The sequence below is a fragment of the Streptomyces liliifuscus genome (assembly GCF_016598615.1).
Classification (GTDB): Bacteria; Actinomycetota; Actinomycetes; order Streptomycetales; family Streptomycetaceae; genus Streptomyces; species Streptomyces liliifuscus.
Genome location: NZ_CP066831.1, coordinates 2,471,032 through 2,932,404 on the forward strand (window position 1 = coordinate 2,471,032; position 461,373 = coordinate 2,932,404).

Here is a 461,373-nt window from a genome sequence, read left to right on the forward strand (position 1 = left end):
GTGCCGTCGACCCCGCGGGCGACAACAGCTACAGCATCTACACCTCGGTGCAGTGCCGTGACGCGTCCTGGCCGCGCGACTGGGAGCAGTGGCGCGAGGACAACTGGGAGGTGTACGAGAAGGCGCCCTTCATGACCTGGAGCAACGCCTGGTACAACGCGCCGTGCGCCTTCTGGCCGACGGACTCCCTTGAGCCCGTGGACGTCTCCAACGACTCGGTGCCGCCGGTGCTGCTGTTCCAGGCGACCAACGACGCGGCCACCCCGTACGAGGGCGGTGTCATGGTCCATCATCTGCTGGGCGACTCCAGCCTGGTGGTCGAGCAGGGCGGCGGCAACCACGGTGTCACGCTGAGCGGCAACGCCTGCCTGGACAAGCACCTGGCCACGTATCTGGCCGACGGCAGGGTGCCGCGCAGTGGCGGTGAGGTCGACGCGGTGTGCAAGCCGCTGCCCGACCCGTCACCGCTGAGCAAGAAGGCCTCGGGCTCGTCGCGCGGCGCGACGCTGCACGGGCTGCTCGGATTCCGGGGCTGAGCCCCGGCAGGTGAGCGGCGGCTGCCCGTCGGGGGCGTTGTCAGTGGCGTGGTGCACGATGGATGCATGGCCGAACTGAAACGCATCTCCGCCCCCGACGGGGTCGCCCCCGCCACCGCGTACACCCACGTCGTCATGGGCACGGGCCGCTTCGTGGCGGTCTCGGGCCAGCTCGCGCTCGACGAGGACGGCAAGCTCGTCGGGGAGGGCGATCCGGCGGCACAGGCCCGTCAGGTCTTCGAGAATCTGCGGCGCTGTCTGGCCTCGGCGGGGGCCACATTCGACGACGTGGTCAAACTGACCTTCTTCGTCACGGACATGGCCTTCATGCCGGCCGTCCGCGCGGCCCGGGACGAGCACATGTCCGCGGGCCGCCTCCCGGCCGCCTCGGCCGTGCAGGTCGCCGCCTTGGTGGGCCCGGAGTTCCTGATGGAGATCGAGGCGTTCGCGCTGCTGCCCGAGTGAGCCACGGGTGTCGCCCGCGGCCCGTCCGCAGGCCCGCCGGAATTCACGGGCTCCCTAGCCCACGGCCGCCTAGGGTGCCGCCATGGACGAACGCCCCCGCTCCCCGTCTCCCGCCCTCGCTCCTGCCCTTCGCGTACGCGAGATGGTCCTGGCCGACTGTCCCCGCGTGGCAGAGATCCGCGTGCGCGGCTGGCAGACGGCGTACAAGGGGATGATGCCGCAGGCGTACCTGGACGGGCTCGATCCGGCGGACGACGTCGGGCGGCTGCGGGCCCGCTTCGAGCAGGCCGTCGAGGGCGTGGTGAACCTGGTCGCGGAGTGGGACGGCGTCGTCGTCGGCTGGGCGTGCCACGGGCCGTATCGGGAGGGTGAAGTCCGCACCGCGGAGGCCGAGTTGTACGCGATCTACGTGGACCCCGACCGGCTCGCGCGGGGTGTGGGCCGCGCCCTTCTTCGGGAGTCCGTCGCCCGCTGCACGACCGCGGGGCACGGCCGGATGCTGCTGTGGGTGCTCCAGGAGAACACGAACGCGCGCCGCTTCTACGAGAAGGCCGGTTTCGCACCGGACGGCACGGAGGAGCCCTTCGAGGTGGAGGGCACCGAGGTGCCGGAGGTGCGTTACGCCCTTGAGCTGGGCGGCTCCTGAGGAAGGTTCACGTACTGGGACTCATGTCTGGGGCTCACGTCCTGGGGCTCGCGTCGGAGGGGTCACGTCGGGCGGCTCGCGTCGTCCGGGTCGCGTTCTTGGGGCAGGCTCACGCAGAACACGGCGCCGTTCGGTCGGCCGGGTTCGTACCAGGCGTCGCCGCCGTTCGCGCGGGCCAGGCTGCGGGCGATCCACAGGCCGAGGCCGGTGCCCTCGGTGGCCGCCGCCGTGGCGGGGTCGCGGCGGTAGCGCTCAAAGAGGTGCGGGACGAAGGACTCGGGCACACCAGGACCGTGGTCCGCGACGGACAGCTCGATGCGTCCGCCGGTGGCACGCGCCGTGATCTCCACGGGCTCCCGGCCGTAGGCGAGCGCGTTCTCCAGGTAGTTGGTGAAGATCTCGGCGAAGCCGACCCGGTCGACGCGGGCCACCAGCTGCGCCGGCACGGCCAGTCGCAGATCACGGCCGCGGGCCGCGGACTCGGCGAGCCGTTCCAGGAGGAAGTCCAGCACCTCCACCGCCTCCGGCACCCCCTGCTGCCACGCCCCGTCGATGCGGGCGGCGGTGAGCAGCTTGCGGACGAGCGACTGCAGTCGGGCCGTGCGCTCGGCGATCCGCTCGACGAGCTCCGCCCGTCCCTCGTCCGTCAGACCGGGCGGCGGCTCCTTCAGTACGTGCACCAGGGCGCCCAGGGCGGCGAGTGGGTTGTGCAGTTGGTGCGCGGCCACGGCGACGACCACGCTCTGGTGTTCCAGGGCGGACTGGAGGACGTGGTCCGCCTGCCGTCGGCGGGTTCCGTCGCGCAGCGCGGCCACGTACAGGTGGCGGCCGTCGAGGCGGGCCAGGGTGACCCGCATCTCGACGACCTTGCTGCGGCCGTTGGGCAGGACCAGCGTGACCTCGGTGGCCTCGCCGTGGACCAGCGGGAAGCCGAGGACGGAGCCGATCAGTTCGTCCGCGGGGCGCTCCAGAAGGGTCGCCGCGGCCGGGTTGCAGGCGCGGACGCAGCCGTCGGCGTCCACCGCGACGATGCCGTCCGGCGCGGCCAGCATCATGGCCTCGTAGAGGTTCCGCGGCCCGTCGTCAGTCATTGATGTCGCCCCCGCCGCCCCTACCCTCCCCCACTCTCGGCTTCGCTCGAGCGGGGGGACCCCCATCGTCCCTTACTCAGGGGCTCCGCCCCCGAACCCCCGCTCCTCAAACGCCGGAGAGGCTGACTATTAGCCCGTCCGGCGTTTGAGGACGAGGCCGTTCAGGCCGACAAGCGGGGGTCCGGGGGCGCAGCCCCCAGGGATGGGACGGGTAGGGGCGGCGGGGGCGAAGAACCACGCTTCCGGGCTCAACTCTGGACCGTGACAACGCCGTTGGGCCAGACACGGGGAACACATTTCCGAGTACGGCCGGGTCCTGCCGACCCCGTACGGCACTACGCTCGAAAGCGCATCGCCACAACCGGCCAGGGAGAGCCGGCCATCCGGAGGGGGAGGATCCGGGATGATCCGCGTGCTCGTGGTCGAAGACCAGCGCGCACTGGCCGACGCCCTGGCCATCGCCATCGCGGCGCAGCCCGACCTGGATTGCGGCGACGCGGTGGGCACGGTCGACGAGGCGTTGCGGGAGGCGGCCCGTCGGCCGCCCTCCGTGGTGCTCATGGACATCCATCTGCCGGGCAGGGACGGCATCGAGGGCACCCGGCTGCTGAAGGCCGCTCATCCCTCCACCCGGGTGGTCGTCCTCACCGCGGACGCGACCCCCGACCAGCTGGCACGGGCGGTGGCGGCGGGCGCCTCGGCCTTCCTCGCCAAGCACAGCGCTTTCGGGGACATCCTCACCGCGATCCGGACCACGGCCGACGGCAAGCTCCTGGTGGAGGAGTCGACGCTGGCGGCGCGGCTGCCCGAGCAGCAGTGGGAGCGGAGCGGGCTGACCCGCCGGGAGCACGAGGTGCTGGCCCTGCTCGCCCAGGGACACGGTCTCAAGGTGATCGCGGACCGGCTCGTGCTCAGCCGGCACACGGTGCGCGGGCATGTGAAGAGCGTCCTGGTGAAACTGGGCGCCCACAGCCAGCTGGAGGCCGTGGTCACGGCGACACGCCTGGGCATCCTGCCGCGCCCGACCGCATGACACAGCGGCACGTGGAACGGTGAATCAGCCCATCCGAGGGGGCCGTTCGCCCCGATTGGGGGATGCCCGGTCCCGCACCCGCTGCCTATCGTGCGAAAAGTGCGGGCCCGTAAAGTGCGGCCCCGCGGACTGGGGCCGCCGGGGAGCAGGACCCGGGCCAGATGCGCGGAGATGACGGCAGGTCGGATCCCGCGACGTTCGTCCGCCTGCCGGTCGCCCGTCTCCCGCCGGGCGAACCCCCGGCGACCCCGCCTTCTCCAGGGACACCCGGCATCCCTCTGTTCACAGGGCACTCCGCCGTGCCCAGCCATTCCCATTCATGTCCGTCCACGTCCCTCAACGCCTATCCGCGTGGCGTGCGCTGTGCCGGCAGCCTCTTCAGCGCGCCGGCCGCCGCCTGGGCCAGCGGCGGATGGGCGAGGGCCTCGTTCAGGACGGGGCGGGCCCGTTCGTCGCCCAGGGCGCCGAGGCCGTCCACGCACGCGATGGCGACACGGCGGTACGGGTCGTGCGGGCGGAACCTGCGGGCCAGCGTCGTGATCAGCGCGGGTACGGACTCGGGGGCGCGCAGCTCGACCAGGAGCCGTACCGGATGGAGCGCGTAGGCGACGCGCAGTTCGTTGGTGGCCAGGGCGGCCGCCGCGCGGGCCGTGCGCGGGTCGCCGAGCCGGGCCAGGGCGTGCGCGGCGGCCGCGCAGCGCTGCGGATCACGGTGGTTGAGCAGCAGGACGAGTGCCTCGAAAGCCCGCCGGTCCCCGGCGAGCCCGAGCCGGAACGCGGCCAACTCCCTTGCCCAGAGCCGTTGTTCGGGTGCGATGAGTACGTCTGCCAGTTCGTCGAGGTCGTCGGTCGAGGCCAGCCGTTCGTACGAGTACGAGGCGGCCGCGCCCGCCTCGTGCCGTAAGCGCTGGGTGAGCGATCGCAACTCTTCGTCCATATCGCCGAAGCCTATCGGCGACGTACGTCACATTCACCGGGGACTGGCGCGCTCGTTACCCACGAGTTAAGCTCAATCGAGCGAGTTACCCACTCGCTGACTTGCTCGTGGTGGCCTGGTGACGCAGCCGCCGCGGGTGCTGGTCGGTTCGGTACTTCATGTACCTCAGTACGACACGGCTCCGGGACAGGGCCGGTCGGGTCTTCCTCACCGTTTCGTGGGCTTGCGTTCTCGCCCACTCACGGCGCCGGGCCTGTGCGCTTTCGTCGCCCGGCATCACCCGCAACCTCCGCACCGTGTGCGCCCGTCGGCGTATCCGGGTGCGTCCCTCAGTCGTCACTCATCCTGGAGTCCCGCGATGGCCACTCCCCTGTCCGACCCTTCCCTGTCGCTCTCCGCGTCCCCGCTCAAGACCGTCGCCGTCGTCGGCCTCGGCACAATGGGGACCGGCATCGCCGAGATCCTGGCCAAGGCCGGCCGCGAGGTCGTGGGCATCGACATCAGCGAGGCCGCCGCCACGCAGGCCACGGCCGCCCTGGAGTCCTCGACAGCCCGTGCCGTGCGGCGCGGACGCCTCACCGAGCAGGAGCGCGACGACGCCCTCGCCCGCTTCGTCACGTCCACGGACCTGAGTGCCGCGGCCGACGCGGACCTGGTGATCGAGGTGGCTCCGGAGTCGTACGACATCAAGCACCAGATCTTCCGGGAGCTGGACGGCATCGTGCGTCCGGAGACGATCCTGGCGACCGGCACCAACGCCCTGTCCGTCACGCGCCTCGCCGCCGACTCGGCCCGCCCCGAGCGGGTGCTTGGCCTGCACTTCTTCAACCCGGCCCCGGCGATGAAGCTGGTCGAGGTGGTCTCGTCCGTGCTGACCGCGCCGGCCGCCGTCGCCGCCGTCACGGACCTCGCCCTCGAACTCGGCAAGGAGCCCGTCGCGGTCGGCGACCGCCCCGGCTTCGTCGCCGACGGACTGCTCTTCGGCTACCTCAACCAGGCCGCCGCGATGTACGAGGCGAAGTACGCGAGCCGCGAGGACATCGACGCCGCGATGAAGCTGGGCTGCGGCCTGCCCATGGGCCCGCTGGCCCTGCTGGACCTGATCGGCGTCGACACCGCCCGTACGGTCCTGGAGGCCATGTACGCCGAGTCACACGACCGGCTGCACGCGCCCTCCCCCATCCTCAAGCAGCTCAGCGAGGCGGGCCTGACCGGCCGCAAGTCGGGGCGCGGCTTCTACACCTACGACGCCCCGGGCAGCGCGACCGTCGTGCGGGACGCGCTGACTCCCGCGGAGGGCGCCTCGCTCGTGCCCGGCCGTACCGTGCGCTCGGTCGGCGTCGCGGGCTCCGGCACCATGGCGTCCGGTATCGCGGAGGTCTTCGCGAAGGCCGGGTACGAGGTCGTGCTCGCCGCCCGCAGCGAGGAGAAGGCGCAGACCGCCAAGGCCCGTATCGGCAAGTCGCTCTCACGCTCCGTCGACAAGGGCCGGATGACCGCAGAGGCCGCCGCCGAGACGCTGGGAAGGATCACTCCGGCGGGCTCGTACGACGCCTTCGCGGACGTCGATCTGGCCCTGGAGGCGGTCGCCGAGGACCTGGAGATCAAGCGGCAGCTGTTCGCGGTGTTCGACAAGGTCTGCAAGCCGGGCGCGATCCTGGCCACCACGACCTCGTCGCTGCCCGTCGTGGCCTGCGCCCGCGCCACCTCGCGGCCGCAGGACGTGATCGGCATGCACTTCTTCAACCCGGCCCCCGCGATGAAGCTGGTCGAGGTCGTGCGCACGGTCCTGACGGCCGACGACGTGCACGCCACCGTCCGCGAGGTCTGCGCGAAGGTCCGCAAGCACCCGGTGGACTGCGGCGACCGGGCCGGTTTCATCGTGAACGCGCTGCTGTTCCCGTACCTGAACAACGCGATCAAGATGGTCGAGGAGCACTACGCGACGCTCGACGACATCGACGCCGCGATGAGGCTCGGGGGCGGCTACCCGATGGGTCCCTTCGAGCTCCTGGACGTGGTCGGCCTGGACGTCTCGCTGGCCATCGAGAAGGTCCTGCACCGCGAGTTCCGCGACCCCGGCCTCGCCCCCGCGCCCCTCCTTGAGCACCTGGTGGCCGCGGGCTGCCTCGGCCGCAAGACGGGCCGCGGCTTCCGCGAATATGCACGGCGCTGAGCCACGCGACCTCCGGGCCGGCCTCCGGCCCGGGGACGGCCCCGCGGACTGGGGCGGGCTGCTCGATCCGGCCGCCGCCCCCGTCCCGGTCCCGGTCGGGGAAAGACCCGCTCATGAGCGGTCCGCCGCGTACATGCAGTACGTTCGGGGCATGTCCCAGCCCGCCAAGTCCTCCCGTACCCCAGCCACGCCCGACGCTCCCGAGAGCGCCGCGGGCAGTCGTGCGGCCGCGCAGCGGCTCAAGATGCGCCGTGAACTTGCGGCCGCCGCGATGGAGCTGTTCGCGACGAAGGGGTACGAGGCGACGACCGTCGACGAGATCGCGGCCGCGGCCGGGGTCGCCCGGCGCACCTTCTTCCGGCACTTCCGCTCCAAGGAAGAGGCGATCTTCCCGGACCACGACGACACGTTGATCCGGGCCGAGGCGGTGCTCAACGCGGCGCCGGCGCACGAGCATCCGCTCGACACGGTGTGCCGGGGCATCAAGGAAGTCATGAAGATGTACGCGGCGAGGCCGGAGATCTCGGTGTCGCGCTACAAGCTCACCCGCGAGGTACCGACCCTGCGGGAGGCGGAGATCGCGTCCGTGGCGCGGTACGAGCGGCTGTTCACGCGCTATCTGCTGGGCCACTTCGACGAGCACGCCCACGACGACGACGCCAACGACGACCCGCTGCTCGCCGAGGTCGCCGCGTCCGCCGTGGTCACGGCCCACAACCACGTGCTGCGGCGGTGGCTGCGGGCGGGCGGCCAGGGAGACGTCGAGAGCCAGCTGGACCACGCGTTCGCGATCGTCCGGAAGACCTTCGGTACGGGGATCGGGGCGGGGCGGGAGTCCGCGCCGCTCTCGCCGCCCTCCTCCGCCGCGTCCGTGGAGGGCGAGGTGCTGGTGACCGTGGCCCGTGTGGACGCGCCGCTGCACCAGGTGATGCGCACCATCGAGCAGGCACTGAAGGAACGGTCGTAGGGGCCTTTCCGGACCTCTGAAGGGGCACGCCCACCAGGGCGTTGCCCCTTTTTTGCTGCCGTTTTCGCCGCCGTTCTGATCGATCATCGCTCATCTGTTACCGGCAGATGACAAGTGAGAGAAATTGTTGGCACTCGGTGCCTTGCTAGATGACACGGCGTGCCATACGTTGAAGTTGTCCGGGCGGCCGGCGTGCAGAGATCCTTCGTACGCCGGCTGTCCCCGCAAGCCAATGGCCTGCGCGCCCGGACGCCTGCGTCACAGGCAACCTTCCGCGCCACAACGCGCTGCCGAGCACCACCCTCGCCGAACCGACGGCACTGCCTCACACCAGCAGCAATCACCCCGACGTAACCCTCAGCGTTCCCCTCAGACGCTCATCGCCGGAGGCACCACCGTGAAGGAAATCCTGGACGCGATTCAGTCGCGGACCGCCACGTCCGCCGACTTCGCCGCACTGCCGCTCCCCGAGTCGTACCGCGCGATCACCGTGCACAAGGACGAGACGGAGATGTTCACCGGACTCGCCACCCGCGACAAGGACCCCCGCAAGTCGATCCACCTGGACGACGTGCCGGTGCCGGAACTCGGCCCCGGCGAGGCCCTGGTGGCCGTGATGGCCTCCTCGGTCAACTACAACTCCGTGTGGACCTCGATCTTCGAGCCCATGGCGACCTTCGGGTTCCTGGAGCGCTACGGCAAGCTCAGCGACCTCACCAAGCGCCACGACCTGCCGTACCACATCATCGGTTCCGACCTGGCGGGCGTCGTGCTGCGCACCGGTCCGGGCGTGAACGCCTGGCGGCCCGGTGACGAGGTCGTCGCGCACTGCCTGTCCGTCGAGCTGGAGTCCAGCGACGGGCACAACGACACGATGCTCGACCCCGAGCAGCGCATCTGGGGCTTCGAGACGAACTTCGGCGGCCTCGCCGAGATCGCGCTCGTGAAGTCCAACCAGCTGATGCCCAAGCCCGACCACCTGTCGTGGGAGGAGGCCGCCGCACCCGGTCTGGTGAACTCCACCGCCTACAGGCAGCTGGTCTCCCGCAACGGCGCCGGCATGAAGCAGGGCGACAACGTCCTCATCTGGGGCGCGAGCGGCGGACTCGGCTCGTACGCCACCCAGTTCGCGCTCGCCGGCGGCGCCAACCCCATCTGTGTGGTGAGCAGCCCGCAGAAGGCGGACATCTGCCGTGCGATGGGCGCCGAGGCGATCATCGACCGCAACGCCGAGGACTACCGGTTCTGGAAGGACGAGCACAACCAGGATCCGAAGGAGTGGAAGCGCTTCGGCAAGCGCATCCGTGAGCTGACCGGGGGCGAGGACGTCGACATCGTCTTCGAGCACCCGGGCCGCGAGACCTTCGGCGCCTCGGTCTACGTCACCCGCAAGGGCGGCACGATCGTCACCTGCGCCTCGACCTCGGGCTACAACCACGAGTACGACAACCGGTACCTGTGGATGTCCCTGAAGCGGATCATCGGCTCACACTTCGCCAACTACCGCGAGGCCTGGGAGGCCAACCGGCTCATCGCGAAGGGCAAGATCCACCCGACGCTCTCCCGGGTGTACTCGCTGGAGGAGACCGGGCAGGCCGCGTACGACGTGCACCGCAACCTCCATCAGGGCAAGGTCGGAGTCCTGGCGCTGGCGCCCACCGAGGGCCTCGGCGTGCGCGACGAGGAGAAGCGCGCCCAGCACGTCGACGCCATCAACCGCTTCCGGAACATCTGAGGGCCACCCCATGACTGAGCGCCAGACGCCGCAGGCGAAGCAAGAAAGGGACCGGCCGTGGCTCATGCGCACCTACGCCGGTCACTCCACGGCCGAGGCGTCGAACGAGCTGTACCGGCGCAACCTCGCCAAGGGCCAGACGGGTCTGTCGGTCGCGTTCGACCTGCCGACACAGACCGGCTACGACCCCGACCACATCCTCGCCCGCGGCGAGGTCGGCCGGGTGGGCGTGCCCGTCTCGCACCTCGGTGACATGCGCCGGCTGTTCCAGGACATCCCCCTGGACCAGATGAACACCTCGATGACCATCAACGCCACCGCCATGTGGCTGCTGGCGCTCTACCAGGTCGTCGCCGAGGAGCAGGGCGTCGACATCACCCGGCTCCAGGGCACGACCCAGAACGACATCGTGAAGGAGTACCTGTCGCGGGGGACGCATGTCTTCCCGCCGGTGCCCTCGCTCCGTCTGACGACGGACATGATCTGCTACACGGTCAACAACATCCCCAAGTGGAACCCGATCAACATCTGCAGCTACCACCTGCAGGAGGCGGGAGCCACCCCGGTCCAGGAGATCGCGTACGCGATGTCGACCGCGATCGCCGTCCTGGACGCGGTGTTCGCGTCCGGGCAGATCGCGGAGGAGCAGAAGGGGGACGTGGTCGCGCGCATCTCCTTCTTCGTGAACGCGGGCGTCCGCTTCGTCGAGGAGATGTGCAAGATGCGGGCGTTCGGCCGCATCTGGGACAGGATCACGCGCGAGCGGTACGGCATCGAGAACCCCAAGCACCGCCGCTTCCGGTACGGGGTCCAGGTCAACTCGCTCGGTCTGACCGAGGCCCAGCCGGAGAACAACATCCAGCGGATCGTGCTGGAGATGCTGGCGGTGACCCTCTCGAAGGACGCACGCGCGCGTGCCGTCCAACTCCCGGCCTGGAACGAGGCGTTGGGCCTGCCCAGGCCCTGGGACCAGCAGTGGTCCCTGCGCATGCAACAGGTGCTCGCGTACGAGAGCGACCTGCTGGAGTACGCGGACATCTTCGAGGGCTCGCACGTCATCGAGGCCAAGGTCGCCCAGCTGGTCGAGGACTCGTTCGCCGAGATCGACCGGATCCAGGAGATGGGCGGCGCGATGGCTGCCGTCGAATCGGGCTATCTGAAGTCTCAGCTCGTCTCGTCGCACGCCGAGCGCCGGGCCCGTATCGAGTCCGGTGACGAGAAGATCGTCGGCGTCAACATCTTCGAGTCGACCGAGCCGAACCCGCTCACCGCCGACCTGGACGCCGCGATCATGACGGTCGACCCGGCGGTCGAGGCCGGGGTGACCGCCGCCCTCAAGGACTGGCGCGACACCCGCTACCAGCCCCCCTTCAACCACCCGCGCCCCTGCAAGGCGCTGGAACGGCTGAAGGAGGCCGCGAAGGGCACCGGCAACCTCATGGAGGCCACCCTGGAGTGCGCCCGTGCCGGAGTCACGACCGGCGAGTGGGCCGGTGCCCTGCGCGAGGTGTTCGGCGAGTTCCGTGCCCCCACCGGTGTGTCGTCCGCGCCCGTCGCGGTGACCGCCGAGGAGGGCACGGCGATGGCGATGGTCCGCCGAAAGGTGGAGCTGACCGCGAAGGACATGGGCGTCGGCAAGCTCCGCTTCCTGGTGGGCAAGCCGGGCCTGGACGGGCACTCCAACGGCGCCGAGCAGATCGCCGTACGGGCCCGTGACGCCGGCTTCGAGGTGGTCTACCAGGGCATCCGGCTGACCCCCGAGGAGATCGTGACCGCGGCCGTCGCCGAGGACGTGCACGCGGTGGGCCTGTCGATCCTCTCCGGCTCGCACGCCCAACTGGTGCCTGACGTGCTGGAACGGCTGCGTGTGGCCGGTGCCACAGACATCCCGGTGATCGCCGGTGGCATCATCCCGAACAGTGACGCCGAAGACCTGCGGGCCGCGGGAGTGGCCGCGGTCTTCACTCCGAAGGATTTCGACATCACCGGAATCATCGGCCGGATCGTCGACGAGATCCGGAAAGCGAACAAGCTCGACCCACTGGAGGTCCCCGTATGACCAGCCCCGTCAACCGTCTGCGTCCGCGCCGCTCCTGCCTCGCGGTGCCCGGGAGCAACCCCCGCTTCCTGGAGAAGGCGCAGGGCCTCCCGGCCGACCAGGTCTTCCTGGACCTGGAGGACGCGTGCGCGCCGCTGGCCAAGCCCGAGGCGCGGCACACCATCGTCAAGTTCCTCAACGAGGGTGACTGGACGGGCAAGACGCGGGTCGTGCGCGTCAACGACTGGACGACCGAGTGGACGTACCGCGATGTCGTGACGGTGGTCGAGGGCGCGGGCCCGAACCTCGACTGCATCATGCTGCCGAAGGTCCAGGACGCCCAGCAGATCGTGGCCCTGGATCTCCTGCTGACGCAGATCGAGAAGACGATGGGCTTCGAGGTCGGCAAGATCGGCATCGAGGCGCAGATCGAGAACGCCCAGGGACTGAACAACGTCAACGAGATCGCGACGGCCTCCCAGCGCGTCGAGACGATCATCTTCGGCCCGGCCGACTTCATGGCGTCGATCAACATGAAGTCGCTGGTCGTGGGCGAGCAGCCGCCCGGCTACCCGGCGGACGCCTACCACTACATCCTGATGAAGATCCTGATGGCCGCCCGCGCCAACAACCTCCAGGCGATCGACGGTCCCTACCTGCAGATCCGCAACGTCGAGGGCTACCGCGAGGTCGCGGGCCGTGCCGCCGCGCTCGGTTTCGACGGCAAGTGGGTGCTGCACCCGGGCCAGGTCGAGGCGTCCAACGAGATCTTCTCGCCCTCGCAGGAGGACTTCGACCACGCCGAGCTGATCCTGGACGCGTACGACTTCTACACGTCCGAGGCGGGCGGCAAGAAGGGCTCCGCGATGCTCGGCGACGAGATGATCGACGAGGCCAGCCGCAAGATGGCCCTCGTCATCTCCGGCAAGGGCCGGGCCGCGGGCATGCAGCGCACGTCCAAGTTCGAAGCCCCGGAGGCCTGAGCACATGCAGTTCGGACGCACCTACGAGGAGTTCGAGGTCGGCGCGGTCTACAAGCACTGGCCTGGAAAGACGGTCACCGAGTACGACGACCACCTCTTCTGTCTCCTGACGATGAACCACCACCCCCTCCACATGGACGCCAACTATGCGGAGAACACGACCGACTTCGGGAAGAACGTCGTCGTGGGGAACTACATCTACTCGCTGCTGCTCGGCATGTCCGTGCCCGACGTGTCCGGCAAGGCGATCGCCAACCTGGAGGTCGAGTCGCTGAAGCACGTCGCGCCGACCTTCCACGGCGACACGATCTACGGCGAGACGACGGTCCTCGACAAGACCCCGTCGAAGTCCAAGAACGACCGCGGAATCGTCTACGTCGAGACCAAGGGCTACAAGCAGGACGGCACGCTGGTCTGTGTGTTCCGCCGCAAGGTGATGGTCCCCACCGAGACGTACATCAAGGAGCGCGGCGGCGAGCAGCCCGGCCGCCCCCGGCTCAAGGAGCAGGAGAAGTAGCCATGGCGCGACTCGCCCAGACCGCCGGTCTGACCGACATCCAGCAGGAGATCCTGTCCACCGTCCGGGACTTCGTGGACAAGGAGATCATCCCGGTCGCGACCGAGCTGGAGCACCGCGACGAGTACCCGCAGCAGATCGTCGACGGGCTCAAGGAGTTGGGCCTCTTCGGCCTCATGATCCCCGAGGAGTACGGGGGTCTGGGCGAGTCGCTCCTCACCTACGCGCTGTGCGTGGAGGAGATCGCGCGCGGCTGGATGTCGGTGTCCGGCATCATCAACACCCATTTCATCGTTGCGTACATGCTCAAGCAGCACGGGACGCAGGAGCAGCGCGAGTACTTCCTTCCGCGCATGGCGGCGGGCGAGGTGCGCGGCGCGTTCTCCATGTCGGAGCCGGCACTCGGCTCGGACGTTTCGGCGATCACGTCGAAGGCGGTCAAGGACGGCGACGAGTACGTCCTGAACGGTCAGAAGATGTGGCTGACGAACGGCGGAACGTCGACGCTCGTGGCCGTTCTGGTGAAGAGTGACGAAGGACACCCCGAGGGCACCGCGCCCCACAAGTCGATGACGACCTTCCTGGTGGAGAAGGAGCCCGGCTTCGGAGAGGTCCGCCCCGGCCTCACCATCCCCGGGAAGATCGACAAGATGGGGTACAAGGGTGTCGACACCACCGAGTTGATCATGGATGGCCTGCGCATTCCGGCCAATCGCGTGCTCGGCGGGGCCACCGGCCGAGGGTTTTACCAAATGATGGACGGCGTCGAGGTCGGCCGCGTCAACGTGGCGGCGCGTGGCTGTGGCGTCGCTCAGCGTGCGTTCGAACTGGGCGTCTCCTATGCCCAGCAGCGTCACACTTTCGGCAAACCGATCGCCCAGCACCAGGCGATCCAGTTCAAGCTGGCCGAGATGGCTACCAAGGTCGAGGCCGCCCATGCGATGATGGTGAATGCTGCACGCAAAAAGGACTCCGGGGAGCGAAACGACCTCGAAGCAGGGATGGCGAAGTACCTCGCCTCCGAGTACTGCAAAGAGGTCGTCGAAGACGCCTTCCGGATCCACGGCGGTTACGGCTTCTCCAAGGAGTACGAGATCGAGCGCCTCTACCGTGAGGCCCCGATGCTGCTCATCGGTGAAGGTACCGCCGAGATCCAGAAAATGATCATCGGACGCAGGTTGCTCGAAGAGTATCGGACGCAGGGCTAGATATACCGATTCGGGGTGTTTTCATCGAGAAGAAGATCACACCCCGTCAGCACTCTTCGGACGCCGACTCGGCTTCCTGGCTTGCCCAGTTGTGGCCCGCGACCGGTACGATCCCGGGAAAGCCGCCGTCCCCCGTTACAGCGCGGCATCATCCGCTACGAAGGTCATCCATGCCCCACAGCCAAACCTCTGCACCACGCGACAGCCTGGCAGGCGTACGTATTGCGCGCGGAGCATCGCCGTGGCTCCTCCCGACCGTCGCCACCGCAGCCCTCAGCCTGGTACGCGCGCGCAAGTCCGGCGCCGCCAAGGCCGTCGCCGTACCCGCCACCGCGCTGGCGGCGGGCATGCTGTGGTTCTTCCGCGACCCCGAGCGCGAGATCGCCCCGGGCCGGGTCATCTCCCCGGCCGACGGTGTGGTGCAGAGCATCATGCCGTGGAAGGACGGTCGCACCCGCGTCGCGATCTTCATGAGCCCGCTGAACGTCCACGTCAACCGCGCGCCTCTCTCCGGCACGGTGACGTCGGTCGAGCACATCCCCGGCGGTTTCGTTCCGGCGTTCAACAAGGAGAGCGAGAACAACGAGCGCGTTGTCTGGCACTTCGACACCGAGCTCGGCGACATCGAGATGATCCAGATCGCCGGTGCGGTCGCGCGGCGCATCGTGCCGTACATCCCCCAGGGCACGAAGGTCGAGCAGGGCGACCGGATCGGGCTGATCCGCTTCGGGTCCCGCGTCGACATCTACCTCCCCGAGGGTGTCGAGGTCGACGTGGAGGTCGGACAGAAGACCGTGGCGGGGGTGACTCGCATTGACCGTGATTGATCCCGAGACACAGGCCGGCTGGGTGCCGGAGGCCGACGAGCTGGACGACGAGGAGGAGATGCCCCTCTCTCTCCGCCTCTCAATAGCGGACACCCTCACACTCGGTAACGCCACGTGCGGCTTCATGGCGGTGTACTTCACCACCACCGGCATCCTGATCCCGCACCTCACGGGCAGCCAGGAGACCGGCATGGCGCGGCACAGTGCCGCGACCGCCGTGATCCTGATGCTGTGCGCCGCGGTCTTCGACCTGTTCGACGGACTGGTCGCCCGCAAGCTGCGCTCCTCCCCCATGGGCGCGGAGCTGGACAACCTCTCCGACCTGATCAGCTTCGGCCTGGCGCCGGCGTACTTCGTGCTGGTCTACGGCATGGTCGCCGACGACGCGCACCAGCGGGTTGCGGCGGTGGGGGCCATCGTGGTCCTGCTGGCGGTCGTGCTGCGGCTCGCCAGATTCTCCTGCGTCACGGTCAAGGACGGCACCTTCCAGGGCATGCCCTCGCCGTTCGGCGCGCTGACCGTCGTCTCCATCGTGCTGCTGGAGCTGCCGTTCGTCGCCACGCTCATGGCGATCATCGGCACCGCGTGGCTGATGGTGAGCCGGGTCGAGTACCCGAAGCCGCGGGGGCGGCTCGCCGTGGCGATGCTCTCCTGGATCGTCACGAGCATGGCGCTGCTCGCGGCCTGGGCGTTCGACGCGCCTGGTGGGCAGTTGCTGCTTCAGACCGGGTGTGCGTTGCAGTTGGTGACCGGTGCGGTGATTCCCCTCTTCGCCACCGCTCGGAGGGTGAACAATTTTCGGGACAATCGGCGTGAGGCGCGGGCTGCGCAGCTGCCGTAGGTGTTTTTGCGTGATCCGAAGGGCCCCGAACCTGTTGGTTCGGGGCCCTTCGTTTTGGGGTGGCTTCGGGTGTTCGGTCGGGTGCGGGTGGGTGGGGGCTTGTCGCGCAGTTCCCCGCGCCCCTGAAAGACCGGGTGGCCTTCAGGGGGCCAGGGTGTACTCCGCCGCCGCGTCCGAGGCCTCCGGGTCCCTTACCACCTTCATGCCGCCTGTCACCGTTTTGTCGGGCTGGAGGATGACGCTCTGTTTGGAGGAGGGGGCGTTGGGGTCGGTGAAGTCCTGGGGGATGCCGAAGCCCGTGTCGAGGGAGTTGATCGTGAGGAGGGCCTTGTCGACGCCCTCGCGGGTCAGGTCCTTGGACTCGCAGGCCTTCTTCAGGGCCTCGCCGAAGGCGTAGACCGCGGTCCAGCCGGCGACGACTCCGTTGTCGAGGGCGTCCTTCGGGTACGCCTTCTTGTAGTCGGCCACCAGCTTCTGGGCCTCCGGAGTGTCCGCGCCGATGGGCAGCGAGGGCGAGGCCACGTAGTAGTTCTTCATCAGGGCCGGGCCCGCCTGGGTCGCCAGGAGCTGCGGGGCGAAGGCCGAATTGTTGCCGATGATCGGGACGTCGAAGCCGCCGGCCGCGGCGACACCGACGAGCGAGGCCGCCTGGCGCGGGCCCGCACTGATCACGACCGCCTTGACGCCGGCCTTCTTCAGGGCGGCGACCTGGGCGGTCATGTCGTTGTCGGTCGGCTTGATCTTCTGTTCCACGACGGTCAGCCCTGCCTCCTTCGCGATGTGCTTCGAGCCGACCAGCGCGCTCTCGCCGTAGTCGCCCTCGAAGTAGACGTGCCCGATCTTGTCGCCCTTCTTGATGCCCTTCTCCTTCATCAGGAAGTCGACGGCGTTGATCGTCTCGATGTCGTACGTGGATCCGATGACCCGGATGTACGGGCTGCCGAGCAGCGTGGCCGACCAGGCCTGCGGCAGGACCAGGCCCTTGTCCTGGCCGTCGATGCGCTGCTTGACCGCGGCGACGAACGGGGAACCGATGAACTGCGTGAAGCCGAGCACCTTCGGCTCCAGCTCGGTGTACCCGGCGAGGGCCTTCTGCGGGTCGTAGCCGTGGTCGCGGACGGTGAGCTCGACCTTGTAGCCGCAGACGCCGCCGTCGGCGTTCAGCTGCTTCACATAGAGCTGCTGGGCCTGGGTGACGCTCTTGCCGAGGGTCGCGTACACGCCGGTCATGTCGGTGAGGACGCCGAGCGTGATGGTCTTGCCGGAGACGCCGTCACCGGTCTTCACCTCGCCCGCGCCCGTCCCGTTCTCCTTGCCGTCGTTGTCGCTGTCCTTGGCCTTGGAGCTGCACCCGGCCAGCACGAGCAGCGCGGCGAGCGCGCCTGCGGTCACCTGGGCCGCGTAAGTCGTCCTCATCGTTCCTCCCCTGGGATGGACCGTGGACCGGTCCTGACACGACGCCCGGCGGCCACCCTGACCAGGCCGCCGGGCAGGAAGAGCACCACCGCGACGACGGCGGCGCCGTAGAGGTACCGGGATGCCTCGCCCGGTGCGATCCCGCCCGTACCGGGGGCGGAGACCAGGGGCAGCGCATCGCTGTAGCGGGTCAGCAGCTGCGGCAGCAGGGAGACGAACGCGGCCCCGACCACCGCCCCCGAGACCGAACCGAGCCCGCCGATGACGATCATGGCGAGGTATTCGAGCGACAGCGTGATGCCGAAGTAGTCCGGCACCGTCCGCTGGAAGACCAGGGCGAGCAGGACGCCCGCGAGGCCCGCGTACATCGAGGACAGGACGAAGACGGCGGCCCGGTAGCGGGCGACGGGCACGCCGATGACACCGGCGGCGATGCGATGGTCGCGGATCGCGTTCATGGCGCGTCCGGGGCGGCCGCGCAGCACCCCGCGGGCGAAGAGCGCGCAGCCGAGGAGGAGGACGAGTCCCGCGTACCAGAGCTTCTCCGCCGAGCCGAACGGCACGGCGGCGACGACGAGTTCACTGTCGTCGAAGGTGAGTCCGAAGAGGCTCAGGGGCGGTACGTCACGGCCGTTGAAGCCGCCGGTGAGGTCGCGGGCGTTGAACAGCACGTGCTGGCCGATGAAGATCAGCGCGAGTGTGGCGATGCCCAGGTAGGCGCCGCGCAGCCGGCCCGCGATGGGGCTGAAGAGGCCGCCCGCCAGGCCCGCGACGAGGACGGCGAGGACGGCGGCCAGCCAGGTCGGCAGGCCGAGGCCGGTCAGCCCGTCACCGCCGTCGGCGGCGAACACGCAGTAGCCGTACGCGCCGACCGCGAGGAAGAAGGCGTGGCCCATGGAGAGTTGCCCGGTGGAGCCGGTGAGGAGGTTGATGCCGATCGCCCCGATCGCGGCGACCATCGCGAACAGCCCGGCCTGGAGCCAGAACCGGTCCAGGTAGAAGGGCAGGGCGAGCAGGAGGAGGGCTCCGGCGGCCCAGACGTACGTGCGGGTGCGGGCGGCGGGTCGCAGCGGTCTCACGAGGGCCTCAGACACGGGCGAGCTCCTTCGTGCCGAACAGCCCGGCGGGCCGGATGAGCAGGATGACGGTCATCACGAGGTAGGGGGCGAGGTCGCCCAACCCCCGGCCCAGGAAGGTCAGTTCGCTCTGGTAGCCGGTGGCCAGGGATTCGGTGACACCCACGAGCAGGCCGCCGACGAGGGCTCCGGTCGTGGAGTCGAGGCCGCCGAGGATGGCGGCGGGGAAGGCCTTGAGGGCGGCGAGCGAGGTGGCTCTCTCCAGGCCGGGGGTCGGGAACACGGTCAGGAACAGCGCGGCCACGGCCGCGAGTCCGCCGGCCACGGCCCAGGCCCCGAGCGACACCCTGCCGAGCCGTACGCCCATCAGCGCCGCCGTCTCCGGGCTCTCGGCGGCGGCCCGCATCGCGACGCCCCAGGAGGTGTAGCGGAACGCGAGCAGGAACACGGTGATGAGCAGCGCCGCGGCCACGAAGGCCGCGATGCGCGTGTGGGCCAGGGAGATGGGGCCGAGGGTGAGCACGGCGTCGCCCCACGGGTCGCCGAGGGGCAGGACGTCCGTGCCGATGCGGCGGGTCAGTTCGGTGGTGAGCAGGATGTCCACACCGATCGTGACGATGGCGAGGACGCTGTGGTCGGAACCCCGGTAGCGGCGCATCACCAGGAACTCCACGGCCGCGCCGACCACCGCGGCACCGGCGATGCCTACCAGCAGAGCGGGCCAGAAGCCGAGGTCGTCGTGGAGGGTCGCGGTGACGTACCCGCCCGCCAACAGCAGTGACGCATGGGCGAAGTTGACGACCTCGGTGGCCCGGAAGATGACCACGAAGCCGAGGGCGATGAGGGCGTAGACCGACCCCATCGACACGCCGTTGAGGAGGAGTTCGGCGAAGGTGCTCACGAGGCGTTCTCCTCTCCCGAGCGGTGCTCCCCCAGGTAGGCGCGTACGACCGCCGGGTCGTTCTGTACGTCGGCGGGGGCGCCGTCCGCGATCCGGCGCCCGAAGTCGAGTACGGTCACCGCGTCAGCGAGCCGCATCACCACCCCCATGTCGTGTTCCACCAGGACGATCGAGATGCCGAGGCTGTCGCGAACTCCCGCGATCACGGCGGAGGTTCGGCGGCGTTCGTCGGCGGTCATGCCCGCGACCGGCTCGTCCAGGAGCAGCAGACGCGGCTCCATGCAGAGGGCGCGGGCGAGTTCGGCGAGTTTCTGCTGCCCGTACGGGAGGGAGCCCGCCGGGCGGCCGAGGTAGGGCGCGATGCCGACGAACTCGGCGATCTCGCGTACGCGTTCACGGTGCCGGCGCTCCTCGCGGGCCGCCGCGGGGAGGCGAAGTCCCGCCGACAGGAAGCCGGTTCGGGTGAGCCGGTGGCGGCCGAGGAGCAGGCTGTCCTCGACCGTGGCGAGCGGGGGCAGCGCGAGGTTCTGGAAGATGCGGGCGACGCCCAGATCGGCGATGCGGTGCGGAGGCATGCCGGTCAGTTCGTGCTCGCCGAAGAGGACGCTGCCCGCGGTGGCTCGGTAGACCCCGGACAGGACGTTGAAACAGGTGGACTTTCCGGCGCCGTTGGGGCCGATGAGGGCGTGGACGGTGCCGGGGCGCACGGTGAAGTCGACGGCGTCCAGGGCGGTGAGGCCCGCGAACCGGACGGTCAACTCCCTTACGTGGAGCGGCGGGACGTCGACGATCGGCGAAGTGGCCTCCGGCGGCGGGGAGTCCGGCGGGGCGGGGGCCGACCGGGTTGTCGGGTCCTGTCTGCTGTCCGGCCCGGCGCGGTCCGGCTCGTCGTCGCTCGGTGTGCCGTCGCTGGGCATGGCGTCGCTCGGCATGTCGGTGTTCACCCCTTCCAGCGGGTCAGTGCCGGGTGCGTGGTGCGGGCCCGCTCGGCGTCGGCCGCCGCGTCCTCGTCGACGACGCCCAGATAGCGGCGGCGCACCTCGTCGGAGGCGGCCAGCTCGTCCGCGGGACCCGACAGGGTGACTTCGCCGACTTCGAGGACGTACGCGCGGGAGGCGAGCCGCAGGGCGAGGGCGGCGTTCTGTTCGACAAGCAGGATCGAGGTGCCCTGAGCGTTGATCTCCCGCACGGTGTCGGCGATCCGCTCGGCCATCAGCGGGGCGAGTCCGAGGGACGGCTCGTCGAGGAGCAGGATGCGCGGGGTGGCCATCAGGCCGCGGCCTACCGCGAGCATCTGCTGTTCGCCGCCCGACAGCAGGCCGGCCCGCTGCTGGGCGCGGTCGGCGAGGACGGGGAACAGTTCGTGGACGCGGCGCAGGGCGGCGGCCCGGCCGGCCCGGCCCCCGGTGGCGCCCAGTGCCCCGGCGCGGAGGTTGTCTGCGACGGTCATCCGGGCGAACACCCGTCGCCCTTCCGGTATTTGGGACACTCCGGCGGCGACGACGCGGTCCGGCGACAGCCCGTCGAGGCGGCGGCCGTTCAGGCTCACCGTGCCGCCGGTGACCGCGCCGCCGTGGAAGGACAGCGTCCGGCAGACCGCCCTGAGCAGGGTCGACTTGCCCGCGCCGTTGCCGCCGAGGACGGTGACCACGGCTCCCTCGGGCACCTCCAGGGACACCTGGCGCAGTGCGCGTACGGGCCCGTATCCGACCGACAGCTCATGAACGACCAGCCCGGAACCGACCGAACCACCCGAACCACCCATCGAACGCCCCCTGTTCTCGCCCCGTGTGGCGCTCACCACAGCACCGGTGGGGGCGTCCGTCCACGGGGTGCGGGCGAATCGCTGCGGGTGACCAGCGGGCGCGGCCGTGCGTTGTGCGCGCGCACAACACCGCGTGTCAGGGGCCTGTGCGGGGCGGCCCACCGGTGGCATCCTCCGGCCATGGGAGCCCGCAGAAGGCGTACCGGTCATGACTGGAAGCTGCTCACCGAGTCCTGTACAGCGCTGCTGGAACGGTTGCCCGAGCTCGTCGACGAGCACATGCGGCAGCTTGCCGAACACTCCCCCGTCTATGGGGAGTTCCTGCCGTACGACCAGCAGTGGCGGGAGGCCGAGGAGGCGATGCGGATCGGGATCCAGACGATGTCCGCACCCCGGGACTCGCCCCGCCGCGACCTGGAGTACGCGGAGGAGGCGGGGCGGCGGCGGGCCCAGCAGGGGCTGCCGCTGGAGTTGCTCGTGCACGCGTATCGCGCCGCGGGGTATCTGGTGTGGGACGCGTTGATGGAGGAGGGGGCGGCGGCCGGGCAGGAACCGGAGCGGCTGGTGGTGCTGATGCGGTCGGCGACCATGGTGTGGTCCGCCGTGGACGCGCAGGCCGCGGTGGCCACCGAGGCGTACCGGGCGACCGAGATGGAGCTTCGGCGGCGTACCGACGAGCGGCTTCAGGCGTTGCTCGACGCGCTCCTCGAAGGGCAGGAGGCGCCCGGGCTCGCGGCTCGGGCCGCCGCCGGGCTCGATCTTCCCGAGCGGGGGCCGTATGCCGTGGTCGTGCTGCGGTCCGAGCGGCGGGAGTCGTATCGGCGGCCCGTTGAGGGGGACGGGTTCCGGTTCATCTGGCGGATGCGGGCCGACTGTGAGGTCGGGGTGGTCGCCCTTGCGGGCGGGCAGGGGCTCGACGGGGTGGCGCGGGCGCTCGACGGGCGGTGTTCCGGTCCCGGTGGGATCAGTCCCGTCGTCGCCGGGCTTGCCGAGCTCGGGCGGGCTCGGCGGTTGGCCGAGCTGGCGCTTCGTACGTGCCCGCCCGATGCGACGGCCGTTGTGCGGCTCGATCAGCGGATGCCTACGGCGCTTGTCGTGAGCCAGCCGGAATTGGCGGGGCGGCTTGTGTCCGATGTGTTCGGGTCACTGCTCGAGCTCGAGCCTGCGGATCGGGCTGTGTTGCTGGAGACGTTGGATGCGTGGCTTGCTTGTGAGGGGTCTGCCGGGCGGGCGGCCGGGCGTCTGTACTGCCACCGGAACACGGTCTTCAACCGTCTGCGGCGGTTGGAGCAGCTCACGTCCCGGTCGTTGGCCCGGCCTCGGGATCTGATCGAGATGACGTTGGCGTTGGACGCGTATCGGTTGAGCTAGGCGTTTCTCGCCCCCGCCGCCCCTACCCATTCCCGTCCCTTACTCAGGGGCTCCGCCCCCGAACCCCCAAAAGACTGCGCAGTTCCCCGCGCCCCTAGGTACCTAGGGGCGCGGGGAACTGCGCGACAAGCCACAGCCGGACCCGCACCCGACAACGCACCCGCCGGGGTCTGGGGCGGAGCCCCAGGGGACGGGAATGGGTAGGGGCGGCGGGGGCGAGAAAAGCCCCCGGCCGGCGTCGGGCCCTCAGATCAGGAAGTCCTGGGCGATTCGTTCGCCCACGGATTCCAGGATGGGGCCCGCTTCGGCGATGCAGCGGGCGACGTCGGGCTCGATGTCCGTGAGGGGATAGGCCCGACGGATCCCGGCCCGCCCGAGCGCCTCCGGCGGAAGGGCGAGGCGCCCACAGACCGCGATGACCTCCTTGTCGGCGGCCCGCGCGGCAGCCGCGACCCCGGCGGGAGCCTTCCCGTGCAGGGTCTGCTCATCGAGGGACCCCTCACCGGTGATCACCAGCGTGGCCCGCTCAAGCGCGGGGGCGAAGCCGAGCACGTCGAGCATGACCTCGATGCCCGGCCGGAAGCTCGCGCCGAGACCCACCAGAGCCCCGTACCCGATACCCCCCGCCGCCCCGGCCCCCGGCGCGACGGCGTACTCCGCCGCCTTCGACCCGATCGTCTTCTCCAGCACCGCGGCGAAGTGCGCGAGCCCCGCGTCCAGCACCGCCACATCGTCGGGCGAGGCCCCCTTCTGGGGCCCGTACACCGCCGGCGCCCCCTTGGGCCCGGTAAGCGGGTTGTCCACGTCACTCGCGAGGACCACGTCCACGGAGGAGAGGCGGGGGTCCAGACCGGACAGGTCCGCCGTGGCCAGCCGGCCCAGGGAGCCTCCCCCGGGCGGCACCGGCTCGCCGTCCTCGTCGAGGAAGCGCGCCCCGAGCGCGGCCAGCATCCCGGCCCCGCCGTCCGTGGTGGCGCTGCCGCCGACGCCGAACACGATCGTTTGGGCCCCGGCGTCCAGCGCGGCCCGGAGCAGTTCCCCGGACCCGTACGTGGACGAGGTGAGCGGTGCGAAGGACCCGGCGGGCAGCCGCTGGAGGCCGCTGGCCTCGGCCATCTCCACGACGGCGGTGTCGTCGCGCAGCGCGAACGCGGCGGTGATCTCGTCACCGAGCGGCCCGGCGACCCGTACCTCACGCCGCTCGAAACCGGCGGCGACCGCCGCGTCGACCGTGCCGTCGCCACCGTCGGCGACCGGCAGTGCCTCGACCTCGACCCGCGGCGCGACCCGGCGCAGTCCGGCCGTCACCCGCTCGGCCACCTGCACGGCGGTGAGCGAGCCCTTGAACTTGTCCGCGGCGATGAGCACCCGCTGGTTCCGGCCCTGGCCCCGATTCACTGCAGCGTCCGCCACCTTGCATTCCCCTTGCTCTTCGGGCCTTGCACACGTCAAGGCAGTCGCGCCGCTGCGACCCTAACCGGAGGAGGGGGCCGCTGCCCAGGGCGGTTCTCACGTCCCGGACAGCGGCCTCGGGTCAGCCGGCGTCGGCGCCGCGGGAGTCGTACAGCTGATGCGTCAGCGTCCCACTGCCCCCGAACGGCACGCTGATGTGCTCCAGGATGTCCTCCATGGCATCGACATCCCCCGTCCGCACACCGACGTCCCCGGTGTTCACCAGAGGCTCGGCGGGCGCCGCCTGCGCGGGCGCCGCACCGGTGACGGACAGGACGGCGACGGCTGCGGCGGCGGCACCGGCCGCCAGGACGGTCGTACGACTCATCGACTTCATGGATCTCCCAGTTCATGGGGCACCGGTTTCCGGGACCCCAACCGCAATACGACTAAAACCTGACGAGCCTCTCATGTGGTGTAGTGCCGGATTTGCGTACAGCGGGCAGGACGGGCGGGAATTCGGTACACCGGGTGTATGACCCCTGTGGGCGTTGACGATCTCGCGGACCGCGTCCTCGGCGGCTGGCTCGGCCGGATCGCGGGCAACATGCTCGGCAAACCGGTGGAGCGGGGTGACTACTGGACGCGGGACCGCATCGACCGCTATCTGCGGCAGGCCGACGCGCTGCCCCTCACCGACTACCTGCCGGAGCCGGTCCGACCGAGCGGCAGGAGCGACGAGAGCGACGAGTTCGTGCTGCGTCCCGAGTGGCGACGGTGCGTGCGCGGCCGGATCCACGGAAGCTGCCGGGACGACGACGTGGACTACGCGATCCTCGGCCTGCACCTCCTGGAGACGCACGGTTTCGGCTTCAGTACGGAGCAGGTGGGCGACCTGTGGCTGCTGCGGCTGCCGTATCTGCAGACGTTCACGGCGGAGCGCGCCGCGTACCGGAACCTCGCGAACGGGCTGAAGCCGCCGCTGACAGCGACCTACGACAACCCGTACCAGGAGTGGATCGGCGCCCTCATCCGCGCGGACGTCTACGGCTGGACCAGTCCGGGCATGCCCCGGCGCGCGGCCTCGCTGGCCCGCCGGGACGCGGTCCTGTCCCATACGGGGAACGGTGTGTACGGGGCGATGTGGGCGGCCGCGCTGGTGGCCGCCGCGTTCACCGCGCCGACCGTGCGGGACGCCCTGGACACCGCGCTCACGGTGATCCCGGCGAGCAGCCGCCTGGCGCGTACCGTGCGCCGGGTGATGACGCTCCACGAGACCGGGCTGGGCTGGGAGGACACGCTCGACACGGTGGCGGAGGAGACGGCGGGCCTCGGCTGGATCCATACGATCCCGAACGCCGCCGTCCTGACGGCCGGACTCCTGTACGGCGAGGGCGACTTCACCCGCTCCATCGCCCTCACGGTCCGCGGCGGCCTGGACACCGACTCGAACGGCGCGACCGCGGGTTCCGTCGCGGGTGTGCTGGGCGGAGCCACCGCGATTCCCCCGCAGTGGACGGTCCCGCTGGAGGACACCGTGCACAGCGCGGTGTTCGGTTTCGACGGCGTACGGATCAGTGAACTGGCGGAGCGGACAGTGCGGTTGGCGGCGGGTGCCGATCTGCCCGCCGGGGCGGTGACCTCGTAAGGATTACTCCCGGGTGATCTTTCCCGGGCGCCGGGCCTGCCTCGTTACGCTGCCCCAATGACGACTCCTGACTACGCCACGTACATCGCGGGGCTCCCCCGTGTCCTCGTCGGTGCTGCCGCGCTCCTCCGTGACACCGAGGGCCGTGTGCTGCTCGTCGAACCCAACTACCGGGACGGCTGGGCGCTGCCCGGCGGAACCGTCGAGTCCGACGACGGCGAGACCCCGCGGCAGGGCGCCCACCGCGAGACGCTGGAGGAGATCGGCCTGGACCTGGAGATCGGCCGGCTGCTCGCGGTGGACTGGGTGCCCGCCACCACACGTCCGCCGATCGTGTCGTATCTGTACGACGGAGGCGTCCTGTCGGAGGACCAGTTCAAGGCGATCCGGCTGCAGGAGGAGGAGCTGCTGTCCTGGCGTCTGGTGGCGCGCGAGGAGTTCCCCGAGTATCTGCCGGGTTCCCTGGGCGGCCGGGTGCTCGCCTCGCTGGACGTGCTCGCGTCGGGCGCGGGGACGGTGGAACTGGAGAACGGACGTCCCGTGGCCTGAGTCCTCCGGATTCCTCGACTTCCCTACCTGTACGGCCCGTTGATCGGCACAATGCATCCTGTGCCGCACTACGACTACATGGAGTTCACGCTCGATGACGGAGCGCAGGTCCGCTTCGAGCTGGCAGCCGCGGGCGAGCCCGGGCCGGACAGCACGGGCGGGCCCGATCTGCCGGGCGGGATCACCGGAGTGACTCCGGCCGGGCGGGGCGCACGGGTCGGCGCGCTCGCCACGGACGCCCTGCGGACCGTGCTGAGCCCGCTGGGCCCCGTGCTCCAGGAGGTGCACGACTCCATACGTGGCATCCCCGACCCGCCGGACGAGATATCCGTCGACTTCGGGGTACAGATCGGCCAGGACCTCAGGATCGGCATCGTCGGGGCCAACGGCCAGGCCAGCATGACCATTTCGGCGACCTGGCAGCTCCCCCGCCGGACCGAGCAGTGACGTGGTTCGGGCCGTCGCGCGACGGCCGCTCCGCCGATGCCCGCGGAGCGCTGGTGCGGGTCCTGTCCACGGACCACGCGCGGACCGCGGGCGCCGGCGTGTACCTCTCCGGCCGCAGACTCCTGACCTGCGCCCATGTCGTCAACGTGGCGCTCGGGCTGCGCAGCCTCAGCCCGCACGACCCGGGAAAGGTCGCACTAGACGTCGCCTTCCCTGTGCTCTCCGCGGTCGGCGCCCGAAGAGCCCGCCTGGTGGCGTGGATACCGCCGCGCTCCCACCAGTACGGACCGGTGGCCGACGGTTCCCTGGAGTGGGACGGCGATCTGGCCGTACTGGAGCTGGACGAGGAGCCACCGCCGCCCGTGGGCCCGGTCCGCTGGCTGGAGATGGAGCGGGGCCAGCAGGTCAGGGCGTGGTACGGCGGCGGCCAGCCGTTCTCGTACGCGGATGTCCGCGTCGGCGCCTACGACGGCGGGATCGGCTATCTCGACGGTCATCTGTCGGGCGCCGCGGTCGACGACGGCTACAGCGGCGGCATGCTGTGGTCGGTGGCCGACGGGGCGGCCGTCGGTCTGGTCATGGGACGGATCACCGCCCCCGACGAACCGCTGTCGGCCCAGCACACCGTGCGGCGCAGCTGGGGTCTCGGCTGGCAGTCGGTGCTGCGGGAGCTGTCACAGGCCGGCGCCGTTCCCGAGCCGTATCTGGTGGATCTGCGGGCCCGGTCCGCGTCCGTGTCGGTGTCCGCCGAGGACGAGTCGGTGCGGGACATGATGGTCGGCCCCCTGCACACCCTGCTCGGCGACCCCACGGCGCGGGCCGCCCACGCGACGGCGCTGGCCACCGAGCTCGGCCTGCGGGCCCCGGTCGACGGCACGGCTCCCACCGTGGAGGAGCTGGCCCGGCTGCTCGTCGGTACGGAGCGGGCGCTGCCCACCCTCACCGAGTCGCTCGCGCCCACGGTGGACGACCCGCGCGGGCGGACCGAGCTGGACCGGCTGCTGGCCCTGGGCCGGCTCACCGAGACCGCCCGTCTGCTGTCCGTGGCCGAACACCGGGTGCTGCTGGGCAAGTTGGAACACCTCGCGCAACACGACCCGGGCCTGCTGCCCCGGGCCGCGACCGCCGCTCTGCCGTACACCGATCTGCCGCAGTCGCTGCAGGCGGCCCGGCTCGCCCCGCACGCCGTACCGGCGGTGCTGCGCGAGCTGGAGAGCTGGTACGGCGACGGGTCGCCCGTGCCCGACGAGACGCCGCGCCTTCCGGCGCTGCTGCGGGTCGTGGAGTACGTGGCGGCGGAGACCGGGGGCCTCGCCTGCCGGGTCCTCCAGGAGTGGAGCGGCCGGGTCGCCGCCCGGCTCGGCATCCACGCGTCGGCGCTGCGGGAGCGGCGGGCGGACGCCGCGCGCTGGTCCGAGCGGGCGACCGTCACCGGCGCCCGTGTCCTGGTGGAGCTCGACCGGTACGCCAAGGACCCGGCCGGCCACTACCGCTGCTCGGTGTGGCGGCTGCGGGGCGACGGCACCGCAGCGCGGGCCGTCACGGAGTCCGACCGGCCGCGTACGGGACGGGAGATAGCGCGTCTCGTACGGGAGGTGGCGGGCGGCGCGGAAGGGGCGCAGGACGGTGTCGCGCTGGTCGCCGTGTCCGTGCCGCCGGACGCGCTGGAGCTGTCGGTGGACGAGTGGGACGGGGCGAGCGCCGACGAGTACATCCCGGCGCCGCTGGGCGAGGACTTCCATCTCGTCCTGCGCTGCCCGAAACTGCGGCGCCGGTCGCGCACGGGCGCCGGTGATCTCAACCGGCGCTGGAACGCGCGCAACGAGAGCGACACCCTGCACGCGGACCACAGGACGGGCGGCAGGGCCGGACTGATCGGGCTCCTGAAGACAACCCACCGGGACACCGCCCGCGTCCTTCTGCATGGATCCGCCGAACACCGGGGCGAGTTGCTGCCCGTCTGTCTCGTGATGGGGGTTCCCATCGTGCTCTGGGACCGCGGGGCCTCGGGTCCCGGCGACGGCACCCGGCTCGCCGAGCTGGTTCCGGAGGGGCCGGTGGACGGACTCCCGGAACGCGTACGGCACTTCAGGGTCCGTGCGTACGCGGACGGGGCGGCCGCGGTGCGGCCCACGCTGGTGTGGGAGGACACGGAGTTGCCCCTGCCCGACGAGTTGCAGCTGGCCGACCCTTCGGACGGAACGGAGCAGGCGATATGACGGAGAACGAGGAGTGGCGGCTGTTCCGCGGGGACCGCGTGGCCCGGCAGGTGGAGTTCCCCAAGGCGCCGCCCTGGCGGCAGTTCTCGGACGGGGCGGGCACCCGTCCGCGGCACCGCCCGTATCTCATCGGCCGTACGGAGGCGGACGTGGTGAGCGCGGCGCTGCATCTGCGCCGTCCGCTCCTCGTCACCGGGCATCCAGGCACCGGCAAGTCCTCCCTCGCGCACGCCATCGCGCACGAGTTGTCCCTCGGCCCGGTTCTGCAGTGGCCCGTCAACAGCCGTTCCGTCCTGAAGGACGCCCTCTACGGATACGACGCGATCGGCAGGCTCCGCGAGACGCATCTGCGGCAGGAGCGCGGCGACCCCGAGCCCGACATCGGTACGTATGTGCGGCTCGGCCCGCTGGGTACGGCCCTGGTGCCGCACGACCGGCCGCGAATGCTGCTGGTGGACGAGCTCGACAAGGGCGATGTGGACCTGCCCAACGACCTGCTGACCGTGTTCGAGGAGGGCGAGTTCGAGATACCGGAGCTGTCCCGGCTGCCGGACGCGCGGTCCGAGATCCAGGTGCTCACGCACGGCTCGGACGGTGAACGGGTCACGGTGACGCGCGGCCTGGTGCGCTGCCGGGAGTTCCCGGTCGTCGTGATCACCAGCAACGGCGAACGGGACTTTCCGCCCGCCTTCATGCGCCGCTGCGTACGGCTGGATCTGCCGGACCCCGACGAGGCGCGTCTGCGGGACATCGTCGCCGCGCATCTGGGCGAGGAGGCGCTGTCCGGTGTGGACGACCTCCTCTACGCCTTCCTCAACCGCCGCGCTCCGGGCGAGCTCGCCACGGACCAGCTGCTCAACGCCGTGTTCCTGCGCAGGGGCGGGGTCGATCTGAACGCGGAGGGACTTCTGGACGCCGTGCTGCACCGCCTCGGCGGGACGATCTAGGTGTCGCGCGACGGGCAGGGTCCTCGTGCCCCGGACGGGCCGCGCGGCGGCGCCGAGCCGTCGCCGCCGCCTCCCCTGGGCGAGCTCGGCCGGCTCGCGGGCCAGAACCTGTCCATCCATGAGCTTCTCGACGTGCTGTGGCTGGCGGCCCGGCTCCCCGCGGACGGCACGGCACCGCTCGCGCGTGCCCTGTCACCGGATTCCGTCCGCCGTGCCGGTCCCGGCGCACCGGACGGCTCACAGACGGCGCCGGGGACGGCCGGACCCGACGCCGCGGAGCGCTCCGCCCCGATGCCGTCGTCCTCGCCCCAACCGCCGCCGCCCGCCCAGCTCCTGGGGGCGCTGCACGCGGCCGCGGCGGCCCGCAGCGCGCCGGAGTTCGCCGAGCTCGGAGCGGAGGGCCGGCGCGGTGGGCCCGGCGACGGCGCGCTTCCCGTACGCGTTCCGGAGGAGAAGGCGCTCGGGCAGGACGAGCTCCGTATCGGTCGTGCCCTTCGGCTGCTCAAGCAGCCCCAACCCGGGCCGCTGAAGCGGGAGTTCGACGAGGACGCCACGGCGGAGGCGATGGCCGAGACGGGGCTGCCCGATGTGGTCACCCGGCCGGCCCGGCAGCGCTGGCTGGATCTGACGCTGCTCATCGACGACGGCATCTCGATGCTGCTGTGGCGGCGTCTCGCCTCGGAGCTGCGGGCCCTGCTCGAACGGCTGGGCGCGTTCCGTGACATCCGGGTGCACGGTCTCGACACCAGGTCGGCGACGGCTCCCCTGCTGCGGGCCCGCCCCTTCGACCCGCACGCGCCCCTGCTGTCGCCCGCCTCGGTGGCCGACCCCTCGGGCGGCACGCTCGTGCTGGTGATCAGCGACGGCGTCGGGGCCTGCTGGCGGGACGGACGGCTGAGGACGGCCCTCGAACGCTGGGCGCGCCAGGGGCCGACGGCGATCATGCACGCCCTTCCGGCGCACCTGTGGGACGGGTCGGCGATCCGCTCGGAACCGTGGCTGGTGACGACCCGGCGGCGCGGGGCCGCCAACGACACCTGGGAGGTGACCGACCCGCTGCTCCCGCCGGGGCTCGGCGACGAGTTCAACGGTGTCCCGGTGCCCGTGCTCGAACCGTATCCGCCGGCCATCGCGGCCTGGGCGCGGCTGGTGGCGTCGCCCGGTGCCAGTGCGCAGCTGCCGCTGCTGGCGCCCCTGCACACGAAGGGGCCCCGCGGCCGCGCCGGGACCCGCGCCGCGGAGGCCTCGGACGCCGTCCTCAGGTTCCGGGACGCCGCTTCGCCGCAGGCCTATCGGCTCGCGGCCCATCTCGCCGCGGTGTCGCCGCTGACGGTGCCCGTGATGCGTCTCGTCCAGGCGGCCGTGCCGTGGCGGGCCGACACCGCGCATCTGGCCGAGGTGTTCCTCGGCGGGCTGATGCGCCAGGTGGAGCCGGTCGACGAGGGACTCCCGGTCCAGCACCGCAGGTTCGGCTTCCCCAGCGACGCCCAGGAGATCCTGCTCGACACGGCGTCCCCGATCGACCTGCTGCGGACGACCAGGGCCGTCACGGATCGTCTGCGCACCCTCGTGGGCCGCTCCCCCGACTTCCCGGCGTGGCTCGCGCACCCGTCCGGAACGGGTGAACTCCTCCCCGGAACACGTCCGTTCGCCTGGCTGGAGGACCGCCTCCTGACCCACCTGGGCGCCCGGCCGATGGCTCCGGCGCCGCCGCGGCCCACGGAGTACGAGCAGGTGACCCTGCCGTCCGGGCTGGAGGCCGCCCCGTCCTGGCTGCCCCTGCGGCTCCAGGACCTGCACTCCCTCGGCCCGTACGCGCTCCTGCAGCGGGACGGGATCAGCGGCAGGCCCACTGCGTACATCGGGGAGGGCGAGGACGGACAGCAGGTGCTGCTGCGGGTGTCCTCGTCGTTCGCCTCGCCGGTGGCCCGGGAGTTGCTGGAGGTCGAGCGGCGCGTGCTGCGCCGTATGGACGGGGTGTACGCGCCCGCCCTGGTGGCCAGCGATCTGGAGGGGCTGCCCACGCCCTGGCTCGCGCTGCGTCTGGACACCCTGAGCAACGGTCTGCCGGCTCCGACGCTCAGGGCTGTGCTCGACGCCGCCGGACCGCTGCCCGGTACTCCGCTGTTCGTCTGGCTGGGCTGGAATCTGGCGCGGGCCCTGAGCCGCTGTCACCACAAGGGCATCGTCCACGGCTCGCTGACGCCCGGCACGGTCCTGGTGACCGAGTCGACCGTGCACGTCATCAGCTGGACGTCGGCCCGCATCGACGGCGCCTGGAACACCTCGATGTCGTCCATGCCGGCCAACTCCCCCTACCGCGCGCCAGAGGTGACGTACTGGGGCGAGTCCCGGATCGCGGCGGGTGACGTGTACTCGTTCGGGGCGATCCTGCTGCAGGCCGCGACGGGCCGGTCCTGGCGCTGGTACGAGCGCGACGCGCTGATGGCGACCCCGGAGTTCGCGGAACTCGACGAGAACGTGGCCGAGTTGCTGCTGCGGTGTCTGCTGCCCGAGCCGGAGGGACGGCCGACCGCACGTGAAGTCGCGGACGTGCTCGGCGAGTTGCTGCCGGGCGGCGCGGAGTGGGAACACATCGGCGACGAGGACGAGGAGGACCCCGGCGAACCGGACGACACCGGCGGACCGGAGGACGACAGCGAGCAGTGGATGCGAACCGTCCGGACTCCGCTCGAACGCCCCCTGCGGATCGCGCTCATCGGCGTCAGGGACGGCGTGGGCTGCACCACGACCACGATGATGCTCGGAGCGGTCCTGGCCGACCAGCGACAGGAGCGGGTGCTCGCGATCGACGCCGACCGGCACATGGGCCGCCATGTCCGCATCGGCAGTCGCGTCTTCCGCAACACCCTGGCGAACCTGTCCGACCTGGCCGGATCCCTGGACGAGGTACGGCGGTTCGAGGATCTGCAGCTGTTCCTGTCCCCGCACCGCTCGGGACTCCAGGTACTGGCCAACGACTCCGTGTCCCACCCTTCGGCCATCGGCCAGTACACGGACGTCGACTTCCGCCGCGTGGCACGGGCGACGCAGGAGTACTTCGACCTCACGCTCATCGACACCGACAAGTTCCTGCCGGTGCTCCTCGAACAGGCGGACCGCGTGGTCATCGTCTCGCGGGCCGACCCCGCGGGCGTGACACAGGCCCAGCAGGCCATGGACCGCCTGGTCACCCTCGACATGCCGGACCTGATCCGGGAGTCCGTGGTCGTGCTCAACCACAGCCGGCCGGCCGCCGGCTGGACCCTCGACGCCGGCAGCATCCGCGGACTGCGCTCCCGCTGCCGCGGCGTGGTCACGGTCCCCCGCGACGGTCACCTCACCATGGGCAGCACGGTCGAACTGTCCTGGCTGACCCCGGACGTCTACAAGGCCTACCTACGCCTCGCGGCCCTGCTCCTGGGACCACGCCCGGCGTTCCCCTGAGGGCCGTGCCGGTGTTCCCCTGACGTCCGTGCCGGTGATCTCCCGACAGCCGTGCCGACGGAGATCGACTCGCTCGGATAACCGCTCGCCCCGTGTGCCCACGCGACCTACCCTCGGCCCATGAACAAGCCGCTCGTGGCCCTGCTCAGTGGCGCAGGTGTATCCACCGACTCCGGAATCCCCGATTATCGCGGTCCGAACGGGCTGTGGCAGCGGGATCCCGAGGCGCAGAAGCTCGTGACGTACGAGTACTACATGGGTGACCCGGAGATCCGGCGCCGGTCGTGGCAGATGCGGCGGAAGAACCGCACGCTGCAGGCGCAGCCGAACGCCGCGCACCTGGCCGTGGCCGAGCTGGAGAAGTCCGGCGTGCCGGTGCGGGTCATCACACAGAACGTGGACGGGCTCCACCAGCTGGCCGGCATGCCCACGCGCAAGGTGCTCGAACTGCACGGCAGCGCACGGAGTTTCGTGTGTACGAAGTGTCATGCGCGCGGGCCGATGGAGGACGCCCTCGCCCGGGTCGAGGCCGGGGAGGAGGACCCGCCGTGCCTGGAGTGCGGCGGCATCCTGAAGTCGGCGACGGTGTTCTTCGGCGAGCGGCTCGACCCCGTCGTCCTCGGCGAGGCCGTCGCCATCACCAAGGCCTGCCAGATCTTCATCGCCGTCGGCACCACCCTCCAGGTCCAGCCCGCAGCCGGCCTCGCCGGAATCGCCGCCGACCACGACGCCCGCCTCATCATCGTCAACGCCGAACCGACCCCGTACGACGACCGCGCCGACGAAGTCGTCCGGGAGCCGATCGGCACCGCACTGCCTGCGATGTTGCGCCGACTGAGCACGGACAGCGACTGACGACCTCGTGCGCGGTCATGGCCTCGCGGGCAGTCATGACCTCGTGCGCGGTCATCCGGAAACGCCCGCTCGGCGGTCGTGACGCTCCCGGACGGCGTCCAGCCACTCGTCGGTCGCCGCTCCGGGCGTGCTCAGTTCCACTCCCTTCACCTGACCGTTCCAGACTTCCGGGTTGAACGCGCCCTCCTTGACATCGGCCTCCGCCGCGACGATGACCGGCAGCGCGAGAGCCACCGACATTCCGGCCTCCAGCTGCAACCACGGAGAAGTCCACCAACTGGACGAGAGCGCCTCTTCCTTGGTTTCCGGCCGCCAGACGGAGTGTCGTGCGTCGAGTTGTCTGAAGCCGAGCAGGACAACACCGTCCACTTGTGCAAGCAGCTGAGTCAGCGTGTGCCAGGGATTCTCACCATGACTGTCCCGCCCCAATCGGATGACCTGGAACGACTGCCACTCGAGCCAGGAAACCCATTCCTCCAGCTTCGTCTGCTGATCCGGGGTGAGGATGGATGGCGCCCCGAGAAAGACGCGGGCGACGTCGGTTTCACTCGTCTTCATACGGGCTCTTCGCTGACTACTTTTCCATTCGAGTCCAATAAGCACGACACATTGGCCGGAATGTCCGAGGCGCCGAGGAACTGCGCGCCAGTGAGACGAGCGCCGTCGAAGGTGGCGCCCGTCAACCGGGCCTCTCGAAAATCGGCGCCGGTCAGGACGCCGTTCGCCAGCACGGCGTTCACGAGAGTCGCGCGGTAGAAGACCGCCCCGGACGCGTTGACGCCCCGCAAGGAGGCACCGCTGAGATCGGCTTCGAAGAGGTCGGCGTGCGTGAGATCGACGACCTTCTTGTCGCCCTCCCTGTATCCGAGGAAGGCGCGCGCCAAGTTGCACCCCTGCAGGTCGGCCCGGGAGAGCGACGGCGCGTATCTCAGCCCATCGGCGAGGACCTTCTGAATCTGATCCGTTTCGGCTTCCCGGAGCAGTCCGGCGATGACCGCCACGGCCTCACTCGCGTAGGGCGTACGACCGGCACCCTGTTCCGAGTTGCCGTCGAAGAACCGGCGCATCAGAATCGCCGCGGCCATCTGCTGGGTCTTGTTGTCCGACGCCAGGGATTCCACGATTTCCCTGAACGCCGACCCGACCGCTGCGGACCTGTCCTGTTTCCGCTGGAAGTTCAGTACTCCAAGAACACTGACGCCGACGGTGGCAAACGTTCCCACGATTCCGGTCCAGACCTGCAGGTCACTTGCCGCCATATCACCCTTATGGTCAAATTTGCGCTCTGCGAGACACCTCGAAGGAATGCCGGTTCTTCGAGACAGTGGACCAGCGTAGGCGAGCCCGGCCGCAGGGCGGCAGCCGGGCACCCGATTCAGAACAGTGCGGTGTCCGCCTCTCCCCGTTCGAAGTCCAGCAGTTGTCGCTTGCGTTCCAGGCCGCCGCCGTAGCCGGTCAGGCTGCCGTTGGCGCCGACGACGCGGTGGCAGGGCACGATGATCCCGAGGGGGTTCTTGCCGTTGGCGAGGCCGACCGCGCGGGATGCGTTCGGGTTGCCGAGGGCGTCGGCGAGTTCGCCGTACGAACGGGTCTCGCCGTACGGGATCTTCTGGAGCTGAGCCCAGACGGAACGCTGGAACGGGGTCCCGTCCAGGTGGAGTTGGACGGTGAACTCCTTCAACTCGCCCGCGAAATAGGCCCGTAGCTCGTCGCTCACCTCGGTGAAGGGTGTGTCGTCAGGGTCGCCGAAGGTCTCCTCGGGTGGGCGGTGGCGCTGGTCGGTCATGTAGAGGCCGGACAGGACGCCGTCGGTGGCGACGAGGGTGAGCGGGCCGTAGGGGCTGTCGATCACGGTGTGCTGTTTCACTGAAGGTCCTCGGGCCGGAGTCATGCGGGAAGGAAGTTGATCGGGTGGCTGTCGGTCGCCCACAGGTACTGGACGGCGTACGCGCGCCACGGCCGCCAGTCCGCGGCGCGTGCCGTGAGCGCGGCGGGGGTGGACGGCAGGCCCAACTCCTGGGCGGCGCGCCGGACTCCGAGGTCGGTGGGCAGGAAGGCGTCGGGGTCGCCGAGGGCGCGCATGGCGATGACCTCGACGGTCCACGGTCCGAAACCGGGCAGTGCGAGCAGCCGGGCCCGGCTCTCCGCCCAGTCGCTCTCGACACCCAAGTGGAGTGTTCTGTCGGCGAGTTGGTGGACGAGGGTGGTGAGGGTGGTCCGGCGGGTGGCCGGCATGGCGAGGGCCTCGGGGTCGAGGGCCGCCAGCGACTCGGCCGACGGGAAGAGGTGCGTGAGCCCGCCTTCGGGGTCGTCGACCGCCTCACCGTGCGCCGCGACCAGCCGGGCCGCGTGCGTACGGGCGGCGGCCGTGGAGACCTGCTGGCCCAGCACGGCCCGTACGGCGAACTCGGCCTCGTCGACCGTCCGCGGCACCCGGCGGCCCGGCGCCTTGTCGACGATCGGGGCCAGCAGTGGGTCCGTACGCAGCTGGTCGTCGACCGCGACCGGGTCGGCGTCCAGGTCGAGCATGCGGCGGCAGCGACTGATGGCGACGGTCAGGTCGCGCATGTCGCTGAGGGTGAGCCGGCAGCCGATGTGGTCGGCCGTCGGGGTGAGCGCGACGACGCCGTGACCGTACGGCAGCCGCAAGGTGCGCCGGTACGCGCCGTCGCGCCACTCCTCCACCCCGGGTACGGCGGTGGCGGCGAGGTGGCCGAAGAGGTTGTCGGGGTTGAGCGGGGACCTGAAGGGCAGCCGGAGGCTCAACACCCCTGGCGCACCCGCCGCGTTGACGCTGCTCGCCCGGTTCTTCGGCACCCGGGTGCGCAGCTCGCTCGGTGAGAGGGCGAAGACCTCACGGACGGTGTCGTTGAAGGTACGGATGGAGGAGAAGCCCGCCGCGAAGGCGATGTCGGCCATCGGGAGCGGGGTGGTCTCGATGAGCAGCCGTGCCGTCTGGGCGCGCTGGGCGCGGGCGAGGGCCAGCGGTCCGGCGCCCAGCTCGGCGAGGAGCTGCCGTTCGATCTGCCGCGTGCTGTAGCCGAGCCGGGTCGCCAGACTCGGCACGCCCTCGCGGTCCACGATCCCGTCGCCGATCAGCCGCATCGCACGGGCCACGAGGTCGGCGCGCTGGTTCCACTCGGGCGACCCGGGGCTGGTGTCGGGGCGGCACCGCTTGCAGGCCCGGAACCCGGCCTGCTGGCAGGCGGCGGCGCTCGGGTAGAACGTCATGTTCTCCGGCTTCGGCGGCACGACGGGGCAACTCGGTCGGCAGTAGATCCGCGTGGTCAGCACCGCGGTGAAGAACCACCCGTCGAAGCGGGCGTCCTTCGACTGGACGGCGCGCACGCAGCGCTCGGTGTCGGTGTGCATCCCGTTCTGCATACCTCCCAGCATCGGCCATGGTCACGGCACTGGCTGGCGAGAATCCGACATCTACCTGAGGGCGCCTCCCGCCTCCCGCCGCTACCTGAGGACTCCTCCCGCCACCCCGCCGAGGGTTCCGAGGGTGCCGATCCAGGCGCGGACCGCGGACGCCGTCGTACGGGCGTGTTCCCGCAGGAGGGTCAGATGGTCGCCCGGAACGTCCACGCACTCGTGCGGCAGCGGCCACGAGGTCCGCCAGCGGTCCGCGTCCGGTCCCGCCGCCATCTCCGGCGTGGGCCGCGTGGCCCGTACCAGCAGGGTCGGCGTCGCGACCGGTTCCGGGTCCCAGTCCATGAAGATCCGCGTGTACGCCCCCATGGCGGCGACGCCGGTGTCCTCGTACAGACGGGGTGCGACGGCGGCGGGCAGAGCGAGCAGCCAGTCCTTGCGGCTGTTCTCCTCGTCGATGAGGTACGTGTCGAGCAGGACCTGGCCCGCCGGAGGCGTCCCCAGCCCTTCGAGGTGACGGGTCACGGCGTGGGCGGCGGCACCGCCCGTGGACGCGCCGACGAGCACGAAGGGCCGGTCGCCGACGTGCCGCAGCACCGTCCCGGCGTGGGTACGCGCCAGCGCCTCCCGGTCGACGGGCACGGCGGCGCCCGCGCCGAGGCCCGGGTGCGGCAGTTCCAGTACGTCCCGTTCGCCGTCGAAGCAGCGATGGAAGTCGGCGAACTCTCCTCCCGGTACGGCGAAGGGCGGATGGTGCCCGGCGAGGAAGACGAGCACGGGACGGGCGGGGCCCTCAGCACGGCGGAGGGGTGGGAGGGCGTGCGCCCGGCTCTCGTCCGCGCCGAACGTCGGCAGGGCTCGGGACGCGGAGACCAGCATGTGCATGCCCGCGGTCACCTCGCCCTTCGCGCAGAGCGTGCGGTAGAGGGCGGCGAGGGTCTGGGGCGGGCGGGGCATGGGTTCGGTGCGGGTGGGAGTGGAGGTGGGGGTGGACGCGGAGATGGGGACGGGGGCGGGGGCGGGCCGGCTCTTCGGATCCGGGCCGTGGCCCGGCCTCTGATCCGACGGCCTCTGTCCCAGCTCCGGATCTGGCCCATGGCCCTGTATCGGCGTCGGCGCCTGTGCATGCGGCTGCGTTTGCGTCTGTGCCTGCGTCTCGGGCGTTTCGCCGCTGATCGAGTCGAGCAGGTGCCGGGCGAGCGCGTCCGCCGTGGGGTGGTCGAACACCACCGTGGCGGGCAGCCAGAGCCCGGTGGCCGTGCTGAGCGCGTTGCGCAGCTGGACCGCCATCAGGGAGTCGAAGCCGAGGTCGGCGAGGGGCTTGCCGGCGGGCAGCGCGTCGCCGTCGGGGTATCCGAGGACGGTGGCAACCGCGTCACGCACCAGTCCTGCGAGCGCGCCCTCGCGCTCGCCGTCGGGCAACCCGGTCAACCGCTCGCGCCATGCGCCCTGCTCGGCCGCGATCTGCACCCCGGCGCCGGTGGCCGAGCCGGGAGCGGGGGCCAGGGCGGCCGCCGGTCGTCCCGTGCGTACCAGCCCCCGCAACAACGGTGGGACGAGCGCGTCGGCGGACCGGAGAGCGACTCGGAGTGCGGCCCGGTCCAGCAGGACGGGTGCGAGTACGGGCTCGTCGGTGTGCAGCGCCGCGTCGAAGAGTGCCATGCCCTGCTCCGGGGAGAGCGCCCGGACCATGTCCCGGCCCGTGGTCTCGCGGAGTCCGGCCGCCATACCGCCGTCGTGCTCCCACAGCCCCCACGCGAGGGAGACGGCGGGCAGCCCCAGCGAGACGCGGTGGTGGGCGAGGGCGTCCAGGAAGGAGTTCGCCGCCGCGTAGTTTCCCTGGCCGGGGCGACCGAGCAGCCCCGACGCCGAGGAGAAGAGCACGAACGCCGACAGATCCAGATCACGGGTCAGCTCATGAAGGTGCCATGCCGCGTCCACCTTGGGCCGCAGCACGGCCGCCATCCGCTCCGGCGTGAGCGAGTCCAGTACGCCGTCGTCGAGCACCCCCGCCGCGTGGACCACGGCACTCAACGGGGGTTCGCAGAGCCCGATCACCTCGGCCAGGGCGGAACGGTCGGCCGCGTCGCACGCGACCACGCGCACTTCAGCGCCCAACTCCGCCAGTTCCGTACGCAGTTCGGTCGCGCCCGGTGCCTGCGGGCCGCGTCGCCCGGTGAGGAGGAGGTGCCGTACGCCGTGATCGGTGACCAGATGCCGGGCCAGCTCCGCACCGAGCGCGCCCGTGCCGCCGGTGATCAGCACGGTGCCGTGCGATCCGAAGCTGCCGGTTTCGAGCGGCCCGACCGAGGCCGCTACGAGCCGCGGTGCTGCCAACTGCCCGGCTCGGATGGATAGTTGGGGTTCGCCTGTAGCCAGTGCCTTGGACAGCATCCGCAAGGACTCCGGCCGACCGTCCACATCGACCAGGACGACACGGCCCCGCATCTCCGACTGGGCTGCGCGCACCAGGCCCCATACGGCGGCGCCGGCGAGGTCCGGGACCGGTGCGGTGGCGTCCCGGGTGACGACGAGCAGCCGTGAACCCGCCGCCCGGGGATCGGCCCCCCACGTCCGCAGTGTTTCCAGGACCCTGCCGGTCAGTTGGTGTGTCGCGGAGACGGGATCGGGGGTCGCGGCGGGGGTGAGGGCCGTCAGCACCACGACGTCGGGCGCGGTGGGCTTCCCGACCGGCGGGATGTCCGCGTTGCCCGCCGCCGGAAGGTAAGCGGCGAGGCCCAACTCGTCCGGCCCCAGCACCGTCCAGGCCCCGCTTCCGGAGTCGGCAGGCGGGTTGGCAACCGGGACTACCGGGGCAACCCGGGCGTCTTGGGCGACCGGAGCCCAGTCGGGGCGCAGCAACGCCCGCCGCACCACGTCGTCCGGCGAATCGAGTTGGCCGCCGGGCAGTTCTCGGGTGACCAGTGACTCGACTCCGGCCACCGGCCGCCCCGAAGTGTCGGCGAGTGTCACCGTGACCGCCCCCGGTCCCTTCGGCGTCAGCCGCACCCGTACCTCGGACGCCCCGTCGGCGTACAACTGCACACCACTCCACGCGAACGGCAGTCGCACGGAACCCGAGCCGGACCCGGGGCGGGAACCGGGACCGGAACCCGAGCCGGGCTCGGAGCCGGGGCGGGAACCGGGACCGGAACCCGAGCCGGGCTCGGAGCCGGGGCGGGAGCCGGGACCAGGAGCCGAGCCGGACTCGGAGCCGAACCCAGCCTCTGGGCCGGGCCCGGCGAGCAGCATGCTGTGCACCGCCGCGTCCAGCAGGGCCGGATGTATGCCGAAGCGGGCGGCGTCCGGGGCCTGTTCCTCGGGGAGTCGGACCTCCGCGAAGAGCTCCGCGCCCCGCCGCCACACGGCACGGACGCCCTGGAACGCGGGCCCGTAGCCGAGGTCACCGTCCGCCAACGTCTCGTACGCGTCGCCAAGTTGCAGCTCCCCGGCTCCTTCAGGAGGCCACACCTTCAGGTCGCTCCCCGACAGGTCCCCCGTCACCGAAGGCACCCCGCTCAGCGTCCCTGTGACATGCCGGGTCCAGCCCTCTTCCGCACCCTCCAGCACATCCGACTCGTCCGGCTCGTCGGGCCGCGAGTAGACGTCCACCGAACGCCGCCCGGAGTCGTCCCCCGGACCGACCGCCACCTGGACCTGCACGCCTGCGCTGCCGGACAGCACGAGCGGCGCCACAACCACGAGTTCGTCCAGGCGGGCGCAGCCGACCTCGTCGCCGGCGCGGACAGCCATCTCCACGAAGGCCGTTGCGGGGACGAGGACCCTCCCCGCGACCATGTGGTCGCCGAGCCAGGGCTGCGCGACGGTCGAGAGCCGCCCGGACAATACCGTCCGGTCCGTGTCCGGCACCGTGAACGCCGGGCCGAGCAGCGGATGCCCCTGCGCGTCGGCCCGGCCCCCAACACCCGCACCCGCACGGGGAGCGTCCAGCCAGTACCGCCGCCGCTGGAAGGCGTACGTCGGCAGATCCACCCGCCGCGCCCCCGAATCGGCGAACACCGCGGCCCAGTCGACACCCGCCCCGCGCACATGCAGCCGGGCCACGGCCGACAGCAGCGACTGCGACTCGGGTTCCCGCAGGCCGGACCCACCCGACAACTGCCCAACAGCGGCGGCGAATTCGGCACGGCGGTCACTGCCGATACCCGGACTCGACAACACTTCCTCGGCCGCCCCCGTGAGCACGGGCCCGGGACCGACCTCCAGAAACGCCCCGACGTCCTCGTTCTCGCCGAGCCACCGCACGGCGTCCGCGAACCGCACCGGCAGACGGACATGCCGTACCCAGTAATCCGCCGAGCAGAGTTCCCCGGCCTCGACGTCGGCCGGGCGCCCCGACACGGTGGAGACCACCGGAATCCGCGGCTGTCGATACGTCAACTCCTCGGCCACGCGCCGGAATTCGTCGAGCATCGGCTCCACCAGCGGCGAGTGGAAGGCGTGGCTCACCCGCAGCCGTACGGTCCTCCGCCCACGCTCCGCGAACACGTCGGCGACTGCGTACACGGCGTCGCGTACACCGGAGATCACCACGGAGCGCGGCCCGTTCACGGAGGCGATCGCGACGCGGTCCGTGAGACCGAGGTCGGTCAGCACGGGGACGACCTCGTCCTCGGCCGCGTACAGCGCGACCATCGCCCCGCCCTCCGGCAGCGCCTGCATCAGGCGGCCGCGGGCCGCGACGAGGGCGGCGGCGTCGGGCAGGTCCAGCACCCCGGCGACATGCGCCGCGGCCAGTTCCCCGACCGAGTGACCCACCAGGAAGTCGGGCCGTACGCCCCAGGATTCCAGCAGCCGGAACAGCGCCACCTCGAAGGCGAACAGCGCGGCCTGCGTGAAGTCCGTACGGTCGAGCAGCGAGGCGTCGGGTGAACCGTCCTGCGCGAACACCACCGTGCGCAGTGGACGTTCGAGCTGTCCGTCGAGCGCCTTGCAGGCCTCGTCGAAGGCGGTCGCGAACGCAGGGAAGTTCTCGGCCAACTCCCTTCCCATGCCGACGCGTTGGGCGCCCTGCCCGGTGAACAGGAATGCCGTGCGGATACCGGAGTCGGCGACCCCCTGGACGGTTCCGGGGGTGCGCTCGCCCTCCGCCAGGGCCCGGAGCCCCGCCAACTCCCCCTCTCCCGGGGCGATCGCGGCGCGATGCGTCAGCGCCGACCTCGACACGGCGAGCGAGAGTGCGATGTCGGCCGAGTCTGCGGGGGTGAGCTCGGTGGGCCTGGCGGTCAACTCGGCGACCAGCCGCCGTGCTTGGCTCCGCAGGGCGAGCTCGTCGGCCCCGGAGAGCAGCCAGGGCAGTCGGGGCAACCGGGGCAATGGCGTCGCGGAGACCGTGTCGTCCTCCGCCACGGCGGCCGACTCAGCACGCTCGGCCGTTGGTGCGAGCTGCCGTCGGTCCGTGGAGGGTGCGAGCGGTGCGGGCGCCCCCTCCCTGATCGTCGGCGCTTCTTCCAGGACCGCCGGCGCCTCTTCGAGGATCACGTGGGCGTTGGTCCCGCCGATCCCGAACGCCGAGACACCCGCCCGTCGCGGCCGGTCGGGCGACGGCGGCCAGGGCCGGGTCGCGGTCAGCAGTTCCACCCGGCCCGAGGACCAGTCGACGTGCGGGGACGGCGTCTCGGCGTGCAGTGTCGCGGGCAGTTCCGCGTGCCGCATGGCCTGCACCATCTTGATGACTCCGGCGACCCCGGCGGCTGCCTGGGTGTGCCCTAGGTTGGACTTGACCGAACCCAGCCAGAGCGGCGGCTGCTCCGGGGCGCGCTCCTGTCCGTACGTGGCCAGCAGCGCGCCCGCCTCGATCGGATCGCCGAGCTTCGTACCGGTGCCGTGTCCCTCCACCACGTCGACGTCACTGCCGCGGAGCCCGGCGTCGGCGAGTGCGCGGGCGATGAGCTGCCGCTGCGCCTGGCCGTTGGGCGCGGTGAGCCCGTTGGAGGCCCCGTCTGAGTTGACGGCGGAACCCCGCAGCACGGCCAGCACCGGATGTCCGTTGCGCCGCGCGTCGGACAGCCGCTCCAGCAGGACGAGCCCGACGCCCTCGCCCCAGCCGGTGCCGTCCGCCGACGAGGAGAACGACTTGCAGCGGCCGTCGGGCGACAGCCCGCGCTGTCTGCTGAACATGGTGAACGACCTCGGTGTCGCCATCACCGTGACACCGCCCGCCAGGGCCAGCGAGCACTCGCCGGAGCGCAGCGCACGCGCCGCCCAGTGCAGCGAGACCAAAGAGGCCGAGCACGCGGTGTCGAGAGTGATCGCCGGGCCGCGCAGCCCGTACGTGTAGGCGATCCGCCCGGAGGCGACGCTGCCGGCCGAGCCCAGGCCCAGGTGCGCCTCCAACTCGTGCGGCTCGGTGCCGAGTCGGTCGGCGTAGTCGGCGTACATCACTCCGACGAACACGCCCGTGTCGCTGTCGCGCAGGGAAGCCGGGTCGATCCCGGCGCGTTCCCAGACCTCCCAAGAGGTCTCAAGGAGCAGTCGCTGCTGCGGGTCCATGGCCAGCGCCTCGCGCGGCGAGATCCCGAACAGGCCCGCGTCGAACTCGGCGGCCCGGTGCAGGAATCCGCCGCTGCGCGCGTACGACGTCCCGAGCCGGTCCGGATCGGGGTCGTACAGTGCGGCCAGGTCCCAGCCCCGGTCGGCGGGGAAGTCCGAGACGGCATCCCTGCCTTCGGAGACCAGTCGCCACAGGTCCTCCGGCGACTCGACGTCACCGGGGTAGCGGCAGCCCATCGCGACGACGACCACCGGGTCGTCGTCCTCACCCGGGCCGCTCACGGGGGTCTCGGCACCCGCTGTCCCCGGTGTGAAGAAGGCGGTCCGCAGATGGCGCGCCACCTCGGCGGGTGTCGGGTGGTCGTAGACGAGCGTGGTCGGCAGCGGCAGCCCGGTCGCCGCGCCCAGCCGCTCGATCAACGTGACGGCTCCCAGGGAAGTGAGCCCCAGTTCGATGAAAGGGCGCTCCGCGTCCCGCCGTTCGTACGACTGCTCGCCGCGGACCTCCGCCATCACGGAGAGCACGGTCTCGCGCAGCACGCGCTCGCGTTCCTCCGTGGAGACGGTTGCCGCCAGCCGTTCGCGCAGCGCCGAGGCGCTCAACATGCCTGACTCTTCAGGCACTTCAGACTCTTCGAGGGCTCCGGGCGATCCGGGTGCTCCGGGTGCTCCGGGTGCTCCGGGTATTGCCGCCGCGAAACGGAGGTCGGGCGCGGGTCGCGCCAGCCCCGGTACGACCGCGCGGCGCACGATCTTGCCGGAAGCCGTACGCGGTACGGCGGCGATCTCGTGGATCTCCGCGGGCACCTTGTGGTCGGACAGCAGGGTGCGGCACATCCTCAGCACGCGCTGCGGGTCGAGCCCACCGGGACCGGGCACGACAAAGGCCACCGGGACCTCGCCGAGGATGTCGTGCGGAGCGCCCACGACCACGGCGTCGGCCACTCCGGGACAGCTGAGCAGGGCCTGTTCGATCTCGGTGGGGTGGATGTTCTCACCGCCGGTGATGATCAGTTCGCTGACCCGTCCTGTGAGGGCGAGATGACCGTGCTCGACCCGGCGGGCGAGGTCTCCCGTGCGGTACCAGCCGTCCTTGAGCGCTGCCGCGGTCGCCTCGGGCTGGTTGTGGTAGCCGGTCATGAGCCCGGGCCCACGCACCCACACCTCGCCCTCGTCGCCGTCCGCGACATCGTGCCCGGAGCGGGGATCGACGAGCCGTACGTCCACGCCGGGCACCGGAAGCCCGCACGAGCCGTCGACCCTGGGCCCGTCGGGCCGGTTCACGGCGATCATCCCGCACGTCTCGGTGCTGCCGTACGCGTCCAACAGGGGCGCCCCGAGCACCTCTTCGACGGCCCGGGCGAGCGACGGCGGACTCGGCGCGCCCGCCACGACGCAATGCCGCAGCCCGCTGCGCGAGGGCCCGGCCGTCTCCCCGGCGGCCTCCCCTGCCGCCGACACCAGCCGGTGGTAGGTCGCAGGGACACCAGCCATCAACGTGAACGGCCCTTCGCCCCCCTCGGGCCCCTCAGGTCCTTCGTTCGCCTCGCTCGCCTCGCTCGCCTCGTCGAGTACGCGCAACAGCCCACCGGGCGGCAGGAGTTCCCCCGTGATGTGCGCGCTCGCACCGGTGGCGACGACCCCCAGCACCGCGAGCGAGTGCCCGAAACTGTGGAACAGCGGGAGCGGCCACAGCAGCCGGTCCCCGGGCGAGAGCCCGAAGATCGGCGCGTAGCAGGCCTGTGCCGACCAGAGCGCGGTGCGCTGCGTGGACACAACTCCCTTGGGCCGGTGGGTGGTTCCGGAGGTGTAGAGCAGCCACGCAGGCTCGTCTAGCCCGAGATCGTCCCGCGCCGACCCGGCACTCTCATCCGCAACCGCCGAATCGAAGAGTACGGTCCCGTCGGGGGCCTCAGCGGGCACCGCCCCCGCCCCGGTGATCAGCACCCGCAGACGGCCGAACTCCTCCCCCAGCCTCGCCAGTTGACCAAGATGCGCCCGATCCGTGACGATCACCGAGGCTCCGCTGTCCGCCAGCAGATGCGCGAGTTCCGCGTCGGAGGAGCGGGGGTTCAGCAGAACACCGACACCGCTCGCCCGAGTGACGGCGAGGCAACTCTCCACCAGCTCGACGCAGTTGCCCAGCAGGACTGCCACCCGATCACCCCGGCGGAGCCCCGCCCCAGCCAGGTATCCGGCCAACCTCCCTGTGCGCAGCCCCAGTTCCCCGTACGCCACACCACGCGCGGAGTCCGAGAACGCGACCCGGTCACCCGCCCTCGCGGCATGCCGCTTCAGCAACTCCGGCAGCGGCCGGATCAGTTCGTCGTCGTGCACCATGCCCCACCCCGTACGGTCCCCGAGCCGTTCTCCCCTGCCGAGGCGAGCCTACGTCTCACCAAACACAAGATCGAAAGATTCGGAGACCGGACGGCGGGCGTGTCGCCGTCCCCGGAGAAGTCCCGCCGTACGGGCCGGGGAACTCCCTGCCGTGCTACCCCGAGAACTCCCCCGCCGTGGGCCGCCGCGAGGCCGCCATCGCCGTGTCGACGTCGGTGAGCGGGCGCAGCCGGTAGGTGTAGGAGTAGTCTCGGTCGGCGAAGAGCTTGTACTCGTCGTGCGTGTGCGCGCCCCAGCTGTTGTCGCCGCCCACCCCCATCTGCCGGTGGTTCAGGCGGAGTACGACCTCATCCCGCGGGGTCAACTGGTAGTCGTGGCGCGTGCCGACCGACAGGTCCTCCGGGGTGAAGTGCGAGGCGTTGACCTCAAGGAGCGGTTCGCCGGAGACGAGCAGCCCGACGCCGTCGCGGTCGGTCAGTGCGGCCCACCGGACGTCGGTCTTGTTGCCGTTCTCCTGCGGGCGGATGTAGGGCGTCCATTGCTCGGAGACGGTTCCGGAGTACAGGCCCACGTCGGTGCCGGTGTTGCGGTCCCAGTGGTTCTCCTCGGGACCGCGGCCGTAGTAGTGCAGGCGCTCCAGCCGGCCCGGCAGGAACAGCAGGGTGCCGACCTCCGGGATGTAGGGCAGGTTCGCCGCCCCCGGGTGCAGGGTGTTGTCGACCTTGATCTCGCCGTTGCCGAAGACCGTATAGGTCGTGGTGTACGTCGATGCCGTGGTCGTGGGCAGGGTCCCCGCGACCTTGATGACGACAGCCCGGTCGCGCAGGGCGCGCACGCTCACGTCCGTCACCTTGCGCAGGGCCCCGGCGTCGCGCCAGGTCTGGTTGCGTACGTGCTGGCCGTTGCCCCGGTCGTTGTCGATCGGTGCCCGCCAGAAGTTCGGCGCGGGTCCGGAGGTGATCAGTCGGGTGCCACGGGCCTCGTACGACGTGATGACTCCCGTGCGCTTGTCGACGGTGACGGAGAAGGTCTTGCCCTTGACCTTGATGGACCGCTCGCCGTCCTGGTGGCTCAGGGCGGGCACGCGCTCCAGTGGAACCGGCCGCGCGGCCGGGCTGTCGGCGTCGACCGGGAGCTGCTTCTTGGCCACCTCGAAACCGGCTTTCGCCCACTTCGTGCGTTCCTTGGTGGTGAAGGACAGCTGCAGGAAGTACTCCGCGCCGGGCGCCGGGTCGGCCGGCAGCCTGAAGGGCACGGTGATGTCCTTGCTGCTGAGCGGCGGGACGTCCAGCTGGGCGCGGCTCAGCTTTCCACGCCGTACTACCTCGCCGTCGGCGACGAGGGTCCAGCTCCCGTCGTATTCACGGAGGTTGGTGAACAGGTACTCGTTGGTGAGGGTGACCGCGGCTCCGACGGCGAGGGATGTGCCGGACGCCGGTGCGGCGTCGATCGCCTGGTAGACCTGCTTGACCTCGGCGGCCTTGCCGGTGTGTCCGCGGTCGGCGGTGACGATGCCGTCGGCGACGAAGGCCCCGTCGTTGGGGTGGTCGCCCCAGTCGCCGCCGTACGCGAAGAACGTGCGTTCCTTCGGCCGCTTCTCGGTGACCTTCACGGTGGCCGCGTCGAACCAGAACCGCACCCCGTCGTCACCGGGTCCGCGCCCGTCCGACGCCAGTTCGGCCGCGGACAGGGCACGGGCGTAGACACGCGCCCGCCGGATCGTGCCGCTGAACTCCCGGGTCGGGTTGTCGACGTCGGTGGCGAGCGACAGGGGTGCGGTGTTGTTGGCGGGCCGCCGGGTGGTGGTCCGGGTGGCCTTCGCCGCGCCGTCGACGTAGAGGGTCAGCGTGCCCGCCTCCGCGTCGAAGACGCCCGCGACGTGGTGCTCCTTGCCGGTCCAGTCGTCCGGCAGCGCCCAGCTCGCGGTGATCCACTGGCCGCCGCCGTGGATGAAGAACTCCAGGGTCCTGTCCGACTGCTTGAGGGCGTACTGGGTGTCGCCCTTGACGATGAGCGGCTGGTGGTAGCCGGTCACGGAAGGGGTGACCCAGGCCTCCAGCGTGAGCGAGCCGGTGATGTCGAGGCCGGTGTCACGGGCGAAGACGGTACTGCCCGACAGGCCCTTCTCTCGGTCGAAGGTGGCACTGCCTGCCTGGATCTCACCGCGCACCCTGCCGGGCCCGGCCTCGGTGAACAGCACGCGCCTCGGGGTCGGCCAGCTCAGTGACTGGTCGACGAAGTCCCAGATCCAGCCGCCCTGGAGGACGTCGTGGCGGCGGATGAGGTCCCAGTACTTCTGGAAGTTGCCGGTCGAGTTCCCCATCGAGTGGGAGTACTCGATCATGACGTACGGGCGGGTGTCGGCGGTGTCCTTGGCCCGCTGCTCGACGCGCGCGGGGCTGTCGTACATCTCCGAGCGGATGTCGCTGATCCCCGGGCGGTCGTCGCCCTCGTACTGGATGACGCGCGTGGGGTCGTAGGAGCGGATCCAGTCGTGCATGGCGACGAACGTGCTGCCGCCGCCGGCCTCGTTGCCGAGCGACCAGATGACGACGGAGGCGTGGTTCTTGTCGCGGTGGACCATGTTCTGGGCGCGGGACACGCAGGCTCTGGTCCAGTCGGCGTGGTTGCCCGGGTACTCGTTGCGGATGCCGTGGGTTTCGAGGTTGGTCTCGTCCACGAGGTACAGGCCGTACTCGTCGGCGAGTTCGTACCAGAGCGTGTTGTTGGGGTAGTGCGAGGTGCGGACCGTGTTGATGTTCAGCCGCTTGACGATCTCGATGTCCTCGACCAGGTCCGCGCGGGTGAGCGCGGTGCCCCGGTCGGGGTGCATCTCGTGCCGGTTGGTGCCCCGGAAGGAGACGGGTCTGCCGTTGATGCGCATCAGCCCGCCCTTGAGCGCGAACTCGCGCAGGCCGACCCGGTGCGAGAGCGTCTCGACGACCTTGCCCGCCGGGTCGCGCAGCCGCAGCACGGCCGTGTAGAGGTACGGGTCCTCGGCCGACCAGAGCTTCGGCGCGGGCACGGCCCTGGCGGCCCGTACCGTCACGTCCTCGCCGGCCGGGGCCGAGCCGAGGTCGACGGCCTGCTGCAGCGGACGGGGCCAGACGGCGTGCCCGCGTGCGTCGTAGAGCTGGGTCTCGACGGAGTACCGCCCTCTGCCCTCGACCTTGTCCGTGCCCGTGCCCGTGCTCTTGCCGTCTCCGTAGGCGCGCACGCTCGCGGTGACGGACAGTTCGGCGGCCTTGTAGTCGTCGCTCAGCGGGGTGTCCAGCTTGAAGTCGCGCAGGTGCACGGCCGGTGTGGAGTACAGGTGGACCGAGCGGAAGATGCCGCTCAGCCGGATCATGTCCTGGTCCTCCAGCCAGTCGCCGTCGGAGTAGCGGTACACCTCCACCGCGATCTGGTTGGTGCCGGGCTTGAGGTGCGGGGTGATGTCGTACTCGGCGGGGACGTAGGAGTCCTCGCTGTAGCCCACCAACTCACCGTTGATCCAGACGTAGTGGGCGGACTTCACGCCCTCGAAGTGCAGAAACGTCCGCCGCCCCGCCCAGCCCTCGGGGACGGTGAAGGTGCGCCGGTACTGGCCCACGGGGTTGTAGCGGGTCGGGGCGGCCGGCGGCTGCGGCTCCTCGCCCAGGCCGTTGGGACCCCAGTAGGGATACGTGATGTTGATGTAGATCGGGAAGTCGTAGCCGTGCACCTGCCACGCGGAGGGGACCGGGATGCTGTCCCAGGAGCTGTCGTCGACGTCCGTACGGTAAAAGTCGGTGTCCCGGTCGTCTGGGCGGTCGGCGTAGGCGAACTTCCACTTCCCGTCGAGGCTCAGCCGGTACGGCGAGCGGCTGCGGTCGCCGGCCAGCGCCTGTCCGACGTCCGCGTACGGGGTGAGCGTGGTGTGGGGCGGCTCGGTGCCCACCCGGAAGACGTCGATGGCGCCGTTCCACTCCGGGTTGCCGGCGGCGGTCCCGGGTCTCTCGGCCGCGTGCGTCGGGGCGGACGACGCGGGCAGGGCGAGCACACCGAGGACGGCGGCTCCGCCCTCAAGCAGTCGGCGGCGGCTGACGGGAGGCATCTGCGGGTGCGGGTACGGCATGACTGTGGCCTTCCTCGGTACGACAGTGGGGTGCGCGAACTGAGGGAGCGTCAGCTCTGTCGAGCTGGTCGAAGCGACTGACAGACGGAAGTTGATGTCAGGACAGAATGCGACCGCTGAGGACAAAGACACCTACTGAGCCACAGAAAACCCTAGGACCCGAACACAATCGGAGCAATGACCCTGTCGGACTTTGTGTGATCCTGAGGGCCGACGGGGCATGGGGACGGTCCGGTCGGGCCGGGTGTCAGCGGGCCTGCGCCGTGAACGCCTCGTACGCCCGCTCGTCGAAGAGGACGAACCTGGCCTCGGTGACCGCCGTCTCTGTGCCCCGTACGGTCCCGACCGCGATGCGGGCGGCGTCGTCCATCGGCCAGCCGTAGACACCGGCGGAGACGGCCGGGAACGCGACGGTCCGCGCGCCCAGTTCGTCGGCGACCCGCAGCGACTCCCGGTAGCAGGAGGCCAGCAGCTCCGAGCGGTCCTCGCTCCGGCTGAAGACGGGGCCGACCGTGTGGATCACCCAGCGCGCGTCCAGCTTGCCCGCGCTGGTGGCGACGGCCTGGCCCGTGCGCAGGCCCTTGCCGTAGTGCAAGGCACGGAGCTTGCGGCACTCCGCCAGGATCTCGGGGCCGCCGCGCCGGTGGATGGCGCCGTCCACGCCTCCGCCGCCCAGCAGGGAGGAGTTCGCGGCGTTGACGATCGCGTCCACGCTCTGCCGGGTGATGTCGCCCTGGACGAACTCGATGGCGGTCATGACTGGCGCAGTCTCCTCCACACGGCCTTGGCCGCGTTGTGCCCCGACATGCCGTGCACGCCCGCGCCGGGAGGGGTGGCCGAGGAGCAGATGAACACCGCCGGGTGCGGGGTGCTGTACGGGAACAGGGACAGCTTGGGACGCAGCATCAGCTGGAGGCCGGAGGCCGTGCCGCAGGCGATGTCACCGCCCACGTAGTTGGCGTTGCGCGCGGCCAGTTCGGGCGGGCCCGCCGTGGCGCGGGCGAGGACGCGGTCCCGGAAGCCGGGCGCGAACCGCTCCAGCTGGCGCTCCATCGTGTCCGTGAGGTCACCGGTCCAGCCGTTCGGCACGTGCCCGTACGCCCAGAACACGTGCTTTCCGGCCGGTGCCCTGGACGGGTCGACGACGCTCGGCTGCACGGTGATCAGGAACGGCGAGTCGGGGGCACGGCCCTCCCGGGAGGCCGCGCGCAGGGCGGCGCCGATCTCCTTGCTGCTCGCGCCGACCTGGACCGTGCCGGCGGCGCGGGCTTCCTTCGCGGTCCACGGCACCGGTCCGTCGAGGGCGTAGTCGACCTTGAAGACGCCCGCCCCGTACCGGAACCGCTCGTAGTACCGCCCGAAGCCCGCGATACGGGCCAGCGCGGTGGGCGAGGTGTCGAAGATGTACGCGCGCGCGGGCGGCAGGTCGTCGAGACGCTTGACCTCGTAGTCGGTGTGGACGGTGCCGCCGAGGTCCTTGAGGTACGCGGTCAGCGCGTCGGAGATCGACTGGGAGCCGCCGCGGGCGACGGGCCAGCCCCGGGCATGGGCGGCCAGCGCGAAGACGAGGCCGACGGCGCCGGTGGCGATGCCGCCCAGCGGTGCCATGACGTGCGCGACCAGTCCGGCGAGCAGGGCCCTGGCCCGGTCGTCGCGGAACCGGCGCATCAGCCATGTCGAGGGCGGCAGCCCGGCCAGGCCGAACCGGGCGAGGGTGACCGGGTCGCGCGGCAGCGCGGTGAGCGGCAGGGACATGAAGTCCCGCGCAAGGGTGTCCCAGGTGTGGGTGAACGGCTCGACGAGTCTGCGGTACGTGCCCGCGTCACGCGGTCCGAACGAGGCGGCCGTCTCCGCCACGGAACGCGACAGCACGGCCGCCGTGCCGTCCAGGAAGGGGTGCGCCATGGGCAGTTCGGGCTGCAGCCACTCCAGGCCGTACCTCGCCAGCGGCATCGCGCGGAACGCGGGTGAGTTGATGCCCAGGGGATGCGCGGCGGAGCACGGGTCGTGCCGGAAGCCGGGCAGGGTCAGCTCCTCGGTGCGGGCGCCTCCCCCGACCGTGTCGCGCGCTTCGAAGACGGCCACGGAAAAGCCGCGCCGGGCCAGCTCCACGGCAGCCGTCAGTCCGTTCGGCCCCGCACCCACCACGACGGCATCGAGCATCGACGGCACCTTCGGACTCCTTTGTCAGCCGACGGCCACTGGGGATCAGGATATGCCGGACCGACCGACGGCCCCGCCTCAGCCCCGGGCCGTCACAGGTCAGGCCCCGCCCGACAGCAGTCCGACGACGCGGCGGGCCGTGGCCGCGTCCCGTGCCGCCGTGAACGGGAGCGTGTTGCCGCCGGTTATGCGGAAGGGCTCACCGGCGAGCGTCAGGTGCGCGCCGCCCGCCTCCTCGACGAGCAGGATGCCCGCCGCGTGGTCCCATGCGGCCTCCCAGGAGAACGCCGTGGCGTCCAACTCGCCCCGGGCGACCGCGAGGTACTCGAGCCCGGCCGAGCCGCACGCGCGCGGGCCGACACCCTCCGTCCAGAGGCCGAGGAGCGCGCGCTTCTGGTCGTCCGTCGTGTAGTCCGGGTGGGACGTGGCCACTTCGAGGTCACGTCCGGGGGCGGGCGAGCCGGCCCGGAGGGGTTCGCCGTCGAGGAGGGCGCCCTTGCCCCGGACGGCGACGGCGAGTTGGTCGCGGGCCGCCGCGTACGTCCACGACGCCAGCACGACTCCGCGGTGGGCGAGCGCGACCAGGGTGCAGAAGCCCGGGTCGCCGTGGACGAACTGTCGGGTGCCGTCCACCGGGTCGACTATCCAGACCGGCGCCTCGCCCTTGATCGCCTCGTACGTCGCGGGGTTGGCGTGGACCGCCTCCTCGCCGACGACGACCGAGCCGGGCAGGAGCTTGACCAGCGCCTCGGTGAGATACTCCTCGGCCTTCCGGTCGGCGTCCGTGACCAGATCGTGCGGGCCGCTCTTCTCGTCTATCTCGTGCGCGGCGAGCTGCCGGAAGCGCGGCATGATCTCCGTGGCGGCCGCCGTGCGGACGGCCTCTTCTACGTCGGCGGTGCGGTGCGCGAGAAACTCGTCGATGGTTTCGATGTCCTGGATCATGCCTCCATGAGAGCACGCGCCACTGACAATCCACACCCGGCCGGTGTATCCCGGGTGGAATCACCATGAATAACGGGTTTTACGAGATCAGCGCCACACCGGCCTCAGCGTCCGACCGCGTATCCCTGCATCCCCCGCGGATTCGCCGCCGCCGAGAGCACTCCGGTCCGCGGGTCCCGCGCCACCGCACACAGCCTGCCCTCGGACCAGGCGTCGCCGACCTGGACGTCGTGGCCTCGCCGGCGCAGCTCCTCCACCACCTCCGGGTCGGTGCGTGACTCGACGGTGACACTGCCGGGGCGCATTCCGCGCGGATAGAAGGAGCCGGGGAAGCTGTCGTTGTGCCAGTTCGGGGCGTCGACGGCGCCCTGGAGGTCCAGGCCGCCGCGCACATCCGCTCGCAGGGCGACCGCCAGGAAGAAGTGCAGCTGCCACTGGTCCTGCTGATCGCCGCCGGGCGTGCCGAAGGCCATGACCGGCACCCCGTCCCGCAGCGCGAGCGAGGGCGTGAGCGTCGTACGCGGACGGCGGCCCGGCGTGAGGGAGTTCGGCAGGCCCTCGTCCAGCCAGGCCATCTGGAGCCGGGTGCCGAGCGGGAAGCCCAGCTCCGGCACGACCGGGTTGGACTGCAGCCAGCCGCCGCTGGGCGTGGCCGCGACCATGTTGCCCCAGCGGTCGACGATGTCGAGGTGGCAGGTGTCGCCCCGGGTCGCCCCGTCCGCGGAGACGTCGGGCTCCCCGGGCAGGGGCGAGGCCGACGGCTCGGCGACGGTCGGCTCTCCCAGGCCCGCATCCGCCTGGCAGGCAGCCACCCTCGCCGCACCCGCCCCCGCACTCACCCGGTCGGCACCTACACCCGCCGCACCTGCCCCCGCACCCGCGTGCCCAGCCCCGGCCCCGGCCCCGGCCCCAGCCCCAGCTCCAGCCACCGTCGGCTCCCCGGCGCCAGCCGCCGTCGGTTCCCCGGCACCCGCCGCACTTCCCGCCCGCGCCACCGTCGGCTCTCCCGCCCCCGGCACCCCCAGCGCGTCGAACCCGTCCTCCCCCGCGGCCACCACGCGCGCGTGCCCGCTGAGCCGTGGGGCCCGCCCGCCGGGGCTGCCCGGCCGCAGCTCGTAGGAGGCCTTCTCCCCGACCAGCGCCCGCCGCCCGGCGTTGTAGTCCGCCGACAGCAGCTCTTCCAGGGGGACCTCGCCCACGTCTCCGTACCAGGCCTCGCGGTCGGCCATCGCGAGCTTGCAGCCCTCGATCAGCAGGTGCACGTACTCGGCGGAGCCGTACCGCGGCAGCTCCGGCGGCAGCAGGGCCAGCTGCTGGAGGAGCACCGGGCCCTGACTCCAGGGCCCGGCCTTGCACAGGGTCCAGCCCCGCCAGTCGTACGTGGCCGGCGCCTCGTACGACGCGGACCAAGCGGCCAGGTCGGCCGCCGTCAGCGTGCCGGAGTGCCGTTCACCGCTGGTGTCCATCGTGGGCCGGGCAGCCTGCCGTACCAGGGCCTCGGCGATGAAGCCCTCGCGCCAGATCCGCCGAGCCGCCTCGATCTCTGCGACCCGCTCTCCCCCGTCCCGCGCCCCGGGCTCCTGACGGTCTCCGGCCGCCTGACCGGCTCCGGGCTCCCGACCGGCATCGGCCTCCCCGCGGGCCCCGGCCTCCTGCGCGGCCTCCGTCACCAGCCGCTTCCACGTCGCGGCCAGCGCCGGATTCCGGAACAGCTCGCCCGGCCGCGGGGGCCGTCCGTCCGGCAGGTACACGTCGGCCGAGAAGGTCCACTCGCTCTCGAAGAGCTCCCGTACCGTCTCGACGGTCTCGCCGACGCGCTCCACGGGCGCGTGGCCGTCCTCCGCGTACCCGATGGCGTACTTCAGGACGTCCGCCAGGGACTTCGTGCCGTGGTCGCGCAGCAGCAGCATCCACGCGTCGAAGGCGCCGGGCACCGCGGCCGCGAGGGGCCCGGTACCGGGTACGAGATCCAGACCCAGTCCCCTGTAGTGGGCGATCGTGGCCCCGGCCGGTGCGACGCCCTGTCCGCACAGCACCCGTATCTCCCCGCCCACCGGGGCGAGGATGATCGGCACCTCACCGGCGGGTCCGTTGAGGTGCGGCTCGACGACGTGCAGCACGAATCCGGCGGCGACGGCGGCGTCGTACGCGTTGCCACCGTCCTCCAGCACGGCCATCGCCGACTGGGAGGCGAGCCAGTGCGTGGAGGACACCATCCCGAAGGTGCCCTGGAGCGTGGGTCGGGTCGTGAACACGGGGAACTCCTCACTGCGGCGCGGGCATCCGGACCGCGGGCGGTCGTCCGGCAGGCGTCCGGCGATCGTACGCAGCCCGCCGCGCCCCCTACTCCGAGGGCTGCCAGGCCGTCGTCCCCAGGATGTTCTCCGGGCCGATGTCGAGCGGATACGGAGGCCGCACGGTCACGGTGTCGTCCCCCTTCGCCGGGGCGACGCGGAGGTAGACACCGTCCTGGTTGTGCATCCGCCAGTACAGGGCCGCGTGCGCGCTCTCACCGGGGGCGAGGGTCAGCGACCGGGGTCCCGGATCCTCCGGTGCCATGGACACCTTGTCCGTGCCCTCGACGGTCCGTACGCCCGGGAAGGGGTCGCCCGAGGCGTCGAGGACGGTGACGGCCGGGTAGCCGTTCAACTTGTACGGGCGGTCACCGCAGTTGGTGACGTCGAGCCCCATGGCACGCAGCCCCATGGCCGCGTCACCCTCGTCGGCCCGGAAGCGCAGGCCGGACGGCGGGCACCCCTGTCCCTCCTGGACGGGTACGGACGGAGAGTGCGTGGGGATTCCGGACGGGGACGGATTCGCCGCCCGGGTCGGCACGTCCACGGTCAGCGTCGGCCTGGGCGTGGGCTTGCGTTCGGGGTTGCTCTCCCGGTCCAGCTCGGCGGAGAGCCCGCAGCCGCTCAACCCCAACGCCAGCAGACAGACGAGGGCGACGCTCTGGACCGATCTCGGGCGTATCGCGATCACGCGCCGATCATCACACGACACCTCACCGGAAGCCGTCACTCCGCCCGCTCCCGTACCACCGCCTCCCGTACCACCGCCTTCCGGGCCATCCCTCCCATGCCGCCGTCGCCCGCCCGTGCCCCTCACTCCACCGTCCCGCGGGCCGCGACCAGCCCCGACTCGTAGGCGAACACCACGAGTTGGGCACGGTCCCGGGCCGCGAGCTTGGTCATCGCGCGGCTGACATGGGTCTTGACCGTGAAGGGGCTGATGACCATGTGGGCGGCGATCTCCTCGTTGGTGAGGCCGCGGGCGGCGAGCGCGGTGACCTCGCGTTCGCGGCGGGTGAGGCACTCCAGCCCGGGGGCGCTGGCCCGGTCCGGGGGCCTGGCCACGAACTCGCCGATCAGCGTGCGGGTGACGGACGGCGACAGCAGGGCCTCGCCGCGCGCGACGACCTCGATGGCCTGGAGCAGGTCGGCGGGCTCGGTGTCCTTGAGCAGGAATCCGCTGGCACCGGCCCGCAGCGCCTCGAAGACGTACTCGTCCAGGCCGTAGTTGGTCAGCATCACCACGCGTACGCCGGACAGTTCAGGGTCCGCGGCGATACGGCGGGTCGCCTCGATGCCCGTCATCACCGGCATCTGGACGTCGACGAGGGCGATGTCCGGGACATGCGCGCGCACCAGCGCCAGGCCCTGTTCCCCGTCGGCGGCCTCGCCGACCACCTCGATGCCCTCCTCGGCGTCCAGGAGTGCCCGGAACCCGGCGCGCATCAGGGCCTGGTCGTCGACCAGCGCGACCCTGATCAGGCCGCTCACGGCAGGTCCAGCGGCACTCGGGCCCGTACCGAGAAGCCGCCCTCCGCGCGCGGGGCGGCGTGCAGGGTGCCGCCGAGGGCCGTCACGCGTTCGCGCATGCCGGTGAGCCCGATGCCCTCGGAGGGCGGCCGGGACGGTTCGGCGGTGCCGTCGTCGTCGACGCGTATCGTCAACTCGCGCTCTTCGTACTCCAGTTGGACGGCCACCTTGGCGGGCCCCGCGTGCCGGGCGGCGTTCGTCAGGGCCTCCTGGACGATGCGGTACGCGGCGCGGTCCACCGTCGCCGTCAGCGGGCGCTCGTTGCCGGTCACGGTCAGGTCGACGGCGAGGCCCGCGGCCCGGGCGCGCTCCACGAGCAGGGCCGGTGTGCCGGTCGGCTCGTCGGTGCGCAACACCTCAAGGGTGGCGCGCAGTTCGCGCATGGCCTCGCCGCTCGCCTCCTGGATGGCGAGCAGGGCCGGGGGTATCTCCTCGCCGCGCTTGCGCGCGAGGTGGACGGCGACTCCCGCCTGGAGCTTGACGATCGAGATGCTGTGCGTGAGGGAGTCGTGCAACTCACGGGCGATGCGCAGGCGTTCTTCCCCCGCGCGGCGCAGCGCCGCCTCCTCGCGGGTGCGTTCGGCCTCCAGCGCGCGCTGTTCGGTCTGGCGCAGATACGCCTGCCAGTTGCGGCCCGCGAGACCGGTGACGACGGCGCACAGGAACCAGCCCGCGAGCAACGCGGTCTGCTCGACGGTGGCCTGGGAGGTGACGCCCGTTGCGAGCCACGCCCCGAGGAACACCCCGCCCGCGGCAGCGGCCACGCCCCGGTGCCCCGCCTGTGCCGCCGTGTGGACCGCGGCCATCACCGGGAGGGCGGCCACCAGTCCCGGCTCGGCGTGCAGCACATGGCCGCCCAGCGCGGCCGTGGTGACGGCGAGCACCGCGCGAGGTGCCTTCCGGTACGCGGCCAGCGCCAGCGAACCGGTCACGATCAGCGCGTAGTCGACCGGCGCGGTGTCCTTGTCGAAGGCCGCCACGGACACGACGATCGCGCCGATCACGACGGCGAGCGCCACGTCGGCGAGCCGCTTGAGAGTGGCCTGGTCCGCGTCCATGTCCGTACGGTAGACCGCCGTGCCGACAAGGTCGTCAGCCCTGTGGACGGCCCCGCGACTACTCCCGGCGCAGTAGTCCGGCGCCCGGCCCGGTCGCGTCGGAGCACCGCCAACTGCCTTCGGCCGTACGACGCCCCGAGGCACCCTCGGGAGCGAGGGTTCTCGGCATGACCACACCCTTCAGCTACCCGTTCGTGACCACGCCCTTTCGCTACACCCAGCCTCCGCCGCCAAGGTCCGCCACCGGCCGGACCGCCGAGGTCTACCGACAGCTCTCCGAGGACTTCGGCATCGACGGAGCCGTCACGTTCGTCGTCCTGTCCTCCGCACCCGAACTCCTCGCCGCCACCTGGGCCCTGATGCGTGAGTCGCTGCTCGCGGGCGACGGCAGCCGCACCGGCAAGGAGCTGGCCGCGTTCGGGGTGTCCCGCGCCAACAGGTGTCCGTTCTGTGTGGACGCGCACACCGTCCTGCTGCACGCCACCGGCAACCACGCCCTCGCGGAGCGGCTGGCCCGCGGCGGGACCCCGGACAAGGAGGTGCAGGCGCGCATGGTCGCCTGGGGCGAGGCGACCCGTGTCCCGGGCCACCCCGATCTCACCCCGCTGCCCTTCTTCGTCAGGCACACCGCCGCGTACGTGGGGACCGCGCTGTCCTTCCACTTCATCAACCGGATCGTCTCGGCCCTGCTGACGGAGAACCTGCTGCCGGGCAACACCCAGCGGTTCAGGCCGGTCCGCAGCCTCGCCGGCCGTTCCCTGGCCAAGACCCTGCGCAGGCGTCTCACCCCGGGCACGAGCCTCGCCCTCCTCGACGGTGACCCGGGCCCCGGCCCGTCCTGGGCGGCCGGCACGACGGTCGGCCCCGCCTACGCGGCGCTGCGGGCGGCCGCCTCGGAGGGCGCCGGGCTGCTGACCGAGGCCGACCAGGACCTCGTACGGAACGTCGTCGCGGCGTGGGACGGTACGCATCAGCCGTTGGTGTGGGACGCCCTGCCCGACCGGCGGGACAGGCCCGGGGCGCGGCTGGCGTTACTGGCCGCGCTGGCTCCGTACCGGATCACGGACGAGGATGTGGCGGCGTGGAAGCAGCCGCCGTACACGGACCGCTGTCTGGTCCGGCTCGTCGCGTACGGTGCGTTCGCCGCCGTTGACCGCATCGAGCGGGCATTGCCCCTGGGTGACCCGATATCGCACGAGGTCATGGACCGTCAGGGGTGAGTCCCTGTCACCACCCGGGCACGGAGCGAGTTTGTACTACCGCCCCACAGGCAGGCATGTGACACTGGCGTCCCGTCCGCTGTGCGGACCCTCCGCACCGTCCCCCACGAAATGTGCGCCGTGCGTTCTCTTCCACTCGCTCTCACCGCGCGTCTGCTGCCGGTTGTCGTGCTCGCCCTGGCGGGCTGGTCGTTGTCGTCCGGGCCGTTCGCCGCGACCCCGGCCGCGGAGAAGAAGGCGGCCCCCGACGGCGGGGCGTCACCGTCCGCGCCGTCGACCGCCGCGGCCAGCCGCACGTACCGCGCCTCGCCCGCGCCCTGCACGGGCGTGTCGAAGAAGACGGTGACCTCGCTGGTGCCGGACGCGAAGACGGCCGGCAAGGAGATCCCGTCGACCGACGAGTCGCTGCGCCGCACCTGTTCGTGGAACGCGCTCAAGGGCTTCGACTACCGCTGGCTCGACATTTCGTACGAAATCAAGAAATCGGACCAGGCCGCGCAGGCCGCCTACAAGCAGCGCACGACGGAGAAGAGCGGCGGAGGCGTGGTTCCCGGTCTCGGGGACGCTGCCTACTCGGTGGTGAACCTCACCACCGAGGACAAGCAGCAGACGCGCGAGGGCCAGGTGTTCGTCCAGGCGTCCAACGCCATGGTGGTCATCACGTACAACGGCAGCGACTTCGAGTCGAAGAAGGCGCCCAGTACGGACGAGATCAACAAGGGCGCCATCAAGGCCGCCAAGGAGGCGATGGCCGCGCTGGAGGCCGCTCAGTAGGAGGGCTCCCAACGCGGCCTGCCGGCGTCAGGCCGACTGGTCGGCCTTCTCCGTGCGCTCCTCCCGCTCGGCCCGTGCGAACGGCGCCATCAACGCGACGTAGAGGACGAGCGACGAGGCGAGGCCGATCGCCCATCCGTAGTCCGCGAGCGGCTTGAGGAACGGGATGAGTCCGTCCGTCGGGAACGGGCCGAGCTTGGCGCCCTTGGCGTCGACGTTCGAGTACGAGCCGCCGACCGCCAGAACTCCGCCGACCGCGAAGGCCAGCACAGCGCGCCAGTTCCAGCCGTTCGTGTACCAGTAGCGTCCGCCGGGCGTGTACAGGTCGGCGAGGTGCAGGACCGTACGGCGGATGATCCAGTAGTCGGCGATCAGGATGCCCGCGACCGTGCCGAGCAGACCGCCGACCACGCCGAGCCAGGTGAAGATGTAGAACTCGGGCGTGGAGATCAGCTTCCACGGGAAGATCAGGATGCCGATGACACCCGTGATCAGCGCGCCCGTACGGAAGTTGATGAACTTCGGGGCCAGGTTGGACAGGTCGTAGGCCGGGGAGACCACGTTCGCCGCGATGTTGACGGAGATCGTGGCGATCAACACGATGAAGAGCGCGAAGAGCAGACCGAACGCGTTGTCCGTCTTGGCCGCGAGGGCCACCGGGTCCCAGATCGCCTCTCCGTAGACGGCCTCGGAGCCGGAGGTGACCAGCACGGCGAGGATCGCGAAGAGCGTCATCGTCGTGGGCAGACCGAGGGACTGCCCCCAGGTCTGCGCCTTCTGGCTGGCGCCGAAGCGTGTGAAGTCGGGGATGTTGAGGGACAGGGTCGCCCAGAAGCCGATCATGCCCATCAGGGACGGGAAGAAGACCGGCCAGAAGTCGGCGCCCCAGCCCAGCTTCGAGGGCTGGTCGAGCAGCGCGCCGAAGCCGTCGGCCTTGACCGCGATCCAGATGAGCAGCGCGAACGCACCGACGATCACGACGGGCGCGGCCCAGTTCTCGAAGTGCCGCAGGAAGTCCATACCGCGGTAGATGATCGCGATCTGCAGGGCCCAGAACAGGATGAAACAGAGCCACAGCGGCCACGGGTTGCCCGCGATCTTCCCCGCGTTCTCCCACTCACCACCGGTGAGCTTGGAGCCCAGGGCGAAGATTCCGCTGCCGCCGATCCAGGTCTGGATGCCGAACCAGCCGCAGGCCACGGCGGCCCGGATCAGCGCCGGGACGTTGGCGCCGCGAAGACCGAACGAGGCGCGGGCGAGTACGGGGAACGGGATGCCGTACTTGGGTCCCGCGTGACCGGTGGCCAGCATCGGCAGCAGCACGATGATGTTGGCCAGGGCGATGGTGAAGACGGCCTGCTTCCAGTCCATGCCGAGGGCGACCAGGCCGGAGGCCAGGGTCCAGCTGGGAATGCAGTGGGCCATGGATATCCACAGCGCCGCGAAGTTGTACGTCGTCCACTTGCGCTCGGAGACGGGGACGGGACGCAGGTCCTCGTTGGCGAAGGGACTGTCGGCGGGGAAGGCCCCGGGGGTGAGTTCGATCCGGCCGTCGGCGTCGGCGGACTGGGATATCGGCGGCCCCGTGGGGACGGTTTCGGTCATGGGCAGGCCAATCAATGAGGCGGGACGGGAAAGGCCGTGCGGGTGGCGCCGTGGGGGTGGTGGTGCGGTGGTGCGGTCCCCTTCCCGGGGAGGTGGGAAGGGGACGACTTGAGTGGGTGGAGCAGGATGGAGCGGGTGCCGTCAATGGTTGATGGATGGGTCGACCATCAACCACCGGGACGGGCCATCAACTGCCGAGACCCGCCATCAACCGTTGACAGCAGGAATGACCGTTGATCCATACGTCTCGATGACCGCCTCTTGAGCGTCATGCATGTCGTACAGGGCGAACTGGTCGACGCCCAGCTCGCGCAGCGCGTTCAGCTTCTCGATGTGCTTCTCGGCCGGGCCGATCAGACAGAACCGGTCGACGATCTCGTCGGGCACGAACTGGGTGTCGGGGTTGCCGCTGCGTCCGTGGTGCGAGTAGTCGTAGCCCTCACGGGACTTGATGTAGTCGGTGAGTTCGTCGGGTACGGCGGCGGAGTGCTCGCCGTACTTGGAGACGAGGTCGGCCACGTGGTTGCCGACCATCCCGCCGAACCAGCGGCACTGCTCACGCGCGTGGGCGAGCGCCTCGGGCGAGTCGTCCTCGGTGACATAGGCGGGCGCGGCGACACAGATCTTGACGTCGTCGGGGTTGCGTCCGGCCTCGACGGCCGCGGTCTTCACGGCCTTGACCATGTACTCGGTCAGGTAGAGGTCGGCGAGCTGGAGGATGAAGCCGTCGGCCTCCTCACCGGTCATCTTCAACGCCTTGGGGCCGTACGCGGCCATCCAGACCGGGAGTTCGGCGCCGGGCTTGATCCACGGGAACTTGACGACCGTGCCGCCGAGGTCCGCCTCGTCACCGCGTCCCAGCGCCCGGATGACCTTCATGGCCTCGCTGATCCGGGCGAGCGTGTTGGGCTTGCGGCCGGCCACGCGCATCGCCGAGTCGCCGCGTCCGATACCGCAGACCGTGCGGTTGCCGAACATGTCGTTGAGCGTGGCGAAGGTCGAGGCGGTGACCTCCCAGGTGCGGGTGCCCGGGTTCGTCACCATCGGGCCGACCTTCAGCTTCGTGGTGTTGGAGAGGATCTGGCTGTAGATCACGAACGGCTCCTGCCAGAGCACGGCGGAGTCGAACGTCCAGCCGTACGTGAAGCCGTTGCGCTCGGCCCGCTTCATCAGGCTGATGACGCGGGAGGCAGGTGGGTCGGTCTGCAGGACAAGTCCGAAGTCCATGGCGCCACTCCTAGTCGCTCAGAGAAGGTACTGACAGGTGGAGCGGGGGGTGTAGACGCCGTGCCCGGCGCGCCCGGTGAACTCCCGCTCGGTGATGACGAGTTCGCCCCGCGAGAGGACCGTCTCGACGCGTCCTGTGGTGCGCTTGCCCTCGTACGCCGAGTAGTCGACGTTCATGTGGTGCGTCTCGGCGGACATGATCTGCTCGGCGTGCGGGTCGTAGATGACGACGTCCGCGTCGGCGCCCGGCGCGATCGTGCCCTTCTTCGGGTACAGGCCGAACATCCGGGCCGGGGTGGCGCAGGCGATCTCGATCCAGCGGCGGCGCGAGATGTGTCCGTCGACGACGGCCTGGTGGAGCAGGTCCATGCGGTTCTCGACACCCGGGAGACCGTTGGGGATCTTCGAGAAGTCGCCGCGGCCCAGCTCCTTCTGGCCGACGAAGCAGAAGGGGCAGTGGTCGGTGGAGACGACCTGGAGGTCGTTGGTGCGCAGGCCCCGCCACAGGGCGGCCTGGTGCTCCTTGGGCCGCAGCGGCGTCGAGCACACGTACTTGGCGCCCTCGAAGTCGGGCTCCGCGAGGTTGTCGGTCGACAGGAACAGATACTGCGGGCAGGTCTCGCCGAAGACGTTCAGGCCCTCGTCGCGTGCGCGCGCCAGCTCGGCGACCGCCTGCTGCGCCGAGACGTGCACGACGTACAGCGGGGCTCCGGCGACCTGGGCGAGCTTGATGGCTCGGTGGGTGGCCTCGGCTTCGAGCAGCGCCTTGCGGACCTCGCCGTGATACCGCGGGTCGGTCTCGCCCCTGGCCAGCGCCTGCTCCACCAGCACGTCGATCGCGATGCCGTTCTCCGCGTGCATCATGATCAGGCCGCCGTTCTCGGCGGAGCGCTGCATGGCGCGCAGGATCTGGCCGTCGTCGCTGTAGAAGACGCCGGGGTAGGCCATGAACTGCTTGAAGGAGGTGACGCCCTCCTCGACCAGCAGGTCCATCTCCTTGAGCGTGTCCTGGTTCACGTCGGAGACGATCATGTGGAAGGCGTAGTCGATGGCGCACTTGCCGTCTGCCTTGGCGTTCCAGGCGTCGAGGCCCTCGCGCAGCGAGTGGCCGACGCTCTGCACCGCGAAGTCGACGATCGTGGTCGTGCCGCCCCAGGCCGCGGCCCGGGTGCCGGTCTCGAAGGAGTCGGAGGCGAAGGTGCCGCCGAACGGCAGCTCCATGTGGGTGTGGGCGTCGACGCCGCCCGGGATCACGTACTTCCCGGTGGCGTCGATGGTCCGCTCGGCCGTCCAGGCCTCGGCGGCGGGAGTGCCGCTCGCGGCGAGGGCGGCGATGCGGCCGTCCTCTACCAGGACGTCCGCGTGGAGTTCGTCCGACGCGGTGATCACTAGGCCACCGCGGATGACTGTACGGCTGCTCATGGTTTCCTCTCCTGTCGTGGGCACCCCGGTGGAATGCGGCCGTTGGGTACGTGCGGGTGCGTCGTGGCTGGTCGCGCAGTTCCCCGCGCCCCCAAGAAACCGGGGCGCGGGGAGCCCCCGACGTGATCCCCGGTCAGGGAGCCGTCAGCGGCTCGTACGCCTCCGGGCGGCGGTCGCGGTAGAACTGCCAGCGGTCGCGTACCGCGCGGAGCTTGGCCATGTCCAGGTCGCGGACGACGAGTTCGGTCTCCTTGTCGCTCGCCACCTCCCCGACGAACTGGGCCTCCGGGTCCACGAAGTACGAGGTGCCGTAGAAGTCGTTGGAGCCCAGCTCCTCCACGCCCACGCGGTTGATGGCGCCCACGAAGTACTCGTTGGCGACGGCCGCGGCCGGCTGCTCCAACTGCCAGAGGTAGGCGGACAGTCCGCGCGAGGTGGCCGATGGGTTGAAGACGATCTCGGCCCCGGCGAGACCCAGCGCGCGCCAGCCCTCCGGGAAGTGCCGGTCGTAGCAGATGTAGACACCGATCTTGCCGACCGCCGTGTCGAAGACGGGCCAACCCGCGTTGCCGGGCCGGAAGTAGAACTTCTCCCAGAAGCCCTCGACCTGCGGGATGTGGTGCTTGCGGTACTTGCCGAGGTACGAGCCGTCGGCGTCGATCACCGCCGCGGTGTTGTAGAGGACGCCGGGCTGCTCCTCCTCGTACATCGGCAGTACGAGGACGATGCCCAGTTCCCTGGCGAGCGCCTGGAAGCGCTGGACGATCGGGCCCTCGGGGATCTGTTCGGCGTACTCGTAGAACGCCTTGTCCTGGACCTGGCAGAAATAGGGCCCGTAGAACAGCTCCTGGAAGCACAGGACCTGAGCACCCTGTGCGGCCGCGTCGCGGGCCGCCTGCTCGTGGACCTGGATCATCGATTCCTTGTCGCCCGTCCACGCGGTCTGGAAGACGGCGGCGCGAATCACTCTGCTCATCGGGACCTCCGGTCGCTCGGTGTGCTGGGGCGGGCGTCGGAAGTGCCGTCGTCCGCCCGGAGGGCGGGCCCTGCGGCGTCCGGTGCGTGCTCTCGGCGTGCCGGGCGCAAGTCCTCGTACTGGACGTACTTGGGCTTGTGCCCGGTGCGGCGAGAGTGCGTGCCGGGCGTCGTAGGGCAGACGGAACTTCCGACGCCCGCCCCAGGAGCCTAGGAAGTCCGGAAGTCCTCTTTGAGTTGCAGCGTGTCACGTCTGAGGGCGTGTGGCGTTCCACGGTGTCACCCTTGCGAAGGCCCATGTTTCACCGCCGTTTTCCCAGGTCTTCCCATGTTTCGGAGCTGTTGCGCGTCGAGATTCTCAGCCTTGTTGCGCGTCGTGCGCGAGGAGGGCGATGTGCACGGAGGCCGCCTGCTCGAAGTCGTCGAGGTCGACCCGCAGCCGCGCCTCTATCGCCTCCAGCCGCCGGTACAGCGCGGGCCGCGAGACATGGTGGAGCTGTGCGGTGCGCGACTTGTTGCGGCCGGTGGCGAGATACGTCCGCAGCACCGGCAGCAGTTCCGACTCCGCGTCCGCCCCGCACAGCAGCCCGTCCAGCTCCCGCTCGGCGAACGACTGGACGTGCGGATCGTCCCGCAGCAGCCGGACCAGCCCGCGCAGATGTACGTCCCGCAGCCGCACCACGACCGGCAGATCGAGTCCGGCGGGGCTCTCGGCGACGGCGTCGGCCACGTGCCGGGCCTCGCGCAGCCCCGCGGGCACGTCGTCCCACCCGGTCCGCGCGTCGGCCGCCGCGACGACGACCGCCTTGCCGCCGTCCGCGGCGCCGGCACCGGACTCCGTACGCAGCCGGGTGGCGAAGTGGGCGGCGAGGGCCTCGGCGTCCTGGTCCCTGGCCAGGCTCAGCAGTACGGCGATGACCCCGTCGGCCAGCTCGGCGACGAGCCCGGGCAGCCCCAACAGACGCAGTACGCGGTCGAGTTGGGCCGCCTCCGTGTCCCGTACGACCAGGGGCACGAACGTCCGGCGGTTGACCGGCAGTCCGGCCGCCCGGGCCCGGGGCAGCAGTTGGCGGGCCGGTACGACTCCGGAGACGAGGTCCGTGAGCAGGCTCTCGGCGGACTGCTCCTCCCAGGAGTGCACGGTGCCGCCGAGCATGCGGTGCAGGACCAGTGCCTCGGCCCCGCGGTCGGCGAGCAGCCGTCCGGTGGCGGCGTCGCCGCGGTAGCCGCACAGCACGATGCGGCCCCAGCGCTCGCCGCGTCCGCCCAGTTCGGCACGGACCCAGCCGTCGCCCTCACTGCCGCCGGCCTGCCGCGCGATGCGCTCCCAGTCGCGCAGCACGTCGTCGACCGCGGACCGCTCCCCCGCCGTGGCGAGGACACGGTGGGCGAGGTTGGTGACGACGACGGGGCACGCGCTGTGCGAGGCGATCTCGTCGAGCATCCGCTGCAGCGGGGCACCCGCCGTGATGAGCCCGGTCAGCGCGGTCCGGACGGACTCCGACAGGCTGACGGCGGCGAACTTCCGCCGTACGAGCCGGGACTGGACCTCTTCGGTCAACTCCGCGAAGGGGAACGGGCGGTGCAGGACCACCATCGGCAGCCCGCACCGCTCGGCCGCCCTGCGCATCACCTCGGGCGGGGTCGGGAAGGCCCGGCCGAGTCCGAGGACGACGGCCGAGGCCTCCGCGCGGTGCAGGGAGCGGATGTACTCGGCCTGGGCCTCCGGGTCGCCCGCGAGCAGCACCCCGGTGGTGAGGACCATCTCGCCGCCGCTGAGCATCACGCCGACGTCGGCCGCCTCGGCGACGTGCACCCAGCGCACAGGCCGGTCGAGCTGGCTCGCGCCGGCCACCACCTCGGGTTCCCCGGCGAGCACCCGCTCCAGGGCGAGGACCTGACGGACCGACAGGGCGGGTTCCAAGGCGGTGGTCATGCGGCGAACCTTCAATCTTGCGTTGCTGAACGCTCCTCGGAACCGGCCGCTCCCCGGAACTGACGACTCGTCAGAGTCGAGTGCCGCAGGGAACCGAGTGCTGCTCAGACCTGAGTGCTCCGCAGAGCGCGCTCCAGGATCGCGGCGCCCTCCTCGGCCTCCGCGACGGTGAGCGACAGCGGTGGGGCGATGCGCAGGACGCTGGTGTTGTGCCCGCCGCCCTTGCCGATCAACAGCCCTCCCTCGCGGGCCGCTTCGAGCACGGCGGCGGCCGCGTCCGGGTCGGCCTGGTCGGTGCCGGGCCTCACCAGCTCGATGCCGATCATGAGACCACGTCCCCGGACCTCGCGTACGCCCGGCAGTTGCGCCGCGACGGCCCGCAGCCGCTCGATGAGCAGGCCGCCGACGCGGCGGGCGTTGCCCTGGAGGTCGTGCTCCAGGAGGTACGTGAGGTTGGCGAGGCCCGCGGCCATGGTGATCTGGGTGCCGCCGAACGTCGAGATGGAGTTGGAGTCCAGGCAGTTCATGACCTCGGCGCGGGCCACGACACCGCCGATGGACATGCCGTTGCCGATGCCCTTGGCGAAGGTCAGCATGTCCGGCGGACCGTTCTGGCCGTGCGCCTGCCAGCCCCAGAAGTTGTCGCCGGTCCTGCCCCAGCCGGTCTGCACCTCGTCGGCGATCCAGAGGATGCCGCGCTCCTGGAGGACCTCGCGGAACGCCGCGTACAGGCCGTCCGGCGGTGCGGTGAAGCCGCCGACGCCCTGGATGGGTTCGGCGATCAGGGCCGCGGGCGGGCGGACGTGGCCGAGCAGGTCCTCCAGGTCGGCGACGCAGGCCGCGATGAAGCCGGCGTCGTCGAGATCGGCGTACGGGCCGCGGCTGCGGACGCCGCCGTGCACGTAGAGCGTCTGGAGGGGCGAGAGGCTGGTCGGTGACCAGCCCTTGTTGCCGGTGATGCCGACCGCGGTGAACGAACGGCCGTGGTAGCTGTTGCGCATCGCCAGGATCTGGTTGCTGCGGCGGTACGCGGTGGCCAGGAGCAGGGCCGTGTCGTTGGCCTCCGTGCCCGAGGTCGTGAAGAACACGCGCGCGTCCGGGATGCCCGACAGCTTGGCGATCCGCTCGGCCAGGTCGACCATCGGCCGGTTGAGGTACAGCGTGGAGGAGTGGATGATCCGGCCGGCCTGCTCGCTGACGGCCTTCGTCACCTCGGGCAGGGCGTGCGCGGTCATCGTGGTGAGGATGCCGCCGAAGAAGTCGAGGTACTTGTTGCCCTCGGCGTCCCAGACGTGGCGGCCCTCGCCGTGGGTGAGCTCGATGGGGTCGGCGTAGTAGACGGCGAGCCAGTCGGGGAGGACGGACCGGTGGCGCTGGTACAGGTGCTTGGCCGAACCGTGGGCCGGGCCCTGGGGTGCGTCTGTCGTCACGGCTGCACCAGCCCTTCGTAGGCGTCAGGGCGGCGGTCACGGTAGAAGGCCCACTGCTGGCGGACCTCCTCGATCAGGTCGAAGTCGAGGTCGCGGACGACAAGTTCCTCGCTCTTGTCGCTCGCGGTCTCCCCGACGAACTGGCCGCGCGGGTCGACGAAGTACGACGTCCCGTAGAAGTCGTTGTCCCCGTACTCCTCCTCGCCGACACGGTTGATCGCGGCGATGTAGTACTCGTTGGCGACGGCCGCCGCGGGCTGCTCCAGCTGCCAGAGGTACGAGGACAGACCGCGGGAGGTCGCCGACGGGTTGTAGACGAGCTGCGCGCCGTTCAGGCCGAGCTGGCGCCAGCCCTCCGGGAAGTGCCGGTCGTAGCAGATGTAGACGCCGACCTTGCCGACCGCGGTGTCGAAGACCGGCCAGCCGAGGTTGCCCGGTTTGAAGTAGTACTTCTCCCAGAAGCCCTTGACCTGGGGGATGTGGTGCTTGCGGTACTTGCCGAGGTAGGTGCCGTCGGCGTCGATCACCGCGGCCGTGTTGAAGTAGAAGCCGGACTGTTCGACCTCGAAGACCGGGACCACGACGACCATGCCGGTCTCGCGGGCGAGCTCCTGCATACGGGTGACGGTGGGGCCGTCCGGCACCGGTTCCGCCCAGCGGTAGTGCTCCGGCTCCTGGACCTGGCAGAAGTAGGGGGCGTTGAAGACTTCCTGGAATCCGATGATCTTCGCACCCTGACGGGCCGCCTCGCGGGCGTGCTCCTCGTGCTTGGCGACCATGGATGCGGTGTCGCCGGTCCAGGTGGCCTGGACCAGAGCGGCGCGTACGACGTTGGCCATGAGCTGCTCCTTCGACGGGACGTCAGAGAGCTTCTACGCCCGTAGATGATGGGCGTAGAGCCCCGAAAGTAAGCGGAGGCGCTGCGCTGGGCAAGACCATCGTCGTTAACCGGCTGAGTCGATCTTGTTTCCTACCCCTGTGGGTTAGCCTCCGGCGGTTCGGGGCGCCTTCCCGGGTGGGTGGTGCGGATCGTGGGCGGGTGCGGGTCGTGGTGGGCCGGTCGCGCAGTTCCCCGCGCCCCTTCGTAGGTGGCCCCAGCTGCGATCACGTGCCGTCAGGCTGTGTAGCCCGCCACCCTCAGGGCGTGGATCAGGTCCCAGTGGCGTTGTTGGGAGACGTGGCGGGCCGCTTCGAGGAGGAGGGGGATGAGGCGGGGCGGGTCCGTCTCGACGCTGCGGGCGGCCTCTTCGGGGGTGCGGATGCGGACGTACGCGTCGAGGAGGGCTCGGACCTCGCGGTGGCGTTCCTCCCCGACCAGGCCCAGTACGGCCTCGCCTATTTCCGGGGCGGGGCGCACTACGCCCTGGCGGAGCATCTGGTCGCCGTCCGCGGTGCGGCCCGCCACCGCGAGCGCGTCGGCGGCGGCGACCAGGCGGTCGGCGGGCAGGGAGGCGGCCTCCCAGAGGAGGGTGGCCCAGTCGGCGCCCAGGCCCGCGCGGTGGAGCTCGGCGGCGAGGAGCGGGAATCGGGCGGCGGGCCAGTACGCGGCCTCGACCAGTACGGCGTGCGCCTCGCCGCTGTGACCCTCGCGGCGCAGCCGGACGAGTCGCTCGACGGTCTGGACGGTGGTCCGGCGCGCCTCGTCGTCCAGGGGCTCACGCCGCTGCTTCGGCCGCGCGGGCTCCTCTGCGGCTCCGGCGAAGCGCGCCCCGCGCAGTGTGCGGTCCGCGGCGGGCGGCACGGGCATGGCCGGTACGGCGGCCTCCGCGGCGTCCTCTTCCATCATCCCGGCGAACCGGGCGCTCCCGCGCGCACGGCGCTTCGAGCGCTGTTTGGGGGCGCGGGCCTTGGAGGGCTCGGGAGGCGCGGGGGCCTCCTCCTGGGCGGCGGCGGGGTGTGGGTCGGCCTCGGGAGCCGGTGCCGGTGCCGTGGCCTGCCAGGCGCTCTGTTCGGCCGCCTGTCTGGCGGCCTGTCCGGCGGCCCGGTCCGCGGACGCGTCGCGCCAGAGGTCCGGCCAGTCGTCCTCGTCCGGCGCGGGGCGCTGCGGGCCTCCGCGTCCCGTGGCGGGCCCGCCGGTCCCGACATCGCTGCGGTCATTCCCGGGCTCCTCGTCCCAGAAGACGTCGGTGCCGATTTCGCCGGGCGGGATGGTCAGTGCCCCCTGCGCCCGGCCGGCGACCGCACGTCGGTCCAACTCGTCCATGCGGGAGCGGAGTTCGGCGCAGCGGGCCGTCGCGCGGTCGTGGTCGTCGCGGGCCCAGGCCAGGTCGATGCGGAGGGACTCGGCCTCTTCGCGGTCGGTGGCCGTACGGAGTGAGCGGCCGACTTCCGAGAGCCGTTCGGCGGCGTAGCGCTGTTCGCGGAGCATGACGTCGAGGCGGTCGCCGAGGGCGTCGCGGCCACCGGGCCGTGCGTCGTACGCGGCGAGCGACGCGCCGTGCAGCGCCCGCGCCCGGTCGGACTCCTGGGCGGCGGCCCGGTCGCCGAACTCCGCGGCGACATCCTGGAGGAGCGCCTGCACGACGTCCCAGGGCGGCACCTCGGAGCCGTCGAGACAGGCCCGCATCCCCTCGGGGTCGCGCTGCCAGAACACGCCGCACCAGCCGGCGCCCTGGTCGAGCCGGGACAGCAGGCCATTGAGATATTGCGCGAACTCCCGCACCTGGCCCGGGAGTTGTTCCACCGCCATTGCCTTCACCCCACGCCAGACTGGAGTACTCCGGTTCGTTAGAAAACACCGTTCGTGTTACGGAATGGCTACAACGAGTTTTCGACCCGGACGCAGAGTGCGGTTACTGACCCGGAACGTGACGTGAGGAGCCCCGGACATGACGGGGTGTCACCCGCACATCAGGCCGGGGCGAGTGCACAACTGCCCGCGATCTCGTCCATCGAGAGGCCGAGCACCCGCGCCAGCGCCGCCACCGTGAAGAAGGCCGGGGTCGGCGCACGGCCGGTCTCGATCTTGCGGAGGGTCTCGGCGGAGATGCCCGCGCTCGCGGCGATCTCCACCATGCTGCGGCCGCCGCGGGCCTCGCGCAGCAGCTTGCCGAGCCGCTCGCCGCGTTCGTGCTCTTCGGGGGTCAGCGGGGTTCGCACCATGCGCCCACCCTAGTACCGGCGACCGTTATTCGAATAGGCGGGCGGGGGCCATCGCGCAGACCTCGACCGGTATAGTAATTGGCATGGTGGAACTGAAGACGGACACGTCCATCGACGCGATGTACGAAGCGGGCCAGGTCGTGGCCCGCGCCCTCACGGCGGTGCGGGAGGCCGCCGGCGTGGGCGTCTCGCTCCTGGAGCTGGACGAGATCGCGCACCAGGTCCTGCGGGACGCTGGCGCGGGCTCCCCCTTCCTCGGCTATCGGCCCTCGTTCGCGCCCGTGCCCTTCCCGGCCGTCATCTGCGCCTCCGTGAACGACGCGATCGTGCACGGCATCCCGACCGGCTACCGGCTGCGCGACGGCGACCTGGTCTCGATCGACTTCGGCGCCGAGCTCGGCGGCTGGGTGGGCGACTCGGCGATCAGCTTCGTCGTCGGCACACCGCGCCCCGCCGACCTGCACCTCGTCGAGACCGCCGAGCGGGCCCTCGCGGCAGGCATAGAGGCGGCCGTCGTCGGCAACCGCATCGGCGACATCGCGCACGCGATCGGCACGGTGTGCCGCTCGGCGGGGTACGGCATTCCGGACGGCTTCGGCGGCCACGGCATAGGCCGCCGGATGCACGAGGACCCGCCCGTCCCGAACGAGGGGCGGCCCGGCCGCGGCCTGCCGCTGCGGCACGGCATGGCCCTCGCCATCGAGCCGATGCTCATCGCCGGCGGCACCGACGAGTACCACGCCGCCGCCGACGGCTGGACCCTCCGCACGAACGACGGCACCCGGGCGGCCCACGCGGAGCACACGGTGGCCATCACGGACGCGGGGCCGCGCATCCTGACGGCCCGCTGACCGACTGACCCGCCGGCCCCGCTGCCGACCTCCTGCCGCCCTCTCGCCGAGCTCTCACGGATGCGACGGCCCGCTGCCTACGGCGCCGGTCGCACCACCATCGCCGACCCGCCGCCCCGGCGTACGGTCTCGGCCGCCGCCAGCCACTTGCCGTTCGGGAGGCGTTGGACGCCGGTCGCCGCGCCGATCTCCGGGTTCTGCCGGAAGCCGTGCCCCAGCGACTCCAACTGGGTCCTCAACCCGCTGTTCCACAAGCCCGGTTCGAGCTCGGTGGTCGTCTGGTTGCGCTGGCTGGCACGCGGGGCGGCGATCGCGTCGACGAGCGGGAGGCCCCGGTCGACGAGCCCGGTCAGCGTCTGCAGGACCGTCGTGACGATGGTCGCGCCGCCGGGCGAGCCCAGCGCCACCACCGGCTTGGCGTGAGCGTCGAGGACGATCGTCGGCGAGATCGACGAGCGCGGGCGCTTGCCAGGACCGGGCAGGTTCGGGTCGTGCACGTCCGGGCTCGCGGGTGCGAAGGAGAAGTCCGTCAGCTCGTTGTTGAGGATGAAGCCGCGGTCGGGCACGGTGATCCCGCTGCCGCCGGTCTGCTCGATGGTGAGGGTGTACGCGACGACGTTGCCCCACTTGTCGGCCGCCGTCAGATGGGTCGTGTTCTCGCCCTCGTACGTCGTCGGCGCGGCCGTGCCACCGGCCGCGCAGGCCGCCGGATCACGCGGATCGCCGGGCGCCAGCGGACTCGTCAGCACCGCGTCGTCCTTGATGAGGCACTCGCGCGAGTCGGCGTACTTCTGCGAGAGGAGTTCCTTCGTCGGTACGTCCTCGAAGGCCGGGTCGCCCACCCAGCGCCCCCGGTCCGCGAAGGCGATCCGGCTCGCCTCGATGAAGCGGTGCAGGTACTGGACGTCCGTGGCCTTCGAAAGGTCGGTGTTCTCAAGGATGTTGAGGGCTTCACCGACCGTGGTGCCACCGGAGGACGAGGGCGCGATCGAGTACACGTTCAGTCCGCGGTACGAGGTCCTCGTGGGCGCCTGCCCCTTCGCCTCGTACTTCGCCAGGTCCTTCAGGGACAGCTCGCCGGGGCGCGCGTTGTATCCCGAACCCGGGTCCACCGGCGGCTTGTTCACGGTGGCGACGATGTCCTTGGCCAGCTGCCCGCGATAGAGCGCGCCGACGCCCTTGCGGCCCAACTCCTCGTACGTACGGGCCAGATCGGGGTTCTTGAACGTCGAGCCGACCACCGGCAGCGCACCGCCCGGCAGGAACAGCTCGGCCGTGTCGGGGAAGTTGCGGAACCGCGCCTCGTTTGACTGGGTCTGCGAGCGGAACGTGGCGTCGACGGTGAACCCGTCGCGCGCGAGCCGCTCCGCGGGCTTCAGCAGCGATCCGAGCCGCTTGCTGCCCCAGCTGTCCAGCGCCTTCTGCCAGGTGGCGGGTGTCCCGGGCGTGCCCACACCCAGACCACTGGTCACGGCATCGGCGAACGGGATCGGCCGGCCGTTCTCCAGAAAAAGCCCCGAGTCGGCCGTCAGGGGCGCCGTCTCACGGCCGTCGATCGTCCGCACCGTACGGGACTTGGCGTCGTAGTAGACGAAATATCCGCCCCCGCCGATACCGGACGAGTACGGCTCGGTGACGCCGAGCGCTGCCGCCGTGGCGACGGCCGCGTCCACCGCGTTGCCGCCCTTGCGGAGGATCTCGATTCCGGCGGCCGAGGCGTCCGCGTCCACGCTCGAGACGGCCCCGCCGTACCCGACGGCGACCGGCACCTTCTCGGCCGGACCCGAGCCCCCGGAAGACCCTGAAGAGGGCGGTGCGGCCCCCACAGACATCACCGCGGCCGAAACCGCCACCACAGCCAGACTCCGCGCGACCGAGCACCCCATCCGTACCTCCAGTAAACGACCGTCTGCGCAGCGTAACTTCCTCGGCATGGCCGCGTCAGGTCCCTCTCGAACACCGGTACAGGTGCCCGCTAGCATGCGCGCCCATGAATGACGACGTGCGCAACATCGTCCTCGGCGTGGTCGCGGCCGGCCTCAGCGCCGCGCTGGGCTGGCTCGCCCGTACGTACCTGTGGAAGCGCAAGCTGCGCCGCAAGCAGGCCTTCTTCGGCCTGCCCGACAACTCCGAGTCGCTCCTGGTGGTCAACCGCGAGGCCGGCGGCCCGGAACTGTCGGTGATGCGCCATGACGTCTTCGCGCTGCTCGAACTCTCCGCCCTGATCAAGGACTGCGGGGCCCACGCCCAGGTGATCGCGCACGACGCGGCGCAGCAGGGCTTCGGGGAGCGCACGGAGTTCTGCGTGGGCGGGCCGTCCTCGAACCGGCGCATGGCCGCGCATCTGCACTCGCTGCTGCCGGGCATCCGCGTCAACGTCGACCCCGAACCGGGCCCGGACCGCGGCGCGTTCCAGATAGGCAGCGAGCGCTACCGGCTGGAGCCCGGCAAGGGCGAGTACGTGATCCTCGCCCGGCTCACGGCGGGCAACACGGCACGGCCCGTCTTCCTCTTCTGCGGCCAGCGCGCGATCACCAACCAGGCCGCGACCCGTTATGTCGCCCGCAACCACGAACGACTGGCCCGCAAACACGGCAACAACTCGTTCGTGATCCTCCTGAAGGTCGTGAACTCCCAGGCGTACGGGCCGGATGTCGTCGAACTGGTCGCGGACGTCACTCGCGCCTCACAGACCCCACTGCCTGCGGTTCCCGCACGGAGCACCCACCGCGCCTCCTAGGTTCCAACACATTTCAACAATCGTTACTCGCGCGTAACTTACCGACGGGTTACCTACGGTAAGGCGGCGAGGTTACCGTCGGGTCACTTTGGCACTTACACGTGTGAGGAGTGACCTGTGGGACACCCGCGCAAGGCTCTGCGTACCACCGCCGTAGGTGTCGTCTCGGCGACCTTGATCGCCGGCACGGCTCTCGGGATCGCCCCGGCCGCACAGGCGGCGCCCGCCGCTGTCCGGTTCGTCGACATCACCGGGGACGGCGGCACCGTCCTCAAGGCCAACGTCGTCATGCCCGCGAACGCCGATACCACCCGCGCCTACCCGCTCATCGTGCTGCCCACGAGCTGGGGCCTGCCCCAGGTCGAGTATCTCGCCCAGGCCCAGAAACTCGCCGACTCCGGCTATGTCGTGGTCAGTTACAACGTCCGCGGGTTCTGGCAGTCGGGCGGAGAGATAGAAGTAGCGGGTCCACCCGACATAGCCGACGCCTCCAAGGTCATCGACTGGGCCCTCGCCAACACCCCGTCCGACGCCCGGAACATCGGCATGGCGGGCGTCTCGTACGGCGCCGGCATCAGCCTGCTCGCCGCCGCGCACGACAAGCGCGTCAAGGCCGTCGCGTCCCTCAGCGGCTGGGCCGACCTCATCGACTCGATCTACTCGGGCCGCACCCAGCACGCCCAGGCGGCCGCCCTGCTGAACGGCGCCGGGCAGATCACCGGCCGCCCCAGCGCCGAACTCCAGCAGATCTTCAAGGACTTCTTCGCGTCCGACCTCTCCAAGGAGCAGGAGCTGATCGCCTGGGGGAAGAAACGTTCACCCTCGACGTACGTCGACCGGCTCAACAAGAACGGCGCGGCGATCCTGCTCGCCAACGGCTGGGGCGACACGATCTTCCCGCCCAACCAATACGCCGAGTTCTACGAGCAGTTGACCGGCCCGAAGCGGCTGGAGTACCGGCCGGGCGACCACGCCACCGCCGAGGTGACCGGCCTCTTCGGGCTCCCGAACGACGTGTGGACGGACACGAGCCGCTGGTTCGACCACTACCTCAAGGGCGTGGACAACGGCATCGACCGCGAGCAGCCGGTCCAGCTCAAGTCCCGTTCCACCGGCGGCTACGAGGGCTACCCGGACTGGAAGTCGGTCGGTGCGACGCGCAAGAAGATCGCCCTCGCCGGCTCCACCACCATCCGCGCGAACGTCAACTCGGGGGCGGACGGCGGGATCATCTTCCTCTCCAGCATCCTCGACCAGCTTGCACAGCTGCCGCCGGTGGCGTCGATCCCGCTGCTGCCACGCCGGTACGCGGCGGTCTGGCAGTCGGAGAGGTCCGCGAGCGCCCAACGGGTGCGCGGCACCACGAAATTGCACACAACCCTCACGAGTACCAAGGAGAGCGGCACCCTCGTCGCGTACCTCTACGACGTGGGCCCGCTCGGCCTCGGCAAGCTGGTCAGCAACGCGCCGTACACCTTCCACGGGCAGACGCCCGGCAAGCCGTTCGGCGTCGACCTGGAGTTGTTCTCCACGGCCTACGACGTCCCGGCAGGGCATCGACTCGCCCTGGTGGTCGACACGGTGGACCCGCTCTACATCGAGCACAACCCGACCGGCGCGCAGCTGACCTTCTCCTCGCCCGCGGCCGACCCGTCGTACGTGTCGGTACCGCTGCGCGAGCAGTGATCTCCGGCTGCTGCCGGGCGGGCCATTGCCCCTCGCTACCGCGTGCCCGGCAGCAGCGTCCCTGGTTCGGCCGGGGTGGTGTCCACGGCCTCTGTCCCCATCACCACGGCAGTGAACGGCATATCGTAGTCGAGGTTCGGCGCGGTCGGCCCGTCGGCCCGGAGGGACTCGGCGGCGGAGCCGGGCACCGGAATCAACTCCGTTCCGTGGGCGTGGAGTTGGGACGGGAACGGGAGTGGCGGCGGGAGTGTGATCATGATCTCGCTCCCCCGCTCAGTGCTTGAGGATCTTCGAGAGGAAGTCCTTGGCGCGGTCGCTGCGCGGGTTGGTGAAGAACTCCTCGGGGGTGCGGTCCTCGACGATGCGGCCGTCGGACATGAAGACGACGCGGTTCGCGGCCGAGCGGGCGAAGCCCATCTCGTGGGTGACGACCACCATGGTCATGCCCTCGCGCGCGAGCTGCTGCATGACCTCAAGGACCTCGTTGATCATCTCCGGGTCGAGTGCCGAGGTCGGCTCGTCGAAGAGGAGCGCCTTGGGGTCCATGGCGAGGGCGCGGGCGATGGCCACGCGCTGCTGCTGGCCGCCGGAGAGCTGGGCGGGGTACTTCGGAGCCTGCGAGACGAGGCCCACGCGGTCCAGGAGTTCGAGCGAGCGCTTGTCGGCATCGGCCTTCTTGCGGCCGCGGACCTTGACCTGACCGAGCGAGACGTTCTGCAGGACCGTCTTGTGCGCGAAGAGGTTGAACGCCTGGAAGACCATCCCGACCTCGGCGCGGAGCATGGCGAGGTCCTTGCCCTCCTCCGGCAGCAGCTTGCCGTCGAGCTTGATCTCCCCGGAACGGATCGTCTCCAGCCTGTTGATGGCCCTGCACAGAGTCGACTTCCCCGACCCCGAAGGGCCGATGACCACGACCACCTCCCCCTTGCCGACGGTGAGGTTGATGTCCTGGAGGACATGCAGTTCCCCGAAGTACTTGTTGACGTCACGCAGCTCGATCAACGGATCGACGGCCATCCTCAGCCCTACCCACTCTCAGCTGTGTCGCGATTCCCGCAAGCTATCCACACAAGAGTGGAGTTAGTACCCGACACGCACTTTTCGGGCATTAGCCGTATTTAAGGCGGGAGCCAGGGCCAGAACCCTACGCCTCCGCGACCTCGGCGTACAGCTGCGAGAGTTCGGGAGCACCGCTGGCCGCCCACTCGTGACCGACGGAGACCACGTCGAACTCACGGCCGGAGGCCAGTCGTACGACCGGCTGGCCGCCGGGCCAGATGTCCCAGACGGCGCCCGGGACCGTGCGCACGATGACCGTGCCGAGATAGAGGCCGGCGTCGTTGCCCAGCCAGGGCAGGCTCTCCTCGTCGTCACGCCAGCGCGGCACCAACTGGTCCAACGCCTCCAACGAGGCGGCGGAGTCGTCGAGTTCGACGCCCGCCTGATGAGCCTGGGAGCGCAGCAGTTCGCACTCGGACAGCAGTTCGGCCACCCCCTCGCGGTCGCTCTCACTGTCGGAGAAGACCGCGACTCCTCCGGCAGGGCCCCGCCTCTTGCGCCAGTTGCCCAGGAAAGGGATGTTCATACACCCAGCCTGTCATCCCTATCGCCCGGTGCACCACAGGGCACGCGGAACGCCTGTTCCCAGGGAGTTCGCGCCGAGTTCGCGCCCGGATCATTGACGAGTCCCTGCCGCCTCCTTAGCTTCACGGTGCACCTGTCACCTCGTGCGTGAACCGTGCCCGAGCGGTTCGTGAGCCGTTGGTCCGTGAGTCGTAAGTGGGAGGAGTCGGTGTGCGCCGACGTGTCTGGGGTACGGCCGTCGTTCTCGCTCTGCTCTCGGCGGCGGTGACGGTTCCCGCGACGGCCGGGGCGCCCGCGGTGTCCGAGGCGTCCGCGTCGCCCGCCGAGAAGCGGCCGCTGTCGCTGGAGCGGCTCTTCGACAACACGGCTGTCAGCGACGACGCCCGGCCCGGCGAGGCGGACTTCGACGGCTCGGGCGGCTCCCTGTCGGCGCAGGACCTGACCGCCGCGGGCTGGACGCCCGGGCGCTCACTGACGGTCCAGGGCGCCCAGCTGGCCTGGCCCCGCCGGGCCGCGGGCGAGCCCGACAACGTACGCGCCGACGGCCAGTCCGTACGGGTCGGCGGCCGGGGCGACGCGCTCGCCTTCCTCGTGGCGGGCACGGGCGGCGGCGAGGAGAGCGGCACCGGGGTGGTGCGGTACACGAACGGGTCGCGCTCCTCGTACCGGTTGACCGCGTCCGACTGGCGCGGTGGCCCGCTCGCCACCAAGGCCGTGGCCCTGCCGCACATCAACACGCCCGGCGGCCAACTCGCCGAGAAGGCACGGCTGTACGTCGTGACCGTGCCGCTCGTCCAGGGGCGCGAGGTGGCCTCGGTGGAGCTGCCGCGCAACACCGACCTCCATGTGTTCGGGCTCTCGGTGCGCGCCGACTCCCGTGGCTGGACCGGTAGTTGGGCCGCGTCGGCCTCCGGCTACACGGCCGTCGGGCCGTGGACGGACCGGACGCTGCGGCTCGTGGTGCACACCTCGGCGGGCGGACCGCGGGTACGGATCCGGCTCGACAACACCTTCGCCGCCACGCCCGTACGGATCGGCAGCGCGACGGTGGCCGTGCAGGCGTCCGGCGCGAGTCCGCGCAGCGCGCCCGTGCCGCTGTCGTTCCGGGGTGCGGCGGGCACCGAGATCCCGGCGGGAGCACAGGCGTTCAGCGATCCACTGGGCTTCGACGTACCCGCGGACGCCAATCTGCTCGTGAGCTTCCATCTGCCCGGGACGGTGACGGCTGCGCCCGTGCACAGCCTGGCCGTCCAGACGTCGTACGTCAGCACGCCGGGCGACCATGCCGGTGACGGTGCCCCGGACGCGTACACCTCGACGATCACCAACTGGCCGCTGCTGACCGGTGTCGACGTGGGCGGCGGGCCCGGATCCGTCGTGCTGCTCGGCGACTCGATCACGGACGGCGAGAAGTCGACGCGGGACGCGAACCGGCGCTGGCCCAATGTGCTCGCCGCGCGGCTGCTGAACCAGAGTGCGGTCCCGCGCTATGGGGTCCTCAACCATGGGATCTCGGCGAACCGTGTGGTGAGCGACCGCTACACCGGTGACGGTGTCTCCACGGACACGGGTGGTGTGAGCGCGCTGCACCGCCTGGAGCGGGATGTCCTCGCCCAGACGTCGGCGCGTACCGTCGTCGTCTTCCAGGGGGTCAACGACGTCCGCTGGGGAGCGAGTGCGGAGCAGGTCGTGGCGGGGCTGCGAGAGATCGCCGAGCGGGCCCGTGCGCGGGGGCTGCGGGTGGTGGTCGCGACGATCGCGCCCTGTGAGGGGGAGGCTCGGTGTACGGCTGCGGTTGATGCCGAACGGGTCGGCGTGAACCAGTGGATTCGGTCGGGGGACGGGTTCGACGGCGTGCTCGACTTCGATGCGGTGTTGCGGGATCCTTCGCATCCCGCGCGGATGCTTCCCACTTATGACAGCGGGGATCATCTGCATCCGGGGGATGTGGGGTTGGCTGCGCTGGCCGAGTCTGTGGACCTGAGGCTGTTGTAGGGGCGGGCTCTTCCTGGGGAGGTCGAGGTCGTACCTCGGGTGCGGGGCGTCTGTGGCTTGTCGCGCAGTTCCCCGCGCCCCTTTCGGGGCGCTGATGGCCAGGCGCTCTATACGTCCAGGTCGACCACCACCGGGGCGTGGTCCGAGGCGCCCTTGCCCTTGCGTTCCTCTCGGTCCACGTAGGAGTCGGTCACGGCCTTGGCGAAGGGCTCGTTGCCGTAGACGAGGTCGATGCGCATGCCGCGGTTCTTGGGGAAGGCAAGCTGGCGGTAGTCCCAGTACGTGTACGGGTGGTCGTACTTGAGGGGGCGCGGGACGACGTCCGAGAGGCCGGCCTCGCGCAGGGAGGCCAGGGCGGCGCGCTCGGCCGGGGTGACGTGGGTGAGGCCCTCGAAGGCGGCCACGTCGTAGACGTCGTCGTCCGTCGGGGCCACGTTGTAGTCGCCCAGCACCGCGAACGGGCGGCTGCCGGACGCGTCGCCCGCGACCGCTGCCTTCAGGGCCTCGAACCACTGGAGCTTGTACGCGTAGTGGGCGTGGTCCACCTCGCGGCCGTTCGGCACGTAGACCGACCAGACGCGGACCGGGCCGCAGGTCGCGGAGACCGCTCGGGGCTCCTCGGCGCCGTCGTAGCCGGGGTCGCCCGGCAGGCCCTTGACGACGTCTTCGAGGCCTACGCGGGAGATCACCGCCACGCCGTTCCACCGGCCGGTCGCGTGGACCGCCGCCTCGTAGCCCAGCTCGCGCAGCTCGGTGACCGGGAACTTCTCGGCGGCGACCTTGGCCTCCTGGAGGCACAGCACGTCCGTGCCGCTGCTCTCCAGCCAGGCCAGCAGCCTCGGGAGGCGGGCGGTGATCGAGTTCACGTTCCAGGTGGCGATACGCATGCCACACAACCTACCGGGCGCCTCTGACACTCAGAGGTCGGCGGTCTCCCCCGGTGCCAGCCGCAGGTGCTCGGAGCCGCCCAGGGCGCCGATCTGACGGTCGTAGATGGGAAGCGCGAGGTCGGTGAGCAGGGCGTCGTGGATGTCGTACGCGCGCTGCGGCTCGACCTCGCGGACGTAGTCGATGACCTCGGAGATCTTGCTCCAGGGTGCCATGACGGGCAGCATCAGCGTCTCGACCGGGTGGTCGGGGACGGTGAGGGCGTCGCCGGGGTGGAAGACGCGGCCACCGTCGACGAGGTAGCCGACGTTCGTGATGCGCGGGATGTCCGGGTGGATCACGGCGTGCAGTTCGCCGTGGACCTGTACGTCGAAGCCCGCGGCGGTGAAGGTGTCGCCGTGGCCGACGGTGTGGACGCGCCCCGGGAACGCGGCCGAGAGCTGGTCGGCGACGGACTTCAGGGTCCAGATCTCCGCGTTGGGGTTGGCCTCCAGATCGGCGCGCAGGTGGCCTTCGCTGAAGTGGTCCGGGTGCTCGTGCGTGATGAGGATCGCGTCCACGCCGACCGCGGCGTCCTCCTCGCTGAAGACGCCGGGATCGATGACGAGCGTGCGGCCGTCCTTCTCCAGGCGGACGCAGGCGTGCGACTTCTTGGTCAGCTTCATGGTTCCCATCCTGCCTCCCACAGCGCCGCGCGGGTGGCGCGGCCCCGTGGTGGCGCCACCCGGCCGGAGGTCACTCCTGGGGTGTGGTCTCCTCGCGGATGACCTGCTGGGCCACCTTGAAGGCGCTGTTCGCGGCTGGTACACCGCAGTAGACGGCCGCCTGGAGGAGCACTTCCTTGATCTCGACCGGGGTGAGACCGTTGCGGAGGGCGGCCCGGGTGTGGAAGGCGAGTTCGTCGAGGTGGCCGCCCGCGACCAGGGCGGTGAGCGTGACGCAGCTGCGCGAGCGCCGGTCGAGGCCGGGCCGGTCCCAGATCTCGCCCCAGGCATAGCGGGTGATGAACTCCTGGAAGTCCCCGGAGAACTCGTCGGCCTGGGCCATCGCGCGGTCCACGTGCGCGTCCCCGAGCACCTCCCGGCGGACCTTGATGCCCGCGTCGTACGGGTCGGGTCTGCCCAGGACCGCCTCGGGCTGTGCGGCGGGGGCGATCTCGGCGACGGGCGACATCTGCTGCGGCGCGGCCACGACCGGGCTCGCCTGCGGCACCACGACCGCCATCTGTCCGGTGGACGAGTCGTAGGCGGGCTGCTGCCAGGCCGTGGAGAAGTGCCGTACGAGAAGGTCCGTGACCGCGGCGGGCTGTTCCACGGGGACCAGGTGCGAGGCGCCGGGTACGACGGCGAGGCGGGCGTCCGGTATTCCGGCGACCAGGGTGCGGGCCTCGGCGGGGCCGGTGACCTGGTCGTCGGAGCCGACCAGGACGAGCGTCGGCACCCCGATCCGGCCCAGCTCGGCATGGATGTCGAACGAGGCGAGCGCCTCGCACGCGGCGATGTAGCAGCCCGGGTCCGTGGTGCGCACCATCTGCACGGCCCACTCGGTGATCGCGGGCTGTGCCGCGGCGAAGCCCTGGGTGAACCAGCGCTCCGGGGACGTCCGCGCGATCGGGTCCAGGCCGTTCGTCCGTACGATCACGCCGCGCTGCCGGAACTCGTCGGCCGTGCCGAAGCGCGGTGAGGCCGCGATCAGCGTGAGCGAGGCGAGGCGCTCCGGGTGGCGCAGCGCGAGTTCGGCTCCGATGGCACCGCCGAGCGCACAGCCCGCGTACCCGAACCGCTGGACGCCGAGCCCGTCGAGCGTGACGAGCAGCCGCTCGGCGAGTTCGGTGACGGAACCGGCCGGGTAGGCGGGCGCACCGCCGTGGCCCGGCAGGTCGAAGCGGAAGACCCGCCATTGCTTGGCCAGCTCCGGGACCTGCCGATCCCACATGTGCCAGGTCGTACCGAGCGAGGGACCGAGGATGAGCACGGGGGCGTCTTCCGGGCCGTCGAAGCGGTACTGGAGGGCTGGGGACTTCATTTCACTCACCGCTCCACGCTAACTTCCACACCTGTGGTCACGGAAACGAGCCCGATTTGTCCACGCGGCCTGCACGGAGCCACCACATGTCGCACGGCGGGCCGGAGGGCAGGTCAGCGGAGCGTTTCCGCCCTCCGGCGCTTCGGAAAAAAAGTTGGAGGCGGGCGCACGGGGGGCGCGCTCACAGGTCGGTCGGTGAGCCCAGGCCCGTGAGGGCGCCGACAGGGTCGAGGTCGGGGGTGCCCCTGGGCCACCAGTCGTCGTGGCCCGGTTCCGACTCGTAGGCGTACCAGAGGCCGTCGTGGCCCAGCCGGAGCTGTATGTGGCCGCGGGGGTGGGTGAGGTGGTTGTGCCAGGGGCGGAAGGCGGGGAAGTCCGCAGCCAGGAGCAGTGGGCGGGCCCGGTCGAAACGGCCCGCCGGCGGGTCCCAGGGCTCTTCGAGGACGGCGAGCCCCTCCAGTCCGCCCTGACGCCAGGCGGCGACCGCCCGCGCCAGGTCCGCCGGGGTCCGGCCGGCGGCGGTGGCCAGGGACGCGTACAGGGCGCGGGTGGTGGCGGTGAGGCCGGATCCGGGGCGGGTGGCCGCGAGGCGGACGGCGTCCTGCCAGAGAGTCAGCTCCGCCACGGGGTCCCGGCCCGTCGTGAGCATCGCGTGCGCGCGGGTCGCCGCATCGGTCGCCAACTGGTCCAGTGCGAACGGGTCCGGGCCACCCGGCGACGCCGGGTAGACCGGGGGCTGCTCGGGGTGCGCGGGCGGCGGCAGCGGGGCCGGTAGCGGCGGCAGTGTGCGGGGCGCGAGGGCGTCGGTGGCCCGCACGCCGGGAAGTGCCGGTTCCCGATCGGCGCGGGCCGAGCGCGCCGCCAGGGTGGCGCTGCGGCGGGACAGCGCGTCCAGCAGCTCGCGTTCGCCCCGGCCTCGCGACAGGAGGAGGACGAAGGGGTCTTCGTCCAGCAGCCGTGCCGTCTGGTAGCAGAGCGCGGCCGCGTGTTTGCAAGGGTGGCCCGAGTCGGGGCAACTGCACTGCGGTACGAGGTCACCTGGGCCGGGGAGCAGGCCCACTCCGCTGTCGGCGAGCGACTGGGGCAGGTCCTTGTCGAGCAACGCCGCGATGTGGCCCGGCCGCTCGGCGGCGGCGTCCAGGAACCGCTCCCAGTCGTCGTCCGAGAGCGTACGCATCCGGATCTGCACGCGGTACGGGCGTGGTCGGCTGCCGTGCACGTAGGCGAGCACGAGCCCGGGTGTGACGGTGATGGCGTCCACGTGCCCCGCCCGCGCGTACGCCTTCCCCCGCCCGAGCCTCGCCGCGTCCAACGCCATCTCCTCCAACGCGGCCACCCACGCGTTGCCCCACCACGTCTCGGCGAACCCGTCCGCGTCCTGCGGCCGCGCGGGCAGCGCGGGAAAGGTCCGCCGCAACTCGCCGTCACGGCCCGGCGCGGCCATGGAGCGCGCGGGCGCTGCGAGGGGGAGTTGGGCGGGCGTGGGGGTGGGGGCTGCGGGGTCGTCGGGGGTGGCATCGGAGTGCGGGGCGGAGGTCGAGGTGGGGGTGACGCCGGAGCGGGGTGCCTGGGTGGTGCTGGGGGCGGGCCCGGCTTGAGGGCCGCGGGCTGCCTTGGCCATGGCCGCTCGCACGGCGTCGGCGATCGAACCGCCGCCGGGGGCTGCTGCCGCGTCGGAGGAGAGTGCGCGTGCGGGCGCGGGCGCGGGTGCTGGCGCCGGCCCGCGCTTGGGCTGCGGCCTCGGCTCCAGCCCAAGCCCAAGCCCCGGCTCCGGCCCCGGCTCCGGCCCCGGCTCCGGCTCCGGCTCAGTGGACGGCGGCTGGTCGTCAGCAGCGGCCTGGGCGGTGACGGGTGCCTCGGTATCGGTGTCCGTCTCGCTGGGCTGCCCTGTGGCGGCCGGGGTCGGCCGACCGGCGGGCCAACCCGCGGGCTGGTCCTCTGGGGCGGGAACCGCCGCTGGAGACGTGCTGCCCGGCTCGGCTCCGGGTCGCGTCGGTCGGTCTTCGGACTCCCTCTCCAGCCGGGCCGTCAGGTCGAAGGCGTCGCCCAACCGGTCGGCCAGTTCCCTGACCTGTGCCGCGGCCCGGCGGTTCGCCATCGTCGGACGGGGCATGGGAGTGCTGGGCTCGGCACCTACCCGCCGCCTTCGGCCCTCGACTCCCTTGTCCCGGGCGGCAGTTCGCTCCCGCTCCGCCTGAATCCGCGCGGCACGCAACGCCTCACGGGCCACGTCACCGGGGCGCGGGGTTCCGGAAGCTGCGTCGGGTCGCCCGGGCGCCGACTGCTCGACGTCCGACTCGGAACCTTCACCGCCACCGACGTCCGGCGCCCCATGCACGTCCGACGTCCCTCGCACGTTCGGTGCTCCGTGCCCGTCCGGCGCTCCATGCCCGTCCGGCGCTCCATGCCCGTCCGGCACCCCTTGCACATTCGAGGGCCAGGGCCACTGAGTGTCCGGCTCCCGCTGCGCGCCTGGCACATCCTGCCTGCCCTGCGTCTCCTGTACGCCTGCCGCATCCTGCCTGCCTGGCGCACCCTGCATCCCCTGCGCGCCTGGCGCACCCTGCCTGCCCTGCGTCCCCTGTACGTCCGGCGCACCCTGCCTGCCCTGCGCCTCCTCCGCCCGCGGAGCAGCAGCCCCACCCGTTCGACCGGCCGCAGCCGCACGCCTCAGCGCCTCGCGTGCCTTGTCACCGGGCCGGGGCCCCGGCGATCCGGTCCCCTCGGTGGCTCCCCCTGCCCTTCTGGGCTCCGCCGGGCGCGCGTCCGCCTTCGTGGGGTGCCCCTCCCCCGCGCCGGCCGCCGCCTCTCCGCCATCCCCCCGTCGCGCCGCCCGCAGGGCACGCCGAGCGGCGTCGGCGGGCCGCGCCTCACCAACCGGTGCTTCACCGGCCGAGGTCGTCTCGCCGGCCGAGGACGCCCCACCGGCGGGAGACGCCTCGGTGCCAGGCGAACCCTCCTGCTCCGGCTGATCCAGCTGCACCCGCTGATCGAGCTGTTCCCGCTGCCCCGGCCGATCCCTCTGTCCCGGCTGGTCCCGCCGATCCGGCCCATCCGGTCGATCCAGCCCATCCGGCCCATCCGGCCAATCCGGTCGACCCGGCCCGTCCGGCCCATCCGTCGAAGACATCACGCCGACCTCCTCAGCGAGACCAGGTCGGACAGTTCGCGGTCGGTCAGTTCTGTCAGGGAGGCCTCGCCGGAGCCGAGGATCGCGTCGGCCAGGGCCCGCTTGGAGGCGAGCATCTCGGCGATGCGGTCCTCCACCGTGCCCTCGGTGATGAGGCGGTGGACCTGGACGGGCTGGGTCTGGCCGATGCGGTAGGCGCGGTCGGTGGCCTGCTCCTCCACGGCGGGGTTCCACCAGCGGTCGAAGTGGACGACATGGCCCGCGCGCGTGAGGTTGAGGCCCGTGCCGGCGGCCCTGAGGGAGAGGACCAGGATCGGCGTCGCCCCGCTCTGGAATCGGTCGACCATGTGCTCGCGCTCGGCCACCGGCGTACCCCCGTGGAGGAGTTCGACGGGGACCGCGCGGGCCTCAAGGTGGTGGGTGATCAGCTTGGCCATGCCCACGTACTGCGTGAAGACGAGCGCCGAGCCGTCCTCGGCGAGCAGCGTGTCCAACAGCTCGTCCAGGAGGGCGAGTTTGCCGGAGCGGGCGGCCTGGCGGGAGGCCCCTCCGCCGCCGGGGTGCCCGCCGGTGTCCTCCTTCAGGTACAGCGCGGGGTGGTCGCAGATCTGCTTGAGCGCGGTGAGGAGCTTGAGGACCAGGCCGCGCCGGGCGATGCCGTCGGTGGTCTCGATCGCCAGCATCGACTCGCGGACCACGGCTTCGTACAGGGAGGCCTGTTCACGGGTGAGGGGGACGGGGTGGTCCGTCTCCGTCTTGGGAGGCAGTTCGGGGACGATGCCGGGGTCGGACTTCTTGCGGCGGAGGAGGAAGGGCCGGATCAGCCGGGCGAGGCGGGTCACCGCCTCCTCGTCCTCGCCGTTCTCCACCGCGCGCGCGTGCCGGGCGCGGAAGGACTTCAGCGGGCCGAGCAGTCCGGGGGTCGTCCAGTCGAGCAGGGCCCACAGTTCGGAGAGGTTGTTCTCGACGGGGGTGCCGCTCAGGGCGACCCTGGCCGGTGCGCCGATCGTCCGCAGGGCCTTGGCCGTCGCCGAGTACGGGTTCTTGACGTGCTGGGCCTCGTCCGCGACGACCATGCCCCACTTCTGGCCGGAGAGCTGCGGTGCCGTCGACCGCATCGTCCCGTAGGTGGTGAGGACGAACCCGCCGTCCGCGTTTTCCAGGGACTCCAGGGACCGGCCAGGCCCGTGGTAGCGGCGCACGGGCACGCCGGGGGCGAACCGCTCGATCTCCCGCTGCCAGTTGCCGAGCAGCGAGGCCGGGCAGACGACGAGGGTCGGCTCGGGGCGCGCCCGCTTCAGGTGGAGGGCGATGAGGGTGACGGTCTTGCCGAGGCCCATGTCGTCGGCGAGGCAGCCGCCGAGGCCGAGCGAGGTCATGAGGTCGAGCCAGGCCAGTCCGCGGAGTTGGTAGTCGCGGAGGGTGGCCTTCAGGGCGGGCGGTGGTTCGGCGGGGCGCAATCCTGCCGTGAGGCGGTCCCGCAGTACGGCCAGCGCGCCGACCGGCACCGCCTCGACCGTCTCGCCGTCGACCTCCGCGGTGCCGGTGAGCGCCACGGAGAGGGCGTCGACCGGGTCGAGCAGACCCAGTTCACGCTTGCGTGCCTTGCGGACGAGGGCCGGGTCGACGAGCACCCACTGGTCCCGCAGTCGCACCACAGGGCGGTGTGCCTCGGCGAGCTGGTCCATCTCGGCCTCGGAGAGCGGGTCGCCGCCGAGCGCCAACTGCCAGCGGAACTGGAGCAGTTCCTCGCTCTCGAAGAAGCCCGTGCCGTCCGTGGCCGAGCCCGGTGCGGGACGGACGACCGCCGCCGCGCTCAGGTCCTGGGCGAGGTCGCGGGGCCAGTGCACGGCGACTCCGGCCGCGCCGAGGCGGGTCGCGGCGACGCCGAGCAGGTCCGACAACTCGTCCTCGGACAGCGCCAGTACGTCCGGCACGTCCTGTGCGGACAGCCGGTCCAGGGGCGGCCAGACGCGGGCCGCGCGGCGCACGGCCAGAGCGGCGTCCACTTGGGCACGCGGTCCGAACGCCGTGTCGGCGGTACCCGCCCACAGGGCCGCCGCGTCGACCACGAGGGTGGGGTCGGCGAGGCTGTGCACCTGGACGACGGCCGCGCCCGCGCGCCGCGCGTTCTCGCTGTCGTCGAAGAGCTCGTACGCCGACAGGTCAAGGCGCAGCGAGATCCGCACCCCTGCGTCCATGCCCGCGGCGACCTCCGCCGCCCAGTCCTGGGCGCCCGGCAGCCGCTGGGGACCGCTCGCTGCGAAGGGTTTCCCGGTGGCATACGGCGCGGCGGCGGTGCGGGGCAGTGCGTCGGCGACCGCGTCCACGAAGGCGCGCGTCAGCGCCTCCCGGTCGGGCAACTGGAGCGGGCCCCGGCCCGGCAGGGGTACTGCGTGTCCCTCGTACGGAAGAGAGGCCGCCACCGCCCTGAGGTGGGCGATGTCGTCCGGGTCCAGGGGACCGGCCCGCCAGGCGTCGTAGCCGTCGGGCGTCAGGCCGGGCAGCAGCCGACCGCGCGCGACGAGGCGCAGGGCGTGCAGTGCGGCGGCGCCCCAGCAGGCCGTGGCGGGATGTGCGGCGGGGTCCCGCCGGGCCCGCACGAGCAGCGGCAGCGCCTCGACGACCGGCAACGTCAGCGCGGGCACCGATCCCCTTCGGACGCCCGCGCCGTGCCTCCGTACGACCGTGAGCTCGGTGTCCGGGCCCGGCAGCGGTGCGTCCCCGTCCGGGTCCCAGAAGGCGATCCGGCCGTCGCGCGGCAGGGCGGCGGGCAGGAAGACGGCGGCCAGCCGCACGGACACCTCGGGCTCGGTGCCGACAGCGGCACGCGTCTGCGCCACGCTCATGCTCCCGGCCACCTCCCTCACCCCTGTCCGACTCGACGACCCGCCCTGGTCGGATCACCCGTCTTCGACTCTACGGGCCGGGTCTGACAACGCGGCTCGGCGGCGGAGCGAGGCGGGTCAGGGTGTCGTTCTGGAGACCACGTAGACCATGGGGTGACCGGGCTTCGACCAGTCCACGACGATGTCCTGGGTGGGCGTCGGGTTCTTCTGGGCGTGGGTGAGACCCGACCAGGGGCCGGGGCCGGTGAACTCCCAGCCGACGACCCGCCGGTCGCGGGCGCCGATGGCGACGTCGTTCTTCTTCAGGGCTCCACGGCTGGTGCCGATGGTCTTGAGGAACTTGTCGAGGCCCTTGTCGCTGGTGAGGAACTGGACGTAGAGACGGCTGGTCTTCCAGTTGTTCGTCTCGTAGTACGCGACCTCGGCCGAGGACCCCGGGATGGGGATCCGGTAGAGGCGGCGCTGGACGCGTGAGGGCCAGCCCGGGGTGAGGCCGGTCGCCGAGTACTTCTCCTCCTTGTCCTTGCCGCTGTCGCGGCTCTGGTTGGCGGAGATCACCAGGTAGCCGGCCGGGACACCGATGAGCAGCACGATGATCAGCAGGGTCAGGGAGCGGCGGCGGATCATGTGGCCGCGGTCCTCGGTCGGCCGCGGTGGCTCGTCCGGGGGCGAGGCCTGACGCGGCAGCGAGGCCGTCACAGCGAGTCCTGGGCGGAGCGGCGCGACTCGGCGTAGCGCTCGTACCGCTCGTAGCGCTCCACCCGGCGCCGGTTGGCGCGCCGGAAGCGGCGGGCGACGAGCCGGGCGAGGTCCGCGGCGCCGACCATGCCGGCCTCGGGGCCGAGCTGGGCGCGGGCGATCCGGGCCTCGGGGCGGTAGCCGCGGCCGGTCAGATGCCGTCGGAAGGCGTCGCGGGCCGGGCCGATCAGCAGGTCGTCGGCCGCGCTGACGCCGCCGCCGATGACGAAGCAGGAGGGGTCCAGGGCCGCCGCGAGGTTCGCGATGCCGACGCCGAGCCACTGGCCGATGTCCTGGAGGAGCTCGATGCACATGGCGTCGCCCTCGCGGGCCAGCTCGGTGATCATCGGGCCGGTGATCTCGGAGATGTCGCCCTTGACGTGCTCGATGATCCCGTACGCCACCGGGGAGTCCGCGGCGGCGAGCTCGCGGGCCTCGCGGACCAGTGCGTTGCCCGAGCTGTACTGCTCCCAGCAGCCGCGGTTGCCGCACGGGCAGCGGTGGCCGCCGGGCACGACCTGCATATGGCCGAACTCGCCGGCGACACCGAACTTGCCGCGCTTGACCTGGCCGTCCTCCAGGATCGCGCCGCCGATCCCGGTGCCCAGCGTGATCATGACGAGGTGGTCCTCGCCGCGGCCGGCGCCGAAGCGCCACTCGGCCCAGGCGGCGGTGTTGGCGTCGTTGTCCACCAGGACGGGCACGGCGAGGCGGCCCGAGATGCGGTCCCGGAGGGGCTCGTTGCGCCACGACAGGTGGGGCGCGAACAGGACGCGGTTGCGGTCCGCGTCGACCCAGCCGGCCGCGCCGATGCCGACCGCGTGCACGTCGTGCCGGTCGGAGAGGTCCAGGACCAGCTCGACGATGGTGTCCTCGACGACCCTGGGGCTCTTGGACTTGTCGGGGGTCTCGGTGCGGACCTTCTCCAGGATGTTGCCGTCCGCGTCGACGACTCCCGCCATCACCTTCGTACCGCCGATGTCGATGCCGACGGTGGGAACGCGCGGCGCCGTCAGGTGTGAACGGCGCTCGCGTGTGCCCACGGTGCGCAGGACGGTGGCCCGGCGGGAGCCGATGGGGGCGCCCGCGGCTCTGGCGGAGCCGAGCGCCCTGGGGAGTGCGAGGTCGCGGTAGGTGCTCATCGCGCCGATTCTGCCGCACGTGGGGGTTTGACTGCACGGCGGCGTCCCTCGCCTCGCTCGGAGCCGCCCTGGAGTGCTGCCGGTCGTTCGCTGTCCGCGGGACGTCCGTGGCTGGTCGCGCCCACGTGGTGGAGCCGCACATCGATACAGCCCCGCGCCCCTGGAGGGGCACCCTAGGGTGCGGAGTTCTCCAGCTCGTGGCGCAGGTCGTCCAGCTCCGTGCCGCCCGCCATTTGGCGGGTCAGTTCGTCCAGGGTGATCTCCTCGCGTGTGTGGCTGCCGGTCATCGTGCCGCGCTTGAGGAGGACGAAGCGGTTGCCCACGAGGTAGGCGTGATGCGGGTTGTGGGTGATCAAGACAACACCCAGGCCCGCGTCACGTGCGGCGGCCACATATTTGAGGACCATGCCGGACTGCTTCACCCCGAGGGCGGCGGTGGGCTCGTCCAGGACCAGGACCTTGGCGCCGAAGTGGACGGCGCGGGCGATGGCCACGCACTGGCGCTCGCCGCCCGAGAGGGTGCCGATGGGCTGGTCGACGTCGCGCAGGTCGATGCCCATGCGCAGGAGTTCCGCGTGGGTCGTCCTGCGCATGAGGTCGACGTCCAGGCGCTTGAAGGGGCCCCTGCCCTTCCGCGGCTCGGAGCCGAGGAAGAAGTTGCGCCAGACCGGCATCAGGGGCACGACGGCGAGGTCCTGGTAGACCGTGGCGATCCCGCGGTCGAGGGCCTCGCGCGGGGACGCCGGACGGACGTCCTCGCCCTCGATGCGGAAGGTGCCGGCGTCGTGCTGGTGCAGCCCCGCGACGATCTTGATCAGGGTCGACTTGCCGGCTCCGTTGTCACCGAGGACACAAGTGATCTCGCCCGCGTGGACCTCCAGCGAGACACCCTCAAGGGCGCGGACGTTGCCGTAGTACTTACTGACGTCGTCGAGCTCGACGAGGGCCGCACGCCGGGTGGCCGGCGGCGTCCCGGTCGTTTCCGTCGCGTGCGTCATTTCGTGGCCTCCGCGCGCTTGCGGACCCAGGCGTTGAGCAGGGTCGCGAGGAGCAGCATCGCTCCGAGGAAGAACTTGAACCAGTCGGGGTTCCACTCGGCGAACACGATGCCCTTGTCGGTCATGCCGAAGATCAGCGCGCCGACCGCCGAGCCGATGGCGGAGCCGTAGCCGCCGGTGATCAGACAGCCGCCGATGACGGCCGCGATGATGTACGTCAGCTCCTTGCCGACGCCCTCTCCGGACTGGACGACGTCGAAGGAGAAGAGCAGGTGCTGTCCGGCGATCCAGGCGGCGAAAGAGACCCCCATGTAGAGGCCGATTCTGGTCCTGTCGACCGGGACGCCGACCGCGCGGGCCGCTTCTTTTCCGCCACCGACCGCGAAGATCCAGTTGCCGACGCGGGTGCGCAGCAGGATCCAGGAGGCGAGGGCCACCAGACCGAGCCACCACAGGATGGTGATCTTGAAGTCGACTCCGCCGATCGTGAGGACGGAGGCGAAGACGGCCCTGGCGGACGCGAAGCCCTCCATGTCGGCGATCGTCTTCGTGGAGACCGTGCCACTGATGAGCTTGGTGAAGCCGAGGTTCATGCCGGTCAGCATCAGGAAGGTGCCGAGCGTGATGATGAAGCTGGGCAACCCGGTGCGGGTCAGCATGAAGCCGTTGAAGAAGCCGATGGCGAGGGTGACCAGGAGCGAGACGCAGACGCCGACCCAGACGTTCGCGGTCATCCGGTAGCTGAACATCGAGGAGATCAGCGCGGACGACGTCACCATGACGCCCGCGGACAGGTCGAACTCGCCGCCGATCATCAGCAGCGCCACGGGCACCGCCATGATGCCGATCGTGGAGGCCGCGTACAGGACGGTGCTCAGCCCGGCCGCCCGTACGAAGCTGTCGGCGACCAGCGCGAAGAACAGGAAGACGGCGAGCGCGCCGACCACCGAGCCGAGTTCGGGGCGGCCGAGCAGCCTGCGCAGCGGCGAGGTCCGCAGGAGCCGTTCGTCCGCCGTGAGGGCCGTCGCGGTCATCGGGTCCCCCGCTCCGCGTACTGCTCCAGCTCGGCGGCCCGGTCCTTGGTGATGATCTGCGGTCCGGTGAGGACGGGCCTGCCGCCGCCCAGCGTGTCGGCGTTGTACTTGTGGAGCCAGAGCAGGTCGACGGCCTCGTAGCCCTGGAGGTACGGCTGCTGGTCGACGGCGAAGCCGAGGGTGCCGTCCCTGAGCGAGGCCGCCACCTTGGCGTTGAGGTCGAAGGTGTCGATCTCGGCCTCGCTGCCCGCGTCCTGCCTGGCCTTCACGGCGGTGTCGGCATAGGGGGCGCCGAGAGTGACGACCGCGTCCACGGACCGGTCGGCCTGGAGCTTGGCGCCCATGGAGGCCTGTACGGCGGACATGTCGGTGCCCTCGACGTACAGGTTCCGCACGGTGCCGTCGAAGGTCTTGGCGACTCCCGCGCAGCGCTGCTCGTGGCCGACGTTGCCCTGTTCGTGGAGGACGCAGAGGGCCTTTTTCCGGCCACGGCGGTTCAGCTCCTCGCCCACGGCCTCGCCGGCGATCGTCTCGTCCTGGCCGATGTGGGTGAGCGCGCCGAACGCCTTGGACTCCGCGGAGCCGGAGTTCACGGTGATCACGGGTATGCCGGCCTTCGTGGCGCGCGCGAGGGCGGCCTTCATGGCGTCGGGCTTGGCGAGCGTGACGATGATGCCGTCGACGCGCTTGTCCACGGCGGCGTCGACGAGCTGCGCCTGCTGCTGGGCCTCGTCGTCGTGCGAGTACAGGAACTTGATGTTGTCCTTGACCGCGGCCTGCTCGGCGCCGTTCTGGACGATGTCCCAGAACGTGTCGCCGTCACCCGAGTGCGTGATCATCGCGAAGGTCCAGCGGGGGGTGTCGACCGCGGCCCTGCCCTGGGCGGACGCCGCCTCGCGGGCGTCCTCGGCGCGTTTGCCGCCGGTACTGCTGCACCCGGCCAGGGACGCGCCGAGCGCCCCTGCCACCGCGATGCCGACCCAGGTCCGAAACCGTGCCACGAAGCCGTGCCCTTCTTGATGCCGATACATGGATCTACCAAGTATCGGACACGGCGATCACCCGTTCGGACGGCGGGTACCGCGGGAGCACATCCCGGCGCCCCTGGCGCGCCTGCGGGGCACGCCGAGTCGTACGAGGTCAGGGGCGTACGCGGTCAGGGATCTGCGCGGTCAGGGGCGTACGAGCAGCTGGAACTCGAAGGAATAGCGCGAGGCGCGGTACGTGTGGGTGCCGAACTCGACGGCTCGGCCCGTGTCGTCGAATGTGGTGCGCTGCATGGTGAGCAGCGGGGCCCCCGCGGGCTCGCCGAGGCGCTCGGCTTCTTCGAGCGTGGCGGCGCGGGCGCCGACGGACTGGCGGGCGCTGTGCAGGGTGATGCCCGCGGCACGCATCAGCCGGTACAGACCGGTGGCCTCCAGCTGCGAGCTGTCCAGGGGGAGGAGTCCGGGCGGCAGGTAGTTGCAGAGGTACGCCATCGGCTCGCCGTGGGCCAGGCGCAGCCGCTCGACCCTGTGTACGTCGCTGTCCTCGGCCACCGAGAGGGCCGCGGCGACCTCGGCCGACGCCGGGACGACGGTGTTGACGAGGACATGGGTCGCCGGGCGCTGGCCGGCGGCCTCCAGGTCGTCGTAGAGGCTGCTCAGCTCCAGCGGCCGTTTGACCTGGCTGTGCACGACCTGCGTGCCGACGCCTCGACGGCGTACGAGAAGGCCCTTGTCCACCAGTGACTGGATGGCTTGGCGGACCGTGGGCCGGGACAGGCCGAGGCGTCCGGCGAGCTCGATCTCGTTGCCCAGCAGGCTGCCCGGAGTCAGGGCGCCGTGCTCGATCGCCGCTTCGAGCTGCTGGGCCAGCTGGAAGTACAGCGGCACCGGGCTGTTCCGGTCGACGCTGAGCTGAAGCGGCACGGTCGGGTCCACGTCTGGTTTGGGCACGGGGCCGAGCGTAGCTCCGGGGGGTGATGACGGGAAGTTGTGAAGTTCGATTGTCCGGACAAAGCGTTGACAGGGTGTAGGGTCCGCCCTCAGTTTGGTCCCATGCGCATCGGACTCATCGGGACGGGTCGAATTGGTACATTTCACGCGACCGCCCTCAGCCGGCACCGCGAGGTCGGCGGCTCTCTCATCGTCACGGACGCGGACACCGCACGCGCCCGTAGGCTCGCGGACCGCTTGGGCGCCACGGCGGCACCCGGTGTGGACGAGATCTTCACCTGGGGCGTGGACGCCGTGGTCATCACGGCCGCGACCTCAGCACACGGCGAACTGATCGGTCGGGCAGCAAGGGCCGGGCTTCCGGTGTTCTGCGAGAAGCCGATCGCCCTCGACCTGAGGGACACGTTAACGGCGATCGCGGAGGTCGAGACTGCCGGAACGATCCTGCAGATGGGGTTCCAGCGGCGTTTCGACTCCGGGTACACGGCCGCGCGGGAGGCGGTGCGCTCCGGCTCGCTGGGGCGGCTGCACACCGTGCGCGCCATGACCTCCGACCAGTCCCCGCCGCCGGTCGCCTACCTGCCCCTGTCCGGCGGCCTGTACCGGGACACGCTGGTGCACGACTTCGACATGGTGCGCTGGGTGACGGGCCGCGAGGTCACCGAGGTGTGCGCGATGGGCTCGGACGCCGGGCCCTCGATGTTCCGCGACGCTGGCGACATCGACACGGCCGCGGCCGTCCTCACCCTGGACGACGGCACGCTCGCCTCCGCCACGGCGACCCGGCTCAACGGCGCAGGGTACGACGTGCGCATGGAGCTGGCCGGTGAGCTGGACCAGATCGGGGTCGGGCTCGACGACCGGACGCCGATCGCCTCCACGGAGCCGGCCGGGCCGCCTGCCGCGACCAAGCCGTGGACCGGGTTCCTTGAGCGGTTCGGGCCCGCGTACGAGGCGGAGCTGCATGCGTTCGTCGAGGTCGTGCGGGGGGAGCGGGCCAATCCTTGCGACGGGCGTGAGGCGTTGCAGGCGTTGCGGATTGCCGAGGCGTGCGAGTTGTCTCGGCGCGAGCGCCGCGTGGTGCGTCTTGGGGAGATCGCGGGGGCGCGGGACTGAGGGGTTTTCCTCGCCCCCGCCGCCCCTACCCATTCCCGTCCCTTACTCAGGGGCTCCGCCCCCGAACCCCCGCTCCTCAAACGCCGGAGGGGCTGAATACTTCGCGGCCCGGGCCGACAACTTCAGCCCGTCCGGCGTTTGAGGACGAGGCCGTTCAGGCCGATACGGGGGTCTGGGGGCGGAGCCCCCAGGGATGGGACGGGTAAGGGCGGCGGGGGCGAGAATCATCCCCATCGGAGCGGCAGGGTTCGTACCCCGCGCATCAGCATTCCCGGGAGCCAGTCGCCCGCCGGGCCGTCCAGGGCCAGGTCGGGGCAGCGGTCGAGCAAGGCGCGGAGTGCCACTCGGGCCTCCAGGCGGGCCAGCGGGGCGCCCAGGCAGTAGTGGATGCCGTGGCCGAAGGCGACGTGGCCACGGGCGTCGCGCCGGATGTCGAAGCGGTCGGGGGCCGGAAAACGGACCCCGTCGCGATCGGCCGCGGTGAGGCCGACCATCACCGCCTCCCCCGCCCCGACGGCCGTGCCGGCGATCGACAGCGGCTCCGCCGCGTACCGGAACGTCGCGTTCTCCACCGGCCCCTCGTACCGCAGCATCTCCTCCACCGCACCGTCGAGCAGCGTCATGTCGGCCCGCAGCGCGGCGAGTTGATCGGGATGGGTGAGCAGCGCGTGGACGCCCCCGGCGAGGAGGTTGACCGTCGTCTCGTGACCGGCGATGAGCAGCACGAACGCCATGCCGCGCAGTTCCTGCGGCGAGAGCCGGTCGCCGTCCTCGGCGGTCGTCCGGATGAGGCTGCTGAGCAGGTCGTCGGCGGGCCCGGCGCTCTGCTTGTACTCGATCAGGTCGTTGAGATACGCGGCGAGCTGGACGAACGCCTCGTACTCGCTCTCCCCGCTGGTCGGCGCGACGGCCTCCGACGAGATCGCGCGGAACGCCGCCCGGTCGATCTCCGGCACCCCGAGCAGTTCGCAGATGACGGTGAGGGGCAGCGGGTAGGCGAAGGACTCCACGAAGTCGGCGCGGCCGCGCGGCAGCATCTCGTCGAGCAGGGTGTCCGTGATCTCCTGGACGCGCGGCCTGAGCTTCTCCACCCGGCGCCCGGTGAACTCACGGGCGATCAGGGACCGCAGCCGTGTGTGCTGCGGCGGATCGGCGACGAGCAGGTACTTTCCGATCAGCTGCTCGTCGAGGAACGTCACGCCGATCTTCTGGCCGTCCTTGGCGAGGCGGGGGTCGGCGAGCGCGGCCCGTGCCTCTTCGTACCCGACGATCAGCCAGGTCTCGTGGTGCGCGTCGGGTGCCGGCAACCGCACCCGGTGGACCGGTCCGAGCGCGCGCAGTTCCGCGTACACCGGATGCGGGTCCTGCGTGAAAGCCGGCCCGTACTTCCCCAGATCGATCACGTCCGCCATGTGCTTCCCCCTCCGTCCACTCCAACGCCCACGGCCGACGGCTAGTGCCCGTCCTCCTCCAGGAGTCCGGCGTCGTACGTCAACAGGGCGATCTGCACACGGTTGTTGAGGTCGAGCTTGGCGAGGATGCGGGAGACGTGCGTCTTGACGGTGGCGACACTCATGAACAGTTCGGTCCCGATCTCGGCGTTCGAACGGCCCTGGCCGACGGCGACGGCGACCTCGCGCTCACGGTCGTTGAGCGTGGCGACGCGCGTACGGGCACTCGTGCGCCGGATGTCGGCCGAGGTGCCCGCGGCGTGGGCCATCAACTGCCGGGTCACGATGGGCGAGAGCACGGGATCGCCGGCCGCGACCCGGCGTACCGCGTCGATGATCTCCGCGGGCGGGGTGTCCTTGAGGACGAAGCCGGCCGCTCCCGCGCGCAGCGCCCGCAACACCTGCTCGTCGGCGTGAAAGGTGGTCAGGACGATGATCTGCGGGGCGTCCTTGCGGCTCCTGAGCCGTTCGGTGGCCGCGAGACCGTCCACCGTCGGCATACGGATGTCCATGAGGACGACGTCCGGACGTGTGCGGTCGACCAGCGCCTCGACCTCGCTGCCGTCGGCGGCCTCGCCCACGATCTCGAGGTCGCCGGCGCCGCCCATCATGAAGGAGAGGCCGGCCCTGACCAGTGGGTCGTCGTCGACGAGAAGCAGACGGATCGGAGTCATGCGCTTACCGTAGTGACCCTTCTCCGCCCGACCTTCTGCTTTTCCCCGGCTCATCGGCGGAAGTGCCCCCTCACTCGGTCGTCGTGGCCGCGCGCCCGGCTCACGCTCCGGCGCGGACCGTGAGCGTGCTCAGCCCCAGGGCAGCCACGCGCTCACCCGGAAGCCGCCGTCCTCCCCGGGCCCGTGCTCGAAGTGCCCGCCCGCGAGCGTGGCCCGTTCGGTGAGGCCGATGAGCCCCTGCCCGGAACCGGGGACATGCGGCACGTCGCCGGGCGGCGGCGGGTTGTGTACGGAGATGGTGAGACCGTCGCCCGGCGCCCCGGTCACCGTGACCGTGACCTCCGCGCCCGGGGCGTGCTTGCGGGCGTTGGTCAGGCCCTCCTGGGCGATGCGGTAGGCGGTGCGGCCGACCGAGGCGGGGACCGTGCCGGCGTCCGTGACGTGGTTGTCCAGCGTGACCTTCATCCCGGCCTCACGGCTCTCGGAGACCAGTCCCTCCAATGCCCCGAGGGTCGGCTGGGGCCGCCCGGACTCCTCCGGGCCGTCGCCGGAGGCCCGCAGTACGCCGATGATCTCCCGCAGATCCTGCAGGGCCTCGTGCGCACTCTCCCGGATCACCCCGGCGGCCCGCGCCACCTCGACCTGGGGGGCGTCCGGACGGAACTCGAGCGCCCCGGCGTGCACGCTGAGCAGGGTCAGCCGATGGGCCAGGACGTCGTGCATCTCGCGCGCGATCGCCTCCCGGGCCAGCCGCTGGGCCTGCTCGGCCCGCAGCGCCGACTCGGTCTCGGCCCGCCGCGCCCGGTCCCGCAGGCTCAGCATGAGCTGACGCTTGGAACGCGCGAGCGTGCCCCAGCCGACCACCGTGGCGGTCAGCAGCCAGCCGAGGGCGACGATCAGAACGTACGGGACCTCGGGATCGGGGCGCAGCCAGTAGAAGAGGGGAAGCAGTGCCGCGGAGGCGCCGCCCGTCCAGGCCGCGTACTTGAAGGGCCGGTGCACGGCGACCGTGAACAGGGCGACCAGGCCCGCGCCGCCCGCGGTGTTCGAGATGAAGCAGACCGGGACCATCGCCACGGCCAGACCGACCGGCCAGCGCCGCCGGAGCCAGACCGCCGCGCAGGCGAGCGCGCCGAGCCACTGGTCCACGGCTTGCAGGGCGTACGGGATGTCGGTGTTCCCGGACATCTCGTCCGCGCCGATCAGCCCCACCGTGACGGCGATCAGGAAGCAGGCGAAGTCGACGAGCCAGTCGCGCGCGGTGCGCTTGGGACGCCCCTTGCGGCCGGACTGGTCGGGGTCGAGTTCGGCGGTGACCGCCGACGGCAGAAACCACCGGCGCCCTGGGACGGGCGGGGGCTTCGGCAGTGGCGCGGTATCACTCACAGTCGACAAATCTACGCATCGTTGTCCGTTCGCACCGCCCATGCTCCCCGATCACCGACCAAAGTCGTCGCGGGACAGACTTTGGACGCAACCGCGGCGAACCGGCCGGGGACTTCCGTCGGGCGTACCTCGCCCCGCGGCCGATGATCGTGGGGGGGCCGCGGGGCGAGGATCCTTGTATGAAGCAGGCGCTGGAGTTTCTCGGTGTGGTCGCCCTCATTCAGGGCGTGGCGGGCCTGGTGTACGAGTTCACCGGCCGACTGCGCGGCTGGGGCCTCGTACAACGCCTCGACTTCCTCGACGGCCGCGAGATCTACGGGAGCGTCGCACTGCTCGTGCTGGCGTTCGCGCTGTTCGCGGCTGCCGAGAGCCGGAAGCCCTGACGAGCAGGGACCGGGCTTCCGGCGAACGGCCCGTCCCGGTCAGCAGCTGTAGTTGACCAGCTTGAACGAGGCGTAGTGGTCGGAGGTGTAGTAGTCCTCCTGGCTCCTGTTCCCGGTGACGATCCGACGCGCACCGCGCGTGGACGAACCGGGCGTGATCACCGTGTACTCGTGGTAGTAGCCGGTGCTCTGCGAGGGCAGGATGCCTTCCCTGTTCTGGAAGACGCTGCCGTCCTGGGAGTAGGGGTAGGGGCCGCCCTGCTCGATGAGGTCGAGCGTGTCGTGCGCCTGGGACGGCAGCGAGCCGTAGCAGATGCTGCCGACGGCGGTCACCGCCGCGTTCGCGGGAACCGTGGCGGAGCCGCCGATGAGCAGGGCGGAGGTGAGGGCGACCAGCGCGCCGATGCGAGTGGTGCGTGGGGGGAATCTCATGCCCTCTAGCATGACGCGCGTAGACCATGGCATGTCAATGTCAAGGACGGTGATTTCGTCCCGCAAGTCGCATGAGTTTTCCGGGAGTTAACCTGCGACACGAGCCCCCCGCACGGGAGCGCCCCGGCCGCTACGCGCTCCCCTCCGGCAGCTCGTACGTGCCGTATTCGGGGCGTCCTGCCAGGTCGTACGAGTGGATGGCGACGCCCTTGCTCGTGAGCCGCGCGTCGGTGTGCCGGAACGCGGTCGGCACGGCGCCCTCGGCGAAGAGTCGGCGGCCCGTGCCGAGTACGACCGGGAAGGACAGCAGGTGCATGGTGTCGACGAGGTCGAGCGCGAGGAGGGACTGGGCGAGGGCGGCGCTGCCGTGGACCTGGAGCTCGCCCCCGGTGTTCTCCTTGATCGCGGTGACCTCCTTGGCGAGATCGCCGCTGATCACCGTCGTACCGGCCCACTCGGGCCGCGTGATGCTCGACGAGGCGACGTACTTCGGCAGGGAGTTGAGCTTCCCCGCGACCGGGTCGGCCGGGTCGGTCACCTTCGGCCAGAACCCGGCGAAGATCTCGTACGTGTGGCGGCCCAGCAGGAAGGCGCCCGCACGGCCGAAGACCTCGGTGATGAACTGCCCGAAGTCCTCGTCGTCGTACGGGTAACTCCAGCCGCCGTGCTCGAACCCGTCACGACGGTCCTCGTCCCGGCCGCCCGGGGCCTGATGGACGCCGTCGAGGGTGATGAAGGACGTGAGGGTCAGCTTGCCCATGACGTGCCTTCTTCCGAAGCGGGGTGTCCTGTCATCAGCTCAGACCGTCCGGGGACCCGCAACTCATCGGTCGCCCGATGATCAATCCGACCCACCCGCGCGTCTCCGGATCCGGCCCGCGCGCGTCCGGGTCTATCCCGCGTTCGTCGAGAACAGGCCGCCCGTCGGGCCCTGCTTGTCGCCGCCCTGGGCCTTTCTGAGGGCGTTGGCCAGGCTTTCGATGGTGAGCGACTGAAGGATCACGCGGCCGTTGCCCTCCAGGGTGGCGAGGGAGAGACCCTCGCCTCCGAAGACGGCGTTCATCACGCCCTGCCGGTTGAGTCCGCCGACGCGCTGCACCCCGTACTGGATGCCCTCCTCGAAGGCGACGACACAGCCCGTGTCCACGTCGACGCGGCCGCCGAAGTCGGCCGGGTTCAGGTCGATGAAGTTGCCCGCGCCCGCGATGATCACGGTGCCCCGGCCGGTGAACTTCTCCAGGACGAAGCCCTCGCCGCCGCTGCGGCCGGTCCTGCCGCCCTGGAAGGCGATGCCGAAGTCGACGGTGGACTCGGCCGCGACGAAGGCGTCCTTCTCTGCGAACCACGCGCGCGTGCCGTCCAGCTCCAGGGCCCGCATCTCACCCGGCAGCACGCCCGCGAAGCCGACGGTGCCCTCGCCGTCGGTCGACGTGAAGTACTGGAACGCCAGCGACTCGCCCGCGAGCGCGCGCTGGCCGACCTGCATGGCCGTGCCCATGGCCTGCCGCAGCATTCCGCCCATGCCGCCGCCCGCGCCGGTGGCGCCGTCCGCACCGCCCTGGGGTCGGCCGCCGGCGCCCGAAGGGCCGGAGAGCCGTGTCTCCATGGTCACGTTCGCCGTCTTGAACAGGAACTTTCCCGCCTCGCAGTACACCGTCTGACCGGGCTGCAGGCTGACGACCGCCATCTGCATGGCGTTGCCGACGATTTCTTGCTGAAGAGTCACGAGGGGAGAACGCTTGAAGTGGAGGGGAGTGTTCCGGGCGCCGTCCGCATGGGTGACGTGGCGGCCGGGGGCGGGGGCTCGTCCGGGTACGCGCCCGGGGGCTCGTCCGGGGGCGGGTGGTGTCGCGGTTCGGCTCCGCTCGGCTCGGGTGACCTCGGTGTCCGTTCGCCGCCAGCACTTCGTCTGCCCGGCCGCTGGGATGGACCCATGACCTCACAAGCAACCATGAACGGAACAGTGGCCCTGGTGACCGGCGGCAGCCGCGGGATCGGCGCCGCGACCGCCGTGCGGCTCGCCCGGGAGGGTGCGGATGTCGCCCTGACCTATGTACGCGACAAGGAGGCCGCCTGCGACGTCGTGGACCGGATCCGGGCGCTGGGGCGGCGGGCGCTCGCCCTCCGCGCGGACTCCGCCGACGCCGAGGAGGCCGCCGGTGCCGTGGAGCGCGCGGTGGCGGGGCTCGGGCGTCTCGACGTCCTCGTCAACAACGCGGGGGTCGGGCTGCTCGGGCCCCTCGACAGCCTCTCCCTCGCGGACGTCGACCGGGTCCTCGCCGTGAACGTGCGCGGTGTCTTCCTCGCCTCCCAGGCGGCGGCCTCGCGTATGGAGCGGGGCGGGCGGATCATCACGATCGGTACGTGCATGACTCAGCGTGTGCCTGGGCCCGGTGGCACGTTGTACGCCACCGGGAAGTCTGCCCTTGTCGGGCTGACCAAGGCGTTGGCGCGGGAGTTGGGTGAGCGGGGGATCACTGCGAACATCGTGCATCCCGGGCCGATCGATACGGATATGAATCCGGCGGATGGGCCGTATGCGGGGGGTCAGGCGGCGATGACCGCGGTGGGGCGGTTCGGGACGGTGGAGGAAGTCGCCTCCGCGGTGGCGTATCTGGCGGGGGCGGAGGCGTCGTACGTCACGGGGGCGGAGTTCTCCGTCGACGGGGGTCACGCCGCCTGACTCCGGCGGGGCCGAGTTTTTCGCCCCCGCCGCCCCTACCCAATCCCGTCACTTCCTCAGGGGCTCCGCCCCCGAACCCCCGCTCCTCAAACGCCGGAGGGGCTGAGTTGTAGTGGGGGTCTGGGGGCGTCAGCCCCCAGGGGAAGGGAACGGGTAGGGGCGGCGGGGGCGAACAACTCCCCTGCTCAGCCCCCGAGTTCCTGGTGTCGGGCAGACAACCCCGTCGCCCCGTCCCCCGTCAGGGAACCGAACAGCCGTAGCCGCGAGATGCCCCCGTCCGGGAAGATGTCGACGCGTGCGTGCGTGCCGACGGCAGGGCCGGTGAGGACGAAGCGGTGGTTCGTGTCGGGCTGGAGGCGGGTGCGGGGCAGGACCTCGACCCACTCCCCGTCCACACCGTCCCGCACCGAAACAGCGGCCCACCCCGCCGAGTTGCCCTTGAGATACGCCGTATCGATCTCGACCGCACGGATCTCCGACCGCGCGACCAGCCGGTAGCGAATCCAGTCGTTCCCCTGGTCCCGCCGCCGCCGCGTCTCCCAGCCGTCGTCCATCTTGCGGGAACGCCCAGGCTGGATGGTGTTGGTGGCGGGTGAGTAGAAGAGGTTGGACGCGTCCTCGACCTGCCCGCCGTTCTCCAGGGCGACGACGTCGAAGGTGCCGAGGACGGACAGCCACTGCGGGTCGGGGACGACCTCGCCGTACACGCGAAGGCGCGCGATGCCACCGTCCGGGTGCTGGTTGACGCGGAGGTGGGTGATGCGCTGCTCCACGTCGACGGCGAAGCCGTTGGCCGCGTGGCCGCCGACCGCCGTACGCGGGACGAGAGTCGTCCACTTCACGTCGTCCGCGAGGAGTTCCTCGGGAGACGGGGAGCCGGGGACCGAGGCACCCTCGACGGACACCGCCTGCGGGTAGTTGCCGCGGAAGTGGGCGGTGTCGATGACGATGCCCCGTACGACACCGGGCGCGCCGAGGCGTACGAGCGCCCAGTCGTGGTCGTCGGCCGTGGGCCACGGGTGCTCGGCGGAGGCACCGCGCCGGCGCCGGGTCTCCCAGCCGTCCATGATCTTGCCCTTGTGCCCGAAGTGCTCGGGGTCGAACTCGGCCCGCTCGGGCAGGAGCAGATTCTCGCGCTGGGCGAAGAACTCGTCGTTGGCGGCGACGACCCCGGCGCCGAGCTGCCGGTCGGCGAGGTTGGCGTACTGGGTGAAGGGGAAGTCGGCGCTGCGGTGGTCCGCGTACGGGTCGCCGCCTCCGTAGGGGTTCGCGTCGCCGGTGAAACGGGCCGGAGGGTTCTGGTGCTGCGCCGTCACAGTGATCAGGTCTGCCTTTCGGGAGTCGGCCGCTGCGGGTGCGGGTCGTGCGCGAATCGCTGGTACGGGTACCGGCTCTTCTTCCTCTTTCAGTGGACTGGTTCTTCTCGTGGGGCGAACTAGGCGAACTACCCTCGCCTGGACAGGAGTTGGCCCCTCGGATCGGCGAACTCACCGTTCGCCACGATGCGTTCGCCTCGCAGCCAGGTGGACCGCACGACTCCGTGCAGAGTCCGTCCCGCGTACGCGGTGACCCGGTTGCGGTGCTGGAGGTCGGCGGGGTCGACGGTGAAGGTCTCGTCGGGCGCGAGGACCGCGAAGTCGGCGTCGAGGCCGACCGCGATGGCTCCCTTGCGGTCGTCGAGTCCGACCAGTTGGGCCGTGCGCGAGGACATCCAGCGGACCACGTCCTCCAGGCCGTACCCGCGCCTGCGGGCCTCGGTCCAGACGGCGGAGAGGCTGAGCTGGAGGCCGGAGATGCCGCCCCACGCGGTCGCGAAGTCGTCGGTCTTCAGGTCGGCCGTCGACGGGGAGTGGTCGGTGACCACGCAGTCGATCGTGCCGTCGGCCAGCGCCTGCCACAGCAGGTCCTGGTTGGCGGCCTCGCGGATGGGCGGGCAGCACTTGAACTCGCTTGCCCCGTCCGGGACTTCCTCGGCCGTCAGGGTCAGATAGTGGGGGCAGGTCTCGACCGTGACGCGTACGCCCTCGGCCTTGGCGGCGGCGATCAGCGGCAGCGCGTCGCTGGACGACAGGTGCAGCACGTGGACACGCGCGTTGAGGCGTTTGGCCTGGCCGATGAGGTTCGCGATGGCGGTGTCCTCGGCGTCGCGCGGCCGTGAGGCGAGGAAGTCGGCGTACCTCTGGCCGCTCTTCTGCGGGGCCGCCGCGAGGTGGTGCGGGTCCTCGGCGTGCACGATCAGCAGCCCGTCGAATCCGGCGATCTCCGCGAGGGACAGGGCGAGTTGCTCTTGGTCCAGCTCGGGGAACTCGTCGACCCCGGAGGGCGACAGGAACGCCTTGAAGCCGAAGACGCCGGCGTCGTGCAGCGGTCGCAGGTCCTTGACGTTGTCGGGCAGGGCGCCGCCCCAGAAGCCGACGTCGATGTGCGCCTTGGAGCGGGCTACGTCCCTCTTGGTGCGAAGGTGGTCGACCGTCGTGGTCGGCGGCAGGGAGTTGAGGGGCATGTCGACCAGGGTCGTGATGCCGCCGGCCGCCGCGGCGCGCGTGGCGGTCCAGAAGCCCTCCCACTCCGTGCGGCCGGGGTCGTTGACGTGCACGTGGGTGTCGACGAGGCCGGGCAGCAGGACGTCGTCGCCGAAGTCCTCCAGTCGGGCCCCGGCCGGCACCTCGGCGTCGTGCGCGAGCACGGCCGTGATCTTTCCCCCGGAGACGGCGACCGAGGCGGCCCGCGTCCCTTCGGGGGTGATCACGCGCGTCGAGCGCAGGATCAATTCGCCCCATCCGTCGTCGGACACCCGGACCCCTCTCCATGCCGCACGTCTCTCCACGCCGCACATGTCTCTGTGCCGCCCGCCGCCTTCCGCCGTTTACTTCCACGTAACGGAATTCAACGTTCTGTTGAAGGAGTCTTCACTCCCCGCTCCGAGCCGTCAAGAGTCGACTTCCCGATCGACCGCCATCGGTGAATTCTCTGGACGTTTCCACAAAGCGGAATTAGACTTCCACCACGCAGAACGTAATCACACCGAGCCGTGCAGTCAACCAACTGCCGGGTAGGCTGCCTCCCTGCCCGCCTGAAAGGACCGCGCCCGTGCCGACGTCCAGCGCCAGCACCACCGACGCCAAGCCAGCCGCCTCCCCCGGTGGCGTCCAGTCTCTTGAGCGCGCCTTCGACCTGCTGGAGAGGATGGCGGACGCGGGCGGCGAGGTCGGACTGAGCGAGTTGTCCGTGAGCAGCGGGCTGCCGCTGCCCACCATCCACCGTCTCATGCGTACGCTCGTGGCCTGCGGATATGTACGCCAGCAGGCCAATCGGCGCTATGCGCTCGGCCCGCGTCTGATCCGGCTCGGCGAGTCCGCGTCCCGACTGCTCGGCACCTGGGCCCGCCCCTATCTGGCGCGCCTGGTCGAGGAGACCGGCGAGACGGCGAACATGGCGCTGCTCGACGGCGACGAGATCGTGTACGTGGCGCAGGTGCCGTCCAAGCACTCGATGCGGATGTTCACCGAGGTGGGCCGCCGGGTGCTGCCGCACTCCACGGGCGTCGGCAAGGCCCTGCTCGCGCACGTCCCGGCGGACGAGGTGCGCGCCCTGCTGTCCCGTACGGGCATGCCCGCGGCGACGGAGAAGACGATCACGACGCCGGACGAGTTCCTCAGCGCGCTCGAAGAGGTACGGAGCGCCGGGTACGCGGTGGACGACAACGAGCAGGAGATCGGGGTCCGCTGCCTCGCCGTCTCCGTGCCCAACTCCCCCACCGCGGCGGCGATTTCGATCTCGGGTCCGGCCGGCCGTGTCACGGAGACGGCGACGGAGCGGATCGTGCCGGTGCTCCAGCAGGTGGCGGTGGAGTTGTCGGAGGCCCTGGCCAGTTCGGGATCGGCCACCTGAGCGGGCAGAGGAGTCGCCGTGCCGGCGCGCTCAGCGCCGGGGCGGCTCCCCGAAGAGTTCGACCGCGCTGCGTACGCCCGCGAGTCCGGCGGCCAGTGCGCTGACCGAGCCGATGGAACCGGCGATCAGGAGCAGTGAGCGGCGCAGGCGCGGCACCTCCGGCATCCCGGTGACGGCCATCGCGGCGAGGGCCGCGAGTTCGTCCTCGGCGATGCCGCGGTCCGGGAACTCGGCCGGATGCGCGGCGAGTTCGCGGCGCAGCCTGGACACCGCGGTCCGCAACTCCGCCACTCTCGGATCCTCGTCGCTGCCGGTCACTGGCCTCTGTCCCAAGCTCCGCAACACAGCTCTCCCCCCTCGCACGTCTTTGTGCGCGATACGTGGTGCCTGCTCCGCGCTCCCGTCGAAATCACCCCGCGGCGTTGGTCAGGCGCCCAGGGACGCGGGACAGTAAACGCCACCCGATGCGGTGGGCGCCACCACGAGGACCGAAATTCAGTCCCCGGACACCGCGGGGCCCGCAGGGGTTCCGGGGCACGTCGGCCCCGGGTCCGGTATGCAGGGGGAATGACGGAGAACAACGAGCAGGTCGCCGGGCTGCTGCTGGCCGCCGGCGGGGGGCGCCGCCTCGGCGGGCGTCCCAAGGCGCTGCTGACCCATCAAGGACACCCGCTCGTCGAACACGCGGTCGGAACGCTGCGGGCGGGCGGCTGCACCCGGGTCCATGTGGTACTCGGCGCCGCTGCGGACACCGTGCGCGAGCGGGCCCTGCTGCCCGGCTGCGTACTCGTGGACAACCCCGATTGGGCGCAGGGCATGGGCTCCTCGCTGCGGGCCGGCCTGGACTCACTTGCCGGTACGGGCGCCCGGGCCGTACTGGTGTCGCTGGTGGACCAGCCGGGTATCGGGCCGGAAGCCGTTGCCCGCGTACACGCCGCGTACGCCTCGGACGAGACGCTCGCGGCGGCCGCGTACGACGGGAAGAGAGGACATCCGGTGCTGTTCGGCGCCCGGCACTGGACGGCGATCGCCGAGACCGCGACCGGCGACCGGGGAGCGCGCGCCTATCTGAAGGCACACGAGGACGAGATCGTGCTCGTCGAGTGCGGGGACGTGGCGCAGCCGTACGACATCGACACGGAGAGCGACCTGGTCCACCTTGAGTGAACGGGGTGGCACCGAGCGCCACGTTCCCTCGAAGCGGAGAATCTCGACGTCAACAAATTATTGAACTTCCACCATGAGGAAACTACTATCCACTGTTCAGAAGCATCCGACTCTCCTCAGGGTCCCGTCGGTCGCTTCAGGTTCCGCTGGCACCCGGTGCCGCGGCGTACTCACGTCAGCTCGCTGAAGGAAGTGACAGTTCATGTCCGCACCAGCGCCGTCCCCGCTGGCCATCGTCGACGCCGAGCCCCTGCCCCGGCAGGAAGAGGTCCTCACCGACGCGGCCCTCGCCTTCGTGGCCGAGCTGCACCGGCGGTTCACGCCCCGGCGTGACGAGCTCCTCGCCCGCCGTGCCGAGCGCCGCGCCGAGATCGCCCGCACCTCCACCCTCGACTTCCTCCCGGAGACCGCCGCGATCCGCGCGGACGACTCCTGGAAGGTGGCCCCGTCGCCCGAGGCCCTCAACGACCGCCGCGTCGAGATCACCGGCCCCACCGACCGCAAGATGACCATCAACGCCCTCAACTCGGGCGCCAGGGTGTGGCTCGCGGACTTCGAGGACGCCTCCGCGCCCACCTGGGAGAACGTGGTCACCGGCCAGGTGAACATGGCCGACGCGTACACCCGCAGCATCGACTTCACCGACGAGCGCACCGGCAAGTCGTACGCCCTGAAGGCCCCCGAGGAGCTGGCGACCGTCGTCATGCGCCCGCGCGGCTGGCATCTGAACGAGCGCCACCTCGTCGACGCCGAGGGCACCCCGGTCCCGGGCGCGCTCGTCGACTTCGGCCTGTACTTCTTCCACAACGCCCAGCGCCTCCTCGACCTCGGCAAGGGCCCGTACTTCTATCTCCCGAAGACGGAGTCGCACCTGGAGGCCCGCCTCTGGAACGACGTGTTCGTCTTCGCGCAGGAGTACGTCGGCATCCCGCAGGGCACCGTCCGCGCGACCGTCCTGATCGAGACGATCACGGCCGCGTACGAGATGGAGGAGATCCTCTACGAACTCCGCGACCACGCCTCGGGGTTGAACGCGGGCCGCTGGGACTACCTCTTCTCCATCGTCAAGAACTTCCGTGACGGCGGGCAGAAGTTCGTCCTCCCGGACCGCAACGCGGTGACGATGACAGCCCCGTTCATGCGCGCGTACACCGAACTCCTCGTCCGCACCTGCCACAAGCGCGGCGCGCACGCGATCGGCGGCATGGCGGCGTTCATCCCCTCGCGGCGCGACGAGGAGGTCAACAAGGTCGCCTTCGAGAAGGTCAAGGCCGACAAGGACCGTGAGGCGGGCGACGGCTTCGACGGATCGTGGGTGGCCCACCCGGACCTCGTGCCGATCGCGATGGCGTCCTTCGACGCCGTGCTCGGCGACCGGCCGAACCAGAAGGACCGGCTGCGCGAGGACGTCGACGTCAAGGCCGCCGACCTCATCGCCGTCGACTCCCTCGACGCCAGGCCCACCTACGACGGACTCGTCAACGCCGTTCAGGTCGGCATCCGTTACATCGAGGCGTGGCTGCGCGGCCTCGGCGCCGTCGCGATCTTCAACCTCATGGAGGACGCGGCGACGGCCGAGATCTCCCGCTCGCAGATCTGGCAGTGGATCAACGCGGGCGTCGAGTTCGAGCACGACGGGAACACCGTGAAGGCCAGTCCCGAGCTGGCCCGCGAGATCGCGGCCCGGGAACTGGCCGACATCCGCGCCGAGATCGGCGAGGAGGCCTTCGCGGCCGGCCGCTGGCAGCAGGCCCACGACCTGCTGCTGACAGTCGCGCTGGACGAGGACTACGCGGACTTCCTGACCCTGCCCGCCTACGAGCAGCTGGCCGGCTGAACCGGCCTAGGGCCTGTCTGACAGCACACGTCTCACTTCTCCGAGTGGCCCAGGGACTTGTCCGGGGCCACTCGGTCGCGTACGAGGCGCTTGACCGCCGTCGGCTCCGGGAAGCCCTGCTCGCGGCGGTCCCAGATCACCTCGTCGTCGACCCGTACGACGAAGACACCGCCGGTGCCGGGCTTGAGCGCGAGCTCCGTCAGCTCCTGCTCGAAGGTGGTGAGGAGCTCCTGGGCCAGCCAGGCGGCGCGGGGCAGCCAGCGGCACTGGGTGCAGTACTCGATCTGAACGCGGTGCGTGTTCTCAGTGGTCACGTCACCATTCTCGGCGGTCATCCGAGGTGCACCGACCCGTCGTGTTCCACCGCCGGCCTGCCGTGCAGGTCGGGGACCTGCTTGAGCCAGTTGGGCCGCCCCCGCCGGGTCTTTGCCGCGCGGTCCGCGTCCTCGGCGGCGAGCTGTTCGCGGGTGGGGAAGTCCGTGGGGAGCCAGGCCGCGGAGGCCCTGGCACGGGCGAGGAGATAGCCGACGTACGCCTCCCGGGCCTCGTCCGGGGTCGCGAAACCTGGCTCGTCGGCGAGCCAGGCGTCGGGCACCTCCGCCGTGATCGCCCGCAGCAGTTCCTCGGTCACCTTGGGCGCGAGTTCGGCGTCCGCCGCACGCGTGTCGGGGGTGTGGCCGCCGAGCGCGTGCCGCCGGAAGTCGTACGCCTTGTCCGGCTCCGACGCGTCCCAGCGGTGGTGGAAGACCAGGGCCGCGCCGTGGTCGATCAGCCACAGCCGCGCTGGCGCGACGCCGAGCGTGGGCCAGATCATCAGGTTCGAACTGTGCGTCGTACGGTCCACGTTGACCGTGAGGGCGTCCAGCCAGATGATCCTGCCCGCCTCCAGAGGGTCGACGGGGAACGTCTCGGCGACCTCCGGAGTGAAGTCCCTGGCGCCGGACAGGTAGTCCATGCCGAGATTCAGGCCCGCGCTGGCCCGGAGCAGGTCCTGGACCTCCTGGTGCGGCTCGTGCGCGCCGATCGCCGGGTCGAAGTCCACCAGCACCAGCTCGGGGAACCGCAGCCCGAGGGCGCGCGCCAGCTCCCCCACGATCACCTCGGCGACCAGCGCCTTGCGCCCCTGCGCCGAGCCCGTGAACTTCACGACGTACGTGCCCAGGTCGTCGGCCTCGACGACTCCGGGCACGGAGCCGCCTGCCCGGAGGGGTTCGATGTAGCGGGTCGCGCTAACTTGCCTCAGCATTTTCTCGGGCCACCTGCTTCATTGACCTTGCAATCCATGGACGACCTTGGAGGTGTCAAACAGCGGAAACCGCCCGTCATGAAGTGAGCATATTAATCGAGGGTGATCGCTCCGCCCCCGCACGGGCCAGTAAGTGGGGGGCGTTCCCCCATGTACCGCCCGGGTCCGGCGGGCACTGTGAGCAGGTCGATTCACACAGGCGAGAGGGATCCCATGGGCAGAAAAGCGTTACTCCGGGTCATGGTGGTCGCGGCGATGGCGGGTTCCGCGGTGACCATGACCGGAGGGCCGGCGAGCGCGGCCACCGGTGTGTTCAAGAGCGGGACCAACATCGTCGTGAACGCGGCGCAGGGCCGCGCGAACAACATCACGGTCAGCCTGTCAGGCAACTACGTCATCATCCAGGACACCGCCGACACCCTGACCGCCGGTCTCAACTGCACCCTCCTGGTCAACGGCACGGTGGCCTGCCCGGTGGCCGTCAACAGCGACACGGTCGTGGTCAACGCCGGGGACGGCAACGACGTCATCACCAAGACCGGCAACGTCCGCGGTGACCTCAAGGGCGAGTCGGGCAACGATGTCATCAACGGCGGCCCCAGCCCGGGCAGCAACATCCTCAACGGCGGCGCGGGCACCGACACCCTGAACGGCGGCGTCACCTTCGACCTCCTCATCGGCGGCCCCGGTGCCGACCGGCTCAGCGGCGGGGGCGGCACCAGCGACCTCGTCAGCTACCTGGACAGCACCGCCGGCGTGTTCGTCGACATCGACAACGCCGCCGACGACGGCATCGGCGGGGAGGGCGACAACGTCCGCACCGACGTCGAGTTCGTCTACGGCAGCCAGTTCGGCGACACGCTCACCGGCGGCACGGCGGGCGACATCCTGTCCGGCTTCGGGGGCAACGACCTCCTGGTGGGCGGCACGGGCAACGACACCCTGGTCGGGGGCGCCGGCAGCGACACCCACAGCGGCGGAGCCGGCAACGACACCCTCGACGGTGTCGACGGCGTGTTCGGCAACGACTCCCTCAACGGGGGCGCCAACACCGACACCTGCACCGCCGACACGAGCGACACGAAGAGCGCCTGCGAGGCCTGACCACCCGCAGCCGCCGATTCCGCAGTCACCGAATCCGTGGCCGCTGCCACCTCGTCACTCTGGAGCGCCTGCCGCGAGCACCGGTTCCACCGCTCGCGCCAGGCGCTCCAGAGCCGCTCCGCGGCCGCGATGCCGCGCGCTCGTCGCCGAGTTCGTGCCGACCGCTGGTCGAAACGGCCGGCGTCACTGCCCGTCCGCGTACCGGCGTGCCAGGGTGATCAGGGCGGCCCGGCCGCTCCGATCGGTACGGTTCCGGAGGCTCGCGAGGTGCTTCTCGACGGTGCGTGGCGAGAGGAAGAGCTGCTCGGCGATCTCCTGGTTGCCGAGCCCCCTGCCGAGCAGGAGCAGCACCTCGTACTCCCGCGCCGTCACGCCCACCCGTCGCAGCTCCTGGGGAATCGTGTCGTGGCCCTCGCGGCGGCGGGCCACGGGAGAGCCCGCTTCCCGCAGCATGGCGCGGCAGGCGGCCGACACCCGTGTCGTGCCCCGGTCGTGGAAGAACTGCTCGGTGGAGCGCAGCCACTCGACAGGACGGCCCCAGCCGTCGGCGAGCGCCGCCGAAGCACCCAGGCGCAGACACAGGTGACGGGCCAGGGGGATGGCCTCGGTCCCGGCCAGCGCTTCCTCGGCCGCCTTGGCGGCCTCGGCGGCCCGGCCCTCGCGGCCCAGCAGCACGGCCCGGGACCATCCCGCGAAGGGCCGGTCCCAGTGGACCTGGGTGAGCCGGTCCGCGACGGCCCCGTCCAGCTCCGCCCAGCCGGCCGCGCCCCGTACGGTCCGCAGGAGCAGGTAGGGGCCCAGGAATCCGGTGACCCCGCGCGTGCTGGGCAGTGCCCGCATGGCCCGGTCCGCCTCGGTGAACTCGGCCAGCGCGCGGTCCGGTTCCTCCCTCAGCAGGGAGCAGATGCCCTGGGCCCAGCCCCACACGGAGGTGTCGGCGTACCCCCAGAGCGCTCCGGCGCTCCGTCCGGCCAGTGCGCTCTCCATGACGTGCAGCGCGGCCTGGAGTTTCTGCCGATCCCCGCGTGAGGCGGCGATGATGGCGTCCACTCCGACGCCGATCAGCTGCACCTCGCGCAGCCGCAGCCGGTGGGCCGTCGTCCGGAGCCGCCGGGCGGACTCCAGGGCGCTGTCGTGCTCGTCGCGCAGCAAGTGGGCCTGTGCCAGATGCATGTCGGCCCAGGCCGTCATGAGCACCGCGCCGGTCTCCTCGGCCGCCTTCCGTACGGCCAGCAGCCGTTCGGTTCCGGTGGTCCGGATCCGGTCGAGCACGCCGAGTTCGAGCAGGCCGCGTATCCGCCAGACCGGCAGCGCGTGGGTCTCGGCCGTGGCCACCAGGCGTTCGAACACCCTTTCCGCCTCGGCCAGGTCCTGGGGCCGCAGGCAGTACCCGAGCATGTTCAGCGCCTTGCAGCTCACCTCCGGCAGCCCGACCGCCTCTGCGGTCGCCACGGCCCCTTCGGCCAGGGCCCTGGCGCTCTCCAGCCGGTCCGGGCGCTGCGAGTTGAGCACCAGGTGCGCGGCGACCGCGTCCAGGGCGGCGCGGGACGCGGGGTCGGGCTCGGCTCCGAGCAGTTCCCTTGCCCGCCGCACGGCGGTCAGGCCCTCCTCCCACTGCTGCGCGGTGGCGGCGGCTCTGGCCCGGGCCAGGAAACCCGCGGCGCGGCGGGCGGGCGGCGCGCCCCACACGGTCAGAACACCGTCCAGCCGGTCGCCGAGCTCCGGCACGCGCTGGACGTCGCCGGTGAGGACGAGTGCCCCCAGTAACTCCTCCAGCAGTCCGGCCACCGCCTCGGGCGGGGCGTCCGCGGCGCCGGCGGTCAACTCCAGGCCCCGGTCGAGGAGTTCGACCGCGGTCAGCAGAGCGCCCCGCAGGACCGCCTGCCGGCCGGCCCGGGTGAGCAGCACGGCCGCCCGGGCCCGCTGCCCGCCGGCGACGCACAGCTCCGCGGCCAGGCGGTACAGGTCGTCACCCGAGTCACCGCCGATCAGACCGTGCGGCTCGCCGGCCCGCCGGGCGGGGCGGCCCGCGACTCGCGGCTCCGGCCCTGCCGCGTCGACGGACTCAATGGCGTTGGCGGACTCGATCGCGCCGGTGGACTCGACGGCGTTGGCGGACTCGATCGCGTCGGCCGCGGCGAGACAGAGCGCCGCCCGCTCGACGGGCAGCAGCCGGTGGGTGATGGCGTCGGCGGTCAGGGCGTGGCGGAACGTGTGCCAGCCGGGCTCCTCCGCGGTGGCTCCGTCGGTGACCAGCTGGGCGCGTGCCGCATGGCGCAGCTGGCGCAGTGCCGTCGCCCTGTCGAGCCCGGCGACGCGGGCGGCTATGTCCACGGGGAAGCGCCTGCCCAGGACGGCCGCCGCTTCCAGGAGCGCGACACCGGGCGGCTCCAGGTGGTCCACGCGCTGGAGGACGGCGGCGGCGACCGTCGCGGGCACCTGGGCGTTCAGCGAGCCGGTCACCGTCCAGCCGTCGCCCCGCCGTTGAACGAGGTTGCCGCTGTCGACCATGGCCGTCAGCAGTTCCTCCACGACGAAAGGGACACCCTCGGAAACGGCGTGCAGCCGGTCGAGTACGGCCGCCGGTACGTTGCCCGCGTCGTCGTGGCCCAGACAACGGGCCGCCAACTCCGCGGTGTGGGCGGGGGCGAGGCGGGCGAGGCGCAGGGTACGGGCCGTACGGCGGGACGCGGCGGCCTCGGCGAGGTCGAGGGCCGGTCCGGGCCCACCGCGCAGGGTGGCCAGCAGGACGGCCCGCTGGCCTGGAAGGTTGTCCGTGAGGTAGTCGACGATGGTGAGCGTGTCGGCGTCCGCGTCGTGCAGGTCCTCCAGCACCAGGACACAGCCGCCGGTGCGTCCGAGGGTCCCCAGGAGCCGCAGCACCGCCTCGGCGTAGCCCACCAGCGGCGCGCCGTCCTGCGGCGCCAGCCCGCACAGTCGGGACAGCAGCGGCTCGTACGGGCCCAAGTCCCCGTCGGCGGGCGCCCCTTCGCCGCGCAGTCCGGAGAACACGGCCTCCGCCAGCGGGCGCAGCGGCACCGCGCGCCCGGCGGACGCGGCCCGCCCGCGCAGCACCCGGGACCCGGTGCGTACGGCGGCGTCCGCGGCCTCCTCGACGAGGCGTGACTTGCCGATGCCCGGCTCGCCCAGCACGAACACCGAGGAGCCCCGCCCCTCGGCCGCCGATCGGACGGCCGCGGTCAGAAGATCCCGCTCCGGTTCTCTGCCGACCAGTACCGATGACGACAACGACGACACTCAGGCCCCCCTGCGCCCTCTTCCGGGATGCCCCCCACCGGCACCCGTCGAAAGCTCCTTCGAGTCCGCACAGCGTAGTACCCACGAGTCACAGGGGCCGCACAACTACATGGGGGCACTTCCCCGATGTCCGCGGCGGCGGGCGGGCGGCAAGCTCTCCTCCAGCAGGGCAGGGGGGACAGGGCATGACCCGGGGGACATGCCCTGCCTGCTGTTCATTCTTCGATGGGGGTCGTCACATGTCTTCAACGCCGGCAACACCGCCGACGCCGCGTGCCCGTGTATGGATCACCGCCGGGCTTCTGGGCGTGGCCCTGTCCGGGTGCTCGTCGCTCACCGGAAGCACGGGCGGAGGCGCGGAAGGCGACAACGGCGGTGCGCAGTCGACGAGTTCGGCGGCGGACGCACCGGAGGTACCGGCGACCTCGCTGGACCTGGAGCGGGTGTGCACGGACGGGCTCGGCTACTCGGGGATGCCCGCCTACGACCGTACGAGGAAGACCGTGCACCCGGCGATGCTCATGAACAACCCGGGCGACAGCTGGTCGCAGTTCGAGCCGCCCGCGGGCGACTTCCCCAAGGGCTGGATCCTCGGCTACTCGGACAAGCCGGCCGACGCCGAACTGGTCGTCTGCGTCGAGCGCACCAAGGAGAGCCCGACCGGCAAGAAGTGCGACATGGAGAGCGACGGCAAGCCGTTCACCGTCAGTACGTACAACACCTCGTACCGCCTGAAGGTCGTCGAGGCGCGCACGGGCAAGGAGTTGTACAAGCACACGGGCGAGGCCGAGTCCGACGAGTGCCCGATGTACATCTTCACCTCGGAGGGCGAGGACAAGGACAAGTACTACAACGAGGTTCGGCCGAAGGACTACCGCAAGCGCGTACAGCCCTTCATCGCGCCCTAGTCTTCACCTCGGCCGTCCCGCCGTCGCTCTCACCTCGGCCGTCCCCGTCGCCTCTCCCCCGGAGGACAGCATGCCCGACACGACCACCACCACCGCCGTCGATCTCACCGAGCTCAGCGTCGCCCGCGGTGGCTCGCGTCGGCTCACCGGCCATCTCACCCGGCCCGCGGGGGCGGGCCCCTGGCCCGGTGTGGTCGTGGTCCATGAGGCGCTGGGCGTCAATGATGTGATGCACCGTCAGGCAGACCGGCTGGCGAGAGCCGGGTACCTCGTCGTCATGCCGGACCTGTTCACCGACGGAGGGGCCGTCCGCTGTCTGGTGCCGACCTTCCGGGCCGCCCTGTCCGGACACGGCCGTGCCTTCCGAGACATCGAGGCGGCCCGCGCCCGCCTCGCCCAGGATCCCGACTGCACCGGGCGGATCGGCGTCATCGGCTTCTGCATGGGCGGTTCCTTCGCCCTCCTCTCCGTGAACGACGGCGAGTTCGACGCCGCCTCCGTCAACTACGGCCGTCCGCCGAAGGAGCTCGACCGGGCGCTCGACGGTTCCTGCCCGGTCGTCGCGAGTTACGGGGCCCTCGACCGTACGCTGCCGGGCGCGGCCCGCAAGCTGGAGGCGTCCCTCGGCCGACTCGGCATCGTCCACGACGTCAAGGAGTACCCGGAGGCCGGGCATTCGTTCCTCAACGACGCCGAGATCGGGCCACGCGCGCTGCGTCCGCTGATGCGCGTCGCCGGAATCAGGCCGCACCCGGAGTCCGCCGTCGACGCCTGGCGGCGCATCGACGCCTTCTTCGCCACACACCTCAAGGCGGAGGACGGGAAGGGCTGACTCGCCTTGGGAGTAGCTGCGCCATGGGGAGCGCGTGCGGGTCGCTCGGGCGGCACATTGCGCGCCGCCCGCTCATTGCCCGCCGCCCGCCGATTGCCCGCCGCCCGCCGCGTCCGATGTGGGCAAGGGGTTCGGGACGGGCAGATAGCGGGCGTCGGCGCCGTCCGCGCCGGTCCAGCGCAGCAGCAGGTTCGTCTTGCCGGGCAGGGTCGGTGCCCGGAGCAGTTCGGCCGCCTCGGGCAGCTCAGCGTCGCACCGCGCCAGCTCTCGTCGCACGGGCCCCCAGAGCTCCATGCCCGGGTACCGCTCCCCCAGCGCCTCCGCGATCTCCAGGAGGTTGTTGACGACCAGGCAGTACACCAGCCGCTCCCACCCGGCCGCGCGCGTCACCTCGGGGAGCAGTTTCACGCCCTCCGCGTCGCGGAACAGCGCCTGCACCGGCATCCCGTCAGCGTCCACGGCGACCACCGTGTTCTGCAGATGCGCTTCGAGTACGACCCCGTGCCGGGCGAACAACTCCAGCGCGGGCGGGACGACTTGACGCAGATACGCCGACCACCAGGCGACCGGGTCGGCGAGGCCGTCGAGGGGGTTGCCCTCGAAGGCCTCCGTCAGCGCGGCCGCCAGGACCGGGGTCGCGCCGGGGGTCACCTGCGGACGCAGCCCGTCGCGTACGAGGACGGCGAGCTCCTCGAAGGCGAAGTCCGCGGTGCGGTAGCCGCGGTCGCTCAGCCAGGCCGCGGGGGTGTCCACGGCCGCGAAGGCCGAGGTCACCGCCGCGTCCGTGCGGCGCAGCCGGAGGAGGTCGTGGCGCCAGAGGCGGCGGATGTCGTTGGTGATGCGGACGTCGAGGCTGAACTTCAGGAAGAGGTCGGTGTCGGGGACGTACAGCGTGCGGATGGCCGCCGTCGGCCAGGCCGTCCACGAGGAGGACCCCAGCCGTACGAGGCGGCCGTCCGCGAAGGCCTCGCGGATCTCCGGGCGGGCGCCGACGAGGTCGAGCTGCCAGGGGTGGACGGGCAGGAGGCGATAGCCGGGCGGGGCCTCGCCCAGCGCGTCGAGCGCGCCCGTGTCACCGTCCTCCACGCACACGTCGCCCCTCAGCCCCAGGAGCACCAGCGGGAAGCGGGTGTACGCCTCCGGGGCGTACGGAATCCAGCCGGTGACCGGGCCGCCGCCGCGGGCCTTGGGGGCGGGATGGTAGGGATGTCCGGTGATCAGGGACTGTTCGGAACGCCGATACAGGTCGTCGGGCGGGGTCGTCCCGTCCCGGGCGGCCAGGATCGCCGCCACCGCGTCCCGGCTGTCGATCATCTCGACGGGCAGTTCGGGATTGGACAGGCCGGTGTGCCCGCGGAGGACCTCGGCGGTGAGTTTGACCAGTTCCGCGTGGCTCAGGCGCTGCCAGGCACCGGCGGCGTACGCCTCCGGCTCGGCGGGGCGGCGCCCGGCGCGCACCCGTAGGAGCCGTCCCCCGGCCGGGAGCCTGTACACCCGTCGGCCCACGGACTCCCCGGGCCCCTGTGCGGGCTCGCCGAGCTCCCGAAGCAGACAATTGAGCAGCGGCGCCGCCGCGTACGCATCGGCTGCTTCGCCGATGCCGGCCCCGGTGTTCATGGGGTGCATGGGGTGCATGAGGTCCACGCGATCCGTTCGTTGCGTACGGTGCCCTGGCGCTCAGTATGTCCGGCGTTGTACCCGGCCGCGACGCCGTCCCCACACCCTAGGAGCCCTCTGTGCACCCTCCCCGCACCCCGGCCGAGACCGAGGCCGTTCTCGCCGCCGAGCTGCGCACCGCACGCCCCGCCCTGCTGTCCCCGTACACGGCAGAACTCCCCGGTGCCCGCGCTGCCGTGCTGACCCGGCTGTGGCGCGGGCTCGTCCATGAGCCGCTGCCGTGGGTCGCGCGCCGGGAGGCGGCGGGGCGCGACGGGCTGGTGCTCCGGCTGGCCGACGGGCGTCGTCTGCACGGCCCGGCCTCGGACGCGTACGCGACAGGGGCCACCGTCATGGAGGTCGAGCTGGACGGGACGGCGTACCGCCACCCGGCCGCACTCATGACGGCGCTCGGGCTGCCGCACGGGCACGCCTTCGCCGTCGAACTCGGCCACAGCGTCGCCTCGTTGGCCCTTTCCCGCGCCAACCAGCCCGCGCCGAGCTCTCCTTTCACGTCCTGGGAGTGGGAGCAGCGGGTCGTGGACGGGCATCCGTTCCACCCCAACTGCCGTTCACGGCCCGGCTTTTCGGTGGCCGAGCAGCTGGCGTACGCGCCGGAGCACCGGGCGGACGTAGAGCTGGGGCTGATGGCCGTGCCGGAGGGTGGCTGCCTGGTGGGCGGCCAGTGGCCGTACCGGGAGGCGGGGCGGGTGCTGATCCCCGTACACCCGTGGCAGGCGCGGCATGTGCTGAAGGACGAGCGGGCGGTCGGGGAGGGCGTCGCCGGGGAGAGCCTGGCCGCGCATCCCCTGATGTCCCTGCGCACCCTGGCCCTCCCGGACGGACCGCACGTCAAGACCGCGCTCAGCGCCCGGCTGACCTCCTCCGTGCGGGACATCTCGGTGTACTCGATCGAGTCCGCGGCGGCCGTCTCGGCGTTCATGGAGGCGATGGCCGGGCGTCTGGACGGGATGCTGCACATCACCAGGACCCTCGGCGCGGTCACCGCCAACACCCCTGATCTGGCAGCGGTGTTGCGCGAGTCCCCGGACGTGTACGCGGGGACGGGCGAGCGGGTCGTGCCGGTCGCCGCTCTCGCCTCGACCGTGCTGCCCCAGTCCCCGGCCTGGCTGGCCGAGTTCAGCCGGCTCGCGCTCGCCGTCGGGCTGCGGCTGCTCGACCTGGGCGTGGCCCTGGAGGCCCACGGCCAGAACCTGCTGGTGGTGCTCTCGCCCGCGGGCGCCCCGCTGCGGCTCGTCTACCGCGATCTGGCCGACATCCGGATCAGCCCGGCGCGGCTGGCCCGCCACGGCATTCCGGCCCCGGACCTGACGGGCCGTATCGTCACGGACGACGAGTCCGTCCTGCGCAGCAAGCTGTTCGGTTCGCTCGTCGCGGGCGCACTGGCGGCGACGGCGGGTTCGGCGACCGCCCTGGGAGAGGCCCTGTCCACGGCCGTACGGGATCTGCCGCGCACCCCGGATCTCGCGGCACTGCTCGAAGAGCCGCTGCCGGCCAAGGCGTTGGCGACGATGCGGCTTTCGCCCGAGCGGCCGGGGGACATCTGGGCGCGCTTGCCGAACCCGCTCGCCGACCCGGATGTCACCCCGCCCCGCCCCTCGTTTTGATGCGTGACGCCATTGATCAATAGGATCCGGCGATGATCACAAGACAACGGCTGGCGGTGGGCGCCTGCGCCCTGCTCGCCGCCCTGACGGCCGGGATCGCCCTCCCGGCCGGAGCCGTCGCCGGCGAACCCACGGGTGACGCAGCACCCAAGGTCGACCTCGTCCTCGACGTCAGCGGTTCGATGCGCGCGCGGGACATCGACGGACAGACACGGATGGCCGCGGCGAAGCAGGCCTTCAACGAGGTCCTCGACGCGACCCCCGAGGAGGTCCAGCTCGGCATACGGACACTCGGCGCCAACTACCCCGGCGACGACCGCAAGACGGGCTGCAAGGACACCGAACAGCTCTACCCCGTCGGCCCGTTGGACCGCACGGAGGCGAAGACCGCCGTCGCGACCCTCGCGCCCACCGGCTGGACCCCGATCGGCCCGGCGCTCCTCAAGGCGGCCGACGACCTGGAGGGCGGCGAGGGATCCCGCCGTATCGTCCTCATCAGCGACGGAGAGGACACCTGCGCCCCGCTGGACCCGTGCGAGGTGGCGCGGGAGATCGCCGCCAAGGGGATCGGCCTCACCATCGACACGCTCGGTCTGGTGCCGAACACCAAACTGCGGCAACAGCTGAGCTGTATCGCGGAGGCGACCGGCGGAACGTACACCTCGATCGAGCACACCGACGAACTCACCGACAAGGTCAACCAGTTGGTGGACCGGGCCGCCGACCCGGTGGTCACTCCGGTCGCCGTGGACGGCGCCGACGCGTGCGCGCAGGCGCCCACCCTCAAGTCCGGGCTCTACACCGACCGCGAGGAGTTCGGACAGCACCGCTGGTACCGCGTGGACGTCCCGGCGGGCTTCGAGCTGCGCGCGTCGGTGAGCGTGGCGGCCGACCGTCAGGTCGACCGCGACTACGGGGTGTCGCTGCGGGCGGTGACCGCGAGCGGGCGCGAGATCGTGCGCGGCGAGTCGACCGGCTCCGGCCGGACCGACGTCATGTCCGCGGGTCTGCGCTACCCCAAGGCGGAGAGCGAGGACGACGACGCCGACAGCAAGCCCGCGGCCGAGGCCGTGTGCCTCCAGGTCGCCAACTCCTTCTCGGCGGCCTCCGGCGTCAAGACCACGCCCGGACTGCCGCTCGAACTGACCGTGGACGTCGTCGACGGTCCCGACACATCGAGCGACGTGGCCTCCTTCGGCCTCGGTCGCGGCTGGTGGCTGCTCGGCGCCCTGGTGCTCACCGGCTTCCTCGCGGGTGTGCTGTGGGGCTGGGTCTCGCGCTGGCGGGTCGCGGTCTGGAGGACCAACTGATGCGTGCTTCTCGTGTGTTGAACCCCCGTGCGTTGAGCCCGCGTGCGTTGGGCTCCCGTGCGTCGGACACTCGTGTGTCGAGTGTCGGCCGGGCAGGTGGTGCTGGGCGAGCAGGTCGTGTCGTCCGTGCGGTGGGTGCGGGTCTGCTGGTGCTGGGGGCCGCCGCGTCCCCCGCCGTCGCCGACTCCTCCCCCTCCGCGAGCCCGTCCGACGACGGCGCCGCGCCCACCTCGGCCGGTACGTCGTTCCGTACGGCGACCGAGGTCGACCAGGGCCAGAAGGCCACGGCGAGCGCGTCCATGGGCGACTACCTGTACTGGTCGTTCCCCGCCGACGCCGGGCAGCGGCCCACCGTGAAGGCGACGGTGAAGCTGCCCGACGCGCATGCCTCGGCGACCTGGCAGGTCGACGTGTACGACGGGCTGCGGCGCCGCCAGGCGTGCCAGTACGGGGCGCAGACGCGGACGGCCGCCCAGGACGCGGCCTCCGTTGAGCTGTCCTGCACGCTGCGTACGGTCCGTGCCTGGTCCGAGCCGTGGGCCGACGACCCGTTGCCGGGCACGTACTACGTCCGGCTGACCACGGTCGGCCTCAAGGCGGCCGATCTCGGGCTGCCGGTGAGCGCCGAGGTCCAGGTCGACTCGAAGGATGTCGGCGGGGCCGCCGCGGTGGATGGCTCGTTGGCCGAGCCGCTCGTTCCCGGGGTCGCCGTGGCGGCCGAGGGCGGCGACAGCGACGAGGAGTCCGAGGGGTCGGTCGCCGTGCTGTCCAGCATCGAGCCCGATGACGGCTGGGCCTCCGGCTGGTGGTCCGATCGTTGGGTGTGGACTGCGGTGGGGGGTGTGTTGGCGGCGCTTGCGGGGGTTGGTGGGTACTCGTTGACGCGGGGGCGGTCTGTGCGGCCGACCCCGTAGCGCTCCGTTCGACGGCCGGTTCTTGTCTGCGGGACGGTGAGGGCTGGTCGCGCAGTTCCCCGCGCCCCTTGAAGGGGCGTTGCGCCTCAGCAAGTTTGAAATCGGGCCTGCTCGGCCCTCTCCGCCAAAAGCCACGCCGCGCCAACTCCATGGCGCGGCGGGGCTTTTGGTGTTCCGGGGTACGGGGTCACGCCTCCCGGAGTGTCTTGGCCAGGGGGCTTTCGCCTGTGACCGTGATGCGGCCGGTGCGTACCGCGTCGAGGAGGGGCAGGTCGCCTCTTGCGAGTGCTGTGCATGCCTCGGCGTCGAGGGTGAGGCCGGTGTCGGGTTCCTCGGGGGCCGGGCCCTCCCCGTAGACGGGGCCGCCCTGTGCGCCGAGGCGGACGTAGAACTCCCCCTCGTCCAGGTGGACTTGGACGACGCCGTCGCCAAGTCCCTCCAGGGAGCGCAGCAATGGCAGGGCGAACCAGTGGGCGCGTACCGCGTCGGTGGGGCGGCGTTCCGCCAGCAGGGGTGCGCCCCACTCGCCGAGTGCCTGGAGGACGGGCAGCAACTCGCGGCCACGGGCGGTGAGTTCGTACACGTTCGCTGCTCCCGGCGGCGGCAGCCGTCGCCGGGTCGCCAGGCCGTCGCGCTCCATGTCCTTGAGGCGGGAGGCGAGGACGTCCGTGCTCACGCCGGGCAGATCCGCGTGCAGGTCGGTGTAGCGGCGCGGACCGGCCAACAGCTCGCGGACGATCAGGAGGGTCCAGCGGTCACCGAGGGCGTCGAGGGCCCGGGCAGCGGAACAGTACTGGTCGTAGCTTCGGCGAGGTGACATGCGACGCAGTCTAGACAACTTGTTGGACTTTCCAAGCTCGAACTTGGTAAAACCAAGCAACACACGAAACCGGAGGGGCGAGCGCGCATGGAGTTCCGGCAGTCGAACAAGCTCAGCGAGGTCTGCTACGAGATCCGGGGCCCGGTGATCGAGCACGCAGACGCGCTGGAGAAGGCAGGCCACAGCGTGCTGCGCCTGAACACCGGCAACCCCGCGCTCTTCGGCTTCGAGGCGCCGGAGGAGATCCTCCAGGACATGATCCGGATGCTGCCGCAGGCGCACGGGTACACGGACTCGCGCGGAATCCTCTCCGCCCGCCGGGCCGTTGCGGGGCGCTACCAGACACTGGGCCTGGAGGTCGGCGTCGACGACGTCTTCCTCGGCAACGGCATCTCCGAGCTGATCTCGATGGCCGTGCAGGCGCTGGTCGAGGACGGCGACGAAATCCTCATCCCCGCCCCGGACTTCCCCCTCTGGACGGCCGTCACGACCCTCGCGGGCGGCAAGGCGGTCCACTACCTCTGCGACGAACAGGCCGACTGGTACCCGGACCTGGACGACATGGCGTCGAAGATCACGGACCGCACCAAGGCCGTGGTCATCATCAACCCGAACAATCCCACCGGCGCGGTCTATCCGAAGGAGATCATCGAGGGCATCCTCGACCTCGCCCGCCGACACGGCCTGATGGTCTTCGCCGACGAGATCTACGACCAGATCCTGTACGACGACGCTGTTCACCACTCGGTCGCCGCACTCGCCCCCGACCTGGTCGTCCTCACGTTCTGCGGGCTGTCGAAGACGTACCGGGTGGCCGGATTCCGCTCGGGCTGGCTGGTGGTCACCGGTCCCAAGCAGCACGCAAAGAACTATCTGGAGGGCCTGACCATGCTGGCCTCCATGCGTCTGTGCGCCAACGCACCCGCGCAGTACGCCATCCAGGCCGCGCTCGGCGGCCGGCAGTCCATCCACGAGCTGACCGCTCCGGGCGGGCGTCTGCACGAACAGCGCACCGTGGCCTGGGAGAAGCTCAACGAGATCCCCGGCGTGTCCTGCGTGAAGCCGAAGGGCTCGTTGTACGCGTTCCCGCGCCTGGATCCCAAGGTCCACAAGATCCACGACGACGAGAAGTTCGTCCTGGACCTGCTGCTGCGGGAGAAGATCCAGGTCGTCCAGGGCACCGGCTTCAACTGGCCGACCCCCGACCACTTCCGCATCCTCACCCTCCCGCACGCCGACGACCTGGACGCGGCGATCAGCCGGATCGGCCGGTTCCTGAGCGGCTACCGGCAGTAGGAGGAGGCCGGGCAGCAGGCGCAGGTCCGAGCGGACGGTGTGCTTCACGGGCCGGCGACGGAGCGATGTCAGACCCGGGTCGTAGTCTTCGAATGGGCCCACTGATCGCCTGGATCGTCGGTCGGGCCCGCTCATCGACGGACCGGGAGGAGCGCGCCGTGACACGACCGCCGACCGCCGCCCAGCGGCGCGTCATCGACGCGGCCGATCCCGTGACCGGGCGGCTCAGAGGTACGGAGAGCCAGCTCGCGGCGCTGGTGAAGCGAGAGCTCGCGTTCCGGCATCCGCGTCCGCCGCACGATCACTTCCTGACGCCCGCCGGGCATCGGATCCGCGAGGAGACCGCCAACGCGGCGGAGAGCGCTCCGGAAGCCGCCGAGCCCGCCCGGGAACCTGCCCGGGAGTCCTCCGGGGTGTTCACCGCGCGGGTCGGCGGCGAGGAGGGCATCGACTCCGGTCCGTCGCGCATACGTGAGGTGCACAGCGCCTGGCAGGGGCTGCTCGAACTGCGCCGCATGACCAATCCGCACGGGGTCGTGGACCGGCCGTGCGCGTGGGAGCGTACGCATCTCGTGCAGGCCGCCGCGCTCGCGCTGGAGGCGGCGGGGCACCGGCCGGCGGACGCGCCCACGGACTCCGAGGGGTACCGGGTGCGGGCGACGCCCCAGCCGGAGGCCGTCGCCGTGCGCGGACCGGACGCCGAGGCCCTGCGGGAGTGCGCGGCGACGCTGGAACAGGCAGGCTGGCAGGTGGGCGAGCACACGGAGCCGCGTACGGGCGCGCGGTATCTGCTGGCCTCGCCGCGACGGACGTGACGGCCCCCGAATGCCCTACGACATTCAATGGTTGACGGCCTTGAGCAACCGCTCAGTACGCTTGCGCCCAATCTGCTTGCCGTCGAACCCGCAGAAGTCACTGCAGCCACTGAAGGAGAAGTCATGGCCGAACCGTTTTCCGTCCCGGTGACCGTGCGTGGGTACGAGACCGATGTCCAGGGGCACCTGAACCAGGCCGTGTACGTGAACTACGCGGAGCACGCCCGCTGGTCGTTACTGCAGGCCGCCGGGATCACCCAGGCCGGTCTGGCCGCCAAGGGCGTGGGCCCGGTGTCCCTGGAGATGACCGTCCGCTACCGGCGGGAGCTGCGGGCCGGCGACGAGGTCGAAGTGACCTGTGAATTCATCTGGGGCGAGGGCAAGACGTTCCGGATCGAACAGACGATCCGCAAGCCCGACGGCACCGTCGCCGCCGAGCTCACGGCGGTCGGCGGCCTGATGGACCTCAAGGAACGAAAGCTGGTGGCGGACCCGAGGGACTACTTCCGCGCACTGGCCTCGGACCCGGGCCGGTTCGGCCTCTGAGCCATGTGAGGGGGCGGGCGCGCCCCCTCAGGGGCGCGGGGAACTGCGCGCCCAGCCACAACGCACCCGCAGCCGACACACCACACCAGGCACCCGACTCACGGCGAAGCTCACAACGGAGCGCCCAGCTCCGGCCGGTGCTCGGCGTCATACGCGGCGCGTGACTCGGCGATCGTCACGCGATGCCGCTCCGCCCAGTCGGTCAGCCCGAGCAGGCTGGCGTGCAACTCACGGGCCACCGGCGTGAGTTCGTACTCCACCTTCGGCGGAACCGTCGGGTGGACGGTCCGCGTGAGAAGTCCGTCGCGCTCCAGATTGCGCAGGGTCAGCGTGAGCATGCGACGGCTGATGCCCTCGATGCTGCGCTCCAGCTCGGTGAAGCGGATCGGGCCGTGAGCGGCGGCCACGATGATCATCACGCTCCATTTGCCCGCGACCCTGTCAAGAACTTCCCGGACCGGGCAGCCCTCCGCGCTCACGACCTGCGACGTAACACCGGTGTTCCCCTGGGACATTGAAGTGCCTCCTTACGCCGGTTTCCATAGTCACCCACGATGTCCTCCGTTACAAGTCGTGCACCTATGGAACAACCTGCAGCGATACGGAGGGCCAAGGCCATGACGTCCCGGAACGGGTCACCCACAGAGCGACCCACACCGCACCCGGAGCAGAGTCCGGCACAGCGAACGTACTCCCGTTGGGCGTCCCTCGTCGTGCTGTGCGCGGGCACGTTGATGACCATCCTTGACGGCAACATCGTGACCGTCGCGATGCCCGCGATCCAGAGCGACCTCGGCTTCTCGGCCCCGGGACTCGCCTGGGTCGTGAACGCGTACCTGATCCCGTTCGGCGGGCTGTTGCTGCTCGTGGGGCGGCTCGGTGATCTGGTCGGCCGGAAGCGGATGTTCGTGGCCGGGCTCGTCGTGTTCACCGTGGCGTCCGTGCTGTGCGGGGTCGCCACGAGCCAGGGCATGCTGATCGCGGCGCGCGCGGTGCAGGGCGTCGGCGGGGCGATGACCGCGGCCGTGGTGCTCGGCATGCTCGTCGCACTCTTCCCCGAGCCGCGCGAACAGGCCAAGGCGATCGCCGTGTTCAGCGCGGTCGGCGCGGCGGGCGGCGCGCTCGGCACCTTCCTCGGCGGGGCCCTGACCCAGGCGCTCAACTGGCACTGGATCTTCCTGATCAACCTGCCGATCGGGATCGTGGCCTGGATCGCGGCCCTCCGCGTCCTTGCCCCCGACCGTGGCGCCGGGCTCGGCAGGGGCGCCGACTACCCGGGGGCCGCGCTGGTCACCGGCGCGTTGATGCTCACGGTGTACGCGATCGTGGGCGCCGGCGAACGCGGGCTGGGCGCCACGCTCGTGCTGGGGGCCGTCTCCGTCGCGCTCTTCGTCGCCTTCACCCTGCGGCAGGCGCGGGCCGCCCGTCCACTGCTGCGGCTGAGGCTGTTCCGCTCACGCCTGCTCACCGGCGCGAACGGGGTGCAGATCCTGATGGTCGCGGCGATGTTCGGCTTCCAGTACATCGGGGCGCTGTATCTCCAACGTGTGCTGGGCTTCAGCGAGTTGATGACCGGCACGGCGTTCCTGCCCGCGCCCGTCCTGATCGGGGTGCTGATGCTGGGCCTGTCCGCGCGGACGATCGGCCGCTTCGGCCCGTACCGCGTGCTGCTCGCCGGGCTCGTACTCATCACGGCCGGGATGGCGCTCCTCGCCCGGGTGCCGGCCGACGGCTCGTACGTCGTCGACGTGCTGCCCGCGCTGCTGCTGCTCTCCACCGGGTTCGCGGCGGCGATGCCCGCGGTGACCGGGCTCGCGATGTCCGGCGCCCTGGAGGAGGACGCCGGCCTGGCGTCCGGCCTCTTCAGCACCACCCAGGTGGTGGGAGGTTCCCTGGGCCTCGCCACCCTCACGACCCTCGCGGCGAGCCGCACGGACGGCCTCGTGGACGACGGCACGGCCCTCGCCACGGCCACCGCGGACGGATACCGGCTGGCGTTCACGGTCGGTACGGGGATCGCGCTGGCGGGGCTGGTGCTCGCGGCGGGGGTGCTGCGGCCGGGGCGCGAGTCGGCCTCGGAACCGGTGAAGGCCGAGGCCGATTCCGGGGCGGATTCCGAGGCCGGGGAACGTGTGGAGATGTCCGGCTGAGGCGGCTGCCGCAGGAGCAGGGCCAGGAGCAGGGCTCACGTGCGGGAGTGCGGCTGTGGCGAGCGTTCCCCACAGCCGCACTCCCGCCCCCGTCTCAGCTCTCGCCGAACGCCGCCCTGTGGTCCACCGCCCACTCCCGGTACGTGCGCGGCGGCCGGCCCAGCACCCGCAGCACCTCCTCCGTGACGACGGCGTTGCCACCACCGCGTACGTACGCGCTGCCGGCCAGCACACCTTCCACGTACTCCGCGTCCATGCCCCACTCGGTCAGCCGGGCGCGTGACTCGTCCGGCGTGAGGTCCTCGGTGGCGACCGGGCGGCCGAGTACGTCGGCGAGGATGGCGGCCTGATCGGGGACGCCGAGCGTCTCGGGGCCGGTGAGCGTGTAGGTGTGGCCCGCGTGCCGTGCGGAGAGCAGCGCCTCCACGGCGACCTCGGAGACGTCGCGCGGGTCGATGACACCCTGTAGGCCGTCGCCGGTCATGTTCGGTACGGGTTCGCCGGTCCGGATGGCCTCGGCCCAGCTCAGGGTGTTCGAGGCGAAGGCCGAGGGGCGCAGGACGGTCCACTCCAACTCGCTCCCCCTTACGGCCTGTTCGCCCGGGAGGTGCCAGGTGCCGACCCTGCCGACGGCGGGGTCGCCGGTACCGATCGCCGACAGTTTCACGACTCGGCGTACGCCCGCCGCGCGGGCCTGCTCGACCAGGGCCCGGTCGCGGTCCGCGTCGTCCGGACCCAGGACGCCGACGAGGAACACGGCCGAGGCACCGGCCATGGCCGCGTCCACGGACGCGGGGTCGAGGTAGTCCCCTCGCACCACCTCGACCTCCGCCTCCGCCCCTGCCCCTCCCCCTGTCCCTGCCCCGTCGGGCACCCGGGCCCTGGCCCGAGCCTGGGCCTGGGCCTTGGACGGGTCGCGGGTCAGTGCGCGGACCTTCTCCCCTCGCTGTGCGAGTTGTCGTACGACTTCGCTGCCTATGGTGCCCGTGGCACCGGTGATGAGGATCATGAGTACCAGCGTGTCCAGCGGGTCGCCGGAAGCTCTAGGAAATTCCGGCACGGTTCGGCAGCCCGTGCGGCTGTCCGGCGCGTCTACGGTGGACGGGTGACCAACGACGTTGCCGAGCGCACGCTTCCCGCCCCCGACGCGTTGCGGCCGTGGATCGACGGCATCGAGATCGGGGCGGCGGTCGACAGCGACAGTGCGTCGCGCGAGCCGTTCACCCGTGTCCCGGACGCCGCTACGAAGGTCGTCGTGCGGGTCGACGCGAACGGTCACCGGGACACGCTCGTCGTCGGGCCGCGCACCCGGGCCACCTATCACACGAGCAAGCGGCTCGCGTCGTGTGTGCAGGTGCGGCTCGGGCCGGGTACGGCGCGGCCGTTGCTCGGTGTCCCGGCGGTCGAGCTCGTGGGGCGGGTGGTGCGGCTCGGGGACCTTCCCGGTGCGTCCGCGCGTCAACTCGCGGACGAGTTGCGGTGGTTGGAGGGCGAGGATGCGGTGGGCCGGTTGATGGAGGTGCTGCCGGGGCGGCTTGCGGCCGGTGACGGGGCGGATCGTTCTCGGCGGGAGGTTTTGCGGGCTGCCGTCGAGGCGTTGTCGACGGATGTGGAGCGTGTTCCTTCGCAGGTGCGGGAGTTGGCTCGGCGGTTGGCCGTGAGTGAGCGGCAGTTGCGGAATCTGTTCGCGGAGGGGGTGGGGGTTTCTCCGAAGCACTTTGCTCGGATCGGGCGGGTTCGGCATGTGCTGGCGCATGGTGGGGGGACGGGGTGGGCGGAGCTTGCCGCGTCCACCGGGTACTACGACCAGTCCCATATGACGGCCGACTTCCGCACGCTGATGGGCGTCCCGCCCCGCTCCTTCTTCACCGGCCGCCTCCCGACGGCCCAGCCTTGCCAGTCCCTGAGCCGGGTGTGATCCGGGGAGGTTTCTCGCCCCCGCCGCCCCTACCCGTCCCGTCCCTGGGGGCTCCGCCCCCAGACCCCGCTGAAATTCAGCCCCTCCGGCGTTTGAGGAGCGGGGGTTCGGGGGCTGGCCCCCGAAAGGGACGGGAATGGGTGGGGGCGGCGGGGGCGAAAGAATCCCCCGGCCAGTTCACCGCCGGTTCTCCCCCATGTGGCCCAGCCGCCGTGCCCAGGTCCCCCCACCGCGGGTATCCCTCCCACGGCACCCCCACGCCCGTCCCCACCGTCGCGAACCGGAGACCCACCCATGCCGCTGGCCCGTCGCGCGTTCCTCACCGCAGTCGCCGGCGCAGCCGGTACCGTCGCTTGTTCTCACGCACCCGCACACTCGGACGGCACCCCGGCCAAGGAGGCACCCGTGACGGAGGCGGCAGCAGCAGCGGCGACAAGGGCGGCCAGGCGGCTCCTCCCCCACCACTGGCGGCAGTTGCGATTCGAGGCGACGGGCACCAGGACGGACACCTTCAGAGTCTCCGGCGACACCGGCCGCATCACCATCACCGGCAACACCGCGGCCACCCAACTCATCGGCCTCCGCTGGTACTTGAAGCACACCGCGCACGCCAACATCAGCTGGGCGGGCGAGCAGCTCGACCTCCCGACGGACCTGCCCGGCCTCGCCGAACCGGTCACCCGGACGGCCAACGTCCCGCACCGCTTCGCCCTCAACGACACGAACGACGGCTACACGGGCGCGTACAACGACTGGACCTACTGGGAGCGCGAGCTGGACGTGCTGGCGCTGCACGGCTACAACGAGGTGCTGGTGTACGCGGGCGCGGACGCGCTGTACCACCGGGTGTTCCGCGGGTTCGGGTACACGGACGAGGAACTGCGGCAGTGGATCGCGGGGCCCGCCCACCAGCCGTGGTGGCTGATGCAGAATCTCGCCGCCTTCCCGGATCCCGTGTCGCGGCAACTCCTCGACGCCCGCGCCGCGCTCGGGCGCCGAATCACCGACCGGGTACGGGAGTTGGGCATGACGCCCGTGTTCCCCGGCTACTTCGGCACGGTCCCGCCGGGCTTCGCCGACCGGAACGAAGGGGCCCGCACCGTTCCCCAGGGCACCTGGATGGGACTCCGGCGCCCCGACTGGCTCGACCCTCGCACCGAGCACTTCGCGCGCGTCGCGGCGGCCTTCTACCGGGCCCAGGACGAGATGTTCGGCGGCCCTTCGACGCTCTACAAGATGGACCTGCTGCACGAGGGCGGCGACCCGGGTGACGTTCCGGTCGCCGACGCGGCGAAGGGCGTCGAGAAGGCGCTGCTCACCGCGCACCCGGACGCGATCTGGGTCATCCTCGGCTGGCAGCGCAACCCGCCGCGGGCGATCGTCGACGCCGTGGACAAGTCCCACATGCTCGTCGTCGACGGACTTTCCGACCGCTTCCCGAAGGTCACGGACCGCGAGGCCGACTGGGGCGACACCCCGTACGCCTTCGGCTCGATCTGGAACTTCGGCGGCCATACGACCCTGGGCGCCAACACCCCCGACTGGGCAGCCCTGTTCAACCAGTGGCGCACCAAGCCGGGCAGCACCCTCCGCGGGGTCGCCCTGCTCCCCGAGGCCGCCGACAACAACCCCGCCGCGTTCGACCTGTTCTCCGAACTCGCCTGGGAGGACGGCGAGTTGGATCTGAAGGCGTGGTTCAGGGAGTGGGCCCTCTCCCGCTACGGCGCCCGCGATCCGCACGCCGAGGCCGCCTGGGACATCCTGCGCCGCACCGCGTACGGCACGACACGCGCCGACTCCTGGAGCGAGGGCGCCGACGGACTGTTCGGCGCCCGTCCCTCACTCACGGCGAAGTCGGCCGCCAAGTGGTCGCCCAAGCAACTCCGGTACGACGCCGACGAGTTCGAGCCCGCGCTCGGCGAACTGCTCCGGGTGCGCGCGAACCTCCGGAACTCCTCCGCCTACCGCCGCGACCTCCTCGACGTGGCACGCCAGGCCGTATCCAACCGCAGCCGCGTCCTCCTCCCCCGCATCAGAAAGGCGTACGAGGCCGGGGACGCGTCCGACTTCGACCGGATGACCGGGGACTGGCTCGCCCTGATGGACGTACTGGAGACCCTGCTGGCCACCGACTCCGGGCATCTGCTGGGGCGTTGGGTCGCCGACGCGCGGGCCTGGGGCGCGGACGCGGCGGAGCGGGACCGGCTGGCGTACGACAATCTGTCGCTGCTGACGGTGTGGGGCACCCGGCAGGGCGCGGACGCCGGACTGCGCGACTACGGCAACCGTGAGTGGGCGGGTCTGGTCGGCGGGCTCTACCGGCTGCGGTGGTCGACGTACTTCACCGAACTGCGGGCCGCGATGGCCGAGAATCGCGCGCCGGAAGTCGTCGACTGGTTCACCATGGAGGACCGCTGGACCCGTCGGCCGGGGCACCTCGCCACCAGGCCCACCGGTGACACGTACGAAGCCGCCGTCCGCGTACGAGAACTGCTGGTCACGACCCGCTAGCCGGTCCCGCGCCGCCACCCGGCCCCGTCGTACGGCCTCGACTCCTCCACAACACGCACCTCCTTGACGGGTATACGTCACTCCGAATTTCTGGTAGGAAACCTTCCTAACAGTACGGAGAACGGCTCCCACCCCACTGGAGGTCCCGTGCACACCCCCCACATACGATCCTCGCGTCGAACGCTTCTCGCGCTGATCGGAGCATCCCTGGTGGCAGGTCCCGTCATCGCCACCAGGTCCGCGAGCGCCGCGCCGGCCGGCCTCGACGACCCGGCGAAGAAGGAGATCGCCATGAAGCTGGTCTCCAGCGCGGAGAACTCCTCGCTGGACTGGAAGGCGCAGTACAAGTACATCGAGGACATCGGCGACGGCCGCGGCTACACGGCCGGGATCATCGGCTTCTGCTCCGGTACGGGCGACATGCTCGACCTCGTCGAGCTGTACACGCAGCGCAGGCCGGGCAACGTACTGGCCGGGTACCTGCCGGCCCTGCGTCGCGTCGACGGCACCGACTCCCACGAGGGCCTCGACCCCGGATACCCGGACGCCTGGCGCCGGGCCGCCCAGGACGAGGCGTTCCGGCGGGCCCAGAACGACGAGCGTGACCGCGTCTACTTCAACCCCGCGGTCGGGCGGGGCAAGGCCGACGGCATCGGCACGCTCGGCCAGTTCGCGTACTACGACGCCATCGTGATGCACGGCGACGGCGGCGACAGTACGAGTTTCAGCAGCATCCGCAGGCGCGCCCTCGACCGGGCCAGGCCCCCGGCCCAGGGCGGCGACGAGGTGACGTACCTCAACGCCTTCCTCGACGCCCGGGTGTGGGCGATGAAGCAGGAGGAGGCCCACGAGGACACCAGCCGCGTGGACACCGCCCAGCGCGTCTTCCTCAGGAACCGGAACCTGAACCTGGATCCGCCCCTGGACTGGCAGGTCTACGGGGACAGCTACCACATCGGCTGAACCCGTTTGCCTGAAAACCCAAGGGCGCGGCACGTGTGACGTGCCGCGCCCTGCCGTCCGTACGGGCAGTACAGGCAGTACGGGATCAGTGGATCGAGGCCGGCTGCGGATCCATCGGGGACGTCACCTCGTCGTCGGCCGCGCGGCCCCCGCCCAGGTGGTTGAAGACGAGGTTCAGGGCGACCGCCGCCACGCACCCCGTCGAGATCCCCGAGTCCAGGATGATCTTCGCGGTCTCCGGGAACGCGTGGTAGAACTCCGGCGCCGTGATCGGGATGATGCCGACGGCCAGTGAGACCGCCACGATCAGGACGTTGTTGTCCTTCTCCAGGCCCGCCTTGACGAGAGTCTGGATGCCGCTCGCGGCGACCGAGCCGAACAGCACCACGCCCGCGCCGCCGAGCACGGGGCGGGGTACGACGGCGATGAGCGAGGCGGCCATCGGGCACAGGCCCATCAGGACGAGGAATCCGCCGCCTGTGGCGACGACGTACCGGCTGCGGATCCTCGTCATGGCGACCAGGCCGATGTTCTGCGCGAAGGCACTGCACATGAAGCCGTTGAAGACCGGGCTGAGGGCGGAGCCGAGGGTGTCGGCGCGCAGGCCCGCCGCGATGGTCCTCTCGTCGGCGGGGCGCTCGACGATCTCCCCCAACGCCAGCATGTCCGCGGTCGATTCGGTCATCGAGACCACCATCACGACGCACATCGAGAGGATCGCGGCGAGCTGGAACTGCGGGGCTCCGAAGTGGAACGGCGTGGGGAAGCCGACGACGGCCGCGTCGGCCACCGGGCCGAAGTCGGTGGCGCCGAAGGGGATCGCGACGAGCGTGCCGACGACCAGGCCGAGCAGCACGGCGATCTGTTTGACGAAGCCGCGGGTGAAGCGGCGCAGGAGCAGGACGATGACGAGGGTCGCGCCCGCCAGGCCCAGGTTGGTGGTGGAACCGTAGTCGTCCGCCGTGGGGTTGGGGCCCTGTGCCCAGCCGAAGGCGACCGGCATCAGGGATATGCCGATGAGCGTGATGACCGTGCCGGTGACGACGGGCGGGAAGAAGCGGACCGCCTTGCTGAAGAACGGGGCGGTGAAGAAGCCGAGTACGCCGGCGACGATGACCGCGCCGAAGATGACCGGCAGCGCGTCGCTCTTGTCGTCGGTGGAGTTGACGACCGCGATCATCGGGGCGACCCCGGCGAAGGTGACGCCGTTGACGAACGGCAGCCGGGCGCCGATCTTCCAGATCCCGAGGGTCTGGAGGAAGGTGGCGAGGCCCGCGGTGAACAGACAGGCGCCGGTGAGGAAGGTCAGTTCGGTCGCGGTCAGACCCACGGCCGCGCCGACGATCAGGGGCGGGGCGACGACGCCCGCGTACATGGCGGCCACGTGCTGCAGACCGCTGGTGGCCATTTTCAGGGCGGGGAGTTTCTCGTCAACTGGGTGCTTGTGCGGGCCAGTCGGGGTTGCGTCCTTGCTGCTGGACGTGGGTTGGGCGGCCACGGCGGCTCCTCCGGTCGGGTACACGTCGGCGTTGACGCGGGTGTCAGGGAGGTGGGGCGCGGTCGTGCGGGGACCGGGACGATGCCCGTCACGGGGAGGGCGTGGCGGGGAGACCGTTCCGGGGCGCGCGCACGTCCATGCGCGTGCCCCGGAGACGGTCGCCGTGGGGCCCGCTCGGGTCCCACGGCCACCGGCAAAGGGCCGTCCCCCTCAGCCGGAGATCTAGGGGGTGTTGTGAAAGTCCCCTGTCAGGCCTGCGCGGCGATGCGCGCGAGGCGCTGGGCCTCGTCCCGCGTGGAGCGGGCGATGGCCTCCTCGTCGACGTGCAGCAGTCGGCCGTTCTCGACGATCTGCTCGCCGTTGACGAAGGAGGCGGTGACCGGCGCCGCGGCGCCGAAGACGAGTGCGGTGACGGGGTCTGCGATCGACGCGTGGGCCAGGGTGTCCAGGTTCCACAGCACGAGGTCGGCGAGCTTGCCGGCCTCCAGCGAGCCGATCTCCCCTGCCCTGCCCAGGACTTGGGCGCCGCCGAAGGTGCCGAGCCGCAGCGCCTGCCGGGCGTTCAGCGCGGCCTCGCGATGGGCCCCGAGGCGGTTGATGAGCAGCGCGTTGCGCAGTTCGGTGTGGAGTTCGCCGGACTCGTTCGACGCGGTGCCGTCGACGCCGAGTCCGACCGGGACGCCGGCCGCCAGCATGTCGGGGACGCGCGCGATCCCGGCCGCCAGACGGGCGTTGGAGGACGGGCAGTGGGCCACACCGGTCTTCGTACGGGCGAAGGCGGCGATGTCGGAGTCGTTCATGTGGACGCAGTGCGCCATCCACACGTCCTCGCCGAGCCAGCCGGTCGACTCGAAGTAGTCCGTCGGACCCATCCCGAACAGCTCCTTGCAGAACTGCTCCTCCTCGACCGTCTCCGAGCCGTGGGTGTGCAGGCGGACGCCCTTGCGACGGGCCAACTCGGCGCCCTGCTTGAGGAGTTCGGTCGACACCGAGAAGGGCGAGCAGGGAGCCACGGCGACCTGCGTCATCGCGCCGAAGGACGCGTCGTGGTGTTCGTCGACCGTCGCCTCGGTGGCGGCGAGGGCCCCTTCGAGGGTCTCGACCGCGAAGTCCGGGGGCAGCCCGCCGTCCTTCTCGCTGCGGTCCATGGAGCCGCGGGCGAGGGTGAAGCGGACGCCCATCTCCCGCGCGGCCCGGATGATCGAGCCGGACAGGTCGCCGGACCCGTGCGGGAAGACGTAGTGGTGGTCCATGGCGGTGGTGACTCCGCCGCGGGCCATCATGCCGAGCGAGCCCTGCGCGGCCGCGTACGTCATGCGCTCGTCGATGCGCGCCCAGGTCGGGTACAGGGCGACGAGCCAGTTGAAGAGGTTGTGGTCCGTGGCGAGGCCGCGGGTGATCCACTGGTAGAAGTGGTGGTGCGTGTTGACCAGGCCCGGGGTCACGAGGTGGCCGGTCGCGTCGATACGGCGTACGACGTTCTCCAGGCCCTCGGGGGCCCTGCCCGTGCCGAGCGACTCGATGCGGTTGCCCGCCAGGACCAGATGACCGGACGCGTACTCGGTGTCGTCCGCGTCCACGGTCGCGATCGCGCAGTTCTCGATGACGATGCGCGGGTCTGCTGCCATGGTTCGTCCTTCTTCGCTGAGGAATCGCTGAGTTGGAGTGGGCACGGCAGGACCCTGGGAGCTTTTGAGTGCCGCGGCCCGGCCGGGCGGGCGGGCCGCGGGTGCCGAAATGGGGGGCGTCAGAGGGTGGTTCAGAGATCGGTTCAGAGGTTGTTCAGAGGTTGGTGAGGTCCACCGGGATCTTCGGCTCGCAGCCGTCCCGCAGGATCGTGGCCTCGATCAGGCCGTAGGGGCGGTCGGCCGCGAAGTACACCTCATTGTCGTTCTTGAGGCCGAACGGCTCCAGGTCGACGAGGAAGTGGTGCTTGTTCGGCAGCGAGAAGCGGACCTCGTCGATCTCACTGCGGTTCTCGATGATCCGCGAACCCATCTGGTACAGGGTCTGCTGGAGCGACAGCGAGTACGTCTCGGCGAAGGCCTGGAGCATGTGCTTCCTCACCTGCTCGTAGGACTTCTCCCAGTTGGGCGCCTTCTGCTCGTCGTCGGTCCAGTTGAAGCGCCAGCGGGCGGAGACCTGGGTGGCCAGGATGCGGTCGTACGCCTCGGGGAGCGTCGTGTACTTGTCCTTGACGTAGCCCCAGAACTCGGAGTTGGTCGAGTTCATCACGACGAGGTCCTTGAGGCCCGAGACGACCTCCCAGGACTCACCGTCGTACGTGATCTGCGTGACCCGGGTCTCCTGGCCCTGGCGGACGAAGGAGTGCTTGACCTCGTCGGCGCCGATGAACCTGGAGTTCGCGTCCGAGGTCGCGATCCGCTCCCAGGCGTACTCCTCGATGCGGATCCGGGCCGTCCTGATCGGCTCCTGGCTCGTCACGAAGTGCCGGGCGAGGTGGATGCCGAACTGTTCGGCGGACTCGATGCCGTGTTCCTTGGCGAAGGCGTACACCGTGTTCTTGGTGGTGTCCGTCGGCAGCACATTGGCGTTCGAGCCGGAGAGGTGGACCTCGTCCATGTCGCCGGAGAGCGCGACGGAGACGTTCAGGTCCTTGATGTGGTGGGTGGCGCCGTCCCGCGTGATCTTTACGACTCGGTTCTCGGCCTTGCCGTACTGGTTCTGTCCCAGGATCGTTGGCATGTGTCTGCTAGCTCCCTCGGTATACGGAGTAGCCGAACGGGTTGAGCAGCAGCGGTACGTGGAAGTGCTCGCCCGGCACGACGGCGAACGTGATCGCCACCTCCGGGAAGAACGCCCCTACGCTGCCGCTGTCCCGGTTCGCGGGGGCGTCCTGCTGCGCATCGGCTTGCTTCTTCTCGAACTTCAAGAAATACGCCTCGACCGCGAAGTCGAGCCGTACGTGTGTGGTGCCCTCCGGCAGCGCCGGCAGGTCCTTGCACCGGCCGTCCGCGTCGGTCGCGGAGCCGCCGAGCGCCTGCCAGTTGGCCTCGCTGCCGGCGCGGGCGGCGAGTCTGACGGCGACTCCCTCTGCGGGGCGGCCGACGCTGGTGTCCAGGATGTGCGTGGACACGGAGGCGGTGGTCTCGGTGCTCATGCGGGTGCGTCCTCTTCGACGAGTCGGGCGAGCCGGATGCGGTTGATCTTTCCCAGTTCGGTGCGCACGATCTCGCGCTCCCGCGCCGGTGCGTTGCCGATCCGTTCCCTGACCGCGTCGCGCATCTGCTCGCCGGTGCGGCCGGTCGCGCAGATCAGGAAGACATGGCCGAACTTCTCCTGGTAGGCCAGGTTCAGTTCGAGCATCTCCGCCCTCAGCTCCTCGGAGGCGCCGGCCATGCCGCGCTGTTCGCGCGAGGAGGTCGGGTCTCCGGGCTTCGGGCGTCCGATCGGCGGGTGGCCCGCCATCGCCTCGTCGAGGTCCGTGTCGGTCAGGCCGGCCGTTGCGGCGTCGCTCTCCGTGAAGAGTTCATCGGTGGCGGTGTAGGGGCGGCGGGCGAGCAGCCGGTGCGCCCAGGCCGCCGAGGCGCAGAGCTCGTGGAGGGCTGCGTAGGCGGCGTGCTCCTCCAGGGCGTTGAATCGGGCGAGGCCGCCGGATGTCGTACTCGAAGTCACGGGAAGCCTCCGTGGCCTTGTGCTGGACGGGCTGCGGATTAGCTAACGCCCTCGGAAACATCACGTCAACACTTTGTTGAAAAATCCGGGTAACAAATCCGGGAAGCGGAAACCACCACCCGCATGGCGGACGGCGGCGGCTCGCGGGCGCCCGCGAGCCGCCCACCCGGAGCCGCGTCACGCCTGGTCAGAGACCTGACGGCGACCTGTCGGGGGCGGGTGGCGGCCCATCGCCGATCGACGGTAGTCGGGCACAGGCCGACGGCGGGGCAGTCACAGACCGGCGGCCGGTCAGGCGCAGGTCGGCGACGGGTCACGCACCGGTCGGCGGGGGCCAGGCATCCGCCCCCGCTCAGGCGTCCTTCTCGCGGTTCAAGTAGTTGTAGACGGTGAACCGGCTGACGCCGAGCGCGCCCGCGACGGTCTCCACGCCGTGCCGCACGGAGAAGGCGCCGCGCGCCTCGAGTATCCGTACGACCTCCTGCTTGGCCTTGCGGTCCAGCTCGGCCAGCGGCTTGCCGCGCTTGCGCTCCAGGGCGGCCAGGATGTGGTCCAGCGAGTCGGCGAGCTGGGGCAGCCGTACGGCGACGACGTCGGCGCCCTCCCAGGAGAGCACCACGTCGTCGGGTCCCGCCTGGCCGGGCGGCAGCATCTCGCCGCCCATGGCGTCGACCAGTGGCTTCACGGCCGTGACGAAGGGGTCGTCCCCGTTGCCGGTCACTCGCCGCCCTCCCCGATCACGTTGACCTGGAGCGAGACCCGGGTGGCGCCGGCCTCCAGCGCCTGGCGCAGCAGCGCGTCGACCGCGGTGAGCACCGAGTCCGCGCCGCCCTCCGCCGTGTTGCCGAACGGGCCGACATCCACGGCGTCCAACTCGGCCGCCTCGATGACCTCGCGGGCGACCAGCGCGTGCCGCGGTGCCTCGTCGAGATCGAAGGGCTCGGTCGTGAACTCCACTCTCAATCGCACTGTGCCCCCATGGCATCGGCTCCGACCTGTACGTTCCCCCGGTCCACGTGACGCGGGGACTGCCGGGCGCGCAAGCGACCCTAGCCGACCCGCACGCCACCCGTGAGGAACACCCGATCGAACGGTGAAGGTGCCGCCCGGGCGAATCCGCCCGGGCCTCCCGCGCCCCGGCGGCTTTTCCGGGCAACCCCCCTTGACAAGGTTCCCCGACGCGGGCAGCCTTTCCATCAAGCAGAAACTAACTTCCGCAATACGGAACTACTCGACACGGAAGGGAGCGCCGACCCACATGCCCGGTTTCTCGATGGATGCAGCCGCTGAGCAGCGCTTCAACGTCAACCTGTCGATCCTCTTCACGGAGCTCCCGCTTCTGGAGCGCCCCGCGGCCGCCGCCGCGGCGGGCTTCACCGCGGTCGAGCTGTGGTGGCCCTGGGTCGACTCCCCCACCCCCGAGCGCGCCGAGCTCGACGCCCTGAAGAAGGCGATCGAGGACGCGGGCGTACAGCTCACGGGGCTGAACTTCTACGCCGGACAGCTGCCGGGCCCGGACCGGGGCGCGCTGTCGATCCCCGGCGAGGAGTCGGCGCGGTTCCGCGCGAACATCGATGTGGCCGCGGACTTCGCGCAGTCGCTGGGCTGCAAGGCGCTCAACGCGCTGTACGGCAACCGCGTCGAGGGCGTGGACCCGGCCGTGCAGGACGAACTCGCCCTGGAGAACCTGGTGTTGGCGGCGCGCGCGGCCGACCGCATCGGTGCGGTCCTGCTGATCGAGACTCTCAACAAGCCGGAGTCGCCGCTCTATCCGCTGGTGACCGCCGCGGCCGGGGTCGCCGTCGTGGACAGGGTCAACGAGGCGACCGGGCGCGGCAACGCCAAGTTCCTGATGGACCTCTACCACCTGTCCATGAACGGCGAGGACCTGCCGTCGGTGATCGACCAGTACGCGGCGAGGACCGGCCACGTCCAGATCGCCGACAACCCGGGCCGCGGCGCCCCCGGCACCGGCTCGCTCCCCCTGGAGGAGCTGCTCGGCCGGCTCCGCAAGCAGGGGTACGAGGGCTGGGTCGGCCTGGAGTACAAGCCGGGCGACCGCCCCAGTGCCGAGGCCTTCGAGTGGCTGCCCGCCGAGGCCCGCGCGGCGCGCTGAGCGCCAACTCATCGACGTACGAAAGTTTCCAGAGAGGCACCCTCATGAGCAGCACACTCCCCAAGGTGGCCTGGGTCGGCCTCGGCATCATGGGCTCCCCCATGTCCGAGAACCTGATCAAGGCCGGTTACGACGTCACCGGGTTCACCCTGGAGCAGGACAAGCTGGACCGGCTGACCGCCGCCGGCGGCACCGCGGCCGGCTCGATCGCCGAGGCCGTGCGGGACGCCGACGTGGTGATCACGATGGTCCCCGCCTCCCCGCAGGTAGAGGCCATCGCGTACGGGCCCGACGGCATCCTGGAGAACGCGAGGCCGGGCGCGCTCCTGATCGACATGTCCTCCATCACCCCGCAGACCTCCGTGGACCTGGCCAAGGCGGCGAAGGACAAGGGCATACGGGTCCTGGACGCTCCGGTGTCCGGCGGTGAGGCCGGCGCGGTCGAGGCCGTGCTGTCCATCATGGTCGGCGGCGAGCAGGCCGACTTCGACCTGGCCGAGCCGATCTTCGAGGCCCTCGGCAAGACCATCGTGCTGTGCGGTCCGCACGGCTCCGGCCAGACCGTGAAGGCCGCGAACCAGCTGATCGTCGCCGTGAACATCCAGGCGTGCGCCGAGGCCGTGGTCTTCCTGGAGAAGTCGGGCGTCGACCTGAAGGCGGCCCTCGACGTCCTGAACGGCGGCCTCGCGGGCTCCACCGTCCTGACGCGCAAGAAGGACAACTTCCTGAACCGCGACTTCAAGCCGGGCTTCCGTATCGACCTGCACCACAAGGACATGGGCATCGTCACGGACGCCGCCCGCAACGTCGGCGCCGCGCTGCCCGTCGGTGCCGTGGTCGCCCAGCTCGTCGCCTCGCTGCGGACCCAGGGCGACGGCGGCCTGGACCACTCCGCGCTGCTGCGCGCGGTCGAGCGCCTCTCCGGCGCGCAGATCTGACGGTCTCCCAACCCCCAAAAAGACCTCCGGGCGGCGCCACCGCTGACACCTGTCCTGTCGCGCCCAAGCGGTGGCGCCGCCCGGAACCCATCACCTCCACCGGCGAACTTCAACAAACTGTTGACGCCCGGATCGCCCCGAACCTAGGCTCCACGAAGCGGAAAACAACTTCCGAAGAATTCCGCTGCCCCTAGTACGGAAGGTCACGATGTCGAAGCGCGTGCTCACGACAGAGTCCGGCGCCCCGGTCGCCGACAACCAGAACTCCGCCTCCGCCGGCGCCGGCGGCCCGCTCCTCCTCCAGGACCAGCACCTGCTCGAGAAGCTCGCCCGGTTCAACCGCGAGCGCATTCCGGAGCGCGTGGTGCACGCCCGCGGCTCGGGCGCGTACGGACACTTCGAGGTGACCGACGACGTCACCGGCTTCACGCACGCGGACTTCCTGAGCGCGGTCGGCAGGCGCACCGAGGTCTTTCTGCGCTTCTCGACGGTGGCCGACAGCCTGGGCGGCGCGGACGCGGTGCGCGACCCGCGCGGCTTCGCGGTCAAGTTCTATACGGAGCAGGGGAATTACGACCTGGTCGGGAACAACACCCCGGTGTTCTTCATCAAGGACCCCATCAAGTTCCCCGACTTCATCCACTCCCAGAAGCGCGACCCGTTCACGGGCAGGCAGGAGCCGGACAACGTCTGGGACTTCTGGGCACACGCCCCCGAGGCCACGCACCAGATCACCTGGCTGATGGGCGACCGCGGCATCCCGGCCTCGTACCGCCATATGAACGGGTACGGCTCGCACACCTACCAGTGGACGAACGCCGAGGGCGAGGCCTTCTTCGTCAAGTACCACTTCAAGACGAACCAGGGCATCCGCTCCCTGTCCTCCGAGCAGGCCGCGGAGATCGCGGGCAACGACCCGGGCTCGCACCAGACGGACCTGCTCCAGGCCATCGAGCGCGGGGTGCGCCCGTCGTGGACGCTGTACGTCCAGGTCATGCCGGCGGCCGAGGCGGACGGCTACCGCTTCAACCCGTTCGACCTGACGAAGGTCTGGCCGCACGAGGACTACCCGCTCCAGCGGGTGGGCCGACTGGTCCTGGACCGCAACCCGGACAACGTGTTCGCGGAGGTCGAGCAGGCCGCGTTCTCCCCGAACAACTTCGTTCCCGGCATCGGCCCTTCGCCGGACAGGATGCTCCAGGGCCGCCTGTTCGCGTACGCGGACGCGCACCGCTACCGGCTGGGCGTCAACCACACCCTCCTGGCCGTCAACGCCCCCAGGGCCGCGGTGGCGAGCAACTACGGCCGGGACGGCCTGATGGCCGCCAACTCCCAGGGCCGCGCGGCGAAGAACTACGAGCCGAACTCGTACGGCGGCCCGGCGGAGACCGGCCGCCCCCTGTCGGCTCCGCTCGCGGTGAACGGCCACACCGGTACGTACGAGACCCCGCTCCACACCAAGGACGACCACTTCTTCCAGGCGGGCGAGCTGTACCGCCTGATGTCGGAGGAGGAGAGGTCCCGACTGGTCGCCAACATCGCCGGAGGGCTCTCCCAGGTCTCCCGCGACGACGTGATCGAGAAGAACCTCGCCCATTTCCACGCCGCCGACCCCGAGTACGGCAGGCGTGTGGAGGAGGCGGTCCTCGCCCTGCGCGAGGACTGATCCTCCCAACTCCCGAGCTGCGCCCCGGGTCTGACGGGAGGTCGGACCCCAGGCGCGTCGCCCGCGAAGCCCGTTGACCCGGATGAGGGGTCGTCGACGGGCGGAGCGGGCCGGCCGAGGACCGCGGCGGTACGTGAGCCAGTGCGGTGGTGAAGGTCCCGGAGCCCCCTTCTCGACATGAGGGAAGGAAGGCCCCGGCCCGTCACGACCGCCGCGGTCCTCGGACGACACGTTGCACGACACATTGCACGACACCTCGATCGACACTCTTGATCGACACTCTTGATCGAGACGGCGAAGAGCGCCGGGTACGGACGGTCCCGTACCCGGCGCTCTTCGTCGTCCGCGGAAACACCCGTCCCCTTCGGGGTGCGGATTCCCCGGCCGCGCAGCAGCCTGGAGGCATGGACCTTCCCAGCATCGTCGTGCACCCTCCGGCGCTGGACGGCTCGCGCCGGGTCACCGCGGGCAGCGAGACCCTCGGCATCGCCTACCACCTCGACGACGTGGTCGAGATCCTGCGCCTCGCGGACCTGGACGAGATCGAGGTGGAGGAGAGCGACATCATCGACTGGCAGGGCGGCGGCCCCGACGACTGGCCGGGCCTGTCGGAGCACCACACGCCCGAGTGACGCCCGTACGTACGCCTGTGTGCGTACATCGGCTACGGAACCCTCAAATCAAGCTCTGAATATGCCTCCGGGGGCTTCAACCCACTGTGCTTCAGGGCACATTCTCAGCACATGGGGCCCGCCGGCACGGGGGCGGCGGGCCCCGTACGGAGGACAGCGGGCTTGGCCTGAGACGGAGGTGAGACGCATGAGCAGACTGACTACGGCGCTTCGGCGAGATCCGTTCGCGTCGGCGCTGCTCCGGGGCGTCTCATGGTCAGGCAGGTCCGGCACGGCACTTCGGACGTCGGGGGCGTCCGGAGACGGGGGGGAAGCACGGGGGAGGCGGATTCCGTTCGGGTGGCGGCGGGGGCCGCTCGAACTGAACACGCCGAGAGGCCCCCGTCCTGGATCCTCAGGACGGGGGCCTCGCTTTTCCCCCTTGAGCCCGGCGTGATGACGCCGGACGACTGGTCAGCCGGACCTTCGGAGTCCTGTCAGACCTTCAGGGTCTTGATGGACGTGGGCGCGTGGCCCGGCTCGGTCGCGATCTCCTCGAACTCCACGACGTTGCTGATGTCGTTGGTCGTGGACATCGAGATGTTGGTGACGCGCTCCAGGATCGCCTCGACGACGACCGGGACCCGGAACTCGACGGCGAGCTTCTTCGCCTGTTCGAGGGCGGCACCCAGCTCGCTCGGGTCGGTGACACGGATCGCCTTGCAGCCGAGGCCCTCGACGACCTTGACGTGGTCGACGCCGTAGACGCCCAGCTCGGGCGAGTTGAGGTTCTCGAACTCCAGGTTGACCTGGAAGTCGATGTCGAACGCCCGCTGCGCCTGACGGATCAGGCCCAGATAGGAGTTGTTCACCAGCACATGGATGTACGGGATCCGGTGCTGGGCCCCGACGGCCAGCTCCTCGATCATGAACTGGAAGTCGTAGTCGCCGGAGAGCGCGACCACCTGCGCCTCAGGGTCGGCCTTGGCGACGCCCAGCGCGGCCGGGACGGTCCAGCCGAGGGGGCCCGCCTGGCCGCAGTTGATCCAGTGCCGCGGCCGGTAGACGTGCAGCATCTGGGCGCCGGCGATCTGGGAGAGGCCGATGGTGGTGACGTACCGGGTCTCGGGGCCGAAGGCCTTGTTCATCTCCTCGTAGACGCGCTGCGGCTTGATGGGGATGTCGTCGAAGTGCGTACGGCGCTGGAGGGTCGCCTTCTTGTCCTGGGCGGCCTGGGCCCACGCGGAGCGCTCGGGCAGCCTGCCCGCGGCCTTCAACTCCCTTGCCACCTCGACGAACAGTTCCAGCGCGGCCTTCGCGTCGGAGGCGATGCCGTAGTCCGGGGCGAAGATCTTGCCGATCTGGGTGGGCTCGATGTCGACGTGCACGAACTTCCGGCCCGCCGTGTAGACGTCCAGCTTGCCGGTGTGACGGTTGGCCCACCGGTTGCCGATGCCGAGGACGAAGTCGGACTCCAGGAAGGTCGCGTTGCCGTAGCGGTGCGAGGTCTGCAGGCCGACCATGCCGGCGTTCAGCTCGTGGTCGTCGGGCAGGATGCCCCAGCCCATGAGGGTGGGGACGACGGGTGTACCGGTCAACTCGGCGAACTCCACGAGGAGTTCGGAGGCGTCGGCGTTGATGATGCCGCCGCCCGCGACGATCAGCGGGCGCTCCGACTCGTTCAGGAGGGTGATCGCCTTCTCGACCTGGGCGCGGGTCGCGGACGGCTTGTAGACCGGCAGCGGCTCGTACGTCTCCGGGTCGAACTCGATCTCCGTCAGCTGGACATCGATGGGGAGGTCGATGAGGACCGGGCCCGGGCGGGCCGAGCGCATCAGGTGGAAGGCCTGCTGGAAGACGCCCGGGACCTGCGCGGCCTCCAGCACGGTGACCGCCATCTTGGCGACCGGCTTGGCGATCGAGGCGATGTCGACGGCCTGGAAGTCCTCCTTGTGGATCACGGCGGTCGGGGCCTGGCCCGTGATGCACAGGATCGGGATGGAGTCGCCGGTCGCGGAGTACAGACCGGTGATCATGTCGGTGCCCGCGGGCCCTGACGTGCCGATGCAGACGCCGATGTTGCCGGGTGCGGTGCGGGTGTAGCCCTCCGCCATGTGGGAGGCGCCCTCGACATGGCGGGCGAGGGTGTGGCTGATGCCGCCGGAGGCCTTGAGCGCCGCGTAGAAGGGGTTGATCGCCGCGCCCGGGACACCGAACGCGCTGGTGACGCCCTCACGCTTGAGGATCTCAACTGCCGCGCGGGCAGCGGTCATACGTGCCATTGCGTACTCCTGCTTCGGCCGTCGGATTCGGGCTCCCGTCGCGCCCCGCGGAGAGCTTCAAATTCCGTATTACGGAAACTAACTTCTACTATCTGGAAGCAATGTAGGTGGACGACCAGAAGGCGTCAAGGGTCGGAGGACGGCCGGAGGGCGGTCGCCGGACAGTCGGCGACCGGCCGGCAGGCGGGGGAATCACGGGACGTCGGATCGTTTCGCTGCCGGAGGAGGCGGTTCCGGAGGACGATGGAGGCGCTGTCCCCATGTGACGTTGTGGTGTCGCGGTGTTCTGTCGCGGTGTTCTGGAGAGGGTCATGTCCGAGAGCGTGCCGGTGAGGTGTCCGGCCTGTCGGCGCGAGCATGTCTATGCGGCGCCGTCGTACCCGTGCGTGTGCGGAGCGCCTGTCGCGCCCGTCCTCGACCGGAGTGCGCTCCCGGAACCCGTCACGCACCACACCTGGGACGAGGGCTGGGTGACGATCCACTGCGAGGCCTGCGGGCGGGCGGACCACTGGCCCCGGCCGGAGCTGGGGTGCCCCTGCGGGGTGCTGTTACGAGTGCCGGTGACGGAGCAGGGAGCCGACGACGAGGCGGAAGCGGTGGGCTCCAAGGGACCCCACTCCTCGGGCGCCGACACATCGCGCTCCCCGGGCGCCGACACATCGCGCTCCCCGGGCGCCGGCACATCGCACTCGCCGGGCTCGGACACCGGCGAGAGCCCCGAGGGCGGTTCCCATGAGGGCTCGCACGGGGGTTCTTACGAGGCCTCGCACGAAGGCTCGCACGAGGGGTCACGCGAGGGCTCGTACGAGGGCTCACGCGAGCACTCCGGCAGCCCGCCCCGGAAGCCCCGGGCCGGCCGGGCCAACCGTCTCCCCGCCGCCGCCATCCCCCTCCCCCGAACTGCCCCGGTCCCCCGCCCCGCGTTCCAGCCGGTGGTCATCCGCACGGCTCGGGACGCGGTGACCGCCGCCGCGCTGTATCTGCGCTGGCTCGGGTACCGGGACATCCGGCGGGCCGACCAGCGGCCGCCCTCCGGGATAGGTCTGGCGGCCCGCGGGATCCTGGCCCAGGTCGACCCGACCGTGCGACCGGCCTCCCTGCGGGACGTGGAGTGCCTGTGGCTGACGGCGATGACGGAGTCGGCGGGCTGCGTGTACTTCTCGCTGGCCGGCTACGAGGAGGACGCCCGCGCCTGCGCCGACTCCCTCGGCATCCCCCTGTTCGTACTGGATCTCACCGGCACCCCACAGCCGGTGAACAGCCTCGCCGACGACCTGATAGCCACGGGAACCGAATAGCCCAACTCCCGGTAACGACCGCATACTTGACGTCATGCGCATCAGACCGGCGACCCCCGCCGACCTCCCGCTGCTCCAGGACATCGAGCGGGCCGCGGGCGAACCCTTCCGCACCCTGGGCATGACGGAGATCGCCGACGACGAGCCGCCCGCGCTGGAACTGCTGGAACGCTTCAGGGAGGCGGGCCACGCCTGGGTCGCCGAGGCGGAGAGTGACGGGGCCGAGGGGGACGGCGACACCGCCCGTCCCGTCGCGTACCTGATCGGCGAACCCGTGGACGGCTCCTTCCACATCGAGCAGGTCTCCGTCCACCCGGACGCCGCGCACCGGGGCGTGGGCCGGACCCTGATCGCGTACGCCGCCGACCGCGCACGCGACCAGGGCCTGACCGGTCTCACCCTGACCACCTTCACGGAGGTCCCCTGGAACGCGCCGTACTACGAGCGCATCGGCTTCCGCACCCTGACCGACCCCGAACTCACCCCGGGCCTGCGCAAGATCCGAGCAACCGAGGCCGAACACGGCCTGGACCGCTGGCCCCGGGTCTGCATGTACAGAGGCGCCCCGTAAGGCCCGTGCCCCTCAAGGGGCGCGGGGAACTGCGCGCCCAGCCCTCACCGGCCCGCACCCATCACACACCCCCCGCAGCCCCCTCCCGCAGCTCAACCTTCCGCACCTTCCCGGACACAGTCATCGGGAAGGCCTCCATGACCCGCACCCGACTCGGCACCTTGTAGTGCGCCAACCGCCCCTCGCAGAACGCCCGCACATCCTCGAGCGTCGGCGGATCCCCCGCATCGCGCGGAATGACACACGCGAGCACCTCCTCGCCGTACCGTTCGTGCGGCACACCCACCACCTGCACGTCGGCGATCTTCGGATGCGCGTACAGGAACTCCTCGATCTCGCGCGGATAGATGTTCTCGCCACCCCGGATGATCATGTCCTTGATCCGGCCGACGATCTGTACGTATCCGTCGTCGAGCATCACGGCCAGGTCCCCGGTGTGCATCCACCGCCCGGCGTCGACGGCCTCGGCGGTCTTCTCGGGCTCGTCCCAGTAGCCGAGCATCACGCTGTAGCCGCGGGTGCACAGCTCGCCCGCCGAGCCGCGCGGCAGGGTCGTGCCGGTCGCCGGGTCGACGACCTTGACCTCGATGTGCGGCAGGACGCGTCCGACCGTGCCGGTGCGGTGCTCCAGGTCGTCGTCGCGGCGGGTCTGGAGGGACACGGGCGAGGTCTCGGTCATGCCGTAACAGATGGAGACCTCCGCCATGTGCATCTCGGAGACCACCCGTTTCATCACCTCGACCGGGCACGGCGAGCCCGCCATGATCCCGGTCCGCAGCGAGGAGAGGTCGTACGTCGCGAAGTCGGCCAGGCCCAACTCCGCGATGAACATGGTCGGTACGCCGTAGAGGGACGTACAGCGCTCGTTCTGGACGGCGCGCAGGGTCGCCGTCGGGTCGAAGGACGGGGCCGGGATCACGATGCACGCGCCGTGCGAGGTCGCGGCGAGGTTGCCCATGACCATGCCGAAGCAGTGGTAGAAGGGCACCGGGACGCAGATCCGGTCCTGTTCGGTGTAGGCGATCAACTCCCCCACGAAATAGCCGTTGTTGAGGATGTTGTGGTGGGAGAGGGTCCCACCCTTCGGGAATCCCGTGGTGCCGGAGGTGTACTGGATGTTGATCGGGTCGTCGCAGGACAGCTCGCTCCGGCGCGTCCGGAACTCCTCGTCCAGGTCGGGAGTGCCCCGGGCGATCAGCGCGTCCCAGCTCGGGTCGCCGATGTAGACGGTCTCCCTCAACTGCGGGCATTTGTCCCGCACTTGCTCGACCATGGCCCGGTAGTCGCTCGACTTGTGGCTGAGCGAAGCGAACAGGACAGAGATGCCCGCCTGTTTGAGGACGTACTCGACCTCGTGGGTGCGGTAGGCCGGGTTGATGTTCACCATGACCGCGCCGATGCGGGCGGTGGCGTACTGGACGAGCACCCACTCCGGGCAGTTGACCGCCCAGATGCCCACCCGGTCGCCCTTGGCGACCCCGCCGGCGAGCAGCGCGCGGGCCAACCGGTCGGTGTCCGCGGCGAATTGGGCGTACGTCCAGCGCCGCCCGGACGGTACGTCGACGAGCGCCTCGCGGTCCGGCCAGGCGGCGACGGCCCGGTCCAGGTTGGCGCCGATGGTGTCGCCGACCAGTGACGTCCCGCTCGTCCCGTGCGCGTACGACAGTTCACCCATCCCGCCCACCTCACTCACCTCGGTCGCCTCGGTCGCGTCACTCACCGGAAGTCCTCCTCGCGGTACTCGGCGTCCGACCCCGCCGCCGTCGCCTCGCGCAGCTCGATCCGGCGGATCTTGCCGGACACCGTCTTGGGCAGGTCGCCGAACTCCAGGCGACGGATGCGCTTGTACGGGGCGAGAGCGGTACGCGAGTGCTCGAAGAGGACCTTCGCGGTGTCGGGCCCCGGCTCCCAGCCCTCCGCCAGCACGACGTACGCCTTCGGGACCGCGAGCCGCAGTTCGTCCGGGGCGGGCACGACGGCCGCCTCGGCGACGGCCTCGTGCTCCAGGAGCGCGCTCTCCAGCTCGAAGGGGCTGATCTTGTAGTCGCTGGCCTTGAACACGTCGTCGCTGCGGCCCACGTACGTGATGTAGCCGTCGGCGTCGCGCGAACCGATGTCGCCGGTGCGGTAGTAGCCGTCCGCCATCGCCTCGGCCGTACGGTCGGGGTCGCCGTGGTAGCCGGTCATCAGGCCCACCGGCCGTGTGGACAGGTCGAGCGCGATCTCACCCTCCGTGGCACCGGGCGCGCCCGTGACCGGGTCGAGCAGTTCGACCTTGAAACCAGGGCTCGGCCGCCCCATGGAGCCCGTCTTCAGCGACTGACCGGGGCTGTTGGACACCTGCACGGCCGTCTCGGTCTGCCCGAAGCCGTCGCGGATCGTGACGCCCCAGGCGCGCCGCACCTGTTCGATGACCTCGGGATTCAGCGGCTCACCCGCGGCGACGGCCTCGCGCGGGGGCGTACGCAGCTGGGTCAGGTCGGCCTGGATGAGCATGCGCCAGACGGTGGGCGGGGCGCAGAACGTGGTGACGCCCGCGCGGTCCATCTCGGCCATCAGGCGGACCGCGTCGAAGCGCGTGTAGTTGTGGAGGAAGACGGTCGCCTCGGCGTTCCAGGGCGCGAAGAGGTTCGACCAGGCGTGCTTGGCCCAGCCGGGTGAGGAGATGTTCAGGTGCACGTCACCGGGCTTGAGGCCGATCCAGTACATGGTCGCCAGGTGGCCGATCGGGTACGACGTGTGGGTGTGCTCGACGAGCTTGGGGCGGGCGGTGGTGCCCGAGGTGAAGTAGAGCATCAGCGGGTCGTCGGCCCGGGTCGGTCCGTCGGGCAGGAAGAGGCCGGACTCGCGGTCGTACACGTCCTCGTACGACTGCCAGCCCGGGTGTTCGCCGCCGACCACGACGCGTGTGTAGTCGCCGGGCACCTCGTCGAACTTGCCGGTGTCCTCGGCGCGCACGACGACGTGCCGGACCCGGCCCCGTTCGACGCGGTCGCGCAGGTCGGCGGGGCCGAGCAGCGGGGTGGCCGGGATGACCACGGCGCGCAGTTTCATCGCGGCGAGCGCCGTCACCCACAGCTCGGCCTGGTTGCCGAGCATGACGAGGATGCGGTCCCCGGCACGTACGCCGAGCTCGCGCAGCCATCCCGCGACCTCGTCCGAGCGTACGGACAGCTCACCGAAGGACAGCTTGGTCTCGCGGCCGTCCTCCTCGACGATGTGCAGCGCTGTCCTGGCGTTGCCGTGGGCGATGGGGTCGAACCAGTCGAGGGCCCAGTTGAAGTGCTCGGGGCGGGGCCAGACGAAACCCTCGTAGGCCGTGGCGTAGTCCTCCCGGTGCGCCAGCAGGAAGTCCCGCGCGCTGCGGAAGCTCTCCGTCGGCGTCGTCGGCGGCGTAGTCATCTGTCCTCCTCGGACCCGGACCATTGCCGGGCGGCTCACTCACATCGTGTAATCCGTGATGCGGGTCTCACTACCCCCGAACGGGGGGGTGCGCTGTGGTGAAGGGACGAGCACGTGGCAACTGGCGCGACCGAAGCGGTGGAGCTGCGCGGCGCGCTGATGCGGCTGCGGCGGACGACGGGGCTGCCCGTGGCGTTCGGCGGTCTGGTCGAGCCGGGCCGCCATCAGGTGCGGATCAGCGAGCTCAACGGTACGGCGACGGCGGCGCTCAGCGCGCTCGCGGTGTCGTCGGGCAACGGCCTCGGCGGCAAGGCGGTCGCCCTCGCCCGGCCGTGCGCGGTCATGGACTACCCGTCGTCCCGGCAGATCAGCCACGAGTACGACGCCGCGGTCGCCGCGGAGGGGCTGCGGGCCATCCTCGCGGTGCCGGTCGTCGTACGCCGGCGGGTGCGCGGTGTCCTGTACGGCGCCCTGCGCACGGCCCAGCCGCTCGGCGACCGGACGCTGACCGCGGCCGTGGAGGCGGCGCGGGACGTGGAGCAGTCCCTGGTCGTACGGGACGAGGCGCAGGGTCTGCTGGCGGCGGCGCGCGAACCGGAGGTGAGGCCGGACGTCACCGAGGGCGCGGCGTGGGAGCGGGTCCGGGAGGCGCACGGGGCGCTTCGCGCGCTGGCCCCGCGCGTAGTGGACCCTGCCCTGCGGGCGGAGCTCCTGGCGGTCTGCGCCACGCTGGCGGCCTCGCCCGGCCCGGTGCCGGCGGCCCGGCGGGTTCGGCTCACCCCGCGTGAGCTGGACGTTCTTGCCTGTGTGTCGGTCGGTACGACCAACGCGGCCGCCGGGGGCCGGCTCGGGCTGCGTCCGGAGACGGTGAAGGCCTATCTGCGCTCGGCGATGCGCAAACTGGGCGCGCACACGCGGCTGGAGGCGGTGGTGGCGGCGCGGCGGGCGGGGCTGCTGCCCTGAGATCCGCCCTCGACGGCCGGCCCGAAGGTCCATATCCCGCCCGGACCACGGCTCTGAAGGTCCGTACCTCGCTCCGCGCTCTATACATGCGCGGGCACGCTGAAATCACGTATACCGGATCTCTGTTATTTCCCTCACGGCGCAACCCTCCGAAATTCAACGGCTCTTTGCTTAATATTGAGCCGAACACGACATGAGGGGAGCGGTGCGCGTGCGACGGGATTTCGAGGAGCCTGTCAGACCCCGTTCCGAGCAGGTCGTCGGGCGGGACGAGGTGCTCAGACGAGCCCGTGAGCAGCTCTCCCGAGGGGGCAGCCTTCTCTTGCACGGTCCGCCCGGAATAGGAAAGTCGACCGTCCTGCGGGCAATGGCTGCGGAATACGCCGAATCCGCCCGGACTGTGTTGCGTTGTTCCGCGACCGAGTCCGAATCCCATCTCCCGTTCCTCGCCCTGGTCGATCTGCTCGGCCTGGTCGCCGACGAGGTCGCGGACGCGCTGCCGGCCCCGCAGCAGGCCGCGCTCGAAGCGGCTCTCACCGGCCGTGCCGAATCGTCCCTGCACCAGGACGGTCTCGCGCTGCGGCTCGCGGTGCTGTCGGTGCTGCGCGCGCTGGCGGCCAAAGGGCCCGTCCTCCTCGTCGCCGACGATCTGCAGTGGCTGGACGCGCCCAGCGCCGAGCTGCTCGGTTTCGCGGCCCGCCGTCTCGGTGGGATGCCGGTGCGGATGCTCGGCGCGGTGCGTACCGGCACCGAACCGAAGGAGCAAGAACACGACCCGTATCTACGCGCGTATCCGCCGGAGGCGCTGGCCCTGCGGCTGACTCCGCTGTCCCGTCCGCAGGTGTCCGAGCTGCTGGTCGCCCGCGGTTACACCGGTCTGGGCCGCTCGACGCTGCGGGACATCCACCACACCAGCGGCGGCAACCCGTTGTTCGCGCTGGAGCTCGCCCGCGCGCTGGCCGAGAGCCCGACGCCGCCCCGCCCCGGCGAGCCGCTGCCCGTGCCGACCTCACTGCGTGCCCTCGTCCTCAGCCGCCTGGAACTGCTGTCCACCGAGGCCCGGCAGACACTGCTGGTCGCGAGCGCGGGAGCCCGTCCCACGCAGACGCTGCTGGGCTCCGCGGGCCGTACGAACGCGGAGGCGGAGATCGCGCTCGCCGCCTCGCTCGGCCTGGTGGCGGCCCAGGGTCCCGACGGCCAGGGCCCGGACGGGCAGGAGGGCGCGGTCCGTTTCGCGCACCCGCTCGTCTCGGCCGCGCTGTACGCACAGGCGACGCCCCAGGAGCGGCGGGCCGCCCACGCCGCGCTGTCCACAGTGGCCTCCGACCCGATCGAGCGGGCCCGCCATCTCGCGCTGGCCACCACCGGCACCGACGAGCAGGTCGCCGCGCGGCTCTCCGAGGCGGCCGCCCTCGCCAGGGACCGTGGCGCGCCCTCGGTCGCGGCGCAGCTCGGGCTGCTCGCCGCCCGGCACACCCCGCCGGACGGCCTGCCCGGCGCCGACGAACGGCGGTTGAGGTCCGCCGAGGACGCGCTGACCTCGGGCGAGATCGACCTCGCCCGCGAGGTGGCCCGGGACGTCCTGGACCGGGCGACCGACCCGGCGGTCCGGGTACGGGCCTGGATGGTGGTGATCGACTCGGCCGGGCAGGCGATGGCCGACGTCGAGGCCGTGTTCCCGCAGGCCCTCGCAGACGCGGGCGAGGACCCACGGCTGCTCGCCCTGGTCCGCTACCAACTGGCCTGGCGGGCGCTGCTCGTGGAGGGCGAGATGGCCAGGGGCCGCGAGGAGGCCGCGCATGCCGCCCGGCTCGCCGCCACCGCCGGCGACCGCAGCACCGAGCTGATGGCCCTGTCCTTCCAGGCCCAGATGGAGACCCTGATGGGTCACCCGGCGGCCCCTGAGACCCTTGAGAAGGCCCTCGCGGAACCGCAGGACCTGCGGGTGGCCTGCGACCACAACGGGGCGGGCGCCACCCGGTTCCGCTGGCAGATCATGAGCGACCAGCTCACCGACGCCCGTACGACGATCACCCGGCTCCTAGGCGAGGTGCGGCGGCGCGGCATGGTCGAGAGCGAGGTGCACTTCCTGCGCGGGCTCGCCGAGACCGAGCTGCGCTCCGGGCACTGCGCCCGCGCCCTGGACCTCGCCCACGAGAGCCTGCGGCTCGCCCGGGACACCGGCATCGGCGAGGCCGCGGGCAACATGTTCACCTCGCTCGCCGAGGCGGCGGGCGGGGACGTGCACCGGGCGCTCGTGCTGGCGGGCGACGCGGTGCGCCGCGCCGAGGACGACGGCGACCTGATCTACCTCTCACGCGCGCTGGGCGCGCTCGGGCACGCGCAGCTCGTGGCCGGTGACGCCGCCGGGACGGTGCAATCGCTGCGCAGGGCACGGGAGTTGGAGCAGGGGCTCGGCATCTTCGACCCCGCGCGGGGCCGCTGGCACGGCGACCTCGCCGAGGCGCTCGTCCTGGTCGGCGAACCGGCGGAGGCGCAGGACGTCATCACCGCCACACGCGAACACGCGGTACGGCTCCGGCGGGCGAGCGTCCTCGCCGTACTGGACCGCGCAGAGGCCCTGGTGAAGGCGGCGGCCGGTCAGTACGAGGCGGCCGCCCAGCAGTTGACCTCGGCACAGGACCGACTGGCGCAGCTCGGCTACGGACTGGAGGAGGCCCGGGCCGCCCTCGCACTGGCCCGGCTGCGGGCGGAGCAGTCGGGACGCGGCTCCTACGACGAGGCGGCACGCCTGTTCCGACGCTGCAAGGCGGTGCCGTGGCTACGGCAGTTGGAGGCAGCCTCCGCGACGGCCTCCGCGACCGCTCCCACCGCCCCCTCCACGATGGCCCCCGAGTCCCTCCTGCCGCACCTCGACCGACTGGCCTCCACGGAACGACAGGTCGCGGGGCTCGTCCTGGAGGGCGCCACGAATCGCGAGATCGCCGCGCGCCTGTTCATCAGCGTGAAGACGGTCGAGGCGACGCTCACGCGGGTGTACCGGAAGTTGGGCATCCGCTCACGAGTCGACATCGTCCGGTTGGCTGCGGGGCAGCGGCGGGGGGAGTGAACTCGCTGGTCCTGTGCGGGGGTTGGGCGGGCCGTCAGCCGCGGGGGTGAGGGTGGCGGCTTGAGCCGGGCAGGGGCGCGCGGGCAGCAGGCGCGGGCGCCGAGCCGCAGGCGCGCGGGCGGCAGAAGCGCGGGCGCTATGCGTTGCGCCTCGTCGGCGTTCCGCACCTCGCCAATCGCCTCCGACCCGCGGCCCGGAGGGGCAGGAGCGCTTCCGGCCCACCGCCCGCAGGCGCAGCAGCGCCTCCGGCCCACGGCCCGCAGAGGCAGCAGCGCCTCCGACCCGCGGCCCGCAAGGGCAGCAGCGCTTCCGATCCCCGGCCCGGAGGGGCTGGACGGGGCGTGACCGAGGGTTTTCCCTCGTCAACTCCCGCAGGGAGTTCCCTCATTGGGGAGAGAGCAGGTCCGCTTCTAGCGTGGGACCCGCCCCGCAGGCTGTCGCTCCACCCCCACAGTGCACCCCCCACCGGCACTCCTGAGGAGAACCATGTTCGGGCTCACCCTTGCCAAGAAGGCCGCCGCCGTCACCGCGGCGGTCGCCGCCGCCGCGACGACCTGTCTGCTCGGCGCGACCACAGCGAGCGCCGCTCCCCAGCCCATCGTCGGCGGTTCGACCACCACGGCGGCCGCGTACCCGTACGTCATGCAGATCACCGACTCCTCGCAGAGCCAGTTCTGCGGCGGCACCCTGGTGTCGGCGACCAAGGTCGTCACCGCCGCCCACTGCATGGTCGGCGAGACCACGAGCAGCGTCAGAGTCGTCGGCGGCCGCACCTACCGCAACGGCACCAACGGTACGGTCAGCCGGGTCAGCAAGATATGGATCCACCCGAGCTACGTGGACGCCGAGCAGGGTGACGACGTCGCCGTCCTGACCCTGTCGACCTCCATGCCGTACACGCCCATCAGCTACGTCTCCTCCTCCGAGACCAGCGTGTACGCGGCCGGCACCACCGCCCGCATCCTCGGCTGGGGCACCACCAGCTCGGGCGGCTCGTCCTCCAACCAGCTGCGCACCGCCACGGTCCCGACCGTCTCGAACGCCACCTGCTCCTCGGCGTACGGCTCGTCCTACATCTCCTCCGACATGGTCTGCGCCGGCTACACCTCGGGCGGCGTGGACACCTGCCAGGGCGACAGCGGCGGCCCGCTGATCATCGGCGGCAAGCTCGCCGGCATCACCTCGTGGGGCTACGGCTGCGCGGACGCCGAGTACCCCGGCGTCTACACCCGCCTGACCACCTTCTCCAGCCTGGTGACGACACAGGTCAACTCCTAGCACCCACGTAGTGCCGTCCCGATGACTTCCTGAGTACGACTCAGGTTGAGCCAGGGGGCGTTGCGGGCCTCCACGAGCGGCCCGCAGCGCCCCCTTTCCATGTGCCCGGACCGTTGCGGGGTGCGTTCGCACCCGGACCGGACCGGGTGCGTTGTCGGTGGCGCCTGTTTCAATGGATTCCGGTGCGGGTGATGGGTGTCGGGTGAGAGGGGACGGGCATGGTGTCGACGGATCGGTTCCTGGCCTTCGCGGCGATGTCGCTGCTGGTGGTCATGATCCCGGGGCCTAGCGTGCTGTTCGTGATCGGCAGGGCTCTCGCCCATGGCCGGCGCACGGCGGTGGCGACGGCGCTGGGGAACGTCTTCGGTTCGTATCTGCTGGTCGTGGCGGTCGCCGTGGGCGTCGGCTCGATAGTGGAGCGGTCGGTCACCGTCTACCTGGCGGTGAAGCTGGCGGGGGCCGCCTATCTGATCTTCCTCGGTGTCCAGGCGTTCCGGCACCGCAAGGAGATGCGCGCGTCGGACATCGCGGAGCGGGCCGACGCGCCCGCCCGCGGCGATCTGCGGACGGTCCTGGACGGCGTACTCGTCGGCGTCACCAACCCGAAGGGCATCGTCTTCTTCGCGGCGGTGCTCCCCCAGTTCGTCGACCACTCGGCCGGTCAAGTACCCCTGCAGATGCTGCTGTTGGGCCTGATCCCGATAACCATCGGCCTGGTCACGGACACCTTGTGGGGTCTGACCGCGGCCCAGGCCCGCAACTGGTTCGCCCGCTCGGACCGCCGGCTGTCGATGATCGGCGGCGCGGGCGGCCTCACGATGGTCGGCCTCGGGGTGACGGTCGCGACGACGGGCCGCGCGGACTGACCACCGACCGCTCCCACCCGGACCGGCCGGGCCCCCTCCCTCACACCGGTCTCATCCCGGCCGGTCCCGTCTCCGTACCGGTCCGGTCCGGTTCCGCGGTCAGCCCCGTACGACGGTCCCGAACCGGATGTCGTACGAGGACGCCGTGCTCAGCACCGACAGCATCCGCGTCGCCTCCTCGACCACTTCGTCCCGCTGCCTCCTGGTGAGCGTGCCGAAGGGCTCGATGGTGATCACGGCCTCGTCGGGGGACTCCTCCAGCCGCCACACGCCCTCCAGGAACCCGTCGACGAGAAGCGTGCAGAAGGCCTGGTTGCCCTGCCAGGAGCGGCCCTTGTAGTCGGCGGACACCACCCGGGAGCGGTCGGCGTGCGAGAGGAGCAGATTGTCGAACTCGGGGAGCAGCCGCGGCGGGGCCGGTGTGTCCTCGTCCGGGCGGGGCGCGTCCGGCAGGTCGAAGAGCTCGACACCGTGCTCGTCGCGGAAGGTGACCAGTTGCGGCCGCAGCCGTTCGAAGACCTCGCGCAGCCGGGTCAGACCGGCCCAGGTCTGCATGTCCTTGACGGAGGCGGGACCGAAGGCGGCGAGATAGCGCAGGACGGTGGCGTCGGGGGCGGGCGCGGGCTCCGCGGGCCGGCCGAGCCAGTGCTCGGCGGTGGTGAGCGCGACCTGTCCGCTGCGGCCCCACAGGCCGCGCGGGGTGACCTGGACGAGGGGCAGCCGGCAGCGGGCCGCGATGGCGAGGGCCAGTGGGTCGGCGTCCGGCCATTCGACGAGCAGTGCCTCGCGCAGCTGCTTCAGAGTGCGCGGCTCGGCCTCGACGAGTTCCCGGCTGATCGCGGTGAGCCGGTCGAGGTCCACACCGGCGAGCCCGTGGCGGAAGCCGTACAGCTCCCGCTCGCGTGCGGCCTGCACGAGCGGCCGCAGGGTGAGGCAGTCGTCGGCGGTGTGGGTGTGGATGGTGGAGCGCATGGTCACGATGCGTACGACCTCGCGCGACTCCATGGCGGCGGAGAGTTCCTCGGGCTCGAATCCCTCCAGGCGGGCGGCGAGGGCGTAGTACGGGGGCTTCACGTTCTGCGCCTGGAGACCGACGAGGTGTTCGACGGCGTCCGTCGCGGACAGGGTGGCCCGGCGCAGGAGCAGCTGCCGGTCGAGGGTCGCGCGGTTCAGCTCACGGACGCTCAGCACGGGGGCGGTCGAGGTCGTCTTCGTCATGCTCCGCACGTTAGCGGGACTTGCGGACAAGTTCTGTCCGCAACCCTTGTCGATCCCCTACCCCGCGCGCCCGCTCACGCCATTTGACCCGTATATCCTGCTCGGTGATCGCCTAGACGCACGTTCGAGATGTTCGACTCGTTCGACATGCTCGGCACACGCGACACATCAACAGGGAGGCTGCCGCGATGTCAGACCGCCGGGCCCGCCGCCCCGTGCCGCCTTCGGGGGGCGGCCGGAAGCCGGTGTGGCGGCGCGCCGTGCCCGAGACGACGCCACCCCCGGCGGATCCCCCGGCGCCTCGTCCGGCCCCGGCCGAGCCGGTTCCCGCGGAGGTCGGCAGCGTCGTACAGGCAGCGCTCTACCGCGACGGGACGCGTGTCGCGAACCCCGCCACCCTCGCGGACACGTTCCGGGAGCTGCGCGAGCAGCCGGACGGCATGGCGTGGATCGGTCTGGCCCGTCCGACGGAAGAGGAGATCCTTTCCCTGGCGGCCGAGTTCGATCTGCACCCGCTCGCGGTCGAGGACGCGATGGAGGCCCATCAACGGCCGAAGCTGGAGCGCTACGGCGAGACGCTCTTCGTCGTGCTGCGGGCCGCCCGGTATCTCGACGCGTCGGAGGAGGTCGACTTCGGCGAGCTGCACGTCTTCATCGGCCCCGACTTCCTGATCACGGTCCGGCACGGCGCGGCCCCCGATCTCTCGGCCGTGCGCCGCCGCATGGAGGAGACGCCGGAGCTGCTGAAACTGGGCCCCGAGGCGGTCCTGTACGCGATCCTGGACGCCGTCGTGGACGGTTACGCCCCGGTCGTCGCCGGTGTCCAGAACGACATCGACGAGATCGAGACCGAGGTCTTCGGCGGCGACCCCTGGGTGTCCCGCCGTATCTACGAACTGTCCCGCGAGATGGTCGAGTTCCAGCGCGCCACCCGCCCCCTGGTCGGCATGCTGCACGGCCTGATGGCCGGCTTCGCCAAGTACGGCACCGACGAGGAGCTCCAGCGCTACCTCCGCGACGTCGCCGACCACGTCACCCACACCAGCGAACGCGTGGACGGCTTCCGCCAGGCCCTCACGGACATCCTCACGGTGAACGCGACCCTGGTCACCCAGCAGCAGAACGCGGAGATGCGAGCCCTGGCCGAGGCGGGCTTCGAACAGAACGAGGAGATCAAGAAGATCTCCTCCTGGGCCGCCATCCTCTTCGCCCCCACGCTGGTCGGGACGATCTACGGCATGAACTTCGACGACATGCCGGAACTGGGCTGGACCTTCGGATACCCCTTCGCGATCGGCCTGATGGGCGTGGTGTGCGTGAGCCTGTACTTCATCTTCAAGCGACGGGACTGGCTCTGACGGCGCGAGGTTCGGCGACGGCCGCTCGCCTGTTCGCTTCCGCGTGCCGTTCCTCTACGCTCGGGGAGGTCATCAACTACCGCATGACATCTGCCCGGTGACGTAGTCGGCGTGGGGTGCGCGTCCCCTCTCCACGCCACCACTGGACGGCTTCAGGCGCAGCCACGGGTCGGCAATCCGGACGCCGACGACCCCGTGTGGCGCGTCCCGCCGGGCGGCGAAAGGGATGCGTCGTGCCTTCGGCTACGGCGAACTACCGCACTCTGCTGCGCACTTCGGGTGCCGCGGCCTTCTTCCTTCCGGCCGCTGTCGGGCGTCTGGGCATCGCCATGACGGGGATCGGCATCGTCTGGCTGGTGCACGCTCGCACCGGGTCGTATGCCGCCGCGGGTCTCGTCACCGGCGGGTTCGCTGTCGCGGACGCCGTCGCCGGGCCCCAGCTCGGGCGCCTCACAGACCGGTTCGGGCAGGCGCGGGTGCTTCCCTGCGCGCTGGCCGCGCATGCCGGGGCCGTGGCGCTGCTGCTCACCGGCGCCGCCGCGGACCTCGTCGCCGGAGTGCTCGTCGGGGCGACGCTGCCCCAGCTCAGTGCCCTGTCCGCCGCACGCTGGTCCGCCCTGCTGTCCGGCGAACGAGCTGCCGCGCTGCCCACCGCCTTCGCCCTGGAGGCCCTCGCCAACGGCGTGTCCTACCTGGCCGGCCCGGCTCTGGTGAGCGTCCTCGGTGCGGCGGGCCGCCCGGGCGCCGGGGTGCTGCTCGCCGCCGCACTCGTCGTGGGCGGCGGGCTCGCCCTAGCCGCCCAGCGCCGCACCATGCCGCCCCTCACCGGCCGCGCCGAACGCCGGCACGCCGGACGCGCCCTGCTCCGCTCCACGTTCCTGCGGCAGGTCGCGCTCGGTCTCGCACTCGGGGTGTTCTTCGGCGCGATGCAGGTGTCCGTCGCCGCGTACGCCGTCGGACGCGGCACGCCGGACGCGGCGGCGCTGCTCTACTTCGCCGCCAACTGCACCAACCTGGTGGGGGGTTGGGCCTACGGAGCATGGTTTCACGGCGGCTCACCCCGGCGCCGCCAGGCGGCGGCCGCCGCCTGCCTCACCCTCGCGAGCCTCCCGCTGACCTTCCTCGACGCGCCCCTCGCGATCGGTGCCACCCTCGCCCTGACCGGACTCGCCGTGCCGGTCCTGCTGATCCTCACCTCCGTCCTGACGGACTCGGCGGTCCCACGCGCCGTCCTCACCCAGGCCTTCACCTGGGGAAACTCCGCGAGCGCGGCAGGATCGGCGGGGGCCGCGGCGGTCGCCGGGCGGGTGGTGGACACGGGCGGCGCGCACGGCGGTTTCGCCGTGGCGGCGGGGGCCGCGGCGATGATGACGATCCTGGCGCTCGGCGGCCTGCGGGACTCGTCACCGCCCGTGCCGAAGCCGTCCGCACCCACGAAAACCACGCCGCCGACCCCACCGGCCACAGACGGAACACCAAAACGACCTTCCCTCTGATTGTTCGCGAGGCCGGGTATACGCGCCGATGCCACCGTCGGCGACGACCACGCCGAAGGTGGCATCGGCATCGACGCCCCGCGTGCGGCCTGACCACGCCGTCTTCGTCGACGCCGCGGCCCGTAGTACGAACCCGGCCCACGGATCAAGGGAACCACTGGGAGGTCAAGGTCACAGCGGGTCCCTCTGCTGCTCACCTGTTGATCTGACCTAGCATCCGAGCATGACGGTCCTGCCTGACGACGGGCTCTCGCTGGCCGCCGAGTTCCCTGACGCGACCCATGAGCAGTGGCAACGCCTCGTGGCGGGCGTACTGCGCAAGTCGGGCAAGGAAGTCTCGGACGACGCAGCTGAGGACGCCCTGTCCACCACGCTCGAGGACGGGCTGCGCGCCCGGCCCCTCTACAGCGCTCACGACTCCGCGCCGGATCCCGGCCTGCCCGGTTTCGCCCCCTTCATAAGAGGTGGCCGTGCCGAGGGCAACACCCTCGGCGGCTGGGACGTACGCCAGCGGCACACGGCCGCCGACAACGGCGCGGTCCTCGCCGACCTGGAGAACGGGGTCGCCTCGCTGTGGCTGGCCGTCGGCGCGGGCGGCTTCCCCGTGTCGTCGCTCGGCAGCGTTCTCGACGGCGTCTACCTCGATCTGGCACCGGTCGTCCTGGAAGCGGGGCGTGAAGTGGAGCCCGTCGCACGGGAGTTGCTGCGGCTGTACGAGGAGCGGGGCGTCACGCGCGACGCCGCCCGTGGCAACCTCGGCGCCGATCCCCTGGGCCATGAGGCCCGTACGGGGGACGACGGGTTCGACTTCGCACCCGTCGCCGCTCTCGCGCGGCTGTGCGCCGAGGAGTACCCGGGGCTGCGGGCGCTGACGGTCGACGCGTTGCCGTACCACGAGGCCGGCGGGTCCGCCGCGCAGGAGCTGGGCTGCTCGCTGGCGACCGGTGTCGCCTATCTGCGGGAGCTGACCGGTGCGGGGCTGAGCGTCGAACAGGCTTCTGCGCAGCTGGAGTTCCGGTACGCGGCCACCGCCGACCAGTTCCTCACCATCGCCAAGTTGCGTGCGGCGCGCAGGCTCTGGGCTCGGGTCGCCGAGGTCTGCGGGGTGCCGGGCGGGCAGGTGCAGCACGCGGTGACCTCGCCGGTGATGATGAGCCGCCGGGATCCGTGGGTGAACATGCTGCGGGCGACGGTCGCGACGCTCGCGGCCGGGGTCGGCGGCGCCGAGTCCGTCACCGTGCTGCCCTTCGACCACGCCCTCGGTCTGCCGGACGCGTTCGCGCGCCGGATCGCCCGCAACACCTCGACGATCCTGGTCGAGGAGTCGCATCTGTCCCGGGTGATCGACCCGGCGGGCGGCTCCTGGTACGTGGAGCGCCTCACCGACGAACTCGCCCACGCGGGCTGGGAGTTCTTCCAGTCCATCGAGCGGGCGGGTGGCCAGGCGGCCGCCCTGCGGTCGGGTCTCGTCGGCGAGGAGCTGGCCGCCACCTGGGCGGCCCGCAGCGCGAAGCTGGCCAAGCGGCGTGAACCCGTCACCGGGGTCAGCGAGTTCCCGCACCTCGCCGAGCGGGTGGTGGCACGCGAGCCAGCGCCCGAGCCGCCGTCCGGCGGCCTCCCGCGTGTGCGCCGCGACGAGGCGTTCGAGAACCTGCGTGCCCGCTCCGACGCCCACCTGGCGGCGACCGGCACCCGACCGCGGATCTTCCTGGCCGCCCTCGGCCCGGCCGCCGCCCACACCGCCCGCCTCACCTTCGCCTCCAACCTGTTCCAGGCGGGCGGCATCGAACCCGTCACGGAAGGCGCGTTCGAGGACAGCGGGGCCACCGAGGCCTGTCTGTGCTCCAGTGACGCGCTGTACGAGGAGCAGGCCGCCGAGGTCACCGCGTCCCTCAGGTCGGCGGGCGCCACGCAGGTGTTCCTCGCCGGGCGTCCCGGGCAGTACCCCGGTGTGGACGCCTACGTCTTCGCGGGCTGTGACGCCGTAGCCGTGCTCTCCGCCACCCTCGACCGCATGGGAGTGTCCTGATGGAACCGACAGGGCGGATCCCCGACTTCTCCGGGATCGAGCTGGGGGTCCCGACCGTGGACGGCGGCCCCGACGAGTGGCGCGGCGCCGTCAAGAAGGCGGCCGGCGGCGACGACCTCCTCTGGGAGACCCCGGAGGGCATCGCGGTCAAGCCGCTGTACACCGGGCAGGACCTGGAGGGCCTGGACTTCCTGGGTACGTACCCGGGCATCGCCCCGTATCTGCGCGGCCCGTACCCGACGATGTACGTCAACCAGCCCTGGACGATCCGCCAGTACGCGGGCTTCTCCACGGCCGAGGAGTCCAACGCCTTCTACCGGCGCAACCTGGCGGCCGGTCAGAAGGGCCTGTCCGTCGCCTTCGACCTGCCCACGCACCGGGGTTACGACAGCGACCACCCGCGGGTGACCGGTGACGTCGGCATGGCGGGTGTCGCCATCGACTCCATCTACGACATGCGGCAGCTGTTCGACGGCATTCCGCTGGACAAGATGACCGTGTCGATGACGATGAATGGCGCCGTGCTGCCCGTCCTCGCGCTCTACATCGTCGCCGCGGAGGAACAGGGCGTACCGCCCGAGAAGTTGGCCGGGACCATCCAGAACGACATCCTCAAGGAGTTCATGGTCCGCAACACCTACATCTATCCGCCGAAGCCGTCGATGCGGATCATCTCCGACATCTTCTCCTTCACCTCGCAGCGGATGCCGCGCTACAACTCCATCTCCATCTCCGGCTATCACATCCAGGAAGCGGGAGCGACGGCCGACCTGGAGCTGGCGTACACGCTCGCGGACGGCGTGGAGTACATCCGGGCCGGGCGCGAAGCCGGCCTGGACGTCGACGCGTTCGCGCCCCGGCTCTCGTTCTTCTGGGCGATCGGCATGAACTTCTTCATGGAGATCGCCAAGATGCGGGCGGCACGGCTGCTTTGGGCCAGGCTGGTGAAACAGTTCGACCCGCAGAACGCCAAGTCCCTTTCCCTGCGCACCCATTCACAGACCTCGGGCTGGTCGCTGACCGCGCAGGACGTGTTCAACAACGTGACGCGTACGTGCGTGGAGGCGATGGCGGCCACCCAGGGCCACACCCAGTCGCTGCACACCAACGCCCTCGACGAGGCGCTCGCCCTGCCCACCGACTTCTCGGCGCGCATCGCCCGCAACACCCAGCTGCTGATCCAGCAGGAGTCCGGCACGACCCGGGTGATCGACCCGTGGGGCGGCAGCGCGTACATCGAGAAACTGACGTACGACCTCGCGCGCCGGGCCTGGCAGCACATCGAGGAGGTCGAGGCGGCGGGCGGCATGGCGAAGGCCATCGACGCGGGCATCCCCAAGCTGCGCATCGAGGAGGCAGCGGCCCGTACCCAGGCCCGCATCGACTCCGGCCGCCAGCCGGTCGTCGGCGTGAACAAGTACCGCGTGGAGACCGACGAGGAGATCGACGTCCTCAAGGTCGACAACTCCTCGGTACGCACCCAGCAGATCGAGAAGCTGCGGCGGCTGCGCGCGGAGCGCGACGAGCGGGCCTGCCAGGACTCGCTGGAGGCCCTGACCCGGGCGGCGGGCGGTGAGGGCAACCTGCTGGAGCTCGCAGTGAACGCGGCCCGCGCCAAGGCCACCGTCGGGGAGATCTCCGACGCCCTGGAGAAGGTGTACGGGCGGCACGCGAGCCAGATCCGTACGATCTCCGGTGTGTACCGCAACGAAGCCGGCGCGTCCCCGTCCGTCGAGCGCACGCGCACGCTGGTGGAGTCCTTCGAGGAGGCCGAGGGGCGCCGCCCGCGCATCCTGGTCGCCAAGATGGGCCAGGACGGCCACGACCGCGGCCAGAAGGTGATCGCGACCGCCTTCGCCGACCTCGGCTTCGACGTCGACGTCGGCCCGCTGTTCCAGACACCGGGCGAGGTGGCGCGCCAGGCCGTCGAGGCGGACGTGCACATCGTCGGGGTGTCCTCGCTGGCCGCCGGGCACCTGACCCTCGTACCGGCGTTGCGGGAGCAGCTCGCGGAGGAGGGGCGCGAGGACATCATGATCGTGGTCGGCGGGGTGATTCCGCCGCAGGACGTGCCCACGCTCCTGGAGATGGGCGCGGCGGCCGTCTTCCCGCCCGGGACCGTGATCCCGGACGCGGCGTACGACCTGGTCGAGCGCCTGGCCACCGACCTCGGCCACGGCCTCTGAGCCCCATGGCGATCGACCTCGACACCTATGTGAAGGGCGTGCTCGACGGGAAGCGGGCGCTGGTGGCGCGGGCCATCACGCTCGTCGAGTCGACGAGGCCCCAACACCGGGCTATGGCACAGGAGTTGCTGACCGAGCTGCTGCCGCACAGCGGGAAGGCCCGGCGGATCGGCATCAGCGGGGTGCCGGGCGTGGGCAAGTCGACGTTCATCGACGCGTTCGGCACGCTGCTCACCTCGCTCGGGTACCGGGTCGCTGTGCTCGCCGTCGACCCGTCGTCGACCCGGACGGGCGGGTCCATCCTGGGCGACAAGACGCGGATGGAACGGCTATCCGTCGACCCGGCGGCCTTCATCCGGCCCTCCCCCACCGCCGGAACGCTCGGCGGGGTCGCCAAGGCGACCCGGGAGTCGATCGTGGTGATGGAGGCGGCCGGTTTTGACGTCGTACTCGTGGAGACGGTCGGTGTCGGCCAGTCGGAGACCGCCGTCGCGAACATGGTCGACTCGTTCCTGCTCCTCACCCTCGCCCGGACCGGGGACCAGTTGCAGGGCATCAAGAAGGGTGTCCTGGAGCTGGCCGACGTGATCGCCGTCAACAAGGCGGACGGACCGCACGAGCGCGACGCCCGGGGCGCGGCAAGGGAGTTGGCGGGCGCACTGCGGCTGATGCACCCCGCCGACGCCGCCTGGACGCCACCGGTGCTGAGTTGCAGTGCCCGTGAGTCGACCGGCCTGGACACGGTCTGGGAGCGTCTCGAACAGCACCGTACGCTGCTCGACTCGACCGGCCGTCTCGCCGCCAAACGCCGTGACCAGCAGGTCGACTGGACCTGGACGATGGTGCGCGACGAACTCCTCGGCCGCCTGCACTCCGACCCCGCCGTACGCGCTCTCGGGCCCGGTCTCGAACAGCGGGTCAGGGACGGCGAGTTGACGGCCACGCTCGCCGCCGAGCGCATCCTGCGGGCGTTCGCCGGCGAGACGGACTGAACGGGACCGGTCGGACTGAACCGGACCGGACAGAACTGAGCGGGACCGCGTCGCAGCGGGCGTGCGCTGCGCGTGCTCACTCCGGCCGGTGCGCCACCGGGTACGGGACGAACGTGCTGCTGTTCTGGTCGATCCGCAGCGGCCGGCCCAGGGGCGGTGCGGCGCGCTGGGGGCAGTCGAGGCGCTCGCAGACCCGGCAGCCCATGCCGATGGGGGTGGCGGCGGAGGCGTTGTCGAGGTCGAGGCCGTCGGAGTAGACGAGCCGGGAGGCGTGGCGGAGCTCGCAGCCGAGCCCGATGGCGAAGGTCTTGCCGGGCTCGCCCCAGCCGCCGCGGTGGCGGGTGATCGCACGTGCCGTCCACAAGTAGCGTCTGCCGTCCGGCATTTCGGCGATCTGGACATGGATGCGGCCGGGGGCGGCGAACGCCTCGTAGACGTTCCACAGCGGGCAGGTGCCGCCGGCGCGGGAGAAGTGGAAGTCGGTCGCGGACTGCCGCTTGGACATGTTGCCCGCGCGATCGACCCGTACGAAGGAGAAGGGCACTCCGCGCAGCCGTGGGCGCTGGAGGGTGCTGAGGCGGTGGCACACGGTCTCGTAACCGAGGCCGAAGCGGTCGGTGAGGCGCTCGATGTCGTAGCGCACCTCCTCGGCCGCCGCGTGGAAGGCGCGGTAGGGCAGGATCAGCGCGGCGGCGAAGTAGTTGGCGATGCCGATGCGGGCGAGCGCGTACGTGGACGAACCGGCGGGGAAGTCCTGGGCGGCCGGTCGGTCCAGTTCGTCGCCGTACGCCAGCAGGGCCAGCTGGGTCGCCATACGGAACGCGCGCTGTCCGGGGCGGAGCCGGTTGGACAGGTGGAGGGTGCGGGTCGCCTCGTCGTAGTGGTGCAGGTGGCTGCCGGTCTCGGTGGTCAGTCGCACGCCGTGCCGGTCCGCGAGTGCCGCCGCCAGGGCACGTAGGACGTCCCCGGGAGCGATGCCGATGTCCGCGGCGAGCCGTTCGGCCGCGAGGTCGGTGTCGTGCAGGTAGTTCTGCCAGCGGTAGAAGAAGTCGCGGATCTCCTCGTGGGGCGAGCGGGGTCCCTCGTGCCCGTCGCCGTCCCGGCCGTCCGCCTCCCCGGCGAGGCGCTCGGCCAGGAGCTGGTTCCGGCGGCCCAGGTCGAGCAGGACCTTGGCCACGGCGGGCATCCGCGAGGCGAGTTCGGTGAGGTCGGACGGGGACACGCGGGCCTCGGCGATCTCGCCCGCCAGTGCCTCCCTCAGGTCGGCCAGCAGCCAGCTCGTGTCGCGCTCCGAGAAGAAGCCGGCGTCGACGCCGAAGGCCTCGGTCAGTCTCAGCAGGACCGGCACGGTGAGCGGCCGGGAGTCGTGCTCCATCTGGTTGAGATAGCTGGGCGAGATGGCCAGGGCGCGGGCCAGGTCGGCCTGGCTCATCCGGCGTTCCTCCCGCAGCCTTCGCAGCCGCGCCCCCGCGTAGGTCTTGCTCACCGCGCTCCTCCGCACTCCCCCGTCGCCCCGTCCACGTCCCGGACGGTCGCCAGCGTATGTGAAGAACGGCCGGACGCACCCTTCGCAGACTTGGCAAACCGGGCCGTGAAGATTCGCAGAAGTTGGCATTCCTCCACCATTGATGGCACTCAGTGCCAATGCCAGAGTTCCAGTGCAGCCCGCCGGACGAGACTCCGCTCGGCGACAACACGGCGGGCCGCGCCTTACTTGCAGGCACGCAGTGCCAGGCACTCTCGGCGAGAGTCGAGGAGCTTGGCAGATCGCGCAACCGAGGAAGACGGTGAAGGCCATGACAGAGGCGAGGACGACAGCGGGGGCGACGGCGGCCCGGGCCGAGGAGCTCACGCGGCGCTGGGCCTCGGACCCCCGCTGGCGGGGTATCGAGCGCACCTACGGCGCCGAGGACGTCGTACGGCTGTCCGGCAGCGTCCGCGAGGAGCACACCCTGGCCCGGCGCGGCGCCGAACGGCTGTGGCGGCAGTTGCACGAGCAGGACTACATCCACGCGCTCGGCGCCCTCACTGGCGGGCAGGCCGTCCAGCAGGTGAAGGCCGGGCTCCAGGCCATCTACCTGTCCGGCTGGCAGGTCGCCGCCGACGCCAACCAGGCCGGGCACACCTATCCCGACCAGAGCCTCTACCCGGTCAACTCGGTGCCCCAGGTCGTCCGGCGCATCAACAACGCACTGCTGCGGGCCGACCAGATCGCCACCGCCGAGGGCGGCGACGACCGTACGGACTGGCTCGCGCCGATCGTCGCGGACGCGGAGGCCGGGTTCGGCGGCCCGCTCAACGCCTTCGAACTGACCAAGGCGATGATCGCGGCCGGTGCCGCGGGCATTCACTACGAGGACCAGCTCGCCTCCGAGAAGAAGTGCGGCCACCTCGGCGGCAAGGTCCTGGTGCCGACCTCGCAGCACATCCGCACCCTCAACGCGGCCCGGCTCGCGGCCGACATCGCCGATGTGCCGACGGTCATCGTCGCCCGCACCGACGCGCTGGCCGCGACCCTGCTCACCAGCGATGTCGACGAGCGCGACGCCGAGTTCGTCACCGGTGAGCGGACGGCGGAGGGCTTCCACCGGGTGCGGGGCGGCATGGCGCCGGTCATCGCCCGCGGTCTGGCGTACGCCCCGTACGCCGATCTGATCTGGGTCGAGACCGGTACGCCGGATCTCGCGCAGGCGCGGGAGTTCGCGGAGGCGATGCACGCCGAGTACCCGGACCAGATGCTCGCCTACAACTGCTCGCCGTCCTTCAACTGGAAGGCGGCGCTGGATGACGACCAGATCGCCAAGTTCCAGAGGGAGTTGGGGGCGATGGGGTATCGCTTCCAGTTCATCACGCTGGCCGGGTTCCACTCGCTGAACCATGGGATGTTCGATCTCGCTCGTGGTTATGCCGAGCACGGGATGACGGCCTATGTCGACCTTCAGGAGCGGGAGTTCGCCGCGCAGCGGTACGGGTTCACTGCCGTTCGGCATCAGCGGGAGGTTGGTACGGGGTACTTCGACCTCGTATCCACCGCTGTGAATCCGGCCTCTTCCACGACTGCGCTGGCCGGGTCCACCGAGGAAGAGCAGTTCCACTAGGTCCGGTTGGTGGGTCCGGTTGTTGGGTGCGGGTGCGTTGTGGCTGGTCGCGCCCACGCGGCGGAGCCGCATATCGACACAGCCCCGCGCCCCTTTGGGGCGCCAGACGCATCGCCCATCGCCGGTCACGCACACCAGCGGCACCCGTCCCCGCCCGCCCCCGATCAGGAGATCCTGATGTCCACCAGCGCACTCACACACCGCGTCCGGGTCCTCGCGGCCCCCGGCGACCGTCACGACGAGATACTCACCCCCGCCGCCCTGGACTTCGTCGGGCGGCTTGCAGACGCCTTCGGGGAGCGCCGCCAGGAGATCCTGAAGGAGCGGAGGCGGCAGGCGATTCGGATCGCGGCCGGGGCTCCGCTCGACTTTCCGATAGCCACTTCCGCCGTTCGCGGGGACAGGTCCTGGCGGGTGGCGCCGCCGGCTCCCGGGCTGGGCGATCGCCGGGTGGAGATCGCCGGTCCGCCCGAGCGTCGTATGGCCGTCAATGCGCTCAACTCCGGTGCTCACGTGTGGATGGCGGACTTCGAGGACGCCACCGCCCCCACCTGGGACAACGTCATCGGCGGTCAGCTCACCCTGCTCGATGCCATCTCGCGGCGGATCGACTTCAGTACGCAGGAGGGGAGGGAGTACCGGCTCGGCGACCGTCTCGCCACCGTGATGGTGCGTCCTCGTGGCTGGCATCTGGTCGAGGAGCATCTGGAGTTCGACGGCCGGCCCGTACCCGCCTCCCTCGTCGACTTCGGGCTGTACTTCTTCCACTGCGCCCAGCGTCAGATCGACGCCGGGTACGGGCCGTACTTCTATCTGCCGAAGCTGGAGAACCGGTACGAGGCCCGGCTGTGGAACGATGTCTTCGTTCTCGCCCAGGAGTTGCTCGGCATCCCCCGGGGCACGGTCCGCGCCACCGTGCTCATCGAGACGATCACCGCCGCCTTCGAGATGGAGGAGATCCTCCACGAGCTGCGCGAACACAGTGCCGGTCTCAACGCGGGGCGCTGGGACTACCTGTTCAGCCTGATCAAGACCTTCGGCCACCGCACCGACTTCCTGCTGCCCGACCGGGCCAAGGTGACCATGACCGCCCCCTTCATGCGCGCGTACACCGAGTTGCTGGTGCGCACCTGCCACCGGCGCGGCGCGCATGCCATCGGGGGCATGGCCGCGCAGGTGCCCGGCAGGGACCCGGCCGCGCGTGAGGCGGCCCTGGCCAAGGTCCGCCTCGACAAGGAACGCGAGGCGGAGGACGGCTTCGACGGCTCCTGGGTGGCCCACCCCGGCCTGGTGCCCGTGTGCCGGGAGGTCTTCGACACCGTTCTCGGCGACCGGCCGCACCAGCTCGACCGTACCCGCGACGACGTGGAGGTGACCGCCGCCGACCTGCTGTCGGTACGCCGTGTCAGCGGGCCGCCCACACCGGAAGGGGTGCGTACGGACATCGCGGTCGCCGTGCGTTACTTCGACGCCTGGCTGCGCGGGGAGGGGGCCGTCGCCCTGGACGGCCTGATGGAGGACGCGGCGACCGCCGAGATCGCGCGGGTGCAGGTCTGGCAGTGGCTGCGGCACCGGGTGGTCGACCGGGAGACCGTGGAGCGACTGCTCGACGACGAACTCGCCGCGCTCGGTGCCCAGCACCCCTGGGCCGCCCTCGACGAGGTGCGGGAGCTCTTCGAACGGACCGCGTCGGCAGGCGAGTTGCCGCTGTTCTTCACCCCGGACGCCTACAGCCGTCACCTCGTCCGGCACGCGGAGGCGCGGTCATGAGCCGGGACATCCGCCGGGACATCCTCCGAATCGGCGTGGTCGGCGGCGGCCGGATGGGCGCCGGGATCGCGGAGGTGTGTGCCAGGGCCGGCCTCGACACCGTCGTCTGCGAGGTGGACGCCATGGCCGCCCGTGCCGCACGGGAGCGGGTGTCGGCCTCCCTCGACCGGGCGGTGCGGCGCGGGAAACTGGACCGGGACTCGGCGCGGGACGCCCTCGACCGGCTGGCCTTCACCCAGGCCCTCGAAGACCTCGCCGACCGGCAGCTCGTCGTCGAGGCGGTCGTGGAGAACGCGGACGCCAAGACCGAGATCTTCACCGCGCTGGACAAGATCGTCGAGGATCCCGGGGCGATCCTCGCGACCAACACCTCGTCCCTCCCGATCATGCGCCTCGGCATGGCGACGGGGCGCGCCGACCGGGTCGTCGGGCTGCACTTCTTCAACCCTGTTCCCGTCCTGCCGCTGGTGGAGATCGTGGCCTCGCTCCACACGGCGCCGGGGACGGTCGCGGCCGTCGAGGACTTCGCCACCCGGGTCCTCGGCAAGACCGTGGTCCATGCACGGGACCGGGCGGGTTTCGTCGTGAACGCCCTGCTCATCCCCTATCTGCTGGCCGCGATCCGCATGGCCGAGTCCGGATTCGCCACGGCCACCGACATCGACGCGGGTATGGAACTCGGCTGCGCCCACCCCATGGGACCGCTGAGGCTGGCGGACCTGATCGGCCTCGACACCGTCGCCTCGATCGCGGAATCCCTCTACGACGAGTTCAGGGAACCGCTCCACGCCCCTCCCCCGCTGCTCCAACGGATGGTGGAGGCAGGGCTGTTGGGCCGTAAGACGGGCCGCGGGTTCCATGTGTACGACGCCGTCCGGCAGTCAGACATTTGACGGCAGGGCCTAAGCTGACCTGTGCAGCTGGTTCGCCCCGTCCGCCAGGCGGGATGCGTCGCAAGAGGGAACCCGGTGGGAATCCGGGACTGCCCCGCAGCGGTGAGTGGGAACGACGCCGTCATACGCACTGGGCCCCGAGAAGCGGGACCTGGGAAGCGACGGCCAGTAGGTGTCCTCCGTACGGAGGGCGTGCCCGCGAGTCCGAAGACCTGCCATCTGCCCGTGCGCGACCGATCGCGTACGGACAATCCCGGTGACCTCGTGGGCGGGTCAGGCGTACATGTCCGGCGGACGACCGCGCATGCCGCGCGAGGTGCCTCTGCCGGATTCGTCACCCCTTCGCGCCCACGTCCCGTCCCGGGATCTCAGGGAGACATCTCGCGAAGGAGAGTTCCGTGACATCGAAGTCCGCAGCCGCGGCGGCCCGGGCCACCGTGTACGGCTACCCCCGTCAGGGCAGGGGCCGGGAACTGAAGAAGGCGATCGAGGGGTACTGGAAGGGCCGCGTCGACGCCGACGCCCTCCGGGCCACCGCCGCCGAACTGCGCCGCACCAACTGGCGGCAGCTGGCCGGGGCCGGCATCCACGAAGTGCCGACCGGCGACTTCTCGTACTACGACCATGTCCTGGACACCAGCGTCATGGTCGGCGCGATCCCCGCCCGCCACCGCGCCGCGGTCGAGGCCGACGCGCTCGACGGCTACTTCGCGATGGCCCGCGGCACCCAGGACGTGGCGCCGCTGGAGATGACGAAGTGGTTCGACACCAACTACCACTACCTCGTCCCGGAGTTGGGCCCGGACACCGTCTTCACCGCCGACTCCGCCAAGCAGGTCGCCGAGCTCCGCGAAGCCCTCGCGCTCGGCCTCACCGCCCGCCCGGTCCTCGTCGGACCCGTCACCTATCTCCTGCTCGCCAAGCCCGCGCCCGGTGTGGCCGCGGACTTCGACCCGCTGACCCTGCTGGACCGGCTGCTGCCGGTGTACGCCGAGGTCCTCTCCGATCTGCGGGCGGCGGGCGCGGAGTGGGTGCAGCTCGACGAACCGGCCCTGGTCCAGGACCGTACGCCCGCCGAACTCAACGCGGCCACGCGCGCCTACCGCGACCTCGGCACACTCACCGACCGTCCGAAGCTGCTGGTCGCCTCTTACTTCGACCGGCTCGGCGACGCCCTGCCGGTGCTGGCCAAGGCCCCGGTCGACGGCCTCGCCCTCGACTTCACCGAGGCCGCCGCGGCCAACCTGGACGCGCTCGCCGCCGTCGGCGGGCTGCCCGGCAAGCGCCTGGTCGCGGGCGTGGTCAACGGCCGCAACATCTGGGTCAACGACCTCACCAAGTCCCTGGCCACGCTCGGCACCCTGCTGGGGCTGGCCGACCGGGTCGACGTGGCCGCGTCCTGCTCACTGCTCCACGTGCCCCTCGACGCCACCGCCGAACGGGACATCGAGCCGCAGATCCTGCGCTGGCTCGCCTTCGCCCGGCAGAAGACGGCCGAGGTCGTCACCCTCGCCAAGGGGCTCGCCCAGGGGACGGGCACGATCACCGGCGAACTCGCCGCCAACCGGGCCGCCCTGGCCTCCCGCGCCAACTCGCCCATCACCCGTGACCCGGCCGTGCGGGCTCGGGTCGGCGCGGTGACGGACGCCGACGCCCACCGCTCCCAGCCGTACGGCGAACGCGCCGCCGCGCAGCGGGCCCACCTCGGTCTGCCGCTGCTGCCGACCACCACCATCGGCTCCTTCCCGCAGACCGCCGAACTGCGCGTCGCGCGGGCCGACCTGCGGGCCGGGCGCATCGACACGGCCGGCTACGAGGAGCGCATCAAGGCCGAGATCCAGGAGGTGATCTCGTTCCAGGAGAAGACCGGCCTGGACGTCCTCGTGCACGGCGAGGCCGAACGCAACGACATGGTCCAGTACTTCGCCGAGCAGCTCACCGGCTACCTCGCCACACAGCACGGCTGGGTGCAGTCGTACGGCACCCGTTACGTCCGTCCGCCGATCCTGGCCGGCGACATCTCCCGCCCCGAGCCGATGACCGTGCGCTGGACGACGTACGCCCAGTCCCTGACCCGGCGCCCCGTCAAGGGCATGCTCACGGGGCCGGTCACCATGCTCGCCTGGTCCTTCGTCCGCGACGACCAGCCCCTCGGCGACACCGCCCGCCAGGTCGCCCTCGCCCTGCGCGACGAGGTCAACGACCTTGAGACGGCCGGGACTTCGGTCATCCAGGTCGACGAACCCGCGCTGCGCGAGACCCTGCCGCTGCGTGCCGCCGACCGCCCCCGCTATCTGGCGTGGGCCACCGAGGCGTTCCGGCTCACGACCGCCGGAGTCCGGCCGGACACCCAGATCCACACCCATATGTGCTACGCCGAGTTCGGCGACATCGTCCAGGCGATCGACGATCTCGACGCGGACGTCATCAGCCTGGAGGCCGCCCGTTCCCACATGCAGGTCGCCCGCGAACTGGCCGCGCACGGCTATCCGCGCGAGGCCGGGCCCGGCGTCTACGACATCCACTCGCCTCGCGTGCCCAGCACGGACGAGGCAGCCGCCCTGCTGCGCAAGGGACTTGAGGCCATTCCGGCCGAACGGCTCTGGGTCAACCCCGACTGCGGCCTGAAGACCCGCGGCTGGCCCGAGACCCGGGCGTCCCTGGACAACCTGGTCGCGGCGGCCCAGGCGGTACGCGCCGAACTGCCCACCGCCGACTGATCCGACCGACCGACTGATCCGATCCGGCTGATGCGACCCACCGGCTGATCCGATCCGGCTGATGCGATCCAACCGGCCGGGGACATTCGTGTCCCCGGCCGTCACGTCGGAGGATCTGCCCCGTCAGGTGAGTTCCGCCGCCACCAACCCGGCCGCCCTGGCGACCAGCGGGTTTTCCTGGGGCCCGTCGGCGGCGTGCTTGGTCGACAGGACGGACAGCACCAGGGGCGGCCGCCCGGGAGGCCATACGACGCCCACGTCGTTGGCGACCCCGTACGACGAGCCGCCCCCGGTCTTGTCCGCGAGGATCCAGTCGCCGGGCAGGCCGGCGCGGAAGCGCTCGGTGTTGGTGGTGTTGGCGATCAGCCACCCGGTCAGCCGTTCGCGGTCCTCGGCCGTGAGCGCCCTGCCGATCACGAGCCGCGCGCTGGTCCGCCCGATGGCGCGCGGGCTGGTGGTGTCGGTCCGCCGCCACGGTTCCGCCGAGTTCAGCTCGGGCTCCCACCGGTCGAGCCGGGTGATCCTGTCCCCGGTCGAGCGACTGAACCGGGTGATCGCGGTCGGTCCGCCCAGCTCGCGCAGGAGGAGGTTCGCGGCGCCGTTGTCGCTCTGCGAGACGGCGGCGGAGCACAGCTCCTCGACCGTCATGCCGTTCGCCACGTTCTCGTCCGTGCCCGTGATCGGGGCGTAGCCCGAGGCCGTGACGTACTTCTTGGTGTACCGGATGCGCCGGGCCAGGAACTCGCCGTCGCGGTCGAGGTCCCTCAGGACGGCCGCGGCGGTGAGTGTCTTGAACACCGAGCACATCGGGAAGCGTTCGTCGGCGCGGTAGGCCACGGTCCGGCCCGTGGCCGTGTCGTGGGCGAAGATCCCGAGGCGCGCGGCGTACTCCCGCTCCAGGTCGGCCAGTTGTCCGGCGAGGCTCTCCCCGTCGGGGGTCGAGGCCTGCGCCGCCGTCGAGGCGGTGACCGCCAGCGCCGCTCCGGCGCCCAGGGCCAGTGCCGTGCGACGGCTCGGACGCGAGCTGAAGCGGGCGGCGCGGGAGCCGGGACCGAAACCGGAACTGAAACCGGTGCTGGAACTGAAACCGGTGCTGGAACTGGAACTCGTGCTGGGACCGGAGCGGGATCCTGTGGTGTCCAAGGCCGTACTTCCTGTTCGTGCGGGCGTGACGTTCCTTCCGATGATCAAGACGCCACGACACGACGAACCGGTTGCCTAGAGCCCCATACGCCACGTACGCCCCATACGCGCTCTACGCGTCGGCGGCGTCTGCAGCCTCCGCCCGCGCCTCCGACGCCACGCCCTCGACGACCGCGGCCGCCTCCTTCTCCGGTACGCCCGCCGCGACCAGCGTGGCGACGGCGGTCTGCGTGCCGTCGTCCTCCCACGTGCCCGCGTTGACGCTTTCGAGCAGGGAGATGGTCAGGGCCTCCAGTGCGGAGCTGAGGACCACGGCCGGCAGGTGGTCGTGGAACACACCCGCGTGCTGCCCCCGCTCAAGGACGGCCGTCGCCTCGTCGCGGGCCGGGGCCAGCACCTCGGACACCCGCTCCATGCCCAGATCCTGGCGGGCGAGTGCCAGGAGCAGCCGGTAGCGGTCTCCCACCGACCAGATCGACAGGACGAACCGCGCGAGGGCGCGCTCGGGCGCCTCCACCCCGTCCGGCTTACGGGCCACGACGCCTCGCAGGGCCTCGGACGCCTCCTCGGCGAGAGCGTCCAGCAGGGCGGCCCGCCCCGGAAAGTGCCCGAAGAGCGTACGGCGGACGACGCCGGCCGCCCTCGCGATCTCCTCCAGGGTGACATCGGGGTTCCGCCCGAGCTCCTGTCGGGCGGTGGCGAGGATGCGGGCCCGGTTGGAACGCGAATTGCTTCGCAACGGCTCACGGACCACGGGCTTGGGCACGGCACGTCCTTGCGGGTGCAGGGGGCGGGAAGGGCTCTTCAATTCTCCCACGGTGGCGGGCCACGGCTCCTGGGCCGCCCGGAGCCGTTCGTCAGCCGAGGTCGGGGAGTGGCCGCCGGGCGACGTCGTGGGCGTCGTCGGCCGGGACGCCCAGCATGCGCAGGACCATCTCGGCCAGGTTCACGGCGGCCTCGTCGCCGTCCATGTCCGGGCGGGTGAACCTCAGCTCCACCAGGGACAGCAGGGTCCCGCCCAGCGCGGACAGCGCGACGGTCGGATCGACGGGGGAGAAACGCCCGGAGGCGACGCCGATCTCCAGGTCGCGCAGGGCGCGGGGAGCGAGGCCGCGGTCGGAGTGGAGGTGCTCCATGCCCCGGCGGCGCAGGACCTGCATCAGCTCCGGATGCGAGTCGGCCATCCTGGCGCTGAGCCTGAAACCCGCCGCCACGAGTTCCGCCGGGTCGTCGATCCCGCTCAGCCGCTCGTCGAAGGTCTGGCCGAACTCCTCCAGCGCGTCCACGACGGCCGCGTCGAACAGCTCCGCCTTCGAGGCGAAGTGGTTGTAGAAGGAGCCGAAGCCCACGTCCGCGCGCTCCGCGATCGCCTGGATGCTCACGCCGGTGTCACCGTTCTCGGCGAGGATCTGCCGGGCCGCGCGCACGAGCGCCTGACGCGTCTCGGCTCGACGCCGTTCGAACCGGTTGCCGGGCGGGGCTTTCGTAGGCATGCGCAGAGTCTAGTCACGGCCCGGACGCCAATCACAGTTCTGATGAATCCATCAATTAACACTCCGGACCCCTTGACGGGAGACATTGTCAAACTTGATGATTTCATCATTACGGCGATGTTGCTTGGAGAAGACGATGACCAGGACAGCCCACCAGGACCTCCACAGCGAGCAGGGCGCCCTGCGGGGCGAGCACCCCGGACGCTCCCGAAACCCCGTGATCAAGGTGGCCGACCTGGCCTGGCTGGAGTTCGAGAAGCCCGATCTGGACCGCGCGGAGATCTTCGCCCGCGACTTCGGTTTCAGTGTCGCCGCCCGCACCGAGCACGAGCTGTGGCTGCGCGGCACCCTCGCCGGCTCGCCCTGCATGGTGATCCGCGAGGGGCGTACGTCCCGCTTCGTCGGACCGGCGTTCCGCGCGGCCGAGCGGGCCGATCTCGACCGGCTGGCCCGCGCCACCGGCTCCGACGTACGGGACCTCGACGGAACGGGCGCCCCCGGCGGCGGCAGGGCCGTGGACCTCCTCGACCCCTCGGGCTTCCCGGTGCGCGTGGTGCACTGCGGCGAGGACCTGCCGGCGCTGCCCGAACAACGGCCGCTGCTCCTCAACTTCGGCGCCGATCACCGTCGTACGAACGCCACGCAGCGCCCGCCCCGTGAGCCGTCCCGTATCCAGCGCCTGGGCCATGTGGTCCTGGAGACAAGGGTGTTCGGCCGCGCACTGGACTGGTATCTCGACACGCTGGGCATGATCGTCAGCGACTTCCTCTTCCTGGACGGGCAGCGCGAGCGCGGCCCGACGATGGCGTTCATCCGCTGTGACCGGGGCGCTCTGGCCGTCGACCACCACACCCTGGCCATGCATCTGGGCCCCGGCAACGGCTATGTGCACTCCGCCTACCAGGTCACCGACCTGGACTCGATCGCCGCGGGCGGGGAGTACCTCAACGAGCGCGGATACAAGCGCAGTTGGGGCATCGGGCGACACATCCAGGGCAGCCAGCTCTTCGACTACTGGCGCGACCCCGACCGCTTCATGCTGGAGCACTTCGCCGACGGCGACCTGTTCTCCCGCGACCTCGAACCCGGCTGGGCACCCATGTCGACGAGCGGCCTCGCCCAGTGGGGCCCGCCGGCCACCCGCGACTTCCTCGGCGCGAACCCCTCCCCCGCCCGGGTCCGCGATGTCATCCAGGCCCTGCGCGGCGACAACGAACTGGACCCGGCACGACTGCTGGGCCTGCTGAAAGCCGTGAACACCTGATTCCCCCGCCCCGACCTGACCTCCTGGTTCCTGTTCCTTGCTCCCCCGATCCCATGCCCCCTCCCCCCAACCCCCTGATGAAGGCAATGACATGAGCACCAACATCCTGCGCACCGCCGACGGCTGGTGGGTGGTGCGCGACTCGCGCGCCGTCCGCATCGAGACCAAGGCCGTCACCACCGCCGAACTGCTGGCCGACCTCGCCGCGGTCCGGGAGACCGTCAGGGAAGCCGCCGCCTCCGACGACACCGGCACGGCCGTCGCCGACCTGGTGGCCCTCTCCCCGGTCACCACGCCCTGCCGGGTGGTCGCCCAGATGGTCAACTACCGGAGCCACGCCCGGGATTCGGGCTTCACCGGTGACATCCCGCCCACCTTCTTCCGCAAGGCGTCCGGCTCGGTGAGCGGCCCCGGTGAGGCGATCGTCCGCCCGTCGCACGTGAAGTTCCTGGACTACGAGATCGAGCTCGGTCTGGTGATGGGCGCACCCCTGCCGGTGGGCACCGTCGTCACGGAGCAGGACCTGCCCTCGTACGTCGCCGGGCTCGTGCTCACCAACGACGTCAGCGCCCGCGACGTACAGCTGACCAAGACGCAGTTCTACGAGAGCAAGTCGTACCCGACCTTCACGCCGACCGGGCCCTATCTCTGTCTGCTGGAGCCGGAGGAGTTCGCCCATCTCCTCGATCTGCGGCTGAGGTTGTCGGTCAACGGGGACCTGCGCCAGGACCGCACCCTGGCCGACATGATCGTCCGCCCGGCACAGGCGCTGACCCTGCTCGCGCGCTTCCAGACCCTGGACCCCGGCGACCTGCTGCTCACCGGCACCCCCGGTGGCACCGCCCTCAAGGCACCGCCCAAGGCCGTCGAGAAGGTCGGGGCGCTCCTGCCGCCCGCCGTGAAGTGGAAGGCGTTCTTCAGGAGCCAGGCCCGCAATCCGCACTACCTGCACGACGGCGACTTGATCACCGCGACGATCGCCACGCCGGACGGGCGGATCGACCTCGGCGAACAGCGAACCCCCGTGACCGACGCGCCATGACCCACGCGCAGTGACCCACGCGCCATGACCCACGCGCGGTGAACGACGAGCAGTGACCGACGCGAACCGAGAGCAGAAGTGAGCCGCACATGACCGTCGACCAGGCCGCCGGAGCACGGGACACCGCGCCCAGGTCGGCACACGTACCCGTGGTGATCGTCGGAGCCGGGCCGGTGGGCGTGACCGCCGCCCTCCTGCTCGCCCGGCGTGGCGTACGGACCGTCGTCCTCGAACGCCACCACGACGTCTACCCGCTGCCGCGTGCCGTCGCCGCCGACGACGAGGTGCGCAGGATCCTCCAGGCCGCCGGGGTCGGCGAGGAGTTCGCCGCGATCGCCCGCCCCGCGCGGGGGCTCCGGCTGCTGGACGCCCGGCACCGGGTGATGGCCGAGTTCCCGCGCGCCGCGCAGGGGGCGCACGGCTTCCCGCAGACCAGCATGTTCGACCAGCCGGAGCTGGAGCGGCTGCTGCGCGACGCCCTGGCCCGCCGCCCGGAGTGCGATCTGCGGACCGGGGCGGAGGTCGTCGGCATAGGCACAGACACTGGCACAGGCGTCGGTGTGGGCGTTGGCCAGGACGGCAACGGTCCCGTCCGGGTGACCTTCCGCCGGGACGGCGTCGAGGAACATCTGTGGGCGGACGCCGTCCTCGGCTGCGACGGCGCGGGCAGCCTCACCCGCGACGCCGTCGGCGCCGGATGGCAGGACCTGCGCTTCGAGGAGCGCTGGACGGTCGTCGACGTGCGCACAAGCGTCCCCGTGCGCTGCTGGGAAGGCGTCGACCAGATCTGTGATCCCGACCGGCCGGCGACCTTCATGCGCATCGGCGAGGACCGTTACCGCTGGGAGTTCCGCCTGCCGGACGAGCCGGAACCGGATCACGAGCGGCTGCGCGAGCTGATCGCTCCCTGGGCGGACCTCCCGTACGGCGCCGACTTCGAGGTGGTGCGGCAGGCGCGGTACACCTTCCGGGCCCGTATCGCCGACCGCTGGCGCCGGGGGCGGGTCTTCCTGCTCGGCGACGCCGCGCACCTGACTCCGCCGTTCATCGGACAGGGTCTTGGCGCGGGGATGCGTGACGCCCACAACCTGACGTGGAAGCTGGCCCGTGTCCTTCAACAGGGCGCGGACGAGCGGCTGTTGGAGACGTACGAGAGCGAACGCAGGCCGCACGCCCGCCATGCGATCCGGCTCGCGGTCGCGATGGGCTGGGCCATGACCGGCGGCCAGGACGGTGCCGCCGCCCTCCGCCGCGGCGTTCTGGGCGCGGCCGTCCGTATCCCCGGACTGACCGCGGCTGCCGCCCGTGACCTCAGTCCGGCCCTTGCCGCGGGGCCGCTCGTGCGCCGACGCGCCCTCCGTCCGACCCGCCGGGGCGGCCGCGGTCTCGTGGGCGGAATCTGTCCGCAGCCATGGGTGGCCGTCGACGGGCGGCGCGTACGTCTCGACGAACTGCTCGGCGACTCCTTCGCCGTACTGACCGCCGCACCGCCCTCGCCCTCGCTGCGGGCGGTCGCCGACGGACTCGGCGCCCGGACCGTCCCCGTGGCCGGCCTCGGGGACGACGGCCGCCTCGCCGCCTGGCTGCGCGAGGGCCGGGCGGACGCCGTGCTGCTGCGCCCCGACCGCGTGGTCATGGACGTCGTCCCGTCCGGCGCCGACGACTTCACCGACACCGCGGGCTGGGCGTCCCTGCTGCACAGCACACGAAAGCCCCTGCCAGCCCAACGGACCATCGAGACAAGCCTGTTGAGGAGCGCCACACGATGACCAGGCCGTACCCGGACCCCTTCATGACTCCCGATCCGCAGGCCGCGGCGGCCAGTCGCATCGTGGACTTCGCCCGCCGGTCCGCCCGGCACCGAGGAGTCGGGGCGGACAGCGACCACACCGACTACGCCGCGCTGCACCGCTGGTCCGTCGCGGATCTGGAGGGCTTCTGGGGTGCGGTGTGGGAGTACTTCGACATCGACGCGGACCGTCCGTACGAGCGGGTGCTGGCCGAGGAGACCATGCCGGGGGCCCACTGGTTCCCCGGGGCGACCCTCAACTACACCCAGCACGCCCTGCGCGGCCTGAGCCCCGACCGGCCCGCGATCATCGCGATGGACGAGACAGGTTCGGCCCGCCCGGTCGGCGCCGGCCAACTGCGGGCCGAGGTCGCCTCCGTCGCCGCGACCCTGCGTGACCTCGGCGTGGGCCTGGGTGACCGGGTCGTCGGCTACCTCCCCAACACCCCGCACGCCATCGTGGCGTTCCTCGCCGCCGCGAGCCTCGGCGCGGTGTGGTCGGTGTGCGGACAGGACTACGCGCCGAAGGCCGCCGCCGACCGCTTCGCCCAGCTGGAACCCACCGTCCTGATCGCCGCCGACGGCTACCTCTTCAACGGCACCGCCCACGACCGCCGCGAGGCGGCCCTCGAACTGGCCCGCGCGCTGCCGACGTTGAAGGCCACCCTGCTCGTCGACCACGTGGGCCTGCCGCGGCTGTCTCGTAACCACCCCTCCCTGGCGGTCCCGTGGGAGGACGCGGCCACCCGCGCGGAACAACTCACCTGTACGCCGGTGCCGTTCGACCACCCGCTGTGGGTCGTCTTCTCCTCCGGCACGACCGGCCTGCCCAAGGGCATCGTGCACGGCCACGGCGGCGTCCTCCTTGAGCACCTGAAGACCCTGGGCCTGCACTCCGACCTCGGCCCCGGCGACCGCCTCCTCTGGTACACCACCACCCACTGGATGATGTGGAACCTGGTCGCCTCCACCCTGCTGACGGGCGCCACGACCTGTACGTACGACGGCAGTCCGGCACCGCTCGCCCGCCCCGACATCCTGTGGGAGCTGGCCGCCCGCCACCGCGTCACCGTCTTCGGCACGAGTCCCCAATACCTGCTGGGGATGGCCAAGTTCGGCATCGACCCGTCCGTGCACGACCTGTCGTCAGTCCGCGTGGTCGGCTGCACCGGATCCGCCCTGCCGGCCTCCGCCTACCCCTGGGTCCGCGACCATGTCGGCGACCGTGTCCTGCTCGCCTCCATCAGCGGTGGTACGGACATCGTCTCCGGCTTCGCGGGCAGCGCACCCACGACACCCGTCCGGGCGGGGGAACTGTCGGCCCCTCACCTGGGCGTGGCGCTGGCCGCGTACGACGCCGAGGGACACCCGGTCGTCGACCAGGTCGGTGAGCTGGTGGTCACCCGCCCCATGCCGTCGATGCCGCTGTACTTCTGGAACGACCCCGACGGCACCCGCTTCCACGACGCGTACTTCTCCACGTATCCCGGTGTGTGGCGGCACGGCGACTGGATCACCTTCACCTCCCACGGTTCGGTGATCGTGCACGGCCGCTCGGACTCCACCCTCAACCGCAACGGCGTACGACTGGGGAGCGCCGACATCCACGACGTCGTCGAACGGCTTCCGGAGGTCACCGAGGCCCTGGTCATCGGGGCGGAGGAGCCGGACGGCGGCTACTGGATGCCGCTGTTCGTGGTCCCGGCGGCCGGTGCGGTCCTCGACGACGCGCTCCGCGACCGCATTCATGAGGCGATCCGCTCCGGTGTCTCGCCGCGCCACGTCCCCGACGAGATCCTCGAAGTCCCGGCCGTCCCGCACACACGCACGGGCAAGAAGCTCGAGGTCCCCGTCAAGCGGCTGCTCCAGGGCGCGCCCGCCGAGCAGGTCGTCAACCCGGCCACCGTGGACGCGCCCGAGCTCATCGACTACTACGCCCGGCTGGGAGCCGAACGCCGCGCACGGACAGGCACCGAGCCCGCCCGTTCATGAGAAGGGCGGTGCCGGGCGTCCCCTCCCGGCACCGCCCGGGCCGTGCGCCGCTCGGGCACGACCCGTCATGGGGAAGGAGGCCGGACCAGGGGTCCGGCCTCCTGGTGGTCGGCCCCCTTCTTCGGGAACCGGCCCGCGTGGCCGTCGTCAGCCGACGTCCACGTGCTCCTTCCGGCTCTCCTCCTGCTCCTCCTGGTCGCGCTTCGCGGCCTTGCGGCCGGGCAGGACCGCGAGGACGATCATGGTTCCGGCGACCATGATGATCCCGCCGATGAGGCTGGTGTGCGCGACACCGTGGGCGAAGGCCTCGTGCACCGCGTCGATCAGGGCCTGCGCCTGCTCGGGTCCGGCGGAGGGGGTCTTCGCGATCTGCTCGGCGACCGCAAGACCGCCGCCGACCGAGTCCTTGGCCGTCTCCATCGCGGAGGCCGGCAGCTGCCCGCCGACCAGCTCGGCAAGCCGGTCCTTGTAGGCGGTGGCCAGCAGCGAGCCCAGTACGGCGATACCGAGGGAGCCGCCGAGTTCCAGCGCGGTGTCGTTGGCGCCGCCGCCGACGCCCAGCTCGCTCTCCGGGAACGAACCCATGATGGTGTCGGTGGCCGGGGACACGCTCAGACCGATCGCGAACCCGAGCATCATCATCGGCGCCAGGAAGTCGGCGTACGTGGAGCCCGTGTCGATCCGGGTGAGCAGCAGGACGCCCACGGTGCCGATCGCCATGCCCGCCACCACCATGGCCTTCATACCCAGCTTCGGCGTCAGGCGCCCGGTGGCCGCGGCGCCGACGAACACCGCGCCGGCCAGCGGCAGCAGACGGACGCCGGTCTCCAGCGCGCCGTAGCCGAGGACGAACTGCAGGAACTGGGTGGAGTAGTAGATCGCCCCGAAGGTGCCGAAGAAGAAGAACAGCACCGCCAGCATCGAACCGCTGAAGGGACGCTGGGCGAACCTGCGCACGTCCAGCATCGGGTGCGGGTGGCGCAGCTCCCAGAGCACGAAGGCCAGCAGGCCCACGCCCGCGACGACCGCGGCGGTGACCGGGCCGGTGCCCCAGCCGAAGTGCGGGCCCTCGATGATCGCGTAGACGAGCGAGCCGACCGAGACGATCGACAGCAGTCCGCCCACGTAGTCGATCCGGCCGGCGTTCGCCGCCTTCGACGGCGGAACCAGCATCAGCGCGCCGATCACGGCGACGACGGCGATCGGGACGTTGATCAGGAAGGTCGAGCCCCAGGCGTGGTCCTCCAGGAGCCAGCCGGCCACCAGCGGGCCGACCGCGATGGCGAGGCCGGAGGTGGCGGTCCAGGCCGTGATGGCCTTGGCCCGCTCCCGCTTCGGGAAGATCGCGACCAGCAGGGACAGCGTGGCCGGCATGACCACCGCCGCGCCGACGCCCATGATCGCGCGGGCCGTGATGACCAGACTCGTCTCGTCGACCAGGCTGCCCATCACCGAGCCGCCCGCGAAGATCACCAGGCCCGCGACCAGCGCCCCGCGACGGCTGTACTTGTCGCCGATCGAGCCGAGGACGAGCATCAGCGCGGCGTACGGAACGGTGTAGCCGTCGATGACCCACTGCAGGTCGCTGCTGCTCAGGCCCAGGTCCGTGGTCATGTCCGGCGCCGCCACGATCAGTGACGTGTTCGCCATGACCACGATCAGCAGACTCAGACACAGCACCAGCAGGGCGAGCCGGCGCCGTGAGTACGGCCCTGTCATCTTCTCGACGGGTGTGTTGGCGAAGAGCGGCATCGGAGGCTCCCGGGGGGGGGTGAGTGGGACGAGAGGGGCAAGCGGGGCGACTTAATTGCCCATCGATGTGCAGACTAGTTTATTGCCCGTCGATGTGCAAATATCTCGGTAGCCCTCCCTGCCCGTCTGTCTGCCTGTCTGCCTGTCTGCCCGTCTGCCCGTCTGCCTGCCTGCCTGCCGAGGTACCGATGTGACCAGCCCGCCAGCGACGCACGAACCCCTCAGCCGTACGGCCCGGGCCACCCGCACGCGCATCCTCGAAGCGGCCCGGCGGGAACTGGGGCGCAACGCCGACAGCAGCCTCGGTGACATCGCCGAGGCGGCCGGTGTGGCGCGTCGTACCGTGTACGCGCATTTCGCGGGGCGGGCCGCACTCATCGGGGGGCTCGCGGCGGACGCGGGGGAGGCGATTCGCGTCGCGATCACCGCCATCGACGCGCCGGGGCCGGTCACAGGTCGGGCTCCGGATGCCGCGACCGCCCTGGCGCGTGTCGTTCTCACCCTCTGGCCGGTCGGTGACCGCTATCGCACGCTCATCGGGCTGGCCCGCCAGGACCTGGGGGCCAACGGGTTCAGCGGGCTCCTGGATCCCGTCCGCGACAGGGTCGCCGGGATCCTGGCCCGCGGCCAGCAGCAGGGCGTCTTCCGCACAGGCGTCCCGCCCGGCCCGCTCAGCAGAGCCCTCGAAGCGCACATTCTGGCCCTGCTCGACAGCGTCAACTCCGGGATCTGGGCCGACGACGGCACGGGCGCCGCCACCACCACTCTGATCGCCGCGGGCGCCGACCGAGATGTCGCGGCCTCGACGGTTCGCCGCCTGAGCGATGCCGACCAGCCCGGGTGCCATGCCCAGTAGCCCCGGCGACAAGCCCGACTCGGGCACCCAGCAACCCCGTACACGCGACAGGAGAACTCATGTACCGCCCCCACCCCGAATACCGCGACGACTCCGCGTACCAGGACGACTTCGCGTACCAGTCGGACGCCTCGCGGACACATCGGCTGCCGCTCGTCATCTCCCTCACCGCTCTGTGCGCGCTGATCCTCGTCCCCGTGGTGGTCGACCGTGTCGTGGCGGCGCGGGTGGAGTCGGGTACGGCCGAGGCGTTCCAGGAGGGCATGGGTACGCCCACGCGGCCCGAGGTCCACGTGCGCGGCTTCCCCGTGCTGACCCAGGTGGCGTCCGGCACCCTGCGGCACGTGGACATCACCGCCCGCGACATACCCGCCGACGAGGCCACCCGCCCGCTGCCGGTGACCGAACTCGACCTCGGGCTCGACGACTTGAAGAAGTCGGACGACGGCAGCGAGGCGCGGGCGCGCAGTGCCGAAGCGACCGCCCGTCTGTCGTACACCGATGTGTCCGACGCCCTCGGTCTTGAGGTGTCCCAGGGCGACCGGCCCGGCCGGATCGGCGCGAGGATCGCGATGCCCTTCGGCGACGGGATCACCGTGACGGTGAAGGTGTCCGCGGTCTCCGGCAACCGCATCGCCTTCGAGGACTTCCGGGTGACGAGCGGCGCACTGCCCGACGCCGGTCAGGCACTGCTCGACAAGGTCTTCGAGCAGCCGATCCAGCTGCGGAACATCCCCGACGGGCTGCGTCTTCGCTCGGTCACCACCACGGACGACGGCCTCACCGCCCGTTTCTCGGGTACGTCGGTCACCTTCCGCCCCGCCGACTCGGCACAGGGATGACCGCCCTCGCCCCCCTCAGCGACTGCGCAGAGCAGCCAGCGTGGCCTCCAGGTCGGCCGCGCGAGGGCGGTTGTACGGCAGCCTGCCGAGCAGGACCCCCATGGTGCAGGTGTCGGTGAGCGCGGAGAGGACCAGGCCGCCCGCCACCCCGGCCGAGAGGATCTGGAAGGCCGGATGGACGAACAGTCCCAGGGCCAGTCCGACGAGTACGAGAGCGCCTGCGGTGAACCGCACCTGGCGTTCCATGGCCCAGCCGCCCCGGGCAGCGTTGGCCGCGGGCCGGTCCACGTCGTTGCCCTCGGCGGCCCACGCTGTCGTGCCGCCGGCAAGGGTCGCCGCGGCGATGCCCTCTCCGGCCAGCAGTTCACAGGCGGTCAGGGAGCGGTTGCCGGAGGCGCACACCATCAGGACGTCACCGCGCTCGGCGGCGTGCCGTAGTTCGGGCAGCGCCCGCCGCACCTGGTCCAGCGGGATGTTCAGGGCGCCGGGCACATGACCCGAGGCGTACTCACCGGGCGTCCGTACGTCGATGACGGTGAGGTCGTGCAGCCGACTGCGGGCCTGGCCGACGCCGAGGACGACGACAGGCGTGCGGGAAACGGTCATGGCTGAGGTGCTCCTGTGTGTTGGGAGTTACGGGAAGGCTGGAGGTATTGGAAGGCTGGAGGTGCTGGAGGTGCTGCAGGACCGCAGGTACTGGAGGGCTGCAGGTACTGAACGGCTGGAGGCACGCTGCAGTGATCGAGCGGCCGGGCCCGTCACACCGCCGTGTCGATGAGCATGAGGGCGGCCACCGCGAGCAGCACCAGGGCGAAGACCCGTTGGAGCGTGGGGCCGGACACCTTCGCGGCGAGGCGTTTGCCGTCCCATGCGCCGAGGATCGCGGCCCCGGCGAAGGGGGCGATGACGGCCCAGTCCAGGCCGTCGGCGGTACCGGCGCGCATCACGAGCGCGGCGAGCGAGTTGACGGTGATGACGAGCAGGCTGGTGCCCACCGCCTCCCTCATCCGCAGCCCGAGTACGCCCACGAGCGCCGGTACGGCGAGGAAGCCGCCGCCGACTCCGAGTACGCCGGTGACCGCGCCGAGCCCGCCACCGGCCGCCGCGGCCCGTGCGGACCTGACCGGCCGGGCGTCGTCCGAACTCTGCCGGGAACGCAGCATGCGTACCGCCACCAAGGCCGCGACCACGGCGAAGGCCCCGGTCAGCGCGGCGTCGGGCAGGCGGCCCGCGACCGCGCCGCCCAGCAGCGCCGGGCCGATGCCCGCCGCCGCGAAGAGCGCCCCCGTACGCCAGCGGACCTGACCGTCACGCGCGTGGCCGTACAGCGCCGTGGCCGAGGTCGCGGTCACGATGACGAGGCTCGCGGTGCTGGCCGCGACCGGGGTGAAACCGAGCAGATAGATCAGGGCGGGAACGGCCAGGACACTGCCGCCGCCCCCGAGCGCACCGAGCGCCAGCCCGATGACGGCACCGGCCGTCAGGGCGAGTATGAGAGGGCTCACGCCACCGTGCCGTTCTCAAGGCTGCCGGCGCGGCCGGGAGCACGGGGCAGGGGGAGGGCGTTCATCGGCACGGTCTCGCTTCTTTCTGGTGACTGGAGGGCGGCTGCCGCAGGAGGGCCGGGTTCGCACCGGGGCCGTCCCACGCGAGGACCGGCCCTCGTACCGATGCGTGTTCAGGCGGTCCGGACGGTGAGGCCGGCCTGCTCCGCCGCGGTGAACGCGTCGTCCACGGCGACGACTTGACGGCCCGCCGCGTCCAGCAGAGAGGCGGCGATGGCGGCGCGCATGCCGCCCGCGCAGTGCACCCACACCTCGCCCCCGGGAATCTCGTCGAGCCGTCGGTGCAGGGCGTGGACCGGGATGTGGACCGAGCCCTCGACGAAGCCGCCGGCGCGTTCGGACGACCGCCGGACGTCCAGTACGACGAGGCCGTCCCCGGGGTGCCGACCTGCGAGGCCAACGAGGTCGGCGAGGTCCGCGAACGTGCCCCGGCGGAAGGCGGCCAGGGGCTCACCTTCGCGTACCCATGCCGAGGGTTCACCCGTGGCCGCGGCGGCCGGGCGGTCGACGCCGACCCGGACCAACTCACGTTGGGCGGCGGCCAGTTGCGCGGCCGATTCGGCGAGCAGTGTCACCGGCTTGCCCCAGGGGATCAACCAGGCCAGATACGTGGCCAGTTGGCCCTCGGCCTCGAAGTTGAACGAGCCCGCGACATGCCCTTCTGCGAAGGCGACCCGGTTGCGCAGATCGACCACCCACTCCCCCGCGGCCAGCCGGGCGGCGATCTCGTCGGCGTCGGCCACGGCCGGTGGGGTGAGGTCGACGGGCACGGGGCCCGCGGCGTTGGCCGGGCCCATGTGCGCGTAGTAGGCGGGGACTTCGTCCAGCCCTGCCAGCAGATCGGCGACGAAGGTGTCCACGTCCCGGGTGAGCGCCTCGTTGGCCGACTTCTCCTTGCCGATGGTGGTGGCGTCGCCCTCGGCGCGGCCGGCGGAACAGAAGCTGCCGAAGCCGTGGGTGGGCAACACCGCCGTCTCGTCGGGGAGTTCGGCGGCGAGCCGGTGGGCGGAGGCGTGCTGGGCGCGGGCCAGGTCCTCGGTCAGACGCGGTTCGACCAGGTCGGGGCGCCCGACCGTGCCGATCAGCAGCGACCCGCCGGTGAAGACCGCGACCGCGGCCCCGCTCTCCTCCAGGACGTACGAGGTGTGGTGCGGGGTGTGACCGGGGGTCGCGAGCGCGCGCAGGGCCAGACCCGCGTCGGCGTCGACGACCGTGCTGTCCCCGTCGCGCACCGGTGTCCGCTCGAAGGAGACGCGGGCTCCGGCCGGGACGAGGTAGGCCGCGCCCGTGAGCCGGGCCAGTTCCGGACCGCCGGTGACGTAGTCGTTGTGCACGTGCGTCTCGACGACGTGCGCTATCCGCACACCTCGCCGGACCGCCGCCGCGATCACCCGGTCGACGTCACGCGGCGGATCGATCACGACGGCCTCCCGCTCGCCGCCCGCCAGGTAGCTGCGATTGCCGAGCCCCGCCACCTCGATGGTGTCAACGAAGAACACGTCGGGCACTCCTTCCGAACGAAAATTACCCCCGGGGGTATATGAGGGACACTAGCATGTACCCCCGGGGGTATTTGAAAGCTGTTCGAAGGGCTGCGGAGCGGGCGGGTCAGGCGGCCCGATTGCGCGGCTCGAACGCTGGATCCGCGTGCCCGCCGTGCCCGTCGTGCACGCCGTGCCCGCGTGCGGCCGGTGCGTCCGCCTCCGCGAGCAGGTCGACGAGGGTGGCGCGGGCGCGGGCCACCCGGGAGCGGACGGTTCCGACGGGGCAGTCGCTGAGCTCGGCCGCCTCGGCGTACGGCAGCCCCATCAGCTGGGTGAGCACGAACGCCTCACGGCGCTCGTCGGGCAGCGCGGCCAGCAGATCGAGCAGCGCGACCCCGTCGTCGAAACCGGGCAGGCCGTGCGGCTGGGCGTGTTCGACCGCCAGCCGCCAGTCCTGTACGTCGGAAAGACGCGGCCGGGCGGCGGCGTACCGGAAGCTGTCGATCACCGCCCGACGCGCGATGGACAGCAGCCACGTACGGGCCGAGCAGCGCCCCTCGAACCGGTGCAGGCTGCCGAGCGCCCGCAGGAACGTGTCCTGGGCCAGGTCGTCGGCGGCCTGGGGATCGGCGGAGAGATGGGCCACGTAACGCACGACGTCGCGGTGCAGGGCGCGGACGAAACGCTCGACGGCGTCCGGGTCGCCGCCCCGGGCGGCCAGTGCCCAGGCGGTTATCGACTCGTCGCTCCTGTCGTGCGATCTGTCGTGCGAAGCGGGCAGGGCTGGAGTGATCACCAGTTGTCCTTCTCGGGTCATCCGGGATCCGGACCGACGGCGCGCGTGGGCACGTGAACACGTGGGCGCGTGCGCGCGTGGATGCGTTGGCGCGTTGGTTCCGCGAGGGCACGTGGACGGTTGGCGCGTCGGTCCGGCGCGTGGGGTGCGGCCGGCCGTACCGGGAGGTGCGTACGGCCGGTGCCCGAGGCACGCGGGGCGGCGCCTCGGGGATCCGGCTGTCTCAGGCGACAGCGGTCCCGACGGGCGGACCTCGTGAGGTGATCGCGTGGACGAGGAGCAGCCGTCGCAGCGAGCGGTCCGGGGAGCGGCGGGGTACGCGGACGCGTGGCCGGTGCGGCGGTACGGGCAGGGCGAGCAGCAGCCGCAGTGGTGCGGCCAGCCTCCCGGCCACGGCCCGCAGGATGCGGAAGGCCGCGCGCTCGCCGTACGCGAGCCACAGACCGCACAGCAGCGCGGCCAGCAGGTGGGCGATCAGCATGCCCAGCGAGGACATGCCGTCCATGTCGTGCGCCGGGTGAGCCATGGGCCCCGAACCCATGTGTCCCATGTCCATGGCGTCTGCGGAATCCGTGTGTATGGACCCCATGGGTACGGAGCCCATGTGCGCGGAAGCCATGGGCGTGAAATCCATGGGCGTGGAATCCATGTCGCGCCCGGCGGAACCCGACTGGGCCAGGGAAAACCCCGCGTGGAGCAGCCCCTGGGCGACGACCACCACCGACACGATCAGCGGCAGACCGCGTTCACGGCCGGCCAGGCACCAGCCCGCGCCGCCCGTCAGGACACCCCCGGCGGCCATCGTCCACCAGGGCACCGGGGAGCCGGACATCATCACGTGCCCGAGGGCGGCGAGCAGCACGCAGACGGCCGCGAACACCGCGGCCCGTACCGTGCGTGTCCCCCACCCCGCGGTCATGACGGACCTCGGCCCCGCATCCGGCGGCCGGGTGTCACGGTGAGGCACGTACGTCGCCCGGGCCGACCACGACCGCCTCCACCGTGACCGGCCCGCTGCGCCGGAAGTGCAGCGTGAACGGGACCGGATCGCCGAGTTCCCACCGCGGGCCCGCCCGCAGGATCACGTCGAGGCCGTGCGGGGACATGGTGAGGCCCCCGTGGGCGGGGACGGCGGCCGAGTCCACCGGGTCCCGGTACGCGGCGCCGCCGCCCGTGGTGCGGTGGCGCCCGAGCGTGACCTCACCGCCGCCGGGCGAGGAGACTCGGACGAGCCGGTCGTCCGCGTCCCCGGAGTTGGTGATCCGGAAGAACGCGGCGGTGTCCCGGGTGTCGCCGTACGGAAGGAAGACGCGCCCGGCGGTGACCTCGATCCGCGCCGGATCGCCCGCCCGGCCGGCGGCGACCCAGGTGGTCAGGGCGCCGAGCGCGACGCTGCACGCGGCGACGGGCGCGAGCGCGGTGAGCAGGGTGTCGGTGAGGCGGCGTCGGGTAGGACGCCACGGATGCGGGTCGGTCGTCCGCGTCATCGTGTACGGCTCCGGGTTCGCGTCGGCTGCCAGGCGCGCAGCCGCAGGCTGTTGCCGACCACGAGCAGCGAACTCACCGACATGGCCGCCGCGGCCACCATCGGATCGAGCAGGCCCACCATGGCGAGCGGCACGGTCACGGCGTTGTAGCCGAAGGCCCACAGGAGGTTGACCCTGATGGTGCCGAGGGTGCGCCGGGCAAGCCGTACGGCGTCACCCAGTGCCTCGATGTCACCGCGTACGAGTGTCACGTCGGCGGCGCCGATGGCCGCGTCCGTCCCGCCGCCCATGGCGATCCCCAGATCGGCTCCGGCCAGCGCGGCGGCGTCGTTCACACCGTCACCGACGACCGCGACCCGGCGGCCGTCCTCCCTCAACTCCCGTACGAGGGCGGCCTTTTCCTCCGGTGTGCAGCGGGCGTGCACCTCCTCGATGCCGAGCGCGGAGGCGACCGCCAGGGCCGGGGCTTCCCTGTCCCCGGTGGCGAGCACCGGCCGCACCCCCAGCCTCCGCAGCCGGTCCACCGCCCGGTAGCTCCCGGGCCGCACGACGTCACCGATCTCGATCAGCGCCTCGGGCACGCCGTCGACCCGGACCAGGACCGGGGTGTACGCGGCGGCCTCCGCCATCTGCAGCGCGTCCGCGAGCGCCGCGGGCAACTCGTCGTCAGGCGCGAGGACTTCGACCAGCCTGCCTTCGACCCTGCCCCGGACACCGCGGCCCGCCTCGGCGCCGAACTCCCCCACGTCCGGCAACGGCCGCTCGGGCAGGGTCCGTTGTGCGTACGAGACGATCGCGCGTCCCAGCGGATGTTCGGAGCCCTGTTCCACCGCGCCGGCCAGCCGCAGCACCGCCTCCCGCCCGAGCCCGCCGGGCACCGCGGTGACCCGGGCGACGCTCATGTGGCCGGAGGTGAGGGTGCCGGTCTTGTCGAGTACGACCGTGTCGATGTGCTGGAGGGACTCCAGTGCCTGCGGCCCGGCGACCAGGACGCCCAGTTGGGCGCCACGCCCGGTGGCCGCCATGAGCGCGGTCGGTGTCGCCAGACCCAGTGCGCACGGACAGGCCACGACAAGTACCGCCACGCAGGCGGTGACCGCCGCCTGCGGGTCGGCCCCGGCACCGAGCCAGAACCCGAGCACGGTCACGGCGAGCGCCAGTACCACCGGCACGAACACCCCGGCCACCGCGTCGGCCAGCCGCTGCGCCCGCGCCTTTCCCGCCTGAGCTTCCGTCACCAGCTTGGTGATTCGGGCGAGTTGGGTATCGGCGCCGACCGCCGTGGCCCGTACGAGCAGCAGCCCGCCCGCGTTGACGGCACCGCCCACCACCGCCGAGCCCGGACCGACCTCGACCGGCTCGCTCTCGCCCGTGACCAGGGACAGGTCCACGGCGGAACTCCCCTCCGTCACCTCCCCGTCGGTGGCGACCCGCTCCCCGGGACGTACGACGAAGACGTGCCCCGTCCTCAACTGCTCGACGGGAAGCAGCCGTTCGGAACCGCCCTCGCGTACCGAGACCTCCTTGGTGGCGAGTTGGGCGAGCGACCGAAGCGCCGCCCCCGTCCCGTGCCGGGCCCGTGCCTCCAGGAAACGGCCGGCCAGCACGAACAGCGGTACTCCCACGGCCGCTTCGAGATAGATGTGCGCGGGGCCCTCCGACGCCGAGGGCAGCAGACTGAACGGCATCCGCATCCCGGGATCGCCCGCGCCGCCGAGGAACAGCGCGTAGGCCGACCAGGAGAAGGACGCCGCCACACCCAGGGAGACCAGCGTGTCCATGGTCGCCGTCGAGTGCCGCAGCCCGCGCAACGCCCGTACGTGGAAGGGCCAGGAGCTCCACACCGCCACCGGCGCGGCCAGTACGAAGCACAGCCACTGCCAGTTGCGGAACTGCCATGCGGGCACCATCGACAGGACGAGCACCGGCACGGCGAGCAGCGCCGTGACCGTCAGCCGCTCGCGCTCCTGCCGGGCGCCCTCGGACTCGGACTCGTCCCCGTCCTCGTTCCCGCTTTCCGGCCGCTCGGGAGGGGCGGGGAGGGCTGCCGTGTAGCCGGCCTTCTCGACCGTGGCGACGAGTTCCTCGGGAGGGACATGGGCCGGATGGCTCACCCGGGCCCGCCCGGTGGCCAGGTTGACGGTCGCGGTGACGCCGTCCAGCTTGGCGAGCTTCTTCTCGACACGGTTCACGCAGGCCGCGCAGGTCATCCCGCCGACGGTCAGGTCGGTCGTCACGACGACGGCCACCGGTTCGGCACTCATCGACCGCCGCTCCCGTGTGTGTCTCCCATGTCCATGTCCATGCCGCCCCCGCCCCCGCCGCCGTCTCCGTCGCCGCCGTCGTCCCCGTCGCGGCTCGTGCCGGTCTCGTGCATGCCGGGCGCCACGGGACCGACGGCGGCACCGGCCGCGTACGACGCCACGAACATGAGCGCGAGCAGCAGCAGGAAGCCGCACAGCGCGGGCGGCGGCACCAGCTTCCGCAGCGCCGCGCCCGCGTTCGCGCCGGCACTCGTACCAGCGCCCGTGCTCGGGGAGGGTTGTCGGGACTCGCCCATTCCGGTTCTCCAGATCGCACGGCGTCGGCCGGTCCGGGCCGTGACGGTCCAGAAGTCGGGCGCGCACCCCCCTGAGTTCCGGCGCGGGCCTATGGCGTACGTCACTCGGGTGGTGCTGTCACCCCTCCGGCCGATGCGGCATCCGTATGTCGACCGCCGTGAGCGCCAACGCCAGTGGTCCCGGCGCCAGGAACGCCAGCGGCAGCAGCATCCAGGCGCACAACACGGCCGCCGCGACGGCGAGCAGGACGAGACCGCTGCCGCCCACGTCCCGTACGGAGTCCCGGGCAGCCCCGCCCACCACCGCCCGCCAGCCGGTGAGCGACTCGGGGCGCCCACAGGCGCGAAGGCCCACGACGGCCGCGTACGCGCCGATGGCGGCTGCGACGATGGCGAACAGCGGGGCTCCGGGCAGTCCCGCGCGGGCCAGGGCGAGGTCCGCCCAGAGCAGCAGGGCGCCGGTCAGGAACAGCGCCCCGGCCGCGAGGTCCCCGGCCCGCAGGCGTCGCCGCAGGGTCGTCAAATACCGTCCTGCCGTGGCCGGTTGGTCCTCGCGGGCGCCGCGCAGGACCGCGCACGCCGTGGACAGTGCCGCCGGCAGGGTGACGACCGGCAGCGACACGAGGGCCGTGCAGACGCCGACGCTCAGCACGTCCGCGAACAGCGTCATGCGCGGACCGAAGATCTCGCCCGTCTCGCGGGCCTGTCCGGCGCTCATCCCTTGATCCCGGAGTTGGCCATGCCCTCGACCAGGAACCGCTGGAAGGCGAGGAAGAACAGCACGATCGGGAGGAGGGCGATCACCGACATCGCGAACATCGGGCCGAACGCGGACTGGCTGGACGCGTCCACGAACGACCTGAGCGCCAGCGTGAGCGTGAACTTCTCCGGTGAGAAGAGGTAGATCAGCTGGGTGAAGAAGTCGTTCCAGGTCCAGATGAAGGTGAAGATCGCCGTGGTGATGAGCGCCGGACGGGTGAGCGGGAGGATCACCAGGAAGAAGCTTCTGAACGGGCCGCAGCCGTCGATCCGTGCCGCCTCCTCCAGTTCGCGCGGCAGCCCCCGCATGAACTGCACGATGAGGAAGACGAAAAAGGCCTCCGTGGCAAGGAACTTGGGCAGGATCAGCGGCCAGTAGGTGTTCACCATGCCGAGCTGGTTGAAGATGATGTACTGCGGGATCAGCACGGCGTGGTGCGGCAGCATGATCGTCGCGATCATGAACGCGAAGAGCGGACCGCGGAAGCGGAAACGCAGCCGGGCGAAGGCGTACGCCGCCAGCGAGCAGCTCAGTACGTTCCCGACGACCGCGCCGCCCGCGATGAACAGCGAGTTGCCGAGCAGCTGCCACACGGAGACGTCGTTCACTCCGTCGAGAGCGGTCGTGTAGTTGGACCACTCCAGGCTGCCGGGCAGCAGGTCGAGGCTGGCGATGACCTCGTCGGCGGGCTTGAGCGAGGTCGCCAGCAGCCATGCCAGCGGGTACAGCATCACGAGCAGCGCGGCCAGACAGCCGAGGTGCAGGGCGACGCGGCGCCAGGCAACCGGCTTGCGTACGGCGACGGTTGAGGTGGTCATCGGTCCCCCTCGGACGCGTAGAAGACCCAGGAGCGCGAGGTCCGGAACAGCACGGCGGTGACCGCGCCGATGACGAGGAGCAGCGTCCAGGCCATCGCGGAGGCGTAGCCCATGTGGGAGGCGACGAAGCCGCGGTCGTAGAGGTAGAGCGTGTAGAAGAGGGTCGAGTCGGCGGGGCCGCCCTTGCCCGCGCTCACCGCGAAGGCGGGGGTGAAGACCTGGAAGGCCTGGATGGTCTGGAGCACCAGGTTGAAGAAGATCACCGGGGAGAGCATGGGCACGGTGATGGACAGGAACTGGCGCCATCGGCTCGCGCCGTCCACGGCGGCGGCTTCGTACAACTCCGTGGGGATCTGCTGGAGTCCGGCGAGGAAGATGACCATGGGGGCGCCGAACTGCCACACCGTCAGCAGGGCGACCGTGAAGAGTGCCCAGCCGGGTTTGTTGACCCAGCCGCCGGTGCCGAGGAGGTTGTCGACCGTACCGCCGTCGTTGAAGATGGCCCGCCACACGAGGGCGATGGACATCGAGGCGCCGAGCAGGGAGGGCGCGTAGAAGGCGGAGCGGTAGAAGCCCTTGCCGCGCCTCATGCTCTTCAGGGCGAGCGCGACGACCAGGGCGAGGCCGAGTTGGAGTGGTACGGCGATGACGACGTACGTGAGGGTCGCGACCACCGAACGCCAGTAGCGCGGGTCCTCCGTGAACATCTGTGTGTAGTTGCGCAGGCCCACCCACTGGGGCGGGTTGAACAAGTCGTAGTCCGTGAAGGAGAGATAGAGCGAGACGGCCATCGGGAGCAGGGTCAGTACGGCGGCACCGAGGACCCACGGGGAGAGGAACACCCAGGCGGCGCCCTCGCGTTGACGCTTCCCGGGTCGCTTCGGTGGTGTGGAGGGCTTCCCTGTGCGGGCGGCCGCCGGTATCTCGGTCGTGGTCATGACCTCAGCTCCGCCTTCGCCTCGGTGATGTAGTTCTCGGCCGCCTCGCGGGGCGACAGCCGCTCGTACGACACCTGGTCGTAGTCGCGCTGGAAGGTGGTCTGCAGGGCGCTGTCTCCCGAAGGGGGCGCCTGGGGCGGGGCGTTGAGGGTTCCGTCCACGGAGGCCTGGTAGTCGGCGACCGTCTTGTCGAAGTCCTTCAGCTCGGGGGCCAGGGTCGTGCGGATCGACTCGTTGACCGGGATGCCGCGGGTCGCGCCCAGGATCTTCGCGGCCTCCCTGTCGTTCAGCATGAAGTCGATGAGTTTGGCCGACTCCTCGGGATGGCCCGAGTCTGCCGCGACGCCCATGAACATCGACGGCTTGAAGTACTGGCCGGGGGTGCCGTCCTCGCCCGAGGGCATCGGTGCGAGCGTCACGCCCGTCGGGACGAGAGCCACGTAACCGCTCGACGGGGCGTCCCAGTTGAAGTCGGAGACGGACTTGCCGCGGCCGAGCGGGGTGTTCTCGACCGTGCCGTCGAGCTGGGTGGTCTGCTCGGCGGGCGCCACCGCGCCCTCCCGGCGGAGCTTGTCGGTGAAGGTCCACCAGCGGGTCAAGTCGTCTGCGGTGAAGCCCAGTTCGCGATCCTTGGTGTAGAGGGCCTTGCCCTGGCCGCGCAGCCACACCTCGAAGGCGTCCTCGCTCTGGCCCGGGTCGGTGGCGCCGGGTTTTCCGGTCCTCTCGGCGAGGGCGCGCATGGCGTCGGCCCAGTCGCTCCAGGTCCAGCCCTTCCGCGGCTTCTCGACACCGGACGACTCCCACGCCTTGGTGTCGTACACGACGGTCTCCGTGCCGCGGGCCTGCGGGACCGCGTACTGCTTGCCGTCCACGACCCCCGTGGCGAGCAGACCACGGTCGAACTCCTCGGTCCGTACGGCCTGTTGCTTCCCCAGGTCGAGGAGGACGCCGCCGGACGCGTACTGGTCGATCATGCGGTAGTCGAGCTGCATCACGTCGGGGGCGTCGCCGCCGGCCGCCTGGGTGGCGAGTTTCTGCTTGTAGGCGTCGTAGCCGGAGAAGGACGTCTGGACAACGATGTCCGGGTTCTTCTTCTGGAAGAGGTCTACGGCCTCCTGGGTTCGGGCCGCTCTGTCCGGGTTGCCCCACCAGGTGTAGCGCAGCACCACGTTGCCGCCTGCGCTGCTCGACTCGCCCGTGTCCGAGCAGGCGGTGAGTGCCGTTGCCGCCGCGCAGAGTGCGAGGAGCGTCGCCGTTGCCGTCGTCGTGCGGAACGGCCGGGGCTTGGCGGTCCTGCGGGGCGGCCAGGACTTCCTTGTCCTGTTTCCGGGCATGAGTGGGTCACCTCTTTCGCTAGAAAGCGCTTCCACCCCCCGGTACGACCCTAGGGAAGGTCCTGATGTCAGAACAAGACCCTTGCGTTGCCTCTGTCTCGTCCGGCGCTGGCGATGCGTCTGCCTCGTCTGTCGCTGGCGTTGACTCTGTCTCCTCTGTTGCTGGCGTTGGCTCTGTCTCGTCCGTCGCTGGTGATGCCTCCGTCTCGTCCGGCGGGGAGACGCGTCGGCGTTGTGCTGTGGTGGGGCTGGGGGCCCGTGCGCGGATGTTCACCGAGGCGCTGACCGGGCCGTACGCGGATCGGATCGAGTTGGTGGGGTTCTGTGACGTCAACTCCCGACGTATGGCCGTCCACAATGGGTGGATCGCGGGCGATCATCCTGGGCGGGGGGCTGTGCCCGCTTACGCCGCCGAGGACTTCGACGTGATGCTGCGGCGCGAGCGGGTGGATCTTGTTGTGGTGTGCAGTGTCGACCGCACTCATGACGACTACATCGTGCGGGCGCTGGAGGCGGGGTGCGATGTCGTCACGGAGAAGCCGATGACCACGGATGCGGAGAAGGCCCGCCGCATTCTTGACGCCCGGCGGCGGACCGGGCGTGAGGTGCGGGTGGCCTTCAACTACCGCTACAACCCGGTGCATTCGGCTGTACGGGAGCTCATCGCCGCCGGGGAGATCGGGGAGGTCGGGTCGGTGCACTTCGAGTGGCTGCTCGATCTGCGGCACGGTGCGGACTACTTCCGGCGGTGGCACCGGGACAAGGCCAACTCCGGTGGGCTGATGGTGCACAAGGCCACGCATCACTTCGACCTGGTCAACTGGTGGTTGGGGACTGAGCCGGAGACCGTGTTCGCGCAGGGCGGGCTGTTCTTCTACGGCGAGGAGGCCGGGCGGCGGCGGGGGCTCGCTCGGCCCTATGCCCGGGCTCATGGGGCTGCCGCGGCGGAGGGTGATCCGTTTGCGGTGCGGCTTGCCGACTCCGAGGTGCTGCGTGCGCTTTATCTGGAGGCGGAGGCGGAGGACGGGTATCACCGGGATCAGAACGTGTTCGGGCCTGGGGTGAGCATTGAGGATGACATGGCTGTTCTTGTGCGGTATGCGTCCGGGGCTTCCTTGACGTATCACTTGACCGCCTACTCCCCCTGGGAGGGGTATCGCGTTGCCTTCAACGGGAGCGCGGGGCGGTTGGAATTGTTGGTGGAGGAGTCGACGTGGACTCGGTCCGATGTGCGGGCCGATGGGGCGAGTCCTGTTGTGCACGGGGCGGCTGTGGGGGGTGAGGTCGGGCGTACGGAGTTGTTGCTTCGGCGGTTCTGGGAGCCGGCTCGTGAGGTGAGGGTCGGGGGCGGGGAGGGAGCCGCCGAGGGTGGGCACGGGGGTGGGGATGTGCGGATGCTGGCCGATCTGTTCGGGGATCGGTCCGGCGGGGATGCCCTGGGGCGGGCCGCGGATGCGGTGGACGGGGCGAGGTCGTTGGTCACTGGACTTGCCGCCAACGAGTCGTTCGTGACCGGGTTGCCCGTTCGGGTGCGGGATCTGTTGGACGTGTGAGGGCGTCCGCAGGCTGCGGGGAGAGGGTTGGGCGCTTCTGGTTCGGTGGGTGGGGCGGGGCCGTGCCGGTATGTCACGTTCGCGACGGCGGGGCATACGGCCCTGAGTTTCATCGGTCACCGTTTCCAGCGGGAGCCGTATGTCGCGAACGTTGACACACCGGCACGGCCCCGCCCCGCGCGCGTTGGCGCCTGCGGGTGCGTTGGGTGGCATTTGCCTACGATCCTCGCGTTGGCGCCTGCGGGTGCGTTGGGTGGCTTTTGCCTACGATCCTGGCGTGGCTCTCTTTGTTGTGCGGCGGGACAGCGTGGTGGGTGCCGACGAGGCTTGGCGGCGGCTCACCGTGTGGGAGCGGCATGCGGATGTGGTGCCGTTGACTCGGATCACTGTTGTCGCGGGGGCGGCGGACGGTGGGGTGGGCACCGTGTTCGTGGCTCGGTCCGGGGTTGGGGTCCTTGCGTTTGACGACCCCATGGAGGTTGTCGTGTGGCGGCCGCCTGTGGAGGGGCGGGCTGGGGTCTGTCGGCTCTTGAAGCGGGGGAGCTTTGTCACTGGGTGGGCCGAGATTGAGGTGCGTTCGGGGGTGGGTGGTGGTTCGCGGGTGGTGTGGCGGGAGGAGTTGAGGGTGCGGGGGGTGCCCCGGGTTTTTGATTCCTTGGTGGGGTGGGTGGCTCGGTGGGTGTTCGGGCGGGTTGTGCGGCTGCTGTTGGTGCGGACCTGACGGGCTCGAATTCGGACTCCAGATACTGGCGCAGGGCTTTCCGTCCCGCCGGGACGAAGCACCATTCATCGGCGGCTTTGCGCAGTTCGGTCGCTGTCAGCCAGTCGTGCCAATCGATCTCCATCGGATCCGGGGCCAGTGGCTCCGACACGAGTGCTTCGTGCACTCCTAGCCAGATGGGGCTGATCCCTTGTCGGCAAAGGAACTTGAAGAGGAAGTGCACCGGCGCGTTAATTCCGAGTTCTTCGGCCAGCTCGCGGGCCGCCGCCTCCTCGTACGGCTCCCCCACGTCCACGGCCCCGCCGACCATCACGTCGTAGTGGCCCGGGAAACGAGACAGCGTCCCGGCCCGCCGCAGCACCAGGATCCGACCTTCGCGATCACGACAGATCGTCGCCGCGATGCGATGCGGCCGGTTCTCCCGCACCGCCTCATCCCGCTCTACGACTCCCAGCACGCGGTCATGCTCGTCGACATGCTCCACCAGTTCGCCCACGGTGGCACGATCTCAGGCACCACTGACAACTCGGCCCCACGAACACCAGTGGCGTGTGTTCCGGCAGCTCAGGCGTATGGCGCTGTCCAGCAAGCGCCCTGTAGCTTGTAATGCATGAATGGTGATGATGACCCTTACGAATTGAGTGTGGGTGTGCCCTCTGTCGAGGTGTTTCGTCGCCTGCGTACCGATGCCGGGCTCTCGGACAAGGCGCCCGAGGCGGTTGCGGTTGCTCTGCCCAATACGTGGCACGGTGTGGTCCTGCGATATCAGGGGGAGCCCATTGGGATGGGGCGGATCATCGGGGACGGCGGTACCGCGTTCCAGGTCGTCGACATGTGCGTGCACCCCGCGCACCAGGGGCGCGGCCTCGGGAAGCGCATCATGGCCGCTCTCACGGAGGAGTTGGAGCGCAGGGCGCCCGCCACCGCGTACGTCTCGTTGATCGCGGACGGGCCCGCGCGCTTCCTCTATGAGAAGTTCGGGTTCGCCGACACCGCCGCGCACGACTCGATCGGCATGTACCGGGCGATGGACGGGGACTCGGCTCCGCAGTCGCCGACTCCTGGCAGGCCCTGCTAGGGAGAGGCTGCTGCGCTCCCACCGCGGCAAAAGTCTGTGGAGTGTGGTCGAGCGGAGTTGCGAGACTGGGGTTCATGAGCGACATGGAGAGGTTCCGTCGGGCCGTTGTCGAGTGGGCGGCCGGCGGGGTGGGGGCTTCGGCGGCCGGTGAGAGTGCGCGGGAGCTGGCGGTCGGGGTCGGGCTGCGTACGGTCGTGCTCGTCGAAGGGGGCAGCGATCAGGCCGCGGTCGAGGCGTTGGCCTCGCGGTGCGGTCGGGATCTGGACAGCGAAGGTGTGTCGGTCGTGCCGCTCGGGGGTGCGACCAGTGTCGGCAGGTTCGTGGATCTGTGCGGGCCCCAGGGGCTCGGTGTGCGGCTGGCCGGCCTGTGCGATGTCGGGGAGGAGCGCTTCTTCCGGCGGGCGTTGGAGCGGGCCGGGCTCGGTTCCGACATCCCGCCCGAGGGGCTGGAACCGCTTGGGTTCTACGTGTGCGACGTGGATCTGGAGGACGAGTTGATCCGGTCCCTCGGCGTCGATGTCGTCCAGCAGGTCGTGGTGGATCAGGGCGAGTCACGGCCGTTCCGTACTTTTCGGAATCAGCCCGCCCAGCGGGAGCGGACCGTGGAGCAGCAGCTGCGGAGGTTCCTGGGGACCCACAGTGGTCGCAAGGCCCAGTACGCGCGCGGGATGGTCGAGAGTCTGGATCTGGAGCGGACCCCTCGGCCGTTGGAGCGGCTCCTGGCCCACGTCTGATCGAGCATCGGACACGTTTCGCGCCTCGACCGCGGCGCGCGTGTGTGCGTCAGGCCACCGAACCTATTCGTGCTGTGGGGTTCTGAGTCGACGACATGTCGTGGTGGATCGGGGTGTGGGCGCCGGTCAGGGATGTTCCTGTGCCTCCTCGCCTGTTCGCGATGATTTCCGAGGCTATGGAGAGGGCCGTCTCCTCCGGCGTACGGGCTCCCAGGTCCAGCCCGATCGGGGAGCGCAGGCGGGTCAACTCCAGTTCGGTCACGCCGACTTCGCGAAGGCGTTCGTTGCGGTCCAGGTGGGTGCGGCGGGAGCCCATCGCGCCGACGTACGCCACGGGCAGGCGGAGTGCGAGTTGGAGGAGGGGTACGTCGAACTTGGCGTCGTGGGTCAGGACGCACAGGACCGTGCGGGCGTCCACCTGTGTGCGCTCCAGATAGCGGTGCGGCCAGTCGACCACGATCTCGTCCGCCTCCGGGAAGCGGGCCGAGGTCGCGAAGACCGGGCGGGCGTCGCACACCGTGACGCGGTAGTTCAGGAACTTGCCGATGCGGACCAGGGCGGACGCGAAGTCTATCGCTCCGAAGACGATCATCCTGGGGGGCGGAACCGACGATTCGATGAGCAGTGTGAGCGGTGCTCCACAGCGAGAGCCCTGCTCTCCGATCTCCAGGGTGCCTGTGCGGCCCGCGTCCAGGAAGGCGCGCGCCTCCTCGACGACCGTGCGGTCCAGCTCCGGGTGCGCGCCGAATCCACCCTCGTACGAGCCGTCCGGGCGCACCAGCAGGGCTCGGCCCAGGAGTTCCGTCGGCCCGGACACGATACGGGTCACCGCCGCCGGCTCCCCACGCGTGGCGGTGGCTAGGGCCGACGCGAAGATCTCCCGGGTGGAGTCCTCGGCGCGTACCGGTGTGACCAGGATGTCGATGATGCCGCCGCAGGTCAGGCCCACGGCGAATGCGTCGTCGTCGCTGTAGCCGAAGCGTTCGAGGACCGGTTTCCCATCCGCCAACGCCTGTTGGCACAGCTCGTACACCGCGCCCTCCACACAGCCGCCGGAGACCGAGCCGATCGCCGTGCCGTCGGTGTCCACCGCGAGGGCGGCGCCCGGCAGGCGGGGCGCACTGCCGCCGACGGCCACCACGGTGGCCACGGCGAAGTCGCGTCCCTGCTCGACCCACCGGTGCAACTCTTCGGCGATGTCCAGCATGTCTCGGTCTCCTGACGGTGGTTGGGGTGGCTGGGTGGTCGGGTCGGCCCCCGCGCCCCAAAAGGGGCGCGGGGAACTGCGCGACCAGCCACGACGGACCCGCGGACTAGGCACCCCGCAACCAGCGGAGCGCCTCCGCGGAGCGCCTAGTGGACGCCCATCCAGCTCTCGATCGGGTTCAGGGCGAAGAAGACGAGGAAGATCACCGTCAGGCCCCACATGAACGCCCCGATCTCGCGGGCCTTGCCCTGGGCGACCTTGATGGCGACGTAGCTGATGACTCCGGCCGCGACGCCCGCGGTGATGGAGTACGTGAACGGCATGATCACGACCGTCAGGAAGACCGGGATCGCGGTGGCGCGGTCGGCCCAGTCGACGTGCCGGGCGTTCATCATCATCATGGCGCCGATGACGACCAGGGCGGCGGCCGCGACCTCGCCCGGGACGATCGCCGTCAGCGGGGTGAAGAACAGACAGGCCGCGAAGAACAGGCCCGTGATGACGGAGGAGAGTCCGGTGCGGGCGCCTTCTCCGACGCCGGTGGCGGACTCGACGAACACCGTCTGGCCCGAGGCGCCCGAGACGCCGCCGATCGCGCCGCCCGCGCCGTCGATGAACAGCGCCTTGGACAGGCCCGGCATCCGGCCCTTGTCGTCGGCCAGCTTGGCCTCGGTGCCGACGCCGATGATGGTGGCCATCGCGTCGAAGAACCCGGCGAGGACCAGGGTGAAGACGATCATGCCGACCGTCATCGCGCCGACCTGGCCCCAGCCGCCGAACTCCACGTCTCCGAAGATCGAGAAGTCGGGCATGGACACCGCGCTGCCGTGCAGCTCGGGCGCGCCACTGGCCCACTGCTTGGCGTCGATGACGTCGAGGGTGTTGAGGACGACGGCGAGTACGGTGCCGCCGACGATGCCGATCAGGATCGCGCCGGGGATGCCGCGTGCCTGGAGCATGAAGATGGCGAGCAGGGTGACGGCGAAGAGCAGGACGGGCCAGCCGGCGAGTTCGCCGGTCGCGCCGAGGGAGAGCGGGGTCGCCTTGCCCTGGTGGACGAAGCCCGCCTTCACCAGGCCGATCAGGGCGACGAACAGGCCGATGCCCATCGTGATCGCGTGCTTCAGCGCGAGGGGGATGGCGTTCATGATCATCTCGCGCAGCCCGGTGACGACCAGGAGCATGATCACGACGCCGTACATCACACACATGCCCATGGCCTGCGGCCAGGTCATCTGGGGCGCGACCTGCGAGGAGAGGACGCCGGAGACGGAGAGTCCGGCGGCCAGGGCGAGCGGCACCTTGCCGAAGAAGCCCATCAGGAGCGTGGTGAAGGCCGCCGCGAACGCGGTCGCGGTGATCAGGGCCTTCTGGCCGAGCGTGTCCCCCGCCGCGTCCTTGCCGGACAGGATCAGGGGGTTGAGCAGCAGGATGTACGCCATCGCCATGAAGGTGGTGACGCCGCCGCGCACCTCACGCGCGACCGAGCTTCCTCGCTTGGATATGTGAAAGTACCGGTCGAGCCAGGACCTGCCGGCCGGGATACGGGTTCCTTCACCCGCATCGTCGGCGGTGGTCCTCGGCTCCAGTGACTGCTGGGTCATGTGGGCCTACTCCCAAGGTTCACAGGGGCACCCGCTGTCGCCTTCGGCGTGTGCGGGATTTGGGAAGGTGCTTCGGCCGCACGACCCGGGGGACGGCCCGAGACGAACGAATCGTGGTGCTGCACATGGACCGGTACCGGGTGTCGCCGTTGGACGTACGGTCGTCCGGTGCCGGGGGTGCCGTTGTTGTGCCCAGCCGTTCCGGCCTGCGGAACGGCTGCCCACAACGACGGCGGGGCGCCTATGCCGTGCCGGTGAGGTGTTCCGGTCGGACCGGCGTCCTGTCGAGCTCCAAGCCCGTCGCGTTCCGGATCGCCGCTAGCACGGCCGGAGTCGACGACAGAGTCGGTGCCTCGCCGATGCCACGGAGCCCGTACGGCGCGTGGTCGTCGGCGAGTTCGAGCACGTCGACGGGGATGGTCGGCGTGTCGAGGATCGTGGGGATGAGGTAGTCGGTGAAGGAGGGGTTCCTGACCTTCGCCGTGACGGGGTCGACGATGATCTCTTCCATCACCGCGATGCCCAGGCCCTGGGTCGTACCGCCCTGGATCTGGCCGATGACGGACAGCGGGTTGAGCGCCTTGCCGACGTCCTGGGCGCAGGCCAGTTCGATGACCTTCACCAGGCCCAGTTCGGTGTCCACCTCGACGACCGCGCGATGGGCGGCGAAGGAGTACTGGACATGGCCGAAGCCCTGGCCCGTACGGAGGTCGAAGGGCTCGGTCGGCCGGTGCCGCCACTCCTCCTCGACCTCCACGGATTCGTTCTCCAGTACGTCCACCAGGTCGGCCAGTACCTCGCCGCCGTCGGTGACGACCTTGCCGCCCTCCAGGAGCAGTTCGGCGGTGGCCCAGGCGGGGTGGTACGTGCCGAACTTGCGGCGGCCGATCTCCAGGACCTTCTCGCGGACGAGCTCGCAGGAGTTCTTGACGGCGCCGCCGGTGACGTACGTCTGACGGGACGCGGAGGTCGAACCCGCCGAGCCCACCTGGGTGTCGGCCGGGTGGATCGTCACCTGGGCGACGCCCAGCTCGGTGCGGGCGATCTGCGCGTGGACGGTGACGCCGCCCTGGCCGACCTCGGCCATCGCGGTGTGGACGGTGGCCACCGGCTCTCCGCCGACAACCTCCATGCGGACCTTGGCCGTTGAATAGTCGTCGAAGCCCTCGGAGAAGCCGACGTTCTTGATGCCGACCGCGTAGCCGACGCCTCGTACGACGCCTTCGCCGTGGGTGGTGTTGGAGAGGCCGCCGGGAAGCTGGCGGACGTCCGCCGCCTCGCCGGCCGCGAGCCACTGCTGCTCGGGCGGCATGGGCATCGCCTTGACGCGGCGCAGGAGTTCGGCGACCGGGGCCGGGGAGTCGACCGGCTGGCCGGTCGGCATGATCGTGCCCTGCGACATCGCGTTGAGCTGGCGGAACTCGACCCGGTCCATGCCCACCTTGTCGGCGAGCTTGTCCATCTGTGCCTCGTAGGCGAAGCACGCCTGGACCGCGCCGAAGCCGCGCATGGCGCCACAGGGCGGGTTGTTGGAGTAGAGGGCGATCGCCTCGATGTCGACGTCTTCGAGTACGTACGGGCCGACCGAGAGGGATGCCGCGTTGCCGACCACCGCCGGGGACGCGGAGGCGTAGGCGCCGCCGTCCAGGACGATGCGGCACTTCATGTGCGTGAGCCTGCCGTCCTTCGTGGCCCCGTGCTCGTAGTAGAGCTTCGCGGGGTGACGGTGGACGTGGCCGAAGAAGGACTCGAAGCGGTTGTAGACGATCTTGACCGGCTTGCCCGTGCGCAGCGCGAGGAGACAGGCGTGGATCTGCATCGACAGGTCCTCGCGGCCGCCGAACGCGCCACCGACGCCGGAGAGCGTCATGCGGACCTTGTCCTCGGGCAGGCCGAGGACGGGTGCGATCTGCTTGAGGTCCGAGTGCAGCCACTGGGTGGCGATGTAGAGGTCGACGCCACCGTCCTCGGAGGGCACGGCGAGGCCGGACTCCGGGCCGAGGAAGGCCTGGTCCTGCATGCCGAAGGTGTACTCGCCCTCGACGATGTGGTCGGCGCGCCTCCGGGCCGCCTCGACGTCGCCGCGGACGATCGGCTGGCGGTGCACGATGTTCGGGTGCGGGACATGGCCGATGTGGTGGTCGTCGCGGCCCTCGTGGACGAGGATCGCGTCGGGCGCGGTCGCGGACGCCTCGTCCGTGATGACCGGCAGTTCGCGGTACTCCACCTTGATCTTGGCGGCGGCGCGACGCGCGGTCTCCGGGTGGTCGGCCGCGACGATCGCGACCGGCTCGCCGTGGTGGCGGACCTTGCCGTGCGCGAGCACCGGGGTGTCCTGGATCTCCAGGCCGTAGTTCTTCACCTCGGTCGGCAGGTCGTCGTACGTCATGACGGCGTAGACGCCGGGGGTCTTCAGCGCCTCGACCGTGTCGATGGAGACGATCTCGGCGTGGGCGACCGTGGAGCGCAGGATCTGGCCCCAGAGCATGTCTTCGTGCCACATGTCCGAGGAGTACGCGAACTCGCCGGTGACCTTGAGGATGCCGTCCGGGCGGAGCGTGGACTCGCCGATGCCGCCCTTGGTCCGGGAACCCTGGGTGACCTTGGTGGGAGTGCCGAGGGGAGCGCTTTTGCCGGCCATCGTCAGACCACCTCTCCCTGTCGGGCGGCCGCCAGGCGGACCGCGTCCATGATCTTCTCGTAGCCGGTGCAGCGGCAGAGGTTGCCCGACAGCGCCTCGCGGATGTCCGCGTCGCTCGGGGTCGGGTTGCGCTCCAGCATCTCGTCGGCGGCGACCAGCAGGCCGGGCGTGCAGAAGCCGCACTGGACGGCGCCGGCGTCGATGAACGCCTGCTGGATCGGGGAGAGTTCGGCGCCCTCGCCGGTCTGCGAGTCGGACGGCTTGGCCTCCCACTGCTTGGCCGCGTCCAGAGGCGTACCGCAGGCTCCGGACGCACAACCCCCGTGCTCCGCGCGCTGTTTGGCGAAGTCGGCGAGGCCCTCGACCGTGACGACCTCGCGGCCCTCGACCTGGCCGGCCGCGACCAGACACGAACACACCGGTACGCCGTCCAGGCGGACCGTGCAGGAGCCGCACTCGCCCTGCTCGCAGGCGTTCTTGGAGCCGGGCAGGCCCATGCGCTCGCGCAGGACGTAGAGCAGGCTCTCGCCCTCCCAGACGTCGTCGGCTTCCTGCGGACGGCCGTTGACCGTGAAATTGACGCGCATTACGCGACACTCCCCTTCCGATGTGTCCGGCCGTCAGTGCCGCGGTACGACTCCCAGGTCCAGGTCAGCGTGCGGCGGGCCATGATGCCGACCGCGTGGCGGCGGTAGCTCGCCGTGCCCCGGACGTCGTCGATCGGGTTGCAGGCCGCCGAGCACAGCTCCGCGAACTGCTTGGCCACCGACGGGGTGATGATCCTGCCGTTGTCCCAGAAGCCGCCCTCTTCGAGCGCCGCGTTCAGGAACTCCTCGGCGGCCTTGGCCCGTACGGGCGTGGGCGCGGCCGAGCCGATGCCGGTGCGGACCGTGCGGGTGTCGGGGTGCAGGGCCAGACCGAAGGCGCAGACCGCGATCACCATGGCGTTGCGGGTGCCGACCTTCGAGTACTGCTGCGGGCCGTCGGCCTTCTTGATGTGCACGGCCCGGATGAGCTCGTCGGCGGCGAGCGCGTTGCGCTTCACACCGGTGTAGAAGGCGTCGATCGGGATCAGCCGGGAGCCCCGTACGGACTCGACCTCGACCTCCGCGCCCGCCGCGAGGAGGGCGGGGTGGGCGTCGCCAGCCGGGGAGGCGGTGCCGAGGTTGCCGCCGACTCCGCCGCGGTTGCGGATCTGCGGGGAGGCCACCGTGTGGGAGGCGAGGGCCAGGCCGGGCAGCTCGCCGCGCAGCTGCTCCATGATCGCCGTGTACGGGACCGAGGCGCCGAGGCGGACGGACTCCTCGCCGACCTCCCACTCACCCAGTTCGCCGATGCGGTTCAGGTCCAGCAGGTACTCGGGCCGGCGGTGGTCGAAGTTGATCTCGACCATCACATCGGTGCCACCCGCAATCGGCACAGCGGTGGGGTGCTCGGCCTTCGCGGCGAGCGCCTCCTCCCAGCTGGCGGGGCGAAGGAAGTCCATGACCGGCTCTCTTCTTCGTCTCGTGGATGGTTCTGTTCAAGCCAGTTCGTGTGCGGCGGGCCCGGCTCGTTCATACGTTGTTCACGTGGATTGAAATCAGTACACAGCGCCGTCCCGCACCTGGGTCAGTCACCGAAACCATGAAGGAGTTCGCTGGCCAGGGCGCGCATCTTGTAGATTCGTATGAACGGAGGTCATCAGTAACCTCTCTGCTTTTCTCCGGAAACACCACACGCAGCGCCGGGAATCAGCGACCACCTGTCGCGAAAGCCCAGGACACGGGCCATGGGGGCCGGAACCATCGTCCACCGGACCCCTCGGGCCCACTCTGCGGAACCCGGGAACCCGTGCACGGGGCATCCAACCTCGGGTCCCTCCGGAACCATCCAGATCCATCGTAGTTTTCGAGACAGAACGGCGGCGACGAGAATGCGGCTGCGCGCACTGCTGGACACGGACGCGCTGGGCCTGCGGCTGCTCGGCGGCGAGGACGAGCTCGACCGCACGGTCCGTGGCGTGATGACCACGGACCTGCGGGACCCCAGCCGCTATCTCTCGGGCGGCGAGCTGGTGCTCACGGGGCTCGCCTGGCGCCGCGACGCCACCGATTCGGAACCCTTCGTTCGGATCCTCGCGAGCGCCGGGGTCACCGCGCTGGCCGCCGGTGAGGCCGAGCTCGGCCCCATCCCCCAGGACCTGGTGGCGGCCTGTGCGCGGCACCGGCTGCCGCTGTTCGCCGTCAACGAGTCGGTGGCCTTCGCGACGATCACCGAACACGTCGTACGGCAGGTGTCGGGCGAGCGCGCCGGGGACCTGGCGGCCGTGGTGGACCGGCACCGCCGGATGATGACCTCCGGTCCCGCGGGCGGCGGCCCGGACGTGGTCCTGGACCTGCTCGGCTCCGACCTGGACCTGCGGGCCTGGGTGCTCTCCCCCGCCGGGCGCCTCATCGCGGGCTCCCCCGGCGCCGAGCCTGGGCTGCCCTCCACGGTGTGCGCGGCACTGGCCGGCGAGCACCTGGCGGCGGTCCGCACCGGGCGGCGCGGGCCGTACCGGGTGGCGGTGGGCGGCACCACGTACTCGCTCTTCCCCATCCGCAGCAGCACGCGGGGCACGGGCGCGGCGGGTGCGACGCCGGGTGCGCCGGGCTCGCGGGACGTCCGCGAGACGGTCCTGTCGGACTGGCTCCTCGCGGTCGAGGCCGACGCCGGGGACTGGCCGGCGGAGCGCCTCGACCTGCTGGAGGGCGTGACCCAGCTGATCTCCGTCGAGCGGGACCGGCGGGACGCGGCACGCACGGTGCGGCGGCGGCTCGCGCAGGAGGTCCTCGAACTCGTGCAGACCGGCGCCGCGCCCGGCGAGATCGCGGCGCGGCTGCGGGTCGCGGCCCCCGTGCTGCTGCCGGGGCTCGGCGCGGCCCCGCACTGGCAGGTCGTGGTCGCCCGGGTCGAGTGGGACGGCGGGGAGATCGAGGGCGGTGCGGTGGCGCAGGCACTCCTGGAGGAGATCCTCGTCGACCCGCTGTCGTCGGGCCCCGAACCCTCCGACCGGATCGCGGTCGCCCATACGGGTGACGAGGCCATCGCGCTCGTACCGCTTCCGGCGGTTTCCTCGGAGCACGACGGATCGGAGGCCGGGCTGCACGCGGACACCCTCCTGGCGGCCGTACGGGACCCGCTGTCGGCGGGCCTCGACGACGACGGGCGGCTCACGCTCGGCGTCAGCGCCTCCGTGCACTCGGCGGAGGGGCTGCGCGGCGCCCTGGAGGAGGCCCGGCACGCACGCCGGGTCGCCGCGGCGCGGGCCGGCCGGGTGTGCGCGGCCGGGCACCAGGAGCTGGCCTCGCACGTCCTGCTGCTGCCCTTCGTGCCGGACGACGTGCGCCGCGCCTTCACCGCGCGGCTCCTGGATCCCCTCCGCGACTACGACCGGCGCCACCGCGCCGAGCTGATCCCGACCCTTGAGGCGTTCCTCGACTGCGACGGCTCCTGGACCCGGTGCGCGGCCCGTCTGCACCTGCACGTCAACACGCTGCGCTACCGGGTGGGACGCATCGAGCAGTTGACGAGTCGCGATCTTTCCCGCCTGGAGGACAAGCTCGACTTCTTCCTTGCGTTGCGCATGAGCTGAGGTCACAAGGGTGCGCGGCGAGTGGCACCAAGTGCCTTCGCCGCCACACCCCTTGTCCCACGACTTTGTGAAATCCTTCACCCACCCCCTTGGCCGGGCGAGTGCATTCGTGCTGAGATGCCGCCACCACTCAACAGCTCAATGGCGTGCTCGGGGAGGGCAACGTGGCGCATACCGCCATGTCTGGTTACGGGACGACTGCAGGGGACGATCCACTCCAGACCGCGGTGTGGCGGCTGCGCTCGCGCGCCTGCTGGGCCGACGCGGCGGCGCTCCTCGAACCGCACACGGCCTCGGCCGCGCTCCAACGGGCCTCGCTCCTCGTCGAGCGGTGCCTCTACACCGAGCAGGGCTGGGCGGAGGCGGAGGACGCGCTGCGTACGGCGGAGGCGCTGGCCCAGTCCGACGACGAGCGGGGCGCCGCTGCGTGCGAGCGCGGACAGCTCGCGTACGCCTCCACGCTGCTCGCCGTCCGCGACCGGGCCGACGAGGCGCGGGCCGCGCTCGGCCGTGCGGCGGCCCTGATCGCGCCGGGTGCCCCAGGCCGTGCTCTGCTCGACTTCCGGCGCGGGCTCCTCGCCGAGAACCTCGCCCGCTCCCCGCAGTCCGCGCGCGCCGCCTACCGCCGCGCCCATGCCGGCGCCACCGCCCAGGACGACCCTCTGCTGCTCTCCTTCACCTGGCGCCACCTCGCCGGACTCGCCCTGCGCGAGGGCGAGTTGGCGGAGGCCCGGCACGGCTTCGGTGAATCCCTGCGGATCCGGGAGGAGTTGGGCTATCTGGTGGGCACGGCCCCGGCCCTGGCCTCCCTGGCCGACGCGGAGACCGAGCCGGAGGCCTCGCGGCTGCGCGCGGAGGCGGGGCGGCTGTTCCGCCTCCTGGGGGGCGTACCGACGTGGCTGGCGGACCAGTTGACGCCACCGGCGGCTACGGCCTGAGCCCCGCGCCCTTCAGGGGCGCGGGGAACTGCGCGACCAGCCCCCACCGGGCCCGCACATGACATACGAGCCGGCGGCAGCCACGTAGCTCACATGCTGACGAAGTGTTCCCGCAGGAGCGCCTCGACCGCCGACAGGTCCTGCGCGGAAAGGGCGTCCAGAAGGGCAAGATGCTGCGCCGCGTCCGCCATCAGTTCGAGGCGGGCGCGAGCGGTCGGGCTTCCGCCGAGGGGCCACTGCGCCCGCCGGTGCAACTCGTCCGCGATGCGTACGAGTTGATCGTTGCCCGCGAGGGCGAGGATCGCCCGGTGGAAGGCGCGGTCGGCCTCGGCGTACGTCGCCCGGCAGCCGACGGCCGCCGCCCTGGCCGTCTCCTCCGCGAGGGGGCGCAGGTCCTCCCAGTCGTCGGCCGGCAGGGTGCAGGCCAGGCGCAGCATCACGGGCGCCTCGATCAGCCCGCGGATCTCGGCGAGTTCGGCCAGCTCGCGGGCGCCGCGCTCGACGACGCGGAAGCCCCGGTTCGGTACGACCTCCACGGCGCCCTCGACGGCGAGTTGCTGCATCGCCTCGCGTACGGGCGTCGCCGAGACACCGAAGCGCTCGCCGAGCGCGGGGGCCGAGTAGACCTCACCGGGGGCGAGTTCACCGGCCACGAGGGCGGCCCGCAGCGCGTCGAGGATCTGACCGCGGACGGAGGCTCGCTGAATCGCGGGGCGGGGAGACGCGGACGGGAAGGGGGAGGAGGAGGGGGCCGCGGAAGACGTACGGGCGGCGGGGACGCCCCGCGAGCCGGATCCATCACGTACGCCGGACCCATCGCGCACGCCAGATCCACCACGTGCGCCAGACCCGTCACGTGCGCCTGATCCACCACGTGCGCCAGACCCATCGCGCACGCCAGAACCATCACGTACGTCGGGGCCGCCGGGCGCCGTCGGTGTGCTCGGTGCTCCGAGTCCTCCGGGCGTGCCGTGGCTTCCGGGTCCCCCGAAAGCGCCGGGGGCGGCGGGGGCTCCGGAGGCCCCGTGGTGCCAGGGGTCTCCGAAGGCCTCCGGCGTGCCCGGACGGCCGGAGGCGGCCGTCGAGGTCCGGCGTGCACCGGTGCCCGGCGCGTCCGCCGAGGCCGGGAGGCCCTCCCGCGTCACCCTCGGCTGCGGAATGGGCGTCTCGCTGTGCGTGTGCTCCCCGCGGGCGGTGTGCTCGGCGGGAGCGGGAGCGGGAGCAGGAGCGGCGGCGGGGGCTGAAGCCGGGGTGCCAGGTGCTGCGGCGGCGTCCCGGGGGGCGTTTTCGCTGAACGCCCGGCCGGCCGCGCGCTCCCGGCCTTCGCCCGGCGCCCGGGTCTGCTGCTGGGGTACCCGAGGCGTCTCCGCGCCGGAGGCGGTCTCCGAAGGGTCTCCTGCGGAGCCGTACGCCTCGCGCGAACCGGCCTTCTCCACGGGAGCCTCCTCCAGGACGGGCAGTGGTGGTGAGTATTTCGGTCGGGGTCCGGAGCGACCCCGACAGAACAGGGTAAACCTCGATCGTATCGGGTAAGGTAAGCCTTACCTGCAACCGATCACGGAACGGGGCCCCCGCATGTCCGCTCCCGCCCCGGCCGAGACCTCGACCGGCGCAGACGTACGCCCGGTCGGCCGCCCGATCGGCTCGGCCCTCACAGCGGCGTACACGCGGATGACCGAGGTGCTCCCGTCCCTGGGCGTCACGGAACTCGCACCGCACGAACCGGCCCCGACGGGCGACGGGTGGATCTCCGTCGCCGGACTCGCGGAGGGCGGGGCCGTACTGGACGCGTTCCTCGCGTGGGACGACGACCAGGTGCTCAGGGACCACGGACGGCGGGGCCGCCCGGACGTGATCGCCAGCTTCGGTCTGCACCGTTACGCCTGGCCGGCCTGTCTGCTGATCACGGTGCCGTGGTTCCTGCTGCGCCGGGTGCCCCGCTTTCCCGTGGAGCACGTCACCTTCCAGCGCATGCCCGGCAGCATCGCCGTACGCGTCGGTGAGTTCGCCTGCCTGCCGGACGATCCGGCGGCCGCGCTGCCCGGCGCCCGGGTCGTTCCCGACGAGGAGGCCCTGCGCGCGGCGGTACGGGCCGCCGTGGCCGAGCACCTGGAACCGGCCCTCGACGCGTTCGGCCCCCGGACGCGCCGCCGGGGCCGTGCCCTGTGGGGCATGGCGACGGACGAGGTCGTCGAAAGCCTCTGGTACGTCGCCGGGCTCCTGGGCGAGCAGCGGCGCGCGAAGGACGAACTGGAGCGGCTGTTCCCCGGCACGACCCGGCCGTACGTCGGCACGGCCGGCTTCCGCGAGGTGACCGGTTCGAACGGCGAGTGCCTGTCCACCCGCGACCGGGCGAGCTGCTGCTTCTACTACACCCTCGACGCCGAGGACACCTGCGCCAACTGCCCGCGCAACTCCGATGCGGTCCGCATCGCGAAGCTGACGGCGGAGGCCGCCGCCGCGGGCTGACCCCGTGGCAAAAGGCTGACTCCACGTCACGTAAGATCAACTCGGCACGGAACCGGGCACCTTCACGGCCGTCCGGCCGAGCCCTTTGGTTACAGTCGATTCACAAAATCCTCACTTGCCGCAAGAACTTTCCGTGGAACCACCCGTAAGGGTAATCTAACTCGAACTCAACTCCCGCTCCTCAAGCGGCAGTTCGAGGAGAATGCCGTCCTCGCGCATACCCTTGCACTCCCTTGGCGGCCTCTTGCCCCGAAACCCTCTGAGGACGCACGGGATTGGGCCACTATGGCGGGCGTTACGCCCTATCCCAATGCAAGGGACCCCAGATGAGACTGACCGACATATCGCTGAACTGGCTGCTTCCCGGCGCCGTGCTGCTCCTGGGCCTGCTGGCGGCGGTTGCGGTGCTCGCGCGTGGCAAGCGCGCCGGGGAGAAGACCCACGCCGACGATTCGTGGGAGCGCACGGAAGAGCGCCGCAGGCGCAAGGAGGCCGTCTACGGCACCGCCTCCTATGTACTGCTCTTCTGCTGTGCCGCGGTCGCCGCCGCACTCTCCTTCCATGGCCTGGTCGGGTTCGGCGAGCAGAATCTGAACCTGTCCGGCGGCTGGCAGTACCTGGTGCCGTTCGGCCTGGACGGCGCGGCCATGTTCTGCTCCGTACTCGCGGTGCGCGAGGCCAGCCACGGTGACGCGGCGCTCGGCTCCCGGATACTCGTGTGGACGTTCGCGGCCGCCGCCGCCTGGTTCAACTGGGTGCACGCCCCCAGGGGCCTCGGCCACGCGGGCGCCCCGCACTTCTTCGCCGGCATGTCCCTGTCGGCCGCCGTCCTGTTCGACCGCGCGCTGAAGCAGACCCGCCGCGCCGCCCTGCGCGAGCAGGGCCTGGTGCCCCGGCCGCTGCCGCAGATCCGGATCGTTCGGTGGCTGCGTGCCCCGCGCGAGACCTACGGCGCCTGGTCCCTGATGCTCCTCGAGAACGTGCGCAGCCTGGACGAGGCCGTCGAGGAAGTGCGTGAGGACAAGCGGGAGAAGGAGCAGAACCGTCTGCGTCGGCGCGACCAGGAGAAGCTGGACCGTGCCCGCATCAAGGCGATCACCCGCGGCCACCGCGGAATGATCGGACGCGGCGGTGGCCGTCAGGCGGAACTCCAGCCGGCCCCGGCGGCCACCCAGGTCGCCGCGGAGCCTGCCATAGCAACGCCGGAACTACCCGCACGCGCCGCCCGACCCTCGTTGCAGCCCGTCCGCCGAGGCACTGAGTCCTCGACGGTCGATCTCACCGCGGAGGACGACACAATGGCGCTCCCTCGACTCGACTCCCTTGAGCGCAAGCTGAAGGACCTGGAGCAGCAGTTCGGCTGATCCGGGCCGGGGCCTGTTGAGGTCTCAACTCTGGACGGGGGCGCGGCAGTTGATGCCGCGCCCCCGTCCAGTTTCATGTCCTGGCCCCGTCCGGTTTCACGCCGCTCCCGCGTCCAGCTCGAACCACACCACCTTTCCAACTCCGTGGACCCGGACGCCCCAGGCGTCCGCGAGGGACTGCACCAGGATCAGGCCTCTGCCGTGCGTACCGTCGTCGGCGTTCGGTACCCGCAGTCTCGGCCTGCGTCCCACGAAGTCCCTTACCTCCACCCGGAGTCCGCGCGGGCCGACGGTGGCTGTCAGCAGCGCGTCATGGTTCGTGTGGACGAGAGCGTTGGTGACGATTTCGCTGGTCAGCAACTCCGCTATCTCGGATCGGCCCGGCCGCCCCCAGTGGGCGAGCAGGTCCCGCAGCGCCCTGCGGACCTGGGGCACCGCCCGGAGGTCGCAGCGCCCGAGCCTGAGCCTGAGTTGCGGAACACCGTGCTGGTCGGTCGTTCCGTCCGCTGTGTCCCCCGCCGTAGTGGTCGTCTGTACCGTCTTCGCCGAGAAGGCCCCGGATACGACGGGACCGCCTCCTCGTGCCTGCCTCTTCATGACCCCCGCCCGCACGCCGCTGTCGATTCCCCTCCTGCTCGAACACGTTCACGGAATGCATGCCCCGGCCCGGAACACGACACTCATGTCGAATCGTCAACCACCCTTGATACGTCCGCAGATGGCCCGTCACCGACCGGAAAAGTCGCACGACAACCGACCCGCCCGAGCCGCCGCCACCCGACGGACGATCACGGGTGGCGGGCCAGGCACCGCGGGAGTGGAGGGCTGCCAGGTGAAGGGGCTGCCGTTCGCCGTTCCGGGTGCCCCCTCAAGGGCCGACCGGCGCGATCATGCCCGATCCCCGCGTCCACGTGCACGATGAGACGGGCCGGTACATCCGCCCGTGGGACCGGCGGCCGACCCGACCGTGCCGAACTCTGCCGCGCCTACGGCCCCGGGTGCCGTGCGACCACCGGCCCTCGCACCAACTACCGATGCCGCGCTGCCGATCCGGTCGCAGTCAACCTGACATTCGTCAGGACCGGTCGCCCGCTTCTCTTCCTAGGGTTCGAGTTCAACGACTCCACGGAGGAGTAGGAAAACCATGCGCAGACTTCTTCGCGGCGCCGCCGCACTCGCCCTCGCGACCGCGGCCCTGACGGCGGTGGGCACGACGGAGGCCCAGGCGGCGAACGAGTGGGCCGGCTGCCCGTACGGCGCCGTGTGCGTCTACCCGCAGAACCAGAACCCCGCCGTCAGCCCCAGCCACATCTACTGGACGTACGGCACGCACAATCTCCACAACCAGTACGGCAACCACTGGGTTCTCAACAACCAGTACGACGGTGCGCTCGCGATGCTGTGCTACAGCAGCGGGACGGACTGCACGGCCGACATGCTCGCCGAGGGAACGGGCGTCTACGCCGACCTCACGCCGATCAACTCGATCTTCCTCAGGCCGCATCTGAACTGACCCGGCCTGCACCGTCCGCCGCTCGAAACCCGGCCGGTGCGGTCCCGCCAGTCGTCGGGGCCGCGCCGTTCCTCCAGGGGGAGACACCCACCATGCACCGCACCGCGCGCCTTCGCGGAACGGCCGGACACGTGTGGAGAACACTTCTCGCGTCCGCCGCCGCACTTCTGATCCTGACCTCCGGCGCGGCGGCCACACCGGCCACCGCCGCCGCCCAGGCACCCGCCGCCGCCCAGATCCCCGACGGCGTCACCGCCGGGGTCGCCGTCTTCGACCGGCAGACGGGAACCTTCACCGAACAGGTCAACGCCTCCGCGCAGTTCAGGTCCGCCTCCGTCGTCAAGCTGCTGCTGACCCTGGACTTCCTGTGGAACCGCGGGCCGTCCTACTCGATCCCGGCCGCCGACCGGGCCCGTCTGGAGCCCATGCTGCGCAGCAGCGACGACAACGCCGCCAATTACTACTGGTCCAACTACGGCGGTTCGGCGATCATCACCCGGATGGTCCGCGAGCTCGGCCTGACCGACACCGCCCCGCCGCCCGCCGGCTACGAGGGCTACTGGGGCTACACCGCCCTGTCGGCCCGCGACACCGTGAAGATCTACCGCTACCTCCTGGACACGGCACCGGCCCCGGTGCGCGACTTCGTCATGGGCAACCTGCGCCAGTCCACGCGCTGCGCCTCGGACGACTTCGACCAGCACTTCGGCATCGCCGGGGCGTTCGACCGCCCCTGGGCCGTGAAGCAGGGCTGGGCGGGCTCCTCGTACCCGGAGGGCACGTGCGGCACGCCGGACTCGGCCGCCGCCACGCGTGCGACCACCGGCGCGCGGACCGCCGCCGCTCCGGAGAACCGCGCCGCCGATGCCGTGAACCTCACCCGCCCGGCGCTGCACACCACCGGCACCGTGGGCGCGGGCGACCGTACGATCGTGGCGGTCCTGACGCTCCATCCGGACGGCACCTCGTACGGCAAGGCCTACACCGACATCGGCCGGCTGACCCGCTCCCTGAACGTGCCCGGCGGGGTACGGCCGACGGGCAAGTGGTACGGCACCTGGAGCGAGCACGTGAACGTCCGCCGGGACCCGTCCACGGCCAACCCGCCCATGACCCAACTGCCCGCAGGGGTCGAGGTGTTGGTGGGCTGCCAGAAGAAGGGCCAGACCGTCAGCGTGCCGCCCTACAACAACGAGTGGTGGGCGTATCTGCCCCAGTACGGCGGCTACATCTCCAACATCTACATCAGCTCGCCCGACAACCGGCTGCCGGACGTGCCGGACTGCGCCGGGTCGTGACCGAGGCGTGAGCCGTCGAGCCGGGTCCCCTTCGCCTGCCGGGGGCCCGGCTCACCGTTCGTGGTCGGCGAGAAGTCACCGTTCGTAGTCGGCGAGATAGCGCATCACCTTGTCCACGTGCGGCCTCACGCGCTCCGGGACACCGCGCTCCTCGATGATCGTGCGGTCACTCGTGCGGTAGCCGGCCACGACCAGCTTGACGAGGTCCTTCTCCGGCAGCCCGGCCTCCTTGAAACGCTGGTCGAGCCAGCACACGTACAGGCTCATCGTCGAGATCGCGTCGGGCGGCGACATGTGGTCCTTGTCGCCGTCGCCGTCGCCGTCCACGGCCCAGGCCCGGAACACCGAGGGCGTCCACATCGCGATGCCGAACTCCTCGGAGGCCGGGCGGGCCGCCTTGGCGTCGAACCCGCTCTCCGCCTTGAGCATGGCCGCGAGCACGATGGGGGTGATCTCCTTGTCGGTGCAGCGGTGCGCGGCCTTCACGATGACCGGGCGCAGTGCCGCCGGCACGTCGGAGTCCGGCGGGATCTCTCCCGCGGCCACCGCAACCGGGCTGCCCGTCACGGTGGGCTTGGCGGACGTGCCGGAGCCACCGGCGTCGTCCTCCCCGTCGTCACCCCGCAGCAGGAGCACACCGGTCACGGCGACGGCCCCCGCCAGGACGCCCGCGACGACCGGCACCAGCCGCCGGCGACGGCGGGGCGCGCCGGAGAGCTCGTCGACGCGGGCCTTGAGGACGTCGGCGGTGTACTGGAGGCGCGTGGCGTGGTCCGGCGAGAGACAGTCGGCGATCAGTCGACGCCTGCTCTCCTCGATGTCGGCGTCCAGACGCAGCGGTGCGGTCCCGCGCGCGTAGGACTGGGCGGCGAGGGAGCGCGCCCTGGCGGTGGCCCCGGGGAAGGGGTGCAGCCCGCCCGTGAGCACCTGGTGGGCGAGGACGCCGAAGGCCCAGATGTCGGCGGTCGTCCGGACGACCGTGCCCCGCGCGTCGGTGCGCTGCGACCACCACTCGGGCGGCAGATGGTCGAGGGTGCCGAGCGGCGGCATGTGGGCGTGGGTGCCCTCCAGTTCCGCGGCGACCCCGAAGTCGGCGAGCCACACGTCGCCGTCCGCGCTCAACAGGATGTTGGCCGGTTTCAGATCGCCGTGCACCCATCCGGCACCGTGCATGTGCGCGAGACCGGCGGCCACCGAACGCAGTACGCGATCCGCGTCGGGCACCGGCCGGCCCGCCGGGGAGGCGTCCAGCACGTCCTGCAGGCTGCGCTCGGCACGGTCCATGACCAGGGCGATCGAACCGTCCAGACCGGGATGCTCGGGCGCCTCGACGGTGCACACCGCATGGGTCCGTACGAGGTTGGGGTGGTTCGCCTCCCGGCTGAACCGCACTTCGCGCTGGACGAGTTCACCGAGGGCGGCCCGCTGCCCCGGAGCCAGGGCGTCGGTGCGCAGCACCTTCACCGCGACCGGGGTGCCGTCGGCGACGGAACGCGCCTCGTGGACGGTGCCCCAGGCGCCGGATCCGATGGGTGCGCCGAGCTCCCAGCCGTCGATGCGGAAACCGGCGGGGAGGTGCGGGGAGGGGTCTGTGGGAGGGGTGCGGGGGGTCAATGCGGGGCCTTCTTCGTGGGGCGGAGGCGGGTGGGAGCCTTCCGCACTGGACGACGGTGTCACGCGGGAGCTTCCTGTACGGACCGGCGGCTCGCCGTCCGGCGCGGAAGCAGGGCGAGGTGCTCCTCGCGTACGAGGCCGAACCGGAGCGCCGACGCCACCAGTCGGGCCCGCTTGGCACCGGTACGGCCGCCCTGCTCCCCTTCCATGTCCCCCTGGTCCAGGCGCAGTTTCGCGAAGGACAGGTAGTCGATGTGGTAATTCACCGCGGAGCGGGACAGATCACGGCAGGAGTCCAGCGGACGCAGCCGTTCCGCGATCTCCCCCGCGCCGGGGAGCGTCGTGTCCGAGGGCTCGCGCAGCCGCGGCTCGCACAGCGCGACCAGGACGAGGAAGTACTTCGACGTCTGGTCGAGGGCGAAGGGGTTGACGGTCTGGTCGCCGGCACCCGGCACGGACCGCTCGTCGAGATAGGCGTGCTGCGGAGCGAACACCTTGAAGTCGACGGTCCCGTTCAGGGCGGGCAGCACGACACGGGAGAACTCGAAGGGGACCGGCGCGCCGAGACGGCCGGGGGCCACCGTGATGTACTCGCCGGCGCCCTCCAGGTTCTCCACCACATAACCGGCGGTCCGGCTGAAGTTGGACAGCCGCCAGTAGTCCTCGGCGGCCTCCAGCCGTCCGGCGCGCCGCGAGACGCCCGGGTCGGCGAGCACGACCGCCAGGTCCGCGGCCCCCGACCCGCCGCGCCCGAAGTCGGCCATGTCGCCGGGCCCCAGGTGCAGCAGCCCTGGTCCGGGCCCGCCTTCGCGTCGGTCGTACTCGTCGTCCGCCCACGACGGACCCGGTAATTGAACAATGATCGTTTCCACGACGGCTCTCCCCCGATGAGGTCGCCAGGATTGTAGTGCGCAGATCAACCACGGGCACCGGCGGCGGCCGGTTCTCGCCTCGCCGCCGTACGGGACCGCCTGCTCCCGATGCCCTAATGCCCCTTGGTACCCGGTGTCGCCCGCGCGAAGGAGCCGCCCTCTCACACCCCCGTGGCGGGAGGGCGGCTCCAGCACTTTCCCCGCAGCGGTCAGTAGAGCTTGTTGACCGCTGCGGTGGTCGTCTTCTTGAACGCCTTCACCGGCGCGTCGGAGAAGTCGCCCATCTGCCCCCAGTGCACGAGGGTGACGGCCCGGCCGTCCCGGCCGACCGAGTAGAGGTTGATGTCGGTGGCGCCCCAGGACGTCTCGGTGTGCAGGCCGTAGGCGTGGGCGCCCTCCTCGACCGACAGCTTGCCGTAGTCCTTCAGCGCGGCCTCGGTCTCCGGGTCGGACTGCTCGATCCGTGTGACGCACGCCCGGATGTCCTTGTTCAGCCGCGTGGCCAGAGCCTTGGCCTTGGCGTCGCTGCCGACGACGAAGGTGAGCTGCTGGGCGTTGGTCTCAAGGTCGGTCCGGAAGTCGCGGTACCGGGAGTCGTAGCCCGGCAGGGTCTCCTCGAAGCAGAACCGGAGCTCGTCCGGCACGCCGTCCGTGACCTTGCCCGCCCGCCAGGAGGACGTGGGGTGCGGGGGCAGCTGCGAGGCCGACAGGAACTTCGGCCACGCGGCCGCCTTCACCTTCGCCAAAGCGTTCGTGGCGGCGTGCTTCGAGACGCTCGCGTCCTTCCCTGCGGAGTCCTTCCCCGTGGCGTCGGCCGGGCCGGCGAGCACCGCACCGAAAGCGACGCTCGCGGCGACGAAGGTGGTGAGCGAGGCCGCTCGGGTGCGCTTGGACATGGGTCCCCCTGTGTACGAGTGCATGGCTGATCCACGCGGGTCGGTGAAGTGAGGTGCACATGGGAAGGATCCGTGTGCACGGGTGTCGACGCCGGTCCCGGTCGTGGGCTGCCACCGGGTGGTCGGTCCGGCGGCGGTCGGTGCGACACCAAGAGCATCAGCCGTCACTCGGGGCCTGCGCAACAGTCAACGCCGGATCCGCGACGGTGGAACCATCCCAGGCCATCTGACGTGCAGGTACATGGAGTGCCTGGGATGCCTTCCCGGGACTGGAACCGCCCCTTGACCACGGGGCCACGACGAGAAGCACGGGGGCACGGTGTCGACTCGGGACGACGACGTCGAGGAGTTCGCGGCACTGCTGAGGCGTCTGAAGGCGCGCGCGGACCGCAGTTACGGCGCCCTCGCGCGCCGGGTGAACATGAACACCTCGACGCTGCACCGCTACTGCGCCGGTGACGCGGTGCCGCTCGACTTCGCCCCCGTGGAGCGGTTCGCCGCACTGTGCGGGGCGACACCGGCCGAGCGGCTCGAACTCCACCGCCTCTGGATCCTGGCGGTGGCGGCACGACAGCGACCGCGGACGTCGGGGGCGCAGGAGAGTCCGGATCGGGATCCGGCGCTGGCCTCGGCTCCGGCTCCGGTCGCCGGCGCAGCCGACACCGGGCCCGGCGGAGGTCGTGCCGAGTCCGAGGGCGGCACCGCCCCTCAGGAGATCGACGCCACCGAGAAGGCCGACGGCCCCGAGGGAAGCGACAGGGCGGAGGGAAGCGACGGACCAGAGGGAGTCGGCGGCCCCGACAGAAGCCACGGCCCCGAAGAGACCGACGAGTCGGAGCCTTCGGACGCGGGCGCGGAGGCGGAGGCGGACACGGGTGCGGACGCGGGCTCGGACACTGACGTGGGCTCGGAGGCCGACTCCGTATCGAGCGTGCCGACCGTTTCCAGTTCCTCCGGCGGGTCAGGTCCGCGCCCCCGCCGGGCCTGGTACCGGCGGCGGGTCGCGGTCACCGCCGCGGTGGTGACGGTGCTGCTGGTCACGCTGGGCAGTCTGTCCGCCCTGTCCGACGACCGCCGGTCCGACGACGCCTCCCAGGTGGTCGGCCCGAGCGAGGGCCCGACCTCGACGGGGCCCACGGGCAACCCACGTGACGGCCGGTCCACGAGCCCGTCGCCCAAGTCCTCCGGACCGGCGTCGTCCTCGCCGAAGCCCGACGCCGGGGGAAAGGCGTCCACACCCCCCGGCAAGGACGGCGAGCCGTCGGCGAACGCCGGCCGGCCGAACGGTTCCGGTGCCACCGGGCTCCCGCTGACCTGGACCGCGAACTCGCACGGCTGGACGTTCGACTGCGGCCACGAGTACGTCGTCGACAGGAAGCCTGAAGAGGTACCACCGCCTCCGATCACACAGGACGCCGCGAGGTGGGCGGCCAGCCAGAACGCGGTGCACGGGCGCGAGACGATCGTGAAGATCTCGGTCCAGGGAAAATCGTCCACCGCCGTCGTCCTGGAGGCCCTCCGGGTACGGGTCGTCGGACGCTCGACCCAACTGCGGGGTGCCGGCTACTCCATGGACGAGGGCTGCGGAGGCGCGATCACCCCGCGCTCCTTCGCCGTCGACCTGGACAAGGACCGGCCCATCGCACGTGCGGTCGCGGGCGGTGACGTCGACGGGCCGATCCCCGCGATGCGTATGCCCTACCGGGTGTCCGCGGAGGACCCGGAGGTGCTGCTCGTCAACGCACGGACGAACTCCTGCGACTGCCGCTGGTACCTGGAGCTCGACTGGTCGTCCCAGGGACGCACCGGCACGATCCGTGTCGACGACCACGGCAAGCCGTTCCGTACCAGCGGCGTCGAGGGTCTCCCGCGCTACTGGTACGGCTCGGTCGGTTCGGAACGCCAGTGGGTCCCCCGCACCGACTGAGCCACGGCGTCCCGAGGCGGCTTCCTGAGGAGGCTTCCTGAGGCGGCTGCCTACGGTCGCGGCACGTTGCGCAGGTTGGAGCGGGCCATCTGCAGCATCCGGCCGACTCCCCCGTCCAGCACGATCTTCGACGCCGACAACGCGAACCCCGTCACCATCTCCGCGCTGATCTTCGGCGGGATCGACAGGGCGTTCGGGTCGGTGACGATGTCGACGAGCGCCGGGCCCTTGTGCCTGAAGGCGTCCTTCAGCGCGCCCGCGAGCTGCTTGGGCTTCTCGACGCGCACTCCGTAGGCACCGCAGGCACGGGCGACCGCGGCGAAGTCGGGGTTCTTGTTGGCGGTCCCGTACGAGGGAAGTCCGGCGACCAGCATCTCCAACTCGACCATGCCCAGGGAGGAGTTGTTGAAGAGGACGACCTTCACCGGCAGGTCGTACTGGACGAGGGTGAGGAAGTCGCCCATCAGCATGGAGAATCCGCCGTCGCCCGACATCGAGACGACCTGGCGCTCCCGGTCGGTGAACTGGGCGCCGATGGCCTGCGGCAGCGCGTTCGCCATCGAGCCGTGCGAGAAGGAACCGATGATGCGGCGGCGGCCGTTGGGTGTGATGTAGCGGGCCGCCCATACGTTGCACATGCCGGTGTCGACCGTGAACACGGCGTCCTCGTCGGCGAGTTCGTCGAGGACGGAGGCGACGTACTCGGGGTGGACCGGGACGTGCTTCTCGACCTTGCGCGTATAGGCCTTCACGACGCCTTCGAGAGCGTCGGCGTGCTTCTTCAGCATCTTGTCGAGGAAGCGGCGGTTGCTCTTGGGGCTCACCTTCGGGGTGAGACAGCGCAGGGTCTCCTTCACGTCGCCCCACACCGCGAGGTCCAACTTGGAGCGCCGGCCCAGGCGTTCGGGCCGTACGTCGACCTGGGCGATCTTGACGTCGTCGGGCAGGAAGGCGTTGTACGGGAAGTCCGTCCCGAGCAGGATCAGCAGGTCGCACTCGTGGGTGGCCTCGTAGGCGGCGCCGTACCCGAGGAGTCCGCTCATGCCGACGTCGTACGGGTTGTCGTACTGGATCCATTCCTTGCCGCGCAGGGCGTGCCCCACCGGGGACTTGATCTTCTCGGCGAACTGCATGACCTCGGCGTGCGCGCCGGCGGTGCCGCTGCCGCAGAAGAGCGTGACCTTGTCGGCCTCGTCGATCATCGCGGCGAGCTTGTCGATCTCGGTGTCGCCCGGGCGGACGCTGGGGCGGGACGTGACGAGGGCGGTCTCGACGGGCTTGTCGGGGGCGGGCTGGTCGGCGATGTCGCCCGGCAGCGTCACGACGCTCACGCCGCTCTGTCCGACGGCGTGCTGGATGGCGGTCTGCAGCAGCCGGGGCATCTGCTTCGGGTTGGAGATCATCTCGCTGTAGTGGCTGCACTCGCGGAACAGCTGGTCGGGATGTGTCTCCTGGAAGTACCCGAGGCCGATCTCGCTGGAGGGGATGTGCGAGGCGAGGGCGAGGACCGGGGCCATGGAGCGGTGGGCGTCGTAGAGGCCGTTGATGAGGTGCAGGTTGCCCGGGCCGCAGGAGCCGGCGCAGGCGGCGAGGCGGCCCGCGATCTGGGCCTCCGCGCCCGCCGCGAAGGCGGCCGTCTCCTCGTGGCGGACGTGGATCCAGTCGATGGCCGAGTTGCGCCGGATGGCGTCGACCACCGGGTTGAGGCTGTCGCCCACGACTCCGTACAGGCGCTTGACGCCCGCGCGGACGAGGATGTCGACGAACTGCTCGGCGACGTTCTGCTTGGCCATGAGTCACACGCCCCTCAGCTGTCCTCAGCCGGCTGTTCTTCAGCTGTCTTTCGCTGTCACAGGTGCCCTTTCATGTCCCATGAATTCACAGCGGGCGCGGTTACGCCTCCCAAACCGCCGCGGCTGTCCGGTCGTCGGCGTACCCCTTGACCCGTACCAGGGTGTCCGCGAGGAACGCCGCGAGGCCGGGCGGATCGCCGTCCGACCAGCGGGAGGTGAGGTGTTCGGCCAGGCCGGGTTCGCCGCGCAGGGGTTCGGCGAGACCGCTGGTGCACAGCAGGAGGGTGTCGCCCGGGCGGGCGACGGAGGCCCGGAAGCGGAACGGGTCGCGGGGCGGCGGCTCGGGGGCCGGTTCGTACGGGCTCGGGGGTGTGGTGATGCCGAGGTCCATGGTGAGCCGGTCGCCGTCGGGGGTCTCGTGCGGCAGCGATCCGAAGCCGACGACGGCCTCGCCTGTGGTGTCGGCGACGTGCGGCTCGATGTCCTGCCACTCGCCGTCGCGCAGCCGGAAGAGGCCGCCCGCTCCGACGCCGAAGAAGACACGCGTGCGGCACTCGGGGTCCCCGGGGAGGAGGAGGCAGCGCAGGCTCGCGGTGTACTCCTCCGGTTCGATGCCCTGCTCGGCGGCGCTGGCCCGCAGTTTGCCGAGGCTGCGGTCGGTGAGCCGGTGCAGTCCCGACTTGAGGTCGCCCCGCCGGGCGGCCCGGATGTCCTCGGCCAGGCGCGCGTGGCTGCGGCCGACGGCCCGCCCGATCCACTGGCACGCCTCGGCGGCGGCCCGGTGCGCGCCGGGGGTGGCGCGGGCCCCGGTCGCCATCGCGACGAGCACGAGGGCGCCGTCCCCGACGCCGAAGCGGGCGGTGAGCAGGGAGTCCCTGCGCGGCTCGCCCCGATAGCGCGCCGAGTCCCCCCGCACGGACACGGCCCGCAACGTGGACGTCCCGTACGCCGCCCCGTCCAGCACGGTGTCCGCCACGAGATCATCGAGCTCGTCCACGTCTGCGGGCGGCAGCGCGGTCGGCTCGGCATCGTAGGTGGGCGGCCCCGAGCCCACGTAGTCGACGGGGGCGGGAAGGTTGGGGGCCTGTACAGCCGCTTGTACGGGTTCCTGTACGGGGCCCTGGTCGGAGGGGGCACCCGACGGGGCGTCGACGAGGGTGGCGGGCGGAACATACGGGGAGGCGCCGGCGGGCGGCGGCGACGCATCGGCACCGGTGGGAGTCCGCGACGCGGGCGTCCCGACCCCGGGCGCCTCCGTGGACGCACCACTGCGGGGCACCACGGCGCGGAACCCCGGTGGCTGGGGCCCTGGTGGCTGGGCGTCCGGCGGCTGAGGGCCCAGCGGCCGGAACTCGGGGGGCTGGGAGCTCGACGGCTCGAACTCGGGCGGCTGAGGGCCCAGCGGTCGGAACTCGGGGGGCTGGGAGCTCAATGGCTGCGGATCAGGTGACTGAGGGGACAGTGGCGTGAACACGGGCGGCTGGGAGTCCGGTGGGAAAGAGGCCGGGCCCGGTGGTTCGGCGGGTGGGGCCTCCCAGGGCGCCCGCTGCCGCTGAAGTCCGCTGCGCCGCAGCGGGTCACTCTCCGGCCCGCCGGACGGGAGTGCCTCTCCGCCGGCCGCCGGTTCACCACCGGGCGCGGGCCCGCGCGGGGCCTCTGCCCACGGACCGCGCGCCGCGCTTCCGGCCGCAGGCCCGTCGGCGCCAGCCGGTCCATCGGCCCCAGGCCCGCCTCCTGCGGGCCTGTTGGGCGAGGGGCCGCCACGCGCAGGCCCACCGGGAACGGGGCCGCCGCCTGCGGGCCCATGGGGCGAGGGGCCACCGTGCGCAGGACCGCCGGCCGCGGGCCCGCCTCGTGCAGGGTCGTTGCCCGCAAGACCGCCCGGCACGGGTCCGCCCGTCGCGGGCCCGACCGTCCCGGAGCCGTCAGGTTCAGGTCCGCCAGGACGTGGGCCGTCGGGGCGCTCCGGTGGTTGGCGGTCGGGGAGGCCCCAGCCGGCGACCGGCCAACCGGTGCCGAAGGTGGTGGCCGCGGGGCCGTCGGGGGTGGGCCCCTCGTCGGCGGGGGACGGCTCGGCCGGGTTCGAGCCCGCTCCGAGGCGGCGGCGTTCGGTCGGTGTTCGGGTGCGGGGCGGTGGGATTGCGGGGCCCGCGACGGGCGTGGGCGGGGGCGCGGCCTCCGGGGCGCCCAGAGTGTCCGACGCCGAGGCGAAACGGTCGTCGAGGGAGTCGGCCGCGGCCGCGGGCCCCGTATCCCCCGTGGAGTCGTCGTACAGCTGCCCCCACCAGTCGTCCTCTTGACCCGTGGGCTTCTCCCCCTGCTGGCTCATGCCCCTAATTGTCCACCGCGGAGGCCGGATGAAAACGGTGCATCCGGAAAAACCGGCCACGGGGTTGGGCGTCGAACGGCGATACGAACCGCCGGGCGATCCCACCCCCCACGGGAGAACCGCCCGGCGGCGCCGGTGTGACCGCGGGCCCCGGCGCACGCCGTACACCCGGGTCACGGTCTGAACGGCCGAGTTCCCCAGTTCTCCTGGGAGTCACCCGGTTCGGCCCCGAGTGTGACCCGCTTCCCTGAGGGACAGCTGTGCCCGGTGGTGACGGCCCGTCCGCCGCCCCGCACCCACCCACCGCGTACTCGGCCCTCCCGGTCCGTGGCGGGTCCTCGCCACGGGCCGCGCTTCGTGCTGCGGTGGCGCCACCTTGGCAGAGAGACGGATGGTACGGGGATGATGTGCCGAGGCGGTTTTACGCCGTGGCCGTTTTCCGCCACGGCCGGGTCTTCGGGGAGGGGCGTCGCCGTATGCCGGGAGCGACAGGTCTGACAGCGATAGGGCTGGACGAGACACACGAGTCGGCCTACCGGGCGCTGGTGTCCGTGGGCGCCGCGGACGTGCCCGATCTCGCGAGGCGGCTCACCCTCGGCGAGCACGACACCGAGCGCGCGCTGCGCCGGCTGGAACGGCACGGGCTGGCCGCCCAGTCGTCCGCCCGGCCGGGCCGTTGGGTCGCGGCGCCGCCCGGTGTCGCGATCGGCGCGCTGCTCACCCAGCGGCGCCACGAGCTGGACCAGGCGGAACTGGCGGCCGCGCTGCTCGCCGAGGAGTACCGCGCCCGGGCCGTCGAGCCCGCCGCGCACGACCTGGTCGAGGTGGTGACCGGCGCGGCCGCGGTCGCCCAGCGGTTCCTGCAGCTCCAGCTCGGCGCGAGCGAGGAGGTGTGCGCCCTGGTCACCGGGAACCCGGTCGTCGTCTCCGGCACCGACAACGACGCGGAGGAGCAGGCCGCCGACCGTGGCGTCCGCTACCGCGTGGTCGTCGAGAGGTCGGTGCTGCACCTGCCGAACGGCATCGCCGAGCTGTCCGCCGCGCTCGGCCGCGACGAGCAGGTACGGGTCGTGGACAGGGTGCCGACCAAGCTCGTGATCGCCGACCGCGCCCTCGCCATGGTGCCGCTGACCTCGCGGACCCTGGAGCCCGCGGCCCTCGTGGTCCACGCGAGCGGGCTGCTGGAATCGCTGTCGGGCCTGTTCGAGGCGGTGTGGCGGGACGCGCTGCCGCTGCGTCTTGGCGCGCCCGACGCGGTCACGGAGGAGGAGCGGGACGGCCCGGACGGCACCGACCTGGAGATCCTCTCCCTGCTGCTGGCCGGGCTGACCGACGCGAGCGTCGCCAAACAGCTCGATCTCGGCCTGCGGACCGTACAGCGTCGCGTGAAGCGGCTGATGGAGCTGACGGGCGTGACGACCCGGCTCCAGCTGGGCTGGCACACGTACGAGAAGGGCTGGGTGGCCCGGGAGCGACAGGACTGACCTGCGATTTCGCCCGCTCTCCCGCACTCTGGACAGATGGGAGCGTGGGAACTCCTGCTGGTCGGTGTGGTGCTGCTGCTCGGCCTGAGCGGAGTGCTGGTACCCGGCGCGCCGGGGTCGTGGCTGGTGTGGGCCGCGGTCCTGTGGTGGGCGTTCGAGGATCCGCAGGGGATCTCATGGGCCGTACTCGTGGGCGCCACGGCCGTCCTGTTCGTCGCCCAGGTGATCCGCTGGCAGCTGCCGCCGCGCCGGCTGCGCGCGAGCGGCGCCACCCCGCGCATGGCGGCGTACGCGGGCGTGGGGGCCCTGCTGGGCTTCTTCCTGCTGCCCGTGCTGGGCGCGATACCCGGCTATCTCGGCGGCGCCTATCTCGCCGAGCGGCTGCGGCTCGGCGGACACGGGGAGGCGAAGGCGTCGGTCCGCTCGGTGATGCGGGCGGGCGGGACGAGCGTGCTGGTGGAGCTGTTCGCCTGCCTGCTGATCACGGGGGCATGGCTGGGGGCTGTGATCTGGGGTCCGTGATCCCGCTCCGCACACTCCACACATCGGATCTCTCCCTTTATATTGACGGCTTCCTGCACCTTCTCTACGTTGCGTCTCGGGATAGCTCCGATGAATCTCCGGAGTGCACGCAGTAGAACGAGCCGCCAGGAGGCGCGATGCCCAGCCCGTCCAGACGAACCGTGCTCGCCACCGGATCCGCCCTGGGCGGGACACTTCTCGCCACCGGCCTCCCGGCACAGGCGAGCGCGGCCGCCCATGGAAGCGCCCCCGAAGCCCTGTACGCCCCCTCCACGTCCTCCGACCCCTGGCGTGCCGTCCTCGACGACGCCGACCTGGTCTGGGAGAAGATGCCGAAGACCTGGTACGAGGGCCCGTACCTGGGCAACGGCTTCCTCGGCTCCGGGATCTACGCCGAACCGGGCCGGGAGACCGAGGCAGTCCGCTTCAACATCCAGCACTCCGAAGTGCAGGACCACCGCCCGCAGTTCGGCTCCCTCTTCGGTCTCGCGCGGCTGCCGATCGGCCACTTCACCCTGGAGCCGGTGGGCGCGATCACCGGCCTGGACTGGCGACTCGGGCTGCGCGACGCCGAGTTGACCGGCACGCTCACCACGGACCGCGGCACCCTCACCATCCGCGGCCTGATCCACACCACCCGCTCGGTACTCGCCGTCGAGGTGACCCCGAGCAAGGGCGAGCGCGACTTCCGGTGGGTGTTCCACCCGGCGGACGCCATCAGCCCCCGTGCCGCGTTCAAGCCGATCCCGCCGGGATACGCGGGCAACCCGCCCGCCGAGATCGACGAGCACGACGGCGTGTCCGCTGCCGTTCAACCGCTCCTCTCCGGCGGCCAGCACGTCACAGCGTGGCGGGAGCGGACACGAGGCTCCCGCCGGACGCTCTACGTCAACGTCGCGCACTCCTACCCGAAGTCGACGGCACTGCGGCAGGCCCTGACCACCGTCCGCACGACCGCACTCCTGCCGTACGACGCACTGGCGTTGACGCATCGCGCCTGGTGGCACGCCTTCTACCGCAAGAGCTTCCTCTCCCTCCCGGACGCGCGCATCCAGCGCTTCTACTGGATCCAGCTCTACAAGACGGCGTCCGCGGCCCGTCGTGACGCCCCCGCGATGGCCACCAGCGGCCCCTGGCTGGAGCCCACACCCTGGCCCGCGACCTGGTGGAACCTGAACGTGCAGCTGGAGTACTGGCTGATCCACGGCTCCAACCACCTCGAACTCGACGCCGTGACAAGGTCGTTGAGCGAGTTCCGCGACCACCTCAAGGCCGAGATGGCGCCCGCCTACCGCGGCGACTCACTGGGCATTCCGCGCACCACCGATGCCTCGCTGGTCAACGGCGGCGCGACGGACCCCGTACTCGGCTACGGCGTCGGCATCCCCGGCCAGGACCCGCCGACCCCCGAGGTCGGCAACCTCACCTGGGCCCTGCACAACGTCTGGCTCAGCTACCGCCACACCATGGACAAGTCGATCCTCCGGGACGTCCTGTTCCCGCTCCTGCGCAAGGCGATCAACTACTACCTGCACTTCCTGGAGCCGGGCGCGGACGGCAAGTTGCACCTCCCGGCGACCTTCTCACCCGAGTACGGCGGCAACTCGCGGGACTGCAACTACGACCTGATGCTGCTGACCTGGGGCTGCCGCACCCTCCTCGAATCCGCCGAACTCCTCGGCATCAACGACAAGTTGGCGCCCCGCTGGCGCGAGGTCCTGGCCAAACGGGCCGCCTACCCCACCGACGCGAACGGCTTCATGATCGGGGCGGACATCCCCTTCGCGAAGTCACACCGCCACTACTCCCACCTCCTGGCCGTCTACCCGCTGTACGAGCTGACGGGCGACACCCAGGACGAAAAGGCCCTGATCGAGAAGTCGTTGGCGCACTGGGTCGGCTTCGAGGGCGCCCTCCAGGGCTACACGTTCACGGGCGCGGCCTCGATGTCGGCGCTGCTCGGAAAGGGCGAGGACGCGCTCAGCTACCTGGGTCAGCTGATGAACCGCTTCATCCAGCCCAACACGATGTACAAGGAGTCGGGCCCGGTCATCGAGACCCCGCTCTCCGCCGCCCAGTCGGTCCACGACATGATCTGCCAGTCCTGGGGCGACGTCATCCGCGTCTTCCCCGCCCTGCCCGCCGCCTGGGCCGACCTGACGGTTCACGACTTCCGAACCCAGGGGGCCTTCCTGCTCAGCGCGGTACGGAAGGGCGGGCAGACCCGCTGGGTACGCCTCGTCAGCGAGGCGGGCGCCCCCTGCGTCGTACGGCATGGGATCGCGGGCGCGATCGACGTACGGGACGGACACGGGCGGCCCCTGCGGTACAAGGACGCGGGCGACGGGGCGATCCAAGTCACCCTGCGCAAGGGCGAGTCGGCGCTCATCACCGCCAAGGGCGACCGGCCGGACCTGCGCATCGCCCCGGTCGAGCCGAACGAGGAGGCCCCGCGCTGGGGTCTGCCCGCCACGCCGTGACCTGTCCTTACCCCTCCAGCACCCTCAGGTCGATGCTGTCGGCGAGGGCCCGCATGCCCGCGTCGTTGAAGTGGAGGTGGTCGCCGGGATCGTAGGCGGCCAGCATGCGGTTCGGCCGGGACGGGTCGCGGACGACGGCGTCGAAGTCCGCGACCGCGTCGAACAGCCCACCGCTACGGATGAGCCGGTTGACCTCCTGCCGTACGCGCTCACGCCTGTCCGTGTATCCGCCGTAGCCGCCGAACGGGGTGAGCGTGGCGCCCACGACCCGGATGCCGCGGGCGTGGGCGCGCCGCACGATCTCGCGGTACGCGGCACCGAGGGCGGCCGGGTCGGTCTGGTTCGGCGCGCTCTTGATGTCGTTGATGCCCTCCATCACGATCAGCGTGCGCACGCCGGTGCGGGAGAGGACGTCGGCGTCGAGCCGGGCCAGGGCGCTGGGCCCGCGGCCTTCAAGCAGCAGCCGGTTCCCGGCCACTCCCGCGTTCAGGACGCCCTGCTGCCGGCGCGCGGGCAGAGCGCGCAGCCGCTCGGCGAGCCGGTCGGGCCAGCGGCGGTTGGCACTCGGCGTCGAACCTGAGCCGTCGGTGAGGGAGTCCCCGAGCGCGACCACGCTCCTCGTGGCCTCCGCCCGCCGTACGTCGACCCCGGTCACGTAGTACCAGGAGCGCGTGGTCGCCGTGAACGCCGTACCCCTCACATCGGCGACCCGATTGCCCTTCGGGGCGACGAAGTTGGTCTGCAGGGCGTCGCGGTGGTACGTGGCCGGGCCCGAGTCACCGGGCGTGTGGACGGTGACGAGGAGATTGGCGGCGGCCGGAACGCCGAGCGTCACGGAGTCGCTCACCACGTCCCTGCCCACCGGGACGGTCACCTTCTTCCGCCCGCCGAACGTGAGCGTGCGCATCGTGCCGGGGAGGGCGTCCGGGCTCTTGGGGGCGTTGCGCACCTGCCGGGCGAGGGTGGCTCCGCCGAGGGCCAGCGGCAGGGTGCCGAGACGGTTCGAGATCCGTACGCGGACTGCCGTGCCGCCGACGCTCGTGTGCACGACGTTGCGGATCGAGGCGCCGGGAAGGGCTGCCGCGGTACCGGAGGCGGAGCCTTCCCACGTGCCGGTCCAGTGCGCGGGGGCGGTCCGCGCGAGGGGCTCCCGGCCTCCGTGGGCGACCCCCGTACCCATCAGCGTGAGCGTCAGCGCTCCGGCCACGGCAACCAGCGTCTGTCTGACCATGCGTCACTGCCTTCCGCCGACGGAGCCCGGCCGGGTCGGGTCCCGGGACCTAGGGCCAGGATCCGATGCGGAGGACATGAAATCCGTGTTTGGCTGCAGCTATGACCGCATTCAGTGAAGCCGAACGGGTGTACCTAAAGTCCCAGCGACTCGGCCGGCTGGCGACCGTGGACCAGCACGGGCAGCCGCAGGCGAACCCCGTGGGCTTCTATCCGCAGGACGACGGCACGATCCTGATCGGCGGATACTCCATGGGCACCACCAAGAAGTGGCGCAACCTCCAGAAGAACCCCAAGGTCGCCCTCGTCATCGACGACATCGTCAGCCTCCGCCCCTGGAAGGTGCGCGGCGTGGACATCCGGGGCGAGGCCGAACTCCTCACGGGGCCCCATGAGTTGGGCCCGCACTTCAGTGAGGAGCTGATCCGGATCCACCCGCGGCGGATCCACAGCTGGGGGTTGGAGGAGGAGTAGGGCGGCCCTTATCGGCCTTCCAGCTTCAGCAGTTGGAGCTTCCGCTCCAGGCCGCCCGCGTAGCCGGTGAGCGAGCCGTCGGCGCCGATCACCCGATGGCACGGCCGGACGATCAGCAGCGGGTTGGCGCCGATCGCCCCGCCGACGGCCCGCACGGCGACACGCGACGCGCCGATCCGCGCGGCGATCTCCCCGTACGTGGTCGTCGCCCCGTAGGGGACGGAGTCGAGGGCGCCCCAGACCTTCTCCCGGAAATCGGTACCGCTCGGCCTCAACTCCAGCTGGAACTCCTTGAGTTCACCGGCGAAGTAGGCCGTGAGCTGCTCTCGGGCGTCCCCGAAGAGCTCGGGCGCGGGCCGCCAGTCCGGTTGGACGGTGCGGCCGCCCTTCTGCCCGGGGACCGAGAGGGAGGTCAGGGCTCCGGACTCGTCCGCGGTGAGCAGGAGTTGGCCGACAGGGCTGTCGAGCTCGGCGTAGTGGACGTTCGTCATGATCGGTGCTCTTCCAACTCGTTCGGGGTCATTGGTTCTGTCCGGTCGGCCACTCTCAGATGGTGCAGGGCGTAGGAGCGCCAGGGGCGCCAGGCGTCCGGGACGTCCTCGTCCGGTGGTGCCACGTCGGGGTCGCCCAGGGCACGGGTGCGGATCAGTGCCACGGTCCGTGGATCCACGCCCGGCAGGGCTAGCAGCGCGGACTGTGCCTCCTCGCGGTCGGCGCCCGGGTCCAGCCTCAGGCTGCCGTCGGCCAGCGCTGTGGCTAGGGCGCCCAGCGTGCCGTCCGTGTCCGCGAGCGCGGCCGGCTCGGGAAAGACGTGCGTGAGCGTTCCGCAGGGCGCGTCCAGCAGCTTCCCGTACGCCCGCACCAGGCGCTCCGCCTCGTCCCGTCCTACCAGGGCCCGCACGGCCAGTTCCTCCGGGTCTGCGGCCCCGGGCGAACGCAGGCCTGGCCTGGCCGCCACCAGCGGTGCCAGTCGCTCGTCGGCTCCCAGGCGCTCGTCCACGGCGTACGGGTCGGAATCCAGGTCCAGGAGCCGCCGCAGCCGCTGTACCGCTGTGGTCAGGTCGCGCAGGTCGGTGAGGTGCAGTCTGGCGTCGAGCCAGCCGCCCGCGTGGGCGGAGGCGCCGGACAGCCGCTCGCCGACGGCCACGATGCCTGTGCCGTACGGCAGCCGCAGGGTCCGCCGATAGGTACGGGAGCCGGCACCGCCGGTCACCTCTTCGACACCGGCGACGGCCTCGGCGGCCAGCAGGTCGAAGACCTCACCGGCCTGGTACTTGCCGCGGTACGCCAGCCGCAACGGGATCCCCGCCGACGGGGTGGCCGCACGACGCGAGGCGGCACCCCGGCGGGGTGCGGCGGCGCGCAGCTCGGTCGGTGTCGAGGCGTACACCGTGCGGATCGTGTCGTTGAACTGGCGCACACTCGCGAACCCGGCCGCGAACGCGATCTCCGTGATCGGCAGCTCCGTGGTCTGGAGCAGCACCCTCGCGGTGTGGGCCCGCTGGGCCCGTGCCAGGGCGACCGGGCCTGCGCCCACCTCCGCGGTGAGCTGCCGCTGCACCTGGCGGGCGCTGTAGCCGAGCCGCACGGCGAGCCCGGCGACTCCCTCGCGGTCCACGACCCCGTCGCCGATCATCCGCATCGCGCGCCCCACGACGTCCGCGCGTACGTTCCACTCGGCGGAACCCGGCGCGGCGTCCGGGCGGCACCTGCGGCACGCCCGGAACCCGGAACTCTGGGCGGCGGCGGCCGTCGCGTAGAACCGGACGTTCTCCCGCTTCGGCGTCACCGCGGGGCAGCTCGGCCTGCAGTAGATACCCGTCGTCTCCACCGCGAAGAAGAACTCCCCGTCGAACCGGGCGTCCCTGCTCCGCACCGCTCCATACCTGGTCTCTTCGTCAATCACCCCTCCAGTCTGCGACACCGCCGACCACCCGGCTGGCGGAAATCGGACATGACGCTCACCGTCCGTGGGTGGGGCGGGGCCGTGCCGGTATGTCACGTTCGCGACGGCGGGGCATACGGCCCTGAGTTTCATTGGTCACCGTCTCCAGCGGGAGCCGTATGTCGCGAACGCTGACACACCGGCACGGCCCCGCCCCACGCGCGTCGGCGTCTGCGGCCCGGTGGGACGACGGCCGCACGCCGCCGTACGGCCCGAGGGGACGCGGCGGGGTGTCCGCCCGCAGCGGATGGCGCGTCCGCCCCGGGCACCCTGTTCGAAACTCACGCAGTCGCGCCAGACCGAGGACGGATACCCCGCCGCGGCACCGCCCCCGTGACCATCGGCAGGCGGACGACCGTGGTCCGCAGACGACCGACGGCACTCGGCCCCACCCACCCAGGGGCGCGGGGAACGGCGCGATCGGCCACAACGAACCCGCAGGCACAGAACCGACCCAAGCCCCCTCCCCCCAGGGGCGCGGGGAACTGCGCGATCAGCCCCCGCACGCCCGCAGGCGAAATCAGCGCCCCCTAGCCCCCCGCTTCACCTCCATCGCCGCCCGCCCCTCGGCGCCCCTCCGCTTCCACTCCTTTCGGAGCTCCGCTCGGACCCGCGCGTCCGTCTTGGCCACGATCCGCTGGTTCTCGCGGAGCAGCTTCCGGTAGCTCTCCAGTCGGCGCTCGGGCAACACCCCGGAGCCCGCGGCAGCGAGCACCGCGCAGCCGGGCTCGGCCTCGTGTGCGCAGTCCTGGAATCGGCAGGAGGCGGCGAGTTCCTCGATCTCCGAGAAGACCTGCCCGACTCCGCTCTCGGCGTCGTAGAGGCCGACCCCGCGCAGCCCCGGTGTGTCGATCAGTACGCCCCCGCCGGGGAGGACGAGCAGGTTCCGGGTCGTGGTCGTGTGGCGGCCCTTGCCGTCCACGTCACGTGCCGCCTGGACCGTCATCACGTCCTCGCCGAGGAGCGCGTTCGCGAGGGTCGACTTGCCGGCGCCCGACTGGCCGAGGAGGACGGAGGTTCCGCCGGACACTACGGCGCCGAGTACGTCGAGGCCGTCCCCGTCCGTGGAACTTACGGCCAGCACCTGTACGCCCGGAGCCGCCGTCTCGACGTCCTGGAGCAGATACGACAGGCCCACCGAGTCCGGTACCAGGTCCGCCTTGGTGAGTACGACCAGGGGCTGTGCGCCGGATTCCCAGGCCAGTGCCAGGAAACGTTCGATCCGGCCGAGGTCAAGTTCCACCGCCAGGGAGACCGCGATGATCGCGAAGTCGACGTTGGCGGCGAGGATCTGTCCTTCCGAGCGCTTGGAGGAGGTCGACCGTACGAAGGCGGTACGGCGCGGGAGGTACTGCTGTACGTAGCGGGGATCCCCGCCTGCGTCCACGACGGCCCAGTCGCCGGTGCAGATGACGCGCAGCGGGTCGTGCGGCGTCACGAACTCGGTGTCGACCCGGACGAGGCCGTCCGCGGTGATCACATCGCACTGTCCGCGATCGACCCGTACGACTCGGCCCGGGATGAGCCCCCGCTCCAGGTGGGGGCCGAATTCAGCAGCCCACGCGTCGTCCCAGCCGTAGGGCGCGAGCGGGTGGGCGGAAGAAGACAGTGAAAGTGAAGAAGAGGAAGACAAGGGGGACCCTTCGAAGGGTGGCCCCGGCCGCGCGCGCTCAGGCGCGGAGAAGGTGGATGTCAGCCGGCGACCACAGAGGTGGATTCGATGAACTTCCGGATGCGGGCAGCGCCCGGCTCGATGACAGCCATCGATCACACCTCCTTGATCACGCCAACATGATGTCGATGGTGGACACCCACCATGAGAACAGTCCGACCCTAGCTCTCTCCTGCACCTGAGCCAACCGGTTTACCGCCCGGCCTCAGCTGTGTGTGCAGCTGCGGCCGTTCAGCATGAACTCGTTCGGTTCCGCGTTGCCGTTGCCGGGCTTCCAGGAGCCGAGGAAGCCGACCGCGAACGATCCGCCGGCGGCGACCGACTTGTTGTAGTCGGCGGCGCTCGCGGTCACCCGGGAGCCGTCCTGGTCGAAGTTGCCGTCCCACATCTGGGTCACCTTCTGGCCGTCGGGGAAGGTCCAGCTGACGCGCCAGTTGTTGAGGGCGTAGTCGGACTTGACGGTGACGGTGGCCTGGAAGCCGTCGGGCCACTCGTTGACCAGTTCGTACCGGGCGTGGCAGACGGCGGGTTCGCTGGGGTTGGGGTCGGCACCGTCCTCCTCGGCCGAGGATGTGGAGTCGCCCTGTGGCTCCTTCTCCGACGCGGAGCCCGTACCGGAGTTCTCGTCGGTCTTCCCGGTGTGCGATGCGGACGCCTGCGGGGAGGTCGTGGAGGAAGCGATCGGGCCGTTCCCCGTGCTCGATGGCTCGGGGTCGAGCGAGGGGACCTGCTGGCCCACCGGCTCCCGGCCCGCCGTCCCTTCCAGGGAGCCGGAGCCCTCGTCCTCACCGAACGGCGCCAGCGTGACCGCCAGTGCCAGCAGGGAGACGCCGACTGCGGCGACGATCAGTCCGACCCTGCCTATGCGGGCGCGGCGTCCTTCGGCCGCGTCACCGTCCGGCTCGTCCGGGTCGTCGTCGGCCGCGCCGCGGCTGAGCCCCGACTCGACGGCCCTGCGGCGTCGTTCCAGGTAGGCGAGTCCGCCCCAGCCGATGACTCCGCCCGCGAGCGCGGCGGGCAGTCCTCCGCCGGCGAGCCGCAGACAGGCGGCGGCCTCCGCGCACTCGACGCACCGCGCGAGGTGCCAGGACAGGTCGTCCGGTACCTCGGCGGCGGGTGAGCGGGTGACCGCGTCGAGGAGCCGGGCGTAGCTGCGGCACTCCTCGGAGAGCGGTGTGTCGAGGTGGTTGCGGTGGCAGCGGTCGCGGAACACTCCGCGCACCTGATGCAGTTCCTCGGCCGCGCCCTCCGGGTCGAGCCCGAGCCGGCGGGCCACGGACGTGACGGGCAGCGCCTCGACCTCCACCAGCCACAGCAGCGCGGCGTCCGGTTCCTGCATGTCCCGGAGCCCGCGCAGGGCGAGCGGCCGGTGCAGGGGCGGTCCCGAGAAGCGGGCGGCCTGGTCGGAGTTGAGCCACAGGCGGAGGTCGGGGTCGAGGCGATCGCCCTGGCCCTTCGCCTCCCAGATGGCGGTGGTCTGGCGTACGGCGGTCAGGAGCAGCGGTATTCGCGGCAGCCGGGGTGTGCGGGCCCGGCGCCCGAAGTTCCTGCCGCCGGACTCGGCCTCCGCGGCACGCGCTTCGCGTATGCCGAGCGAGAACGCCTCGGAGGCCAGTTGGCGGGCATGGGTGGAGGCGCCGGTACAGAGATCGGCGTACGAAAGGACCGCGTCCCAGCACTCCGAGAACAGAGTGGCCTCGGCGGCGTCCTGAGGGGTCGGCAGGTCTGGCATGGGTGGGGACTTCACCTGCATCCACAAGCGGGGTCAACTCACCTGGGTAATACGGGAGTTGAGGGGGACGTCTGCGACGGGACCAGAGTTTTTCACGGTTCCTGCACAACTGACAAGCGGCACTTGCACATCCGGTTACCGCGGGTCGCACGTCCCACCAGGCCCATCGGCCTCAGCCGTGCTTCAGTCGTACACCAGTTGTACGTCCCGGCAGCCCCAAATGACTCAACCGACTGTCACTGGAACTGCCGTACGTCCCCATCCGCCCCGTCCCCTCAGACCGCGGGCACCTCTTCCGTCACCTCGTTCGCCGGCAGGCTGTCCATGAAGGAACTCACCGAGAAGACCGCGTTGCCCGGCCCGGGCGGACCGTATCCGGGCGGCGAGGAGAGCCCGAAGTCCTCCATCGTGGAGCGGTAGGCCTCAAGGAGCCGGATGTGGTACTCCAGCGGGGCGCCCTGCGGATTCGCCTTGCCCAGCGGGGTCGTCGGCTCCGGGCACCAGGTGGTGAAGCGGGGCGTGATGCCCTGCGACATGAAGAAGCGCAGGCCCTCCGTCGTGGACGCGATCGCCTCGTCGACCGTGGTGAAGCCGAACGGCTCCGCCATCTCCACGCCCGCCACGAAGTTGGGGATCACATTGCGCGCGCCGAAGATCTCCGCCGAGTCGAGGATGCGCTTGTGCCACTCGTCGCGGCCGACGTACCGCTCCTTGCCCGGGCAGTACATCTTGAACAGGTACTCGTCCCACACCTCGTAGTTGGGGTGGTAGATCTGTACGCCGTAGTCCTTGAAGCGCTGCACGTCGTCGCGCGGGAGTGCCTGGGCCACGACCTTGCCGATCCACCGGCCCGGGAAGTGCTCCTCGATGGCCTTGGCGTACATGCCGTAGAAGTCGGCCTCGTCACGGCCCTGGAGCTTGGAGGTGATGGCGCCGCCGGTGAGGGTGTAGGCGGTGGAGGCCTTCGCCGTGTCGTAGCGGTCGATGATCTCCAGGGCTTCGAGGACCTCGTCCACGTCCTTGACCCCGGTGTACGGGCGGCCCGCCGCCTTGTGCTGGCGCCAGTTGTGGTTGATGTCGCAGTACTGGCACTCCTCCTTGGCGCCGAAGTACTGGCAGACCCGGAAGACGGTCAGGTAGATCAGGTAGCCCCACTGGATCGTCGGGGCCACCTCCATGACGGACTTCCCGTTGGAGAGCTTGTGCCGGTAGTACTCCGGCATCGGCGGGACCCCGACGTCCGAGATCCGCTTCCCGTCGAGGTAGAGGCCGAGCACGCCGTCCTCGCCTGCGGCCACGCGGTACGGCGAGGACGGGTTCACCCGCACGGACACCACGGTCCGGCGCAGGTCGTACGGGCCGCCGGTGAGGATGATCTCCTCCGGCGGGCGGCGCAGCGCGGCCTCGCCCAGCTCGGGCAGGGTGCCGTGGTCGAAGGAGAAGATGAAGTACGACTTCGGTTTGACGTCCCCGTCCTCGTTGTCACTGAGTGCGGAGTCGTCGAAGGCCACACCCCCACGGAGCAGGTCCTCCTTGAAGACGGCTTCCCGCGGTACGTGCGGGAACCTCTCCATCAGGTCCTCGACCAGCGCGGTACGGCTGCCCATCCCGTCCTCCTAGCTCCCGGTGCTCCCGGCTGCTGTGCTCGACTCCTCACGGTATGCCCCTCCTCCCGGGGCCGCGGTGCCGGGTCCCTCCTGGTGGCGAGTCCCTCCTGGTGGCGGGGCCGCGTCTAGAGTCGCCTTCGTGACCACCTCCCCTCCGGTAGCCCTCCATCACGCGGACCACCCCGGCACGGGACCGGCTCTCCTCCTGGTGCACGGCTGGGGCGGCGACGCCGACGACTGGGCGCCCACCCTCCCCTACTGGCGGCACCGGGTGATCGTCCCCGACCTGCGGGGCCACGGCCGCTCCCCGAAGCCGCCGAGCGGCTACGGCCCGCGCGACTTCGCCGCCGACCTGGCGGACCTGCTGGGCCGGCTGGACCCGGGCCCGGTGATCGCCGTCGGCCACTCGATGGGCGCCCAGGCGGTCACGGCTCTCGCGGTGGAACACCCCCGTCTCGTACGGGCGTTGGTGGTCGTCGACCCGGCGTACGGAGCCGACGAGGGCGAGGCCGTACGCATCCCCCGGGAGCAGGAGGAGCTACGGAGAGAAGGCGCGGAGTGGGCCGCCCGCTTCGTGGAGAGCGCCTTCCGGCCGGGTGAACATGACCAACTGCGCGACCGGCAGCGGAAGTTGATGGCCTGCATGGACCCAGAGGTCCTGGCCCTGTGCCGCGACGGCATGTACCTGGCCCCGGACGCCTTCGGCCTGCGGCCCGCCACCCGCGCATACCTGGGTCGCCGCGACTGCCCCGTATTGGCCGTGTACGCGACCGCCACCGCCGCCGCCTTCGAGCGCAGCACCCTCACCCGACCAGACTCCCGCATCGAGGTGTTCGAGGCCTGCGGCCACTACCTGCACGAGGAACGCCCCCGGGAACTGGCCTCCCTGGTGCAAGAGTGGTCCCCCCTCCGTGCCCCGTAAGGGGCGCGGGGAACTGCGCGACCAGCCACAACGAACCCGCAGCGATCACCCCTCATCGGGCAGCTGATACCAGAACTCGATCTCCCCCACATTGCAACGCCCGTTGTGCCCGTCAAAAACGCGGATCCTCCGATACGACACCCGCTCGGCGAGCCGGAACTCGTACCACCGGGCCGTGTCGACCCCACCGACCGTATGGAAGTCGGTCCAGCCGGCCCCGGCCTCGTCAGAGCCGCGGAACACCGTGCCGTTGGCGCGGCTCAGCTGGTCGCCGCGCGGGTACAGACGGATGCGGTCGACGGTGATCGGGCCCGAGGCGCCCGCGTCGATGTCTATCCAGCTCTCGGCGGCCGTGGTGTCGGTGTAGGTGGAGATGTCGCCGTCGAAGGCCCGCCAGCCCGCGGCCTCCTTGGTCCCGGTGCCGGGCCACTGGGTGGTGGAGGCCACCACCATGGATGGCGTGACCTGGAACTTCCGCAGCAACGTGTCAATGGAGACCAGGAGTTCATGGGCCGCGTACACGGCGTCGACACGGTCGGTCTCCGGGTCGCCGGTCGCCTTTTCGATGCGGTCGAGCTCGGCCGTGAAGGCCGCGTACGACTTCTTCGTCCACTCGGCGGCGTCCGCCTTCCGGGCCCGGGCGAGGACCTGGGCGAAGGTCTCGGCGACCGCCACGGCCACGGCCGAGTCGCGGGTGCCGCCGCCGACGAGGGTCGCCGTCACCTTGTAGGAGCGGGTGCCGTGGCGCAGGTTCTTGTCCTCGTACGTGTACTCGCGTGTGTCCTCCTTCAGAACCTCCCACTGTCCGCCGCCCGTTGAGCGGGAGAGCGTGAAGGTCAGGGCGTCGTCGGGCTTGTTCCAGCGGACGGTGGCGGTGTCTGCCTCGCGCTCGACGGAGAGCAGGAGCGCGTGCGCGCCGAGGGTGTCCACGGCCACCTTCGCGAACTCCGCGTCGCCCGTCGCCGCGAAGCCTGCGTGGACCGCGTACGGGAAGGGCGTGAAGAGTGTCGCGACCGTCACCCAGGTGGTGCCGTCGGACGACACCTGGCCGTGCACGCGGTGGCTGCCGATGTCCCGGACGATCCGCAGGTACGGCGTCGCGGCCAGGGTCTGCCCGTCGAGGCGACGGGTGATGGGTGAGCGCAGGTCGTCCTGCCAGTCGTGACGGCTGTCGCGGGTGCGGTTGTGGAAGACGAGCTGTCCGTCCTTGTCCGCGCCGAAGAACAGGTGGCGGGTGTCGGCGGCGATCCGGTCGCGGAGCATCAGACCGGTGAGCGGGCCGCGTGCCCCGGTGATGTGGGTGGTGAGGGTGAAGCTTCCCGCCAACGGGCGGCTCACGTAGTGGAGTTGGTCTTCGATGTCGCGCGAGGGCACCTTGTAGTCGTCGCCCTCACCGAGTCCGTCGCCGCGTGCGCCGAGCACTCGTATCGTCGAGCCGCGTACCGCCGTGCTGCCCGGTCTCGCCTTGCGCAGGGCGTCGTCACGCCAGCCCGAGTTTCTGAGGCCGGGCGAGATGGGCTTCGGGAGTTCGGTTCGGATCGTGTGCGAAGTCCAGCCCTGACCCTGGCCGTTGACCGCGGTGACCGTGTAGAAGTACGTCTCGCCGGGGCGGGCGGAAGTGTCCGTGAAGTGGCGGCCGGTCTCCTTCTCCGCGAGAACCTTGTACGGGCCCTGTTGCCGGGTCGCCCGCCGTACCTCGTAGTGGGAGGCGCCCGCCGTTGTCTGCCAGGTGACCGTGACCGCTCCGTCGCCGGGGAGGGTGTGTACGAAGTCGACGTGTGCGGGCGGGAGTTCGGTCTCCAGCGGTGTCGGCAGCTTCAGTACCAGGCCGGTCTTGGGCGGGACCTTCACCTTGCCGCCGCGGACCGGGAGTTCCCTGCCGCTCACCAGGTCCAGAACCGTCGAACCGGTCGAACCCGTCCGGCCGGTGGCCGAGGGCACCTCAACCTCGTACGCCCGCTCGTTCCCGTACGTCCCGCGGGTCGTGTTGAAGACGAAGAAGTAGCGGCCGTAGCGGGCGGTCAGCAGGTCCGGGTAGCCCGAATAGGCGTGGTCGGCCTCGAAGTTCTCGCGGTGGACCGTGCCGACGCCCGGCTGGTGGGTGATGGGCGCGAGTTCGCCCGCCAGGGCCTGGAGCGCGGAGGAGTCGCCCGTCTGCTGGTCCTCCATGAAGTCGACGTCGATGTTGTCCATGCGGGCCCAGTAGTCCTCGTACTGGAAGCGTCCGTTGGTGTTGATCTGCACGATGTGGTCGCGGTTCGCCTGCCGGACGTGCAGGCGGCCGTTGCGGGCGAACCCCCGCTGACGTTCGTTGAGTTGGCCCCAGAGATGGAAGTCGCCGTCTCTGAGCGAGACGAACATGCAGTCCACGTCGACCCAGGCGAAGCGCTCGTAGTCGGACCGCTTCACCGCGAGTGCGGTCAGTTCCGCGGCCGTGTAGTGGGCGAAGTCCGTGTGCGGGTGGACGATCCCGGTCGGCTCGTGGGCCTTGAGGTAGGCGTAGGTCTCGCCGAGCGTGAGGTCGTACTTGTTCTTGCCGGTGACGGAGGCGAAGGAGTTGAAGTACTGGTGGTCGGCGAGCTGTTGCTGGGCGAAGCCGACCGCCTCGCGGGCGTACGAGCGCGTGGCCGCCCAGCGGTTCGCGGTGTACCGGTCGGCGTGCTCGGCCATGTGCCGGGCCAGGGACACGTAGTTGAGGATCCGCCCCTCGGAGATCCGCAGCACGTAGCCCGGGAAGCCGGGGTAGTTGGTGTTGCGCTCGTCGATCACCATCTCCATGCGCATCGTGCGCTTGAGGTTGTCGTCGAGGTCGGTCATACGGGCCAGGGAGCGGGCGTGCAGGTTGCGCAGCGCGATCTCCAGGATCCGGTCGTTGAGTTCCTCGTCGCCCTGGTGTCCCCAGGTGCGGTGGAACCACTCGGGCAGATAGTTGGTGGCCTCGCCGTAGTTGGCGACGTAGCCGTTCTCGCGGGTGTGGCCCGCCTCGGTGACGGTCGTGTAGTGCTTGCCGAGGGGCAGGCGGCGCACCAGGTTGCCGGCCTTGTCGAGCTTGGATCTGGCCAGGCCCTTGATGACGTACTTGGTGTAGTCGTCCGTCCAGCGGGCCGTGGTGTCATGGTAGAAGAGCGAGTGGAAGAGGTCCAGGTCCTGGCCGTCCGGGCCGACGAGGACCTCCTCGCCGAGGAAGGGCAGCCAGCCGAGCGCCTCGCCCGCGATGCGGTGGCTGCGCGCCCTGCCCTCGTAGAACTCCGAACCGATGACCCGCAGCCCCTCGTGGGCCTCCCAGGCGCCTTCGTACGTGTACATCACCTGGTTGTAGATGTACGAGAGCCGCGAGCGGGCGTAGTCGAAGTTGGCCTTGAGGACTCGGCCCCAGGCGGCCCGGCGGGTCAGCGGTGAGCCGTCGAAGTCGACGTCCTTGAGCGAGGTCTTCCCCTCGCTGGTGCCGGTGGTGAAGGGCTCGTCCAGGAACGTCTCGAAGGCCTGCCTGCCGAGGACCTCGTTGTCCGCGACGAGATTCTCGACGATGTAGAGGGCCTCGCCGAGCGCCCCGTAGTAGCCGCCCCAGTCGCCCTGGTGGCCACCGCGGGCCAGGAGTCTTGTGTCGGCGTAGTAGTCCTTGGTGTGGTTGTCGACGCACTTGAAGATCCGCAGCAGGGCCGTCCTCCGCTCGGCGGCGGTCCGTGCCGGGCACCAGGCGGATTGCGTCAACGCCGAGGCGTAGAAGCGGAGTTCGTCCTCGTAGCGGACGATGCTGAGGCGGGCGGTCGCCGATGCGTCGATCTTCGCGGAGTGGTCGTTGAACAGCTTCACCTGGCCGGCCACATAGCCGTCGACAAGTGCCTGCTTCTGGGGATCGGACAGGTCCGCGACCGTGTCCGTGGGCGGTGTGAAGTCGGCCTGCGGCTCGCCGCTGACGTCGAGGTACGCACCTGTGTGGGTGTACGCGCGGTAGTAGCCGCGGGAGTCGGCCGTGACCTTGGCGGTGAACGCGGCGTCGTAGGTGCGCAGGGTGATCTCGGCGTGCTCGCGGCCCTTGGTGTGCTCCAGCGGCAGCATCACCGTGGCGTAGAAGAAGCGGCCGGGCAGCGGACGGTTCGTGCCGGTGTTCAGCGCCTCGTAGTCGCCGGAGCGGCGGTAGCCGATCTGCTCGCCGTTGATGTACGCGATCGTCTTGTACGGGGAGGTGTCGCCGCCCCAGAACTTGACGGTGAGGTAGTTCTGGTGGAGGGGGTCGACCCTCATCATGAAGCGCAGGTCGCCGGTCTTGATGCCGGGGGTGGCCAGGGGTTTGGCGACTCGGGCCCGATCGCCCGCGTTGCCGTCGACAGCGGCGGAGTCGGGGGCGGCCAGCCCGTGCGCGGTCTCGGAGTCGGGGTCGCCGAAGTCGACGAGGTCGAGGCGTCTCGCGCCACCGGCCTCCTCGGCCCCTGCGGCGGACGCCTCCTCGACACCTGCGGCGGACGCCTGCTCGGCGGCGGTCCAGGACCAGCCGGTCAGCGCGAGAGCACCGGTGCCGGCGGCGGTACCGGCCAGGACGGATCTTCTGGTGACGGACATGCGGGATCCTCACGGCGGGGATGGGAGCGGGAGGGGCCGGATCGGCCGGAGGCGGTAGGGCTTCGGGCCGTTCGGGGCCGAGCGCCGGCGGCCTTGCCAGCACGCCACTTGGGCGGCCTTGCGGGCACAGCTGCCCAGGCACAACCACGCAGGCGCGGCCACGCGGGCGCGGCTGCCTGAACGGCCGTGCGGACGGGGCTACTTGAGAGAACCGAGCGTGACTCCGGAGCGCCAGAAGCGCTGCATCGAGATCATCAGGATCACCATCGGGATGAGCGACAGCAGGGAACCCACGACCACCATGCCGGTCAGGTCGGCGGACGTGTCGACCTTGACCTTCAGCCATGAGTAGAGGCCGACCATCACGGTCCACTTCTCCGGCGTACGCAGGAACACCAGGGGTCCGAAGAACGAGTTCCAGGAGCCGACGAAGCCGAGCAGGAAGATCGTCGCCGCGCCCGTGGACATGAGGCGGGCGCCGACCGTGAAGAAGATGCGGTACTCCCCCGCGCCGTCGATGCGGGCCGCCTCGATGAGTTCGGGCGGGATGGCGCCCTCCGCGTACACCTTGGCGAGGTAGACGGAGAAGGCGTTGAAGAGGCTCGGCACGATGATCGCCGACGGGGTGTCGACCATCCGCAGGTCCGTGAAGAGCAGGAAGGACGGGATGGTGAGCAGTGCGTGCGGGACGAGGAAGGACCCGATGATGCAGCCCATCAGTACGCCCCGGCCCCGGAATTGGTACATCGCCAGGCCGTAGCCGCAAGCGACGCAGACCAGGGTCATGCCGGCGGTGCCGACGACTCCGTAGTAGAGCGTGTTCCACAGCCACTTGAGGAAGATGCCGTCCTGGTAGGTGAACAGCGCCTTCAGGTTGTCGGTGAAGTGCAGGTCGGAGAACCACAGGCCGTTGGTGGTGTAGAGGTCGGACTGGTTCTTGGTCGCCGAGACGATCAGCCACCACACGGGGGCCAGCGAGTAGAGGGTGAAGAACACGACTCCGCCGAGGACCAGGGCCTTGGTCCGTCGGCTGTGCCGGACGGGGCCGGTTCCCTCGCGGGACGCGGTGGCACGGCGCTTCGGGCGCGGGGGTGTGGTCGTGGACCGGTCGATGGTTGCGGTCATGAAGGGGAGACCTCGCTCGTGGGCCGAGGAACGGACACACCGCCCGCGCCCGCCGCGGCAGGCTCGCGCCGCGCGACGTGCAGGGGCACGGCCGGGACAGCGGTCGTGGGCCTGCTGCTGACGGCGGTCATGACGTGGGCGCCTTGTTCGTGAGTCGGTAGAACAGCGCGGACGCGGTGCCGACGACCAGGGCGAGGATGATCGAGAGGGCGGAGGCGTAGTTGAAGTTGCCCTGCTGGAAGGCCCAGTCGTAGATCGCCATGATCGGGGTGAAGTCACGGGTGACCGTCTCCGGTGCCATGGACTTGAAGAGCATCGTGTCGCTGAAGATCTGCAGGGTGCCGATGATGCTGAGCACGGTGGTGAGGACCAGGGAGCGGCGGACCAGCGGCACCTTGATCGACCAGGCGATCCGCCACTCGGAGGCCCCGTCGATGCGGGCGGCGTCGTACACGTTGGCGTCGACCGAGCGCAGCGCCGAGTACACGATCAGCATGTTGAAGCCGATCCCGCTCCACGCCATCAGGTTGCCGATGGACACCCAGATGAGCTCGCCGCCGTAGAAGTTGGCGTCGATGCCGAAGAGGTCGAGGAAGGGGGTGAGCGGTCCGACGACCGGGCTGTAGAGGTAGATCCAGATCAGGGTGGCGACGATGCCCGGGATCATGTACGGGATGAGCAGCGGGATCCTGAAGCGGTCGGCGACTCGCTGCGAGGCCGCGTCGAGGAGCAGCGCGAGCCCGACACTGGCGATCTGGATGACCGGGATGCTGATCACCGCGAAGAGGCCGACGCGGAGCATGGAGGCCCAGAAGCGGCCGTCGCCGAAGCCCTCGACGAAGTTGTCGAGGCCGACGAACTCGACGGTCTTCTCGCCGAATCCGAGCCCGGAGCCCTTCTCGCTGTAGAGGCTCTCCTTGAGCGCCATGACGAGCGGGGTCACGGTGAACAGGAGGAACCCGAGGAAGAAGGGGACCGTGAACGAGGCGCCCTTGAGGGCCATGATCCGCCGCCATCCCAGGCGTGCGGCCCGGGACGGCGATTCGGTGACAGCTGCCATGGGTCAGCCCTCGACGTTGATGTTCTTGGACTTCAGGTCGTCGACCGTGAACTCCTGCAGGTGCTCGAGGGCCTGCTTCACCGTGATCTTCTTGGTGACGATCTTCGCCCACTGGTCCTGCAACTCCGCGAAGACTCCGGTGTAGTTGGGGCCGACTGTCCAGTTGCTCCTCGCGTGCTCGACGGACTTGAGGATCACACCGCGCGCCTCGGACTTGTGGGTGCCGAAGAGCTTGTCGGTGACCACCGAGTCGACCCAGGGGGTGACGTCCTTGACGGCGCCGGGCCACTCGTACTGCTTGGTGTCCTTCTGGTAGGTGGAGTCGATGCCGGTCTTGTCGGTCTTCATCCACACCGCCGCCTCGACGGCCTCCTTGACGTGCTCGCAGCCCTTGGGGACGAGTACGCCGTTGTTGGCGCTGTAGGAGGAGGTGGTGAACTCCGTGGCGTCGGAGAACTGGGGCAGGTCGATGGGCTGCCAGTCGCCGAGGGACTTCTTGTAGTTCAGTTCGTAGTTCTGCAGCTGCCAGGTCTGGGTGGGCAGCGAGACCATCTTCCCGGAGTCGAAGTAACTGATCAGAGCGGGCCGATCCTGGTAGGTCTGGTTGGCGACCATGCCGCCGTCGACCAGTTGCTGGACGATGTCGGCGGCCTTGAGGGACTCCGGTGACAGGAAGTCGATCTTCCAGCTGTCGCCCTTCTGCTCGTACCAGGAGCCGCCCGCCTGCTGGACCAGGTTGACCAGGGTGGACGGGTCCTCGCCGGCCAGGTTCATGACGTACACGCCGTGCTTCTTGAGCTTCTTGCCGGCGGCGATGACGTCGTCCCAGGTCTTGGGGACGGCGACGTCGTACTTGTCGTACACCGAGCGGTTGATCATCATGAAGGTCGGGTTGAAGCCGGTCGGGACGGCGTAGTAGGTGCCGCCCGCCTGGACGCTGGGCAGGGCGGCCGGGTTGAACCGGTCGAGGTACGGCTTGAGTTCCTTGTCGACGCTGCTCAGCAGGCCCTCGCCGACGAGGCTGGGCACCTCGCCGAAGTTCTGCACCAGGCAGGGGACGTCCTTCTTGGCGGCGACCGCGTTGCGCAGGTTCTGTGCCGTGCCCGGGTTGTCGGCCTGCTTGACGAACTTGAGCTTGATGTCGGTGTGCGTGGCGTTGAACTTGGCCACCACGGGGTCGACGTTCTTCGTCTCCGACCAGCTCCAGTAGTCGAGCGTGACCGGCCCCTTCGACTGGTTCGAGGAGTCGTCGGAGCCGCCGCAGGCGGTCGCGGTGAGGGCGAGCACGGTGGTGAGCGCGGCGGCGGACAGGGTCACGCGGTGCGGGACACGAGGCTGGGGCATGGCGGCTCCTGAGGGGACTGGAACAGGGGGGACCGTCCGCCGCTCGGGTTCTGCCGTCCGAGGGCGCCATAGAAATCGGTCTCTATGGAAGCTAGAACCGGTCCCGGACGTCGGCAAGACATCGGGCAGAGAAAACTGGGGAACCGGGCCAACTCACCCGGTTTTGCACGAGATTTCGAACCGGTAGCCGGAAAATGGGGAGCTACCGGACAGCCGATTCTCTAGAGACCGGTTGTCCAGAAAAGCGCACCGGGCAGGCGTGGAGACCGCCGCGACGAGGGAACGGAACGGGGAAGTCGGGCGCGGAGCCGGAAAGCCGGGCACGGGACCGGGGAAGTCGGGGACGGGACGGGGCAAGTCCGGGACGGGACGGGCGAAGTCAGTGCCCGGGTCGTCGCGTCGAGTCCCGCAGGACGATGTGGGTGCCGAGCACCAGGTGCTGGCTGCCGGGGAGTTCGTCGCGGTGCAGGGCCAGCCGGACGGCGGCGCGGCCCAGTTCCTCGTGCGGGACGTTGACGGTGGTGAGGGCCGGGAAGAGGTCCAGGGCCAGCGGCACGTCGTCGTAGCCGACCACGGACACGTCGTCGGGGACACTCACGCGTGCCTCGCGCAGTGCCTGCAGCGCGCCCGCCGCGACCATGTCGGTGCCCGCGAACACCGCGGTGAAGTCGGCGCCGGACGCCAGGAGTTGGCGGGCTCCCTGATAGCCGTGCGAGCGGCTGAACGTGCCGTCCAGGATCAGGGCCGGGTCCGGGGCGAGTCCGAGCAGTTCGTGGGCGCGCCGGAAGCCGCTGAGGCGCTGGCCGCTGGTGGACAGTCCCGGGACCCGGCCGAGGTAGGCGATGCGCTGGTGGCCCGAGGTGAGCAGATGGGTGGTCATCGCGAAGGCGCCGCCTTCGTTGTCGTACTCGACGACGGTGGCGGGCACCCCCGGGCCGAGCGGTGGCCTGCCGACGAGCACGAGCCGCGAACCCACCCGGTCCAGGGCGTGCGCGAAGTGCGTCATACGGTCCTGGTAGGCCTTGTCCTCCCAGGCGCCGCCGACGACGATCACGGCGTCGGCCCGCTGTTCGCGCATGGTCTCGACGACGGCGAGGACGCGCTGCGGGTCGCCGTGCGTGGTGCACAGCATGCAGAGCCTGCCCTCGGCGGACGCCTGCTCCTCCACACCGCGTGCGATGTGGGCGTAGAAGGGTCCGGTGACGTCGTCGACGACGAACGCCACCGTCTTGTTGGTGGAGCCGCCGAGCGCGCGGGCGTGCGCGTTGACCACGTAGTCGAGCTCGCGCATCGCCTTGAGCACCCGGGCGCGGGTGCTCGCGGCGACCGGGTAGGTGCCGCCCAGGACCCTGGAGACGGTCGAGGCGGAGACGCCGGCGCGCGCGGCGACGTCCCGGACCGTGGAGGCGTCATTGCCCATCACGGGCTCCGTCTTCTTGGCCACCGGTGGGCTCCCCTCCCCTGGTCTGTACCGGTCACCCTATGGGGTGGCCGGGTGCTCGTACGGGCTGGTCGGGCCCCCGTCGTCCTGCCGTACGAGCACCACCGACCAGGGCGTGAGCCGGCGTTCGTACGTCAGCTCGCCCGCCGCGTCGGCCCGTACGGTCTCCGTGCGCGGGGCCGTCCTTCGCAGGGCGGTGATGTCCTCGCGGGAGAGCGGTTCGGGTGCGCCGCGCTCGCGCCAGGCGGCGACGGTGTCGCCGCCGGACGCGCTGCCGGGCTCAAGGATCTCCACGGTGAAGGCGGCATGGGCCGGCAGTCCGGTGAGGCTCAGGGTGTACGGGACGGGGGTGCCGAGGGCCAGCGTCTCCTCGGCGACCGTGCGGTCCGGTGTCGAGAGGGGCACGGCGAGGGGCATCTCGGGCGGGTAGTGGTAGGCGAGGGCGGCGATCCGGCCGGTCGCCGCTTCCCGGGTGACGACCGCGCCCGGCACCCGGACGAGGAGTTCGTCGCCGAGGGCGTGCAGGAACCGGTAGGCGTGGTACGTCGGCTTGGGTATGCCCTGCTGGTTGAGGAGTCCGAAGCCGCCGTGGAAGGCCGTGTCCCCGGCGCCCATCTCCTCGAAGACGTCCGTGAACGTCCAGTACGCGAGGGAGTCGACGAGGCCGATCGACTCCAGGTTGGCCCGGACGACGAAGGTGGCGGCCTGCGGGTGGTCGTGGGTGTGGTCCCGGGAGGAGGGGGTCGAGCTCCACTCGGTGAGGTGGATCTCGGCGTCCGGGAACGGGCTCTTGCCGACGATGTCCCGGACCGTGGTGAGGTCCCTGCGGGTGGCGTCGGCGCCGCGTGTGTAGTGGGCGCCCTCGCCGTGGTCGTCGAGCGCCCAGTCCGTGGGGTACGGGTGACAGGAGACGAAGTCGACGGGCAGCCGCTCGCGGGAGCAGTGGTCGAGGAAGTGCTCCAGCCAGACGGGCCGCCACTCCAGGGCGTCGAGGTTGTCGGCGGTGACCGTGACATGGCCGCTCCTGTCCTCGGTGTCGCCGTCGAAGCGGGCGTCCGGCACGAAGTTGCTGGTGGCCGGGCCGCCGACACGCAGGGCAGGGTCAATTGCCTTGAGGGCATGGGCCGTTGTCGCGTACAGGTCGTAGTACTCGGTTCGGGTGCCGCGGAAGAACGGGTCGAGGTTCGGCTCGTTCCACACCTCGAAGTACCACTGGCGGACCTCGTCGATGCCGTACCGGGCGACCCAGTGGCGGACGGTCGCGGAGACCAGGCTCGTCCAGGCCACCAGGTCGGTGGGCGGGGAGCCGTGGGCGCCCCACCAGAAGATGGTGCCCTTCTCGCGGGCCAGATCTCCCGGGCTGAAGCCGAGTTCGACGAAGGGGCGGACGCCCGCGTCGAGGAGCCGGTCGAACAGGTCGTCCACGTACTGGAAGTTGAGGACGGCCTGTCCGTCCCCGCCGAGCCGGTACACGAACATGTCGTCGTGGAAGAGGCCGTGGAAGCGCACGTACCGGAAGCCGCAGCCCTCCGCGACCTGGCGCAACTGCTCCTGCCAGGAGGCGCGCAGGCCCTCGCCGGCGCGGCCCGCGCCGGCGCACACGGACCAGAAGTGGTGCAGCGGCTCGCCCGCGTCGGCGGCGTCGGCACGCGGGGGCAGGATCGAGGTCATGCGGTGCGCTCCAGTACGGCGTGGTCGATCGCGTGGGCCAACTCCCGGCCGGACAGCAGCCGTTCGGCCTCCTCCGTGACGGCGAGACCGAGCCGGGCCACCTCGTTGCCCTGCGAGCCCGCGAGATGCGGGGTGATGAACACGTTCGGCAGGTCGAAGAGCGGTGAGTCGGCGGGCAGCGGTTCCGGGTCGGTGACGTCGAGGATCGCACTGAGCCGGTTCGCGCGCAGCTCCTCGACGAGGGCGTCGTGGTCGAGGAGGGCGCCGCGGGCCGTGTTGACGAGCACGGATCCCGCGGGCATCAGGGCGAGTTCGCGGCGGCCGATGAGGTGGTGGGTCTCGGGGGTCTGCGGGGCGTGGACGGTCACGATGTCGCTGGTGGCCAGCAGGTCGTCGAGCGGCAGCAGGGGTACGCCGAGGGCGGCGGCCTCCGTCGCGTCGACGTACGGGTCGGCGAGGGTGACCCGCAGGTCGAAGGGGTGCAGCAGTTCGATGAGGCGGCGGCCGATCCGGGAGGCTCCGACGACGCCCACGCGGCGGCCGAAGTTGCCGATGCCCGGCATGATCTCCCCGTAGGGGAAGGCGCGTCGGGTGCGGAGGCGGTCGCGCTGGGCGAAGAGGTCCTTGCCCGCCAGGAGGATCATCGCGAGTGTGTACTCCGCCACGGGGAGGGCGTTGGCGCCGGCCGCGGAGGAGACGGTGATGCCGCGTTCCCAGACCGCGGGCGAGGTGAGTCCCTTGACGGAGCCGGCCGCGTGGAGGATCGCCCGCAGTTTCGGTGCGGCGTCCAGGACCGCCTCGTCGATGTGGGGGCAGCCCCAGCCGGTGATCAGGATCTCCGTGTCGGCCAGTGCCTCCCGCACTCGGGGGTCGGCGAAGTTCTCGGCCGTCAGAGTGGGATCGATTTCTACCGCGTTGCCCAGGCGGGCCAGTACGTCCGGAGGGAAGATCTGGGGCACGTTCTCGGCTGTCATGGCGATAAGTGCGGCGGGGCGTGGGCGCAAGGTGGGGTGGCCTTCCGGTTCGGTGACGCGTTCATAGCAACCGGTCTCTACGGTAGGTCTCGCGGAGCGAGAGGGTCAATGGACCGGGGTCCGACGGTGAGTGGACGGGGTCCGACGGTTGAGTGGGTAGGTGCGGGTTGGCTGTGGCCGGGCGCGCAGTTCCCCGCGCTCCTGGGGTGGGACGGGGCGAGGTAGGTTCCCATGTGACTGGTTCACCGGTCACCGAGAACTTCCGGGAAGGACCCACGGATGGCAGAGGCTCTGACCAACTGGGCGGGGAACATCACCTACTCCGCCAAGGAGTTGCAGCGGCCGCACTCGCTCGACGCGCTGCAGGCCCTTGTCTCGCGGGCCGGCCGCGTGCGGGTCCTCGGCAGCGGGCACTCGTTCAACGAGATCGCCGACCCGGGCAGTGAGGGCGTGCTCCTCTCGCTCACCGCGCTGCCGCCGTCGGTCGAGGTGGATACCGAGGCCCGTACGGTCAGAGTGGCGGGCGGGGTGCGGTACGCGGAGCTGGCGCGGGCGGTGCACGAGCGGGGGTTCGCGCTGCCCAACATGGCCTCGTTGCCGCACATCTCGGTGGCGGGTTCGGTGGCGACCGGCACACACGGCTCGGGAAACGCGAACGGCTCGCTGGCCTCGCCCGTACGGGAGGTGGAGCTGGTCCTCGCCGACGGATCGGCCCTGACGATCGGCCGGGGCGATCCCCGCTTCAGCGGGGCGGTGACCTCACTGGGCGCGCTCGGTGTCGTCACCGCGCTGACGCTCGACCTGGAGCCGGACTTCGAGGTCGCCCAGCATGTGTTCGGCCGGCTGGCGCTCGCGGAACTGGACTTCGAGACGGTGTCGGCGTCGGCCTACAGCGTGAGTCTGTTCACCGACTGGCGGCGGTCGGGTTTCGTCCAGGCGTGGGTCAAGCGGCGTACGGATGTGCCGTGGGACGGGTTTCCGTGGGCCGAGCCGGCCACCGAGGCGATGCATCCGGTGCCGGGGATGCCCGCCGGGAACTGCACGCAGCAGTTCGGGGTGCCGGGGCCCTGGCACGAGCGACTGCCGCACTTCCGGCCCGAGTTCACGCCGAGCAGCGGTGCGGAGCTCCAGTCGGAGTATCTGCTGCCGCGCCCGCACGCCACCGGTGCCCTGCGTGCGCTCGACGCGATCCGGGAGAGGATCGCGCCGGTGCTGCAGGTCTGCGAGGTGCGTACGGTCGCGGCCGACCGCCAGTGGCTGAGTCCGGCGTACGGGCGGGACACGGTGGCCTTCCACTTCACCTGGGTCGAGGACACGGCGGCCGTGCTGCCGGTGGTGCGGCGGGTGGAGGAGGCGCTGACGCCGTTCGATCCGCGGCCGCACTGGGGCAAGGTGTTCACGATGGCGGCGCCGGTGGTGCGCGGACGCTATCCGCAGCTGGCGGAGTTCAGGAACCTGGCGGCGGTGCTGGACCCGACGGGGACGTTCCGCAACGCGTTCGTCGGTGAGGTGCTGGGCGGGTGACGGACGGCTCGGTCCCCGTCCTGTCCGCCGTGAGCGGCGGGGACTTTGTACAGCCCCTTTCCTAACCCCTTGTCGAAAGTCCTCGGACGGTCATAGCCTTGCGCCGCGCCGGGGCCGTCGGGCCGCCATGGCCTGGAGGGACCGAGGGGGCACGTTCTGGTGAAGCGCACTTCACGCGACATCCGCACCGCGAACCGCTATGGGGTGCTGCGCCAGATCATCGCCCAGTCGCCGACGTCCCGCCAGGAGCTGGCCGCCGCGACCGGGCTGAGTCTGGCCACGATCGCCACGCTGGTCGGTGAGCTGCTCGACCTGGGGATGCTTACGGAGGTCGGGTTCGAGGACTCCGCGGGTGGCCGCCCGCGGGGCCTCGTGGCCGTCAACGCGTCGGGGGGCGCGTTGATCGGCGTCGACATCGCGGAGACGTACGTCCGGGTCGAGCTGTTCGATCTGGCGCTGGGCGTGCTGGCCCGCGCCGACGAGGACATGCGCCCCGGTGAGATCCGTCCGGAGCAGGTCGTGGGGCATGTCGCCTCGGCTGTGGGCTCGGTGGTCGCGCAGGCCGGTATCGAGGGCGCCCGGGTGCTCGGGGTCGGGGTCAGCGTGCCGGGCCAGGTGGACCGGGAGGCCGGTGTCTCCGAGTACGCGCCGAACTGGGACTGGCACGACGTGCCGCTGCTCGATCTGCTCGCCGAGCACATCGCGTATCCGCTGTATCTGGACAATCCGCTGCGCGCCTGCGCGGTCGCCGAGTTGTGGTTCGGGGCCGCGCGCGGGCGCGGGGACGCCGTGGTGGTGAACCTCGGGACGGGCGTCGGTGCCGGGCTCGCGCTGGGCGGCGGGCTGCACCGGGGGGTGAGCAACAGCGCCGGCGAGTGGGGGCACACCACGCTCGTGCTGGACGGGCGGCCGTGCCACTGCGGCAACCACGGGTGCGTGGAGACGTATGTCGGGGCGCCCGGGATCATGCTGAATCTCCGCGAGTCGAGCCCGGACAGCGCTCTGTTGCATCCGGATGACCAGACCGCGACGATCAACGCGCTGGCCCGCGGGGTCGCCGCGCAGGACCCGGTGGCGACCGAGGTGGTCCGGGTCACCGCGCGTTATCTCGGCGCGGCCATCGCCGACTTGGTGAACCTCCTCAATCCCGAGGTGGTCGTGCTGAGCAGCTGGGTCGCGGCCACGCTCGGCGAGCCGCTGCTGTACGAGGTCCGCGAGGCCGTGGCCCGGCACGCGCTGAGACGGCCGCTGGCCAGCACCGAGATCGTCCTCTCCCCCATTCCCACGGACCCGGTGTGCCTGGGCGCGGCGACGTTCGCGCTGGAGGGTGCCCTCAGCTCGGTGGGCCTGAGACCCGCGGGCGGCAGGACAGCCGCCCCGCGTCGCGCCTCCTCCGCCAAGAGCCGTACAGCGCCGTCCTCTTAGCGATGTCTTCTTGACGTCGACACCCCGTCACGTCCGGTATTCCGGACGGGGTGCAACGCTTCGAACAGACTTCGTCCAACCCCTTGCCGAAGCATTAGCCGAAGGTTAACGTCCCGCCACCGCGCAGCGATTTCGAGCCGCAGCCGTACTCGAGACAAGGACGTCAGAATGTCGGCACTGAGCAACAGCAACTGGGACCGTCGATCCGTACTGCGAGCCGCGGCGGGGCTCGCCGCTCTGGGTCCGCTGGCCGCCTGCGGCGGCAACACCGGCCGTGAGGGCGGCGGCAGTTCGGGCAAGGGGCTGGTGCAGTACTTCCACGCGTACGGGGAGGCCGGGACGCAGGAGGCCATCAAGCGGTACGCGAAGGCCTATGACGAGGCCCGTGTCACGACCCAGTGGATCACCGGCAACAACTTCGAGAGCAAGCTGTTCTCGGCGCTGCTCACCGACAACGCGCCCGACGTCTTCGAGTTCCACCCGCAGCTGCAGATGATCAAGAGCGGCCAGGTGGCGCCGCTGGACGACATCATCGCCCCGGTCAAGGACGACTTCAATCCGGCCGACATCAAGTCCCACACGGTCGACGGCAAGGTCTACGGCGTCCGGATGATCGACGACCCCCAGTTCTTCTACTACCGGAAGTCGGTGCTGGAGAAGGCGGGCGTAGGGGTGCCCCAGACCCTCGAAGAGCTCGCCGAGGCCGCCGAGAAGCTCACGACCGACAAGGTCAAGGGCCTGTTCCTCGGCAACAACATGGTGTCGACCAACTACGCCCTGGTCTGGGCGGCCGGCGCCGACCAGCTCAACGACAAGAACGAGATCGCCTACCACACCGACGACGTGGCCGCGGCGCTGAAGGTGTACCGCAAGATGTTCACCAGCGGCCACCTGCTGCTGGACGCCCCCGCCGACTACTGGGACCCGTCCGCGCTGGTCCAAGGGCTGACGGCCATCCAGTGGTGCGGCATGTGGGCCATGCCCGTGATGCAGAAGGCCCTCGGCGACGACCTCGGCATATTCCCCTTCCCCTCGGCCGCCTCCGGCGCCAAGCCCGCGGTCTACAACGGCGGTTGGTCCATGTTCGTCAACGCCAAGGGCAAGAACGTCGACCTGGCCAAGGAGTACGTGAAGTGGCTCTGGATCGACCAGAAGAAGTACCAGGAGGACTGGGCGCTCAGCTACGGCTTCCACATCCCGCCGCGCACCTCGATCGCCGAGTCCGCCACCAAGCTCAAGTCGGGCCTGCCCGCTGAGGGCGTCAAGCTCTTCACCGACTACGGACGCTTCGACAACATCTCCTGGACGCAGGCGATGATCACCGCGCTGGAAGAGGTGATCGCCAACTCGGTCCGCAAGGGCATGGACCCGGAGAAGGCCCTGGACGCCGCGGACAAGAAGGTCAACCTCGAACTCAAGAAGCTCTTCGGATAGGCCGACGGACAACAGGTAGCGACATGTCGACCACCACGACACGTGACGCCACGCGCCCCGCCCCGGCCAAGGTCTCCAAGACCAAGCCGCGGCGGGGCATGGGCGGCAGCACGTTCAACTTCTGGCTCTTCACCGGCCCGTTCCTCATCGGCCTGGTGATCTTCGTCTACATCCCCATCGGATGGAGCGCCTGGCTCAGCTTCTTCGAGGCGCGCTACACGGTCACGCCCGACAAGTTCATCGGCTTCGACAACTACAAGTTGATGCTGACGAACGGCGACTTCACCAAGTCGCTCGTCACCTTCACCGTGTTCGCCGCGATCATCGTGCCGGTCACCTGGGCGCTGTCGCTCGGTCTGGCGCTGATGGTGCACCGGCTGCGCTTCATGAAGGCGTTCTTCCGGTCCGTCTTCTTCCTGCCGACGGCATGCAGCTTCGTCGCTGCCTCGCTCATCTGGAAGATGTCCATCTTCAGCGGTGTCCGCTTCGGCATGATGAACACCGTCCTCGGCTGGTTCGGAGTCGAGAACATCGCCTGGCTGGCCAACCCGAACCCGCCCTGGTACTGGCTGGTCATCGTGACCGTACGCCTGTGGCTCCAGGCCGGCTTCTACATGATCCTGTTCCTGGCGGCCCTGCAGAACATCCCGCCGGAGCTGTACGAGGCCGCCGCGATCGACGGCGCCAAGCCGGGCTGGCAGACCTTCCGGTACATCACGCTGCCCCAGTTGAGGGCCACCTCGACGGCGGTGATCCTGCTGCTGCTCGTGGCCGCGTACCAGGCGTTCGACGAGTTCTTCAATCTGCTGTCGAAGACGACCTGGGGCCGCCCCCCTCTCGTCGAGCTGTACTACACGGCCCTGGGCGACGACCAGGACTACGGCGCGGGCAGCGCGGGCGCGGTCATCCTGACCCTGCTGATCTGCATGGTGACCATGCTCCAGGGCCGGTTCCTGGGCTTCGGAAGGGGGGACGGCTCCAAGTGACGACCGTCATCGAAACCCGCAAGGCCGATCCCGAGCCCCCGAAGCGGCGCGAGCGCAGGCGCGACCGGCGGGGCGTGCTCGGCTCCGCCGGTCTCTACATCGCCACCGGCATCTGCGCCCTGCTCTTCCTCGTCCCCTTCTATCTGATCGTCCGCAACGCCCTGTCCACGGACGCCGAGATCACCGGCGAGAACTGGAAGTGGTTCCCGACCGACATCCAGTGGGGCAACGTCACCGAGTTGTTCGACGACCCGACGGTCCCGTTCGCCCGGTCCCTGTGGAACTCGGCGATCGTCGGTGTCCTGCACACCGTCGGCACCCTGCTGGTCTGCTCGCTCGCGGGCTACGGCCTCGCCCGCATCCCGTACAAGCACGCCAACAAGATCTTCTACGCGGTCCTGGTGACCCTGATGGTCCCGGCCGCCGTCACCTTCGTACCGAGCTTCGTGCTGGTCTCGTCGCTCGGCTGGGTGTCGAGTATGCAAGGTCTCATCGTTCCGGGGCTCTTCAGTGGTTTCACCTGCTTCCTGTTCCGGCAGTACTTCCTGGGGTTCCCCAAAGAACTGGAGGAGGCGGCGCGCGTGGACGGGCTCGGGTACTGGGGTGCGTACTGGCGCATCGTCGTGCCCAACTCGCTGAACTTCTTCGCCGCGATCGCGACGATCACCTTCATCAGCGGCTGGAACGCCTTCCTGTGGCCGCTGGTCATCGGCCAGGACCAGGAGGCGTGGACCGTGCAGGTCGCGCTCTCCTCGTACATGACCAACCAGACCGTCAATTTCCATCTGATCTTCATGGCCACCGCCATCTCGATCCTGCCCCTGGTTCTCGTGTTCCTGTTCCTCCAGCGCTGGCTGGTGCAGGGGGTCGCGCAGACGGGCATCAAGGGCTGACCTAGGAGACCGATGTCTTTGCGCACCACCCATTCCGTCGATGTCGGCCATGTCGAGGACGTCTCGCCCGGGAGCGGCGCGCTGCCGCCCCGGGCGTGGTACGCCTCCTCGGACGCCGATTCCCTTTCCCTGAACGGCAGTTGGCGTTTCCGGCTCTCGGCGACTGCTGATGCCGAGGACGAATCGTTCGCCGCCGAGGGATTCGACTCCGGGGGCTGGCCCGAGGTGCGGGTCCCCGGGCACTGGGTCCTCCAGGGAGACGGGGACTTCGGGGCGCCGATCTACACCAACCACCGCTATCCGTTCCCGGTGGATCCGCCGCGGGTGCCGACTCAGAACCCGACCGGCGACCATCTGCGGACCTTCGACCTGCCGGACGGCTGGCCCGCCGGCGGTGGGGCCGTGCTCCGTTTCGACGGGGTGGAGTCGTGCGCGCGGGTGTGGCTGAACGGTACGGACATCGGTGAGTTCAAGGGGTCCCGGCTGGCGCACGAGTTCGCGGTCGGGCACCTCCTGAAGGAGTCGGGGAACGTGCTCGCCGTCCGCGTCCACCAGTGGTCGGCGGGCTCCTACCTGGAGGACCAGGACCAGTGGTGGCTGCCCGGCATCTTCCGGGACGTCACACTGCTGCACCGGCCGGCGGGCAGCGCGCTCGACTTCTTCGTGCACGCCTCGTACGACCATCTCGAAGGCACCGGGACCCTGCGCGTCGACTCCGACGTCGACGGGCGGGTCTCGGTGCCCGAGCTCGACATCGATGTCGCGACGGGCGAGTCCGTGACCGTGCCGGTCCGTCCGTGGACCGCCGAGACGCCGCGGCTGTACGACGGGACGCTGGTCACCGAGGGCGAGCGGGTGCCGCTCAGGATCGGTTTCCGTACGGTCGTGCTGGCGGACGGCCTGATCAAGGTGAACGGCACGGCCGTCCTGTTCAAGGGTGTCAACCGGCACGAGTGGCATCCCGAGACGGGCCGCGCCCTCGATCCGGAGACCATGCGCGAGGACGTGCTGCTGATGAAGCGGCACAACATCAACGCCGTGCGCACCTCCCACTATCCGCCGCACCCGGCCTTCCTCGACCTGTGCGACGAGTACGGGCTGTGGGTCATCGACGAGTGCGACCTGGAGACCCACGGCTTCACCGAGCAGGGTTGGCGGGACAACCCGGTGGACGACGACCGCTGGACGCCGGCGCTCCTGGACCGGGCGTCCCGCATGGTCGAGCGCGACAAGAACCACCCGTCGATCGTCGTCTGGTCGCTGGGCAACGAGGCGGGCACCGGGCGCGGACTGACCGCGATGGCCGAGTGGATCCGTGGCCGGGACCGCTCACGGCTGATCCACTACGAGGGCGACTGGAACTGCCGCGACACGGACATGTATTCGCGGATGTACGCGGATCATGCCGAGGTCGAGCGGATCGGCCGGGGCCTGGACGGCGGGCCGCTCAAGCGGCGCCAACTCCCCTTCATCCAGTGCGAGTACGGGCACGCGATGGGCAACGGACCGGGCGGGCTCGCGGACTACCAGCGGATCTTCGAGGCGCACGACCGGATCCAGGGCGGCTTCATCTGGGAGTGGATCGACCACGGCGTCAAGGACGAGCGGTTCGGCTTCGCGTACGGCGGTGACTTCGGGGAGGAATTGCACGACGGGAACTTCGTCTGCGACGGGCTGCTCTTCCCGGACCGCAGGCCCTCGCCGGGGCTCGTCGAGTACAAGAAGGTGATCGAGCCGGTCCGGATCGAGGGCGGGGACGCGAGCGGCACGGTGCGGGTGACGAACGCGTACGACTTCGCCGACCTCTCGCATCTGGAGTTCGAGTTCTCGTACCAGGTGGACGGATTTCCCACAGGTGCGCACTGGCTCACCGTGCCGTCGCTCGGACCAGGGGAGTCGGCCGAGGTCAAGCTGCCCGCGACCGCGCCCGACGGTCAGGGCGAGGAGGTCCAGTGGACGGTCCGCGCGCTGCTCGCCGAGGACACCCCCTGGGCCGGCCGCGGCCACGAGGTGGCGTGGGCGCAGCAGACCGTCACGCCGCGTGGGCCCCTTCCGGCGGCCACCGGCACGCGGCCAGCGGCCGACAGCGACCGGATCACCCTCGGCCCGGCCTCCTTCGACGCCCGCACCGGGGTGCTGCGGACCATCGGCACGACGGACGTCACCGGCCTGCGCCTGGACGTGTGGCGCGCCACCACCGACAACGACGACGGCGCGTCCTGGCAGGACGACGTCCGCAACGGCGTGGAGTGGCGCAAGCTGGGCCTGCACCGCATGCAACACCGGCTGGACGCGGTGGAGTTGACGGACGACGCGCTGACCGTGCGGACCCGGGTGGCACCGGCCGCCCGGGACGTGGGCCTGCGCACCGTGTACCGGTGGACGTCCGACGGGACACGACTGCGCCTGACCGTCTCGGTCACTCCCGAGGGCGACTGGACGGTGCCGCTGCCCAGGCTCGGCATCCGGCTGGGGCTGCCGGCGTCGTTCGAGGAGAACGTGACGTGGTTCGGCAGTGGTGGCGAGGCGTACCCGGACACCGGGGCCGCGGCGAAGACGCTCCAGTGGCACACGAGCGTCGAGGACCTGCAGACACCGTACGTGCGCCCGCAGGAGAACGGCGCCCGCGCCGACGTCCGCTGGGCCGAGGTCGGATATCTGCGGATCGAGGGCGACCCGGAGTTCTGGTTCACCGCGCGGCAGTGGACGACCGAGCAGCTGGACGCGGCCCGGCACCTGACCGACCTCACGCCGGGCGACACCGTGTGGGTCAACCTCGACCACGGTCAGCAGGGCATCGGCTCGCAGTCGTGCGGTCCCGGCGTGCTGCCGCAGTACCGGCTGCGGGTTCGACCGGCTGAATTCTCCTTTGTGTTCTCAACGGTCGACGACTGACACTGTTACCGGTCACATGGCCGTCCGGCTCCCCAGCCGGACGGCCGTGTTCGTGTGCCCGCCGCTCCCCCGGAGGTTCCTCGCGTGATCGGTTCCATCGAGGTCCGTGGTCTGTCCCGGACCTTCCACACCACCGTGCGCCGCCCCGGTTTCATGGGCGCCGTCAGGTCTCTCGTCAATCCGGAGCGGGTCGCCAAGGACGCCGTCTCCGACATCACCTTCGACGTCGCCCCCGGTGAACTCCTCGCCCTGCTCGGGCCGAACGGCGCGGGGAAGTCCACCACGATCAAGATGCTCACCGGCATCCTCACCCCCACGTCCGGCGAGGCACGGGTCGCGGGCGTGGTCCCGTACCAGGAGCGCGAGCGCAACGCGCGCAACATCGGAGCGGTCTTCGGGCAGCGCACCCAGCTGTGGTGGGACCTGCCGGTGCGGGAGTCCTTCGCGATCCTGCGCGACATCTATGACGTTCCCGAGGCCGAACACCGCACGAGACTGCGGGAGTTCGACGAGCTGCTCGACCTGTCCTCCTTCTGGGACACCCGGGTGCGGCACCTCTCGCTGGGCCAGCGCGTGCGCTCCGACCTGGCCGCGGCGCTGCTGCACGATCCGCGGGTGGTGTTCCTGGACGAGCCGACCATCGGCATGGACGTGGTGGTCAAGGAACAGGTCCGTGAGTTCCTCCGGTACCAGGTGGAGGAGCGCGGGCGGACGGTGCTGCTCACCACGCACGACATGACGGAGGTCGAGCGGCTCGCCGAGCGGGTCGTCCTGATCAACCACGGGCGGCTCGTCCTGGACGGCACGCTGGACGAGATCCGGCGGAAGTTCGGCTCGACCTGGCAGGTGCGGGTCACCCTCGCCGACCCGCACACGCCCGTCGAGGCGCTGCCCGGAATGGTGCTGGTGCGCCACGAGGGCCCGCAGGTGGTGTTCGGGCCCGACGGGCCCACGGCTCCGGCCATGCACCAGGCGCTGAAGCAGGTCATCGAGCGGTACGAGGTGACCGACATCGCGCTGGACGAGGCCGACCTGGAGGACGTGATGCGTGCCGCGTACGTCCAGGCGGGGGGCGAGTGACCATGGCCGTCCTCCAGGGCTGGCGGGCCGCCCGCGTGACCCCGCTCGGCGAACTCCACACCCCGCCGCGGATGACCGCCGCGCTGCTCCGGCTCACCGTGCAGGTGGTGCTGGTCGCGTCACTGTGGCACGGCCTGTACGCGGCCACGGGCACGACGGCCGGTCTGACCAAGGACCAGGCGGTCACGTATGCCGTACTGGCCGTACTGGCCACCCGGATAAGGGAGTTGGACCAGTACGCGGGCCGGGACACCGTGCTCCAGCACATGCACTTCGGCACGATCATCTACTGGTACCTGCGCCCGCTCCCGCCGCAGCGCTACTACGCGCTGCGGGCCCTCGGTGAGCAGTTGTACGGGCTGGTGTGGGTGCTCGCCGGATACGTGATCTGTCTGGCCGCCGGGGTCGTGGAGCCACCCAAGTCGGCTGCTGTTGCCGGGGTATTCGCGGTCAGCGCGTTCCTTGGGCAGTGGGTTCTCTACTACGTGATGCTCGCCATCGACCAGCTGTGCTTCTGGACGCTCCGCAACGGCGCGGCGATGCTGATCCTGATCTTCGCGCAGAACCTGCTGTCCGGGGTGTACGCGCCGCTGTGGTTCTTCCCGGACTGGTTCATCACCATGAGCGGCTTCCTGCCGTTCCAGGCGACGCTGAGCGTGCCGCTGTCGCTGTACGTCGGACGCATCGAACTGTCCGACGCAGGACCGCAGTTGGCCGTCCAGGCCGCCTGGGTGGTGGCCCTCGCCCTGCTCACCCGGCTGCTGTGGCGGCGGGCCGCCCGGCGCGTGATCTCGCAGGGAGGCTGACATGTCGACCAAGGCTCTTCGCGTCGTCTGGCGCATCACCCGGCTCAACTTCCGTGCCCAGCTGGAGTATCGCTCCGAGTTCCTGATGATGATCGCGATCGGTGCGATCTGGCAGGTGTCGGTGATCGTGTTCGCGACCGTGCTGCTCACCCGGTTCAGCGGGATGGGCGGCTGGGACAGCTCGGACGTGCTGCTGATCCCGGCGACGCGGATGCTGGCGCACGGACTGTTCGTGCTGTTCCTGGGGCGGGTGCACGGGCTGGCCCGGCACATCCAGGAGGGGGTGATCGACACGTATCTGGTCCGCCCGATGCCTGTCCACCGCCAGCTCCAGCTGTCCTTCTTCCCCACGAACGCGATCGGTGACCTGACCGTGGCGGCGGGCCTGATGGCGGGCGCCCTGAGCCGCAGCGACCTGGACTGGACGGCGACTCGGATCACCTATCTGATCGTCTGCGTCCTCGGCGGAATGCTGCTTGAGGCCGCCCTGTTCACGGTGGTCGCGTGCGCGTCGCTGCGCTACCCGGCCGCCGACTACTGGGGCCGCTGGCTGGAGGAGCTGCTGGGCACCTTCGGCAGCTATCCGCTGAACGTGCTGCCCAAGGCGGTGGGCGGCTTCCTCACGTTCGGCCTGCCGCTGGCGTTCGTCGCGTACTTCCCGGCGGCGGTACTGACCGGGCACGACACCGCTGTCCCGTACTGGCTTGCGGCCGTGTCACCCCTGCTCGGCGCCGCGGCCTATCTGGGGTCGCGGCTGCTGTGGAGGTGGAGCCTTGGGCACTACACGGGTGTGAACGGCTGACCGACCGCATCAGCCCCGGTGTCCTGCCGTGAGTGACGCGGCCCCTGGCGGCCCAGGCACAGGCACCCCCGTGACCTGTGCAAAGGGCCGCTCGGGACCGCGTCGCCCGAGGGCCGGCATCAGCTCAGCATTCGGGGCCCCACTCCGCGCTGTGCAGGGTGACGGGGCCCAGGAAGATGTCGACGTTGGGGTCGTTCGGGTAGTGCAGGCACCCCTGGAAGTTCCCGCCCGCCTGGGCGGTGAGGTTGAAGCGGATGTGGTCCGCGCCCGGGAAGCGCACGCCGTTGTTGAGGATGTACATCCCGTGTTCCGAGTGCAGGTTGTACAGGTTGCCCTGCGACATCCACGTCGGCGCACCCCACGCCACGTCGTTGTTCCACACGCAGACGTATCCCCTGGGACAGTCCGCCGGAGCGGCCGACGCCGGTGGTGCCGAGGCCACACCCATGCCCGCCGTCATCAGCAGTGCCGCTACGCCCACGCCGGCCTTCTTGCGGAACCGTGCCTTCAAAGCTTCCTCCGTCTCAGTAACTGCCGGGCGGCTGTTGCCGGCCGGCCGCTTCCAAGTGGCCAAGCATTGCTCCTGTTCCAAGGCCGTGGTCCCTGACAGATGTCAGGGACCACGGCCTCCCGGACCTGCCTACAGTGCGGGGCGACGAGTACGGGAACCCTCCCGCGGGCCGACCCGCCAGGGCATCGAAAGGAACGTCATGCGCAAGATGACCGCGGCACTCGCCGCCGCCGGAGCATTCGCCCTCATGGTCACCACCGCTCAGAGCGCCGCGGCCGACGGGCACGGCCGTGGCTGGTACGGCGTGTGGGCGGACGGGGTCAACGTCCGCGACATCAACGAGGGCAACTGCGCCACCTCACCGAGCACCTCGAACTGCCCCAGCGTCATCGGTCAGATCAACTCGTGGGACGAGGTGCTGGTGTACTGCCAGATCCCGGGCCAGACGGTTGGCGGCAACCCGTACTGGGTGATGGTCTCGCCGCGGGGCTGGGACAAGTACGGAATCATTTCCAGCTACTACGTCGAGAACAACAGCAACTGGATCGACGGCGTACCCGGCCCGAACGGCTGCTCGATCTAGGATCCTCGACGAGGACACGGCGCAGGAGATCTGGGAGGATGCTGCCCAGACCAGAAGCCGGAGGATCCTCATGCTGAAGCAGGTCGCCGAAGGTGTGCTGGTCCATCAGAGTGAGCTGATCCAGAACAACACCGCTGTCGTGCTGGGCAGGGACGGCGTACTGCTCATCGACGCCGGGATTACCGGCGATGAAATGGCCTGTCTGGCGAACGACCTTCGTGAGCTGGGTCAGCCCGTTGCAGCGGGATTCTCGACGCATCCTGATTGGGATCACGTGCTCTGGCATGCCGAACTCGGCGAAGCGCCTCGTTACGGTACGGCCCGCTGCGCGGCGTATATGGAAGACCTGCTGTCGAACGCGGACTGGAGGGCCCGCGCCGCTGAGGCGCTGCCGCCGGAAATCGCCGAGGAAACTCCGCTGGACCTGTTCGGCCTCATTACGGGGCTGCCCGCTGATACCGCGCACATTCCCTGGGACGGCCCCAAGGTCCGGATCATTGAGCATCCGGCTCACGCCCCGGGCCATGCGGCGCTGCTGATCGAGGAACGCGGGGTTCTCGCCGCCGGCGACATGTTGTCCGATGTCCTCATTCCGATGCTCGACGACACCACGAATCCCATTGAGAACTACCTCGTCGGGCTGAGTCTGATCGAGGGCGTGGCGGACGACGTCGATGTCCTCATCCCCGGTCACGGATCCATCGCCAGAGCCGATGAGGTACGCACACGGATCGACCAGGATCGAGCGTACGTGCACGCCCTGCGTGACGGCCGTGCTCCCAGCGACCCGCGGCTCGGCCCATCGGCCAAGCCCGGCTGGGAGTGGGTCGACGACATCCACGAAGGACAACGCCGGCGCCTCGCCCAGGGAAGCGAGCGCGACGGGACATCCGGCTAGGGAGCCGCTTCCGCCGCTCGAAAGCTGCTCGAAAGCTGCTCGAGAACTGAGGGTGCGGGTCTCGATGAGCGACGGACCCCAGATCGCGGGTCACCAGATCGCGGGTCACCGCTCCCGTCGTAGGTCGCGGGCCGTCGTGCCGTACTGGGACTTGAGGGCTCGGGACAGGTGGCGTGGGTCGTGGAGGCCCCAGCGGGCGGCTACGGCGGCTGTCGTACGGCCGTCCTGGGCGGGGTCGAGGAGGTCGCGGCGGACGCGGGCGAGTCGTTCGCCGCGCAGCCAGGCCGCGAAGGGGGCGCCGGTGCGGTGGAACAGTCGGTGGAGCTGGCGGGCCGAGATGCCGTGGGCCACCGCGACCGAGTCGACGCACAGGGACGGGTCGGAGAGGTTCGCCAGCACATAGACGCGGATGCGGTCGACCAGTTCGGTGGCCGTGTCCATCCGGCCCGGCTCGGTCTCCGTGAAGGCCGCGAGGAGGAGGGACACCAGGGCGTCCCCCGCGTGGGCCTGGGCCGGCCCCGCCAGTTCGTCGAGGTGGCGGCCCAGCCCCTGGAGGAACGCGGCGAGCACGGCCTGCGCACCGGTGTCGGCGGGCAGGCGACGGGCCGCCCGGGCGGCCACGGTGTCGGCGTGCCGCCCCAGTTCGGTGCGCGAGATGCCGACGGCCATGACGTCACAGCCGTCGGCGACGGCTAATCGGTACGGGCGTGTCATGTCGAAGACCACGAAGTCGCCGCTGTGCGCCCGGGATTGGGTGCCGCCCTGGTCGGCCGCCGCGGGCTCGGCCGACCTGTGCAGCGTGATCTTCAGCAGCTCCGGGTCGGTGGACGAGATCGCCCGCGCCGACCGCTGGACCAGATGCCCCGAGCCCCGGATCCGCGCCACCGCCGCACGCCCGACCGCCGCCGCGTCGATGTCGGCCCGGAACGCGCCCGCCTCGACTCCTGTGCCGACTCCCGAGCCAACTCCCGCCCCTGCGGACGCTCTTGGTGCCGTCACCGCGAGTGGCGCGAGGACCGTGGACGCGGCCCTCTCCAACTCGCCGACAGTGGCCTGGTGTACGCGTAAGGCGCCACCGCTCATGGAACCGCTCCCTGACTTGCCCGGGCATTTATCGGTATATCGATTGACCCACTTGAGAGTTACCCGGTTTCCGTGCACGAATCGGAGACGGTCCGGGCAGGAATTGGAGACTCACCGCGCCACCGCTTCCGTACCTTCTTCGTGGGGGAGCGACGTCGGCTGGGACCCTCACCACAGTTCCAGCCGACTGCTCCGTCACCGGCGCCACCGGCCCGGCACCAGGACCTCCGCCCACACGACCTTGTACGTCCCGCCCAGGCACAGGTCCGTTCCCCACTTCTCGGCCAGCGCGGCCACGATCAGCAGCCCGCGCCCGCTCTCGTCCGACGGCTCCTGGAGCACCGGCCGCCGCTCGGTCCGCCCGTCGGCCACCTCCACGCGTACGACGTCCGCCTCGTCCCGCAGCACCAGCCGTACGCGGAAGTCGCGGCCCCTCACCCGCCCGTGCCGCACCGCGTTCGCCGCGAGCTCGGCCACGACCAGCGTCACGGACTCGCTCACCTCGCTGTCGTAGGCGAAGCCCCACACGTCCATCCGGTTCGCGACCAGCCGCCGCGCGAGCCGGGCCCCTCGCGGGGTGCAGCTGAAAAGCTGCGTGAACGTACGTACGGTGTCGGGCACTTGGACCCGGATGTCTCCTCGCATGGGTCAACGGTCCCGGGGCGAGGGGGCGTCGACCAGCTCCGCCACTCGTACGCCGCACGCCGTACGAGTTCACGTTGTGGACAGTACGGGTGACGTTCCGTGACCATGACGGAATGACCAACAGCACGACGAACGAGCCCGAGCCGTCGGACAGTTTGAAGACGTTCGGGCTGGTCCACAAGGCTTTCCGCAAGCGGGCGGGTCTGACGCAGGAGGAGTTCGCACCGCTGGTGCGGTACCAGCCGTCGACGGTGGCGTCGATCGAGCAGGGGCGGCGGTTACCGCCGCGGGTGTATGTGGAGCGGGCGGAGGAGGTACTGGACGCGTTCGGGGTGCTGCGGGCGGCCGCCAAGTACGCCACGCGCGAGCCTGGCTTGGCTTCTTGGTTCCGCAAATGGGCGGACCTTGAGGAGCAGGCGATCAGCCTCTACACGTTCGAGAACCGGCTGGTGCCGGGCCTTCTCCAGACGGAGGCGTACGCACGCACCTTGTTCAACGCGCGGTTGCCGGTGCTGACCGACGCGCAGATCGAGGCCCAGCTCGCCGCCCGCGCGGACCGCCAGCGACTGTTGACCGAGATGCCCAACACGGCGTTCAGCTTCATCGTCGAGGAGCACATCGTCAAGCGCGGGACCGGGGGTACGGATGTCACGCGCGAGCTGATCGATCACCTCCTGGCGGTAACGGAACTGCGCAACGTAGAGCTGCAGTTGATGCCGGAGACACGTCATATTCATGCCGGTCTGAACGGCCCCATCCAGCTGCTGGAGACCAGCGACAACGACTGGTTCGGCTACTGCGAGGGGCAGGAGAGTGGCCAGCTCATCGTCAGTCCGAAAACGGTCAGTGTCCTCCACATGCGCTATGCGAAACTGCGTTCACAGGCTCTCACCCCGGACGATTCCCGGAGCCTGCTGGAGCGGACGCGAGGAGCACTATGAGCACCACCGAGCTGGCCTGGGTCAAGAGCAGCTACAGCGGCGACAGCTCTGGCGACTGCGTCGAAGTCGCCGCCTCCCTCACCGCCGTCCACGTCCGCGACTCCAAGAACACCCGCGGGCCCCAGCTCGCTCTCTCCCCCACCGCCTGGGGCGACTTCGTCGCGTCGGTCAGTGGTCCGCGCAGCACGGCGTAGGGTCCGGGACCTCGAACGGGACCAGTACCCCTCCCACCGCGGGCATCAGGGTCAGGACGAGTTCGCCGTCCTGCCACTGCGGGCGGACGTGATCCCTCGTCACCACCCTCTGGTCCGGCGGGGGTTCACCCGCCGCCCCCAACACCGTGACACGGTCGATCGCGGAGCCGGACAGCAGCTCCGCGACCGTCACCGTGCCGGTCAGGGCGGCCGACCCGGGGTACACGACGGCCCGGCCCACCTCGTCGGGCGCGCCGGTCGTCACCTCGTACCCCTTGACCGTGAGCCCGCGGGCGGCCTCGGGGGACGCCGTCGTGAACGACAGCACCACCCGCGGTCGTTCCCCGCGTACCAGGTGGGTACAGCCGAACCCGCCCTCCGGGAGGGCGAGTTCGGCTGCCAGTGCCAGCAGCAGGTGGTCGGCCGCACGCAGGTCGCGTACGTCGGTGTCGACCGTGATGACATGCTGGTTCACGCGGGGAGGACCCACACGGGGTTCGAGTAGAACCACAGGTCGTTCCACGGGTCGGCGTCGCCGACGACGTCGATCGCGGGGCCCGCGGGGTCGACGGCCGCGCCCCGCGAGCCGACGGCGGACCGCTTGCCGTCGGAGCCGCGCAGGCGGACGTAGAGCGGGCGGTCGACGCGGCCGAGGGAGTACGTGATCCGGGCCGTGCCGGTGGACTTGTTGACTTCGTACGACTTGACGACCTTGGCGGTCGGCGCGGTGAAGGTGTCCTTGTCCGCGACCGGGCCGGTGACGTCACCCTGGATGACGTCCACGCGGGCCAACTTCGGGGTGAAGCCCGCCCAGTTGGGGCCGTCGGCAAGAGCGATGTCCACGGTCAGGGTGACGTTCGTGCCCTTCTTGACGTGCAGGGCGCCGCCGAGGGTGGCCCAGCGGCTGCCGCCGGAGAGGCGGACGTCGAGGCCGCTGAGGAGCTGGCCGTGGTCGACCCAGACACGGCCCGCGCGTATGCCGTCCATGACGGCGGCGTACGAGAAGCCGTCGGAGCCGACGTGGGTGCGGCTGTACTGGCCGGGCCAGTAGTCGCCCTGCGTGATGTCGATCTTGCCCGCGTAAACGGGGTCGTCGTAACGGCCGTTGGTGTTGAAGTCGCCGCCGCCGCGCGCCGCGGTGTCCGCGTAGACCTGGTGCGAGTCGGAGTTGGCGCTGATCCACCAGGCCTTGCCCTCGGCGAGCAGGCTGTCCCACAGGCCGCCGACGGTGGCGGTCATCCAGTCGAAGCCGCCCCAGGTGCGGTAGCTCTCCGGCGGGTAGCCGGCGAAGGAGTCGACGCTCGGGTTGTTGTCGTAGATGCCGCGGGCCCGGCCCATGCCGAGGGGCGCGGGCAGACCGGCCGCCTGGTGGCCCGGCGCGCCCTCGAAGCCGACGGCGATCTGGTGGCTCGCGGGCGTCGCGTCGCGCCAGGCACGGATCTCGTGCGGCGAGTCGACACCGCGCCGCGCCGGGTGGTTGGCGAGCATCAGCGCGTCCTTGACCTTGCGCCGCTTGACCTGGTCGCCGAGGAAGGCGAGACCCGCGATGGCGAGCGCCTCGTTGGCGGGCGAGGAGCCGGAGGCGCCCTTGACGCTGCCGTCGTAGTCGGTCTCGAACTGCTTGAGGACGGAGACCTCGTTCTTGCCGGGGTGCACGAAGACCGTGCCGTGCTCGGCGCCCGGGATGTTCCACTCCAGGCCCTGGAAGACGAGGGTGTCCTCGTAGGCGTCACGGGCCGCCTTGATGTCCGGGTTGACCTTGTCCACACCGATCTTGGCGTGCGCGACGCTGCCGTGGTCGGTGATGACCAGCCAGTCCATGCCGTGCTTGGCGCCCTGGCGGACCTGGTCGACGACGCGGTACTTGCCGTCGCTGCTGTACTGCGTGTGGATGTGGTGGTCGCCCGCCAGCCAGAGGAAGCCCTTCTTTCTCCAGCCGCCGGACGCCGGCTGGGCGGCGGCGGCCGTCCCGCCGGTCGCGCCGCCGAGGACTCCGGCGGTCGCCAGACCCGCGCCGAGCAGACCCGCGCGGCGCAGCATGGAGCGGCGCGAGCGCTGGTCGGGCGTCAGGGCCTCGTCGGGCACTGAGGTGTCGAAGGCGGCGGGCAGCGTCGTACCGCCCTCATGACCGTGGTCGTGGTCGTGATGGTGGTGGTGCCCGTGTCCGTGACTGTGCCCCATGTCGGCCTCCTGTGCCCGGCGCCGCCGGTGCGGACGCGCGTATGGAGACTCGATGCGAAACATGAACTTTGGTCAACACCAGGGTGATCGCAGGGCGACACCGACACGGCAGGTCGCCTCGTCCCCCACTGTTCCCCCAACTGCCCTTGTCCGTCACACTGGTTGACCTTGAACCTGAACAGCGTTCAACTTTTCTCGGATACCCGCAGCACCCCTGATCCCCACGGTTCGCCTCCCTGTTTCCTCCGACTGGAGACACCCCCACCATGAGAAGACTCATCGGCTCCCTGATGGCCGGCGCGCTGGCCCTCGCCGGGCTCACCGCCGTCGCCTCGACGCCCGCCGCGGCCGCCGCCCCCTCCTCCGGCTCCTTCAACGTCCTCACGTACAACGTCGCGGGCCTTCCGGAGGGGCTGAGCTCCGGGAACCCGGCGGTGAACACCCCGCTGATCTCCCCGCGGCTCGGCGCGTACGACATCGTGAACGTGCAGGAGGACTTCAACTACCACGCAGCGCTGTACGCGGGCGACAACCACCCGTACCGCACGGCGACCAGTGGCGGTGTGCCCTTCGGCGACGGCCTCAACACCCTCTCGGACTACGCGTTCGACGACTTCGAGCGGGTGCGCTGGAACGACTGCACCGGCACCAACTGCCTTACGCCCAAGGGCTTTTCGCTCGCGCGGGTCCGCTTGGCGGAAGGCGTCTTCGTCGACCTCTACAACGTGCACACGAACGCGGACTCCACGGACGACGCCCTCGCCGCCCGCCGCAAGAACGTCGAGCAGCTCTCGGCCTTCATCACGGCCAACTCCTCGGGCAACGCGGTGATCGTCATGGGCGACACCAACACCCGCTACACCCGCGCGGGCGACAACATCCGCCTGCTGTCGACCGCGAACGGCCTCACCGACGCGTGGGTCCAGCTGGTGCGCGGCGGCAACGCCCCGGCCCAGGGCAGCGACGCGATCGTCTGCCCCACCACCGCGCCCACGAACGACTGCGAGGTCGTGGACAAGGTCCTCTACCGGGGCAGCGACCTGGTGAACCTGTCCGCGAGCCGCTACAACAACGACTGGGCGAAGTTCCTGGACTCGGCGGGCGGCAACCTCTCCGACCACTTCCCGCACGCCGTCGACTTCTCGTGGACGCTGCCCGCCGAGCTGCGGGCGAGCGACACGTTCGGCGGCCCGCACGGCACGGCCTTCAACGACTCGGACGAGCTCCCGGCCACGCCCTCGCCGCGCACACTGACGCTGCGCGGTGCCTCCCGCCTGGACGCGGTGTCGCTCACGCTCGACGGCGGTACGGCCCTGACCCATGGCGGCACGGGCGGTACGGCCGCCTCGCTCACCCTGGCCGCCGGTGAGCACCTCACCTCGGTCAAGCTCACCCGGGGCCAGAAGGACGGCCGGACCCGGGTCTTCTCGGCGGCCTTCACCACCGACAAGTCCCGTACGGTGACGGCCGGTTCGGCCACGTCCGACGCGGTGACGTACACGGCTCCGGCCGGTTGGCAGATCGTCGGCTTCACGGGCCGCTCGGGCGCCGAGATCGACAAGCTGGGTGTGGTGTACGCGCCGATCGGCTGATCCCCGACGGCGACCCGACACCGACAAACCTCCGCCCGGACAGGTGCTGTACGGCCTGTCCGGGCGGCTGTGTGTGCGGTGTCCGTGCGGGTGTGTCCGGGTGTGTGCGGGCCGTTCAGGGGGCTCGGCCGTGGGGCCGGTTCAGATCCTCCAGCCCAGCAGGGGGATGCGCACTCCGGTGAGCAGGCCCAGGAACATCACCAGGGAGAGGGCCAGGGCCAGGGCGAGGCGTACGACGACGACGTTGTCCAGGGCGCCGCGCAGGCCGGGCGGGGCGACCTTGCCGAGGAGCCAGGTGACCGGGACCGAGCAGGCGAAGAGCAGGGCGAGCAACTCGATCTGGTCGTCGCCGGCGGGCTGGACCGGGGCGCTGGGATCGAGGTCGTAGCCCTCCGCGTACATCGCGAAGGCGAGGATCTTCCAGCACAGGGCGCAGAAGAGCGTGGCGGCGGCTTCGACGGGGACGAGACGCGCCCGGAGCCCTTCCGGGAGGTGTGACAGCAGCATGGTCGCTTTCGGGGACGTGGGGGATGTGAGGGGTGGCGGTGACGGCGGGGCCGACCGGGCATTCCGGTCGGCCCCGCCTTTTGGATCAGTTGAGCGGTGGGTGGATCACACCCAGTTCTTGCCCTTTGCGTTGGACTTCAGTTTGTGGTTCTTCACGGCCTTCTTGCAACGGTTGCAGGCGGCCTTCTTCGCTCCGCCGTACGTCCAGGCCGTGATCTGGCCACCGATCTTCCTTCCGACGGTGTTGTTGTATTTGTCGGCCTTGGAATCGCGCTTGGCGGCGGCGGAACTGCCCGCGGCCTTTTCGTGGGCCCAGCCGAGAGACTTGGCCAAATTCGATCCCACGGCCCAGGTGAGCAGGGCCTGCCAGATGCAATGCCGGTACGCGTTCTGCTTCGGGCCGTTCTTGTAGGCGCGCTTCGCCTCTTTGAGTGCCCAGTGGGTGACGTAGATCATGTCCGCGCACCACAGGATGAAGAGCGCGCAGATAGCGGCTTCGGGAAGCAGACCGCCGATGGCGTAATTGCCGCTCAGATCGTAGCAGTTGACCGGATCACCCGAGCAGTACTCGTACGCGTTGGCATTACCGCCCGGAACCGGGTCGCGCGAGAGGAATCTGCCGGATTCCGCGTTGTAGAGGCGCGATCCCATGAGGGTGATTCCGGAAGGTGTTTCCGCGGACCGCTGTTCGGCGCCGAGCCAGCCGTAACGGGCCGGTTCCTGGCCGTCGCGCGGAATTCCGTATTCGTCCGCGTCGAAGGCCGTGGGGGCGACACTGGTGTCGAGCGGCAACTGCAGGGCGATGTCGCCGTGCACCGAGCTGAGTTGCAGCACGGTCGAGCCGCTCTTGGCGGTGGTGGCGGCGAAGTCGCCCGATGCCGAGGAGACGTTCCGGCTCAGGGCGCCGCTCGCCGTGTCCTCCACGATCCAGCGGGGGTTGTCGGTGTCGTTGCCGTAGTGGTTGAGCTTGGAGTCGGTCTGTGTCCAGGTGCTTCCGCTGCCCGTCTCGGACGTCCAGCTCCTGAAGCGCAGCGACGAGTCGAGCTGCCACGTCTGACGCTTGCCGCCCGAAGTGAGCGTGCGGACAAGGTCGTTGGTGTAGTACTCGGCCGTGGTGCCCGGCAGGGCGGTGGTGCGGCCGAGCGCGTCGTAGGTGTGGCCGGAGTCGGTGATCCGGTCCGCGCTGTCGTAGGTGTGGCTCTGGGTGGTTCCTCCGGTCGTGGGGCAGGCGGCGCCCGCGTCCGAGGCCGCGGTGGTCAGGGACTTGCGGTTGCTGCGCTCGTCGAAGACGTAGGTCCGGCGGGTGCACGCCTGGCCGATGGTGTCGTCGACCGTGGACAGGCGTCCGACCTTGTCGTAGCGGTACGTCTGGCCGGACCAGCCGGAGTGGCGGGTGGCCTGGCCGTGCACGGACTCGCTGACGGTGTCCCCGTAGACGGGGGTGCCGTCACTGGTGCGTGTGTAGGACCGTGCCGTCACCGCGCCGGTGGTGTCCTCGGTGATGTCCAGCGTGTAGCCGCCGGGCAGCTTCTCCGAGTCGACCGAGCCGTCCGCGTCGTAGGTGGCCGAGAACGTGCCCGCGACCGAGTCGGTCGTGCCCGTGGCCATTCCGCGGGGTTCCGCGGTGTGGTCGTAGGTGTACGTCACGGTGGAGGGTGCGGTGTCGGAGACCTTGACCTGGCGGTCGAGGAGGTCGTACTCCGTGGTGGTCTTCCCGCCGTCGGCGTCCGTGTAGGACGTCTGGCGGCCCAGTTTGTCGTACTCCTTGGTGATCGTGCCCGCCGTCGACGACGTGGTCGTGGCGATCTGGCCGTTGGCCGGGTCGTACGTGGTGGTGATCTCCGGGATCGCCGTGCCGACGGTGCCCGTGACGGCGACCTTGGTCTTGCGGCCGGCCGCGTCGTAGGTCGTCGTGGTGGTGCGGGACGCGCCGTTCCCGGTCTCGACGACCTTGGCGGGGTTGCCCCAGTAGTCGTACTCGGTGGTGCTGTCGGGCACCCGGGCCGGCTGGGTGCCGCCTCCGGTGATGGCCCCGGCCGGACCGGTCCAGCAGACCTGGTCGGCCCACTCGGGACGGCCCTTGCACATGCCGGTGCCGTCCGCGTCCCAGTAGTCGGTGACGGTGCTGGCGGCGTCGTTGCCGGTGCCGCCAGGCGGGACCAGGTCGGTGACCCGGCCCTGGGCGTCGTATCCGGTGGTGGTCTTCAGGTTGAGACCGCCGGAGTCACGGATGGTCAGCTTGGGCAGGCCCTTGGCCCAGTCGTACTGGGTCTCGGTGACCCGCTTCTCCCCCATGACGGAGTAGTAGTCGCGGACCCGGGCGCCCTTGATCTCCATGGTCACCTGGTCCCGGACCGACGCCGTGCCGTCCGTGGGGCGGCCGCCGTCGTACTCGTACACGGACCAGGACCTGGCGGGCACCGAGGTGCCGGCCTCGACAAGGACCGTGGATCCGTCCTTGAGGTCCTCGGTCAGGTCGACCCGGCGCAGCGGCCCGAACTCCTCCAGTTCCCGGGTGCCCTTGGCGTCGAACAGCGACACGGAGGAGAGCCACTCGGCGCGCTCGGAGGAGGCCCGGTCGATGATGCCGAGATCGGTCAGGGTCGCCTTCTGGGCCGCGGTCGTGCCCAGGGCGAGAGCCCGGTTGGCGGGGCTCAGGGTGCGGACCGTGTTGCCGAAGCGGTCGTACTCGGTCATGGAGATGTGCCCGCCGGGTACGGCGGAGTTGATCTCGCGGCCGGAGACACCGAGGTAGTGGATGTCGGCCCGCTTGTACTCGGTCGCGGCGAGGGAGCTGCCGACGTTCGAGGTCGGGACGGAGTCCGCGGGGAAGACCGCGGTGGCGTCGGTGGGACCGCTGAGCTGGCCCCACGCCTTCACGTCCGACGCGCCCATCTTGTGGGGCGCCGTGGTGCCGGTGAGCGGCACCCCGTAGACGACGCTCGTGGCGGCCTCGCCCTCGGTGACGTCCTTCGTGCCCTGCTTCAGCCCCGGCCTGGTGGCCTTCAGGAGCATGCCGTCGCCCGCGGTGGCGGCGGTTCCGGCCTTGCCGTAGGTGAGCGTCCAGGGGAGTTCACCGGGCGAGGTGTACTTGGTGACGCGGCCGGCCGAGTCGTAGGAGTACTCGGTCTTCAGCGACGGGCTGATCTGCGGGTGCCAGGCCTGGCGCAGGCGTCCGCTGCCGTCGTACAGGTACATCTGCACGGACTTGGAGGTCGCGGTGGCCGCGCCCGGAGCCGTGGACCACAGCCGGATCTCCTTGACCTGGCCGGTGAAGTCGCCGAAGGCGCTGTCGGTGGCGGTGGTCGAGGTGGCGTAGACGAACTGCAGGGAGCGGCAGCCCTTGGTCTCGGGTGCCGTGGTGCAGGTGGCGGCGCTGACCGCGGAGGTCGGCGCGATGATGCGCTGCGGACGCGAGAGGCCGGTGCCGCTCACCGTCTCGGGGACGACCGTGGTGGTGGAGTTCGACAGACCGTCGATGAGCGAGCTGGTCGCCTGCCAGGTCGTCGAGCCCGTGGGCTTGGTGAACTTGGTCGCCGTGCCCTCGGAGTCGGTCAGCGTGAAGCTGCCGGTGACGCTGCCGGCGAGGGTCAGGTCCTCCGCGCCGGGTTCCGCGATCCAGGCGGTCTTGGCGGTGTTCGCGGTGAAGTGGATGGCGTCGCCGTCCTCCAGGACGACGTCGACCGCGGTGTCGGAGATCCTGCGGATGAACGTGTAGTCGGCGTCCGTCTGCCCGAAGGCGGTGCCGGACACCCACTCCTTGCCGAAGATCGCCGCCTGGCCGGCCTGCTGGCCGCCCCGTCCCGGGGTGCGGGACGCGGCGGTGCGGGACACGGTCATGTTGAAGAACGACGCGTCGGCCGCCGAGAGCGTGTAGTCGCCGGTGAGCAGGTTCAGGCTGCCGGGACCGATCTCGGTGGCGGCCGCTCCCTCGGCGGTCCTGTCCACCACGACGGAGAGCGGGGCGGTGCTGGTGGCGGCCGAACTCGGGCCGGTGAAGTCGGCCTTGAGCTGTACGGTGCCGTCCGGGTCGACCGTCTCCGTGGCGTTCCAGACCAGTGCGGCGTTCTTGCCGTTCACCAGCGGTACCGGCCAGGCGGTGAGCGCCGTGCCGCCGGAGGTGACGTGCGCGGCCGGGATCACGGTCCAGTTGTCCGCCTCGGAGCGGCGCCAGGAGAAGGAGACCTTGTCGTACTTGCCTGCCTCGGCCTCGGCGAGCAGCGGCAGCCGGCGTGCGGTGCGCTCACCGTCGGCGGGCTGTACGAAGCCGCCGGCTCCGGCGTGGAAGGTGTACTCGATGGCCTCGGACTTGTTGTCGGCCTTGTCGACGGACCGCACCTGGAGGGTGTGGGTGCCGTTGCGGTCCGGGGTGACGGAGATGTTCTTGGCCGCGGTGGCGCCGCCGGTGGCGACCTTGGTCCAGGTCACGCCGTCGAGCGACCACTCCAGCCAGTTGTGGTCGGTGCCGGGCGGGGTGACGGTGAAGACACCGGCCTGGCCCGCGCCCTTGACCCACTTGTCCGACGGGTAGTCGGTGGAGGCGACCTTCGTCGGGGCGGAGGGTGCCTTGGTGTCGACGGTGAGGGTCTTGAACGCCGACCAGCCGGTGTTGAAGTGCGTCCCGTCGTACGGCGAGGTGCGGAACTTGTACGTCTTGCCGTCGGTCAGCACACCGGCGGGCACGGTCACCTGGGCGGCCTGTCCGGACGGCACGTACTTGGACACCAGGAGTTCACCGGCCTGGGTGTCCGTGGCGCTGTCGAAGATCTGGAAGGTGGCGTTGACCTTGTCGCCGTCGGCGTCGACGAAGGTGTCGCGCAGCGTAGGCGTGGTCGAGTTGACGACGTACGAGCCGCCGTAGGAGAAGAACGGCGGGCCGGCCTCCTGCTTGGTGCCGGTGCGCGGCCGGTAGTTGTAGTTGACGACCAGCTTCGGCGGATTGGCGGCCGCGTTGGCGGAGTTGACCCGCTTCCACTGCGACACGACGGACTCGTCGGCGGCGCGCAGGCCCATGTGGCCGCGGGTGGTCTTCGCGGACGCCCACTCCTGGACGAGGGTGGTCACGTCGGCGTTGATCCAGCCGTCGGGCTGCGAGGTGCAGGCCGTGTTGCCGACCGTCTCCGTCGAGGACGCCTTCTTCGCGGTCATCGTCGGCCGGTTCGACCACCTGCTGGAGGTGGACGCGGCCGGGGAGGACCAGACCTCCCAGGGGTACGCCTTGCAGTCGGTGTTGGCCGAGTGGAAGTTCCACAGGCTCAGCCTGGCGTTGGTGACCAGGGCGTCCTGGATCGGCGTGCTGTTCCAGCTGATGAAGGACTGGGCGGTGCGCGGGGTGCCGTCGGCGTTCGTGGTGCCGGGGTTGCCGAGGTCGAGCTCGGTGTCCGTCGAGAGGTCGACCGTCTCGCCCTGCTGCACATAGGTGTCGAAGACGTTGCTCAGCGAGGAGGTGGACGGGTCGACCGTGACCGGGTACGTGGTCTTCGGGTCCGCGAGGAACTTCGCGTCCGGGGTCAGGACCAGGTCGACACCGTTCTTGGTGGTGACGACCTTCATGCCGACCTTGGACTGGCGGGTGTGCTCGCCGGAGCGCTTGTCGACGGCGGCGTCCCACATCACCGGAGCGGGCATCACGGCCCGCTTCTTGTTCTTCCTGTCGGTGAAGAGCAGGCTGCCGTCCTTGAGGTGCTTGACCTTGAGGCCCTTCACCTTCAGGGGCAGCGTGTAGGAGTATCGTTTCTCCGCAGGTCGTTCCCTGACCTCGACGTACTGCTCGAAGCCGGTGCGGGTCGCCTCGACGACCACGTCGCCGCCGGGCACCGCGTTCGCGTAGGTCGCGCGGTTGCCGTCGAGCTTCGGGTCGGGCAGACCGCCCCGCCACTGCAGCCGGACCTGCTGGTCGCCCTCGCCGAGCGTGACCAGGTCACGGGCCGCGGCCTTGCTGTTGTCGGCCAGCGCGGAGAGCCTCGTGCCGCCCTTCTCGCCGAGTTCGAGCCCTCGGGGATGCGCCTTGGGCGCGACCGAGCCGTCGGCGTCCTTCACGAGCGACAGGTCCACATCGCGCCAGTCGCCCTCGTCGCGGAAGCGGACGGGACCGGCGGACAGTTCGCTGGTCAGGCTGCCGTCGGGGTTGGCCCAGGTCGTGGAGGTCTCGGTGCGCTCGGACAGGGCCTCGACGCGCTTGCCGTTGAGGCGGGCCGCGACGCGCGCGGAGGCGAGGTCGGGGGCCGTGGTGGCGGCGGGCTTCTTCGGCTTCTCGACCGGTGCGACGGGCTGCCGCGGGGCGGCCAGGGCCCCTTCGGCCCCGTACATCGCGGACGTCGACATGACGACCGCCAGGCCGATGGCTATTCGGCGCAGGGTGCGTCTGCCGCTCGGGTGTATCAGCCCAGTACGTCTGGGACCGCCCCCGGATCTGTGGATGTTCACTGTCCTCCCCTATTCGTTGACGCGGATGCGTCAAACAAAGGGGGAACTTAGCGTTGATCTTGGACATTTGAAAAGGAAAGGTGAAGATCCCGAGCGGACTTCGGTTGATCTTTGGCTTGATCCATTGAGTGTGACCGGAAGTGATCCCCCACCGGATCCGCGGGCGGTTGCCCAGGTCAGCCGGTCCTGGTGGACCAGGTCAGCCGGTCCTGGTGGTGAAGGGACCGCCTTCGCCGAACGCGAGCCGCGCGAAGTTCTCGCCGATGCGGCGGTGTCCGGCGAGGTCGGGGTGGACCGCGTCGGGCAGCGGGAACTCGGCGTAGTCCTTCTCGCCGTAGAGGTCACGTCCGTCGAGGTAGTACAGGTTCGGGTCGTCGGCCGTCCGCTGTTCGACGACCCGGGCGAGTTCGTCACGGATGATGTTGAGAGTCAGACGCCCGGCGGCACGTTCGGCGGGATCGCCCGTGGCCCTGAACCGCAGGGTCCCGCCGTCGAGTTCGGGCGCGAGGGGGCCGGGGGTGTCCTCCTGGACCGGGCACAGGACGGGGGACACGACCAGCAGCGGTGCGGTCGGATGCCCCTCGCGGACGGTGTCCAGGAAGCCGTGGACCGCCGGGGTGAAGGCACGCAGGCGCATCGCGTCGGCGTTGACGACGTTGATGCCGATCTTGAGGCTGATCAGGTCCGCGGGGGTGTCCCGCATCGCACGCGCGGTGAACGGGTCGAGCAGCGCGCTGCCGCCGAAGCCCAGGTTGACCAGCTCCACCCCGCTCCGACTTGCGGCCAGGGCCGGCCAAATGGCCGTCGGGTGCGTGGCGTTCGAGCCGTGACTGATGGAACTGCCGTGGTGCAGCCACACCTTGCGGCCGCGGTCGGGAGCCGGCTCGACGGGGGCATCGGTGCGCAGGGCGATCAGCTCGGTGATCTCCGTGTGCGGAAGCCAGATCTCGATGTCCTTGTCACGGGCGGGCAGTTCGGCGAACCGGGCGGTGCCGACGGGCCCCTCGGTCAGCTCGGCGGCCTGTGTGACCATGTCGACGATCGTGCGTACGTTGCCGCCGGCCACCGTGGCCTGGGCCGCGAGCCGGCCGTCGACCAGCAGGTCGTACACGCCGTCCGCCGGAGCAGGGAAGCCTCGGTAGACCCGCTTGGTGGGCAGGGTGTCCAGTTCGACGACGGTGGCCCGGGTGCGGAAGACCAGCCGCACGCCGGAGGGCTGCGCCTCGGCCACGGCGAGTCGGTCGTCGGGGATCTGGCGGCGGGCCCATGCGGGCAGGCGATGCGGCAGCAGGCCGTGCGGGGTCGGTTCCAGGTCCAGGAATCCGCGCAGCAGGTCCGCGGTGACGGGTGTGGTGATCCAGTCGTGTTCGGTGTTCATTGCCTCGTTCATCGCCTCAGGTCGTGGTCCAGGTGCGCAGCAGGGTGTCGAGGGAGTCCAGGGTCCAGTCCCAGGACTCCTGCGAGGGGACGGCGGTGTGGCTGAAGCCTCCGGCCATCTCCAGGCTCACGTAGCCGTGGAAGACGCTGCCCAGCATCCGGACCGCGTGTGTCTGGTCCGGCTCCGTCAGGTCGTAGCCGCGCAGGATCGCCCGCGTCATCTGCGCGTGCCGCACCCCGGCACTGGCGGCCGCCGTCTCGGCGTCGAGCCTGAACCGGGCGGCGTCGTAGCGGCCGGGGTGCTCACGGGCGTAGTCGCGGTAGGCGTCCGCGAAGGCGGCCAGGGCATCCTTGCCGGCCCGCCCGGCGAGGGCGGCGGCGACCCGGTCGGCCAGCTCCTCCAGTGCGAACAGGGCGATCCGGGTCTTGAGGTCGTGGGAGTTCTTCACGTGCGAGTACAGACTCGCGACCTTGACGTCGAACCGCCGGGCGAGCTCCGAGACGGTCACCTGGTCGAAGCCGACCTCGTCGGCCAGCTCCGCCCCCGCCCGGGTCAGACGCTCCGTGGTCAGCCCTACTCGAACCATAACCACCCTCCCTCTTGCCGACAACCATTATGCATTTGCCTAACACCTTTAGGCAAATTAGCCTGCCTCTTATGAAACCGCTGACCGAGCAAGAGATCCGTACCGCGTTCGTGAACTGCACCAAGGGCGAGGCGAAGCGCCTGTCCGTCCCCCGCGACCTGGCCGAACAGCCGTGGGACGAGCTGGACTTCCTCGGCTGGCGAGATCCCCGGGCCCCCGACCGTGCCTATCTCGCCACCGAGTTGGACGGCCGTCCGGTGGCGCTCGCGCTGCGCGGCACCGGTGGCGCTTCCTGGCAGACGCGGCGCAGCATGTGCTCGATATGTCTGACCACCCACACCGGGGGCGTCTCGCTGATGGTCGCCGCCAAGGCGGGCAAGGCCGGGCAGCAGGGCAACTCCGTGGGCGCCTACATGTGCAGCGATCTCGCCTGCCCGCTGTACGTGCGGGGCAGGAAGGACGCGGGCGTCGGTGCGCGGCTCCCCGAGTCGCTCACCCTGGAGGAGAAGATCCGGCGGACCGTCGCGAACCTCGGCGCGTTCATCGCCAAGGTCACCGCCTGAAGCGGCCGGCCGGGCAAGGCCGTCGGCGTCCAGCGGTCCGCCACGGGGTGACCGGTGGACCGCGCGGCCCAGGAGGCGAGGATCCGCAGCCGGCCGTGGCCTGACCGCCCGGCCACCGGAGGCCGGGACCAGCCGCCTTGCTACCATCTCCAGGTTTTTGGCCAGAACCCCCAGGAGAAGGTTGATGATGATGGCCCGTGCCGGGATCACGGCCGACCGGCTCGTCGAGGCCGCCGCCCTTCTCGCGGACGAGGTCGGCTTCGAGAGCGTCACGCTGTCCGCGCTGGCCCGGCGGTTCGGTGTGAAGGACGCGAGCCTGTACTCGCACGTCAGGAACCTGCACGACCTGCGCACCCGGGTCGCGCTCCTCGCGGGCGGCGAGATGATCGACCGGATCTCCACGGCGGTGGCCGGACGGGCCGGCAAGGACGCCCTGGCCGCCTTCGCCGACGCCTACCGGGAGTACGCGCTGGAGCGGCCGGGGCGGTACGCGGCCACCCAGATCCGTATCGACCAGGCCCTCGTCGCCTCCTCCCCCGCCTTCGCGCGGACCGCCGAGGTCACCTACGGGATGCTCCGCGCGTACGGCCTCGACGAACCCGATCTCACCGACGCCGTCCGCCTGTTGAGGAGCACCTTCCACGGCTACTGCGCCCTGGAGGCCTCCGGCGGCTTCGGCGCCCCCCGTGACGTACACGCGTCCTGGAACCGGACGATCGACGCCCTCCATGTGCTGCTGGAGAACTGGCCGAGGGCGAGCGCCCCGTAGCGACGCGGGACGGTGACATCCTGCGGTGCGCCGCGTGGGCGCGACCTGCCACGGCCAACACGCGCCTTTCACCCATGAGTTGCCCCTACCCCAGGTGCCCCCCTGACCACTTAGACTGGAAACTTCGCCGGTTTCAGGTGCCGCCCTGGGGGGAGGGAGCGCGCAGTGTCCCAACAGCAGCTCCGACGGGGCCCGTCCAGGCCCGATCCCGATCCGCACCTGCCCCATGGCCCGCGCCCCGCGCGGATCGTGCGCTGGCTGGGCGGCTTCGGCTGCGCGGCCGCCGGCTACGCGGTGTTCCAGTCCCTGGTCGGGGTGCTGCCGAACAGCATCGACGGGGAGTCCGCGCGGTACGCGATCGCCGTGGTGAGCGGACTCGCGACGGCCGTCGCGGCCTGGCTGTCGGCGGCGCTCCTCCGGTCCCGGTACGCGAGCACGGACAACTCCCCCGTACCGACCGGGCAGTTGACGGTCAACGCCGTGGCCATGTCGGGGCCGGGCCCGCTCCCGACGCTCTTCTCCGCCGCGTACGACACCCTCGCCGAACAGGTCTGCGTGGTCGACGACCCGGTCCGCGGGCGGCTCACCGGATGGGCGCACTCCCTCGGCGAGAGCGGACCCGGCCGGCCCACCTCGGTGGGTACCGCGTACGGCCTGCACATCATGCTCGACCTCGGGATGCCCGAGGGCCGGATCGGCGCGGGCGACCTGGTGGACACGCTGTGGCGGCTGCGGCTGCCCGACGGCGGCTGGTCGGCGCGCTCGCAGGGCTCCCAGGCCCGCCCGGAGGTGACCGCCCTGGTGCTGGGCGCGCTGGCCCGCGCGGGCGCCTCACGGGAGCGGCTGGCGGCCGAGGTGTCGGTCTGCGAGGCGGGCTTCACCCATGACCTCGACCGTACGGGCAGGGAGTTGACGCATGTCGTGACGACCGTGCTGCGCGGTCTGCTGCGTGCCGCGCCCGGTTCGGACACGCTGCCGCTGCTGCGGGACGCGCTCGTCGAGGGCGCGGTCACCGATCCGCGTCGTCAGCACCGGCGTTGCTGGGGCTACCGGCTCGCGCCCTTCCACGGCCCGCCGTCGCCGCTGCACACCGCACAGGCCGTGGTCGCCCTGGACCGTGCGGCCCGGGTGCTGGGCGGCGAGAGCGCCAACGGCCGCGCGGCCCGTGAGGACGGTGTGCGCTGGCTGCTGGCCTGTCCGGACGCCCCGCACGACGCCTGCCTGGATCTGGCCAACCTCCGCGAGGAGGTGCGCAGGCCCCGCACCGACGACCCGTCCCGCCACGAGGTCCTGAACGTACGGCACTTCACCGCCTCCTGGGTCGTCCGCGCGCTGCTCACCCCCGGTGCCCGGGACATCGCACGCGAGGACGGCCTGGAGGAGGAGTGGCGGGAGCGTCTGAACGGCGCGGTGAGCGCGGTGTGGGCGGGGCAGACGGACGGCATATGGACCTGGGTCCGCGACGACACCAGTGAGCTGCGCCGCCCCATGTGGATGACCTATCAGGGTCTTTCGGCGCTGCGGGCGCATGCCGTATGGGTATACCAACCGAATGGCTGAGACAGGAGAAGCGTGCATGGGTGGTCGGCAGGTCCTGGCGGCGCGGAGGCTGCTCGCCGAGGCACTGGACGGCGAACTGCCCGAACACGAAAGGGTGTTGGCGGCCCGTTCGGTCGTCGCCGAACTGGGCTCCCCCGACCGTCTGTTGGAGCTGACCGCCGAACTCGCCTCCGGTGAGGGCGATCCGGACGGCTGCGCCCGCCTCTCGTACCGGCATGTCCTCGGCTTCGACAAGCTCCTGCTCATCGACGGCGGCCCGCACCACATGCTGCGCGCCCATCTGTGGCACGCGGGACGTGGGGCGGTCGGCAAGGAGGACATCCACAACCACCGTTCCCCGCTTGCCTCTTATGTCGTACGGGGGCGGCTGGCGATGGAGCTGTATGCGCCCCGGGAGGGCGGCGGCATCGAGACGGACCGCTACCGGGAGTCCCTGGCGGACGAGTCGGCCGACTGGCTGCTGGAGCCGACGGGTCCGGCGCGGCTGCACCTCACGCAGGTCGCGGAGTACGCGGCGGGCAGCACCTACGCTCTTCCCGCGCACACCCTGCACCGGGCGTGGTGCGACACGGCCGAGCCGACGGTGACGCTCTTCCTGGAGACGGGGAGCGGACGCCGGCAGCACACCGACGTGTTCACGGCGGCGGGGCCGCATCCGGGGTCGGTGCCGAAGGTGCCGCTGGACGTGGCCGACTATCTGGCCGAACTCGACGCGCTGGCGGAGTTGCTCAGAAGCTCGTGAGAGTCAGGAGCTCGTGAGGGCCTGTCGGACGATGTCCAGGTTGTACGCGTCGATGTCGACGCTGTGCAGCTCGGCGGGGCTCAGCCACACGTACCTCTGATCCGGCTTCTGGAGGGTGATGTGCCAGGAGAGCGGCCTGACCAGGAAGTTCTCCTGCCAGTTCTTGATCTCATGGCCCTGGTACTCACTCACGAACGACGATTCGCCGACCTTCCGGACGACCTCGCCGAGAAGGCCCGTCTCTTCCTTGAGCTCCCGCAGCACACCGTCCTCGGGACTCTCGCCGGGCTCCAGCTTTCCGCAGGGAACGCCCCACACCAGGGGCAGGAACCGCTCGGTCTCGCTGCGGCGCACCAACAGCACACGGCCTTCGTGCATCACGACGGCGGCCGCCAGTCGCTTGTCGCCGGGGATCTCCATGTCCATGGTTCCTCGGTCCCTCGCCGGTCGGAGTCCACAGGGTTCTATACCCACGAAAGCATCAACGCTACCAGGGTCGCCCAAGCGTGTCCGGCCGTTGCGAGCCGGGCCGAACGAGCGCCTGCACCTCGCCGTACGTCGGTGCGGGCCCCTCGACGGGCAGGCCCGCGCGGATCAGGGCCGCCGTCTCCACCGCCGCGCCCAGCGCCCTGCGGTAGAGGAGCGAGCCGAGGCTGATACGGCGTACGCCCAGGTCGGCGAGCGCGGGCGCGGTCGGACCCGTGGGCGAATAGAGGATGTTGAGGGGCACCTCCAGGGTCTTGAGCAGGGCGGTGATCCGGGACGGTTCGGAGAGGCCCGGCACGAACACCCCGTCGGCGCCCGCCTGTTGATAGGCGTCGAGACGGCGACTCGTGTCGCCCATGTCACCGCCGCCGGCGCCCATGTCACGGCCGCCGGCGCCGTCGCCCAGCCAGTGGGTGTCGGTCCGGGCGTTGACGAACAGGCCCGGTACGGCGGACTTCACCGCCGCGATCTTCGCCGCGTGGAGTTCTACGGGTGCCAGGGTGCCGTCGGGGCGGCCGTCCTCCAGGTTGATGCCCACGGCTCCTACGGCGGCCAGTTCGCGGGCCACCCCGGCGACCTCGTCCGGGTCGTCGCTGAAGCCGCCCTCGGTGTCGACCGAGAGAAGGAACGGACCGCTGCCCAGCGCCAGGGTCAGATTCAGTGTCGCGTCACGGGTCGCCGCCGCCCCGTCGGGCAGCCCGGCGGCCGCTGCCACTCCCAGGCTGGTCGTGCCGACCGCCACGAAGCCCTGGGCGGCCAGCGCCGCCGCCGAGGCGTGGTCCCAGGCGTTGGGCAGCAGCAGCGGGGCGTCGGCGTGGTGAAGTGCGGCGAAGGCGGTCACGGCGTACCGCCCAGGTCTCCCACGGCGTCGGCGTAGTACGTGGATCCCGTGAGGTGGAAGGCGAGTTGGCGGAAGGTCCACCCGTCGCCGGGCGAGTGGTCGAGCTGCTCCTCGGTGAGCGCGGACAACCGGTTCGCCCAGATCCGGGCCAGCCGGCCGAGCCTGCTGCGGGCCTCGTCAAGGTCCTCCTGGGTGAAGGCCGCGAGATCGGCCGGTGTGGTGGTCGCGGACGCGTGCCAGTGGTCGGGCAGCGGGCACTCGCCGACGAGCCTGGCCTCCAGTTCGGCGAGGTGGTCCACCAGGTGGTCGGCGACCCTGCGGACGGCCTTGTGCGGAGTGTGGACGCGGTCGTCGACATGGGCGGGCGTCCCGTCCCAGGCGGTCCAGGTCGCGGCCAGCGCGAGGACGTGGTCGACCATGGCGGTGACGGCTTCCGCCGGGTCGCGGTCGTCGGTGACCGGGGCGTCGTCCCCGGAGGCAGTGGGCGTCGCGGCGGGTGCTTCGGACGTGGTCATACGGCAACGCTAGGGGCGGAACGCTTCGGCGCTCGCCGAACAGTCCGGGACCCTGAGGCGGACCCGCTCCCTCCGTGCAACCCCTGCCGGGACTCGGGCGTCTCAACCAGCGCCGGGCGCCCCTGCGTGCCCGGTACGGGGGAGGACGCACGATGGCCGACAAGGGGAAGCACGGCTTCGTCCGGAGCGTGCGGCGGTTCTTCTGGCTGCCCCGGGACATGCCACGCCGTCCGGCCGCGGCGATGCCCCTGGTGCGGGCGTGGCTGTTCGCGCTGGCCGTGGGTGCCCTCTTCGCTGTGTTCACCCCGGACGACGACGTCCTGACGCCGTCGATCATGACGGTCGTCCTATGGGTGGCCACGCTCGACGACGTGATCAAAGGTGTGCGGCACCGCTGGCCGGCCTTCCTGATTTCGTGGGCGGTCGGCTGGGGTCTCACCCGGCTGTCCGCGAAGTTGCCGGGGCTCGGCGATTCCCACTGGTACGAGTTCGCCGCCTTCGCTCCGACGACGGCGGTGGCCGTGGCCATGTTCGTCGGGATCACCCGGCTGCCGCAGAACCCACGCCTGTGACCCGCGCGCTCAGGCGCCCGGCCGCGCGGTGCCGACCGCGACCGCGCCCTCGTCCAGCCGGGCCCGCACCTCGCGTCCACCGCTCCAGCGGACGTGGATCTCGTCCGTCCCGTCCACGACGGTCACGGCCACCGACTCCTCCAGTGGGACCGGCTCAGGCTCGGCGGTGAGACGGGCGAGCGCGACGAAGACGGTGCCGGCGGCGGCCGTGACACCGGTCAAGCCGTCGGACGCGCTCAACAGCCCGTGGACCGGACAGAGTTCGGCTCGTGCTCCGCTGTCCCCGGTCGCCCATCCCGTGACCCGAACCGCCGTCCCCTCCGACGCGCCCGACACCCGGAACGCCCGTACCTCCACCGCGCCCTCGGCCAGCACGAGGCTCGTGACGCGGGCACCGGAGGCCGTCGTGTGACGGGAGGCCGCCCAGCCCTCGCCCACACCGAGCGGCTCGATCCCGGTGCGGCTCGGATCGTCCCCGACGATCACGCTGTTGTCGTACGACGGTGAGGGCGTCGTCACCGTCGAGTACGCGAGGCGCGTGTAGTACGGGTCGTAGCGAACGTCCTCGCTGCCGTGGTTGTGGAGGCGGACCAGGCCGTCCGAACTCGTCGACTGGAGAAGCCAGTTGGGCGGGCCTATCGGGTGGGACTCGTCCGCCCGTTCCGCCGGTCGGGGCTCCTCGGTCGCCGTCCACACCTCGTGGTCCGGCGGGAGCAGCAGGCCGAGGAAGCCCTTGCTCGCCCAGTACGGGGAGGCGGGGCCCGAATAGCCTTGCAGGACTGCCGAGTCGGGGCCGTGCCAGCCCAGGGTCAGCAGGCCGCGGTCGTCGACGGCTCCCCGGTCGAGGAAGTACTTCAGCGCGCCGGACGCCAGCCGCCGTGTCCCACCCGGCGACAGGGGCGTACGGCCGGTGAGCGCGCCGAGCCAGAGGGGGGCGGTCGTCGCGAAGCGGTACGTCAGTGAGCGGCCCTGGTGCATCGGGGCGCCGTCGCCGCCGAACAGGCGGGCGTAGTCGGCGAGATGGGCCGAGAGACGGCCGCCGTAGAGGTCCAGCAGCCGCTCGTCGTCGGCCAGCCAGGCGTGCAGCACCGGGTACAGGTGCATGGCCCAGCCGTTGTAGTAGTCGAAGGCCCGCCCCTCGCCGTCGGTGTACCAGCCGTCGCCGACGTACCACTGCTCGATGCGGTCGAGGCCCCGGTCGATCGCGGCACGGGACAGCGTGGGCTCGTATCCGATCTCTTCGAGGAAGCCGCCGACCGTCACCGGGAACAACTCCCAGTTGCAGGGCCAGGGTTCGGCCGTCAGCGCGTCGCCGAGCCAGGCGGCGGTCCGCTGTCGTACGCCCTCGTCGAGGCGGTCCCAGAGGAGGGGCCGGGTGAGGCGGAGGGCGAGGGCGATGGAGGCGGCCTCGACGAGGGGCTGACTGCGGTCCCCGATGCGGGGCCAGCTGCCGGCCGTCCCGGCCGCGAGGCCCTCGGCGTACCGCTCCAGGGCCTTCTCGTCGCGGCGGAAGGCGGCCAGCATCAGCGTACGGGCGTATCCCTCCAGGCCGTCGGAGCGGCGACCCGACCAGCTCGTGTGCTCGCCGGGCAGGTGGTAGAGGGCGCGGTCCCCGGTGGCGTACGGTTCCACGGCCGCGAGCAGGGAGTCGGCCGCCGCCTCCCAGTGTGCGCGCGTGTACCCGGTGTGCGGGCTGAGGATGCGGTCCTCAGGGACTCCTGCGGGACCTGCGGGGCCTGCGGACATCGGTCGGGCTTCCTGTCTCGCTCGGGTGGAACGGGCGGTACCTGGGACGCCCCGGTTCCGGACGGGACGCCCCAGGAGTCCAGCTCACCTCAACAGGCGCTCGGGCACCAGGTGTTGGGCAAGGAGTTCGTCGCGGACGAGTTGCGCGTACGCCGTCGCTCCGTACGCGGAGGTGTGGGTGTTGTCCCTCTTCTCGTTGTAGAGGTAGAGCGCCTTGGAGCCCTCGACACCCAGCGACTCGACCAGTGCCTTCGTCCTGGCCGTGAGGTCGATGAGCGGCACGTCGTGGGCGGCGGCGACCGAGCGGGTGACGGCCGGGTGGTCGACCCCGAGGCCGTTCACCAGCAGGGCCGTGCCGTTGTTGAGCGTGCCGTCGCTGTTGAACCAGCGGCGGACGATGGGGGTGACCAGAACCGGACGGCCACCCTTGTCCCGTACGCCCGCGACGAGTGTTTCGAGGTTCGCGCGGTACGTCGCCTCGTCGGTCTGCTTGTCGTTGTGGGCGAGCTGGATGAGAACGAGGTCGCCCTTGCGGATCAGCGGCTGGACGGTCGCGAAGAGCCGCGGGTCCCCGAGGTAGGTGACCGTACTCTCCCCGGAATCCCCGTAGTTGGCGACCGAGACGCCCTTGCGGAGGTACTGCGGGAGTTGCTGGCCCCAGCCGGAGTAGGGGTCGCCCGGCTGGTCGCAGACCGTGGAGTCGCCGACCAGGAAGATCTGCCGGGTGTGCCGGGCGGCGGCCGGAGTGACGCGGATGTCGGCGAGCGCGGGTGCCGAGCCGCCGACGACCAGGTCGAGACCGGGCGTGCCCTCGGCTCCGGTGGGTTCGCCCTCGGGTGTGCGGACGTTGACGGTGAAGGTACGGGTCACCGGCTCGCCCGCCGCGGTGGGCGTCTCGGCGAGCAGGGTGCGGCGCGTCTCACCGGTGATGCCGGTGCTCGCCGCGGTGTCACCGCCGAGCCGGACGCGTACGTCGTACGTGCCGGGCGCGACGTCGAAGTGACATGCCGTCGCGATGCAGTTCTCCATCCCCATCCCCATCCCCGTGCCGCGGCCGTGTGCCTGGGCCGGGACGGCGGACAGGGCCGTGGCGACGGTCAGCGCGGCCAGCAGGGTGATCGTCGTGCGTCTCAACGCGACTCCTCAATTCCCTCAAGTCCCTCGGGTCCACTGCTGGTTGGTCGCGCCGTTGCATGTGTACGTGATGATCGCGGCGGAGTCGGCGGTGGAAGCGCCGTTCACGTCCAGGCACTCGCCGCTCGCGCGGGACGTGACGGTCACGTAGGAGCCGCTGGTGGTGAGGGACCACTGCTGGTTGGTCGCGGTGGAGCTGCAGTTCTCCTGGGTGACGGTGTTGGCGTTCTCCTGCACGCACAGGGAGCTGTTGCGCACGTTCAGCTGGTAGTAGCCGCTGCCCAGGGACTTGAACCAGTACTTCTGGTTGTTGCCGCCGTTGCAGGTGTACTGCTTGATCTGGGCGCCCGCCCACAGCGACTGGCTGGTCACGTCGGCGCACTTGGAGGAGTTGCGGGCGATCAGCGTGTTGTACGTGGCGCTCGTGCCGGTGACCGTCCCGGCGGTCGTGTCGACGGTGACCTCCGGTGACCAGGGCATGGACATCGTGGTCGAGCTCGGGAAGGTCAACGGCAGCCACACATAACGGGAGTCGTTGACCGTGCCGCCGAAGGAGTTGCCCCAGCGGTCGCCCATGTAGAGGTACGAGGTGCCCGAACTCCCCTGCACGGGAAGGACGTACGCGGTCTGCGAGCCGTAGGTCGTCGAGTCGCCGACGTTGGTCATGGCCGTCCACGGGCCCGCGATCGAGGTCGCCGTGGCGTACTGCTGCTGGTTGGGGTTCCAGCCCGTCGCGCCCGAAGTGAGCATGAAGTAGACGCCGTTGCGCTTGAAGAGCGCCGGGGCCTCGCGGTGGCCGCCGTGCCAGGGGTCCGCGACCAGGCTCGCGATGCCTGTGTAGTCGGCGGTCAGGCGGTAGATCTGCAGGTCGTAGTTCTCGCGGGCCGCCGAGATCATGTAGCCGGCGCCGTCGGTGTCCACGAACACCGTGATGTCACGGGACATGTGCGTGCCGAGCGGCCGGAAGCTGCCCTGCCAGCTGTAGTTGCCGTCGACCGTGTCCGACACGGCGACCGCCGCGCGGGCCTCGCCGTAGTCGACACCGTTCTCCTTGTGCATCCACATCACGAACTTGCCGGTGGACGCGTTGTACATGACCTTCGGCCGCTCGATGTTCGCGGTCTCCAGTTCCGGGTCGCTCGCCTCGGTGAGGACGTGGTTGCGGAACTCCCAGTTCTTCAGGTCCGTCGAGCGGTAGGCGTCCACGTACCTGAAGGTGTTGTCGGCGTTCCGGTTCTCGCCGAACCAGTAGTAGTACGAGCCGACCTTGATGACCCCGCCGCCGTGTGCGTGCAGCGGATTGCCACTGGTGTCGGTGAACTGGGTGCCGTTGGTGACGGTCTGGGGCGCCGCCTGGGCCGGACCGGCCGTGGCCAGGGCGCCGGCCAGCGCGAGACAGAGGGCGAGGAGTACCGCGTACGCACGTCTCATCTCAGACACTCTCCTTCGAGGTGTCGGCCACGGGGATGCCGAAGTCGGGGGTGCCGTCGGGCTTCCAGCCGAGCCGTTGAATGCGGGTGTGCCGGTTGGGGTCGTTCAGCGGGTCGCCGACGATGTCCTTGTACTGGCGGGCGTGGTAGACGAGGACGTCGGTGCGGCCGTCCTCGGCGACGGTGAAGCTGTTGTGGCCCGGGCCGTACTGCTTGGTGGTGTCGTTGCTGGTGAAGACCGGTGTGGGCGACTTGGACCAGTTGGCCGGGTCCATGAGGTCGCTGCGGGCGTCGGCGGTCAGCAGGCCCATGCAGTAGTTGAAGTCGGTGGCGCTCGCCGAGTACGACATGAAGACACGGCCGTTGCGCTTGATGACCGACGGCCCTTCGTTGACCTTGAAGCCGATCACTTCCCAGGGCAACACCGGTGTGGTGAGCCGGACCTGAGGTCCCGTCAGGGTCAGCGGGTCCGCCATCTCGGACAGCCAGACGGCGGTGTTGTTGTCCATGCCGGGCTCGTGCTGGGCCCAGGCGAGATAGCGGGTGCCCCGGTGGGTGAAGGTGGTGGCGTCGAGGGAGAAGGTCTCCCACGCGGTCTTCAACTGGCCCTTCTCGACCCACTCCCCACGGAAGGGGTCGCGGCTCGCGTTCTCCAACACCCAGATGCGGATGGCCCAGATGTCGTTCGCTGGCGCGGCGGCGAAGTAGATGTACCACTTGCCGTCGATGTGGTGGATCTCCGGCGCCCAGATGTGCGCGCCCATGTCACCGCTCGCGTGCTTCGTCCAGATCACGGACTCGGCCGCCCTGGTCAGCCCGCGCAGGGTCCGGGAGCGGCGCAGGATGATCCGGTCGTACTCGGGGGCCGTGGCCGTGAAGTAGTAGTGGCCGTCCCTGTGACGGTGAATGTGCGGGTCGGCGCGGTTACGGACGAGTGGGTTGACGTACGGGCCGCCCGGTCCGGCCCCGTCGGCGGCGGCCTCGGCGACCCCGGGGACGGCCGTGAGAGCGCCCGCGGCCAGGGCGCCCTTCAGAAGGAGTCTGCGGCCGGGGACTTCGGACGGGTCGACGTCATTGCGGCTCATGCGTGTGCCCCTCCACGCTCATGTTCACAATTTCGAACAACATCTGACATTAAGAAACGCCGAAACCGTAAGGGCGCGTTCCGGGGAGGTCAACGGATCGGGAGCGATCCGAGCAGCGAAACTTTTGCGACCGAAGTTTCTGTTATCGGCCCCGGGTCACCTCCGTCTCCACGGACGTGAACAAGAACATCCGCGTACAGGCGGCGGGAGTCGGCGGGGCGCTCGCCGTCGTCGTCGCGACAGGAGTCATGGCACCGGGCGCGGTCGCGGCGCCCACCGGGGCGAAGGACGTCACGGCCGCGGTGCTCGCCGACCGGGACGTGACGCTGAGCGGCGACACGGTGGTGACGGTGCCGGCCGGGGAGACCACGTACGACGGGGTGTTCCGCGGCGAGGGCACGCTCACCGTGCGCGGCTCCGGCACTCTGATCCTCACCAAGGACAGCGACTTCACGCTGCCCGGGTCCCGGCAGCGGCAGCGGGTCGCCACCCAGGGCGGCAACCACCCGTACACCACCGTGAGCAACCCGGACCCGCCCGCGATCACCGTCGAGCGCGGGGCGACCCTCCAGTACGGAACGGGCGGCGGCACGGGTCTGATCGGCCACTTCCCGTACAACACCCCGGGCTACCAGCTGAACCAGCTCAACATCAGGGTCGACGGGACACTGCGGCTCTCCCTCGTACGGACCTTCAACCTCGGCACGATCAGCGGTTCGGGGCTGGTCGGCCAGCCGCGGTTCATGTGGGGCAAGCTCGACATCGCGGGCACGCATCCGTTCACCGGGGTGATCGACAACGGCACCGCGATGGACGCGGGCAAGTCCGAGTACCCGGTGTCCCTGCCGAACGCCCGCGCCATCCTCAACCAGGGCACCTGGACCGTCGACACACCGCTCGGCCAGACCGTCACCCTGCGGCAGAACTTCTACCAGCGGGAGTACGGCAGCGACATCAACGTCCAGTCGCGGCCCGGCAGCAAGGTCGTACTCACCGGCCAGTACAGCTGGTCGAACCAGGGCGGGGACACCGACCCCTCGCTCAGCGACCCGGCGCTCAACTGGCGGCCCGCACGCAAGAACGTCAACAAGCGCGGCACCAACATCAAGGGTGCCGACGTCCAGTGGGGCGACGGGACCACCGACAAGATCTTCATGCCGGGGACGGCCGAGACCGTCTACATCAACCTGCTTGCCGCCAGGTCCCGTTCACTGCTCACCTTCGACTACAACGGGCCCGTGACGCTCGGCGCGCCCATCGGCGGCGGCCGGTTCCACGACACGCTGTCCGCGCCGGGTGCCGGGGACGTCGTCATCAAGGGGACCAAGGGCAATGACGTCACCTTCGCCGCCGTGCAGTACTACGACGGTTCCACGACCGTCCAGAAGGGCGCGGTCCTGCGGCTGGGCAGCGGAAAGGCGGGCGGCGACGGCGGGCTGTACACGAATGGCGACCTCTACAAGGTCGTCAACGACGGCTCGTTGGTGCTCCGCAACACGTCCAAGCCGCTGGTCCTGTCCAAGATCGGCGGCAGCGGCTCGCTCACGCAGTCGGGCGCGGCTACGACCACGCTGACGGGCAAGGCGGTGACGTACACCGGGCCGACGACCGTCACGAAGGGCACGCTCGCGCTCGACGGGACGGGCCTGGCCCGCAGCAGGGCGATCCGCCTCACGGCGTCCGGCGCGCGACTCGACGTCCGCAGGGCGCCCGGCGCGGCGCTGAACCTGACCACCTCCCTGTCCGGCAAGGGCACGGTCGTCGGCTCGGTGACAAGTGCGGGCAAGGTCTCGGGCGGGGTGACGGTGACCGGGGACTACACGCAGCGCTCGGGCGGTCAACTCGTCGCAGGGGGCGAGGCGTTGAAGGTCGGGGGGAAGGTGAGGCTGGCGGGGAAACTGGACGCCGGGTCGGTCACTTCCTCAAAGACGGTCACGCTCATCGACCACGAGGGCAAGGCGAAGACAACCGGTATGTTCACCGGGCTGAAGGAAGGTGCCACGGTCGAGGCGGGCAAGGCCGAGTACCGGATCAGCTATCGCGGCGGCGACGGCAACGACGTCGTCCTGACCACCGTCGCCACCGCGAGCCCGTCGGCGACCGCCCGCGCCGCCGCCGAGTCGGCCGCCCCGAAGGCCACCCGTACAAAGAACGCAGCCGACGAAAGCTCTCTACCGCGTACTTGGTGGCCGATCGCTGCCGTGCTGACCCTGCTGGTGCTGCTCGTGATCCCGGTGACCAGGCGTCGGCGGGGACGGCGGAGGGGCGGACGACACGCGTCCGCGGGGTAACGGGCCGGTCGGCGGCGGGAAAACCCCGCGCGCACTCCCCCACCCCCTTGCTACCGTCCCTGTCATGAAGCGCGCCCATATGACGACGACGCCGGAGAGTGTCCCGGCGCGCTGACTCATGAGCCAGTCCGAAGCCCCGGGGCGAGTGCCCCGGGGCTTCTGCGTACCCGGTCACTCGCCCGGACCCCTTCCCGTCCGCGAGGAGACCGCCACCATGAACGACAACAGCACCGACCACCACAGCAACCACAACAGCAACAGCGACGACAGCCAAGAGCGCAGTGACCGTCACGACCATCGCAGGCTCGGCCGTGAGCTGGATCTGTTCGACACCGATCCGCTGATCGGCGCGGGGCTGCCGTACTGGCTGCCCGACGGCGCGACCGTACGGCACACCCTGGAGGAGTACATCCGCGGCGAGGAGCGGCGGGCCGGCTACCGGCATGTGTACTCGCCGGTGCTCGGCAAGCGGGAGCTGTACGAGATCTCGGGGCACTGGTCGCACTACAGCGAGGACATGTTCCCGCCGATGGAACTGGGCTCGGAGCAGGTCGTGCTGCGCCCGAGCCTGTGTCCCCACCATGCGGTGATCTACCGCTCCCGCTCCCACAGCTACCGTGAACTCCCGCTCAGAATGGCTGAGTTGGGGGGCATGTACCGCTCCGAGCTGTCCGGCGTACTGGGCGGTCTCACTCGCGTACGCGCGATCCAGCTCAACGACGCGCACATCTTCTGCACCCTGGACCAGGTGGCGGACGAGGCGGGGGCGGCGCTGGAGATGATCCGCCGGGCGTACGAGGCGCTCGGGATCGACCCGGTCCGGTACCGGCTGTCCCTGCCCGGCCCCGGCGGCAAGTACGTGGCCGCGCCCGAGCTGTGGCGGCGGTCCACCGCGCTGCTGACCGAGGTGCTGGACCGCTCGGGGCTGCCGTACGAGGCGGCCGAGGGCGAGGCCGCGTTCTACGGTCCGAAGATCGACGTCCAGGTCGCCGACGGTGCGGGCCGTGAGTCCACCCTGTCCACCGTGCAGGTCGACTTCCACCAGCCCGAGCGGTTCGGCCTGCACTACATCGGCGCGGACGGCGGCAAGCACCGGCCGGTCATGGTCCACCGCAGCATCATCGGCAGCGTGGAGCGTGCCGTGGCGCACCTCGTCGAGCAGCACGGCGGCGCCTTCCCGCCCTGGCTCGCTCCGACCCAGCTGGTGATCCTGCCGATCTCGGACGCGGAGCTCCCGAACGCCGTCTCCCTCGCCCGGCGCTGCGCCGACAGGGGTCTGCGGGCCGAAGTCGCCGGCCCGGAGAGCGGCAGCCTGGGCGCCCGCATCCGGGAGTCCCGTCTCGTCCCGTACCAGGCGGTGATCGGCGCGAAGGAGGCCGTGGACGACCGAGTGGCACTGCGGCTGCGCGACGGCCGCCGCCTCGAACCGCGACCGGCGGATGAGGTCGTCGACCGGGTCGCCTCACTGACCGGGGCCCACAGCACCGAGCTGTGGGACGGCCCGGCCTGACCGCGGCCCGCTGTCCGTAGCGGGTCAGCTCGCGCCGGAGACCGCGGCGGGCAGTTCCACCGTGATGTGGAGCCCGCCGTCGGAGCGCGGGGTGAGCGTGAGTGTTCCGTCGTGCGCCTGAGTGATGGTCTCGACGATTGCCAGGCCGAGTCCGATGCCCGCGTGGTCCGTGTGTACGCGTTCGGTGCCGCGCTGGAATCGTTCGGTGAGTGTGGAGGCCCGTTGTGGGGTGAGCTTCTCGCCGGTGTTCTCGACCGTGAGGACCACCGTGTCGGGGCGGGCGCTGGTGTCGACCCGCACGGTGCCCTGTTCGGGCAGGTTGTGGACGATCGCGTTGTGCACCAGGTTCGTGGTCAGCTGCAGCAGGAGCGCGTGCGATCCGAGGGTGGGGGCGATGTCGCCGGAGGTCTCGACGGTGACGCCACGCTTCTCGGCGAGGGGAAGGAGCGTTTCGGTGGCCTCCTCCGCCAGGAGGGACAGGTCGACGTGTTCCCGGGTGAAGGACCGCTGGTCGGCGTGGCTGAGCAGGAGCAGTGCTTCGGTGAGGTCGATCGCCCGGGTGTTGACGGCGTGGAGGCGGTCGATGACCTCGCCGGCGTCCCGGTACGGATCGGCGCGTGCCACGTCGAGGAGCGCCTTCGAGACGGCCAGCGGGGTGCGCAGCTCGTGAGAGGCGTTGGCCGCGAATCTCTGTTGTTCGGCGACGTGCGCTTCGAGCCGGGCGAGCATCGCGTCGAAGGCGTCGGCGAGTTCACGGAACTCGTCCTTGCGGCCCGGCAGCCGGATCCGGTGGGAGAGCGATCCGTTCGTGGCGGTGCGTGTGGCGTCCGTGATGCGGGTCAGCGGGGCGAGCATGCGGCCGGCGAGGATCCACCCTCCCACGAGGCCGAACACCAGCAGGAACGCCATGACCGCGGCCGCCCTCGGAGCGAAGACGTTCAGGAGGGCGGACCGGACGGGGAAGACACCACCCGTGGGCCGCTCCTCGGGGTTGTAGAGCATCGCCCGGTCGGGGACATAGCGCAGCAGGAACACCCACACCGCCCCGAGCAGCAGGGCGCCCGCGAGCATGAGGAAGCCGGCGTAGCTGAGGGTGAGTTTGAGGCGGACGCTCACACCGGGCGGCCTATCCACGGTCCCCTCCCCCGTGCCCGGCCCCGTGTCCGGCCTCCGGTTGGGTGTCGATGCGGTAGCCGACGCCCGGCACGGTGGCGATGATCCAGGGTTCGCCGAGACGCTTGCGCAGGGCCGAGACGGTGATGCGGACGGCGTTGGTGAACGGGTCGGCGTTCTCGTCCCACGCGCGTTCCAGGAGCTCTTCGGCGCTGACGGCACCGCCTTCGGCGGCGACGAGGACTTCGAGCACGGCGAACTGCTTCCGGGTGAGCGCGACATAGCGGTCGTCGCGGTAGACCTCTCTGCGGAACGGGTCCAGGCGCAAGCCTGCGATCTCCCGCACGGGCGGCCTGTTGTGGGCGCGTCTGCGGTCGAGTGCCCTGAGCCTGAGTGCGAGTTCCCGGAGTTCGAAAGGTTTCGTGAGGTAGTCGTCGGCGCCGAGTTCGAACCCGGAGGCCTTGTCGTCGAGCCGGTCGGCGGCGGTGAGCATGAGGATCGGCATGCCGCTGCCGGAGGCCACGATGCGTTTGGCGATCTCGTCGCCGGAAGGGCCCGGGATGTCACGGTCGAGGACGGCGATGTCGTAGGTGTTGATGCCCAGCAGTTCCAGGGCGGTGTCGCCGTCACCCGCGAGATCGGCGGCGATCGCCTCCAGGCGCAGCCCATCGCGGATGGCTTCTGCCAGAAAGGGCTCGTCCTCGACGATCAGCACACGCATACGCTCGATGCTACGAGCCGACGCATATCGTCGACATATCGAAAACCGCATACGCGCCGGCAACACCGCGCTCCCTTGACTGGGGGCATGTCCCGCAGCGAACCAGCACGAACAGGAACCGGCCGTGGCCGGCTTCGGCCCCGTCGACCGGGAGCCTCCACGCGATGACGACCAGCCCTCAGCAGGACACGCAGGAACCCGTGGTCGCCGACGCGCGGGACACGGCGGAGGCCGGACGGGGCGGCGCCGGCCTCCGGGGTGGCGGCTCCGGTGCCTGGCGCGCGGGCATCCTGCGGGTGATCCGCGCGGGCTCCCGGCCGGAGCCATGGAAGCGCGGCCCGGTGCTCGCGGCCCTGGCGGTGCTCCTCGGCCTGCTCATGCTGCTGCACGCGCGGATCCCGGACGGGCTGAAGAACGTCGGCAGCCTGGTGGAGACCTTCCTGCCGTGGTTCGGCCTGTTCGTCCCGGTGCTGCTGGCCGGAGCGCTGTGGCGCCGCTCCGCCTCCGCGGTGGTCGCGCTGCTGCTGCCGGTCACGGTGTGGCTCAGCCTCTTCGGCGGGCTGCTCGGCGACAAGTCCCACCCGGGCGGCGACCTCACCGTGGTCGGCCACAACGTCGGCGCAGGCAACCCCGACCCGGCCGGCACCGCCCGCGACCTGACCGCCTCCGGGGCGGACGTGCTGGCTCTCGAGGAGCTCACCGAGCAGGCCAGGGGCACGTACGAGAAGGAGCTGGCGAAGGCGTATCCGTACCACACGGTGAAGGGCACGGTCGGGCTGTGGAGCAGGCTGCCGCTGTCGGACACCCGGACGGTCGACGTCGCGATGCTGGGCATGGCCGGGCCGCTGGCGGAGCACCTGTCGGCCGAGGAGAAGGCGGCCACGCCCAGGGCGCTGCGCACGACGGTGGCCACGGACCACGGGCCGCTTGCGGTGTACGTGGCCCACCTGGGCTCCGTACGCGTCAATCCCAGGGCGGGCCTGTCGACGAGCCAGCGGGACGACGGCGCGCGGGAACTCGCCGAGGCCGTCGCGGCCGAGGACAACAAGCGGGTGGTGCTGCTCGGCGACCTGAACGGCACGACCGACGACCGCGCCTTCGCCGGCCTCACCTCGCAGCTGAGCTCGGCCCAGGAGACGGCCGGGGACGGTTTCGGCTTCACCTGGCCGGCGGGGTTCCCGGTCGTACGGATCGACCAGATCCTGGTCCGCGGCGTGGAGCCGCGGAGCTCGTGGGTACTGCCGGACACCGGCAGCGACCATCTGCCGGTGGCGGCCAGGATCAGCTGGTGACCACCGCGGTACGGGCAGGCAGGCGCTGTCAGCGCTCGCAGAACTCGGTCTCGACGGCCGCGTCCTCCAGCCGCTGCTCGCCCCAGTCGCCGTTGCGGTTCATGGTCATGACGCGCCGGCCGTCGGCCGAGGCGAGCGTCCGGGTCGCCGAGCCGGGGATCATGCCGCCGTGGCCCCATGCCCAGCAGCCCTCCTTGAGCTCGAAGTGCCGTATGCCGAGGCCGTAGCGGTCCTGCGGGCCGCCGTGTCCCTTGTCCCCGTCGACGTGGACCGCGTCGAGCAACTGCCGCTGCTGGGCGGGCGGCAGCAGCTCACCGGCCAGCAGCTCGGACAGGAAGGTGTTCACGTCTTCGACGGTCGAGACGATCTGCCCGGCGGAGAACGCGACGGTGGGGCTGAACTCGGTGACGTCACGCACCTTCGCCTCCGGTCCGTCCTCGAACAGCGTGGAGTAGTGCCTCGCGTGCGGTGCGGGCAGTCGGGGCGAGGTGCCCGGCACACTCGTGCCGCGCAGGCCGAGCGGCCGGACGACAAGACGCTCGACCGCCTGCGCGTACGTGCCGCCGGTGGCCTTCTCGACGACCATGCCGGCGAGTACGTAGTTGGTGTCGGAGTAGTCCCACCTGCCCGGCCTGCCGGGCCTGCTGCCCTGCTCCGGCTGGAAGTTGGGCGGGTGGGCGAGCGCGATGTCCACCAGCTCCTCCGGGGACCACCTGATGTGGCGGTTCCGGTCGAACTCGTCCCCCGCGTACAGGGCGCGGAAGCCCTCGTCCATGTTGTAGTCGAAGATGCCGCTCGTGTGGTTGAGCAGGTGGCGCACGGTGATGTTCCCGGGCCGGTAGCCCTTGCCGCGCACCACCCCGGGCAGCCATTCGGCCACGCTGTCGTCCAGCGAGATCCTGCCCTCGGCTTCGAGCCCGAGCAGCACCGTGGCGGTGAAGGTCTTGGTCACGCTGGCGACGCGGAACTTCTCGGCGGTGCTCCTCGGCCGCTCGGAGACCAGGTCACCGACACCGGCCCGGCCGTCCCACACACCGCGCGCGTCCCGTACCTGGGCGATGACACCGGGGGTGCCCTGCGCGACGATCTCGTTGAGTACGGCCTGGGTGTTCGCGTGCGTGGACTGGGTGTTCGCGTGCGTGGCCTGGGGGTTCGGGTGTAATCGGGGCGGAGCGTGGTCGGGTGGACCGGCCGGTGCGGCGGTGGCGGCGGTGAGCGTTCCCAGGGCGACGACTGCGACGGCAAGGACGACGGGGAGTCCACGAGGGGACCGTTGACGGCTCATGAGAACAGCTCACCAAGCGCCCGCTCCCCCACACCATCGGGAACACCCCGGAAAGGGGTCGGGGACACGACCTAGGGGTCGCTACCGGCACGACAGCCGCCAATCGCACCGCAGGGGAACACCTGTGCGGCAGGATGGCGCCCATGATCCGTGCCCCGCGTGCCGTGCGTGTCCTGCCGCTGCTGCTCCTGCCCCTGTTGCTCGTTTCCTGCGGTACGGAGGAGGCGGGGGCCGGGGCCGACACGGGCACTGGCACTGGCACTGGCACTGGCACGGAAGGTGCCGACAAGGGCACGGGCGGTTCGGCCGATCCCGCCGATCCCGCAGAACTCGCCGCCCGCGCACAGGCTTTGGGGATCGCCCCGGAACTCGTCTACGTCACCGAGGCGCCCGGGTTCGCCGTGGCCCAGCAGTCGGTGGGGGTGTTCGGGGGCGACGGGTTCCATACCGCGTACTTCTCCCAGAAGACCCACGCCCAGTTCGAACTCTTCGTGGACAGAGGCACGTTGACCGCGGAGAACTGCCCGAAGACACAGGTGGGGCAGGGGTCGGGCGAGTCGGTCGCCTGTGAGCGCGACGGGGACGCCTGGTACCGCAAGGCAGGTGGCCAACACGAGTACGCCGTGCCGCGCGACGGCCATGTGATCCGGCTCGTCGGCGCCGCGAACCGGCTGGACCGCGCCGTCCTGCGCAAGGCAGCGGAAGCGACACACCACCCGGACGCCGCCGAACTGACCGCCCTCCTGCCGCCGGCGCCCGACGGCGCCGCCGCCACCGAGCCGGTCGAGCGCGGGGATCTGCCGCCGGTCGGCGACGGTGCGCCCAACAACGAGGTGGGCGCGTCGGGTTGAGCGACCGGCCCGCCGGACCGAAAATTTCGGACTACCTGCCTGTGCCGCCGGCCCTCTGGCCATCCGACCCTCGCGACAGCACGGCGACTCGGCAGCACGACGACGCACCATAGAGTCGGATCCCATGGCAGCCCAGCGCCCGGAACCCCGTGTCCTCGTCCACACCCGCACCACGGACTACCGCCACGAGTCGATACCCGACGGCATAGCGGCCGTACGGTCGCTCGGGGCCGCGCACGGCTTCACCGTCCACGCGACCGAGGCCCCCGACTTCTTCGACGCCCCCGTCGGCCCGTACGCGGCCGTCGTCTTCCTCTCCACCAGCGGCGACATCCTGACAGCGGCGGGCCGGAAGCACCTCGCCGCGTACGTCGAGGCGGGCGGCGGCTTCGTCGGCGTGCACGCGGCGGCCTGTACGGAGTACGGCTGGCCCTACTACGGCGAGTTGCTCGGGGCCAGGTTCGCGCGGCACCCCGACCACCAGCCGGGCAAGGCGCTGGTCGAGGACCGGGATCACCCCGCCACCCGGCATCTGCCCGGCGTCTGGGAGCTCACCGACGAGTGGTACGACTTCCGCACGAACCCGCGCGACGCGGTGCGTGTGCTCGTCTCCGCCGACGAGTTCTCGTACGAGGGAGGCGGCATGGGGGAGGACCATCCGCTCGCGTGGTGCCGGGAACAGGGCGCGGGCCGGGTCTTCTACACCGCTCTCGGCCATGCCTCGGAGGCGTACGAGGACCCGGACTTCCGGCAGCACCTGCTCGGCGGTATCGGCTGGGCGGGGCGAATCCGCGCCCAGTGACGGGCGGACGAGACGGGCCCTTGTGAAGGGCGGACGGAGGCGGGCCCTGTGAGGGGCTGACGGAGACGGGGGCAGCCCCTCGGTCGTCACCCCCGCCGCGCACCTCCCGGCCTCCGAAGGCGCCGCACGACCGACAACGGCACCGCACCCGGCTTCGGCGTCTTCTGAGCCTTCCGCGTCCCCTGGTCGGCGGCGTCGGCCGCGGCCTCCGAGGCGGCGAACTCCGCTTCCCACAGGGCGAGTTCGCGATCCCGAGGTCCGTGCACGATCGCGGGTTCGCCCGCGCCGAAGACCCGTACCGGATGCGTGGCGTCCCACACCGGCCACCCCGGATCCCCCTCGACGGCGAACCGCACCCACGCCGAGTGCATCTCGTCGGCGAGAGTCTGCGGGGCCCCTGGCCCGGCGAGCTTCGCGGACTCGGGCACGTCGGCGGTGTCGAAGACGAAGCCGAGCTCCAGGGCGTGGCAGGCGCCGAGGCCGGGGACGTTGGAGGGCCAGGCGAACTCGTAGACGTACGAGGGTGCAGGGTGGGCGTCCGCCAGGCGGTGCAGCGGTACGCGGAGCAGATGGTCGGTGACCAGCTGGCCGACCAGGTCGGCGGTGCTCGCGTCGGGATGGACCAGCCGGTAGCCGCGCGGGACCTCGGGGCCGCAGCGGCAGCGGGCCATCGCGCCGGCCAGGGCGACCGGGCCAAGCCGGTCGATGCGTTCCAGGAGGCCGGTGGGCGCGAGCCACAGCCGGTACTCCTCGCTGGTCCAGCCCAGCAGCAGGTCCACGTCCCGGGCCGCGTCGCCGTCGAGCAGCGCCTCCAGCGGGTCGCGCGGCACGAGGTCGCCGTCGACGACGATGCCGAACGCGGGGCCGCCGAGGACCGGGCTGGCGCGGCGGCCGACCTCGGCCTGTGCCTCGGCCAGGGCGGCCCGGTCGACGGCGGCGAACGCCTCGGCGGTCGCGGGGATCTTCAGCCGGGTGGCCATACGCCGGACCAGGCGCCGCACCTTGTCCCGTTCCGTCACCTCGGGCGGCCCGCTCTGCAGTGCGGCCCGCCGGAACAGTCCCTTGGCGCGCGGGCTCGCCAGCAGCGCCCCGATGCTGATCGCGCCGGCGGACTCGCCGAAGACGGTCACCCGGTCCGGATCGCCGCCGAACTCCGCGATCGCGTCCCGCACCCACTCCAGCGCGGCGAGCTGGTCGCGCAGGCCCGGGTTGGCGGGGGCGTCCGGGAAGAGACCGTAACCCTCCACGCCCAGGCGGTAGTTGAGGGAGACGAACACCAGCCCGTCGCGGGCGAAGGCCCGGCCGTCGTACACGGGTACGGCGGATGAGCCGCGGGTCAGCGCCCCGCCGTGGATCCACACCATGACGGGCAGGCGTGCGCCAGGGCCCGGCTCGGGTGTCCACACGTTCAGGTTGAGGATGTCGTCGCCCGGCACGACCGGGTCGGAGAGCAGCTTGGCGAAGGCCTCGGAGTACGGCGGCTTGGGCGGTGTCGGCCCGAACGCGCCCGCGTCGCGCACGCCGTCCCACGGCTCGGGCGGGACGGGCGGCCGGAAGCGGCGGGGGCCGAAGGGCGGGGCGGCGTAGGGGATGCCTCGGAACACGGCGAGGCCGTTCTCGTAACGGCCTCGGACGGCACCGTAGGGGGTACCGACCACGGGACCCTCGGCCATTCGACCATCTCCTCACCTGAGCGGGAACCACAGGGCCTGCCCCCTCAGCGCATCACACAACACCTGTGTCACGCAGCCCCAGAGCAGCCCCTAGGGCTGCCGAGAACACCCCACAGAAGCCCCGGGCAGGCCCGGGGGCCCCATGGCGTTCCGTGGCATTCCCCTGTGGCCCCGGGGTCACCAGGGGCCACCCCGGGGTGGCCCCGAGGCCGGCCTAGGGCGGTCCCAGGTCAGCCCCATGGCGCCCTCAGGCCGGTCCCGGGCGATCCCCCATGGCGCCCTCAGGCCGGTCCCGGGCGATCCCCCATGGCGCCCTCAGGCCGGTCCCGGGCGATCCCCCATGGCGCCCTCAGGCCGGTCCCGGGCGATCCCCCATGGCGGCCCCAGGCCGGTCTCGGGCGGCCCCAGGCAGCCCCATGCCGTCCCCATGCCGATCCCGGGCAGCCCCAGGCGGCCCCCGGCCGTCCCGGGGCAGTCCCGGGACGGCCCCCCAAGGGCGGCCCCAGTCGCTCCCCAGGAGGACGAAATCCAGCGCCCGGCGGCCCGTCCACCGGGCCGGGGCGACACGGCCGACCCGCCCAGGACCTGCGTGTTCGACATTTCGAAAGTTTCGGCTCCGCGAAATTCCGTTGAATACCGGCTCTTCCACGGCGTGTCACAGCGGCCTTACTGTAGGAAGCGCTTTCTACCCGAAACTTTCGACGGCCCTCGGGACGGGGCCTGGAGAGGTGGGCTTCCATGGTGCGTACCGGAAGCGTGGCCGGGCCGACCCTCGCGGTCGTCGCACGCGAGGCGGGCGTGTCCGTGCCGACGGCCTCCAAGGTCGTCAACGGCCGTGAGGACGTGGCGCCGGAGACCCGCCGCCGGGTGACGGAGGCGCTCGACCGGCTCGGCTACGTCCGCAGACCCCGGTTCGACGCGGTGAAGTCGCCCGGCCTGGTCGACCTCGTCGTCCACTCGCTGGAGAACTCCTGGTCGGGTTCGATCCTGCACGGCGTGGAGGAGGCCGCGCACGACGCCGGCCTGGAGGTGGTGGTCTCGGCGGGCCTGACCCGGACCCGGGGCGGCCGGCCCGAGCGCGGCTGGCTGGACAAACTGTCCACGCGCGGCTCCTCCGGAGTGCTGTTCAACCTCTCCGAGCTGACCGCGTCCCAGTACGCCTGGCTGGACCAGCACCGCATCCCGTTCGTGCTGATCGACCCGGTGCTGGAACCGCCGCCCGGGGTCGTCTCGGTGGGCGCGGCCAACTGGCACGGCGGGGTGACCGCCACCGAGCACCTGCTCTCCCTCGGCCACGAACGCATCGCCGTCATCGCCGGCTACCGCCGCAAGATGTGCAGCACCGCGCGGGTCGCCGGTTACCGCTCGGCCCTCGCGGCGGCCGGACTGCGCCACCGCCCGGAGTACCTGCGCTACGGCAACTTCGACGAGAGCGCCGCGCACCGGCGGATGCTGGAACTCCTCGATCTGCCGGAACCGCCCACGGCCGTCTTCGTCTGCTCGGACCGTATGGCCCTCGGCGCCTACCGGGCGCTCGCCGAGCGGGGGCTCTCCGTCCCGGACGACGTCAGCGTGGTGGGCTTCGACGATCTGCCCGAGGCCCACTGGGCCTCGCCGGCCCTGACGACCGTGCGCCAGCCGCTCGCCGAGATGGCCGCGACGGCGATGCGCCTGCTGGTGCGGATGATGGCGGGCGAACAGCCGGAGGGGACACGTACGGAGTTGTCCACGCGGCTGGTGGTACGGGCGAGCACGGCACCCTGCCGACCCGCCCAGCCCTCACGCGGAGTCGAGCGAGTCGGGCGAATCGAACGAGTTGGGCGAATCGAGTGAGCCCGGTGCGTCGAGTGAGGCAAGTGGGGCAAGCGCTTCCGCGATCGCGGTGATCGCCGTCGGCCCGACGCGGCAGCACCCGCCGATCAGCCGGGCCCCGGCCCGCTCCCAGCCGCCGACCTGTTCGGGAGTGAAGGTGGAGCGGCCGGTCCAGGCGCGTGCCCCCGCGTCCCAGGTCTCGCCGCTGTTCGGGTAGACCACGACCGGCTTGCCGGTGACGCGTGCGGCGGCCTCCACCGCGGCGCCCACGTCGTCGGGGGCACAGCAGTTGACGCCGACCGCGATCACCTCGTCGGCGTCGGCGGCGAGCGCGAAGGCCTCCTCCAGCGGCTGCCCGGCCCGCGTCCGGCCCCCGGCGACGCTGTAGGACAGCCACGCCGGTACGCCGAGCCCGCGCACCGCCCGCAGGAGCGCCCGTGCCTCGTCGGCGTCGGGCACGGTCTCAAGGGCGAGGACGTCGGGACCCGCCTCGGCCAGTACCTCCAGCCGGGGCCGGTGGAACCGTTCGAGCTCGGCGACGCTCAGCCCGTACCTGCCCCGGTACTCCGAACCGTCCGCGAGCATCGCCCCGTACGGGCCCACCGACGCCGCCACCCACAACGGCGCGCGTACGCCCTTCGCCCGGGCCTGCCTGGCCGCCTCGCGGGCGAGTCCGACACTGAGTCCGAGCAGTTCGGCCGCGGGCTCGCGGGAGATGCCGCGCCGTGCGAAGCCCTCGAAGGTCGCCTGGTAGCTGGAGGTGATCGCCACGTTGGCGCCCGCCTCGAAGTACGCCAGATGTGCCTCGGTGATCGCCTCGGGCCGCTCGGCGAGCAGCCGCGCAGACCACAGCTCGTCACTCAGGTCGTGCCCGGCCGATGCGAGCTGGTTGGACATGCCGCCGTCGAGGACGACGGTGCCGACGGCGAGCGCCTCGGGGAGGGTGCGCGGGGCGGCGGGTGAGGAGGCGGGGCTGGTGTCGCGGGTCATGTCACGACGCTAGCGGTAGGCCGGGGTCACCAGGGAATGACGCCGTCGTCCTCGAAGAACGAACCGGTCGGGCCGCCGTCGGGCAGTGTGGCGAGCCGGATCGCCGTGGCCGCGCCCTGCTCAGGGGTACGGGGTCCCTGGAAGCCGGTGAAGTCGGTCGCGACCAGGCCCGGGCAGGCGGCGTTGATCAGGATGCCCGTATCGGCGAACTGCCGGGCGTACTGCACGGTGACGGCGTTGAGGAACGACTTCGACGGCGAGTAGGCCGCCATGACGGGGCCTATCTCGATGTCCGGGTCCGCCTGCCGGGTCAGGGAGGCGACGGAACTGGAGACGTTGACGATCCGTGGCGACGTCGAGCGCCGCAGCAGGGGCAGCATCGCGTTGGTCACGCGGATGACGCCGAGGACGTTGGTCTCCACGACCGTGCGGACCAGGTCCAGGTCGAGCGCGGTCGGGTCCTGCACCCACCCGGGGCCCATCTCCCCCGAGATACCGGCGTTGTTGACCAGGACGTCCAGGCGCCCGGCCTGCCGTTCGACCAGTGCGGCGGCATCGGTGACGCTCCGGTCGGCGGTCACGTCCAGCGGAACCCCGAACGCGTCCACCCCGGCGGCGCGCAGCTTCGCAACGGCACTCCCTCGACGCTCCTCGTCCCGGGCCCCCACACCCACGCGGTACCCGAGGGCGCCGAGCCCTGCCGCGATCTCGTACCCGATTCCCTTGTTCGCGCCGGTCACCAGCGCGGTCTTCGTTTCGCTCATGCCGTGATGCTCGCTCGCGGACGGGCGGCGCATCCAACACCGATTCGGTGGCCTGTGATACCCACCAGGTATCACTGACGTACGCTGCGGCCATGGACACCTTGGAGACCCGGGAGATGAGGTACTTCGTCGCCGTCGCCGAGGAACTGCACTTCGGCCGTGCCGCCGAGCGCCTCGGCATGGCGCAGCCGCCGCTGTCCCGGGCGATCCAGCAGCTCGAACGGCGCCTCGGCGTACGGCTGTTGGACCGCGACCGCCGCGGTGTCTCCCTGACCGACGCGGGAGAGGTGCTGCTGCACGAGAGTCGCGCGGCCCTCGACGCGACCGCGGCCGCCGCTCGCCGCACGCGTCGCGCCGGTGGCGCCGACAGACCGGACGGCGCCCGGAGTCGCCTGGTGCTGGCGGTGAAGGCCGCCGGATCCCACGAACTGCTGCAGAAGCTCCTCGACGCCTACGCGGCGGAGCCCGACGCCGCCGAGATCGAGGTGCTGCTGTGCGGCATCTGCGAGCAGGGAGGGCTGCTGCGCGACGGCCGTGCCGATGTGGCGCTCATGCACGCGCCGTTCAACTCCCTCGCCGGGTTCGACAGCGAGGAACTGCTGACCGAGGGCCAGATCGCCATCCTGCCCGCCGGTCACCCCCTCGCCGCGCGCAGGACCTTGTCCCTGGCGGACATCGCCGATGTCCCCGACCTCCCGTTCGCCCGCTGGCCCAGCGACGGCGCGTACCCGCCAGGACCGGGCCCCGAGGTCCACGACCTGACACAACTCGCCCAGCTGATCGCCCTCGGCCGCACGGTGGCCGCCTTCCCCGACTCGGCCCGCGCCTGGCTGTGGGCAGAGCACACGGCAGTCCCCCTGACCGACGCACCCCCGGTCGTCACCCACATAGCCTGGCCCGCCCACAGCCACTCCCTGGCCCTCGCCGCCCTGATCCGCACGGCGACACGGCTGTGACCGTCGGGACACCGCCGCCCCGCCCGTGTCCGATTCGTTCAAGACCGCCGCCCGCCGCTCTCCCTACGGTGGTCCCATGACTCCACGATTCGACCTCATCGGCCTCGTCGTCTCCGACATGGCCGCCTCCCTGACCTTCTACCGCCGCCTGGGACTCGAATTCCCCGAGGGCTCCGAGAAACAGCCGCATGTCGAGGCGAACCTGCCCGGCGGCCTGCGCTTCGCCCTCGACACGGAGGACACGATCCGCTCCTTCCACCCCGACTGGCACCCGCCGACGGGTGCGGGGAGGGTCGGGCTGGCCTTCGCGTGCGACGGCCCCGCGGACGTCGACGCCACGTACGAGGAGCTGGTGGCCGCCGGCTACAAGTCCGAACTCAAGCCCTGGAACGCAGACTGGGGCATGCGCTACGCCGTGGTACTCGACCCGGACGGCAACGGCGTGGACCTGTTCGCACCGTTGAGCAGCGCCCCGTAAGGGGCGCGGGGAACTGCGCGACCAGCCCCCACCGAACCCGCACCCAGCGACCCTCCACAACCTCAACGCCGCAACAGCTCACCCAACGGCGCCCCCGCCAACTCCCGTACGTCACGCGCCAGGTGAGCCTGATCGGCGAAACCGGCCCGCACGGCGGTGTCCGCCAGAGGCACCCCGTCCCGCGCCAGCCCCAGTGCCCGCTGCAGGCGCAGAATCCTGGCCAGCGTCTTCGGCCCGTAGCCGAAGACGCCCCGCGCCCGCCGGTGCAACTGCCGCTCGCTCCACCCCACCGCCTCCGCGACCGAGGCGACGGAACGTCCCGCGGCCAGTCCCGCGACAGCGCCGCGCACCCACGGATCGGGCGGATCGACATCGCCCGCCCGAGCAACGGCCAGGGCTTCCAGCTCGGCGGCGGGATCGGCCGCCGCGTCCACCCGCTCGGTCAGCCGCCGGACAGCCCCCGCGCTCCACAGATCCGCGAGGTCGACGCGCCGGTCGCGCAGTTCGTGCGCCGGGACGCCGAGATAGGCGGGCGCAGTCCCGGGGAAGAACCGGACGCCCGCGAACCGGGTGACACCTGACGCGTCGCCCATGTACGCGCGGGTGTCGGGCCCGGCGACGAAGAGCCGCCCCTCGGTCCACAGCAGGTCCATGCACCCGTCGGGCAGCACCGGCGCGCAGTCGCCCGGCACGGCGGTACGGGTCCAGACGACCGCGCCCGGGAGCCGCGCCGCCCGCTCCCGATACGGGTCCGGCGACACCTCCACGTACGACACGTCCACGTACGACTCGGCCACGGGCAAAAGGCTACGCCGCCCTCGTCCGGTGTTCCTGGGGGCTGACTCCGTAGACCCGCTTGAACGCGCTGGACAGGGCGAAGGCGCTGCCGTAGCCGACCTGGCGGGCGATCGCCTCCAGGGTGTCCTCGGTGCCGCGCAGCCGGTCGGCGGCGAGGGCGAGGCGCCAGCCGGTCAGGTATGTCATCGGGGGTTCGCCCACGAGTTCGCTGAAGCGGCGGGCGAGCGCGGCCCGTGAGACGCCGGCCTTCGCGGCGAGGGAGGCGACCGTCCAGGGGTATGCCGGATCGTCCTGGAGGAGCCGCAGGACCCGGCCCACGACGGGGTCGGCCAGAGCCTGGTACCAGGCGGGCGCCTCGGCCTCGGGGCGGGAGAACCAGGCCCGCAGCGCGGCGATGACCAGCAGGTCGAGCAGCCGGTCGAGGACGACCTCCTGGCCGGGCTCGTCCCGCACGATCTCCTCCATGATCAGCGGGGTGAGCGGGCACTCCCACACGTCGGAGGGCAGGGACAGCAGCGCCGGCAGCGCGTCCAGCAGCCGCCCGCTGACCTCGCCGTTCATCGGATACGTCCCGATCAGCATCACCATCGAGCCGTCGAGCCGCGCACCCCAGGTACGGACACCCAGGTCCATCCGGCCCTTCAGGGAACGGCCGTCCGGGTAGGTGCACACCTGGTTCGGCAGGATCACCGCCTGGGGCACGGTCGACGGGTCGTCGGCGCAGGTGTACGGGTCGGGTCCGCGCGCGATGGCGAGGTCACCGGCCCGCAACCGCACCCGCTCCCCGTCCTCGGGCATGATCCAGGCGTGCCCGCGCACCATGAGCATGACGGTGAGCGGGGCACGGTCCTCGATGCGCAGGGACCAGGGCGGCTCGAAACACGCTCGGATCATGAAGGCGCCACGCGCGCGTGGACCTTCCAGAAGGCCTGCGAGTGCGTCCATGACCCCAGCGTAGACGCGCCCTTATGGGAACGAGAGCTTCAGCGATGTTCCCTTTCCGTGTGAGGCCGTTGACTGGGCTCATGACGGAAAACACGCGGAACGAGACGGTGTTGGTGACGGGGGCCTCGGGCAAGACGGGGCGTCAGGTGGCGGAGTCCGCGAAGGCCGCCGGGTTCGATGTACGGGCCGCTTCGCGCAGCAGCGAGGTGCGCTTCGACTGGTACGACAGCTCGACCTGGGCGGAGGCGCTGCGCGGCGCGGACGCGGCGTATCTGGCGTACACGCCGGACATCGGCGCGCCGGGTGCCGCGGAGAACATCGGCGCCCTCGCGCGGCAGGCCCAGGAGCTCGGGGTGCGTCGTCTGGTGATGCTGTCGGCGCGCGGCGAGCAGCAGGCGGAGCCGGCCGAGCGGGCGCTGCGCGAGTCGGGTGCCGAGTGGACGGTCGTGCAGGCCGACTGGTTCTTCCAGAACTTCAGCGAGGGCCTGCTGCTGGAGGGTGTGCAGAGCGGTGAGTTCGTGTTCCCCGCCGGCGAGGTGAAGGTGCCGTTCATCGACACCCGGGACCTCGCGGACGTGGTCGTGAAGGCGCTGACGGACTCCTCGTACGCGGGCCGGACCCTGGAGGTCACGGGGGCGCGGCTGCTCTCGTTCCGGGAGGCCATGGCGGAGATCACCGCCGCGGCGGGCCGGGAGATCCGTTACGTGCCGGTGTCGACGAAGGAGTACGGGGCGATCCTGGCCGGGTTCGGGCTGCCGCCCGAGGAGGTCGCGTTCATGGAGGAGGTCTTCGACGGGCTGCTCGACGGCGGCAACGCCCGGTCCACGGAGACCGTCCGGCAGGTTCTGGGGCGCGCGCCGCGCGATTTCACGGACTTCGCGCGGGAGCTCGCGGCGACCGGCGTGTGGAAGGGCTGACGGCCACCGGCGTACCTCCGAAAGTTCGAGAAGCTCCCCCTGGCGCCCCCGTCGCGGTCACTGCGGCGGGGGCGGCTCGTCGCCGTTCTTGGGGGTGGTCTTCGCGTGTGTGCGCAGCCGGGAGGTCACGTCCTCGGGGGGCAGGAAGCGGGACCAGCGCTCCGGGAACTCGGAGGGCATGTCGGGGTCGTCCGGGTCGTCGGCGAGGTGGGCCCTGGCCGCGGCCGCGCGGGCCACGAGGTCGGCGGCCTGCTCGGCGCGCAGCCGCTCGTTGACGGCTCGGGCGGCGGCGGTGGCCGCGGCCGGCCAGACCCGGTCGATGGCCGCGTTGACGGCGGCGCCGACGAGGACCGCGAAGGCGGAGACGCCGATCCACAGCAGTACGGCGACGGGTGCGGCCAGGGAGCCGTAGATGCTGGGGCCCTCGACCGTGTTGGTCAGGTAGATGCGCAGCAGGAAGCTGCCCAGGACCCACATGGCGAGGGCCACCAGGGCGCCCGGCACGTCCTCGACCCAGGGCGACCGCACGGGTACCGACACGTGGTACAGCGTCGTCAGGAAGGCGATGGACAGCACGATGACGACGGGCCAGTACAACCCCTGTACGACGTTCTCCGACCAGGGGACGACGTCCACCACGGCGTCCGGGCCCGCGACGACCAGCGGCAGCACGATGGAGCCGATGAGCAGCGCCGCGAGGAACAGCGCGAAGGCCACGAGCCGGGTCTTGACGATGCCGCGCACGCCGTCGAGGCCGTACATCACGGTGATGGTGTCGATGAAGACGTTCACCGCGCGCGAGCCCGACCACAGGGCGAACAGGAAGCCGAGGGAGATGACGTCGGGGCGGCCGCCCTCCATGACGTCGTGGAGGACTGGCTCGGCGATCTGTGTGACGCCCTTGTCGGTGAGGATCGTGCGGGACGCCTCCAGGAGGTTGGTCTCCACGCTGGCGATGGTGTCGGCGCCGGTCCAGTCGTCGACGTAGACCAGCAGGCCGAGCATGCTGAGCAGCAGCGGCGGCACGGAGAGCAGCGTGAAGAACGCCGCCTCCGCCGCGAGTCCGAGGATCCGGTACTCGATGCACGAGTTGACGGTGTCCTTGATCAGCAGCCAGGCGGTCCTGCGCTTGGAGACGTTCCGGTAGAGGGCTCGGGCCCGATGGAGACGGCCGGACGTCCTCTGAGGGGGTTCACTTGCTGGCTGCACGCCCTAAAGGTATCCGCCGTGCGAGGTTGCACTCATCCCGCGGTACCACGGCCGGGTCCGAGGTGACCGGCGGCGCCGCTTCCGCCCCTCCCGGTTCCGTCATACGAAAGAAAAGCGGCAGCAACCCGACAGAAATCGTAAAGGAAAATCGAACCGGTTTTCTGTCATGACCGCGTTGGCCGAATTACTCACCCTCCAGAAGCGGAACGCGTGAGCGCATATACGCCACCCATAAAGTGAGTTCCCCGGTGGCACGTACGGAGCGGACCGTTCAGGGGTGTAATCGATGAGGGTTCGAACGGCGAGAAAGCGCCATAGGACGAAACGCCCTTGACCCGTTCATGAGCACACAGAAACAATTCGGATTGCATTCCGCTGGGCACGTGGGGACGGCTCAGTGCACCACGACACGGGGGACTCAGAAAGGCCTGGACCAGGGCCCGACACAGCCGCGTTACCCGTGATCCGCGTGGGAACCACGCGGATCATGCCGTGCTGCTCTGCACCTTTTCACGCGGCCACTTCCGACACTCGGCGAACAATATCCTCCCGGCTGCCATCTCATTTCCATGAGCACAATTCTTCCTTCCGGCCCGAGCCTTCCTTCCGGAACAACTCTTTCTTCCGGCACACCGGAATCACATCGGAATCACCCTGGTTCACCCACGCCTCAGGCATAGCCAATTCGGCTGCCCGATGAAACTGCGGGCGTGATTCCTTCGTATTCCCATCCGGAGTACCAATCACTCCGAACAGTCCACAAGTAGCAGTAATCATCAGCAAGGAGATCAAGTGGTGGCAAATCCAGGTGAGGTGACGACCGCCGCTCCGGCCGGCTCCCTGACCACCCACGCCCCGGCGAACGGCACCGAACACGTCCTCGCGGAGGTGCTCGCCGGTGTCGTACGCGTCGAGCAGGTGCCCGTCGACAGCCACTTCTTCGACGACCTCGGGGCCAACTCCCTGGTGATGGCCCACTTCTGCGCCCGGGTCAGGAAGCACCCCGACCTGCCGGCCGTGTCGATGCGGGACGTCTACGGCCACCCGACGATCCGGGGCCTGGCGGCGGCACTCGCCGAGGTCCCGGACGAGCCGCCGGCGCCCGCGCCCGAACCGGCCGAGCCTCCTCCACCGGGCAGCACCGCACGGTATGTCCTGTGCGGAGCACTCCAGTTCCTGGTCTTCGCGGCGTACTGCCTGCTCTCCGGGCTCGTCACCGCACAGGGGTACGACTGGGTCTCCGCCGGCGAGGGCGTGGTGGACGTCTACCTGCGGTCGGCCCTCTTCGGCGGTGCCGTCTTCGTCGGGGTGTGCGTGCTGCCGGTGGTGGCCAAGTGGGTGCTGGTCGGCCGCTGGAAGGAGACCGAGTTCCCCGTCTGGAGCCTGGCCTATCTGCGCTTCTGGACCGTCAAGGCACTGCTGCACGCCAACCCGATGGTCCTGTTCGCCGGCAACCCGCTCTACGTGCTCTATCTGCGGGCGCTCGGGGCGCGGATCGGCAAGGGCGTCACGATCCTCTCCCACTCCGTCCCGGTCTGCACCGACCTGTTCACCGTCGGCGCGGGCACGGTGATCCGCAAGGACTCCTACTTCCTCTGCTACCAGGCGCACGCAGGGCGGATACGCACCGGCCCGGTCACCCTGGGCCGGGACGTCTTCGTCGGCGAGAAGACCGTCCTCGACATCGGCACCTCCATGGGGGACGGTTCCCAGCTCGGCCACTCGTCCGCGCTGTACGGCGGCGCGTCGGTGCCGGACGGGCAGCACTGGCACGGCTCCCCCGCCCAGCGCACGGACGTGGACTACGTACGGGTGTCACCCGCGGACTGCGGCACCGCGCGGCGGGTGGGCTACGGCCTGGCCACCGTGCTGCAGACGCTGCTCCTCTATGTGCCGCTCCTCGTCGGGGGTACGTACATGCTGCTCACGGTGGCGCCCTCGCTGGACGTGCTGCTCGACCGGGAGACGCAGCACATCACGTCGGCGCGGTTCTACGCCGAGGCGCTCGGTCTGTCGCTCGCGCTCTTCGTGGGCTTCATCCTGATCGGCTTCGCCACCGTGTCCGTACTGCCGCGGCTGCTGAACCTGGTCCTCGAACCGGACCGGGTCTATCCGCTCTACGGCTTCCACTACTCGGTGCAGCGTGCCGTCGCACGCCTGACCAACGTCAAGTTCTTCAAGTGGCTGTGCGGCGACAGCTCGTACATCGTCCACTACCTGCGGGCCCTCGGCTACGACCTCTCGCACGTCGAGCAGACCGGCTCCAACTTCGGTACGGAGGTGGGGCACGAAACGCCGTACCTGGCCACCGTCGGCAGCGGCACGATGGTCGCCGACGGACTGTCGATCATGAACGCCGAGTTCTCCGGCACGTCGTTCCGCGTCTCGCAGACGTCGATCGGGGCGCACAACTTCCTCGGGAACCACATCGCCTACCCCGCCGGGGGCCGCACGGGCGAGAACTGTCTGCTCGCGACGAAGGTGATGGTCCCGCTCGACGGCGAGATACGTGAGGGGGTCGGCCTGCTGGGCTCGCCGCCCTTCGAGATCCCGAGGACCGTGGAGCGCGACACCCGCTTCGACCACCTCCGCGAGGGCGACGAGCTGCGCCGCCGTCTGGCCGCGAAGAACGGGCACAACCTGCGCACCATGGGCCTGTTCCTGTTCATCCGGTGGTTCGACTGGTTCGCCCTCACGGTCCTCGGCTTCGCCGCCTTCGACCTGTACGGGGAGCTCGGCACCGCGGGCGGTCTGCTGATCGGCGCGTCCCTGATCGTCGGCCTCGTGTTCACCACCGGCTACTACGTGCTGGTGGAGCGGCTGCTCTGCCGGTTCCGTCCGCTGGAGCCCCGGCTGCACTCCATCTACGACCCGCTCTTCTGGCGCCACGAGCGGCTGTGGAAGATCCCCGACACGCACATCGCCGTCTTCAACGGCACCCCGTTCAAGAACCTGCTCTGGCGGCTGCTCGGGGTCCGTATCGGCCGCAGGGTCTTCGACGACGGGGCCTACATCACCGAGCGGACGCTCACCGCCATCGGGAGCGACAGCACGCTCGGCGCGCACAGCAAGGTGCAGTCGCACTCGCAGGAGGACGGCACCTTCAAGTCCGACCACATCGAGATCGGCGACGGCGTGACGCTCGGCGTCGGCGCGCTCGTGCACTACGGGGCGTCGATGGGCGACGGAGCCGTGCTCGCCGCCGACTCCTTCCTGATGAAGGGCGAGGAAGTACCCGCGGGGGCGCACTGGGGCGGGAACCCGGCGGTCGCCCAGCGGCACGCCTGACGCTCCGCGGCACGGACGAACTCCGAGCCCCGGACAGGCTCCGCGGCACGGACAAGCTCCGCGGCACAGAACAAGAAAGACAACAGGGGGAAGCAAGACCATGGAAACGATCCCGAAGTGGACGCTCGACCCGGTGCCGGGCACCGCGGAGTACGAAGTCCCGCTGCCCGAGGGCCTGCCGCGGGAACCCCGCACTCTCCTGGCCGTACACGCACGGGTCCTCGCCGCACTGTCCGGCGAGCGCGAGGTGACGGTCGGGTACGTGGCGGCGAAGGGCGAGCGGCCGAGGCCGTGCCCACTGACCGTCGGCACCGGCTCCTGGCACGACCTGCTGGACCGCATACGCGAGGCCGAGGCGGACCCGGCCGCGCAGGGGGCGGGAGACGAACCTGCGGCCTTCGAGACGGTGCTCGATCCGCACGGCGGCCGGGGCCCCGAGGGCACCCTGCTGCACGTGGCGTTCGAGGACCACACCCTGCGCCTGCGCTACCGCACCGACGTCCTCGACGCGGACGCCGCCGCCCGGATCGCCGGCTACCACCTCACCGCGCTCACCCACCTCACCGCCGACCCGGACTCCCGGGCGGGCGGGCAGAGTCTGCTGTCGGACGTCGAACTCCGTTTCCAGCTGGACGGGTTGGCGGGGCCGCACCGCGAGCTGCCGGACCGCCGGGTCCACGAGCTGTTCGAGGAAAGGGTGTTGGCCCACCCCGACGCCGTCGCGGCCGTGCGGGGCGACCAGGAGTGGACGTACCAGGAGCTCAACTCCCGGGCGAACCAGCTGGGTCGGGCCCTGCTGACCCGCGGGCTGCGCCCCGAGGACGTCGTCGCCGTCGTCATGGAACGCGACCTGGACTGGATGGCCGCCGTCCTCGCCGTCCTCAAGGCGGGCGGCGTCTATCTGCCCATCGAGCCGCACTTCCCCGCCGAACGCATCACGGCGACACTCGACCGCGCCGCCTGCGAACTCGTCCTGACGGAACACGGCAGCACCACCACACTGGACGAGGCGGACACCGACGCCCGAGTCCTGCACGTCGACGCGGCCTACGCGGAGAACCACCCCGACAGCGACCTCGGCATCCCCGTCGCCGCCGGCCAACTCGCCTACATCTACTTCACGTCCGGCTCCACCGGCGAGCCCAAGGGCGCGATGTGCGAGCACGCCGGCTTCCTCAACCACGTCCACGCCAAGCTCGACGACCTCGGCGTCGGCGAGGGCCAGGTGGTCGCCCAGACCGCGCCCCAGTGCTTCGACATCTCGCTGTGGCAGCTGGTCTCCGCACTCCTCGTCGGCGGCCGGACCCTGCTGGTCGAACAGGAGGTGATCCTGGACGTACCGCGGTTCGTGGACACGATCACCGGGGGCCGGGTCAATGTCCTCCAGGTGGTCCCCTCGTATCTGGAGGCCGTGCTCGCCGAGTTGGAACAACGCCCGCGCGAACTGCCCGACCTGCGCTGTGTGTCGGTCACCGGGGAGGCGGTGAAGAAGGAGCTCGTCGAGCGCTGGTTCGCGGCCGAGCCCGGCATCCGGCTGGTCAACGCCTACGGGCTGACCGAGACCTCGGACGACACCAACCACGAGGTCATGTCCCGGGTGCCGGACCAGGACCGGGTCCCGCTCGGGCGGCCGGTCGCCAATGTGCGGGTGTACGTCGTCGACGAGGACCTGTCCCCCGTACCCCTCGGGGCGCCCGGCGAGATCGTCTTCTCCGGGGTCTGTGTCGGGCGCGGGTACGTCAACGACCCGGAGCGGACGAGGGCCGCGTTCACCACCGACCCGTACCGCCCCGGCGAGCGGCTCTACCGCAGCGGTGACCACGGCCGCTGGCTGCCCGACGGCAAGCTGGAGTTCCTCGGCCGCCGGGACAGCCAGGTCAAGATCCGTGGCTTCCGCATCGAGATCGGCGAGATCGAGAACGCGCTGCTGCGGGTGCCCGGGGTCCGGGACGGCGCCGTGGTGGTCGTGGGCGGCACACGGCTCGTGGCGTTCTGCGCCGGGCCCGACGCGCCCGGCTCCGGATCCGGCCGGCTCGGCGCGGGAGCCGTGCGGGAGCGGCTGGCCGTGTCACTGCCCGCGTACATGGTCCCCTCGGCCGTCCACTGGCGGGAGAGCCTGCCGCTGACCGCCAACGGCAAGACCGACCGGAAGACGCTGACCAAGCTCGCCGGGGAGCTCGACTCCGCCGGGAACGGTTCGGGTGCCGAGGACGGCTCGCACGCGCCCGGCACCGCGAGCGAGCGCCGGGTGGCGGCGGCCTGGGCCCAGGTGCTCGGCATCCCCGGCGACCGGATCGGCCGCCGGGACCACTTCTTCGACCGCGGCGGCACCTCGCTCGCGGCGGTGAAGCTCGCGATCGCGCTGGACCGGGCGATCACCCTCAAGGACGTCACCCGCCATCCGGTTCTGGCGGACCTGGCGGGCCTCCTGGACACCCCCGCCCCGTCCTGAACCACGGCAGACCACGCCGGCCACACGGACCACACGGAAGAGACGAAACCGAAGGCACCGACGACACCCATGACCGGAACACCGCACACCGCACGACCGAACACCGCAAGGCCGAAAGGAAGCACCTGATGTCGTCTTCATCTCCGACGTTGCTACCGGACGTCGACCTGCGTCCCGGCAGCCCTCCGATCCTGCGCGCCGATGCCGCGGGCGACACGGCGCTCTGGGCGGCCGAACACCGCGACGCGCTGCGGGCCGTCGTCGCCGAGCACGGCAGTCTGCTGGTGCGCGGCCTCGGGCTGCGCGACCCGGACACCACTGCGGCCGTCTTCCGCCGGCTGGCCACCGGCCTGATGCCCGACCGCGAGTCCTTCGCACCCCGGCGGACCTACGAGGACGGTGTGTACTCCTCGTCCAAATGGCCGCCGAACCAGCAGATGTGCATGCACCACGAGCTCAGCTACGCGCTGGAGTTCCCCGGCCTGATGCTGTACGCCTGCCTCGACGCGCCCGACCAGGGCGGCGCCACCGCGGTCGCCGACGCGCCCGCCGTGCTCGACGCGCTGCCCGCCTCCCTCACCGCACGGTTCGAGCGGGAGGGCTGGCTGCTCACCCGGACGTACAACGACGAGATAGGGGCGACCCTCGCCGAGGCCTTCGGCACCGAGGACCGCGCGGCCGTCGAGCACTACTGCCGGGCGCACGCCATCGAGTTCGCCTGGCAGGGCGACGGCTCCCTGCGCACCCGGCAGCGCCGCAGCGCCGTGGTCCGCCACCCGGTCACCGGGCGGCGCTGCTGGTTCAACCAGATCGCGTTCCTCAACGAGTGGACCATGGACCCCGAGGTGCGCGAGTACCTGGTGGACGTCTACGGCTCCGACGGGCTCCCCTTCAACACCCGCCACGGCAACGGCGACCCGATCGACGAGGACGTCGTACTGATCATCAACGAGGTGTACGGGGCCCACACCGCACGCGAGCCGTGGCGCTCCGGTGACCTGCTGCTCGTCGACAACATCCGCACCGCGCACAGCAGGGAGCCCTTCGAGGGGCCCCGCGAGGTGCTCGCCGCCCTGGGCGACCCGGTCCGGCTGACCGACTGCGCACCGACCATCGAAGTGAGGGCCGCATGACCACCACGGACGAGAACGGCACGACCACCGACGAGAACGGCACGACCACCACGGAACCGGGGACACCGACGGCTCCCCCGTTCACCGTCATCTCCGGCGCCCAGGTCCACGAGGCCCTGAACGGGCGGGAGTCCGAGATCGTCGACCTGGTCGAGTCGGTGTACCGGCTGCACGGCGCGGGCGACTCGGTGAACCCTCCGTCGTACTTCCTGCGCTTCCCGGACCGTCCGTCGTCCCGGATCATCGCGCTGCCCGCCTCGATCGGCGGGCCGGTGGGCGTGGACGGTCTGAAGTGGGTCTCCAGCTTCCCCGGGAACACGGCGAGCGGTCTGCCGCGCGCCTCGGCCGTGCTGATCCTCAACGACCACGACACGGGCTATCCGTTCGCGTGCCTGGAGAGCTCGATCATCAGCGCCACCCGGACGGCGGCCTCGGCGGCCCTCGCGGCCGACCGGCTCAGCCGCGACCGGGCCCGGCCCACGCGCGTCGGGTTCGTCGGGACGGGTCTGATCGCCCGCTACATCCACACCCATCTGGCCGCCACCGGCTGGTCGTTCGAGGAGACCGGGGTGTACGACCTGTCCGCGGACAGCGCGGCCGGCTTCAGCGGCTATCTGGAGCGGTCGGGCGCCAAGGGCCGGATCACCGTGCACGACAGCGCGGAGTCGCTGGTCCGCTCCAGTGACCTGCTGGTCTTCGCGACCGTCGCGGCCAAGCCGCACATCCACGACCCGGCGTGGTTCTCCCACGCCCCGCTCGTGCTGCATGTGTCGCTGCGCGACCTGGCGCCGGAGATCCTGCTCGACTCGGCCAACTTCGTGGACGACGTCGAGCACTGCCTCAAGGCGGACACGTCACCGCATCTGGTCGAACAGCTCACCGGCGGCCGCGACTTCCTCGACGGCACGCTGGACGACGTGCTCTGTGGGCGGGTGACCGTACCGGCGGACCGGACGGTGGTGTTCTCGCCCTTCGGCCTCGGGGTCCTCGACCTCGCGGTCGGCAAGTTCGTCCACGACGAGGTGGCCCGAAGGGGCGAGCCGCACGTCGTCGACGGCTTCTTCCACGAACTGCGCCGGTACGGCTGACCGGCGGGCACCGTGCCGCGCGAGGAGCGGAGCGCGGTGCCGCATGAAGGAGGGGGACATCATGCCCGTCATATCCGAGCCCACACAGTTCAACGAGGACGACCTCTACGTCGACCTGCGGGCGGCGCTGGGGCTGCCGCTCTTCCTGAAGTGCGAGGGGTTCAACTTCGCGGGGTCGGTCAAACTGAAGGCGGCGACCGAGATGGTCGACGCAGCCGAGCGCGACGGCGTCCTGCGACCGGGGTCCGTCATGGTCGAGTCGTCGTCCGGGAACCTCGGCGTGGCGCTGAGCATGATCGCGGCGAGCCGTGGCTACGGGTTCCTGTGCGTCACCGACTCGCGCTGCAATCCGGCGACCCGGCGGATGATGGAGGCGCTGGGGAGCGTCGTCCATGTGATCGACGAACCCGATCTGCACGGCGGCTTCCTCGGCGCGCGGATCGCGTACGTGAGCGCGGTGTGCGCCTCGGACGACCGGTACGTATGGCTCAACCAGTACGCCAACGAGGGCAACTGGCGCGCGCACTACCGCACCACGGCACCGGCCATCGCCCGCCGTTTCCCGCACCTGGACGTGCTGTTCGTGGGGGCCGGCACCACCGGCACCCTGATGGGCTGCGCGCGCTGGTTCTGGCAGCAGCGGCGCCGGGTGCGGATCGTGGCCGTGGACACCGTCGGCTCGGTGACCTTCGGGGGGCCGCCCGCTCCCCGGATGATCCCCGGTCTGGGCATGGCCGTCCGTCCGCCGCTGCTCGACGAGTCCTACGTCGACGACGTGATGCACGTCCCGGAGCCGGACACGCTGCGTGCCTGCCGCCGGCTGGCCGCCCGGGGCTTCCTGTTCGGCGGCTCCACCGGCACTGTGGTCAGCGGCGCGTCCGACTGGCTGGCCCGCCACGGGCGGCGCAACCTCACGGCGGTGGCGATCGCCCCTGACCTCGGCGAGCGCTACCTCGACACGGTCCACCACCCCGGCTGGGGGGTGAACGTCCACGGCGAGGACACACTCGGCGGCTCCGGTGAACTGGCCGCCCTGTCACATCCCGCCTGACCTGCCCGCCCGACCTGTACGGCGGGGCGAAAGGGGCGCGGCCCGGTGCGGCGGGAGTTTGGTGACGACCGCCGTACCGAGGGGTAGGTTCGGGGACATGGCAGCCCGCACCCACACCGTGACCAACCAGGCTCCGCCACTGGTCTCGTACGACGTCTTCAACGCCGACCGTGCCCTCGTCGAGGCGGTCGACCGGCACCTCGACCCACAGCTGCTCGACGAGGCGTACGCCGATCTGTCGGCCCTCGGGCGGACCTCCGGATCGGCGCAGGTCCAGGCGTGGGGGACGCTGGCCGACGAGAACCCGCCGAAGCTGCGCACCCACGACCGCTACGGCAACCGGGTCGACGAGGTCGAGTTCCATCCGTCCTGGCACCGGCTGCTCGGCAAGGGTGTCTCGGCGGGCCTGACGGCGGCCTGGTCACAGCCCGGCGGGCATGTGCGGCGCGCGGCCGCCTTCGTGGTCTGGACGCAGGTCGAGGCGGGGAACGGCTGCCCGCTGTCGATGACGCACGCGGCGGTGCCCGCGCTGCGCGCCGACCCGGCGCTCGCCGCCGAGTGGGAGCCCCGCCTCACGTCCATGGTCTACGACCAGGATCTGCGGCCCGCCGGGCAGAAGGCCGGTGTGCTCTTCGGGATGGGCATGACGGAGAAGCAGGGCGGCAGCGACGTACGCGCCAACACGACGGAGGCGCGGCCGCTCGCCGAGGACGGGACGTACGAGCTGACGGGCCACAAGTGGTTCTGCTCGGCGCCGATGTCGGACGGCTTCCTGGTGCTGGCGCAGGCTCCCGGCGGATTGACGTGTTTCCTGGTGCCGCGGGTCCTCGCGGACGGCACACGGAACGTGTTCCGTATCCAGCGGCTCAAGGACAAGCTGGGCAACCGGTCGAACGCGTCCGCCGAGGTCGAGTTCGACGGCACGTGGGCGCGCCGGGTCGGGGACGAGGGGCGCGGGGTGCGCACCATCATCGGGATGGTCGCGGCGACCCGGCTGGACTGTGTGCTCGGCTCGGCGGGTCTGATGCGGCAGGCCGTCTCACAGGCGGTCCACCACTCCATGTACCGCGAGGCGTTCGGCGGCCGGCTGATCGACAAGCCGCTGATGCGGAACGTCCTCGCGGACCTGGCCCTGGAGTCGGAGGCCGCGACGACGCTCGGGCTGCGCCTGGCCGCCGCGTACGACGACGGGGGCGAGCAGGAGCGGGCGTTCCTGCGGATCGCCGTACCGGCCGCGAAGTACTGGGTGACGAAGCGGTGCACGCCGGTCGCGGTGGAGGCCCTGGAGTGCCTGGGCGGCAATGGTTACGTGGAGGAGTCGGGCATGCCGCGGCTGCTGCGCGAGTCGCCGCTCAACTCCGTCTGGGAGGGCGCGGGCAACATCCAGGCGCTGGACGTCCTGCGCGCCCTGCAACGCGAACCGGCGGCGCTCAACGCCTACCTCCAGGAGGTCGGCAAGGCCCGCGGCGCCGACCACCGGCTGGACGGCGCGATCAAGAACCTGCTGACCGAACTCGCCGACCTGGACGGCATCGAGGGACGCGCCCGGCGACTCGTCGAGCGGATCGCCGTGGTCCTCCAGGGCTCGCTGCTGGTCCGGTTCGCGCCGCCGGAGGTCGCCGACGCGTTCTGCGCCTCACGCCTCGGCGGGGACTGGGGAGCGTCGTTCGGGACCCTGCCGCACACCCTGGACCTCGGCTCGGTCGTGGAGCGGGCGCGGCCCGTTTCCTGAGCCGCCGTCAACAGACGTACGGGGCACGGGGGTGGTGCTGCGCCGACACGGCACCACCCCCGTTCCATGGCCCCGTTGAGCGGAGCACGCACACCGCACGAGGCGGCGTTGCGCCAATTTTTGGACACGCGGCGGAAGTTCACCAGGGTTGCAGGGGGTTGCAACCTCTCCGCACCCTGCGCGAAATCTCCGCTCCGCGTCCGGACTGTCGCCCTCCGCGACGGACAGACGGCACTATGAGACGTGCAGTCAGTACGGGTTTCGGGTCCCATGGCCGGGCGGCCGGGACCTGTTGCCCGCTCAGGCTCTCCGGGAGGACCCAGTGGTGTACTCGCCGATGGACGTGACGCGGCTCGCCGCGGTGGACGCAGCGCAGGCGGCACGGGTGCTCGACGAGGTGCGCAACGCGACCCTGGCCGGAGAGCGCGCCCGGCTCGACCCGCGGCCGGTCATCGGCGAGTCCTGGGGGCGGATGCTGCGCTCCGGCGTCGACCCCGACCACGACTTCCGGGCCGGCGTGCTCGGTCCCGACGAGATCGAGCGGCGCCGGCGCGACTCCCCGCTGCGGCACGTCCTTCCGGTACTGCGGCAGGGTCTGCTGTCGGTCGCGGACACCACCCAGCACATCATGGTCGTGGCGGACGCGCAGAGCCGGGTGCTGTGGCGCGAGGGCAGCCGGTCCGTGCTGCGCAAGGCCGACGGGTTCGGCTTCGAGATCGGCGCGGACTGGCGCGAGGAGGTCGTCGGCACGAACGGTGTCGGCACGCCCGCCGTCGCCCGCCGCCCCGTCCAGGTCTTCGCCGCCGAACACTTCGTACGCACGCACTCCGCCTGGACCTGCACGGGCGCGCCGATCACCGACCCGCGCGACGGCCGGCTGATCGGGGTCGTGGACATCAGCGGGCCCTGGGAGACCATGCACCCGGCGACGCTCGCCTGGGTCGACTCGGTGGCCAAGCTCGCCGAGGCGCGGCTGCGGGAGCGGCATCTGACCGCGCTGGACCGGCTGCGCGCGGTGGCGGCGCCGGTGCTCGCCCGGGTCACCGGCCGCGCGCTCGCCGTCGACAAGGACGGCTGGACCGCCGCGATCACCGGTATGCCGTACGTGGACAGGCTCGCGCTGCCCACCACCATCGGCACGGACCGGATCTGGCTGCCCACGCTCGGCCCCTGCTCGGTGGAACCGCTGCCAGGCGGCTGGCTGGTGCGTGCCTCGGACGAGGAGCCCGCGCCCCGCGGCGCCACCCGGATCGCCCTCGACCTGTCGCAGCCGCGCCGCTGGTCGGTGACCGTGGCGGGCGTCACCGGCACCTGGACCCACGAACTGAGCCCGCGCCACGCGGAGTTGCTCTACCTCCTGGCTCTGCACCGCACCGGCCTCAGCGCCGCGGCCCTGGCCGAGGACCTGTTCGGCGACCCCGCCCGCACGGTGACCGTACGAGCCGAGATGTCACGCGTACGCCGATATCTGGGGGCGGTCCTGGACCATCGGCCGTATCGTTTCTGCGAATCGGCGGAGGTCCGGACGGTCCTGCCTGACGACCCGCTGGACCTACTCCCGCACTCAACGGCACCGGGAGTACTGAGGGAAAGGCGGGCCGCCCCTTCTTAGGGGGCGGCAGCCCAGAGCGAACCCGTCTGCTCCCTACCTATTCCGGGGTATTCGACCGGACTCGCCACACCCTGACGTACCATCCTTCCCACGGCCCCCCACATCTGTCCCCTCCAGCACTCAACCGCCGGATCGCAGGAGGCAGTTGGCCGACGACGGGAGGACCTATGACGTACCGAGGCAGACATCGCCGCCGGAAGAAGGGGCGTGTCCTGCGGGCCACGCTGTCCGGGACCGCCCTCGCCCTCACCGCCGCCGCCACCATCATCAGCACCTCGCAGGCCGCCGGAAGCGACAACCCCGGCCCGCTGACGTCGATCACCTCCTCCTCCGAGGTCAACAAGCTCCAGCTGCACGAGAACCTGGTCAGCGGCACGACGCTCGACACGCTCCAGAGCGGAATGGGCGGGAACGTCGGAGTCGGCGCCGTCCTCGAGAGCGCCAACCACCCGATGCGGAACAAGGCCGACTGCGACGACACCGAGTCGGCGGCCCTGCCCGTCGAGCCGGCCGCCACCCGCGCCTACTGCTGGGACAGCGGGGACGCGACGACACAGAAGTGGCTACCGCAGTCCGTCACCACCTCCGGGGACGCCGACAACGACGGCAAGTGGGGCTCCGACCGGGTCATCCTCGCGGGCTGGACGCACAACGACCACAAGGCGGGCGAGCCCGCCGACGACAAGGGCCTCGCCCGGGTCGCGTTCATCGACGCGAACGACCCCAAGAACCTCAGGTACCGCTGGGTCCTGCTGGTCGCCCCGCTCTCCGGCGGCAAGGACTTCGGAGCGGTCCGCTCCCACGTCGGCGGCATGGTCTGGTACCAGGACAAGCTGATCGTCACCGCGAAGAACGGCGCCGATCACAACAACGCGCTGTTCGTCTTCGACATGAACCGCATCCTCCAGGCCGACGTCAACAGCACCGAGATCGGCAAGGTGAGCGGCGGCTGGTCGGCACGCGGCTACCAGTACGTGATGCCGGCCATCGGCTCGTACAACCTCACCGGCGGGGCCTGTTCCGCGAGCAACAACAACGCGGTCCCCTGCTTCGGCTCGATCTCCCTGGACCGTACGTCGACACCGGACAGCCTGGTCGCGAACGAGTGGTTCAGCTCGGGCGGCAGCGAACCGGCCCGCGTCTGGCGCTACCACTACAGCACCGCGAGCGACCGCACCGGCCTGCTCGGCAGCAACGCCAGTGGCAACGTGAACGCCGACGAGGCGTACGAGACCGACGCCGTCGGGCTGCAGGGCGTCCTCTCCCACAAACCGAGCGGCGCGAGCAAGGCCGACTGGTACGCGGGGTACGCACCGGGCACCCGCGACCGGCACGGCACGCTCTGGCGGCAGAACGAGAGCATCGCCAAGGCCGCGAAGTGCGGGGCCGGCGGGTCGTACGCCTGCTGGGGGCAGCACACCGAGTCCCTGTCGTACTGGCAGGAGACCGGCGAGCTGTGGACCCTCACCGAGTGGGCGGCGAACAAGGACAACGAATGGGAGCTGCCCGCCATCCCGGAGCGCGTCCTGTACGCGGTCCCGCTGTCGGAGGTCGACGGCTCGGTGGAGTAGTCCGAAGGCCCCGGCGGCCTGGCCTCGGGCGTCAGCGGTGAGCCCGTACGAGTCGTCAACGTGAGCACCCGTGGAGGCGGGCCCCGCTTTGGAGCGGGGCCCGCCTTCGTGGTTCGCTGGCCCGCATGAGCATCGCTGTGACCACTTGGTCCCTGGAGCAGGTCTCCCCGGCCGAGCAGCTGCCCGCCGCCGCCCCCGACGGCGACGTCCGGATCGTCCGCGCCGAGGTGCCCTCCCCCGAGTTCAGCCGCTATCTGTACGCGGCGGTCGGCGGCGACATCCGCTGGACGGACCGGCTCGGCTGGACGTACGCGCAGTGGCAGGAGGACCTGGACCGGCCGGGCGTGGAGACCTGGGTCGCGTACGACCGCGGGACGCCCGCCGGATACGTACAGCTGGAGCCGCAGGACGACGGCGTCGTGGAGATCGTCTACTTCGGGCTGATCCCCGCCTTCCGGGGCCGGCGCATCGGCGGGCACCTCCTCTCCCACGGCGTGGCACGCGCCTGGGACCTGGCCGACCGGTGGCCGGGGCGGGCGCAGACGAAGCGCGTCTGGTTGCATACATGCAGCAAGGACGGCGAGCACGCGATGGACAACTACCTGCGCCGCGGCTTCAAGCTCTTCGACACGAAGGTCGAGGAGGAGCCGGACGTGACGGCACCCGGGCCCTGGCCCGGAGCACACGTAGGCTGACCTGGCACGACGTGGCCGGATCCGGACCATGCCCCCGGCCGTGTGACCGACACCACCCTTGTCTTGCATATCGAGACAAGGGTGTCCGCATCGTGGACGAAGCTGGACTGTGTCCAGATTGCCGTGACACGCTTCCGTCATGTCTGGAACTGGAATTGCCTTGGTGAGTCGGCGGCACGTCGACCTCGGCCGCATGTCCAGCGCCATCTGTCCGGCCTGCTGACACAAGGCACCGGGGGCCTCTGACCCCGAGCCCAGCACTTCCGACATCCCCCCTTGTCTCGCCTGCGCAAAGACGCGCACGTATGCCCACATGCGCCCACCCGCGCAGGTAAGAGCCGCATCCGCCTGTCCCGAAGGACGTAGAACCATGGCCGCCACCCCACAGGATCCAGCTGCCGCAACGCCCCGCCGCAAGGTGAGCCGTCACCGTGGCGAGGGTCAGTGGGCCGTGGGTCACTACACCCCGCTGAACGGCAACGAGCAGTTCAAGAAGGACGACGACGGTCTCAACGTGCGGACACGCATTGAGACGATCTACTCCAAGCGGGGCTTCGACTCGATCGACCCCAACGACCTGCGCGGACGGATGCGCTGGTGGGGCCTCTACACCCAGCGCAAGCCCGGGATCGACGGCGGCAAGACCGCGATCCTGGAGCCGGAGGAGCTGGACGACAAGTACTTCATGCTGCGGGTGCGGATCGACGGCGGACGCCTCACCACCCAGCAGCTGCGGGTCATCGGCGAGATCTCGCAGGAGTTCGCGCGGGGCACCGCGGACCTCACCGACCGGCAGAACGTCCAGTACCACTGGATCCGTATCGAGGACGTCCCGGAGATCTGGGAGCGCCTGGAGGCCGTCGGGCTGTCCACTACCGAGGCCTGCGGTGACACGCCCCGGGTGATCCTCGGCTCGCCCGTCGCCGGGATCGCCGAGGACGAGATCATCGACGGCACCCCGGCCATCGAGGAGATCCACCGCCGGGTCATCGGCAACAAGGACTTCTCGAACCTGCCCCGCAAGTTCAAGACCGCGATCTCCGGCTCGCCGCTGCTCGACGTGGCGCACGAGATCAACGACGTCGCGTTCGTCGGCGTGAACCACCCGGAGCACGGCCCCGGCTTCGACCTCTGGGTCGGCGGCGGCCTCTCCACCAACCCGAAGATCGGCCAGCGCCTGGGCGCCTGGGTGCCGCTCGACGAGGTCGCGGACGTCCACATCGGCGTCCTGTCGATCTTCCGCGACTACGGCTACCGGCGCCTGCGTACGCGCGCCCGGCTGAAGTTCCTGGTCGCCGACTGGGGTGTCGAGAAGTTCCGGCAGATCCTCGAGGACGAGTACCTGGAGCGCAAGCTCGTCGACGGGCCCGCTCCCGACCAGCCGGTCGCCCGCTGGCGCGACCACGTCGGTGTGCACCGTCAGCAGGACGGCCGCTACTACGTGGGCTTCGCCCCGCGCGTGGGCCGTGTGGACGGCGCGACCCTCACCAAGATCGCCGAACTGGCCGAGGCGCACGGCTCGGGCCGGCTGCGCACCACCGTCGAGCAGAAGATGATCGTGCTCGACGTGGAGCAGGACCGGATCGACTCGCTGGTCGAGGGCCTGGAGTCGCTCGACCTGACCGCCAAGCCGTCGCCCTTCCGGCGCGGCACGATGGCCTGCACCGGCATCGAGTACTGCAAGCTCGCCATCGTCGAGACCAAGGCCCGCGGTGCCTCGCTGATCGACGAACTCGAGCGCCGCATCCCCGAGTTCGACGAGCCCATCACCATCAACATCAACGGCTGCCCGAACGCCTGCGCCCGTATCCAGGTCGCGGACATCGGTCTCAAGGGCCAGTTGATGCTCAACGACCAGGGCGAGCAGGTCGAGGGCTACCAGGTGCACCTCGGCGGCGCGCTCGGCCTCGAGGCCGGCTTCGGCCGCAAGGTCCGTGGCCTGAAGGTCACTTCGGACGACCTGCCCGACTACGTCGAGCGCGTGCTGAAGCGCTTCGAGGAGCAGCGCGAGGACGGCGAGCGCTTCGCCACCTGGGCCACGCGGGCTTCCGAGGAGTCGCTGTCATGAGTGAGCGTGCGGCGCCCTTCTACTGCCCCTACTGCGGTGACGAGGACCTGCGTCCCAGCGAGCAGGGGCACGGCGCGTGGGAATGCGCGGCATGCAATCGAGCCTTCCAACTGAAGTTCCTCGGGCTGCTGTCCCGAGGAGTTCAGCGCAACGACGGTGGAGGGGACGAGATATGACGACCGTTCAGACCGATACCGAGAATCAGACCGACCTCGATCGCGGCCGGGACGCCGAGCTCAAGGCTCTCGCCGAGCAGGCCGGCCGTGACCTGGAGGACGCCTCCGCCCTGGAGATCCTCCAGTGGGCGGTGGACACCTTCGGCAAGCAGTTCTGCGTGACCTCCTCGATGGAGGACGCGGTGGTCGCCCACCTCGCCTCCCGCGCGAGGCCCGGCGTGGACGTCGTCTTCCTCGACACCGGCTACCACTTCGAGGAGACCATCGGCACCCGGGACGCGGTCGAGGCCGTGATGGACGTCAACGTCATCACGCTCACCCCGCGCCAGACCGTGGCCGAGCAGGACGCCGAGTACGGGCCGAAGCTGCACGACCGCAACCCCGACCTGTGCTGCGCGCTGCGGAAGGTCAAGCCCCTCGAAGAAGGGCTCACCAAGTACAGCGCCTGGGCGACGGGCCTGCGCCGCGACGAGTCCCCCACCCGGGCGAACACCCCGGTCGTCGGCTGGGACGAGAAGCGCCGCAAGGTCAAGATCTCGCCGATCGCCCGCTGGACGCAGGACGACGTCGACGCGTACGTCACCGAGCACGGCGTACTCACCAACCCCCTGCTGATGGACGGCTACGCGTCCGTCGGCTGCGCCCCCTGCACCCGCCGGGTGCTGGAGGGCGAGGACGCGCGCGCCGGCCGCTGGGCGGGCCGCGCGAAGACCGAGTGCGGGCTGCACGGCTGACCATGGCTGCTGCTTCGATGAATTCGATGAACCAGGAGATTCAAGTGACCGGAGCCACCATCTGGCTCACGGGTCTGCCGAGCGCCGGCAAGACCACCATCGCGTACGAACTGGCCGGACGGCTGCGCGAGGAGGGCCACCGCGTCGAGGTGCTCGACGGCGACGAGATCCGTACGTTCCTGACGGCGGGCCTCGGCTTCAGCCGCGAGGACCGGCACACGAACGTACAGCGCATCGGCTTCCTCGCAGACCTGCTGGCCCGCAACGGCGTCAAGACGCTGGTGCCGGTCATCGCCCCGTACGCGGACAGTCGCGAGGCGGTGCGCAAGCGCCACCAGGCGAGCGGGGCCGCGTACATCGAGGTGCATGTCGCCACTCCGGTCGAGGTGTGCAGCGAGCGGGACGTGAAGGGCCTGTACGCCAAGCAGGCGGCGGGCGAGATCTCGGGTCTGACCGGGGTCGACGACCCGTACGAGGAGCCCGAGTCGCCCGATCTGCGCATCGAGTCGCACACCCAGTCCGTGCAGGAGTCCGCGGCGGCGCTCCACGCGCTGCTCGCCGAGAGGGGTCTCGCATGACGACGACCGTTGCCGACGTCTCCGAGGAGGGGACCGACAGCCCGTACGCCCTGAGCCACCTGGACGCTCTGGAGTCCGAGGCGGTGCACATCTTCCGCGAGGTGGCGGGCGAGTTCGAGCGGCCGGTGATCCTGTTCTCCGGCGGCAAGGACTCCATCGTCATGCTGCACCTGGCGCTCAAGGCGTTCGCGCCCGCTCCGGTGCCGTTCTCGCTGCTGCACGTGGACACCGGGCACAACTTCCCGGAGGTCCTGGAGTACCGCGACCGCACGGTGAAGAAGCACGGGCTGCGGCTGCACGTGGCCTCCGTACAGGACTACATCGACCGCGGCGCCCTCAAGGAGCGCCCGGACGGGACGCGTAATCCGCTGCAGACGGTGCCGCTGACGGAGAAGATCCAGGCCGAGCGGTTCGACGCGGTGTTCGGCGGCGGACGCCGGGACGAGGAGAAGGCGCGCGCGAAGGAGCGGGTGTTCTCGCTGCGCGACGAGTTCTCCCAGTGGGACCCGCGCCGCCAGCGCCCCGAGCTGTGGAACCTCTACAACGGACGCCACGCGCCCGGCGAGCACGTCCGCGTCTTCCCGCTCTCCAACTGGACCGAGCTGGACGTCTGGCAGTACATCGCCCGCGAGGGCATCGAGCTCCCGGAGATCTACTTCGCGCACGAGCGGGAGGTCTTCCAGCGGGCCGGCATGTGGCTGACCGCCGGCGAATGGGGCGGCCCGAAGGAGACCGAGACGGTCGAGACCCGTCTCGTCCGCTACCGGACCGTCGGTGACATGTCCTGCACGGGCGCCGTCGACTCCGACGCCACCACGCTGGACGCCGTGATCACCGAGATCGCCGCCTCCCGGCTCACCGAGCGGGGCGCCACCCGCGCCGACGACAAGATGTCCGAGGCCGCGATGGAAGACCGCAAGCGCGAGGGGTACTTCTAACCATGACGAGCACCACCGAACCCACCGTGCCGCTGTCGGTCGAGCAGCTGTCCGCGACGACCCTGCTGCGCTTCGCCACCGCGGGATCCGTCGACGACGGCAAGTCCACCCTGGTCGGCCGGCTGCTGCACGACTCCAAGTCGGTCCTCACCGACCAGCTGGAAGCCGTGGAGCACGCCTCCCGCAACCGCGGTCAGGACACACCCGACCTCGCACTGCTCACCGACGGCCTGCGCGCCGAACGCGAGCAGGGCATCACCATCGACGTGGCGTACCGCTACTTCGCCACGGCGAGGCGCCGGTTCATCCTCGCCGACACCCCCGGACACGTGCAGTACACCCGCAACATGGTGACGGGTGCCTCCACGGCCGAGCTGACGGTGGTCCTCGTCGACGCCCGCAACGGCGTCGTCGAACAGACCCGGCGCCACGCGGCGATCGCCGCACTGCTGCGCGTCCCGCACGTCGTGCTGGCGGTCAACAAGATGGACCTCGTCGAGTACAAGGAGTCCGTCTTCGCGGCGATCGCCGAGGAGTTCACGGCGTACGCCTCCGAGCTGGGCGTTCCCGAGATCACCGCGATCCCGATCTCCGCGCTCGCCGGTGACAACGTGGTGGACCCGTCCGCGAACATGGACTGGTACGGCGGCCCGACCTTCCTGGAGCACCTGGAGACGGTCCCGGTCAGCCACGACCTCACGACCTGCCACGCGCGACTGCCCGTGCAGTTCGTGATCCGTCCGCAGACCGCCGAGCACCCGGACTACCGGGGGTACGCGGGCCAGATCGCGGCCGGTGCCTTCCGTGTCGGCGAGTCGGTCACGGTGCTGCCCTCCGGCCGTACGTCGCGGATCTCCGCGATCGACCTGCTCGGCGAGCCGGTCGACGTGGCCTGGACGACGCAGTCGGTGACCGTCCTTCTGGAGGACGACGTCGACATCTCGCGCGGCGACCTGCTCGTGCCGACCAAGGACGCGCCCGCGACGACGCAGGACATCGAGGCGACCGTCTGCCACGTGGCCGACGCGCCCCTGACCATCGGTCACCGCGTGCTGCTCAAGCACGGCACCCGCACGGTCAAGGCACTCGTCAAGGACATCCCGTCCCGGCTGACGCTCGACGACCTGTCGCTGCACCCGCACCCGGGCCACCTGGACGCCAACGACATCGGCCGCGTCAAGATCCGTACGGCCGAGCCGCTGCCCGTCGACTCGTACGCCGACTCCCGGCGCACCGGTTCGTTCATCCTGATCGACCCGTCGGACGGCACCACGCTCACCGCGGGCATGGTCGGCGAGTCCTTCGCCTCTCCGGAGCCGGTCAAGGCCGAGGCGGACGACGACGGTTGGGACTTCTGACATGACATCCCACGACTTCTACTCCACGTTCGCGAAGGAGGGCGGCCGCGTCGGCAGCGGCGCCCTGGGCTGCGGGCAGGGCGGGGTGGCGCGATGTGCGGAATGACGTACGCGCACTGCCTGCGCGCCCCGTCCCCCCGCCCGCCGTCGCGGATACGACGAAGACCTGCCGACCTCCCGGCCACGACCTGAGAGACGTGACCGCCGGGCCAACGAGAGGAACCCCTCCCGTGCCTGCCAACCGATCCACCGCCTTCCGGCGAACGTTCGCGGCCATGGCCGCGCTTCCCCTGCTCGCTCTCGCTGCCTGCGGTTACGGGTCCGAGTCGAAGGACAACGACACCTCGAAGGTGGCGGCCGAGGGCAAGAAGCTCTCCGCGGACACCGTGCGGATCGGCTACTTCCCCAACCTGACGCACGCCACCGCCCTGGTCGGCGACCAGGAAGGCCTGCTGCAGAAGGAACTCGGCGGCACGAAGGCCACCTACTCCCAGTTCAACGCGGGCCCCGCCGAGATCGAGGCACTCAACTCGGGCTCCATCGACATCGGCTGGATCGGCCCCTCCCCCGCCATCAACGGCTACAGCACCACCGACGGCAAGGGCCTGCGCATCATCGGCGGCTCCGCCTCCGGCGGCGTCAAGCTCGTCGTCAACCCCGACAAGGTCACGTCCCTGAAGGACATCAAGGGCAAGAAGATCGCCACCCCGCAGCTGGGCAACACCCAGGACGTGGCCTTCCTCAACTGGATCGCCGAGCAGGGCTGGACCGTCGACGCACAGAGCGGCAAGGGCGACGTCTCCGTGGTCCGCACCGACAACAAGATCACCCCGGACGCCTACAAGTCCGGCTCCATCGACGGCGCCTGGGTGCCCGAGCCGACCGCGTCCAAGCTGGTCGCCGAGGGCGGCAAGGTCCTCCTGGACGAGGCCGACCTGTGGCCCGACAAGAAGTTCGTCATCACCAACATCATCGTCTCCCAGAAGTTCCTGGCCGCCCATCCGGATGTGGTGCAGGCGGTGCTGCGCGGCTCGGTGAAGACCAACACCTGGATCAACGCCAACCCCGACAAGGCCAAGGCCGCCGCCAACACCAAGCTGCAGGAACTGTCCGGCAAGCCGCTGCCCGCCAACGTGCTCGACCCGGCCTGGAAGTCGATCCAGTTCACCGACGACCCACTGGCCTCCACCCTCAACACCGAGGCCGCCCACGCGGTCAAGGCCGGCCTGCTCAAGAAGCCGAAGCTGGACGGCATCTACGACCTCACCCTGCTGAACAAGGTCCTCACCGCCGAGGGCAAAACCACGGTCGACGACGCCGGACTCGGCGTCAAGTAACCCCCGCACCCGCCCCTTTCACCCATGAGTTCCCAGGAGGTGACGACCATGGCAACCGCCCTCGCCAAGGCCGCCGACGCCACGACGTCGGTGGAGCACGCCGCGCGGATCGAGCACGTCTCGAAGTCCTTCACCACACCCGCCGGCCGCCAACTCGTCCTGGACGACATCACCCTCGATGTCGCCCCCGGCGAGTTCGTCACCCTCCTGGGAGCCTCCGGCTGCGGCAAGTCCACCCTCCTCAACCTCGTCGCCGGCCTCGACCAGCCCACCGCCGGCACCATCGCCACCGACGGCCGCCCCGCCCTGATGTTCCAGGAACACGCCCTGTTCCCCTGGCTGACCGCCGGCAAGAACATCGAACTCGCCCTCAAACTCCGCGGCGTGGCGAAGACCGAACGCCGCGACAAGGCCGAGGAACTGCTCGCCCTGGTCCGGCTGAACGGTGCCTACGGCAAGCGGGTGCACGAGCTGTCCGGCGGGATGCGCCAGCGCGTCGCACTGGCCCGCGCCCTCGCCCAGGACAGCAAACTCCTCCTGATGGACGAGCCGTTCGCCGCCCTGGACGCCATCACCCGCGACGTGCTGCACGACGAACTCACCCGCATCTGGCGCGAGACCAGCGTGTCGGTGCTCTTCGTCACCCACAACGTCCGCGAGGCGGTACGGCTGGCCGAGCGCGTGGTGCTGCTGTCCTCCCGCCCGGGACGGATCGCCCACGAGTGGACGGTCGACATCCCGCAGCCACGCCGCATCGAGGACTCCGCCGTCGCGGACCTGTCCGTCGAGATCACCGAACAACTGCGTGGGGAGATCCGCCGCCATGGCCAGCACTGAGACGAAACCCGTCAAGGACGGCAACGATCTCGCCGGACTCGAAGCGGGCCTGGACGCGCTGGAGACCGTCCAGACCGGGCGGGCCCCGTTCCGCAGGACCTTCGTGGAGAAGATCTTCCCCCCGATCGTCGCCGTGGCGCTGGTGCTGGTCGTCTGGCAGGTCCTGGTCTGGGCGAAGGTCACCGACAGCTACAAGCTGCCCGCACCGTCCGCGGTCTGGGACGAGGTCAGCGAGGCCTGGCTCCAGGGGACGCTCCTGGAGTACATCTGGACCAGCGTCTCGCGCGGCCTGCTCGGCTTCCTGATGGCCCTGGCGATCGGCACGCCGCTGGGCCTGCTGGTCGCCCGCGTGAAGTTCGTCCGCGCCGCCATCGGCCCGATCCTGTCCGGACTCCAGTCACTGCCGTCCGTGGCGTGGGTGCCGCCGGCCGTCCTGTGGCTCGGGCTGAACGACTCGATGATGTACGCGGTGATCCTGCTGGGCGCGGTCCCCTCGATCGCCAACGGGCTGGTCTCCGGCGTCGACCAGGTGCCGCCGCTCTACCTGCGGGCGGGCCGCACACTCGGCGCCACCGGGCTCCGCGGCACCTGGCACATCGTGATCCCCGCCGCCCTGCCCGGCTACCTCGCCGGCCTCAAGCAGGGCTGGGCCTTCTCCTGGCGCTCCCTCATGGCCGCCGAGATCATCGCCTCCTCACCCGACCTGGGCATCGGCCTCGGCCAGCTCCTGGAGAACGGCCGCACCGCCAACAGCATGTCCATGGTCTTCCTCGCCATCCTCCTCATCCTGATCGTCGGAATCGCCATCGACCTGCTGATCTTCAGTCCGCTGGAGCGGTGGGTACTGCGCAGCCGCGGTCTCCTCGTGAAGAGCTGAACTCCCATGCCCCGACCGGTACTTCTCGTCATCGCCCACGGCAGCCGCGACCCGCGCCATGCCGCGACCGTGCACGCGCTGGTACGGCGGGTACGGGCCCTGCGCCCGGGCGTCCGCGTGGAGACCGGCTTCCTGGACTTCAACATCCCTTCGGTCTCGGGGGTGTTGGAGTCACTGGCGGCGGAGGGCGTACGTGACGTGGTGGCGCTCCCTCTCCTCCTGACCCGGGCCTTCCATGCGAAGTCGGACATCCCGGCGGTGCTGAGTGAGGCTCCGGCGCGGCTGAGGATCCGGCAGGCGGATGTGCTCGGCCCGTCGCCACTATTGACCGCCGCGCTCGAACGGCGGTTGTACGAGGCGGGGTTGTCCCCCGCCGACAAGTCCTCGACCGGGGTCGTGCTGGCCTCGGCGGGGTCCACGGACCCGGAGGCGATCGCAGTGATCGCAGAAATCGCGCGGGAGTGGCGGCGGACCGGTTGGTGCGCCGTGCGGCCTGCGTTCGCCTCCGCGTCGTTGCCTCGTACGGGGGATGCGGTGCGGGAGTTGCGTGCGCTGGGGTGCGCGCGCGTGGCTGTCGCTCCCTACGTCCTGGCGCCCGGTTTCCTCCCGGACCGGATCGCGCGGGGCGCGGCCGAGGCGGACGTCCTCGCCGACGTCCTGGGCGCGTCCCCGGAGGTGGCCCGCGTCCTCCTGGACCGCTACGACGCCGCCCGAACCCCGGCGCTGACGGCGGTGGGCGCCTGACGGGGGCCCTTCCTCGCCCCCGCCGCCCCTACCCGTCCCATCCCTCTGGGGCTCCGCCCCAGACCCCGGCGGGTGCGTCGTCGGGTGCGGGTCGCGTGTGCCTGGTCGCGCAGTTCCCCGCGCCCCTGAAAAACGGGGCTGCGCCCCAGTTTTTCACCCCACCCGGCGCTTGAGATCAAGCCAGACCGAGGCCGATCTCCACCGACCCACCCACCCCCATCAGCCCCGCCCGCCTCTAGCCCGTCCGGCGTTTGAGGACGAGGCCGTCCAGACCGATCTCCCATCCACGCGCCTCTCAGCCCGTCCGGCGATTGGGACGAGACCGTTCAGGCCGATCTGCCACCCACCCACGGTCAACCCACCCACCCCCATCAGCCCCCGCCCACCTCTCAGCCTGTCCGGCGATTGAGGACGAGGCCGTTCAGGCCGATTTCCCACCCACCCACGGTGAACCCACCCACCCCCATCAGCCCCCGCCCACCTCTCAGCCTGTCCGGCGTTTGAGGACGAGCGCGGCAGCGCGATGCCGGGGTTCGGGGGCGGAGCCCCTGAGTAAGGGACGGGAATGGGTAGGGGCGGCGGGGGCGAAAAAGGTTCGTTCACGAGGGCGTCTGGGACAGACGGGGGTCGCGGCCGCTCAAGGCGATGGCCCGGGTGAAGGTGGGGGAGTCGGACGGCACCGGGACAGCGGGGGCGAAGCCGTCGTACTGGCGGTATAGGGCGCCGTGGGTGGTTACGACGTCCAGGATGATGCGGGCCGTCGCGTCGGAGATGCGGTACTCCTGGCCGGTCGCCGTGGCGACGTCCCACCCGTGCACCGCCATCTCCTTCACGACCATCGAGGCAAGCTCGGGAGCGGCCATGGACCCCATGCCGAGGTCCACCTCCCCCTGCCACACCACCGGATCGGCCCACGCGGCAACCGCCCGGTCCAGCTGGGCGGCATAGGCGGACGCCCACCCGGCCTCGGCGGCGAAGTCCCGCCCGGTCAGGGACTCGGGCAGCGGCTTGCGCAGCGCCCGATGCTCCAGACCGTGGGAGGTGTAGAGCACCCAGTGGTTCACCAGGGCCCGGACGTCCCAGTCCGAACAGTGGGTGGCCCCGGCGAGCTGCGCCGCGGTGACCCCGCGCGCGACCCGGGCGGCCTCGGCGGCACATTCGACCATGGACGGGTACAGGCTCTCGATCGTGTAGGGCGCGTTCTCCTGGTCCGGGGTCTTTTTCGGGCCCCTGTCCACGCCCTTGTCCGGGCTCTCGTCCAGGCTGTTGTTCGCGTTCTTGTCCATGCGTCCCACGCTAAGGACGCGGCGACTGACCCTCTTGAACAAACGCGACAGCGTCCCCGGCCAGCCGCACGAGCTCCTCCACCGGCATCGAACCGGCCGCCCGCCGCTCACGGGCGAAGTCGTTGGCGAGCCGTTGGAGGAGGTCGTTGAGCGGTGTCGGTACGCCGTGCAACCGGCCCAGCAGGGCGATCTCCCCGTTGAGATAGTCCGCCTCGATCGTCCCAGTGCCACGGTTCAGCGACTGCCACGACGACCCGGCGCCCCGCTCGGACCCGTCGAAGGGCTCGAAGCGGATCTTGTCGGCGCGGGCCTCCTTCTGCTCCTCCTCGGAGGCGTACGGGATGCCCGCCGCGGCCAGTACGGCCTCGCCCTCGGCACGCACCCGGCCATAGAGCGCGATGCCCTCCTCGCTCGTGAGCACACCGCTGACGGCCTCGATCGAGTTGGCGAGGTTGCCGAGGAGCTTGGCGTACTGCCAGCGCGTCACGTCGGCCACGACCGGCGCCTCGAAGCGGGACGCGGACAGGTCGGCGGCGATGCTCCGTACCGTCTCGTCCGTGCCGTGCGGATAGCGTCCGAGGTGCAGGATCCCGGTGAGCGGCGTACCGGCGGCGGACACCACCCCCGGCTCGACGAACGTCGCGGGCAGCCACACGCACACCCCGTACACCCGCCGGAAGCGGCGCAGCGCGAGCCGCTGGCTCTCCACGCCGTTCTGCGCGCAGACCAGCGGCAGCCGTTCGGCCGCCGTGCCACCGCCCGCCACGGGCACGGGTCCCCACGCCTCCAGCGCCGCCTCGCTGTCCTGCGTCTTGACGGCGAGTACGAGCACGTCGTCGGCGCCCAGTTCGCCGAGCGCGTGCGGCCCGTCGACGACGGGCGGCCGATGGGTGTGCGGCCCGTCGGGCGTCACCAGGCGCAGCCCCCGCTCGCGCAGCGCCTCGTACTGCGCGCCGCGCGCGACCAGCACGACGTCGTGCCCCGACTCGGCGAGGCGACCGCCGACGGCCCCGCCCACAGCCCCTGCTCCGATGATGATGTAGCGCATGCGTCCGAGCCTGCCACAGACGTGTGTACGCTCCATCGATGATTCCGGAAATCTTCGAACTCGCCGGACAGCTGCCCGTACGCCGCCTCGGTTACGGCACCGCCCAGTTGACCGGTCCCGGCTGCTGGGGGCCGCGTGGTGAGGCCCGGGACGCGGTGGCCGTTCTGCGGCGGGCCGTCGAGCGCGGGGTCACGCTGATCGACACGGCGGACAACTACGGCCCGTCGGTGGCCGAAGAGCTCGTGGCCGAGGCCCTGTACCCGTATCCGGCCGGCCTGGTGATCGCCACGAAGGGCGGTGTCGTACGCACCGGCGCCGACGCCTGGCACATCGAGGGGCGGCCCGAGCGGCTGCGGGCGATGTGCGAGGCGAGTCTGCGACGGCTGCGTCTCGACACGATCGACCTGTACCAGCTGCACCGGCTGGACCCGGACGTGCCGATGGCCGAACAGCTGGGCGCGCTCGACGAGTTGCGCCGGGAGGGCAGGATCCGGCACATCGGGCTCGACTCGGTGACGGCCGAACAGCTCGATGCTGCCCGGGAGTTGACGGACATCGCGTCCGTGCAGAACCGGTTCAACGTCGGCGACCGCGCCTCGGAACCGCTGCTGAGGCTGTGCGAGACGCACGGCATCGCGTTCCTGCCCTGGTTCCCGCTGGGCAACGGCTCGTTGACGACGGACGCGGTGTGCGCGGACATCGCCGCCGCGCACGGAGTGTTGCCCGGCCGGATCGCCCTGGCCTGGCTGCTGCACCGCTCCCCCGCGCTCTGCCCGACCCCCGGCACCGGCTCCCTCGCGCATCTGGAGGAGAACCTCGGCGCGGCCGCCGTACGGCTGAGCGAGGAGGACATGTCCCGCCTCGACGCCCTGGGTTGACCCCACTCGACCGCGCTTGACCTTGCCCCTGGGGCAGACTCCAGGCTCCGGGGCATGGACTCCCACGACTTCCACCTCAAGCAGAGCCCGTACAGCGACCCCGGAGCCGTACCGGCCGATCTGCCCGCCGATCCGCGTGAACTCGCCTCCCTCGTGAGGAACTTGCTCATCCATCGGGAGGAGGGCGGGCACTTCGGGTACGCGATGCCCGAGGAGCGCCGGCACGAGGACGCCGAGGCCCGGTATGTGAGCGCGATCCTGCGGATCCTGCGCGAGCGTCGGCCGGCGCCGCTCACCGAACACCGGGAGCTGGACGAGCGGTTCGCCGGCACGTGCCGGGACTTCGCGCTGCTGATGTGCGCGTTCCTGCGGGCGACGGGCACCCCCGCACGCGTCCGGTGCGGCTTCGCCACGTACTTCGAGGACGGCACCTCCCCCGTGACCCACGGGGACCACTGGGTCACCGAATACCGTCTGCCGGACGGCGGTTGGCGGCTCGCGGACGCCCAGGTCGCCGACGGAGCGCACGACGTGCTCTTCGACCCGCTGGACGTCCCGCGGGACCGGTTCCTCGTCGCCGGAGCCGGCTGGCGGGCGTGCCGGGCGGGCGACGCGGACCCAGAAGCCTTCGGCGTCCCCCTCCCCACGGGCGACCTGCGCGGCCTGTGGTTCGTGCGCTGCAACGTCGTACGGGATCTCGCGGCCCTCGGCAGGGTGGAGGTGCTGCCGTGGGACGCGTGGGGGCTGGCGGCGAAGGACGAGCCGGAGGTGACCGCGGACGATCTCGCGCTGCTGGACGAGGTGGCCGCGGTGACGGCCGCGGAGGCCGTGTCGGCCGAGGAGATCCGGCGCCTGTTCGCGGACCCCCGCCTCGCCGTCCCGGCGGAGATCACCTCGTACACGACCTACCTCGGTGTCCGGCAGATCAGGCTTCCCGAGAGCCTCCGGGGCTGAACGGCGTGCCCTGGTGGAAGTACAGCAGCCATTCCTCACCCGTCCGCCGCCACAGCGAACTCCGGTGTGCGTGACGGCCGTTGTGCTCCGTGTCGAAGATGAGGTGGACCAGGTCGGGGGCGAGCTCGACGCCCTTCACCCGGGAGGTGATACCCGGTCCGGTCCCCGGTTCCTTCGCCGTGGCCAGTGCGTCGATGATCGAGGCCCGGTCCCAGTGCCGCCCGGAGACTCCGAACTCGTGGAAGTCGGGGTGCAGCAGCGCCCCGAGGAGTTCGGGCGAGCGGCGGATCTCCGGGTCGAGGAGGCGCAGTTCGCCCTCGATGGCCGCCTCGATGGCGGGGCCGTGGTCAGCCACTGGTCAGCTCCGCGAGTTTGGTGACGGTGTTCCAGTTCCGTGTGGTGGCGATGATCCCCTTCGACATCCGGGGCTTCGACAGGGTTTCCGCCAGCTTGGAGCGGCCGAGGCCGTCGGGAGCGTACAGGTAGAGGACACGGTCGCCGAGGCGGAACTCCTCGGGCAGGAAGGCCTGTTGGTCGATCGACGCGAAGCGCTCGGCGTCGACCGGCTCGGAGAAGTAGGTGGCGTGCAGCTGCTTGGCCTCCAGCTCCGCGGCCGGGAACGGACAGGCGTCGAGGACGGCCCGTAGATAGGCGTGGTCGCGCACCAGGACGTCGACCGTGAAGCCGAAGCGCTTCTCCAGCGCCCCCGACAGTTCCGCGGCGAGCGCGTCCTCGTCACCGTGGCCGCCGGAGAAGACGGCGTTCCCGCTCTGGAGATACGTACGGACACCGTCGTACCCGAGGCCCTCCATGAGGGTGCGCAGCTCGGCCATCGGCACCTTCTTGTTGCCGCCCACGTTGATCCCGCGCAGCAGTGCCGCGTACGTCGTCATGCCCTCAGTCATCCGCACACCATAAAGCGGCCGTCGTGCCCCGTGGGGGTGGGCACGACGGCCGCGGCTTCAGGGCGGCCGGACACTGAAAGTTACCGGCCGGTTGGCTCAAAACCCTGGCCGATGGGCGCGCTCAGTTCAACCCCCGCACACAGCTGTGACTTGTTCAACAAACTTTCGTAACACCAAAGAGGATCTTCCCCGGCAGATCGGACCCGGACGCGGACGGACCGGACACCCTGATCACGACCCCCGAGGCGCCGGTTTACATGTAAGGGGCTTTCATCCTCCTCAGTGCTGAGGTCGCGGGGTCCGAGGGGAGGACTCGGACCCCCCGCACCTCACCGGGCAGCACGACGAGAGGTTCTTATCCGCCCCATACCTTCGAATCAGAAGGTGCCGGCAGGGGGCCGGCACCGGAGACGAGGGGGCAAGCCCGTCATGGGTAACAGAGACACGCGGGTACGGGGCATAGCGGCCCGGGCCGGCGGCTGGAGTGCCCGGCACCGTTGGGCGGCCGTCGGAATCTGGGTGCTGTTCGTCGTTCTGGCGATGGGGCTCGGCTCTGCGGCGGGCACGGTCGAACTCAAGGACAGCGACCAGCTCAGCGGCGAGACCGGCCGGGCCGCGGCCATCGCGGAGGACGCGGGGATCGAGGAGCCGGCCGGGGAGACCGTGCTCGTCCAGGGCAGGGACGCGGGCGTCAAGGCGACGAGCACCGAGTTCCGCGCCGCCGTCGACGCCGTGATGAAGGCGGTCGAGGGCACCGGCAAGGTGACCAATGTGACCTCGCCGTACGACACGGACACGATCTCCAAGGACGGCCGCAGCGCGCTCGTGCAGTTCGACATGCGCGGCGACGCCGAGACCGCGGGCGACCGGGTGGAGCCCGTGCTGAAGGCCGTCGAGGGGGTGCAGAAGGACCATGGCTCGTTGCTGATCGAGGAGATCGGCGGCGCCAGCATGAACAAGACGTTCGACGACGCGTTCGGCGACGACTTCAAGCAGGCCGAGTACTCCGCCGTCCCCGTGGCCCTCGGCATCCTGCTGGTCGCGTTCGGCGCGCTGGTCGCGGCCCTGGTTCCGGTCCTGCTCGCGATCACCGCGATCGTGGCCACCATGGGCCTGATGATGATCGTCAGCCACATCCAGCCGATGGACGACACATCGAGTTCCGTGATGCTGCTCGTCGGCCTGGCGGTCGGCGTCGACTACTGCCTGTTCTATCTGCGGCGTGAACGCGAGGAGCGCGCGGCGGGCAGGGACCCCGAGACCGCGCTGCGGATCGCCGCGGCGACCAGCGGCCGCGCCATCATCGTCTCCGGCGTCACGGTGTGCGTGGCGATGGCCGGCATGCTGTTCACCGGAATCGCCACCTTCAAGGCGATGGGGCTCGCCTCTCTGATGGTCGTGGCGGTCGCCATGGTCGGCTCGGTGACGGTGCTGCCCGCGGTCCTCTCGCTGCTCGGTACGCGGGTCGAGAAGGGGCGCATCCCGTTCCTGCACCCGGACAAGCGGCGCAAGGCCAACGGCGGTTCCGGCAACGGCCGTTCGGGCGACAACGGAAGCCGGTTCTGGACGAGCGTCCTGCGGGTGGTGCTGGCCAAGCCGGCGATCTCGCTGGTGGTCGCGGCCGGTGCGCTGCTGGCCATCGCGGCTCCCGCGCTCGGCATGAAGACCCAGAACCTCACGCTGGACCAGGAGTTCGGCGACTCACTGCCGATCGTGAAGACGTACGAGCGGGTCAACGAGGCCTTCCCGGGTGGTTCCGACCCGGCCGAGGTGGTCGTCAAGGCCTCCGACATCAACTCCGCCGAAGTGAAGTCCGCGATCGCCGACTTCCGTGAGCAGGCGGTCAGTTCGGGTGCCTCGCGCGGTCCGGTCGAGGTCAAGGTGCACGATGCGCAGAACGTCGCCTTCGTGTACGTACCGCTGGTGGGCGGATCGGACCTCGACAAGGCCGAGAAGAGCCTGGAGATCATCCGCGACGAGGTCCGTCCGGCGACCTTCGGCAAGGTCGACGGGGTCGAGGCGCCGGTGACCGGTCAGGTGGCGGGATCGAAGGACTTCAACGACCAGCTCGTCAGCGCGGTGGCGCCGGTCTTCGCCTTCGTCGTGGTCTTCGCCTTCCTGCTGATGCTCCTGTCGTTCCGCTCGCTGACGATCGCGATCACCTCGATCGTCCTCAACCTCCTCTCGGTCGGGGCGGCCTACGGCATCCTGGTCGCCGTCTTCCAGCACGGCTGGGGCGCCTCGCTGGTGGGCGCGGAGGGCGTGGGCGCCATCATCACCTGGCTGCCGCTGTTCCTCTTCGTGATCCTCTTCGGGCTCTCGATGGACTACCACGTGTTCGTGGTCTCGCGAATCCGTGAGGCACGGCTGCGGGGGCTGACGACCCGCGACGCCATCCAGCACGGGGTGGTCACGACGGCCGGTGTCATCACCAGCGCCGCCGTCATCATGGTCGCCGTCTTCGCGATCTTCGGCACGCTGTCCATGCAGTCCATGAAGCAGATGGGCGTGGGCCTCGCGGCCGCGGTCCTCATCGACGCGACGATCATCCGCGGTGTGCTGCTCCCGGCGGTCATGGCCCTCCTCGGCGAACGCAACTGGTACTTCCCGAAGTGGCTGAACCGCCTGCCGGACCTCAGTCACGACGAGTCCGCCGAGGCCGTGTCCTCGCCGCCGCCCCCGGCGGTCGAGGGGGAGAGGGTCGGGGTCTGACGACCTGAACCACCACACAGCCTGAACCACCACACAGCGACGGCGTGGCCGGGGCACTCGCCCCGGCCACGCCGTCGTGTGCGGCACGCCGGATCAGGCCGCCGTGGCCACCTCGTCCCGCTCGAAGGAGTCGATGGTGCGGGTGAAGTCACGGGTGGAGAGCAACAGCTTGTAGATGATGGCGAGTTCGAAGACCAGAAGCAGGGCGCCCGAGACCAGGGTGGCCTCGATGACCGCGTCGAGGAGCGGGCCGACGATGAAGACGCCCATCTGGAACTCGATGCCGCTCACCAGATGCGTACGAATCCGGTGGCGCAGGAGGAAGGACCGCATCCGGAGATAGACCGGGAAGCGGTGGCGGAACTCCTGCTGGAGGTCGATGACTTGGCCCTGGGGCTTCCGGGGAGCGTCGGCGGCTTCCTGGGAGGCCGGCTCGGAGGCCGCTTCGGCCGGGTTGGAGGCCAACTCCGTCGCGTTGGCGGCGGGTTCCGCGAAATGGGCGCCCGGTTCGGACACCGTCGACGTCTTGCGGATGTCGTGTTCGATGTCCGCCGAGGGGTTGTTGCGCAGCAGGTCTTCCATGAAGGCGACCTCGGCGGAGTTCTCCGCGCGGCGGGCCTCCCGAACCCGCGCCTTGATCTGCTTGCGCATGTTGTAGCGGATCTTGAAGATCTCCAGCGAGTTGATGTACCGAAGCGTGTCGAGGCCGACGACCGCGAGGGCCAGCCAGATGTAGAGGGTGTCACCGGTGCGGTCGTACTGCCCGGCCATCAGCGCGACCCCGCACACCGCCACCCGGATACGGTCGAAGACGAAGTCGAGCCAGGCCCCGAAGACGGAGCCCTGGCCGGTCAGCCGGGCCACCTTCCCGTCCATGCAGTCGAGGATGAAACTCAGGTGGTAGACGAGGGCGCCGGCGATCAGCCACCGCCAGTCGCCGAAGGCGAAGCAGGCCGCCGAGACCAGGCCGAGCAGGAACGCCCCCCAGGTGATCTGGTTCGGCGTGATCCTCGTACGCATCGCGGTGAGCCTCACCAGCGGCGTGGCCACCGGGTCGACGAGCAGCACGGTCCACCACGCGTCACGCTTCTTCTCGGTGAGGCGGCGCACCTCGGCGAGGGGCGGTATGTCTCGGCGCATTGATCAACTTCCCAGCGTTCGTAGTGAGTTCACCTCAAGCTAGGAAGGTGTTCATACAAGGAACAAGAAGTGACCCGTGCAACCTTCGACAGGGGGTAACCGTCGAACCCCATAACCCTGTCCATGCCCTGCTCGGGCGGATGCCGCGTTACCCGAGCGTTATCGAATGACCGTCCCGTTATCCAAAGTGCGCCATGGCTTCACCGTTGGCCCTACAACCGTGACCCGTGGGAATTCGGAGTTCGCGGACGGTCACTCCAGTTCGCGGACGGTCACCCGATTTCGCGGACGGGCACCCGATCACACGCCTTCCGGTCTCGGTAAAGGTTCGGTCATGCACCCGTGGTGCGCTGGGGGATTTCCGCCTCGATCAGATCCGCCGCGCGTGTTGTGCCGCCCTCGGTGGCCATTTCCGCCTGGATCTCCTTGAGCCGCCGCGTGACGTCCGGGTCTCCGGTGAGCGTGAGTACGGCCTCGCGCAGGGTCTCGGCCGTCGCCTCCTCCATCGGCAGGTGCCGGGCGACGCCGAGCGCCTGAAGCATGTCCGCATTGCCGAACTGGTCGACGGCCTGGGGCACGCACACCATCGGCGTGGCGGTGGCCAGCCCTTCCTGGCTGCCGCCGGCGCCCGCGTGCGTGACGAAGACGTCGGCCTCCTTGAGGATCGCCAACTGCGGTACCCAGTCCCGCACTTCGACGTTCCCCGGGACCTCGCCGAGCTCCGCGGGGTCGACGTGCTTGCCGATCTGCAGCACCACGTGCCAGCCCGGCAGATCGCGGAACGCCTGCACGCACTCGCGGTAGAAGGCGGGCTGCTTGGTGAAGGAGGACCCCAGGGACACGAGGGCGACGCGCTCGGCGCCTTCGGGCCGCCGCCACTCCCCCTGAGCGGCGCGGTCGCCCTGGCAGGCTCCGACGAAGGTGTACACCGACTCGTCGACCCGGTCGGCGTTCGGCTGGAGGGCCTTCGGGATCAGCACGATGGAACGGGCGGGGCGGCCGGCGAACGGGTCGGGATGCTCGGTGATCCCGTTCTCCTCCAGCCAGGCGTGGAAGCGCGCGTAGTACGCCTTCCCCCGCTCGGTCTGCTTCGGCTCCGCCCACATCGGCTCGGCGACCTCCTCCTCGTACCCCTCCCAGGCGACGAGGTTCGGCGAGAGCGAGACGGCCGGGACGCCCCAGCGGTGGGCGAGGACACGGGCCGGGTAGGAGGTGATGTCGTGCAGTACGAGATCCGGCTCGTCGCCCTCGTACGCCTCGATGAGCTGTGGAAGCGCCTGGATCGCGTCGGCCAGGAAGGGCTCCACGTTGTCCAGGAGCGTGGTACCCCACGCCGAGGGGTCGTCGTCGGGGGACGGCAGGGTCGACTTCCACAGTTTCGGCTCGGCGCCCGTCTCCGCGACCTTCTCGGCGAAGGCGGGCGGAATCGCGTACGTGACCCGGTGCCCGCGGGCGACGAGTTCCCGGATCACCTCAAGGCTCGGGTTCACGTGCCCGTGGGCGGCGATGGAGAACATGGCGATGTGGGCGGGGTGCGAGGTGGTCATGAGTCGACCATAGGCGAGACGAGACGTCTCGTACAACTCGATTACGGCCTCCCGCCCTGCGCGGCTCACCGCGATGCCAGCACGTCGTGGAGCCCCAGCCACTGCTCGGGCGCCACCTCCCCGACGAGCGCACGAGGGTCGAGCCGCGCGGCCCGGAACGCGGCATCCACCCGGCGCCTCGAATGGGCCCGGCGCAGCGAGGCGTGCAGCGAACCGCCGACCCCCGAGAAACCGAGCTCGACCAGGTGCCGCCAGTCGTCGTACGAGGTCCGGTCGAGCAGCGGGGTACGGCGTCGCTCGATGCGTACGATTCCGGCGTCGACCCGGGGCACGGGCCGGAACCGCGTCCTGGTGACCCGCCCGAGGAACCGCCACTCGAAGCGCGGCCAGGTGCGGACGGTGAGCAGGGTCCAACTCCCGTAGTCCCCGGTGCGTTTGCGGGCGTATTCGAGCTGGGTGAGGAGCGTGGCGTCCGTGAGACCGGGCGCGCGCAGACACCAGTCGACGACGTCCGCGGTACGCGAGAAGGGCACGTTCCCTGCGACGGAGAAGGGGCTGCCCGGTGGTCGGGCGGCGAGGAAGTCGCCGCCGATCACCCGCACTTGGGGCGTCCCGGAGAAGCGGGCGCGCAGGGCGGGCACGAGTCGTGGGTCGATCTCGTAGGCGAGCAGCTCCCGGCAGCGGGGTGCGAGCACCTCGGTCAACGCGCCTTTGCCCGCGCCCACTTCGAGAACCAGGGGCGGGTGCTTCGGCTGTGGTACGGCGAGCCGCGCGAAGCGGTCCGCGGTGGCGCGGTCGGTGAGGAAGTTCTGCGAGAGCGCGCGCGAAACGTGGGTGGGGCGGGCCATGGCCTGCGGTCCTTGTCTTCCGTGAGGTCGAAAACGGGCAGACGAAGGCCCCGACCGGAAGGGAGAAAAAAGGACGCGCAGAAACGGGTATGCGTCAGCCGCGCACCTGCTTCAAGGCGTACGTGAGAGGGGGCACCCCTGCGGCAGATGCCGTCAGCGAGCGCAGAACCCCGGGCCGGTCAGGGCACCGGGGGCGCACCGCATCCGAATGGAGCACGTGCAGCCCCGGCCAAGACCGGAGAAGAAAATCGAGTTGATACCCACACTCGGCACGCTAGGCGGACCAGGAAGAGGCGGACAACCGATTTTCACCCGCACATTCCTTCAGAGGCACGAGCAACCGCCTGCTTTTAGGGGCGCGGGGAACGGCGCAATCTTTTAGGGGCGCGGGGAACTGCGCGACCAGCCCCCACCGGCCGGCACCCAACAAACCACCCGCATCCCCCAAGGCCCGCGCCGGCGAACCGTCACCTCTGATACCGCGCCAGCACCAGATTCCCGTCCCCCACCAACCGCTCCCGCAACTCACCAAGCCCGATAGCCCCGCTGTAGTACTCCTGAAACGCAGGCGTAGCCACCTTGTCCTTCCACTCCGGATACCCCCGCACGGACTGCGCCGGCGCCGACCGCAGATACCGCGCAAGGGCCGTCCCGATCGCCCACCCGTCCTCCTCGACCCGCAGCGCCGGATCCCGGAGCGCCCCCGTACCGGTGGGCAACATCCAGTCGCCGAGCGCAAGCCGCACCATGTTCCGCGGCTGTAGCAGAAAGTCGATGAACGCGGCGGCCTCCTCCTTGTGCGGACTGTCCTCCGCGACGGACAAGGTCTGTGGACTCACCCCCTGAGTGAGCCCGTCCGCACCGGCCGGCGCGGGCAGCACCTGCCATTCGAAGCCCTTCGGCGCCTGCTGCACGATCTGCTGCCGGAAGGAGAACCCGAGCGGAACCATCGCGTACTTGCCGCCGAAGAAGCCGGGCAGCGTGTCGGACCCACCGCTGCCGAGCGTCGAACTCGACGCGCTGCCATCGGTGTTGACCTGATCGTGAATGGTCCGAGGCACCACCTCGTCGCCCGCCCCGAACCGAATCCGCACCTTGCCGTCCGAGCCCCGGTGGAACAGCTGCCCGCCGGTCGAGAGCGACAGATTGAGCGTGGCCGACACGGGCTCCTTGAGCGGCCAGGCCACACCGTACTTCCCGTCACCGTCCTCGTCCCCGCCACCGAGTTCATCAGTGATCGCCCTGAACTCGTCCCAGCTCCAAGGCTTCTCGGGCGTGGGAATCCGTACGCCAGACTCCCGCAACCACTCGGCGTTGGCGATCAGGACGCGCGGCTCCTGGAGGAACGGAACGCCGTAGACCCCGTCCCCGAAGGTCACGGTCTCCCAACTCCGTTGTGGAATATCGGACTTGAGTCGCTCAGGCAGCAGGTCACGCAGATCCGCGAGATACCCGCCGTACGCGAAGTCCGCGAGGTCGTCCGAGGCGTCATGGATGATGTCCGGCGCCTCACCACCTTCGAAGGAGGTGAGCAACTGGTCGTGGACGCTGTCCCAACTCCCCTGTACGTACTCGACCTTGACGTCGGGATGGGCGGCGTTCCACTCCTTCACCAGCTCCTTGTTGACGTCGATGGACTCCTCCTGCCAGGCAAGGGACTGGAAGCGGAGGGTGATCCCGCCGTCCTGGGAGTCGCCGTCGCCGCCGGTGCAGGCGCTGCCCGTGAGCAGCAGCGCCACCACCATCGCGACGAGCCGTTTCGTCCGCATCAGCTCTTCACCGCCCCGGCGAGCATCCCGCCCGTGATCCGTTTCTGGATGATCGCGAAGACGACCAGCGAGGGCAGGGTCGCCAGGAACGCGGCGGCCGCGAGGGGCCCGAGGTCCGCCACGCCCTCCGCGCCGAGGAAGTGCGTGAGGACGACCGGAAGGGTCTGTTTCTCCGGGGTCTTGAGGAGCACCAGCGCGAAGAAGAACTCGTTCCACGCGCTGATGAACGCGAACAGCGCCGTGGCGACGATCCCCGGCGCGAGCAGCGGCGCGGTGATCGAGACCAGCGTCCGTAGCTTGCCGGCACCGTCCACGGCCGCGGCCTCCTCCAGCTCGGTCGGCACGGCCCGTACGTACCCCACGAGCATCCACAGTGCGAACGGCAGCGCCCAGACGACGTACACCATGATCAGACCTGGTACGGAGTTGATCAGCCGCAGGTTCTTCAGGACCAGGAACAGCGGGATGATCACCAGCACGAACGGGAAGGCCTGGCTGACCACGACCCAGCCGGTCGCGGCCCTCGCGAGCCGAGTGCGGTGCCGGGCCATGACGTACGCCATCGGGGTCGCGATCAGTACGGCGATCACCGCCGCGCCGACCGCCGCGATCAGCGAGTTCAACGCGGCGTCCAGCAGGGGCTGTTCGTCGAAGGCCTGCCGGAAGTTGGCGAGCGTCGGGTCCTTGGGGATCCAGGTCGGATGCAGACTCCCCAGCTCTCGCGGCGGTTTGAAAGCGGTGGAGATCAGCCAGAGGAAGGGGAAGGCGAGAAAGACGAGATAGGCGAGGAGCGCGAGGTACTGGCCCGCGCGAGCCGATTTCCGGGTCTTCACGCGTCCTCGCCTCCCCTCAGCCGGCCGACGAGATGGAGGGCGAGGATCACCGAGATCACCGCGACCATCACACACCCCATCGCCGCCGCGTACCCGAACTGCCCGTAGCGGAAGGCCTCTTCGTAGGCGAACAGCATCGGCAGCCGGGTGCGCCCGCCGGGTCCGCCGCTGGTCAGGACGTACACCAGGGCGAAGGAGTTGAAGTTCCAGATGAAGTTGAGTGCGGTGATGGCGAGCGCGACCGGTTTGAGGGCGGGCCAGGTCACCGTGCGGAAGCGGCGCCAGGCGCCCGCGCCGTCCATCGCCGCGGCCTCGTGCAGTTCGCGCGGGGTGTTCTGCAGTCCGGCGAGCAGGGCGACCGTCGTCTGGGGCATGCCCGCCCAGACGCCGACCACGATCACCGCGGGCAGGGCGGTGGCGAGGCCGCTCAGCCAGTCGCGGCCGTCGCCCAGACCCAGGTCGCGGATCGTCTCGTTGAGGATGCCCGCGTCCGGGTTGTAGACGAGCCGCCACATGATGCCGACGACCACCTCGGGCATCGCCCACGGGATGATCGCGAGCGACCGTGCCAGCCAGCGGAAGCGGAGGTTCTCGTTGAGCAGCAGAGCGAGGCCGAGGGCCAGGAGGAACTGCGGGACCGTGACCCCCACCGCCCACAGCAGACCGATCCGGAACGAGTCCCAGAACAGTGTGTCGTGCAGCAGGTCCTGGAAGTTGAGGGTCCCGATCCACTGGGTGGGCTCGGTGCGGCCCGACTGGGAGTCGGTGAACGCCAGCGCGATGCCGTAGAGGAGCGGTCCGACGCTGAGCACCAGGATCGGGATCAGCGCGGGCAGCACCAGGAACCAGGCGCCGTGGTCGACGAGGCGGTCCCTCGGGCCGCCGCCTCGCCCTCCTCCTCTGCCTCCACCCGGCGCACCCCTCGCTGACCGTTTCACTGACCGCTTCCTCACGGTCGCCGATGTCACGAAATCAGCTCCTTCGGGCGGCTCGTACGGGTCTGGCCGTCCCGGCGGCCCTCGTCATCGTGCTGATGTACTGACACGCCGTCAAGGCAGCACACACACCCTCCTGAGGGCTCCCACCAGTGCGAATGCGACACTGGGCGGCGTATGGCGTGATCTCGACCGCCGACGCGACGAGAACCGCACGACATCCGGACGAGAACCAAGGGCTCCACGGGAGGCGAGTGATGGACGAGGCACAGGCGCGGGACGTGCTCGCCGAGGCAGGCTTCGACCGGGGCGCGGAACTGCTCGCGCTGGGTGAGAACGCCGTGTTCGCAGCCGGTGATCTGGTGGTCAAGGTGGGCCGGGACGCCGAACTCCTCGACCGGGCGCGGCGGGAACTGGCCATCGCCGTCTGGCTCGCCGATGAGGGCGTCCCCGCGGTGCGGGCCGCCGAGCCCGAGGCGCGGTCCGTGTCCGGTCACCCCGTGACCGTGTGGCACCGGCTGCCCTCTTCCGTACGTCCCGCCGGACCCGGCGATCTCGCCGAGCTGCTTCGCCTGGTGCACGCCCTGCCCTCCCCCGCCTTCACGCTGCCGCGCCGCGAACTGCTGGGCGGGGTCGAGCGGTGGCTGCGGCTCGCGGGCGACGCGGTCGACCCGGCGGACGCCGCGTTCCTGCGGGACCGGCGCGACGGCTTCGCCACGGCCGCCGCCGCACTCACCCCGCAGTTGCCGCCGGGCCCGATTCACGGCGACGCGCTGCCCCGCAACGTCCACATCGGCCCCGACGGGCCGGTCCTGGTCGACCTGGAGACCTTCTCCACCGACCTGCGCGAACACGACCTCGTGGTCATGGCGCTGTCCCGCGACCGGTACGGGCTGCCCGCCGGGGCGTACGACGCATTCACCGGGACGTACGGCTGGGACGTACGCGAGTGGGACGGCTGCGGGGTGCTGCGCGGGGCGCGCGAGACGGCCAGCTGCGCCTGGGTCTCCCAGCACGCACCGAGCAATCCGAAGGCACTGGCGGAGTTCGAGCGCCGGGTGGCATCACTGAGGGACGGCGACGAAACGGTCCGCTGGTATCCCTTCTGAGATCCCTCTCCCGGGAATCTGGTCAGCCGCGGCCGCGGATCGTCCCGGCCGCCCGGTCCAGTTCCGCGAGGACCGTCCGTACGGCCTTGCGGGCCGTGCGTTCGGGGCGGTGGAGCGCGTCGATGTGCCGCCGGGCCTGAACGCCGCTGAGCGGCTTGAGCACCAGCGCGGGGTGCGGGCGCATCGTCCAGCGGGGCATCAGGGCGAGGCCCCCTCCGGCGGCGACGGCCTCGGCTACCACAGCGAACTCGTTGATGCGGTGGGCGAGCCGGAGCCGACGGCCCGCGGCCGTGGCGATGGCGTCGATGGTCGCCACCACCGGGAAGCCGTCGTGCGCCGTGATCCACGGCTCGCCGGCCACGTCACGCGGGGTGAGCCGCCGTTTGACGGCCAGCGGGTGGTCGGCGGGCATCGCCACGTCGAGCGGTTCGCGCAGCAGGGTGATGGCCGTGACCGTACGCGGCCAGCCCGGGGTGTGTTCGAGGCGGTGCGCGAGGACGAGGTCGTACTCCCTGGTCAGCGGCGGGAAGTCGTCCTGCGTCACATCCGCGTCGGCGAGGGACAGCTGCGGCCCGCCGGGCGCGGCGAGCGCCTGGAGCAGCAGCGGGAAGAACGCCGAGGCCGCACTGTGGAAGGCCGCCACCGACACCTCGCCGTCCGGCCGGTCGACGAACTCCGCGACGGTGTGCCGGGCCCGCTCCAGCGCCGTCTCCACCTCGATCGCCGCCCCGGCCAGCGCCTGCCCGGCGTCGGTGAGCACCAGCCGCCGGCCCTGGCGCTCGGTGAGCGGGACGGGGATCGCGCGCTGGAGCAGCCTCAGTTGCTGGGAGATCGCCGAGGGCGTCACGAGCAGCGCCTCGGCGACCGCGGTGACGCTGCCGAGTTCGCCCAGCTCACGCAGGATCCTCAGCTGCCGTTCGTCCATGTCCTCGTCCCAGCTCTCGTGCCAGTTCCTGTGCCAGGGATCGCCTCGTTCCCGATGTAGGGATGCTAAAGGATCGTTTAAGAAGTTGGCTCTGGGCTTCAGGGACGTGGACGGTGCAGGGTGAGCGCGTGCCCGATGCCCGCCGTACCGATGCGGTACTCCTCCTTGTCGCCCTCGTCTGGGGTTCCAGCTATCTGTCCGCCCAGACCGCCACCGCCGTACTGCCCGTACTGGTGGTGCTGTTCGCCCGCTACGCCCTGTCCGCGATCGCCTGTCTCGGTCTGCTCGCCACCGACCGGAAGTCCGGCGGGTGGACCCGCGACGAGCTCCGGATCGGTGTGCCGCTGGGGGTCACCCAGGCGGCCGTCCTGGTGGTGGAGACATACGGCGTCGCCCACACGAGTGCCGCGAACGCGGGGCTGATCATCAGCCTGACCATCGTGATCACTCCCCTCCTCGACCGCACGGGCCACCGCGGCGGCCTCCCGCTGTCCTTCTACGCGGCCGCCGGTGTGTGCCTGCTGGCCGTCGGCCTCCTCATGTCGGGCAACGGCTTCCACGCGCCCCGCCTCGGCGACCTGCTGATGCTCGGCGCGGCGCTGATCCGGGCGGTGCATGTGGCACTCGTCGGCCGGCTCACCGTGAACCGTGCGATCCGCCCGCTGCGGCTGACCACCGTGCAGACCCTCGTGGGCTCGGCGCTGTTCCTGCTGCCCGCGTCCGGCGAACTGTCCACGCTCGCCCACATCGGCGTCGCGGGCTGGGCCCAACTGCTCTATCTCGCCCTGTTCTGCAGCGTGTTCGCCTTCCTCGCGCAGACGTGGGCCGTCCAGCGCACCTCGGCGAGCCGGGCCAGCCTCCTGCTCGGCACCGAACCGATCTGGGCCGCCGCGGTCGGCATCGCCCTGGCCGGCGACCACTTCACCCCGGTCACGGGTCTCGGCGCGGCGATGATGGTCGCCGGAACGTACTGGGGCCAGTCCATCGAACGCGCCCACCGAGCCACCGCCCCGCCAGGGGCGCGGGGAACTGCGCGACCAGCCACAGCGGACCCGCAGCTCAAGGACGACCTCATTCAGCAGGCTCTCCCAGCGGAGCGCCAAGGCACTGAAGAGGCCCAACGAGCGGTGTGAACGAGCGCTTCAGACGCGCTCGTCCGTCAGGTCCCGCAGCGGCCACACCCCGTCCACCACCGCCGTCGCGTCCCCCTTGCGGCGCAGGAAGCTCTGGAAGTCGGCCGCCCATTCCGCGTACCACTCGATCTGGCGGCGGTGGAGCTCCGCCGGGCCGAGGGCGGCGACCTTGGGATGGCGGGCGGCTATCGCGCCGGCGAGACGGGCCGCGGCCAGGGCGTCCGCCGAGGCGTCGTGGGCGGAGTCGAGCGCGATGCCGTACTCCGCGCAGACCGCTTCGAGGTTCCGCTTGCCGCGGCGGTAGCGGTCCACGGAGCGGTCGATCGTGTACGGGTCGATGACCGGCGCGGGGTCGATTCCGCCGAGCCGGTCGCGCAGTGACGGCAGTCCGTACCGCCGCAGTTCGGCGGAGAGCAGCGTCAGGTCGAAGGCCGCGTTGTACGCCACGACCGGGACGCCCGACTGCCAGTACGAGACGAGGACCGAGGCGATCGCGTCGGCCACCTCATCGGCGGGCCTGCCGTCGGCCGTCGCCCTTTCGTTGCTGATCCCGTGCACCGCCACCGCGTCCGCCGGGATCTCGACTCCCGGGTCGGCGAGCCATTCGCGGTGCCCGACCGGCTCTGTCCCCCTGACCTCGATCACGGCCCCGGTGACGATGCGCGCCTCGCGCGGATCCGTCCCGGTCGTCTCCAGGTCGAAGCCGACCAGCAATTCCCCGTGCCAACCCATGCCGGCCCCCTTCTTCGTGGTGCGATCCCCCAATGACCTCCACGATCCCATGGGCCACTGACAATCCGACGACCGCATTCCGCTTGACGCCCGTCAGGACACAGGCCGCGAATCTGCCCAAGCCACCTCGAACTCCTCGCGATACGTCCCGAAAAGCCCTTCTTCGCCGACCTCGTCCGGCTTCAACACCCGCCCCCCGCCGCGCAGCACGAGCACCGGCGCCTCCATCCCGCGTGTCCGCCGCAGATACGACTGCACGACCGCTATGCCGTCCGGCCCGTCCCCGTCGACGAGGTACGCCGTGAAGCGGGGCGTCTCGTCGTAGACCTGGATCTCGAAGGCGCCGGGATCGCGCAGCCGGGCCCGGACCCGGCGCATGTGCAGGATGTTCATCTCGACGGAGCGGCTCAACTCGCCCCGCTTGATGCCGAGTTCACGCTCACGGCGCTTGACCGCGCTGGAGGCCGGGTTCAGGAACAGCAGCCGCACCCGGCAGCCGGACTCGGCCAGCCTGACGAGCCGCCGCCCCGAGAAGTTCTGCACGAGGAGATTGAGGCCGATACCGATGGCGTCCAGGCGGCGCGCTCCGCCGAAGATGTCCTCGGCGGGGAACTGCCGCATCAGCCGCACCCGGTCCGAGTGCACGCCCACCACGTCCGCGTACCGGTCGCCGACGAGGTTCTCGACCGCGTCGACGGGGAGCCGGCGCGCGGACGGTACGTCACTGCCCGCGCCGAGTATCTCCAGGAGCTTCGCGGAGGCCCGCTCGGCCTGGGCGAGAACGGCCTCGGACAGCGCCCTGTTGCGCGAGACGACGTTGCGGGTGACTTCCAGTTCGTCCAGGGCGAGTTCGACGTCCCGGCGCTCGTCGAAGTACGGCTCGAAGCACGGCCAGTGCTGCACCATCAGCTCGCGCAACTGGGGCAACGTGAGGAAGCTCAGGACGTTGTCGTCGGCGGGATCGAGCAAGTAGCCCTTGCGGCGGCTGACTTCGCGTACGGCGACGGCGCGCTGCACCCACTCCTGCCCCGCGGGTCCCGCGGCGGCGACCACCCAGTCGTCCTCGCCGTGGACGGGTTCGTAGATCGGGCGCAGAACAGCGGCCACGACCGCGCGCAGCCGCTGTTCGACGAGGTTCAGCCAGATGTAGGCCCGGCCCGCCCGCTGGGCGCGCGTACGCACCTCGCGCCAGGCGTCGGCGCCCCAGTCCAGCTCCGCTCCGATCTCCATCGGTCGCGCCAGGGACACCGCGCCCGGTGGGGCATCCGTGGAGCTCCCCTCGTGACCGCCGTCACCAGGGGGCAACTCCAGCCCTCCGGACCCCACCCGCGCACCGCCTTCCGCTCCCCCGAGCACTCCCCCAGCCAACGATCAAGGAAGGGTACTCCGGGAGCGGCGGACGGTGCAGCCGGATGGACAGGTCGTTTCTCAACTACCGCGTTCTATTTGGCCGTTCTGATCGGCCAGCTCCGGCGGAGTGAGCGGATTCATAGCGGTGACGTCACGCGGGGCCAGCGAGAAGCCCTGCCAGTGGACCGGCATGGGCTGCTGGTCCTCGTCCCGGGCGACATGGTGGAAACCGATGTTCACCCAGGCCACGGGGTGCGTGAGGTTCTGTCCGTTGACCCACTTGTCGACGGACTTACCGGCTCCGGTACCGCAGTTGCGCAGGTTGTTGCTGGCGAACTGCTCGCACTTCTTGTACTGGGTGAAGTAGACGTCGTGCTTGGTGTAACTGCGGCCCGGGTACTTCGAGGTGGCGCCCGGGACGAGTTCGTACGAGCGGGCGTGGTCGTCCTTGTTCTTGCCGGTCGTGCTGACCACGCGCCACCAGCGCATGTTCTTGGCGTCGCCCGCGAGTTCCTTGGTGATCGGCGTGCGGGTGGTCTTGTTGCGCGGCGCCTCGCCGTTGGCGGCGGGCGGGCTGACCACGGAGTCGTACTGCTCGACCTTGTTCTTGGAGTTGCCGTCGAGGCCGAAGTTGAGCCGCCAGAAGACGTTGTGGCTGTGGCTGGTGGCGTAGGACTTGGCGCCCTTGCCGATCGGCCAGCCGCGGCCGTCACCGGCGTCGTAGTCGCCGGGCGAGAGGCTGCCGGTGGCGCCGACGTTCATGTTGATCGCGCCGTCGTCCGAGAAGCGCCACTCGGTGATGTACTCGTACCAGCCGACCTGGTTGACGGTGTAGACGAGCAGGTCCTTGCCCTGCTGCTGGAAGACCTTGCTCGCCGAGTCGCCCTGCATGCGGTAGGCGTGGCCGCGCGAACGGGTCGTGGTGCACAGGCCCTTGACGTTCGGGTGCTCCGGGTCCCAGGCGTCGGGGACCTTGACCGTCTTGATGGTGCCGCCGGGGCACTCGCCGGGGGCCATGTCCATCAGGCCCTGGCCGAATCCGGCGCCGGTGAGGTCGTCGTACTCGACCGAACCGTCGTCGTAGGGGACGTGGATCTGGGCGAGCTTCGCGCTCGTCAGGACACGTATGGGGGCGGCTTCGCCCTTGGGCTTGTACGAGACGTTCTCCAGGACGAGCCCGGCCTCGCTCTCGTAGTGCCAGCACATCGACCACTTGGTGCCGGTGGCGAGTGTCTGCTCGATCTTGTAGGCCGCGCTGCAGTCGGCGGCCGCCGCGGGGGCGGCCTTGGGCTGGGCGACGGCCGGTCCCGCGGCCGTGGTGGCGCCGACGGTCAGGGCGGCCACCGAGAGGCCCACCGCCGTCCGCCTGCGGGCGCGACCGATGTTGTTCACGCGCATGAAGAAATGACTCCCTTGCACAAGCAGGAAAGTTGGAAAGGTGAACCGACCCCCGGTGCTCCGAGGCCGGTGAACGCGAGAGGCCGAACGGAAGGGCGGGTCAGCCGACCTTGGCGATCTTCCGGGCGCTCAGATCGACCACCAGGTCACGGCTGTCGATCCAGGGACCGTTCTTGGCCTTCACGAAGAGCCGCAGGCAGCGGTGCTTGCCGCAGTCGGCGAGGGCCGCGGGCGTGCCGGAGTTCGCCCGGTAGACCATGCTGTTGAGCAGCAGCTGGTCGGGAGTGGTCAGCTCCTTGCCGGTGGCGTCCTTGAAGTCGGCCTTCAGGCCGGCGCCGAGCCGGTCACCGATCAGGAGCTGCGCGGCCTCGACGGTCTCGGCACGGCTGATCGGCGGCTGGACGCCGTGCTGGGTGTCCGTCCCCTCGACCTTGCCGGTGTCGAGGTTCACGGTCTTGGTGACGAGCGAGTCGTCCTTGTAGTCGTAGAACGACACCTCGGCGCGGCGCGGCGCGTTCGGGTCGTCCAGTTCGCTCTCCTCGGGCTCGGCGAGGTCGACGGTGATCCGCTGGGGACCCTTGTCGCCCTCGACGTTCTCGCTGGTGCGGAAGAGCTGCTGGTCGAGGGCGAGCTTCTCGACACGCTCGGTCTCGTCGTCGGTGAGCGGGTCGCGCCCCTTGCCCTTGTCGCCCTCGGCCGGGGCCTCTTCGACGACGCCGGGCTGCACGGCCCCCTGAGCCTGGTCCTGGCTCTGTCCGGCCTGCTGGGAGGTCTGGCCCGCTCCGTTGCCGCCACCGGAGTCGTCGGCGCCCGCCGAGCCCGGCAGGGTGATCCCGACCATGACGGCGGTCCCGGCGACCGCGATGGCCGCACCCGCCACCACCTTGCCCAGATGGCGGTGCACTATCGTGCGCACATTTCCCCCTACTCCCCCTGAATCTCTAGGAGTCGCTCGAGTCCCACTGGTTCGGCATACCGCGTATGCACTGGTCGCTCGGTAAGAGGGACGTAAGTCATAGGTGGTTCCATCACTTTCGGGGAGACTCGGGCGGGAGTCGCCCCCGGCGACGCCGCACAACTGGAAGAGTTGCATCCATGCAGGTCTGGCCTGGACAGGCGTACCCACTCGGAGCCACGTACGACGGCGCCGGCACCAACTTCGCGGTCTTCTCGGAGGCCGCCGACCGGATCGAGCTGTGCCTTCTGCACGACGACGGCTCGGAGACGGCGATAGAGCTGCGCGAGACCGACGCGTTCGTACGGCACGCGTACCTGCCCGGCATCATGCCGGGCCAGCGGTACGGCTTCCGTGTGCACGGTCCGTACGCGCCCGAGCGGGGACAGCGCTGCAATTCCGCGAAGCTGCTGCTCGACCCCTACGCGAAGGCCATAAGCGGCGGCATCGAATGGGGCGAGGAGGTGTACGGCTATCACTTCGGGTCGCCCGGCAGGCGCAACGACCTGGACTCGGCGCCCCACACGATGAGTTCCGTGGTGGTCAACCCGTACTTCGACTGGGGCGACGACCGGCGCCCGCGCACCGAGTACCACCACACGCTCCTGTACGAGGCCCATGTGAAGGGCCTGACGATGCGGCACCCGGGGCTGCCCGACGAGCTGCGCGGCACGTACGCGGCCCTCGCCCACCCCGCCATCATCGAACACCTGACCGAACTGGGCGTCACGGCACTGGAACTGATGCCCGTTCACCAGTTCGTGAACGACCACCGTCTGGTCGACATGGGCCTCAACAACTACTGGGGCTACAACACCATCGGTTTCTTCGCCCCGCACAACGCGTACGCCTCCTGGGGCGACCGCGGACAGCAGGTCCTGGAGTTCAAGTCGGCCGTCCGGGCGCTGCACGAGGCCGGTATCGAGGTCATCCTCGACGTGGTCTACAACCACACCGCCGAGGGCAACCACCTGGGGCCGACGCTGTCCTTCAAGGGGCTCGACAACGCCTCGTACTACCGGCTCACGGACGATCCCCGCTACTACATGGACACCACGGGAACGGGCAACTCGCTGCTCATGCGCTCCCCGCACGTGCTCCAGCTGATCATGGACTCGCTGCGCTACTGGGTCACCGAGATGCACGTCGACGGGTTCCGATTCGACCTGGCGGCGACCCTGGCCCGGCAGTTCCACGAGGTGGACCGGCTGTCGTCGTTCTTCGATCTCGTGCAGCAGGACCCCGTGGTCTCCCAGGTGAAGCTGATCGCCGAGCCCTGGGACGTCGGCGAGGGCGGCTACCAGGTGGGCAACTTCCCGCCCCTGTGGACCGAGTGGAACGGAAAGTACCGCGACACCGTACGGGACATGTGGCGCGGCGAGCCGCAGACGCTCGCGGAGTTCGCGTCCCGACTCACCGGCTCCTCGGACCTCTACCAGGACGACGGGCGGCGCCCGCTGGCGTCGATCAACTTCGTCACCTGCCACGACGGGTTCACGCTGCACGACCTGGTGTCGTACAACGAGAAGCGCAACGACGCGAACGGCGAGGACAACCGCGACGGCGAGAGCCACAACCGGTCGTGGAACTGCGGGGTCGAGGGCGACACCGACGACCCGGAGGTCCTGGAACTGCGGGCGCGTCAGATGCGGAACTTCACCGCGACGCTGATGCTCTCCCAGGGCGTGCCGATGCTGAGCCACGGCGACGAGTTCGGGCGCACGCAGAGCGGCAACAACAACGCCTACTGCCAGGACAACGAGCTGTCCTGGGTGCCGTGGCCCGAGAACGCCGAGGGCGAGGGCGACGCCGAGCTGCTGGAGTTCACCCGCGCGATGGTGTGGCTGCGCCGGGACCATCCGGTCTTCCGGCGGCGCCGGTTCTTCCACGGCCGGCCCGTGGAGGGCACCCACGACGAGCTGTCGGACATCGCCTGGTTCACCCCCGAGGGCGAGGAGATGACCCAGCGCGACTGGGACTCCACGCAGGCGCGGGCGCTGTCGGTGTTCCTCAACGGCAACGCGATCTCGGAACCGGGGCCGCGCGGTGAGCGCATCAGCGACGACTCGTTCCTGCTGATGTTCAACGCCTCGCCGAAGACGCTGGAGTTCGTGGTACCGGTCAACCACGGACGCCAGTGGCAGGTCGTCGTCGACACGGCGCGGCCCTCCGGCCTGGAACGGGGCACGGGCGCGAAGGTCCAGGCGGGCGACCGCCTGTCCCTGGTCGACCGAAGCATGATGGTACTGCAGCGACCGGCGTGAGCCGCCCCGCTGGACTGCGTCGACCGGCTGCGGGCCGTCCGTGGCCGGTCGCGCAGTTCCCCGCGCCCCTTCGGGCGCGTCTCCGCGCGTGTCTGATGACACGAAAGGCCCCCGGGCGGGTACGTAGGTTCCCATGACACCTGAGCGTCCCGACCCGGTGGCCCCCGCCGCGCCGACCGCCACCTACCGGCTCCAGCTGCAACCGGAGTTCCCCTTCGGAGCGGCCGAGGCGGCCGTCCCGTATCTGGCCTCGCTCGGCGTCTCGCATCTGCATCTGTCGCCGGTCCTTGAGTCGGTTCCGGGTTCGGGGCACGGCTACGACGTCGTGGACCACGCGCGCGTGCGGGACGAACTCGGCGGCGAGGCGGGGCTGCGGTCCCTGTCGCGCACCGCGCGGGAGCACGGTCTGGGCCTCGTGGTGGACATCGTGCCGAACCACATGGCGATGGCCCCGCGCCACAACCACGCCCTGTGGGAGGTGCTGCGCGAGGGCCCCGACTCGCCGTACGCGCGCTGGTTCGACATCGACTGGCGGGCCCACGAGGGGCGGATGCTGCTGCCGGTGCTGGGGCAGGCCCTCGGCGCGGAGACCGGCGCCCTGGAGGTCGACGGGGACGTCCTGCGCTACTACGACCACGTGTTCCCGCTGCGGGCAGGCACGGAGAAGCTGCCGCTGCCCAGGCTGCTGGACGCGCAGTGGTACCGCCTGGGGTGGTGGCGGCTGGCCCGCACCGAGCTCAACTACCGGCGGTTCTTCAGCATCTCGGAGCTCATCGGGGTGCGCGTCGAGGACCCGGAGGTGTTCGCGGCCACGCACGGGAAGATCCTCCAGCTGCTGGACGAGGGTGTGGTCGACGGGCTGCGGATCGACCACCCGGACGGCCTCGCCGACCCCGACGCGTATCTCCGCCGTCTCCACGAGGCGACGGGCGGGCGCTGGACGGTCGTCGAGAAGATCCTCGCCGACGGCGAACCGCTGCCCGCCGCCTGGCCGGTCGCCGGCACCACCGGATACGACGCGCTGCGGCACATGGACGGCCTCTTCACGGACCCGGCGGGCGCCGGGGAACTCCTCGGCCAGTACCGGCGGTTCGCGGCCCCCCAGGCCGACCGTGGGGGCGTCTGGGAGGCGACCGTGCGGCGGGCCGCGTACAAGGTGGTCCATCACGAGCTGGCCGCCGAGGTCGACCGGCTCACGCGCGAGGCGGACCGTCTGTGCCGCACCTCGCCCGACACCGCGTCGCGTGACCGCGCCCCCTGGGCCCTGCGCACCGCTCTGCGGGAGCTCCTCGTCCGCATGGAGGTCTACCGGCCCTACACCTCCGGCGACGCCGCGTCGGTCGTCACCGAGGAGGCCGCCGACGAGGCACGCCAGGCCTTCCAGGTGCCCGAGGAGGCCCAGGCGGTCGATCTCGTACGGGACCTGGTGCTCGGCCGGATCGGCGAAGGACCCGAGTACGAGGCGTTCCGTGCGCGGTTCGCGCAGACCGCGTCGGCGCTGCGGGCCAAGTCCGTGGAGGACACGGCGTTCTACCGGTACGTCCCGCTGCTGTCGGCGACCGAGGTGGGCGGCGAACCGGGGTCCCCGGCCGTGTCCCCGGAGGACTTCCACGCGTACTGCGCGCGCGTGCAGCGCGACTGGCCCGCCACCGGCACCGTCCTGTCCACGCACGACACCAAGCGCAGCGCCGACGTACGGGCGGCGATCTCGGTGCTCACACAGATGCCGGCGCGGTGGGCCGACCTGCTGGCGGAGGTGACCGGGTGGACGGCGGCCGAAGGGGTCGGCGCGCCGGATCCGCAGGTGGCCTGGGCCGCGTGGCAGACGGCGGTCGGGCTCGGTCCCGCGGCCGGGGAGCGGCTCCAGGGCGCGCTGCTGAAGCACGTCCGCGAGGCGGGCCTCGGCACCTCGTGGACCGAGCAGGATCCCGCGTACGAGGCCGCCGTGGCGGAGTTCCTCAAGGCGGGGCCGTGCGGGACGCCGGGGCAACTGGTGGCCGGGTTCAGGAACTCCGTCGAGCCGCATGTGCGCGCCAACGTCCTGGGGGCCGCGCTGGTCCATCTGACGATGCCGGGCGTGCCGGATCTCTATCAGGGCACGGAAGTCGAGTACCGCGCTCTGGTGGACCCGGACAACCGGCGGCCCGCAGACTTCCCGCCGGTCGACCCGGGCGGCCTGTCCGCCGAGAAGGCCGCGCTCACCGGGGCCGCGCTGCGGCTGCGCGGGCGGCGGCCCGCCGTCTTCGGCGAGTCGGCGACGTACACGCCGCTTCCCGCGGAGGGTCCCGGCGCCGCGCACTGTGTGGCGTTCGCGCGCTCCGGGGAGGTGGTCACGGCCGTCACCCGGCTGTCGCTGCGCCTGGAGGAGGCGGGCGGCTGGCGCGACACGGTTCTGGCGCTGCCCGCGGGGCGGTGGGCCGACCTGCTCGCTCCGGGACGGGAGTTCACGGGGCACGCGCGCGTGGAGGAGCTTTTCGGACCGTTGCCGGTGGTGCTGCTGGAGCGGATCGACGACTCCGGCGCCGGCTCCGGGGCGGGCGGCTGACCGGCGGCGCCCGGCGGAGGGCCCGGGCCGCGCCCGCCGTCCGGGGTTGAATTGCCCCCCGGCTACCGGTAAATGCTGCTGGGCGCTCCCCGGTGGCGCCCCTTCACGTCCTTGACAGTTCATCCGGTCCGTGGAGTACTGCGGATTGCGACGCCGGGCGGACCTAGTCGGGGGTGAGTCTCCTGCCGGAGCTGCGCTACCCCAGTGTGACCGAAATCGTCTCCTCGGCCCGGGCGTTGGCGGCCCACCGGCCGGGCCTGTGTTCGCTCAGACAGGTCGGTTCCTCGCGCGCCGGCCGGCCCCTGCACATGCTCTCCGTGGGCCACGCCGCGCGCGCGGTGCTGGTCGTCGCGGGCGCCCACGCCAACGAGCCCACGGGCGGCTCCACCCTTCTGTCGCTGGCGGAACGGGTCCTGTGCGACCGGGAGTTGCGGGCCGACACCTCCTGGCACTTCATGCTCTGCGCGGACCCGGACGGCGCCAGTCTCCATGTGACGCCGGCGCCGCGCACTCTGCTCGACTACCACCTCGGCTTCTTCCGCCCGGCGGGCCCCGAACAGCCCGAGTGGTCGCCGTCCGTGCTGCCGCCCGACCGGCTGCCGCCCGAGACGCGGGCCCTGACCCGGGTCATCGACGAACTCCGCCCCTACCTCCAGGTCACCCTCCACGGAACGGATCTCGGTGGCAGCTGGGTGCAGTTGACCAAGGACATCCCGGGTCTCGCCGAACCGTTCGCCAAGTCCGCGGCGGAGCTGAACATCCCGGTGGAGACGGGCGCCTCGGACGCCGCCGGCTGGCCCGCCTCCGGCCCGGGTGTGCATGTGATGCCCGCCCCGGGTTCGGACCTGGCGTACCCGAGCATGCCGGACGACGCCCGGCACAGCACCTGGTACCACGCCCACCGGTACGGCGGTCTGACCGCGGTCGTCGAGGTGCCGATGTGGGCGAGCGACCTGGTCGACGATCCCGCGCCGCATCCCGCCCCGGCGGCGGCGATGCGACGTCTCGCGCGTCGCCTCCTCCAGGACGCGATCCAGGTCGAGAGCGTCCTCGCCGAGGCGCTGCCACGCCTGCCCGGACCGGACGGTCCGCTGCTGCGCGCCGCCAAGTGGGCGCTGGAGCTGGTGCCGGGGCTGGCGGGCGACTGGGCGCAGGCGCCGCCCGCGGACTCGACGATGGCGTACGTGGGAAGCGTGGACGCGTTCGGCCGACGGCTCCCACTGCGGGCCGCGGCGATGCTCCTGCGGGTCCTCCAGGAGGCCGACGACCACGCCGCGCCCCCTCTGGAGCGCCTGGTCGCGTCCTGGAGCGAGGCGTTCGCGGAACGCTTCCGGGCGCGCTGGGTGCCGCTGGAGCATCAGGTCGAGCACCAGAGCCGCACGGTGGTGGCGGCGGCACGGCACGCCAGGGACCGGGCGGCGTGAGGCACGCGCGCGTGGGGGCTGTTTCTGCGGCACGCGCGCGTGGATCTCTTCTTGCGGCACGCGCGCGTGCCCGGCGGTCGGCTCGCGCGCGTGCCCGGCGGTTCGCCGCGAGGGGCTCAGTCCGACAGGGCGAACACCGATCCCGTCCGCGCGGCCATCACGCAGGAGTTGGAGTGCGTCTCCTTGTAGGTGACCGCGCGGCCGCCCCACTCGCCACGCGCGGAGGTGGTCACCGGCGCGTAGATCATCGGGCAGTAGACCTCCTTGGGCGGGATGCGGCCGATGTCGCCGCCCGCGGCACGGAGTTCCGCGCAGGCCCGTACCGCGTGCGCGTGGCCCTGGGGCGGGTCGCACAGAAGCAGCGTGCCGCGCGTGTCGCTGGAGCGGGCGTCGCCGCGGGTGACGGTGACGTAGAGCCAGTTGCCCGCGAGCGACTCCGGGGGCGCCGCCGCCCGGGCAGGCACGGAACCCGCCACGAGGAGGGCACAGGCGGTCAGCAGACAGGCCCGTACGGCGGCCCTCGCTTTGTGAGTGTTCGTCATTGCCTGTGCATCGGCACACGAGGCCCCGAGGCCCACCCCGACTCACTCGAACGGCACTTCGGCCCTCATCGGAGGCGTGCCGAGCGGACTCGCGCCGGGCGGCGCGGCGGGTGCCTGGTGCCGGGCCAGGTCGAACGCGGCGAGTACCACGCGCGCGTGGTACTCGACCTGCCGCGCCACCGGGATCCAGCGAGCCCCGTGGCCGTCGTGATAGTCCGCGCACCACTCGTCGATGAGCCGGTCGAGGTCGGCCGTCGCGCCGGACGGGTCGTGCCCGGCGGCGGTCACCAACTGGCGCAGCAGCCCCGCCGTGCGCAGCGCTATCCGCCGCCCGGAGATGCGCAGCGCGGTCAGCCGGGCCGTGTCCAGCGGCGGCAGCGGACGCGCGCCGCCGTCCGCGTCGGTGTCAGGACCGGTGTCGGGGTCCCAGGAGTCGGCGAGGCCGGGGCAGACGAGTAAATAGTCGTCGACCGGGGCGAGGAGACGGTCCGCGTCCGGAGCCGTGCCCAGGGAGGGGCGGATACGGGCCAGCAGGACCTCCAGAAGGGCCGTGTCGCGCCGCAGGGTGCGACTGACGGCCCGCAGGGCCCCGTCGGTGTCCGCGGGCGCCGAGCCGTCCCCCACGGCCGCCACGCCCCACATGGGCGCCTCGACGACGGCGGTCACCGTGCCGTACGCGTGCGGGTGGAACCAGGTGGACTCGACCGCCGCCTCCGTGATGGCCGCGGCCAGGTCGCCGCGCCTCGGGGGCGGGATCCGGTAGACCGCGGGCCCGAGGGTGGGCCAGTACAGCGTGTCGTACGGGCCGAGTTCCAGCGGGATGTCCAGGCGCCCCGCGATGTGTGCGAGGCGCGGCGCGAGTCCGGGCAGGTCGCGGGTGAGCTCGACGAAGCCGCCGCCCACGTCGACACCGTGCAGGGAGCACTGGAAGAACGGCCGCAGTTCGTCCTGGAGGGCGAGCAGGGCGCGGGTCTCCGGCAGGGCGGCCGCCGCCGCGCCGTCGGGCAGCCACTCGGGCTGTTCGAGGAAGCCGGGGCGGAAGAAGTGCCGGAAGTAGTGGCCGAGGGTGTACGGACCCGACAGCCAGCCCTCGTTGCGGCGGGCGCCGTCGGGGTCGAGGCACAGCAGCAGGTTCCAGGTCACGTCGGCGCCGTCGCACAACCGGGGGTCGGCGAGAGCCCGTTCGGCGAGCCGCAGGGCGGTGGCGCCGCCGACCGGTTCGTTGGCGTGGGGTCCCGCGACGATCAGGGCCTGGCGGCTGCCGTGTCCGACGGACAGCAGCAACAGGGGCAGTCCGGCCCGTGACGTGCCCACTTGGCGCAGCCGGGCGTCCCGTGGGCGGCGGTCGACGAGCGCGGCCGCCCGCACGCCAAGCTCGTCGACGGACAGGTAGCGGAGGAGTGGCGGCAGCGTCTTGACCTCCGCTGTGAAGAGCCATCGGTTCACTAGGTGTGCATGGCGTAAGCACAGTGAGTCACGACTACGGAGGTACGTCAACACCACGGCAGGTCCGAAACGTTCACATCGGCAGGGGGCCACCCGGCAGAGGCTCCGGCTCCGCGCCCCTTCAGGGGCGCGGGGAACTGCGCGCCAAGCCACGACGAACCCGCAGCCGACGAACCGGCAGCCGCAGGACCGCTCTCCCACGCAGCGAAGCGTCAGTCCGCGGCCAGCCGAAACGCCATCCGCCCGAAACTGACCTGGTCCCCGACCTGAACAACGGCCGCACCGATCACACGCCGCCCGTTCACGGACGTGCCGTTGGTGGAGCCCAGATCCCGCAGCACCCACATCCCACCCTGACGGGTGAGCTCGGCGTGCACCCGCGACACCGTCTCGTGGCTGAGCCTCAACCCGCTGGCCGGATCACGGCCGATACGCAGCGGATACCGGTTCTCCGGCCGGGGCAGCAGCAGCTTGGGAAGCCGCTCGGCCTGCCACGCCCTGCGCAGCCGCACGGTGAAGCCGGAGACCGCCTCGACCGTGCCGAACAGCATCCGCGACCAACGGTTCTCCGTCCGCAGGTCGGCGGTGAGCGCGGCGAGTTCGTCCGAGGTGCGGGCCGCGAAGGCGAGTTCCATCCGCAGGACGAACGTGTCGTGGGAGAGCCTTCCCTGGGCGACGCCCTCCCGCAGCACCCTCAGCGCCCGGTCGCGCTCGGCGTCCGACAGCCGCGCGGGAGCGGGATAGGTGTGGAACTCGGAGGACGACGTCACGGAGCCGATTGTCTGGCAGCACGGCCGGAGTGTCCAGAAAACGCAGCACTTCAGAGGAGCACCTACGTCGGATCCGGTCCTTTCAAGTCGTTCGATCCGGAGGATTCGAAGGTGAATTGATCTCGTTTGACGCACCATGGGACCGGCGACGTCACGGTGAGCAGACGAGGGAGAACCGTCCGTGCAGTTCGAGGTGTGGGCACCACAGGCCGACCGCATGACGCTCCACTGCGCGGACACCACGCGCGCGTTGGAGCCCGATCCGGAGCGCGTGGGGTGGTGGACGGGTGAGGCCGAGGCGCAGGACGGGACGCGGTACGGGTTCGCGGTGGACGACGGCCCCGTACTGCCCGATCCGCGCTCGCGACGGCAGCCGGACGGGCCCGACGGGCTGAGCGCGGTCGTCGACCACGAGCGGTACGCGTGGCGTACGGAGTGGTCGGGACGCGGGCTGCCGGGCGCCGTGCTGTACGAGCTGCACGTGGGCACGTACACCCGCGAGGGGACGCTGGACGCGGCCGCCGGGCGGCTCGGGCATCTGGTGGAACTGGGCGTGACTCACGTCGAGTTGATGCCGCTGTGCCCGTTCCCGGGGCGGCACGGCTGGGGGTACGAGGGCGTGTCGCTGTGGGCGGTGCACGAGCCGTACGGCGGCCCCGAGGCGCTGAAGCGCTTTGTCGACCGGGCGCACGAGCTGGGCCTCGGTGTCGTCCTGGACGTCGTGCACAACCACCTGGGGCCGTCCGGCAACTACCTGCCCGCCTTCGGGCCGTATTTCACCGAGACGCACCACACGCCCTGGGGCTCGGCCGTGAACCTGGACGCGCCCGGTTCGGACGAGGTGCGTGCGTTCCTGCTCGGCAGCGCGCTGGCGTGGCTGCGCGACTACCGGTTCGACGGGCTGCGGCTGGACGCCGTGCACGCGCTGCACGACACGCGCGCGTGCCACTTCCTGGAGGAACTGTCGGCCGCCGTGGACACGTTCGCCGAGGAGCAGGGGCGGCCGCTGTTCCTGATCGCCGAGTCGGACCTGGCGGACCCGCGGGTCATCACGCCCCGCAAGGAGAACGGGCTCGGGCTGCACGCGCAGTGGAACGACGACTTCCACCACGCGCTGCACACCGCGCTGACCGGTGAGGCGCAGGGCTACTACGCGGACTTCGGGCGGTCCCCGCTCGCCTCGGTCGCCAAGACGCTGACCTCGGGCTTCTTCCACGACGGTACGTACTCGAGCTTCCGCGGTCGCCGGCACGGCCGCCCGCTGGACCTCACGAAGGTCTCCGCTCACCGCCTCCTGGGGTATGCGCAGACCCACGACCAGATCGGCAACCGCGCCCAGGGCGACCGGCTCTCGGCGTCCCTCTCCCCCGGTCTGCTGGCCTGCGCGGCCGCGCTGACGCTCACCGGGCCGTTCACGCCGATGCTGTTCATGGGCGAGGAGTGGGCGGCGGGCACGCCCTGGCAGTTCTTCACGGACCACACGGATCCCGAGCTGGCGGAGGCCGTACGCCGGGGCAGGCGCCGGGAGTTCGCGGCGCACGGGTGGGCCGAGGAGGACGTTCCCGACCCGCAGGACCCGGCCACCCGGGACCGCTCCTGCCTGGACTGGTCCGAGCCGGAGAACGGGCTGCACGCGCGCGTGCTCGACTGGTACCGCGAACTCATCGCCCTGCGGCACACCCAGCCGGACCTCTCCGACCCTGACCTCGCGGACGTCAAGGTCGCCTTCGACGAGCGCACCCGCTGGCTCGCCTTCCGTCGCGGTGACGTCCGGGTCGCCGTGAACCTCGGCAAGGATCCCGCGGCGATCCCCCTCGGCACCCGGCCGGCCCGCGTACTGGCGGCGTGGGAGCCGGTGGAAGTACCGGGCGAGGACGGGGTGTTGAGCCTGCCGGGCGAGTCGTGCGTGGTGCTTCTGCAGGGGTGACGGCGTTGCCCTAGAGCGTCTCGTCCGTCTCGTCCCGCAGTTCCGTGACCCGTTCCAGGAGGATCGCCTCCCACGAGCGCCGCAGTTGGGAGCGGAGAAGCGGCAAGGGGCTGTGGTCGTGGTCGCGGAGGCGGTCGGCGAGGCGGGTGAGGGTGTCGCAGCGGGCGAGCCACAGGCCGCGCAGACAGGGGCGCGCGCCGTAGCCGGCGAGGGTGGCCGCCCGGACGGCGGCGGGGGCGCCGACGGCCAGCGCGAGGCCCGCGATGTCCTCGGCCGGGTCGCCGACCACCGCGTCGGTCCAGTCGAGGACGCCGCGTACGCGCCCGTCGGCGCTGACCACGAGGTGCTCGCCCTTGAGGTCGTGGTGGACGAGGAAGGCGGCGCCGGGCTGCGCGGCGAGCTGACCGGCCGCGGGCGCTGTCAGCTGGTGGAGCCGGGCTGGGTCGAACTCGTCGGCCGCGGCGAGCTGTTCGGCGGCGCGTTCGGCGGCGGTCCGGAGCACTTCCAGGGACCGTGGCGCGGCCCTGGGCACGCCGAACGCCTCGGCCTGGCGCACCGGCACCTCGCGCAGTCCCGTGAGCAGTCCCGCCAGATCGGCCTCGCCCACGGCGGAGACGTCCTGCCGCTCGCCCGAGCCGCCCGGGATCAGTGTGTCGAGCGTGTACGTCAGGCCGCTCGCCCACTCGCCGTGCGCGATGCTCACCGGCACGGAGACGCCGATGTGGGGGCGGACCAGGTCGCGCAGCCGCAGTTCGCGCCGCTGGCGCTGGGAGGCCTCGCGGTCCGGGGCGAGCCGCAGCACATGGCGTGCGCCCACGAACCAGGTGGAGTGCTCGCCGCCCTCGGCGACGGGCCGGATCTCGGGCCCGCCGCCGTCCGGGAGAAGGGAGCGGACGAGGCGTCGCACGGTGTCCGCGGTGGGTGTCGCTGCCTGGGTCATGGTCGCGCCGTCTGCCGTTCGGGGTCCGGGTCTCCTGGGGGTGGTCAGTGCACGACCGCCATCTCCCGGGAGGTGTTGTTGAGGCGGCGTCCGCCGTCCTCGGTGACCGTCACGATGTCCTCTATGCGTACGCCGAAACGGCCCGGCAGGTAGATTCCGGGCTCCACGGAGAAGCACATCCCGGGCACGAGCGGCTGTTCCTCGCCCTCGATCATGTAGGGCGGTTCATGGGTGGTGACGCCGATGCCGTGCCCGGTGCGATGGATGAAGCGGTCGCCGTACCCGGCCTCGGTGATGTGCGCGCGGGCGACCCGGTCGACGTCCTGGCAGGCGATGCCCGGCCGTACGGCCCGGAACGCCGCTTCCTGGGCCTCGCTGACGACGTCGTGGACCCGCCGCTCCTCGGCGGTCGGCTCGCCGACGTGCACGGTGCGGGAGGTGTCGGAGCCGTAGCCGTGCTTCAGTCCGCCGAAGTCGAGGACGACCATGTCGCCGTTCTCGATGACGCGTTCGCCCGCCTCGTGGTGCGGGTTGGCGCCGTTCGGCCCCGACCCGACGACGGTGAAGTCCACCTGTGAGTGCCCGAACCGCCGCAGCAGATCGGCGAGATCACCGGCGACCTCCGACTCACGACGGCCGGCGAAGGAGACCTTGAGGATCTCCTCGTACGTCGCGTCGGCGGCCTCTCCCGCCGCCGTCAGACGCTCCAGTTCCGCCGCGTCCTTGACGGCCCGAAGCATCGGCAGGCCCTCGGTGAGGGAGACGTACGAGGTGCCGGGCAGTGCCTTCTGGAGGCCCAGCAGATGCAGTGCCCAGGCGTTGTCGCTGACCCCGAAGGGTCCCGAGGTGTCGAGGAGCGGGGCCGTCGTCGCGTACGGGTCCTTGCCGTCGGTCCAGTCGCGCAGGGTCAGCGCGGGCGCGCCCGCCGCCTTCTCGGCGTCCGGGGCCTCCAGGGTGGGCACGACGAGTACGGGGTCCTGTCCGGCGGTGAGCACCAGCAGGGTGAGCCGCTCGGTGGCCGCGGGCGGCGCGTAGCCGGTGAGCCAGACGAGGTCGGGTCCGGGCGCGACCAGCACCCCGGCGAGCCCCGCGTCGGCGGCGGCCAGCGCGGCGCGCTCCATCCGTGCCTGGTAGTCGTCGGCGGTGAAGGGCGCGGGCGTGCCGGTCATCCGGGCCTCCGTGGGTCAAAAGGGGCTACGGGCAGCATCCTGCCCGGACAGCGGGGGCGGCGCGAGCCGGTCACCACGACTTTCGCGACGGCGTCCTGCGCGAGAACACCTTCCGGTGACGGCATCAGCTCTCCAGGGCGAGGCGGGCGCCGAGGAGCAGCAGCACTCCGCCGGAGACCTGTTCCAGCCTGCGCCGCACGCCGGCCCGGGACAGCACGGTCTTCATCCGGCCGACGAACCAGACGTACAGGCCGTAGTAGCCGATCTCGTAGACCGCCCAGAGGGCGGCGAGCCCCACCATGGTGGGCAGGTGCGGGGCGCCCTCCGGCACGAACTGCGGGAGGAAGGACATCGCGAAGATCGCCGCCTTGGGGTTGGCGAGGTTGATCAGCAGCCCGGTCCGGTAGGAGGCCCAGCCGCTCTTCCCGCCGTCCCGGCCCAGTCCGTCGTCCGCCGCACCCTTGGCGCGCCGCGCCTGCCACAGCATCTGTACGCCGAAGACGACGAGCACGACGGCGCCCACGACGCGCATCACGTCGTACGCCATTTCGGAGGCGGCGAGCAGTGCGGTGAGGCCGAACGCGGCGACGACTCCCCAGACGAAGACGCCGGTCTCGTTGCCGAGCACCGTCAGGAATCCGGAACGCCTGCTCTGCAGGGACTGCCTGATGATCAGCACCGTGCTCGGTCCGGGCGAGGCGGCGATCAGGGTGCAGGCGCCGAGGAAGGCGAGAAGGGTGCTCAGCATGGGGCCCATCGTGGCCCGGTGGAGGGGGCGCGGCCAAGACATTTAACGATCCCCGATTGCCCAACCATTAGTTCTAATGCTTGTATGCGTTAAGACCATTAAGTGCCACTCAGGGGAGGCGGAAACCACGATGCTCGTGCTCGCGCACATCAGCGACCTGCATCTCGACGGGACCGAGCGGGCGACGGAGCGCGCCGAGCGGGTGCGGGACCGGCTGTGGGAGCTGCCGGGCCCGGTGGACGCCCTGCTGGTCACCGGGGACATCGCGGACCACGGGACGGAGGCCGAGTACGAGGAGGCCGCGCGCCTCCTGGGGCTGCGCGACCGCGGCGCCCCCTTCCCCGTACTGACGTGTCCGGGCAACCACGACAGCCGCGCGCCCTACCGCAAGGCGCTGCTCGGCGAGCCGGCGGGTGAGGGGCCGGTCAACAGCGTGCGGGTCTTCGACGACGCGGCCGTGCTGATGTGCGACTCCAGCATGCCGGGCAGCGACGAGGGGGAGCTGGACGAGGAGACGTACGCCTGGATCGAGGAGACGCTCGACGAACTCGACGGCACACTGCCGGCGCTGCTCGCCTTCCATCACCCGCCGGTGGCGCTGCACCATCCGCTGCCGGACGCGTACCGGCTGCGCCGGCCGTCGGCGCTGGCCGCGCTGCTGGAGCGCAGGAGCGAGGTCGCCGGGATCATCACCGGGCACGCCCACACGCCCGCGGCCACGGTGTTCGGCGGGCGGCCGCTCCTTGTCGGGCCCGGAGTGACCTGGACGCTGCGGCTGCCGTGGGAGGGCGAGGGGGCGGCGGACCGGGAGGCGCCTCCCGGATTCGCCTTTCATGTGCTGGACGACGAGGGCCGGTTGACGAGCCACTTCAGGGTGGCCGTGTGACGCCGTTTCAGGGTGGCCATGTGGCACCGGGTCGGGCGTGACCGTGTGACGCCGGGTCCGGCACGGACCTGTGACACCGGGTCCCGTCAGGTCACGACGCCGGGGGTCACCGACAGCTGCCGGTAGCCGCCGCTCGCGTGCCGCAGCGTGAGCGTGACCGCGGTGCCGGGGTGCGCGGCGGCGACGGCGCGCGCGAGATCGGCGGCCGAGTCGACACGGGTCCTGCCGAGGACGAGCAGGACATCGCCCCGTACGAGACCCGCGGTGTACCCGGGGCCGGGGACGTGCACGCCGACGAGGAGCGCGCCCGGGCCGTTGGGGGCGTCGACGGCCTCCACGCCAAGGGTGGGCCGCTCGTCGGACGAGTCGTTCCGCGGGTCCCGGGACGGATTCTCCGGCGAGGCGGAACTCCCCGCGTCCGGGGCCGACTTGGAGCCGCCCGGCCCCTGCTCCGATCCCTCCGCCGGGCCCTCCGCCGACCCTTGCGCCGGGCCGGACGCCCCCGGGGCGCCGCCCGCCTCGCCCGCCTCCCTCCGCAGGTCGGCCAGCTTGCTCATGCCGATCACCGTGGCGCCCACGGTGCCGAGGCCGATCCCCGACAGCACGAGGACCGCCCCGACGAACAGGCTGAACAGCAGGGTCATGAGCCGTCGCCCGCGCCGGCGGGCGGCGTGCGGGCGGCGGACCGTGCCGGGCGGGCGGCCGCCGCCCGGCTCCCGGCCCGGCATCGGCTTGGGACGCAACGCGGTCTGTTCCATGGATCATCGCCTCCGGCCAGAGCCCTACCCTCCGCACCGGCACGCCACGATCCTCGAACGGGTGACGTGAGGCAGCGGCCCCGTCAGAGGGCTCCGATCGACGCCCGCTGCCGGCTCGTTGCGACCGGCAGGCCCGGGAGCTGTCCCGGTACGAAACCGTGGGCGCGGCGGGCCAGGTCGGCGGCCCCGTAACGACGGCAGTCGTAGTGCCACTTCAGGATGCCGGCCATCCAGTTCTGCAACTCGACGACATAGCCCTCCAGGATCTCGCGGGCCTCGTCGGAGAGCTGGAAGTCCTCGTAGAGGAGAGGGAACTCGTTGGCCGCGACATGCTGGAACTGCTTCATGCGCTGGGTCATGAGGTCGTGGACGACGCCGAGTGCCGTCGGGTAGTCACAGCCGAAGAAGTTCTGCACGACGAGGATCAGGTTGTGCACCTCTCCCTCGTATTCGATCTCCTTCTGGTACGAGAAGACGTCGTTGATGAGCATCCCGTAGTCGATCGCGGCGTTCTCCAGCGAACGGACCGGACCGCTGCGGTAGACCTCGGGAGGCACCGCCGGGCCGTGGCCCAGGCGGCACAGACTCTTGGTGAGGTCGGAGCCGAAGGTGGCGCGACGCATCTCCAGGAAGTCGACCGGGTCGGGGATGCGGTGCTGGAGCTGGTTGGACAGCTCCCACACCCAGCTCTCGGTCATCACGTCCACCGAGGCCCGGAAGGTGCGGCGCGCCTCCGGGGTCATCGTGACCGTCGTGCGCTGCCACAGGTCGGCGAGGGCCCGCTCCATCGCGTTGGCCGGGGGCGGGATCTCCTCGCCCGCGAGGGGCATACAGGCGGAGAGCCGCTCGGTGCACAGCTTCGCCGCGGCCACGTCACGCCGGTGCCCGAACACCATCGGGTAGTAGTCGTCGCCGTACGTCCCCCACACGAGCCACTGCGCGCTGAGGTCCAGGGCCTCCGGCGTACCGTCGGGATCGAGGCCCGCCGAGCACAGCGGCAGGTCGTAGGCGGCGAGCTTGTCCTCGTCCCAGACGCCCTCCTCCAGGATGCCCATGCTGTGGGCCCACGGCGCGATGCGCTGCCGGGCCCCGTCCAGATCGGCGTTGAGACGGACCTGGAACGGCATGTAGAAATCGGGGAGTTGGGAGGGTCCCACCTTCTGGTACGGCACATGGGTGTACGCGCGCAGCCGCTCGGCACCGGCGGCGGCGAGCAGCGCCCCGACGTCGGCGGCGGAGGTACCGCGACCTGTGAGGCCGCTCAGCGGTGAGGTCGCCAGAGCCCCCTCGTTCATGTAGCGGCTCGACCGCAGATGCCACTCGTGGCCGCCCGACTGCCAGTCCTGCAGCCCCTGCGCGTACGCGCCGATCGCCCGGACCTCGTCCGGTGTGAGGCCCTTGTCCAGGGCCAGCGCGGGCACTTCGGTGAGCGCGGTGTGCTCGAACTGGTGCAGCCGCGAGGTGAGGATGCCGTTGACCGTGTCGGCGGCCTGCTGGGTGGTGCAGCCGAAGAAGGTCTCCAGGACGAGCACGCCATTGCTCAGCTCGCCCTCGTCCTCGACCTCCCGCTGGTAGGAGAAGAGGTCGTTGCGCAGGTGCACGGCGTCGGAGAAGGTCTCCATGAGCACGCGCAACGGCCGTGTGCCGGCGACGGGTTCGGGGATCTCGGCCGTCGCGAACTCCACGAGCCCCGCCGACCAGGGGGCGCCGCCGACCTTGCGGCGCATCTCGATGTACTCGACGGGGTTGGCGATCCGCCCCTCGTTGATGTTGGACAGCTCCCACATCGACTCGTTGAGCAGATGCTCGGTGGACTCGGCGAACCTCTTGCGCCAGCCCAGGGACATCGAGGGGACCGTGCGGGCCCAGAGGTCGGCGAGTCCGGCCTCGACGGGATTGCGCGGCTCGGGCACGGGGGTCGACAGGTCGAGCGGCATGAAGAGCGGGAGCCGGTCCAGGTATTCCTTGCCGCCGGAGCGGTCCTGGCTGCGCTTGAAGGTCTCCAGGAAGTGGTCGTCGAAGAAGAAGACCCACACGTACCAGTCGGTGATGAGCGAGAGGGCCGGTCCGTCGCACTCCGGATGCGTGTACGCGCACAACAGGCCGTAGTCGTGCGCGTCGAGGTCGGCCTGCTCCCAGATACCGGAGCCCTCCAGCATGCCCATACCGCGCGCCCACTCGCTCGAATGGGCGCGCGCCTCGTCGAGATGCGGGTTCAACCGCGCGGGATACGGCATGTAGAAGTGCGGGAGTTCGAACGGCTGCGTCATGGCCCGGCCCTACCCGCGGCCTCCCGCAGGCATCCGTACGGCAGCACATGATCGCACCATCGCGTGAACGGATGAGTGTCGGGAGGCGGTTCGGGGAAAGGTGTGCTGTTCCGCGCCCTGCGGGCGGGCTCAAGAGCGTGTGCGGTGAACCCGTACGACGTACGTACACCAGGGCGTCGGCCGTCCGAAAGCCCCGCTTCACCGTCGTCCGCGAGTCCCCGGCAGACTCTTGTGCCACCTGCGTCTACGCGCGCAGACTACGGGAGTTCACGTGCCCTCCTCGTCTCTCCTCCCTCCCCCGGAGTACCGATGAACCACCCCAGACCGCACAGCCCGTCGTTCTCCCGCCGTGCCGCACTCGCCGGTCTCACCGGAGCCGCGCTGGCCGGCACGACGGCGTTCGGCGCTTCCGCTTCGGCCTCCGCGTCCGCGGGCTCGTCCCGGCGTGCTGTCCGCTTCGCCACCTTCAACGCCTCGCTGAACCGCGGCACTCAGGGCGCCCTCGTCACGGACCTGTCCACACCGGACAACCAGCAGGCCCGCAATGTGGCCGAGACGATCCAGCGGGTCGACCCCGACGTTCTGCTGATCAACGAGTTCGACTACGACGCGGACGGCACCGCGGTCCGGCTGTTCCTCCGCAACTACCTGGCCGTGGGCCAGAACGGCGCGAAGCCGGTGCGTTTCCCGTACCGCTTCACCGCGCCCGTCAACACCGGTGTCGCCTCCGGGGTGGACCTCGACGGCAGGAACGGCGCCGTCACCACGCCGGGTTCCGACGCGTACGGGCAGGACGCCTTCGGGTACGGCTGGTTCCCCGGCCAGTACGGCATGGCCGTCCTCTCCAAGTACCCGATCGACGTCCGGGCGGCCCGTACCTTCCAGCACTTCCTCTGGAAGGACATGCCGGGCAACGTCATGCCGGCGCGCTACTACAGCGCCGAGGCCACGGCGATCCTGCGGCTGTCCTCCAAGAGCCACTGGGATCTGCCGATCCGGCTCGGCCACGGCTCCTCCTCCACCGTGCACTTCCTCGTCTCGCATCCCACCCCGCCCACCTTCGACGGGGCCGAGGACCGCAACGGGCGGCGCAACCACGACGAGATCCGGCTGTGGGCGGACTACATCGGGGGGCGGCGGCGCGGGGCGTATCTGTACGACGACCGGGGTGTACGGGGTGGGCTGCGGGGCGGGGCCCGGTTCGTGATCGCGGGTGACCTGAACGCCGATCCGTTCGACGGGGACAGCTACGACAACGCGGTGCGTCAGCTCCTTGACCACTCGGCTGTGCGGGAGCCGGCCGTGCCGCCCGCGTCCCGTGGTGGTGTGGAGGCGTCGCGGCTTCAGGGGGGTGCCAATGTCTCGCATGTCGGTAACCCGGCGTACGACACGGCGGACTTCGGTGACACCGCGCCCGGCAATCTCCGTGTCGACCATGTCATTCCGTCCCGTGGGCTGATTCCTGTCGGCAACGGGGTCTTCTGGCCTACTTCCGACGATCCGCTCTACCGGCTGGTCGGCAACGGGACGGTGGTCCCTACGTCGGACCACCGGATGGTCTGGCAGGACGTCCGGCTGGGGTGACGGGGCCTTTTCTCGCCCCCGCCGCCCCTACCCTCCCCCACTCTCGGCTTCGCTCGAGCGGGGGGACCCCCACCGTCCCTTACTCAGGGGCTCCGCCCCCGAACCCCCAAAAGACTGCGCAGTTCCCCGCGCCCCTTAAGGGGCGCGGGGAACTGCGCGATCAGCCACAACGAACCCGCACCCGGAAAGCCACCCCCTCACCCCCGTACCGCCCTCCCCACCTCCGCCCGCAACCCCACGAACTCCGGTAGCCCCCGCGTCGCGATCTGGTCGCGCTTGCCGGGGAGGGTGACGGGGAGGTCGAGGACGATCCGGGAGGCGGGGCCGGACGAGAGGACGACCACGCGGTCCCCCACGTACACGCTCTCGTCGATGTCGTGCGTGACGAACACGATCGTCGGCCCCTCCGTCTGATGCACCTCAAGGAGCAGGTCCTCAAGGTCCTCACGCGTCTGGGCGTCGAGCGAGCCGAAGGGCTCGTCCATGAGGAGGAGGGAGGGGCGGCAGACCAGAGCGCGGGCGATCGCGACGCGTTGCTGCATTCCGCCGGAGAGCTGCCAGGGATGGCGCCGCCCGGCGCCGGGAAGCCCCACCCGCTCCAGCATCCGCTCGGCCTCGTCCCGTCGCTCGGCCCGTCCGAGACCCCGCCGACGAAGAGGAAGGGCGACGTTCTCCCGGACGGAGAGCCAGGGGAAGAGCGACCGCCCGTAGTCCTGGAAGACGACGGCGAGCCGGTCGGGCACACCGGTGACGGGCTCCCCATCGACGCTGACGGAGCCCTCGCGCACGGGCTGCAGCCCCGCGATGGTGCGGAGCAGTGTCGACTTGCCGCACCCGGACGGCCCGACGACACAGAGGAGTTGACCGTCGGGCACGGTGAGCGTGATGTCGTGCAGGACGGGATGGTCGCCGTACCACTGGCCGAGCGAGTCGAGGCGGAGCATGCGGGGCGGTCACCTGTCCCTGGAGTCGGAGTCGAACGCGCCGTCGTCGACCCGGACATGGAGCAGGAAGGGTCCGTCGTCGTCACCGTGGCCGGCGAGCGCACGGTCGAGTGCGGCGGGGAGGGCGGCGGACTCCTCCACGTACGCCGCCGGGCAGCCGAAGCCCGTCGCGACCCGGGCGAAGTCGATGTCCCCGATGTCCGTGCCGGGCACGGATGCGATGTCGATGCGGCGGCCGAGGGCGCGTACGGCGGCGTATCCACCGTTGTCGAGGAGGACGTACGTGACGGGCGCCCGATGGCGTGCGGCGGTCCACAGGGCCTGCACCGAGTACAGCGCCGAGCCGTCGCCGACCAGGCACACCACCCGCCGCCGGTCGGCCAGCGCACGCCCCACGGCGAGCGGCAGTCCCCAGCCGAGCGCGCCGCTGCCGGTGGTGAGGAACCCGCCCGCCGATTCGATCCGCACGCGCGCGTGGAGCGCTTCGCGATGGCTGGGTGTTTCCTCGACAAGGACGCGGTCGCGGGGCAGTCGCTCCTGGAGCAGGTCGAGTACGAGCTCCGGCGTGATCGGGCCACCGTCGCCGTTCCTGTCGCCACCGTCGCCGTCGCCGGAGGCGCGGGCTGGGAGAGGGGTCGGTCGGGAGGGCGGCGGTTTGCGGTCCGACTCCCGCACCAGCGCGGCGAGTTGACCGACGGCCGGTTTCAGCGTCGTGACGATGCTCGTGCCCGTCGGCAGCCAGGCCGCCTGCCCCGGGTCGCAGTCGAGGTGGAAGAGCTCGGTACGCGCGGGCAACGGCGGGCTCTCCGTGTGGAAGTGGTACGTGAACAGGGGCGCTCCCAGGGCCACCACCACGTCGTACGCCTCCAGGCAGGCCGCCAGCCGGTCGGCCGCGGGCGGCAGGAATCCCTGGAAGAGCGGGTGCGACTCGGGGAAGCCGGAGCGCCCGGACATCGGGCTGATCCAGACGGCGGCGCGGGTGCGTTCGGCGAGGGCGCGGACCTCGGCGGTCGCCTGCTCGTCGTCGACTCCGGGGCCGACGACCAGCGCGGGTCGCTCGCAGGTGTCCAGGCGCGTCGCCAGGGCGGACAGGGCGCCCGTGTCGGCGGTGAACGCGCCGTGCAGCGTGCGCGGTTCGACGTGCGCGGCCGGTTGGTCCCAGTCGTCCTCGGGGACGGACACGAAGACGGGCCCGCGCGGATGCGACATGGCGAGGCGGTGGGCCTCGGCGAGCACGGCGGGTACATCGGCCGCGCGGTCCGGCTGACGGCTCGACTTCACGTACGGGCGCGGGAACTGTACGGGGTCGTCGGCTCCCAGGAACGGCCTCAGCTGGGTCAGGGTGCGCGACTGCTGGCCGGCCAGAACGACGAGGGGCACGCGGTCGCGGTACGCGTTGAAGACGGCGCCCAGGGCGTGGCCCACTCCGCCCGCCGAGTGGAGGCTGACGAGGGCGGCGCGGCCCGTGCCCAGTGCGTGTCCTGCGGCCATGCCCACGGCCACGGATTCCTGTAGTCCCAACACATAGGTGAAGTCGTCGGGCCAGTCGCGGAACATGCGTAGTTCCGTGGAGCCCGGGTTGCCGAAGACGGTGGTCATGCCGGTGTCGCGGCAGAACCGGATGACGGCTTCCAGGACGGTGACGGTCTCCGCCGCGCGGGTCGGTCCCGTGTCGGGCTTCGGCTTCGGCTTCATGCAGGCCTCCCTTTGCCCAGCAGTCGCTTCTCGACCGCCAACAGGCCGGTGTTGAGTACGTATCCGAGTGCGCCGAGCAGCACCAGTGCGGCCCAGACGGTGAGCAGGTCGGAGCGCGACTGGGCGTCGGTGAGTGTGAAGCCGATGCCGTTGGCCGTGCCGGGCAGCAGCTCCGAGAAGACCATCAGGATGAGGGAGAGCGAGAGGCTCAGGCGCAGGCCCGCGAAGATGCGCGGGAGGGCCGAGGGCAGGAACAGGAGCCAGAGTCGTTCTGCCGTGGTCAGGCGCAGCACGGCGGCCACGTCGATGCGCAGTGGGTCGGTGTTGCGGGCGCCCTCCGCCGTGTTGATCAGTACGGGCCAGACGGCGCTGAAGACGATCGACGCGAGTTGCATCTGGGTGCCGAAGTCGAAGATCACGACGAAGACCGGTACCAGGGCCGGGGGTGGGACGGCTCGGGCGAACTGCAGGACCGGGTTGCAGAGGGCGTAGGCGCGGCGGGAGCGGCCCAGGGCTGTGCCCAGGGCGATTCCCGCGGCCGCGGCGAGGGCGAAGCCCGTGGTCATGCGGGCGAGGCTGGGGAGGATGTTCTCGGTGGCGTCCGGAGTGAGGAAGGCGTGGGTGGGCGGGCCCGAGAACCACAGGTTGTGGGTGTGGCGGGCGATTTCCGAGGGTGGCGGGAAATAGACGCTCGTGTGTGTGCGGGTGGCGATCTGCCAGGCGCCGATGGCCGCGGCGAGCACGCCCCAACGGAGCAGTGCGCTGCGCGCCGCCTTACCGCCCCTCATAGACCTACCTCACCGTCCCTGATTTCGCCCCCGCCGCCCCTACCCGTTCCCGTCCCTTTCTGGGGCTCCGCCCCAGGCCCCGTGGGGTGGGTTTGTCGGGTGCGGGCCGGTGGGGGCTTGTCGCGCAGTTCCCCGCGCCCCTTTTGGGGGCGCGGGGAACTGCGCAGTCTTTTGGGGGTTCGGGGGCGGAGCCCCTGAGGAAGTGACGGGAATGGGTAGGGGCGGCGGGGGCGAAAAGGAAACCCCGCATCCACCTCACCGCGTCCCCCGATGCTCCGGTGTCCAAGGGAACAGCCTCCGTTCCCCCCACACCAGCGCACTGTTGATGACCAGCCCCAGGGCCCCGGCCCACACCACCCCCGCCAGTACGTCCCGCGTGCCGTCCGTCGACAGGCCGGACTGGGCGATGAAGATGCCGAGGCCCTCCCCGAAGCCCGCGAGGATCTCCGTGGCGACGGCGAGAATGAGGGCGATGGCGGCGGAGATGCGGACGCCGGCCGCGATGAAGGGCGCGGTGGCGGGCAGTTCGACACGCAGCAGCACCGAGAGACGCCCGAAGCCGAAGGCACGCAGGGTGTCCTTGGCCAGGGAATCGGTCTCGCCGAGGCCATAGACGGTGTTGAAGAGGATGGGCCAGACCGAGGCGTACGTGATGAGGGCGACCTTCGTCTCCGTACCGGAGCCCAGCAGCAGGGACACCAGAGGGATCAGCGCGACGGACGGCAGGGGCCGCAGGAACTCCACGATCGCGCGCACGGCTTCGTCGACCACGGGCACACTGCCGAGCAGCAGCCCCAGCGGGACGGCGATCGCGCACGCGAGGCCGAGACCGATGGCCCAGGCCCGGACCGTGGCTCCGACCCCGTCCAGGAAGACCGGATCACCCGCCAACTCCACGGCCCGCGCCAGGACTTCGGAGGCGGGCGGCAGATAGCTGCGGCTCACAAGACCGGCCCGGCCGACCGCCTCGCACACGCCGAAGGCGAGCAGCACGCCAAGCGCACCGAGCAGCAGTTCCTGACGACGTCTCCTCACGTGACCCACTCAACTCGCTCGGCTCGCTCGGCTCACTTGACGAGCAACGTTCCCGGATCGATCGCCTTCGTCAACAGGCCCTGGTCCTCCATGAGTTCGGTGAGCCGGCGCAGCTGGGACACGTCCGTGGTCGCCGGGTAGTCCGGCAGCCGGATCGACTCGGCCTGGTCCGCGGTCACCTTGGCGTACTTGGGCAACTCCTCGCGTACAGCGCTCTGGTCCTGGGTGGCGATCTCCGCGGCAGCGGCGATGGCCCGCTTGAAGGCCGCCGCGGTCTTCGGGTTCTTTGAGGCGTAGTCGCGGGTCGTGACGTAGCCGCTGATCGGTATGGACTCCACGGGCGCGGAGCCACCGTCCAAGAGAACGCGGGCGTTGAGGTCGTTCTGGATGGCGCTGTTGAAGGGCTCGGCCGCGTGGACGGCGTCGACCTGCCCCTTCTCCAGGGCGGGTCCCATCTGGGGAAAGGCGATCTGCCGGTACTCGGGGCGGCCGGCGCCCTGTTGGTCGAGGATCGCGTTCAGGGTCAGTGACTGGATGTTGTTGAGGATGTTGACGGCGACCTTCTTGCCCTTGAGGTCGGCGACGCTCCTGATGTCCGAGTCCTGGGGCACGAGGACGTCCATCATGTGCGGCGCGACGCGTGCTCCCTCGGCGAGGATGCGGAGGTCGAGGGTGCCCTTCTCGTGGGCCTGGAGGAAGGTGACGTAGTTCGCGCTCGCGATGACGTCGACCTGCCCCTTCGACAGGGCGGGCAGTGCCTGGATGCTCTGCTGGACGGGCTGGATGCGCACGTCCAGGCCCTCCTGCTTGAACAGGCCCCGGTCCTGTGCGATGTAGAGGGGTGCGTCGTCGGCCAGCGGGAGCGCGGCGACGGTGATGCTCGACCTCTCCAGCCCGTTGCCCCCGGCGTTACTGGAGTCGGAGTCGTCGGAGTCGCCACCGCAGGCCGCCAGAGTCATCACCAGGGCGATCGCGGCGACGGTCGGTTTTCCCGTACGGATTCGGGCTCGGCGCGTCGGCATGCGCGCATGATGCCCTCCAGTTGACGTGATCACCACACACTTATGCGCCGTTCCCGCGGCCTTCGGGAGAATGCGAAAGCACATTCGCGCCGCCGGTCGGGGGAGCCCTCGCGCACGCCCTTGCCGCCCCGCCACGGCCGGGTCACCGTGGTGGCGTGACCTCACGAGCGACGCCGACATCACCCGCCGGGGAACCCGGCCCGGACGCCGTCCCCGACGTCTTCGACCCCCGGCAGTACGCCGCCGGTGTCCCCCACGCCGCCTATCGCGTCCTGCGCGATCACCATCCCGTGGCCTGGCAGCAGGAGCACGAGGTTCTCGGCTGGCCGGCCGGGCCCGGCTTCTGGGCGGTCACCCGGCACGCCGATGTGGTGCGGGTCCTGAAGGACTCGGAGACGTACTCCTCGTATCTCGGCGCCACCCAGATCAGGGATCCGGATCCGGACGACCTGCCGTTCATCCGTCGGATGATGCTCAATCAGGATCCGCCGGGGCACGGGAGGTTGAGGCGTCTCGTCAGCCGGGCGTTCACCCCTCGCCGCGTCGACCACTTCACTTCGGTCGCCCGCGCCCGGGCCCGCTCGCTGTTCGAGCAGGCGGTGGCGACCGCCCGCAGGAACGACGGCACGTGCGATCTCGTCACCGATGTCACCGACGACTACGCGCTGCTCAACCTCGCGGACCTGCTCGGTGTGCCGGAGAGCGACCGCGGGCTGCTGCTGCACTGGACCCAGCGGGTCATCGGCTATCAGGACCCGGACGAGGCGGGCCCACCGGTGCTCGACGCCGTGGGCGGACCGGTCAACCCCCGCTCCCCTGCGGCACTGCGGGACATGTTCGCGTACGCCCGTGATCTGGCCGGTCACAAGCGGCGGCATCCCGGCGACGACGTGATGACCGCGCTCGCCGCCGACGGTGAACTCGCCACCGCGGAACTGGAGATGTTCTTCTTCCTGCTGACGGTCGCGGGCAACGACACGGTTCGCGGCGCGGCTCCCGGCGGAATGCTGGCACTGGCCGGGCATCCGGAGGCGTACGCCCAACTGCGCGCCCCAGACGTCGACTTGAGGGCGGCCGTGGACGAACTCCTGCGGTGGCACCCGCCGGTGCTCACCTTCCGTCGCACGGCCGTGCACGACACCGAGCTGGCCGGGACGCGGATCCGTGCCGGGGACAAGGTGGTGGTCTTCCACGCCTCTGCCAACCACGACGAGCGGGTGTTCAACGAGCCGCACCGGCTCGACCTGGCGCGTACGCCGAATCCGCATGTGTCCTTCGGCGACGGACCGCATGTCTGCCTGGGCGCGCACTTCGCCCGGCTGCAGCTGCGGGTGCTGTACGAGGAGGCGCTGCGGGCCCTGCCCGTGCCGCCGCGCGTCGCGGGGCCTCCCAGGCGGCTCGTCTCCAACTTCATCAACGGCCTGAAGTCGCTGCCCCTGCACGTGGCCTGAGCCGGCCGGTTCGGCCGGGCTCCCTGGGGTGCGGGTTGACGATCCATTGACCTGCAACTTAGGTTTGCCTTACCTAAGTGGTTTTCGCCTCCGAAAGGCCAACTCCCCATGAGATCCGCCGTGTTCGCCCGTGCCACCCGAATCGCCGCCGTCGGTGCCACCGCCGCCGCGCTGACGATCGGGCTCGCCACCTCCGCCTCGGCCGCCACCGCCACGCGGTCCGTGACGGTGAGCGGAACGACGTACAACCTGTCCCTGACGGCCCCCGACGCCCTGTCGGCCGCCGGACAGAACATCACCGTCTCCGGCAGTGGCTACAACACCCTCCAGGGCGTCTACGTCGGCCTGTGTGTGATACCCGACGGCGTCGTGCCCGGGGACCCGTCGACGTACACCTCCCGGCCGACCCCCTGCCTGGGCGGCGCCGACCAGTCCGGCACGACGGGCGCCTCGCACTGGGTGTCGAACTTCGGCGGCGGCACGGTCGCGAACAGCTCCACCTACGGCTCCGGCGGTTCCTTCGACGTCAGCGTGCACGTGAACCCGAACATCGCCTCCGGCCAGGTCTGCGGCACGGACGTGGACTGCGCCGTCGTGACGCGCGCCGACCACACGGCGAGCGGCACCCGCTCGTACGACGTCTACATCCCGGTCACCTTCTCGTGACCGCGCCTCTCAGAACCCGGGGGCGGAGCGATGTGCTCCGCCCCCGGGCGGCGGGCGCCCTCGTGGGGATCACGGCGGTGGTCCTCACCGCCGTCGTCGTCAGCACGCCCGCCGTCGGCGCCGACGACCCGCCGGGGACCGACGGTTACGAGCGGACGGCCCGCCTCACGACCGTCGGCAAACCGCTCGACCTGCTGGTGCACCCCGAGTCGGGAAAGCTGTACGTCGGGTCCGACACCGTCGCCGGTACGACGGGCGGCAGCCTGGCCGGCGTATATGTCGTCGACCCGGCCTCCGGGAACGTACTGAACTGGGTGAAGACCTCGCCTGGCAGCACGGGCGCGCCCGCCCAGCTGCCGGGCAAACGGCTCGCCGGGCCGCTGCCGGGTGACGGCGTGCACTATCTCGTCGGGCTGCGCGGGATCGCCGCGGTCAAGGACGGCGACACAGCGGGGCACGGTGGCTGGCTCACCACCACGACGATCACGCAGGCCAAGGCCGGTGCGAAACCAGGCACGGTCGTGGTCGTGCGCGGGACGAAACTGGAGGAGGTCGCCGTCGGCGAGACGTCGGTGACCGTGGAGCGGTCCCTGACCCTGCCGGCCGCCGGCGGTCCGCTCGCCGTGGACACCGCCGCCGGGCAGATCTGGGTCGCCGACAACACCAACAGCCTGCTGCGCAGGGTCGGTTCGGCCGACTTCACGCCGGACGGCAAGGAGATCCAGCTCGCCGCGGGGGCCGCGGTGTCCTTCCTGGAGTGGGACACCGAGCGCGGAGTGCTGTGGGCGGGGCGCGGCACGGTCCTGGAGGCGTACGACATCGCCACCGGCGAACTGGCCGCCTCCTTCGACGCGAAACCCGGCGACACCATCGCCGATGTCGCCGTGGACCCGCGCTCCGACCGGGCCTTCGCGGTGTGGCAGGACTGGGGCAATCCGCCGGAGGAGGGGGACGGCGTGGGCCGGCTCGCGGTGTACGACACGGCGACGCTCAAGGACCTCGACATGGGTGCCGAACTTCCGGGTGTCAACGGCCAGTTGGGCAGCTCGTCCGTCGCGGTGACGCCAGGCGGCGATTCGGTGTTCGTCGCGAGCCCGTCCGACGCCTCGCTCACCGTGTTCCGCGCGCCGGTGCCGCCGTCGCCCTCCGGGTCGCCGTCACCGTCCGACCCGGTGTCACCGTCGCCCTCGGACCCGGCCTCGCCCAGCCCTTCGGACGGAACGTCCGAGCCGTCGCCCGGCGACTCCGGCCCGGACCCCGACCCGACCGGCTCCGGCACCGTCGTTCCCGTCGACGGTCCGACCGCCGACGGGAACAGCGCGGGCGGCACGGGAGGCGGTGGCGCGCAGACCACGACCGGTGGCGGCTCGCTCGACACCGCCGGCGACGGGTCGCTCGCCTCGACCGGCACCGATGTGCTCCTGCCCGCCGCGGCCGGCACCGCGGCACTGGTCGCCACCGGCACCGCCGCGGTGCTGTGGCGCCGCCGACGGGCCACCACGTAGACAGGGCCGCGGCCCGACGGGCTCATGACCCCCGGGCCGCGAAGGAGACAAACGCACACCGGATCCCCCACCCCGGAAGGTCCGACAGCCGCGAACAGGCCCGACAAGGGCCCGCATCAGTGCTGTTGGACCTTCTGCGGTGTCGCCTCGCTCGGCCGTACGACGACGTATCCCTCGCCCTGGAGCATCAACTGCACGGCCTCGCCCGAGCCGCCACGGATCATCGAGCCGATGGACTGCGAACGGTGCAGTGTGGTCTGGAGGTTGGCCGTCCAGCCGACGATCGCGTCCGTGTCGACGTACACCGGCCACTGCGGCGAGACCGGGATGACCAGCGGGTTGCCCTCGCAGACGAGACCGAGCCTGCCCTGGCCGGTGAAGACGCTGTTGAACAGTCCGCCGCCGGTGATGCCCGCGCCCTTCACCGTCTTGATCTCGTACTTCAGCGAGGCGTCGAAGCACAGTACGTTGCGGCCGTTGACGGTGAAGACGTCACCGGGGTCGATGTCGACGATGAAGCAGTTCTGCGCCTCGTGCGCGAACCAGGCCTCCCCCTGTCCGCGCACCGCCATGAGCGGCAGGCCCTCGCCGGTCACGGCCCGTTTGAGCATGCCGCCGACGCCCTGGCCCTTGCGCTCGAACTGCAGATTGCCCCGGTAGGCGATCATCGCGCCCTGCCGGGCGAGCATCTCGCCGTTGACGGCGTACTTGATCGACTTGGCGTTCTCGACGCTCATGCCCGCCGCAGTGGCCGGCTGCACCATGTACTCGCTGGAAAACAGATCACCCTTCATGCGGGCATCCTGTCCCGGACGCGCGGGTTCCACCATCCAGCGGCGGGATGAAAGGCAGCGACAAAGGTATACGTCCGTGGAACGAAAGGCGGGGCGGCCGACGCCCGCTCGCGTCGGCCGCCCCTGCGGGGGCCTTTCGGCCCCACCCTGTGGGGGGTGGTTCGTCTTTCGACGGTCGGAGGGCCGGAAGGTCAGAAGGTCAGCTTCCAGCTGTTGATCGTGCCGGTGTCAGCCGAGGCCACGTCCTGCACGCGCAGCTTCCAGGTGCCGTTGGCGGTCTCGCTGGAGGCGTCCACGGTGTAGGTCGTGTTGACGTTGTCGGCCGAGTCCGAGCCCGAGGACTTCAGCCGGTACGCCGTGCCGTCCGGGGCGACCAGGTCGATCACCAGGTCACCGCGGTAGGTGTGGGTGATGTCGACGCCGACCTGGAGGGCCGAGGGCGCGTTGCCGGTGCGGCCGCTGACGGCGATCGAGGACTCGACTGCCGAGCCCGCGTCCGGGATGGAGACGGCCGTGGTGCTGGTGAAGGTGGTGCCCCCCGTGGAGCCTCCCGACCCGCTCACCGCCTGCACCGTCTTGGCCGCGTCCGCGAGACCCGCGCCACAGCCGCCCGAGCAAGTACCGGGCAGAGCACGCGAGTTGGTCTTGATCGCGGACTCGATCTGGGCCGGGGTCAGCGCGGAGTTGGCCGACTTGGCGAGCGCGGCGAGACCCGCGATGTGCGGGGCGGCCATGCTGGTGCCCTGGTAGTAGGCGTAGGACTCCGAACCGGGGCCCTGCGTACCGGAGTTCAGCGTGGACAGGATGCCGTTGGCGGTGCCGGTGCTGGTCTGGCCCCCGGGTGCCGCGATGTCGACGACCGAGCCGAAGTTGGAGTAACTGGCCTTGGAGCCCGTGCGGTTGAGCGCGGCGACCGAGATCACGTTGCCGCAGCTGGCCGGCGAGTAGTTGGCCGCGTTGGCGTTGCTGTTGCCCGCCGCGACGACGACCGTGGTGCCCCGGCCGACGGCGTTGTTGATCGCGGTCTGGGTGGCCGTGGTGCAGGCACCGCCACCGCCCAGGCTCATGTTGATGACCTTGGCGACGTTGGCGTTGGCCGGGACGCCGGAGACCGTACCGCCGGACGCCCAGGTGATGGCGTCGATGATGTCGGAGTCGTAGCCGCCGCACTTGCCGAGGACGCGCAGCGGGGAGATCTTCGCGTTGTACGCGATGCCCGCGACGCCCTTGCTGTTGTTGGTGACGGCGGCGATGGTGCCCGCGACGTGCGTGCCGTGCCAGGAGGACGAACTGCCCGTGGTCTGCTCGCACTCGCCGGCGGAGTACCAGTCGCCCGGGTCGGCCGGGTTGCTGTCACGGCCGTTGCCGTCCACCGAGACCGCGGTGTCGGAGATGAAGTCGTAGCCCGCGACGATGTTGGCGGCGAGGTCGGAGTGGGTGACGTAACCGGTGTCGATGACGGCGACGGTCACTCCGCTGCCGGTCGCGGTGTCCCAGGCGCCGGGCACGCGCATGCCCGCGGTGGTCTCGAAGAGGTCCCACTGCTTGCTGTACTCGGTGTCGTTCGGGTCGGCCTGCGGCTTGTTGAGACGGTCCGGCACGACGTAGGCGACCTGCGGGTCGGCCCGGTACTCGGCGACGACGTCGGCGACATCGGCCTTGCTCAGCTGCTCGCCCAGGTCGACCAGCGCGGCACCGGTGCCGAGGCGGCGCTGGAAGTCGAGGTTCTCGCCGGCCTCCTTGCCCTTGGCCTCGGCGTCGGCGGAGGCGGCCTTGTTCGACCTGGCCTCGGTGGCGCCCGACTTGTAGCCGACGATCAGCCGCTCGGCGGGAGCGGACACGGCAGCGGCCGCGGTCCGCTCGGCGGGGACCTCGGCGGTGGCGGGACCGGCCAGCGCGAGGGACGTGGCGGTCCCGGCCAGCAGCGTCGCGGAGATCGCGGCGACGGATATCAGCTTCCGTCTCGCGGGTCGAGGAGTACGCAAGTGAGTGCCTTTCATGGCCGGCTCCGGGCAGCGCGAAGCGGCGGTGCGATGCGATGCATGCGGTGCCGTGCGGAGCGGAGCAGCGGTTCGATTCGCTTCGTCGTCGAAGCGGCGGGGGGTGCAATCGAGAAGGCGCGAGTGCCGGCCGTGCGCGAGCCTCCAGTCAGGGGTTACCTGTGGTTCGGCTGTGGTCGAACAATAGGCGGAGCCTTTATCCCGGGGATACGGGGAAAACCCTCGATCCATGGCCGAGAACCCCCTATGGGGACCGGCCGGTTGGCGGGAAAGCCCCCTTTCCGGACGTTCAGTCCTGTCTCGCCGGGGCGGGTGCGGACGAGGCGTGAGGGACTGCCGACGCGCAGGAAGTCAGGCCAGCCTTACTTTCCTGATCTCCGGTCTCCCGCCCAACGCGTCCCCGGTCTCCGCCGGCCCAACGCGCTCCCGGTCTCCCACCGAAGGAGTCGCCCATGCCCTCCCGTGACCGTGAGGGCGGAAGCGCCGCCAACTCGTCCGCCCTAGCGAAGTCACTCGGCGCGGATCCGACGGCCGCCACTCAGCTGGGAGAACGCCGACATGTACGAGCCCGACCTGATCCTCGTCGACAACCGCGGCGGCAATCTCCAGCCGGCCGTGCTGAAGAAGAGGAAGCCGACCTGGGCCCGGCTGCCCGCCGTACGGGCGGACCGGACGTTCCCGTGGGCCGTCGAGGAGCGGTACAGCCACGCCGGGTACGCACCGCGCATCGAGCAACTGGCGGCGGCGCTGCGGCAGTCGGAGCCCCTGTCCTCGTAACAGGCTCTCCGCGGGCGGGGCTCGGCTGTCGCCGGCTCAGCCTGCCGTCGGCTCAGTCGACCGGCTCAGACATCAGGCTCAATCGTCGGGCTCAACTGTCGACGGACTCAGGCGTCTTCAGGCCGTCGTCCGTGGCCGCGAGGAACTGCGTGGCGGCGAGTTCGGCGTACAGCGGGTCACCGGCCACGAGTTCGCGATGGGTGCCCACCGCCCGTACCCGCCCCGCGTCCATGACGACGATCCGGTCGGCCATGGTCACGGTGGACAGCCGGTGGGCTACGACCAGGACCGTGGTGGTGCGGGCGACATCGGCGACGGTGTCGCGCAGCGCGGCTTCGTTGACCGCGTCGAGCTGGCTGGTGGCCTCGTCGAGCAGCAGCAGCCGGGGCCGCCTGAGCAGGGCGCGGGCGATGGCGACGCGCTGGCGCTCACCGCCGGAGAGCTTGGTGCCGCGGTGGCCGACGAGGGTGTCGAGCCCCTTCGGCAGCCGGTCGACGAGGGAGTCGAGGCGGGTGGTCTTCAGCGCGCGCAGCACCTCGCCGTCGTCGGCGTCGGGATTGCCGAGCAGGAGGTTGTCGCGGAGGCTGCCGGAGAGGACGGGCGCGTCCTGTTCGACATAGCCGATGGCGGACCGGAGCGCGGAGACCTCCCAGTCGGTGAGGTCGCGGCCGTCCAGCTCGATGCTCCCCTCCTCCGGGTCGTAGAACCGCTCGATGAGCGAGAACACCGTGGTCTTCCCGGCGCCTGACGGTCCGACGAAGGCGGTCATGCCGCGCGGCGGGACGGCGAAGGTCACGCCGTGGTGCACGTACGGCAGGTCGTCGTCGTAGCGGAAGCGGACGTCCTGGAAGGCGATCGCGGCGGGTTCGGCGCCGGGCCGGGGCAGCGGCGAAGGCTCGGCGGCCGGTTCGGCGGGCAGCAGCCTGGCCTCCTCGATCCGGGCCAGGGCGGCCGATCCTGTCTGGTACTGGGCGACGGCTCCGACGACCTGCTGGATCGGCGCCATCAAGTAGAAGACGTACAGCAGGAACGCGACGAGGGTGCCGATGTCGACGGCCCCGGTCGCCACCCGTGCGCCGCCCACGGCGAGCACGGTGATGAAGGCGACCTGCATCGAGAGCCCGGCCGTGTTCCCCGCCAGCGCGGACCACTTGGCGGCCCGGACGCTCTGACGCCACGACTCCTCGGCCGCCGCGTGCACGGCCTGCTCCTCGCGGTGCTCGGCGCCGGACGCCTTGATGGTCCTGAGCGCGCCGAGGGTCCGCTCCAGCGAGGCCCCCATCGCTCCGACGGCGTCCTGCGCGCGCCTGCTGGCGCGGTTGATCCGCGGCACGATCACACCGATCACCGTGCCCGCGGCCAGGACCACGCCGAGGGTGACGCCCGTCAGCACCGGGTCGACGAACCCCATCATCGCGAGCGTGGCCACCAGTGTGAGCCCGCCCGTGCCGAGTCCGACCAGTGAATCGGTGGTGACCTCCCTGAGCAGCGTGGTGTCCGAGGTGATCCGGGCCATCAGATCGCCGGGCTCGCTGCGGTCGACCGCGGATATGCGCAGCCGCAGCAGATGCGAGACCAGGCCCCGCCGCGCGCCGAGCACGACGGACTCGGCGGTGTACCGCAGCACATACCCACCCAGCGCCCCGAGCGCGGCGTTGGCGACCACCAGACCCGACATGGCCAGCAGCGCGCCGGTGATCGACCGGTCGTGCCCCAGGTCGTCGATGAGCGTTCGGGCGACCAGCGGCAGCGCGAGCCCGGCGGCGCCCGTCAGCAGCGACAGCACGGCCCCGAGCAGCAGCGTCCAGCGATACGGGCGTACGTACCCGAGCAGGAGCCGCCACGGCGGTGTGGACGGCGCTTCGGACGGGTCGGGCTGTGGCACGGTGCTCCCCCTCGATCGGCTCCCCTCCCGCTCTCGACCGAAGTCCTCTCCGGGGCCTCGTCCGGAGCGAGGGGGGATCGATGAAGTATCGCCGATGCCACTGACAGTGCCGCAGGGGATTTCGACCGGCGTTCTCCGGACGGACCCGTCGAGTAACGTTCGATGAATGACCGCTTCCCCCGAACAACCGGCGTGGCGCCGGCGTGCCGTCGAGCGATCGACCCGGGCCGCGAAGCTGCGCGCGGAGGAACGCGTACAGAGGTTTCTGGACTCGGCCTACGAGCTCATCGCCGAGAAGGGCACGACGGACTTCACCGTCCAGGAGGTGGTCAACCGCTCGAAGCAGTCGCTGCGCAGCTTCTACCAGTACTTCGACGGGAAGCACGAGTTGCTGCTCGCCCTGTTCGAGGACACGCTCGCCAAGTCGGCGAACGAGATCAGGGAAGCCGCCTCGTCGAAGAGCGATCCGCTCCGGGCGCTGCGCCTGGCCGTGGAGATGCTCCACGAGCGGGCGCGGCCGGGTCCCGACGTGCCGCGGCCGCTGTTCGGCGGGTTCGCCCTGCAGCTGCTGGTGAAGCACCCCTCTCAGGTGGCGGCCGCCCATCGGCCGCTGCTCACGGTGTTCGCGGAGCTCATCGAGCGGGCCGCCGACGCGGGTGTCATCGCGGCCGGGCGGCCCCGCCGTCAGGCCGCGCTCGTCCTGCAGACCGTCATCTTCGCCGCGCAGGCGCATGGCGTGCCCTCCGACGGTCACGCCGAGCCGGTCACCTCCGAGCCGGTCACCTCCGAGGAGGTCTGGCGGTTCTGCCTGGGCGGCATCTCCGGCATCCCGCCGACGGGCAGGCCGGCCACGGCCTAGGCACTCCGCTGGAAGGGCCGTGCTTCATCTGCGGGTTCGTCGTGGCTGGGCGCGCAGTTCCCCGCGCCCCTGAAGGGCGCCGGGCCCCTCAGCCCTCCGAAGGCGCGCGGGCCGACAGGCGCAGGATGCTTCCCTCGCCGTTCGCCGAGAGGAGGAGGGAGCCGTCCGGGGTCACGGCCAGGCCCGCGAACGAGTGCGGGGAACCTGGCATGCCCGCGGCGAACAGGGCGGGTTCGGTACGGGTGATGCCCGGCGGCAGACCGACCGCGAGGTCCTCGGCGTCGATCCGGGTCTCCCCCGTCGTGAGGGACACCGCCCGCAGACACCGGTGCTCGACGTCCACCGTGAACAGTTCGTCCCCGCGGACGGCCAGCCCCTGCGGCGCGCCGAGGCCGTCCGCGACGGGCACCGCCTCGCCGTCGTCGAGCCGGAGCACCGCCCCGAGTTCGTCGTCACTGACGTAACAGCGCCCTTCGGCGTCGAAGGCGATGTCGACGGGGTGGTGGAGCCCTTCCGCGAGCACGGTGACGCTGTCCGTCCCGTCGATCCGCCCCTCGATCCGTACGACGCGGCCGGCGCCCGACTCGGCCACGACGAGGGCTCCGTCGGGCGAGCGCTCGATTCCGGTGGGCTCGTTCAGCCCCCGCACCCGTATCCGCGTGGTCTTCCGCACGGGATCGTACGTACGGACGTCGCCGTACTCCGAGGCGAAGTGCAGGAGTCCGTCGTCCGCGGTGATGCCGTGGATGAAGGGCTGCAGTTCGTGGGTGATCACGCCGCCGGAGTCGTGCTCCCCGGAGTCGCCCGGGCCGGCCAGGCGGTAGTGGTCCGCCGCGTAGACCGTGCCGCGGAGGTCGACGGTCACTCCGAAGGGGCCGCTGAGCCCGCGGGGAACGATCTCCCGGGTCCGGCCGTCCTCGCGCATCTCCGTGACCCCGCCGCTGCCGAAGCTGGAGACGAACATGCGGTTCTCCGCGTCGAAGGCCGCGTTGTCCAGCCCGAGGACGCCGCTGACGACCACCGACCGTGCCCCGGTGGCGAGGTCGATGCGGGTCACGATGCCGGCCGGGCCCCGCGACAGAACGACCAGGACGCCACCCTTGTCGAAGCGGACCGCGACCGGGTCGTCCACCTCCTCGGCGAACAGTTCGGGTGTGCCGCCGTCCGGCGGGATCCGCCAGACCTGGTTGCCGATCATGTGCGGGTAGTAGAGGCAGCCGTCCGGGCCGAGTTGCATCGCGTTGCCGAGGGCCAGCCCGTCGGTCAGCACCACCGGGTCACCGCCGTCCGGGAACAGCTCCAGCAGGCGGCCGTTCATCTTCATCTCGTTGACGAAGAGCCGGTCTCCCACACAGGTGATGCCGTTGGGCACCTGCACCTGGTCGGAGACGAGGCTGTACGCGCCCTCGGGGCTGCGCCGCCAGACCCGCCCCGGTGTCAGGTCGGCGATGTACATGGAACCGTCCGCCCCGAAGGCGAGGTCGTCGGGCGCCTGCACCGGTCCGTCCAGGGGCACCACCACGTCGATGTCACCCGAGGCAATGTCGACGGCGCTGATCTGCCCGGCGAGGAACTGTGCCACGTACAGCCGTCCGTCGGGTCCGAAGGTGACGCCGTTCGAACCCCACAGCCGGTTGGGCGGGTTGAGTCTGCGTAGGTCCCAACGCCTGCTCGTGGGCGGCGTGTTGTCCGTGTCGTCGTATCGGCTGGGCAGCATCGTCACTTCCCCGTCCCTGGGTCCGGTGATGGTCGCTCACGCGGTCGGGGCGTCGGCACGCTCCTGCGCCGACGCCCCGGGCCGGTTCATTCGACGATGACGTCGTTCATGCCGCCGTCCGCGCGCCAGCGCCTGAGCAGTTCGTGGAACGCGACGGGTCCGTCGCCGTACGACTCGCTGCGCTTCCTGGGCATGCCCTCGTTGTTGTAGTAGCCCGGGGTGCACTCGGCCTGGAACTTGTAGAGGTCCGCGGCCTTCTGACGGATCGTCGCGACCCAGGCCTCCTGCGCCTCGGGGGACGGCTCCACGTACCGGGCGCGGCGCCCCCGTGCCTCGGCGACCACCTCGGCGACATGGCCGGCCTGTTCGTCGAGGATGTGGACGTAGTTCACGGCGCTGGCGTTCTGCAGCGGGCCGAGCTGGAAGAGGTTGGGGAAGCCGTGGCTGTAGAAGCCGTGGAGTGTCTTCGGGCCGCCCTGCGTCCAGGCCCCCGGCAGCGTGGCCCCGTCCCTTCCATGGACGGGGAGTTGACCGGACAGGATCCCCGAGACGCCCACCTCGAATCCGGTGGCGAAGATGACGCAGTCGACCTCGTACTCGGCCCCGCCGACCACGACGGCGTCCTCGGTGATGCGCTCGACGCCCCCGTGGTCGGCCGTGTCGACCAGCGTCACGTTGGGCCGGTTGAACGTGTCCAGGTAGTGGTCGCTGAACGTGGGCCGCTTGCACATGTAGCGGTACCAGGGCTTGAGCGCCTCGGCCGTGGCGGGATCCTCGACGACCGTGTTCACGCGGGCGCGGATCTCGTTCATCTTCTGGAAGTCGGCGAGTTCGTTCACGCGGTCGCGTTCCGCCTGGGGCAGGTCCGCGTAGTTGTTGGTCGGGATGAGGTTCTGGAGCAGCCTGGCGCTGCTGGTCCAGCCGTCGTTCACCAGGTCCTCGTCCGCGTGGGTCCCGGTGACGGTCCTGAGGAAGTTGTCCCTGCGGCGCCGCTGCCAGCCTGGCTCAAGCGACTCGGCCCACCCGGGGTCCGTGGGGCGCTGGCCGCGTACGTCGACCGAGGAGGGCGTGCGCTGGAACACGTACAGCCGCTCGGCGTCGCGGCCGAGATGCGGCACGACCTGGATGGCGGTCGCGCCGGTGCCGATCACGGCCACGTGCTTGTCGGCGAGCCGGTGCAGGTTCCCGTTCGCGTCGCCCCCGGTGTAGGCGTAGTCCCAGCGGCTGGTGTGGAAGGTGTGGCCCTTGAAGTTCTCGATGCCGGGGATGCCGGGGAGTTTCGCCTGGCTGAGCGTGCCGCTGGAGACCACCACGAAGCGCGCCCGCATCCGGTCACCGCGGTCGGTGGTGACGATCCACTCCAACTCGGTGTCGTCCCAGCGGAGTTCGGTGGCCCGGGTCCGGAAGCAGGCGTCCTCGTACAGGCCGAAGTGCCGTCCGATCGCCCGCGCGTGCTGCCGGATCTCCTCGCCGGGCGCGTACTTCCACTGAGGGACGTAGCCGATCTCTTCGAGGAGCGGCATGTAGACGTACGACTCGATGTCGCAGTGGATTCCCGGGTACCGGTTCCAGTACCAGGTCCCGCCGAAGTCCCCCGCCTGCTCGATGACCCGGATGCCCCGCACCCCCGCCTGCCGCAGTCGCGCTCCGGCCAGCAGACCGCCGAACCCGCCGCCGACGACCACCACTTCCACCCGGTCGGTCAGCGGCTCTCTGCCCAACTCCGGTTCGTCCACGTACGGATCGTCGGCGTAGTAGCCGAACTCACCGGCGACGCGGTGGTATTGCGCGTTGCCGTCGGGGCGGATCCGGCGGTCGCGCTCGGCCCGGTAGCGAGCGCGCAGGGCCTCCGGGTCGAACCCGAGCTCCCGAGGGTCCAAGTCGGGCGCGGCGGACGGGGTGTGGGGGGTGGTCATGCGTGTCCCTTCTGTTGTTGAGGGGGTGCGGTCGCCGCCGGGGTCGCTACTGCGGGCGGAAGTGGAGGCGGAGCCAGGCGGCCTGGCCGCCGTCGACGAGAAGGTCGGTCCCGGTGATGTACGACGACTCGGGGCCGGCCAGGAACGCCACGGCGTCGGCGATCTCCCCGGGCGTCCCGACGCGGCCCGATCCGCTCGCGTCCAGCATCTGCATCATGTGGGCCCCGGACGGCGACGCGGCCTCCGCCCGGGACATCGCGGTGGCGATGACACCCGGGCTGACGCTGTTCACCCGCGCGCCCCGCAGGTTCCAGGCGAGCGCGGCCGCTTGCACCCGTAGGTGGTTGGCGCGCTTGGTCACGATGTACGCGGTCTGCGCGTCGTCACCGATGGCCGTGACGACGTCGAGGCCGAGGAGGTCCTCGGTGGCGGTCGTCGCGAGGGCGGCCTCCTCCTCGCGGCTCAATGACGCGACATGACCGGCCATGCTGGAGATCACCACCAGGGCCGTACCGCGGGTGGCGACCGTCTCGAACGCGTCGATGACATGGGCGGTGCCGAGCAGGTTGACGTCGACGATCGCCTTCGCCGACCCGGTCGCGGGCGAGACTCCCGCGGTGTGCACGACGGCGGCCACCCGCCCCTGCGCGGTCGCCGCCTCCGCGAGTTTGAGCACCGCCCCGCGGTCGGACACATCGGTCACCATGCCCCGCACCGCGTAGCCCTCGTCGGTGAGCACGGCGACGGCCCGGTCGAGCCCCTGGGCCGACGCGTCGGCGAGGAGCACGCTCCGCCCGTTGCCCAGCCGGCGCGCGACCGCGACGCCCATCCCTCCCGCTCCCGTGACCACGACCACGCCACGACGCTCCTCGTTCGGACGGTCGACCATGAACAACCTCCCTGATCGTCTGAACCACCCTTTCGCGGCGCCCTGTTGCGCGCGAGGGCTACAACGCGCCAGTGACCGGCACGGCGTCGTGCCACGTGGAGCGCACGGCGACGGCCTGCCGCCAGCCGCGGATCGCCTTCGGCGGCATACCGACCGCGAGAACCCCGGTCAGGTGGTCGCCCCTGCGGTAGGCGACCAGGAACCGGCGCTCGGCCAAATCCCCCTCCACCACGGCGACTTCGTCGTGCCCGCGCAGATAGCCGAATGCCTGGATCTTCATGCCGTACTGGTCCGACCAGAAGTACGGCACCGGCGCGAACGGCTTGCGCGCCTGCGGGTGCAGGAGGTTCCGTGCGGCGGCCATGCCCTGTTCGGCGGCGTTCGTACGGTGCTCGATACGCATCGGCGCCCCGAACAGCGGGTTGTGCCAGCGGGCGACGTCACCGGCCGCGTACACGCCTCCGGTGGCCGACCCGGGGGACTTCGTCGGGCCGGGGGACTCGCGGACCGCCTCGCAGTACTCGTCGCAGACCAGGCCGTCGCCAACGGTGAGGCCGCTGTCCGCCAGCCACTCGGTGTTGGGCAGCGAGCCGACGGCCACCAACACCTCGTCGCCCTCGACGAGTTCGCCGTCGGCCAGCCGCACTCCGCCCCCGGTCACCTCGCGGACGGTGACGCCGGTGCGCAGGTCCACCCCGTGTTCCAGGTGGGCGGCCGACAGCACCCGTCCGACCTCGTCGCCGACGGCGTGGCCGAGCGGCACGGGAGCCGGTTCCAGCAGGGTGACCTGGGCGCCCAGACCCCGGGCCACGGCGGCGGCCTCGGCGCCCAGGAACCCGGCGCCGACCACCACAAGGCGCCGCCCCTCCCCCAGCCGGTCCCGCAGTGCGAGAGCGTCGTCCAGGGTGCGCAGCACATGCGCGTGCCCGTCACCGGGCAGCCGTCGCGGACGCACCCCGGTGGCCACGATCAGTCCGTCGTACGCGACCCTCGTCCCGTCGGCGAGCAGCACCGCACGCCCGTCGAGATCGAGGCCGGTCGCCGCGGTGCCGAGTCTCAAGTCCAGCTCCAGGGCGCCCAGTTCACCGGCCGAGCGCAGCGTCAGCCGGTCGCGCTCCCACTCGGACGCCAGGATCTGCTTGGACAACGGCGGCCGGTCGTACGGCGGGTGCGGCTCGTCACCGACGAGCGTGAGCGTGCCGTCGTACCCCTCCCGGCGCAGTGTCTCGACGGCCGAGAGTCCGGCCGCCGAGGCACCCACGACGAGAATCCGCCTCACTGGTCGACCAGCCGGATCGCCGCCGCCGGGCAGATCGCCACGGCTTCGCGCACCCCGTCGAGGAGTTCGTCGGCGGGCTGTTCCTCCAGCAGGATCGCCACCCCGTCGTCGTCACGCTGGTCGAAGACCTCCGGGGAGGCCATCACGCACTGACCCGCCGCCACACACTTCGGTTCGTCCAGTTCCACACGCATGGTCTTCTTCCTTGCTCCTTCGGTACGTTCACCCACCGCGTTCACCGGTACGGGCCGGTCACCAGGTGACGGGCAGCGAGGCGACGCCGTACGTGGTGCCGTCGTGGTCGAAGTCGAGGTCCTCGACCCTGGCGGCAAGGCGCAGCGTGGGGACGCGTCGGTAGAGGGTGCCGTAGACGACCTGGAGTTCCAGGCGGGCGAGGGACTGGCCCAGGCACTGGTGGGGGCCGTAGCCGAACGCGTTGTGCTTGCGCGCGGGCCGGGTGACGTCCACCTGGTCGGCGCCGGGGAACGCCTCGGGGTCCCAATTGGCGGCGTGCAGATCCACGATCAGGCCGTCGCCCGCGCGGATGACCTGGCCACCGATCTCGATGTCCTCGGTGGCGACGCGGCGCAGACCGACCTGGACGATGCTCAGATAGCGCAGCAGCTCCTCCACCGCGCCGGCGACGACCTTGGGGTCCTCGGAGTCGCGTACCAGGGCGAGTTGCTCCGGGTTCTCCAGCAGGACCAGCGTGCCGAGGCTGATCATCGTCGCGGTGGTCTCGTGGCCCGCGATGAGCATCGCCACGCCCATGTGCACGGCCTCGCTCCGGCTCATCTCGCCGGCCTCGACCCGCCCCGCCATCTCGGACAGCACATCGTCACCGGGGTCGGTGAGCTTCTTGCCGAGCAGATCGTCGAGGTAGGAGGAGAGCGCGTTGCTCGCCGCCCGGGAGTCCTCGGGCGCGGCGGCACGGTCGAGCGCGAGACTGCTGTTCTCCTGGAAGAACTCGTGGTCCGCGTACGGCACTCCGAGCAGTTCGCTGATCACCAGCGAGGGCACGGGCAGCGCGAGCGCCGTCAGGAGGTCGGCCGGGTTCGGCCCGGCCAGCATGTCGTCGATCAGACCGTCGACGATCTTCTGGATCGGGGCCCGCATGGCCTCGATCCGCTTGACGAGGAACGGCCCGTTGACCATCCGGCGCAGCCGGGTGTGCTCGGGGGCGTCCGTGTTGACGATGAGCTCCGGGGTGTACTTGGCGATCTCCTGCCGGTACGCCGTCACGAACGGGAAGCTGCCGGGGCTCTTGTCGTTGGCGCTGACGCGGGGGTCGGTCAGCAGGGCCCTCTGCAGGGCGTGCCCGGTGATCATCCAGGGCGTACTGCCGTCCCAGATCCGGACCTTGCCGATCGGGTTCCGCTCGCGCAGCTCCTCCACGGCCGGCGGCGGGGCGAACGGGCAGCCGGCCGCCCTCGGCATCGGGAACTCGGGCATCGCCTCGGCTGCGTCGGACGCGGCTCCGGCCAGTGTCTCGGCCATCTGACTCCTCGGTGGGGGCTCCGCCGGGGCGGAGAACGGGGAAGGGTTGGAGACCTCTGGGACCACATGCAAGCGGAGCGGACTGACGGCTTCCGGTCAGTTGCCTGACATAAAGCTGACGTGACCCGGATCACATCTCCAACCCGTAGGAGGTCGGCCACCTGGGCACACTTTCGCGCCACCTCGCACCGCGACCGGGCTCCGCAGACACGACGAGGCGGCCGGTGCGAGAGACGCACGGCCGCCGGGGAAGAGGTCTACGGGGGTGTGGGGGTGCGGGAGTTGAGAGTGCGGGGAGGGCTGACGAGGGTGCGGGACTTGAGAGAGCGGGGAGGGCCGGGGGGGTGAGGCAGTTGAGAGCGGGGGCGACGCTCAGCGTCCGAGCCGGTAGCCGAAGCCCCGGCGCGTATGGATCAGCGGGGGCTGCTCCTGGTCCACCTTGTGGCGGAGGCGGGAGACGAGTTTCTCGATCGCGTTGCCGGCCCGGGTCTCGCCCCAGACGTGCCGGCAGATCTGCTCCTTCGACAGCACCCGATCCGCGTTGACGAGCAGATGACGCAGCAGCCGGTACTCCGCCGGGGTGAGGTCGAGGGCCCGTCGGCCGCGCCGGGCCTGACAGGTGGCGTCGTCGAGGACGAGGTCGCCGTAGCACGGTCCCTGGCGCACCGCACCGCGGCCGCGGAGTAACACATGGGCCCTGGTGAGGACTTCGGAGATCCGGAACGGCACGGTGACGTAGTCCGATTCACCCAGGCCGAGTTCGGGGACGAGGAGGCCCAGTTTCTCGTACTCGGCGAGGAAGAGCACCGGAGGCCGGTCGGCAGGGCGGAAGCGGCGCCCCTCACCCAGCTCCTCGACGTCCGGGACCGACACGTCCATGACCACGAGGTCGAAACGGTGCTCGGCGAGCCGTGCCAGCCCCTGGGCGCCGGTGCGTGCCGCGGTCACCCGGTAGTCCGCCAACTCCAGCGTGGTCGTGAGCAGTTCGGCGATCGCCGAGTCATGGACGATGACCAGGACGCACTGTCCGTTCCCCCGGGCGGGCGCCGACACATCCGCGCCACTCCCGCGCACCCCGCCGACACCGGCTCCGACACCGACGCCGTCCATTCCGTGCACCCGGCCCACCTCGTCCGTCCCGTCCATCGCATGCACCTCGTTCATGTGTAGGAGGCGGGCGGCGGCGACACCCTTGTGCGGGGCTCACGCGTCACGCCTTCGACCGGACCCGGCCGCCCCGGGTCAGGCCCGGCGCGGCGAGGCGTCCTCGCCCTCCAGCGTGCCCTCGGTGTGCAGGAAGTCGTCGACCATCCGGTGGAACAGCGTGGAGAGTTGCCGCAGTTCCTCCGGCGACCAGTGGGACAGCGCGAGCTCCATGCCCCGGCAACTCGCGATGCGGATACGGTCGATCGCGTCCTGGCCGGCGGGGGTGAGCTGGATGCGCTGGGCGCGGCGGTCGTCCGGATCCGGGACCCGGGTCACATAACCGCCCTTCTCCAGCTGCTGCACCTGCCGGGTGACGTGCGACGCCTCCACGGCCAGCCGTGCCGCCAGCTCGCCGGGGCGCAGGGGCTCCGAGTCGGCGATCTGCCGCAGCAGCGCCACCGCGGCCCGGTCCAGCGACACCCCGGCCAGGGCCATGAGGCGGTCGTGCTGCCTGACCCGGCCCGTCAGATAGACGATGCGGTTGAGGGCTCGCTCGATCTCGATCACCTCGTCGGAGACGGGGGCGGACGCGGCTCCGGACAGAGGGTCGGGGGTATGTGCGGGTGATGGCGTGGACATGGGGTCCACCCTAGCAGCTACTTGCCTAACTCAAGTAAATTCAGAAATAGATTGCTTTACTCAAGTAAGCCACATACGCTTGACTAACTCAAGTAATTCGAGGAAGAGAGCACCGCCATGGCCACCATGAAGTCCGTCCGCACCGGTCCCGTCGGCGAGATCGAGGTCGTCGACGTCGAGCGGCCCGTCCCCGGCCCCAAGGACGCCCTGCTCAGGATCCGCGCCTGCGGCATCTGCGGCACCGACACGTTCTTCCTGCACCTCGGCGGCACCCCCATGGGCCCGGGCGGTTCGATGGTGCCGCTCCCCCTGGGTCACGAACCCGCCGGTGAGATCGTGGAGACCGGCGCCGAGGTCACCGGCCTGAAGGTGGGCGACCGGGTCGTCGTCAACCCGCAGGGCGTGCCCTCCGGCATCATCGGCTGCGGTGGAGCGCACGGCGCCATGAGCGAGTACCTGCTCATCGAGAACGCCGAGCCAGGCACCAACCTCGGCGTCTTCCCCAACACCGTGCCCTTCGACGTCGCCGCCCTGAACGAGCCGATGGCCGTCGCCCGGCACTGCGTCAACCGTTCCGGGGCCGGGCCCACCGACAAGGTCGTCGTCTTCGGCGCCGGGCCCATCGGTCTGGGCGCCACCATCTGGCTCAAGCTCCGCGGAGTCCAGCACGTCGTGGTCGCCGACGTCCTCCCCGAACGGCTGGAGACCGCCCTGGCCGTCGGCGCCGACGCGGTCGTCAACTCCGCCACCGACGACCTCACCGCCGTCCTCACCGATCTGCACGGCCGGGCCGCCAACGCCCTGGGCCAGCCCCGACCGGGCACCGACATCTACATCGACGCGGCCGGCGCCCCCGCCGTCTTCCAGGCCACCGTCGACAACGCCCGATGGGGCGCCAAACTCGTCATGGTCGCCGTCCAGAAGAAGTCCGACGCCATCGACCTCGGCGGCATGCTCCGCAGCGAGCTCACCCTCATCGCCTCACAGGGCTACCCCACCGAGATCTTCGAGGTCACCCCGGAACTGGTCGAGCACCACGAGCGCTTCGCGAAGCTCATCAGCCACCGCGTGCCCTTCGCCGACGTGGAGCACGCCTTCGGGCTGGCCCTCACCCCCGGCGCCGCCGAGAAGATCGTCGTCACCTTCGACGGCCAGGACACCCTCGACGGCCGGGTCTGAGCGGCGGACCTGGGGGCATGCATCGTACACATTAGGTGCGTGGTGCATATTTGATGTCATGGCTCCTGCCCTGACCTCAGGCCCAGGCTCAGGTCTCGGGGCGGGAGTCGAGATCTGGGGAAGGACCGGCCGCATGGACAAGCCCACGCACTTGATCGAGTTCGAGGCGATGCTGCTCGGGCGGCATCTCTATCTGAACTCGCCCCGGGCCCGGACCGGCGGCAGGCTGGAGCGCAGCGCGTACATCCTGCTGAGCCGCATCCGTATGGAGGGCCCGATGTCCATCGGGCAGCTCAGCGACGCCTTCGGTCTCGACGCCTCCACGCTCAACCGGCAGACCGCCGCGATGCTGCGCGGCGGTCTCGTCGAGCGCATCCCGGATCCCGACGGGGGCATGGCCCGCAAGTTCCGCATCACCGACGAGGGCGAGCACCGCCTCGACACGCATCGCGCGGAGGCCATCCAGGGGCTGGAGAAGGTGATGGCCGACTGGGACCCCGAGGAGGTCGCCACCTTCGCCGGGTACCTCAAGCGGTTCAACACGGACATCGAGAACCTCGACGAGCGGCCCTGGCCCCGCCCCTGAGCGCCCGCGCCCCCCGACCGCGGGGACCCTCTCCCCGTACGCCCGAATGCTGACGGGCGTGTACCCCGTCGTGCCCTCGGAGGACATGCCGGGACCCGGCGTACTGCGTTCTCAGTACGGAAGAGTGTCGGCAGCCGCACGACGACGTGACCGCCACCGGCCGGGAGCCTTGTGAGGTACCCGAGACCAGATGTGGAGACCTCCGTCCCGTGGCTGCTTTTCTCTATCGACTGGGCCGTCTGACCTTCCGACGGCGTTGGCTCGTGACGTTCCTGTGGGTGGCGGTGCTGGCCGCGGTCGGCTTCGCCGCCGCCAAGGCGCCCGAGGCACCCGACGCCGGGTCGTCCATGCCCGGTATCGAGTCCCAGAAGGCGTTCGACCTGATGGACCAGCGCTTCCCCGGGGCCACGGCCGACGGGGCGAACGCGCGGGTCGTCTTCATCGCGGACGGCGGGCAGAGGATCACCTCCGCCGACAACCGGAGGACCGTCGACGCGTTCGTCGAGCGGGCCGGCGACGGTTCGCAGGTCGCCGGTGCCGTGAACCCCTTCCGGGCGAAGGCGGTCAGCAAGGACGCGACGACCGCGTACGCCACCGTCACCTACAAGGTGAAGGCCGACGACCTCACCGACGCGAGCAAGAACCACCTCGAAGAAGCGGTCGAACAGGCCCGTCACGCGGGGCTGACCGTCGAGGTGGGCGGTTCCGCGCTGGCCACCCAGCCTTCGGCGGGGGGTGCGGCGGAGATCATCGGTGTCTCGATCGCCGCCGTCGTCCTGATGATGACCTTCGGGTCGCTGGCCGCCGCCGGTCTTCCGCTGCTCACCGCCGTCCTGGGTGTCGGCGTCAGCATGGCGTCGATCATGGCACTGTCCGACGCGTTCGGGCTGTCCTCGTCGACCGGGACGCTGGCGACGATGCTCGGCCTCGCGGTGGGCATCGACTACGCGATGTTCGTCGTCTCCCGCTACCGCGAGGAGCGGGCCAACGGGCACGACCCCGAGGAGGCGGCGGGCCTGGCCGCCGGCACCGCCGGATCCGCCGTCGTCTTCGCCGGGCTCACCGTCGTCATCGCGCTGGCCGGGCTCTGGGTGGTCGGTGTCCCGATGCTGACCAAGATGGGTCTCGCCGCCGCGGGCGCGGTCGTCGTCGGTGTGCTGATCGCGCTGACGCTGGTCCCGGCCGTGCTCGGGTTCTGGCCCAACGCCGTTCTCTCGCGCAGGGCCCGCAGGAGCGGACGTATCAAGGAGGGCGGTGAGAACAACGGCGGCAGCCGCTGGGCGAGCTTCGTGCTGCGCCGCCCCGTCCCCGTCCTGATCGCCTCCGTCGTCGGACTCGGGGCCCTCGCGATACCCGTCATGGACCTCCAGCTCGGCACGTCCGGGGACGAGGCCAAGCCGACGTCCACCACCGAACGCCGTGCCTACGACGCGCTCGCCGACGGTTTCGGCCCCGGCTTCAACGGGCCGCTGACCATCGTCGTGGACGCCAAGGGCGCCCCGGACGCGAAGACCGCCGTGCACAAGATCGCCAAGGAGATCGGTGCCACGAGGGGAGTCGTGTCCGTCTCGCAGGCCCGGTTCAACCCGGCCGGGGACACCGCGGTCTTCTCCGCGGTCCCTGCCGACTCGCCCACCAGCGAGCGGACCCAGAACCTCGTCCACACCATCCGGGACGAGCGGCCCGCGACCGAGGCCTCGACCGGCGCGGAGTTCGAAGTCACCGGCACCACGGCGCTGAACATCGACGTCGCCCAGAAGATGCAGGACGCGCTGATCCCGTACCTGATCGTCGTGGTGGGACTGGCGGTCCTGCTCCTGCTGCTCGTGTTCCGGTCCGTCCTGGTGCCGGTCAAGGCGGCGCTCGGGTTCCTGCTGTCGGTGCTCGCGGCCCTCGGTTCCGTCGTCGCGGTCTTCCAGTGGGGCTGGGGCGCGGACCTGCTCGGTCTGGAGACGACCGGCCCGATCATGAGCATGATGCCGATCTTCCTGGTGGGCATCGTCTTCGGGCTCGCCATGGACTACCAGGTCTTCCTCGTCACCCGCATGCGGGAGGCGTACGTGCACGGCGACCGGCCCGGCCAGGCCGTGGTCACCGGCTTCCGGTACAGCGCCCGGGTCGTGGTCGCCGCCGCGCTGATCATGATGGCGGTGTTCTCCGGGTTCATCGGGGCCGGCGAATCCATGATCAAGATGATCGGCTTCGGGCTGGCCGTGGCGGTCCTGTTCGACGCGTTCGTCGTCCGTATGGCGTTCGTCCCGGCGGTTCTCGCCCTGCTGGGCAAGGCCGCCTGGTGGATGCCCCGCTGGCTGGACCGGCTGCTGCCCGACATCGACGTGGAGGGCGCGGCCCTTCACCGGAAGGCCGCCGTGCCGCTCACGGTGGTCGGCCCGCACGACCGGGAGTCGGCTCGCGTCTGACGGCATCCCGTACGTGCCGGAGGGCCGCCCGTGCTCGTCACGGGCGGCCCTCGTCGGCCGTTCGCCCGGGCCGTCACCCACGATGGCCCCAGCTCACTTCCCACCGGAGAGTCCGATGATCACCAGCTGGCAGCGGTACGCCAAGGACCACCCCCGCGTCGTCGACATGGTGGTGATCGTGCAGTTGTTCGCCGCCGTCGCCCTGGGAAGCGCGTTCACCACGGCCGGGAACTCCCGGACGAACGGGTCGTTCGGTCTCGGCGTGCTGCTGGGCGGCATCGCCTGCGTCGCCCTGCTGTGGCACCGGAGCCACCCCCGTACCGTCGTCGCGGTGACCGCGGTCTGCGGCAACACCGCCGGGGCGGCCGGCTGTCTGCTCACCCCGCTGCTGCTGGCACCGGTCATGGCCGCGCTGTACTGGCTGGCCGTCCACACCGACCGCAGGACCGCACGCGTCCACTGTCTCGCCGTCACCGCCCTGCTGGTGGCCACGGCGATGTTCTTCGACCCGTACGGTCATCCGCTGGCCCTCAAGACGATCGGTCCCGCCGCCTGGGTGGTGCTGCCGATCGCCTGGGGTACGGCCTCCCGGCTGCGGAGCGCCTATCTGGAGGCCGTGCAGGCCCGCGCCGAGCACGCGGAGCGCACCCGTGAGGAGGAGGCGCGTCACCGGGTCGCCGAGGAGCGCGTGCGCATCGCCCGCGAACTGCACGACGTGGTCGCCCACCACATGGCGCTGGCCAACGCCCTGGCCGGCACCGCCGCGCACCTCGCGGCCAGCCGCCCCGAGCAGACGGAGCGGATCCTCGCCGACCTGGTCGGCACCACCTCCACCGCGCTGCGCGAACTGAAGGCCACCGTCGGCCTGTTGCGCCGGCCCGACGACTCCGAGGCACCGCTGGAACCCGCCCCCGGACTCGGGCGGCTTACCGAGCTGGCCACCGCTTTCGCCTCCGCCGGGCTGACGGTCGACATCGTCACCGAGGGCGAACGGCGGCCGCTCTCACCGGGCGTGGATCTGACGGCGTTCCGGATCGTGCAGGAGGCGCTCACCAACGTGGCCAAGCACGCGGCCGCGCGGGCGGCGCGGGTGACACTGACGTACACGCACGACCGGCTGACCATCACGGTCACCGACGACGGATCCGGGGGCACTCCCGTGGTGCCCTCCCCGAGCGGCGGCTTCGGTCTCATCGGTATGCGGGAACGTGCCCACTCCGTGGGCGGCCGCGTCCGTACGGGACCCCGCCCCGAGGGCGGCTTCAGCGTCACCGGCGAACTGCCGATCCATCTCTGACCCCTGGCCCCGACCCCCGACCCCGGCCCCCGGCCCCCGGCCCCCGGCCACAACTACCCCGGAAGCGAACCGAATCAGATGACCATCCGTGTCCTGCTCGCCGACGACCAAGCGCTGCTGAGAGCGACCTTCCGGATTCTGATCGACTCCTGCGAGGACATGGAGGTGGTCGGCGAGGCGACGGACGGCAACGAGGCGGTCGAACTCGCCCACGCCCTCCGCCCCGACGTCGTCCTCATGGACATCCGGATGCCCGGCTCCGACGGTCTGGGCGCCACCACCGCGATCTGCGCCGACCCCGACCTCTCGGGCACACGGGTCCTCATCCTCACGACCTTCGAGACCGACGAGTACGTGGCCCGGGCCCTGCGCGCCGGCGCGAGCGGCTTCCTCGGCAAGGACGTCACGGCCGACGTGCTCCTCGACGGCATCCGGACGGTGTCCGCCGGCGAGTCCCTGCTCTCCCCGCTCGCCACACGCTCCCTCATCACCCGCTTCCTCGCCGCCCCCACACCCGCCGACCGGCTGGCGACGCCCGAGCATCTCGCCACGCTGACGGCCCGCGAACGGCAGGTCATGGCGCTGGCCGCCGAGGGCAAGTCCAACGACGAGATCGCCGAGAGCCTCTTCGTGAGCCCCCTGACCGTACGTACGCACGTGCATCGCGCGATGACGAAGCTGGGCGCCCGGGACCGGGCCCAACTGGTCGTCATCGCCTACCAGTCGGGGCTCGTACAGGCCCCGCCGCCCGCGTCCTGATCCGGCCCGTGGGACGTGCGCGTCCCACGGGCCGGGTGAGGGTCAGCTTCCGGCGGAGGCGCGGCGCTTCGTCAGCAACCACGCTCCGGCGCCGAGGACCAGCACCGCCGCGGCCACCCCGCCGACGACGAGGCTCATGGGCGTTCCGTCGTCGTCCTTCTTCGTGTCGGCCGCTGCCGCCGTGGCCCCGGATTCGGAGGGCGTCGCGGTGACCGACGGGGTCGGGCTGGGCGTGGGACTCGCGGTCGGGCTGGGACTGATCGGCTTCGCGCCCGGTGCCGCCGCCTTCAACTTCAGGAGCGGGGCGGGCTGTTCGGGCTCCTCCCCGCCCTTGGGCAGCTCGATCCAGCGCGAGACCTTTCCGTCGCTGTAGGTGTCGATGGTCTTGAACGCCACTTCCTCGACGTCCGGGAGCTGGCGGATCTTCACCTTGTACTCGGCGTCGACGCCGGTCTTGAGAGGGGTGCCGCCCACGACGTAACCGTCGTCTGTGGTCTTCAACTGCCAGCCCTTGGGGGCCTGTTCGAGCGTGACGTCGGACGGTGCGATCCCCTCGGGCAGCACGACGCGCACCTCGCGGAAGCCCGCGGTGGCGGACTCCGCCTCGCAGACGACGGTGAGGATGACGTTCTCGGCGAGGGCCTGCGCCTTGTCGGCCTCGACCTCCGTGTGCGCGGAGGCGGGACCGGCCAGTGCGAGGACGGCCGTGAGCGCGGCGGCGCCGGTCAGTGCGACACGACGCCCGTTGATGGACAGGGACACGGTGGAACTCCTTGGCTGTGGAACCGGGCGGGCCGAGGCCGGGCCCGGGTGAAGGGGACGACAGGGACGGGTGTCCGTCCCGGGGGTCCCCTGCGCACCAGCGCGTGTTCCAGGGGCCGGGTCCCTGTTCCTGCCGGGAGTTCGAAGGAACCGGCGAGCGGTAGGGGCAGCGGCCGGTGGGCGGTGGCGACGGCCGGCCCCGGCAGGAACCGGGCCATGACGGCCGCCGCGACCGCGCGCAGCGTACGGCCGGTGGCCAGTGCCGCCGTGACCGCCGTGTCGGCCCGCTGAAGCAGCCAGGCGACGACGAGGGCGGCGACGGCGTGCGCGGTCGTCATGGCCGCCTCGGAGGCGTGTTGCCAGGGATGTCCGCCGGCGTCCGTCGTCATCGCGTCGTGCCCGGCGTGGGCCATGTGTCCCGTACCGGCGCGGTGGCCGCCGGCCGTGGTGAGCGCGAGATGCATCGCGGCCTGTGCCGCCAGGGTGCAGCCGCCGACCGCGAGCAGTCCGGGGCGGCGGCGGGCGAAGGGCCGTACGACGGCGAACTGCGCGACGGCGAAGGCGGCCACGAGCCGCCACGGCACCTGCCCGCCCTCGACCGCGTGATGGCCGACCGCGGCGAGCACACTGCCGACGAGGGCGAACGTCACGGCCCTGACCCGGGCGCCCGCACGGCTCGGCCGGGCACTCCGGCCCCGGCCGTCGCGCTGCGTCACACGGTCACCTGGCACGGTCGCCCATCATCCTCCGCCGCGTTCACCTTGTCGCATACGTCTACGTCACAGGTGGTGCGGCCGTTCACCCGGGGTCGTACGAGGAGGAAGACACGGGCATCCGCGGCGGCGGAAGCGGGTTCGGCGGAGGTGGCTCAGTCCGCCGCGCCCAGGGACCACCGCGGGACGCTGCCCGCGAGGCGGCACGTGAGGAAGTACAGGGGTATCGGCGGGGTGTAGGGCGAGCCTCCCGCGGGGCTGTGGATCAGCCGGGGCCGGTCGGCCCAGGGGCCGCGGCGGGCCCGTGTCCAGGACGGGTCGGCCAGGTGCGCGCCGACGGTGTACGTCGTGGAGGGCGGCCAGGTGACACCGATGTGGGACCCGGAGGGGACGATCCACCACCACCGTTCCTCGCCGTCGAAGTCGTCTGCGAAGACACAGCCGACGCGGGGCAGGGAGTCCATGATGCGTTCGCCGTGCTCCCGGGACGTGGTCACGGCGTCGCAGCCGAGTCCGGCGCGCAGCTGGGCGGGGATGACCAGGCGGCCGGGGTTCCCGGACGGGAAGGTGGCGGAGGGGCGCAGCCGCGAGCCGTAGGTGCGAGGCCGCGGTTCAGGGGCGTGCTGCAGTTCCATGAGGCAGGTGTCCTTCGGCCGAGTGGGGGTTGGGCCGGGTGAGGTGCGTGGTGGGCGCGCGCCCGGTGGAGACGGGTTCGTGCGGGCCGGCTGCGCGCCCGGTGGAGACGGGATCTCTTGACTCCGACGACGTCGGCTGCGGCGGCACCGACCGCAGCGGCACCGGCGGGGAGGACGCCGGCGGTGACGGCACCGGCTGGGTCGGCAGGACGGCCCAGACGACCCGTCCGGAACCGTTCGCGCTGTCCTTGACGCCCCAGTCGGTGCTGACCATGCCGACGAGCATCAGTCCGCGGCCGCCCTGGTCGTCGGGGCCGGCACTGCGCTGTGCGGGGAGCGTCAGACCGCGGTTCTGGTCCTCGACCTCGATGTGGAGCCGCCCGCCCGCGGTGCGCAGTCTGCAGACGATCCACTCGCTCGCCGTGTGCGTCAGCGCGTTGGTGACCAGCTCGGAGGTCACCAGGACAGCGTTGTCGCAAGTTTCGGGGCTCGCGCCCCATTCGCTGAGCAGTTCGCGCACGTTCCTCCGGGCCACACCCACCGAGGCGGGTGTCGGGGAGAGTCCGAACACGCCCGCTCTGTGGGGGTGTTCGCTCGCGGGCAGTCGGCCCAATGGCTTGGGGAGGGAGGGCGGAGCCATCGCCGTTCGCCTTTCGTCTGCCTTCGCACCGGGGGTCGGGCCAGTGCCGGTACCGCTTGATCCGGTTCCGCCGCGAGGCGCTTACAACCCGTTGCGCACGGTGACGAAACACAGCCCGTTCTCCCCCAACTTGGCTGCGTCGTCTCGCCGTTCACCGGACCGGGACGGTACGCCCCACTGTGACACCTGCCAACAACAGCCCGCAACCGACAAGTTGAAAATTGCAATTCGAGCGGTGCATGCTTCCCCCGTCGAACGGATGATCGTGACAGACTGCGACCTCGAACCCGCTGTGAGGGGGTAAGGCGTGACCGCGGAAACCGACTGGGGCGGCGCGCCCTCCGTCCTGCGCATGATCCTCGGCAGGCAACTGGAGGAGCTGCGCACCCGTGCCGGACTGACCTTCGAGCAGGCCGGTGCGGCGATCGGGGTCAGCCACTCCACGATCCGCCGGATGGAAGCCGCCAAGGTGGCCCGGCTCAGGCTCCCGGACGCCGAGAAACTGCTCCAGGTCTACGGCGTGACGGACCAGCAGGAGATCGACACCTTCCTGAAATCGGTCCGCGAGGCCAACAAGCGCGGCTGGTGGCACACCTACCGTGACGTGCTGCCGGACTGGTTCGCGGCCTATCTGAGCCTGGAGCAGGCGGCGCTGCAGATCCGCGCGTACGAGGCCCAGTTCGTGCACGGTCTGCTGCAGACCGAGGAGTACGCCCGCGCCCTGCTGGGCGCCGGGAATCCGCACGCCGCGACCGAGGCCACGGAGCGCAGGGTCGCGCTCCGTATGCGGCGCCAGGAACTGCTGTCCCGTCCCTCGCCACCCCGCGTGTGGATCGTGATGGACGAGACCGTGCTGCGCTGGCCGGTCGGCGGACCCGAGGTGATGCGCGCCCAGATCGACCATCTGATCGCTGTCAACTCGCTACCCCAAGTGACATTGCAGATCATGCCGTTCAAGAACGGCCCGCATCCGGCGATGCGGGCCGGAGCTTTCCATCTCTTCCGGTTCCGGGCACGCGAACTCCCGGACATCGTCTACCTCAACGGTCTGGTGGGCGCTGTCTATCTGGACAAGGACGACGACGTCGTGGTCTATCGCGAGGCCCTGGACCGGCTGGGCGCGCAGGCAACGCCCGCCAGAAAGACCGAGGCTCTCCTCGGTGCGATTCGCAAGGAGCTCTGACGTGCACCACCACATACGCGACGGACACATACGCAACGGCATGCCGTCCCGGGACCTCGGCACACGCGGCTGGTTCAAGCCGTGGAGCGACGACGCGGGCGGCGCCTGCGTAGAGGCGAAGAAGCTCGGCGACGGCCGGGTCGCGCTGCGACAGTCGACCGATCCCGACGGCCCCGCGCTGGTTTTCACACCCCGCGAGATGACGAGTTTCCTGGCGGGCGTGAAGGCGGGTGTCGCCGACTTCCTGCTCTGAGGCACCCCCTTGTTCCGGCACACAGACTTCCCTGGTTTCCTGAACACTTCTGCTTTGATCAACACCCTTGATTTTCCTGAGCGTTGACTTCGAACCCGACGACCTGACAGGAGGGGCGGCTTTGCCCGAGAACGGATGGCCGGCCGACCGGATCGACACCGAGAACGCCCACTCGGCACGCATCTACGACTACATCCTCGGCGGTAAGGACTACTACCCGTCCGACAAGGAGGCGGGCGACGCCATGTCGCGGGAGTGGCCCGCCCTGCCGATCCACATGAAGGCCAACCGCGACTGGATGAACCGCGCGGTCGCCTGGCTGGCGAAGGAGGCGGGGATACGCCAGTTCCTGGACATCGGCACCGGCATCCCCACCTCGCCGAACCTCCACGAGATCGCCCAGTCGGTCGCCCCCGAGTCACGGGTCGTCTACGTCGACAACGACCCGATCGTCCTCACCCTCTCCCAGGGGCTGCTGGCCAGCACGCCCGAGGGCAAGACGGCGTACATCGAGGCCGACTTCCAGCACCCGGAGGCCGTGCTCGACTCCCCCGAGTTCCGCGAGACGCTCGACCTGGACAAGCCGGTCGCGCTGACGGTGATCGCGATCGTCCACTTCGTCCTGGACGAGGACGACGCGGTCGGCATCGTGCGCCGCCTGCTGGAGCCCCTCCCCTCCGGCAGCTACCTCGCGATGTCCATCGGCACCGCCGAGTTCGCGCCGGAGGACGTGGGGCGGGTGGCCCGCGAGTACGCGGCGCGGAACATGCCCATGCGGTTGCGGACGATCGACGAGGCCGACGAGTTCTTCGAGGGCCTCGAACTCGTCGAGCCCGGCATCGTCCAGGTGCACAAGTGGCATCCGGATGCCACGAGTGGTGAGGGGATTCGGGACGAGGACATCGCGATGTACGGAGCGGTGGCTCGTAAGCCGTAAGGCTCCGCCGGCCGCCAGTTCTTGATCCGCGGCCCGGTGGGGGCTGGTCGCGCAGTTCCCCGCGCCCCTGACGGGGCGCGGGTTACTCGTTCGGCGTGCCCAGAGGTTCGGTCGACGGGGGGATGACCCGTGCCGTCAGGTTCGGGGGGGGCATCTCCCCGTCGAACGGGTGCATCGGGCGGTGGATGCGGTGGTGGCCCAGGCGTTGGAGGTTCTGGTCGACTCCGCCCGGGGTGAGGGCCATCTTCCAGGCGGTGGCCATGGTGAAGAGTTCGGGTTCCAGGTAGCCGATCTTGACCAGGACGATGTCGGCCGTGCGAGGGGACAACTCCAGGTCGGTGAAGTCGTGTTCGTGGTGGTAGGGCTTGCGCAGGGCGGTGAGGATCACGTGCACGCCGCCGACGCGTAGCACCACCTCCACCCGGGCGTGCGGGTCTCCGTGGCGGATCGCGTGGACCGTGCCTGTCATCGTGAGCGGGCCCGCGTGGCGGTCGTCGACCTCCGCGCCCGCCGTGACGGTGACGGTCGCTCCGACGCCGGCACGGACCGCCGTCTCCACGGCGGCCGGGCCCGGGAGCGACGCGTAGATCACCGTCGGTCCCGACGGGTCCTTGAACTCCGGCCGGGACAGCACCCGTTCGAGCCCCCAGGTGACGTCGCCCGCGCCGCCCGCCGTCGGGTTGTCGCCGGTGTCGCTGATGAAGTAGGGCCGGTTCTCCTCGGTGGTGGCAAGCGCCTCGTCCAGGCAGTCGTCCAGCGTGCCCGTCGGGGCGACGAAGGCGAAGTCGTGGCGTGCTTCCCAGAAGCCGCGCGCCAGGCGTTCCGCGCCCGCCGTGACCGCTTCCCGCGAAGGCCCCGTGACGACGACCGCCGCCCGGTTGCGCGGCTCGTCCGCCCACGCGTAGCCGACCCAGATCGCCGCGTCCGTGACGCCCTCCATCGCCTCCACCTCGTCGACTGCCGCGTACACGCTCTTCGCAGGTTCGATGCGGGTGGAGGTCTGTTCGCCCGCCAGGAGGACGGGGACCGGGATCCAGGCCTTGACCGGACGGGGGGCGCCGGTGGTGAGGAGGTCCACCAGGTTGCGGGCCGCCCGTTCCCTCGTCTCCATGGCGTCCTCGTGCGGGGCCATGCGGTAGCAGGTGATCAGGTCGCTCAGGTGGGCGAGTTCGCGCGAGACGTTGCCGTGCAGGTCCATCGAGGTGGACACGATGACGTCCGGGCCGACCGTCTCCCGGACACGGGCGAGCAGAACCGCCTCGGTGTCGTCGATCCCCTCCACCGTCATCGCGCCGTGGATGTCGAACCAGAGGCCGTCGAGATCGCCCAACTCCCCGAGTCTCGCGATGAGTTCGTCGGAGAGTTCGGCGTACGCGGCCGCCGTCACCGTACCGCCGGGCAGGGCCTTGCCGACCAGCGCGCCGCGCCACTCGGCGGCGTCCCTCAACGGCGTGCCGGGCGCCAGGAACGGGTAGCGCGTCAGGACCTCCGCGCCGCGCTGCGGGTGGAAGGCGGGGGCCTCGGTCCTGGCCGGCGAGAACGTCGACGACTCGATGCCGAGCCCGGCGATCGCGATGACGGGACGGGCGACGGGGGTACGCGGTTGTGTCATGGCTCCTCGCACGGTGGTGGATGTCATCGGTGGCTCGCGCGGTGTGGTGGGTGTCGGTGACTCGCAGGGTGGTGGGGCTCGGTGGTCAGTGATGGGCGGGGGCTACGGCGCCGGTGACGGCCTGGAGGGCGTTCGCCAGGGCCCGTTGGAGTGCGAACTGGCCCGCGCCGACGAGGCCCGCGTCCGCGCCGAGGCTGGCCCGCTCGATCACCAGGTGCTTGGTCACCAGCGGATGGCATCCCTCGTACAACTGGCTTCGGACGGCGGCGACGAACGGTTCGAGCGTCGAGAGGAGACCGCCGAGGTACACGGCGTCGGGGTTGAAGAAGTTGACGTTCGCGGACAGGACCATGCCGAGGTAGCGGCCGGCCTGACGGACGGCGCGGGTGGCCTCCGGGTCGGCGTCGGAGGCGAGGCGTACGACGTCCTCGATGGACGCGACGTCCAGGCCCCGCTCGCGCAGGATCCGGACGAGCGCGGCCCCCGAGGCGACGGTCTCCAGGCACCCCGTGTTGCCGCAGGAGCAGGGGATGTCGTGGCCCGCCTCGACCCGTACGTGGGTGATCTCGCCGGCGGCACCGGTCGCGCCGCGGTACAGCTTCCCGTCGGCGATGACGCCCGCGCCGATCGCCGAGCCCATCTTCACCATGATCGACTGGCGGCGCTCGGCGGGCTGGACGCTGTGCTCGCCCACGGCCATGCAGTTGGCGTCGTTCTCGATCGCGGCCGGTACGCCGAACCGCTCCTCCAGCCAGTCCCGGACGGGGAAGCGGTTCCAGCCGGGCATGCGCGAGGGGAGCGTGACGACGCCCGGCACGACGTCGACCGGACCCGGGAGACAGAGGCCGACGCCACGCAGCAGTTCCCGGCCGCGCCGCCCCGCGAGGGCTTCCAGGGTCTCGGCGAGTGCGGGCAGCGCGGTCTCGGGCCCCTCGGCCGTCGCGAACGGCACGGTGGAGACCTCGGTGAACCCGCCGCCGGGCAGGACGACCCCGACGCGCGCGTGCCGTCCGCCGAGATCGGCCGCGACGGCGAACCCCTCGCTCCCGCCGAGGCGCAGCACCTTGCGCGGTCGCCCGCCGGTCGAGGACCGCGTGCCCTGCTCGGCGACCAGCCCGTGCGCCAGGAGCTGGCCGACCGTGAGCGAGATCGTCGAGGGTGCGGCACCGAGCAGACCGGCGAGTTCCGTGCGGGTCGATGCCTGCCCGGAGGCGAGGAGTTCGAGGACGCTCTCGGCCAGCGAGGAGACGCCCGTGGCGCCCCTCCGGTGCCCCGCACTTTTTTCAGACATGGACGAAGTAACTCCCAGGATTGGGGAAAGCCGGGGAAATCCGGAGGTCGAGGCGACGAGCGTATGCCCGTATGTCCCTCGCGCGACTTTTTCCAGAACAGCAGTAACAGACTTTTTACAGCGGGCCGCCTGTTTCTTCGAACCTTCCGGTCGTTGACTGGCTCCGCCGAGCGCCACCGTTCAACTCCGGCCCCGCGTCCGGCCCCGCGCACCCTGAGCCCCTGTTCACCTGAGGAGAGCCATGTCCCCTGCTCGCACGACGCTCGTCGCCTGTGCCGTCGTCTCGGCGGGCACACTGCTGCTCGCGGGCTGTTCCGGGACGAACGACACGTCGTCCGCGTCCCCCGACTCCATCGACTACGCGCTGCCCGCGAACTTCACCCCGAACTGGATCCTGCCGATCGGTACGGCCGCGCACCTCAACACCAACAACAGGTCCATCGCCGACAGTCTGTGGGAGCGGCTCGTCGCGTACGACGGTTCCACCGGCAAGATCGCCTGGAACAAGAAGGCGTCCATCGCCACGGCCGCCGACTTCGCGTCCGACGGCAAGAGCGTCAAGGTCACGCTGGGCGACCGCAGTTGGAGCGACGGCAAGCCGATCACCTCGCGGGACGTCGAGTTCTGGTTCAACCTCATCAAGGCGAACAAGGCGGAGTGGGCCGGCTACAACCCGGGCAAGGCGCCGGACAACTGGACCTCGTTCAAGACCGTCGACGACCGGCACTTCACGATCACCTTCGACAAGGCCTACAACTCCCAGTGGATGCTGGCCAACGAGTTCAGCGAGATCACTCCGCTGCCGCAGCACGTGTGGGACAAGACGGACGCCTCCGCGCAGGTGTCCGACGCCGACCGGACCGCGGCCGGCGCGAAAAAAGTCTGGACGTATCTGAACTCGGCCGCGAAGAACATCTCCCGCTACGACAAGGACTCGCTGTGGAAGACCCTCAGCGGCCCGTACGCGGTCAAGTCGTTCGCCACGTCCGGCAAGGTCGTACTCACCGCGAACAAGAAGTACGACGGCGGTGAGAAGGCGAACATCGCGACGGTGAACCTGCTGCCCTTCACGACGGCGGACGCCGAGAAGAACGCACTGCGCTCCGGAAGCGTCGACTACGGCTACATCGAGGCCACCGACCTCGACCAGAAGGACCGGTTCACCGCGCAGGGATACACGGTCGAGCCGTGGTCCGGCTGGGCGATCACCTACATGCCGTACAACTTCAACAACCCGGCCATGGGCGCGGTGTTCAAGCAGCTGTACGCGCGTCAGGCGGTCCAGCGGTCGATCGACCAGACGAGCCTGGCGAAGGTCATCTTCAACGGGACGGCCGTGCCCGGCTACGGCCCGGTCCCGCAGGCGCAGGCCTCCGACTTCGTCTCGCAGGTGCAGAAGGACAACCCGTACCCGTTCTCGACGTCCGCGGCCAAGTCGCTGCTGACCGGCCATGGTTGGGAGGAGAAGGGCGGGGTCATGGTCTGTACGGACCCGGGGACCGGTGCCTCGCAGTGCGGTGAAGGCGTCGCCGAGGGAACGAAGTTCGAGATGCAGGTGCTGTCGCAGTCCGGCTCGGCCGTGACCGACAACATGATGAGCTCGATCCAGTCCTCGCTGGAGAAGACCGGCATCAAGTTCTCCATCAAGACCGCGCCCGTCAACTCGGTGCTCTCGCAGACCCCGCAGTGCACCTCGGGCCAGCCGATCTGCAAGTGGCAGCTGTCCTTCTTCGGCACCGCGGGCAGCTGGTACTTCAACGCCTTCCCGACCGGCGACTCGCTGTTCCAGACCAAGGGCGGCTCGAACTTCGGCAACTACTCGAACCCCGACGTCGACAAGCTGATCACCGCGTCCACGACGTCGAGTTCGTCGCAGGCGGTCCAGGACTACAGCGCGGCCCTCGCGAAGGACCTGCCGGTCATCTGGCTGCCGGCGCCCGACTACCAGATCTCCGTCGTCAAGAACGGGCTCGGCGGCTTCTCGCAGGACTCGCTCGCCAACTTCCACCCCGCGCAGTGGAAGTGGACCAAGTGACGAGCGGGACCGGCTGAGGGGCCCGGGACCCAACTCATGGATACCTTCGCTTACTTGACCCGCCGGGTCCTGCAGGCCCTCGTGGTGATCCTCATCGTCACGGTCGTGGTCTTCTGCCTGCTGCACGCGCTGCCCGGGGGTCCCGCACACGGGATCCTCGGCCCGCAGGCGACGGCCCAGCAGATCGCCGCCTTCAACCACGAGCAGGGCCTGGACCGTTCGCTGCCCGTCCAGTACCTCTACTACCTGCGCACGCTGGTCCACGGCGACCTCGGCACCTCGTACACGCTCAACGAGGGGGTCCTCCAGCTCATCGAGCAGCGACTGCCCAAGACGCTCGTCCTGACCGTGCTGTCCGCGCTCGTCGGGCTGCTGCTGGCGATCCCGCTCGGCATGTGGCAGGCCGTGCGGCGCAACAGGCCGGTGGACTACGTCGTCACCACGCTGAGCTTCGTGGCGTACGCGACTCCCGTGTACTTCCTGGGACTTGTGCTGGTGCTCGTGTTCACGCAGTGGCTGAACTGGTTCCCCTCGCAGGCACCCCAGGGCGAGACGCTCGCGGACGTGTTCGCACAGCCCAACGCCCTGGTGCTGCCGGTGGTCGCGGGGGCCGCGTCGATGGTCGCCGTGTTCAGCCGGTACATGCGGGCGGCGACGCTGGAGAACCTCCAGGAGGACTACGTACGGACCGCGCGGGCCGGCGGTTCGCGGCCGCGCGCGATCCTCTGGCGGCATGTCTTCCGCAACTCCCTCACGCCCGTGATCGCGATGCTCGGCTACTACGTGCCCGTGCTCTTCGGCGGTGCGCTCGTCGTCGAGCAGCTCTTCAACTACCCGGGGATGGGGCTGCTGTTCTGGAGCGCCGCGCAGTCCTCCGACTATCCGGTGCTGCTCGGCTGTGTGCTCGTCATCTCCGTCGCGACCGTCGTCGGCACCCTGCTCGCCGATGTCGTCCAGCGGATCATCGACCCTCGTGTGAAGGCGGGCCGGACATGAGTGCCGTACTCCAGACCAAGGCGCCCACGCTGGAGTTGGCGACCGGATACCGCCTCTCCGTGCGGCGGTTCGCGCGCAACAGGCTTGCGGTGGCAGGGCTGTTGGTGGTCGTCCTCTTCCTGCTGTTCTGTTTCGTGGGCCCGTTGGTGTACTCGACCGACCAGACCCACACCCACCTCACCCAGGTGAACCTCGCGCCGAGCGGCGCGCACTGGCTCGGCACCGACGCGGTCGGGCACGACGAGCTGGGGCGGCTGATGTTCGGCGGGAAGGTGTCGCTGCTCGTCGGGCTCGCGGCCGGTCTCCTCGCGACGGTCATCGGGACGCTGTGGGGCGCGGTCGCCGGGTACGCGGGCGGCTGGGTCGACGCGGTCATGATGCGGGTCGTGGACGCCGGGATCGCCATCCCGGCGCTCTTCATCCTGCTCGTCGTCTCGGCGATCACGACCCCGGACTCGCTCGGGCTGATCCTCATCCTGGGATTCGTGTCCTGGCTCGTCCCGTCCCGGCTCGTACGGGCGGAGACGCTCACCCTGAAGAGCCGCGACTACGTGCTGACGCTCCGCGCGATCGGCGGGACGCACGGGCGGGCGATCTTCCGGCACATCCTGCCGAACTCGGTCTCGACGATCGTGGTCGCGGCGACGTTCCAGGTCGCCGACGCGATCCTGCTCGTCGCGTACGTCTCGTATCTCGGACTCGGTGTCCAGCCGCCGTCCACCGACTGGGGCGGAATGCTGTCGGCCGGGCTGACGGCCGCGTACTCCGGGCGCTGGTGGCTGATCGTGCCGCCGGGCCTCGCGATCATCCTCGTCGTGTGCGCGTTCAACGCGGTCGGGGACGGGCTGCGGGACGCGTTCGACGTGAAGGGGCGGGCATGAAGGGCATGAGGACAGGCGGCATCCTGGAGGTCGAGGACCTCGGGGTGACCTTCTCCACGGAGACGGGTGACGTGCCCGCCGTACGCGGGGTGTCGCTGCACGTACGGCCCGGGGAGACGCTGGCGCTGGTCGGCGAGTCCGGGTCCGGGAAGTCGACGGTCGCGCTCGCCGCGATGGGGCTGCTGCCGGGGAACGCGCGGGCGTCGGGCCGGGCCTCGGTCGACGGCACCGACGTCGTCGGCGCCGCCGAGACCGACCTCGTGGGTTTGCGGGGGCGCACGGTCTCGATGGTGTTCCAGGAGCCCGCGACCGCCCTCGATCCGCTGACCCGGATCGGGGCACAGATCGCGGAGGTCGTACGCAACCACCGGCCGGTCTCCGCCCGCGAAGCCGCCGGAGAGGCGGTCGGGCTGCTGCGCCGGGTCGGAATCCCGGACCCGGAGAAGCGGGCGTCCGCGTACCCCTTCCAACTCTCCGGCGGACAGCGGCAACGCGTGGTCATCGCCATGGCGATCGCGAACTCCCCGAGCCTCCTCATCGCCGACGAGCCGACCACCGCGCTCGACGTCACGGTCCAGGCCGAGATCCTCGACCTGCTCCGAGGCCTCGCGACCGACTCCGACACCGGCGTCCTCCTCGTCACCCACAACATGGGCGTCGTCGCGGACTTCGCGGACCGAGTCGCGGTCATGCTGGACGGGGAGATCGTGGAAACGGGCCCGGTGGAGGAGGTGCTACTGCACCCGACACACGAGTACACACAGCGCCTGCTGGCGGCGGTACCGCGGTTGACTGTGGCGGGGGTGGACCGCGCGACCGTTTCCGGGCCGCCGGGCGGCGGGACGGCGGGCAGCGGGACGGCAAGCAGCGGGACGGCGGGCAGCGCTGTGCTCGGCGGCGAGGCCGAGGCGCCGCTCGCCGATGCCCGGGGCGACGGCTCGGTCGGCGACGGCGCGGCAGGCGCCAAAGCGGTCAGCGGCGGCGCGGTGTCCCGGTCCGCGCACGCTCAGCCCGTGGCTGCTCAGCCCGCAGTCCACCGACCCTCAGTCCCCCAGCTCACAGTCCGTCCACCCGCAGCCTCCCGGGCTGCAGTCACCCAGTCCGTGGCGCCCGCGTCCGCCCACCGCGCCCCAGAAACCGACGCCGGCCCCCACAGCCCCGCCGGAACCCCCGTCGTCGAACTCCGTGACGTCTCCGTCCGGTTCGGGCGGGGACGGCAGGCCGTGCAGGCGCTCCACGGCGTCTCGCTCAGCGTGCGGTCCGGGGAAACCCTGGGGCTCGTCGGGGAGTCGGGGTCCGGGAAGTCGACGGCGGCCCGGGTCGCGCTCGGGCTGGTGGCGCCCTCCGCCGGCTCGGTGTCACTGTTCGGTGCCGACCTCCGGCGGGCCAGGGGACGCGCGCGCCGGGCCCTGCTCTCCGGTGTCGGCGTGGTGTTGCAGGACCCGGTGGCCTCGCTGGACGCGCGGATGAGCGTGGCTGAGTGCGTAGCCGAACCGTTGCGGGTGCACCGCCGAGGCATGCCGGCGGCCGAGCGCCGGGAGCGGGTCGCGGAGGTCCTCGAACGCGTGCGGCTGCCCAGGGAGTTGGCGGGCCGCGGGCCGCGCGAGCTGTCCGGCGGGCAACGGCAGCGGGTGAGTCTCGCCCGGGCACTGGTGCTCGACCCCCGCCTGCTGGTCGCCGACGAACCGACGAGCGCGCTCGACGTCAGCGTGCAGCAGACCGTCCTCGACGTGATCGCCGAGCTCCAGGACGAGCTCGGTTTCGCCTGTCTCTTCGTCTCCCACGACCTCGCGGTCGTCCAGCAGTTCGCGCGGCGCGTCGTCGTCATGCGGGCGGGCCGGGTCGAGGAGGAGGGCGCCACCGCGACCACCCTCACCCACCCGGAGACGGACTACACCCGCCGGCTCATCGCCGCCGTGCCCGTACCCGACCCGGTGCTCCAACGTGTGCGCCGTACCGAACGACAGGCCGCGCTCGCCGCCGCCGGAACGGAGGGCGGGGCGTGACCGCACCCCAGCCGCGTCCGCCCGCACCCGACTCCGCCCCCTCCCCCGAATCCGAATCCGAATCCGAATCCGAATCCGAATCCGGCTCCGGCTCCGGCTCCGGCTCCGGCTCCGGCTCCGGCCCCACCCTCGCCTCCGTTCCCCCCGAGGTGTTCGCCGGTGTCGACATCGGCGGCACGACCACGCAGGTCGTGCTCTGCACGCCCGAACTCGCCGTCGTGGACAGCCAGGAGGTGCCCACCCCGGCGGCGGAGGGCGGCACGGCGATGGTCGGCGCCGCGCTCGACGCCCTGGGCCTGCTCCTGGCGCGCGTACCGGCCCGGCTGCGCGCGGTCGGCGTGGGCGCGGCCGGTGTGGTCGACGCCCGCACCGGACGCGTCCTCGTGGCCAGCGACTCCTTCCACGCGTGGGCCGGCTTCGAGGTGACGGCGACCATGGAGGCGGCGCTCGGCGTCCCGGTCTTCCTGGACAACGACGTCAACGCGTTCCTGCGCGGCGAGGTGACCAAGGGCGCCGTCGCGGGCGAGCGACACGTACTCGGCATGACCCTCGGCACCGGGGTCGGCGGCGCGCTGTGGCTGGACGGGGCGCTGTACGAGGGGCCGCACGGCGCGGCGGGCGAGACGGGCCACATCCCGGGCTTCGGCGACCTCCCGTGCACCTGCGGCGGCCGCGGCCATCTGGAGACCCTGGCCTCCGGCCGGTCCATCGGCGCCCGGTACGGCGAACGGACCGGGCTCGACCGCAGCGCCCGCGCCGTCGCCGAGGCGGCGGGCCGCGGCGATCCGGACGCACTCGCCGTGTACGAGGCCGCCGGCGCCGCGGTCGCCCGCGCGATCCTGATCACCGCGGGCATGCTGGACATCACGACCTTCGTGATCGGTGGCGGTGTCAGCGGCGCCTGGACTCTCCTGGAGCCCTCGATCCGCGCCGCGCTCACCGCCGAACCCCCCGTCAGCGGCCACCCGGTCCGGGTCGTACGGGCCGGTCTCGGCGGCGCGGCCGTCGCGGTCGGGGCGGCCTCCCGTGCCCGTACGGAATCCCGGGAACCCCTCGCTCCGCTCCGGCCCCTCCCTGAAGGCGCCAACACGGCGACTTTCAGGAGTGGTTGACCGCTTCTCACTCCACCTCAAGATCAAAAAAGACAACTCCGGCCATCTGGGCGCTCACTTGACTACCAGGCGTCACACACGATTGGCTCCGGCCAGCAAAAGTCCGACAGTCGGCACACATGATCCGCCGACGGTCACACCGACTTCACGCTCCCCATCCGCTTGCCCGGCCGCACAGCGAGGTGCCATACCCCCCATGAACACGACTCCCTCAGGACCCGTCCCCGCAGGATCCGCACGCGGCACCGCCCTGGCCGCCGCCGTCGCGGCCGTCTGTCTGCTCGCGTCCGGCTGTTCCGGTTCCGGAGGATCGGACACCGGCTCGGACGCCGACGCGGCGGGCAAGGCGAGCGCCGGCGGGATCAAGGTCGCCCTGATCACCCACGGCGCCCCCAACGACGCCTTCTGGGAGCTGGTGAAGAAGGGCGCGCAGGCGGCCGCCGCCAAGGACGGCATCGACCTGACGTACGAGAGCAACCCCGACGCCAAGGGCCAGGCCGACCTGGTGCGGGACGCGATCGCCGACCGGGTCGACGGCATAGCCCTGACCCTGGCCAAGCCGGAGGCCATGAGGAGCGCGGTCGCCGCCGCCAGGGCGGCGGGCATCCCGGTGGTCGGCCTCAACTCCGGTATCGACTCCTGGAAGTCCGGCGGCCTGTTGCAGTACTTCGGCCAGGACGAGAGCGTCGCGGGCCAGGCGGTCGGCGACAAACTCGACGCCCTGCGCGCCAAACACGCCCTGTGCGTCATCCACGAACGGGGCAACGTCGCCGTGGAGGCCCGCTGCGCCGGGGTGAAGAAGACGTTCGCGGGCCGGACCGAGATGCACTACGTGGACGGCACCGACATGGACGCGGTGACCGACTCCGTCGCGGCCGCCCTGCGACAGGACCGGACCATCGACGAAGTCGTCATGAACGGCGCGGAGTTCGCGCTCGCGGCGGTGAAGTCGGTGAAGGAGGCGGGCAGCAAGGCCGAGGTCGCCACCTTCGACCTCAACAAGGACCTGGTGAAGGCCGTGCAGAGCGGGGACGTTCAGTTCGCCGTGGACCAACAGCCCTATCTGCAGGGCTACCTGGCCGTGGACTCGTTCTGGCTCTACAAGACCAACGGCAACGTCAGCGGCGGCGGAGAGGAGCCCGTGCTCACCGGACCGGCCTTCGTCACCAAGCAGAACGTCGCCACGGTCTCGAAGTTCGCGGCCAACGGAACGCGGTGACACGCCCCGCGCCAGACCGGCCGGTCGGCCGACCGGCCCGACGACAGCGCCGGACCGCCGTGCCGAACCGGCCGAACCGCCGTGCGGGACTGGCCGATCCGGTGCCGTCAGGTAACAGCGTCGCCAAGGTTTGGGGTACTCACCGTGCGTACGGTCACTTGTACGGATAGCATCCTCCGCACCCCCTGTGCTCTTTCGGACACGCGGTCACCCGCCGCCCTCGTCCCGTCTCTCACCCCTGCTGACCACCCGACTTCCGTCAAGCCCTCTTCCGCTCACCGCTGATCGCCCTAGGACGACGATGTCTCCACGGACAGGCTCCCGCCGCCGTCTCGGCTCCATACGTCTCTCACTGATCCTGCTGGCTCTGGTGCCCAGCGTCACCCTCGCCGCCATGTGGGGCGTGACGACGATCCAGATGTTCTCGGAGGGTCTGCGGCTGCGGGACCAGACGGAGCTCAGCAAGTCGACCGGGGCCATGGGCACCGACGCGACGCTCGCGTTGCAGCGGGAGCGCAGCCTGTCGGCGGTGCTGCTGGCCTCGCCCGGCAGTTCCCGTACCGCCCTGGACGAGCAGCGGGCGCGTACCGACAAGGCGGTCGCGACCCTCGTCAGCCAGTCCGACGCCATCCAGCGGGCCCCCGAGCGGATCAGCGACCGGATGTACTCGGTCATCGCGTCGGTCGGCAGCCTGGAGTACTACCGGGGTCAGGTGGACAACCCCACCGACATCACTCCCGAGCAGGCGCTGGACCAGTACACCTCGATCATCGACGACCAGATCCACGCCTTCCAGGAGCTCTCCCAGGTCGACGACGGCGAACTCACCTCGCAGGCAGGCCCGCTCGTCGCCCTGGAGCACTCGGCCGAGCTGGTCTCCCAGGAGGACGCCCAGCTGCACCTGGCCTGGCCGTCCGGGAAGCTCGACGAGAACGCGTGGAACCACTACGTCCAGCTGGTCAACACGAAGCGCTGGCTCGTCGAGGACCAGTTGGTGCCCTCGCTGCGCGGCTCGGTGAAGGCGCAGACCGAGCGGATCCTGCAGGGTCCGGAGTGGAAGGCGCTGGAAGGCGTCGAGGACCAGGTGGTCGCGGCCCGCGCGAAGGGCCTCACCGACGGCCGGAAGATCACCCTGCCGGACGCGCAGAAGCGGTGGAGTCCCGCGTTCGACAAACTCGGGGACCAGTACACCGCCCTGATCCGCCAGGAAACGACGGCACTGCTCGAACGCAGTGACGACAGGGCGGAAGACCTGCTGATCAAGGCGGCCGCGCTGAGCACCGGCGGCTTCGTCGCCCTGTTGGTGTGCGTCCTGATGTCCTGGCGGATCACCCGCTCCCTCTCCCGGCGGCTGCGCGGACTGCGTATCGCCACCCTCAGCCTGGCCGAGGAGCGGCTGCCCGACGTGGTGGCACGGCTCAACCGCGGCGAGAAGGTCGACGTGGAGTCGGCCACGCCCCCGCTGGACTACGGCCGGGACGAACTCGGGCAGGTGGCCCAGGCGTTCAACACCGCGCAGCGCACGGCGGTCCACACGGCGGTGGAACTCGCCGACACCAGGCGCGGATTCCAGAAGGTCATCCTGGGCATCGCCCGGCAGAGCCAGAACCTGGTCAACCTCCAGCTCACCAAGCTGGACGCGCTGGAGCGCCAGCACCAGGACCCGGACATCCTCAAGGGCCTGTACGAACTGGACTCCACCGCGAGCCAGTTGCGCCGCTACGAGGAGAACCTCGTCATCATCAGCGGCGAGCAGCCGCGCCGCAGCTGGACCGAGCCGGTCGCGCTGATCGACATCCTGCGCAGCGCCGTCGGTGAGGTCGCCGAGTACCAGCGGGTGGAGGTGAACACCGACGAGGAGGTGTTCCTGACCCCGCCGGCGGTGGCCGACGTCATCCACCTGCTGGCCGAACTCATCGACAACGCGACCGCGTACTCCCCCTCGCCCAGCCCGGTCGGGGTGCGGGCCGGGATGGTCGCCAAGGGGCTGGCCGTCGAGATCGAGGACCGCGGTCTCGGCATGTCCGACGAGGACTACGCGTCGTTCAACGGCCAGTTGGCGGTGCCCCCGCAGTTCGACGTGGTGGCGCTCGCCGACGACCTGCGGCTCGGCATGTTCGTGATCGCCCGGCTCGCCACCCGGCACGGCATCGCCGTCACCCTGCGGTCCTCGCCGTACGGGGGCACCACCGCGATCGTGCTGATCCCGCACGAGATCGTGGTGCGCGAGCCCCTCGAATCCCCCGCCGCGGACGTGGAGAACGCCGGCGGACCCCTGTCGGCCACCCGGGAGCAGGGCGGGGAACCGGCCGGTGAGCCGGTCGCGGAGCCGGTGGGCGTCGCCGCCACCGCCGCAGCCGCGAAGAGTTCGGCGGACCGGATCCAGGGCGCGGACCGGCAGACCCACGAGCGCTCGCGGGAGGCGCAGCCCGTCGCCCGGGCGCGGACGCCTCAGACGGCCGGGACACGGGTCGCCGCCGGTGCGTCCCGCTCCGGCCCGGCCGCGGGCGGGCACGGCGGTATCGCTCCGCTGCCGCGCCGGGTTCCGCAGACCAGCCTGGCCGCCGAGCTGCGGGAGGACGCGCCGCCCGTCGCGTCCGCCGAGGCCGACGACTCCTTCGCGGACTTCACCGCGGAGCGGGCGGCCTCCTCCCTCTCGGGTTTCCAGCGCGGAACGCTCCAGGCGCGTGACAACGACACGGATACGGCGTACGACCAAGGGGAAGAAACCGCACCCGAAGGCGCATCCGTCACCTCGACTCCGCCCGCAGACCGCTCATGAAGGACAGAGAAATGACACGCCCCATCCCCGCCACGCACAGCCAGCTCGACCAGCTGCTCACCGGACTGGTGGACCGGGTCGCCGAGGTGAACCACGCCGTCGTGCTCTCCGAGGACGGACTGGTCGTCAGCAGGTCCACGGGGTTCCTACGTGATGACGCCGAGCGTCTTGCGGCGACCGCGTCCGGTCTGATGAGCCTCAGCAAGGGCGTCAGCATGGACTTCCGCGGCGGCCCCGTGCGGCAGGCGCTCATCGAGATGGCCAACAGTTATCTGATACTCAGCACGGCCGGGCCAGGCGCCCATCTGGCCGTGCTCACCAGCCAGGGTGCGGACGTCGGAGTGGTCGCGTACCAGATGAACATGCTGGTGAAGAAGATCGGCGAACACCTCAGCGCGGCACCGCGGGCGGGCGTCGCCGTCACCGACAACGGCGAGTGAGGTGAACGGAGGCGACGCGGGCGGCCGTCTGGTGCGGCCGTTCACGCTGACCGGCGGCCGCACCCGGCCCAGCCGCACCGACTTCACCCTCATCACGTCGGTCACCACGGTTGACCCGCCGCCCGACCGGGCCGCGCGGCCGCAGCCCGAGCACGCGCGGATCCTGCGGCTGTGTACGAAGCCGGTCGTGGTCGCGGAGCTCGCGGCCCAGCTCGACCTGCCGGTCAGCGTGGTCTGCATCATGCTCTGCGACCTGCTGGAGGCGGGCCGGATCGTCGCCCACGCCCCACGCCAGATCTCCCGAACCTCGGACATGGACCTGCTGCAGAAAGTGAGGGACGGCCTTGGCCGGCTCTGACCCCGTCATCCAGGGGACCTCAGCACCCGACACGGTCAAGATCCTGATCGCCGGGGGATTCGGCGTCGGCAAGACCACCATGGTCGGCGCGGTCAGCGAGATCGTGCCGCTGCGCACCGAGGAACCGCTGACCTCGGCCGGCCTGGGCGTCGACGACCTCAACGGCATCCCGGAGAAGCACGCCACGACCGTGGCCCTGGACTTCGGCCGGATCACGCTCAGCCAGGAACTCGTGCTGTATCTCTTCGGCACGCCGGGGCAGCAGCGGTTCTGGTTCATGTGGAACGACCTGGCCATCGGTGCCCTGGGCGCCGTCGTCCTCGTCGACGTCCGCCGCCCGGAGTCCAGCTTCGCCGCCATCGACTTCTTCGAGCGGCGCGACATCCCGTTCGTCGTCGGCGTCAACGGCTTCCACGGCGAACACCCGTACGCCGCGGAGGAGATCCGGGACGCCCTGGCCCTGCCCGAGCACACCCACGTCCTCCTCTGCGACGCCCGGGACCGGGAGTCGTGCCGGGACGTACTGATCGCGCTGATAGACCAGTTGATAGCCACGTCGGCCCAGAACAACGGCAGCGGACGGCCGAGCGGGCGAGTGTGAGCATCGTAGGAGGGACCGGCGGGGCCTGACTTGGCTCGGCTGACTTGGCCTGGCTCGACTGGCTGACTTGGCCTGGCCTGGCTGGCTTGGCTCGGCCAGCTGACTCAGCCTGGCTCGGCTCGGCTCGGCTTGGCTCGGCTTGGCCAACTCGGCTGATTTTGCTTGGCCAGTTGGCCCGGCTCGGCTGGCTCGGCTGATTTGGCCTGGCCAGCTGGAGGGAGCTGCGTTGTGCTGGGGCGGCGCCGGGGGCTCGGTGCCGCCCCGCCCGCGACGAGCGTGCTCAGGTCGTCCCCCGCACACTCCGCGAAGGCCCGCACTCCGTGCGGGGCGGCCGCGTCGCCCGCCCGCCCGCGCTCCTTCGGCTCCCGGACACCATGACGTCACACCGAGCGGGCACGTTTCGGTCGTCCCCTCCTGCCTCGCCTTGTATCCGTCCGCCCCGCTCCCCGCGCGGGCGTGACGCGGAAGGACGACGTGCGCCGTGTCCCTGCTGCCGCTCGACACCACCGTCCCCCGGGCGCTCCCCACGCCCACCCCGTCCCCTTCACCCTCGCCCTCCCCTTCGCTCACAGCCTCCAGTTCCCGTTCCCGTTCCCGCTTCTCGGCCGCCGCGCGGCTGACCCGCTGGACTCTGAGCCTGCTCCCGATCCTGCTGATCGGGGCCTGGGCGGTGCTCGACTGGCGTGCCGTCCGTGACGGCGCCGCCCGGCTGGCCTCAGCCGACCCCTGGTGGCTGCTGGCCGCGGCCCTGTTCACCTGTCTGGGCTGGGTGGCCGCCGCGTGTGTACGGCAGGGAGCCATACCGGACCGGCTGCCGCCGGGACTGCTGCTGGCCTCCCAGGTGGCCGCGGGCACCGCGAACCACGTACTCCCGGCGAGCATCGGCGCGCACGCCGTCACCCTGCGCTTCCTTCAGGGCCGCGGCATCCCGCTGGCCAGGGCCACCGCCTCGCTCGCCCTGTACTCGCTGGTCAAGCCGATCGCCAAGACGATGGTGCTGCTGGTCTTCATGGTGGCGTTCCCGGAGTTGCTGCACCTCGGTGAACTCGTCCCGGACGAACGGACCATGCTCCTGGTCGCCGGTGCCGTGACCCTTGGGTTCGGCTCGGCCGCCCTGCTCGTGACCACCGTGCGTCCGCTGCGCCGCCCGGCCCTCGACTGCGTACGCACCGCCCTGACCGACGTACGGGTGCTGCACACCAGGCCGGCCCGGATCCTCGCGCTCTGGGGCGGTTCGGCCGCGACCCCGCTGCTCCAGGGGAGCGTGATCGCCACGGTCGGGTTCTCACTCGGGCTGCCGCTGTCCTGGGCGCAGGTGATCCTCGCGCTGCTCCTCGCCAGTACGGCGGTCGGAGCCGTGCCCGCGCCCGGCGGCATCGGGCCGGTCGACGCGGCCCTGGTGTTCACCATGGTCGCGTTCGGCGCACCGATCGGCATCGCCACGGCGACCGTCATCGGCTACCGCGTCCTGACGGTCTGGGTCCCCCTGCTGCCGGGCGCGCTGGTCCTGTCGATCCTGGTACACCGCAAGGTGCTCTGAGGCACACCGGGCGACGGGGCCATGGCAGCTCCAGGACTCCGGAGCTCGGGGACTCCGGGACTCCGGGACTCCGGGACTCCGGGACTCCGGGACTCCGGGACTACGACTCGCCTCTTCCGAGATCGAGCCGCCCGACGTGGGCCACGTTCCCCCGGTCCTCGGCGTCCTCACTGGCCTCCGCGGCGAACCACGCGTCGAGGATCTCCTTGAGGAGCGGCTCGGAGGTCAGCCTCAGACTGAGCGCCAGCACATTGGCGTCGTTCCACCGCCGTGCGCCCTGGGCGGTGTACGCGTCCGTGCACAGCGCGGCCCGCACACCGGGCACCTTGTTCGCGGCGATCGACGCACCGGTGCCGGTCCAGCAGCACACGACCGCCTGATCGGCCGTCCCGGCGGCGACCTGCCGAGCCGCCGTCTCCGAACACACCGCCCACTGCGGATCGTCCCCGGGGCTCAACGCCCCGTACGCCAGCACCTCGTGACCCCGCCCGCGCAACTCTTCGAGCAGGGCACGGGCGACGGGTTCGTCCATGTCGGAGGAGACAGAGATCCGCATGCCCGAAGCCTACTCAGCAGCCGGGCGGCAGGGGGCCCCGGCAAAAGCGTGTGCACGCGGCGTCGTCGGGAGACGAGCGGCGGTGCGGTGGGATCTACTCCGAGGGATCCCCGCTCCCCACTTGGCGACGGACATCCGTCGCCGAGCACCGGCGTTGCTCGGCGAGGCCGCGCCAGTACCGGGCTTCGTCCTCGTCGCCCTCCGCGAAGGCCACGTCGCCGAGCAGTGAGAGCACCCGCGCCGGGAGCGGGTGCACCGGGGGCGGCGGTTCGGGGCTTCCTGCCGCGGCGTGAAGTGCCGGGCGAGCGCTCTCCGTGGGATCGAGGCGTACGGATTCGTCCTCTCCGGATTCTTCCGGTGCCCACACTTCCTGGGCGCGTTCCCGTCGCCCCAGGCTGACCAGCAGCTCCGCGTACTCGTAGCGCGCCTGGGACTCGATCTCCGAGTCACCGCAGGCGATGGCCAGCTCGAACCAGGGGCACGCCTCTTCCTGCCGGTCGTCGGACACCAGCACCTGCGCCAGCAACCGCAGGGCCTGCGGCCGATGTTCGGTGTCCTGTGAACGGGCGAGCGGCAGCAGTGCTTCCTCGGCCTCGCGCCACAGTCCCATCTTGGACAGAGTGCTGCCGAGGTATCTGCGGGCCAGCGGTTCGACATCGGGGTCCCCGGAGGCCAGCGCGTCGGACAGCAGGCGGCGCGCCTCCTCCAGGTTCTCCTCGGAGCGTCGTACGACGCCGAGCCAGGCGCCGGCCCGGGGCGCGGTGTCCGGGTCGTCCATGGCGAGCGCGCCTTCGAGGAGTTCCGCGGATGTCTGCACCTCGCCGGACTCCAGCAGGTGCTCCCCCATGCCGAGGTACGCCACGGCGATCGCCTCGGCGTCGCCCGACCGCTCCACCCCGGGCAGCAGTTCCTCGGCCCCTTCACGGTCCCCGTCGCGCAGCAGCAGCACGATCAGATACGCGCGGGCGACACCGCCGACGTCCGAGTCGTCGCCCTCGTTCTCCTCGTCGACCAGTGAACGCAGCAGGTCACGAGCCTCGTCGTCGACGCCGTCCTGCAGGAGCCACTTCGCCAGCTGGAAGCGGGCCATCTGCGCGGGCTCCGACTCGCCGGTCCGACCCGCCTCGCGCAGGTGGCGCAGCCCCTCGGCCCGTCGCCCGTCGTACACCAGGACCATGCCGAGCAGGGTGTTCGCCCAGGCCGAGGCCGCGGGGTTGGCCGACTCGACGACCACCCGCAGCAGACTCTCGGCGCGCGCGAAGTCCTCGCTGTCGGCGAGAGTGAGGGCCAGGTCGATACGGGCGACCAGCGACCACTCCTCGTGCCCGGAGTCGATGGCGATCCGGTAGGCCTCCTCCGCCTCCGCGATCCGCCCCTCGCCGGACAGGTAGTCACCCAGGATGTCGGCGGCGCGTGGCCCCTGGTCCGGGTGTCCGGACAAGGCGGTCGCCATCAGCAGCTCCCGCACCTCTTCGGACAGACCGTCCCGTGCGGCGAGCATCGCGGCCAGGTTGATCCGGGCGAGCTGTGTCCACTCCCGGTGCCCGGAGGCGATCGCGGCCTGGAACGCCTGCTCGGCCTCCTGCGTACGACCGGCCAGCACCAGCAGTTCGCCCAGAATGTCGGCGGCACGTGGAGCCTGCTCCAGGTGTCCGGACTCCATCACCTCCGTCAGCAGAACGTGCGCCTCCTCCAGGGCGTCCTGCCGGGTGGCCAGAAGGAACGCGAGATCGACGCGGGCGGTGTGCGCCCAGTCCGGGTGCCCGGAGGCGACCGCGCCGCTCAGCCACTCGCGGGCGGCCGCCGGCTCCTCCTGGGCGGTGTACCACTCGCCGAGCACACACGCCGCGCGCGGCCCCTGGTCGGGGTGGCCCTGCTCGGCCATCCCGTGCAGCAGGGGCAGCCCGTGCTCGTCGTCGCCCTGTTGCAGCAGCGCGACACCGAGAGCGACCTGGGCGAAGGGGACGAGCAACGGGTGCCCTGAGCGCAGTACGGCCTCCAGCATCTGCTGGGCCTCGGCGAACCGCCCCTGCAGGATGTACAGCTCGCCCAAGGCCGACTGCGCCTGCGGCACGGCGTGGAAACCGCCACTGTCCACCGCCGACTTCAGCAGTTCCTCGGCCCGGTCGAGCTTGCCCTGGTTCGCGAGGATGCCGCCGAGGTTCACCGAGGCGATCGCGGTGATCTGGCCGACGATCGACTCACCGACCGCCCGGGACAGCGCCCACGGCTGCTCCACGAGTTCGGCCGCGCCGGTGCGGGCAGGGGTGCCCATGCCGGGCTTGGCCCGTTCACGGCCGGCGGGGCCCCGGGCGCGTGGGCCGCGAGCGTCGCCGGTGAGCACACGGGCGTACAGCGGTGTGGCGAGCGTGGTCACCTCGGCGTCCCCGGCCGCCAGCACCGCCTCCAGGAGTCGCTCGGCCCGCTCCGGCTCGCCCTGTGCGGCCAGCAGCCGGGCCAGGCCGACCTGGGCCATCTGCGAGACCTGCGGGTCGGGCGAGGCGACGGCGGACTCCAGCAGCGTTCGCGCCCGGTCGCGGTCGCCGGTCACCATGAGTACTCCGGCCAGGTCGACCTGGGCCAGCGGGACGACCTCCTCCACACCGGAGGTGGCCGCGGTGTCCAGCAGCGCCGTCGCCGAGTCGAAGTCGCCCTGGTAGAGGTGTATCTCACCGAGCATCAGGGAGGCCCAGGCCCTGCTGTCCCGGTCGCCGGTCGTGCGCGCGACCTGCTGGAAGATCTGCTGGGCGACCTCGGACTCCTCCCGCAGCAGCGCCACGTAGGCACTGCGCAGCAGATCCCCGGCCTGCTGCCGTTCGGCCAGGTACTGCCAGGCGAGTCCGGGCACGGCGGCGGACGGGTCGTCGGTGCGGGTGTCCAGGTATTCGGCCAGGTAGGGGGATCCCGCGTATGCGGGCGGGTCGTCCGGGCCGGGGGCACGGTGCATCAGCGCGATGCCTCCGGCGACCGGCTCACGCGCCCAGGCCAGGCCGGTGCGGAAGAGAGTGTCGTCGGCGTCGTACTGCGGATGGTGAGCAGTGAGATAGGCGTCGAACAACCGGCGCAGCGTGTCCTCGGGCAGCGGGTCGGTCATGCCCATCCGCTGCCAGTCCGTGGCCGCTCGTACCACCGCCCAGCCGGCCGGACAGCTCTCCACGCCGTCGTCGAAGCGCTGTTCCAGGGCGGAGGCGGCCACCATCACCTCGCCGATGCCGCGGGCGGTGAAGTCCTCACGTGGATAGAGATCCCGGGCGGCCTCGGTGTCCGTCGCCCCCAGTTGCGCGGGCAGTTCGATGGTGCGTGCCCTGTTCAAGATGGTCCGGGACACCCGGCCCACGTCGTTCTCCATGCCGGTCAGCGCGGCCCGCTGCTTGGCCGGGAGAGTGGCGACGACGGTGACGGCTGGGTTCTTGCGGGCCAGCCGGTCGAGGATCTGCAGGTCGAGGCCGCCGGGCTGGAGATAGCGATGGAGGTCGTCGAGCCACAGCACGCTCGGGTCCTGCCCGGTCGGCAGGGACTCCCGGCTGAGGTCGTCCAGGATCCGCTGGTCCGGGCCCCCGGTGCGGGGCACGATCAGCCGGGCACCGGGCAGGTTGCGCAGCAGTGCCTCGTACAGCGTGCGGGACTTGCCGGCCTTGGAGCGCCCGGCCAGCACCACGAACCGGCACTCGGCGAGGGCGGCGTCCAGTTGCCCGTCCTGCGGCTGCCTCGGCACGTAGGGCGCGCTCTCCGGGCGGTTGCCGTACTTGGAGCGGGAGACGCCGATGTCGTACGGGTCCACCGCCTCGATCCGCCGGATCTCGCCGTCCTCGGTGAGCGAGGTCCACAGCAGCCGTTCCAGCCGGTCGCGCAGTTCGGCGACCGTGGTGTCGCGCACGTGGTCGGCGAGCGGGGGCCAGTACTCGACGAGCGCCTCGACCGTGACGGCGTAGGCGGTGCGCTGGTCCACCTTGCCCACGGGGTTGTCGCGGACGACCATCATGCCGATCACACCCTGGGTGTTCCGGTCCCACACCGGGGCGCCCGAGAAGCCCCCCTCCAGGGCGAAGCCGCTGAGCGGGGTCGCCACCACCTGGAGCCATTCGGTGCCGGCGTGGCCGTTGATCTCGCCCTGGACGGGAACTCCGTGGGGATGGCCGACCGGGTAGCCGTAGGTGTGGAAGCGATGGTTCCAGGTGCCGGGGGCAGTGGTGCGCAGCTGGGCGGGCGCGGCCTCGGGAGGCGGGGTCCCGCCGAGTTCGAGGACGGCGATGTCGCCCCGGTCGTACCCGACGGGCGGATGCCAGCCGTCGGGCACAACGGTGGCGGGGATCGGTTCGTGCTGTCGCGCGTGCTGGAACTCGATGTACACCGGGTCCTCGGGCCGGGCCGACGACGGCCTGTCCCGCACGACGTGAGCGCAGGTCAGGATGTGCCGCGGAGTGACCATCAGGCCGGCGCCGACGGGGTCGGCGTCCCGGGAGGGACGGACGCTCACCAGCCAGGGCGGCTCCTCCTCGGTGGCGGACATGGATCACTCTCCGGGGGCGGGGACGGACCGGGTCCAGTGGATCTTGACGTTGAAGTGACCCTCCAGGGCCGTCTTCGCGATCACCACGCCGGACTCCGCGTTGAGCTTCATCCCGAACTCGACCTCGTACTCGTCCGCGGCGAGCGCGCGTACGGAGTCGACGACCGAGCGCAGCGCCGGACGGACCGTCGCGAGCGCTTCCTCCAAGCGTCGGCCGGCCTCGACCACGCCGTTCCGGTCGCGATTGGAGATCCGCTCCAGACCGCCCCCGACACTGTCCACCTCGACCAGCAGTGACGCCCCGTCAGAGCCGTGAAAACGTACCAACTCCGCCATGATTACCCCCCATTGAGTTACTGAAAGCCATCCGTGCTTAATAGTGAAAGAGAGTCGACTACATGCGTATTTGTGGCGATACATTGATGAATGCGAAGACAGTCACGCGGACGGCGGACTGTCCGGTCCGATGGGGGGCATGGTGGACGACTGCAGGCGAGGCATCGCGGAGGCGCTGGCCGCCGACGACACGAGCGACCAGGAGGCCGCGCTGCGCGTGCTGGGCCACGCTCTGCGCTGGGCCGCGGCCGCGCTGCGCCGGCAGGACGACGCGGCAGGCGGGGCGCCCGCGCTCGCCGCCCTGTACGCGCTGGACGACGCTCTGGAGGACGCCCGCGGCCTGGCCCAGGCGCTGCCCGGACTGCTGGCGGCCGCCCGGCCCGGGGATCAGGTGGCCCGCGGCACCGGGGACTTGATGCGCGAGCTCACTGAGGTGACCGACCGGGTGCGCGGCGAGCGCGAGACCCTGGAGCGGCTCGCGGACACGCAGGCCGCCCTGCGTGGGCGGCTCGCCGAGCACGAGGGGCTGCGTCGGCAGGTGGACGAACTGCGGCGGCTGGAGCGGCTGGTGGTCGCGCTGGACGGGCTGCAGGAGCAGCAACAGGTCATCGGTGCGCGACTGGCGGAGCTGCGCGGGCGGGACGCAGGGGTGGACGAGGCGCTGCGCACCAGCAGTGACGCACTGGTGCGGCTCACCGAGGACCAGCTCACGGTGCTTGCCCCGCGCACCCGGGGGACCCTGGAACGGGCGGCGACGGTGCAGTCCGCGCTGGCCGCGGCGGAGCGCGAGTACCGGGCGAGCAGCGATGAACTCGCCACGTACCAGGACCGGTTGGAAGCCGTCCAGGCCGCTCAGGGGTCCCGTCTCGCGTCCCTGAACCGGCACGCGCGGGCCGACCGGCTGCTGGCACGGGCGCTGCACGAGGCGTCCGGTGCGGGCGTCCCGGCCACCGCGCCGGACGGGGGCCTCACCCTGGAGCAGGTGGAGGCCGCGGCGGACGTCATCGAGCGGCGGCTCCGGGATGCCGACGAGATCCTCACCGCCGTGCTGGAGGAGCGGGAGGAACTGGACACGGAGGGGAAGGTCGTGGTGCCGAGGACCTGATCGGGGGTTTCCGTCGAGGCCGCTCATCCCTGCCGCCCGCGGTGGGACGGCGGGTCGGGCACGTCCCCCGGCCGGAACACGGCGTCCATGGCCTCACCACGCGCGAAGCGGGCGGCCATGCTGCCCTCCATGAAGCCGAGCAGTTCACGCACCGTACGGGCGTTGCCGAAGGCTGCGGGTTCGGCAAGGCGAGTGCCGCGCAACCAGCGGGCGGCGCGCTCGGCGACGCCCTCGCCCAGGCTGTATCCCTCCGCGGCCGCCATCCGGCGGAGGATCTCCACCAGGTCGTCCAGGGAGTACTCGGAGAAGGGCACCCGGACGGTGAAGCGGGACGGCATGCCGGGGTTGAAGGCGAGCAGCTCCTCCATGTCCTCGGGGTAGCCGGCGGCGATCACCACCAGGCGGCCCCTCCAGTGCTCCATCTCCCGGATCAGGGTGTCGATGGCCTCGGCTCCGAAGCCGCCACCGCCCCGGGTGTCCCGGACCAGGCTGTAGGCCTCGTCGATGAACAGCACCCCGTCCAGCGCGTCCTGCACGGCCTTGCGCACCATCGGCGCGGTCTGACCCACATAGCTCGCGACCAGATCGGTGCGGGTCACCTCGACGACATGGCCCTTGCGCAGCAGCCCGAGCTCGTGGAACAGCGTGCCGATCTTCCTGGCCACCGTGGTCTTGCCGGTCCCGGGCGGCCCGGTGAACACCATGTGGGGCGGGGCGAGTTGGCCCTTGTTCATCGCCTGGCGCATCCGCAGGCGGTTGGCCAGGTTCTCCAGGACCTCCCTGACCGGCCCGAGGCCGACGTAGTCGTCGAGTTCGGCGAGCAGGGCGGCCGGGTCGGGCGCCGGGCGCGGCAGGTAGCCGCGGTAGGTCTCGGGGATGTCGTCGGCGGTGACGGGCTCCGTGACGTTGCGTCTGACCCGTCCCGCCCACCGCTTGGCGATGGCATCGCCGAGCGTGCGCATGTCCCGGGCGTTGCCGAAGTCCCCGTCGGCGGTCCGCCGCATCTCGGTGACGATCTGCCGCAACTGATCCGCCGTGCCTTCGTCGAGCCGCAGACCGCGCTCCTCGATGCGGCGCAGAAGGATCGCCGTCAGGGTGTCGAGCTCGAAGTCGGGGAAGTCGATGACGTTGTCCAGCGGAAACCGGCTCGCGAGCCCGGGGTTGGCCGCCAGGAACTCCTTCATCTTGTCCGGGTAGCCGGCGACGATCACCACCAGCCGGCCCCGGTCGTCCTCCATCCGCTTCAGCAGCGTCTGGATCGCCTCGTCGCCGAACCCCTCCCGCTGGTCGCTGAGTCCGTACGCCTCGTCGATGAACAGCACACCGTCCAGCGCCCGGTCGACCGTGCGGTTGGTCAACGGAGCGGTCTGGCCGATGTATCCGGCCACCAGGTCGCTCATCTGCGCCTCGACGCAGTGGCCACGGCTCAACAGGCCCAGATCCAGGTAGATCTCGGCGACGAGCCGCGCCACGGTGGTCTTTCCCGTGCCGGGGTTGCCGGTGAACACCAGGTGCAGGGCGGGTGGTTCGGCTCCGAGGCCCCGGCCCAGGGCACGCAGTTCCTCGGCCGCCTCGGCCTCGGCTCGCAGCCGCTCGAAGTACTCCTTGAGGGCGCCGAGTCCCTGCATCGCCTCCAGCCGCTCCCAGGCGGTGCGCCCGTCGGCGGACACCGAGCCGAGCCACTGCCTCACAGTGGTCCGGCTCAGCTCCCCGCCCCGCCGGGCCAGCCGGGCGAGCCTCGACCGCCATGCGAGCAGCCTGCCGGGGTGGGCGGCCATCGCCCTGACGATCGGATCGAGCTCGCGCCAATCCGCGATCCGCAGTCCCAGGCGCAGCCTCAGCGCGTGGATGAGCCGCTCCAGTTCGGCCGCCTCCGGAGGGCCGACGCGGAAGGTGCCGCCGCCTGCGGGCGCGGACCGCTGCTCGCCCACGAAGGTCTCCAGGAACGGGAAGTGGCCCTGGGCGCGCACGAATTCGGCCACCTCGTCCAGGGTCGACTTGCGGAAGACCAGGATCCACAGGTTGTGGTCGTTGCCGTGGTGCGCCCAGCGCTCCATGGCACCGGCCAGCTCCCGCGCCGCGGTCGTGTGGTGCAGGATCTCCTCGGCGTGCGAGAAGACCACGGCCGTACGGTGCCGGGACTGACGCAGATAGCCGGTGAGCGTGCTGACACTGAACGGGTCGGATATGCCGGTGGACGGCCGCGGACGCGCGGTGCCGCCCGCCGGAGGGCCGCCGTCCTCCGGCTCCGCGGCGGGGCGGCGGGAGAGGGAGCTCCGTACGTCCATGTGGCCCAGCGGTCCTCCCTTCAGCTGCCGGTGCCGCATGGTGCCCGGGCCGACCACCGCGGCGGGCCGGCTGCCGCCGTGCCGGGAGAGGTCCCGGGAGGCCTGGTCCCGGAAGTAGACCGGATGATTCAGGGAGCTGAAGACGATCCGCTCGAAGCCCTCGGAGTGCAGCAGCCGCCAGAGTGCCTGTTCCAGGACGCACACCTGGTAGGCGCTGTCGACGAAGACGTCCCCCACACCGGGTCCGTAGATGACGGTGAACGGCTCGCCGCTGTGCAGGGCGGACGGGTCGAGCCGTTCCGTCGTCGGGGGACCCGGCAGGGGCGGCGGTGCCTCCGCTGCCGTTGCGGTCACTGCGTCGCCTTCCCCACCTGTGGCTGCTCGGTGGGAGCCGGAGCGGGCCGCCGCTCGGGCCTGGGCACGGGCCGGGGCGCGGGCCGGAGCGCGGGGGTCTGCACGGCGTCGTGGGGGCTGCCCGGTTCGCACTCGGGGTCCGACGCCTGCAGGCCGTCGGCCGCCAGCGCCTGCCGGACGGCCTGGGCGCGGCGCATGAGCTCCGCCTCGGCGGTGACGTCCTGGTCGTAGGAGAGCACCCGGATCACGCACTGCTCGGAGTCCGGTACGTCCTGGCCGACGTCCACCACGAGCTCTTCGCCCTTCTCGTTGCGCAGCCTGGCCCGGTACCGGCCGCGCTGGTCGCCGTCCTCGTAGTCCCCGTCGACGACGTCGTAGTAGGCGTACTCACTGAGACTGGTGGCCACGGCGTCGGCCAGGTTGACGCGGATCTGTGAGGCGAGGTGGCGCATGCCCGCGCGCTCGACGGTGTCGCCGAGGGACCGTTCGAGGCGGGTCGCCTCCTGGTCTCGCAGGCCGACGAGTTCGCCGGTGTCGGTGCTGTCGTCGCGGGCCCTGGCCAGCGCGTCCCGCGTCTCCTCGCGCAGGGCGTCGAACTCGCCGTCCGACCAGTGGACGACGTCGAGCTTGTAGCCCGCGAGCGCCCGGCCGTCGGAGCCGACGACGGGCCGCTCGGTATTGCCGTCGATCAGCTTCTCCACCCGTACGAGGGTCTCGACCGCCTCCGCCTGGGCGGAGCAACGCTCCAGTTCGCTCTGCTCGGTGTCGACGCGCAGGTCGCTCAGCGAGTGGAAGGCTTCCTGCGCGACGGCGAGCGCGGCCTCGTACCGACCCGCCGACGTGTTGTGCTCGGCAGTGGCCAACCGGCCGGTCAGCCGTGCCAGTTCGCCCGGCGCGTACCGCTCGTGCGGCAGGGTGTCGGCGATCAGCGCGGCCATCGTGCGGGCGTCCGCCAGCCAAGCCCGCACCATCTCCTCGGAGCGTGCCCGGTCCTCCTTGAGGGCGTCGACCTCCTGGGACAGCCGGTTCATCTCCGCGCGCCGCTCTGCCCGCTCCTCCGCGATCGCCCGGCGGGTCTCCTCACGTTGCCGGGACAAATCACGTCGTGTCTCCTCCCGGATCTGCCCGGCTGTCTCGTCGAGGGCCCGGTGCAGTTCCGTCGCCTGCTCGCGGAGCCTGCGTGTGGTGGTCTCCTCCAGTTGCCGGGTCTGCCGGCTGAGCGAGCTCACGGCCTCCTCGTGACGCCGCTGCCGCTCCTGGACGCCGGCGAAGGTGCGGTCGATGTCCGCGCGGGTCTGCGCCCGTACGTCCTCGATCAGCCGGGGGATGTTGCGCTGCACCTCCTTGAGCTGCTGCGCCTTGCGCTGGACGCGGTACCACTCCGACTCGTCGACCTGAATACGCTTCCTGCCGCTCATGACGGGGCTTCCTTCCTGGAGGTGTGCGAGCACGTACCGGACGTGCGAGGGGTGTGTGGCCGGGTACCGGCGAGGGCCGCGTCGACCGCTGTGTCGAAGACGTCGAGCAGTCCGGTGGGCGGTACGCCGATGAGCAGGGCCTGCGGTCCGTCGACAGCGATCTCCGCGGTGCGAGGGCGCCCGGCGAAGTCGTAGCCGCAGTTCGCGAGTCGCCCGGTGAGGTGGTGGATGCGCTGGTTGGAGCTGCCGCGCAGCCCCCGGCCGTCGTCGAGGGCGGCGACGTACACGCCGTCGATCAGCACGTCGACCGCGGCGAGCAGCTCCGGTACGCCGGTTGTGGGCGGGCGGGTGCGCAGCCGTTCCAGGCGATGGCCGGTGAAGCAGATGACGGAGACGTCCCTCGTCGAGCGGGCACGGCCGACCAGTTCGGCCAGTCCGGCGGCCTGCTGCATCGGCTCCCCTCCGGAGAGGGTGAGGCCCGTGACGCGCGGGTCGGCGAGCAACTCCTCGGCCAGCTCGGCGGGTTCGGCCCGCCTGGCCGGCCGGTCCGGGATCCAGTCGGGCGCGATGCACCCCGCACACCGGAAGGGACAGCCCTGCACCCAGACGACGGACCGCACGCCCGGCCCGAGTGCCTCGGTGCCGACATGGGTGGCGGCGACGTTGAGGGCGGTCATCGTGGCCGTCCGTTGGCGGCCGGAACCCGGTCGGCGGGTTGCTCGGACCGGTAGCTGAACGACACACCGTTGACGACGACCTGGCCGTCGGGCAGGCAGGTGGCGTCGCTCTGCCGCCCGGCCGAGCCGTCCGGTGTGTAGCGGATCAGCAGGTCGATCCGTGCCCCCTGCTCGGTGGACCGGCGCCGGCCGTGCACCGAGCCCCGGCCGCCGATGACCTGCGGCCTCAACTCCACCCGGCGTCCGCTCAGCGGAATCCGGTCGGGCAACTGCCCGCCGTACACCGGGCTGAGCACCAGCTCGCCGCGCAGCCGGGGGCGGTGCAGACGACGCCACCGCAGCCAGGCGATCACCAGTACGGCGACCAGGCCCCCGATCACGGCGGGAAGCAGCACCGCCGAGCCGACAGTCGCCGTCAACGGCAACGCGGCCCCGGTGACCCGTACTTCGCGCGGCACCTGGAGCTTCACGTCCGGCGCGAGCGCGCGTTCCCAGTCCGAGGCGACCCGCCCGGACATTTGCAGCCTGGCGTCGGTGGCGCGGTCCCGTCGGTAGGGCAGCGGGCCGTCCGACAGAGTGCCACGCAGCCGGACGTCGAACGTCCGTGACTCACCGGGCGCCAGGCTCAGGGTGGACGGCAGCCCGGAGACCCGCAGGGGTTCACCCTCCACCGAGAGGCCCAAGTCCTTCACGGTCAACGGCACATGACGGGTCGTCGAGGTCAAGGTGACGCTCGCGGCGTTCGTGCCGTCGGTGACGTCACGCCGACGACGGTCCGCCCAGGTGGCGGTGATGCCCTTGCCTTCGTCCTCGGCCAGCAGCAGCCCCGCCTTGCGCACGCGGACGCCGTCCCCGGCCCGCTCCAGGTAGGCGCCGAGGTCCTCGATGCCGTCGGGGCGCAGCACCGTGCTGTCCTCGATGACGTCGCCCAGCAACTCGGCACCGGTTGCGCCGCTGCCCAACGGCAGTGCGTACCCGTTGAGTTCGGTACCCCGCTCGCCGAGGGCCGCGGCCCGCTCGCGCAGCTCGGTCCAGGGGGCGCCGGTCGCCTCCGGGTAGGGCGAGCCGTCGGACGGGCTGTGCTCGCCGTCGGTGAGCAGCACCACGGAGGCGACCTCGGCGGCGCCCCCGCGATCGAGCTCACCGAGCGCCCGGTCCAGAGCCGCTCCGATGTCGGTCCCGCCGGCCGGGCTCGGCTCGTCGGGCAGCGTCGACAGGATCTCATCGGTGTCGCCGGCCGAGCCGATGTAGCGGGGCTCGGGGCGCGAGTCGAACGTGAACAGCGCGACGTGGTCCTCGGTGGACAGTCCGTCGAGGAAGGGCCGCAGGGTGGTGCGCACGGTGTCGTAGCGGCCGTCGTCCGCCATCGAGCCCGACGTGTCCACGAGGACGACATGGTCGGCGGGCTGGTCGTCCAGATTCAGCACGGTGTAGATCTCGGCGCGGGAGGGCGTGGCGTCGGCGCTCGCAGTGGGCGCGGCGAAGGATATGAGCGTCAGGAGCGCTGCGGCTGCCACCCCGGTGCGGGCGAGGGCACGCCGGGTGCGCCCGGCCCGCTCTGCGGCTCGGTCCCGGTGCGGGCATGTGGGTGGGTGGCCCCCGGCGGGTTGCTTCACGGGTGTGCTCCCTCGATGTCGGTCGGCAGGGCGCCGAGCAGATGTTCACTGGGCGTCCCGCTGCTCGTCGGATGCAGGACGAGATGGGCGGTGCCGTCGACGGCCAGGCGCACGCCGACGTGGAAGCGGGTGCCTTCCGGGGCTGCGGAGACGGTCACGGCACGCACGGGGGTCGGGTGACCGCCGCTCGCGTCCCGGACCTGGATCGGGACCCGCCGCTGAGCCGTGGCGCCGACCGGCCGGGTCCGCACGCGCACCCGATGACCGTCCGCCTCCGCGAAGACGGTCGGCCCGCCGGGTTCCAGTGCCCCGGCCGGGCTGATCAGCAGATCGTCCGCGCGAGGCGTACCGCCCACCGTGCAGTGGGTGCCGACGAACACGGCGTACGGATAGCGGTCGGCCGGATCGATCCGGCCGGCGGCGACCAGCGCGGCGCCGAACGCGGCCGCGAGCGCGGGGTCCGTGCCTCCGGGCAGCGGCACCGGTGCTCCCCGGCGCTGCGTCAGATGCCGCCGCAGTGGCCCCGACCGGGCCGCGCCACCCACTGCGATCACATGCGCGGCGGGCTGCCCGTCCGCCACCCGGTCGAGCGCGGCGTCGAGCCCGGTGGTGAGCCGGTCCAGCGCCCTCCGCAGCACGCCCAGCGTGACCCCGTGCCCCGCGACCTCCAGGACCACGGTGTCGTCGTACCTTCCCGGGTGCCGGACGCTGCGGCCTAGAGCGATCTCCTGTCGCTGGGCCGCGCCTTCACTGGCGCGGGCCTCGGCGAGTGCCCGGCGGGCGCTGTCCTCGTCCGGCAGGCCGGCGCCGGTGAGCAGGGCCGCGTCGAAGCCCGCCGCCAAACCGTCACCCGGCGCATGCCGGGCGGTGGCTGTCACCGCCACGGATCCGGGCGCGAGGGTGCACAGCGACACCTCGGCCGCCGTGGCACCGAGATCGCAGACCGCGTACCGGGCACCGGTCGCCGCACCGGCGTGCCGCAGCAGCGCCAGGACCGCGTGCGGAGTGCCGAGGGTCCGCAGCCGGGGCATCGGATCAGTGCCGTGCAGGGCGGCCAGCACGTCCGTCGCCCGACGTGCCTGCTCGGCCCGGTCGTGCTGCGGTATGACGACCACGACCTGCTCGGGCGTGCCGTACTGCTGTCGGAACGCGGCGTACGCGGCCCGCAGGGCGGTGCCGTGGTGGCCGCCCGCGCCGCCCGGGGTGGGCAGTCCCTCTCCCGGCACCGTGCCGGGAAGCTCGACCAGGGCGGGAGTGCCGTCCGGGGTGATGTGGGCGATGCGGGTGAAGTGGGCGCCGGGGTCGAGCGCGACGGCGGTGGGGGCGGTCATTGGAAACCCCGGAACCAGTCGGGGCGGTGGAACGGCCAACGCCATATCCGGCGGGCGTGCCGCCGTGACAGCACCGTTCCCGACGCCGGGGAAATGGACACGGACGCGGAGGCGGACGGCGGCAGCGCTGCGGACGACTGCGGCTCGGACGATCGCGGCGGCTCTCCGGAATGCGTCCTGCCGTGCAGGGCGGCCCGTAGCCGGACGTGGTGGTAGGCCTCCATCTCATGGAACTCGTCCAACCAGCGCACGGTCCGGCGCCCCCGCTCGCCGCGGTGCAGGGCACCGTAGAGGGCCAGGTCCAGGTCGGGAGCGGCGAAGTGCAACTGAGCGGCGAGGGAGTAGGCGGCCCACGGGCCGTTGTCGTGGATGAACGTCTCTACGGCATTGAGCAGTTGCGAGCTGATGACACCGCCCGGCGAGCCGGCGGCGATCACCCGGGCCAGCCGCTCCATGGACTGCTGGGTGCGCACCGCGCCGCGGAACTCCTGGACCGGCCGCAGCCAGTGGAGGTGGGCCCTCCCGCTCAGGTTCGTCACGATGCGGCCGGGCAGGTCGAGTTGGAGCCACAGGGCGTGGTCGTCGGCGATCCGTGGGTCCAGGCGGTCGCACACGAGGTGTTCCATGGTGGGCAGTTGCCGCATCAGCAGGGTCAGAGCCTGCCAGCAGTCGTCGTCGGGGACGTCCCCGAGCAGGGTTTCGGTCACGACCCTCTTCGCCGTCGCGTCGCCGTTGAGGAGGTGGCTCAGGGCGGCCACGTACGTGTCCCGGGTGCCGGAGTCGGTCAGGCGCCGGAACCGGGACATCCCGCGGGGGCTTCCGGCGCCGTCGGTCGCGCACAGGGCACACAGCAGGTCGGCGGCGGCGGCCGTCTCCGGCCGCAGGTCCGCGTCAGCAGGCGGGGCGAGCCGCTCCAGTTGGGAAAGGAGCCGTGCCGCCCCATGTTCCGCCGGAGCCTGGGCGATCTGCCGCAGACGGGGCCACAGGAGGGCCACGGCCGCCGACCGGTTCTGGTCCACGACGACGTCGAGGGCACTCTCCCAGGCCTCCTCGTGCGCCGCCATGAACTCGGCCGCGTCCCGCTCCGTCGCCCGCTCGGCACCGGGCCGCCCGGTGAGGACGGCGGCGAACCGCAGCCATCCGGTCGAGCCGCCGGCGGTGAGGCCCTCCGCCCGGTCCACGAGCCGCACGAGCGACGCCACGTCGCGGCCACGATGCGCCAGCCAGGTGCCGAGCCAGGCCAGTCCCGTCTCGCGGTCGCGGATCAGGAGGGCGTCGACGCTCACCGGTGTCCGGCCCATGGTCCGTTCCACCATGTAGACAAGGGTTCCGGTCCACTCGTGGCTCTGGTGCGGAGCGGTCACCAGCACGGTCAGCAACTCCTCGAAGACGCCCGGGAGTTCCGTCTCCAGGCTGCGCGTCAGCTCCAGGTGACCCCGCGCCCGTTCGATCGCCTCCCCCGTGGAGCCGAGAGCGAGCACGTCCTCGGCCAGCACGTTCGGGACGGAGCGGCTCCAGTACCGCCGTAGCAGCGTCTGCGCGAGCCCGTCGGCCGCCCCCTGCGACGCGCACCGGGCGAGGTAGGGCACGAGCACGGCGAGCCGATGCTCACCGAGCGAGTCCATCGCGTACTGCGTCAGAAGCTGCTCCACGTCGTTCAGGTCGCCGTGGCCGTGCCGGATCGCCTCGATCACGGAGTCCAGCAGGTCGGCCCGGCGCAGTACCCGCAGTGCCTCTCCCGGGCTTCGCAGGGGGATGACCTCGGTCCAGCCCAGCAGATGGTCGACCAGCTCGGCGGTGGGGCGGGGCTTTGCGCGCAGGCGGAGCAGTTCGGTCAGGTAGCTGCGGGCCGTGTCGCTCTGGGGTTCGGGTGGGCTGCCCGTCCCGAGCCTCACCTCCACCTGCCCCGACCTCGGGGCGGCCGCGAAGACCAGTCGCACCTCGTGGTCGGCCCGTCCGGTCCAGGTCGCGGCACTCAGCCATGAACGGCAGCCGTACGGCAGCAGCGCACAGACGGCGTCGAGGATGCGCACCCGCTCGTCGACGTCCGGGAGCATCGCCCCGGGTGGCGGCACGATCGCCACCTGACGGTTGTCGAGCAGCAGCGCCACGGTGCGCGCGGCCCATTCGAAACCCAACTCGTCCACAAGGCGGGCGAGTTGCTCACCCGTCGAGCGGGCCACTGACAGCGGGACCGCGGCGCCCGACAGTGGTTGGTCGTCGCGAGGCAGCGCCTCGTCCAGCGCGGACCAGGTCAGCCGGGCCGTCCCGGCCTGCGACCAGTCGAGCAGGAACAGGCGCCAGGCATAGCTGGGAGAACCGGTGCCGTCCCGGCTTCCGTCCCAGGTGGTCTCGACGGTCGCGCAGACCGGGGTGGGGTCGGTTCCGACACTGCCCAGAAAGACCCGCCAGGGCAGCACGGCCGCCGGTTCGCGGCTGTCCGGGCTGCCCGTGGTGGCACCCCACAGGTACGTCTCGGCCCGGTCCGTCGGCAGACTGCCGTCGAGGACCTCGTAGCCCATCACCTGCCCCGGGTACTTGCCCAGCACCGCCCAGTCCGCGGTGAGCCGTCCGGCCCCCGGACCGGCGTTCACCGCCGCCACCCCGTACGCCCTCCGCTGGAGGCCCGGATCCTGCGCTCGAGCTCCGTCAGCGGCTCCAGTACGTTGATGGGCTCGGGGGACGTGCAGATCCGGGGTGCGCCGTTGACGATCTCCACGTTGGCGTAGTTGCGGTAGTCGAAGACGTGCTGCGGGTTCAGCCGGAACCCGATGGCGGACGTCGCGTAGTACCTGACGCGCTCGGGGTGGAAGTACGCGGCCAGCCCGTCACGCACCAGCCTCGCGGTGGAGCCGCGGAAGTCGTTGCAGAGCCACTGGAAGTAGCCCTCCGCGAGGTGTTCGGGGACGCGCGGAAGCTGGGAGCCGACGGTGTCCTGGGTGACCCAGCCCGCCTCGACCGCGGGCCGGAAGATGTCCGGGTGGTCGAACTTGGCGATGCAGACCGAGACATGGTGCGGCAGACGGCCCCGATAGTGCCCGCCGGCGTTCCTGATGCGGTTGTTCAGCTCGTTCAGCGTGGCGAAGAAGAAGGTCAGGCTCTGGCTCGCCTCCGAGGCGTCCCCCAGCGGGTCGAAGAGGTAGAGCAGGCCCTGGGCACCGGCGAGTTGATCAAGCACCTTGGCGTGCAGCGGGTTGTTCGGCTTGAACGACTCACCCGGCGCGTCCTGGATCTCCAGGACGAAGCTGGCGTCCCGAAGTCGTTTGCGCATCATCCCCGTGGTGGGCTCCTGGCCCTGGAACGACCAGCTCATGCCTTCGAGGGCCGTGGTGTTGATGGGAAAGCCCTTCTCGATCGCCAGCTTCGTCACGCTGTCGTTGAGAAACGCGTTGGCCTCCGCCGTCATCCCTCCGATCAGCCAGTTGCCCTCCCCGTGCCGCTGGAACTGCATCGCCGCTATCGGCAGCGCCGCCAGGTACGTCGTCTTCCCGGACCTCGGCGCCCCCCACAGCCCGATCCGGACGCGATCAGCGGCGGTGCCGTCCTCCTGCCTCGCCGTCGGGATCCGCAGCGGTTCGAGGTTGCCGTCCTGCACGGGCGGCAACGACATCGGCGCGGGCTGGGGCGGGAACATGGGCGTGGGTCCGGCATCGGACCGCCCCTGCCCCGAGGGAGGCACCGACCGGGGAGACCAGGGGCGCGGCGGTGCCTCCGGCGGCGCGTCGGCGGGCCGGGGCCCGGCCGGCCCGGCGGCCGCGTCGGACGCGCTGTTCGGACCGATCGTCGGCGGGTCCGTCGGCGGCGGAGGGCTGCCCGACGGACGGCCCTCGTCCGGTTCCCGGTTGGGGTCCCAAAGTTGTGCGGACATCGCGTTCTCCTCGTACCGGAACGGAAATTCAGATCAGTGGTGTCGCGAAGGCCAGGCGGCAGGGCGGGCCTTCGAGGCGCCAGGGCGGGGTGAGCGCCCCGGCCACGTCGGCAGCGGAGTCCCTGCCGGGGTGGAAGGAGCCCTCGGCGGAGAGCTCGGCCCAGGCCTCTTCGGCATAGCGGCGAGCCGCGAGGCCCGGACCGTCGTGCTGCGGTGGGCCGGTCACGGGGTCGGCCCGGGTGATCACCCGCACCCCGGCGGCGCGCAGCCGGCCCAGCTCGGTGCGCCAGTCGGCGCCGAGCGGACAGGCCGGGTGGATGCCGTGCTGCTTGGGCTGCGCGGGTGGCCGGCGCGCCACGACCAGGAGGACCCGCCGTACGTCCTCCCTGCGAGCGCCCGGCTCGCCGCCGGCGCGGACGGCGCCCAGCGCGTCCTCGAGCGAGGACGCCAGATCCTGGCCTCGCCGGGCGGGCCGCCAGCCGGCCAGAGCCGCGAGAGTGGCGGCGGGTGAACCGGCCGGGATCGGGGGCAGCACGGTCATGCCGCGGGGGGTGTGACTGCTCTCATGGATCTGGTGGTCGTAGTGGCCGACCGCGCCGGTGCGGACGGCCGTGCCGGTCTCGTCGTGCCGGGCCAGTGCGAGGACGAGGTCCCGGACGAACGCCAGGCGTTCCTCGGTCTCCGTCCGCTCCGCGCCGCTGAGTTCGACGGTGAAGTGGAGTTCCAGGGCCGGCGGGCGCAGGATGCGGTGGGGCAGGCGGGTGAGCAGGGCGGACACCTCGGCGGCGACGGCGCCATGGCCGGCACGCGGCACGCCGCTGCGGGTGTCGGCGAGTTCGACCTCGCCGGGGCCGCGCAGCACGAATCTCAGCCGGACCTGCTCCAGCGCGCCAACGGGTGCCTCGTGCAGGGCGACGGGCAGGGCGCCGCTGCCGTCGGGCGCGGGCCGCCCCACGAACACCGGGAGCTTCAGAGGCTCGCCGCCGCCGATCCCGCCGTGCACGGTGACCTCGGCGGTGGCCGTCTCTCCGCGTCCGAGGCGGATGCCCGCGGGAAAGAGTGTGTGGTGGTACGTGGCCACCGCGCCGGTGTCGTGGTCGGCGAGGGCCAGTACGAGGATGTGGTCGACGAGCAGGGGCGCGGTGCGCAGCACCTCGCGCACGGCGTCGGCGGTCGTGCCCTGGGCGGCGACCGCACCGCCGCGCCGGAGTTCGGCCCGCAGAGGGTACGCGGTGCGCACGGCGTCGGCCGCCCGCTCCAGCAGGCCCCATCCGGAACGTGACGTCAGCAGCACGACGGAGTGCTCGTACGAGGGCGGGATGTACGCCTTGAGCCAGTGCAGGACCGTCGTGTCGAATTCCGCGCGGGAGACCGGCTGCAGGGTGCCGACACCACCGGCGAGCTGAAATCTGCGTATATCTTCGTGGCTGTCGAGTATCGGCGCCACGGAAATCCACTTGGCGCTTCCCGCATCGACCTGCCGGGGTATTCCTCCTTCTCCGATCGACACCTTGATCATGCCCACTTCATCGGGCGTGAATTCGATGAAGAGTAACTCCTTGGCGCGATGACCAAACAGATTGTCGATAACGTCTCGATATTCCATGGGGATTGCGTCGGAACCAGGTCCCGCCGACTTCACCGACGAATCCCGGGAATCGTCTTTGTGTTTTTCCCCGGGCCTCGGCGGCCCTCCCCTGATCACGGCCGCGAGCCGATCGCCGACGACGCCGGGCCCGCGGTCCGCGATTCCCGTCGACAGCCGCGCCGCCCGCACGTCCCAGGCATGTCCGGCCGCCTCGATCGCCGACCGGGCACGCTGGACGTCCTCCGAGGTCAGCTCCCCCAGGACCGGGTCGTCATGGAGCCGCCAGCGGCAGACCTCACAGAACTCCTCATTCTGTGCGGGAGTTCTGCACACAGGGCAGGCCTGATCAATAAAGGATTCCCCCATTGGACGACTCTCCCCGCTGCGGCATACCGATCCCCTTCACCGTTCTGCCGCTTGATCCCCCTGGACGCCGCACTGGATCCCCATCCGCGCGTGCGCCAGTCAGAAGCACTCGCCCCCGAGGTGCATCATGATGGCACAGCGGGAAGCGATACGACGCCCCTCTGGCGGAATTTTCATTACGATCATTTCGCCCCGCCCCAACACCCTCACGGACTTAAGAGAACTCTTGTTCACATTATTCATGAGGGGCGCCGGAGAGCACGGGATTCCCCCGAAACCACTCGCCGGCCACGTTCGCTTTCGAACGAAAAGGCATCCCTTCCGGTCCCGAAGTGGAAGGGATTCGGAACATCTGCGACTCAAGCAGTCACAGTGGCGCTTGTGCCATGCGATGCACAACGGTGGGCGCCGCCAGGGGCGCAGGTACGCGCGGGTAGGGGCAGTGGTGCCGGCCCCAGCGGGAGTCGCATGCCGGCAGCCGGGCGCCCCGGATGGACGCCATCGACCTGGGCACCGGCAAGCCACTTGGGGACAAGGGCGGTTCGGACTCTCCGGCCGGTTCTGGATTCCACGCCGAGGAACCCGATGACTCGCTCGCGCCGACCGCGCGCAGAAATACCGACAGGTGGCGCGCGCCCCACTTCCAAGACCCTCGCGCAGACGCACGGCACCCGCGCGACAACAAGACGGTTTACGCCTGGCGGCTCCCCTCAGAACAGGCCGGCAGGGCACTCCCGAGATTCAACCCGGCAATTTTCGGACGCCCGGGGCCTCATTCGGGCCAGCGCGTCCGCCCAAAAGCCCGGATGTCATATGTCCCGACCCGAGAAAGCGGAGCATCAGGCCGTATGTCGGGATCAGTCCACGTCCGGGTCAGTCGCGGCGCAAAGAAGGGGAGCGGTTTTCCCGCGCCGCATCCTCCTGACACACGCGGGTTCGGCGATGCGCAAGGATGCCCGCGCAGAACTCTCCACGCGGGCATCCTTTAGTCCGTCGTCAGCCGGTTGCGGTCAGCCCTCGTCCGGCGTGAGCCGCAGCGAGACGCTGTTGATGCAGTACCGCTGGTCGGTGGGGGTCGGATACCCCTCACCCTCGAACACATGGCCGAGATGCGAACCGCAGCGGGCGCACCGCACCTCCGTGCGCACCATTCCGTGCGACCGGTCGGCGATCAGCTCGACCGCGTCGGACTCCTTCGGGTCGTAGAAGGACGGCCAGCCGCAGTGCGACTCGAACTTCTCGGTGGAGGTGAAGAGCTCGGCGCCGCAGGCGCGACAGGAGTACACGCCCTTCGTCTTGGTGTCGGTGTACTCGCCCTTGAACGCCGGCTCCGTGCCGGCCTGGCGCAGGACCGCGTACTCGGCCGGGTTCAGCTCCGCGCGCCACTGCTCGTCCGGCTTTTCGATGTCGTACGACATGAAGCTCAACCCCTCACTACAGGTACGGCTACTTCGACAGGCGGGTCAGGATCTCGGGTCCGAGGTCCGTCACGTCACCCGCGCCCATGGTGAGAACGAGATCACCGGGCTTCGCCATTCCCGCCACCACCGCGGGCACGTCCGCCTTGTCCTTCACCGGCGTCACGTCCGCGCCCGCGCCCCGGGCCGCCTCGATGATCAGCTCGCTCGTGACGCCCGGGATCGGGTCCTCGCGGGCCGGGTAGATGTCCAGCACGACCGAGGCGTCCGCCAGGGCCAGGGACTCCCCCATCTCCTTGCCCAGCTCCTGGGTACGGGAGAACAGGTGCGGCTGGAAGACGACCAGGATGCGGGCGTCACCGGCGGCCGCCCGCATCGCCTCCAGGTCCGCGGTCATCTCCGTCGGGTGGTGCGCGTACGAGTCGATGACCTGCACGCCCGCCGCCTCGCCCTTCAGCTGGAGCCGCCGCTTCACACCCGTGTACGAGGCGATGGCCGGGGCCAGCTCCGCCGCCGGGATGCCGAGCGCCGCGCCCGCCGCCAGTGCCGCCACCGCGTTGTGCGCGTAGTGACGGCCCGGGACCGAGACGGCGAAGGTGAGCGGCGAGCCGTCCAGCTCGACGGTCACCTCGCTCTTCAGCCCCTGGGCGACCACGGACAGCACACGCACGTCCGCGTCCTCCGACTCGCCGTACGTCACCACCCTCACGTCGTCCGACAGCCGCCGCGTCAGCTCCCGCGCGCCCTCGTGGTCCGCGGTGATCACCAGCGTGCCGCCGGGCACGATCCTGCCCGCGAACGTCTCGAAGGACTCGTAGATCTCGTCCATGGACGCGTAGTTGGCATGGTGGTCCAGCTCCACGTTCAGCACGATCGCCACCTCGGGCGCGTACTTGTGGAAGCTGCGGTCCGACTCGTCCGCCTCGGCGACGAAGATCTCGCCCTCGCCGTGCAGGGCGTTGGAGCCGGGGGCGTCGAGGTCGCCGCCGATCGCGTACGAGGGGTTCAGGCCCAGGGTCGACAGGGACACGGCCAGCATCGACGTCGTGGTCGTCTTGCCGTGCGTGCCCGCGACCGCGATCGGCCGCAGCCCGTCCATCAGGCGGGCGAGGGCGTCCGAGCGGTGGACGACCGGGATGCCCAGCTCGGCGGCGCGGGCCAGCTCCGGGTTGTCGGCGCGGATCGCGGACGACACGACCACGCAGGTCGCGTCGTCGGCGAGATGCCCGGCCGCGTGGCCGATGTGCACCGTCGCCCCCAGCGCGCGCAGGGCCTCGGCGGTCGCGGACTCCTTCGCGTCACTGCCCGCGACCTGCGCCCCGCGCTGCGCGAGGATCTTCGCGATCCCCGACATCCCGGCACCGCCGATGCCGATGAAGTGCGGTCGGTCCATGGCGGTGGGAAGACCGGGTGCCATAGGTGTTACTCCCAGGATTCGGGTAGGTCGGTGAGCACGCCCAGCCTATTGGCTGCGGCACCCCGCGCCCCCTCAGGGGCGCGGGGAACTGCGCGACCGGCCCCCACGCACCCGCGGCCGAAACTCACGCACCCATCGGGAGCCCTATGTCACGACTTGCTGTGCGAGAACAGCTTCAACACCGGCACCCCCACCTTGTGCCGAGCCCGCGAGGCCCAGTCCCGGTGGAAGAACTCCTCCACGTAATGAGGATCGGTCAGCACGATGACCTCATCCGCGTCGATCTCGTCCACGAGCCCCTTGAGCGCGTCCAGCGGATGATCCTCGATCAGCCGCCCCTCCGCCCCGCTGCCCGCCGCCCGCAACGCCACCAGCGACACCTCCAGGGCCTTCTGCCCCTGGCCGACGGCCTCCTCGCCCTCGGGCGTCTCCCGCTCGCGCGCCGCCTCGTCCAGCTCGCCGAGCGCCACGTCGTCGATGGCCCGCAGCAGCCGGTCGGCCTGGTCGCCGCGGGGCTGGAGCAGCACATGGAAGGCGACTTCCTCGTCACCGTGCAAGCTGGTGACGAACTCCACGTCCGCGGACGTCAGGGCCTTCTCGATCATCAGTACGCTTGTGAACACGACAGGCGCCCTTCTCATCCGTGGGCCGTCCGTAGGCCCCTGCGGAAACCATCCTGCCCCGTAACCGCACGGGGACTGCGAGATTTAGTGTGCCCAGCGAAAGCCAAACGGAACGGATGATTCCGTCTATTTGGTCAGGTCCGACGGTAACGGCTGAACAGGAACCCGGCCTCCTCCAGCAGAGACGTCAGCTCGAAGCGCCTCGGCACGGCCACCGGAGGGCCTCCCGCGATGCGTTGGGCGTCGCCCGCGGTGAGCATCGGGGACACCGTCAGACAGAGCTCGTCGAGTACGCCGGCCGCGACCAGCTGGCCGAGCAGCCGGGGCCCGCCCTCGGTCAGGAGCCGGTACAGGCCCCGCTCGGCGAGTTCCCGTACGGCCCGGGCCGGGTCCACGCCCATGCCGTCCCCGGCGATCACGACCTGCGCGCCGGCCTTCTCGGCGGCGGCGATCCGGTCGGGGGCCGCCGCGGCGCCCGTGAGCACGAGCGTGGGGACCAGGGGCGAGGTGAAGAGCGGCAGCGAGAAGTCCAGGTCCAGGCTCGCGCTGACCACCGCGATCGCCGGGGCCGGGCCCTGACCCGCCGCCTCGCGGAGCGCGGCGAAGTCCTCCCGCGCGCGTGCCGGGCGGTAACCCTCCTGGCGTACCGTTTCCGCACCCACCACCACGGCGTCCGCGAGCGCCCGCAACGTACCGAAGATCCGCATGTCGGCGGCGCTGGAAATGGGCTGCGAACGCCCGTCGTGCTGGGCGGCTCCGTCGAGCGTCGACACCATGTTGGCCCGCAGCCAGGGCCGCGGCTCAGCGGCCCCCGCGCGCCCCGAGGCATCCGGCGAAGCCGACGACGGATAGGCATAAGCCTCCGCCAACTCCTCCAGGGCCCACTCGCGGTCCGCCCCCTCCATGCCAGGGCCCCCACCCGAGTCCCGGGCTGCTGTCTCGTCGGTCACAGGGAACAGGCGTCGCATGTCGTGCAGTCTGGCACGGCCCTCAGGGCCTGTCGTCAAAGGTGACGTCTGCCTCGCGGCGCCTTGCGATCGCACGCACCAGGCGCCGCGAGGCCCGCCCTCCGGGCGGACGACGCCACCTTTGACGACAGGCCCTAGAGTGGGGAACCGTGTCGACCTCCCCC

370 protein-coding genes, 2 pseudogenes and 1 riboswitch (2 of these 373 cut by a window edge) are annotated in these 461,373 nt (G+C 71.0%); of the genes and pseudogenes, 171 read left to right on the forward strand and 201 right to left on the reverse strand.

The features are described 5' to 3' along the window. The 3 genes from JEQ17_RS10530 to JEQ17_RS10540 form a co-directional block, all read left to right on the forward strand. Positions 1–536, forward strand: the final stretch of a protein-coding gene (locus JEQ17_RS10530) for an alpha/beta hydrolase (RefSeq protein WP_407700044.1). The gene continues 1,147 nt to the left of window position 1, outside the view; only the last 536 of its 1,683 coding nucleotides appear in the window; the start codon falls outside the window, past its left edge; its stop codon occupies positions 534–536. A 66-nt stretch (positions 537–602) separates the two neighbouring features. After that, a complete protein-coding gene (locus JEQ17_RS10535) occupies positions 603–1,001 on the forward strand; it encodes a RidA family protein (RefSeq protein WP_200394994.1) in 399 nt (132 codons plus the stop codon). Positions 1,002–1,083: 82 nt separating this feature from the next. Next, complete coding sequence (locus tag JEQ17_RS10540; RefSeq protein ID WP_234048145.1) at positions 1,084–1,647, forward strand: GNAT family N-acetyltransferase; 564 nt, start codon at positions 1,084–1,086, stop codon at positions 1,645–1,647. Between the two features lie 62 nt (positions 1,648–1,709). Here the strand turns inward: JEQ17_RS10540 and JEQ17_RS10545 are convergent, their stop codons facing one another. After that, the gene (locus JEQ17_RS10545; protein ID WP_200394995.1) at positions 1,710–2,738 is read right to left on the reverse strand and encodes a sensor histidine kinase; all 1,029 of its coding nucleotides are present in this window, start codon (positions 2,736–2,738) and stop codon (positions 1,710–1,712) included. A gap of 403 nt (positions 2,739–3,141) precedes the next feature. Here JEQ17_RS10545 and JEQ17_RS10550 point away from each other — a divergent pair, with 403 nt between their 5' ends. Next, the gene (locus JEQ17_RS10550) at positions 3,142–3,771 is read left to right on the forward strand and encodes a response regulator transcription factor (protein ID WP_200394996.1); all 630 of its coding nucleotides are present in this window, start codon (positions 3,142–3,144) and stop codon (positions 3,769–3,771) included. Positions 3,772–4,114: 343 nt separating this feature from the next. Here JEQ17_RS10550 and JEQ17_RS10555 read toward each other — a convergent pair whose 3' ends face one another. Then, entirely contained in the window at positions 4,115–4,708 is a 594-nt protein-coding gene (locus JEQ17_RS10555; RefSeq protein WP_200394997.1) for an adenylosuccinate lyase, read from the reverse strand. A gap of 358 nt (positions 4,709–5,066) precedes the next feature. Here JEQ17_RS10555 and JEQ17_RS10560 point away from each other — a divergent pair, with 358 nt between their 5' ends. The 9 genes from JEQ17_RS10560 to pssA all read left to right on the forward strand — a co-directional run bounded on the left by JEQ17_RS10560 (position 5,067) and on the right by pssA (position 16,000). Further along, complete coding sequence (locus JEQ17_RS10560) at positions 5,067–6,884, forward strand: 3-hydroxyacyl-CoA dehydrogenase family protein (protein WP_200394998.1); 1,818 nt, start codon at positions 5,067–5,069, stop codon at positions 6,882–6,884. Positions 6,885–7,035: 151 nt separating this feature from the next. Continuing rightward, positions 7,036–7,851 carry a TetR family transcriptional regulator gene (locus JEQ17_RS10565; protein ID WP_200394999.1) on the forward strand — a complete coding sequence of 272 codons (816 nt, stop codon included), beginning with the start codon at positions 7,036–7,038 and terminating at the stop codon, positions 7,849–7,851. A 397-nt stretch (positions 7,852–8,248) separates the two neighbouring features. Beyond that, complete coding sequence (gene ccrA, locus JEQ17_RS10570; protein ID WP_143640985.1) at positions 8,249–9,586, forward strand: crotonyl-CoA carboxylase/reductase; 1,338 nt, start codon at positions 8,249–8,251, stop codon at positions 9,584–9,586. Between the two features lie 10 nt (positions 9,587–9,596). Further along, positions 9,597–11,645, forward strand: coding sequence for a protein meaA (locus tag JEQ17_RS10575; RefSeq protein ID WP_200395000.1), 2,049 nt, complete (start codon positions 9,597–9,599; stop codon positions 11,643–11,645). Continuing rightward, positions 11,642–12,607, forward strand: coding sequence for an HpcH/HpaI aldolase/citrate lyase family protein (locus JEQ17_RS10580; protein ID WP_200395001.1), 966 nt, complete (start codon positions 11,642–11,644; stop codon positions 12,605–12,607). Before JEQ17_RS10575 ends, JEQ17_RS10580 begins: the two co-directional genes overlap by 4 nt. Positions 12,608–12,611: 4 nt before the next feature. Next, positions 12,612–13,124 (forward strand): MaoC family dehydratase, encoded by a 513-nt coding sequence (locus JEQ17_RS10585; protein ID WP_200395002.1) that lies wholly within the window; start codon positions 12,612–12,614, stop codon positions 13,122–13,124. 2 nt (positions 13,125–13,126) lie between these two features. Continuing rightward, the gene (locus JEQ17_RS10590) at positions 13,127–14,332 is read left to right on the forward strand and encodes an acyl-CoA dehydrogenase family protein (RefSeq protein WP_200395003.1); all 1,206 of its coding nucleotides are present in this window, start codon (positions 13,127–13,129) and stop codon (positions 14,330–14,332) included. A gap of 170 nt (positions 14,333–14,502) precedes the next feature. Beyond that, positions 14,503–15,159, forward strand: coding sequence for a phosphatidylserine decarboxylase (locus tag JEQ17_RS10595; RefSeq protein WP_055612050.1), 657 nt, complete (start codon positions 14,503–14,505; stop codon positions 15,157–15,159). Positions 15,160–15,181: 22 nt separating this feature from the next. After that, positions 15,182–16,000, forward strand: a complete 819-nt coding sequence (pssA, locus tag JEQ17_RS10600; protein ID WP_055612055.1) for a CDP-diacylglycerol--serine O-phosphatidyltransferase — start codon at positions 15,182–15,184, stop codon at positions 15,998–16,000. A 141-nt stretch (positions 16,001–16,141) separates the two neighbouring features. Here the strand turns inward: pssA and JEQ17_RS10605 are convergent, their stop codons facing one another. From JEQ17_RS10605 to JEQ17_RS10625, 5 genes are read right to left on the reverse strand one after another with little or no spacing between them, the layout of a single operon-like run. Continuing rightward, positions 16,142–17,416, reverse strand: coding sequence for an ABC transporter substrate-binding protein (locus JEQ17_RS10605; RefSeq protein ID WP_200395004.1), 1,275 nt, complete (start codon positions 17,414–17,416; stop codon positions 16,142–16,144). Continuing rightward, positions 17,413–18,510 (reverse strand): branched-chain amino acid ABC transporter permease, encoded by a 1,098-nt coding sequence (locus tag JEQ17_RS10610; protein WP_200395005.1) that lies wholly within the window; start codon positions 18,508–18,510, stop codon positions 17,413–17,415. Before JEQ17_RS10610 ends, JEQ17_RS10605 begins: the two co-directional genes overlap by 4 nt. Then, positions 18,503–19,393: a branched-chain amino acid ABC transporter permease gene (locus JEQ17_RS10615; protein WP_200395006.1), complete on the reverse strand. Its 891-nt coding sequence runs from the start codon at positions 19,391–19,393 to the stop codon at positions 18,503–18,505. The genes JEQ17_RS10610 and JEQ17_RS10615 overlap by 8 nt, the downstream gene beginning before the upstream one ends. Then, the gene (locus JEQ17_RS10620) at positions 19,390–20,325 is read right to left on the reverse strand and encodes an ABC transporter ATP-binding protein (protein WP_234048146.1); all 936 of its coding nucleotides are present in this window, start codon (positions 20,323–20,325) and stop codon (positions 19,390–19,392) included. Before JEQ17_RS10620 ends, JEQ17_RS10615 begins: the two co-directional genes overlap by 4 nt. Before the next feature lie 8 nt (positions 20,326–20,333). Beyond that, the gene (locus JEQ17_RS10625; protein ID WP_200401423.1) at positions 20,334–21,158 is read right to left on the reverse strand and encodes an ABC transporter ATP-binding protein; all 825 of its coding nucleotides are present in this window, start codon (positions 21,156–21,158) and stop codon (positions 20,334–20,336) included. A gap of 180 nt (positions 21,159–21,338) precedes the next feature. Between JEQ17_RS10625 and JEQ17_RS10630 the strand changes: the two genes are divergently transcribed. After that, positions 21,339–22,529: a PucR family transcriptional regulator gene (locus tag JEQ17_RS10630; RefSeq protein WP_200395007.1), complete on the forward strand. Its 1,191-nt coding sequence runs from the start codon at positions 21,339–21,341 to the stop codon at positions 22,527–22,529. 246 nt (positions 22,530–22,775) lie between these two features. Here the strand turns inward: JEQ17_RS10630 and JEQ17_RS10635 are convergent, their stop codons facing one another. Together JEQ17_RS10635 and JEQ17_RS10640 are read right to left on the reverse strand one after the other, a co-directional pair. After that, positions 22,776–23,942 carry a glycerate kinase gene (locus tag JEQ17_RS10635; protein WP_383381410.1) on the reverse strand — a complete coding sequence of 389 codons (1,167 nt, stop codon included), beginning with the start codon at positions 23,940–23,942 and terminating at the stop codon, positions 22,776–22,778. A 121-nt stretch (positions 23,943–24,063) separates the two neighbouring features. Continuing rightward, positions 24,064–24,318 (reverse strand): hypothetical protein, encoded by a 255-nt coding sequence (locus JEQ17_RS10640; RefSeq protein WP_200395008.1) that lies wholly within the window; start codon positions 24,316–24,318, stop codon positions 24,064–24,066. A 138-nt stretch (positions 24,319–24,456) separates the two neighbouring features. On the opposite strand from JEQ17_RS10640, the gene JEQ17_RS10645 reads away from it, so the two are divergent. From JEQ17_RS10645 to JEQ17_RS10675, 7 genes are all read left to right on the forward strand, one after another. Next, positions 24,457–25,569 (forward strand): ADP-ribosylglycohydrolase family protein, encoded by a 1,113-nt coding sequence (locus JEQ17_RS10645; protein WP_200395009.1) that lies wholly within the window; start codon positions 24,457–24,459, stop codon positions 25,567–25,569. Between the two features lie 57 nt (positions 25,570–25,626). Next, positions 25,627–26,118, forward strand: coding sequence for an NUDIX domain-containing protein (locus JEQ17_RS10650; RefSeq protein WP_200395010.1), 492 nt, complete (start codon positions 25,627–25,629; stop codon positions 26,116–26,118). Positions 26,119–26,178: 60 nt separating this feature from the next. Beyond that, on the forward strand, positions 26,179–26,565 hold the full coding sequence (locus tag JEQ17_RS10655) for a CU044_2847 family protein (RefSeq protein ID WP_200395011.1): 387 nt from the start codon (positions 26,179–26,181) through the stop codon (positions 26,563–26,565). After that, the gene (locus JEQ17_RS10660) at positions 26,562–28,784 is read left to right on the forward strand and encodes a VMAP-C domain-containing protein (protein ID WP_200395012.1); all 2,223 of its coding nucleotides are present in this window, start codon (positions 26,562–26,564) and stop codon (positions 28,782–28,784) included. The genes JEQ17_RS10655 and JEQ17_RS10660 overlap by 4 nt, the downstream gene beginning before the upstream one ends. Next, entirely contained in the window at positions 28,781–29,731 is a 951-nt protein-coding gene (locus tag JEQ17_RS10665) for an AAA family ATPase (protein WP_200395013.1), read from the forward strand. Before JEQ17_RS10660 ends, JEQ17_RS10665 begins: the two co-directional genes overlap by 4 nt. Next, positions 29,732–33,178, forward strand: coding sequence for an SAV_2336 N-terminal domain-related protein (locus tag JEQ17_RS10670; protein WP_200395014.1), 3,447 nt, complete (start codon positions 29,732–29,734; stop codon positions 33,176–33,178). It begins immediately after the preceding gene. 120 nt (positions 33,179–33,298) lie between these two features. After that, on the forward strand, positions 33,299–34,033 hold the full coding sequence (locus tag JEQ17_RS10675) for an SIR2 family NAD-dependent protein deacylase (protein WP_200395015.1): 735 nt from the start codon (positions 33,299–33,301) through the stop codon (positions 34,031–34,033). A gap of 51 nt (positions 34,034–34,084) precedes the next feature. Here the strand turns inward: JEQ17_RS10675 and JEQ17_RS10680 are convergent, their stop codons facing one another. From JEQ17_RS10680 to JEQ17_RS10740, 13 genes are all read right to left on the reverse strand, one after another. Beyond that, positions 34,085–34,591 (reverse strand): hypothetical protein, encoded by a 507-nt coding sequence (locus JEQ17_RS10680; protein ID WP_200395016.1) that lies wholly within the window; start codon positions 34,589–34,591, stop codon positions 34,085–34,087. Next, on the reverse strand, positions 34,588–35,403 hold the full coding sequence (locus JEQ17_RS10685) for a pentapeptide repeat-containing protein (RefSeq protein WP_200395017.1): 816 nt from the start codon (positions 35,401–35,403) through the stop codon (positions 34,588–34,590). The genes JEQ17_RS10680 and JEQ17_RS10685 overlap by 4 nt, the downstream gene beginning before the upstream one ends. A 5-nt stretch (positions 35,404–35,408) precedes the next feature. After that, positions 35,409–35,900, reverse strand: coding sequence for a methylated-DNA--[protein]-cysteine S-methyltransferase (locus JEQ17_RS10690; protein ID WP_325176250.1), 492 nt, complete (start codon positions 35,898–35,900; stop codon positions 35,409–35,411). 20 nt (positions 35,901–35,920) lie between these two features. Continuing rightward, positions 35,921–37,417: an AlkA N-terminal domain-containing protein gene (locus JEQ17_RS10695; RefSeq protein WP_325176251.1), complete on the reverse strand. Its 1,497-nt coding sequence runs from the start codon at positions 37,415–37,417 to the stop codon at positions 35,921–35,923. An 81-nt stretch (positions 37,418–37,498) separates the two neighbouring features. Further along, positions 37,499–46,261 (reverse strand): type I polyketide synthase, encoded by an 8,763-nt coding sequence (locus JEQ17_RS10700; RefSeq protein ID WP_200395019.1) that lies wholly within the window; start codon positions 46,259–46,261, stop codon positions 37,499–37,501. A 154-nt stretch (positions 46,262–46,415) separates the two neighbouring features. Beyond that, a complete protein-coding gene (locus tag JEQ17_RS10705) occupies positions 46,416–50,357 on the reverse strand; it encodes a glycoside hydrolase family 2 TIM barrel-domain containing protein (protein ID WP_200395020.1) in 3,942 nt (1,313 codons plus the stop codon). A gap of 247 nt (positions 50,358–50,604) precedes the next feature. After that, entirely contained in the window at positions 50,605–51,114 is a 510-nt protein-coding gene (locus JEQ17_RS10710; RefSeq protein ID WP_200395021.1) for an O-acetyl-ADP-ribose deacetylase, read from the reverse strand. After that, positions 51,111–52,520, reverse strand: coding sequence for a phytoene desaturase family protein (locus JEQ17_RS10715; protein WP_200401426.1), 1,410 nt, complete (start codon positions 52,518–52,520; stop codon positions 51,111–51,113). The genes JEQ17_RS10710 and JEQ17_RS10715 overlap by 4 nt, the downstream gene beginning before the upstream one ends. A gap of 99 nt (positions 52,521–52,619) precedes the next feature. Continuing rightward, the gene (locus JEQ17_RS10720) at positions 52,620–53,465 is read right to left on the reverse strand and encodes an inositol monophosphatase family protein (RefSeq protein WP_200395022.1); all 846 of its coding nucleotides are present in this window, start codon (positions 53,463–53,465) and stop codon (positions 52,620–52,622) included. Between the two features lie 104 nt (positions 53,466–53,569). Then, on the reverse strand, positions 53,570–55,720 hold the full coding sequence (locus JEQ17_RS10725; RefSeq protein ID WP_200395023.1) for a gamma-glutamyltransferase family protein: 2,151 nt from the start codon (positions 55,718–55,720) through the stop codon (positions 53,570–53,572). A gap of 88 nt (positions 55,721–55,808) precedes the next feature. After that, positions 55,809–56,450: a DUF4232 domain-containing protein gene (locus JEQ17_RS10730; protein ID WP_200395024.1), complete on the reverse strand. Its 642-nt coding sequence runs from the start codon at positions 56,448–56,450 to the stop codon at positions 55,809–55,811. 122 nt (positions 56,451–56,572) lie between these two features. Beyond that, positions 56,573–57,241, reverse strand: a complete 669-nt coding sequence (locus tag JEQ17_RS10735; RefSeq protein ID WP_200401427.1) for a response regulator — start codon at positions 57,239–57,241, stop codon at positions 56,573–56,575. Between the two features lie 5 nt (positions 57,242–57,246). Further along, positions 57,247–58,347, reverse strand: a complete 1,101-nt coding sequence (locus JEQ17_RS10740) for a sensor histidine kinase (RefSeq protein ID WP_200395025.1) — start codon at positions 58,345–58,347, stop codon at positions 57,247–57,249. Between the two features lie 194 nt (positions 58,348–58,541). Between JEQ17_RS10740 and JEQ17_RS10745 the strand changes: the two genes are divergently transcribed. Both JEQ17_RS10745 and JEQ17_RS10750 read left to right on the forward strand, forming a co-directional pair. Continuing rightward, positions 58,542–59,567 carry a carboxymuconolactone decarboxylase family protein gene (locus JEQ17_RS10745; protein ID WP_200401428.1) on the forward strand — a complete coding sequence of 342 codons (1,026 nt, stop codon included), beginning with the start codon at positions 58,542–58,544 and terminating at the stop codon, positions 59,565–59,567. Between the two features lie 111 nt (positions 59,568–59,678). Beyond that, on the forward strand, positions 59,679–60,341 hold the full coding sequence (locus tag JEQ17_RS10750; protein WP_200395026.1) for a hypothetical protein: 663 nt from the start codon (positions 59,679–59,681) through the stop codon (positions 60,339–60,341). A 27-nt stretch (positions 60,342–60,368) separates the two neighbouring features. On the opposite strand, the gene JEQ17_RS10755 is transcribed toward JEQ17_RS10750, so the two are convergent. From JEQ17_RS10755 to JEQ17_RS10795, 9 genes are all read right to left on the reverse strand, one after another. Then, positions 60,369–61,946 carry an NCS1 family nucleobase:cation symporter-1 gene (locus tag JEQ17_RS10755; RefSeq protein ID WP_200395027.1) on the reverse strand — a complete coding sequence of 526 codons (1,578 nt, stop codon included), beginning with the start codon at positions 61,944–61,946 and terminating at the stop codon, positions 60,369–60,371. Between the two features lie 207 nt (positions 61,947–62,153). Next, positions 62,154–63,173 carry a TIGR03842 family LLM class F420-dependent oxidoreductase gene (locus tag JEQ17_RS10760; protein WP_200395028.1) on the reverse strand — a complete coding sequence of 340 codons (1,020 nt, stop codon included), beginning with the start codon at positions 63,171–63,173 and terminating at the stop codon, positions 62,154–62,156. Between the two features lie 18 nt (positions 63,174–63,191). Then, the gene (hydA, locus tag JEQ17_RS10765; protein ID WP_200395029.1) at positions 63,192–64,595 is read right to left on the reverse strand and encodes a dihydropyrimidinase; all 1,404 of its coding nucleotides are present in this window, start codon (positions 64,593–64,595) and stop codon (positions 63,192–63,194) included. Positions 64,596–64,728: 133 nt separating this feature from the next. After that, positions 64,729–65,571, reverse strand: a complete 843-nt coding sequence (locus JEQ17_RS10770) for a nitrilase-related carbon-nitrogen hydrolase (protein ID WP_200395030.1) — start codon at positions 65,569–65,571, stop codon at positions 64,729–64,731. A gap of 357 nt (positions 65,572–65,928) precedes the next feature. Then, positions 65,929–67,506, reverse strand: a complete 1,578-nt coding sequence (locus JEQ17_RS10775; RefSeq protein ID WP_200395031.1) for a PucR family transcriptional regulator — start codon at positions 67,504–67,506, stop codon at positions 65,929–65,931. 104 nt (positions 67,507–67,610) lie between these two features. Beyond that, positions 67,611–68,936 carry an aspartate aminotransferase family protein gene (locus JEQ17_RS10780; RefSeq protein ID WP_234048147.1) on the reverse strand — a complete coding sequence of 442 codons (1,326 nt, stop codon included), beginning with the start codon at positions 68,934–68,936 and terminating at the stop codon, positions 67,611–67,613. Next, positions 68,933–69,775 carry a nitrilase-related carbon-nitrogen hydrolase gene (locus tag JEQ17_RS10785; RefSeq protein WP_200395032.1) on the reverse strand — a complete coding sequence of 281 codons (843 nt, stop codon included), beginning with the start codon at positions 69,773–69,775 and terminating at the stop codon, positions 68,933–68,935. Before JEQ17_RS10785 ends, JEQ17_RS10780 begins: the two co-directional genes overlap by 4 nt. A 275-nt stretch (positions 69,776–70,050) precedes the next feature. Further along, on the reverse strand, positions 70,051–71,625 hold the full coding sequence (locus JEQ17_RS10790) for a hypothetical protein (RefSeq protein ID WP_200395033.1): 1,575 nt from the start codon (positions 71,623–71,625) through the stop codon (positions 70,051–70,053). A gap of 161 nt (positions 71,626–71,786) precedes the next feature. Then, complete coding sequence (locus JEQ17_RS10795) at positions 71,787–72,038, reverse strand: helix-turn-helix domain-containing protein (RefSeq protein ID WP_143641016.1); 252 nt, start codon at positions 72,036–72,038, stop codon at positions 71,787–71,789. 83 nt (positions 72,039–72,121) lie between these two features. On the opposite strand from JEQ17_RS10795, the gene map reads away from it, so the two are divergent. Further along, positions 72,122–72,889, forward strand: a complete 768-nt coding sequence (map, locus tag JEQ17_RS10800) for a type I methionyl aminopeptidase (protein WP_200395034.1) — start codon at positions 72,122–72,124, stop codon at positions 72,887–72,889. A gap of 77 nt (positions 72,890–72,966) precedes the next feature. Here map and ggt read toward each other — a convergent pair whose 3' ends face one another. Next, complete coding sequence (ggt, locus tag JEQ17_RS10805) at positions 72,967–74,775, reverse strand: gamma-glutamyltransferase (RefSeq protein WP_200395035.1); 1,809 nt, start codon at positions 74,773–74,775, stop codon at positions 72,967–72,969. 104 nt (positions 74,776–74,879) lie between these two features. Between ggt and JEQ17_RS10810 the strand changes: the two genes are divergently transcribed. After that, positions 74,880–75,629 carry a hypothetical protein gene (locus JEQ17_RS10810; protein ID WP_200395036.1) on the forward strand — a complete coding sequence of 250 codons (750 nt, stop codon included), beginning with the start codon at positions 74,880–74,882 and terminating at the stop codon, positions 75,627–75,629. A gap of 117 nt (positions 75,630–75,746) precedes the next feature. After that, positions 75,747–77,315 (forward strand): CocE/NonD family hydrolase, encoded by a 1,569-nt coding sequence (locus JEQ17_RS10815; RefSeq protein WP_200395037.1) that lies wholly within the window; start codon positions 75,747–75,749, stop codon positions 77,313–77,315. 35 nt (positions 77,316–77,350) lie between these two features. On the opposite strand, the gene JEQ17_RS10820 is transcribed toward JEQ17_RS10815, so the two are convergent. The 3 genes from JEQ17_RS10820 to JEQ17_RS10830 all read right to left on the reverse strand — a co-directional run bounded on the left by JEQ17_RS10820 (position 77,351) and on the right by JEQ17_RS10830 (position 78,900). After that, on the reverse strand, positions 77,351–77,572 hold the full coding sequence (locus JEQ17_RS10820; protein ID WP_200395038.1) for a hypothetical protein: 222 nt from the start codon (positions 77,570–77,572) through the stop codon (positions 77,351–77,353). A 16-nt stretch (positions 77,573–77,588) separates the two neighbouring features. After that, positions 77,589–78,332, reverse strand: coding sequence for an amino acid ABC transporter ATP-binding protein (locus JEQ17_RS10825; protein ID WP_200395039.1), 744 nt, complete (start codon positions 78,330–78,332; stop codon positions 77,589–77,591). Between the two features lie 127 nt (positions 78,333–78,459). Next, positions 78,460–78,900 carry a DUF6278 family protein gene (locus JEQ17_RS10830; protein ID WP_200395040.1) on the reverse strand — a complete coding sequence of 147 codons (441 nt, stop codon included), beginning with the start codon at positions 78,898–78,900 and terminating at the stop codon, positions 78,460–78,462. A 209-nt stretch (positions 78,901–79,109) separates the two neighbouring features. Between JEQ17_RS10830 and JEQ17_RS10835 the strand changes: the two genes are divergently transcribed. Beyond that, positions 79,110–80,894, forward strand: a complete 1,785-nt coding sequence (locus tag JEQ17_RS10835; RefSeq protein ID WP_200395041.1) for an SGNH/GDSL hydrolase family protein — start codon at positions 79,110–79,112, stop codon at positions 80,892–80,894. 107 nt (positions 80,895–81,001) lie between these two features. On the opposite strand, the gene JEQ17_RS10840 is transcribed toward JEQ17_RS10835, so the two are convergent. From JEQ17_RS10840 to JEQ17_RS10895, 11 genes are all read right to left on the reverse strand, one after another. Next, complete coding sequence (locus JEQ17_RS10840; protein WP_200395042.1) at positions 81,002–81,781, reverse strand: exodeoxyribonuclease III; 780 nt, start codon at positions 81,779–81,781, stop codon at positions 81,002–81,004. Positions 81,782–81,811: 30 nt separating this feature from the next. Beyond that, a complete protein-coding gene (locus JEQ17_RS10845) occupies positions 81,812–82,447 on the reverse strand; it encodes an MBL fold metallo-hydrolase (RefSeq protein ID WP_200395043.1) in 636 nt (211 codons plus the stop codon). Between the two features lie 70 nt (positions 82,448–82,517). Beyond that, entirely contained in the window at positions 82,518–83,807 is a 1,290-nt protein-coding gene (pcaDC, locus tag JEQ17_RS10850; protein WP_200401430.1) for a bifunctional 3-oxoadipate enol-lactonase/4-carboxymuconolactone decarboxylase PcaDC, read from the reverse strand. 181 nt (positions 83,808–83,988) lie between these two features. Further along, a complete protein-coding gene (locus tag JEQ17_RS10855) occupies positions 83,989–85,905 on the reverse strand; it encodes an SWIM zinc finger family protein (RefSeq protein ID WP_234048148.1) in 1,917 nt (638 codons plus the stop codon). A 1,031-nt stretch (positions 85,906–86,936) separates the two neighbouring features. Continuing rightward, on the reverse strand, positions 86,937–89,786 hold the full coding sequence (locus JEQ17_RS10865; RefSeq protein WP_200395045.1) for a DEAD/DEAH box helicase: 2,850 nt from the start codon (positions 89,784–89,786) through the stop codon (positions 86,937–86,939). 117 nt (positions 89,787–89,903) lie between these two features. Next, positions 89,904–90,485, reverse strand: coding sequence for a sugar kinase (locus JEQ17_RS10870; protein ID WP_200395046.1), 582 nt, complete (start codon positions 90,483–90,485; stop codon positions 89,904–89,906). After that, complete coding sequence (locus JEQ17_RS10875) at positions 90,482–91,666, reverse strand: ROK family glucokinase (RefSeq protein WP_143641028.1); 1,185 nt, start codon at positions 91,664–91,666, stop codon at positions 90,482–90,484. The genes JEQ17_RS10870 and JEQ17_RS10875 overlap by 4 nt, the downstream gene beginning before the upstream one ends. Positions 91,667–91,839: 173 nt before the next feature. Next, positions 91,840–92,664, reverse strand: a complete 825-nt coding sequence (locus tag JEQ17_RS10880) for an ATP-binding cassette domain-containing protein (protein ID WP_200395047.1) — start codon at positions 92,662–92,664, stop codon at positions 91,840–91,842. After that, on the reverse strand, positions 92,661–93,698 hold the full coding sequence (locus JEQ17_RS10885) for an ABC transporter permease (protein WP_200395048.1): 1,038 nt from the start codon (positions 93,696–93,698) through the stop codon (positions 92,661–92,663). Before JEQ17_RS10885 ends, JEQ17_RS10880 begins: the two co-directional genes overlap by 4 nt. Beyond that, a complete protein-coding gene (locus tag JEQ17_RS10890; RefSeq protein ID WP_200395049.1) occupies positions 93,695–94,699 on the reverse strand; it encodes a sugar ABC transporter substrate-binding protein in 1,005 nt (334 codons plus the stop codon). Before JEQ17_RS10890 ends, JEQ17_RS10885 begins: the two co-directional genes overlap by 4 nt. A gap of 171 nt (positions 94,700–94,870) precedes the next feature. Further along, positions 94,871–95,608, reverse strand: a complete 738-nt coding sequence (locus JEQ17_RS10895; RefSeq protein WP_200401432.1) for a GntR family transcriptional regulator — start codon at positions 95,606–95,608, stop codon at positions 94,871–94,873. Between the two features lie 129 nt (positions 95,609–95,737). Between JEQ17_RS10895 and JEQ17_RS10900 the strand changes: the two genes are divergently transcribed. Further along, the gene (locus JEQ17_RS10900; protein ID WP_200395050.1) at positions 95,738–96,751 is read left to right on the forward strand and encodes a Gfo/Idh/MocA family protein; all 1,014 of its coding nucleotides are present in this window, start codon (positions 95,738–95,740) and stop codon (positions 96,749–96,751) included. 224 nt (positions 96,752–96,975) lie between these two features. On the opposite strand, the gene JEQ17_RS10905 is transcribed toward JEQ17_RS10900, so the two are convergent. The 3 genes from JEQ17_RS10905 to JEQ17_RS10915 all read right to left on the reverse strand — a co-directional run bounded on the left by JEQ17_RS10905 (position 96,976) and on the right by JEQ17_RS10915 (position 100,262). Next, entirely contained in the window at positions 96,976–98,163 is a 1,188-nt protein-coding gene (locus tag JEQ17_RS10905; protein WP_200395051.1) for a cytochrome P450 family protein, read from the reverse strand. Between the two features lie 41 nt (positions 98,164–98,204). Continuing rightward, positions 98,205–98,876 carry a response regulator transcription factor gene (locus JEQ17_RS10910; RefSeq protein ID WP_200395052.1) on the reverse strand — a complete coding sequence of 224 codons (672 nt, stop codon included), beginning with the start codon at positions 98,874–98,876 and terminating at the stop codon, positions 98,205–98,207. A gap of 129 nt (positions 98,877–99,005) precedes the next feature. Further along, positions 99,006–100,262: a sensor histidine kinase gene (locus JEQ17_RS10915; RefSeq protein WP_234048149.1), complete on the reverse strand. Its 1,257-nt coding sequence runs from the start codon at positions 100,260–100,262 to the stop codon at positions 99,006–99,008. Positions 100,263–100,441: 179 nt separating this feature from the next. Between JEQ17_RS10915 and JEQ17_RS10920 the strand changes: the two genes are divergently transcribed. Further along, positions 100,442–100,645, forward strand: a complete 204-nt coding sequence (locus JEQ17_RS10920) for a hypothetical protein (protein ID WP_200395054.1) — start codon at positions 100,442–100,444, stop codon at positions 100,643–100,645. Between the two features lie 39 nt (positions 100,646–100,684). On the opposite strand, the gene JEQ17_RS10925 is transcribed toward JEQ17_RS10920, so the two are convergent. The 3 genes from JEQ17_RS10925 to JEQ17_RS10935 all read right to left on the reverse strand — a co-directional run bounded on the left by JEQ17_RS10925 (position 100,685) and on the right by JEQ17_RS10935 (position 102,803). Next, on the reverse strand, positions 100,685–101,077 hold the full coding sequence (locus tag JEQ17_RS10925; protein ID WP_200395055.1) for a ribonuclease domain-containing protein: 393 nt from the start codon (positions 101,075–101,077) through the stop codon (positions 100,685–100,687). Between the two features lie 130 nt (positions 101,078–101,207). After that, positions 101,208–101,837: a dihydrofolate reductase family protein gene (locus tag JEQ17_RS10930; protein WP_200395056.1), complete on the reverse strand. Its 630-nt coding sequence runs from the start codon at positions 101,835–101,837 to the stop codon at positions 101,208–101,210. Positions 101,838–101,969: 132 nt separating this feature from the next. Continuing rightward, positions 101,970–102,803 carry an AIM24 family protein gene (locus JEQ17_RS10935; RefSeq protein WP_200395057.1) on the reverse strand — a complete coding sequence of 278 codons (834 nt, stop codon included), beginning with the start codon at positions 102,801–102,803 and terminating at the stop codon, positions 101,970–101,972. A gap of 207 nt (positions 102,804–103,010) precedes the next feature. On the opposite strand from JEQ17_RS10935, the gene JEQ17_RS10940 reads away from it, so the two are divergent. After that, entirely contained in the window at positions 103,011–103,760 is a 750-nt protein-coding gene (locus tag JEQ17_RS10940) for an SDR family oxidoreductase (protein ID WP_200395058.1), read from the forward strand. Positions 103,761–103,945: 185 nt separating this feature from the next. Here the strand turns inward: JEQ17_RS10940 and alc are convergent, their stop codons facing one another. Together alc and allB are read right to left on the reverse strand one after the other, a co-directional pair. Further along, positions 103,946–105,085 carry an allantoicase gene (alc, locus tag JEQ17_RS10945; RefSeq protein ID WP_407700146.1) on the reverse strand — a complete coding sequence of 380 codons (1,140 nt, stop codon included), beginning with the start codon at positions 105,083–105,085 and terminating at the stop codon, positions 103,946–103,948. Positions 105,086–105,204: 119 nt separating this feature from the next. Next, entirely contained in the window at positions 105,205–106,554 is a 1,350-nt protein-coding gene (allB, locus tag JEQ17_RS10950) for an allantoinase AllB (RefSeq protein WP_234048150.1), read from the reverse strand. Positions 106,555–106,850: 296 nt separating this feature from the next. On the opposite strand from allB, the gene JEQ17_RS10955 reads away from it, so the two are divergent. After that, on the forward strand, positions 106,851–107,651 hold the full coding sequence (locus JEQ17_RS10955) for an IclR family transcriptional regulator (RefSeq protein ID WP_200395061.1): 801 nt from the start codon (positions 106,851–106,853) through the stop codon (positions 107,649–107,651). 30 nt (positions 107,652–107,681) lie between these two features. On the opposite strand, the gene JEQ17_RS10960 is transcribed toward JEQ17_RS10955, so the two are convergent. Further along, entirely contained in the window at positions 107,682–107,996 is a 315-nt protein-coding gene (locus tag JEQ17_RS10960; protein WP_200395062.1) for a DUF5955 family protein, read from the reverse strand. A gap of 222 nt (positions 107,997–108,218) precedes the next feature. Here JEQ17_RS10960 and JEQ17_RS10965 point away from each other — a divergent pair, with 222 nt between their 5' ends. After that, positions 108,219–108,818 (forward strand): nucleotidyltransferase family protein, encoded by a 600-nt coding sequence (locus JEQ17_RS10965; protein ID WP_200395063.1) that lies wholly within the window; start codon positions 108,219–108,221, stop codon positions 108,816–108,818. Positions 108,819–109,020: 202 nt separating this feature from the next. Continuing rightward, the gene (gene aceB / locus JEQ17_RS10970) at positions 109,021–110,655 is read left to right on the forward strand and encodes a malate synthase A (protein WP_200395064.1); all 1,635 of its coding nucleotides are present in this window, start codon (positions 109,021–109,023) and stop codon (positions 110,653–110,655) included. A gap of 32 nt (positions 110,656–110,687) precedes the next feature. Here aceB (JEQ17_RS10970) and JEQ17_RS10975 read toward each other — a convergent pair whose 3' ends face one another. Both JEQ17_RS10975 and JEQ17_RS10980 read right to left on the reverse strand, forming a co-directional pair. Continuing rightward, positions 110,688–110,969, reverse strand: coding sequence for a SelT/SelW/SelH family protein (locus tag JEQ17_RS10975; protein ID WP_234048151.1), 282 nt, complete (start codon positions 110,967–110,969; stop codon positions 110,688–110,690). A 17-nt stretch (positions 110,970–110,986) separates the two neighbouring features. Further along, positions 110,987–111,901, reverse strand: a complete 915-nt coding sequence (locus JEQ17_RS10980; protein WP_200395066.1) for a HipA family kinase — start codon at positions 111,899–111,901, stop codon at positions 110,987–110,989. Positions 111,902–112,114: 213 nt separating this feature from the next. On the opposite strand from JEQ17_RS10980, the gene JEQ17_RS50475 reads away from it, so the two are divergent. After that, positions 112,115–113,005, forward strand: coding sequence for a calcium-binding protein (locus JEQ17_RS50475; protein WP_200395067.1), 891 nt, complete (start codon positions 112,115–112,117; stop codon positions 113,003–113,005). 183 nt (positions 113,006–113,188) lie between these two features. Here JEQ17_RS50475 and JEQ17_RS10990 read toward each other — a convergent pair whose 3' ends face one another. Then, positions 113,189–116,263, reverse strand: a complete 3,075-nt coding sequence (locus JEQ17_RS10990; RefSeq protein ID WP_200395068.1) for a helix-turn-helix transcriptional regulator — start codon at positions 116,261–116,263, stop codon at positions 113,189–113,191. A gap of 239 nt (positions 116,264–116,502) precedes the next feature. Here JEQ17_RS10990 and JEQ17_RS10995 point away from each other — a divergent pair, with 239 nt between their 5' ends. Continuing rightward, entirely contained in the window at positions 116,503–117,171 is a 669-nt protein-coding gene (locus JEQ17_RS10995) for a hypothetical protein (protein ID WP_234048152.1), read from the forward strand. Positions 117,172–117,241: 70 nt separating this feature from the next. Beyond that, positions 117,242–118,003, forward strand: coding sequence for a dienelactone hydrolase family protein (locus JEQ17_RS11000; RefSeq protein WP_200395069.1), 762 nt, complete (start codon positions 117,242–117,244; stop codon positions 118,001–118,003). Positions 118,004–118,075: 72 nt separating this feature from the next. On the opposite strand, the gene JEQ17_RS11005 is transcribed toward JEQ17_RS11000, so the two are convergent. Continuing rightward, positions 118,076–119,620 (reverse strand): IucA/IucC family protein, encoded by a 1,545-nt coding sequence (locus JEQ17_RS11005; RefSeq protein WP_234048153.1) that lies wholly within the window; start codon positions 119,618–119,620, stop codon positions 118,076–118,078. A gap of 119 nt (positions 119,621–119,739) precedes the next feature. Between JEQ17_RS11005 and JEQ17_RS11010 the strand changes: the two genes are divergently transcribed. The 3 genes from JEQ17_RS11010 to JEQ17_RS11020 are packed head-to-tail and all read left to right on the forward strand — an operon-like array spanning position 119,740 to position 123,511. Beyond that, a complete protein-coding gene (locus tag JEQ17_RS11010; RefSeq protein WP_200395071.1) occupies positions 119,740–121,287 on the forward strand; it encodes an IucA/IucC family protein in 1,548 nt (515 codons plus the stop codon). 32 nt (positions 121,288–121,319) lie between these two features. Beyond that, positions 121,320–122,597 carry a VWA domain-containing protein gene (locus JEQ17_RS11015; RefSeq protein WP_200395072.1) on the forward strand — a complete coding sequence of 426 codons (1,278 nt, stop codon included), beginning with the start codon at positions 121,320–121,322 and terminating at the stop codon, positions 122,595–122,597. Further along, positions 122,549–123,511 carry a hypothetical protein gene (locus JEQ17_RS11020; protein WP_407700045.1) on the forward strand — a complete coding sequence of 321 codons (963 nt, stop codon included), beginning with the start codon at positions 122,549–122,551 and terminating at the stop codon, positions 123,509–123,511. The genes JEQ17_RS11015 and JEQ17_RS11020 overlap by 49 nt, the downstream gene beginning before the upstream one ends. Positions 123,512–123,698: 187 nt before the next feature. Here JEQ17_RS11020 and JEQ17_RS11025 read toward each other — a convergent pair whose 3' ends face one another. After that, positions 123,699–124,331, reverse strand: coding sequence for a winged helix-turn-helix transcriptional regulator (locus tag JEQ17_RS11025; RefSeq protein WP_200395074.1), 633 nt, complete (start codon positions 124,329–124,331; stop codon positions 123,699–123,701). Positions 124,332–124,418: 87 nt separating this feature from the next. Between JEQ17_RS11025 and JEQ17_RS11030 the strand changes: the two genes are divergently transcribed. The 3 genes from JEQ17_RS11030 (at position 124,419) to JEQ17_RS11040 (ending at position 126,988) form a co-directional block, all read left to right on the forward strand. After that, positions 124,419–125,627 (forward strand): pyridoxal phosphate-dependent aminotransferase, encoded by a 1,209-nt coding sequence (locus JEQ17_RS11030; RefSeq protein ID WP_200395075.1) that lies wholly within the window; start codon positions 124,419–124,421, stop codon positions 125,625–125,627. A 158-nt stretch (positions 125,628–125,785) separates the two neighbouring features. Beyond that, the gene (locus tag JEQ17_RS11035; RefSeq protein ID WP_200395076.1) at positions 125,786–126,442 is read left to right on the forward strand and encodes a hypothetical protein; all 657 of its coding nucleotides are present in this window, start codon (positions 125,786–125,788) and stop codon (positions 126,440–126,442) included. A gap of 123 nt (positions 126,443–126,565) precedes the next feature. Then, a complete protein-coding gene (locus JEQ17_RS11040) occupies positions 126,566–126,988 on the forward strand; it encodes an acyl-CoA thioesterase (protein WP_200395077.1) in 423 nt (140 codons plus the stop codon). A gap of 110 nt (positions 126,989–127,098) precedes the next feature. On the opposite strand, the gene JEQ17_RS11045 is transcribed toward JEQ17_RS11040, so the two are convergent. Continuing rightward, a complete protein-coding gene (locus tag JEQ17_RS11045; protein ID WP_200395078.1) occupies positions 127,099–127,503 on the reverse strand; it encodes a winged helix-turn-helix transcriptional regulator in 405 nt (134 codons plus the stop codon). Positions 127,504–127,605: 102 nt separating this feature from the next. Here JEQ17_RS11045 and JEQ17_RS11050 point away from each other — a divergent pair, with 102 nt between their 5' ends. Continuing rightward, a complete protein-coding gene (locus JEQ17_RS11050) occupies positions 127,606–129,138 on the forward strand; it encodes an MFS transporter (protein ID WP_267924774.1) in 1,533 nt (510 codons plus the stop codon). Positions 129,139–129,232: 94 nt separating this feature from the next. Here the strand turns inward: JEQ17_RS11050 and JEQ17_RS11055 are convergent, their stop codons facing one another. Further along, the gene (locus tag JEQ17_RS11055; protein WP_407700046.1) at positions 129,233–130,147 is read right to left on the reverse strand and encodes an NAD(P)H-binding protein; all 915 of its coding nucleotides are present in this window, start codon (positions 130,145–130,147) and stop codon (positions 129,233–129,235) included. 96 nt (positions 130,148–130,243) lie between these two features. On the opposite strand from JEQ17_RS11055, the gene JEQ17_RS11060 reads away from it, so the two are divergent. The 3 genes from JEQ17_RS11060 to JEQ17_RS11070 all read left to right on the forward strand — a co-directional run bounded on the left by JEQ17_RS11060 (position 130,244) and on the right by JEQ17_RS11070 (position 134,530). Next, positions 130,244–131,056: an AraC family transcriptional regulator gene (locus JEQ17_RS11060; RefSeq protein WP_200395080.1), complete on the forward strand. Its 813-nt coding sequence runs from the start codon at positions 130,244–130,246 to the stop codon at positions 131,054–131,056. 294 nt (positions 131,057–131,350) lie between these two features. Beyond that, positions 131,351–133,567, forward strand: coding sequence for an alpha-N-acetylglucosaminidase (locus tag JEQ17_RS11065; protein WP_200395081.1), 2,217 nt, complete (start codon positions 131,351–131,353; stop codon positions 133,565–133,567). Positions 133,568–133,714: 147 nt separating this feature from the next. Continuing rightward, positions 133,715–134,530 (forward strand): chitosanase, encoded by an 816-nt coding sequence (locus JEQ17_RS11070; RefSeq protein WP_200395082.1) that lies wholly within the window; start codon positions 133,715–133,717, stop codon positions 134,528–134,530. 85 nt (positions 134,531–134,615) lie between these two features. On the opposite strand, the gene JEQ17_RS11075 is transcribed toward JEQ17_RS11070, so the two are convergent. The 7 genes from JEQ17_RS11075 to JEQ17_RS11105 form a co-directional block, all read right to left on the reverse strand. Continuing rightward, positions 134,616–135,938 carry a nucleobase:cation symporter-2 family protein gene (locus tag JEQ17_RS11075; protein ID WP_234048705.1) on the reverse strand — a complete coding sequence of 441 codons (1,323 nt, stop codon included), beginning with the start codon at positions 135,936–135,938 and terminating at the stop codon, positions 134,616–134,618. A gap of 338 nt (positions 135,939–136,276) precedes the next feature. Then, on the reverse strand, positions 136,277–137,656 hold the full coding sequence (locus JEQ17_RS11080; RefSeq protein ID WP_200395084.1) for an 8-oxoguanine deaminase: 1,380 nt from the start codon (positions 137,654–137,656) through the stop codon (positions 136,277–136,279). 154 nt (positions 137,657–137,810) lie between these two features. Continuing rightward, on the reverse strand, positions 137,811–138,734 hold the full coding sequence (pucL, locus tag JEQ17_RS11085) for a factor-independent urate hydroxylase (protein ID WP_200395085.1): 924 nt from the start codon (positions 138,732–138,734) through the stop codon (positions 137,811–137,813). A 7-nt stretch (positions 138,735–138,741) separates the two neighbouring features. Continuing rightward, positions 138,742–139,149 carry a hydroxyisourate hydrolase gene (uraH, locus tag JEQ17_RS11090; protein ID WP_200395086.1) on the reverse strand — a complete coding sequence of 136 codons (408 nt, stop codon included), beginning with the start codon at positions 139,147–139,149 and terminating at the stop codon, positions 138,742–138,744. Continuing rightward, a complete protein-coding gene (gene uraD, locus JEQ17_RS11095; RefSeq protein WP_200395087.1) occupies positions 139,146–139,664 on the reverse strand; it encodes a 2-oxo-4-hydroxy-4-carboxy-5-ureidoimidazoline decarboxylase in 519 nt (172 codons plus the stop codon). The genes uraH and uraD overlap by 4 nt, the downstream gene beginning before the upstream one ends. 352 nt (positions 139,665–140,016) lie before the next feature. After that, positions 140,017–140,385, reverse strand: a complete 369-nt coding sequence (locus tag JEQ17_RS11100) for a helix-turn-helix domain-containing protein (protein ID WP_200395088.1) — start codon at positions 140,383–140,385, stop codon at positions 140,017–140,019. After that, positions 140,382–140,633, reverse strand: coding sequence for a hypothetical protein (locus JEQ17_RS11105; RefSeq protein ID WP_143641959.1), 252 nt, complete (start codon positions 140,631–140,633; stop codon positions 140,382–140,384). The genes JEQ17_RS11100 and JEQ17_RS11105 overlap by 4 nt, the downstream gene beginning before the upstream one ends. 289 nt (positions 140,634–140,922) lie before the next feature. Between JEQ17_RS11105 and JEQ17_RS11110 the strand changes: the two genes are divergently transcribed. The 4 genes from JEQ17_RS11110 to JEQ17_RS11125 all read left to right on the forward strand — a co-directional run bounded on the left by JEQ17_RS11110 (position 140,923) and on the right by JEQ17_RS11125 (position 145,016). Continuing rightward, the gene (locus tag JEQ17_RS11110; RefSeq protein WP_200395089.1) at positions 140,923–141,780 is read left to right on the forward strand and encodes a TIM barrel protein; all 858 of its coding nucleotides are present in this window, start codon (positions 140,923–140,925) and stop codon (positions 141,778–141,780) included. A gap of 44 nt (positions 141,781–141,824) precedes the next feature. Next, positions 141,825–142,718 carry a 2-hydroxy-3-oxopropionate reductase gene (locus tag JEQ17_RS11115; RefSeq protein WP_200395090.1) on the forward strand — a complete coding sequence of 298 codons (894 nt, stop codon included), beginning with the start codon at positions 141,825–141,827 and terminating at the stop codon, positions 142,716–142,718. Positions 142,719–142,926: 208 nt separating this feature from the next. Further along, positions 142,927–144,384 (forward strand): catalase, encoded by a 1,458-nt coding sequence (locus JEQ17_RS11120; protein ID WP_200395091.1) that lies wholly within the window; start codon positions 142,927–142,929, stop codon positions 144,382–144,384. A gap of 404 nt (positions 144,385–144,788) precedes the next feature. Further along, positions 144,789–145,016, forward strand: coding sequence for a hypothetical protein (locus tag JEQ17_RS11125; RefSeq protein WP_200395092.1), 228 nt, complete (start codon positions 144,789–144,791; stop codon positions 145,014–145,016). A 476-nt stretch (positions 145,017–145,492) separates the two neighbouring features. Here JEQ17_RS11125 and gcl read toward each other — a convergent pair whose 3' ends face one another. Continuing rightward, positions 145,493–147,277: a glyoxylate carboligase gene (gcl, locus tag JEQ17_RS11130; RefSeq protein ID WP_200395093.1), complete on the reverse strand. Its 1,785-nt coding sequence runs from the start codon at positions 147,275–147,277 to the stop codon at positions 145,493–145,495. Positions 147,278–147,588: 311 nt separating this feature from the next. Here gcl and JEQ17_RS11135 point away from each other — a divergent pair, with 311 nt between their 5' ends. Both JEQ17_RS11135 and JEQ17_RS11140 read left to right on the forward strand, forming a co-directional pair. Continuing rightward, the gene (locus JEQ17_RS11135; protein ID WP_200395094.1) at positions 147,589–148,575 is read left to right on the forward strand and encodes a hypothetical protein; all 987 of its coding nucleotides are present in this window, start codon (positions 147,589–147,591) and stop codon (positions 148,573–148,575) included. A 34-nt stretch (positions 148,576–148,609) separates the two neighbouring features. Next, positions 148,610–149,146 carry a GNAT family N-acetyltransferase gene (locus JEQ17_RS11140; RefSeq protein ID WP_200395095.1) on the forward strand — a complete coding sequence of 179 codons (537 nt, stop codon included), beginning with the start codon at positions 148,610–148,612 and terminating at the stop codon, positions 149,144–149,146. A 61-nt stretch (positions 149,147–149,207) separates the two neighbouring features. On the opposite strand, the gene JEQ17_RS11145 is transcribed toward JEQ17_RS11140, so the two are convergent. Both JEQ17_RS11145 and JEQ17_RS11150 read right to left on the reverse strand, forming a co-directional pair. Then, positions 149,208–150,821 (reverse strand): AMP-binding protein, encoded by a 1,614-nt coding sequence (locus tag JEQ17_RS11145; protein ID WP_200401435.1) that lies wholly within the window; start codon positions 150,819–150,821, stop codon positions 149,208–149,210. A gap of 41 nt (positions 150,822–150,862) precedes the next feature. Further along, a complete protein-coding gene (locus tag JEQ17_RS11150; protein ID WP_200395096.1) occupies positions 150,863–152,548 on the reverse strand; it encodes an AMP-binding protein in 1,686 nt (561 codons plus the stop codon). Positions 152,549–152,707: 159 nt separating this feature from the next. Between JEQ17_RS11150 and JEQ17_RS11155 the strand changes: the two genes are divergently transcribed. From JEQ17_RS11155 to JEQ17_RS11170, 4 genes are all read left to right on the forward strand, one after another. Then, positions 152,708–153,511 carry a helix-turn-helix transcriptional regulator gene (locus JEQ17_RS11155; protein WP_407700147.1) on the forward strand — a complete coding sequence of 268 codons (804 nt, stop codon included), beginning with the start codon at positions 152,708–152,710 and terminating at the stop codon, positions 153,509–153,511. A gap of 193 nt (positions 153,512–153,704) precedes the next feature. After that, positions 153,705–156,581 (forward strand): helix-turn-helix transcriptional regulator, encoded by a 2,877-nt coding sequence (locus JEQ17_RS11160; protein WP_234048155.1) that lies wholly within the window; start codon positions 153,705–153,707, stop codon positions 156,579–156,581. A 486-nt stretch (positions 156,582–157,067) separates the two neighbouring features. Next, positions 157,068–157,859 (forward strand): S1 family peptidase, encoded by a 792-nt coding sequence (locus JEQ17_RS11165; protein WP_200395099.1) that lies wholly within the window; start codon positions 157,068–157,070, stop codon positions 157,857–157,859. A 218-nt stretch (positions 157,860–158,077) separates the two neighbouring features. After that, entirely contained in the window at positions 158,078–158,725 is a 648-nt protein-coding gene (locus JEQ17_RS11170; protein ID WP_200395100.1) for a LysE family translocator, read from the forward strand. 99 nt (positions 158,726–158,824) lie between these two features. Here JEQ17_RS11170 and JEQ17_RS11175 read toward each other — a convergent pair whose 3' ends face one another. Further along, positions 158,825–159,943: a winged helix DNA-binding domain-containing protein gene (locus JEQ17_RS11175; protein WP_200395101.1), complete on the reverse strand. Its 1,119-nt coding sequence runs from the start codon at positions 159,941–159,943 to the stop codon at positions 158,825–158,827. 188 nt (positions 159,944–160,131) lie between these two features. Between JEQ17_RS11175 and JEQ17_RS11180 the strand changes: the two genes are divergently transcribed. The 5 genes from JEQ17_RS11180 to meaB all read left to right on the forward strand — a co-directional run bounded on the left by JEQ17_RS11180 (position 160,132) and on the right by meaB (position 168,004). Next, positions 160,132–161,301 carry a magnesium and cobalt transport protein CorA gene (locus tag JEQ17_RS11180; protein ID WP_200395102.1) on the forward strand — a complete coding sequence of 390 codons (1,170 nt, stop codon included), beginning with the start codon at positions 160,132–160,134 and terminating at the stop codon, positions 161,299–161,301. A gap of 233 nt (positions 161,302–161,534) precedes the next feature. Next, positions 161,535–162,797, forward strand: a complete 1,263-nt coding sequence (locus JEQ17_RS11185) for an MFS transporter (protein ID WP_234048156.1) — start codon at positions 161,535–161,537, stop codon at positions 162,795–162,797. A 223-nt stretch (positions 162,798–163,020) separates the two neighbouring features. After that, a complete protein-coding gene (locus tag JEQ17_RS11190; RefSeq protein WP_200395103.1) occupies positions 163,021–164,826 on the forward strand; it encodes a methylmalonyl-CoA mutase subunit beta in 1,806 nt (601 codons plus the stop codon). Further along, positions 164,826–167,012: a methylmalonyl-CoA mutase gene (scpA, locus tag JEQ17_RS11195; protein WP_200395104.1), complete on the forward strand. Its 2,187-nt coding sequence runs from the start codon at positions 164,826–164,828 to the stop codon at positions 167,010–167,012. Before JEQ17_RS11190 ends, scpA begins: the two co-directional genes overlap by 1 nt. Positions 167,013–167,017: 5 nt before the next feature. Further along, positions 167,018–168,004 carry a methylmalonyl Co-A mutase-associated GTPase MeaB gene (gene meaB / locus JEQ17_RS11200; protein ID WP_200395105.1) on the forward strand — a complete coding sequence of 329 codons (987 nt, stop codon included), beginning with the start codon at positions 167,018–167,020 and terminating at the stop codon, positions 168,002–168,004. Positions 168,005–168,080: 76 nt separating this feature from the next. Here the strand turns inward: meaB and JEQ17_RS11205 are convergent, their stop codons facing one another. Then, positions 168,081–169,490, reverse strand: coding sequence for a short-chain fatty acyl-CoA regulator family protein (locus JEQ17_RS11205; protein WP_200395106.1), 1,410 nt, complete (start codon positions 169,488–169,490; stop codon positions 168,081–168,083). A 310-nt stretch (positions 169,491–169,800) separates the two neighbouring features. On the opposite strand from JEQ17_RS11205, the gene aceA reads away from it, so the two are divergent. The 4 genes from aceA to metE all read left to right on the forward strand — a co-directional run bounded on the left by aceA (position 169,801) and on the right by metE (position 176,485). Beyond that, positions 169,801–171,102, forward strand: coding sequence for an isocitrate lyase (aceA, locus tag JEQ17_RS11210; RefSeq protein ID WP_200395107.1), 1,302 nt, complete (start codon positions 169,801–169,803; stop codon positions 171,100–171,102). 177 nt (positions 171,103–171,279) lie between these two features. Then, entirely contained in the window at positions 171,280–172,872 is a 1,593-nt protein-coding gene (gene aceB, locus JEQ17_RS11215) for a malate synthase A (RefSeq protein ID WP_200395108.1), read from the forward strand. Further along, the gene (locus JEQ17_RS11220) at positions 172,869–173,765 is read left to right on the forward strand and encodes a 3-hydroxybutyryl-CoA dehydrogenase (protein WP_325176253.1); all 897 of its coding nucleotides are present in this window, start codon (positions 172,869–172,871) and stop codon (positions 173,763–173,765) included. The genes aceB (JEQ17_RS11215) and JEQ17_RS11220 overlap by 4 nt, the downstream gene beginning before the upstream one ends. 11 nt (positions 173,766–173,776) lie before the next feature. Beyond that, positions 173,777–173,999: riboswitch (cobalamin riboswitch) on the forward strand. A 164-nt stretch (positions 174,000–174,163) separates the two neighbouring features. Beyond that, positions 174,164–176,485: a 5-methyltetrahydropteroyltriglutamate--homocysteine S-methyltransferase gene (metE, locus tag JEQ17_RS11225; RefSeq protein ID WP_200395109.1), complete on the forward strand. Its 2,322-nt coding sequence runs from the start codon at positions 174,164–174,166 to the stop codon at positions 176,483–176,485. 123 nt (positions 176,486–176,608) lie between these two features. On the opposite strand, the gene bla is transcribed toward metE, so the two are convergent. From bla to JEQ17_RS11240, 3 genes are all read right to left on the reverse strand, one after another. Then, entirely contained in the window at positions 176,609–177,484 is an 876-nt protein-coding gene (gene bla, locus JEQ17_RS11230) for a class A beta-lactamase (RefSeq protein ID WP_200401437.1), read from the reverse strand. A 256-nt stretch (positions 177,485–177,740) separates the two neighbouring features. Next, positions 177,741–178,394, reverse strand: a complete 654-nt coding sequence (locus JEQ17_RS11235; protein WP_200395110.1) for a TetR/AcrR family transcriptional regulator — start codon at positions 178,392–178,394, stop codon at positions 177,741–177,743. Positions 178,395–178,485: 91 nt separating this feature from the next. Continuing rightward, entirely contained in the window at positions 178,486–179,121 is a 636-nt protein-coding gene (locus JEQ17_RS11240) for a TetR/AcrR family transcriptional regulator (protein WP_200395111.1), read from the reverse strand. Between the two features lie 136 nt (positions 179,122–179,257). Between JEQ17_RS11240 and JEQ17_RS11245 the strand changes: the two genes are divergently transcribed. From JEQ17_RS11245 to JEQ17_RS11260, 4 genes are all read left to right on the forward strand, one after another. Beyond that, positions 179,258–180,385 (forward strand): VOC family protein, encoded by a 1,128-nt coding sequence (locus JEQ17_RS11245; RefSeq protein ID WP_200395112.1) that lies wholly within the window; start codon positions 179,258–179,260, stop codon positions 180,383–180,385. A 91-nt stretch (positions 180,386–180,476) separates the two neighbouring features. Further along, entirely contained in the window at positions 180,477–181,427 is a 951-nt protein-coding gene (locus JEQ17_RS11250; protein WP_200395113.1) for a fumarylacetoacetate hydrolase family protein, read from the forward strand. 89 nt (positions 181,428–181,516) lie between these two features. Beyond that, a complete protein-coding gene (gene mhpA / locus JEQ17_RS11255) occupies positions 181,517–183,196 on the forward strand; it encodes a bifunctional 3-(3-hydroxy-phenyl)propionate/3-hydroxycinnamic acid hydroxylase MhpA (protein WP_200395114.1) in 1,680 nt (559 codons plus the stop codon). Further along, positions 183,193–185,208, forward strand: coding sequence for an acetoacetate--CoA ligase (locus JEQ17_RS11260; RefSeq protein ID WP_200395115.1), 2,016 nt, complete (start codon positions 183,193–183,195; stop codon positions 185,206–185,208). Before mhpA ends, JEQ17_RS11260 begins: the two co-directional genes overlap by 4 nt. Positions 185,209–185,355: 147 nt before the next feature. Here the strand turns inward: JEQ17_RS11260 and JEQ17_RS11265 are convergent, their stop codons facing one another. After that, complete coding sequence (locus JEQ17_RS11265; RefSeq protein ID WP_200395116.1) at positions 185,356–186,960, reverse strand: MFS transporter; 1,605 nt, start codon at positions 186,958–186,960, stop codon at positions 185,356–185,358. A 190-nt stretch (positions 186,961–187,150) separates the two neighbouring features. Here JEQ17_RS11265 and JEQ17_RS11270 point away from each other — a divergent pair, with 190 nt between their 5' ends. Then, entirely contained in the window at positions 187,151–187,816 is a 666-nt protein-coding gene (locus tag JEQ17_RS11270; RefSeq protein WP_200395117.1) for a TetR/AcrR family transcriptional regulator, read from the forward strand. Between the two features lie 59 nt (positions 187,817–187,875). Further along, a complete protein-coding gene (locus tag JEQ17_RS11275) occupies positions 187,876–188,658 on the forward strand; it encodes an LmeA family phospholipid-binding protein (protein ID WP_200395118.1) in 783 nt (260 codons plus the stop codon). A gap of 15 nt (positions 188,659–188,673) precedes the next feature. On the opposite strand, the gene JEQ17_RS11280 is transcribed toward JEQ17_RS11275, so the two are convergent. From JEQ17_RS11280 to JEQ17_RS11335, 12 genes are all read right to left on the reverse strand, one after another. After that, entirely contained in the window at positions 188,674–189,264 is a 591-nt protein-coding gene (locus tag JEQ17_RS11280; protein ID WP_200395119.1) for a rhodanese-like domain-containing protein, read from the reverse strand. 152 nt (positions 189,265–189,416) lie between these two features. Further along, the gene (locus JEQ17_RS11285; protein ID WP_200395120.1) at positions 189,417–190,163 is read right to left on the reverse strand and encodes a sulfite exporter TauE/SafE family protein; all 747 of its coding nucleotides are present in this window, start codon (positions 190,161–190,163) and stop codon (positions 189,417–189,419) included. 173 nt (positions 190,164–190,336) lie between these two features. Beyond that, positions 190,337–191,722, reverse strand: a complete 1,386-nt coding sequence (locus JEQ17_RS11290) for an MBL fold metallo-hydrolase (protein WP_200395121.1) — start codon at positions 191,720–191,722, stop codon at positions 190,337–190,339. A gap of 109 nt (positions 191,723–191,831) precedes the next feature. After that, positions 191,832–192,503 (reverse strand): sigma-70 family RNA polymerase sigma factor, encoded by a 672-nt coding sequence (locus JEQ17_RS11295; RefSeq protein ID WP_234048157.1) that lies wholly within the window; start codon positions 192,501–192,503, stop codon positions 191,832–191,834. Positions 192,504–192,726: 223 nt separating this feature from the next. Beyond that, on the reverse strand, positions 192,727–193,422 hold the full coding sequence (locus tag JEQ17_RS11300; protein ID WP_200395122.1) for a hypothetical protein: 696 nt from the start codon (positions 193,420–193,422) through the stop codon (positions 192,727–192,729). 34 nt (positions 193,423–193,456) lie between these two features. Further along, complete coding sequence (locus JEQ17_RS11305) at positions 193,457–193,990, reverse strand: copper chaperone PCu(A)C (protein ID WP_200395123.1); 534 nt, start codon at positions 193,988–193,990, stop codon at positions 193,457–193,459. After that, complete coding sequence (locus JEQ17_RS11310) at positions 193,987–196,254, reverse strand: heavy metal translocating P-type ATPase (protein WP_200395124.1); 2,268 nt, start codon at positions 196,252–196,254, stop codon at positions 193,987–193,989. The genes JEQ17_RS11305 and JEQ17_RS11310 overlap by 4 nt, the downstream gene beginning before the upstream one ends. Next, positions 196,251–196,550: a hypothetical protein gene (locus tag JEQ17_RS11315; RefSeq protein WP_234048158.1), complete on the reverse strand. Its 300-nt coding sequence runs from the start codon at positions 196,548–196,550 to the stop codon at positions 196,251–196,253. The genes JEQ17_RS11310 and JEQ17_RS11315 overlap by 4 nt, the downstream gene beginning before the upstream one ends. Positions 196,551–196,668: 118 nt before the next feature. Next, positions 196,669–197,268 carry a hypothetical protein gene (locus JEQ17_RS11320; RefSeq protein WP_200395125.1) on the reverse strand — a complete coding sequence of 200 codons (600 nt, stop codon included), beginning with the start codon at positions 197,266–197,268 and terminating at the stop codon, positions 196,669–196,671. Further along, complete coding sequence (locus JEQ17_RS11325; RefSeq protein ID WP_200395126.1) at positions 197,265–198,128, reverse strand: carbohydrate ABC transporter permease; 864 nt, start codon at positions 198,126–198,128, stop codon at positions 197,265–197,267. Before JEQ17_RS11325 ends, JEQ17_RS11320 begins: the two co-directional genes overlap by 4 nt. Continuing rightward, positions 198,125–199,066: a carbohydrate ABC transporter permease gene (locus tag JEQ17_RS11330; RefSeq protein WP_200395127.1), complete on the reverse strand. Its 942-nt coding sequence runs from the start codon at positions 199,064–199,066 to the stop codon at positions 198,125–198,127. The genes JEQ17_RS11325 and JEQ17_RS11330 overlap by 4 nt, the downstream gene beginning before the upstream one ends. After that, positions 199,063–200,400 carry an ABC transporter substrate-binding protein gene (locus JEQ17_RS11335; protein WP_200395128.1) on the reverse strand — a complete coding sequence of 446 codons (1,338 nt, stop codon included), beginning with the start codon at positions 200,398–200,400 and terminating at the stop codon, positions 199,063–199,065. Before JEQ17_RS11335 ends, JEQ17_RS11330 begins: the two co-directional genes overlap by 4 nt. A 239-nt stretch (positions 200,401–200,639) precedes the next feature. Here JEQ17_RS11335 and JEQ17_RS11340 point away from each other — a divergent pair, with 239 nt between their 5' ends. Beyond that, positions 200,640–201,953 carry a Gfo/Idh/MocA family protein gene (locus JEQ17_RS11340; protein ID WP_267924775.1) on the forward strand — a complete coding sequence of 438 codons (1,314 nt, stop codon included), beginning with the start codon at positions 200,640–200,642 and terminating at the stop codon, positions 201,951–201,953. Between the two features lie 743 nt (positions 201,954–202,696). Here JEQ17_RS11340 and JEQ17_RS11345 read toward each other — a convergent pair. Further along, positions 202,697–203,170, reverse strand: a pseudogene (locus tag JEQ17_RS11345) (NUDIX domain-containing protein); the annotation flags it as partial. Positions 203,171–203,284: 114 nt separating this feature from the next. Here JEQ17_RS11345 and JEQ17_RS11350 point away from each other — a divergent pair. Both JEQ17_RS11350 and JEQ17_RS11355 read left to right on the forward strand, forming a co-directional pair. Then, on the forward strand, positions 203,285–203,752 hold the full coding sequence (locus JEQ17_RS11350) for a GNAT family N-acetyltransferase (protein ID WP_200395130.1): 468 nt from the start codon (positions 203,285–203,287) through the stop codon (positions 203,750–203,752). Between the two features lie 74 nt (positions 203,753–203,826). After that, on the forward strand, positions 203,827–204,486 hold the full coding sequence (locus JEQ17_RS11355) for an ATP-dependent endonuclease (protein WP_200395131.1): 660 nt from the start codon (positions 203,827–203,829) through the stop codon (positions 204,484–204,486). A gap of 49 nt (positions 204,487–204,535) precedes the next feature. Here JEQ17_RS11355 and JEQ17_RS11360 read toward each other — a convergent pair whose 3' ends face one another. From JEQ17_RS11360 to JEQ17_RS11380, 5 genes are all read right to left on the reverse strand, one after another. Continuing rightward, a complete protein-coding gene (locus JEQ17_RS11360) occupies positions 204,536–205,693 on the reverse strand; it encodes an XdhC family protein (protein ID WP_200395132.1) in 1,158 nt (385 codons plus the stop codon). A 146-nt stretch (positions 205,694–205,839) separates the two neighbouring features. After that, on the reverse strand, positions 205,840–207,297 hold the full coding sequence (locus JEQ17_RS11365; RefSeq protein WP_200395133.1) for an NCS2 family permease: 1,458 nt from the start codon (positions 207,295–207,297) through the stop codon (positions 205,840–205,842). Positions 207,298–207,538: 241 nt separating this feature from the next. Continuing rightward, the gene (locus JEQ17_RS11370) at positions 207,539–209,938 is read right to left on the reverse strand and encodes a xanthine dehydrogenase family protein molybdopterin-binding subunit (protein WP_200395134.1); all 2,400 of its coding nucleotides are present in this window, start codon (positions 209,936–209,938) and stop codon (positions 207,539–207,541) included. A gap of 2 nt (positions 209,939–209,940) precedes the next feature. Next, positions 209,941–210,525: a (2Fe-2S)-binding protein gene (locus JEQ17_RS11375; RefSeq protein ID WP_200395135.1), complete on the reverse strand. Its 585-nt coding sequence runs from the start codon at positions 210,523–210,525 to the stop codon at positions 209,941–209,943. Next, on the reverse strand, positions 210,525–211,424 hold the full coding sequence (locus JEQ17_RS11380) for an FAD binding domain-containing protein (protein ID WP_200395136.1): 900 nt from the start codon (positions 211,422–211,424) through the stop codon (positions 210,525–210,527). The genes JEQ17_RS11375 and JEQ17_RS11380 overlap by 1 nt, the downstream gene beginning before the upstream one ends. Before the next feature lie 429 nt (positions 211,425–211,853). Here JEQ17_RS11380 and JEQ17_RS11385 point away from each other — a divergent pair, with 429 nt between their 5' ends. After that, on the forward strand, positions 211,854–213,554 hold the full coding sequence (locus JEQ17_RS11385) for a PucR family transcriptional regulator (protein WP_200395137.1): 1,701 nt from the start codon (positions 211,854–211,856) through the stop codon (positions 213,552–213,554). 164 nt (positions 213,555–213,718) lie between these two features. Continuing rightward, positions 213,719–214,492, forward strand: a complete 774-nt coding sequence (locus JEQ17_RS11390) for a hypothetical protein (protein ID WP_200395138.1) — start codon at positions 213,719–213,721, stop codon at positions 214,490–214,492. Between the two features lie 89 nt (positions 214,493–214,581). On the opposite strand, the gene JEQ17_RS11395 is transcribed toward JEQ17_RS11390, so the two are convergent. Beyond that, a complete protein-coding gene (locus JEQ17_RS11395; protein WP_200395139.1) occupies positions 214,582–215,388 on the reverse strand; it encodes a GntR family transcriptional regulator in 807 nt (268 codons plus the stop codon). Positions 215,389–216,067: 679 nt separating this feature from the next. On the opposite strand from JEQ17_RS11395, the gene JEQ17_RS11400 reads away from it, so the two are divergent. Further along, the gene (locus JEQ17_RS11400) at positions 216,068–216,961 is read left to right on the forward strand and encodes a (2Fe-2S)-binding protein (RefSeq protein ID WP_200395140.1); all 894 of its coding nucleotides are present in this window, start codon (positions 216,068–216,070) and stop codon (positions 216,959–216,961) included. 326 nt (positions 216,962–217,287) lie between these two features. Next, positions 217,288–218,325, forward strand: coding sequence for a DUF2637 domain-containing protein (locus JEQ17_RS11405; protein ID WP_055615044.1), 1,038 nt, complete (start codon positions 217,288–217,290; stop codon positions 218,323–218,325). Between the two features lie 96 nt (positions 218,326–218,421). Here JEQ17_RS11405 and JEQ17_RS11410 read toward each other — a convergent pair whose 3' ends face one another. Next, complete coding sequence (locus JEQ17_RS11410; RefSeq protein ID WP_200395141.1) at positions 218,422–218,922, reverse strand: ATP-binding protein; 501 nt, start codon at positions 218,920–218,922, stop codon at positions 218,422–218,424. A 547-nt stretch (positions 218,923–219,469) separates the two neighbouring features. On the opposite strand from JEQ17_RS11410, the gene JEQ17_RS11415 reads away from it, so the two are divergent. After that, the gene (locus tag JEQ17_RS11415) at positions 219,470–219,838 is read left to right on the forward strand and encodes a hypothetical protein (protein WP_200395142.1); all 369 of its coding nucleotides are present in this window, start codon (positions 219,470–219,472) and stop codon (positions 219,836–219,838) included. Positions 219,839–219,930: 92 nt separating this feature from the next. Then, a complete protein-coding gene (locus JEQ17_RS11420; protein ID WP_200395143.1) occupies positions 219,931–221,136 on the forward strand; it encodes a serine hydrolase in 1,206 nt (401 codons plus the stop codon). A 75-nt stretch (positions 221,137–221,211) separates the two neighbouring features. Here the strand turns inward: JEQ17_RS11420 and JEQ17_RS11425 are convergent, their stop codons facing one another. From JEQ17_RS11425 to JEQ17_RS11435, 3 genes are all read right to left on the reverse strand, one after another. Next, positions 221,212–222,750: a serine/threonine-protein kinase gene (locus tag JEQ17_RS11425; RefSeq protein WP_200395144.1), complete on the reverse strand. Its 1,539-nt coding sequence runs from the start codon at positions 222,748–222,750 to the stop codon at positions 221,212–221,214. 59 nt (positions 222,751–222,809) lie between these two features. Then, positions 222,810–223,622 carry an FHA domain-containing protein gene (locus JEQ17_RS11430; RefSeq protein WP_200395145.1) on the reverse strand — a complete coding sequence of 271 codons (813 nt, stop codon included), beginning with the start codon at positions 223,620–223,622 and terminating at the stop codon, positions 222,810–222,812. Between the two features lie 209 nt (positions 223,623–223,831). Continuing rightward, positions 223,832–224,518 carry a hypothetical protein gene (locus JEQ17_RS11435; RefSeq protein WP_200395146.1) on the reverse strand — a complete coding sequence of 229 codons (687 nt, stop codon included), beginning with the start codon at positions 224,516–224,518 and terminating at the stop codon, positions 223,832–223,834. A gap of 319 nt (positions 224,519–224,837) precedes the next feature. Here JEQ17_RS11435 and JEQ17_RS11440 point away from each other — a divergent pair, with 319 nt between their 5' ends. After that, positions 224,838–226,445: a helix-turn-helix domain-containing protein gene (locus JEQ17_RS11440; RefSeq protein WP_200395147.1), complete on the forward strand. Its 1,608-nt coding sequence runs from the start codon at positions 224,838–224,840 to the stop codon at positions 226,443–226,445. Positions 226,446–226,495: 50 nt separating this feature from the next. On the opposite strand, the gene JEQ17_RS11445 is transcribed toward JEQ17_RS11440, so the two are convergent. After that, positions 226,496–228,238 carry a pyruvate dehydrogenase gene (locus JEQ17_RS11445; RefSeq protein WP_200395148.1) on the reverse strand — a complete coding sequence of 581 codons (1,743 nt, stop codon included), beginning with the start codon at positions 228,236–228,238 and terminating at the stop codon, positions 226,496–226,498. A gap of 100 nt (positions 228,239–228,338) precedes the next feature. Further along, positions 228,339–230,567 (reverse strand): protein phosphatase 2C domain-containing protein, encoded by a 2,229-nt coding sequence (locus JEQ17_RS11450; protein ID WP_200395149.1) that lies wholly within the window; start codon positions 230,565–230,567, stop codon positions 228,339–228,341. 476 nt (positions 230,568–231,043) lie between these two features. On the opposite strand from JEQ17_RS11450, the gene JEQ17_RS11455 reads away from it, so the two are divergent. From JEQ17_RS11455 to JEQ17_RS11465, 3 genes are all read left to right on the forward strand, one after another. Next, positions 231,044–232,051, forward strand: a complete 1,008-nt coding sequence (locus JEQ17_RS11455) for a helix-turn-helix transcriptional regulator (protein ID WP_200395150.1) — start codon at positions 231,044–231,046, stop codon at positions 232,049–232,051. Between the two features lie 36 nt (positions 232,052–232,087). Further along, positions 232,088–232,573 (forward strand): DUF456 domain-containing protein, encoded by a 486-nt coding sequence (locus JEQ17_RS11460; RefSeq protein WP_200395151.1) that lies wholly within the window; start codon positions 232,088–232,090, stop codon positions 232,571–232,573. A gap of 137 nt (positions 232,574–232,710) precedes the next feature. Continuing rightward, positions 232,711–235,053, forward strand: a complete 2,343-nt coding sequence (locus JEQ17_RS11465; RefSeq protein ID WP_200395152.1) for a glycosyl hydrolase family 95 catalytic domain-containing protein — start codon at positions 232,711–232,713, stop codon at positions 235,051–235,053. A gap of 7 nt (positions 235,054–235,060) precedes the next feature. Here JEQ17_RS11465 and JEQ17_RS11470 read toward each other — a convergent pair whose 3' ends face one another. Continuing rightward, positions 235,061–236,284, reverse strand: a complete 1,224-nt coding sequence (locus JEQ17_RS11470) for an SGNH/GDSL hydrolase family protein (protein ID WP_200395153.1) — start codon at positions 236,282–236,284, stop codon at positions 235,061–235,063. Between the two features lie 101 nt (positions 236,285–236,385). Here JEQ17_RS11470 and JEQ17_RS11475 point away from each other — a divergent pair, with 101 nt between their 5' ends. Continuing rightward, positions 236,386–236,757 carry a PPOX class F420-dependent oxidoreductase gene (locus JEQ17_RS11475; protein WP_200395154.1) on the forward strand — a complete coding sequence of 124 codons (372 nt, stop codon included), beginning with the start codon at positions 236,386–236,388 and terminating at the stop codon, positions 236,755–236,757. Between the two features lie 8 nt (positions 236,758–236,765). On the opposite strand, the gene JEQ17_RS11480 is transcribed toward JEQ17_RS11475, so the two are convergent. From JEQ17_RS11480 to JEQ17_RS11500, 5 genes are all read right to left on the reverse strand, one after another. Continuing rightward, positions 236,766–237,248, reverse strand: a complete 483-nt coding sequence (locus JEQ17_RS11480) for a methylated-DNA--[protein]-cysteine S-methyltransferase (RefSeq protein WP_200395155.1) — start codon at positions 237,246–237,248, stop codon at positions 236,766–236,768. Beyond that, positions 237,245–238,660 (reverse strand): DNA-3-methyladenine glycosylase 2 family protein, encoded by a 1,416-nt coding sequence (locus JEQ17_RS11485; RefSeq protein ID WP_325176330.1) that lies wholly within the window; start codon positions 238,658–238,660, stop codon positions 237,245–237,247. Before JEQ17_RS11485 ends, JEQ17_RS11480 begins: the two co-directional genes overlap by 4 nt. A 562-nt stretch (positions 238,661–239,222) precedes the next feature. Further along, positions 239,223–240,335, reverse strand: a complete 1,113-nt coding sequence (gene rsgA, locus JEQ17_RS11490) for a ribosome small subunit-dependent GTPase A (RefSeq protein ID WP_200395157.1) — start codon at positions 240,333–240,335, stop codon at positions 239,223–239,225. Between the two features lie 244 nt (positions 240,336–240,579). Then, on the reverse strand, positions 240,580–242,106 hold the full coding sequence (locus JEQ17_RS11495; protein WP_200395158.1) for a cellulose-binding domain-containing protein: 1,527 nt from the start codon (positions 242,104–242,106) through the stop codon (positions 240,580–240,582). A 275-nt stretch (positions 242,107–242,381) separates the two neighbouring features. After that, the gene (locus tag JEQ17_RS11500; protein ID WP_200395159.1) at positions 242,382–243,713 is read right to left on the reverse strand and encodes a radical SAM protein; all 1,332 of its coding nucleotides are present in this window, start codon (positions 243,711–243,713) and stop codon (positions 242,382–242,384) included. Between the two features lie 139 nt (positions 243,714–243,852). On the opposite strand from JEQ17_RS11500, the gene JEQ17_RS11505 reads away from it, so the two are divergent. Beyond that, positions 243,853–244,635, forward strand: coding sequence for an alpha/beta fold hydrolase (locus JEQ17_RS11505; protein WP_200395160.1), 783 nt, complete (start codon positions 243,853–243,855; stop codon positions 244,633–244,635). 45 nt (positions 244,636–244,680) lie between these two features. Here the strand turns inward: JEQ17_RS11505 and JEQ17_RS11510 are convergent, their stop codons facing one another. The 7 genes from JEQ17_RS11510 to JEQ17_RS11540 all read right to left on the reverse strand — a co-directional run bounded on the left by JEQ17_RS11510 (position 244,681) and on the right by JEQ17_RS11540 (position 256,840). Continuing rightward, positions 244,681–249,195 (reverse strand): fibronectin type III domain-containing protein, encoded by a 4,515-nt coding sequence (locus JEQ17_RS11510; RefSeq protein ID WP_200395161.1) that lies wholly within the window; start codon positions 249,193–249,195, stop codon positions 244,681–244,683. 198 nt (positions 249,196–249,393) lie between these two features. After that, positions 249,394–250,320: a carbohydrate ABC transporter permease gene (locus JEQ17_RS11515; protein WP_200395162.1), complete on the reverse strand. Its 927-nt coding sequence runs from the start codon at positions 250,318–250,320 to the stop codon at positions 249,394–249,396. A gap of 127 nt (positions 250,321–250,447) precedes the next feature. Next, positions 250,448–251,380: a carbohydrate ABC transporter permease gene (locus tag JEQ17_RS11520; protein WP_234048161.1), complete on the reverse strand. Its 933-nt coding sequence runs from the start codon at positions 251,378–251,380 to the stop codon at positions 250,448–250,450. Positions 251,381–251,383: 3 nt separating this feature from the next. Continuing rightward, positions 251,384–252,724, reverse strand: coding sequence for an ABC transporter substrate-binding protein (locus tag JEQ17_RS11525; RefSeq protein WP_200395163.1), 1,341 nt, complete (start codon positions 252,722–252,724; stop codon positions 251,384–251,386). A 379-nt stretch (positions 252,725–253,103) separates the two neighbouring features. Next, positions 253,104–254,168 (reverse strand): LacI family DNA-binding transcriptional regulator, encoded by a 1,065-nt coding sequence (locus JEQ17_RS11530; protein WP_383389425.1) that lies wholly within the window; start codon positions 254,166–254,168, stop codon positions 253,104–253,106. A gap of 36 nt (positions 254,169–254,204) precedes the next feature. Continuing rightward, the gene (locus tag JEQ17_RS11535) at positions 254,205–255,836 is read right to left on the reverse strand and encodes a GH39 family glycosyl hydrolase (RefSeq protein WP_200395164.1); all 1,632 of its coding nucleotides are present in this window, start codon (positions 255,834–255,836) and stop codon (positions 254,205–254,207) included. Next, complete coding sequence (locus JEQ17_RS11540; protein ID WP_200395165.1) at positions 255,833–256,840, reverse strand: hydroxyacid dehydrogenase; 1,008 nt, start codon at positions 256,838–256,840, stop codon at positions 255,833–255,835. The genes JEQ17_RS11535 and JEQ17_RS11540 overlap by 4 nt, the downstream gene beginning before the upstream one ends. A 249-nt stretch (positions 256,841–257,089) precedes the next feature. On the opposite strand from JEQ17_RS11540, the gene JEQ17_RS11545 reads away from it, so the two are divergent. From JEQ17_RS11545 to JEQ17_RS11585, 9 genes are all read left to right on the forward strand, one after another. Then, a complete protein-coding gene (locus tag JEQ17_RS11545; RefSeq protein ID WP_200395166.1) occupies positions 257,090–258,334 on the forward strand; it encodes an FAD-binding protein in 1,245 nt (414 codons plus the stop codon). A 159-nt stretch (positions 258,335–258,493) separates the two neighbouring features. Then, positions 258,494–259,759, forward strand: coding sequence for an ROK family transcriptional regulator (locus JEQ17_RS11550; RefSeq protein ID WP_200395167.1), 1,266 nt, complete (start codon positions 258,494–258,496; stop codon positions 259,757–259,759). A 168-nt stretch (positions 259,760–259,927) separates the two neighbouring features. Continuing rightward, positions 259,928–261,193 (forward strand): ABC transporter substrate-binding protein, encoded by a 1,266-nt coding sequence (locus JEQ17_RS11555; RefSeq protein ID WP_200395168.1) that lies wholly within the window; start codon positions 259,928–259,930, stop codon positions 261,191–261,193. A 23-nt stretch (positions 261,194–261,216) separates the two neighbouring features. After that, complete coding sequence (locus JEQ17_RS11560; RefSeq protein WP_200395169.1) at positions 261,217–262,179, forward strand: carbohydrate ABC transporter permease; 963 nt, start codon at positions 261,217–261,219, stop codon at positions 262,177–262,179. A 74-nt stretch (positions 262,180–262,253) separates the two neighbouring features. Then, positions 262,254–263,072: a carbohydrate ABC transporter permease gene (locus tag JEQ17_RS11565; protein WP_234048708.1), complete on the forward strand. Its 819-nt coding sequence runs from the start codon at positions 262,254–262,256 to the stop codon at positions 263,070–263,072. A 12-nt stretch (positions 263,073–263,084) separates the two neighbouring features. Next, positions 263,085–265,967: a glycoside hydrolase family 2 TIM barrel-domain containing protein gene (locus JEQ17_RS11570; protein WP_200395171.1), complete on the forward strand. Its 2,883-nt coding sequence runs from the start codon at positions 263,085–263,087 to the stop codon at positions 265,965–265,967. An 84-nt stretch (positions 265,968–266,051) separates the two neighbouring features. Next, complete coding sequence (locus JEQ17_RS11575) at positions 266,052–267,047, forward strand: ABC transporter ATP-binding protein (protein WP_200395172.1); 996 nt, start codon at positions 266,052–266,054, stop codon at positions 267,045–267,047. A 2-nt stretch (positions 267,048–267,049) separates the two neighbouring features. Then, positions 267,050–267,853 carry an ABC-2 family transporter protein gene (locus tag JEQ17_RS11580; protein ID WP_200395173.1) on the forward strand — a complete coding sequence of 268 codons (804 nt, stop codon included), beginning with the start codon at positions 267,050–267,052 and terminating at the stop codon, positions 267,851–267,853. A gap of 1 nt (position 267,854) precedes the next feature. Then, positions 267,855–268,655: an ABC transporter permease gene (locus tag JEQ17_RS11585; protein ID WP_200395174.1), complete on the forward strand. Its 801-nt coding sequence runs from the start codon at positions 267,855–267,857 to the stop codon at positions 268,653–268,655. A gap of 124 nt (positions 268,656–268,779) precedes the next feature. On the opposite strand, the gene JEQ17_RS11590 is transcribed toward JEQ17_RS11585, so the two are convergent. Beyond that, positions 268,780–269,166 carry a peptidase inhibitor family I36 protein gene (locus JEQ17_RS11590; protein WP_200395175.1) on the reverse strand — a complete coding sequence of 129 codons (387 nt, stop codon included), beginning with the start codon at positions 269,164–269,166 and terminating at the stop codon, positions 268,780–268,782. A gap of 199 nt (positions 269,167–269,365) precedes the next feature. Here JEQ17_RS11590 and JEQ17_RS11595 point away from each other — a divergent pair, with 199 nt between their 5' ends. Next, on the forward strand, positions 269,366–269,749 hold the full coding sequence (locus JEQ17_RS11595) for a hypothetical protein (RefSeq protein ID WP_200395176.1): 384 nt from the start codon (positions 269,366–269,368) through the stop codon (positions 269,747–269,749). Positions 269,750–269,819: 70 nt separating this feature from the next. Beyond that, entirely contained in the window at positions 269,820–270,647 is an 828-nt protein-coding gene (locus tag JEQ17_RS11600; protein WP_200395178.1) for an MBL fold metallo-hydrolase, read from the forward strand. A 105-nt stretch (positions 270,648–270,752) separates the two neighbouring features. Here JEQ17_RS11600 and JEQ17_RS50480 read toward each other — a convergent pair whose 3' ends face one another. Then, entirely contained in the window at positions 270,753–271,730 is a 978-nt protein-coding gene (locus tag JEQ17_RS50480; RefSeq protein WP_200395180.1) for an AraC-like ligand-binding domain-containing protein, read from the reverse strand. 195 nt (positions 271,731–271,925) lie between these two features. Continuing rightward, positions 271,926–272,375 carry an ATP-binding protein gene (locus JEQ17_RS11610; protein ID WP_200395181.1) on the reverse strand — a complete coding sequence of 150 codons (450 nt, stop codon included), beginning with the start codon at positions 272,373–272,375 and terminating at the stop codon, positions 271,926–271,928. Between the two features lie 113 nt (positions 272,376–272,488). Here JEQ17_RS11610 and JEQ17_RS11615 point away from each other — a divergent pair, with 113 nt between their 5' ends. Together JEQ17_RS11615 and JEQ17_RS11620 are read left to right on the forward strand one after the other, a co-directional pair. After that, positions 272,489–273,316 carry a helix-turn-helix domain-containing protein gene (locus JEQ17_RS11615; RefSeq protein WP_200395182.1) on the forward strand — a complete coding sequence of 276 codons (828 nt, stop codon included), beginning with the start codon at positions 272,489–272,491 and terminating at the stop codon, positions 273,314–273,316. After that, on the forward strand, positions 273,313–273,510 hold the full coding sequence (locus JEQ17_RS11620; protein ID WP_200395183.1) for a DUF397 domain-containing protein: 198 nt from the start codon (positions 273,313–273,315) through the stop codon (positions 273,508–273,510). The genes JEQ17_RS11615 and JEQ17_RS11620 overlap by 4 nt, the downstream gene beginning before the upstream one ends. Here the strand turns inward: JEQ17_RS11620 and JEQ17_RS11625 are convergent. Next, on the reverse strand, positions 273,485–273,985 hold the full coding sequence (locus tag JEQ17_RS11625) for a hypothetical protein (protein WP_200395184.1): 501 nt from the start codon (positions 273,983–273,985) through the stop codon (positions 273,485–273,487). The two genes, JEQ17_RS11620 and JEQ17_RS11625, sit on opposite strands and share 26 nt — an antisense overlap. Then, on the reverse strand, positions 273,982–275,691 hold the full coding sequence (locus tag JEQ17_RS11630; protein WP_200395185.1) for a PHP domain-containing protein: 1,710 nt from the start codon (positions 275,689–275,691) through the stop codon (positions 273,982–273,984). Before JEQ17_RS11630 ends, JEQ17_RS11625 begins: the two co-directional genes overlap by 4 nt. Before the next feature lie 266 nt (positions 275,692–275,957). Between JEQ17_RS11630 and JEQ17_RS11635 the strand changes: the two genes are divergently transcribed. Then, positions 275,958–277,283, forward strand: a complete 1,326-nt coding sequence (locus JEQ17_RS11635; RefSeq protein WP_200395186.1) for a jacalin-like lectin — start codon at positions 275,958–275,960, stop codon at positions 277,281–277,283. Positions 277,284–277,424: 141 nt separating this feature from the next. Here JEQ17_RS11635 and JEQ17_RS11640 read toward each other — a convergent pair whose 3' ends face one another. The 4 genes from JEQ17_RS11640 to JEQ17_RS11655 all read right to left on the reverse strand — a co-directional run bounded on the left by JEQ17_RS11640 (position 277,425) and on the right by JEQ17_RS11655 (position 286,180). Continuing rightward, entirely contained in the window at positions 277,425–277,790 is a 366-nt protein-coding gene (locus JEQ17_RS11640) for a hypothetical protein (protein ID WP_200395187.1), read from the reverse strand. Between the two features lie 105 nt (positions 277,791–277,895). Further along, positions 277,896–284,114 (reverse strand): DNRLRE domain-containing protein, encoded by a 6,219-nt coding sequence (locus JEQ17_RS11645; RefSeq protein WP_200401441.1) that lies wholly within the window; start codon positions 284,112–284,114, stop codon positions 277,896–277,898. A gap of 301 nt (positions 284,115–284,415) precedes the next feature. After that, positions 284,416–285,594: a GDSL-type esterase/lipase family protein gene (locus JEQ17_RS11650; protein WP_200395188.1), complete on the reverse strand. Its 1,179-nt coding sequence runs from the start codon at positions 285,592–285,594 to the stop codon at positions 284,416–284,418. A gap of 16 nt (positions 285,595–285,610) precedes the next feature. Continuing rightward, positions 285,611–286,180 (reverse strand): TetR/AcrR family transcriptional regulator, encoded by a 570-nt coding sequence (locus JEQ17_RS11655; protein ID WP_200395189.1) that lies wholly within the window; start codon positions 286,178–286,180, stop codon positions 285,611–285,613. Positions 286,181–286,251: 71 nt separating this feature from the next. On the opposite strand from JEQ17_RS11655, the gene JEQ17_RS11660 reads away from it, so the two are divergent. The 4 genes from JEQ17_RS11660 to JEQ17_RS11675 all read left to right on the forward strand — a co-directional run bounded on the left by JEQ17_RS11660 (position 286,252) and on the right by JEQ17_RS11675 (position 289,814). Beyond that, on the forward strand, positions 286,252–286,743 hold the full coding sequence (locus JEQ17_RS11660) for an FBP domain-containing protein (RefSeq protein ID WP_200395190.1): 492 nt from the start codon (positions 286,252–286,254) through the stop codon (positions 286,741–286,743). A gap of 190 nt (positions 286,744–286,933) precedes the next feature. Continuing rightward, positions 286,934–287,512, forward strand: coding sequence for a TetR/AcrR family transcriptional regulator (locus JEQ17_RS11665; RefSeq protein WP_200401442.1), 579 nt, complete (start codon positions 286,934–286,936; stop codon positions 287,510–287,512). A 165-nt stretch (positions 287,513–287,677) separates the two neighbouring features. Then, positions 287,678–289,072, forward strand: coding sequence for a hypothetical protein (locus tag JEQ17_RS11670; RefSeq protein WP_234048162.1), 1,395 nt, complete (start codon positions 287,678–287,680; stop codon positions 289,070–289,072). 16 nt (positions 289,073–289,088) lie between these two features. After that, on the forward strand, positions 289,089–289,814 hold the full coding sequence (locus tag JEQ17_RS11675) for a hypothetical protein (RefSeq protein WP_200395191.1): 726 nt from the start codon (positions 289,089–289,091) through the stop codon (positions 289,812–289,814). 3 nt (positions 289,815–289,817) lie between these two features. Here JEQ17_RS11675 and JEQ17_RS11680 read toward each other — a convergent pair whose 3' ends face one another. The 3 genes from JEQ17_RS11680 to JEQ17_RS11690 all read right to left on the reverse strand — a co-directional run bounded on the left by JEQ17_RS11680 (position 289,818) and on the right by JEQ17_RS11690 (position 291,656). Beyond that, complete coding sequence (locus JEQ17_RS11680; protein ID WP_200395192.1) at positions 289,818–290,240, reverse strand: NUDIX hydrolase; 423 nt, start codon at positions 290,238–290,240, stop codon at positions 289,818–289,820. Positions 290,241–290,301: 61 nt separating this feature from the next. Next, complete coding sequence (locus JEQ17_RS11685; RefSeq protein ID WP_200395193.1) at positions 290,302–291,141, reverse strand: isocitrate lyase/PEP mutase family protein; 840 nt, start codon at positions 291,139–291,141, stop codon at positions 290,302–290,304. Next, positions 291,138–291,656, reverse strand: coding sequence for a hypothetical protein (locus tag JEQ17_RS11690; RefSeq protein WP_383393388.1), 519 nt, complete (start codon positions 291,654–291,656; stop codon positions 291,138–291,140). The genes JEQ17_RS11685 and JEQ17_RS11690 overlap by 4 nt, the downstream gene beginning before the upstream one ends. A 152-nt stretch (positions 291,657–291,808) precedes the next feature. On the opposite strand from JEQ17_RS11690, the gene JEQ17_RS11695 reads away from it, so the two are divergent. After that, complete coding sequence (locus JEQ17_RS11695; protein WP_200395194.1) at positions 291,809–292,228, forward strand: hypothetical protein; 420 nt, start codon at positions 291,809–291,811, stop codon at positions 292,226–292,228. 9 nt (positions 292,229–292,237) lie between these two features. On the opposite strand, the gene JEQ17_RS11700 is transcribed toward JEQ17_RS11695, so the two are convergent. From JEQ17_RS11700 to JEQ17_RS11715, 4 genes are all read right to left on the reverse strand, one after another. After that, a complete protein-coding gene (locus JEQ17_RS11700; RefSeq protein ID WP_200395195.1) occupies positions 292,238–293,974 on the reverse strand; it encodes a DUF2264 domain-containing protein in 1,737 nt (578 codons plus the stop codon). An 84-nt stretch (positions 293,975–294,058) separates the two neighbouring features. Further along, positions 294,059–295,108: a rhamnogalacturonan acetylesterase gene (locus tag JEQ17_RS11705; protein WP_200395196.1), complete on the reverse strand. Its 1,050-nt coding sequence runs from the start codon at positions 295,106–295,108 to the stop codon at positions 294,059–294,061. An 18-nt stretch (positions 295,109–295,126) separates the two neighbouring features. Continuing rightward, positions 295,127–296,539: an RICIN domain-containing protein gene (locus JEQ17_RS11710; protein ID WP_200395197.1), complete on the reverse strand. Its 1,413-nt coding sequence runs from the start codon at positions 296,537–296,539 to the stop codon at positions 295,127–295,129. A 1-nt stretch (position 296,540) separates the two neighbouring features. Then, a complete protein-coding gene (locus JEQ17_RS11715) occupies positions 296,541–297,623 on the reverse strand; it encodes a glycoside hydrolase family 43 protein (protein WP_200395198.1) in 1,083 nt (360 codons plus the stop codon). Between the two features lie 248 nt (positions 297,624–297,871). On the opposite strand from JEQ17_RS11715, the gene JEQ17_RS11720 reads away from it, so the two are divergent. Continuing rightward, positions 297,872–299,914 (forward strand): autotransporter, encoded by a 2,043-nt coding sequence (locus JEQ17_RS11720; RefSeq protein WP_200401445.1) that lies wholly within the window; start codon positions 297,872–297,874, stop codon positions 299,912–299,914. Between the two features lie 214 nt (positions 299,915–300,128). Then, the gene (thrS, locus tag JEQ17_RS11725) at positions 300,129–301,424 is read left to right on the forward strand and encodes a threonine--tRNA ligase (protein ID WP_200395199.1); all 1,296 of its coding nucleotides are present in this window, start codon (positions 300,129–300,131) and stop codon (positions 301,422–301,424) included. A gap of 24 nt (positions 301,425–301,448) precedes the next feature. On the opposite strand, the gene JEQ17_RS11730 is transcribed toward thrS, so the two are convergent. Together JEQ17_RS11730 and JEQ17_RS11735 are read right to left on the reverse strand one after the other, a co-directional pair. Further along, positions 301,449–302,540, reverse strand: coding sequence for a sensor histidine kinase (locus JEQ17_RS11730; protein WP_325176254.1), 1,092 nt, complete (start codon positions 302,538–302,540; stop codon positions 301,449–301,451). A gap of 10 nt (positions 302,541–302,550) precedes the next feature. Continuing rightward, the gene (locus JEQ17_RS11735) at positions 302,551–303,258 is read right to left on the reverse strand and encodes a response regulator transcription factor (RefSeq protein WP_200395201.1); all 708 of its coding nucleotides are present in this window, start codon (positions 303,256–303,258) and stop codon (positions 302,551–302,553) included. A gap of 164 nt (positions 303,259–303,422) precedes the next feature. Between JEQ17_RS11735 and JEQ17_RS11740 the strand changes: the two genes are divergently transcribed. Next, positions 303,423–304,550 (forward strand): endonuclease/exonuclease/phosphatase family protein, encoded by a 1,128-nt coding sequence (locus JEQ17_RS11740; RefSeq protein ID WP_200395202.1) that lies wholly within the window; start codon positions 303,423–303,425, stop codon positions 304,548–304,550. A gap of 28 nt (positions 304,551–304,578) precedes the next feature. On the opposite strand, the gene JEQ17_RS11745 is transcribed toward JEQ17_RS11740, so the two are convergent. Next, complete coding sequence (locus tag JEQ17_RS11745; RefSeq protein WP_234048163.1) at positions 304,579–305,835, reverse strand: serine hydrolase domain-containing protein; 1,257 nt, start codon at positions 305,833–305,835, stop codon at positions 304,579–304,581. A 143-nt stretch (positions 305,836–305,978) separates the two neighbouring features. On the opposite strand from JEQ17_RS11745, the gene JEQ17_RS11750 reads away from it, so the two are divergent. Both JEQ17_RS11750 and JEQ17_RS11755 read left to right on the forward strand, forming a co-directional pair. Continuing rightward, on the forward strand, positions 305,979–306,686 hold the full coding sequence (locus tag JEQ17_RS11750; protein ID WP_200395203.1) for a hypothetical protein: 708 nt from the start codon (positions 305,979–305,981) through the stop codon (positions 306,684–306,686). Between the two features lie 124 nt (positions 306,687–306,810). Then, positions 306,811–307,488 (forward strand): ThuA domain-containing protein, encoded by a 678-nt coding sequence (locus tag JEQ17_RS11755; protein ID WP_200395204.1) that lies wholly within the window; start codon positions 306,811–306,813, stop codon positions 307,486–307,488. A gap of 86 nt (positions 307,489–307,574) precedes the next feature. On the opposite strand, the gene JEQ17_RS11760 is transcribed toward JEQ17_RS11755, so the two are convergent. Next, a complete protein-coding gene (locus tag JEQ17_RS11760) occupies positions 307,575–309,161 on the reverse strand; it encodes a carboxylesterase/lipase family protein (RefSeq protein ID WP_200395205.1) in 1,587 nt (528 codons plus the stop codon). Positions 309,162–309,899: 738 nt separating this feature from the next. Between JEQ17_RS11760 and JEQ17_RS11765 the strand changes: the two genes are divergently transcribed. Beyond that, on the forward strand, positions 309,900–310,994 hold the full coding sequence (locus tag JEQ17_RS11765) for a LacI family DNA-binding transcriptional regulator (RefSeq protein ID WP_200395206.1): 1,095 nt from the start codon (positions 309,900–309,902) through the stop codon (positions 310,992–310,994). Here JEQ17_RS11765 and mmuM read toward each other — a convergent pair. After that, on the reverse strand, positions 310,941–311,963 hold the full coding sequence (gene mmuM, locus JEQ17_RS11770; RefSeq protein WP_200395207.1) for a homocysteine S-methyltransferase: 1,023 nt from the start codon (positions 311,961–311,963) through the stop codon (positions 310,941–310,943). The two genes, JEQ17_RS11765 and mmuM, sit on opposite strands and share 54 nt — an antisense overlap. A gap of 26 nt (positions 311,964–311,989) precedes the next feature. Next, entirely contained in the window at positions 311,990–312,727 is a 738-nt protein-coding gene (locus tag JEQ17_RS11775; RefSeq protein WP_200395208.1) for an SDR family oxidoreductase, read from the reverse strand. A 92-nt stretch (positions 312,728–312,819) separates the two neighbouring features. Between JEQ17_RS11775 and JEQ17_RS11780 the strand changes: the two genes are divergently transcribed. Beyond that, on the forward strand, positions 312,820–313,683 hold the full coding sequence (locus JEQ17_RS11780; protein ID WP_200395209.1) for a LysR family transcriptional regulator: 864 nt from the start codon (positions 312,820–312,822) through the stop codon (positions 313,681–313,683). A 76-nt stretch (positions 313,684–313,759) separates the two neighbouring features. Continuing rightward, positions 313,760–314,161 (forward strand): VOC family protein, encoded by a 402-nt coding sequence (locus JEQ17_RS11785; protein ID WP_200395210.1) that lies wholly within the window; start codon positions 313,760–313,762, stop codon positions 314,159–314,161. Positions 314,162–314,223: 62 nt separating this feature from the next. Here the strand turns inward: JEQ17_RS11785 and JEQ17_RS11790 are convergent, their stop codons facing one another. Beyond that, positions 314,224–314,958 (reverse strand): helix-turn-helix domain-containing protein, encoded by a 735-nt coding sequence (locus JEQ17_RS11790; protein WP_234048164.1) that lies wholly within the window; start codon positions 314,956–314,958, stop codon positions 314,224–314,226. Positions 314,959–314,968: 10 nt separating this feature from the next. Then, the gene (locus JEQ17_RS11795; protein ID WP_200395211.1) at positions 314,969–315,904 is read right to left on the reverse strand and encodes an AraC family transcriptional regulator; all 936 of its coding nucleotides are present in this window, start codon (positions 315,902–315,904) and stop codon (positions 314,969–314,971) included. An 80-nt stretch (positions 315,905–315,984) separates the two neighbouring features. Here JEQ17_RS11795 and JEQ17_RS11800 point away from each other — a divergent pair, with 80 nt between their 5' ends. After that, positions 315,985–316,821, forward strand: a complete 837-nt coding sequence (locus JEQ17_RS11800; RefSeq protein WP_200395212.1) for an NmrA family NAD(P)-binding protein — start codon at positions 315,985–315,987, stop codon at positions 316,819–316,821. A 57-nt stretch (positions 316,822–316,878) separates the two neighbouring features. Here the strand turns inward: JEQ17_RS11800 and JEQ17_RS11805 are convergent, their stop codons facing one another. Beyond that, a complete protein-coding gene (locus tag JEQ17_RS11805; RefSeq protein ID WP_200395213.1) occupies positions 316,879–318,030 on the reverse strand; it encodes a YihY/virulence factor BrkB family protein in 1,152 nt (383 codons plus the stop codon). Between the two features lie 813 nt (positions 318,031–318,843). Between JEQ17_RS11805 and JEQ17_RS11810 the strand changes: the two genes are divergently transcribed. The 20 genes from JEQ17_RS11810 to JEQ17_RS11905 all read left to right on the forward strand — a co-directional run bounded on the left by JEQ17_RS11810 (position 318,844) and on the right by JEQ17_RS11905 (position 342,299). Then, positions 318,844–321,318 (forward strand): Pls/PosA family non-ribosomal peptide synthetase, encoded by a 2,475-nt coding sequence (locus tag JEQ17_RS11810; RefSeq protein ID WP_407700148.1) that lies wholly within the window; start codon positions 318,844–318,846, stop codon positions 321,316–321,318. A gap of 100 nt (positions 321,319–321,418) precedes the next feature. Beyond that, entirely contained in the window at positions 321,419–323,770 is a 2,352-nt protein-coding gene (locus JEQ17_RS11815; RefSeq protein ID WP_200395214.1) for a non-ribosomal peptide synthetase, read from the forward strand. A gap of 128 nt (positions 323,771–323,898) precedes the next feature. Continuing rightward, positions 323,899–324,903, forward strand: a complete 1,005-nt coding sequence (locus JEQ17_RS11820) for a TauD/TfdA family dioxygenase (protein WP_200395215.1) — start codon at positions 323,899–323,901, stop codon at positions 324,901–324,903. Further along, the gene (sbnB, locus tag JEQ17_RS11825; RefSeq protein ID WP_200395216.1) at positions 324,900–325,991 is read left to right on the forward strand and encodes a 2,3-diaminopropionate biosynthesis protein SbnB; all 1,092 of its coding nucleotides are present in this window, start codon (positions 324,900–324,902) and stop codon (positions 325,989–325,991) included. Before JEQ17_RS11820 ends, sbnB begins: the two co-directional genes overlap by 4 nt. A 61-nt stretch (positions 325,992–326,052) precedes the next feature. Then, positions 326,053–327,042, forward strand: coding sequence for a 2,3-diaminopropionate biosynthesis protein SbnA (gene sbnA / locus JEQ17_RS11830; protein ID WP_200395217.1), 990 nt, complete (start codon positions 326,053–326,055; stop codon positions 327,040–327,042). Between the two features lie 97 nt (positions 327,043–327,139). Beyond that, on the forward strand, positions 327,140–328,774 hold the full coding sequence (locus JEQ17_RS11835) for an acyl-CoA dehydrogenase family protein (RefSeq protein ID WP_200395218.1): 1,635 nt from the start codon (positions 327,140–327,142) through the stop codon (positions 328,772–328,774). Between the two features lie 337 nt (positions 328,775–329,111). After that, a complete protein-coding gene (locus JEQ17_RS11840; RefSeq protein ID WP_200401449.1) occupies positions 329,112–330,386 on the forward strand; it encodes a helix-turn-helix domain-containing protein in 1,275 nt (424 codons plus the stop codon). A gap of 167 nt (positions 330,387–330,553) precedes the next feature. Then, complete coding sequence (locus tag JEQ17_RS11845; protein WP_200395219.1) at positions 330,554–331,957, forward strand: hypothetical protein; 1,404 nt, start codon at positions 330,554–330,556, stop codon at positions 331,955–331,957. A gap of 125 nt (positions 331,958–332,082) precedes the next feature. Further along, positions 332,083–332,652: a GNAT family N-acetyltransferase gene (locus JEQ17_RS11850; protein ID WP_200395220.1), complete on the forward strand. Its 570-nt coding sequence runs from the start codon at positions 332,083–332,085 to the stop codon at positions 332,650–332,652. A gap of 139 nt (positions 332,653–332,791) precedes the next feature. Then, complete coding sequence (locus JEQ17_RS50695; RefSeq protein ID WP_313904670.1) at positions 332,792–332,875, forward strand: putative leader peptide; 84 nt, start codon at positions 332,792–332,794, stop codon at positions 332,873–332,875. A gap of 147 nt (positions 332,876–333,022) precedes the next feature. Next, a complete protein-coding gene (locus JEQ17_RS11855) occupies positions 333,023–334,720 on the forward strand; it encodes a nitrite/sulfite reductase (protein ID WP_200395221.1) in 1,698 nt (565 codons plus the stop codon). Further along, the gene (locus tag JEQ17_RS11860) at positions 334,717–334,896 is read left to right on the forward strand and encodes a PDDEXK family nuclease (RefSeq protein WP_055616311.1); all 180 of its coding nucleotides are present in this window, start codon (positions 334,717–334,719) and stop codon (positions 334,894–334,896) included. The genes JEQ17_RS11855 and JEQ17_RS11860 overlap by 4 nt, the downstream gene beginning before the upstream one ends. After that, positions 334,893–335,630, forward strand: coding sequence for a phosphoadenylyl-sulfate reductase (locus JEQ17_RS11865; protein ID WP_200395222.1), 738 nt, complete (start codon positions 334,893–334,895; stop codon positions 335,628–335,630). Before JEQ17_RS11860 ends, JEQ17_RS11865 begins: the two co-directional genes overlap by 4 nt. Before the next feature lie 26 nt (positions 335,631–335,656). Further along, positions 335,657–336,208, forward strand: a complete 552-nt coding sequence (gene cysC / locus JEQ17_RS11870) for an adenylyl-sulfate kinase (RefSeq protein ID WP_143641818.1) — start codon at positions 335,657–335,659, stop codon at positions 336,206–336,208. Next, positions 336,205–337,146, forward strand: a complete 942-nt coding sequence (cysD, locus tag JEQ17_RS11875; RefSeq protein ID WP_200395224.1) for a sulfate adenylyltransferase subunit CysD — start codon at positions 336,205–336,207, stop codon at positions 337,144–337,146. The genes cysC and cysD overlap by 4 nt, the downstream gene beginning before the upstream one ends. 2 nt (positions 337,147–337,148) lie before the next feature. After that, the gene (locus JEQ17_RS11880; RefSeq protein WP_200395225.1) at positions 337,149–338,504 is read left to right on the forward strand and encodes a sulfate adenylyltransferase subunit 1; all 1,356 of its coding nucleotides are present in this window, start codon (positions 337,149–337,151) and stop codon (positions 338,502–338,504) included. Positions 338,505–338,734: 230 nt separating this feature from the next. Further along, positions 338,735–339,841, forward strand: coding sequence for an aliphatic sulfonate ABC transporter substrate-binding protein (locus JEQ17_RS11890; protein ID WP_200395227.1), 1,107 nt, complete (start codon positions 338,735–338,737; stop codon positions 339,839–339,841). A gap of 48 nt (positions 339,842–339,889) precedes the next feature. Further along, on the forward strand, positions 339,890–340,678 hold the full coding sequence (locus JEQ17_RS11895) for an ABC transporter ATP-binding protein (protein WP_200395228.1): 789 nt from the start codon (positions 339,890–339,892) through the stop codon (positions 340,676–340,678). Continuing rightward, positions 340,665–341,555 (forward strand): ABC transporter permease, encoded by an 891-nt coding sequence (locus tag JEQ17_RS11900; protein WP_200395229.1) that lies wholly within the window; start codon positions 340,665–340,667, stop codon positions 341,553–341,555. The genes JEQ17_RS11895 and JEQ17_RS11900 overlap by 14 nt, the downstream gene beginning before the upstream one ends. Before the next feature lie 6 nt (positions 341,556–341,561). Then, complete coding sequence (locus tag JEQ17_RS11905) at positions 341,562–342,299, forward strand: sirohydrochlorin chelatase (RefSeq protein WP_200395230.1); 738 nt, start codon at positions 341,562–341,564, stop codon at positions 342,297–342,299. A 599-nt stretch (positions 342,300–342,898) separates the two neighbouring features. On the opposite strand, the gene JEQ17_RS11910 is transcribed toward JEQ17_RS11905, so the two are convergent. Further along, the gene (locus JEQ17_RS11910) at positions 342,899–343,465 is read right to left on the reverse strand and encodes a TIGR03086 family metal-binding protein (protein ID WP_234048710.1); all 567 of its coding nucleotides are present in this window, start codon (positions 343,463–343,465) and stop codon (positions 342,899–342,901) included. A gap of 130 nt (positions 343,466–343,595) precedes the next feature. Further along, on the reverse strand, positions 343,596–344,633 hold the full coding sequence (locus JEQ17_RS11915) for a ketopantoate reductase family protein (protein WP_200395232.1): 1,038 nt from the start codon (positions 344,631–344,633) through the stop codon (positions 343,596–343,598). A gap of 38 nt (positions 344,634–344,671) precedes the next feature. On the opposite strand from JEQ17_RS11915, the gene JEQ17_RS11920 reads away from it, so the two are divergent. Further along, a complete protein-coding gene (locus JEQ17_RS11920) occupies positions 344,672–345,511 on the forward strand; it encodes an aldo/keto reductase (protein WP_200395233.1) in 840 nt (279 codons plus the stop codon). Positions 345,512–345,565: 54 nt separating this feature from the next. Further along, entirely contained in the window at positions 345,566–346,465 is a 900-nt protein-coding gene (locus JEQ17_RS11925; protein ID WP_200395234.1) for a transglutaminase-like domain-containing protein, read from the forward strand. Here the strand turns inward: JEQ17_RS11925 and JEQ17_RS11930 are convergent. Both JEQ17_RS11930 and JEQ17_RS11935 read right to left on the reverse strand, forming a co-directional pair. Further along, positions 346,437–346,820: a nuclear transport factor 2 family protein gene (locus tag JEQ17_RS11930; protein ID WP_200395235.1), complete on the reverse strand. Its 384-nt coding sequence runs from the start codon at positions 346,818–346,820 to the stop codon at positions 346,437–346,439. The genes JEQ17_RS11925 and JEQ17_RS11930 overlap by 29 nt on opposite strands. After that, the gene (locus JEQ17_RS11935; RefSeq protein WP_200395236.1) at positions 346,813–347,370 is read right to left on the reverse strand and encodes a DUF1697 domain-containing protein; all 558 of its coding nucleotides are present in this window, start codon (positions 347,368–347,370) and stop codon (positions 346,813–346,815) included. Before JEQ17_RS11935 ends, JEQ17_RS11930 begins: the two co-directional genes overlap by 8 nt. Before the next feature lie 429 nt (positions 347,371–347,799). On the opposite strand from JEQ17_RS11935, the gene JEQ17_RS11940 reads away from it, so the two are divergent. Beyond that, positions 347,800–350,082 carry an MMPL family transporter gene (locus JEQ17_RS11940; RefSeq protein WP_200395237.1) on the forward strand — a complete coding sequence of 761 codons (2,283 nt, stop codon included), beginning with the start codon at positions 347,800–347,802 and terminating at the stop codon, positions 350,080–350,082. Between the two features lie 93 nt (positions 350,083–350,175). Here the strand turns inward: JEQ17_RS11940 and JEQ17_RS11945 are convergent, their stop codons facing one another. The 6 genes from JEQ17_RS11945 to JEQ17_RS11970 form a co-directional block, all read right to left on the reverse strand. After that, positions 350,176–351,222: a CDP-alcohol phosphatidyltransferase family protein gene (locus JEQ17_RS11945; RefSeq protein ID WP_200395238.1), complete on the reverse strand. Its 1,047-nt coding sequence runs from the start codon at positions 351,220–351,222 to the stop codon at positions 350,176–350,178. 332 nt (positions 351,223–351,554) lie between these two features. Next, positions 351,555–352,769, reverse strand: a complete 1,215-nt coding sequence (gene mgt, locus JEQ17_RS11950) for a macrolide-inactivating glycosyltransferase (RefSeq protein WP_200395239.1) — start codon at positions 352,767–352,769, stop codon at positions 351,555–351,557. A gap of 65 nt (positions 352,770–352,834) precedes the next feature. After that, positions 352,835–353,617 (reverse strand): ErmE/ErmH/ErmO/ErmR family 23S rRNA (adenine(2058)-N(6))-methyltransferase, encoded by a 783-nt coding sequence (erm, locus tag JEQ17_RS11955; RefSeq protein WP_200395240.1) that lies wholly within the window; start codon positions 353,615–353,617, stop codon positions 352,835–352,837. Between the two features lie 467 nt (positions 353,618–354,084). Further along, positions 354,085–355,386: an ABC transporter substrate-binding protein gene (locus JEQ17_RS11960; protein WP_200395241.1), complete on the reverse strand. Its 1,302-nt coding sequence runs from the start codon at positions 355,384–355,386 to the stop codon at positions 354,085–354,087. Further along, a complete protein-coding gene (locus tag JEQ17_RS11965; RefSeq protein WP_200395242.1) occupies positions 355,386–356,219 on the reverse strand; it encodes a carbohydrate ABC transporter permease in 834 nt (277 codons plus the stop codon). The genes JEQ17_RS11960 and JEQ17_RS11965 overlap by 1 nt, the downstream gene beginning before the upstream one ends. Beyond that, on the reverse strand, positions 356,216–357,187 hold the full coding sequence (locus JEQ17_RS11970) for a carbohydrate ABC transporter permease (protein WP_407700047.1): 972 nt from the start codon (positions 357,185–357,187) through the stop codon (positions 356,216–356,218). Before JEQ17_RS11970 ends, JEQ17_RS11965 begins: the two co-directional genes overlap by 4 nt. A 224-nt stretch (positions 357,188–357,411) precedes the next feature. Between JEQ17_RS11970 and JEQ17_RS11975 the strand changes: the two genes are divergently transcribed. After that, the gene (locus tag JEQ17_RS11975; RefSeq protein ID WP_200395243.1) at positions 357,412–358,263 is read left to right on the forward strand and encodes a phosphotransferase enzyme family protein; all 852 of its coding nucleotides are present in this window, start codon (positions 357,412–357,414) and stop codon (positions 358,261–358,263) included. A gap of 22 nt (positions 358,264–358,285) precedes the next feature. Here JEQ17_RS11975 and JEQ17_RS11980 read toward each other — a convergent pair whose 3' ends face one another. Further along, positions 358,286–359,188 carry a LysR family transcriptional regulator gene (locus JEQ17_RS11980; RefSeq protein ID WP_200395244.1) on the reverse strand — a complete coding sequence of 301 codons (903 nt, stop codon included), beginning with the start codon at positions 359,186–359,188 and terminating at the stop codon, positions 358,286–358,288. A gap of 128 nt (positions 359,189–359,316) precedes the next feature. On the opposite strand from JEQ17_RS11980, the gene JEQ17_RS11985 reads away from it, so the two are divergent. Then, complete coding sequence (locus JEQ17_RS11985; protein WP_200395245.1) at positions 359,317–360,321, forward strand: DMT family transporter; 1,005 nt, start codon at positions 359,317–359,319, stop codon at positions 360,319–360,321. Positions 360,322–360,330: 9 nt separating this feature from the next. On the opposite strand, the gene JEQ17_RS11990 is transcribed toward JEQ17_RS11985, so the two are convergent. The 4 genes from JEQ17_RS11990 to JEQ17_RS12005 form a co-directional block, all read right to left on the reverse strand. Further along, the gene (locus JEQ17_RS11990; protein WP_200395246.1) at positions 360,331–361,053 is read right to left on the reverse strand and encodes a 3'-5' exonuclease; all 723 of its coding nucleotides are present in this window, start codon (positions 361,051–361,053) and stop codon (positions 360,331–360,333) included. A gap of 93 nt (positions 361,054–361,146) precedes the next feature. Beyond that, positions 361,147–362,379 carry an SAV2148 family HEPN domain-containing protein gene (locus tag JEQ17_RS11995; RefSeq protein WP_200395247.1) on the reverse strand — a complete coding sequence of 411 codons (1,233 nt, stop codon included), beginning with the start codon at positions 362,377–362,379 and terminating at the stop codon, positions 361,147–361,149. 102 nt (positions 362,380–362,481) lie between these two features. Continuing rightward, the gene (locus JEQ17_RS12000) at positions 362,482–363,801 is read right to left on the reverse strand and encodes a copper amine oxidase (protein ID WP_200395248.1); all 1,320 of its coding nucleotides are present in this window, start codon (positions 363,799–363,801) and stop codon (positions 362,482–362,484) included. 100 nt (positions 363,802–363,901) lie between these two features. Then, positions 363,902–364,717 (reverse strand): Tat pathway signal sequence domain protein, encoded by an 816-nt coding sequence (locus JEQ17_RS12005; RefSeq protein ID WP_200395249.1) that lies wholly within the window; start codon positions 364,715–364,717, stop codon positions 363,902–363,904. 179 nt (positions 364,718–364,896) lie between these two features. Here JEQ17_RS12005 and glgX point away from each other — a divergent pair, with 179 nt between their 5' ends. The 3 genes from glgX to JEQ17_RS12020 all read left to right on the forward strand — a co-directional run bounded on the left by glgX (position 364,897) and on the right by JEQ17_RS12020 (position 370,989). Beyond that, on the forward strand, positions 364,897–367,020 hold the full coding sequence (gene glgX, locus JEQ17_RS12010) for a glycogen debranching protein GlgX (protein WP_200395250.1): 2,124 nt from the start codon (positions 364,897–364,899) through the stop codon (positions 367,018–367,020). Between the two features lie 133 nt (positions 367,021–367,153). After that, on the forward strand, positions 367,154–369,565 hold the full coding sequence (treY, locus tag JEQ17_RS12015) for a malto-oligosyltrehalose synthase (RefSeq protein ID WP_200395251.1): 2,412 nt from the start codon (positions 367,154–367,156) through the stop codon (positions 369,563–369,565). Between the two features lie 173 nt (positions 369,566–369,738). Next, positions 369,739–370,989 carry a M14 family zinc carboxypeptidase gene (locus tag JEQ17_RS12020; protein WP_200395252.1) on the forward strand — a complete coding sequence of 417 codons (1,251 nt, stop codon included), beginning with the start codon at positions 369,739–369,741 and terminating at the stop codon, positions 370,987–370,989. 116 nt (positions 370,990–371,105) lie between these two features. On the opposite strand, the gene JEQ17_RS12025 is transcribed toward JEQ17_RS12020, so the two are convergent. The 3 genes and pseudogenes from JEQ17_RS12025 to JEQ17_RS12035 all read right to left on the reverse strand — a co-directional run bounded on the left by JEQ17_RS12025 (position 371,106) and on the right by JEQ17_RS12035 (position 373,747). Further along, positions 371,106–371,531: an SSI family serine proteinase inhibitor gene (locus JEQ17_RS12025; RefSeq protein WP_200395253.1), complete on the reverse strand. Its 426-nt coding sequence runs from the start codon at positions 371,529–371,531 to the stop codon at positions 371,106–371,108. Continuing rightward, positions 371,528–372,941, reverse strand: a pseudogene (locus tag JEQ17_RS12030) (M14 family zinc carboxypeptidase). Before JEQ17_RS12030 ends, JEQ17_RS12025 begins: the two are co-directional and overlap by 4 nt. Positions 372,942–373,189: 248 nt before the next feature. Next, positions 373,190–373,747, reverse strand: coding sequence for a DUF1707 and FHA domain-containing protein (locus JEQ17_RS12035; protein ID WP_200395254.1), 558 nt, complete (start codon positions 373,745–373,747; stop codon positions 373,190–373,192). A gap of 181 nt (positions 373,748–373,928) precedes the next feature. On the opposite strand from JEQ17_RS12035, the gene treZ reads away from it, so the two are divergent. After that, positions 373,929–375,674 (forward strand): malto-oligosyltrehalose trehalohydrolase, encoded by a 1,746-nt coding sequence (gene treZ, locus JEQ17_RS12040; RefSeq protein ID WP_200395255.1) that lies wholly within the window; start codon positions 373,929–373,931, stop codon positions 375,672–375,674. Positions 375,675–375,684: 10 nt separating this feature from the next. Here the strand turns inward: treZ and JEQ17_RS12045 are convergent, their stop codons facing one another. From JEQ17_RS12045 to JEQ17_RS12055, 3 genes are all read right to left on the reverse strand, one after another. Further along, on the reverse strand, positions 375,685–376,614 hold the full coding sequence (locus JEQ17_RS12045) for an aminoglycoside phosphotransferase family protein (RefSeq protein WP_200395256.1): 930 nt from the start codon (positions 376,612–376,614) through the stop codon (positions 375,685–375,687). 44 nt (positions 376,615–376,658) lie between these two features. Then, entirely contained in the window at positions 376,659–377,783 is a 1,125-nt protein-coding gene (locus JEQ17_RS12050) for an aminopeptidase P family protein (RefSeq protein WP_200395257.1), read from the reverse strand. Between the two features lie 124 nt (positions 377,784–377,907). Continuing rightward, positions 377,908–378,531: a LysE family translocator gene (locus tag JEQ17_RS12055; RefSeq protein WP_200395258.1), complete on the reverse strand. Its 624-nt coding sequence runs from the start codon at positions 378,529–378,531 to the stop codon at positions 377,908–377,910. Positions 378,532–378,661: 130 nt separating this feature from the next. Between JEQ17_RS12055 and JEQ17_RS12060 the strand changes: the two genes are divergently transcribed. Continuing rightward, positions 378,662–379,417 carry a phosphodiesterase gene (locus tag JEQ17_RS12060; RefSeq protein ID WP_200395259.1) on the forward strand — a complete coding sequence of 252 codons (756 nt, stop codon included), beginning with the start codon at positions 378,662–378,664 and terminating at the stop codon, positions 379,415–379,417. 86 nt (positions 379,418–379,503) lie between these two features. On the opposite strand, the gene JEQ17_RS12065 is transcribed toward JEQ17_RS12060, so the two are convergent. Further along, positions 379,504–380,175, reverse strand: a complete 672-nt coding sequence (locus tag JEQ17_RS12065) for a S1C family serine protease (protein ID WP_200395260.1) — start codon at positions 380,173–380,175, stop codon at positions 379,504–379,506. A gap of 83 nt (positions 380,176–380,258) precedes the next feature. Next, positions 380,259–382,445 carry a germacradienol/geosmin synthase Cyc2 gene (gene cyc2, locus JEQ17_RS12070; RefSeq protein WP_200395261.1) on the reverse strand — a complete coding sequence of 729 codons (2,187 nt, stop codon included), beginning with the start codon at positions 382,443–382,445 and terminating at the stop codon, positions 380,259–380,261. Between the two features lie 309 nt (positions 382,446–382,754). On the opposite strand from cyc2, the gene JEQ17_RS12075 reads away from it, so the two are divergent. Continuing rightward, a complete protein-coding gene (locus JEQ17_RS12075) occupies positions 382,755–384,029 on the forward strand; it encodes an endonuclease/exonuclease/phosphatase family protein (RefSeq protein ID WP_200395262.1) in 1,275 nt (424 codons plus the stop codon). Between the two features lie 197 nt (positions 384,030–384,226). Here the strand turns inward: JEQ17_RS12075 and JEQ17_RS12080 are convergent, their stop codons facing one another. The 5 genes from JEQ17_RS12080 to JEQ17_RS12100 all read right to left on the reverse strand — a co-directional run bounded on the left by JEQ17_RS12080 (position 384,227) and on the right by JEQ17_RS12100 (position 389,513). Beyond that, positions 384,227–384,973, reverse strand: a complete 747-nt coding sequence (locus JEQ17_RS12080; protein WP_200395263.1) for an ABC transporter ATP-binding protein — start codon at positions 384,971–384,973, stop codon at positions 384,227–384,229. A 9-nt stretch (positions 384,974–384,982) separates the two neighbouring features. After that, on the reverse strand, positions 384,983–386,668 hold the full coding sequence (gene mdlC / locus JEQ17_RS12085; RefSeq protein WP_200395264.1) for a benzoylformate decarboxylase: 1,686 nt from the start codon (positions 386,666–386,668) through the stop codon (positions 384,983–384,985). After that, the gene (locus JEQ17_RS12090) at positions 386,665–387,456 is read right to left on the reverse strand and encodes an ABC transporter permease (protein WP_200395265.1); all 792 of its coding nucleotides are present in this window, start codon (positions 387,454–387,456) and stop codon (positions 386,665–386,667) included. The genes mdlC and JEQ17_RS12090 overlap by 4 nt, the downstream gene beginning before the upstream one ends. A 255-nt stretch (positions 387,457–387,711) precedes the next feature. Continuing rightward, a complete protein-coding gene (locus JEQ17_RS12095) occupies positions 387,712–388,491 on the reverse strand; it encodes an ABC transporter permease (RefSeq protein WP_200395266.1) in 780 nt (259 codons plus the stop codon). Between the two features lie 32 nt (positions 388,492–388,523). Further along, positions 388,524–389,513, reverse strand: coding sequence for an ABC transporter substrate-binding protein (locus JEQ17_RS12100; RefSeq protein ID WP_200395267.1), 990 nt, complete (start codon positions 389,511–389,513; stop codon positions 388,524–388,526). A 155-nt stretch (positions 389,514–389,668) separates the two neighbouring features. Here JEQ17_RS12100 and JEQ17_RS12105 point away from each other — a divergent pair, with 155 nt between their 5' ends. From JEQ17_RS12105 to JEQ17_RS12115, 3 genes are all read left to right on the forward strand, one after another. Continuing rightward, the gene (locus JEQ17_RS12105; RefSeq protein ID WP_200395268.1) at positions 389,669–390,964 is read left to right on the forward strand and encodes a cytochrome P450; all 1,296 of its coding nucleotides are present in this window, start codon (positions 389,669–389,671) and stop codon (positions 390,962–390,964) included. A gap of 108 nt (positions 390,965–391,072) precedes the next feature. After that, positions 391,073–391,630 carry a hypothetical protein gene (locus JEQ17_RS12110; protein ID WP_200395269.1) on the forward strand — a complete coding sequence of 186 codons (558 nt, stop codon included), beginning with the start codon at positions 391,073–391,075 and terminating at the stop codon, positions 391,628–391,630. Positions 391,631–391,662: 32 nt separating this feature from the next. After that, positions 391,663–393,135, forward strand: coding sequence for a hypothetical protein (locus JEQ17_RS12115; RefSeq protein ID WP_200395270.1), 1,473 nt, complete (start codon positions 391,663–391,665; stop codon positions 393,133–393,135). A 116-nt stretch (positions 393,136–393,251) separates the two neighbouring features. Here the strand turns inward: JEQ17_RS12115 and JEQ17_RS12120 are convergent, their stop codons facing one another. Both JEQ17_RS12120 and JEQ17_RS12125 read right to left on the reverse strand, forming a co-directional pair. Then, positions 393,252–393,929 carry an AIM24 family protein gene (locus JEQ17_RS12120; protein ID WP_055617280.1) on the reverse strand — a complete coding sequence of 226 codons (678 nt, stop codon included), beginning with the start codon at positions 393,927–393,929 and terminating at the stop codon, positions 393,252–393,254. A gap of 191 nt (positions 393,930–394,120) precedes the next feature. Next, on the reverse strand, positions 394,121–395,929 hold the full coding sequence (locus tag JEQ17_RS12125; RefSeq protein WP_200395271.1) for a S8 family peptidase: 1,809 nt from the start codon (positions 395,927–395,929) through the stop codon (positions 394,121–394,123). A gap of 558 nt (positions 395,930–396,487) precedes the next feature. Between JEQ17_RS12125 and JEQ17_RS12130 the strand changes: the two genes are divergently transcribed. Further along, on the forward strand, positions 396,488–396,706 hold the full coding sequence (locus JEQ17_RS12130; protein WP_200395272.1) for a hypothetical protein: 219 nt from the start codon (positions 396,488–396,490) through the stop codon (positions 396,704–396,706). A 91-nt stretch (positions 396,707–396,797) separates the two neighbouring features. On the opposite strand, the gene JEQ17_RS12135 is transcribed toward JEQ17_RS12130, so the two are convergent. Further along, positions 396,798–398,591 (reverse strand): ABC transporter ATP-binding protein, encoded by a 1,794-nt coding sequence (locus JEQ17_RS12135; RefSeq protein ID WP_200395273.1) that lies wholly within the window; start codon positions 398,589–398,591, stop codon positions 396,798–396,800. 166 nt (positions 398,592–398,757) lie between these two features. On the opposite strand from JEQ17_RS12135, the gene JEQ17_RS12140 reads away from it, so the two are divergent. Then, positions 398,758–399,450 (forward strand): TetR/AcrR family transcriptional regulator, encoded by a 693-nt coding sequence (locus JEQ17_RS12140; RefSeq protein WP_200395274.1) that lies wholly within the window; start codon positions 398,758–398,760, stop codon positions 399,448–399,450. 88 nt (positions 399,451–399,538) lie between these two features. Here the strand turns inward: JEQ17_RS12140 and JEQ17_RS12145 are convergent, their stop codons facing one another. The 8 genes from JEQ17_RS12145 to JEQ17_RS12180 form a co-directional block, all read right to left on the reverse strand. Continuing rightward, entirely contained in the window at positions 399,539–401,167 is a 1,629-nt protein-coding gene (locus JEQ17_RS12145; RefSeq protein WP_200395275.1) for an NHL repeat-containing protein, read from the reverse strand. 86 nt (positions 401,168–401,253) lie between these two features. Beyond that, positions 401,254–403,083 (reverse strand): flavin-containing monooxygenase, encoded by a 1,830-nt coding sequence (locus tag JEQ17_RS12150; RefSeq protein ID WP_200395276.1) that lies wholly within the window; start codon positions 403,081–403,083, stop codon positions 401,254–401,256. Positions 403,084–403,129: 46 nt separating this feature from the next. Further along, complete coding sequence (locus JEQ17_RS12155) at positions 403,130–403,972, reverse strand: SDR family oxidoreductase (protein WP_200395277.1); 843 nt, start codon at positions 403,970–403,972, stop codon at positions 403,130–403,132. A 58-nt stretch (positions 403,973–404,030) separates the two neighbouring features. Beyond that, a complete protein-coding gene (locus tag JEQ17_RS12160; RefSeq protein WP_200395278.1) occupies positions 404,031–405,251 on the reverse strand; it encodes an NAD(P)/FAD-dependent oxidoreductase in 1,221 nt (406 codons plus the stop codon). Further along, positions 405,248–405,445 (reverse strand): ferredoxin, encoded by a 198-nt coding sequence (locus JEQ17_RS12165; RefSeq protein WP_055617289.1) that lies wholly within the window; start codon positions 405,443–405,445, stop codon positions 405,248–405,250. Before JEQ17_RS12165 ends, JEQ17_RS12160 begins: the two co-directional genes overlap by 4 nt. Positions 405,446–405,503: 58 nt before the next feature. Then, positions 405,504–406,748, reverse strand: a complete 1,245-nt coding sequence (locus JEQ17_RS12170; RefSeq protein WP_200395279.1) for a cytochrome P450 — start codon at positions 406,746–406,748, stop codon at positions 405,504–405,506. Positions 406,749–407,120: 372 nt separating this feature from the next. After that, positions 407,121–407,822, reverse strand: coding sequence for a response regulator transcription factor (locus JEQ17_RS12175; protein ID WP_234048711.1), 702 nt, complete (start codon positions 407,820–407,822; stop codon positions 407,121–407,123). Between the two features lie 168 nt (positions 407,823–407,990). Next, the gene (locus JEQ17_RS12180; RefSeq protein WP_200395280.1) at positions 407,991–408,533 is read right to left on the reverse strand and encodes a MarR family winged helix-turn-helix transcriptional regulator; all 543 of its coding nucleotides are present in this window, start codon (positions 408,531–408,533) and stop codon (positions 407,991–407,993) included. 117 nt (positions 408,534–408,650) lie between these two features. Here JEQ17_RS12180 and JEQ17_RS12185 point away from each other — a divergent pair, with 117 nt between their 5' ends. From JEQ17_RS12185 to JEQ17_RS12205, 5 genes are all read left to right on the forward strand, one after another. After that, positions 408,651–409,712: a zinc-dependent alcohol dehydrogenase gene (locus JEQ17_RS12185; protein WP_200395281.1), complete on the forward strand. Its 1,062-nt coding sequence runs from the start codon at positions 408,651–408,653 to the stop codon at positions 409,710–409,712. 133 nt (positions 409,713–409,845) lie between these two features. Next, positions 409,846–410,298, forward strand: a complete 453-nt coding sequence (locus JEQ17_RS12190) for a MarR family winged helix-turn-helix transcriptional regulator (protein WP_200395282.1) — start codon at positions 409,846–409,848, stop codon at positions 410,296–410,298. A gap of 209 nt (positions 410,299–410,507) precedes the next feature. Continuing rightward, positions 410,508–412,718: an MMPL family transporter gene (locus JEQ17_RS12195; RefSeq protein ID WP_200395283.1), complete on the forward strand. Its 2,211-nt coding sequence runs from the start codon at positions 410,508–410,510 to the stop codon at positions 412,716–412,718. Positions 412,719–412,833: 115 nt separating this feature from the next. Further along, positions 412,834–414,015 (forward strand): sensor histidine kinase, encoded by a 1,182-nt coding sequence (locus JEQ17_RS12200; protein WP_200395284.1) that lies wholly within the window; start codon positions 412,834–412,836, stop codon positions 414,013–414,015. Positions 414,016–414,093: 78 nt separating this feature from the next. Beyond that, a complete protein-coding gene (locus JEQ17_RS12205) occupies positions 414,094–414,774 on the forward strand; it encodes a response regulator transcription factor (RefSeq protein WP_200395285.1) in 681 nt (226 codons plus the stop codon). A gap of 42 nt (positions 414,775–414,816) precedes the next feature. On the opposite strand, the gene JEQ17_RS12210 is transcribed toward JEQ17_RS12205, so the two are convergent. The 4 genes from JEQ17_RS12210 to JEQ17_RS12225 all read right to left on the reverse strand — a co-directional run bounded on the left by JEQ17_RS12210 (position 414,817) and on the right by JEQ17_RS12225 (position 417,455). Continuing rightward, complete coding sequence (locus JEQ17_RS12210) at positions 414,817–415,536, reverse strand: DUF1775 domain-containing protein (RefSeq protein ID WP_200395286.1); 720 nt, start codon at positions 415,534–415,536, stop codon at positions 414,817–414,819. Next, positions 415,500–416,252 carry a hypothetical protein gene (locus JEQ17_RS12215; RefSeq protein ID WP_200395287.1) on the reverse strand — a complete coding sequence of 251 codons (753 nt, stop codon included), beginning with the start codon at positions 416,250–416,252 and terminating at the stop codon, positions 415,500–415,502. The genes JEQ17_RS12210 and JEQ17_RS12215 overlap by 37 nt, the downstream gene beginning before the upstream one ends. A 152-nt stretch (positions 416,253–416,404) precedes the next feature. Beyond that, a complete protein-coding gene (locus JEQ17_RS12220; protein ID WP_200395288.1) occupies positions 416,405–416,884 on the reverse strand; it encodes a hypothetical protein in 480 nt (159 codons plus the stop codon). Next, positions 416,862–417,455, reverse strand: a complete 594-nt coding sequence (locus JEQ17_RS12225; RefSeq protein ID WP_234048166.1) for an ATP-binding protein — start codon at positions 417,453–417,455, stop codon at positions 416,862–416,864. The genes JEQ17_RS12220 and JEQ17_RS12225 overlap by 23 nt, the downstream gene beginning before the upstream one ends. Positions 417,456–417,831: 376 nt before the next feature. On the opposite strand from JEQ17_RS12225, the gene JEQ17_RS12230 reads away from it, so the two are divergent. The 3 genes from JEQ17_RS12230 to JEQ17_RS12240 all read left to right on the forward strand — a co-directional run bounded on the left by JEQ17_RS12230 (position 417,832) and on the right by JEQ17_RS12240 (position 419,897). After that, on the forward strand, positions 417,832–418,707 hold the full coding sequence (locus tag JEQ17_RS12230; RefSeq protein WP_200395290.1) for a helix-turn-helix domain-containing protein: 876 nt from the start codon (positions 417,832–417,834) through the stop codon (positions 418,705–418,707). A 40-nt stretch (positions 418,708–418,747) separates the two neighbouring features. Beyond that, a complete protein-coding gene (locus JEQ17_RS12235; protein ID WP_200401453.1) occupies positions 418,748–418,960 on the forward strand; it encodes a DUF397 domain-containing protein in 213 nt (70 codons plus the stop codon). Between the two features lie 121 nt (positions 418,961–419,081). Beyond that, positions 419,082–419,897 carry an SAM-dependent methyltransferase gene (locus JEQ17_RS12240; RefSeq protein WP_200395291.1) on the forward strand — a complete coding sequence of 272 codons (816 nt, stop codon included), beginning with the start codon at positions 419,082–419,084 and terminating at the stop codon, positions 419,895–419,897. A gap of 82 nt (positions 419,898–419,979) precedes the next feature. Here JEQ17_RS12240 and JEQ17_RS12245 read toward each other — a convergent pair whose 3' ends face one another. Beyond that, the gene (locus JEQ17_RS12245; RefSeq protein ID WP_200395292.1) at positions 419,980–421,509 is read right to left on the reverse strand and encodes a M81 family metallopeptidase; all 1,530 of its coding nucleotides are present in this window, start codon (positions 421,507–421,509) and stop codon (positions 419,980–419,982) included. 85 nt (positions 421,510–421,594) lie between these two features. Further along, entirely contained in the window at positions 421,595–422,800 is a 1,206-nt protein-coding gene (locus JEQ17_RS12250) for an ROK family transcriptional regulator (RefSeq protein ID WP_200395293.1), read from the reverse strand. Positions 422,801–423,041: 241 nt separating this feature from the next. Here JEQ17_RS12250 and JEQ17_RS12255 point away from each other — a divergent pair, with 241 nt between their 5' ends. The 11 genes from JEQ17_RS12255 (at position 423,042) to JEQ17_RS12310 (ending at position 436,770) form a co-directional block, all read left to right on the forward strand. Further along, complete coding sequence (locus JEQ17_RS12255; protein WP_200395294.1) at positions 423,042–424,835, forward strand: peptide ABC transporter substrate-binding protein; 1,794 nt, start codon at positions 423,042–423,044, stop codon at positions 424,833–424,835. Positions 424,836–424,871: 36 nt separating this feature from the next. Further along, positions 424,872–425,831 carry an ABC transporter permease gene (locus JEQ17_RS12260; protein WP_200395295.1) on the forward strand — a complete coding sequence of 320 codons (960 nt, stop codon included), beginning with the start codon at positions 424,872–424,874 and terminating at the stop codon, positions 425,829–425,831. Then, on the forward strand, positions 425,828–426,712 hold the full coding sequence (locus tag JEQ17_RS12265; RefSeq protein WP_200395296.1) for an ABC transporter permease: 885 nt from the start codon (positions 425,828–425,830) through the stop codon (positions 426,710–426,712). The genes JEQ17_RS12260 and JEQ17_RS12265 overlap by 4 nt, the downstream gene beginning before the upstream one ends. Then, positions 426,709–428,718, forward strand: a complete 2,010-nt coding sequence (locus tag JEQ17_RS50005; protein WP_234048167.1) for a dipeptide ABC transporter ATP-binding protein — start codon at positions 426,709–426,711, stop codon at positions 428,716–428,718. The genes JEQ17_RS12265 and JEQ17_RS50005 overlap by 4 nt, the downstream gene beginning before the upstream one ends. A gap of 149 nt (positions 428,719–428,867) precedes the next feature. After that, a complete protein-coding gene (locus tag JEQ17_RS12280; protein ID WP_200401454.1) occupies positions 428,868–429,830 on the forward strand; it encodes an ROK family protein in 963 nt (320 codons plus the stop codon). 196 nt (positions 429,831–430,026) lie between these two features. Continuing rightward, positions 430,027–431,049 carry a substrate-binding domain-containing protein gene (locus JEQ17_RS12285; RefSeq protein WP_200395297.1) on the forward strand — a complete coding sequence of 341 codons (1,023 nt, stop codon included), beginning with the start codon at positions 430,027–430,029 and terminating at the stop codon, positions 431,047–431,049. A 301-nt stretch (positions 431,050–431,350) separates the two neighbouring features. Further along, positions 431,351–433,831: a sensor histidine kinase gene (locus JEQ17_RS12290; RefSeq protein WP_200395298.1), complete on the forward strand. Its 2,481-nt coding sequence runs from the start codon at positions 431,351–431,353 to the stop codon at positions 433,829–433,831. A gap of 11 nt (positions 433,832–433,842) precedes the next feature. Beyond that, positions 433,843–434,271 (forward strand): roadblock/LC7 domain-containing protein, encoded by a 429-nt coding sequence (locus tag JEQ17_RS12295; protein WP_055617928.1) that lies wholly within the window; start codon positions 433,843–433,845, stop codon positions 434,269–434,271. A gap of 1 nt (position 434,272) precedes the next feature. Further along, positions 434,273–434,629 carry a DUF742 domain-containing protein gene (locus JEQ17_RS12300; RefSeq protein ID WP_200395299.1) on the forward strand — a complete coding sequence of 119 codons (357 nt, stop codon included), beginning with the start codon at positions 434,273–434,275 and terminating at the stop codon, positions 434,627–434,629. Then, entirely contained in the window at positions 434,616–435,230 is a 615-nt protein-coding gene (locus JEQ17_RS12305; protein ID WP_200395300.1) for a GTP-binding protein, read from the forward strand. The genes JEQ17_RS12300 and JEQ17_RS12305 overlap by 14 nt, the downstream gene beginning before the upstream one ends. A gap of 481 nt (positions 435,231–435,711) precedes the next feature. Next, positions 435,712–436,770 carry a lysylphosphatidylglycerol synthase transmembrane domain-containing protein gene (locus JEQ17_RS12310; RefSeq protein WP_200395301.1) on the forward strand — a complete coding sequence of 353 codons (1,059 nt, stop codon included), beginning with the start codon at positions 435,712–435,714 and terminating at the stop codon, positions 436,768–436,770. Positions 436,771–436,870: 100 nt separating this feature from the next. Here the strand turns inward: JEQ17_RS12310 and JEQ17_RS12315 are convergent, their stop codons facing one another. From JEQ17_RS12315 to JEQ17_RS12325, 3 genes are all read right to left on the reverse strand, one after another. Next, positions 436,871–437,326, reverse strand: coding sequence for an RpiB/LacA/LacB family sugar-phosphate isomerase (locus tag JEQ17_RS12315; RefSeq protein WP_200395302.1), 456 nt, complete (start codon positions 437,324–437,326; stop codon positions 436,871–436,873). Between the two features lie 94 nt (positions 437,327–437,420). Continuing rightward, a complete protein-coding gene (locus JEQ17_RS12320) occupies positions 437,421–441,836 on the reverse strand; it encodes a tetratricopeptide repeat protein (RefSeq protein ID WP_200395303.1) in 4,416 nt (1,471 codons plus the stop codon). A gap of 3 nt (positions 441,837–441,839) precedes the next feature. After that, the gene (locus tag JEQ17_RS12325) at positions 441,840–442,172 is read right to left on the reverse strand and encodes a CU044_2847 family protein (protein WP_200395304.1); all 333 of its coding nucleotides are present in this window, start codon (positions 442,170–442,172) and stop codon (positions 441,840–441,842) included. Positions 442,173–442,311: 139 nt separating this feature from the next. Here JEQ17_RS12325 and JEQ17_RS12330 point away from each other — a divergent pair, with 139 nt between their 5' ends. Continuing rightward, positions 442,312–443,277 carry a DNA repair protein RecN gene (locus JEQ17_RS12330; protein WP_200395305.1) on the forward strand — a complete coding sequence of 322 codons (966 nt, stop codon included), beginning with the start codon at positions 442,312–442,314 and terminating at the stop codon, positions 443,275–443,277. 23 nt (positions 443,278–443,300) lie between these two features. On the opposite strand, the gene JEQ17_RS12335 is transcribed toward JEQ17_RS12330, so the two are convergent. The 12 genes from JEQ17_RS12335 to JEQ17_RS12390 all read right to left on the reverse strand — a co-directional run bounded on the left by JEQ17_RS12335 (position 443,301) and on the right by JEQ17_RS12390 (position 461,209). Further along, positions 443,301–445,919, reverse strand: a complete 2,619-nt coding sequence (locus tag JEQ17_RS12335) for an AAA family ATPase (RefSeq protein ID WP_200395306.1) — start codon at positions 445,917–445,919, stop codon at positions 443,301–443,303. Then, positions 445,916–447,337, reverse strand: coding sequence for a coiled-coil domain-containing protein (locus JEQ17_RS12340; protein ID WP_200395307.1), 1,422 nt, complete (start codon positions 447,335–447,337; stop codon positions 445,916–445,918). Before JEQ17_RS12340 ends, JEQ17_RS12335 begins: the two co-directional genes overlap by 4 nt. Continuing rightward, positions 447,334–448,014 (reverse strand): 4Fe-4S single cluster domain-containing protein, encoded by a 681-nt coding sequence (locus JEQ17_RS12345; protein ID WP_200395308.1) that lies wholly within the window; start codon positions 448,012–448,014, stop codon positions 447,334–447,336. The genes JEQ17_RS12340 and JEQ17_RS12345 overlap by 4 nt, the downstream gene beginning before the upstream one ends. Beyond that, on the reverse strand, positions 448,011–449,630 hold the full coding sequence (locus JEQ17_RS12350; RefSeq protein WP_200395309.1) for a vWA domain-containing protein: 1,620 nt from the start codon (positions 449,628–449,630) through the stop codon (positions 448,011–448,013). Before JEQ17_RS12350 ends, JEQ17_RS12345 begins: the two co-directional genes overlap by 4 nt. Then, entirely contained in the window at positions 449,627–450,961 is a 1,335-nt protein-coding gene (locus JEQ17_RS12355) for a hypothetical protein (RefSeq protein ID WP_200395310.1), read from the reverse strand. Before JEQ17_RS12355 ends, JEQ17_RS12350 begins: the two co-directional genes overlap by 4 nt. Further along, complete coding sequence (locus JEQ17_RS12360) at positions 450,958–453,555, reverse strand: hypothetical protein (protein ID WP_200395311.1); 2,598 nt, start codon at positions 453,553–453,555, stop codon at positions 450,958–450,960. The genes JEQ17_RS12355 and JEQ17_RS12360 overlap by 4 nt, the downstream gene beginning before the upstream one ends. Further along, a complete protein-coding gene (locus JEQ17_RS12365; RefSeq protein ID WP_200395312.1) occupies positions 453,552–454,829 on the reverse strand; it encodes a hypothetical protein in 1,278 nt (425 codons plus the stop codon). The genes JEQ17_RS12360 and JEQ17_RS12365 overlap by 4 nt, the downstream gene beginning before the upstream one ends. 28 nt (positions 454,830–454,857) lie before the next feature. Beyond that, positions 454,858–456,348 (reverse strand): hypothetical protein, encoded by a 1,491-nt coding sequence (locus JEQ17_RS12370; protein ID WP_234048168.1) that lies wholly within the window; start codon positions 456,346–456,348, stop codon positions 454,858–454,860. Positions 456,349–457,793: 1,445 nt separating this feature from the next. Next, positions 457,794–458,201 (reverse strand): peptide-methionine (R)-S-oxide reductase MsrB, encoded by a 408-nt coding sequence (msrB, locus tag JEQ17_RS12375; RefSeq protein WP_200395313.1) that lies wholly within the window; start codon positions 458,199–458,201, stop codon positions 457,794–457,796. A 28-nt stretch (positions 458,202–458,229) separates the two neighbouring features. Continuing rightward, positions 458,230–459,618: a UDP-N-acetylmuramate--L-alanine ligase gene (gene murC, locus JEQ17_RS12380; RefSeq protein ID WP_200395314.1), complete on the reverse strand. Its 1,389-nt coding sequence runs from the start codon at positions 459,616–459,618 to the stop codon at positions 458,230–458,232. A gap of 149 nt (positions 459,619–459,767) precedes the next feature. Next, positions 459,768–460,241, reverse strand: a complete 474-nt coding sequence (locus JEQ17_RS12385; protein WP_200395315.1) for an indole-3-glycerol phosphate synthase — start codon at positions 460,239–460,241, stop codon at positions 459,768–459,770. A 134-nt stretch (positions 460,242–460,375) separates the two neighbouring features. Then, positions 460,376–461,209: a pyrimidine reductase family protein gene (locus JEQ17_RS12390; protein ID WP_200395316.1), complete on the reverse strand. Its 834-nt coding sequence runs from the start codon at positions 461,207–461,209 to the stop codon at positions 460,376–460,378. Positions 461,210–461,358: 149 nt separating this feature from the next. Here JEQ17_RS12390 and zapE point away from each other — a divergent pair, with 149 nt between their 5' ends. Then, positions 461,359–461,373: the 5' end (the start) of a cell division protein ZapE gene (gene zapE, locus JEQ17_RS12395; RefSeq protein ID WP_200395317.1), read on the forward strand. It continues 1,098 nt past the right edge of the window; the window shows 15 of its 1,113 coding nt (coding positions 1–15); the start codon lies at positions 461,359–461,361; its stop codon lies beyond the right edge, outside the window.

Excerpts from the sequence above, each read along its gene's own strand:
- JEQ17_RS11695 (WP_200395194.1), top strand. The coding sequence starts at position 291,809 with ATGGCCGACAAGGGGAAGCACGGCTTCGTCCGGAGCGTGCGGCGGTTC.
- JEQ17_RS10630 (WP_200395007.1), top strand. The coding sequence starts at position 21,339 with ATGGGAGCCCGCAGAAGGCGTACCGGTCATGACTGGAAGCTGCTCACC.
- JEQ17_RS11845 (WP_200395219.1), top strand. The coding sequence starts at position 330,554 with ATGACGTACCGAGGCAGACATCGCCGCCGGAAGAAGGGGCGTGTCCTG.
- aceA (WP_200395107.1), top strand. The coding sequence starts at position 169,801 with ATGACAGAGGCGAGGACGACAGCGGGGGCGACGGCGGCCCGGGCCGAG.
- ggt (WP_200395035.1), bottom strand. The coding sequence starts at position 74,775 with ATGGGGTGCTCGGTCGCGCGGAGTCTGGCTGTGGTGGCGGTTTCGGCC.
- JEQ17_RS11535 (WP_200395164.1), bottom strand. The coding sequence starts at position 255,836 with ATGACCTCGATCCTGCCCCCGCGTGCCGACGCCGCCGACGCGGGCGAG.
- JEQ17_RS11585 (WP_200395174.1), top strand. The coding sequence starts at position 267,855 with ATGTCGACCAAGGCTCTTCGCGTCGTCTGGCGCATCACCCGGCTCAAC.
- JEQ17_RS11065 (WP_200395081.1), top strand. The coding sequence starts at position 131,351 with ATGCCGCTGGCCCGTCGCGCGTTCCTCACCGCAGTCGCCGGCGCAGCC.
- JEQ17_RS10535 (WP_200394994.1), top strand. The coding sequence starts at position 603 with ATGGCCGAACTGAAACGCATCTCCGCCCCCGACGGGGTCGCCCCCGCC.
- treY (WP_200395251.1), top strand. The coding sequence starts at position 367,154 with ATGACACCTGAGCGTCCCGACCCGGTGGCCCCCGCCGCGCCGACCGCC.
- JEQ17_RS12320 (WP_200395303.1), bottom strand. The coding sequence starts at position 441,836 with ATGTCCGCCACCGAGGAGGAGCCGCCCTGGCTGGTGAGCGTCCGTCCC.
- meaB (WP_200395105.1), top strand. The coding sequence starts at position 167,018 with ATGGCGATCGACCTCGACACCTATGTGAAGGGCGTGCTCGACGGGAAG.
- JEQ17_RS11935 (WP_200395236.1), bottom strand. The coding sequence starts at position 347,370 with ATGACTGAGGGCATGACGACGTACGCGGCACTGCTGCGCGGGATCAAC.
- JEQ17_RS11110 (WP_200395089.1), top strand. The coding sequence starts at position 140,923 with ATGCCCGGTTTCTCGATGGATGCAGCCGCTGAGCAGCGCTTCAACGTC.
- JEQ17_RS10810 (WP_200395036.1), top strand. The coding sequence starts at position 74,880 with ATGAATGACGACGTGCGCAACATCGTCCTCGGCGTGGTCGCGGCCGGC.
- JEQ17_RS11815 (WP_200395214.1), top strand. The coding sequence starts at position 321,419 with ATGGAAACGATCCCGAAGTGGACGCTCGACCCGGTGCCGGGCACCGCG.
- JEQ17_RS10940 (WP_200395058.1), top strand. The coding sequence starts at position 103,011 with ATGACCTCACAAGCAACCATGAACGGAACAGTGGCCCTGGTGACCGGC.
- JEQ17_RS11720 (WP_200401445.1), top strand. The coding sequence starts at position 297,872 with ATGGCACCGGGCGCGGTCGCGGCGCCCACCGGGGCGAAGGACGTCACG.
- JEQ17_RS10645 (WP_200395009.1), top strand. The coding sequence starts at position 24,457 with ATGACCCCTGTGGGCGTTGACGATCTCGCGGACCGCGTCCTCGGCGGC.
- JEQ17_RS10925 (WP_200395055.1), bottom strand. The coding sequence starts at position 101,077 with ATGAGATTCCCCCCACGCACCACTCGCATCGGCGCGCTGGTCGCCCTC.
- JEQ17_RS11515 (WP_200395162.1), bottom strand. The coding sequence starts at position 250,320 with ATGACCGCAACCATCGACCGGTCCACGACCACACCCCCGCGCCCGAAG.
- JEQ17_RS11780 (WP_200395209.1), top strand. The coding sequence starts at position 312,820 with ATGGACACCTTGGAGACCCGGGAGATGAGGTACTTCGTCGCCGTCGCC.
- JEQ17_RS11865 (WP_200395222.1), top strand. The coding sequence starts at position 334,893 with ATGACGACCGTTCAGACCGATACCGAGAATCAGACCGACCTCGATCGC.
- mmuM (WP_200395207.1), bottom strand. The coding sequence starts at position 311,963 with ATGACCCGCGACACCAGCCCCGCCTCCTCACCCGCCGCCCCGCGCACC.
- JEQ17_RS11405 (WP_055615044.1), top strand. The coding sequence starts at position 217,288 with ATGAGACTGACCGACATATCGCTGAACTGGCTGCTTCCCGGCGCCGTG.
- JEQ17_RS11145 (WP_200401435.1), bottom strand. The coding sequence starts at position 150,821 with ATGGGTGAACTGTCGTACGCGCACGGGACGAGCGGGACGTCACTGGTC.
- JEQ17_RS12100 (WP_200395267.1), bottom strand. The coding sequence starts at position 389,513 with ATGCCGACGCGCCGAGCCCGAATCCGTACGGGAAAACCGACCGTCGCC.
- JEQ17_RS10620 (WP_234048146.1), bottom strand. The coding sequence starts at position 20,325 with ATGCCGAGCGACGCCATGCCCAGCGACGGCACACCGAGCGACGACGAG.
- JEQ17_RS12025 (WP_200395253.1), bottom strand. The coding sequence starts at position 371,531 with ATGACGAACACTCACAAAGCGAGGGCCGCCGTACGGGCCTGTCTGCTG.
- JEQ17_RS10855 (WP_234048148.1), bottom strand. The coding sequence starts at position 85,905 with ATGGCGAACCGCCGGGCCGCGGCACAGGTCAGGGAACTGGCCGACCGG.
- JEQ17_RS11945 (WP_200395238.1), bottom strand. The coding sequence starts at position 351,222 with ATGCGCCGAGACATACCGCCCCTCGCCGAGGTGCGCCGCCTCACCGAG.
- JEQ17_RS11495 (WP_200395158.1), bottom strand. The coding sequence starts at position 242,106 with ATGCCAGACCTGCCGACCCCTCAGGACGCCGCCGAGGCCACTCTGTTC.
- JEQ17_RS12180 (WP_200395280.1), bottom strand. The coding sequence starts at position 408,533 with ATGTCCACGCCATCACCCGCACATACCCCCGACCCTCTGTCCGGAGCC.
- JEQ17_RS11905 (WP_200395230.1), top strand. The coding sequence starts at position 341,562 with ATGCCCCGACCGGTACTTCTCGTCATCGCCCACGGCAGCCGCGACCCG.
- JEQ17_RS10930 (WP_200395056.1), bottom strand. The coding sequence starts at position 101,837 with ATGGGCAAGCTGACCCTCACGTCCTTCATCACCCTCGACGGCGTCCAT.
- JEQ17_RS11135 (WP_200395094.1), top strand. The coding sequence starts at position 147,589 with ATGTCCGAGAGCGTGCCGGTGAGGTGTCCGGCCTGTCGGCGCGAGCAT.
- JEQ17_RS10825 (WP_200395039.1), bottom strand. The coding sequence starts at position 78,332 with ATGGCCGTCGATCCGTTGATCGAGCTGCGTGACGTCAACAAGTACTTC.
- cysC (WP_143641818.1), top strand. The coding sequence starts at position 335,657 with ATGAACCAGGAGATTCAAGTGACCGGAGCCACCATCTGGCTCACGGGT.
- JEQ17_RS11520 (WP_234048161.1), bottom strand. The coding sequence starts at position 251,380 with ATGGCAGCTGTCACCGAATCGCCGTCCCGGGCCGCACGCCTGGGATGG.
- JEQ17_RS12220 (WP_200395288.1), bottom strand. The coding sequence starts at position 416,884 with ATGGAACTGCAGCACGCCCCTGAACCGCGGCCTCGCACCTACGGCTCG.
- JEQ17_RS12365 (WP_200395312.1), bottom strand. The coding sequence starts at position 454,829 with ATGTCCGCACAACTTTGGGACCCCAACCGGGAACCGGACGAGGGCCGT.
- JEQ17_RS11265 (WP_200395116.1), bottom strand. The coding sequence starts at position 186,960 with ATGCCGCTCTTCGCCAACACACCCGTCGAGAAGATGACAGGGCCGTAC.
- JEQ17_RS11190 (WP_200395103.1), top strand. The coding sequence starts at position 163,021 with ATGACGGTCCTGCCTGACGACGGGCTCTCGCTGGCCGCCGAGTTCCCT.
- JEQ17_RS11315 (WP_234048158.1), bottom strand. The coding sequence starts at position 196,550 with ATGGGCGAGTCCCGACAACCCTCCCCGAGCACGGGCGCTGGTACGAGT.
- JEQ17_RS11715 (WP_200395198.1), bottom strand. The coding sequence starts at position 297,623 with ATGAGCCGCAATGACGTCGACCCGTCCGAAGTCCCCGGCCGCAGACTC.
- JEQ17_RS11640 (WP_200395187.1), bottom strand. The coding sequence starts at position 277,790 with ATGCTGCTGTCACACCTCCCGGAAGGGCTCCGGGCGCGTCTCGTCCCC.
- JEQ17_RS11525 (WP_200395163.1), bottom strand. The coding sequence starts at position 252,724 with ATGCCCCAGCCTCGTGTCCCGCACCGCGTGACCCTGTCCGCCGCCGCG.
- JEQ17_RS11655 (WP_200395189.1), bottom strand. The coding sequence starts at position 286,180 with ATGGTTCGAGTAGGGCTGACCACGGAGCGTCTGACCCGGGCGGGGGCG.
- msrB (WP_200395313.1), bottom strand. The coding sequence starts at position 458,201 with ATGTCGTACGACATCGAAAAGCCGGACGAGCAGTGGCGCGCGGAGCTG.
- JEQ17_RS10665 (WP_200395013.1), top strand. The coding sequence starts at position 28,781 with ATGACGGAGAACGAGGAGTGGCGGCTGTTCCGCGGGGACCGCGTGGCC.
- JEQ17_RS10965 (WP_200395063.1), top strand. The coding sequence starts at position 108,219 with ATGACGGAGAACAACGAGCAGGTCGCCGGGCTGCTGCTGGCCGCCGGC.
- JEQ17_RS11370 (WP_200395134.1), bottom strand. The coding sequence starts at position 209,938 with ATGGCCGGCAAAAGCGCTCCCCTCGGCACTCCCACCAAGGTCACCCAG.
- JEQ17_RS10875 (WP_143641028.1), bottom strand. The coding sequence starts at position 91,666 with ATGAGCACCTACCGCGACCTCGCACTCCCCAGGGCGCTCGGCTCCGCC.
- JEQ17_RS12340 (WP_200395307.1), bottom strand. The coding sequence starts at position 447,337 with ATGAGCGGCAGGAAGCGTATTCAGGTCGACGAGTCGGAGTGGTACCGC.
- JEQ17_RS12325 (WP_200395304.1), bottom strand. The coding sequence starts at position 442,172 with ATGGCGGAGTTGGTACGTTTTCACGGCTCTGACGGGGCGTCACTGCTG.
- JEQ17_RS10710 (WP_200395021.1), bottom strand. The coding sequence starts at position 51,114 with ATGACCGCCATCGAGTTCGTCCAGGGCGACATCACCCGGCAGAGCGTG.
- JEQ17_RS10720 (WP_200395022.1), bottom strand. The coding sequence starts at position 53,465 with ATGATCCAGGACATCGAAACCATCGACGAGTTTCTCGCGCACCGCACC.
- JEQ17_RS10640 (WP_200395008.1), bottom strand. The coding sequence starts at position 24,318 with ATGAAGTCGATGAGTCGTACGACCGTCCTGGCGGCCGGTGCCGCCGCC.
- JEQ17_RS10595 (WP_055612050.1), top strand. The coding sequence starts at position 14,503 with ATGCCCCACAGCCAAACCTCTGCACCACGCGACAGCCTGGCAGGCGTA.
- hydA (WP_200395029.1), bottom strand. The coding sequence starts at position 64,595 with ATGAGCAGCCGTACAGTCATCCGCGGTGGCCTAGTGATCACCGCGTCG.
- JEQ17_RS10550 (WP_200394996.1), top strand. The coding sequence starts at position 3,142 with ATGATCCGCGTGCTCGTGGTCGAAGACCAGCGCGCACTGGCCGACGCC.
- JEQ17_RS11310 (WP_200395124.1), bottom strand. The coding sequence starts at position 196,254 with ATGAGTGCCGAACCGGTGGCCGTCGTCGTGACGACCGACCTGACCGTC.
- JEQ17_RS11240 (WP_200395111.1), bottom strand. The coding sequence starts at position 179,121 with ATGCCTACGAAAGCCCCGCCCGGCAACCGGTTCGAACGGCGTCGAGCC.
- JEQ17_RS11580 (WP_200395173.1), top strand. The coding sequence starts at position 267,050 with ATGGCCGTCCTCCAGGGCTGGCGGGCCGCCCGCGTGACCCCGCTCGGC.
- JEQ17_RS10750 (WP_200395026.1), top strand. The coding sequence starts at position 59,679 with ATGTGCGCCGTGCGTTCTCTTCCACTCGCTCTCACCGCGCGTCTGCTG.
- JEQ17_RS12390 (WP_200395316.1), bottom strand. The coding sequence starts at position 461,209 with ATGCGACGCCTGTTCCCTGTGACCGACGAGACAGCAGCCCGGGACTCG.
- JEQ17_RS10555 (WP_200394997.1), bottom strand. The coding sequence starts at position 4,708 with ATGGACGAAGAGTTGCGATCGCTCACCCAGCGCTTACGGCACGAGGCG.
- gcl (WP_200395093.1), bottom strand. The coding sequence starts at position 147,277 with ATGGCACGTATGACCGCTGCCCGCGCGGCAGTTGAGATCCTCAAGCGT.
- JEQ17_RS11030 (WP_200395075.1), top strand. The coding sequence starts at position 124,419 with ATGGAGTTCCGGCAGTCGAACAAGCTCAGCGAGGTCTGCTACGAGATC.
- JEQ17_RS11675 (WP_200395191.1), top strand. The coding sequence starts at position 289,089 with ATGGGTGGTCGGCAGGTCCTGGCGGCGCGGAGGCTGCTCGCCGAGGCA.
- JEQ17_RS11665 (WP_200401442.1), top strand. The coding sequence starts at position 286,934 with ATGGCCCGTGCCGGGATCACGGCCGACCGGCTCGTCGAGGCCGCCGCC.
- JEQ17_RS50005 (WP_234048167.1), top strand. The coding sequence starts at position 426,709 with ATGAAGGGCATGAGGACAGGCGGCATCCTGGAGGTCGAGGACCTCGGG.
- JEQ17_RS11920 (WP_200395233.1), top strand. The coding sequence starts at position 344,672 with ATGATTCCGGAAATCTTCGAACTCGCCGGACAGCTGCCCGTACGCCGC.
- JEQ17_RS10760 (WP_200395028.1), bottom strand. The coding sequence starts at position 63,173 with ATGGACTTCGGACTTGTCCTGCAGACCGACCCACCTGCCTCCCGCGTC.
- JEQ17_RS11330 (WP_200395127.1), bottom strand. The coding sequence starts at position 199,066 with ATGACCACGACCGAGATACCGGCGGCCGCCCGCACAGGGAAGCCCTCC.
- JEQ17_RS11260 (WP_200395115.1), top strand. The coding sequence starts at position 183,193 with ATGACCAGGCCGTACCCGGACCCCTTCATGACTCCCGATCCGCAGGCC.
- JEQ17_RS11850 (WP_200395220.1), top strand. The coding sequence starts at position 332,083 with ATGAGCATCGCTGTGACCACTTGGTCCCTGGAGCAGGTCTCCCCGGCC.
- murC (WP_200395314.1), bottom strand. The coding sequence starts at position 459,618 with ATGGCACCCGGTCTTCCCACCGCCATGGACCGACCGCACTTCATCGGC.
- JEQ17_RS12295 (WP_055617928.1), top strand. The coding sequence starts at position 433,843 with ATGACACGCCCCATCCCCGCCACGCACAGCCAGCTCGACCAGCTGCTC.
- JEQ17_RS11245 (WP_200395112.1), top strand. The coding sequence starts at position 179,258 with ATGACCAGGACAGCCCACCAGGACCTCCACAGCGAGCAGGGCGCCCTG.
- JEQ17_RS10700 (WP_200395019.1), bottom strand. The coding sequence starts at position 46,261 with ATGGTGCACGACGACGAACTGATCCGGCCGCTGCCGGAGTTGCTGAAG.
- JEQ17_RS11775 (WP_200395208.1), bottom strand. The coding sequence starts at position 312,727 with ATGAGCGAAACGAAGACCGCGCTGGTGACCGGCGCGAACAAGGGAATC.
- JEQ17_RS12355 (WP_200395310.1), bottom strand. The coding sequence starts at position 450,961 with ATGACCGCCCCCACCGCCGTCGCGCTCGACCCCGGCGCCCACTTCACC.
- JEQ17_RS11740 (WP_200395202.1), top strand. The coding sequence starts at position 303,423 with ATGACGACCAGCCCTCAGCAGGACACGCAGGAACCCGTGGTCGCCGAC.
- JEQ17_RS11545 (WP_200395166.1), top strand. The coding sequence starts at position 257,090 with ATGGCAGAGGCTCTGACCAACTGGGCGGGGAACATCACCTACTCCGCC.
- JEQ17_RS10995 (WP_234048152.1), top strand. The coding sequence starts at position 116,503 with ATGTCTTCAACGCCGGCAACACCGCCGACGCCGCGTGCCCGTGTATGG.
- sbnA (WP_200395217.1), top strand. The coding sequence starts at position 326,053 with ATGCCCGTCATATCCGAGCCCACACAGTTCAACGAGGACGACCTCTAC.
- JEQ17_RS12200 (WP_200395284.1), top strand. The coding sequence starts at position 412,834 with ATGATCACCAGCTGGCAGCGGTACGCCAAGGACCACCCCCGCGTCGTC.
- JEQ17_RS11140 (WP_200395095.1), top strand. The coding sequence starts at position 148,610 with ATGCGCATCAGACCGGCGACCCCCGCCGACCTCCCGCTGCTCCAGGAC.
- JEQ17_RS12290 (WP_200395298.1), top strand. The coding sequence starts at position 431,351 with ATGTCTCCACGGACAGGCTCCCGCCGCCGTCTCGGCTCCATACGTCTC.
- JEQ17_RS11500 (WP_200395159.1), bottom strand. The coding sequence starts at position 243,713 with ATGGGCAGCCGTACCGCGCTGGTCGAGGACCTGATGGAGAGGTTCCCG.
- JEQ17_RS11175 (WP_200395101.1), bottom strand. The coding sequence starts at position 159,943 with ATGACGAAGACGACCTCGACCGCCCCCGTGCTGAGCGTCCGTGAGCTG.
- JEQ17_RS10820 (WP_200395038.1), bottom strand. The coding sequence starts at position 77,572 with ATGATCACACTCCCGCCGCCACTCCCGTTCCCGTCCCAACTCCACGCC.
- JEQ17_RS11275 (WP_200395118.1), top strand. The coding sequence starts at position 187,876 with ATGTACCGCCCCCACCCCGAATACCGCGACGACTCCGCGTACCAGGAC.
- JEQ17_RS12140 (WP_200395274.1), top strand. The coding sequence starts at position 398,758 with ATGACCGCTTCCCCCGAACAACCGGCGTGGCGCCGGCGTGCCGTCGAG.
- JEQ17_RS11365 (WP_200395133.1), bottom strand. The coding sequence starts at position 207,297 with ATGACCCAGCAGTCACTGGAGCCGAGGACCACCGCCGACGATGCGGGT.
- JEQ17_RS10715 (WP_200401426.1), bottom strand. The coding sequence starts at position 52,520 with ATGCTCGATGCCGTCGTGGTGGGTGCGGGGCCGAACGGACTGACGGCT.
- JEQ17_RS11680 (WP_200395192.1), bottom strand. The coding sequence starts at position 290,240 with ATGGACATGGAGATCCCCGGCGACAAGCGACTGGCGGCCGCCGTCGTG.
- JEQ17_RS11660 (WP_200395190.1), top strand. The coding sequence starts at position 286,252 with ATGAAACCGCTGACCGAGCAAGAGATCCGTACCGCGTTCGTGAACTGC.
- JEQ17_RS12150 (WP_200395276.1), bottom strand. The coding sequence starts at position 403,083 with ATGACCACCCCCCACACCCCGTCCGCCGCGCCCGACTTGGACCCTCGG.
- JEQ17_RS11300 (WP_200395122.1), bottom strand. The coding sequence starts at position 193,422 with ATGACCGCGGGGTGGGGGACACGCACGGTACGGGCCGCGGTGTTCGCG.
- JEQ17_RS12285 (WP_200395297.1), top strand. The coding sequence starts at position 430,027 with ATGAACACGACTCCCTCAGGACCCGTCCCCGCAGGATCCGCACGCGGC.
- JEQ17_RS11470 (WP_200395153.1), bottom strand. The coding sequence starts at position 236,284 with ATGGTCAGACAGACGCTGGTTGCCGTGGCCGGAGCGCTGACGCTCACG.
- JEQ17_RS11460 (WP_200395151.1), top strand. The coding sequence starts at position 232,088 with ATGGGAGCGTGGGAACTCCTGCTGGTCGGTGTGGTGCTGCTGCTCGGC.
- JEQ17_RS11355 (WP_200395131.1), top strand. The coding sequence starts at position 203,827 with ATGAGCGACATGGAGAGGTTCCGTCGGGCCGTTGTCGAGTGGGCGGCC.
- JEQ17_RS11795 (WP_200395211.1), bottom strand. The coding sequence starts at position 315,904 with ATGGACGCACTCGCAGGCCTTCTGGAAGGTCCACGCGCGCGTGGCGCC.
- JEQ17_RS10790 (WP_200395033.1), bottom strand. The coding sequence starts at position 71,625 with ATGGCGGTGGAACAACTCCCGGGCCAGGTGCGGGAGTTCGCGCAATAT.
- JEQ17_RS11600 (WP_200395178.1), top strand. The coding sequence starts at position 269,820 with ATGCTGAAGCAGGTCGCCGAAGGTGTGCTGGTCCATCAGAGTGAGCTG.
- JEQ17_RS10920 (WP_200395054.1), top strand. The coding sequence starts at position 100,442 with ATGAAGCAGGCGCTGGAGTTTCTCGGTGTGGTCGCCCTCATTCAGGGC.
- JEQ17_RS11320 (WP_200395125.1), bottom strand. The coding sequence starts at position 197,268 with ATGAGCGCCGGACAGGCCCGCGAGACGGGCGAGATCTTCGGTCCGCGC.
- JEQ17_RS10885 (WP_200395048.1), bottom strand. The coding sequence starts at position 93,698 with ATGACCGCGACGGCCCTCACGGCGGACGAACGGCTCCTGCGGACCTCG.
- mhpA (WP_200395114.1), top strand. The coding sequence starts at position 181,517 with ATGACCGTCGACCAGGCCGCCGGAGCACGGGACACCGCGCCCAGGTCG.
- JEQ17_RS11305 (WP_200395123.1), bottom strand. The coding sequence starts at position 193,990 with ATGACGCGGACGACCGACCCGCATCCGTGGCGTCCTACCCGACGCCGC.
- JEQ17_RS12205 (WP_200395285.1), top strand. The coding sequence starts at position 414,094 with ATGACCATCCGTGTCCTGCTCGCCGACGACCAAGCGCTGCTGAGAGCG.
- JEQ17_RS11075 (WP_234048705.1), bottom strand. The coding sequence starts at position 135,938 with ATGGCCACCAGCGGTCTGCAGCACGTGGCCGCCATGTACGCGGGCGTC.
- JEQ17_RS10695 (WP_325176251.1), bottom strand. The coding sequence starts at position 37,417 with ATGCAGAACGGGATGCACACCGACACCGAGCGCTGCGTGCGCGCCGTC.
- JEQ17_RS10785 (WP_200395032.1), bottom strand. The coding sequence starts at position 69,775 with ATGGCCAACGTCGTACGCGCCGCTCTGGTCCAGGCCACCTGGACCGGC.
- JEQ17_RS11150 (WP_200395096.1), bottom strand. The coding sequence starts at position 152,548 with ATGACTACGCCGCCGACGACGCCGACGGAGAGCTTCCGCAGCGCGCGG.
- erm (WP_200395240.1), bottom strand. The coding sequence starts at position 353,617 with ATGGCCCGCCCCACCCACGTTTCGCGCGCGCTCTCGCAGAACTTCCTC.
- JEQ17_RS12050 (WP_200395257.1), bottom strand. The coding sequence starts at position 377,783 with ATGACCGGCACGCCCGCGCCCTTCACCGCCGACGACTACCAGGCACGG.
- JEQ17_RS12185 (WP_200395281.1), top strand. The coding sequence starts at position 408,651 with ATGGCCACCATGAAGTCCGTCCGCACCGGTCCCGTCGGCGAGATCGAG.
- JEQ17_RS11155 (WP_407700147.1), top strand. The coding sequence starts at position 152,708 with ATGCGGCTGCGGCGGACGACGGGGCTGCCCGTGGCGTTCGGCGGTCTG.
- JEQ17_RS11420 (WP_200395143.1), top strand. The coding sequence starts at position 219,931 with ATGCACCGCACCGCGCGCCTTCGCGGAACGGCCGGACACGTGTGGAGA.
- JEQ17_RS10675 (WP_200395015.1), top strand. The coding sequence starts at position 33,299 with ATGAACAAGCCGCTCGTGGCCCTGCTCAGTGGCGCAGGTGTATCCACC.
- JEQ17_RS11960 (WP_200395241.1), bottom strand. The coding sequence starts at position 355,386 with ATGCGGACGAAACGGCTCGTCGCGATGGTGGTGGCGCTGCTGCTCACG.
- JEQ17_RS11820 (WP_200395215.1), top strand. The coding sequence starts at position 323,899 with ATGTCGTCTTCATCTCCGACGTTGCTACCGGACGTCGACCTGCGTCCC.
- JEQ17_RS11250 (WP_200395113.1), top strand. The coding sequence starts at position 180,477 with ATGAGCACCAACATCCTGCGCACCGCCGACGGCTGGTGGGTGGTGCGC.
- JEQ17_RS10560 (WP_200394998.1), top strand. The coding sequence starts at position 5,067 with ATGGCCACTCCCCTGTCCGACCCTTCCCTGTCGCTCTCCGCGTCCCCG.
- JEQ17_RS12370 (WP_234048168.1), bottom strand. The coding sequence starts at position 456,348 with ATGATCAAGGTGTCGATCGGAGAAGGAGGAATACCCCGGCAGGTCGAT.
- JEQ17_RS11610 (WP_200395181.1), bottom strand. The coding sequence starts at position 272,375 with ATGCGAGGAGACATCCGGGTCCAAGTGCCCGACACCGTACGTACGTTC.
- JEQ17_RS12000 (WP_200395248.1), bottom strand. The coding sequence starts at position 363,801 with ATGCGCGTGAACAACATCGGTCGCGCCCGCAGGCGGACGGCGGTGGGC.
- JEQ17_RS12155 (WP_200395277.1), bottom strand. The coding sequence starts at position 403,972 with ATGGTCGACCGTCCGAACGAGGAGCGTCGTGGCGTGGTCGTGGTCACG.
- JEQ17_RS10865 (WP_200395045.1), bottom strand. The coding sequence starts at position 89,786 with ATGAGCGTGGCGCAGACGCGTGCCGCTGTCGGCACCGAGCCCGAGGTG.
- JEQ17_RS50475 (WP_200395067.1), top strand. The coding sequence starts at position 112,115 with ATGGGCAGAAAAGCGTTACTCCGGGTCATGGTGGTCGCGGCGATGGCG.
- thrS (WP_200395199.1), top strand. The coding sequence starts at position 300,129 with ATGAACGACAACAGCACCGACCACCACAGCAACCACAACAGCAACAGC.
- JEQ17_RS11785 (WP_200395210.1), top strand. The coding sequence starts at position 313,760 with ATGACTCCACGATTCGACCTCATCGGCCTCGTCGTCTCCGACATGGCC.
- JEQ17_RS12125 (WP_200395271.1), bottom strand. The coding sequence starts at position 395,929 with ATGAAAGGCACTCACTTGCGTACTCCTCGACCCGCGAGACGGAAGCTG.
- JEQ17_RS11375 (WP_200395135.1), bottom strand. The coding sequence starts at position 210,525 with ATGCGCGTCAATTTCACGGTCAACGGCCGTCCGCAGGAAGCCGACGAC.
- JEQ17_RS11880 (WP_200395225.1), top strand. The coding sequence starts at position 337,149 with ATGACGAGCACCACCGAACCCACCGTGCCGCTGTCGGTCGAGCAGCTG.
- JEQ17_RS11555 (WP_200395168.1), top strand. The coding sequence starts at position 259,928 with ATGTCGGCACTGAGCAACAGCAACTGGGACCGTCGATCCGTACTGCGA.
- JEQ17_RS11360 (WP_200395132.1), bottom strand. The coding sequence starts at position 205,693 with ATGCTGGACATCGCCGAAGAGTTGCACCGGTGGGTCGAGCAGGGACGC.
- JEQ17_RS10755 (WP_200395027.1), bottom strand. The coding sequence starts at position 61,946 with ATGACCGAAACCGTCCCCACGGGGCCGCCGATATCCCAGTCCGCCGAC.
- JEQ17_RS11160 (WP_234048155.1), top strand. The coding sequence starts at position 153,705 with ATGAGGGGAGCGGTGCGCGTGCGACGGGATTTCGAGGAGCCTGTCAGA.
- JEQ17_RS10880 (WP_200395047.1), bottom strand. The coding sequence starts at position 92,664 with ATGACGCACGCGACGGAAACGACCGGGACGCCGCCGGCCACCCGGCGT.
- JEQ17_RS11280 (WP_200395119.1), bottom strand. The coding sequence starts at position 189,264 with ATGACCGTTTCCCGCACGCCTGTCGTCGTCCTCGGCGTCGGCCAGGCC.
- JEQ17_RS11750 (WP_200395203.1), top strand. The coding sequence starts at position 305,979 with ATGATCCGTGCCCCGCGTGCCGTGCGTGTCCTGCCGCTGCTGCTCCTG.
- JEQ17_RS10545 (WP_200394995.1), bottom strand. The coding sequence starts at position 2,738 with ATGACTGACGACGGGCCGCGGAACCTCTACGAGGCCATGATGCTGGCC.
- JEQ17_RS11080 (WP_200395084.1), bottom strand. The coding sequence starts at position 137,656 with ATGGCAGCAGACCCGCGCATCGTCATCGAGAACTGCGCGATCGCGACC.
- JEQ17_RS11975 (WP_200395243.1), top strand. The coding sequence starts at position 357,412 with ATGGACGAGGCACAGGCGCGGGACGTGCTCGCCGAGGCAGGCTTCGAC.
- JEQ17_RS11860 (WP_055616311.1), top strand. The coding sequence starts at position 334,717 with ATGAGTGAGCGTGCGGCGCCCTTCTACTGCCCCTACTGCGGTGACGAG.
- JEQ17_RS12190 (WP_200395282.1), top strand. The coding sequence starts at position 409,846 with ATGGACAAGCCCACGCACTTGATCGAGTTCGAGGCGATGCTGCTCGGG.
- JEQ17_RS10740 (WP_200395025.1), bottom strand. The coding sequence starts at position 58,347 with ATGGACGCGGACCAGGCCACTCTCAAGCGGCTCGCCGACGTGGCGCTC.
- JEQ17_RS11455 (WP_200395150.1), top strand. The coding sequence starts at position 231,044 with ATGCCGGGAGCGACAGGTCTGACAGCGATAGGGCTGGACGAGACACAC.
- JEQ17_RS11005 (WP_234048153.1), bottom strand. The coding sequence starts at position 119,620 with ATGAACACCGGGGCCGGCATCGGCGAAGCAGCCGATGCGTACGCGGCG.
- JEQ17_RS10795 (WP_143641016.1), bottom strand. The coding sequence starts at position 72,038 with ATGGTGCGAACCCCGCTGACCCCCGAAGAGCACGAACGCGGCGAGCGG.
- JEQ17_RS10770 (WP_200395030.1), bottom strand. The coding sequence starts at position 65,571 with ATGAGCAGAGTGATTCGCGCCGCCGTCTTCCAGACCGCGTGGACGGGC.
- JEQ17_RS10625 (WP_200401423.1), bottom strand. The coding sequence starts at position 21,158 with ATGGGTGGTTCGGGTGGTTCGGTCGGTTCCGGGCTGGTCGTTCATGAG.
- JEQ17_RS11335 (WP_200395128.1), bottom strand. The coding sequence starts at position 200,400 with ATGCCCGGAAACAGGACAAGGAAGTCCTGGCCGCCCCGCAGGACCGCC.
- JEQ17_RS11980 (WP_200395244.1), bottom strand. The coding sequence starts at position 359,188 with ATGGACGAACGGCAGCTGAGGATCCTGCGTGAGCTGGGCGAACTCGGC.
- JEQ17_RS11115 (WP_200395090.1), top strand. The coding sequence starts at position 141,825 with ATGAGCAGCACACTCCCCAAGGTGGCCTGGGTCGGCCTCGGCATCATG.
- JEQ17_RS11855 (WP_200395221.1), top strand. The coding sequence starts at position 333,023 with ATGGCCGCCACCCCACAGGATCCAGCTGCCGCAACGCCCCGCCGCAAG.
- JEQ17_RS12090 (WP_200395265.1), bottom strand. The coding sequence starts at position 387,456 with ATGAGGGGCGGTAAGGCGGCGCGCAGCGCACTGCTCCGTTGGGGCGTG.
- JEQ17_RS11350 (WP_200395130.1), top strand. The coding sequence starts at position 203,285 with ATGAATGGTGATGATGACCCTTACGAATTGAGTGTGGGTGTGCCCTCT.
- JEQ17_RS11480 (WP_200395155.1), bottom strand. The coding sequence starts at position 237,248 with ATGACGAACGTCCACTACGCCGAGCTCGACAGCCCTGTCGGCCAACTC.
- JEQ17_RS11760 (WP_200395205.1), bottom strand. The coding sequence starts at position 309,161 with ATGGCCGAGGGTCCCGTGGTCGGTACCCCCTACGGTGCCGTCCGAGGC.
- JEQ17_RS11475 (WP_200395154.1), top strand. The coding sequence starts at position 236,386 with ATGACCGCATTCAGTGAAGCCGAACGGGTGTACCTAAAGTCCCAGCGA.
- JEQ17_RS12075 (WP_200395262.1), top strand. The coding sequence starts at position 382,755 with ATGAACCACCCCAGACCGCACAGCCCGTCGTTCTCCCGCCGTGCCGCA.
- JEQ17_RS11900 (WP_200395229.1), top strand. The coding sequence starts at position 340,665 with ATGGCCAGCACTGAGACGAAACCCGTCAAGGACGGCAACGATCTCGCC.
- JEQ17_RS10590 (WP_200395003.1), top strand. The coding sequence starts at position 13,127 with ATGGCGCGACTCGCCCAGACCGCCGGTCTGACCGACATCCAGCAGGAG.
- JEQ17_RS11710 (WP_200395197.1), bottom strand. The coding sequence starts at position 296,539 with ATGAGACGTGCGTACGCGGTACTCCTCGCCCTCTGTCTCGCGCTGGCC.
- JEQ17_RS11050 (WP_267924774.1), top strand. The coding sequence starts at position 127,606 with ATGACGTCCCGGAACGGGTCACCCACAGAGCGACCCACACCGCACCCG.
- JEQ17_RS10580 (WP_200395001.1), top strand. The coding sequence starts at position 11,642 with ATGACCAGCCCCGTCAACCGTCTGCGTCCGCGCCGCTCCTGCCTCGCG.
- JEQ17_RS11170 (WP_200395100.1), top strand. The coding sequence starts at position 158,078 with ATGGTGTCGACGGATCGGTTCCTGGCCTTCGCGGCGATGTCGCTGCTG.
- pucL (WP_200395085.1), bottom strand. The coding sequence starts at position 138,734 with ATGCCAACGATCCTGGGACAGAACCAGTACGGCAAGGCCGAGAACCGA.
- JEQ17_RS10605 (WP_200395004.1), bottom strand. The coding sequence starts at position 17,416 with ATGAGGACGACTTACGCGGCCCAGGTGACCGCAGGCGCGCTCGCCGCG.
- JEQ17_RS11690 (WP_383393388.1), bottom strand. The coding sequence starts at position 291,656 with ATGACCACGTCCGAAGCACCCGCCGCGACGCCCACTGCCTCCGGGGAC.
- JEQ17_RS10840 (WP_200395042.1), bottom strand. The coding sequence starts at position 81,781 with ATGCGTATCGCCACCTGGAACGTGAACTCGATCACCGCCCGCCTCCCG.
- JEQ17_RS11120 (WP_200395091.1), top strand. The coding sequence starts at position 142,927 with ATGTCGAAGCGCGTGCTCACGACAGAGTCCGGCGCCCCGGTCGCCGAC.
- JEQ17_RS11510 (WP_200395161.1), bottom strand. The coding sequence starts at position 249,195 with ATGTCCGTCACCAGAAGATCCGTCCTGGCCGGTACCGCCGCCGGCACC.
- pcaDC (WP_200401430.1), bottom strand. The coding sequence starts at position 83,807 with ATGAAGTCCCCAGCCCTCCAGTACCGCTTCGACGGCCCGGAAGACGCC.
- JEQ17_RS11735 (WP_200395201.1), bottom strand. The coding sequence starts at position 303,258 with ATGCGTGTGCTGATCGTCGAGGACGAGCCCTTTCTGGCAGAAGCCATC.
- JEQ17_RS11615 (WP_200395182.1), top strand. The coding sequence starts at position 272,489 with ATGACCAACAGCACGACGAACGAGCCCGAGCCGTCGGACAGTTTGAAG.
- JEQ17_RS11755 (WP_200395204.1), top strand. The coding sequence starts at position 306,811 with ATGGCAGCCCAGCGCCCGGAACCCCGTGTCCTCGTCCACACCCGCACC.
- JEQ17_RS11840 (WP_200401449.1), top strand. The coding sequence starts at position 329,112 with ATGGACGTGACGCGGCTCGCCGCGGTGGACGCAGCGCAGGCGGCACGG.
- JEQ17_RS11835 (WP_200395218.1), top strand. The coding sequence starts at position 327,140 with ATGGCAGCCCGCACCCACACCGTGACCAACCAGGCTCCGCCACTGGTC.
- cysD (WP_200395224.1), top strand. The coding sequence starts at position 336,205 with ATGACGACGACCGTTGCCGACGTCTCCGAGGAGGGGACCGACAGCCCG.
- JEQ17_RS10900 (WP_200395050.1), top strand. The coding sequence starts at position 95,738 with ATGCGCATCGGACTCATCGGGACGGGTCGAATTGGTACATTTCACGCG.
- JEQ17_RS12330 (WP_200395305.1), top strand. The coding sequence starts at position 442,312 with ATGGTGGACGACTGCAGGCGAGGCATCGCGGAGGCGCTGGCCGCCGAC.
- JEQ17_RS10830 (WP_200395040.1), bottom strand. The coding sequence starts at position 78,900 with ATGAACATCCCTTTCCTGGGCAACTGGCGCAAGAGGCGGGGCCCTGCC.
- JEQ17_RS11165 (WP_200395099.1), top strand. The coding sequence starts at position 157,068 with ATGTTCGGGCTCACCCTTGCCAAGAAGGCCGCCGCCGTCACCGCGGCG.
- JEQ17_RS11595 (WP_200395176.1), top strand. The coding sequence starts at position 269,366 with ATGCGCAAGATGACCGCGGCACTCGCCGCCGCCGGAGCATTCGCCCTC.
- cyc2 (WP_200395261.1), bottom strand. The coding sequence starts at position 382,445 with ATGACGCAGCCGTTCGAACTCCCGCACTTCTACATGCCGTATCCCGCG.
- JEQ17_RS12145 (WP_200395275.1), bottom strand. The coding sequence starts at position 401,167 with ATGCTGCCCAGCCGATACGACGACACGGACAACACGCCGCCCACGAGC.
- JEQ17_RS12315 (WP_200395302.1), bottom strand. The coding sequence starts at position 437,326 with ATGCGGATCTCTGTCTCCTCCGACATGGACGAACCCGTCGCCCGTGCC.
- JEQ17_RS12045 (WP_200395256.1), bottom strand. The coding sequence starts at position 376,614 with ATGACCCAGGCAGCGACACCCACCGCGGACACCGTGCGACGCCTCGTC.
- JEQ17_RS11025 (WP_200395074.1), bottom strand. The coding sequence starts at position 124,331 with ATGTCACCTCGCCGAAGCTACGACCAGTACTGTTCCGCTGCCCGGGCC.
- aceB (WP_200395108.1), top strand. The coding sequence starts at position 171,280 with ATGTCCACCAGCGCACTCACACACCGCGTCCGGGTCCTCGCGGCCCCC.
- JEQ17_RS12170 (WP_200395279.1), bottom strand. The coding sequence starts at position 406,748 with ATGGCCGAGACACTGGCCGGAGCCGCGTCCGACGCAGCCGAGGCGATG.
- JEQ17_RS50695 (WP_313904670.1), top strand. The coding sequence starts at position 332,792 with ATGTCTGGAACTGGAATTGCCTTGGTGAGTCGGCGGCACGTCGACCTC.
- JEQ17_RS10905 (WP_200395051.1), bottom strand. The coding sequence starts at position 98,163 with ATGGCGGACGTGATCGATCTGGGGAAGTACGGGCCGGCTTTCACGCAG.
- aceB (WP_200395064.1), top strand. The coding sequence starts at position 109,021 with ATGTCCGCACCAGCGCCGTCCCCGCTGGCCATCGTCGACGCCGAGCCC.
- JEQ17_RS11630 (WP_200395185.1), bottom strand. The coding sequence starts at position 275,691 with ATGGGGCACAGTCACGGACACGGGCACCACCACCATCACGACCACGAC.
- JEQ17_RS11560 (WP_200395169.1), top strand. The coding sequence starts at position 261,217 with ATGTCGACCACCACGACACGTGACGCCACGCGCCCCGCCCCGGCCAAG.
- JEQ17_RS11940 (WP_200395237.1), top strand. The coding sequence starts at position 347,800 with ATGGGTAACAGAGACACGCGGGTACGGGGCATAGCGGCCCGGGCCGGC.
- JEQ17_RS12255 (WP_200395294.1), top strand. The coding sequence starts at position 423,042 with ATGTCCCCTGCTCGCACGACGCTCGTCGCCTGTGCCGTCGTCTCGGCG.
- JEQ17_RS11435 (WP_200395146.1), bottom strand. The coding sequence starts at position 224,518 with ATGTCCAAGCGCACCCGAGCGGCCTCGCTCACCACCTTCGTCGCCGCG.
- JEQ17_RS12345 (WP_200395308.1), bottom strand. The coding sequence starts at position 448,014 with ATGACCGCCCTCAACGTCGCCGCCACCCATGTCGGCACCGAGGCACTC.
- JEQ17_RS11325 (WP_200395126.1), bottom strand. The coding sequence starts at position 198,128 with ATGACCACCTCAACCGTCGCCGTACGCAAGCCGGTTGCCTGGCGCCGC.
- JEQ17_RS11925 (WP_200395234.1), top strand. The coding sequence starts at position 345,566 with ATGGACTCCCACGACTTCCACCTCAAGCAGAGCCCGTACAGCGACCCC.
- JEQ17_RS11055 (WP_407700046.1), bottom strand. The coding sequence starts at position 130,147 with ATGATCCTCATCACCGGTGCCACGGGCACCATAGGCAGCGAAGTCGTA.
- scpA (WP_200395104.1), top strand. The coding sequence starts at position 164,826 with ATGGAACCGACAGGGCGGATCCCCGACTTCTCCGGGATCGAGCTGGGG.
- JEQ17_RS11415 (WP_200395142.1), top strand. The coding sequence starts at position 219,470 with ATGCGCAGACTTCTTCGCGGCGCCGCCGCACTCGCCCTCGCGACCGCG.
- JEQ17_RS11745 (WP_234048163.1), bottom strand. The coding sequence starts at position 305,835 with ATGAGCCGTCAACGGTCCCCTCGTGGACTCCCCGTCGTCCTTGCCGTC.
- JEQ17_RS12055 (WP_200395258.1), bottom strand. The coding sequence starts at position 378,531 with ATGCTGAGCACCCTTCTCGCCTTCCTCGGCGCCTGCACCCTGATCGCC.
- JEQ17_RS12265 (WP_200395296.1), top strand. The coding sequence starts at position 425,828 with ATGAGTGCCGTACTCCAGACCAAGGCGCCCACGCTGGAGTTGGCGACC.
- JEQ17_RS12120 (WP_055617280.1), bottom strand. The coding sequence starts at position 393,929 with ATGAAGGGTGATCTGTTTTCCAGCGAGTACATGGTGCAGCCGGCCACT.
- JEQ17_RS11040 (WP_200395077.1), top strand. The coding sequence starts at position 126,566 with ATGGCCGAACCGTTTTCCGTCCCGGTGACCGTGCGTGGGTACGAGACC.
- mgt (WP_200395239.1), bottom strand. The coding sequence starts at position 352,769 with ATGACCACCTCGCACCCCGCCCACATCGCCATGTTCTCCATCGCCGCC.
- JEQ17_RS10575 (WP_200395000.1), top strand. The coding sequence starts at position 9,597 with ATGACTGAGCGCCAGACGCCGCAGGCGAAGCAAGAAAGGGACCGGCCG.
- JEQ17_RS12250 (WP_200395293.1), bottom strand. The coding sequence starts at position 422,800 with ATGTCTGAAAAAAGTGCGGGGCACCGGAGGGGCGCCACGGGCGTCTCC.
- JEQ17_RS11915 (WP_200395232.1), bottom strand. The coding sequence starts at position 344,633 with ATGCGCTACATCATCATCGGAGCAGGGGCTGTGGGCGGGGCCGTCGGC.
- JEQ17_RS12245 (WP_200395292.1), bottom strand. The coding sequence starts at position 421,509 with ATGACACAACCGCGTACCCCCGTCGCCCGTCCCGTCATCGCGATCGCC.
- JEQ17_RS11410 (WP_200395141.1), bottom strand. The coding sequence starts at position 218,922 with ATGAAGAGGCAGGCACGAGGAGGCGGTCCCGTCGTATCCGGGGCCTTC.
- JEQ17_RS12065 (WP_200395260.1), bottom strand. The coding sequence starts at position 380,175 with ATGGAACAGACCGCGTTGCGTCCCAAGCCGATGCCGGGCCGGGAGCCG.
- JEQ17_RS10650 (WP_200395010.1), top strand. The coding sequence starts at position 25,627 with ATGACGACTCCTGACTACGCCACGTACATCGCGGGGCTCCCCCGTGTC.
- JEQ17_RS11910 (WP_234048710.1), bottom strand. The coding sequence starts at position 343,465 with ATGGTCGAATGTGCCGCCGAGGCCGCCCGGGTCGCGCGCGGGGTCACC.
- JEQ17_RS11650 (WP_200395188.1), bottom strand. The coding sequence starts at position 285,594 with ATGAACACCGAACACGACTGGATCACCACACCCGTCACCGCGGACCTG.
- glgX (WP_200395250.1), top strand. The coding sequence starts at position 364,897 with ATGCAGGTCTGGCCTGGACAGGCGTACCCACTCGGAGCCACGTACGAC.
- JEQ17_RS12130 (WP_200395272.1), top strand. The coding sequence starts at position 396,488 with ATGTACGAGCCCGACCTGATCCTCGTCGACAACCGCGGCGGCAATCTC.
- JEQ17_RS11220 (WP_325176253.1), top strand. The coding sequence starts at position 172,869 with ATGAGCCGGGACATCCGCCGGGACATCCTCCGAATCGGCGTGGTCGGC.
- JEQ17_RS11645 (WP_200401441.1), bottom strand. The coding sequence starts at position 284,114 with ATGTCGACGTCCGCGATGTACGGGGCCGAAGGGGCCCTGGCCGCCCCG.
- JEQ17_RS11015 (WP_200395072.1), top strand. The coding sequence starts at position 121,320 with ATGATCACAAGACAACGGCTGGCGGTGGGCGCCTGCGCCCTGCTCGCC.
- JEQ17_RS12110 (WP_200395269.1), top strand. The coding sequence starts at position 391,073 with ATGAGATCCGCCGTGTTCGCCCGTGCCACCCGAATCGCCGCCGTCGGT.
- JEQ17_RS10980 (WP_200395066.1), bottom strand. The coding sequence starts at position 111,901 with ATGCTGAGGCAAGTTAGCGCGACCCGCTACATCGAACCCCTCCGGGCA.
- JEQ17_RS10705 (WP_200395020.1), bottom strand. The coding sequence starts at position 50,357 with ATGCCGTACCCGCACCCGCAGATGCCTCCCGTCAGCCGCCGCCGACTG.
- JEQ17_RS11895 (WP_200395228.1), top strand. The coding sequence starts at position 339,890 with ATGGCAACCGCCCTCGCCAAGGCCGCCGACGCCACGACGTCGGTGGAG.
- JEQ17_RS11990 (WP_200395246.1), bottom strand. The coding sequence starts at position 361,053 with ATGGGTTGGCACGGGGAATTGCTGGTCGGCTTCGACCTGGAGACGACC.
- JEQ17_RS11765 (WP_200395206.1), top strand. The coding sequence starts at position 309,900 with ATGGTGCGTACCGGAAGCGTGGCCGGGCCGACCCTCGCGGTCGTCGCA.
- JEQ17_RS11000 (WP_200395069.1), top strand. The coding sequence starts at position 117,242 with ATGCCCGACACGACCACCACCACCGCCGTCGATCTCACCGAGCTCAGC.
- JEQ17_RS11400 (WP_200395140.1), top strand. The coding sequence starts at position 216,068 with ATGTCCGCTCCCGCCCCGGCCGAGACCTCGACCGGCGCAGACGTACGC.
- JEQ17_RS11700 (WP_200395195.1), bottom strand. The coding sequence starts at position 293,974 with ATGTCCGCAGGCCCCGCAGGTCCCGCAGGAGTCCCTGAGGACCGCATC.
- JEQ17_RS11800 (WP_200395212.1), top strand. The coding sequence starts at position 315,985 with ATGACGGAAAACACGCGGAACGAGACGGTGTTGGTGACGGGGGCCTCG.
- sbnB (WP_200395216.1), top strand. The coding sequence starts at position 324,900 with ATGACCACCACGGACGAGAACGGCACGACCACCGACGAGAACGGCACG.
- JEQ17_RS11635 (WP_200395186.1), top strand. The coding sequence starts at position 275,958 with ATGAGAAGACTCATCGGCTCCCTGATGGCCGGCGCGCTGGCCCTCGCC.
- JEQ17_RS12060 (WP_200395259.1), top strand. The coding sequence starts at position 378,662 with ATGCTCGTGCTCGCGCACATCAGCGACCTGCATCTCGACGGGACCGAG.
- JEQ17_RS50480 (WP_200395180.1), bottom strand. The coding sequence starts at position 271,730 with ATGAGCGGTGGCGCCTTACGCGTACACCAGGCCACTGTCGGCGAGTTG.
- JEQ17_RS10910 (WP_200395052.1), bottom strand. The coding sequence starts at position 98,876 with ATGACTCCGATCCGTCTGCTTCTCGTCGACGACGACCCACTGGTCAGG.
- JEQ17_RS12260 (WP_200395295.1), top strand. The coding sequence starts at position 424,872 with ATGGATACCTTCGCTTACTTGACCCGCCGGGTCCTGCAGGCCCTCGTG.
- JEQ17_RS12165 (WP_055617289.1), bottom strand. The coding sequence starts at position 405,445 with ATGCGTGTGGAACTGGACGAACCGAAGTGTGTGGCGGCGGGTCAGTGC.
- uraH (WP_200395086.1), bottom strand. The coding sequence starts at position 139,149 with ATGAGCACCGAGACCACCGCCTCCGTGTCCACGCACATCCTGGACACC.
- JEQ17_RS11620 (WP_200395183.1), top strand. The coding sequence starts at position 273,313 with ATGAGCACCACCGAGCTGGCCTGGGTCAAGAGCAGCTACAGCGGCGAC.
- JEQ17_RS11450 (WP_200395149.1), bottom strand. The coding sequence starts at position 230,567 with ATGAGCCAGCAGGGGGAGAAGCCCACGGGTCAAGAGGACGACTGGTGG.
- JEQ17_RS11180 (WP_200395102.1), top strand. The coding sequence starts at position 160,132 with ATGTCAGACCGCCGGGCCCGCCGCCCCGTGCCGCCTTCGGGGGGCGGC.
- JEQ17_RS11125 (WP_200395092.1), top strand. The coding sequence starts at position 144,789 with ATGGACCTTCCCAGCATCGTCGTGCACCCTCCGGCGCTGGACGGCTCG.
- JEQ17_RS11570 (WP_200395171.1), top strand. The coding sequence starts at position 263,085 with ATGTCTTTGCGCACCACCCATTCCGTCGATGTCGGCCATGTCGAGGAC.
- JEQ17_RS10775 (WP_200395031.1), bottom strand. The coding sequence starts at position 67,506 with ATGACCACCGCCTTGGAACCCGCCCTGTCGGTCCGTCAGGTCCTCGCC.
- JEQ17_RS11445 (WP_200395148.1), bottom strand. The coding sequence starts at position 228,238 with ATGGCCAAGCAGAACGTCGCCGAGCAGTTCGTCGACATCCTCGTCCGC.
- JEQ17_RS10585 (WP_200395002.1), top strand. The coding sequence starts at position 12,612 with ATGCAGTTCGGACGCACCTACGAGGAGTTCGAGGTCGGCGCGGTCTAC.
- JEQ17_RS10845 (WP_200395043.1), bottom strand. The coding sequence starts at position 82,447 with ATGAAGCTGACCAAGAAGTCGCACGCCTGCGTCCGCCTGGAGAAGGAC.
- JEQ17_RS11380 (WP_200395136.1), bottom strand. The coding sequence starts at position 211,424 with ATGGACTTCCTTCGCCCCGCCAGCTGGGAGGAGGCGCTCGCCGCGAAG.
- JEQ17_RS10565 (WP_200394999.1), top strand. The coding sequence starts at position 7,036 with ATGTCCCAGCCCGCCAAGTCCTCCCGTACCCCAGCCACGCCCGACGCT.
- JEQ17_RS10680 (WP_200395016.1), bottom strand. The coding sequence starts at position 34,591 with ATGAAGACGAGTGAAACCGACGTCGCCCGCGTCTTTCTCGGGGCGCCA.
- JEQ17_RS11385 (WP_200395137.1), top strand. The coding sequence starts at position 211,854 with ATGCGGCTGCGCGCACTGCTGGACACGGACGCGCTGGGCCTGCGGCTG.
- JEQ17_RS10540 (WP_234048145.1), top strand. The coding sequence starts at position 1,084 with ATGGACGAACGCCCCCGCTCCCCGTCTCCCGCCCTCGCTCCTGCCCTT.
- JEQ17_RS11045 (WP_200395078.1), bottom strand. The coding sequence starts at position 127,503 with ATGTCCCAGGGGAACACCGGTGTTACGTCGCAGGTCGTGAGCGCGGAG.
- map (WP_200395034.1), top strand. The coding sequence starts at position 72,122 with ATGGTGGAACTGAAGACGGACACGTCCATCGACGCGATGTACGAAGCG.
- JEQ17_RS12080 (WP_200395263.1), bottom strand. The coding sequence starts at position 384,973 with ATGCTCCGCCTCGACTCGCTCGGCCAGTGGTACGGCGACCATCCCGTC.
- mdlC (WP_200395264.1), bottom strand. The coding sequence starts at position 386,668 with ATGAAGCCGAAGCCGAAGCCCGACACGGGACCGACCCGCGCGGCGGAG.
- JEQ17_RS12235 (WP_200401453.1), top strand. The coding sequence starts at position 418,748 with ATGCCGTCCCGGGACCTCGGCACACGCGGCTGGTTCAAGCCGTGGAGC.
- JEQ17_RS11465 (WP_200395152.1), top strand. The coding sequence starts at position 232,711 with ATGCCCAGCCCGTCCAGACGAACCGTGCTCGCCACCGGATCCGCCCTG.